This is a genomic window from Streptomyces sp. RLB3-17 (assembly GCF_007113425.2).
GTDB classification, from domain to species: Bacteria; Actinomycetota; Actinomycetes; order Streptomycetales; family Streptomycetaceae; genus Streptomyces; species Streptomyces mirabilis_D.
This window is the reverse complement of the sequence record NZ_CP041610.2, coordinates 4,851,540-5,311,260: the sequence shown is the minus strand read 5'-3', so window position 1 is coordinate 5,311,260 and position 459,721 is coordinate 4,851,540. Positions and strand designations below refer to the sequence as shown.

Below are 459,721 nucleotides of genomic sequence, written 5' to 3'. Positions count from 1 at the left end.
CTGGGTGGGGGTGTCCTCCCAGAGGACCTCGTTCATGGCCTCGGCGACGCTGTTGCGGCCGCCGAAGAGCGAGGCGGCGAAGCGTTCGTCGGTCAGCATCAGACGCAGCGAGTTGCCGATCCAGTCCGCGGTCGGCTGGTGGCCGGCGGCCATCATGACCATCAGGTCCTGGATGATCTCCTCGTCCGTGAAGCCGGCCGTGTTCGCGAGCATGCGGGACACGACGTCGCTTGCGGGCGCGGCCTTCCGGTCGGCGATCAACCGGGCCATGGAGCCGGCCAGGTGCTGCTGTCCTGCCAGCGCGTTCTCACGGCCGTTGACCATGTCGTTGAGGGCGGTGACGAGGCCGGGGCCCTGTTCCTCGGCGAAGCCGTAGAGCATGGCGAGGACACGGACGGGCAGCAGGGCGGCGTAGTCCCCGATGAGGTCCGCCTCGCCCTTGGAGCACACCGCGTCGATGAGTTCGTCGGCGAACCTCTCGGCCTGGGCGCGCAGTTCGAAGGGGTCGACGGCTTCGAGGGCGTCGCTGATCATCGCGGCGCGCTCGCGGTGGCGTTCGCCGACGGTGTAGAGGATCGAGGGCTGTCTGCGGCCGATCATCGGCAGCAGCGGCCAGTCGTCGGGGACGCGGTCCCACTGGTTCCACAGCTCGGAGTCGCGGCTGAACAGCACGGGGTCGCCGGTGACCTGGTGCAGTTCGCGGTAGCCGAGCACCAGCCACGCCGGGATGTCGCCGTCCAGGACGACGGGCGTCACGGCACCGTGGTCGCGTCGCATCTCCCGGTACAGCTCGGCGGGTTCGGTCTGGAACCGGGGCCCGCTGAGGGGCACGGGGGCGGGGGTCACAGGGCCAACTCCGGTGATATGAGGGCGCTTTCGGATGCGTACACGGTCTTGAGGTGCTCCACCAGCGTGATCAGCACTCGTTTGCTGGACTCCCGCGAACGCGCGTCGCAGTCGAGCAGCGGGACCTGCGGATCGAGGTCGAGGGCCTCGCGGATCTGGGCGGCGGTGTGCGCGGAGCCGCCGAAGTCGTTGCAGGCCACGATGAACGGCGTCCCGTGGTGCTCCAGCCGGTCGATCGCGTACCAGGAGTCGTCGATACGGCGGGTGTCGACGAGGACGACGGCCCCGAGCGTGCCGGAGAACAGCCGGTCCCACAGGAACCAGAAACGCTCCTGGCCCGGCGCGCCGAACAGGTACAGCACATTGCGGGCGTCGAGTGTGATGCGCCCGAAGTCGAAGGCGACCGTGGTCGCGGACTTGCCGCGCACCTCGCTGATGTCGTCGACCGCGACACCGGCCTGCGTCATCGTCTCCTCGGTGTTGAGGGGACGTATCTCGCTCACGGAGCGGACCAGGGTGGTCTTGCCGACGCCGAAGCCGCCCACGACGACGATCTTCAGACCGTTGTCGGCCTGTGCCCCCAGGGGCGTACGGGCGTCGGCCCCCTGGGACGTACGGGCATCAGAGGTTACGGAGTCCAACGAGCACCTGCTCCAGGATGTCGGGATCGGGAAGAGCGGCCTTCTGGGGGTGGCGGGCGCTGAGGCGGCCCGCGGCGAGCAGGTCGGAGAGCAGGATGCGGGTGATGGACACCGGCAGCTTCAGCACGGCGGCGATCTCCACGACCGCCGTCGGCCGCTCGCACAACCGCAGGATCGCCGCGTGCTCCGACTGCATGCCCACCGTCGGATCGCACTCGGCGACCACGAGTGTCACCAGGTCGAACGGGGTGTCGGGCGCGGACCGGCTGCGCCCTCCGGTGAGGGTGTAGAGCCGGTCGGGCGCGTCGTCCCTGCCCGGACGGCTCATGACGTCCGGGGCTGCGCGCTCAGGTGTTCGCCGAGTTGTTCCACGAGCTCGCTCATGTTGTGCCCGACCAGACCGGCGTCCGCGTCCTCGGCGGTGACCACCGCGAGGTGGGCGCCGTCGCCCGCCTCCACGATGAACAGGACCCCGCCGTAGAACTCGGTCATCGCCGAGCGCACGCCCCCGGTGCCGTCGCCGAACTCCACGGACGCCCCGTGGGACAGCGACTGGATGCCGGCGGCGATCGCGGCGAGCTGGTCGGCGCGGTCGACGGTGAGCTCCGGCGTGCGGCACAGCTTCAGGCCGTCCCGGGAGAGCACGAGCGCGTGCCGGGCGCCCGGGGTGCGCTCGAGGAGGCCCTCGATGAGCCAGGAGAGCTTCTCGTCGGCGGTGGTGGTGCCGGTCATGAAGTGGTGTCGCCTTCCGGATGCGAGGAGGTGTGCGAGGGATGCGCGGGGGCGGGCTCCCGTACGGCTTCTTCGCCGCGTACGGCGTTCCCGGATTCGTCCTGCGCGGATTCGACCCGTACGGGTTCTCCTTGCGCGAGTTCGTCCCGTACGGCGTCTTCGGCGGTGTACGCGGTGGCGCGTACGGCCTCGTCCTCGGGCACCGTTCCCTGGACCGCCGCCTGGTCCGGCGCGGTGCCCCGGACGGCCTGGCGGAAGCTGCTGAAGCGGGCGGCGGTGGCCTTGGAGTCGGTCGTACGGGGCTCGGGGCCGGCCTGGTTCGTGAGGTGGGCGCGGCTGCGTTCGGCGTGCGCGAGGGTCCGGCCGCGGCGGCGCTTGGGGAGGCCGCCGGTCGCGGGAGTGCCGGTCGTGGGGGTGCCGTTCGGCGGGGTGTCGGTGGCGGTGGCGTGCCGGGGCGACTCGTGGGTGGGGACCGGGTCCGGGTCGAGGTCCTCGGGGGCGCGGGCGGCGGCGTACGACGCCTGGGGACGCGGCTCGGCGAGCGGGCGCTCCTCGTCGGACGGGGGCGCCGCGGCGGGCTTGGCCTGGGGTTCCGTCGCCGCCGGGGCGGCCGGGACCGGTGCGGAGGGCAGGCTCAGGATGTCCTGGGGGATGAGCACCAGGACGCCCGTGCCGCCGCGCGCGGAGGGCCGGAAGGACACCTTCAGGCCGTGCTTGCGCGCGAGCCGGCCGACCACGGCGAGGCCGAGCCGGGTGCCGGTGAGGCCGCCGAGGCCGGCGGCGTTCTCGGCGTCCGCGGAGACGGCGCGTTCGGCGCGGCGCAGCTGTACGTCGCCCATGACGAGGCCGCTGTCCTCGACGGAGACGATGACACCGGCCGGGACCTCCTCGACGTAGACGTGGACCTCGGCGGTCGGCGGCGAGAAGTTCGCGGCGTTGTCGAGGAGTTCGGCGAGCGCGTGCATCACGCCCTCGGCGGCGTGCCCGGCGACGGCGGCGTCGCTCGCGGAGTGGACGCGCACCCGCTGGTAGCCGCCGATGCGGCCCATGGCGCCGCGCAGGATCGACTCCATGACGATGGGGCGCGCCCAGCGGCGGCCGGAGCGGGCGCCCGCGAGGACGGCGACGGAGTCGGCGAGGCGGCCCGCCTGCGCGGTGCGGTGGTCGAGGTGGAGGAGGTCGGCGAGGACCTCCTCGTCGGAGTGCTTCTCCTCCATGGCGCGCAGGTCGGCGAGCATGCCGGTGGACAGTGCCTGCATCCGCCCGGCCGCGTTGGCGGTGGCCGAGATCGCGGCGGCCCGGTCACTGCCCGCCCGCCGCAGGCGCTCGGTCAGCCGGGTGTTCTCCTCGGCGAGTTCGGCGAACCGCCGCCGCTCCTCGGTGATCTCGATGGTGAGGCGCTGCCGCTCCTCCTCGAACCCCTTTGTGAGCAGGGCGCGTTCTCGGGCGTCGGCGTCGGCCAGGCGCGCGCGGTCGCGGGCGGACTCCTCCGCGAGCCGGGACCGCTCCCGGTTGAACTCCTCCGCCATGCGGGCCCGTTCCTGCAGGAGCCGTCCGGCGTCCTGGGCCACGGTGTCGAGGCGGCGGCGCGCGAGCTTCGCGGTCTGCAGGGCGCGCGCGGCGACCGCGACGGCGACGCACAGCAGCACGGCGGCGGCGCCCGTGCCCCAGGCGAGCGGGACACGTGCCGAGTCGGGTGCCAGGGAGACGGCGACGACGACCGCGACCGCCGCCGCGACGGCGGTGAGCAGGGGCGCGGGGGCGCTCGCGCGGAGGGTGGGTCGTTCGCCGGAGGGGATGGGCGCGGTCATGAATCGTGTCCTCGGTCGTGTCCGGGGCGAAGTTCCTGGGGGCGAGGTTCCTGGAGCGAGGTTCCTGGGCGAGAGGCGACACCGGTTGCTCAACTTGCCGTCACTATATGAGAGTTCGTGATCGCATTGGGAAGGTTCCGGATCCGAGTTCGTAATCCGCTGGTGATCGGTCTGTGATCGCGACGGCGATCGGCCGGTGATCGGTCAGGGACGGGTCAGGGACGAGTCAGGGACCGAACAGGGACCGATCAGGGACCGGTCAGTGATCGGCCGGTGATCGATGCGTCACGGTTACGGACCGTTGTCGGTGCGCGGGGTCATCCTGGAGACATGACGGATCTTGGCGCGAAGGACGGCACGAGCGGCGCGGCCGACCCGCCCGACGTGGACGGGCTGCGGGCCGCCCTCGCGGCAACGATGCGCGGCGAGGTCGCCTTCGACGTGACCGCGCGGGCGCTGACCACCATGGACGCGTCCAACTACCGCCGGGTCCCACTCGGCGTGGTCCGCCCGCGCGACGCCGACGACGTGGCGGCCGCCCTGTCCGTGTGCCGGGCCCACGGGGTGCCGGTCGTGCCGCGCGGCGGCGGCACGTCGATCGCGGGACAGGCGACCGGCACCGGGGTCGTTCTCGACCTCACCCGCCACATGAACCGGATCGTCGCGCTCGACCCCGAGTCGCGCACGGCCGTCGTCCAGCCCGGTGTCGTCCTCGACCGCCTCCAGGAGGCCGCGGCCCCGCACGGCCTGCGCTTCGGACCCGACCCCTCCACGCACAGCCGCTGCACCCTCGGCGGCATGATCGGGAACAACTCCTGCGGCTCGCACTCGGTGGCCTGGGGCACGACGGCGGACAGCGTGCGCGAACTGTCGGTGGTCAAGGGGAACGGCTCCGGCGTACGGCTTGGCCAGAGCTGGCAGGGCGCCCCGGACGGCCTCCGGACCTTGGTCGAGGGCGAGCTGGCCCGCCTGCGCACGGGCTTCCCGGAGCTGCCCCGCCGAATCTCCGGCTACGCGCTCGACGCGCTGCTCCCCGAGAAGGGCGCCGACGTCGCCCGCTCCTTCTGCGGCTCCGAGGGCACGCTCGGGGTGCTCACGGAGGCGGTCGTACGCCTGGTCGAGGCCCCGCGCGCGCGGGCGCTGGCCGTGCTGGCGTACGCGGACGAGAGCGCGGCGGCCGAGGCGGCGGCCGGGCTGCTGCCGCTGGGGCCGCTCACCGTGGAGGGGATGGCCGCGGACCTCGTACCGCCGGACGCGGGGCTGCCGCGCGGCGGCGCATGGCTGTTCGTGGAGACGGGGGGCGCGGACCCGGCGGAAGCACGCGCGCGTGCGGACGCGATCGTCTGGGCCGCCGACGTCCTCGACGCCCTCGTGGTCACCGACCCGGCCGGACAGCGCGCCCTGTGGCGGCTGCGCGAGGACGCGAGCGGCACGGCGACCCGGATGCCGGACGGGAGCGAGGCATGGCCGGGCTGGGAGGACTGCGCGGTGCCGCCGGCCCGGCTCGGCGCGTACCTGCGCGACTTCCGGCGCCTGCTGAGCGCCCACGACCTGCGCGGCACCCCGTACGGGCACTTCGGCGACGGCTGCATCCACGTCCGTATCGACTTCGACCTGCTGACCGGCGCGGGCATCGGCCGCTTCCGCCGCTTCTCCGAGGAACTGGCCGAACTGGTGGTCTCCCACGGAGGCTCCCTCTCGGGCGAGCACGGCGACGGGCAGGCACGGGCCGAACTGCTGCCCAGGATGTACGGCACGGAGCTGGTCGGCCTCTTCGAGCGGGCCAAGGACCTGTGGGACCCGGACGACCTGCTCAACCCCGGGATGCTGGTACGCCCGCACCGGCTGGACGAGAACCTGCGCTTCGCGGTGCTGCCGCGCGAGCCGGTGGACGTGGCGTTCGGATATCCGGCGGACGGCGGGGACTTCTCGGCGGCGGTGCGCAGATGCGTGGGGGTCGCCAAGTGCCGTACGACGGCCGCCGACGCGGGCGTCATGTGCCCGTCGTTCCGGGCGACGGGCGAGGAGGAGCACTCCACGCGCGGGCGGGCCCGGCTGCTGCACGAGATGCTCGCGGGCGAGGTGGTCACCGACGGCTGGCGCTCGACCGAGGTCCGGGACGCGCTCGACCTGTGCCTGTCCTGCAAGGGCTGCCGCTCCGACTGCCCGGTGGGCGTCGACATGGCCACGTACAAGGCGGAGTTCCTGCACCACCACTACGAAGGCAGGAGGCGCCCCGCCGCGCACTACACGATGGGCCGGCTGCCGGTGTGGCTGCGCCTGGTCGACCGCACGGGAACGGCGCCGCTGCTCAACTCCCTGGCCTCCGTACGGCCGTTCGCGGCGCTCGCCAAACGGCTCGGCGGGATCGCACCCGAGCGGGAGATCCCGCGCCTGGCACCGGAGACGTTCAGCCGGTGGTGGGGGCGGCGGTTCAAGGAGCGGGTGCGGCGGATGATGCGCGAGGGGGCGTACGGCCCCGAGGTGGAGCTCGACGGGCCCCCGGGGAAGGTGGCGATCCTCTGGCCGGACACCTTCACCGAGCACCTGTCGCCCTCCGTGGGGCAGGCGGCCGTACGGGTGCTGGAGGCGGCGGGGGTGGACGTGATGCTCCCGCCGACGGTGGTGATGCGCAAGCGGACGCCGCGGGCCGGGGAGAGCGTGTCCCTCTCGCACCACCCCTGGTCGGTGGGCGCGCGGGGCCACGTCTGCTGCGGACTGACCTACGTCTCCACGGGCCAACTCGACCGCGCCCGCGCGGTGATGCGCCGCACGCTCGACCTGATGGGCGTGTTCCTGGACCCGGACGTCCATCCGCGGCCACCCACCGTCGTCGTCCTGGAACCGAGCTGCGCCGCCACCCTGCGCACGGACCTCCCCGAGCTCCTGCACGACGACCCGCGCGCGGCGTGCCTCGCCTCGGCGGTGCTGACGTTCGCCGAGGCCCTGGAGCGCCTCGCCCCGGACTGGTCACCCCCGCTCCTCGACCGTCCGGTGACCGGCCAGACCCACTGCCACCAGCACGCCGTCCTCGGTGACGGCGCCGACCGTCGGCTGCGCGAGGCGGCGGGCCTCACCGGCTCCCTCGCGGGCGGCTGCTGCGGACTCGCGGGCAACTTCGGCTTCGAGAAGGGCCATTACGAGGTGTCGAAGACCTGCGCGGAGGAACAGCTGCTCCCGGCCGTGCGGGCCGCCACCCCCGACACCCTGCTTCTCGCGGACGGTTTCTCCTGCCGCACACAGCTGGAACAGCTGGCGGGACGCAAGGGGCGGCATCTGGCCGAGGCGCTGGCGGAGGCGCTGGACCAAGGGGTGGACTAAGGGGGGACCTGGAGGTCGACCGGGGGGGGGCGGACTGACGGCGTGGATATCCAATTCCCAGGTTTTTTAGGCAACTCTCAGGTTTCATAAGGGGATTCACAGTCGTCATGTGCTGCATTTTGCTGTGCCTTGGGGTGCGGGCCGTGTAGGTTCCTTCATGTCGGGCGGCAGGGAAAACCGAGGTGACGACCAGGAATTCCCGCCCGAGTCCGTAGAGAATTCTCGCACCATCGCACTATTGCGCTCGCTCTTGCGTAGCCAGAAACCTCAAGGAGTTGGCATGAGCTTCAAGAAGCTTGCCCCCCTGCCCCCCAAGCCCCAGTCGAAGCAGCTCCCGCCCCCGCCGGCGCCGAAGCCGCGCAAGAAGGCGCACAAGCCGCTCCCCAAGCCGTTCCCCAACGACGAACGCTGATCGAGCGGTAGCAGAGAGGCCGACGGTGCGCCGTCGGCCTCTCTCTTTTGAATTCCACGGCGCGGCCTGCAATTCAAATGAGGAGGGCCATGACCCGGCAAAGGCAGAATCAGGGGTACGAGAAACAAGAGGAATACGCGAAAACCGGCGTCGGCGCGGTCGCGGACGATCGGTACGAGGACCACGAATACGAGGACGACGCGTACGAGGACGACGATGAACTCGACCACGACACGCCGACCATCCCCGCCCGTACCGCCTTCCGGCGCTTCTGGCCGCTGACCAAGGGGCTGCGGAGCTGGCTGCTGGCCATCTGGCTGTGCACGGTTCTGGCAGCCCTCGCCGAGACCGCCGCCATCCTCCTCTTCAGCGATCTGACCGACCACGCCCTGCAACAGGGCTCACTGGCCGCGTTCTGGGCCCCGGCCGCCGAATGGCTGGCCGTCGCCGTGCTCGGCGCCGCCGTCGCCTACGCGGGCAACTCCCTCGCCAACTGGGTCACCGAGCGCTTCGTGATGCGGCTGCGCGAGCATGTCTTCGACCACGTACAACAGTTGCCGCCCCATTTCTTCCAACGCCACCGCCAGGGCGACCTGTTGTCCCGGCTGACCAGCGACGTCGAGTCGATCGAGACGATGGTCGTGTCCGGGCTCGTGGGCGCGGCGTCGGCGGCGTTCAGCGCGCTGTTCTACGCGGCCGCCGCCTTCTGGCTGCGCTGGGACCTGGCCGCGGCGACCTTCGTGCTCGCCCCCCTGTTCTGGCTGGCCGCCCGCCGCTTCTCCGGCTCCATCAAGTCCGTCTCGCGCGACGGCCGGGTCGCCGACGGCGCGATCACCTCCGTCGTCGAGGAGTCCCTCGGCAACATCGTCCTCACCCAGGCGTACGACCGCCGTGACGCCGAGCGGCGGCGGCTGAACCAGGAGGCGAACGCCTGGTTCAGGGCCTCCGTACGCTCCGGGCGCCTCAACGAGCTGTACGAGCAGCTCGTCCAGGTCATCGAGACGATCTGCGTGCTCGCGGTCATCGGCCTCGGCGTGTGGGAGATCTCCGGCGGCCGGATGACCCTCGGCCAACTGCTCGCCTTCGCCGCGTTCCTCGGCTACCTCTACCCGCCCGTGCGCGGACTGGCCCAGCTCGGCCTGACCATCGCCGCCGCCACCGCCGGCGCCGAGCGTCTGATCGAGATTCTCGATGTGCGGCCCGCGGTCGCCGATCCGACGCGCTCGGCGGAGAGCCGGCTCGGCCGCCCCGACGGCGCCGTGGAGGTCCGCGAGGCCACCTTCCGCTACCCCGGTGCGGAGACCGACGCCCTGCGCGGCCTGTCCTTCCAGGTCAACCCCGGCGAGCTCGTCATCGTCACCGGCCCGAGCGGCGCGGGCAAGTCCACCGTGTCCAAGCTCCTCCTGCGCTTCTACGACCCGGACGCCGGCTCCGTGCTCCTCGACGGCGTCCCGGTGGGCGACTTCCCGCTGGCCCGGCTGCGCGAGTACGTCACGCTGCTGCCGCAGGAGACCCTCGTCCTGCACGACACCGTGCGCGCCAACATCGGCTGCGGGCGCCCCGGCGCGAGCGACGAGGCGCTGGTGGAGGCCGCGCGCGCCGCCGACGCGCACGACTTCATCATGAAGCTGCCGGACGGATACGACACCAGGATCGACCCCAACTCGGCCCGCCTCTCCGGCGGCCAGCTCCAGCGGCTCGCCATCGCCCGCGCCATCCTGCGCGACGCCCCCGTCCTCGTCCTCGACGAGCCGACGACCGGCCTGGACGCGATGGCCGCGCGCCGCGTGATCAAGCCGCTGCGGCGTCTGATGCAGGGCCGTACGACGATCATGATCACCCACGACCTCAACCTCGCGCCCGACGCCGACCGCATCCTCGTCGTCGACCGCGGCCGTGTGGTCGAAACCGGCCGCCACGACGAACTCCTGGCCCGCGGCGGCGCGTACGCCCGTCTGCACGGATCGCAGAACAACGCGCTGATGGACACCGGAGAGCTGCGGCTGCCGCTGTTCACGGAGGCGGAGGTTCCGGTGGGCGGCGCGATGCCGGTGGGGATGCCGACCGGCGCGGTGCCGGTGGGGATGTCGACCGGCGCGGTGCCGGTGGGGATGTCGACCGGGGTGCCGGTGGGAGTGCCGACGGGGGTGCCCGCCGGGGTGCCGATGGACTACGCGGGAGGCTTCGTGGCGGAAGCGGCACCGCAGTACGCGTACTACGGGGCCGCCGGGCAGTCCGGGGCCGAGGGAGCCTGGTACCCCGGTGCGTCGTCTCCCGATCCCTACCCCCTCCCCGACCCCTACCCCCTCCCCGATCCCGGCTCCCTTCCCGATCCCGATCCTCTGCGGGACCCCCTTGACGGCTATCTGCCCGACGGTCGGCCCCTCTTCCGCGACGAGGCACCCTGGACAGGCGCATAAGGGGTTCACGTGCCTGACTTAGTCCATTACTGTGGACTGAGAAGTGCACCTTGATGCACGACTTCCGAGTCGAGCCCCTGGAAGGCCCCGTGAACACCCCCAGCGCCGCCCCGTCCTCCCCGGCGTCTCCGTCCTCGGCCGCCCCGGCGTTGGCGCCCCCGCCCACCCCGGGTGAGGGCACCCCGATCCGGAGGGGTGCCCTCGGCCCCGTGGGGCTGGTCCTGGCCGGAGGCATCTCGGTGCAGTTCGGTGGCGCGCTGGCGGTCACCCTCATGCCGCGCACCGGCACGCTCGGAGTCGTCACCCTGCGCCTGCTGGTGGCCGCGATCGTGCTGATGGCCGTCTGCCGGCCCAGGGTGCGCGGGCACTCGCGGGCGGACTGGGGCACGGTCGTGATCTTCGGTCTCACCATGGCCGCGATGAACGGCCTCTTCTACCAGTCGGTCGCCCGTATCCCGTTGGGCCCCGCCGTCACCCTCGAGGTCCTCGGCCCGCTCGTCCTCTCGGTCCTCACCTCCCGCCGTGCCCTGAACCTCCTCTGGGCGGGCCTCGCCCTCGGCGGCGTCTTCCTGCTCGGCGGCGGAGGCTTCAGCTCCCTCGACCCGGTCGGCGTCGCCTTCGCCCTGTCCGCGGGCGCGATGTGGGCGGCGTACATCGTCTTCAGCGCGCGTACGGGCCGACGCTTCCCCCAGGCGGACGGGCTCGCGCTCGCCATGGTGGTCGCGGCGGTGGCGTTCCTGCCGCTGGGGATCGCCGAGTCCGGGACCCGGCTGATCGACCCGACGACCGTGGCCCTGGGCGGCGCGGTCGCCGTCATGTCCTCCGTGCTGCCGTACACCCTCGAACTGCTCGCGCTGCGCCGCCTGCCCGCCGCGACCTTCGCCATCCTGATGAGCCTGGAGCCCGCCGTCGCCGCGACCGCCGGCTTCCTCGTCCTGGACCAGGCGCTCTCCGCCACCGAGGCCCTCGCGATCGCCCTGGTCATCGCCGCGAGCATGGGGGCGGTACGGACACAGGTGGGGCGGGGCAGGGCGAAGAACGTCGGTTCGGGCGGTTCCGGCGGTGCGGTCGGGTCCGGCGGTTCGACTTCTTCGGCTGCTTCAGGCGGGTCGTAGCAGCCGGAGGATCATCTCCACCGTCCGCTCGACGGGGCGGGCGCGTGCCGTGGCGCTGAACAGCAGGGTGCGGGTCAGGACGGCGCCCAGCAGCATGTCGAACACGTCGTCCGGGTCCACGGCGGGGTCGACGGTCCCGGGTGGCGCGGCGCGCAGGATGTCCTGGAAGAGCGGTCGCGCCGACATACGGACGTACACCTCCGGCGGTCCGGTCCGGTCCGACGTCTGGTGGTGCGCGAGCAGGCCCGCGGCGGCCGCGCGGGCCGCGGGAGTGCTGAAGGCCGCCAGGTAGGCGCGGACGAACCGGCCCAGATCGCGGCCGAGATCCCCCGTCGGCCGCACGCTCAGCGGGCTGAGCCCGGGAAACGTGGCCTCTTCGATCAGCTCGATCCGGGACGGCCAGCGCCGGTAGATCGCGGAGGCGTGCACGCCGGAGTGTTCGGCGACCGCCTGGATCGTCGTCGCGTCGAAGCCGCGCTGGACGAGCAGTTCGCGCGCTGCCGCGAGGGCCCGTTCGTCGATGCTCGTGTCCCGGGGGCGACCGGGGCGACGGCGCGGCTCTGTCATGGCGGACATCGTAATGATCGGCTGTTCACGCCCTCCTATTTATAGGAGGGACTCTTCTATAAATGGCGTGGCGTCGCTACAGTCCGAGCGGGGATCCGAGTGTGGATCAGAGCGGGGATCCGAGCGGGGAAGGGCTGTGACGGATGACCGAGACCGAAGAGCTGCGCGCCGCCGTCGAGTTGCCGGCGGCCAAGGTCCACGCCCTGGACATCGTCGTCGACGGCGATCGGGCCACCGGCCGCGGCCACGCGCCGCACCTGCGCCGGGACGCCGACGCCTGCCGGTTCTGGGCCTTCCAGGTCTCCGCGAACACCTGGCGCTGGGCGCGCACCCCGCAGGGCCGGCGCATCGCCGAGCGGGTCAACGCCGACCTCGACGGGACCGAGGGCCCCCGCGCGATGCTCGCGCCGCCAGGACCGGGTCCAACAGGAGGCGGTGACCAGCACCGATGACCCTCCGAGGCCCCTCCGGCGAACCTTTGACGACCCTTCGGCGATCGAGCGGACGAGGTGTGGAGAGTGGCTGAAGCCCTGACCGACAAGTACGGCCCCTGGGGCGTCGTCGCCGGTGGATCCGACGGCGTCGGCGCCGCGTTCGCCCACGCGATGGCCGCCCGCGGCATGAACGTGGTCCTGGTGGCGAGGCGCGTACCGGTACTGGAGGCGTCCGCCGCCGAGATCCGGGCGACGTACGACGTCGAGACCCGCACGGTCGCGCTCGACCTCAGCGCCCCGGACGCGTTGTCGGAACTGACGCGGGCCACCTCCGACCTGGAAGTCGGCCTGTTCGTCTACAACGCGGGCGGCGACGACCGCAGCGTCGCCTTCCTCGACAAGGACCTCGGCAGCCACCTCGAACTGGTCCACCGCAACTGCCTCGGCCCGCTCGAAGCGGCGTACCGCTTCGGCGGTCCGATGGTGGCGCGCGGGCGGGGGGCCGTGGTGCTGGTGACGTCGGGCGCGGCCTGGGCGGGCGGCGCGACGCTCGCCGCCTACGGCGCCACGAAGGCGTTCGACCTCATCCTCGCGGAGAGCCTGTGGGCGGAGTGGCGCACCCGCGGGGTCGACGTACTGGGGCTCGTTCTCGGCAAGACCGACACCCCGTCCATGCGCCGGGCGTTCGACGCCGAGGGCAAGCCGTACGGAGAACTCGCCGACCCCGACGAGGTCGCGGCGGCGGCCCTCGACCACCTCGCCGACGGCCCCACCTGGATCTACGGGAGCGACACCCCGACCGGCGGTTCCCCGTTCGGCGCGCTCAGCCGACGCGACGCGGTCCTCGCGATGAGCCGGGGCGCGTCCGCGCACGGCGACGACGCCTGACTCCTGGTCATAGGGAGTTCTGCCGGCGGTGTCCACGCTGACCGCGGGGGCGGCGCCCGACGGCGTCTTCCGCTCCCTTTAGCCCGCGCGGGACGTCTTCCTGCGGCCCGCTCCGGGTTCTTCCTGTGGTCCGCTCGGCACATCAATTAATGCAAGCATGCTTGCTTGTTTCTGTGGCCGCTGCCATGCTCCAGAGCGCACCGCGAAAGACTCCGCACGCCCGCCGCGCATCGCCGCACTTCGCGGCGCATCGCCCGCGCGCCGCCGCACACCGTCGTGCCCCGAGGGGAGCTCCATCGTGTCCGACCCGTCGTCAGTGATCGACGATCTGCACCGGGAGAGCGAGGAACTCGACCTGCTGGTGGGGGACTTGGCAGAGAGCCGCTGGGCACTCGCCACCCCCGCCGCCGGCTGGACCGTCGCTCACCAGATCGCCCACCTGGCCTGGACGGACCGTTCCGCCCTGCTCGCCGTGACGGACGCCGAGGCCTTCGCCAAGTTGGTCGAGAAGGCGATGGCCTCGCCCGGCGGATTCGTGGACGAGGGCGCGGAGGAGGGGGCCGGGCTACCGCCCGCCACGCTGCTCGGCGACTGGCGGGCGGGGCGAACGGCGCTGGAAGAGGCCCTCCGCGCGGCCCCCGCCGGCACCCGCTTCCCCTGGTACGGTCCGCCCATGTCGGTCGCCTCCATGGCCACCGGCCGCCTGATGGAGACCTGGGCCCACGGCCAGGACGTGGCGGACGCGCTGGGCGTGACGCGCACTCCCACCGACCGCCTCCGCCACGTGGCCCGCATCGGCGTACGGGCCCGCGACTTCGCCTTCCACGTACGGGGGCTCACTCCGCCCGCCACCGAGTTCCGCGTCGAACTGGTCGGCCCCAAGGGCGAGGTGTGGACGTACGGACCCGAAGAGGCACCCCAGCGCGTCACCGGCCCCGCCCTCGACTTCTGTCTCCTGGTCACCCAGCGGGCCCACCGCGGCGACCTCGCCGTACGGGCGGACGGCCCCGACGCCGACCGCTGGCTGGACATCGCGCAGGCCTTCGCGGGTCCACCCGGACAGGGCCGCGCGTCCAAGGGAGACGCCAGGTGACCGTCGCGCCCCTCCGGATAGGCAACGCCTCCGGCTTCTACGGCGACCGCTTCGACGCGATGCGCGAGATGCTCACCGGCGGCCCCCTGGACGTCCTCACCGGCGACTACCTCGCCGAACTCACCATGCTCATCCTCGGCCGCGACCGCCTCAAGAACCCCTCCGGCGGCTACGCCCGCACCTTCCTGGGCCAGTTGGAGGAGTGCCTCGGCCTCGCGCACGAGCGGGGCGTGCGGATCGTGGCGAACGCGGGCGGCCTCAACCCCGCCGGACTCGCGGACGCCGTACGGCAGTTGGCCGAGCGCCTCGGCATACCGGTGCGCGTCGCCCACGTCGAGGGCGACGACCTGACCGCCGGCCACCCCAGGAGCCTCGCCGCGCACGCCTACCTCGGTGGTGCCGGGATCGCCGCCTGTCTGCGCGAGGGCGCGGACATCGTGGTGACCGGTCGGGTCACCGACGCGGCGCTGGTCACCGGGCCCGCCGTCGCCCACTTCGGCTGGGCGCCGGACGCGTACGACCGCCTCGCCGGCGCCGTCGTCGCCGGTCACGTCCTGGAATGCGGCACCCAGGCCACCGGCGGCAACTACGCCTTCTTCACCGACCACGACCCGGCGCGCCTTCGGCACCCGGGATTCCCGCTCGCCGAACTCCACGAGGACGGCACCAGCGTCATCACCAAGCACGGCGGCACCGGCGGCCTCGTGGACATCGGCACCGTCACCGCACAGCTCCTCTACGAGACCTCCGGCGCCCGGTACGCGGGCCCCGACGTCACCGCCCGCCTCGACTCGGTCCGCCTCACCCAGGAGGCCCCCGACCGCGTCCGCGTCTCCGGTGTACGTGGCGAGGCCCCGCCCCCCACCCTCAAGGTCGGCCTCAACCGCCTCGGCGGCTACCGCAACGAAGTCGCCTTCGTCCTCACCGGCCTCGACATCGAGGCGAAGGCCGCCCTCGTCCGGGACCAGATGGAGGCGGCCCTCGACGCGGCCAAGTCGCGCCCCACGGAGGTCCGCTGGGACCTCGCCCGCACCGACCACCCCGACGCCCCCACGGAGGAGACCGCGAGTGCCCTCCTGCGCCTCGTCGTACGCGACCGGGACCAGGACGCGGTGGGCCGCACCCTCAGCGGCGCCGCCATCGAACTGGCCCTGGCGAGCTACCCCGGCTTCCACGTGATCGCGCCCCCGGGAAAGGGCTCCCCGTACGGGGTCTTCGAGGACGTGTTCGTCCCCCAGGGCGCCGTGGAGCATGTGGCGGTCCTCCACGACGGGCGACGGGTGCCGGTCGCCCCGGCCGCCGACACCCTCGTACTCGAACCGGCGCCCGAGCCCGCTCTGCCCGAACCGCTCCCTCCGGGGCCGACGCGACGCGCTCCTCTGGGCGTGGTCGCGGGTGCGCGCAGTGGGGACAAGGGAGGGAACGCGAATGTCGGGGTGTGGGTGCGATCGGATGACGCGTGGCGCTGGTTGGTTCATCAACTGACAGCTGACAGATTTCAGAATCTGATAACTGAAAGCTGTCATCTGAAAGTTGTCCGTCACACTCTGCCGAACCTCCGCGCCCTCAACTTCGTCGTCGAAGGAATCCTCGGCGAAGGCGTCGCCTCCCAGCACCGCTTCGACCCCCAGGCCAAGGCCCTGGGCGAATGGCTCCGCTCCCGCCACCTCGACATCCCGGAGGCCCTGCTGTGACGGTCCTGGCGTCCGCCCTGGACACCGCCGCCCCCGACTACACCGCCCACCGCGAGGCCATGCTCGCCAAGCTCGCCGAGCTGGACACCGAACACGCCAAGGCGCTCGCGGGCGGCGGCGAGAAGTACGTGGCCCGGCACCGCAAGCGCGGCAAGCTGCTCGCCCGTGAACGCATCGAGCTGCTGCTCGACCCCGACACACCGTTCCTGGAGCTGTCGCCGCTCGCGGCCTGGGGGAGCGAGTACGCGGTCGGCGCGTCGCTGGTGACCGGGATCGGGGTCGTCGAGGGCGTGGAGTGCCTGATCACCGCGAACGACCCGACCGTGCGGGGCGGCGCCAGTAATCCCTGGAGCCTGAAGAAGGCCCTGCGGGCCAACGACATCGCCCTCGCCAACCGGCTGCCGTGCATCAGCCTGGTGGAGTCGGGCGGCGCCGATCTGCCGTCGCAGAAGGAGATCTTCATCCCCGGGGGAGCGATTTTCCGCGACCTCACCAGGTTGTCGGCGGCGGGGATCCCGACCGTCGCCGTCGTCTTCGGGAACTCCACCGCCGGAGGCGCGTACATCCCCGGCATGTCCGACCACGTGATCATGGTCAAGGAGCGGGCGAAGGTCTTCCTGGGCGGGCCGCCGCTGGTGAAGATGGCGACCGGCGAGGAGAGCGACGACGAGTCCCTGGGCGGCGCCGAGATGCACGCGCGCGTGTCGGGTCTCGCGGACTACTTCGCCGTCGACGAACAGGACGCCCTCCGCCAGGCCAGGCGCGTCGTCGCCCGGCTCAACCACCGCAAGGCGTTCGGCGATCCCGGTCCGGCCGAGCCCCCCAAGTACGACGAGGACGAGCTCCTGGGGATCGTCCCCGGCGACCTCCGACACCCCTTCGACCCGCGCGAGGTCATCGCCCGCGTGGTCGACGGCTCCGACTTCGACGAGTTCAAGCCCCTCTACGGGACGAGCCTCACGACCGGCTGGGCAACCCTCCACGGCTATCCCGTCGGCATCCTGGCCAACGCCCAGGGAGTGCTGTTCAGCGCCGAGTCCCAGAAGGCCGCCCAGTTCATCCAGCTCGCCAACCAGCGCGACATCCCTCTCCTCTTCCTGCACAACACCACCGGCTACATGGTCGGCAAGGAGTACGAGCAGGGCGGGATCATCAAGCACGGCGCGATGATGATCAACGCCGTCTCCAACTCGAAGGTCCCCCACCTGTCCGTCCTCCTGGGGGCCTCCTACGGAGCCGGTCACTACGGCATGTGCGGGCGCGCCTACGACCCGCGCTTCCTGTTCGCCTGGCCCAGCGCCAAGTCCGCCGTCATGGGTCCCCAGCAGCTCGCGGGCGTCCTCTCGATCGTCGCCCGGCAGTCGGCCGCGGCCAAGGGGCAGCCCTACGACGAGGACGCCGACGCGGCCCTGCGCGCCATGGTGGAGCAGCAGATCGAGTCGGAGTCCCTGCCGATGTTCCTGTCCGGGCGGCTGTACGACGACGGGGTCATCGACCCCCGCGACACCCGCACCGTTCTCGGCCTGTGCCTGTCCGCGATCCACACGGCCCCCTATGAGGGTGCGCGCGGTGGCTTCGGCGTCTTCCGGATGTGAGGTCCCAGTGATTACTTCTGTCCTCGTGGCCAATCGGGGCGAGATCGCCTGCCGGGTCTTCCGCACCTGCGGTGAGTTGGGGATCCGGACCGTCGCCGTGTACTCGGACGCCGACGAGAACGCCCTCCACACGCGTGTGGCCGACGAGGCGGTACGGCTGCCGGGGGCGGCGCCCGCGGACACGTATCTGCGCGGCGACCTGATCGTGAAGGCCGCCCTGAGCGCGGGCGCGGACGCCGTGCACCCCGGGTACGGCTTCCTCTCCGAGAACGCCGGCTTCTCGCGGGCCGTCCTCGACGCGGGCCTCGTCTGGATCGGGCCGCCGCCCGAGGCCATCGAGGCGATGGCCTCCAAGACGCGCGCCAAGAAACTGATGGGGCTCGAACCGCTGGAGACGGTCACCGCCGCCGATCTCCCGGTGCTCGTCAAGGCGGCCGCGGGCGGCGGCGGACGCGGTATGCGCGTCGTACGCGAGCTCGACGCCCTCGACGCCGAGCTGAGCGCCGCCCGCGCCGAGGCCCTCAGCGCCTTCGGAGACGGCGAGGTCTTCGTCGAGCCCTACGTAGAGGGCGGCCGGCATGTGGAAGTGCAGATCCTCGCCGACGCGCACGGCACGGTCTGGGCGCTCGGCACCCGCGACTGCTCCCTCCAGCGCCGCCATCAGAAGGTCGTCGAGGAGGCCCCGGCCCCCGGTCTCGGCGACCTCACGGAAACCCTCTACGACCTGTCCGTGCGGGCCGCCCGAGCCGTCGACTACGTGGGCGCGGGAACGGTCGAGTTCCTGGTCGCCGACGGCAAGGCCCACTTCCTGGAGATGAACACCCGCCTCCAGGTCGAACACCCGGTGACGGAGGCGGTCTTCGGCGTCGATCTCGTCGCGCTCCAGATCCAGGTGGCGGAAGGCGCGGTGCTCGCGAACGACCCCCCACGCGCGCGTGGGCACGCGATCGAGGCCCGCCTGTACGCCGAGGACCCGGCGCGGTCCTGGGCCCCGCAGACCGGCACCCTGCACCGCCTCGCCGTCCCGGAGGGCGTCCGCCTGGACACCGGTTACACCGACGGCGACCCGATCGGCGTCCACTACGACCCGATGCTGGCGAAGGCGATCGCGTACGCGCCCACACGCGCGGAGGCCCTGCGCAAGCTGTCCGGTGCCCTGGAACGTGCCGACATCCACGGCCCGGCGACCAACAGGGATCTGCTCGTACGCTCCCTGCGGCACCGGGAGTTCGCCGAGGCCCGCATGGACACCGGGTTCTACGAGCGCCACCTCGCCGCCCTCACGACGTCGGCCCCGGACCCGTACGCGCCCCTGGCGGCGGCCCTGGCGGACGCGCGGGGCCACGCCCGCTCCCGGTTCGGCGGCTGGCGCAACCTCCCCTCGCAGCCCCAGGTCAAGCGCTACGACCTGGCCGGCACCGAGCACGAGGTGCGCTACCAGCACACCCGTGCGGGCCTCACGGCCGACGGGGTGCGCGTGATGCACGCCGACGCCCGTCTCGTCGTACTCGAAGTGGACGGCGTAAGCAGGAAGTTCGAGGTGACGCGGTACGGCGACCAGGTGTTCGTGAACGCCACCGCCCTCACCGCCCTGCCCCGCTTCCCCGACCCCACCGCCCAGCAGGCCCCCGGCTCCCTCCTGGCTCCCATGCCCGGAACCGTCGTCCGCGTCGCCGAGGGACTGGCCACGGGAGCCGCCGTACGGGCCGGAGAGCCCCTCCTGTGGCTGGAGGCGATGAAGATGGAACACAAGATCTCCGCGCCGACGGCAGGCACGCTCACGGCCCTCCACGCCACCCCCGGCCAACAGGTGGAGGTCGGGACCCTGCTGGCAGTGGTGGAGACGACACCGGTGAGTACAGCGCCCCGATAGGGGCGCGGGGAACCGCGCGACCAGCCACAGACAACCCGCAGCGAAATGACGGCCCCAGGAGCCCCCATGAGCCCCGCCACAGAAACCGAAGAGCACAAGGCCCTCCGATCCGCCGTGGCCGCCCTCGGCAAACGCCACGGCCGCGACTACGACATCGACACCCTCTGGTCCGAGGCCGCCAAGCTCGGCTACCTCGGCGTCAACCTGCCGGAGGCATACGGTGGTGGGGGCGGCGGCATAGCCGAACTCTCCATCGTCCTGGAAGAACTCGGCGCCGCGGGCTGCCCCCTCCTGATGATGGTCGTGTCGCCGGCGATCTGCGGCACGGTGATCGCCCGCTTCGGCACGGAGGCCCAGAAACAGGAGTGGCTCCCGGGCCTGGCCGACGGCACCCGCACCATGGCCTTCGGCATCACCGAACCCGACGCGGGTTCCAACTCGCACCGCATCACCACCACCGCGCGCCGGGACGGTGCCGACTGGCTCCTGAGCGGCCGCAAGGTGTTCATCTCCGGCGTCGACATCGCGGACGCCACCCTCATCGTGGGGCGCACGGAGGACGCGCGGACGGGCCGCCTCAAGCCCTGCCTGTTCATCGTCCCGCGCGACGCCGACGGCTTCGGGCGGCGGCGGATCGACATGGAACTCCACAGCGCGGAGAAGCAGTTCGAGCTGACCCTCGACGACGTGCGGCTGCCCGCCGACGCGCTCGTCGGCGACGAGGACGCGGGCCTGCTCCAGCTCTTCGCGGGGCTCAACCCCGAGCGGGTGATGACGGCCGCGTTCGCGATCGGCATGGGCCGCTACGCGCTCTCCAGGGCCGTCGAGTACGCCCGCGAGCGCACCGTCTGGAAGCAGCCCATCGGCGCCCACCAGGCCGTCGCCCACCCCCTCGCACAGGCCCACATCGACCTCGAACTCGCCCGCCTGATGATGCAGAAGGCGGCGTACCTGTACGACTCCGGGGACGACGTCGCCGCAGGTGAGGCCGCCAACATGGCCAAGTACGCGGCGGGCGAGGCCTGTGTGAGGGCGGTCGACCAGTCCGTGCACACCCTCGGCGGCAACGGCCTCACCCGCGAATTCGGCCTCGCCTCGTTGATAACGGCCTCGCGCGTGGCTCGTATTGCTCCGGTGAGCCGGGAGATGATTCTCAACTACGTCTCCCACCAGACCCTGGGCCTGCCCAAGTCGTACTAGCCCGCCGCTCCACGAGCCGCTCCAGGAGGAACCGTGTTCCGCAGCGAGTACGCCGAAGTACCGGCCGTAGAGGAACCCATTCACGAGGCGGTCCTCGGCCGCGCCGCCGAGCGCGGCGACACGCCCGCGCTGATCGACGGAGTCGACGGCACCACGCTCACGTACGGGCAACTGGACCGGTTCCACCGGCGGCTGGCCGCGGCGTTCGCCGACGCGGGCGTCCGCAAGGGTGACGTCCTCGCCCTGCACAGCCCGAACACCATCGCCTTCCCGACGGCGTTCTACGCCGCCACGCGCGCGGGGGCGTCGGTCACGACCGTGCACCCGCTCGCCACGCCCGAGGAGTTCGCCAAGCAGCTGCGGGACAGCGCCGCGAACTGGATCGTGACCGTGTCGCCTCTACTGGAGGCGGCGCGGCAGGCCGCCGAGCTCGCCGGCGGAGTGCGGGAGATCTTCGTCTGCGACAGCGCGCCGGGGCATCGCTCGCTGATCGACCTGCTCGGTTCGACCGCGCCCGAACCGGAGATCGACATCGACCCGGTGACGGACGTCGCGGCCCTGCCGTACTCCTCCGGGACGACCGGCATACCCAAGGGGGTGATGCTCACCCACCGGTCCATCGCCACCAATCTGGCGCAGCTGGTGCCCTTCTTGCCGATGGGCGAGGGCGAGCGCATCCTCGCGGTGCTGCCCTTCTTCCACATCTACGGGCTGACGGCCCTGATGAACGCGCCCCTGAGGCAGGGCGCCACCGTCGTCGTACTGCCCCGCTTCGACCTCGACACCTTCCTCGCGGCCATCGAGAAGCACCGCATCAGCGGCCTGTTCGTGGCGCCGCCGATCGTGCTGGCCCTGGCCAAGCACCCGGCCGTCGCGCGGTACGACCTGTCGTCCCTGAAGTACATCGTCTCCTCCGCCGCGCCCCTGGACGCCAAACTCGCGCTGGCGTGCGCCGAGCGGCTCGGGCTGCCGCCCATCGGCCAGGGCTACGGGATGACGGAACTGTCTCCCTGCACGCACCTGGTCCCCGTGGACGCCGCCCAGGACGCGCCCCCGGGAACGGTCGGCAGGCTCGTCCCGGGCACCGAGATGCGCATCGTCTCCCTCGACGACCCCGACAAGGACCTGGGCGTCGGGGAGGCGGGCGAGATCGTCATCCGCGGTCCCCAGGTCATGAAGGGCTATCTGGGGCAGCCCGAAGCCACCGCCGCGATGATCGACCCGGGCGGCTGGCTGCACACCGGAGACGTCGGCCACGTGGACACCGAGGGCTGGCTGTTCGTCGTCGACCGCGTCAAGGAGCTCATCAAGTACAAGGGCTTCCAGGTCGCGCCCGCCGAACTGGAGGCCCTCCTCCTCACCCACCCCGGCATCGCGGACGCGGCCGTCATAGGGGTCTACAACGAGGACAACAACGAAGTCCCGCACGCCTTCGTGGTGCGCCAGCCGTCCGGCGCCGGTCCGGCAGGTCCGGCGGCGGACCTCTCCGACGTCCCCGGCCTCTCCGAAGGAGAGGTGATGATGTACGTCGCCGAGCGCGTCGCCCCGTACAAGAGGGTCCGCGGCGTCACCTTCATCGACGCCGTCCCACGGGCGGCCTCCGGAAAGATCCTGCGTCGGGAACTGCGGGGCCTGTCATGACCGTTGAACCGGTTGTCCGCGTGGCACACGACCGCGCCGTCACCACCCTCACCCTCGACTCGCCCGCCAACCGCAACGCCCTCTCCGCCGCGCTCGTGGGCGAACTCGCGGACGGGCTCACCCGGTGCGGCAAGGACCGTGACGTCCGCGCGGTCGTCCTCGCCCACACGGGAAACACGTTCTGCGCGGGCGCCGACCTGCGCGACCCCCCGCACCCGGACGCGCTCGTCGCCCTGCTGCGGCAGATCGTCGAGCTGCACAAGCCCGTGGTGGCCCGGGTGACGGGCCATGTGCGGGCGGGCGGACTGGGGCTCTTGGGAGCCTGCGATCTGGCGATCGCCTCCAAGGAGGCCACGTTCGCCTTCACGGAGGTACGCATCGGCGTCGCGCCCGCCGTGATCTCCCTTCCCCTGCTGCCCCGTACGGACCCCCGCGCCCTCGCCCGCTACTACCTCACGGGCGAACGTTTCGACGCGGCGGAGGCGGTACGGACGGGACTCCTGACGGAGACCGGCGACGACGTCGACATCACCCTGGAACCCGTCCTGGACGGCCTGCGCCGCGCCTCCCCCCAAGGCCTGGCCGAGACGAAACGGCTGCTCACGGCTAGGGTGCTGGAGGCCTTCGACCGGGACGCGGACGCCCTGACCGCGCTCTCGGCCGAACTGTTCTCCTCCGCGCAGGCCCGCGAGGGGATGACGGCCTTCCTCGAACGACGGGATCCCGCATGGGTGGTGTGAGCACGACGCAAGCCGCGGAGCGCGCGGAGCCCACGGACGCCGCGAACGCGACCACGGACGCGGCGGACGCGACCACGGACGCGACGGAGTCGGCCGAAATCGTCCCCCGCAGTCCCCGGCTTCCGCACGTTCCCAAGCAGGACCGCAGCCGCGCCACCCGGCAGCGGCTGCTCGCGGCCGCCGTGGCCTGTCTCGCCGAGCACGGCTGGGCGGGCTCCACGGTCTCCGTCGTCGCCGAGCGCGCGGGAGTGTCCCGGGGGGCCGCCCAGCACCACTTCCGCACCCGCGAGGACCTGTTCACCGCCGCGGTGGAGTACGTCGCCGAGGAGCGCTCCACCGCGCTGCGCGCCCTGTTCCCGGAGGGTGCCGCCGACCGCCGCGAGGTGGTCGTGGCCCTGGTCGACCTCTACACCGGCCCCCTCTTCCGCGCCGCCCTCCACCTCTGGGTCGCCGCCTCCAACGAGGAGCAGCTCCGCCCCAGGGTCACCGAGCTGGAGGCCCGCGTGGGCCGCGAGACGCACCGGATCGCCGTGGAACTCCTCGCCGCCGACGAATCCCGCCCGGGCGTTCGCGAAACGGTCCAGGGCCTGCTGGACATGTCCCGCGGCCTCGGCCTCGCCAACCTCCTCACGAACGACGGGGGGCGACGGGAACGGGTGGTGGCGCAGTGGGGCGTACTGCTGGACGAGGCGCTGGGCTGAGCCCCGCCGACGTCACTGACCGAGCCCCGCCGACGTCACGGACTGAGGCGCTCCGCCCGCCAGCTGCCGTCCGGCTCCACCACGTACCGCAGCCGGTCGTGGAGGCGGTTCTCGCGGCCCTGCCAGAACTCGACCGTCTGGGGGGCGATGCGGAAGCCGCCCCAGTGCGGGGGCACGGGGACCTGCTCACCCTCCGGGTAGCGGGCGCTCAACTCCTCGTAGGCGGCGTCGAGCTCGTCCCGGGAGGAGATGACCGAGGACTGGGCGCTGGCCCAGGCGCCGAGCTGGGAGCCGTGCGGGCGGGTGCGGAAGTACGCGGCGGTCTCGTCGCGGCCGGTGCGCCGCGCCGTTCCGGTGACGATGACCTGGCGGGCCATCGGATGCCAGGGGAAGAGCAGCGAGACGTACGGGTTCTCGGACAGCTCGCGGGCCTTGCGGGAGTCGTAGTTGGTGTAGAAGACGAAGCCCTGCTCGTCGTACTGCTTGAGCAGCACCGTGCGTGAGCTGGGCCGGCCCTCCGCGTCCGCCGTGGAGACGACCATCGCGTTCGGCTCGTACACCATGCCCTGCACGGAGGCCTGCGCGGCCTGCTTGAACCAGCGGGCGAACTGGTCCATGGGATGCGCGGCGAGATCGGCCTCGACGAGCCCCTCGGCGCGGTAGTGGGCGCGCATCGCGGCGGGGTCGGCGGCGAGTTCTTCGGCGTCGCCCGCGGCTTCCGCGGCGGCGGCTTCCGCAGCGCGCAGGACGAGGGGCTCGGCGGCGGATTCATCCGGGAAGCGGTCGCGGTCGGTCACGCGGTCATCTTGCCGTATCCCGGTACGGCATCGAGTGTCAGTGGGTGGCACTCAGTGCCGCAGGGCCTCCCCAAAGGTGGCACTCGGAGATATGGTGCTGCCACCGTTCCGGTGGGATGACCGCCGGTCGCACGGGGCATCACCGGGAAGACGTACCGGACCGCGAGTCCACGAGCCGACCGTGGAGCCGGACGTCCACCACCCATCATCGACGCACGGTTTTCCCTTCCAACCGCAAGACGCGCCCCCACCATCACCCCGCACCATCACCCCCATAAATCCCCCGTCGTACACATCACGAGGAGCCGCCTGATGTCCGACTTCGTACCCGGACTCGAAGGAGTCGTCGCGTTCGAGACGGAGATCGCCGAACCGGACAAGGAGGGCGGCGCACTCCGGTACCGGGGCGTCGACATCGAGGAACTGGTCGGCCACGTCTCCTTCGGAAACGTGTGGGGCCTCCTCGTGGACGGCGCCTTCAACCCCGGCCTGCCGCCCGCCGAGCCGTTCCCGATCCCCGTCCACTCCGGCGACATCCGCGTCGACGTCCAGTCCGCGCTCGCCATGCTCGCCCCCGTCTGGGGCCTCAAGCCCCTCCTCGACATCGACGAGGCCCAGGCCCGCGAGGACCTCGCCCGCGCCGCCGTCATGGCCCTCTCGTACGTCGCCCAGTCCGCCCGCGGCCAGGGTCGGCCCATGGTTCCGCAGAGCGAGATCGACAAGGCGCACTCCGTCGTCGAACGCTTCATGATCCGCTGGCGCGGCGAGCCCGACCCCAAGCACGTCGCGGCCGTGGACGCCTACTGGACGTCCGCCGCCGAGCACGGCATGAACGCGTCCACCTTCACGGCCCGCGTCATCGCGTCGACGGGCGCGGACGTCGCCGCCGCCCTCTCCGGTGCCGTCGGGGCCATGTCCGGGCCGCTGCACGGCGGCGCGCCCTCCCGCGTCCTCGGCATGATCGAGGAGATCGAGCGCACGGGCGACGCGGAGGCCTATGTCAAGAAGGCCCTCGACAAGGGCGAACGCCTGATGGGCTTCGGCCACCGCGTCTACCGAGCCGAGGATCCGCGCGCCCGTGTCCTGCGCCGCACCGCCCGCGAGCTCGGCGCTCCCCGCTTCGAGATCGCCGAGGCGCTGGAGAAGGCGGCCCTGGAGGAGCTCCACGCGCGCCGCCCGGACCGCGTCCTGGCGACGAACGTCGAGTTCTGGGCCGCGATCATGCTCGACTTCGCCGAGGTCCCGGCGCACATGTTCACGTCGATGTTCACCTGCGCCCGTACGGCGGGCTGGTCGGCGCACATCCTGGAGCAGAAGCGCACGGGACGGCTCGTACGGCCGTCCGCGCGCTATGTGGGCCCCGCTCCGCGCAGCCCCCAGGAGATCAAGGGCTACGAGGACATCGCGCACTGAGCCCCCGTCGAGCCCAGGAGCGGCCGGTCATCACGCGGGGGTCAGCAGCTCCGCGTGATGACGGGTGGCGACCAGGGGGTGGGCCCGCAGTTTGCCCTTCAGCTCGTTGAAGCCGTACTCCGCGAACAGCGGGTTCGCCGGGTCGTCGGTGACGCCGGGCGCGGCGGAGGCGTGCGGGAAGGGCAACGGCTCCACGCGCGCGTCCAGGCGCGGGTTGTAGAAGAAGGGCACGGAGAACCGCTCGGTGGCCCCGGGCGGACTGACGACCCGGTGGTTGGTGGCGACGAGGTAGCCGTTGGTGGCCACTTCCAGCAGCTCGCCCAGGTTGACCACGAACGCCCCCGGCAGCGGCGGCACCTCGTGGAAGAGGCCGTCCTCGCGCTGCACCTGAAGGCCGCCGACCTGGTCCTGGAGCAGCAGCGTCAGGAATCCGTAGTCCTTGTGCGCGCCCACGCCCTGGTCGGCGCCGTCGCCCGCGCTGCCCGGGTAGCGCACGAGCTTCAGATGCGGATGGGCCCGCTCGCCGAAGATCGGCTCGTAGAAGTCGGCGGGCGCCCCGATCGCGGTGAGCAGCTCGCGCAGCAGGCGGGCCGCGACCGAGCTGAGCCGGTCGATCCATGCCAGCGCGGCGGTCCGCAGCTCCGGCAGCGCGGCGGGCCACTGGTTGGGCCCTTCCAGCCACCAGTAGGCGGGCTCGCCGGGGCCGGGCCTGCGCGCGGGCCGCTCGGCCCCTATGTCGAGCTGGTCCCGCCAGTCCCGGCTGCCGCCCGTGCGCTCGTCGCCGGTGCGCGTGTACCCGCGGAAGTGCGGCGAGTTGACGTTGTCGAGGGCGAGCCGCTCGGCCTCGGGCAGCGCGAAGAACCGGTGCATGGCGTCGAGCAGGGCGGCGGTCTCGCCCTCGGTCACCCCGTGCCCGACGAGCTGGAAGAAGCCCACGTCGTGGGCGGCGCTGTGCAACTGCGCGTGCAGCAGGGCGCGGGCCTGGGGGCCGCGGTCGGCCGCGGAGAGATCGATGATCGGAAGCTGCTGGTAGGGCCGGTGCTGTCGGCTCTGCCGGCTCTGCAGGTACTGAGCAGAAGACGTGTTCGTCGTCATGAGGTGCGTCCGCAGGGTGTACGGGTGCCCGGGCGGCCGCCGGGGATGGGGCGGGGGCCACGGGTGCCAAGGGGAAGAAAGGGGGGGCCGAGGTCAGGAAGAAGCCCGACAGCCCATGCTCGTGACGCGCACGAAGTCCACGTGTCGGCGTCGAACGAGCATCGGAAGCATGGTCCAAGAGTACTGCGGACCCCGTGAAACGCATGTGCCCTACCTCACATGCCCTGCGAAACGCAGACGACCCGCGAGCTCGGGTTCCTTCGCCTCACGGCGGAGGAGCCGGCCGGACGTACCGGCGAGCTCGCGGGTCGGGTGACTGCTTGGGATTGGGGCCGGCTGCGCGCTCAGTTCACGCGCTGGTCCGGCACCGCACTGGATGTGGTGACGGGCCGCTAGCCCGCAGCCACCTCACGCGTCCGGTTCTTATACATCTGCCGAACCACCTCCCTTCTCGTGTAGACCACACCTTAGGAACCGATCGCCGAGAGCTCAACCACTTTTTTTCGACCCTGCGATTCCTGGGGCTGACGGGGCGGAATCCCTGCGTACAACGATTTCGTCCAATCTTTGGGGAACACGATGTGGGCTGGGTCACGTTCGAGTTGAATGAAGGCGAGTGAGCGAACTGTCTCGCCGTACGTGCGGACGCAGCCTGCAGGGGGTCCAGGTGAGTGCTTCCCGGCGTAGTGGGACCACCGACGAGCTGGGGCCGGACGAGCCCGAGCCGGCTGGTTCCGATCTGCTTGCCGCGCTGCTGGACGGGATGGACGCGGCGCTGTGCGCGTTCGACGCCGACGGGGTCGTCACCCATTGGAACCGCGAGGCCGAGCGGATTCTCGGCTGGACCGCGGCCGAGGCCGTGGGGCGGCGCGGGTTCGCCGGGTGGGCCGTGCGGACCGCGGACGCCGAGGAGGTCGAGGCGCGGCTGCTGTCCGCCATGGAGGCGCCCGGGCGTCAGGTGCACGAGTTCGCGCTGCTGACCAAGGACGGCGGGCGCGTGCTCGTGCGGACCCAGTCCGCCGCCGTGCGCGGAGCCGACGGGAAGCCCGCCGGGGTGTACTGCGCCTTCAGCGAGGTGCACGCGCAGATCGATCTCGAGCGGTCCATCGCTCTGAGCGAGGCGTTGTTCGAGGACGCCAGCTGGGGTGTGGTCCTGGTCGACGCGGACCTGCGGCCCGCCGTCGTCAACGCGCACGCGGCCCGGGCCCTGGGGATCGGGCGTACGGCGGTGCTCGGACGGCCGCTGGGGGAGCTGCTCTCCCAAGGGGTCGAGGAGCTGGAGGGCGCGCTCACGCACGTGCTCGCCGAGGGCGCGCCGCCCGCGCCCGCCGAGATGTGGGTGAGCGTGCGGTCGGCCGAGGGCGAGAAGCGGCGGTGCTGGCGCAGCGGGTTCCTGCGGCTCGCCTCGCCGCTCGCGGAAGAACCGGTTCCGCTCGGGGTCGGGTGGCTTTTCCAGGACGTGACCGAGGCCAAGCACACCGAGCAGGAGGCGGCCCTGCTGCGGTTCAGGGCCAACCAGCTGCACCGGGCCGCCCGGGCGGCGGCCGAGTGTGAGGACCCCGGCGAGGCCGCCACCGTCCACCTCGACTTCGCGCTCGCCGGGTTCGCCGACCACGCGCTGATCGACCGGGTCGCGACCGGGTGGTCGGCGGGGGACGAGGAGGGGCCCGTACGGCTGGTACGGGCCGTCACCACGCCCGCCGGGGCGCCCGGGCCGAGCCTGCTCACCGGGAAGGCCGGGCTGCCCGTGCGCTACGCCGAGGGGCATCCCGCGCTCCAGTGCGTGGAGCGGGCCGGGTCCGTGCGGGCCAGCTCCGGTGAGACCACCCCCGAGCGGAAGCGGGAGTGGGCCACGGCCCGCCAGTGGCCGCCGGACTCGGTGCACGCCCTGTGCGCGGTCCTGCGCAGCCGGGGGCGCACGCTGGGCGTCGTGACGTTTCTGCGGGGGGCGGGGCGCAGCCAGTTCGAGCGCGCGGACGCGACGTACGCGGAGGACGTGGCGGTACGGATCGCCACGGCGCTCGATCTGGAGGGCCTGGCGGGCCACCCGTAGCCCGCCGCACCCACCCCCACCCGATCGGCCCAACGCGGCTGGAGGACTCCCGGTCGGTTCAGCGGGGTTGGAGGAGCGGGGTCGGTCCAGCGACCGTGGAGAGGCACGTTCGGCTCAGCTTCGGTCGAGGATCCGGGTCGGCTCAGCGGCGTGGGGGATCTCCTTGGGCCCAGTCACGGTGAAGGATCTCGGTCGGTCCAGTCACGGTGAAGGATCTCGGTCGGTCCAGTCACGGTGAAGGGGTCTCGGTCGGTCCAGTCACGGTGAAGGATCTCGGTCGGCTCGGCCGTGCTGACAGGTCCTGGTCGGCTCGGCCGGGCTGAAAGATCCCCGTCGGCTCAGCGGCGGTAGAAGATTCGGTCGCCGTACTCCGTCATCACTCGGCCGTTCCACTCGTGACCGCCGTCGACGTTGCCCGAGCGGAGCAGGGGCGGCTCGATGCCCCGGTCGGCCAGCGCGCCCGCGGCCGTGGCCATGACGGCCTGGAGGAGGGCCGTCGTGACCACCGTGGAGGCGGGAGCGAAGGGCGCCTCGATCGTCTCCAGGGTCAGTTCCGCGTCGCCGACCGCGATCTTCGAGTCGAGGACGATGTCGCAGTGGTCCTTCAGATACGTCCCCGAGACGTGCCGGGACTTCGTCTCCGAGGCGTAGGCGACCGAGGTGACGCCGATGACCTTCACGCCCAGGGCCCGCGCGTTCATGGCCATCTCGACCGGGAGCGCGTTGCGGCCGGACAGGGAGATGATCACGAGCACGTCGCCGGCGCGCAGCGGGCTGGAGTCCAGGACCGCGCTCGCGAGGCCGTCGACCCGCTCCAGGGCCGAGCCCAGCGTCGCCGGCATGACGTCGACGCCGACCACGCCCGGCACGGCGAGCAGGTTCATCAGGGCCAGCCCACCCGCGCGGTAGACGACGTCCTGCGCGGCGAGCGAGGAGTGCCCGGCGCCGAAGGCGAACAGCCGGCCGCCGTCCGCGACGGTGTCGGCGATCAGGACGCCGGCCGCCTCGATGTCTCCCGCGTCCTCGTCCCGCACCCGCCGGAGCAGGCCGATCGCCGCGTCGAAGAACTGCCCGGCCAGCTTGCGGTCGCTCATCGGCGAAGCCCCTTAGAAGTCTCGTCGGCGTCGGGTGGGCGCTGGGTCACGCTTCGTGTCGCGGATCACGTTGCGGTCTGGACCAGTGCGCTGTCAATACGGCCTGCGGAGCCGCCCGCGGAGGCACCCGGTGGGGTGTCCGCAGGGGCACTCGTAACCCTGCGGTTTCAACGGCGAGGCACGCTTGTCAGTGGTATGCGTCAGAATTGGGTTCAGGGCCAGCGCACACGCCGGTGAGCCACCGAGCCTTCGGCAGAGCTAATCAAGGGGCACGTATGTCCGGACTGATCGACACCACGGAGATGTATCTCCGCACCATCCTCGAGCTGGAGGAGGAAGGCGTGGTCCCCATGCGCGCCCGGATCGCGGAGCGGCTCGACCAGAGCGGACCGACGGTCAGCCAGACGGTGGCGCGCATGGAGCGCGACGGTCTGGTGGCGGTCGCCACCGACCGGCACCTGGAGCTGACCGAGGAGGGCCGTCGTCTCGCCACCCGAGTGATGCGCAAGCACCGCCTCGCGGAGTGCCTGCTCGTCGACGTCATCGGTCTGGAGTGGGAGCAGGTCCACGCCGAGGCGTGTCGCTGGGAGCACGTGATGAGCGAGGCGGTGGAGCGTCGCGTGCTGGAGCTCCTGCGCCACCCGACCGAGTCGCCGTACGGCAACCCGATCCCCGGACTGGAGGAGCTCGGCGAGAAGGACGGCGCCGACCCGTTCCTGGACGAGAGCATGGTGTCGCTGGCCGAGCTCGACCCCGGCCTGGACGGCAAGACCGTCGTCGTGCGCCGGATCGGCGAGCCCATCCAGACGGACGCGCAGCTGATGTACACGCTGCGGCGCGCGGGCGTGCAGCCCGGCTCCGTGGTGAGCGTGACGGAGTCGGCGGGCGGCGTGCTCGTCGGCAGCGGTGGTGAGGCGGCGGAGCTGGAGTCGGACGTCGCGTCCCACGTGTTCGTCGCCAAGCGCTGACATCCGGTGATCGTGGGAGGCCTCGCATCCCGGTGCGGGCTTCCCGGCCCTGAGCCCGCGAGGGGCAGCTCCCGGGGGTGGGCCACGGGGTCCGGCATCCGCCGAACCCCGGGTCGGCCTCCGGGCGCCCGCCGGCCATCGCGGGCCGGCATCGACCTGGCCCGCCCCCCTGCGCGTCGGTGGCGATCGAGCCCGCGCACGGCGACACCGCTCGTGGGGGACGACCCGGCGCTCCGTTCAACGCGCCGGGCGCGGACATGGGCGCCATGGCGCAGGTCGCTCGCCGTGGAGCGTGTCGTCCGCCCGCGGTGACCCAACACTCCACCTCCTTCCCGCGCCTCCGTCGACTCACCTCGGTCGTGTCAACTCCCGCGACCACAGGGGCAGTTGTGATGTTTTCGCTACCTGGCCGAAACCAAGATTCAGTGTGCGGAATCGCAGCGCCGCGACCATTTGCGTGCGAGGCTGACCCGTGAGGCATATGACCTGAGGGCTCTTGACCGTGTCCAAGAGGGATGTCGCACGGTTGGGGAAGGGGCGGGGAGGATGTGCCGTAGATGTGGAGAGGGCCCCGGCACCTTACGGCGCCGGGGCCTGTCCTCCCCTGTGCTGACCCGGAGCCCCGAGCTCCCAGGGTCATCCCCTACGGACCGATTTCCCCGAGTGGTCCGCCTCCCGCTGAAGATCTCCCCTCGGTGGCGGCGGTCAATCCCCGAGTGTGGTCACTCGAACGAGGGGTGTTGCCGCCGAGAGGAGTATTTTCGAATACTCATTCGATAACCTGGCGGCGTATCACAGGCAAATCGGGTACACGTAGAGCAGCACATCAGCAGACTCAACGGCACGAAAGCGGCACGACAGCAGCAGCAAGCGCGGCAGGAAGCGGTACGAGTGGACCGGCCGACTCGAGCGGGAGCGAGCGGTCCGAGCGAGCTAGGGGGGTGCCAGACCTATGGTGCGGCGCATCGACGTGACGGGCGCGGGCGGCCTACGGCTCGCTGCCTGGGAGTTCGCCGATCCTCCCAAGAGCGACCCGCCCAGGACCCCGCCCGCCCCCGGCGTGCTGCTTCTGCACGGCCTCATGGGCCGCGCCTCCCACTGGGCGTCCACCGCCCGCTGGCTCTCCGAGCGGCACCGCGCGGTCGCCCTGGACCAGCGCGGCCACGGCCAGAGCGACAAGGCGCCGGAGGGGCAGTACACACGCGAGGCGTACGTCGAGGACGTCGAGGCCGCTCTCGAGCAGCTGGGTCTCGCCCCGACCGTCCTCATCGGCCACGCGATGGGCGCGCTGACCGGCTGGCAGCTCGCCGCCAAGCGCCCCGACCTCGTCCGCGGGCTGATCATCTGCGACATGCGGGCCTCGGCGTTAGGGGCCGCGTCGCAGCGTGAGTGGGAGGACTGGTTCAAGGCCTGGCCCACGCCCTTCGCCACGCTCGCCGACGTACGGAAGTGGTTCGGCGAGGACGACCCCTGGGTGGAGCGCCCGAACCCGTCCCGCGGTGAGTTCTACGCCGAGGTGATGCACGAGTCCGCCGACGGCTGGCGCCCGGTCTTCGAACCCGAGCAGATGCTCAAGTCCCGCCAGACCTGGGTGTACGACGCCCACTGGGAGGAGCTCGCCCAGGTCCGGTGCCCCGCACTGGTCGTACGGGGCCTGGACGGCGAGCTCGGCCGGGCCGAGGCCCAGGAGATGGTCCGCGTCCTGCCGCACGGCCAGTACGCGGAGGTGGCCGACGCCGGTCACCTCGTGCACTACGACCAGCCGGAGGCGTGGCGCGCCGCGATCGAGCCCTTCCTCGACGGCGTACTCACCGGCCAGGACCGCTAGGACCAATCCGGCGGATCATGCCGCGGGCCGCCGACCGAGCAGCTCGCTCTCCCCGTCGGCACGTCGGCCTCCCTGTCGCTCTCCCCGCCGGCTCAGCCCTTGCTGACCGCCGCCAGGATCTCCGGCAGCCGTCGGGCCGTCCGCGGCGCCGCCATCCGCAGCCCGAACGCCGTGATCAGCGCCCCGTATCCGGCCCCCAGCGGCAGCAGCAGCCAGCTCCACCGGTCCCCGTCCGCCGTCACGTTCAGCCAGATCGTGAGGGCGATGACGGGAGCGGTCAGCAGCGCCGCCGAGACCATTCCGCCGAAGATGGCGATCCAGGCGAGGCCCGCCTGCCCGGGGGCCACGTTCTTGTAGCCCTCCTGCGGGATCGAGTACGGGAAGCGGGCCGAGGACCAGGCGCCGGTCGCCAGCATCGCGCCGAGCAGCGCGAAGGACAGGCCGAGGACCTCGGGCAGCTTGGACCAGTCGTCGAGCATCGCCGTCGTCAGCACGGTCACGAGCGTCGCGTACGGCAGGGTGATCACCAGCAGCGCCAGCGCACGCCCGCGCAGTTCGACGTACGCGTCGTGCGGGGACGCGATGGTCATCGCGACCATCCAGAAGGCGGAGGTGTCCTGACCGAACTGGTTGTACATCTGGATGCCGAGCATCCCGGCCGCGAAGCACGCGAAGTAGATCGAGCCGGTGCCCTGCAGGGCGTTGAACACGGGCACGATCAGCCCGATCGCCAGCGAGGTCACCCACGCGGCCTTCGTCTTCGGGTCGCGCCACACGTACCGCAGGCTGCGCTCCATCACGGTCCCGGTGCGCCCCGGGGGCAGCATCCGGCGCAGCCCGCCCGTCGGAATCCGCTCCCGCGCCGCGCTTTCGCCCGCCTGCAACGTCGACCCGTCCGGGGAGGTCATCAGCCGGGTCAGGTGCCTCGACCAGAGCGCCAGCAGCCCCACCAGCGCCGCCACGCTCAGGACGAGTTGGGCGACCCCCATCGCGTACGAGCCCCTGCTCATCGAGTCCACCGCGCCGATCGCCGACCCGGGCGGCACCCAGCGCAGCACGTCCGCCGCCGGGTCGAGCCGGGACACTCCGCCCGCCGAACCGAGCCGCTGCGCGCCGAAGTTGACGAGCTGCGCGCCGATCGCGATGACGAGGCCGCTCAGTACGGCCAGGTCGCGGCCCTTGCGGCTGGACAGCAGCCGGATGTTGGCGGCGGCGACGGCCCGCGCGAGGGCCACACAGACGAGCAGCGCCAACGGCACGGCCACGACACCGGTGACGTACGCCGCCGTGCCGTGCGCCACGGAGATCACGGAACCGACCAGCAGGCACAGGGTGAACAGCGGTCCGATACCGACCAGCGAGGCCACGAGCAGCGCCCGGACCAACGGGTGCGGTCGCAACGGCAGCATGACCAGACGCGTCGGGTCGAGGGTCTCGTCGCCGCTGGGGAAGAACAGCGGCATCACGGCCCAGCCGAGGGCCATGACCGCGATCAGCAGGACGGTGACGGACGCGGCGTGCGCGTTGCCCCGCAGGGCGATGAGGCCGAGCAGTTGGAGGGCGGCGAAGAGGAGGACCACGACGACCGAGGTGATGTACGCGGCCCGCCGCCCGGCCGACTGCCGCAGCCCGTTGCGCAGCAGCGACAGCTTCAGCCGTACGACGACGGGGGTGATCGAGGCCTCGGAGGAGACTCCGGAGGTGCTCGTGTTCATCGCGCCGCCCCGCCGCCCAGCCAGTCCAGGTCGGACCCGCGGTCGCGGCCCTGTGCGCCGACCAGTTCCAGGAACGCCTGCTGGAGGGAGGGCGCGTCGCCGCGGACCTCCGCGAGCGGGCCGTGCGCGCGGATGCGTCCCGCGACCATGACGGCCACCCAGTCGCACAGTGATTCGACGAGTTCCATGACGTGGGAGGAGAAGACGACCGTGGCGCCCGATGCCGTGTAGCGCTCCAGGACGCCGCGGATGGTCTGCGCGGAGACGGGGTCGACGCCCTCGAACGGCTCGTCGAGGAAGAGGACCTCGGGGTTGTGGAGGAGAGCGGCGGCGAGGCCGATCTTCTTGCGCATGCCCGTCGAGTAGTCGACGACGAGTTTGTGCTGGGCGCCCGCGAGGTCGAGGACGTCGAGGAGCTGGGTGGTGCGCTTGTCGACCTCGGCGCCGGGCAGGCCGCGCAACCGGCCGGTGTAGGCGAGGAGCTCACGCCCGGAGAGTCGTTCGAAGAGCCGTAGGCCCTCGGGGAGTATGCCGATCCGGGCCTTCACCGCCGCCGGGTCGCGCCAGACGTCATGGCCGACGACCTCGACGCCGCCCTGGTCGGGCCTGAGCAGCCCGGTCACCATCGAGAGGGTGGTCGTCTTGCCCGCGCCGTTGGGCCCTACGAGCCCGATGAACCGCCCCGCGGGCAACTCCAGATCGATCCCGGCGACGGCGACCTGCTCCCCGAACCGCTTCCAGAGCCCCTGCACACGTACGGCGGGAACGTCTGCCCCTGTTTGCTCGGCCATGTGAGCACCCTAAGGGCGAGTGCCCTGCTTTTAGGCTTTTAGGGGCGCGAGGAACTGCGCGACCAGCCACGACGAACCCGCAGTGAAAGGACGACGCCCAACCGGCGTTACCGATCCCTGCCGCACGCATAGGCAAGCGGCGAGATCAATTCCTCCGCATCCGGCAGCCACCGATTCGCCGGCGTCGGCCGGCAGGCCCACTGCACCGCACCCCGCGAACCGAACCGGGTGGGCGGAGCCGCCACGTACGAGCCCTCGCCCAGGGTGACCAGGTCGAGCGAGGCGGGCGGCCAGCCCAGTCGGCGTACCAGGTCGGGGACCTTCACCGCCGCGCCGGGAAGGACGAAGAAGTGCATGCGCCGGTCCGGCGTGCACGTCACCGGCCCCAGCGTCAGCTCCATCCGCTCCATGCGGGCGAGCGCGAGGAATCCGGCCGTCTCCGGCACATCGATCGCGTCGAACGTACGCCCGGTGGGCAGCAGGATCGACGCGTTCGGCTGCTTCGACCACATCCGGCGCACGACGGTCGCACTGCCCGTCGCCTGCGTCGCCCAGTCCTCGCGTGCCGCGTGTGCGCCCGGCATGGGGCAGGTGGCCTCGCCGCAGGAGCAGCGTTGCATCCCCTCGACGGCCTCCAGCCACGTGCCCGGGAACACGTCCCAATGGCGCTCTTCGGCATATCGCACGGCGGTGTCAAGCAATGATTCGCCACGCTGCTTCGGGATTTGGACGGCTTCGGGCCCCGCGATGGTCTCTTCCACGATGAACACAACTCTAGCTGCCACAGGGGGTTACGGGGGTCCCGTGCGCGGGGGAGGGGCATCGTTCCCGCGTGTGGGGCGCATGGATGCACGGGTGGGGGCGCGCAGGGGGAATGACAGCGGGTCGTGGGTAACCAGGGGTGGGGTCGGGGCAACCGCCTTTACCCCGGCAATCCTCACATGTCTCGCATCTTCGGTATGTCGGCGGGGCATTGATCTTCATGGCCGACTTCCTTCGCTGTGGTTGGCCGATGAGGACACGTCAACTCGGTGCGTGGGCAGGCACCGCAGCCACAGGGGGTACGCCATGGCCGCAAGGCCTCTCGTCGCCAGGCAGCCGAACGAACGGCTGCAGGCGCTCATCCAGGAAGCGGGCTGTTCCAACGCCGGTCTGGCCCGCCGGGTCAACATGTGCGGCGCCGAGCACGGCCTCGATCTGCGCTACGACAAGACCTCGGTGGCGCGCTGGTTGCGCGGTCAGCAGCCGAGGGGGCGCGCTCCCGCGATCATCGCCGAGGCGCTCGGCCGCAAGCTGGGCCGTACGGTCACGATCGACGAGATCGGCATGGCCAACGGCAAGAACCTCGCGTCGGGCGTGGGGTTGCAGTTCTCGCCGACCGTCCTCGGCGCCATCGAGCAGGTGTGTGAGCTGTGGCGCAGTGACGTCGGGCGCAGGGACTTCCTGTCCGGCTCGTCCGTCGCCGCCTCCGCGCTCGTCGAGCCGAGCCGCGACTGGCTGATCTCCGCGCCGGACTCGCAGGTGGCGCGTGCGGCGGGTCCGCGGGTCGGGCTCTCGGACGTGGCGGCGGTCCGCGCGATGACCCAGGCGCTCACGGACCTGGACCACCAGTACGGCAGCGGGCATGTGCGCCCGGTCGTCGTGCACTACCTCAACAGCGTGGTCTCCGGGCTGCTCGCGGGTTCGTACCGGGAGGGTGTCGGACGCGAACTCTTCTCGGCGGTCTCGCGGTTGACGGAACTCGCGGGCTACATGGCCATCGACACCGGTCAACCGGGCCTTGCCCAGCGGTACTACATCCAGGCGCTGCGGCTCGCCCAGGCGGCCGGGGACCGGGGATACGGCGGGTACGTGCTGGCCGCGTCCATGAGCCACCTGGCGGCGCAGCTCGGCAACCCGCGCGAGATCGCGCAGTTGGCGCGCGCGGCGCAGGAGGGGGCGCGGGGGCGGGTGACACCGCGCGCGGAGTCGATGTTCCACGCCGCGGAGGCGCGCGGGCACGCCCTGATGGGCGACGCGCGCGCCGCTCAGGTGGCGTCCGGGCGTGCGGTCACCGCGCTCGAGGGCGCCGACGCGGCCTCGGGGGACGACCCGACGTGGATCGCGCACTTCGACGAGGCCTATCTCGCCGACGAGTTGGCGCACTGCCACCGTGACCTGGGTCAGGCGGAGGCCGCCGCGCGCTGCGCCGAGGAGTCCCTCGCCGGGCATCCGGAGTCGCGGGCCCGCCGCCGGGCCATCGGTTACGTCCTGCTGGCCACCGCGCAGGTCCAGCAGCGCGAGGTGGAACAGGCGTGCCACACGGGTCTGCGCGCGGTCGAACTCCTCGGCACGCTCCGCTCCAACCGCGGCGCCGAGTACCTGGACGACTTCCAGCAGCGCCTGGAGCCGTACCGCGACGAGGCGGTGGTACGGGAGTTCGGGGCGCGGCTGGAGTTGCAGGCGGCGGCGTGAGTGGATCGTGTGCGCGTCGGTGAACACGCAGTGTGCACGGGCGTGAACGCCGGGCCAACGAAGACGCCTGGAGTGGGAGGAGTCAGATACAGCGCACAGTGGGGCGTATTCGTTACCCCGGTCACAGGGGGCGGGGGTAACGCCCAGTGCTGCGTGGCACGGGCGCGTGGGGACCCGGTAGCGTGAGCCGACGATTCCGAAGGTCCCCCATTAGTAGGAGTCCCGGTGACGCAGAGTGGACAGGGCGAGCAGCCCTCGGCGCGCACGGCGCGCGAAGGCATCGTGCTGCCCTCCGACGGCGGCGAACCGCTGTTGCCGGGCATGACGGGCGACCGGGCCGTTCCGGCGGCCCCAGCGATCCCGGCGGGCGGTCAGACCTGGGACCAGCCGTGGGGACCGGACCCGTCGGCGGCACCGGCCCCGCAGCCCGCCGAGGGCTGGGGAGCGCCCGTGAACGGCACCCAGACGTGGAGCGGCTCCGAGCCGTCCCCGTCCGGCGCCCCCACCCCGGACTGGGGCGGTCACGACCCGTCCACCCAGACCTGGGCCTCACCCGAGCAGCCGGCGCAGGGCTGGGGCGCCGCCCCCGCCCAGCAGCAGGGCTTCCCGGCCCAGCAGGCCCCCGGCGGCCCGCTGCCGGCCGAGGGCAGCCAGCCGCCGTCGTACGGGGAGCAGCGACCGTACGGGGAGCAGCAGCCGCCGTCGTACGGCGGCCAGGAGACGTCCTCCTACGGAGGCCGACAGGATCCGGCGTACGGCGGCCACCAGAGCGGTGCCGTACCCCCGCAGCAGCCGCAGGGCGCGCACGCCGCCGCGCTGCCGCCCGCCGTTCCCGGGGCGCTGCCGCCCGCCGTCGACGAGGGCGCCACGCAGTACATCCCGCCGGTTCCGGCCGCGGCCGAGGGCGCGACCCAGTTCCTGCCGCCCGTCCCGGCCACGCCCGCCGAGGGGGCCACGCAGTACATCCCGCCGGTGGGCCCGGGTGCGCTGCCGCCCGAGGTGCCTTCGGGGCCGTTGCCCCCGGCCGCGCACCCCGACGCCGAGGCCACGCAGTACATCGCCCCCGTGCCCGCCGAGCCGGGCGCGGCGCCGTACGGGATACGTCCGGGCGGCCCGGAGGACCGGCAGCCGCCCGCGGAGTTCGACAACCTGTTCCGCAGTGCGCCCGGTGCGCAGGGCGCGTCGGAGGGGCCCGCGTCCACGCAGCAGCTGCCGCGGTTCGAGGCCCCTGCCCCGCACGCCCCCCACACCCCGCACGCCCCGTATGCCGCGCAGGCACCCGGGATGCCCGGAGCGCCGGGCGGGCGGGCCGCCACCCGGCGCGGCGCGGCCGACGACGACGGCGGTGACCGCGGTGGACGGAGCCGCTCGCGCGTCCCGCTGATCGCGGGCGTCGGTATCGGCATCGTCGTGCTCGGCATAGGGGCCGGCGCCATGCTCAGCGGCGGCGGAGGCAGCGACAGCGGCAAGAACGGCAGCAGCAAGAACGTATCGGCGACGGCACAGGCCACGGACGGCTCGTCGTCGGGGGCCGACCCGGCCAAGGCGCAGGCCGTCGCGCTGGACAAGCTCCTCGCGGACAGCAACAACAGCCGCGACTCGGTGATCAACGCCGTGGAGAACGTGAAGGCGTGCAACAACCTGGACCAGGCGGCCAGTGACCTGCGCGACGCGGCCAAGCAGCGGTCCGAACTGGTGACCAGGCTCGGCGGACTCTCGGTCGACAAGCTTCCGAACAACGCCCAGCTGACCGCCGCGCTGAACAGCGCCTGGCAGGCCTCCGCGTCGGCCGACAACCACTACGCGGCCTGGGCCGACCAGGTCAAGGACAAGAAGGGCTGCAAGAAGGGCCACGCCCGCCCCACCGGTCAGACCGCGGCGGCCAACCAGGCCAGCGGCACCGCGAGCGCGCAGAAGGCGAAGGCCGCCAGGCTGTGGAACTCGATCGCCTCGACGTACGGACTGACGCGGCGCACGACGACCCAGCTGTGACCGCCCGGTCCGAGCCCGCCGATCAGGTCGAGTCCGCGTTCTCCAGCGTCTTCGACACGTCGATGAACCCGTTGCGCTCCGAGGCCAGCTGACCCTTGCGTACGACCTGGAAGGTGACGTGGGCGTTGACCAGGCGCGGGAAGTCGACAGCCGCGATCAGGTCCTCGTAGCGCCAGCTGAGGGTCGGGGTGAGCCGGCCGGTGGTCACCTTGAGGCCGTTGTCGAGGGCGTGCCGGATCGCGAGCGAGGTCACCTGGCTGTCGCCCAGTGACTCGACGACCGACTTGAGCACGTTGTACGCGATCCAGGTGGTCTGCACGCCGGCGTCCGCGGGGTCGATCCGGTTGTCGCCGAAGGCCTGCTCCTTGATGACCTTGCGCATCGGGTCCCAGCGCTTGTCGCTCGCCACCGGGTACCAGCCGGTGACGTGCGCGCCCTCGTACGGGCTCGACTGGCCGCCGGTGGAATCGATCAGGGACTGGTCGAGGCTGCCCAGCACCGTGCCCGTGCCGACCTTCGGATAGTCCTGGCGGTCGCGCCGGAACGAGTCCATGAAGGTCTCCGTACGGTCCCCGAGCGCGGACACCACACAGCCCCGCTTGAGCGGGTCCGAGCTCGCGCGGCCGAGCGCGAGCTGGGTCTGCTGCGAGTACTCGGTCGCGTCCTCGGCGGCCCGCTGGTCGGTGCCGGGCGCGTGGCCCTCCGCCTTCAGGCCGGCGTTGAGCAGCACCGGAAGCTGGTCGCCCGCGACGGTGTCGGGGCGGACGAGTGCCACCGGGCCGCACGCCTTGCCGAGCTGCTCACCGAGACCGGCCAGCAGGGCGGGCTCGCCGCCGTTGATCGGATAGGAGAGCGGGCTCGAGAACTCGTCGTCGGTGACGCCGTAGCCGCCGATGTACGGGATGCCGGCGGCCTCCAGCGGGGCCAGGAAGGAACGGCCGTGCTGGCTGTAGGAGCCGACGACCGCGACCACGTTCTCGTCGGCCGCGCGCCGGGCGCACTTTGCCGCGTACACGGTGTCGTTGTGGTCGTTGCAGGTCAGGACCTTGAGCTTGTGGCCGTGGATGCCACCGTTCGCGTTGACCCAGCGCGCGTAGGCCTCGGCCATGGCGGGCATGCCGGGCTTGTTGGTCGCGGGGGTGTCCTGCGGCGCCCAGGTCATGACGGTGATGGTGTCGTCCCCGGAGCCCCCCGTGATACCGGGGACGACACCACACCCGACGGCGATCGACGCACACGCCACCACCGCGCCCGCGAAGAGGGCTCTGGCCTTGACCTTCGTCGAGACTCTGGACCCGGTCCGCTGGGGGCGGACGGGTGGAGTGGTGCTGGTGCGTCGCCTACCGGTCATGGACACGCACGATTCCGTCACATCACTAACCCGCGTGTGACCCGTGGTCAACGTGGGGTGACGTAGAGGTGAATTACGGGGGGCGATGATCGCATTTTCGCGGAGAACGTACGATCGTCGACTGTGCAAGGTTCGGAGAACTCTTCCCGTCGCGGCCGTCGCTCCTCCACCATGGGCGGCATGCCACTGAACGACATGCCCTGGTGGCGCTGGCGCAGCAATGTGCGTTCCGCGCTGCACATGCTCTCCGACCCCACCTTCCAACGTGACGTCTGGCTCGCCGGGATCGACGGGTACGGGGACGTCACCGACGCCGTGTACCGCCTGGTCGAGGACACCTGGCTGGACAACTGGTCCGCCGAGAAGTACGTCGGCACGATCTTCCGGGACTCCCAGGAGGCGGCCCTCGTCGACACCGCCGTGCTCCGCGTCCTGCGGATCATGCACCAGGTCGGGCCCGACGCACCCGTCTCCGCCTACCTCGACCACCAGGCGTGGCCGGAGGCACTGCGGGCGGCGCGTGACGCGCACGTACGTCTCGCGGTGAGCGACGGCGAGGATCCGGACACTCCGCCGCGGACGCTGGAGGTCCTGCGGATCCTGACGCGCTCGGCGTAGCGTCCGGGGCGGCGGGACGCCCGGTGCCGCGTCCGCGTGGCGGGACGGTTCGTCCGGCGCGGTGCCTCGTATGGGACCCTGTCCTGCATGAACGATCAGTCCACCCGCGCCGCGGCGCCCGCCGAACAGTACGTCCTGACCCTCTCCTGCCCGGACAAGCAGGGAATCGTGCACGCCGTGTCGAGCTACCTCTTCATGACCGGCTGCAACATCGAGGACAGTCAGCAGTTCGGCGACCACGACACGGGACTGTTCTTCATGCGTGTCCACTTCTCGGCGGAGGCGCCGGTGACCGTGGACAAGCTGCGCGCGAGCTTCGCGGCGATCGGTGACTCCTTCCACATGGACTGGCAGCTCAACCGGGCCGAGGACAAGATGCGGGTCGTGCTGATGGTCAGCAAGTTCGGCCACTGTCTGAACGACCTGCTCTTCCGCGCGCGGACCGGCGCGCTGCGCGTCGACATCGCGGCCGTGGTCTCCAACCACACGGACTTCGCCGAGCTCGTGGCCTCGTACGACGTCCCCTTCCACCACATTCCGGTGACGAAGGACACGAAGGCGCAGGCCGAGGCGCAGCTGCTGGAACTGGTCCGCTCCGAAGGGGTCGAACTGGTCGTGCTGGCCCGCTACATGCAGGTCCTCTCGGACGACCTGTGCAAGCAGCTCAGCGGCCGGATCATCAACATCCACCACTCCTTCCTGCCGAGCTTCAAGGGCGCGAAGCCGTACCACCAGGCGCATGCGCGCGGTGTGAAGCTGATCGGCGCGACGGCGCACTACGTCACCGCCGACCTCGACGAGGGGCCGATCATCGAGCAGGAGGTCGAGCGCGTCGGCCACGACGTGACGCCCGACGGGCTGGTCGCCATCGGGCGGGACGTGGAGTGCCAGGCGCTGGCGCGCGCGGTGAAGTGGCACGCCGAGCGCCGGATCCTCCTGAACGGTCGCCGCACGGTGGTGTTCGCCTAGGACGCGCGGCGGCTTCGCCCCCGGCCCCGGGGATCGTTTCGGCCGCGGGCGGACGGGGGCGGCCTACATCCGGCTCAGGGACGCGGCGGCGAAGAGTACGTCTCTGATGGCCTCGCGGTCGCCCACCTGACCCGCCGCCGCCTCCTCCGGCGACACATGCCCCGCCGCCAGCCGACAGAACTCCACCCCGTCCAGCGCGACATGCGCGACCTCGTGCTCGGCGGAGGCGACGCTCGCCGGGGAGTCGAGCGGGATCAGCCACTCGCCCCCACCGGAGCCCTCGATCTCCAGACGCAGACTGCGTCCGGGCGCCCCGGCGGCGACGAGACGGCGGGGCGCCGGAGCCGACAGCCCCGCCCGCCGCCGCTCGGCGAGCGACACGGGCAGCATCCGCGCCGCCAGGTCGATCATCCGGTGCAGATGGCGTGGCGCGGGCGGCTCGTACGGATAGTCCACGGCGTCCGCGATGTCCCCCGCGTGCACCCAGCACTCGAAGGCGCGATCCAGCATCGAGTCGCTGAGCGGCAGTGCGAAACCGCCGTACGACACGGCGAGCCGCCCGGAGCCTCCGCCCGCGAACGACACCGTACGCACGATGTGGTGGCTCTGCTCCCGCCAGGGCGCGCGCACGGCCCGGGTGGGCGGGAAGTGCGAGGCCCGCCAGTACGCCTCGGTGCGCTGCGAAGGGGTCGGGGCGCCCGCGGCCGCCCCCTCCGCGTCGGTCTTCTCGGCCGTCGCGGCGCCGAGCGGGTCCTCCAGGCCCAGCGCGACCCCCACCAGCCCGTCCACGGAGAGCAGATGCGCGATGACCCCGGCCACGGTCGTACGCCGGCTCACGGGCCCGTCGCCCTCGAACCAGCGCAACCGCACCGGCGCGTGCCACTCCGCGTCGCCTATGTCCTGCAACAGCGCGTCGAGCCGCGCGGCCTCCGCGTCGTAGGGCGCCGCCCACTCGGGCACCGGGATACGCGCCGGACGCCGGTCAAGGCAGCCCTCCAGGACCCGGGTGCGCAGCGACGGGTCGAGATCGAGGCTCTCCGGCGGGTGCAGCAGCCCGACCGCCCCGCGCAGCCGCAGCGCCTCGTCCGCGCACGAACCGCACTCCCCGAGGTGCTCCTCGACCGCCGCCGTCTCCTGCGCCGAGCAGGCGGCCAGCGCCCACGCGCCGAGCAGCGACTTCAGCACCCGGTGTTCCAGGACGAGCGGCGCGGGTTCCGGCAGCGGCAGTCCGGTGTCCTCGACGGAGGAACGCGGCAGGGGGATGCGCGGCGGCTGCCCCGACCCTGCGGGTCCCGCGGGACCGGTGAACCCACCGCCGCCCCCGTCACCCCCGCCTCCGGCAGGGCCGTCACCGTGACCGCCGTCGACGTCGAGGGGCCCACCGGAACTCCGGTCGGCCGCCCCCTGCGCGCGCCCGCCTCCGTCCTCGCCGTCCCCCTCACCGCCCTGCTCTTTCGCCTCGTGCTCCTCGTGCTCCTCTTTCGCCTCGTGCTCCTCGTGTTCGTCGAGAGGCCTGTCGAAAGGCTCGTCGAAGGGCTCGAACCGGTCCGCTCCTCCGCTCACCGCGCACCTCCGTATTCGGGCGGCGTGCCGGAGAGCCCGGTGTCGTGGGCGGTGGACAGCAGTTGCAGGCCGAGGCGGAGCCGGCGGCGGGCCTCGTCCTCGGTGACGCCGAGGTCGGCGGCGGCCTGGCGGTAGTCGCGGCGCTGGAAGTACGCCAGCTCCAGGGCGGCCCGCAGTGGGGTCGGCATGGACGTGACGATGTAGTCCGCGCGGGCTGCGACGGAGGCGCTGCGCACCTTGCGTTCCAACTCCTCGGTGGTGCCGCCGCCGTCCAGGGCGAGCGCGGCGGTCTCGGTGGCGCGCAGCCGCTGCACGGCGAGCCGGTGGGTCAGCGTGGCGATCCAGGAACGCAGGGGACCCTGCTTGGGGTCGTACGACTCGGGGCTCTGCCAGACGTGGGCGAACACCTCGCGGGTGATGTTGTCGGCGGCCCGTTCGTCGCCGAGTACGCGGTGCGCGAGGCCGTGCACGAGCGAGGCGAACCGGTCGTAGAGCTCACCGAGCGCGGCCGCCTCCCCGCGTGCGAGCCGCTGCTGCATCTTGCGGTCCCAGCGGGGCGGTGCGTCCTTCGTCGCCATGCGGCCCCCTCACTCTGCTCCTGCCCGGCGCCTGTCCCTGCGTCCCTGTCCGTACCTGTCGGCGGCCGGCGTCCCCGTCCAGCCTGTGTGCATCGCTGTCTCGAATGTAGTCGGCACGTCCGACAGCGCACGCCCCTTTACGTCAATGTGCGCCCCTGGACGGGGTCCGGATGGTAGAAGCCCATCGTTTCCCCCCTTGGATCCGATCGAAATAGACCGTACGTGACCACTGGACGACCGAAACAGCTCGGTCGTCCAGCATTTTCGACCGTAGACCGACGTTTCATCGATCGCGTACCGGTGTTTCATGGAACGACGGTGGGGCAGCCGCGCTGACAGGAAGCGTAAGAAGTGCTTCCGTTTTTCGGCGGGCGAGGCGAGCGGGAGGCGTTGTGGTGACGCTCAAGGTGACCGACGACGAGTGGGGCGAGTGGGGTGAGTGGGCCGTGCTCCGGGTGTCGGGCGAGATGGATCTCGTGACGTCTCCGGTGCTGCGCCGACGGGTGCACGAGGCGGTGGCGGAGGGTCGCCACAGTCTGGTCCTCGACCTCTCCGAGGTCCTCTTCTGCGACTCCAGCGGCGTCGGCGTCCTCATCGCGACCCGCCGCCTGGTCCGCTCCTGCCAGGGGCGCCTGCGGCTGATCCTGCCGGCCCAGGGCGCGTCCGACGTCTCCCACGTCAACCGCGTTCTCGGGGCCCTCGGCGTGCGCCGCCTCTTCGACGTCTACCCGGACGTCGTCTCGGCCGTCGACGAGGAGTCGCGCCCGCTGTCGGCGTGAGCCCGCGCCACACAGTTGTCCGGGAATTCCCTCGGTCTTGGCACAACCGTCGTTTTCCCGCACCCCCGGTTGCCCGGGCGTCGTACGCTCCGTGCCAGATGAAACCGCAGTCCGGCTGAGAGTCCGGCTGAGTTGTAAGGCGGTCCGAGAAGACCATGGTCAGTACCGAGTACGAGCGCAGGATTGCCGCCCGCTTCGCCGGCTTCGACCAGGACGGCAACGGCTACATCGACCGGGAGGACTTCAACGCCGCGACGAAGGCGGTTCTCGCCGAGTTCGATACGGCGGCACGGTCGGACAAGGGTCAGGCCCTGTACGTCGGCGCGGAGGCGTTCTGGCAGGGCATGGCGGGGATAGCGGATCGTGACGGCGATCAGCGCATCACCCGGGAAGAGTTCGTGAACGGCGCCGTGAAGCGGCTGCGCGACAATCCCGACCGCTTCGGGGAGATCGCCCGTCCCTTCCTGCACGCGGCCCTCGCCGTCGCGGACACGGACGGGGACGGCGCGGCCACGGTCGAGGAGGCCGTCCGCGTACTCAGGGCCCTGGGCGTGCCCGACGGCGTCGCAGCCGTGGCGGCCGCCGCGCTCGACACGGACGCCGACGGCCGGATCGGCGAAACGGAGGTCGTCACCTCGTTCGCCCGCTACTTCACAGTCCCGGAGTAGCCCCCTACGGGACCCGCACTCCCACTGGTCGTCCGGTCCCCACCCTCACCCCTCCCCCGAAAACCGCTCCCGGAGCTTGTACTTGAGTACCTTCCGGAGCGTCTCGTTGCGGGGGAGGGCGTCCACGACCTCCAACTGCTCGGGGAGTTTGTGGACGGAGAGTCCCTCCTCGCGCAGGTACGAGACCACGACGGCGAGCGTCAGTTCGTCGGCGCCCGGGGGCTGTTCGACCACGGCGCAGACCCGCTCGCCGCGGTCGGCGTCCGGGAGGCCGATCACCGCGACGTCCCCGACGGCCGGGTGCTGGTGCAGCAGGTCCTCGATCTCCTTCGCCGAGATGTTCTCGCCCTTGCGGATGATGACGTCCTTCAGGCGCCCGGTGAGGACGAGGTGCCCGCTCTCCGTCAGACGACCGACGTCGCCGGTGATCAGGAACCCGTCCTCGTCGAAGGCCTCGGCGGTCTGCGCCGGGTCCAGGTACCCCTGACAGACGGCCTCCCCCCGCAGCCGTACCTCGCCGTCCACGATCCGTATCTCCATGCCCGCCGGCGGCCTGCCCTCCGTCGTCGCGAGGTTCTCGGCCGTGTCGTCCGGCGCCCCCATCGTGATCATCGGGACCTCGGTCATCCCGTACCCGTGGGTGAGCTGCACGCCCATCTCCCGTACGACCGAGTGGTACACCTCGGGCGGCTTCGGCGCGCCCCCGCCCGCCAGCAGCCGCAGCGTGGGGACGACCGGCTCGGACGGCCGCTTGCGCTGCTCGGCGAGGAACATCGAATAGAACGCCGTCGAACCGCCCGCCACCGTCACCCCGTGCCGCCGGTACTCCGTCAGCGCCTCCGGCAGCGCGAAGTGCTCGAACATCACCGCCGGGAAGCCGTACAGCAGCAGCATCACCGTGTAGTCGGGCCCGGCGATGTGCGCGTACGGGAAGGCCATCGAGCCCACGTCGGCGGCCGACAGCCGCAGCGCGTGGGCGAGACACGAGCCGCCCGCGATCAGCGAACGATCCGTGTGGAGGACCCCCTTGGGGTCGGACGTCGTCCCCGAGGTCCAGTAGATCCAGCGGACCGAGGTGCCCTCGGCGGGTGGCGCGGGCAGCGCGGCGGGATCGCCGTCCGGCAACACGTCGTAGGCCTCGAAGACGCCCTTCGCGCCGAGCCGCCGCGCCATCCCCGTGTGGTCGAACCCGCGCCACTCGCCCGGTACGGCGAAGTACTCGGCCTTGGACTCCCGCAGCGCGAAGCCGACCTCGCGGTCGCGGTAGAAGGGGATGACCGGGGACTGCACGGCGCCGAGGCGGGCCAGGGCGAAGGACAGCAGGGCGGTCTCGATACGGGTGGGCAGCTGCCAGGCGACCACCGTGCCGGGACGTACGCCCATGTCGTACAGGCCCGCCGCCACCCGCTCGGCGCGGTCGCGCAACGCGCCGAAGCTCAGGGTGCGGTCGCCCTGGAGGAGGACCGGGCGGTCGGGGGTGAGGTCGGCCCGGCGGGCGACCAGTTCCCAGAGGGTGCGGGATGCGCTCAGTGCGTGGGCGGTGTCGTTCACGGCGGCGGCCCCCTGTGACCGTGATGGAGCTGACGGACAGTCAGATCGTGCGCAGAGCGTAGGGCTCGGCGCCTTGTCGGTCCAGGGGTGCGGGACTAGCCTGCTGGGGAAATGGAAATCTGACGGCCCATCAGATAGGTACGCCAGGCGGAGGGGAACCATGACCGAACTGCCCCGCATCATCAGCGTCGACGACCACGTGATCGAGCCCGCGCACCTCTTCGAGACCTGGCTGCCGAAGAAGTACCAGGACCGGGGACCCAAGCCCCTCACGGCCGGAATCGGTGAACTCGCCTACGTCGGCGGCAAGTACCAGATCACCATGGACCCGGACGGCCCGCCCACCGACTGGTGGATCTACGAGGACCTCAAGTTCCCGTACAAGCGCAACATCGCCGCCGTCGGCTTCGACCGCGACGAGATGACCCTGGAGGGCATCACACGCGCGGAGATGCGGCGCGGCTGCTGGGACCCCGTCGAGCGGCTCAAGGACATGGACCTCAACCACGTCGAGGGAAGCCTCTGCTTCCCGACCTTCCCCCGCTTCTGCGGGCAGACGTTCGCCGAGGCGCACGACAAGGAAGTGGCCCTGGCCTGCGTGCGCGCGTACAACGACTGGATGGTCGAGGAGTGGTGCGGCGACAGCGGCGGCCGGCTGATCCCGCTGTGCCTCATCCCGCTGTGGGACATCGAACTGGCGGTCGCGGAGATCCGGCGCAACGCCGCGCGCGGAGTGAAGGCGGTGACCTTCTCCGAGATCCCCACCCACCTCGGCCTGCCCTCCATCCACTCCGGCTACTGGGACCCGTTCTTCGCGGTCTGCCAGGAGACGGGGACGGTCGTGAACATGCACATCGGTTCCTCCTCGCAGATGCCCGCCGCGTCCCCGGACGCGCCGCCCGCCGTCCAGGCCTCGCTGTCCTTCAACAACGCGATGGCCTCGATGATGGACTTCCTCTTCAGCGGGGTGCTGGTGAAGTTCCCACGCCTCAAACTCGCCTACTCGGAGGGGCAGATGGGCTGGATCCCGTACGCCCTGGAGCGCGCCGACGACGTCTGGCAGGAGCACCGCGCCTGGGGTGGCGTCCGGGACCTCATCCCGGAGCCGCCCTCGACGTACTACTACCGGCAGATCTTCTGCTGCTTCTTCCGCGACAAGCACGGCGTCGCCTCGCTGGACGTCGTGGGACGGGACAACGCGACCTTCGAGACCGACTACCCGCACGTCGACTCGACCTTCCCGCACACCAAGGAGGTCGCCCTCGACCATGTGAAGGGCCTCGACGACGAGACCATCCACAAGCTGATGCGCGGGAACGCCATCCGCATGCTCGACCTGGACCTCGACAAGTAGCGGGCCCATGGATCTCACGTACACCCCCGAGGAGGAGGAGTTCCGCGCCCGGCTGCGGGAGTGGCTCGCCGAGGTGCTCCCGTCGCTGCCCCCGAAACCGTCCCCGGCCGACTGGCCCGGCCGACGGGCGTACGACCTCGGGTGGCAGCGGATGCTGTACGACGCCGGGTACGCGGGGCTGCACTGGCCCGTCGACGCCGGGGGCCGGGGCGCCACGCCGACCCAGCACCTCATCTACCTGGAGGAGACGGAAAAGGCGGGCGCCCCCTACGTAGGGGCCAATTTCGTCGGACTGCTGCACGCCGGGCCGACCATCGCCTCCGAAGGGACCCCCGCACAGCGGGCGCGCTGGCTGCCGCCGGTGCTGCGCGGCGAGGAGGTCTGGTGCCAGGGGTTCAGCGAACCGGACGCCGGCTCGGACCTCGCGGCACTGCGCACACGCGCGTGGCGGGACGGCGACGACTACGTAGTGAGCGGGTCCAAGATCTGGACCTCCCACGCCGAGGTCGCCGACTGGTGCGAGCTGCTGGTCAGGACCGACCCGGCGGCCCCGAAACACCGCGGGATCTCGTGGCTCGCGATGCCGATGGACGCGCCCGGGATCACCGTCCGGCCACTGCGCACCCTCGCGGGCTCGACCGAGTTCGCGGAGGTCTTCCTCGACGAGGTGCGGGTGCCCGTCGCGCAACGGGTCGGCGCCGAGAACGACGGCTGGCGCGTGACCATGGTGACCCTGTCGTACGAACGCGGTACCGCCTTCGTGGGTGAGGTCGTGGCCTGCCGACGGGTGCTCGGGGAGGTCGCGCGCGAGGCCCGGAAGAACGGCCGCTGGGACGATCCGGCACTCCGGCGGCGGCTGGGCGGGCTGAACGCGGAGTTCCGCGCGCTGTGGCGGCTCACGCAGTGGAACGTGAGCGAGGCACAGAGCAACGGGGGAGTGCCGGGGGTCGGCGGTTCGGTTTTCAAACTGAGGTACTCACACGCGCGGCAGGAGCTGTACGACGCCGCCGCCGAGGTGCTCGGGCCCGAGGCGCTGGACCTGGGCAGGGAGTGGACCCTCGACCGGCTCAGCTCCCTGTCGTACACCATCGCGGCCGGCACTTCGCAGATCCAGCACAACATCGTGGCCGAGCGGATCCTGGGCCTGCCGAAGGGACGGTGAGCACTTCCCCGTGGACTTCCAACTCACGGACGACCAGCGAGCCTTGAAGGCGGGCGTGCGCGAGCTGCTCGCGGCGCGGTTCGGCAGGGAGCGGCTGCGCGCCGCCGTGGACGAGGGGCCGAGGCTCGACCGGGCTCTGTGGCGCGAGCTCGGCGAGGCGGGGTTCTTCGCGCTGCGCCTGCCCGAGGCGGACGGCGGCGTCGGACTCGGCCTCCCGGAGGCGGTGCTCGCCTTCGAGGAGGCCGGGCGGGTCCTGCTGCCCGGCCCGCTGATCGCCACGCACCTCGCGGCGGGCGTGGTGGACGGGGCCGCCACCGGAGAGACCGTGGTGACGGCCGTCGACGGCGGCGGCCTGGTGGAGTGGCTGGCCGAGGCGGACGTCGTACGCGGGGACGCGACCGGCGCCGAGCCGCTGCGGCCGGTGGACCCCCTGACACCGCTGCACCGGGTACCCGTATCCAGTGGGGCCGGTCTCATCGATGTGCGCCCCGTGAGTTCCACCGGCGCACTCCCCACGGCTCCCCTCGCTTCGCTCTTCACGGCGGCCGAACAGCTCGGCACCGCCGCCCGCACCTGCGAGACAGCCGTGCAACACGCCCGGACCCGTGAGCAGTTCGGGCAGCCGATCGGGGCCTTCCAGGCGATCAAGCACCTGTGCGCGAGGATGCTGGTGCGGGTGGAACTGGCGCGCGCCGCGGTCTACGCAGCCGCCGTCACGGCCGACCCCGTGGACATCGCGGCGGCCCGGCTGCTCGCCGACGAGGCCGCCGTGCGCGGTGCCCGCGACTGCCTCCAGGTGCACGGCGGCATGGGCTTCACCTGGGAGTCCGACGTCCACCTGTATCTGAAGCGGGCCTGGACGCGGACTCAACGTGCGGGAACGGCTACGGAGAGTGAGGAGCTGTTGGCGGCCGACCTGGTGTCCGGAGTGGGCCGATAGGGCTCTGTGCAGGCACGGTCCGGAAAGGGGCGCAATGAATGTCGCGGATCGTGGCATACCGGAATTACGGAGCGTTGATATCGGGTTGTGTCCTACGCGTGACTTGTCACGGCCTGGAGTCGGCGGCGGGCTCGGGTACCTTGTGTGGGATGCGAGTGGTTCCGAGATCGAGCGATCCCGGTGTTGCCCCTGAGGCCGCGCCGGATCCGGCGATGCTCGCCGCTCGCAAGGCAGTGCGGACCCCCGCGACTGCCTGTTCGACTCCCCACGGCGAGCGTCGCACAGTATGCCGCACGCGTACTCCTTCGCGCTGGAATATGCCCGAAGCGCTTGTTGGGGTGACTGTACGTCAACCATGCTGTCTCTCAAGGGAATCACGTTCCGTGATCCTGGTTCTGGTCATGCAGGTCATGGCCACGATCGTGGCCCTCGTGAGGCGCGAGGCGATGTGTCCGCCGGTTCGGATGGTGTGAGCGGTGCAGGTGCTTCAAGTGCAGCTGGAGATCCGGCCCGACCCCGCGGAGGTGGGGCGAGCTCGGAGATGGGCCCGTTCGCGGCTCGCCGGGTCCGGGATAGGGGTTGATGAGCCGCTCGCCGAGACGCTGATCCTGCTCGTCTCCGAACTCGTCACCAACGCCGTGGTGCACACCGGCTGTCCGGCCGTGCTGCGGCTGTCCCTGCCGGGCGTCCTCGGTGAGTCCATCGGTACCGTCCGCCTGGAGGTGGCCGATTCCAGCGCCCGCCCCCCGGTACCCCGGCATGCCGAGGGCGACGAGACCAACGGCCGCGGCCTGGAGTTGGTCGACGGCCTGGCGGATCGCTGGGGCTGGAACCCCGAGGGCGCGGGCAAGAGCATCTGGTGCGAGGTCGACCGCTGTACGCAGGGCGCCCGAGCGGGGGGCGCGTACGCGGCGTCCCCCTATGAGGACTTCGCGTACGAGGCGTACGAGGCGGTCTAGGCCTGGCGGCGTGATCCGCCGGACGGGCCCTGGTCCGCGGACGCACCCACTCCCGTACCTCTGGTGCGGGGGCACGGTTCGTGCATATGTGCACGCGTTCCGTCTCCGCGGCCCTGTCGGGGCCGAATGCGCCGGGATGTGCTTCCGTGCGCGCCTTCGTAAAGGGTACGTAAGTGATAATTCCCCGAACGGGTGTTGACGTGGCGTGTCCGTTTGATCACGCTTGTGTTCAGCGATTCGCCGCGAGGGGACGACGAGGGTTTCGGTGACGGGAGCCCTCGGCGAGTGCGGGTCGTGATTCGGCGTCGGCTCCTACAGGGCCAGAGGGAGCAGGGCGGGTACGCCGGAACCGGATGGCGGCGCGCGATGCCGTGCTCGGGGCGCGCAGTGGCGCGCCGCCAGCCGACCCTTTCCCCGGGGACTCCAGGCGCTCATCGGGGACCTCAGAGGATGGCCACCGGTGCCACGGGGGTCCCCGTGCCGCCCACGAAGGGTTCCGGCATCGCGGACAGCAGGAAGGCATAGCGATTCTCTTGTCCACAGGCTGTGGACAACTCTTCGAGATTCCAGTTCTGGCCCTGCGGCATCCCCATTTCGACCAGGTCGAGCGCGTGTACGGGCAGCCACAGGTCCTCGATTTCGGGAGGAAAGATCTCAAAAGTGAGAGTGTCGTTCGCGACGGCCGCGACATCGCGTGCGTGGAACCACTCGGGCGTACGGATCGACAGCCCGGGCGACGGATACCCGTACGCGTGCTTGTCGCCGGCCAGGTAGACCTGGATCTGCCCGGTCCGTACGAGCACGATGTCCCCGGACCGCACCCGTGTGCCCGCCAACTCCTCAGCCGCGTCGAGGTCTTCGGGGGTCACGGCGTGCCCGCCGTCGAGGCGGTCGACGCCCCGCGCGCGCGGGATGTCGAGCAGGACGCCCCGCGAGACGATGTGCCGGGGCTTGTCGATGCCGCTGAACTCGGCGCCACCGTGCGGGGTGATCGTGCCGGCCGGGCGGCCGTTGTAGAGCTTCCCCGAGTGCGAGACATGGGTGAGCGCGTCCCAGTGGGTCGCCGCCTGGAGCCCCAGGGTCACAGCGTCGTCGCTGCACGCGACCGTCCCGGGACCGAAGATCTCCTGGTTGATCTGCACCATGACGTGCAGCGGATTGATCCGCCCGGGGATCATCCCGGTCTGCACCCCGTCCTGCTGGAGGGGGACCGCGAGGGGGACACGGCGTCCCGTGCGGACGCAGGCGGCGGCCTCTCGTACCACCTCGTCGGTGATCAGGTTCAGGGTCCCGATCTCGTCGTCGGCGCCCCAACGCCCCCAGTTGTTCACGCGCTTGGCGATGTCGTGGAACTCGACCGGAAGTGACATGAGTCCTCCGCGGGGCTTGTCTCCGGGTATCTGACGGGTCGTAGAATCCGAGGAGACCGAATCTAACGGACCGTCAGAAACTGCGGGAAGGGGCCGGACGTGGGGAACTTCTTGGCAGGAAAGGTCGTCGCCGTGACGGGGGCGGGCCGCGGGATCGGCCGCGCCGTCGCGCTCGCCGCGGCGGCCGAGGGCGCACGGGTCGTCGTCAACGACTACGGGGTGTCCATCGAGGGCGCCGAGCCGACGAGTTCGATCGCCGACGCCGTGGTCAAGGAGATCGAGGCGGCGGGCGGGGAAGCGGTCGCGGTGGCCGACGACATCTCCACGATGGCCGGCGGCCAACGGGTCGTCGACGCGGCGCTGACCTCGTACGGACGTATCGACGGAGTGGTGTGCGTGGCCGGCATCCTGCGCGAACGGATGCTCTTCAACATGTCCGAGGAGGAGTGGGACCCCGTCGTCGCCACCCATCTGAAGGGCACGTTCACGGTCTTCCGGGCGGCCTCGGCGGTCATGCGCAAACAGGGCGCGGGCACGCTGGTCGGCTTCACCAGCGGCAACCACCAGGGCTCGGTCGCGCAGGCCAACTACAGCGCGGCGAAGGGCGGGATCATCTCGCTGGTCCGCAGCGCGGCACTGGGCCTGCACAAGTACGGGGTGACGGCGAACGCGGTGGCACCGGTCGCCCGTACCCGCATGTCGGCCAATGTCCCCATGGAGCTGAAGGAGATCGGCGAACCGGAGGACGTGGCCGCGCTGGTCGTCTACCTCCTCTCCGACCGTGCCCGCGAGGAACGCATCACCGGGCAGGTCTACACGATCGCCGGCCCCAAGATCGCGGTGTGGGCACAGCCGCGGGAGCTGCGCGCCGGGTACGCGGAGGGCGGCCCCTGGACTCCCGAGCGGATCGCGGACTTCCTGCCGGGGACGGTGGGCGTGGACCCCATGCCCCTGCTGGAACAGGTGGAGGCGATGGCGCGGGCGGCGGCGCACAAGGCGCGGCCGAACGCGTGAGATGCGGCCGAACGCGTGAGGTGCCGTTGTTCTGTTGGGCCCGTGGGCGAGGGGGACACATGGAGTTCGGATTCGACGCCGAGGACGAGGCCTTCCGGCGCACGGCACGGGAGTGGCTGACCGCTCACCCGGTCGGTGAGCCGGTCGTCCGCCAGGACTGGGAACGGGAACTGGGCCGGGGCGGCTGGATCGGCCTCGGCTGGGCGGAGGACGGCTACGGCAACCGGCGGGCGAGCCTGACCCAACAGGTCGTCTGGGCCGAGGAGTACGCCCGTTCCAGGGCCCCGGCCCGCTCGGGCCACATCGGCGAGAAGCTCCTCGCCCCCACCCTCATCGCCCACGGGACCCCGGAACAGAAGGCCCGCTTCCTGCCCCCGGTCGCCCGCGGCGAGGAACTCTGGTGCCAGGGATACAGCGAGCCGGACGCGGGCTCGGACCTGGCGGGGATCCGTACGGCCGCGGTACGGGACGGCGACACGTACCGTGTCAGCGGCCAGAAGATCTGGACCTCGCTCGCCCACGAGGCGCACTGGTGTTTCGTCCTCGCCCGTACGGAACCGGGGTCGAGCCGTCACCACGGCCTGTCCTTCCTTCTCGTCCCGATGGACCAGCCCGGCCGCGTCGAGGTCCGTCCGATCCGCCAGCTCACCGGCACGAGCGAGTTCAACGAGGTCTTCTTCGACGGGGCGGTGGCGCGTGCCGAGCACGTGGTCGGCGGCGCGGGCAACGGCTGGCAGGTCGCCATGAGCCTCCTCGGTTTCGAACGAGGGGTCTCGACCCTGGCCCAGCAGATCGGTTTCGCGGAGGAGCTGGGCCGGGTGATCGAGACGGCCGTCGCCACGGGCGCGGCGGCCGACCCGGTCGTGCGCGACCACCTCGTACGCCAGTGGGCGGAGCTGCGCACGATGCGCTGGAACGCCCTGCGGACGCTGGGTGGTTCGGGTGACGCGGGCGCGCCCAGCGTCGCCAAGCTGCTGTGGGGCCGCTGGCACCAGCGGCTCGGTGAACTGGCGGTACGGGTGCGGGGCGCGGAGGCCGCGACCGGTCCCGGGGACTGGTCGGTCGTGGCCCCGTACGAACTCGACTCCTCTCAACACCTGTTCCTGTTCAGCCGGGCCGACACGATCTACGGCGGCTCGGACGAGATCCAGCGCACGATCATCGCCGAGCGCGTGCTCGGCCTGCCGAGGGAACCCAAGGGCTGAGGGAGTCGCGATGCGAGGCGTGATCTTCGACGGCAAGCGGACCCAGGTCGTGGACGACCTGGAGATACGGGATCCGGGGCCCGGCGAGGTGCAGGTCGCGATCACCGCGGCCGGGCTCTGCCACAGCGACCTGTCGGTCGTGGACGGGACGATCCCCTTTCCCGTCCCCGTGGTCCTGGGGCATGAGGGCGCGGGGGTCGTCGAGGCGGTGGGCGCGGGCGTCGGCCATGTCCGCCCCGGCGACCATGTCGCGCTCTCCACGCTCGCCAACTGCGGGACGTGCGCGGAGTGCGACCGGGGGCGGCCGACGATGTGCCGCAAGGCGATCGGGATGCCGCGGCAGCCGTTCACGCGGGGCGGGCGGCCGCTGTACCAGTTCGCGTCCAACTCCGCGTTCGCGGAACGGACGGTGGTGAAGGCCGTCCAGGCCGTCCGCATCCCCAAGGACATCCCCCTCCCGTCCGCCGCGCTGATCGGATGCGGCGTCCTGACGGGAGTGGGCGCGGTCCTGAACCGCGCGAGGGTGGACCGGGGGGACACCGTCCTCGTCATCGGCACCGGCGGAATCGGGCTCAACGTTCTGCAGGGCGCGCGGATCGCGGGCGCCCTGAAGATCGTCGCGGTCGACGCCAACCCGGCGAAGGAGGCGGTGGCCCGGCGGTTCGGCGCGACGCACTTCCTGACGTCGACGGAGGCCGTGAAGGACATCCTTCCCACGGGAGCGGACCACGCCTTCGAGTGCGTCGGCCGCGTCGAACTCATCCGCCAGGCCATCGATTTGCTGGACCGCCACGGACAGGCTGTCCTCCTCGGCGTTCCCCCGGCGACGGCCGAGGCGTCCTTCCTCGTCTCCTCCATGTACCTCGACAAGTCCATCCTGGGCTGCCGATACGGCTCCTCCCGCCCCCAGCGTGACATCGCCCTCTACGCCGACCTCTACCGAGAAGGCCGCCTCCTCCTGGACGAACTGGTCACCCAGACCTACCCGGTGGAGGACTTCGACAAGGCGGCACAGGACGCGGAGGAGGGGAGGGTGGCGCGGGCGGTGCTGACGTTCTAGGGGGCGGTTCATTCGTCTGCGGGTGGGCGGGGGCCGGCCGCGCAGTTCCCCGCGCCCCCAGGGCGGCGGCTTCGCCCCGCATCCCCCGCCCATCCGATTCGCTTGGCCGTCGGCCGGTGGGGGCAGGCCGCGCAGTTCCCCGCGCCCCTAGGGCGGGGGCTTCGCCCCGCATCCCCTGGCCCGCCCGATTCGCTTGGCCGTCGGCCGGTGGGGCCTGGCCGCGCAGTTCCCCGCGCCCCTCAAGTGCGCTGGCGCGCATCTTTCAGCCGGTCCGGCGCACCCACCCACCCCGGTCCACACCTCCAGCCCGTCCGGCGCGTGAGGACGAGGCCGGGGGCCAATGCCCCACCCGCCCCCCCCGGTCCACTCACCCCCCGGTCCCACTTCCAGTCTGTCCGGCGTGTGAGGCCGAGGCCGAGGGCGGATGCCCCACCCGCCCGGTCCACCCACCCACCTCGGCCCGTATCACTCAGCCTGTCCGGCGTTTGAGGACGAGGTCGGGGCCGATGCCCCGTCCACCCCCCCGGTCCACCGCCCACCCAGGCCCGTGTCACCCAGCCCGTCCGGCGTTTGAGGACGAGGCCGTTCAGGCCGATCGGGGGTCCGGGGGCGGAGCCCCTGGCGGGGTTGAAGGGGCGGAGCCCCTGGGGGATGGGACGGGTAGGGGCGGCGGGGGCGAGGAACCGTTGGGCCGGTGACCGCGGACGGAGTTGTCCACAGGGCCGGGAAATCCCGTGGGTGTTGTCGGACCGGTCCCCTGGCGTCGTCGCATGAGCTACCGAGACGTCGCCACCAAACGGGTCCTGGCCTGGTCCGTCGTGGCCACCGGCGCCCGTACGCCGGTCGCCACGACCCCCTTGGAGCTCCGGAAGGTGCGCCGATACGCGGTGGGCGTGACCCCGAGCACCGCCTGCAGGTGCTGCCGCATCGACTGGGCCGTGCCGAAGCCGGCGTCCCGCGCGACCTGGTCGACGGACAGGTCGCTGGTCTCCAGCAGATGCCGGGCCCGTTCGATGCGCTGCTGGGTCAGCCAGTGCCCGGGGCTGACCCCGACCTCCTCGCGGAAACGGCGCGTGAAGGTGCGTACGGACATGGCTTCCTGTTCGGCCATGTCGCGCAGCTGGATCGGCTCATGGAGGCGGGTCAGTGCCCAGGCGCGGGCGGCGGTCGTGGTGGCCGCCTGCGGCTCCGGCACCGGCCGCTGGATGTACTGCGCCTGCCCGCCGTCGCGGTGCGGGGGTACGACGGTGCGGCGGGCCACGTCGTTGGCGACGGCGGTGCCGTGGTCACGGCGTACGAGATGGAGGCACAGGTCGATTCCCGCGGCGACGCCGGCGGAGGTGAGGACGTCGCCGTCGTCGACGAAGAGCACTTCGGCGTCGACCTTGATCTTCGGGAAGAGTCGCTGGAAGTGCTCGGCGTGCATCCAGTGAGTGGTGGCCGGACGGTCGTCGAGGTAGCCCGCGGCGGCGAGGACGTAGCTGCCGGTGCAGATGGAGACGAGGCGGGTGCCGGGGCGGATCTGGGCGAGGGCGACGGCCAGTTCGGGGGTGAGGACGCCTTCCTCGTGGACGGGGCCGAGTTCGTAGGAGGCGGGGATGACGACGGTGTCGGCGGTGGCGAGGGCCTCGGGGCCGTTCGCGACGAGGACGGCGAAGTCGGCGTCCGTCTCGACGGGGCCCGGCGGCCGGACCGAGCAGGTGACGATCTCGTACAGCGGCCGCCCGTCGGCGTCGCGTGCCTTGCCGAAGATGCGCTGCGGGATGCCGAGCTCGAAGGGCAGCAGCCCGTCGAGGGCGAGCACGACGACGCGGTGGCGAGGATGCGTACCGTGAGAGGCCATGGCCCGATCCTAGCGAATGCTGTCCTTCGGGCCATTCGTTCATGGGAACGGCAGGCCCGAAGCTCGATGTCGTGACCCAGACAACCGATGCCGCCTCCCCGGGGGGCGCCGCAGCCGCGGAGGACCCCCGCCCCACCGAGCCGACCGACTTCACCGACTCCACCGACTCGATCGTGCCGACCGACTCCGTCGTGCCGACCGACTCCGTCGAGTCGACCGTCTCCGTCGAGTCGACCGACTCCGTCGAGCCGACCCGCGCCTCCGCTCCCCGCGTCCGCATCCACCGCGCCTGGTTCGTCGCCGCCGTCACCTTCGTGACGATCATCGGTGCGGCGGCCTTTCGTTCACTCCCGGGTCTGCTGATCGACCCGCTGCACCAGGAGTTCCACTGGTCGCGCGGCACGATCGGCGCGGCGGTGTCCATCAACCTCGCGCTGTACGGGCTGACGGCGCCGTTCGCGGCGGCGCTGATGGACCGCTTCGGCATCCGGCGGGTGGTGGCCGTCGCCCTGATGGTGATCGCGCTCGGTTCCGGTCTGACCGTGTGGATGACGGCGGCCTGGCAGCTGCTGCTCTGCTGGGGCCTGTTGGTCGGCCTGGGGTCCGGCTCCATGGCGCTGGCCTTCGCGGCGACGGTCACCAACCGCTGGTTCACGGCGCGCAAGGGCCTGGTCACGGGCATCCTGACGGCGGCCTCGGCGTCCGGCCAGCTGATCTTCCTGCCGCTCCTCTCCTGGATCGTCACGGAGCACGACTGGCGCCCGGCCGCGGTGACGGTGGCCCTCGCGGCGCTCGCGGTCGTCCCCTTCGTATGGCTGCTGCTGCGGGACCACCCGGCGGACGTGGGCGTGAAGCCGTACGGGTCGGCGGAGTTCGTACCGAAGCCCGCGCCCGTGCAGGGCGCCGCCCGGCGCGCGGTGACGGTCCTGCTCTCCGCCGTCCGCACCGGCCCGTTCTGGCTGCTGGCCGGCACCTTCGCGATCTGCGGTGCCTCGACGAACGGCCTGGTCCAGACGCACTTCGTGCCCGCGGCCCACGACCACGGGATGCCCATCACGGCGGCGGCCTCACTGCTCGCGGTCATCGGGGTCTTCGACGTGGTCGGAACGGTCGCCTCCGGCTGGTTCACCGACCGCTTCGAACCGCGTCGGCTGCTCGCCGTCTACTACGCGCTGCGCGGCACCTCTCTCCTCTTCCTCCCCATGCTCCTCGCACCCTCCGTCCACCCCCCGATGATCTTCTTCATCGTCTTCTACGGCCTCGACTGGGTCGCCACCGTCCCGCCCACCCTGGCCCTGTGCCGCGAGCAGTACGGCGAGGACAGCGCCATCGTCTTCGGCTGGGTCCTCGCCTCCCACCAGGTCGGCGCCGCCCTCGTCGCCTTCCTCGGCGGTGTGGCGCGGGACGCGTTCGGCTCGTACGACGTGGTCTGGTACGCCTCGGGCGCGCTGTGCGCGGCGGCGGCCCTGATGGCACTGGTGATCCGACGGCGCCCCGCGACGGGCACACCCGCGGTGGCGGCGATCGCCTGACGACTCCGGCACCCCGACCGGGCGGCCTGCCGGCGAGCTAGAGGAACCGCCCCTTGTGGAACAGCAGCGGCGCGGCGTCGTCATCGTCGCTCGCGCCGAGCGCGTCCACCCGTCCCACCACGATCAGATGGTCCCCACCGGTGTGCACCGCGTGGATCGTGCAGTCGACCCAGGCCGCGGCCCCCGCGAGACGCGGCGAACCGGAAACGGGCGCCGCGTCGTACACGACCCCGGCGAACTTGTCCGCCCCGCTCACCGCGAACCCACGGCACAACTCGCCCTGGTGCGCCCCCAGCACGTTCACACAGAACACGCCCGCGCGGGCGATCCGCGGCCAGGTCGCCGACGTACGCCCCACCATGAAGCAGACCAGGGGCGGATCGAGCGAGAGCGACGCGAACGACTGACAGGCGAACCCGGCCGGCCTCTCGCCACCGGCCTCGCCCTCGACGCCCGGCGCGGTGACGACGGTGACGCCCGTCGCGAAGTTCCCCAACACCCGCCGAAACGCCACCTGATCGACCGGCGCCCGCTCATCGTCGCCCACCGCGCGCAACTCCGGCCGCGGCAGCGCCTCGACATGCCCCGCGACGGTGGAAGCCCCGGCCGACCTGAGATAACGGACGGCGGCGGCCGCCATCCCTGCGTGTCCCATCACACCATCCATTGAAGCTGACGGGGTGTCAGATAGGAAGGGGCGGGACTGACTCAGCGGCCCCGGTAGTGGGGGGTTCGGCGTTCCGTGAAGGCGGCCACGCCCTCGTTCGCGTCCGCCGTGGTCATGTTGATCTCCTGGGCGGCGGCTTCGGCGGCGAAGGCTGTGGTGCGGTCGGTGTCGAGGGAGGCGTTGACCAGCTGCTTGGTGAGGGCGAGGGCGCGGGTCGGGCCGGTGGCCAGACGCTCGGCCCAGTCGCGGGCGGTCTTCTCCAGATCGTCCGCCGGTACGACCCTGTTGACAAGCCCGAGCCGCGCCGCGTCCGCCGCCGTCAGCGCGTCGCCGAAGAACATCAGTTCCTTGGCGCGCTGGGGGCCGATGAGCCGGGGCAGCAGATACGCGCCGCCGCCGTCGGGGACCAGGCCGCGGCGTACGAACACCTCGATGAACTTGGCGGAATCGGCGGCGAGTACGAGGTCGCAGGCGAGGGCGAGGTGGGCGCCGAGGCCGGCCGCGATGCCGTTGACCGCCGCGATCACGGGCTTCTCGCAGTCGAGGACCGCGCCGATCAGGCGCTGGGCGCCGAGCCGGATCATGCGGGCCACGTCCCCGGCCACCCGCTCGCCGGCCACCTGCTCCCCGGCCACCCGCTCCCCGGCCTGCGGCCCCCCGGTCGGCGGACCCCCGCGCAGGTCCGCGCCCGCGCAGAAACCACGTCCGGTCGCCGTGATCACGACGGCCCGTACGCCGGGGTCGCAGGAGGCGTGGGAAAGGTGCTGGATGAGGCGTTCGCGCTGGTCAGGGGTGATGGCGTTGAGGGCTTCGGGGCGGTTGAGGGTGATCCACGCGACGTGATTGTCAGTGGCGTGCAGTACCAATGAGTCGACGGGATCGGCAGATTTCGCGGCAGATTTCTCGGGGGAGGATGTCATGGGGGTGCTCCGGTTCTTACGGGGGGCGGTGCGGCGGGGGCGGGCGATGGCGCGGGGGCTGGAGCGCTGGGGGTCAGCGGCAGACGACCAGCGCGTCCAGCGCGACCGCTCCCTGGCCCCTGGGCAGCACCATCAGCGGGTTGATGTCGAGCTCGGCGATGTCGTCCCCGAGCTCCAGCGCCATCCGCTGTACGCGCATGACGACCTCGACCAGCGCGTCCACATCCACCGGCGGCCCCCCGCGCACGCCCTCCAGAAGGGCCCGCCCGCGCAGCTCGCCGAGCATGCCCCGCGCCTGGTCCTCGCCGAACGGCGGCACGCGGACGGCCGCGTCCCGCAGCACCTCGACGAGCACGCCGCCCAGCCCGACGGTCACGGTCGGCCCGAAGAGCTGGTCGTGCGTGACGCCCACGACCATTTCCACGCCCCGCTCGACCATCTGGCACACCAGCACCCCGTCGAGCGAGATCCCCTCGTAGCGCGCGATGTCGGTGAGCTCGCGGTAGGCGTCCCTGACCTGGCTGGCGGAGGTCAGTCCGATCTTCACCAGACCCAGTTCGGTCTTGTGGGCGATCTGGGCGCCGGACGCCTTCATGACCACGGGGTAGCCGACGAGACTCGCCGCGCGCACGGCCGCCGCCGCGCTGGTCACCAACTGCTCGCGCGGCACCCGGATCCCATAGGCCCGCAGCAGCTGCTTCGCCGCGTGCTCGCTCAGCTGCTGCCCCGGCCGCATCAGCGCCTGCGTCTTGCGGAAGGACGGCGAGGGGGTGCGGGGAGCCTCGTCGAAGGGGGAGCGGTAGGAGGCGACGAACCGGTGGTGGTCCAGGTAGGCGCGTACGGCCGTGATGCAGTTGGCGAAGGTCCGGAAGGTGGCGACCTTCGACGAGCCGAGCAGCGTCTCGCGGTAGGCGGCCTCGGTGCCGACCGGCGAGCCCCACACCACGCACACCAGCTTGTCCGTCTGTTCCGCCGCGTCCACCAGGTCCTGTGCGAGCTTGTCGCTCATCGGAGGAAAGGGCCCGGTGATCGGACAGATCAGCACGCCGACCTCCGGGTCGGCGAGGATCGCGTCGATGATCTTCCGCCCGCGCCAGTCGCCGACCGGGTGCCCGCCGTTGTCGACGGGATTGGTCACGCTCAGGTACTCGGGTATCCACTGGTGCAGCTCGGCCTGCTTGGGGGCGGAGAGATTCGGCAGGGGCAGCCCCGCCGCCGTCGCCAGGTCGGCGAAGTGCGCCCCCGTGCCGCCCGAGATCGAATAGACCACGACCCCCTCGGCCCGCGGGGCGCGGGCGCGGGCCAACAGGGCGGCGGTGTCCTGGAGTTCGTCGAGCCCGTCGACGCGGATCACGCCGTACTGCCGCATCGCCGCGTCCACCACCGTGTCGGCGCCGGTCAGCTTGCCGGTGTGTGAGGCGGCGGTGCGGGCGCCGGTCTCGGTGCGGCCGACCTTGACGGCGACGACGGGCACTCCGCGGCGGGCGGCGCGGTCGGCGGCGAGCAGAAAGGAGCGGCCGTCCTTCAGCCCCTCGACGTAGCAGGCGATCGCGCCGATCTCCGGCTGCTCGGAGAAGTAGGAGATGAAGTCGGCGGTCTCGAGGTCGGCCTCGTTGCCGGTGGGCGCCCAGTGGGAGAGCCGTACGCCCAGCTCCTGCATCGCGAACACCGGCCGGCCCTGGTGTCCGGACTGGGTGATGAGGGCGATCGCAGGACCGTCGAGATCGTCGCGGAACTTCTCGAAGGCGTTGAGGTTGGTGTTGGGCCCGAGGAGCCGGAGGCCCGCGTGGCGGACGGCGGCGGCGAGGTGGGCCTGCGCGGCGGCGCCCTCGGCCCCGGTCTCGGCGAACCCGGAGGCGAAGGCGACGGCGAACTTCACCTTGGCCTCGGCCAGTTCCCCGATCACGGGGAGCGGGTCGCCGACGAGGAGCACGGCCAGATCGACCTGCTCGGGCAGGTCGGCGAGGGAAGGAGAGCAGGGGATGCCGAAGACGGACTGACGGGTGGGGTGCACAGGGTGCAGCCGGGCGCCGACCCGCTCGGCCCAGGCGATCAGCTGCCGGGTGATGCCGGTGTTCGGCCGGTCCTCGGCGTCCGAGGCGCCGACGACGGCCACGGACTCGGGGCGGAAGAAGCGGTCCAGATCGGGTGCGTCGGCGTACAGCGGACGGCCGCTGACGTCCAGGTCGTCGACGTCGGCCGGGCGGCCGTGCACGACGGGTGAGGGCTGCTCGCCGCAGGCGATGACGCGGGCCCGGCGGGAGTCGGTGGTGAGGGTGCCGTGGGTTGATCCAAGCATCGGTCCGCCCGCTCCTGTGTGACAGCCAATTAACTGACGCACTGTCAGATTACTTAACTGACGCCGCGTCAGGAACCGTTGTGCAAGCAAAAGGCTGGGCGGCGGGGATCTGGTTCGTACCCGCCGCGCGCGGGGCCGGAACCCGTGGAGGTGCCGCACAACCTTCAACTCCCTTTGATCGTCTATGACATGGCCCTGTCGGCTCACGTCGGCCAAGCCACCGTTTCTCTCCTTCTCCTCACCTTTCTTCTCGCCCTGGGGGATGTCATGAGACCTGTCTCCTTCGGCCGCGCGCTGCGGCTCGGAGCCTGTACGACGCTCGCGGCCGGACTTGTCACCGTGGGGCTCACCGCCGCCCCCGCGCTGGCCGAGACCGAGTCCGACCAGCTGTGGATCGACGCACCCTCCGAGCAGACCCTGCCGCTCGGCACGGACGGCGGCGCGCCGCAGAGCCGGACGATCGACGTGGGGCTCTACCACGACAACGGCCACTTCACGGTGACCGACGGCAAGGTGACCGTCGACGCCTCCGGGCTGGCCGGGGTCGGCGAGGTGACCTGGCCGGACAACTGCGCGCCGAACGGCGCGACCGCGGTGTGCAGCGTGCCGGACGTGCCCGTGATCGGGTCCGACTACAGCCGGCAGATCCACCTCGGGATCCGCGCGGTCGCCGGTGCGCAGGCCGGGGCGCAGGGCAGGATCACCTACGGGGCGACGGCCACCGGTGGCCCCGACGGCACGCTCACCGCGCCCGAGGACAGTTTCCAGACCGACTTCACGCTCGCCTCGGGCCCCGACCTCTCCCTCGCCCCCGTGGCCGACGTCGAGCACGCGCAGCCGGGTGGCACCGAGACGATCCCCTTCGCGCTGACCAACAAGGGCAACGAGAGCGCGCACGGCGTCACGGTGAAGATGACGGCGTCGTACGGGGTGGACTTTCTGAACAAGTACGACGCCTGCACCTACACGCGGACGGGCGGTGACGAGTACGCGCCGATGACGGACGCGACCTGCACGTTCGACCAGGTGCTGGCCCCCGGTGACTCCTTCGAGCTGCCCGCGCCGCTGCAGCTGGCGATCGCGCGGCACGCGCTGAACGACCGGCTGGACATCAGTGTCGCCCCGGCCGACGGCGCGACCGACCTCGCGAGCCGCGACAACTACGCGGCCCTGCAGATCGGCACGGACAACACCGCCGACTTCTCGGTGACCGGCGCCGCGGTCACCGGTACGGCGGGCCAGACGGTGACCGCCCCGCTCACCTTCAAGAACAACGGCCCGGCCTGGTTCGCGAACCTCGGCTCCGGCGACCCGGCCGCCAAGGTCAGACTGATCGTCCCGACCGGTACGACGGTCACCGGCGTTCCCGCGGACTGCGTCCCGCACACCCTCACGGGCGGGTACTACGAGAAGCGGACGGGCGCCCCGCGCTACGACTGCGCCCTCCCCTACTGGGTGTCCGAGAACACCGAGCGCACGTACGTCTTCCAGCTGCGGATCGACGCGGCGGCGCCCGGCACGACCGGTGAGGTCAGCATCCACCCCGAGTTCGGCGACTTCGCCTTCGACCCGGACACCACGAACAACACGGCGGTCCTCGCCGTCAACTGACGGTGATTCAGCGCGCGGCGCGGGCGTCGCCTGTGTCGCGCGCCCCCGTCTTCGCCCCCGCCGTCGCCCCTGCCCCCGCTTTCGACGCCGCCTTCTCCGCCGCCTTCCCCGCCTTCTGCGCGGTCCTCGCGACCGCCTTCGCGATCTTCTCCGCGTCGAGGGCGAGTTCGCGGAACATGCCGCTGATGGGGTTGGTGAAGCCGGTGAAGTAGAGGCCGGGTGCCTTCTTCGGGGTGCGGGCGCCGTGCACGACCGGGCGGCCACGCCCGTCGAGGACGTCGAGGTGGCCGACGATGCCCTCCAGGGCGCGCACGTACCCCGTCGCGGCGATCACGACGTCCGGGTCGATCCGCCTCCCGTCGGCGAGGACGACCTTGTCCTCCTCGAAGCCCTCCACCGCGGCCACGACCTCGACCCGCCCCTTGCGGACGGCGTTGATGAGACCGACGTCCTGGACGGGGATGGAGCCTTCGTCGACGCGGGAGTAGAGGCCGGTGTCGGGGCGGGGCAGCCCCTGCGCCGACAGGTCCGGCACGCTGACCTTGGCCATCGGCCCGGCGAGCGCGTCGACGAGGCGCACCGGCAGCCGTCGTACGAGGATCCCGGTGAACTGGGCGGCCCAGCCCGCCGTGGAGCGGCGCACGATGTGCGGCGCGGTGCGCACGGCGAGCCGTACCCGGGAGGCGCCGCCCTCGACCAGGTCCACGGCGATCTCGGCGCCCGTGTTGCCGACGCCGACGACGAGGACGTCACGGCCGGCGTAGGGGGCGGGGTTGCGATAGTCGCCGGCGTGCAGGAGTTCGCCGGTGTACGAGTCGCGGCCGGGCCACTCGGGCAGGCGCGGGGTGTGGTTGTGGCCGGTGGCGACGACCACGGCGCTGCCGGTCAGCTCGCGGCCGCCGGTGGCGCGCAGCAGCCAGCCGTCACCACCCGGGGCGGGCTCGACGCGCGAGACCTCGACGCCCGTGACGATCTCCAGCTGGTGGTGCTCGGCGTACTTCTCCAGGTAGCGCACCACGTTGTCGCGGGAGACCCACCGCCCGAAGGAGCGCGGCATCGCGAGGCCGGGCAGGCCGGACAGCCGCCGGGTCGTGTGCAGGTGCAGCCGGTCGTAGTGGCGCCGCCAGGACGCCCCGACCTGGTCGGACTTCTCCAGTACGACGGCCCGTACGCCCTGGGCGCGCAGCGCGTACGCCGTCGCGAGTCCCCCGGGGCCGCCGCCGATGACGTACACGGGGCGGTCTTCGTGGGACGGCACCGGGCGGGGTGTCGAGGAAGCAGTCGAGTCGGCCATGTGCGCGAGCGTAATCACGTCGTCACTTGATAGGTCTCGGTCAAGCCCGGAATCGGTTGCGAACTGATCACGACTGTAGGAGGAGTGGGTGGGGCCGGTGGCGTAGGTCACTCGGTTGTGTTGGAAGCGGGGGGACGAGTGAAGGGGAGGGTGGCGTACGCCTCTTGCGCGGGCGCCTTCCGTGCGCTGAACTGACGTACCGTCAGATACCGAAGGGGGCGTGGACTGCCATGGACACGATCTGGCTCGGCGGAGCGGAGTGGCTGGCCGTGCTGCGGATCGGGCTCGGGCTGTGGTGGCTGGAGAGTTGGCGGCACAAGGACAAGAAGGGCTGGTTCGAGCGGGGGACCGGGATCGCCTGGGCGGCGGACGTCGCGGGCAAGCACCGGTGGAACGCGGTGCGCTCCGGCTTCGACGTCGTGGTCGCGCCCCGGCCGCGGACGATGGCGTACGTCGTCGTGTACGCGGAGTTGGCCCTCGGGCTGGGACTGGTGGCCGGGTTCCTGACGCCGATCGCGCTGGTCGGCGGACTGCTCCTCAACGCCCTGTACTTCACCCTCATGATCCACGACTGGGCCGAGCAGGGGCAGAACGCGATGATGGCGCTGATCTCGGTCGTCGCCTTCTTCGGGATGGGGTGGCAGACGTGGTCGCTGGACAGTGCGATCGGCCTGTTCTCGTGAGGCGCGGGTCGACCGGGGCCGGGGAGTGCTCGTGACCGGGGAGCGCGCGTCGACCGGGGAGCGCGCGTCGAGCGAGGAGCGTCCGTCGGGCGAAGTGCGTGCGGCGGACACGGCGCGTGCGTCGGGCGGGGCGCGATTCGATCTGCCCGAGGTCGATGCCTTCACCCGGCCGTACTGGGACGCGGCGGCGGAGGGCCGACTGCTGATCCGCCACTGCGCGGGCTGCGACCGGGCCCACCACTACCCCCGGGAGTTCTGCCCGCACTGCTGGAGCGAGGACGTGCGCTGGCGGCCCGCGAGCGGCCACGCCACGCTCTACACCTGGTCCGTCGTGCACCGCAACGACCTCCCTCCGTTCGGCGAGCGGGTGCCGTACGTCGCCGCGGTCGTCGACCTCGCGGAGGGGCCGCGCATGATGACCGAGGTGGTGGAGTGCGAGGACGACACGCTGCGGATCGGGATGGGGCTGGAGGTCACGTTCAGGGCGGGGGTGCCCGTGTTCCGGCCACGGTCCGGCGCTGTCCCGCCTCCTTCCTCCTCCGTCCCATCCCCCTCCTCCGCGTCGAAAACCACTTCCTGAACCCCTTTGGGCCCCGTGAATAATGGCCGGATGTCCGACGTTCACGAGAAGTCCCTCGCCCATCCCTTCCCCGTGGTCGACGGCCACGGCCTGCGGCTTCGCCCCTGGGACCCGGAGTCCGAGGCCGATGTCGCGACCTGGCTGCGCGGGCTGTCCGACCCGGAGTTCCAGCGCTGGAACACCCCGGTCAAGATCGTCCGGGACCTGGACAGCGCCCGTGACTCGCTCCGCTCGCGCGCCGAGGCCGTCGCCGACGGCACCGCCGTCGCCTTCTGCGTCACGGACGCGGCCACCGGTACGACCCTCGGTCATATAGGCGTCAACGACATCAACCACGTCATACGCGTCGGCATCGTCGGCTACTGGGTCCTTCCGGAGGCCCGCGGCCACCAGGTCGCCACCCGTGCCCTCGCCCTGGCCGCCCGCTACGCCTTCGGCGCCGTCCGTCTGCACCGCGTCGAACTGGGCCACGCCCTCGGCCACGACGCGTCCTGCCGGATCGCCGAGCGGTGCGGGTTCCCGTACGAGGGGACGCTGCGGGAGGCGATGTTCGAGTCGGGGCGGCACGACGCGTTCCGGGACGTACACCTGCACGCACGGATCGCGACGGACCCGGAGCCGACGCTGCCGCCGACGGGCTCCGGGCCCCGGTAGAACCCGGTCCGGCACGGTGCGCGGGGCCGGGAAAACCGGAGGCACCGGGCATGCCGTGCGCGGGATCATGCCGGGTATGACTCGTGACGCGCGTGGCTGGGTGTTCACCCACGATCTGGACGAATTCCTCACGAGCGCGGGGGACTTCCTGCGCTCGCGGCCCGCGGCGCACACCGTGGCGCTGTCCGTGACCGACGCGCTGCGCAGGCGCGGGCCGGACGTGTACGGGGAGGAGGCACCGTTCTTCGGCCGGTTCGCCGACGCCGACGCCGACGGGGCGGATGAAGGGGAGGGCGACGGGGTCGGTGGGGTGTCGGCCGTGCTGTTCCACACCCCGCCGTACCAGCTCAACCTCACCGACCTCCCGGCGGAGGGCATCGACGCGCTGGCCGCGCGGCTCGCGGACGAGGGGTACTCGTTCCCGGGCGTCGGCGGTCCGGTGGACACGGCCGCCGAGTTCGCCGCCGCCTGGGAGCGCCACGCCGGCGCGCGGGCCCAACTCAGAAGAAGCGAACGGCTGTACCGGCTCGGTACGCTCACGCCGCCGACGCCCGTTCCGCCGGGCCGCGCCCGGGTGGCCGGCGAGAGCGACCACGCGCTCGTCGCGCGCTGGTACTCCGAGTTCGCCGGGATCTTCGGGCGGAACGAGAGGCAGGACCCGGACCGCTGGGCCGAGAGCCGACTCGCGTACGGCGGTGTCACGCTCTGGGAGACGCCGGACGGTACGCCGGTGGCCATGGCCGGAGCGACCCCCCTGATCGCCGGGCAGATCCGGGTCGCCCCCGTCTACACCCCGGCACCCCTGCGCGGACGCGGCTACGCGGGGGCCGCCACCACCGAGGTCAGCAGGGCCGCGCTGGCCGGCGGAGCGGACGAGGTGCTCCTCTTCACCGACCTCGCCAATCCGACCAGCAACGGCCTCTACCAGCGCATCGGTTACCGCCCCGTCGCCGACTTCGCCGTCTACGACTTCGCGAAGTAGCCGTCCGCGACAACCCGTCTACGACAACCCGTCTGCGACAACCCGTCTGCGACAACCCGTCTACGACTTCGTGAAGTAGTGGCCCTCTTCGAGGTCCTCGACGAGTCCGGGCCGCTCGGGGTGCCATCCCAGCCGCTTCCGCGTGAGGGTGCTCGACGCCGGGACGTCCATCGCGAAGAAGTGTCCGAGCCAGCCGAAGTGGTCGGCCGCCTCCTCGCGAGGAACGGCGGCCACCGGCAGCTTCAGGTACCGGCCGACGGCGTCGGCGATGTCGCGGACCGGTACGCCCTCGTCGCCGACCGCGTGCAGCCGCGCGCCGCCGGGCGCCTCCTCCAGGGCCAGCCGGTACAGGTGCGCCGCGTCGAGCCGGTGCCCGGCGGCCCAGCGGTTGGAGCCGTCGCCGGGGTAGGCGGAGACGCCCTTCGCGCGGGCGACGGCGACGATGTGCGGGACGAAACCGTGGTCACCCTCGCCGTGCACCGACGGCGGCAGCCGCACCACCGAGGCCCGCACCCCGCGCTCGGCGAACGACAGCGCCGCCGCCTCCCCGGGGATCCGGGCCGCCGCGGGCGAGGAGAGATCCTGCTCGTCGTCCTCGGTCGCGACACGGCCCGGCACGAGCGTGAGACCGGCGGTCCCGGAGGTCACGACGAAGGGCCGACCGGATCCCACGAGCGCCTCGCCGAGCGTCTGGATGGCGTGGATCTCCGTCCGGGCGGCGGCGGTGAAGTCGGAGGAGCCGTGCGGGAACGCCGTGTGGATCACGCCGTCCGCCGCGTCCGCGGCCGCCCGCAGGCCGTCGAGGTCGTCGAGGGCGCCGCGGTGCACTTCCGCCCCCGCGGCCGTCAGCGACGCGGCGGCCCGGTCCGAGCGGGCGAGGCCGAGAACCCGGTGTCCCGCGTCCAGCAGTTCGCGTACGACGGCGCTGCCGACGAATCCGGTGGCTCCGGTGACGAACACACGCATGGTGCACTCCAAAAGGTGATGAGGTCCGGCCCGGCGGTTGCCCGCCCGGTGGGTCCCCGCCCAGGTGATTCCGGATCCACCGTGCGGCCACGTGGGGTTCCGCGTCCAAGGCCTGTTTCGCAACGGCACATGCGTTTCAGGCATCACCACAGGTCAATGGCGAAAGCTTGCGATCAGCCCGTAGCCACGGGGAATACCATGAAGACATGACGCCCGACTCGTCGCCGCAGCAGCCTTCGCCCCCGGTCGACCTCGACCTGCGGCTCGTGCGGTACTTCACGGTCGTCGCCGAGCACCGGCACTTCGGCCGGGCCGCCACCGCCCTGTGCATCGCCCAGCCGTCCCTGAGCCGGCAGATCCGCCGCCTCGAACAGCAGCTCGGCGCCCGGCTGCTGGACCGTACCCCGCAGGGCAGCCGGCTCACCGAGGCCGGCGAGGTCTTCCTGCCCCAGGCCAAGGCGCTGCTGCGCTCGGCCACTTCGGCCGCGGCGCGCACCCGGGCCGCCGCCCAGCCCAGTCGTGTCACCATCGGCTACACCTCCAGCATCATCGTCACCCCGGCGGTGCGCGAGATGCGCCGGCTGCACCCGGACGCCGAGGTGGTCGCCCAGCACCTCGTCTGGAACGACGCCCACGCGGCCCTGGTCGAGCACCGGGTGGACGTGGCCGTGACCCGCCTCCCGATGTGGACCGACCAGCTCCACGTCACGATCCTCTACGACGAGCCCCGCCTGCTCCTCGTCCCCCTCGACCACCGCCTGGCCGGCAAGGAATCCGTCACCCTCGACGACATCGCCGACGAACCCCTGCCCCGGGTGTCCGACGCGTCCTGGAACGCGTTCTGGCGCATCGACCCGCGCCCCGACGGCAGCCGGGCGCCCGACGGTCCGCTCATCGAGGCACTGGAGGACAAGTTCGAATTCATCGCCTCCGGGCAGGCCGTGGGAATCGTCCCGGCCGACCCGCGCGTCGACAGCATCCGCCCCGACCTCACCACGGTCCCCCTGCACGGTGTCGAACCGAGCCACGTCGTGCTCGCGACCCGCGCCGACGACCGCAGCCGCCTCGTGACGGCCTTCCGCAAGTGCGCCCAGGCCCACCTGGCCCCTCCCGCGTCTCAGGGCCAGAGCAGCTCCTTGCGCCAGCCTCCGCCCTCCGGAGAAGGTTCCGTACGGCGGTAGACGAGCCGTACGTGCCGACGCCTCGCGTCACCCTGGAAGAACTCCACCTCTTCCGGCCGGAGGCGGTAGAGGGTCCACGTCGGGGCCGGGGCGTCGGGCTCGCGCCGAGCGCGGTCCCAGGCCTCGTCCGAGGCCCGTCCCAACTCCTCCACCGAACCGAGCACTTCACTCTGCCCGCCCACGAGCGCGGCGGCCAGCGCTCCCGTCGAACGGGCGTGCAGATCCGCCTGCCCCTCCTCGGCCGGGGCGACCTCGACCGGTCCCCGCAGCCGGATCTGACGGCCCTGGGCGGGCCAGTAGAACCCCAGCGCCGCGTACGGGCGTGCGGAGAGCTGGCGGCCCTTGCGGCTGGTGACATGGCTCGCGAAGGCCCAGCCGTCCGCGTCCGCGCCGTGCAGCATGACGATCCGGACGTCGGGCAGCCCGTCCTCGTCCGCCGTCGCCAGCGACATCGTGTGCGGTTCGCTCTGCCCCGCCGCGACCGCCTCCGCGAACCACTCCGTGAACAGGGGGAGTGGTTCGGCGGGTGCGGATGCCGGGTCGAAGGAGGGCAGCTCTACGTCCCACACCCGCAGTGACCTGAGCAGCTCGTGAAGATCCGTTCCCATGCCCCGAGTATCACTCGGAGGTCCGACAAAGCTGCGTCATCGCCCGCGACGCCTGCGGCTTCCGCAACCCCGGCAACCAGCGCTTAGGCACCCGCTGCGCGACCACCCGTCGAGCCCGTGGACATCCGTGGACACCTCGATGCCCGCTAATTTCGTTGAGCCCGCACCCTGCAATCGTGTTGGCTAGCGGCACCGAACTGTCAGTACCGCAGGTGTCCGCTTGGCTGTAGCAGGGAGTTGAACGTGCAGGACATTGTTGTCGACCCCGTTGCCCACAATCGGGCAGCCTGGGACAAGTATGTCCAAGAGGGCAACGAGTGGTCGAGGCCGGTGAGTGCTGAGGATGTCGAGCGCGCCCGCATGGGCGACTGGTCGATTGTTCTCGTCGGGCGTGAGCCAGTCGACCGCTCCTGGCTGCCGACGGACCTGAACGGCAAGGACGTGTTGTGCCTGGCCTCCGGCGGTGGCCAGCAGGGTCCGATCCTCGCCGCCGCAGGGGCGCGGGTCACCGTATTCGACAACTCACCCCGCCAGCTCGGCCAGGACCAGATGGTGGCGGCGCGCGACGGACTCGAGCTGCGCACCGTCCTGGGCGACATGCGCGACCTCAGCGCCTTCGGCGACGCAACATTCGACGTCGTATTCCATCCGGTCTCCAACCTGTTCGTACCGGACTTGGCACCGGTGTGGCGTGAGTGCTTCCGCGTCCTGCGACCGGGCGGAACTCTGCTCGTGGGCTTCCTCAACCCTGATGTGTACTTGTTCGACCACGAGGCGCTCGACGAGCGCGGCGAGCTGATCGTCGTGCACAAACTGCCCTACAGCGATGTCACGCAGTACTCCGCCGAGGAACGCGCCACGAAGTTCGGCGCGGATGCCGCTCTTGAATACAGCCACACCCTCACCGATCAGATCGGCGGGCAACTCGCCGCGGGGTTCGTCCTCACCGGCCTCGCGGAAGCGCCGCACCAATCCAACGCATCCGCTCCCTACATGTCGCACTATTTTGCGACGCTGGCGGTCAAGCCGGGCTGACCCAGCCGTGGGTTTCCGCTGGGCGACCGGACGGCAGATCGGAGCCGTGGAGGTCAGCCTGCGGCAGCGCGCACCGCGCAGGTCCACCACGTTCGCAGTTCGCGCGGCTCCGTCTGCACCCGGCCGCACCCTCCGGGGGCAAGACCGGTCTCCTCGGCTACTCCGACGCCCGCGCCCTGCGTCGGGCCAGACGCCGCTGGGCCGTACGCTGAACCGCTGCCCGGCCCCTACCTCCCCAGCCCCGACGGGGCCGACGGTCCGAGCACCACCGGCCCCTACCGTCCCAGCACCACCGTCCCCGACGAGCAGAACCACCCGCCCGTCCCGGAGGCCACCGCCAGCTCGGGAAGGCGTCCGCCCGTCCTCCTGACCTGGCGTTCCCCGGCCTCCCCGCGCAGTTGCCGCACTGCCTCCACCAGGAGGAACAGGCCCCGCATCCCCGGATGCTGGGCCGAGAGTCCACCCCCGTCCGTGTTCACCGGCAGCTCTCCGCCCACCGTCAGGCGCCCCTTCTCCACGAACTGACCGCCCTCGCCCTTCGCGCAGAAGCCCAGGTCCTCCAGGGTCACGAGGGTCATGTACGTGAAGGCGTCGTAGAGCTCGGCCACGTCGATCTCGTCGGGCCGCACCCCCGCCCGCTCGAAGGCGAGACGTCCGCTCACCGCGGCGGGGGAGACGGTGAAGTCCGGCCACTCGGACATCGTCGTGTGCGAGACGTGCTCGCCGGTGCCGAGGATCCACACCGGGGCCGTACGACAGTCCCGTACGTACTCCTCGGCCGCCAGCAGCACCGCCGCGCCGCCGTCGGAGCGCAGACAGCAGTGCAGCTTGGTGAAGGGGTCGGCGATCATCGGGCCGGACAGGACGTCGTCGGTGGTGATCGGGGTGCGGAACATCGCCTCCGGGTTCAGCGCCGCGTTCGCCCGCGCCTGGACGGCCACCGAGGCGAGCTGTTCGAGTGTCGTGCCGTACGTGTGCATGTGGCGGCGCGCGGCCATCGCGTACTTGGCGATGAGCGTGTGGCCGTAGGGGACCTCGAACTGGAGGGGGCCCCGGGCGCCGAAGGAGAGGTTGCCGGTGCGGCGGCCCGCCTTGATGTCGGCGCGGGCGGTCGAGCCGTAGACGAGGAGGACGGCCTCGGCGTGCCCCGCCGCGATCGCGTCCGTCGCGTGCGCCGCCATGACCTCCCAGGTGGAGCCGCCGACGGCGGTGGAGTCGACCCAGGTGGGGCGCAGGCCCAGGTACTCGGCCACCTCGACCGGCGGCAGCGTGCCGAGGCCGGCCGACGCGAACCCGTCGACCAGCGAGCGGTCCATCCCCGCGTCCGCCAGCGCGCGCCTGGCGGCCTGGGCGTGCAGGGCGTAGGGCGTCGCGTCGTCCACGCGACCGCAGTCCGAGAGGGAGACACCCACCACGGCGACCTTGCGCTTCCCCGGAGTCATGAATCTGACGGTACATCAGATCCGGCGGCGCGCGGGAGGTCGTCGTGGCTCTGGGCATCCGCACCGCACGGCGCTAATGTGACGGGCCGTCAGATCGGGAGAAAGGGCCTGGCCATGGACGCCCGTTTCACCGCCGAACAGGACGAGATCCGCCGCACCCTGCGGGAACTCCTGCTCAAGCGCTGCGGTCCGGAGGAGGTGCGGTCGGCCGTGCGCACCGGGGTCGGACACGACGCCGGGCTCTGGGAGACCCTCGCGCAGCAGCTCGGGCTGCCGGGGCTCGCCCTGCCCACGGCGTACGGCGGGGTCGGCTGTTCGTTCGCCGATCTCGCCCTCGCCTGCGAGGAGTCGGGGCGGGTCCTCGCGCCCTCGCCGCTGCTCGCCACGGCCGCCCTCGCGGCCCCGCTGATCCTCGCCCTCGGCACCGACGCCCAGCGTGCCGGGCTGCTGCCCAGGATCGCGGCAGGCGAGCTGACCGCCGCCCTCGCGGTACCGGGCGCCGGGCTCCCCACCGCGCTCGGTCTGGTCGGCGACAACGGCGGGGACTGGGCGGGCGGCGGCCGGGCCGGGGGCGTACAGGCCCGGCCGGGCGAGGAGGGCGGCTGGCGCCTCTACGGAGAGGTGGAACGCGTCCTCGACGGGCACAGCGCCGGGCTCCTGCTGGTCGCCGCGCACACCGGGGGGTTCGCCCGGGCCCGGACGCGGATCTTCCTGGTGACGGAGGGCGCCCAGGGGCTCGTACGGATGCGGCAGACGTCGTTGGACGAGACGCGGGCGCAGGGGCGGGTGCAACTGCGCCAGGTGCGGGCCGAGTTGCTCGGTGAGGAGGACGGCGACGTGCTCGGCGCGCTCGCCTCCGTCGGGGACGGCGCCGCCGCCGTGCTCGCCGTCGAAGCCGTCGGTGCCGCCGACCGGGCGCTGGAGCGGACCATCGCCCATGTGCGGCAGCGGGAGCAGTTCGGGCGGGCGATCGGGTCCTTCCAGGCGGTGAAGCACCGGCTCGCGGACGTGTACGTGCGGGTGCAGGCGGCGCGGTCCGCCGCGTACTACGCCGCCTGGGCGGCGGGCGCCGGAGGCGAGCGGGTCGGCGGGCTCGCGCTCGCCCAGGGCCTGGAGGCGCTGCGTACGGCCGCCGCCGAGGCGATCCAGCTGCACGGCGGCATCGGCTTCACCTGGGAGCACGAGGCCCAGCTGTACTTCAAGCGCGCGGCCGGCGACGAACTGCTCTTCGGGCCCGTGCACCGGCTGCGGGCGTACGCCGCCGACGCGGCGCGGCTCTTCGACGGCGCGGAGGTGGCGGTCTGATGGCGCCCGGAATCCGGTCGCGACTCGTCGTGCGGAGTGTGCAGAAGGTGTCCTCGACTCGGGCCTTCGCCCGGATCGCCCCGCACCTCGTCCCGGCCATGGACCGCGCGGTGCACCGGCTGACGCGCGGCAGGGTGCTGCTCAGCGCGCAGCTGCTGCCGGGGATCGTGCTGACGGTGCGGGGCGCCCGCAGCGGGCTGGAGCGGCGTACGCCACTGGCCTGTATGCCGGAGGGGGAGGGCGGCTGGATTCTCGTCGGGTCCAACTTCGGGCGCCCCGATCATCCGGCCTGGACCGCCAACCTTCTCGCCCATCCGGACGCCGTCATCAGCTGGCAGGGCGAGGACATCCCCGTGAGGGCCCGTCTGCTGGAGGGGGAGGAGCGGGACGCGGCGTGGAAGGCGGTGCTGGCGTTCTGGCCGCCGTACGCCACGTACCAGGCGCGGATCGACCGGGAGATCAGACTGTTTCGCATCGTGCGCCGCGGCACATAGCGCAGCAGGCGGCAGTCCACGAGTGGACTGCCGCCTGCATGACAGGATGTGGGCCGAAGGGGGCCCCAAGAGATGCGGTCGCGCTACTTGGTCGGTTTCTTCCCGGTCACCCCGAGGTGCACCAACAGCGCCAGGTTCGGCTTGAGTTCGGCCTGCTTGACGCCCCAGGTCTGGAAGCCCTTCTGGTGCGAGGCCACCGCGGCGAGCATCGCGACGAGGGAACCGGCGATCGCCGCGGGGTTCACGTCCTTGTCGACCTTGCCCTTGGACTGGAGCTCGGAGACCGAGTCCGCGAGGGAGTTGTTCACCGAGTTGAGGATCTTCATGCGGATCTTGTAGAAGCGTTTGTCGCCCTCGGCGGCGCCCAGGTCGACCACGCGCAGGATCGCCTCGTTCTTCCGCCAGAACTCCAGGAAACCGTCCACGAGTTCCTGCGCGGTCGCCCAGCCGGCCTTGCCGACCCAGGAGCGTCCTTCGAGGAGCTGGGTCAACCCGGCGCCCTCCGCGGCCATTTGCTCGGCGATCTCCAGAACGGCGCCTTCGACGTCCGGAAAGTACTGGTAGAAAGTCGCCGGCGACGTCCCCGCCTTCCGGGCGACATCGATGACTTTGACGTCCCGATACGGCGACGAGCTGAGCATTTCACTGAGGCAGTCGAGCAGTTTCTGCCTGGTCGCCTGCCCTCGCCGTCCGGCCACGCGGCCGTCGACGGTACGCACTTGTCCTGTCATGCCGTCAGCTTACCGAGGGGTGATCGGAGCGCGATTCGGCCGACTGCAAATGGGGTGCGTGGGGGAGTGCGGGCGGCGAGTGGGGGGCCCTGGGCGATGTCCGGGAGTGTCCGGGCCGTCGCGCGGAGTGGATGAAAGGCCGTTAACTTGGCCGCATGGCCGTATCCCGGGCGTCCGACGCAACGCACGCCTACCCGGAGGGCGTCCCCTGTTGGGTCGACGCGCAGCTTCCCGATGTGGAGGCGGGCAGGCGTTTCTACGGTGAGCTGTTCGGCTGGACCTTCGGGGAGGGGTTCGAGCCGCACTTGGAGGGCGTGTGGGCACGCCATCACGGGGAGCCCGTCGCCGCCCTCACACCCAAGCGGGACGGCCGGATGCCCACCGTGTGGACGGTGTCCTTCGCGACCCCGGACGCCGCCGCGCTCGCGGCCCGGATCCAGGCGGCGGGCGGGCGGGTGATCACCGCGCCCACCCGGCTGGGCCCCTACGGTACGACCGCCCTCGCGACCGACCCCGAGGGTGGGGTCTTCGGCCTGTGGCAGGCGGGCACCCATCCCGGTTTCGGCGAGCGGCACGAGCCGGGCTCCTTCTGCTGGGCAGAGCTGTACGCGCGGGACCCGGAAACCGTCGACCGTTTCTACGGCACCCTGTTCCACGAAGCCCTGTTCGGCCCCGACGCCTCGCCCGACTTCGGCCGCGCCCCGGTCTCTGGCGTCTTCCCGGCCGAGATGCCGCCGCACTTCCTCGTCCACTTCGGAGTGGAGGACGTCGACGCGGTTCTCGGTACGGTGAACCGGCTCGGCGGACGCGTCCAGGCACCCCCTTTCGACACCTCGTACGGAAGGGCGGCCGTCGTCACGGACAATCAAGGGGCGTCGTTCGCCGTACTCCAGGTACGGGGCCGGTGATTTTGTCCCGAGACACCCCGTTTCGCCCCCGGGTTCGCAACCTGTGGCGCGGACAGGAAGAATCGGGGTGCGTGCCGCCATGGCGGTGCGGTGGTGAGACGCTGCACGGGGCTGCGTTCATACGTGGATGACGTGGCTCGTACGGGGAGGTGGCAGGCAAGTGGTGGATCAGCTGACACAGCACGATCCGCGGCGGATCGGGCCGTTCGAGGTGCTGGGACGGCTGGGTGCCGGCGGCATGGGGCTGGTCTATCTCGCGCGCTCGGCTTCGGGCCGGCGCGTGGCGATCAAGACGGTCAGGACCGAGCTCGCCGAGGACCAGCTGTTCCGGGTCCGCTTCACTCGTGAGGTGGAGGCCGCGCGAGCGGTCTCCGGCTTCTACACGGCGGCCGTGGTCGACGCCGACCCGCGCGCGGCCGTGCCGTGGCTGGCCACCGCGTACGTTCCCGCGCCCTCCCTCGAGGAAATAGTGAACGAGTGCGGGCCGCTCCCGGCCCAGGCGGTGCGCTGGCTGGCGGCGGGCGTCGCTGAGGCGCTCCAGTCGATCCACGGCGCCGGGCTCGTCCACCGCGACCTGAAGCCCTCGAACGTGCTGGTGGTGGAGGACGGGCCGCGGGTCATCGACTTCGGTATCGCCTCCGGTGTTTCGAACACCCGTTTGACGATGACGAACGTCGCCGTCGGCACCCCGGCCTACATGTCCCCCGAACAGGCGAAGGACTCGCGCAGCGTGACGGGCGCGAGCGATGTCTTCTCGCTCGGCTCGATGCTGGTGTTCGCCGCCACCGGGCACGCGCCCTTCCACGGCGCCAACCCCGTCGAGACGGTCTTCATGCTGCTGCGGGAAGGCCCCGACCTGGAGGGCCTCCCGGACGAGCTGCGCCCCCTCATCGAGTCCTGCATGCAGATGGAGGCGACCGGCCGTCCCAACCCCGCTGACCTCCAGGCCCAGTTGGCACCCCACCTCTTCGGCTCCGGCTCCGACGACAGCGGTACGGCGTCGGCGTGGCTGCCCGAGCGGGCGGTGGGCCTGATCGAGTCGCGCCGCGGGGGCCGTCCGCCGGTGAAGCCGCAGTCCTCCGGCGGTCGCAGCGGGGGCGGACGCGGCCCCGCCCTGCCCCCACCCCCCTCGCACGCTCCCTTGCCCGTCGGGGCGCCCGACACGGGTCCCGTGCGGCTCGCGGGCGGCCAGGTGCCCATCGGCCCCGGGCCGCGCGTCGCCGACGCCCGTGCCGCCGCCGTGAAGGCACCTCCTCCGGAGGCGGGACTCGCCGCCTCCTGGTCCCGCCCGCGCGTCGGTGTCAACGGCGCCGACCCCGCGCCGGCGGTCGCTCCGCCGCCCGCCCCGGACTCCCCGTCCGGCTGGCGGCCCTGGCGCTTCCGTATGTCGAACGACGTATGGGGTACGCCCTCCGTCGCGGGCGACCTCGTCTACGTCACCTCCTTCGAGGTCCACGCCCTGGACGTCGCGACCGGCCGCCGCCGCTTCAAGACGCGGGACGTGGCCTGGTCCATGGCGGTCGCGGACGGCCGTATCCACGCCTCCGACGGCCCCACCCTCTTCGCCCTGAACGCGCGGGAGGGCGCGGACCTGTGGCGACTGTCCACGGACGCCTGGGTGTACTCCCTGAAGGCCGACCGCGGGACCGTCATCACCGGTACGCGCGGGGGCGGCGTCCAGGCCTGGGAGGCCTCCAACGGCCAGAAACTCTGGGAGATCACCGGCGCCCAGACCGACTTCGAGTCCCCGGAGGCCGGGCCCGCCGTCCACGACGGCACGGTGTACGTCTGGAAGGACGCCCGGCTGCGTGCCCTGGAGGCCCGTACGGGTGAGGAGCGGTGGTCGTACCCGATCGGCGACGCGGCGTCGTGCGGGGGCGTACCCGTACGGATCACCTCCGCCCCCGACGGCTACGTCTACATCTCCGCGGGCACCCGCGTCCTCGCCGTCGACGTCGCCGGCGGGCACGTGCGCTGGCACTTCGAGGCCCCCGCGGTCTTCCTCTCGCCGCCGACCTTCGTGCCGGGCCCCGCGGTCACGGGAGGCGGCGTCTACCTGGCCGACTACCTCGGCACGGTGTACGCCCTCGACGCGACGGACGGTCGCGACCGCTGGCGCATCGCGACCGAGGCCCGCTCCTCGATCGATCCCGTCCTGGTCGCGGCCGGCCACGTCCACGTCGGCAGCGGCAAGGGGTTGTACACCCTCGACGCGGTCACCGGCACCCCGAAGTGGCGCTTCCAGGCCGGGGGCGACCTCGTGGGCGCGCCCGCGGTCGCCGAGGGCCGCATCCACTTCGGCTCCACGGACCATCTCCTCTACACCCTGAAGGCGGACGACGGGCGGCTTCGGTGGAAGCTGGCGACGGGTGGGGAGATCACCGGTGCGCCGGTGGTCAAGGACGGGGTGGTGTACGCGTGCAGCAAGGACCGGTGCGTGTACGCGCTGGACGCGGAGAAGGGGACGGGCACGGCCCGCACGACGTAGAGGTGACCGGGCCTGTTCTTCGACTGCGGGGCGGTGGGGGCTGGTCGCGCAGTTCCCCGCGCCCCTAAAAGCACCTGATGCGGGGGCCGGGGCGCAGCCCCGCCCCTCAGGGGCGCGGGGAACTGCGCGCCAAGCCCCCACCGCCCCGCAGACGAATCACCGCACCCGGAATCCGTTCGGCTGTCGTGCGGAGAACAGTTCCGTCTGTCGGGCCGGGGGCAGGTTGCCCAGGGCGATGAGGTGCGGCGCCTGGGCGAAAGCGTGGGCGCGGGCGGCCTCGTGGGCCGCCCACAGGGCGCGGACGGTGCCCTGCACCCCCTCGGAGGGGTAGCCGGCGATCACCGTGGCGCAACGGACTGCGGCCTCCAACGCACCGCCGGGCGGGGTGAGTTCGGACACCCATCCGATGTCGTACGCCCGCCGCGCGGACATCCGTTCGGCGTTCCCCATGAGTGCCATCCGCGCCGCCTCCCCGTACGGCATCCGGTGCGCCGCGTACACGGACTCGTACGCGCTGACCATGCCGTACGTCGTGTGCGGGTCGAAGAAGGTGGCGGTCTCGTCGGCGACGACGAACTCCGCCTCCCCGAGGAGGTAGAAGGCCCCTCCGCACGCCATCCCCCGCACGGCCGCGACGACCGGTTTCCACAGGTCGTTGGCCTTCGGGCCGATGCGCAGGAGCGGGTCGTCGACCATGTAGGGGGAGGTGGGCTGGGGGGTTTCGGTGGTGCGGTCGAGGCCGGTGGAGAAGGCCCGTTCGCCCGCGCCCGTGAGGACGACGGCCCGTACCGAGTCGTCGAAGCGCAACGCCCGCCAGGCGGCGGAGAGTTCGGACGCCAGGGCCTCGTCGATGGCGTTCAGTTTCTCCGGGCGGTTCAGGGTGAGGACCGCGACGCCCGTGTCCTTGTCGGCCGCGATCCGCAGCGCGCCGCTGTTCACGACCGGCCGTCCAGAACCCACTGCGGCAGCCCCTCCCCGCCGAACACCACCCGTACCCGCGCTCCGATCCGGATCCGGTCCGGGGGGAAGGAGTCGAGCGGGGCGCCCGGCGCCGTGACCAGGTTGCCGACCAGGCGGATGTGCGGGGCCTCGGCGAGTTCGACGACGATCGCGTTGTACGGGGCCACGGCCGCGTACGCCGGGAGCAGCGGCGGGTGCGGGACGACGTACGACCAGACGCGGCCCAGTCCGCTCATCCGCCGCCACTCGCTGCCGAAGGACCGGCAGTGGGGACAGCAGGGGCGGGGCGGGAAGCGCAGCTCGCCGCAGTCGGCGCACGCCTGGATCCGTAGCTCGCCCTGGGCGGCGTACCCCCAGAAGGGCGCGCCGTCGTCGTCGAGGACGGGGGTGAGAAGGGGCTCGGTCATCTCGGCTCCTCAGTTCCTCAGCAGGATCGCGGAGGTGGGGACGCCCTCCCCCGCCGTGACCAGGCAGGTGGCGGCCCCGGGGACCTGGGCGGTGCTCGTGCCGCGCAACTGCTTCACGCCCTCGTTGATGAGGTTGAAGCCGTGGACGTACGCCTCGCTGAGCCCGCCCCCGCCGGTGTTGAGGGGCAGCCGGCCCCCGATCTCCAGGGCGCCGCCCTCCGTGTAGGCCGCGCCCTCGCCGCGTCCGCAGAAGCCGTAGCCCTCCAGGGAGAGCGGGATCAGGGGGGTGAAGGCGTCGTAGATCTGGGCCACGTCGACGTCGTCCGGGGTGAAGTCGGCGTGTTTCCACAGATGCCGGGCGGCGGTCCAGGCGGGCCCGGTGAGCGGGTCGTCGTTCCAGTAGTTGACCATGCCGTGGTGCTGGGCGGGCAGGCCCTGGGCGGCGGAGTGGACGTAGACGGGGCGCTGCCGGCAGTCCCGGGCGCGCTCCGCGGACACGATCACGCACGCCAACGCGCCGTCCGTCTCCAGGCAGTTGTCGAAGAGGCAGAGGGGTTCGCTGATCCAGCGGGAGGTCATGTACATCTCGCGGGTCAGCGGGCGCTCGTACATCATCGCGGCGGGGTTCTGGTTGGCGCGGTTGCGGCAGGCGAGGGCGACGTTGAAGAGGTGGTCGCGGGTGGCGCCGTACTCGTGCATGTAGCGGCGGGCCAGCATGCCTATCTCGTCGGCCGGTCTGAGCAGCCCGAAGGGGCGGGTCCACTGGGCGGGCGTGGGGAGCTGGACGGTGGTGTTCTTCCACGGCCTGGGCCCGCTGCCGCGCTTGCGCGACCGCCAGGCCACGCCCACCGTCGCCTGGCCGGTGGCGACGGCGGCGGCGAGGTGCGCGACGGTGGCGCAGGAGCCGCCGCCGCCGTAGCCCACCTTGCTGAAGAAGGTGAGATCGCCGAGGCCGACCGCCTTGGCGACCTCCACCTCGTCGGTCTCCTCCATGGTGTAGGAGGCGAGGCCGTCGACTTCGGAGGGCGCGATTCCGGCGTCGTCGAGGGCGGCGAGGATCGCTCGGCAGGCCAAGGTCTTCTCGGACTCGGGGAGTTGCTTGGCGAAGGGGGTCTGACCGATGCCGACGACGGCGGTGGCGTCCTTGATCCCCGGCATGGGTGCACCTCCACGGAAGGGCCCGACTGCTGACAGGCCGTCAGGCTACAGCTAATCTGACGGGTAGTCAGCTAGTGGGTTCGTGGCTACGGGAGGCGTGAGATGCGCGGAGACCTGGAATGGGGCAGCATCCCGGGGCTGATGCGGTCGGCGGCGACGCGCTTCGCGGACCGCGAGGCCGTCATCGAGGGCCGTACGCGGATCTCCTACGCCGAGTTGGGCGCCCGCGTCGAACGTGCGGCGGCCGCCTGCCTCGCGAACGGCGTGCGGCTCGGCGACCGGGTCGCCATCTGGGCGCCGAACACCCTGGACTGGATCGTCTCCGCCCTCGGTGCGGTGTCGGCGGGCGCGGTGCTCGTCCCGCTCAACACCCGCTTCAAGGGCACCGAGGCGGCGTACGTGCTGTCCCGAAGCCGCGCGCGGCTGCTGTTCGTGACGGGGACGTTCCTGGGGACGTCGTACGTGGCGTCGCTGCGACGGGCTGCGGGGGTGAGCGCGGAGGAGGAGGGCGTCGGCGACGGCCCCCTCCCCGGACTCCCGCACCTCGAACAGGTGGTGGTACTGGCGGACGACGCCCCCGCCGACTTCCGCACCTGGAAGGACTTCCTGGCGGACGGGGAGGGTGTCGGGGCGGCGGAGGTGCGGGAACGGGCGGCGGCCGTGCCGGGATCGGCGCCGTCGGACATCGTCTTCACCTCGGGCACGACGGGCCGGCCCAAGGGCGCGGTGATCACGCACGAGCAGAGCCTGCGGGCGTACGAGGTGTGGTGCGAGCTGGCCGGTCTGCGCCGGGAGGACCGCTACCTGATCGTGAACCCCTTCTTCCACACCTTCGGCTACAAGGCCGGGGTGCTCGCCTGTCTGATGCGGGGCGCGACGATGATCCCGCAGCCGGTGTTCGACGTGGACACGGTGCTGGCGAACATCGCGTCCGAGCGGGTCACGGTCCTGCCGGGCCCGCCGACCCTCCATCAGTCCCTCCTCGACCACCCGGCGCGGGCGTCGTACGACCTGTCGACGCTGCGTCTGGTGGTCACGGGAGCGGCCGTGGTCCCCCTCCGCCTGGTGGAACGCCTGCGCACCGAACTGGGCGTGGAGACGGTCCTGACCGCGTACGGCCTCTCGGAGGCCAGCGGATTCGTGACGATGTGCCGCCGGGGCGACCCGTCGTCGGTGATCGCGTCGACCTCGGGCCGGGCCATCCCGGGCGTGGAGGTACGCGTGGAGGCGCCCACGGGTACCCCGGGTGAGGTGCTGGTCCGCGGCTTCAACGTGATGCGGGGCTACTTCGAGGACGCCGAGGAGACCGCCCGCGTCCTCACCCCGGACGGCTGGCTGCGCACCGGCGACGTGGGCGTCCTGGACCCGGCGGGCAACCTCCGCATCACCGACCGCATCAAGGACATGTTCATCGTCGGCGGCTTCAACGCCTACCCCGCCGAGATAGAACAGCTCCTCGGCCTCCACCCCGACATCGCGGACGTGGCGGTCATCGGCGTACCGGACGACCGCCTGGGCGAGGTCGGCAAGGCGTATGTCGTACGGCGGGAGGGTTCCGTCCTCACCTCCGACGACCTCATCGCCTGGTCCCGCCGCGAGATGGCGAACTACAAGGTCCCGCGGGCGGTGGAATTCGTACGGGAACTCCCGCGGAACGCGAGCGGGAAGGTGGTGAAGGGGGAGCTGCGGGGACGGTGAGGCTCGGGCCGCCTGCCCAGGCGTGATCCGACAGGGACGAGGGCCGCGCGGGTCATTCCCGGACGAGGGACTGCCGGGCGACGGCGTGGACGGCGTGGATCTCGTCCATGGCGGCACGCCAGACGGGGGCGTTCCGGTCGGTGGTCCGAGCCGCGTGCTCGGCAGCGCGCAATCGCGCTGCCAGCGCCGGGTTCCTGGCGATCTCCACCGCGACGGCCCACGTCTCGAGGAACTGGACGATCGGCCCGAGGCGGTCCGTGGCCGCGGCGAGCGCGATCGCCTCGTCCTTGTCGCGCTCCATCTCGGCGAGCCGGTGGGGCGCGACCTGCGCCAGAGCACACCGGAGGGCGGCCGGCGTCCGCTCGGGCCGTGTGATGCCGGGCCCGCCGGGCTGCGCGTGCTGTGCGGTCATCATGATCCTCCCCCGGTGAATCCGGCCCTGGACGCACATCGGCCGCGGCGGCTCCCCCTCCGCGCCGCCGCGGCCGATCCCCGTGTGGTGTAAGTCCGCCCCCCCGGCGGGACTTAGACCGGCTCGTCCGTGGCGTGGATGTTGTCCGGAGTCGCGTCGCCGGTGCCGTCGTCCTTGGTGATCAGGTTCTTGGTGGTGAGGGGCTCGCTGGTGGCGTGGATGTTGTCCGTGGTGGCTTCGCCGACCGGCTCGCCCGTGGCGTGGATGTTGTCGGTGCTGTTGGTGTCGCTCATGTGGCTGTCCCCCTGACAGTCTCGGTGCAATGGATGGAGCGGCCCGCCCGGCAGCTCCCCCGTGGGCCGCCGGACGGGCATCTCGGGGCCGCTACCCTAGTGCTACGGCCTCAGGTCGCCCCGTCTGCCCCCCGACGCGACGGATCGACTCGTTGAGAGTGCCGGGCGGCGATAAACGAATGATGAACGTCCAGGCGTGAGTCCTGTGGCAGGGGATTACGCGACGGCGAGCGGGTTGAGGAGCGCCCTGACCGTGGCGGCCTCGGGTGCCCCCAACGTCTCGAAGATGTCGAGGGATTCGCGCCAGCAGACCTGGGCCCGGCCGGAGTGGCCGATACCGTTCAGGGCCTGGCCGAGCACGATGAGGACGTTGCCCCTGCGCCACTCGCCACCGATGCCCCGCAGGACCGTCAGGGCCATCTCGGCGTTCGCCGCCGCCTGAGCCGGGCGCTGGGCCGCGAGGTCGGCCTCCGCGAGGCGGAACAGGGACATCCCCTCCCAGAGGCGCTGGCGGCTGTTGCGGAAGACCGTGAGCGCCTCGCTCAGGCGTGCGGTGGCCTCGGGAAGGCGGCCGCTCTGGGTGAGCGCCAGGCCGAGCGCGTAGCGCCCGTTGGCGCCCTTCAGGGCATGGCCCATGTCGTCGTACATGTCGGTGCCCTGCTGTGCCAGGGACACGGCACTGCTGGTACGCCCGGCGGCGAGGTGGATACGGGAGAGGTTGCACAGCGCGCTCGCCTCGCCGGGGCGGTCGTGGCAGGCCCGGAAGCTCTCGATCGCCCGGGTGAGGTGCGCTTCGCCGTCGTCGTAGTGGTTCTGGTAGAGCGCGATCACGCCGAGGGTGTTGGAGGCCCAGCAACTCGTCAGGTGATCCGTCTCGGCGGCCAGTTCGAGGGCCTGCGCGGCTGCCTCGCGGGCGGGGTCGAAGCGTCCGGTGATGTGGTGGACGTAGGCCAGGGCGACCAGGGCCCGTGCTTCCGCGTGCGAGTCCCCGGCCTCCTGGGCCGCTTCCCGCAGAGCGGCGGCGACCCCCTCGTACGTCTTGGAGTTCGTGCCGGACTCCGCCAGGTCCACGGAGGCCCACAGCGCGTCGACGGTGCGGCGGAGGAATCCCTCCTTGGTGGACTGGCGGACGCAGGCGAGCAGGGAGATCGCCTCCGAGTACAGCCAGTCCTGCGCCCGGTGGCGGTCCTCGAACACCAGCCCCGGGTGCTCCGTCGGCTCCAGGTGGTCCACCAAACGGTCCCCGGGCCGTTCGATCGCGTACACCCCGGCGGCCGTGGCCAAGTAGAAGTCCAGCAACCGCGACATCGCCGCGTCCCGCTCGCTCGGGGGCTGTTCGTCTCGTTCCGCGCAGGCGCGGGCGTAGAGGCGTACGAGGTCGTGGTAGCGGTAGCGGCCGGGGGCGGCGGATTCCAGGAGGGAGGTGTCGACGAGGGATTCGAGGAGGTCCTCGGTGTCCTCGATCGGGAGGTCGAGGACGGCGGCCGCGGCGGCCAGGGAGATGTCGGGACCGTCGGCCAGGCCCAGCAGACGGAAGGCGCGGGCCTGGGCCGGCTCCAGCTGGCCGTAGCCGAGTTCGAAGGTGGCCTTGACCGCGAGGTCGCCGGCCTGCAGCTCGTCCAGGCGGCGGCGCTCGTCGCCGAGCTTCGCCGCCAGGACCGAGACGGTCCAGGTGCGGCGGGCGGCCAGCCGGGAGGCCGCGATGCGGATGGCGAGGGGAAGGAAGCCGCAGGCCGCGACGACGTCGAGGGCCGCCTCGCGCTCCGACGCCACCCGCTCCTCGCCGACGATCTTCGTGAAGAGCTGGAGGGCCTCCTCCGGGGACATCACGTCGAGGTCGACCAGGTGGGCGCCCGCCAGGTCCACCATCCGCACCCGGGACGTGACCAGGGCCGCGCAGCCCTCCGTGCCGGGCAGGAGCGGGCGGACCTGGGCCGCGTCGCGGGCGTTGTCCAGGAGGACCAGGACCCGGCGGCCGTCCAGGACCGAGCGGTAGAGCGCCGAGCGCTCCTCCAGGGAGTCGGGGATGGAGGAGTCCGCCGTGCCCAGGGCACGCAGGAACGCGCCGAGGACCGTCTCCGGCTCCGCCGCCCGCTGCCCCGCACCCTGCAGGTCGACGTACAGCTGCCCGTCGGGGAACGCCGCGCGCGCCTGGTGGGCCACGTGCACGGCGAGGGTCGTCTTGCCGACGCCGCCGATGCCCGCGAGCGCCGAGACGGCCATGACCTGGCCCTCACCCTCGGCGGAGGAGGCGGAGGCCAGGACGTCGCTCAGTTCCTGGACGAAGGAGGCGCGTCCGGTGAAGTCCGTCACGGTGGCCGGGAGTTGGGCCGGGCGGACCGGTGCGGCGATGGGCTCGGCCGCCGGGGCCGAGGGTTCCGCGAGGCCCGGGTCGGCCTGGAGGATCCGCTGCTGGAGCTCCTTCAGGCCCGGGCGCGGGTCCACCCCGAGCTCGTCGGCGAGGAGGCGGCGCGTGTCGGCGTACACGGCGAGCGCCTCGGCCTGCCGCCCGCTGCGGTACAGGGCGAGCATCAGCAGTTCGCGCAGCCGCTCGCGCAGCGGGTGCGCCGCGGTCAGGGCGGTGAGTTCGGAGACCGCCTCCGCGTGGCAGCCCTGCTCCAGGTCCATGTCGAGGCGGGATTCGAGGAGTTGGAGACGCCACTCCTCCAGTCGGGCCCGCTGGGTCTCCGCGTACGGTCCGGGCACGCTCGCCAGCGGCTCCCCGTCCCACAGGCCCAGCGCCCGGTTCAGCAGGTCGCGGGCGGAGCACAGGTCGCCGGAGTGCTTGGCCTTCTCGGCGTCGGCGGCGAGTTCCTGGGCCTCGGCGAGGTCGAGGGAGCTGTCGCTCGCGGCCAGCCGGATCGCGTAGCCGCCGGACTCGCTGATCAGGACGCCGGGGTCCAGGGCCTTGCGGAGCCGGGAGGCGTACGTCCGCACGGCGGCCAGCGCCTGGGGCGGGGACTCCTCGCCCCACAGCGCGTCGATCAGCTCGCCGGACGTGGCCGTCCGGCCCTCCCGCAGCAGCAGCGCGGCCAGCAGGGCGCGTTGCTGCGGGGACCCCGTGGGCAAGGAATCCTCGCCGCGCCAGGCGCGCACCGGGCCGAGCACGCTGAAGCGCAACGCCGCCGATTCCCCGGCACGTCGCTGCTCCGGCACTCGCGGTACACCGTCCATCGCCGTCCCCCTGCCGAACCGTCAGTACTACGAGGCCAGTTTGCCTTGTTCATGGCGGATGCGTCAGCCGTGCGAGACAGCGATCACAGGCCCGCACACCGTACAGGCACGGGGAATCACAGGGCTCTCACAACCACTGCGCACATCTCCGCACAGAGCCGCCCATTCCAGAGGCGTGCAGCAGTCGGCAGAGCCGTACCAGATAGCTGACGGGTCGTCAGATCGGCGCTACCGTGAGCCGTATGGAGACCACGAGGACCACTGAGGCCGCCCAGGCGTCCACGACCCCGTTCCCGAAGATCATCTCCGTGGACGACCACACCGTGGAACCGCCCGGCGTCTGGCGCGACCGCCTCCCCGCGAAGTACCAGGACACCGGACCCCGGATCGTCCGCGCGCCGCTGAAGGAGATGACCTTCCTCGGCGGCAGGTTCGCCCCGGTGATGGGCGGGCCCGGTGACGACGGCCCCATCGGCGACTGGTGGGTCTACGAGGACCTGCACCGGCCCCTCACCCGCCTCGACACCGCCGTCGGCTACGACAGGGACGAGATACGGCTGGAGATCATCACGTACGAGCAGATGCGCCCCGGCTCGTACGACGTCCCCCAGCGTCTCGCCGACATGGACGTCAACCACGTCCAGTCCGCGCTCTGTTTCCCCACCTTCCCGCGCTTCTGCGGCCAGACCTTCACCGAGGCCAAGGACCGTGAGCTGGGCCTGCTGGGAGTAAGGGCCTACAACGACTGGATGGTGGAGGAGTGGTGCGGCCCGGCGGCCCATGGCCGGCTCGTCCCGCTCACCCTCGTACCCCTCTGGGACCCGGAACTCGCCGCCGCCGAAGTGCGCCGCAACGCCGCCCGTGGCGTCCGCGCGGTCGCCTTCTCCGAGATCCCGCCCCACCTCGGACTCCCCTCCGTCCACACCGACGACTGGGATCCCTTCCTCGCCGCCTGCGACGAGACCGGCACGGTCGTCGCCATGCACATCGGCTCCAGCAGCAGGATGCCGTCGACCTCGGCCGACGCGCCGCCCGCCGTCGGCTCCACCATCACCTTCGCCAACTGCTGCTTCTCGATGGTGGACTGGCTGATGAGCGGCAAGTTCGAACGCTTCCCGAACCTCAAGGTCATGTACGCGGAGGGCCAGATCGGCTGGATCCCCTACATCCTGGAGCGCGCCGACGTGGTCTGGGAGGAGAACCGCGGCTGGGGCGGCGTCGCCGACAAGGTCCACCGCCCGCCGTCCGAACTCTTCGCCGACCACGTCTACGGCTGTTTCTTCGACGACGCGTTCGGCCTGCGGAACCTCGACGCCATCGGGGTCCCGAACGTCCTCTACGAGACCGACTACCCCCACTCCGACTCCACCTGGCCCAAGTCCCGCGAGGTCGGCGAGGCCCAGATGGGGCACCTGGACGCGGACGTGGTGGAACGGATCGTCCGGGGCAACGCCATCGAGCTGCTGGGGCTGACGGAGGACGGGCTGTGGCCCGGACCGGGAGGTCCCCGTTGAACCAGTCCCCGTCGAACCCGGCGCCCTCGGACCAGTCCCCGTCGAACCCGGCGCCCGCGGACCCCTCGCCCCTGCTCTACGGGATGCAGCTCCCGATCCAGTCCCAGAGCACCCTCTACGCCGAACCCTGGGAGGCGGACGCCGGTGCCGGCGAGCTCGTCGCGGTCGCCCGCGCCGCCGACCGCGCAGGATTCGCCTACGTGGCGGGCTGCGACCACGTGGCCGTCCCGCGCCGTCTCGCGGACGCCATGAGCACGATCTGGTACGACCCCGTCGCCACCCTCGCCTACCTCGCGGGCGTGACCGAGCGCGTACGGCTGCTCAGTCATGTCGCGGTCGTCGGGCTGCGGCATCCGCTGGTCACGGCCAAGCAGTACGCGACCCTCGACCACCTCTCCGGCGGCCGGCTGATCCTCGGGGTCGGCGCCGGGCATGTGGCGGAGGAGTTCGAGGCGGTGGGCGCCGACTTCGCGCGGCGGGGGGCGGTGCTCGACGAGTCCATCGACGCGCTGCGCGCCGCCCTGGGGGCCGACGAGTTCCCCGTGCACCACGGGAAGCTGTACGACTTCGAAGGGCTCGGGCAGCGGCCCCGGCCCGCGCAGGAGCGCGTGCCCGTGTGGGTGGGCGGCTCCTCGCCCGCCGCCGTGCGCCGGGCCGCGCTGCGGGGCGACGGCTGGCTGCCGCAGGGGGACCCGCGCGAGCGGCTGCCGGAGCAGATCGCCCGCCTGTACCGGATCAGGGAGGAGGCGGGGATCTCCGCGCCTCTCGTCGTCGGGGCCATCACCGAGCCCCTGTACGTCGGCACGCCCGGCTGGCACGTCGGGCGGCGCACGGTGACCGGGGCCCCGGAGGCGGTCGCCGAGTCGCTGCGGGCGTACCGGGCGATGGGGGTGCACCAGATCCAGGTGCGGTTCCGGGCGCGGGGACTGAGTGAGCTCGTCGACCAGATCACCGCGTTCGGCGCCGACGTCGCGCCCCATCTCAACTAGATCGCACCCCATCTCAACCAGATCGCGCCTCACCTCAAGCAGGGAGTCAGGGCATGGGCAAGCTGGACGGACGCGTCGTCATCGTCACCGGGGCGGCGCGCGGGCAGGGCGAGCAGGAGGCGCGGCTGTTCGCCGCGGAGGGCGCCAGGGTCGTCGTCGCGGACGTGCTCGACGACCGGGGCGAGGACGTGGCCAAGGAGCTGGACGCGCTCTACGTCCACCTCGACGTGGGCCGGGAGGACGACTGGGGGGCCGCCGTCGCCGCCGTGAAGGGCGCGTACGGGCGGATCGACGGGCTGGTCAACAACGCGGGCATCCTGCGCTTCAACGCCCTCGTCGACACCCCGTTGGACGAGTTCCTCCAGGTCGTGCAGGTCAACCAGGTCGGCTGCTTCCTCGGCATCAAGACCGTCGCGGGGGAGATCGCCGCGGCCGGCGGGGGCACGATCGTCAACACCGCCTCGTACACCGCGCTGACCGGGATGGCGGCCGTGGGCACGTACACGGCGACCAAGCACGCCATCCTCGGCCTCACCCGGGTCGCCGCGCTGGAGCTGGCGCACCAGCGGATACGGGTCAACGCCATCTGCCCGGGCGCCGTCGACACCCCCATGTCGAACCCGGCTCAGCTCGACCCGACGGCCGATCCCGAGGAGATGACCAGGGCCCTGGACGAGCTGTACAGCAAGCTCGTGCCGCTCGGCCGGGTGGGCAGGCCCGAGGAGGTCGCCCGGCTCGCCCTGTTCCTGACCTCCGAGGACTCCTCGTACATCACCGGGCAGCCGTTCGTGATCGACGGGGGATGGCTGGCGGGGGTCAGCGTGATCTGACGGCCAGTCAGCTATTGACGGTGCAGGCCCGTGGTGCAACAGTCGGCGGCAAGCCAATCTGACGGATAGTCAGAAATATACTGGGGACGGTGAACCTCCTTGGAATTCGGGCTCTTTGTACAGGGATACGTGGGCAAGCGCGCCGAGACCGACCCGCTCGCGGAGCACAAGGCGCTGATGGAGGAGACCGAGTACGTCATCCAGGCGGACAAGTCCGGCTTCAAGTACGCCTGGGCGTCCGAGCACCACTTCCTGGAGGAGTACTCGCACCTCTCGGCGAACGACGTCTACCTCGGCTATCTCGCCCACGCCACGGACCGCATCCACCTCGGCTCGGGCATCTTCAACCCGCTCGCCCAGGTCAACCACCCGGTGAAGGTCGCCGAGAAGGTCGCCATGCTCGACCACCTCAGCGAGAACCGCTTCGAGTTCGGCAGCGGGCGCGGCGCGGGCAGCCACGAGATCCTCGGCTTCCTGCCCGGCATCACCGACATGAACTACACCAAGGAGATCTGGGAAGAGACCATCGCCGAGTTCCCGAAGATGTGGCTCCAGGACGAGTACGTCGGGTTCCAGGGCAAGCACTGGCAGCTCCCGCCCCGCAAGGTGCTCCCCAAGCCGTACGGGAAGGCGCACCCCGCCATGTGGTACGCCGCCGGGTCGCCGCCCTCGTACGCGATGGCCGCCCGCAAGGGCCTGGGCGTGCTCGGCTTCAGCGTGCAGAAGGTCTCCGACATGGAGTGGGTGCTCCAGCAGTACAAGACCGCCATCGTGGACGCCGAGCCCGTCGGGGCCTTCGTCAACGACAACGTGATGGTGACGACCACCGCCATCTGCGCGCCGACCCACGAGGAGGCGATACGGATCGCGGTCGGCGGCGGACTGCACTACCTCCCCTCCCTCGTCTTCCGCTACCACGACACCTTCCCGCGCCCCGAGGGCTTCCCCGTCTGGCCGGAGACGCTCCCCGAGTACAACGCCGAGTTCGTCGAACTCCTCATCGAGGAGGAGCTGTTGATCTGCGGCGACCCGGACGAGGTGCTCACCCAGTGCAAGCGCTGGGAGCAGGCGGGCGCCGACCAGCTCTCCTTCGGGCTGCCGGTCGGGGTCCCGAAGGAGGAGACCCTGCAGACGATCCGGCTGATCGGGGAGCACGTGATCCCGAAGATCGACACGGATCCGGTGCACCGGACGACCCGTTTCCGCCAAGCGGTCTGAGGAGGGTGCGGCCATGCTCGACCACGTCATCAAGGGCGCGACCGTCGTGGACGGCACGGGCGCGCCCGGTTACACCGCGGACGTCGGCATCCGCGACGGCCGTATCGCCGTGATCGGCACGGTCACGGAGGCGTCCCGCACCAGCGAGGACGCCTCCGGTCTCGTCCTCGCCCCCGGGTTCGTCGACCCGCACACGCACTACGACGCCCAGCTCTTCTGGGACCCCTACGCCACCCCGTCCCTGAACCACGGGGTGACGACGGTCGCGGGCGGCAACTGCGGCTTCACCCTCGCCCCGCTGAACCCGGCACGGCCCGAGGACGCCGACTACACCCGCCGCATGATGTCCAAGGTCGAGGGGATGTCGCTGGTCGCCCTGGAGGAAGGGGCGCCCTGGAACTGGCACAGCTTCGGCGACTACCTCGACGCCCTGGAGGGGCGGATCGCCGTCAACGCGGGCTTCATGGTGGGGCACTGCGCGCTGCGGCGGTACGTGATGGGCGCGGACGCGGTGGGCGGGCAGCCGACCGGGGAGCAGCTGGAGCGGATGCTCGCCCTCTTCCACGAGGCGATGGAGGCGGGAGCCTGGGGCCTGTCGACCACCCAGTCCTCCACCCACTCCGACGGCGACGGGAAACCGGTTGCCTCCCGGCACGCGAAGCCCGCGGAGTTGCTGGCTTTGAGCAGGGCCGTCGGCGAGCACGAGGGCACCCAGATCGAGGCGATCGTCGCCGGCTGCCTCGACCAGTTCAGCGACGACGAGATCGACCTCTTCGTCGAGATGAGCGCGGCGGCGGGCCGCCCGCTCAACTGGAACGTGCTGACCATCGACGCCGCCGTCCCCGAGCGCGTACCGAGGCAACTGGTCGCGAGCGAACGGGCGCGGAAGGCGGGCGGCCGGGTGGTGGCCCTCACGATGCCGATCCTCACCCCCATGAACATGTCCCTGGGCACGTTCTGCGCGCTGAACCTGATCCCCGGGTGGGGCCCGATCCTCGCCCTGCCCGTCCCGGAGCGCATCGCACGGCTCAGGGACTCCTCCGTGCGCGCCGAGATGCTGGCCCGGGCGAACAGCAAGGAGGCGGGCGTCTTCCGCCGCCTCGCCAACTTCGGCCGGTACGTCATCGGGGACACCTACAGCCCGGCGAACGACGGCCTCACCGGGCAGGTCGTGAAGGACATCGCGGCGCGGCGCCACCAGGAGCCCTTCGAGTGCCTGGTCGAGATCTGCGCGCACGACGACCTGCGGACGGTGCTGTGGCCCATGCCCACCGACAACGACACTGACTCCTGGACGCTGCGCGCCGAGACCTGGCAGCACCCGGACGTCATGCTCGGCGGCTCGGACGCGGGCGCCCATCTCGACCGCATGTGCGGGGCCCCGTACACGACCCGCTTCCTCGGGGACTGTCTGCGCGGGCGGAAGCTGACCACGCTGGAGGCCGCCGTGAAGATGCTCACGGACGACCCGGCGCGCCTCTTCGGACTGAGGGAACGCGGGCGGATCGCGGAGGGCTTCCATGCGGACCTCGTGCTGTTCGACCCGGAGCGCGTCGACGCCGGCAAGGCCACCCTGGTGCACGACCTGCCGGGAGAGAGCCCGCGACTGGACTCCAAGGCGATCGGCATCACGGCGGTCTGGGTCAACGGGGTCGAGTCGATCCGGGGGGACGTGGTGACGGGTGCCGTACCGGGGAAGGTGCTGCGCTCCGGCCGGGACACGCGGACGGTGAGTACGAGGTGACCGACGTGCGGGGGGCGGGCGACGAGCAGCGGCTGTTCATCGGCGGCTCGTGGGTGGAGCCCGACGACGGGCACTACGAGGTGATCGACCCGGCGACGGAGGGTGTCGTCGGGATGGCGCCGGAGGCCTCGCGGAAGCAGGTGCACGCGGCCGCCGCCGCGGCCCGGGAGGCCTTCGGACCGTGGTCGCGGACGCCCCCCGAGGAGCGCGCGGCGCTCCTCGGCCGGGCGGCGGACATCATCCGGCGCAACTTCCTCTCCTACGCCGATCTCGCCCAGGCCGAGAGCGGTGCGACGACCGGGACCGCGCGCGGGATGCAGGTGGGGGTGGGCGCGGCCCGTTTCCGGCGCTACGCGCGCGTGGAGCCCGTCGAGCAGCCGCTGCCGCCGCAGATCAACGAGGCCGGGCCGTTCGGGAAGGCGGCGGTCATGGGCGCCCTCGCCGTCCGCCAGCCGGTCGGCGTCGTCACCTGCGTCACTTCCTACAACAACCCCTGGGCCAATCCGGCAGGCAAGATCGCCCCCGCCCTGGCCATGGGCAACACGGTGGTCGTGAAGCCCGCCCCGCAGGACCCGCTGTCCGTGTACCGGATGGCTCAGGCCCTGGAGGCGGCGGGCGTACCCCCGGGTGTCGTGAACGTGGTGAGCGGTTCGCGTCCGGAGGTCGGCGAGGCGGCCGTGGACTGCGCGGACGTGGACATGGTCAGCTTCACCGGCTCGACGGCGGTGGGGCAGCGGATCGCCGAGGTGTGCGGGCGCGGGATGAAACGCCAGCTGATGGAGCTGGGCGGGAAGGGCGCGGCGGTCGTCTTCGACGACGCGGACGTCGAGTCGGCGGTGTCCGGCATCGGCACGACGTTCTCCTTCTACAGCGGCCAGATCTGTACGGCGCCGACGAGGGTGATCGCGCAGAAGGGGATCTACGGCCGTCTGGTCGAGCAACTGGCCGCGTATGCGGGACGGTTGACGGTCGGGGATCCGCGGGAGGCCGGGACGGTCGTCGGGCCGGTCATCTCGGCGGCCCACCGGGACCGGGTCGAGGCCTACGTCGAACTCGGCCGCAAGGAGGGCGCGCGGGTCGTCACGGGCGGCACGCGCCCCCCGTACGACCGTGGCTTCTACGTCGCCCCGACCCTCCTCGCGGACTGCGCCCCCGACATGCGGGTGGTCCGCGAGGAGATCTTCGGGCCCGTCGTCGTGGTCGTCCCCTTCGACGACGAGGAGGAAGGCATCGCCCTCGCGAACGACAGCGACTACGGGTTGATCGACTACGTCTGGTCGGGCGACGTCGCCCGCGCCTTCCGCGTCGCCCGCGGGCTGCGTGCCGGCGGGGTGGGCGTCAACACCGTCGGCCGCAACATGGAGGCACCGTTCGGCGGTTTCAAGAAGAGCGGGGTGGGGCGGGACGTGGGGTCGTACGCACTGCATGCGTACAGCGAGGTACAGGCCATCGTGTGGCCGTCGGGTGGCTAGGGCTTGATCGGCCGGTCAGGCCCTGGGCCTGACCGGACCGGGAGGGTGGGTCATCCGAGCGGGGGTGTCGAGACCGTCCGGCATGGCGCCGGGGCCCGCGGGGCCGCGCGGCGGATGCTGATGGCTTCCACCCCGCAGGAGAGTCCCGTGAACGACCCCAGACCTGAAGGAACCCCAAGGCCCGCATCCACCGGAGCCGGATACGACTCGGCCGGCCAGGCTGGGGTCATCGGCATCGGACTCGCCGCCGTGCTGACGTTCGCACTCGCGCAGGGTTCCTGGCAGTGGTTCTCCACGTACATCGGGGTGACGCTTCTTGCCGTGATCTTCGCCTTCCAGCGGCGGCCGGCGTGGACACCCGGCATCCGGTCGGCGTACATGCGCGGCCTGGTCGCGTATGCGCTGGTCGTCGGCCTGTGCGTGGCGATCGCACTGGCCCCCATGATGCAGCGCTGGGCCTGGCTGTTTCCGATGTCGGGCACGCGTAGCGGGTGCGAGGGGACGGGCAGGTACGAGGCCATCCGGTCGAGGGCCGCGCTGGCGAACCTGGCCGACAGCGACGGCGCCGCCCTGGCGTACGCGCAAGTGGCCCAGAGCGACAAGGCCGTTGCCGACTGCCTGGCAGCCACGACGACCCTGTGGCTGCCCGTGTACGGAGCCGGGGCCGCCGTGCTGGTGGGCGCGGGTGCGTGGGCCCGCGACCGGGCTCGCGCGACGAAGGGGCCTTGACCGGAGTCCTGCTCGCCGGGGCCGGTGAACGCCGGAACGCGGCAGGACCGACGGGCCCGGGCGGCCCGGGTCTACAGGTCGAACACGGCCCGGAGGCCGATCTCGACGGCCGCCATGACCCGTTCGTCGACAGGGCCCAGCTCTTTGGTGAAGCGAGGAGCCGACAGGGTCCGGAACTCGCCGAGCACGACGGTGCCCGTGGAGGGGGCGTCGACCGGGATGTCGACATCACCAGGGTGTGCGGGGGACTTCCGGATCACCAGGGTGTGCGTGGGACTTCCGGCGAACGACAGCTCGTGGGCGTGGCCGCGCTTCACCTGCCCGCGACCCGCGCCCAGCGCTCCAGGGTGGCGTCCTCGCTCTCAGCGGGTTCCGAGGCTGTGGTCACGATTCCGGCCTCGGCCCGCATCCGCGCGGACTTCTCCCATTCCTCGGCGAAGTTCTGCCGCCGCAGGATCCGGACGGTGTGCGAGGAGACGTTCCCCTTGGCCTTCACGAATGCGTCCATATCCTCGGGCAGGTTCATGGTGTTGAGTATGGCGGCTGTAGGAACACCGGCCCCGGTGCGGCGGGTGAGCGAGCGTCGGCTCAGGCCTCCTCTCTGAGGTTGGCGCGCTGGATCTGGCGGGCCAGGGTGCGGCGTGCGGAGGGGGATTCGGTGGGGGTGGGGGTCGCGGGGGCGGAGGTGTCGAGGGCGCGGCTGATCTCGTCGTAGGCGTGCCGGTGGCCGTCGGGCAGAGCGGTCCGGTGCAGCCGCAGGTCCTCCTCGACCAGGCGTCGGAGTTCGTCGACGTTCTGCGGTGTGAAGTGTTTCCGGCCCCGGGCAACGGCGTTGACGTGACGCGTGCAGTGGGCGGCGTCGTGGAGGGTCTCGGAGATCTCCTCGGCGAGGCCCCAGAGGCGTCCCTCCAACCAGGGGGTGTCGTGCTGGTCGAGCGAGAGGCGCGGCGGGGGCGACGGGTCGTCCCCCTTGTGCTTGGTGACCTGCTTGGACACGGCGGGCTGACTCATGCCGGTGAGACGGGCGATCCTGTCCTGGGTCCAGCCGAGGTCGGCGAAGAGCCTGATCATCTCGGCGCGCAGCCCGCGCATCTCCTCGCCCGCGCGAATGACGTCGTTCATGTCGGCGAACATCCGCTCGACCTGCGCCTCGGTCAGGGGCGCGGTCGGGGGCTCGAGGGTTCGACGTGTGTCCTCTTCGACTGCCATAGCTCGGTTATATACCCAGGTCGAGTGTCCCCACGCAGTCATAACCCGGTTGTATAACCCGGTTATGACTGTCAGGATCCGCGTCATGCCCACCTTCACCGCACCTGACGGAACCCGCCTCGCCTACCGCCTGATGGGAGGCGGGAGCGGAGACGGCGGCGGCGATCCGGTCCTCTGTGTCCCCGGCGGCCCCACGGACTCCCGCTACCTCGGCGACCTCGGAGGTCTCTCCCTGCACCGCCGGCTGGCCGTCCTGGACCTGCGCGGTACCGGCCGTTCCGCGCTCCCGCACGACACCGCCGGCTACCGCTGCGACCGCCTGGTCGACGACGTCGAGGCACTGCGCGCGCACCTCGGGCCGGCCCGGCTCGACCTGCTCGGCCACTCCGCCGGAGCGAACATCGCGACGCAGTACGCGGCCCGGTATCCGGAGCGCGTCGGCAGGCTCGCCCTGATCGGCCCCGGCACCCGGGCCGTCGGCATCGAGGTCACGGGGGAGGCGCGGCGCGCACTCGCGCGGCTCAGGGAGCGTGAGCCGTGGTTCCCGGCGGCGTTCGCCGCGCTGGAGGCGATCGGCGCGGGGACGGGCAGCGACTGGGAGGCCATCGCCCCCTTCTTCTGGGGCCGTTGGGACGCCGCGGCGCGGCAACACCATGCGGCCGCCCGGCCGGGCAACGAGGAGGCCGTGGCGTTCTTCGGAGCCGAGGGCGCCTTCGACCCGCCCGCCACCCGCGCGGCGCTCGCCGCCTGCCGAGCCCCCGTCCTGCTGCTCACCGGGGAGTTCGACCTGAACAGCCCGCCCGGGGCGACGGCCGAGTTCGCGGGGCTGTTCCCCGACGCGCGGCTCGTCGTGCAGCCGGGCGCCGGTCACTACCCCTGGCTCGACGACGCCGGGCGCTTCGTGGCGACCGTAGCGGCGTTTCTGGGCTGAGCGCGACCGTAGCGCTGCTATCGCATTGGTGTTAGCGTTGCTCTCATCGGGTGGTGAACACCGCTACCCCCGTCCCATCGAGGAGCATCGTCATGACCGAGCACTCCAGCACGCCGGGAACGTCCCGCCGGGTGGCCGTCGTCACCGGCGGATCCCGCGGAATCGGCCGGGAGACCGCCGAGCGCCTCGCGGCCGACGGTTACGCCGTCGTCGTGAACTACGCGGGCAACGAGGCCGAGGCCGACAAGACCGTGGCCGCGATCACCGAGGCGGGCGGAGAGGCGATCGCCGTCCGCGCCGACGTCGCCGACGAGACCGAGGTGGCCGCCCTCTTCGACGCCACCGAATCCACGTACGGCGGGGTGGACGTCGTCGTCCACGCGGCCGGTGTCATGGCGCTCGCGCCCCTGGTCGACCTCGACCTCGACGCGCTGGACCGCATGCACCGCACCAACATCCGCGGCACGTTCGTCGTCGACCAGCAGGCGGCACGACGGCTGCGCGCGGGCGGCGCGCTCATCAACTTCTCCAGCTCCGTGATCGCGCTCGCGATCCCCGGGTACAGCGCGTACGCCGCCACCAAGGGCGCCGTCGAGGCCATGACCCTGATCGTCGCGCGTGAGCTGCGCGGCCGGGACGTCACCGTCAACGCCGTGGCCCCCGGCCCGACCGCCACCGCCCTCTTCCTGGAGGGCAAGGACGAGGAGACCATCGCGCGGATGGCGGCCCAGCCGCCGCTGGAGCGACTCGGCACCCCCCGGGACATCGCCGAGGTGGTGTCCTTCCTCGCCGGTCCCGCAGGCCGCTGGGTCAACGGCCAGGTGCTGCGGGCCAACGGCGGCATCGCGTAACTCGCCACGTCTCAAAAGGAGTTCAGTCATGGATTCGGGCACGGTTTCGGTCAAGGAATCAGTCAAGGAATCAGTCGCGAATTCGGCCAGGGACGCCGCTGCGCGCAAGACGATCGTCATCACGGGGGCCGGATCCGGCTTCGGCGCGCTGTCCGCCCGCGCCCTCGCACGCGCCGGGCACACGGTGTACGCCGCGATGCGGGACACCGGCGGGCGCAACGCGGCACGGGTCGCGGAGGCCGAGGCGTACGCCGCCGAGCACGCGGTGGACCTCCGTACGGTCGAACTCGACGTCCTCTCCCAGGAGTCGGCGGACGCGGCGATCGCCACGGTACTGGCGGAGGCCGGCGGGCCGGACGTGCTCGTCCACAACGCCGGGCACATGGTGACCGGCCCGACGGAGGCCTTCACACCCGCCGAACTGGCCGCGGTGTACGACACGAACGTGCTGGGCACCCAGCGGGTCAACCGGGCCGCGCTGCCGCACCTGCGGGCCCAGGGCCACGGTCTGCTGCTGTGGGTCGGCTCCACCTCCACGCGCGGCGGCACCCCGCCGTACCTGGCGCCGTACTTCGCCGCCAAGGCCGCGATGGACGCGCTCGCCGTGTCGTACGCCGCCGAGCTGGCCCGCTTCGGCATCGAGACGACGATCGTGGTGCCGGGCGCGTTCACCTCGGGCACGAACCACTTCGCGAGCGGCGGCCACCCCTCCGAACAGACCGTGCTCCCCGCCTACGAGGAGCACTACGCGGGCCTGATGGACCAGGTCGCGGGACGCCTGGCGGCCCTCACCCCGCCCGACGCGGACGTGTCGCTCGTCGCCGACGCGATCGTCGACGTGGTGGACACCCCGTACGGGAAGCGCCCCTTCCGGGTGCACGTCGACCCGGCGGACGACGGTTCGCAGGAGGTCAGCCTGGTCGCGGACCGTGTCCGCGCCGAGTTCCTGACCCGGATCGGCCTGGCGGACCTGTTGTCCCCCGTGGCGCGGAAGGGGACGGCGTGACCTCGGGCGACTCGGATAACGTCGCTACCGTGAGCACGTCCGTGAGCAGTACGAAAGCGCGCATCCTCGAAGTGGCGGCCGAGCTGGTGGCGAACTCCCCCGACGGGGACGTCTCCACCCGGGCGGTCTGCGAGGCGGCGGGGGTCGGCGCCCCGGCCCTCTACCGCCACTTCGGTGACAAGGAGGGCCTGCTGTCGGCGGTGGTCGACCACGGATACGAGAAGTACCTGACGACCAAGCGCAGCCGCAGGCCCGGCACGGACCCCATCCAGGACCTGCGCGACGGCTGGGACACCCACACCGACTTCGCCCTGCGCAACCCGAACCTGTATCGCCTCATGAACTCCCCGGCGATGCGTACGCCGCCGGCCGCCGCCCTGGAGTCCCATCGCATCCTCACCGCGGACCTCCGGCGCGCGGCCGAACAGGGCAAGCTGCGCCTGGCCCCCGAACTCGCCGCCCAGATGATCATGTCCGCCAACGTCGGCGTCTCCCTGATGCTGGTCTCCCGTCCGACGACCTTCACGGACGAGACGCTCTCCCGCCGGATACGGGACGCGGTGCACGCGGTCGTCTTCACCCCGGAGGCGATGGGGCCGGAGACCACGTCCGCCGGTGACGAGGAAACGGGAGCGGAAGACGAGGAAGCGGGACCGGAAGAAGTGCTCCCCGCCACCGCGACCCACCTCGCCGCCCTCCTCCGCCGGACCCCGAGGCCGGACTTCACCCCGGGCGAGTCCGCCCTCCTGGGCGAATGGCTGGACCGGCTGTCCAACACGACGCCGGAGTAGCCGTACTCAGGTCACGGCCTCACGGTGACCTGAGTACGACATCCGATGCCGACCGGTCGACACCCTCCGTGACGTCGGCCGCATGGCGAACACCGACGCTATGCGCCCTCGGCCGGTGACCCGCTCGCTGGAAGGTGGTCCTCCGCCCACACGAGCAAGGCGGCCAGGGGGATGAGGAAGGCGTTGCCGTGCGGAGAGAGTGCGTAACGGGTTCGCGAGGACGGGCCGGGCTGGACGTTTCGGGCGACGAGGCCGACCGCGGTCAGTTCCTGGAGGCGCTGGGCGAGCATGCGGTCGCTGATGCCGGGGACGCGCTCGCGAACCTGCGCGAAGTGGGCCGGACCCGTGGCCAGGGCCGCGAGGATCAGGCCGTTCCAGCGTCTGCCCAGCAGGGCGAAGGCCCGAGTGGCGGCCGGAGGGGGCCCGGCCGGCTGCGGGCGTTGCGAGGTGGTCATGGCGTGCGTCCGTTCCGGTACGGCGCGAGGCATCGCGGTCGAACGCCTCGCGCTGTAGGTCGTACTCGTGGCTGTGGCGGGAGTCGGCCCGTGTGTCGTCCGGGCCGCGCCTCCCAGGTGGTGGTGCGGCCCGGACGGAAGGGGCCACACCCTTCGTGGGGTCGGCTCATGGGGACGGCCGTGATCACCGTCCCGCGTGAAGCGTTCGGAGTCAGCCGTCATCGTCGTCGCGACGTGCGTGAGCGTGTGCGTGTGCGTGCGTGTGACGCCGGTCCGGCGAAGCGGCGCCGGACGTCGGCAAGGACGAGAGCGACGCTCCGGAAGTCAGCGCACCGCCGGGTGCCCGCCCGGTGATCCGGCGGCCGAACATGACTGCGGTGAACCCGCAGACGCTCCACAGGGCGAGGACGGCGAGGTGGCCGGAACCGCCGTTGCCGTCGAAGTACGCGGTGTCGCGCAGCAAACTGGCTCCGGCGCCGGGGGGCAGCCACTGGCCGACGTAGTCCACTCCCTTGGGGAGCATCTCCGGAGCGGAGCCGGCGCCGGAGAAGGGGTTCCCGACGAAGACCATGAGCGCGGCGCTGAGACCGAGGCCCCCGTGCCCGAGGAGTCGGACCAGCCCGGCTGCGGTGGCGCTGATGGAGATCAGGACGAGCGACAGGACCGCCCACGTGGCCAGGTGATCGTGGGGCAGCGCCCCGAGGAAACCCTGGGCCACGAGGTAGGCGCCGAGGCCCGCGGCGGCGCATGCGAGGAGAAGTGTCAGCAATCGGTGCCATGGGCGTCGCAGACCGCGAGCCGTCGAGACGAACGCCCCGATCAGGATGGCGCAGATCGTGAGCGGGAAGACCGCCGAGCTGAACACCACTCCCCGGGGGTCCTCCGTGGCGACGGGCACCACGTCGAGCGCCGTCACGTGGATCTTGGCCGAGGGCTGAGGACCGGCGGCCCCCTGCTCGGCGGCCCGGTCGGCCAGCTGCTGTCCGACCTCACGCAGAAGCTGGGCCACGGAGGTGCTGGCGGCAGGGGCCGTCAGCACGGTGATGTCGTGGGCCGAGATGGCGAGGGCGCCGTAGACGTCCCGGTTCTCGATCGCCGCCCGCGCGTCCTGCTGGTCGGGATAGAGGTGGAAGTCGAACGCGCCGGGCTTCTCACGGACCAGTCCCTCCACCGCGTGCTGGCTGGCCGCTCCGGTGCCCACGATTCCGACCGGGACGTCGCGCGGCGCGGTCCGTCCCGCCGGCCAGGCGAACAACAGCACCACCAGGGTGATCACCAGAGGCAACACCACGACGGCAACGGTCGCTTCCCGCCCTGCCGGGTTTCCTGACAACGGGCTCCTCACGGGGCAGCCCCTCTCATAAAAAAAGAAATGATCGTTCTATTAATTCCCCAGTCTGGCCCGCTGCGCGCGCAAACGTCAACACGAATGTTCGTTTTTCTTGATACCGTGACCCCCATGCCCAAGGTCACCCAGCAGTACATGGACGCCCGCCGCGAGCAGATCCTGGACGCGGCGCGCCGCTGTTTCCTCCGCGACGGTTTCCACTCCGCGTCCATGCAGGACCTGTTCACGGAGGCGGGGCTGTCCGCGGGAGCGGTGTACCGGCACTTCACCAGCAAGGACGAGATGATCCTCGCGATCGCCGAGGAGAACATGCGCGAGGTCCTCGACATCACGCTCACCGTCGCCACGAACCGGCAGGGCCAGTCCATGGGGGCGGTCATGGCGGAACTTCTCGACGTGATCCGGGTCAAGTCCGCCGACGGGAACCTGGCCGGGCTCGCGGTCCTGGTCTGGGGAGAGGCCATGCGCAACCGCTCGGTGGCTCACAAGCTCGACCAGCTCATGGGCCGCATGCGCGCCGACCTGGTCATCATGGTCCGTGACCACCAGGACCACGGCGACTTGCCCACCACGGTGACGGCCGAGGCGATCGCTTCCGCGATGCTCTCCGTCCTCCCGGGCTACATCCTCCAACTGGCCTTGCTCGACCCGGCTGTTGTGGCCGAGGTGCCTGAGGCGGTGCGGGCGTTGTGGCCGGAGCCGGCCGGTGAGCGCTGAGCGGTCTTGCCGCTTCTCGATCAGCGGCACCGGTCGGCCGACGGCCCCGTCGGGAAGTCAGGGATCCCCGCCCGAGACCTGTGCCGCGCAGCGGCACGGCAACGGACGGGAACGCCGGAGGCCTCGGGCTTCAGCGGCCCGAGGAGCACGTCACACCGGCCGACTCAGGTCCCGAGGAAAATCGGGTTGGTGAACGCCGCCAACGCCCCCGGTACCGGTCCCGCCGCCGTCTCGTGACGCAACTCCGCGCGTACGTAGGCCGCGTACTGCGCCGTCGTGCTCCACTCCACCGTCCCGGAACCCGAGACCGGCAAGGGGGCGCTCGTGAAGAGGACGCCCTGGTCGGTGACGAAGCGGACCGTGCAGCGGGGGGCGCCGGTGGCCTCCAGACGGACGGTGACCGGGGTGTCGGGGGCGACCCGCAGGCGTTCACCGATGCCCGCGTGCTCACCCTTCGCGCCGGCCGCCGAAAACGTCAGGGACACGAGCTTCGACTCCGCCACGTAGGAGCGGCCCGCGCGCAGACCCTCCTGGATGGCCTCGCGGGTCAGGTCGTCGGCGAGGACGACCGTCTGCGGGGTGCCGACCGGGTCGGGGTCGCGGTGGGCGTCGCTGTTGCCCATCGCCGGGAGCCAGGAGCGGTCGGCGGTGCCCGAACGAACGGCCGCCACCAGCGTGTTGTCCCAGTCCGCGAGGGTCACCTCGTCGTCGGGGGTGTACGGGCCGTTCCACACCTCCACCGCGTCCGCCTCCCCGAAGCCGAACTTCCAGCCGCAGCCGACGCAGGTGGCGTGCGGGTGGGCGGGGACGACGAGGCCGCCCGCGCGGCGGATCTGGCGGGCGAAACGGCCGAAACGGTTGTCGCGGGCCCGGTAGCGCCAGTCGACGAACGTGCCGGGGTCCGTGCCGAGGGCCACCACGTGACCGTTGCGGGTCGTGACCTCCTCGCCCAGCATGATCAGCAGGTCGTCCCCCGCCTGGTCCGCCCAGTGGGGGTGCGAGGAGTGCGTGTTGTGGTCCGAGGTGTTGATGAAGTCCAGGCCCGCGGCGCGCGCCAGCGCGGCGATCTCCGCGGGGGTGCGGCGGCCGTCCGAGTACCAGGAGTGCAGGTGGCAGTCGCCGCGGTACCAGGCACGGCCCCGGCCCTTCGCGCGGGACGGCGGATACGTCGGGGCCGGGGTGGCGGCCTGCTCCCCGTACGTCAGCGTGATCGTGACCTCGTACGGCAGGCCCTGCGGCGCCACCGTGTAGGGGCCGAGCGCGATGTGCCAGGTGCCGGAGTGGATCCGGCCGGGGATGTAGCCAGGCGTCGCGTCGTCCGCGCGGACGAAGAACTCGGTGCGCGCGCCGCCCGACCAGCCGCGGAAGCCCTCGCCGCCCAGGGCCGTGCCGCGCTCGTCGAAGAGGCCGATGTCCAGCGCGTTGCCCGCGGTGCCGGCCGGGACCGACGGCTTCTCGTAGGTGTACGCGACGTGGATCTCCCGCACCCCGCGCGGGATCTCCAGCGGGAGGTAGACGAAGTCCGGCGAACCGGTGGGCAGGGTGCCGGACACCGTACGGGTCTCGGTACGGTCGGCCGCGTCGGAGCCGCTCGCGAAGGTCACGCTTCCCAACGTAAGGGCGGCTGCCGCCCCCGTCACGAACAGCGCGCGTCTGCCGATGCCGTCGAAGCTTTCGATGCCGTGCTCGTCCTCGCACATGCTGCTGCCCCCAGGGTGTCGTGAGTGACATGGGTGGTGCACATTGGCACGTACCACCCTGGTAGTCGGCTGTGAACTGCGGGGCAAGGGAAGGAAATCGACAGCTTTCGGGGAGGCGGCGCGCCTGCCGGGGCCCGACCCGCGCGGGGCGCCAGTGGCACCCTGTAACGATCTGTGGCCCCGGAGGAATACGGCCACGCCCTGTAACGCCTGATCACCGCGATCGTATGCTCGAAGGATGACGACCACCGCGACCTCCGGAACCGGCCCGACCGAGAACTCCATGCGTCGCGCCCTCAAACGCGCCCGTGACGGCGTCGCCCTCGACGTGACCGAGGCCGCGGTGCTGCTCCAGGCGCGCGGCGAGGCCCTCGACGACCTCGCCTCGTCCGCCGCCCGGGTGCGGGACGCGGGCCTGGAGGCGGCCGGACGCCCCGGCGTCATCACGTACTCCAAGAGTGTCTTCATCCCGTTGACCCGGCTGTGCCGGGACAAGTGCCACTACTGCACCTTCGTCACCGTGCCGGGCAAGCTGCGCCGCGCCGGGCACGGGATGTTCATGTCGCCGGACGAGGTCCTCGACGTCGCCCGGCGCGGCGCGGAACTCGGCTGCAAGGAAGCCCTCATCACGCTCGGCGACAAGCCCGAGGACCGCTGGCCCGAGGCCCGGGAGTGGCTGGACGCGCACGGGTACGACGACACGATCGCGTACGTCCGTGCCATCTCCATCCGGATCCTGGAGGAGACGGGACTGCTGCCTCACCTCAACCCGGGGGTGATGTCCTGGACCGACTTCCAACGGCTCAAGCCCGTCGCGCCGAGCATGGGCATGATGCTGGAGACGACGGCGACGCGGCTGTGGAGCGAGCCCGGCGGTCCGCACCACGGCTCTCCGGACAAGGAGCCCGCCGTACGGCTGCGGGTCCTGGAGGACGCGGGGCGGTCGTCCGTTCCCTTCACCAGCGGGCTGCTGATCGGGATCGGGGAGACGTACGAGGAGCGCGCCGAGTCGCTGTTCGCGCTGCGGCGCGTGTCCCGGGCGTACCACGGCATCCAGGAACTGATCATCCAGAACTTCCGCGCCAAGCCGGACACGGCGATGCGCGGGATGCCGGACGCCGAACTGGACGAACTGGTCGCCACGGTGGCCGTCGCCCGGCACATCATGGGACCGGCCGCCTGCCTCCAGGCCCCGCCGAACCTCGTCGACTCCGAGTACGGGCGGCTGATCGGCGCGGGCATCGACGACTGGGGCGGGGTCTCGCCGCTCACCATCGACCACGTCAACCCCGAGCGGCCCTGGCCGCAGATCGAGCAGCTGGCCGAGCAGTCGCGCGCCGTCGGCTTCGAACTGCGCGAGCGGCTGTGTGTGTACCCCGAGTTCGTGCAGCGCGGGGAGCCCTGGCTCGACCCGCGGCTGCTGCCGCACGTACGGGCGCTGGCCGACCCGGAGACGGGGCTCGCCCGTGAGGACGCCGTCGTCGAGGGGCACCCCTGGCAGGAGCCGGAGGAGGCCTTCACGGCTTCGGGGCGTACCGATCTGCACCGCACCATCGACACGGAGGGGCGCACCGGCGACCGCCGGGACGACTTCGACCTCGTGTACGGCGACTGGGAGGCGCTGCGGGAGGCGGCGGCGCCCGGGATGCTGCCCTCCCGCATCGACACCGACGTACGGGCGGCCCTCGCGACCGCCGCCGACGACCCGACGAAGCTCACCGACGACGAGGCGCTCGCGCTGCTGCACGCGGACGGTCCGGCGCTCGACGCCCTCTGCCGGATCGCGGACGACGTGCGCAGGTCCGCCGTCGGTGACGACGTCACGTACATCGTCACCCGGAACATCAACTTCACCAACGTCTGCTACACCGGCTGCCGTTTCTGCGCCTTCGCCCAGCGCCGCACGGACGCCGACGCGTACACGCTGTCGCTGGACCAGGTGGCCGACCGCGCCCAGCAGGCCTGGGAGCTCGGGGCCGTCGAGGTCTGCATGCAGGGCGGCATCCACCCGGACCTCCCGGGTACCGCCTACTTCGACATCGCGAAGGCGGTGAAGGAGCGCGTCCCCGGCATGCACGTGCACGCCTTCTCCCCGATGGAGGTCGTCAACGGCGCGACGCGTACGGGGATGTCCATCCGCGAGTGGCTGACCGCCGCGAAGGAGGCGGGCCTCGACACCATCCCCGGCACGGCGGCGGAGATCCTCGACGACGAGGTCCGCTGGGTCCTGACGAAGGGCAAGCTGCCCACGGCGACCTGGATCGACGTCGTCACGACCGCGCACGAGCTCGGCATCCGCTCCTCGTCCACGATGATGTACGGGCATGTGGACCAGCCCCGCCACTGGCTCGGCCACTTCCGCACGCTCTCCCGCATCCAGCAGCGGACCGGCGGCTTCACCGAGTTCGTGACGCTCCCGTTCATCCACACCAACGCGCCGGTGTACCTGGCGGGCATCTCCCGCCCGGGCCCGACCACCCGCGACAACCGCGCGGTGGTGGCCATGGCCCGCCTCCTGCTCCACCCGCACATCCCCAACATCCAGACCAGCTGGGTGAAGCTGGGCACCGAGGGCGCGGCGGAGATGCTCCGCTCCGGCGCCAACGACCTCGGCGGCACGCTGATGGAGGAGACCATCTCCCGGATGGCGGGCTCCTCGTACGGCTCGTACAAGTCGGTCAAGGACCTCATCGCCGTCGCGGAGGCGGCCGGGCGTCCGGCGAGGCCGCGGACGACCCTGTACGGGGAGGTCTCCGAGGAGCGGCAGCGGGCGGCCGAGGTCTCGGACGGACACCTGCCGGAGCTGCTGCCGGTCCTGGAGTGACGGCCGAAGCGTGCGGTGGCCCCGGGCGCGTCGGAGTACGATGATCCGACCCTCGGTGGAGGGCCCAGAAGCCCGGTGAATCCGAGGAGTTGCGTGTCCGTGCCTGCCCGACGGCTTCCCTCCTGGATCTGGGTCACCGGACTGACCACGGCGGCGATCGTGGGCGTCACCGCCCTCGCCGCGCAGGCCGACCAAGGGGCGCACCCGACCGCCGCCCACGCCGCCGGGGCGAAGCCGTCCGCGTCGGCGAGCCCGCACCCCTCCGCCTCGCCCAAGAAGACCGAGCCGGTCGCCGTGCCCGACGGCTCGGGCACGGGACGGCGGATCGTCTACTCGCTCGCCCAGCGGCGCGTGTGGCTCGTCGACACCGGCGAGGCCGTCCGCCGCACCTTCGCGGTGTGGCCGGGCACGGTGAGCCCGGCGCCGGGCCGGTACGCGGTGTCGACCACCGTCCCCTCCACCACCGGAACGGACGGCACGAAGGTCGAGAACATCGTCTACTTCACCGTCGCGTCCGGCGTGAACATCGCGTTCTCCAACGCCCAGGACGGCTCCTCGCCGCAGCCCGCGGCGGGCGTGAAGACCGGCGGGATCCGTATGCACAGCGCGGACGGGGACGCGGTCTGGGCATTCGGCACCAAGGGTACGAAGGTCTCCGTGACGAAGTAGCGGCCGGGGCGATGGAGGGGGCGGACGGATGGGGCGTGCGCGGCCGTCGATGCAGGAGCTGATCGCTCGGCGCAGACGGGCGGGATTCGTGGGGCGGAGTCACGAACGGGCCGTCTTCCGTCGGAATCTGGAGCTGCCGCCCGAGGACGAACACCACCGCTTCCTCTTCCATGTGCACGGCAACGCGGGCGTCGGAAAGACCTTCCTGGTGAGGGAGTTCGAGCAGATCGCCCGGGAGCGCGGGGCCTTGACGGCGTACGTCGACGAGAGCGTCGACAGCGTGCCCGAGGCCATGGGTACGATCAGTCGCCAACTCGGCCTGCAAGGCCGGAGGCTGAAGGAACTGGATCGGCTGCTCGCCGTTCACCGGGAGCGGCGGCGCGAGGCCGAGGCGATCGCCGTGGTCGACGCCGAACCCGGTGAGCCCTCGGCGGCCGGTCTGGTGGTGGCACGCGCCGGACTGGTCGGACTAGGCATGCTGCCGGGCGTGGGCGCCTTCGCGGGCGCCCTGGACGCGGGCCAACTGGCCCAGGGCGCTGACAGGTTCCGGGCGAGCCTCAGTGCCCGCTTCCGCAGCCAGGAGGACGTGCAGCTGGTCCTGACACCCGAACGGGTGCTGACGCCGGTGCTGCTGGGCGAGTTGTCGGAGGCGGCGTCCACGGCGCCCTGGATCGTCCTGTTCTTCGATACCTACGAACGCACCGGGCCGTTCCTCGATGGCTGGCTGCACGAGGTGATCACCACCGACCGTTACGGCACTCTGTCCGCCGACGTCGTCATCGTCACCTCCGGCCAACGGCCCTTCGACACCGCCCGCTGGGGCGGCTTCGCGGACTTCATGACGGACGTGCCGCTCGGGCCGTTCACGGAGGCGGAGGCGCGGGGTCTGCTCGCCGGCAAGGGGGTGGTGGCCGAGCCGGTTGTCGACGAGGTGCTGCGCCTCACGGGCGGGCTGCCGGTGCTGGTGTCGACCCTCGCGGAGACCCGGCCCGCCGATCCGGACGGCGTGGGAGACCCGAGCACGACGGCGGTGGAGCGGTTCCTGAAGTGGGAGCCGGACCCGGTGCGGCGCGCGGTCGCTCTGGCGTGTGCGCTGCCGCGGCGCCTGGACGCGGACGTGTTCCGGGCGGTGGTGGACGGTACGGACACCGAACTCGACGCCCTTTACGGCTGGTTGCGGGAACGACCGTTCGTCGACGAACGCGGTGACCGGATGCAGTATCACGACGTCGTACGGGCTCCGATGCTGCGCCTCCAGCGCAGGGGCTCGCCCAGGCGGTGGGCCGAACGGCACGAGCGGCTCGCGGCGGCCTTCGCCGGGTGGCGGGAGGAGACCGAGGCCAGGCTGGAGGACGGCTATGAGTGGGCCGACGAGGACTGGCGGGAGCTGCGGCTCGCGGAGTCGTACCACCTGCTGTGCGCCGCACCCCGCTCCGCGCTTCCCGCCGTCCTCACCGACGTCGTGGATGCCTGTGGTCAGGCGGACGACCTGGTGAGGCGCTGGATGCGGCTACTGGCCGACGCGGGACAGGACGCGGACGCCCAGGCCGTGCGGGCCTGGGGAAGCGACCTGACGCGGGCCCTCGACGAGGGAGGCAAGCCCGAGGTACTCCGGTTCCTGCTGGGGCGGGCACGGGGCGACGAGCCCTGGCGGGCGCGGGCCCGGGCGGAGCTGGCCGACTTTCTCGCTCGGGACGGTGCCTACGAGCGCGCACTGGAGGAGTACGGCCGCGCCCTCGCCCTGGACCCGTACCTGGTGCGGGCCCACCGAGGGCGGGCCCTGACCCGTGGCGGCCTGGGCGACCACGAGGGCGCACTCGCCGATGTGGAGCGCGTGGTGGAGCTGGAGCCGGACAACCCCGACAACATCGTCCTGCGTGGCGAGCACCACCGCCTCCTGCGCCATGACGACGAGGCGGTCCGGGACCTGAGCGAAGGCATTCGACGCGACCCGGCCAACGCCTTCGCCTGGGCCTCCCGAGGCGCCACCCACGAGCGCGCCGGGGACCACGCCGCGGCCCTCGCCGACTTGGGCCGCGCGCTCGACCTCAAGCCGGACTACGCCTGGGCACTGGGCCGCAGAGCCCGGGCCTGGCGTGGACTGGCTGAATACGAACGCCAGTTGGCCGACCTCGACCGGGCCCTCGGCCTCTGGCCCGACTGGGGCTGGGGCCACTGCGAACGTGGCGACGCCCTCCGAGTGGCCGGCCGCCACGAGGAGGCCCTCGCCGACTACGACAGGGCGCTCACCATCGATCCCGAGTACGCCTCGGCCCACGCCAGCCGGGGCGCGGCGCTGGCCGAACTGGGCCGCCGTGAGGAGGCACTCGCCGCCCTGGACCGCGCGCTGGAGCTCCGCCCCTCCTACGAGTGGGCCGGCGCCCTGCGCGCCCGCCTCAGCGGCGGACCGAACTGACGAACTCCGTCCAGGAGACGCCGGTGAAGGCCAGTTGGGCGCGCCGCGTGCCCTTGGAGTCGCGGACGTGGACGGTGGCGGCCTGCCGCCCGACCGTCTTGAGTACCAGCTCTCCGCCCCCCGGAGAGCGGCCCGCCGCGTCGTCTGCTGACGAGCGTCAACTCACCGAGTGGAGAGTGCCGTTCGAGGCACCGGCCCACGCGAAGACGGTCCGGGCCGAACCGGCACCGGGACGCGGCCGGAACGTGCCGCCCGTCTGCGTGAACTGGAGCGCATCGTGGACGCGGGTGAGCAGGACCCGACAGAGGCCATGTCGAAATTCGCTCGATCCGGGAGACGGCCGAGGCGGAGGCCGGACTGTGACGGATTGGGCCTGGGACTGGATCCCGGCCCTCACCTGGGCCACATCGTCGAGGGAGCCTTCGCAACCTGACCGGGTGGGTTCACTTGACCCGCACTCCGTATTCCGATCGGGCCCCTGAACGGACCGTTCCCGGTCGATTACAGTGCTGAGCTGTCGGACGTACGGACGGTGCCTGGGGAGGTCTCGGTGGGTGCGACAGCCGGTGCCGTCTGGGGCCGTGCGGAGCAGCAGGACTTCCGTAGCCGGGTACGGGGGACCCTGCTGGGCGCGGCCGTCGGGGACGCCCTCGGGGCGCCGGTCGACGGGCTCACCCTGGAGCGGATCCGGGAGGCCCACGGCGCGGAGGGGCTGGTCGACCTCGCCTTCGGGCACGGCCGGCGCGGCTCCGTCACCCACCTCACCCAGCTGACCCTCTTCTCCCTCGACGGTCTGATACGCGCCCAGGTGCGCCGTGACACCGGCGCCTGGCATCCGCCCACCGACCTCCACCGGGCGTACCGCCGCTGGGCGGCCACCCAGAGCGACTGGGGCCCCGACGAGCGCCGCAAGGACGACGGCTGGCTGGCCCGCGAGGAGTGGCTGTACGCCCGCCGGGACCCGGCCCGCGCCTGCCTGATCGGCTTCGGCGACGACATCATGGGCACGTTGGACGCGCCCAAGAGCCCCGGCGAGCTCGGGCCCGAGGCCGCCGCCCGCTCGGCGCCCTTCGGGCTGCTCGTCGGCTGGGAGCCGCAGCTCGTGATGCAGCTCGCCGTCGAGTGCGCCGCGCAGACGCACGGGCACCCCACGGCGTACCTCGCGGCGGGCGCGTACGCCGTCATCGTGCACGCGTTGGCCCGCGGCGAGAGCCTCGACGGGGCCGTGCAGCGGGCGCTCGCGATCCTCGCGGCGCGGCCGGGGCAGCAGCCCGTCGCGGACGCGCTCCAGCATGCGCTGGGGGCCGTGCGGCAGGGGATGCCGACGCCGGGGCGCGTCGAGGAACTCGCCGGGGACGGTACGGCGGAGGGGTTGCTCGCGGTCGCCGTGTACTGCGCGCTGGTGGGGGACGACATCCGGCACGGTCTGTGCCTCGCGGTGAACCAGGGTGGGCCCTCCGGTGCCGCCGGCGCGCTCACCGGGGGGCTGCTCGGCGCCCTGCACGGCGAGACGGCCCTCCCGCCTGCCTGGCTGGCCGAGCTGGAGGGCCGTCCCACGATGCTGGCCCTGGCGGACGACTTCGCCATGGAGATGACCCAGGGCCCGGCCCTGCACGGCCCGTCCGGCTCCGCACCGGGCTGGCTGGCCCGCTACCCGCGGGCATAAACCTTCCCCGCGCCCTGAAGGGGCGCGGGGAACTGCGCGCCAAGCCCCCGCCGGTCCGCAGCCGGACGACTCGGGACGGGCGGGGATCCGGGGCGAAGCCCCGCCCGAGGGGCGCGGGGAACTGCGCGACCAGCCCCCAGCGCCCCGCAGCCAGACGACGGCCCGCGTTGAGGCCCCCGCGGCCGGCAGCCGTCCGACTGCCGGCCGCGGGGGGTTCTCAGACGCCGGACGGGCTGGCGGTCCCCGCCCCGTCCGCGGCCTCCGCCGGAGCCGGGACCGCCGCGGCAGCGGCCCCGTCCCCGTCGTCATCCGTGTTGATCTTCTCGATGATCGCGTCCCGCTCCGGCGTGTCCTCGGGCTTCAGGAAGCCGATGAGGATGTACAGGACGAGGGAGATGACCATCGGGACGGAGACCTGGTACTCCAGCTTCACATCGGTGCGCTGGGAGAAGTCCAGGTTGTAGTTGACGAAGAAGAACGCGAGCAGACCACACGCCCAACTGGTGAGCGCCGCCGTCGGACCGGACTTACGGAACGGTCGCAGCAGACCCAGGATGAACGGGATCGCGATCGGCCCCATGAGCCCGGCCACCCACTTGATGACGACCGTGATGATGTCCTTGAAGGTGGGGGAGTTGACCTGCGTCGCCACCGCCATCGAGAAGCCGAGGAAGGCGACGGTCGTGATCCGCCCCGCGATGAGGCCGGTCCGGGTGTCCCAGGCACGCGCGGCCTTGGAGAGCACCGGGACCACGTCCCGGGTGAAGACCGCGGCGATCGCGTTCGCGTCCGACGAGCACATGGCCATCGTGTGCGAGAAGAAGCCGACCACGACCAGACCCAGCAGCCCGTGGGGGAGGAGCTGTTCGGTCATCAGACCGTACGCGTCCGAGCCGTCCGGCTTCTTCGCCGTGACGAGGAGCGGCGACAGCCACATCGGGATGAACAGGATCACCGGCCATACGAACCAGAGCCCGGCGGACAGGAAGGCCGACTTCGTGGCCTGCTTGGCGCTGCCCGTCGCCATGTAGCGCTGGGCCTGGTTCCACATCCCGCCGTTGTACTCGAACAGCTTGATGAACAGGTACGCGATGAAGAACACCGTCAGATACGGGCCCGCGAATCCGTTCGCGTGACCGTGCAGCTTCGGCGAGTCGAGGGCCTTGGACAGGCCACCCTGGTCGGAGATCTTGTTCAGCACGATGATCAGCATCGAGAGTCCCGCCAGCAACTGGATCACGAACTGACCCAGTTCCGTCAGCGCGTCCGCCCACAGACCGCCGATCGTGCAGTACACGGCCGTGATGCCACCGGTGATGAGGATGCCCTGGGTGAGCGTGACCCCGGTGAAGACGCTCAGCAGGGTCGCGATCGCCGCCCACTTCGCACCGACGTCCACGATCTTCAGCAGGATGCCCGACCATGCGAGCGCCTGCTGCGTCGGGACGTTGTAGCGGTCCTTGAGGTATTCGAGCGGTGAGGCCACGTGCAGCCGGGAGCGCAGCCGGTTGAGCCGGGGCGCGAACAGTTTCGCGCCGAGCAGCACGCCGATGGCGATGGGCAGTGCCCAGGTGACGTACGAGGTGATGCCGTAGGTGTACGCGATACCGGCGTACCCGGTGAACATCACCGCGCTGTAGCCCGACATGTGGTGCGAGATGCCGGACAGCCACCAGGGCATCTTGCCGCCCGCGGTGAAGAAGTCGCTGACGTCGTCCACACGTTTGTGGGACCAGACACCGATCGCGGTCATGACGCCGAAGTACGCGACCAGGACGGCCCAGTCGAAGCCGTTCATGTGCCCCCTCCAGGGGTCCGCCTTGTGAACCTGCAGATACCGGACGGCACTTCGCCAGTACGCACATGGGCGGCGTCCCCGTGCGGGAGCGGGGACTTTGGGGATTGAACCGCCGTTCGGAGGGGGCGGTCAAGACCTTTCCCGGTCACAGATATGAACACAGATCAGAAAGCAGAACGATTTTGCCTCCACTTTACCCGTACGGCTGTTGTCGTGCTCGTGACGTGGACCACACCATGAGCGGGCACTTCGTCAGACCGCACAGGCAGGTTCACACCGACAAGTCGATCAGGCGTACGGGATGCGGGTCCCGCACGGCTGGGAGGGGACGGCCGACTGGAATCCACCATCGCTTCCGCCGGCGCATGAGTTCGCCTAGCGCATGAGTTCGCCGGCGTTCACGAGCAGCGACTGCCCCGTGATCGCCCGCGCCCGGTCGGACGCCAGGAACACCGCGGCGTCCGCCACGTCCCCGTCCGTGGCCAGTTCGGGCAGCGCCATCCGCTCGGTGAGCCGCCGCAGGACGTCCGCCTCAGGTACGCCCTCGGTGTGCGCCGTGAACTGGACGTACGCCTCGACGGGCGGCCCCCACATCCACCCCGGCAGCACGGTGTTCACGCGGACGCGATGCGGGCCCAGCTCCCTCGCCAGCGAGTACATCGCGCTCGTCAGCGCGCCCTTGGACGCCGCGTACGCCGCCTGCCGCACCTGGCTCGGCGCGGCCACCGACGACTGCGTCCCGATGACGACGACCGAGCCGCCGCACACCTTCAGCGCGGGCAGGCAGGCCCGGGTCATCCGCAGGGTGCCCAGCAGATTCACGTCGATGACCGACTGCCAGGTGGTGAAATCCGCGTCCTCCAGGCCGCCGAAGTAGCTGTCCCAGGCCGCCACGTGCACCACCGCGTCGATCCGCCCGAACCGCTCCGTCGCGAGCTCCGCGAGCGCCTCGCACTGCTTCTCGTCCGTGATGTCCGTGGCCCGGTACGCCGTGTGCGCGCCGTCCGGGTCGAGCTCGGCCGCGGACGAGGCGAGATTGGCCTCCGTACGCGCCCCCAGCACCGCGTTGCCCCCGTCCCGTACGACGGCCGCCGCGACCTGATGGCCGAGCCCGGCCCCGACCCCCGAGACGACGACCGTCTTCCCCGCGAGCAGTGACATCGGAAGCCTCCCCTTTTCTTGTGGCTCGGTTCGCCTCCGGGGCGCAGAAGCCGGCCCCTTCGGCTCACTCGCCGTAGGTTGACGTGACTATGGCGCATTGTCTGACGGGGCGTCAGAGTATGGGCGTCCGGCGGAGGAAGGAAGAGCGAGGAAGGGGATCGTCATGTCGGAGGAGACCCGTAGCGAGGTGTACGCGGAACTGGCCGCCCTCGGCCCGTACGGCGTCCATCCGGGTCACGCCCTGATCACCATGGTCGAGCCGCACCCGGGCCACGAGTACGCGTACAACCGCTGGTACGAGGACGACCACTACTACGCCGGCGCGATGGCCATGCCCTGGATGTACGCGGGCCGCCGCTGGGTCGCCACCCGCGATCTCCAACTCCTGCGGTACCCCGAGAAGTCGGCGGTCGCCCAGCCGGTCACCGCCGGCTGCTACCTCTCGACGTACTGGGTCACCGAGGGCCGCTACGACGACCACATGAGGTGGACCGTCGGCATCAACAAACGGCTGAATCGCGACGGCCGCGTGTACCAGGACCGGACACATGTCTTCACGGCCTTCCAGGACCACGCGGCCACGGTGTACCGCGACGGCGCCGCCGGCCCCCGCGACTTCCACGCCCTGGACCACCCCTACGCGGGCCTCGTCCTCCAGGTCGTCGACGCCGACTCCGCCGACCGGCGCGCGGAACTGCTGGAGTGGCTGCGCGCCCGCCACCTCCCCCGGCGCCTGGCGGGCTCCCCGGCCGCGATGGTGACCGTCTTCCGCCCCACCCCGCTCCCCGGCGACCGCATGACGTATGTGAAGCAGGTCGAGGGCGTCGACACCCGGCTGACCCTCCTGTGGTTCCTGGAGACGGACCCGAGGGAGTGCTGGGAGGACCACTTCGGCGGACTGGAGGAGGCGGTGGCGGAAGGGGGCTTGGGGAAGGTGGAGCTGGTGGCCCCCTTCATCCCCACGGTGCCGGGAACAGATCGCTACGTGGACACCTTGCGCTGAACAGGCGGCGCCCTACGGCGAGTGAGCTGCGCCCCGGAGGCGAACCGAGCCAAAAAAGGGGATAGCCCCCTCGGCCAGGACGGCGGGCCAGTCGAGAGGGCTATTTCGGTGGTGCGTATGCGGTTGGTCGGTGCAGTTGTGGTGGTGGTGGATGCAGGTGTCGACGCATCAGGCGAGGTCGAAAGCCCCCCGGCTGACCTCGGCCACGAAGGCGTTCCACGAGTTCGCGGGGAACGCCAGCGTGGGGCCCGCGGGGACCTTGGAGTCCCGTACGGCCATCGCCGCGAGAACCGGGGACTTGACCTCGACACATGCGCCGTTGCCGGTGGAGTAGGAGGACTTGGTCCACGTGTCCGTGGCGCCTTGCTGGATTGCCATGTTCGCTCCGGATAGCCAGTTGTTGAGAGTTGCTGTCACCGCACGACGGGTTCGCTACGGAACTCGCCGTGCGGTTTGCGCCAACGTTGTTGCTCGATGGCGTGATCGACGCTACTCGCCAACATCGGCGGGCGAAGTGGCCGTTCACTCGACCGGGTGGCATATACCAGTGGAGTCTTCCGCCCAGGAGCGGTGAGGGTGTACTCTGCGGCACTTTCCCGCTGGGGGCCCGTTCTCCGGGGTGCGCGTCAGCGCGCGTACTCCTTGGCGATGTCCGCGATGAACTGCCGCGACTGCTCCACGTTCAGGGCCTGTGCCCGCAGATGCTCGTACATCACGCTGTATTTCTGGACGTCGTTCGCCTTCTCCAGATACAGGTCGCTGGTGACGCCCTCGATGTAGACCACGCTGGAGTCGGCCGCGTCGGGGAACTCCAGGATCGCGTACTGCCCGTTGAGGCCCGGGTGCGCGCCCATGTCGAAGGGGATCACCTGCACGGTGACGTGCGGGAGCTGGGACTGTTCGACGAGGTGTTCCAGCTGGTCGCGCATGAGGGAGCGGTTGCCGACGACGCGGCGCAGGGCGGCCTCGTCGAGGACGGTCCACAGCCGAAGCGGGTTCTCCGGGGCGGAGATACGTTCCTGTCGGCGCAGCCGGACCTGGACGCGCTTGTCGATGTCGGCGGAAGCGGTCTCCGGCAGCGCGCCCGCGATCAGAGCCTCGGCGTACGGCCGGGTCTGCAGGAGACCCGGGACGACCTGGGGATCGTAGACGCGAAGTGACGCGGCGTCGGTTTCCAGCCCGATGTAGACGCTGTACGGGATGTCGCCGAAGGAGTGCCACCAGCCCTGCTGGCGCGAGTCCTTGGCCATCTGCATCAGCGAATCGACGATCCGGTGGTCCTCGACCTCGTAGACCCCGCACAGATCGCGGACGTCACGCTGGCTGATACTGCGCCGTCCGTTCTCCAGCCGACTGATCTTCGACTGCGAGACCAGCAGCCGCTCGGCGACCTCTTCGGCCGTCATGCCCTTGAGCTCGCGGAGCCGACGCAGCTCCTGGCCCAGCCGGCGTCGCCGGACGGTGGGATTGACACTTGACGCCACGGGACGTGCACCTCCGGCTGCGGGCCTCTACTTTGCGTATCTGCTGTTGAGCAGACTGCCACCAAGGTGCGTTCTACCGCTGGAAAACACCGGATATGCGCTGGGTACACGCCGGTTCGGAGATCTGGCGTGGATATTACGCGGATCGCGTACGTGTACGTCGCCTTCACTCGTACCGTCCGCATATGCGCGGCGCCCGTGAAATGCGGCCGCGCGGGGCGGTGGGGCCGTGTCGTCGTCCGGACGTACGGCCCCACCGCCCCGCGCGAGCCAGCGGCTCCCGAACCGGGTCTTGGGGACTGCGGTGCGGCGCTGAGGTCGTGCCGGCGGTGCGTGGCGGTGCTCTTTGTGGTGCGTGGCGGTGCTGTTGTGCGTGGTGGTGCGTACGGTGCCTGGTGGCGCCGTGGGACTGCGGCTCAGTGGACCACGGCGCGCGCCATGGAACCGTGGCGCGGTTGCATCGGAACACCGCGGGCGGGTTCCGGTGCGGACCTGACTCCGGCGGTGGCCGGACGGCCTGCCGGTGCCGGGTTGCGGCGTGGCTGTGCACCCACACCGTTCTGAACGTCCATGACCGCGTGGGCCACGAGGCCGCCCATGGGGTCATGCCTGATCAGGTCCCGTAGCCGGGAGCGGGACGAGCGTCCCTCGTTGCCCGGATACAGGTGCTTGCCGAGACCGACCGCATGGGCCAGCGCGGCGAGCGCCGCGGTCCGCGGGTCCGGCGGTACGCCGGTGCGGATCGCGCTGTCCAGCCGGGACTTGATCTCCCGGCTGATCTCCGTGTCCGTCGCTTGGTAGCGAGTCGTCGGAAGCACCCCGCACATCTGGCCGGCCACGGCATGGACCATGCCGCACCTCTCCAGATGCGAGAGATAGGTCTGGCGCAGCCCCAGTCGGGGTCCGCCAATCCAGTTGACCGCGCGTACGGGTGCTCCGCGTCGGCGAAGCAGTTCCAACGCACAGTCCAGTGTTGGATCTCCTGTCGGCCGTGGCTGCACCACGGCGATACGATCCCCGTCTGGGGCTATCCGTCCGGCCAGCGCCAGCTCTACTAGCTGTGCTCCGGCCAGACCGAGGTCGAGCGACTGCGGCTGTGCAGTGGTACCCGTGGTCGGGTCCAACGCCAGCAGCAGAAGCTCTTCCGGAAGAGTTCTGCGGCTCCTGCCCATCCATGCCTCCCCGCGTGGATGAATGACAGGGTGACCCCTCTCACATTGGTCTGTCGAGAGCGCCTGACCGGTTCGTGATGGAACCAGCAGGTATGTCGTTCTCGTCTACCGCAGGGGTTAAGCCCGCACACAGGACACTGGTACATGGTTCGGACAGCGATGTCCGGGCGGCGGGTCAAGGGTTCACGGTTCGTTGGGCGCCCGGTGGGTGGCGCACGGAGGAGGCATCGGTGGCGGGCGAGTCCCCCGACAGGTCGAAGCAGCACGAGGCGTCGGCATCGTCGGCAGAAGCGACGCCGGGGACCCCGGCCGCGGTTGCGGGCCCGAACCGGGCCGCCGCGGCGGCGGCGGCCGACCCCCGTCTGGCGGTGGCCCGCGAACGGGCCGCCACGGTGAGGGTGGATCAGGCGACGGCGGTGTTCTCGACGCGGGCGTTGGCGGAAGGTTCCGCCGGGTCCGGAGGGAAGGGTCCCGGTCCCGGGGAGGACGCGCGACTGCGCGAGGCCGTGGCCGCCTGGGTCGCAGGGGCGGACGAGGAGGCCCCTGAGGGGGAGTCTGAGGTTCCGGAAGCCTCCAAGGGCCCGGAGGGCCCCGACAAGGCCTCCAAGGGCGCGGAGAAGGCCGGTACGGCGGCGGAGGCCGGGACCGGGGCCGAGGCTGAGACCGAGGCTGGGGCCGAGGTTGAGGCCGAGGTTGAGGCTGCGGCTGGGGTTGCGGGCGAGGTTGACGGGGAGTCGGCTTCTGGGTCCGACGCCGACGCCGGTGCCGACAGCGATGCCGCCGCTGATGACGACTCCGACTCCGACTCCGACTCCGGTTCCACTTCCGACGCGGACTCTGACGCCAAGTCCGCGTCCGAGGGTGAAGTTGAGGCCGAGGGCACGGTGGCGGATGACGCCGACACCGATGCCGACGCCGAGCCGAAGACGGACGCGAAGTCCACGTCGGACGCCGAGTCCGAGACGGCGCCCGAGTCCGAGACGGCGCCCGAGTCCGAGTCCGAGACCGAGGCCGAGACCAAGTCCGAGACCGAGGACGCGAAGCCGGCTGAGGCGAAGAGCTCTCCGGAGGACGCGTCCGAGACGTCTGAGCCCTCGGAGGAGACCGCGGAGAAGACCTCCGAGACCTCCGAGACCTCCGCAGACTCCGAAGGTCTCGAAGATTTCGCGAGCCCCGAGGCCTCCTCGGACGTCGAGGACGCCAAGGACGCCAAGGACTCCGAGGACTCGGCGGCGCAGAAGGACTCCAAGGACACGCCGCCCGCCGACGGTTCGGCATCCGCCGACGACTCGCCGTCCGCGAAGGACGCCCCGGACACCGACGACGCGCCCGAGCCGCCCGTCGACCAGCCCACCGCCATCTTCAAGGCGCCGAAGCGCCCGGCGGTGGACCAGCCCACCACCATGCTCAAGCTGGGCGGTGCCAAGCCGGCCACCGACAAGCCCGCGGACCAGCCGAAGGCCGAGCAGCCCAAGGTCGAGCAGTCGAAGGCCGACCAGTCCAAGGCGGACCGGCCGAAGCCCGAGTCCCCGTCCGAGCGCACCAGCAAATTCGTGGCCCTCAAGCCCCTCGACGAACCCGTGTCGAGGGTGAAGCCGAAGACCACCGCGACCCCGCCCGTTCCCTCCGCCTCCTCCTCGCCGACCAAGGTGGCCCCCGCCGACGCCACCGCCGCCCTCCCGCAGGTCGGCCCCGAGCGCACCACGCAGCAGCCGCTGCCGCCGAAGCCGCCGCTGGACCTGCTGGCCGAGCTGACGAACACGCCCCCGCCCCCGCAGACCCCGGTACGGACGCTCGCGCGGCGGGTGAAGATCTGGACGCCGCTGGTCCTGCTGCTCGCGGTCATCTTTGCGGTCGCACAGTCGCTCCGGCCGCTGCCGACCCCGACGCTCGACCTCACCGCCGAGTCCAGCTACACCTTCGGCGGCGGCGACGCCTCCATCCCGTGGCCGTCCTCCGGGCAGGGCGCGCTCGACGTCCAGGGCATCGGTTCGTTCGGCACGTCCGGCGCGCAGAAGGCGGCGCCGATCGCGAGCGTCGCCAAGGTGATGACGGCGTACCTGATCCTGCGCGACCACCCGATCAAGTCCGGCGACGGCGCGAAGATCAAGGTGGACCAGAAGGCCCAGGACCAGTCGGACGCCGGCGACGAGTCGACGGTCAACGTGCACGCGGGCGACACCATCACTCAGAAGGAGGCCCTGGAGGGCGTCCTGATCGCGTCGGCGAACAACGTGGCCCGGCTGCTGGCCCGCTGGGACGCCGGTTCCGAGACGGCCTTCGTCGCCAAGATGAACGCCGCCGCCAAGGACCTCGGGATGACGAACACGACGTACACCGACCCGTCCGGCCTGACGAAGACGACCGTGAGCACGGCCGCGGACCAGGTGAAGCTGGCCAAGGCCGCGATGAAGGACGCTTCCTTCCGCGAGGTCGCCCGGATGATGGAGTACACCGACTACAAGGGCACCCGGCACAGCAACTGGAACCACCTCGTCGGCTCCAACAACGTCATCGGCATCAAGACGGGCACCACCACCGCGGCCGGCGGCAACCTCGTCTTCGCGGCGACCAAGGAGATCGGCGGCGAGGTGCGGACCATCGTCGGCGCGGTGATCAGCCAGGGCCCCGGCGGCAGTGACAACACCATCCTCGGCGGCGCCCTGGCCGCGGGCGACAAGCTGATCCGCGCCGCGCAGGCCTCGCTGAAGTCCGCGACGATCCTGAAGAAGGGCGATGTCGTCGGTTACGTCGACGACGGGCTCGGCGGCCGTACGCCGGTCGTGATCACCAAGGACGTCACGGCGGTCGGCTGGGCCGGACTCAAGGTCAAGCTGTCCTTCGTCTCCTCGGAGCTGCCGCACTCCGCGAAGGCCGGCACCAAGGTGGGCTCGCTCACCGTGGGCGACGGCGGCAGCAGCAGTGCCGTGCAGGTTCCCGTCGAGCTCCAGAAGGACCTCGCCGAGCCGGGCTTCGGCGCCAAGCTGACCCGCGTGAGCTGAGCGGCCGTACACAGTGAGCTGAGCGGACGTACGCGGGAGGGTGCGGGCGTACGGGTACGGGTACGGGCGTACGAGTGGGGCACGCTTCCGGCAGGGGGCGTATCCCCCGTACGCCGGAAGCGCCCCGAACGCCATGTGAACGCGCCATGAGCCCGCCGTGAGCGCGGCACGAACGCACCGCACCCCGTCGGGGCGCCCCACCCGGGAGCTGCCCGGCGGGGTGCGTGCTAGCGTCGCGAGATCGGGGCAGGTCGCGGGCCGCGGGTCCCGGGCCGAACACGAGAAAACGGGACACGGGAGCCTTGCAGTGGCGACAGCGGAGCCGACACACGCCGACGACGCCGATCCTGGCCCTGGACCAGGTCCTGAGCCGGATCGCGGACCGGGCTCGCGAATACGGCTGCCCGCGCACGCCACCGACGACCTCGTTGACGACGGCCTCACGGACGACGAGCCGCGGGAGCCCGTGACACCGGAGTCCAAGACGTCGGAGTCCAAGGTGTCGGAGTCCGGGACGCAGGGCCGACGTACCCGCCTCAAGGCCTTCGCCCTGCGCCACCCCGTCGCCTTCGTCACCGTCGTGGCGGGCCTCCTGCACGTCGTCTGGTTCTTCACCTTCGCGAACAGTGGCGGAGACCTCGCGGCGCAGGACGCCTGGGCGGAGTTCGTGGGACGACACCCGGACTCGGCGTACAACCTCGCCTGGTACGGCGGTATGCACCCGGTGTCGTACAGCGTGGTGTCGCCGTATCTGATGTCGGTCCTCGGCGTCCGTACGACGATGATGATCGCCGGGACGATCTCGGCGGGCCTGCTGACGATGATCCTCATCCGCAGCCGTGCGATACGGCAGCCGCTGGCGCCGGCCTTCGCGGGCGTCTTCGCGCTCATCTGCAACGCGGTGTCGGGGCGGGTGACGTACGGCCTCGGCATGGTCTTCGGGCTCGCCGCGGCGGCCGTGGTGTTCTGCTGGCCGTACCGCTGGCGCTACAAGCGCTGGGCGAAGGCCCTGTGCGCGGCGCCGCTCGCCGCACTGGCGACGGCCGCCTCGCCGGTGGCCGGGCTGTTCGTGGGCCTGGTCGCGGTCGCCCTCTTCCTCCAGAAACGCCGCCCCGGCGCGTACGCGCTCGGCATCGCGCCGACCGTCGTCGTCGCGCTCTCGGCCTGGCTGTTCCCCTTCTCCGGCACCCAGCCGATGTCCTTCGGCTCTGCCTCGCTGCCGCTGATCTCCGCCGGGCTGGTCTTCGCGCTCGTTCCCAAGGAGTGGAAGACGGTCCGGATCACGGCGGCGGTGTACGGACTCGCCGTGCTCCTCGTGTGGCTGATCAGCTCGCAGATCGGCTCGAACATCACCCGCCTCGCGATGCTGCTCGAGGGCGTCGTGCTGCTCGCCGCGCTCCCCTTCACCGTGCCGAAGTCACGCAAGTGGTACGTGACCGTCCTCGCCTTCACCGGATTCGTCGGGTGGATCGGCTTCAAGTCGGTCGACGACATCATCCATACGACACCGGCGGCGTCCTGGGCCCGCGAGCTCGCTCCGCTGGTGAACCAGCTCCAGGTCGTCGGTGCGGAGAAGGGCCGCGTGGAGGTGGTCCCCGCCCGCTCCCACCGCGAGGCGTCCGCGCTCGCGCCGTACGTGAACCTCGCCCGCGGCTGGAACCGCCAGGCCGACATGGAGCGCAACCCGCTCTTCTACGACGACACCCTCAACTCCGCGAACTACCACGAGTGGCTGCAGCGCTGGGCCGTCCACTACGTGGTGCTGCCCAAGGGCGAACCGGACGGGGACGGCGGCGAACGCGAGCGCCGGCTGGTCCAGCGCGGCATGCCCTACCTCCGCCAGGTCTGGGGCGACGCGAACTGGCAGCTCTTCTCGGTCACGGATCCCACGCCGCTGGCCGATCCGCCGGCCGTCGTCGACCGGGCGGAGCAGGGCGAGCTGATCATCGAGGTGAAGAAGGCGGGCCGCGTTCTCATCCGCATTCCGTACTCCCCGTGGCTCGGGCTCGTCGACGCCAAGGGCAAGAGCGTGAAGGCTCCGCAGGAGACGCAGAAGTCCAAGCACCGTGCGGAGGGTACGCCGAAGACGTACGACAACCTCAACGGCTGCCTCATGGAGACCGCGGAGAACGCCTCCGGCGACAAGTGGACCGAGCTCCTTGCCCCCGCCCCCGGCACCTACCGCCTGGCGGCCCCGTACCAACTCCCCCGGGGAACCCCGTGCCCCGAGGAACTCCGCTGACCTGACGGACATGCCGACCGGCCCGGCCCCCCGCCCCCCTGGGACCGGGGCTCCACCCCGGATGCATCTTCGTCTGCGGCCCGGTGGGGGTTGCTCGCGCAGTTCCCCGCGCCCCTAGGGGTGGGGCTGCGCCCCACGTCCTCCGCCTGCCGGAGGTTCTTCGTCTGTGGGCCGGTGGGGGCTGGTCGCGCAGTTTCCCGCGCCCCCAGGCGCATCCCCCCGCGCCTGAAAGTCCGGGCTCGGTCGGTGTTTCAGGGCGAGGTCGATGGCCCACCCACCCCGGCCCGCATCTTCAGCCTGTCCGGCGTTTGAGGACGAGGCCGTTCAGGCCGATGGGGGTCTGGGGGCGGAGCCCCCAGGTTGGGGATGGGACGGGTAGGGGCGGCGGGGGCGAAGAAAGTTCCCGGTCCCGCCCCGCCGCTCACCTCACCTCACCGGAAACGCCACGTCACACACCGCGTCCTCCGGCCCCGCCGCATCCCAGTCCGCGAAGTACACCTCGCGGCAGGGACCGTCGTACGAAAGCCCCCGCTCCCCGATCCATGCCTCGACCGCCTCGAACGCGGCGATGATCTGCGGATGAGCCACCTGCGCCTTGGTGATCCGCGCGTACGCGAGCCGCCGCGCCGGCTCCACCCGCACCCCGATCCCCGACGCCCGCCCCCGCTTCTCGGCCCACGCCCGCGCAGCCTCCTCGTCGGCGACCGGCACGCACGACTCGGCGGGCCCGTCACTCTCCATGCTGACCTCGGCGTAATAGACGACGAAGGGCGAGCCGGTCGTCCCACCGCACTCCCGCGCCCCGTCCTCCAGCCGCGCCAGCGAGGCCGGAATCCAGACCGGCAGCTCATCCGCCAGCGTGTGCCGCTTCTCCGTCAGCACGACCCGCTCCGGCACATCCACCGTCTCGATTACGAACTTCCCGTACATCTCGGTACTCCTCCCGGACAGCCGTCCACGGAGGTACTCGGCGAGCGTTCGCTGTGAAGCGAACCGCGCCTCGGCATCCGCCCAGTACGTGGCGAGGAGCACGGCGCCCTGCGCCGCCCCGACCTCCACCACCTCGGCGATCCGCGCGAGCGGCATGTCGAGCTGCCGCAGCAGCGCGACCAGCCGGGCGCGCTCGACCTGGTCGGCGCGGTAGTAGCGGTATCCGCTGACCTCGTCGACATGGGCCGGAGCGAGCAGTCCGAGCCGGTCGTACAGCCGAAGCGCCTTCGGCGAGAGCCGCGCGCGGGCGGCGAACGCGCCGATCGTGAGCAGTTCCTGTCGCACGAGCCCATCCTCCGTCACCGGGCGCCTTCCGCCCGGTGACACAGGACGCTGCTCCCTGCCCCAGGGGCAAGGTCAACCCACGGCTTTCCGGAGCGGAACCCGGAGTTACGCGAGCGCCTTCTCCACCGCCGCCACGACCTCCGCCGACTCCGGCTCGGTCTGCGGCGAGAACCGCGCCACCACGTCTCCACCCGGCCCGATCAGGAACTTCTCGAAGTTCCAGCGGATGTCACCGGTGTGGCCCTCGCCGTCGGCGGTGTTCACGAGACGCTGGTAGAGCTCGTGCCGCGCGTCCCCGTTGACCTCGACCTTCTCGGTCATCGGGAAGGTGACGCCGTAGGTCGCGGAGCAGAACTCGGCGATCTCCTCGGAGGTGCCGGGCTCCTGCCCCATGAACTGGTTGCAGGGCACACCGAGCACGGTGAAGCCCTGCCCCGCGTACCGCTCGTGCAGCCGCTCCAGCCCCGCGTACTGCGGGGTCAGCCCGCACTTGGAGGCCACGTTCACGATGAGCACGGTCTGGCCGCGGTACTGCCCGAGGTCCGCGGTGCCGCCCTGGAGGGAGTCGATCTGGACGTCGAGCACGGAACTGCTTGAACTGTCAGTAGTCATAAACGGATGCTAACTCCGCTTGATGTCGCCCCGGCCGCCGCCCGTCTTCCGCCCCGCGTCCGCCCGGCGTCCGCCCGGCATGCGCTCGGCGTCCGCCCGGCCACGTCCCCTTCCGCTCGGTAGGGTCGCGAACGTGACCACAGCGAACACGATCAAGGGCATCTACGAGGTACTCGACGACCGATTCGTCACCGGCCGCTGCACGAACGGCGACGGCAGGCTGGAGATCCTCCACGCCGGCTCCCGCTGGGCCGAGGGCCCGCTGTACGTGCCCGCCTGGCGCCAGCTGATCTGGAGCGACATCCCCAACGACCGCATCCTGCGCTGGGACGAGCCCACCGGCACGGTCGGCGTCCTGCGCACCCCCGTGGGCAACACCAACGGCAACACCCTGGACCGCGAGGGCCGCCTGATCAGCTGCGAGCAGGGCAACCGCCGGGTGACCCGGACGGAGCACGACGGATCGGTCACCGTCCTCGCCGACCGCTACGACGGCAGGCGGCTCAACAGCCCGAACGACGCGGTCGTACGGTCGGACGGTTCGGTCTGGTTCTCCGACCCGGACTTCGGGATCCTGAGCGACTACGAGGGCCACCGGGCCGAGTCGGAGATCGGCGCGTGTCACGTCTACCGCCTCGACCCGGTTACCGGCGAGGTACGGCTCGCCGCGGACGGCTTCGACGGGCCGAACGGCGTCGTCTTCTCGCCCGACGAACGGCAGCTGTACGTCTCCGACTCCCGCGCCGCCCGCATCCGCGTCTTCGACGTACGCGACGACGGCACCCTCACGGACGGGAAAACGTTCGCAGAAGCAAAGAGTGGTGTCCACTTCGACAACATCCGCTTCGACGACGAGGGCAGGCTGTGGGCGGCCGCCCTGGACGACGGGGTGCACTGCTACGACCCCGACGGCACCCTCATCGGCCGGCTCCTGATCCCCGAGAGGGTCTCCAACCTCACCTTCGGCGGCCCCAAGAACAACCGCCTCTTCATCACGGCGTCCACGTCCTTGTACTCGCTGATGATGTCGGTGACCGGCGCCCCGCGCATCCAGCGGCACCAGTAGTCCGGGAAACCGGTGACCCGGGGTGCCTGCCCCTCCGTGCCTACTCCCGCTGGGCCTTCACCAGTACCTCCCCGGCGGGCGTACGGGAGTACAGCACCGACCGCCCGGCCCGCCCCCTCCGTACCAGCCGGGCGTCCAGCAGCACCTTCAGATGGCGTCCGACCGAGCCGAGACCCTGCCCGGTCAGGGCCACCAACTGGGTCGTGCTCATGGGGGAGTCGAGGAGGACGAGGACCCCGGCGCGGGCAGGCCCGAGCAGCGCGCCCAGGCTCTCCGGCACGGCCTCGGGACCGGTGTCGGCGAGCACGCCCGAGCAGGGGTAGACGACGGCGTACCGGTCCGGCTCCTCCCATGACACCCAGCCGTGCCGCTGCGGTGTGATCGGTACGAACACCAGCTCGGCGCCGGAGATCTCGCGCGGCGGGTACTCGTGGAGATTGACCTGCAGCCGGTTGTCGCCGAGCCAGCGCGTGCCCGGCCGCAGCGCGTCGAGGGCCGCCGCCCAGCCGCCCTGGCTCAACCGCGCGGTCCGGGCGACGACATCGGCCTCCAGGACGCGCCGCCGCCGGTCCCAGTAGGGGCGTACGGCCTCGGTCCAGACGTGGGTGAGCAGGTCCGCGGCGCGCTCCGGGAGGTCGTCGCGGTGCAGGGCGGCGGGCAGCGGCCCCGCGAGGGAGACGGTGAGATGGGCCCGCGCGTCCGCCGCCGACGCCTCCCGCACCCGGGCGACCTCCTCCTCGAAGTCGGCCTCGCCGCGCGGCGTCGGTGTCAGGAAGTCGGCGATCCAGTTCCGCCCGAGCCCGGACCGTATGAGCAGCGCGGTGACGGGGTCACCGGACAGCCGCCTTTTGTACGCGGGCAGGTGGGCGTCGAGCCAGGCCCGCTCCCCGGGGTGCGCGGCGGTCCCCGCGTGCAACAGCTTGACGGCGGCGAAGGTCTCGGCGAGCGGGGAGAGCACGAAACGGGTGCGGGCGAGGGTGTCGGCGTTGATCTGCCACCAGCCCATCCGCACCTCCCGCCGCTTCTCTCCCGCCGGCCATGGCCCCGCGTGGTTTCGCTTCTCCGCGAAACAATAACGACCACGCCGGGCGCCACCCGAGACTCCGCGCATGCGCAGCTACTCCGACCTTTTCCGCACCCGGGAGTTCACCCCTCTCTTCCTGTCCTCCGCGCTCAACTCGGCGGCCTCGACGATCGCCGGCCTGGCCGTCGGGACGCTGGTGTACAGGGCGACGGACTCGCCGCTGCTGTCGGCGGTGAGCATGTTCGGGCCGCAGCTCGCCCAGGTGGTCGGCGCGACCACCCTGCTGTCGGCGGCGGACCGGCTGGCGCCGCGCGCCACGATGACGGGCATCGCCCTGTCCTTCGCCGTCGGTACGGCGGTGATGGTGACGCCGGGCCTTCCGGTGTGGGGGCTGTTCCTCCTGATCTCCGTCCTCGGTCTGGTCTCGTCCCTCGGCGGCGGTGTCCGCTGGGGTCTGCTGAACGAGATCCTGTCCAAGGACGGCTATCTGCTGGGCCGTTCGGTCTTCAACATGGCGAACGGCCTCACGCAGATCACGGGTTACGCGACGGGCGGCGTCCTGGTGGCGGTGCTCTCGCCGAGGACCACGCTGGCGGGCGCGGCGGTCCTGTATCTCGCGGCGGCCCTGATCACCCGCTTCGGCATGACCCGCCGGGCGCCGCGGGCCACCGGCCGCCCCTCGATCGCGCAGACCTGGCGTACCAACGCGGTGCTGTGGTCCTCGCGCCCGCGCCGGACGACGTACCTGCTCCTGTGGATCCCGAACGGTCTGATCGTCGGCTGCGAGTCCCTGTACGTGTCGTACGCCCCGGACCGGGCGGGTCTGCTCTTCGCCTTCGCGGCGTTCGGCATGTTCGTGGGCGATGTGACGACGGGCCGTTTCGTCCCGCCCGCGGTCCGCGGTCGCCTGGGCATCCCGTTCCTGCTGCTCCTGGCGACGCCCTATCTGCTGTTCGCGCTGCGGCCGGGAGTGGCGGTGGCGGCGGGCGCGGTCGCCCTCGCCTCGGTCGGCTTCGGGGCGAGTCTGATCCAGCAGGAACGCCTGATGGCCCTGACCCCGGACGAGCTGAGCGGACATGCCCTGGGACTGCACTCCTCGGGCATGCTCACGATGCAGGGGGTGAGCGCGGCGCTCGCGGGATCGGTCGCCCAACTCACCTCGCCCGGAACGGCGATGACGGTGATGGCGATCACTTCGATCGCCGCGACGCTGCTGATCTCGGGCTCCCGCCAACGCCCGGAAGTGTCCACACCACAACAGAAGCAACCAGAAGTGAACTCCCTCTGAACGCCGAAAAGTTGTACGACCGGAGCCACAACTCCCCCGTGGAGGACGTCGTCGAACGGGATGACCACACGCGCACGGACTCACGCGCGGACCTCATCGGCCCCCAGGGCCCCGTTGGGCCCATCGGGCCCCGTGGAGGAGAACCCACCATGTTCAGTCGCCGCATCACCGCTCTGCCGAGGGCGTTGGCGCTCGCCACCGCCGCCGTGGCCGTCACCCTCGCCGCCCCCGCGGCACAGGCCGCGCCCGCCAGGAGCGCGACCGCGGTCGTCGTCGGCCAGAAGCTGTTCTACACGGCGGCCGCCGGTCAGACGAACCACCTGTCCATCTCCTGGGCGCTCGGTGCGTTCGACCCGGATTCCCAGCTGAGCGACTTCATCTACACCTTCGACGACACCGTCAGGATCTCCCTCGGCGCGGGCTGCGTCCGCCCGGCCGGCGGCGACGACACCAAGGCCGTCTGCACGGTGACCGAGCCCAACACCTCGGCGTCCGATCTCGACTCCCTGATCGTCGACCTCGGCGACGGCAACGACACCGCGACGACCAGCAACACCAGCGGCGGTTACACGAGGATCTACGGCGGGCCGGGCAACGACACCCTGACCGGCCACGGCGTCGACGTCCTCTACGGCCAGGGCGGCAACGACCGTCTCTCCGGCGGCGGCGGGGTCTACGACGAGGGCGCGAACGGTGGCGCGGGCAACGACACCCTCGTCAACTGCAGCGCCGAGTGCCACGGTGGCGCGGGCGACGACAGCCTGTCGGGCACGAGCGGCGACAACTCGCTGTTCGGCGACGACGGCAACGACAAGCTGTACGGCAACGCGGGCCGCGACCTGCTCCAGGGCGGCCGTGGCAACGACACCCTGTACGGCGGCGCGGGCGACGACAAGCTGTACGGCAACAGCGGCAACGACGTCCTGCACGGAGGCGCCGGCAAGGACTTCCTGTCCGGTGGCCCCGGCCGCAACAAGACGTACCAGAACTGACCCGTTCGCGGGGTGGTCGGGCGGGCGTGAGGAACGCCGGCCCGACTCTCGGTCGCCCCTGCGGCCGAGAGCCTGACCGTCCCCCGGAGGTCAGGCCCTGCCCGTCCCGGACCCCTCGACGGCGCGCAGGGCCTCGATGACGCTGGCCACATGAGCACGGGCGGCCGCCTCGGCGCGCTGCGGATCACGCGCGGCGATGGCCTCGACGAGGGCGAGGTGTTCGCCCAGGGAGACCTGGGGGCGCCCGGACTGCAGGGCCAGCCGGAACTGGTGGCGGACGATCTGGGCGTTCAGGCGGGTGAGGAGTTCGGCGGCGGTGTCCTGGCCGGAGATGTCCCGGACGAGGTCGTGCAGTTGGCGGTTGAGCTCGGAGTACTTCAGGGGCTCGGCGGCCTGGACGGCGGCGTGCAACTGCTCGCCGAGCGCGAGGAGTTGTGTGATCTGCGCATCGGTGACCCGTTCGGCGGCCTTGGCCGCGCACAGCCCCTCGAGCACCATGCGGCACTCGTAGATCTCCACCGCCTCGCTCACGGACACGGTACGGACCCGGGCCCCGCGGTTGCGGATCCGCTCCACCAGGCCGTCGGCGGCGAGATCGACCAGCGCGGCCCGCACGCTGGCCCGTGTGACGTCGAACTGCTCGGCCAACTCGGCCTCGACCAGTCGCTGTCCTGGCACCATGTCACCGGCGAGGATGGCCCTGCGCAGCGCGACGAGGGCCTGCTCCTTGGCCGCGGCGCCGCTGCCTTTGGCACTGCCGGTAGCTGGGGACACGTACGTACTCCTTCGGTCTCGAGCTCCTGGAGCGTCTCGGGCTTCCTCGAGCTCTCCGCTCTCCTGGGAGATGGTTACCGACCGTAGGATGGGTACACAAAATCGTCAACAATCTGGCCCCGACCGTTGGGATCCGGGCCCCGGTGGCTGCTGGCATTCTGGGGGTGTGGGCGTGGAGCGGACGCGGATCCGCCGGGGAGGGGAGCGTGCCATGGGCGGGGCGGAACGGGATCGGGTCGGTACGGGGCCGATGGGTCCCGAGGAGATGATCGCGGAGGCGCGGAAGGCGTTCTTCGTGATGTTCGGGTTCCTGGCGCTGGTCTGGCTGGCGCAGCTCGCGAACTTCGCCGACCACTACGCACTCTCGCGGGACTACGGAGTGGTGTCCGGCGACATCGGCACGCTGCCCAACATCCTCACCGCACCCTTCCTGCACTGGAACTGGGCACACATCGAGAGCAACTCGGGACCGCTGTTCGTCTTCGGATTCCTCGCCGCCTACCGGGGGGTGGTCCGCTTCCTCGGGCTGAGCCTGCTCATCGTGGTGACCAGCGGCGTCACGGTCTGGTTCCTCGAGCGGGGCAACGTGGACACGGTCGGCGCCAGCGGCCTGATCTTCGGGTACTTCGGCTATGTCGTGGTGCGCGGGCTCTTCGACCGGCATCTGATCGACACGCTGATCGGTGTCGTCATGGCGGCCTCCTTCGCCTACCTGCTCACCGTGGCGGTGCCCGGGACGCCGGGGGTGAGCTGGCTGGGACACCTCGGCGGCCTGATCGGCGGCCTGGTCGGGGCCTGGCTCTTCCGGGACCGGCGCCCCCGGCCCGCCAAGGACACCCACGCCGGCGGTGGCACCGCCCCGACCACCCGGGCGGCCCTCCAGCCCCGCCCCGACAACCCACGCGCCGACCTCCACAAGGAACTCGGCGACCTGGGCCTGCTGTAGAAGGCCTGCTCCAGAACCTTCGTCCGACGTTTCACTCCCGACCCGCGCAGCCCCGCCTTCGTTCGCGGTGTACACGGGCGCCTCGCTCGACGAGCCCGAAGCGAGATTCCGCACGTCACAGCCCCCGCCTCCCGTCGTGTGAGGCCTGGCTCACACCGACAGGCCCGAATCGCGCGGTGGGCATTGGGTACGCGCCATCCGTGGGCCTCGGCGGCGCCGTCATCCCCGCCTGAAGGGCACAAATCCGGCAACCTTGTCATTGGACCGTCGGGCATGTGATCGGGGGCTTCCGCGGCCTGTCCGAAAGAGAAGGAAGACCCTGGAACGGGGGGCGCATGACCCAGGCGGATGATCGCAGGGGACTGGCCGGTGTGGCCACGAGACAGGGGCTCGAGGGAGCGGTCGCGGAGGAAGCGCCGTTGCCGCGGGCGGCCCCCGCGCCACGGGTGATCCCGGTCAGGCGGGGCGCCCGCGGGGACCGGCTCGCCGCGTTGGACGGGCTGCGATTCCTGGCGGCGCTGTCGGTGGTCCTCTTCCACTTCGTCGGCCAGACCCCCGGGGCGATGGCGTTCGTCTGGGGCCGCCCGTACCAGAGCACCTTCCCGCAGGCGCACGCCTACTTCGCCTTCGGACGGCTCGGCGTCGACCTGTTCTTCCTGATCAGCGGCTTCGTCATCTGCATGAGCGCGTGGGGGCGCACCCCGCGTGACTTCTTCATCTCACGCGTCACCCGTCTGTACCCGATGTACTGGATCGCGATCGTGGTGTCGGCGTGCGTCATCTACTTCGCCGACACCCCGTTCGGGCACCCCAACCCGCGGGTGCTCTTCGCGAACTTCACGATGTTGCAGACCCCGCTCGGTGTGTCCAACCTGGACTCGGTCTACTGGACGCTCTGGCCGGAACTCTGCTTCTACCTCACGTTCGCGGTCGTGGTGTGGAAGGGCCTCACCCACCAACGGGTGGTGATCTTCTGCGGGTTGTGGACGGTCGCCGCGGTGCTGGCGCCCAGCGCCGACATTCCGCTGCTCACGCTGATCGTGAACCCGACGTCCGCCCCGTACTTCATCGCGGGCATGGCCTTCTACCTCATGCACCGCTACCGACCGACGCCGCTGCTGTGGGGGATCGTCGCCATGTCGTGGCTGCTGGCGCTGCACTTCCTGCTGGCACCCCACGGCGGTCGCGTCAACTGGGCCACGTGGGCGCCGTGGCGCGGCTGGCTGATCCTCGTGACCACGGTGTTCTTCCTGGTGATGGGTGCCATCGCGCTCGGCGGGACCCGTCGGATCCGCTGGCGCGGGCTGACCGTCGCGGGTGCGATGACCTTCCCGCTGTACCTGTTGCACGACACCATCGGAATGAGCGTCGCCCACCACTACGGCCGCCGGATCGACCCCTCGGCGCTGGTCGTGGCCACGGTGACCGCTTTGATCGTCCTGTCGTACCTCGTGCACCGCTTCGTCGAGCGGCCCGTCGCGCGGGCCATGCGGCGCTCGTTGAACACCGCCGCGTTCGATCTGCAGCCGCCGACGCCGCGTTCTTGACGGGCGTTGGTACGACGGCGCCCAGGGCGATCGCCGCCCGGTTGCCTGCCCAGCCGGTCCGCGTGCCGTGAACGTGCTGGCCAAGCGGGCCGTTCGCGCCGCAGGTGCTGTTTGGGTAAAGGGTTCGACATCGACAGTTCAATGGTCTTGTCCTGTGCATGTCTCACTCGATGAGATGCACGGAGACCACTCCGTGCAACTCAGGACCACCCAGGGGGATTCATGCACATATCCCGTACCGGGCGCGGCGTCGCGGCCTCCACGGCCGCCACCGCCGCCCTCGCCGTCGCCGCGCTGGCGACCGCTCCGCTGGCCGGCGTCACCACCGCCGCGCCTGCCGCCGTACCGCACACCAAGGCCGTCCCGGCCATCGCCGGGCACACCCTCGTCCGCGACGTGGCCAGCCCGCTCTCCAGCGAGCAGTGCCAAGCCAAGTGGCACATCGCCTGTTACAACCCGCTCCAGTACCGCACCGCGTACGACCTCAACGCGCTGTACCGGAAGGGCATCACGGGCAAGGGGCGCACGATCGTCATCGTCGACTCGTACGGCTCCCCGACCGTCCAGCACGATCTCGACGTCTACAGCAAGCAGTTCGGCCTGCGCAGCACCAAGGTCAACGTGGTCAAGTGGGGCAAGGTTCCCGTCTTCGATCCCAAGAACGCCGACATGACCGGCTGGGCGGGCGAGACCACCCTGGACGTCGAGATGGCGCACGCCGTGGCGCCGGACGCCAAGATCGTCCTGGTGGAGACGGCCGTCGCGGAGACCGAGGGCACCACCGGTCTGCCGGAGATGATGGACGCCGAGAAGCACCTGATCGACCACGGCGTCGGCGACGTCATCAGCCAGAGCTTCGGCGCCACCGAGGACACCTTCCCCGGTTTCGACAAGGGCGACTTCTCCAGCATCAAGAAGCTGCGCTACGCCTTCGAGGACGCGAACCGCAAGCACGTGACCGTCCTCGCCTCCTCCGGTGACGGCGGCGCCACCGACCTGAAGGCGGACGGCAAGACCTACTACAACAAGCGCGTCAACTCCTGGCCGTCCTCGGACCCGCTGGTCACCTCCATCGGCGGCACCCAGCTCCACCTGAACGACAAGGGTCAGCGCGTCAAGCCCGACAGCGTCTACAACGACTACGGTTCGGGCGGCGGCGGCCAGTCCCACGTCTTCTCCCGCCCGGCCTTCCAGAACGGTGTGAAGAACGTCGTCGGCGCCCGCCGCGGCACCCCGGACGTGTCGCTGGCCGCCGCGGTCAACGGCGGTGCCTGGATCTACTCCAGCTTCGACCCGACCGCCACCGGCTGGGACGTCACCGGCGGCACCAGTGAGGCCAGCCCGCTCTTCTCGGGCATCGTCGCCCTCGCCGACCAGGCGGCCGGCCACCGGGTGGGCAACATCAACGAGGCGCTGTACGCCCTCTCCAAGCGTTCCGCCCACCACGACAAGAGCGCCGGCGTCGTCGACGTCAACGACGGCACGAACAACAGCTACGAAGGCGTCACCGGCTACAAGGCCGTCAACGGCTACGACATGGCCACCGGCGTGGGCACCGTCGACGCCCTCCGCTTCGTGCCCGCCCTCGCGCGAGCGAGCCACCGCGGCTGAGTTCGTCCTGAGCGTTGCCCCTGAAAGGTGCCCCTGAGACGGCCCGGGTTTCACACCCGGGCCGTCCGTCTGTTTATCTGCGGAAATCAAGTCGATGGATTCGGGCTGAGAGGATCGAAATACTCGAAATCGACGGCAGGCTGATCCATGCCAGCTCGCGCATACCCTCCTTCGGTATGCCGCCCGTCTTCCTCGATTAGCGTGTCGGACAAAACGGCCAGGGGCACCCTTGTAATCTGCGGTTCCCATTGCCTCGGTCGAATACCGGCGCAGCCCGGTCGAGAGGAAACTGACCATGCACGACTATTCTCGTCGCGGCCTGCTCAAGGCGACGGCGGCGGCCGGCGCCGGCGCGGTGGTTCTCCCGGGTGTCGCGGCCGCGGAAGCCGCGGACGCGAGCGCCGCGACCGAAGGAGCCGAGGGCGCGAAATGCAAGCCGGCGAAGCTGACCGGCCGCATCGTCCGTCCCGACGACCCCGGGTACGCGAGTGCGAGCCTGGGCTGGGACGAGCTCTTCACTCACTATCCGCTGGTCATCGTCTTCGCCCAGAACACCCAGGACGTGGTCAACGCCCTGACGTGGGCGCGGCAGCACGATGTCGCGCTGCGGGTGCGCAGCGGCCGCCACAGCCTCGAGGGCTGGTCCAACGTGGACAACGGCATCGTGATCGACATCAGCGAGTTGAAGTCGGTCCACATCGACACCGCCTCTCGTATCGCGACGGTCGGCGCCGGGCTCAGCCAGTTGGAGGCCGTGACCACGCTCGCGAAGAAGGACCTCGCGGTGACGACCGGGACGGAGGGCACCGTGGGTCTGTCGGGTGCGACGCTCGGCGGCGGTTTCGGCTTCCTCACCCGCTACCTCGGCATGGCCTGCGACAGCCTGGTGGGGGCTGAGGTCGTCGTCGCGTCGGGTGCCGAGTGCGCCAAGGTGGTCAAGGCGGACCTGAACCACAACTCGGACCTGCTCTGGGCACTGCGCGGGGCGGGGAACGGCAACTTCGGGATCGTCACGTCCCTCACGTACAAAGCGGCGCCGCTGAAGAGCGTCACGTATGTGCAGGCCACGTGGGCGGGAATCGGGGACCTGCACGGGGTCTTCGACGCATGGCAGCGTACGGCGCCGACCTCCGACAACCGCCTCGGAACCCAGGTCGAGATCCACAGAAACCAGATCCTGCTCTTCGCCGTCCTCGCCGAAGGATCGCCGGAAGAGGCGAACGAGTTGCTGGCCCCGATTCTGTCGGTCGGCAACCCCCATGTCACGACGCAGGTGGGTAACTGGGGCGACGTGTACGCGGGATTCCAGATTCCGACCGCGGACGAGCCCGCGAACTGGAAGTTCTTTTCGCAGTTCACCAGAAAGCCGTTCCCGAAAGAAGCGATCAGCCTGATCGCCTCATTCATGCAGGACGCCCCCACGGACGACAGCAACTTCTTCACCCAGGCCTTCGGCGGGGCGGTCAGGAAGAGCCCCCGCGGCGGCACGGCGTTCCCGCATCGCGACGCGCTTTTCTACTCCGAACCCGGCGCCGGCTGGGGGACTCGTACAGGACAGCCAGGTGTCTGCGACCCTCTCACCCCGCAGGCCCAGACCTGGATCGCCGAGTTCAGCCAGGCACTGCGGCCGTACGTGAACGGCGCGTACGTCAACGTGCCGAACATCGGAATGCAGGACTGGGAGACCGCCTACTGGGGACACAACTTCGACCGGCTGCGCAAGATCAAGGCGAAGTACGACCCCCGCAACGTCTTCCAGTACGAGCAGAGCATCCCGCCCGCGTTCTGCTGACCGAACCCACACGGTTCTGCCGAGCGAACCCACACAAAGGGCCGGCAGTCCGATCAGGAGCACACGTGCCGTGGATCCAGGTGTGACGCGTGGCCACCTCGTCGAGCGGCCACGCACGTGTGTGCCTGGGCAGCCGTCACCGGGCCATCGATGATCGGCACGCACGCCACGCGAAGTGGCGTACGCAGGTCACGCCAGGAATGGCGGGCTCCCCGGGCATGAAGTAAGGGCGCCCGCGGCAAGCCGTCGTCGGCCGTCACCGACCGACCGCGCGATGCGACACGGCAACGGCAGCCGACCCTTGCCCAAAGACGCAGGCCCGAGTCTCGGCGATGGTCGGCAGATCGGAGACACCGACGGCTCACCGCGTCGCGTGTCATCCGTATGCCGCAACGGAAACCGATTCATCCATCCGGCCGACCTGGCGTGCCGTCGGTTGACGTGCCGGGAAGCCTAGGATCCGCCACTAGGGAGAGGGGCGTCGCCCACCCCTGTCTGGCATCGGCGAGCCCACGTCATGACCGGAAGGAGACGGGATGCTGCACCGCGCAGGCAGGACCTCCTGGAAGCGTTTTGCCGTCGTTCTCGCCCCGAGCGTCATGGCCGCCGCTGCCCTCGGCGTCGGTATGGCCCAAGGAGCACTGGCCGCGTCGTTCCTCATCTCCGGCCAGAAGTTCCAGGTGGCCCTGGACACTCTGGACGTCCGTGGTCTGAGCATCTACGGCATGGTGGACGTGACCAGGAAGGGCACCCTGGTGCCGGTCGTGGTCACCGGGGCCAGCCGCGCGGAGATCAGCGGGCTGTGCCAGTCCGTGGTGGTCTCGATCCCGGTGCTGGGCCCGTACACGCTGAGGATCACCGGCGGCGACCGCAAGCGGGTCGAGGCGAGGAACCTGTTCCTCGACGCGACATCCCTGTCGAGCACACAGGCGAATTTCGACGACCTCGACATCGGTGTGGCGGCGGGAGCGGTCAGCAAGGGCCCGATCAGTCGCGGGGACAGGAACTCCCGGTTCTTCGACCCCAACGGCTTCGCCCAGCAGGCGGATACGGCCTTCCTGAGCAACGTGCACTTCACCACGGTGGCGGTCTCGGCCGCCACGTTCAACGTCCCGGACCTCGACGTGCGGCTCAGACAAGGCCACCACGAGTGCTTCTGACCCCTCGTCACAAAACACGCACCCTTCGCCGTCGCCCGGGGTGTGATCCCACCCGCCCGCCGCGTACTCCCGCCCGCCGAACATCACGGAAGCCCACGTGTTCTTCGAACGATTCGGCAGGCGCCGGAACTTGCGCGTCGCCGCCACCGCCACCCGACGAGAATTCAGGACCTGGCGAGACGGACGTCCCTTCTGGGCCGGCCTGTTCACCTTCGCAGCGGGCTTGCCCATCATCTACTTTCCGTACGCGCACCTGAAGTTCGGCGCCATCCCCCTGGCACTGTCGACCTCGGCCGGCGCGGGGTCGCTGATCATCGGAGTTCTCCTCGTGGCCCTGGCCATCTCCCTCTGGTTCCACCAGCAGGCGCGCGTGTTCGCAGGGATCGCGGTCATTCTGCTCGCCCTCGTCTCGTTTCCCGTCGCCAATTTCGGGGGCCTCCTCATCGGGTTGACTTCCGGTCTGATCGGCGGATCCCTGGCCTGTGCCTGGATTCCTCCGACGGCCGCCGCCGAGTCGCAGCCCGCAGCGAACCCCGCGTCCACGACCATTCCCGCAGGTGAGGACCACGGTGGCACATGACGCCCTGACCGGCTGCGCGGCAAGCGGGCCGGAGTCCGATCCCCGCCGTCCGAGCAGTGCGGTGAAGAACCGCCCGGCCGGTCGACTGCTGCGGCCCCTCGCCTGCGCACTGGCCGTCGCCGGCCTGCCCTTGGTCCTGCATCTCGCCACACCAGCGGCCTCGAAGGCGCTGCTCGCCCCCGGCGGCATCCGCACGTCCAAGGCACCAGCAGATGCCGGCACGCCGGTCGTCCGACTGCCGGGCCGTCCGGCGAACGTCCCCTGGGTGCTGCGCGCCGACAGACTCGTACTCCACGGCAGTGCCTTCCACGGCGTGGTCACCGTCCGGACCGCGGCCGGGTCCAAGCGGGTGCTGAAGTTCACCGCACGGTCGTTGGACTTCGGCGACCTCGACCTGACGGCGGGCCGTGGCCGCGCGGCGATGCGTCTGCGGACCAAGCCCGCGACCACGTCCACGGTCAAGGGCAAGGACGTGGTGACCCTGTACACCCAGAAGCTGTCCGGCACGCTCGTCGGACTGGGCGGCGCTCCGCTCCCGGCGGACCGCCGCGTCACCGTCACCCCCGACGCGCTGCCCCCGTGGCTCTCCCACCCCGCTGTTCCCACTCGCACCATGACCTTCGAGAACGTGACCGTTTCACAGGTCGCCCAGCTCAGCGGCAACGTGTCCATCGCCGGGCCGACTCTCAGCGCGAGGCGGTGAGTCCGGGCCGTACCCCTGTCCGGCGATCCCGACGACGGACCCCTTCCAGCGGGGTCCACCACTTGGTGGACCCGAAGTTCAACCTGTCGAGGCTGTCGGCACGAACCCCCCACCGACCAGCATGAACGGCATGAAGAATCTCCCCGTTCGCATGGCTCGCTGGAGCGCCGGACACCCCTGGCGCGCGATTGTCTCCTGGCTGCTGTTCGTGGTCCTCTGCTTAGGCGTGGGCATCACGGTCGGCGGCAACCCGGCCACCACGGAGGACTTCCGTATCGGTGAGGCGGGCCGGGCGGAAGCGCTGGCCGCCGAGGGCGGGCTGCAGCAGCGCCCCGTCGAACGCGTTCTGATCACCGCGCGGCCCGGGTCCGGCCGCCTGGACCTGACCGCCGCCGACGCCGCCGCGAAGGACGTGGCCGACCGGATGCGCGGGCTTGACGAGGTCCGCTCGGTGGCCGACCCCGTGCACGCGGCGAACGGCACCGCCGTCCGCGTCGACGTCACCATGAACGGCCCCGAGCTGGACGGGAAGAAGCACGTCGACCCGCTGCTCGCGCAGACCGCCGCCGTGCGGAAGGCCAACCCGGATCTGCGGGTGGAGGAGACCGGATCCCCTTCCATCAGCAAGGGCGTCGACAAACTGCGCGGCGACGACCTCTCCCGCACCGAGGTGATCGCCCTGCCGGTCACCCTGATCACCCTGCTGCTGGTCTTCAGCTCCCTCGTGATGGCGCTCGTACCGCTGCTGCTCGCGCTCTCCTCGATCGCCGCGGCCGTCGGCCTGTCGATGCTGGCCTCGCACGCCTTCCCGGACGCCGGCGTCGGCACCAACGTCATCCTGCTCATCGGCCTGGCCGTCGGCGTCGACTACACGCTCTTCTACCTCAAGCGCGAACGGGAGGAGCGGGCCCGGGCCGGTGGCCGGCTCAGCTCGCGGGCCGTCGTCGAACTCGCCGCGGCCACGTCGGGACGGGCCGTCGTACTCTCCGGTCTGGCCGTCGCCATCTCCAGCGCCACGCTGTTCCTCGCCGACGACGTGATCTTCTCCTCGATCGCCACCGGCGCGATCGTCGTCACCCTGGTCGCCGTGCTCAGCTCGCTGACCGTCCTGCCGGCCCTGCTCGCCAAGCTCGGCGAGCGAGCCGAGCGCCGCGCCGTGCGCAGGGAGGCCCGGGCCGCGCAGCGCGGTAGGACGCCCCGGCCGCGCAAGCAGCCCAAGACCGGTGCCGGCCGCCTCACCACGGCGGTGCTGAGCCTCGTCGGCAAGCGCCCCGCCGCCGCGCTGAGCGTCACCGTCATCGCCATGCTCGCCCTGGCCGCTCCGGTGCTCGGCCTGAAACTGACCGACATGGGCCGTGAGACACACTCACGCTCCATCGTGGCCATGCAGGTGTACGACCGCCTCAACGCGTCCTTCCCCGAGCTCAAGTCCATGCACCAGGTCGTCGTACGAGCCGACGCCGACCGCTCGTCCGAGGTGACCGCAGCCCTGCGCGAGCTCGCGGCGGACGTCAAGGACGATGCCCGGCTGAGCGGCACCTCCCAGCTGCTCACCTCGCCGGACAAGCGGATCACCATGCTCCAGCTCCAGGTGCCGTACTACGTGAGCACCGACCAGGCCCAGTCGTCCCTCAAGGACATCCGCAAGACCTACGTCCCCGAGACCGTCGGCAAGGTCGCCGGCGCCGAGACCGCGGTGACCGGAGACGTCGCCCGCTACACCGACTACCCCACACACCAGGAGCAGAAGCTGCCGCTGATCATCGGAGCCCTGCTGCTCGTCACCTTCGCCATGACGGTGTGGGCGTTCCGCTCGCTGGTCCTCGGACTGGTCGGCGTACTGCTCAACCTCCTGTCGGCCGCCGCCTCGCTCGGCGTGCTGGTCCTCGTCTTCCAGGACACGTGGGCCGAGGGACTGCTCGACTTCGACTCCACCGGTTCGATCGGCTCCCGGGTGCCGCTGTTCCTCTTCGTCATCCTCTTCGGCCTGTCCATGGACTACCAGGTGTTCGTGATCAGCCGGGTGCGTGAGGCCGCCCTGAACGGGGTCCCGACCCGCAAGGCCGTGATCGACGGCATCGGCAGCTCGGCCGGCGTGGTCACCAGCGCCGCCGTCGTGATGGTGACCGTGTTCGCCAGCTTCGCCGCACTGCATCTGATCGAGATGAAGCAGATCGGATTCAGCCTGGCGGTCGCCGTGCTCCTCGACGCCTTCGTCATTCGGATGCTGATCCTGCCCGCGCTCATGCTGCTGCTGGGCGAGGCCAACTGGTGGCCCTCACACGGGATCCGCGAGGCCCGCGACACGGCCCACGCCCCCCGCACCCTCGAAAAAGTAAGCTGAATCCATGAAGCAGCGGCCGCAGCCCGACGACCGTCACTCCCTGGGCCCGCTCCACCTCTGGAACACCATCTCCTGGTTCCTCCTGGGCCTGTTGCCCACGGCCGTCGCCGTACTCGACGCGACCGAGGCGAAGAAGTACTGGTCGTTGGGTCTGCTGGCGCTGATCACGCTGTGCTACGTGCTCGTCCTGGCTCCGCCGCGCAAGCCGGTGCTGCGCCCCGATGTCTTCCTGGGACTGCTCGCGCTGGTGGAGGGCGGCGTCTCCTACCAGCTGGGCGGCGCGGCGGCGTTCTACATCGTGTCCCTGCCGCACTTCTGGGTCTTCGCCCGCAACCCGAGGTCCTCCGTCGTGCTGAGCGGCCTCGGCGCGGCCACCACCGTCTTCGGCGGCACCCTGCGCCAGGGCTGGAGCCCCCAGTTCCTCACCGGGAACGTCGTCTTCACCGTGGTCGCCTACGGCGCGGGCGTCGTCCTCGGCCTGTGGGTGCACCGCCTCATGAGTCAGAGCAACGCCCGCACCGAGCAACTGGCCTCCGAACTGCACAGCGCACAGGAGAAGTTGGCGGAGGCCTACCAGCGGCAGGGAGCGGCGGCCGAACGCGAGCGCATCGCCCGCGAGATCCACGACACCCTCGCCCAGGGGTTCGCCTCCATCATCGTCCTCGCGGAGGCCGCCCGCGACGCGAACGGCGCCGACGCCGACAAGTGCGACCAGCAGCTGCTGTCGATCGTGCAGACAGCGCGCGAGAACTTCGCCGAGGCGCGCGTGCTGGTCGGCTCCGCCCCGCAGAGCGGAGTCGCCCCGGGCTCGGTGGCCACCACGCTGCGCCGGACCCTGGACCGCTTCATCCAGGACACCGGGCTCACCGTCACCGCGGAACTGGCCGACGTCGACTGCGACCAGACGACGCGCATCGCACTGCTGCGCTGTACCCAGGAGTCTCTCGCCAATGTGCGCAAGCACGCGGCCGCCACCACGGTGGGCGTCGTCCTGGCCCGGCATCCGTACGGCATCGAGCTGGAAATCACCGACGACGGGCGCGGCTTCGTGCCGGACGAGGCCCAGGGTTTCGGCCTCGCGGGCATGCGCAAGCGGCTGGCCGAACTCGACGGCGACTTCACGGTCACCAGCTCCCTCGGAGACGGAACCCGCGTCCTCGCCACGATCCCCACGAACAGTCAGGACTGACATGGCCCGACCGACCGATCAGGCCCCGGCAACCGAGACGGCTGTGACGGGCACCGACCGGACGCCGGCCGTCCAGCCGGCCGCGCCGCCCGCAACGGACAGGATTCGTGTGATCGTGGTGGACGACCACACCGTGATGCGGGCGGGAGTCGTCGCCCTCCTGGCGTCCGAGCCCGGAATCGCCATCGTCGGCGAGGCGGGCAACGGCAGGGAGGCCGTCGAACTCGTCCGGACCCTCGCACCCGACCTGGCCCTCATCGACCTGCGTATGCCCGTCCTCGACGGCGTCGCCGCGACCGCGGAGATCGTCGCCGGCAGCGCAGCGACCCGGGTGCTGATCCTCACCACCTACGACACGGATGTGGAGATCGAGCGCGCCGTCGAGGCCGGTGCCATCGGCTACCTCCTCAAGGACACCACGCGCGAACAACTGGTCGACGCCATCAGATCCGCGGCCCGCGGCGAGACGGTCCTGGCCCCGAAGGTGGCCGAACGCCTCGTCGCCCGCATGCGCCGCCCGGCCCCCGTGGCGCTGACCGGCCGAGAACTGGACGTCCTGAACGCGGTCGCCGACGGTCTCTCCAACGCCGACATCGGCAAACGCCTGGTCATCGGCGAGGCGACGGTGAAGACCCACCTCCTGCGCGTCTTCGCGAAACTGGACGTCAGCGACCGTACCCACGCGGTGGTCGTGGCCCTGGAACGCGGACTGCTCGTACGCCCGGACCGGCAGGCGCCCTGAGGGGGGCCCGGCCCTCAGGGCTGCTTACGACGACACTGTGGGCCCTCACCGATCTGTGTCCGGTCCGCCCCACCACGGGGGCACGGACTCATCGCGTGGTGGTTGCGGGTGTCGTCGTGTGATGCGGTAGTGACAGGGAGATGGAGTCGCCGCAGGCATCGATCTCGGCCGCCGCATGATGGGTGTCCACGACTGGGACGTTCGTGCGCTCACGGTCGGGGTTGTGCGGTGCCGAGACCAGCGCCTCGCCCTCCTTGACGCAATAGTCGCCGGCGCCCTTCGCACTGCGGGGCGTGTACTGAAGGCCGACCGTTACTCCAGCCCCCTTGCGCAGAGTGACCGGCTTGGGGTGTCCGTGGCCAACGCCCTCAATGCTGTTCGCCTTCCCGTTGTGGACGCTGAGACCCGGGTAACCGGCGAACACGCATGTCTTGGGCCCATTGTTGACCGCGGTCAATAGTGCGTCGCGCCGACTACTGCTCTTCGTGGGGAGCAGGACCAGCGTCCACGTCAAAGAACCGGTTCGGCACTCGGTGGGTTTCGGCGCCTCGGAGGAAGTGGCGGATGAAGTGTCGGACGGAACGGACGGACTTGCCACGCCACTCGTGGGAGCGGCGGTCCCGTCCTCTCCGGCTGTGTGGCCACAGGCCGTTACGGCCAAGCCCGCCATGAGCAATCCCAACCCGGCGGTGAGACGTGTGGTCGCTCGCATCGTTCCCCCTGAATGCATGGTCTATCCGTTTGACGAACGGTTGGGTGCCGCGGTCGCAGGCGGCGGCCGGAAATTTCTGCGTATCCCTACGCGAGACTCTCCTCGCACGACAGCGTCTAACTGGCCGGGTAGACCAGGGTGTTCTCGGTACCGAGAGACGTGTAGGCGGTATCGGCGTACAGCGTGGTCTCGCCGTCGGACCAGCGAACGATCAGGTCGTCGCTGAAGCCATTGGGCGTGTAGTTGCCCGCCGTCATGACCAGGTCGTGCTTCCACAGGTCGTTGGGGTCGCGCATGCGGGCCTCGGCGCCGAGGCCCGCGGTCGAGGTGGCCACGTAGGTGTCGAGCTCGCCGTCCACCCAGCGGACGAGAACGTCCCAGTTGGCCTTGCCGCTGAAGTTCCCGCTGGTCAGCAAGGTGGCGTTCTTCCAGGTGCCGTTCGGAGCCAGCAGGCGGTTCTCGGTCCCGAAGGTGCCGGCACCGACATAGGTGTAGAGGGTCAGTTCGCCGTCGACCCAGCGCACCATCAGGTCCGTGGCGTACTTCCCGTTGTGGAACTGCCCGGCCGAGATCTGAATTGCGTTCTTCCACAGGGAGCCGGAGGGCGCCATCTGGACTTCTCCGCTCAGGCCCGAAGCGCTGACGTCCGGGTAGAGAGTGACCTCACCGTCGGACCAGCGCACCATGAGGTCGGAAAGATCGGAGCCGGTGAAGTCTCCGCCTGTGACGGTCTCCGCGTGTGTCCAGGTGGAGTTGGGTGCCTGAAGCCGTCTCTCCGGCAGGAACCCGCCCTTGCCGTCACCGGGGTACAAGGTGACTTCGCCGTCGGACCAGACCACGATCATGTCGCTGCGGCGGTTGCCCGTGTAGTCGCCCGAGGCCAGCAGTTTCGCGTGCTGCCACAGCGTCGCTCCTCCGGGGAGCTTCGCCTGGATGCCCTGGTACGGGGGCAGGTTGGACGGAGGGTCCTGGTTGGCTATGGCGTCGGCGAGAAGGTTGGCGGCGTCGGAACCGAACGCCGGGGCGTAGCTGATGTAGTCGACGTCCGCGTCGTTCCCGCCGCCGTTGTAGCCACCGAGGTTGCCGATGACATGGCCGGTGCGTGCGTCGTCCTGGTAGTCGGTGATCCACGGGCTGCCGGAGACGCCACCGTAGTAGCCGCCACAGGTCATCGACATCTGACGGAACCCAGGCAGTTGCGTCGTCGGTACGGTGCACTTGATGGCTTGCCCGGCCCCGTTGTGGTCCTTGCCCGGATAGCCCACGACCGTGACATCGTTGTGGTTGTAGCCGGTCGGCTGGGTGAAGGTCAGCCCTCCCCCCACGGCGTCCTGGAGCTGCCTGCCGCGCTGATTCGCCGAGACGCGCGCGAACGCGGTGTCCAGATCGGACCAGGGCTTCTTGGTCGACGAATGGCCCGTGTCAGGTATGTAGCGGGGGTCGATGAAGACGTGCTGGATGTGGAAGATGCCGTAGGGCTGCTGGTCGGGCCCCGCGCCCTTGATGAATTTCGGTACGAAGATGTAGTTGTTGCTGTAGCCGAGTCCGCAGTGCGCCGCGGTGAGGATCACGTTTCTGGCCGGGGTGTCGATCACGCTGCCCGTGCACGACCAGTTCGTACCGGTTGGGCTGCTGGAGCCGAAGAACGTTCCTACGAGGCGGGTTCCGCCGAACAGGGTGCCGTTCGGAGAGGCGTTCCCCGCCGCCGGCATTGCGTGTTTGCGGGCGGACGGTGCCGACCGTAGGGCGTCCAGCGGTCGGGCGTTGGCCATGCGCTGTGCGGTCCAGTACTTGGCAGCCTCCTGAGCCTCATGGCCCGCAGCCGCCCCCGGAGACGGGGACGGGGACGAGGTCGCAGACGGGGATGAGACCGCGGGCGGAGAGACGACCGTAGAGGGGCTCCGCGTAGGTGCGGACGCCGACGCTGACGCGACTGGTCGAGGTTTGTTCGTGGCGGTCGGCGTGGCAGGGTCCGCGGCGGAGGACGGACGCGGTGACGGTGACACGGCCCATGTGTTCGGGGCTGCGGTGCCGAGCACGGCCGCGCACAGCAGGGCGACGACTGGCAGGTGTCTTCGATACGACAACGTTCCACTCCTGTGGGTTTCACGGAATCTGGGCACGAGAAATCGACCTTCCGCCAACTCGCGGGTGGCCAGAATTGGCTTGCTGTCCCGAGTGGTTCCGCGGAAAGCCGGCGGTAACGTGATGGGTGAGGTGGTCAGTTGCACACAACGGCACGGGGCAGCACTACGGCCGCCATTCCCTTTGATGCCACGAGGTGGTACCGGTGGCGGCTCAGCCGCGCTACCGCCCTGGGAACTTCCCTGTCACCTATATCGCGCTCGCCGAAACTGGCTCCCACGGCACAGAGTTGAGCCATATTTCGTGGGGCCTTCAGCGGTCTCGCTGGTGAGAACCACCTGGGAACACAGGTAGGTTCGATCAGACTTGACAGAGGTGTCCCAGCCGGGCCGGACGTTGCACCGCTTCGCACGACAAGGCCCGGATCGATGAAACGGGCGCCGCGCCGACGGCTGCCAGTGCACGGTGGTCATGGCGGTACGCTGGCGACTTCGGCGAAAAAAGCATGGAAATTCCCCCTGAATCATGCCCGCCACCTGGTCGGATGGCAGCGGACCACGCGATGTTCGCATGAGTTCTCCAATCCGGACCAGGGAATTGAGCAAAGCTTGAGGGGGTCCCGCATTGTTCCCGCACGCATGAAACAGCCCCCTCGGAGAATGCTCCGTGGGGGCTGTTCGATACATGCGGCCCGTTCAGGCCTCGTGCCTCCGGCAGGATGCGAACCTGCGACACCGCTTGAGGAGTTCGGTCGGGTCAGCCCGACGATCGGCTAGCCGTTGACGCAGACGTTGCCTGCCGCCGGGTTGAGCAGTCCGATGACGTTCACGGAGTTGCCGCAGGCGTTGACCGGCATGTTCACGGGTACCTGCACCACATTGCCGGACAGCAGACCGCCCGAGCCCGTCGCGGTGCCCACCGCTGTTGCTCCCTTCATCTTGACGGTCAGCGTCGCGGGGTCCGTGGGATTCAGGCCAACCGTGGTGATCGCTTCGGGGCGGTTCACGTAGGTTCCCGCCTTGTCGGCTGTGACGTTCACCGTGACCGTGCAGGACTTCTCGCCGGCGGCCAGGTCGCCGCCGTTCAGAGCGACGGACGTGCCCCCCGACGCCGCGGACACCGTGCCGTTGCCGCAGGTCGTCGACGCGTTCGCGGTCGAGGCCACCTTCACTCCGGCGGGCAGGTTGTCGGCGAAGCTGAAGTCGTTCTTCGCCGCCAGTTCACTGGTGTTCGTCACCGTCATGGTGAGCGTCGAGGTGCCACCCTTGTCCACGGTGGCAGGACTGAACGCCTTGTCCAATTGCGGAGTCGCATCCAGGATCCGGATGTTGTCGAACGCATGGTCATTGCCGAACCATTCGCCTTGCCCGTTGACCATCTTGATGCCCAACTGGCTATCGTTGAACAGTACGGCTCTGTTGCCGGCGAACGCCCCGGCCCTCAACCCGTTTCCTCCGGGATAGGGCTTGGAGTTGGGGTCGGCGCAGGGATTGATGGGGGTGGTGAAGGTCGGGATGTCTGCCCCGTTGCCGGTCAGATAGAACTTCAGCAGCGGAGGAACGGCTTGGCCGCAATTCACGGCGGCTACATCCACTGCGAAGGTGATGTAGCGGTTCGGCTTCGCGATCGGGATCGGCCGCTCGGTCCGGAACTCCACCGTCTTCGGTGAACACCGTGACCGGGGCCTGTGGGCCCCCCGGAGTGCCAGGCGCATGCCGGGCGTTCACGCCCAGCGGCATGACCAGGGCCTGGGCTTGAGAGGCCAGCGGAGCACTCGCGAGCGCAAGTGCTACCAGGGACACCGGCGCGGTGAATTTGATCAGGTGAACCTTGTGGGTGTCGTGCGACACGTGGCCGGAGGGCCGAAGACCGCAAGGAACGGTCTTCGGCCCTCCGGCTGGGTACAGCGGCCGTGCCGGTCATGACGACGGGTGGCAGTGGGTGTGGGCCTCCGCGTCGCAGCACAGTCGCCAAGGCGGGCTAGTGGTGGCCGAGGTAGCGGTCCTGATCCCGGTGCCGGTCGCTGTACCAGCCGTGGCGCTCGCCCCGGTCCCAGCCCCGGCCTCGGTCCCAGCCGCGGTCCCGGTCCCGGTCCCGGTCGTGACCCCGGTCCCAGCCCCGGTCGTGGCCCCGGTCCAAGCCCCAGCCCCAGCCCCGGTCGCGGTCGCGGTCCCGGTCCCGGTCGCCGAAGTGGCCGCCGTGGTCGTGGTCGCTCCTGTAACTGTGCGAGTAACCCCTCCCGTTGTCGCGGTCGTGGCCGCCTCCGGCGGCCAGGGCCGGCATGGCGGCCGCGCCGACGAGCGCGCCCGTAGCCACACAGGTGGCGATCAGGCGGACCGCCTTACGAGAAACAGACATGAATCTGTCACCTCACGTTCGTGCACACCGACCCTGGTCGGGGCCGGGCGTGCAATCCGTCATTCCCGGCTCGGTGCCGAGGCCCACACTGTGGCCCTCCACTGCGACACCAGGCCAAGGAAACGATTCGCGTTACAAAGTGCAGATATATCCGTAACTCTCCCTTGTATGGGCCATTGACGCTGTGGAGGGGCCTGGGTGTCGGCCCTGTCCTGGCGTGGAATCACGCTGAGAGCAGGAAAAAAGCAGCTGACGGCCCGTGACGCCCTTGGCTGTCTCGCTGCCCCGACTCCTCCGAACGGCCCAATGGCTTCAGTAACAACGGGGGCCTCTGTTCGGGGGACCGTCGCGGTCCGCGGCGATCCGGTCGTCAGACCTGGATGCAAAAGGGGCACCTACGGCGATCCGTAGGTGCCCTTCTCGCTGTGCCCCGGCAGGTTTCGAACCTGCGACACCGGCGACGACGGCCACCCCCGCGCAGCCGCCCAGCGGGGCGCCGCGCCGTGAGTCCTGGTCGCCGCGGTCACGTCGGCATTCCCCGCTCGGCCAGGCCGCTCTCGTACGCGATGATGACCAGCTGTGCGCGGTCCCGGGCGTGCAGCTTGGCCAGGAGGCTGCCGACGTGGGTCTTCACGGTCGGCATGCTGATGACCAGGCGTTCGGAGATCTCCGCGTTGGACAGGCCGTTGGCGATCTGGACGAGGACTTCGTGTTCCCGCTTGGTGAGACCGACGAGTCGTGGAGCGGGGCGGGGCGTCTCGCCGCGCCGGGAGAAGTTGGCGATGACGCGCCGGGTGACCGTGGGGGCCAGTACACCCTCGCCCGTGGCGATGACCCGGATGCCGTCGACCAGGTCGGACGGCGAGGCGTCCTTCAGCATGAAGCCGCTGGCACCCGCCTGGAGGGCCGGGTAGACGTACTCGTCCATGTCGAACATGGTCAGGGCCAGCACCCGAACACCGGTCAGCGTCTCGTCGGAGCAGATCTCCCGGGTGGCCGCGATGCCGTCGAGAACCGGCATCCGGAGGTCCATCAGGACGACGTCCGGGGCGAGTTCCCGGGCGAGCCGGACCGCCATGGCGCCGTCGCCGGCCTCGCCGACGACCTCCATGCCGGGTGTGGAGTCGACGAGGACCCGGAAGCTCCCGCGCAGCAGTGCCTGGTCGTCCGCGATCAGTACCCGGACCGACTCGGCCATGCGTGTTCCCCGGTTCCTCGTCCGCTCGTAGGTGACATATGACATTTTAGCAAGGCTCTCTCATCAACTCGCCCGCCACGCACGGCCCTTCACGCCACGTCCAGAAGCAGCTCCGCCGTGCCGTCGACCCCCGCCCGGACCGTCGTACCGTACGACTCCGACAGCCGGGCGACCTCGGTGAGGATCTCCTTGGCCTCGGCCTGGTCGGCCAGGCGTGGGCGGCCCCTGCGGTGCACCGGCAGGGCGAAGCCGAGGTCGACCGGGTGGAGGCGGGCCGTCACGAGGGTGCCGTCGTCGAAGGTGAGGACCGGCACGAGCGACTGCCAGTAGCGGCGGTGGGGGGCGAACAACCGGGTGCCGTGGCCGCTCAGCCGGTCGTAGTAGCGGCCCGGGGTGGGCGGCCGGTCGGTGGTGACCTTGGCGTAGTCCTCCGCGGAGACGCGGTCGGTCAGTTCGATCTGACTGACGATGTTGCCGAGGCTGTAGAAGATCGGCCTGTTCCGGTACAGCTCGACACCGCGAAGGAAATGCGGGCCGTGCCCGACCACGACGTCCGCGCCCTCGTCGATCATCCGGTGCGCGAAGACACGTAGGAACTCGCCCGGTGTCTCGGGCGTCGGGCCGGGCTCGTGGGAGTGCACACTCACCACCACGAGGTCCGCGCGGAGGCGGGCCTCACCGACCCAGCGGGAGATCTCGTCGAGGTCGCGCGGATCGCACTCGGTCGTGAAGCCCGGTTCGTCCGCCGTCAGGAAGCGGGTGCCGAAGAGACTGAGCCGGTCGGGTCCGAGGAGGGCGGGGTCGACCCCGAGCAGGGTGCGGGCCTCGGCCCGGCGGGCGCGCAGGCCCGTCTCGGCGTCGATCGTCCGCAGCACGTCCATCTGCGGGGCCGTCACCCGCAGGGTCGCGGAGTGGCGCAGCGGGCTGAGGCCCGGCCGTCCGGGTAGTTCCGGCGACGGATCGGCCGCCTCCTGGCCGGGCAGGAACGTCGCGGTGCAGGCGAGCAGCGCCAGGCTGCCGCCCGCCCGGTCGACGTAGACGGGCCGGCGCGCCGTGGTGAGGTCGGCGCCGATCCCGGCGAACGGGATCCGCCTCGACCGCAGCAGGTCCACGGTGCCGAGCACGCCCTCCGTGCCCAGGTCCATGGCGTGGTTGTTGGCGCAGCCCAGCACGGTGAACCCGGCCGCCGTGATCTCGTCCAGGACACCGGAGTCCGCGATCAGACAGCCGCCACCGGCCGCGTTGTGCACCGGGTGTCCGCGTCCGTCGCTGGGCACCACCTCCAGGTTGGTGACGGCGAAGTCGGCGCCGTCGAGGAGTTCGTGGAGCCGTCCGGCGGCCGGGTCGGAGGAGATCACCGCTCCCCGTGTCGCCATGCAGTCCCCGGACAGGGCCACGGTCAGCCGGGTCACCGCCGGGCCGCCGTGACCGCCCGGGTCAGCGCGCCGCCCGGGTCGGAGCCGGTGACGTCGACGCGGCGGCCCTCCACCATGACGGTCGGGGTCAGCGCCACCTTGCGGGAGGCGGCGAGATCGGAGACGTACCGTACCCAGGGCAGGTAGGGGGCGTCCTCGACGCAGCGGGCGAAGGACGCCGCGGTGATGCCGGCGTCCCGGCCCGCCGCGATCAGCTGGGCCTCGCTGAGCCCTGGGCCCTGTTCGGCGGGCTGTTTCGAGAACAGGACCGTGGAGTACCGCTCGAACCTCCCCGCGTCCGCCGCGCAGGCCGCCGCGGACGCCGCCTGTGTCGAGTAGCCCGCGGGTGCGCTGCGGTCGTCGAGGAAGGCGACCGGGTGGTAGACGACGCTCACCCCGCCGTGCGCCCTCAGACTGTCCAGGGCGGTGGTCAGTGCCCGTTCGGTACGACGGCATTCGGGGCAGAGGTAGTCGAGGTACACGTCGACGCGTACGGCGCCGGTGGAGGCGGCCACGCCCGACTTGTCGGCGGCGAGTCCGGCCGGTACGCGGCTCGGTGCCTTGCCGGGCGCCGTGTTGTTCGCCCGGACCAGGCCCGCGCCCACCAGCGCGGCGGCGACCACCACCAGGGCGGCCACCAGAGACACCACCACTGTGCGCCGTCGCCGCTGCCGTCGGTGCACCATCTCCCGCACCGTGGCGTCCGTTGTCTGTGTGCTCGTCATGCCCCTCACTCCTTCGGGTCCAGGACCCAGCCGTCCAGCGCGTATCGGGTGCGCGGATTCCGGATCAGGAGGGCGGCCGCGCCGAGCAGCAGCAGATCGCGCGCGAGGTCGAGCGCGTAGCCGCGTGCGGCGCCACCGCTGAGCGTGCCTCCGCCGCCGAAACAGCCGCAGTCGATGGACATGCCCCGTGCCCACACCGAGGCGATGGCCGCCGCATAGGCGACCAGCAGTACGGCCGCTCCCGCCGCTGCCGCCCTGGTGGCCAGCCCGGCCGCGAGCAGCAGCGCGAGCGCCACCTCGACGAACGGCAGGACACCGCCCACGAGTTGGGCCGAGTCGGCGGGCACGATGCGGTAGAGCGCGACCGTCCGCCCGGCCTCCGTGAGGTCCCCGATCTTCACCAGACCGGCGTAGGCCAGGACCGCCGCCAGGAGCAGCCGGGCCACGAACCGCGCCGCGCCCGCCCAGTGCCCGGTCGTGGCCCGGACGGCGGCCGTCGTGGTCACATCCGTCGTGCTCGCGTCCACCGTGCTCTGTCCTCCCGGCCTCATGACGTACGGGAGAACCGGTAGCCGGCGAGGCCCAGCGCGACCGCGGTGAGGGCGGCCAGGAAACCCAGTTCGGCGGCCACGGGCGGATGCCAGTCGCCGAGCATCAGCCGGGTCTGCTCCGAGGTGAGCACGCTCGGTCCTGGCAGGGTCCGGCGGACCGCGTCGACGCCGTACGTCAGCGGGTTGAGCTTGACGACGGTGTCGAGCCAGCCGGGCAGGCCGTTGGGCGGGAACATCGCGCCGGAGAAGAACATCAGCGGCATCAGGCTCAGGTTCACCACGACCTGGAAGGTGTCGACCTGCCGGATGGTGACGGCGGCGAGCAGCCCGAGCGCGGTGAACATGAGGGAGACCAGCAGGAGTTCGAGGAGGACGACCAGCAGCATCGGCGTGTAGCGGATGCTCGCGATCCCGCCGACGGACAGCACCATGAGGCCGTAGACCGCGCCGGTGGTGGCGCCGCCGAGGGCCAGTCCGAACACGATGGACGCGCGCGGGAACGGCGCCACGAGCATCTGGCGCAGCACCCCCAGCCTGCGGTCCCACACCAGCGAGATGCCCACCGCGATCGCCGGCGCCTGCACGGACATGACCAGCGTGCCGGGAAACAAGTAGGCCCGGTAGTCGTTCAGTTGGGCCTTGCCGAGGCTGGACGACGCCGCGTCGAGGCCGGTGCCGAGGACGACGAGGAACAGCAGCGGTGTCACGAGTCCCATGGCCAGGCGCACGGGGTTGTGCCGCAGCCGGGTCATCTCCCGCCGCCAGAGCAGCAGGACGGGGCGCGCCGCGTTGCGGGACCGGTCGGTCGGTGATGGTGCGGTGCTGACGTCGCCGAGTGCGGCGGGTGCGGTGTCGGTCCGGCTCATCGCAGTCCTTCCCCGAGGTTGCCGAGCGTGCGCGGGCCGGTCGGGCTCTCCCGGATGGCGAGACCGGTGTGGTGCAGGAAGACGTCGTCGAGGGTGGGTGGGGCGATGGCGACCTCGCGTACGGTCACGCCGAGTTCGGTGCACAGGCGGGGCACCAGGGCCGCCGCGCGCTCGACCCGGAGCAGCAGACCGTCCGGAGTGGGCTCCGCCGGGAGGCCGAACCGGTCGCCGATGGCGGCGGCGGCGCGCTGGTCGTCGTCGGTGCGCAGGACGACGAGGTCGGCCCCGATGACGGACTTGAGGTCCGCGGGTGTGCCCTCCGTGACCACCTTGCCCCGGTCGATGATCGCGATCCGGTCGCAGTGCTCGGCCTCGTCCAGTTGATGGGTGGTGACGAAGACCGTGATGCCCCTCTCCCGGCGCAGCCGTTCCAGGTGCTCCCAGACGGCGGCGCGGGTCTGGGCGTCCAGTCCGGTCGTCGGCTCGTCGAGGAACAGCACGCTGGGCTCGGCGAGCAGACCACGGGCGATCTCGAGGCGGCGGCGCAGTCCGGTGGAGAACTGCCGTACGGGCACCCTGCGGCGCTCGGAGAGGTCCATCAGGTCGAGCATCGAGCCGATCGCGTCGCGGGACGCGCGCCGGGACAGGCCGCACAGGTCGGCCTGGAAGCGGAGGTTCTCGGCGGCGGTGAGGTCCAGGTCGAGGGTCGACTCCTGGAACACGATGCCGATACGGCGGCGGACCTCGGCGGGCCGGGCGGCGACGTCGAAGCCGGCCACCTCCGCACGGCCCGCGGTGGGCCGGAGCAGGGTGGTCAGCATGTTGATGGTGGTGGTCTTGCCCGCGCCGTTCGGTCCGAGGAAGCCGTAGACGCTGCCCGTGGGCACGGTCAGGTCGAGCCCGTTCACGGCCGGTGCGGTGCCGTAGTACGCGTAGAGGCCCTCGGCCCGGATCGCTGTCATGAGCGGCTCCCTCGGGAGGGGCGGAGGGGACGGTCGGAGGTGCTCCGGCGTCCGTCCGGGCGGCGGACCGCCAGGACCGTGCGGAACACGCTGAGTTCGCCGGGCTCGTCCACCGGCCGCCCCTCGGCCTCCACCCAGGCGTGCGCGCCGAACGGTTCGGTTCTGAATCCCGTGCACCAGTCGGCCCACCTGCCGTGTGCCCGGCACAGCAGGACGGTGGCCACGGAACGCTGGAGGCAACCGAGGCCCGCGCAGCGGGTGCTGACCGAGACGACGGACCGGCGGGCCCGCGCCACCTCGGCGTATCCGGCGGGGCGGGACCCCTTGCTGACCACGCCCAGCACACGATGCAGTCGGGCCGGCGGCAACCGGACCAGCAGACGGGCCGCCCCCGCGGCGCATCGGGGGGCGAGCTGCCGGTACCAGGGCAGCCGCGGGGCCTGTTCGGCCACGGCGGGGGTGGTCACGAGGCCACCTCCACGAGCTTGGCCGCGCTGAGCGCGTCGATGAGGGCCTGGACGTCCTGCCGTGCCTGGTCGTCGCTGACCGGGGCCGCGGCGCACAGGCCGGCGGCGGCCGCGTCGGGCGCCGTTCCGTCGAGCAGTTGGCGCAGGACGCCCGCACCGGAGTGGTTCAGTTGCCAGTAGCGGCCGCGGCGCCCGTCGAGCAGCACGGCCCCGGAGTCGACGACGGTGAGGGTGACGTCGCGGGCGAGGGTCAGCTTCATCGGTGTTCTCCCGTAGGCGTGTTCCGGGCGGGTGGCATGGGGTACGTCTCCGGATGCGTCCGCAGCCAGCTCTCGCACGCCACCGTGGTGTCGATCGGCTGGAGATGGTGGGACATCGGCCCCGGGTTCAGCACCGCGGACCGGAAGGCCGCCGGGTCGATGAGGCCGAGCCGGGCGAGCTGGGAGTCCTCGCACAGCTCCAGGATCCGGGCCCGGTTGCGGGCCAGGCCCCGGAACGCCTCCGCGCTGAACTCGCCCTTGTCACGGCGGCCCAGGATGTCCGCGGGGACGAGACCCCGTGCGGCCGAGGTGAGCAGCGGCTTGAACCGCCCACCGAGCAGGCGCTGGTCGATCCGGGTGGCCAGGGCCGCCTCCACCACCCGGTCGTCGAGGAAGGGCGCGTCCCAGGTGATGCCGGTGTCCCCGAGGGCGGAGTTGACCTGGCGGACGGTGGTCCCCTCGAAGACGAGCGAGGCGAGCGCCTGGTGCCGGGCCCGGTCGGCGTCCAGCGGCCCGGGTCCCTCGGTGGCGGCGTCTGTGAGAAGGGCGCGGACCGCGGCCACGGCGTCGGGGGTCGCCCAGGTCGGCATGCGGGGCGCGAACACCCAGCCGAAGTCGGGCTCGTCGACGGGCGGGGGCGGGGCGTCGATGCGGGCGGCGACCCGACCGAGGTTCTGCGTGAACGTCGAGCGGTCAAGGAGCGAGCGTACGGTCGCCCGCCACGGCCAGCGATTGGCCAGCCGGTAGCGGTTGACCAGCCGCAGCCCGCCGACCGGTGTGGCCCGGGCCAGGGACCAGGCGCAGGCGGGCATCCGGCCGAACAGCTCGTCACCGCCGAAGCCGGTCAGGTGCAGTGTGGCGCCCTCCGCCGTGGCCCGCTTGGCGAGGTCCTGGATGTGGGCGAGTCCGGAGGCCCAGGTCGAGGGACCCTCCGGGGCCGCGCCCACGAGGTCGGTGGTGTAGCCGACGTCGAAAAGGTTCTCGGCGCGGTCGGCGGACAGCGTGTGGTGCCGGGCCGCAGGCAGGCACTCTGCGGCCCGGTGGGCCCACATCGTGTCCGCGTTGGCGCTGTCGATCGGCGTCACGTGGTACGTGACCAGGTCGGCGCCGGCCGCGTGCGCGAGGAAGCACAGTGAGGTGGAGTCCAGACCGCCGGACAGGTCGGCGCTGAGGGTGCCGCCCGCGGCGACCCGGCTGGTGATCGCGTCGTCCAGTGCCGAACGGACGGCGGCTGCGCCCTGCGCGAGCGTGAGGGACGGCTCCGGGAGTTCCCACCAGCGGGTCTGCCGGGCCCGGCCGTCCGTGTCCAGTTCCAGCCAGTGGCCGGTGGTGAGCGCCTCGACGCCCCGGCGGACGGGGCGCTGGGCGAGCGGCCAGGGTGGTCCGCCCGGCGCCAGCAGGCGGGCGGCGAGCACGGTCTCGTCGAGGCCGGCGCCGGTCAGCCGCAGCAGGGGTTCCACCCCGCTCGCGGCGACGGTCACCCCGTCGACGACGGCGGTGAAGATCTGTCGTACGCCGACGGCCGAACCCTGCACCCTGGTCCTGCCGTCCAGTGACACGGCCAGGTGGACGGCTCCCGGCAGCCGGGACGCGATCGAGTCCACGTCGTGCAGCGAGCGCAGTCGGCCGAGCGCGGCCGCCGCGGCGGTCTCGTCGAGCCGGGTGTGTCCCAGCACGACCATCCGCCGTGGGCCCGCCTGGACGACGACGGCCTCGGCCTCGGGCCAGTCGCCGACGATCCAGGGCCGCCCCGACGCGTGATCGACGCGCCGCGTCGCCCGCAGCCGGCCGGCTGCGGCGGCACCGGCCGGGCAGTCCGGAAGAACCACGAATTCCATGTCGCCTCGTTCCCCGTCTCCTCGTCACCCCGGGTGGTGCCGGTGCGCGTGAACGCACCGGCACCGGACGTGATCACCAGAAGCAGACGATCGCGTAGCCGCAGCCGGCGAAGTCGTTGCAGCTTCCGACGCCGAGGCACTTCGTGAGCTCCTCGAAGTCGCCGACTTCCTGGAGCATGGGGGGCTCGTAGATCGCGGACATGGTGTCCTCCCGTTTCGGATCGGTCAGGCCGACCTTGTTCGGCCTGTGATCTGTCACGGAAGCTACGGGGCGGACTGTCCCACCGGCATGGGGCAGTTGTCCCATGCCGGTCCTGTCAGCTGTCCCACCGGCGCTGGCGCACCCAGCCCCATCCGAGGGCGGCGACGGTCCAGGCGAGCAGCACCGTGAAGCCGAAGGCCGTGTGCGGGGACCGGACGGTGAGCAGTTCGTTTCCCGCCTGGTCGGGGAAGTACCGGGCCATCTCCTTGGTCGCCCCGATGAGGGACAGGATGTGCGTCCCGGCGAGCACCATCGGCAGCAGAACGGCCAGCGGTACGACGGCGTTGCGGGCGATCGCCGCGATACCCGCCGCGAACAGGCACATCAGGGTCAGATAGACGACCGCCCCGGCCAGGGCGCGCGGGACACCGCTCGCGCCGAGCGAGGAACCGTGGGACCCGAGGGCCGCCTGCGTGACCAGGTAGCCGAGGACGGTGACGGGGACGGAGACGGCCACCGCCGCCAGGGCGGTGACGACCGTCTTCGCCGCGTAGAGCCGTCCGCGCCGGGGGACGGCGAGCAGGGAGACACGGATCATGCCGGACGTGTACTCGCTGGTGACGACGAGGACGCCGAACACGATCAGCGCCAACTGGCCGTAGAGGATGCCGTCGAGACCGGCCTGTTCCGGGGTGAAGTCGGAACGCAGGCTCGGGTTGTCGGACTCCAGCGCGTTCTTCGCGGACCAGCCGTCGAGTGCGGCGATGAGGACGCTGACCGCGGCGAACAGCAGCAGCGAGATCCGGGTGCCGCGAATGCCGCGCAGCTTGGTGGTCTCGGCGCGGACGGCCGCGAGGGTCTCAGACATGGGTGTTCCTGCCTTCCTCACCGAGGGCGCGTGCGCCGTCGGCTCCCGCGCGGGTGCCTTCTTCTCCGATGACGTCGAGGAAGGTCTCCTCCAACGACCCGGCGTGGGTGGCGAGTTCGTCGAGCGGGAAGCCGCCCGCCGCGGCGATCCGGCTGACGTCCGCGGCCGCCATGCCCACGACGTCCAGGCCGCCGCCGGGGACGCGGCTCACCGTGGCGCCGCGACCTTCCAACTCCCTGCCGAGCCGGTCGGGTTCGGCGGTGCGGACCCGGACGTACGACCGTCCGTGGCGCTCGATGAAGTCGGACATCCCGGTGTCCGCGAGGAGCCGGCCCCGGCTGATGACGACCAGGTGATCGGCGACCAGGGCCATCTCGGTCATCAGATGGCTGGAGATGAGGACGGTACGGCCCTCGGCGGCCATCGAGCGCAGCAGGTCGCGCAGCCAGCGGATGCCCTCGGTGTCCAGGCCGTTGACCGGTTCGTCGAGCACCAGCACGGGCGGGTCGCCGAGGAGTGCGGCGGCCAGGCCCAGCCGCTGGCCCATGCCGAGGGAGAAGGTGCCGGTCCGGCGCCGGGCCGCGTCCGCGAGCCCGACCGCCTCCAGGACCTCGGCGACCCGGCCGCGGGCGATCCGGTTGCTCTGGGCGAGCCAGAGCAGATGGTCGCGCGCGGTCAGGCCGCGGTGCGGGGCCGAGGTCTCCAGCAGGGCGCCGATGCGGCGGAGGGGGTGGGCCAGGTCGCCGTAGGCGTGCCCGTCGATCCGCGCGGTTCCGGTGTCGGGGCGGGTCAGGCCCAGCATCATCCGCAGGGTGGTCGACTTCCCGGCGCCGTTGGGGCCGAGGAAGCCGGTGACGGCTCCGGGCCGCACCGTGAAGGTCAGGCCGTCCACGACGGTGGCCGGCCCGTACCGCTTGGTCAGGTTCTGGACGTCAATCACACGACGAGTCTGGCCGCGGCGGCCGCACCACACATCGGACCGGGGTCGGGACGGTGCGGGCCGGTTTCGCGGACCGGACCCATACCGGGGTATGAGACCGTTTCAGCCATATGCGGGGGGCGGGACGTATGGCGGTTGGCGTGGCACTAGTACGGCAGTGTCGCGAGGATCCGGAAGCCCGCGCCGGGGCGGGGGCCCGCCGTGAGGGTCCCGCCGTGCGCGACGGCCCGTTCCCTCATCCCGACGAGCCCCATGGCGCCGCCGGGAACGGTCGGCCGGTGCCCGGGTCCGGGGCCGTCGTCGGTGACGCCGATCGTCAGCACACCGTCCTGCGCGGTGACGCTGACCAGGCAGCGGGTCGGGGCAGCGTGTTTGACGACGTTGGTCAGCGCCTCCTGGACGATCCGGAACGCGGTCAGCGCGACCCCGTCCGGTGGTTCCTCCACGCAATCGGAGCGCAGGTCGACGCTGACGCCCGCCGCCTCGGCCGTACGGACCAGGGAAGGCAGGTCCGACAGTCCGGGGACCGGCTGGAGGTCCTGCTGCTGGGCGTCGTCTTCTCGGCGCAGCACCTTGAGGGTGGCCCGCATGTCGCGCAGCGCCCTGCGGCTGATGTCCTCGATGACGGTGAGGGCCTCTCCGGCCTCCTCGGGGTGGGTGGCGATGACGTGGTTGGCGACCCCGGCCTTGATCGCGATCAGGCCCACGCTGTGGGTGACGACGTCGTGGATGTCCCGGGCGATCCTCATGCGTTCTTCGACCTTGGCCTGCTCGGTCGCCTGCACGATGGTCCGCCGCAGGCTCTCGCGTCGCTCCCGTACGGCCGTCCCCGCGGCCCACGTCGCCCCCAGTACCAATAGCCCGAACAGCAGTTGCACCGCCAGGGTGCCGCCTGTGTAGTGCTGCCCGCCCGTCACCGTCAGCAGGGCCGCGCCCGCCGTGCTCGCCCCGCCGACGATCACGGCCGACCGCCCCAGCTGCCGTCGCCGTGTCGTCGCGACCAGGTACAGGGCGTAGGCCGCGGAGAGGAACACGGCAGGGCCGAGACCGGCGGCCAGCGCCACGCAGGACGCGGTGAGGACGATCGCGAACACCGGGACGGGCCACAGCCGCCGTACGGCGAGCGGCAGCGCGGTGGCGAGCGAGAGCAGCGATACGGCGAGCCCACCGGGCGCGCCGCCGCTGTCGGGTCGTACCAGCGTCAGTTGCGGAAGCAGGGCGAACCCGAGGGCCGCCGCCCCGTCGAGGAGGATCAGGCGTCGGCGCGAGACATCTCCCATGTCCCGAACCTATGTGTCTGATCAGCCGGACGTCCAACGCGGCCGGAACCGGACCATGACCGCTCAAGTCGGTGTAGTCCGTCCGTTTAGTCTGCTTAGGCTGGCACCGTCTTTGCAGGCGTACAACGCTTACCACGGGGGTGCAAAGCTATGCGGATCAATCTCTTCATCCTCAGTGAGGACCCGGTGTCCCTGGCCGGACTTGAAGCGATCGTCGAACAGGACGACAGCGTCAACCTCATCGGCACGGCGGTCGATGAATCCCACGGCCTTCGATGTCTGGAGAACAACCCGCTCCGGCCGGACGTGGTGATCATCGCTGAGCCACCGTCAAAACGCGCCATCTGCAGGAACGTTGCGTGGATCGTCTCCCTGTACCGCCAGGAGAAGTCACGGCCACAGATCGTCGTGGTGTCGCAGAACGACTACGACGACGTGATCGTCTCCGCCCTCCGCCTCGGCGTGAACGGGTATCTCGCGCGGATCGCGTCCCCGGAGGAACTGTTTCAGGCGCTGCACATCGTGGCCCGCGGGGGCGCCGCGTTCAGCCCGACGATCGCGGCTCGCTTCAGCAGGTTCTTCGCCACCATACAAAGACTCCCCGAGCCGCCCGAGTTCTCCCAACTGACCAGCAGGGAGGCGGAGATACTGGAACTGCTCGCCGACGGCATGAACAACCGCCAGATCGCCCGGCGCCTCTTTCTCGCGGAGAAGACCGTACGCAACTACGTCTCCCGCATCTTCACCAAACTGGAGGTGCACGACCGGGCCGCCGCCGTACTGCGCGCACGCGACGCCGGTTTCGGCGACCAGGCCGATGCCGTACTGCCCCAACACGCCTGACACGCCAGGAGAGCGAGCGCGCGGCCCTCTGGTCAGCGTGCTCGCGGTGCCGGCGACTTCATTGGCGGCCGGATCCCCGTGGAACCGGCAGCACCGGGCAGCGACCGGATCAGCAGCGTGACCTCGGCCAAGGCGCTCGGCATCGACGGCCCCGGCCATCCGGCCGCCGACACCTTCGGCCCGACGCCCGTCGGACTGTCCCGCCTCTCCTCCCACGATCCCTCGAAGTTCCGCTTCGGTCCCGGCAGGCTCACTCAGGCCATGGACGCCGAGGAGCACTCTGACCTGGTGTTTCTCTGTGCCCCGACAGGATTCGAACCTGCGACACCCGCTTTGTGGGAGAGACGGGGGCGTCTTGGGGGTGACCCGCGGTTTCTTCGGGTGATCTAGCGGGCCCGGACGGGAAGTCGGCGACGGTCATACCGGCCGCTACGAAGCCTCCAGGGACGGTATCGGGCCGGGCCAGGGCTGTTGCTGGGGTTTTGAGGTACGAAGCTGCCGTACCGCTGGAGCTGCTGGACCATGGCTACCTGGTTCGCCCTGATCGAGAACCCCTTCGGCCTTCCTCGTCGTAGAAGTGGACGAAACCGTCCTGCACGGAACACCTAAAACTGTGCTGCTCTCGGGCGCCCGCGGGCGTACCGTCGGCCTGATCACATGGGGGTGAGAGGCTGTGCTGTACGCACACGAGGTGATCCTGAACGAACTCGCGCAAGGGCTCAGACCCGTGGCTGACGGTGTCGAGTGGTTCGAGGGCCTCTCGGACGATGACCGGCGCAAGGCCTTGCACACGCTGGCGCTGTTCTGCGGGGAGGCTCGTGCGGGGGAGGACGATGTGGCGGAGAGCATCGCGCGCTCTGGCATTCGGCCCACGCACACGCCTGCGGTGATGCTCACGAAATGGCGCTTCGGGATGGACCGACTTCCGGCCTCTGAACTCACGAAGTCATTTCGGCTGCTCGTCGCCCTTTTCGGCATCGCCGATACTCGCAGGCGGACGCTGCACTGCGTCGGCGGGTGTGGTCACGAGTGGCACAATCTGTCAGATCAGCCGCAGGATCCAACTTAGGGCTACTTCTTGCCCTGGGCCTTGTCGGGGATCTCGGTGGCCTGAGATCTCCCTGCTCAGGCGCGATGGTCCCGCGCGCCTGATGGCCGTCGCTGGTCGTCCTCGGCCACTGTCGAGCGACCTCGGACGGCCCGGGGACGGGGCCCGGCCATGGGGTACATGAACGGCGTCAGCCGGTGGAAGCCGCCCGCCATTGCGCAGTGACGCACCGCGTATATCTCGCCGCACCCTAACTGGCTTCGGCCACGTTGCCGGTGCGGTCGACCAGAGCAAGCCGCGCCGGCCGGACCGTAGCGACGGTGCCTGAGTCCTCGGCTTGGGAGGCCGTCGCTGGACAGGCCGTACGAAGGGCTGCGTCCGGGGGTGCCTCAAAGATGCTGCTTGGCTGCTCTGACGAGTCGGCTGATGTCGTCACGGGTCTGTACTCGGCGCTGGTCGAGTTGGCTTCTGGTCTCCGTCTTGGTCAGTGCGGTGATGTCGGCGAGGACGGCCTCTGCGGTCTGACCCAGGGTCGCGTCGTCCGTGAGCATCTGGACCCGGAACAGGGCCTCTTGTGCGCTTGAGCGCAGGTCGTAGGCACGGATCCGGACGGAGTCGGGGTCTTCGGGTGGCGGTTGTTCGTGCTCGCAGACCCACAGGTGCACCAGGCAGCGGCGGTAGTTGATCAGCGCGCCGGCGTAGATGGAGTAGGCGTCGAGTCGTTCTTGCCGGAGCTTCTCACGGCGGGCGAACTGGTGGCTTCTGTCGGTGGTGCGTTGCTGAAACGCCAGTGTGATTCCCGAGCCGAGCAAGGTTCCGAGGACGGCTATGGCACTGGCGATGATGGTCTCCACGTCCCAAGCTGATCACGTATCGGCTTTTGATCTCGGCCGAACAGCGCTGAACGAGGCTGAATGAGACGGAAGGCGAGATGGGCGTGGCGGTCGTTGTCAGTACGGCCTCGTACTGGGCGTATTCGGCTGTTCGGCCAATGAAAAGAGATGCCGTGCCGGGCGTCGCGAGCGTCAAAGGTCTTCAACCTGTGATCATGGAGCGTTCATTAAGAGTGATCGACGAGGAGCTCCAGGTCGCGGGGCCGATGTGCCGCCGCCGCAGGGCGCTCGCGGGAACGCGCTGTAGGTGATGTGGTGAACTGGTTGACCTCGCTGCCGGCGGTGGTGCTGGTTGTGGGCTGGCTCGTTCTTGCCTTACTGGTCGCGGCCGCGGCGCGGGTCGGCGTCCGGGTGCTCGTACCGGTCGAGGAACGGGATCGGGTGCCGCAGATCGCCACGCCCCTGATGCCGACCCTCGGCGCTGCCTTCGCGATCTTTGCGGCACTCACACTGGCCAGCGAGGCCGGCTACCTGCGCGCAGCCGAGGGGTTGGTGAGTGACGAGGCGGCCGCGGCCTCCCGCCTGGCATGGGCGGCGACAAGTCCGCGCGTCCATTCGGAGCCGATCCATGCGGCACTTCTGGACTACTTGCAGACCACGCGTGCCAGGGAGTGGGAGGCTGCAGCAGCGGCGTCCGGTGACGACCCCGCCACCGCTCACGCGATCGCACGCCTGGAGCGGAGTGTGCGCGCCGAGGCGGCCCGGCCCGAGGTGGGAACCCCGACAGGCACGGAGTTGGTGGTCTCCATGGACGGTGTCACCAGTAGCCGTCGCGCCCGCATCGCGGCCGCCTCGCGCGACGTTCCCGCGCTCTACGTCGTCACGCTTGTGGTCAGCGGACTGGCCTTGATCGTGAACTCCGGCGCACTGGTCTTCCGCAGCAGTCTGCGAACGTCACTGCTGATCGTAGGTGTTGCGAGTGTGGTCGGGCTGAGCCTGGCGTTGCTCTTCGCACTCAGCGCGCCCTGGAGCGGACCGTTCATCGTCAGTGGGCAACCACTCGACGCCATCATCGAGGACCTGAAGTCCGGCTTCTTCGCCGGCGGGTCGTAGGCGCCGGGCGCGATCAGTAGCCGACAACTGATCACCGGCGGCCCGTGACGTGCGGCCGCCCAATCAATCAACCCCCTGACCTGTTGTCGAGCTGTCCCGGTGCGAGGTCGGCCGGTTCCCCGGTGTTCCCCGTGGTTTCCCGTACGGTCTGGCACGGGTCTGGCCCGACCGCACGGGGTCGGCTGTCCGTGCGCGGGTTCACGGGTACTGCTGGAGCCGGTACCGCAGCAGTCCGGCCTGGCCGGTACCCAGGCCGCCTGGGCGGTGCTTTCGGCACAATTCAGCTTCCTCGTCTCGCCGCCCCCGCCAGAATCCATGCTTCGACCGCCTCGTACTGCTGGCGCTGTTCCTCCGCCTTTTGCCGCCCGGAGATCTTTGTCCCTGTCCAGCCGAAAGCGAAGCCCAGGGGTATGGAGACAAGGCCGGTGGTGGTGAACGGGAACCAGTTGAAGTCGGAGTGCGGGAAGGCGGAGAAGGGGGAACCGGAGACGAGGTTGGTGCCGGTCATGAGGACGAGGGTGGCGAGTGTGCCGCCGATCAGGGTCCACAGCAGACCCGTGCGGGTGTAGCGGCGCCAGAAGAGGCTGTAGACCAGTGCCGGTGCGAGTGCGGATGCACCGATGGAGGCCGACAGCAGAGCCAACGGCTGCAGATTGTGATGCTGGACGAGGGTGGCCAGCAGGATGGTGGGGGCGCCCACCGCCAGGGCGGAGACCCGGGCGATGGTCATCTCGCGGCGGGGAGTCGTATCACGGCGCGCGAGCAGGTCGTGCGCGAGGGTGTTGGCACAGGCCAGGATCATGCTGGCGACCGATGCGAGCAGGGTGAGGAAAAGCGCCGTTGTGACCATGGTGAACAGGAACGTTTCGGACGTCGAAACACTCGTTCCGAGCGCGGCCCGTGAGCTCAGCAGATACGCGGTCCTGCCCGTCGGGTCGGCACCGGCGATCGTCGTGCGCCCGATCAGCGCCGTTGCCCCGATGCTGACGACCGTGCAGATCAGCATGAACAGTGCGACGCACGACACAGCCCAGGACATCGACCGGCGCACCTGACGGGCACTGGTCGCGGTGTACATGCGCATGGTGACGTGCGGCAGGCAGGCGCCGCCGAGGATGACGGTGAGCTCCGAGCTGATCATGTCGAGCCGGGGGCTGGGGCCACCGGCGAACTGGAGACCGGAGTGCAGGAAGGCCGGCCCCACGCCGCTGTGCGCTGCCGCGGCGGAGAACAGCTTGCCCAGGTCCCAGTCGAACTGCCGCAGAATCAGCGCGGCCACGACCGCGCCGGAGCCGAACAGCATCACGATCTTCAAGACCTGGATGAGGGCTGTGCCCTTCATACCGCCGATCACCGCGTAAGTGATCATCAGTGCGCCGATCCCGACGATGCATCCGGTCTTCAGCGAGTCACTGGAAAAGCCAAGGATGAACGCCAGCAGATCACCGGTGCCGGCGAGCTGGATGAGCATCATCGGCAGCAGGGCCGCGATCGTCGCCCCACACGCGGCGATGCGCACCTTGCGGCCGGGCATCCGCCGCGCAAGCACGTCGCCCATGGTGAACCGGCCGGCGTTGCGCAACGGTTCGGCCAGCAGGAACATCAGCAGCATGAGGGAGAGGGCGATGCTCAGTGCCAGGACGACGCCGTCGTACCCGTCGAGCGCGATCACCCCGCCTGTGGACAGGACCGTCGCCGCGGAAATGTAATCCCCAGCGATGGCAAGGCCGTTGCGCATCGGCGACAGCGACCCGTACCCGGTGTAGAACTCGTCGAGGTCGTCACCGTCAGGTCCTGTCATCACGCACAGCAGCAGGATGATCGTAGCGACCGCCGTGAATGCCACCAAAGACATCGCTTGCGTGGAACTGCTGAAACCGCTCACCGAGCCACTCCCCGCTTCACGTCCAGCTCGGCGTGCTTGCGAATGCGGTCCGCGATCGGGTCGACCCTGCGGCGCGCGGCGTGCTCGTACAGCCCGACCGCCAGACAGGTGACGGGTACCTGGAGCAGCCCGAGAAGCAGCCCCGTGGACAGGCCGCCGGAGACAGTGCCCGTCATCAACGACGGTGCGAACGCGGACAGCACAAGAAAGAGCGTGAAGTATCCGAGTGCCGTGAACGTCGCCACGCGCCGCTGGGTGCGGTAGGCGCGGCGCAACACACGTAGATCGCTGTGGTGACCGAGCCCCGTGTGGGGCGACGTCGCCCCACTGTCGAACTCCTGCTGCTGCCACGCGTAGATGACATCGGAAGAGGCGAAATGAGGCGCGGGGCGGTACGGCGCTCCTGACCGGCGCGGCTGGTATTCGGGATAAGGGAACGGATCTGGCATCCCGTTTCTCCTCATGCGACTCATGGACCCATACGGGACCGAAGGGAAGCGGGGGGTGGGCGCACGCTACCCAGCAGGTATGGACCTGCGCCAGGCTCTGGCCAAACTGAACAGTTGGTATGCAGCAGATCGATGGCTGTATCAACTACTTCTGTTCGGCGCCGGGGGATCACGGGCCACTGGCCTCGATGTTTCGTGACGGCCCGTCGGTTCATCCAGTGGGCCGTTTCGGCTGCTCAGGCGGGTGGCGGGCATGGTCGCGGCCCGGCTGTCACGTCGGGTGGGCGCCGGGTTCCACTGCTCCGGTCGTGGAACGGCTCGTTGGGGCGGGGCGTTGTTGCTGGTCAGCCGGGATTCGGCAGTCACTGGAGTCGCGTGAACGCGGTGGTGATCAGCTGGGTCCAGGGCCACGTCGCCAAGCTGGTCGAGCCGCCCCGCACGGACAACAGGGAGTTGAAGCCCTGGACGCTGGACGAGACGCTCGACTTCCTCGCCGCCTCTCGCGGAGATCCGCTCTACGCGACCTTCGTCCTCGCCATCGCCATGGGCCTTCGCCGAGGCGAGATCATCGGCCTCCGCCGGTCCGATCTCGACCTCGACAACCGTGTCCTGTACGTCCGTCAGCAGACGCAACGCCGCCGTGACGTCCTGCACGGCGACGATCCGAAGAGCCGCCGCCGTCACGCCGTACCGCTGCCCGCGCTCTGCATCGCCCCGCTGCGCTGGCACCGGACGACAGTCCGCCGCACGCGCCAAAGCAGGGGAAGGGGCAGGCATCCGGCGACGTCTTCACCACCCGCGCCGACCGCCAGGTCGAGCCACGGAACGTCTACAGCTCCTTCACCCGCATCGCCGACTCCGCCGGCATCCGAGTCGTCCGGCTGCATGACGCCCGGCACGGCACGGCCACCCTCCTCACAGCGGCCGGAGTCGCGCCCCGCGTCGTGACGGAGATCCTTGGGCACAGTCAGATCAGCATCACCATGGACGTCTACACGCACGTCGTCCAGGACACGCAGCGCGAGGCCATGAGTCACATGGATCGGCTGCTCAGGAGGCGTCCCGATCGTTCAGTGACCGTGCTCGTTGATGTCAGCTGTGGATGTCAGAGAGGGGCCGCCTCCGGATTTTCGGAGGCGGCCCCTCTCTGAACTGGTGCCCCCGGCAGGATTCGAACCTGCGACACCCGCTTTAGGAGTTTTCCCTGGGCAGGGTTATGACCTGCAGAAACGTGGGACTCGGCGCGTCTGGCCTGGCGAAACGCCCCTCCGTAGTTCTCGCGTGTTCACGTAGTTTCCCACGCTCATATGTGCTGAATCCGTTCCGCGGGGACATCGCCATGAGCCGACTCAGTGACGAGTTATGCGCGCCTCTCGATCGCCTGCGCGGCCCGGAACTGCTCGTGTTCCTCGGCTATGCGGCCTGCGTTGAGGTAGCCGCGGCCGAATCGGCAGCTCGGCGGTCCAGCAGACATGCTCTGTCTCGCTGAGCTCCACCGCATGGCCGACGACGATGGCGAGAACTTCTGCCCTCGCATGTCCACCGCCACGACGGATACGGACCCGCCGTACCGGAACGCCGTGGGCTGCTGCATGGCGGAGCATCAGAGAGACCGCCTGGCTGGTCGGAGGATCGGCAGGGGCGCCGCGGAAGGCGTGTGGACAGCCAAGTACCCCATCCAGTAAATGGTTGATCAAGGACCGCTGAGGTTGTCCGAGGCGGTGTTAGGCTCCGCGTGCTCTGCGGTTCTGTGCCGCAGCAACGGGGGATGGACGGCCGGGTGTGCTGGAAAGACGGGCAACCGCCGTACGCACGACCGGATTCACGCGCGTTGACCCCGCCGCGAGCGTAGGCACTCGACACTGACCGGTCGGCCCGGCCCGGCCCAGCTCGAAATGAAGACACCTGTGAATCGAACCGTGCACCAACGCGGCTGGCTCGCGCTTCTGCTGGCCGGCGCGGTGATGGTAGCGCTACCGGCGGCAGCAGCCGCTGACCAGACCCCGATCGACCCGGCGCTGCCGACGCCCACAGTGACGGTCGGTTCGAACTGCGGCAGCGACAGCAGCCCGGCCTGGGCCACCGTCTCCAGTCCGCCTCCCGCGGGCATGACCGTCTCCATCGGCGTACCGCGGCCGACGGTGAACGGGGTGACGTATCAGGGAGTCGTCCACGCGTGGGACGTGGACGGTTCGCAGGCGGCGGACGGATCCGTCTCCGGGCTGCCGGTGCTCTCCCAAACCGTGTATGTCCCGCTGCCCTTGTCGGACGGGCACACCTACGGCTGGCACGCGTCGACTTACAACGGTACGGCGTACTCGAATCCGTCGACGCCCTGCTACTTCAGGGTGGATGGAAGCGCGCCCCTCGCCCCGGTCGTCACCAACCCGGACTTCCCCCCGGTGGGCAGCCCGGGAACGCCCACGAAGGCTGCGGGGCAGCTCACCACGTTCAGCTTCGGCTCCAGCGACTCCCTGCCCAGCGGGTGCGCCGAGGCGGGAGCTTCGGACTGCCAGGCCAGCGGCCTGGACCACTTTGAGTACGCCCTCGACCAGGAGCCCGGCATGGGCGCCGCTCGGATTCCGGCCGACGCTGAGGGAAAGGGGAGCCTCACGACCACCCTGCCCTGGGGTGTCCACACCTTGAGTGTCGTCGGGGTCGACGCGGCCGGGAACCGGTCGCGGCCGACCGGGTACGAGGTCTCGGTTCCGTGGCAGCTCCCGCCCCCGAGTCTGCCCACCCTCGCCCTTACCGCCCCGGCGATATCCGGCCGGGCGGTCCAACTGGACGTCTCCGGTCAGCTGTCGGCGGCTCCGTACCCATCTGGTGAGGCCGTCCACGTCGTCAAGAACGACCTGGCCTATCCCGCGGGCGTGACACTGCCCGATGCGCCGTTGTCCGCCGACGGCACCTTCCACATCGCCGATGTCCCGCAGGTCGGGGGAGCCAACACATACACCGTGACCTACCCGGGTGACTCCGCCCACCAGGCCGTCAACGCGTCCGCGACCGTCCAGGTCTTCCGCAGCGCCACCGCGGTGTCCATCACCACCAACGCTCCGTCGTACGCCTACGGCGCGACCGCAAGGGTCACCGCCCACCTCGGCACGACCTACAACGGCCGCACTCTCGCGGTCTACGCCCAGCCTTACGGCGGCAAGAAGGCGCTGATCACGACCGGCACGGTGGACAGTCACGGCAACCTGGCCGCGACCTACAAGCTCACCCGCAAGACCACCTTCACCGCAGCTTTCGCCGGTGACTACCGCTACGCCCCTGCCACGACTTCCAGTACCGCGTCGGCCTACGCCAAGGTGTCTGAGTCGCTGAGCGGCTACTACGAGAGCACCCACTACGGCAGCCTCCTCTACAGGGTCTACCACCACACCGCCCAGGCCAAGCTGAACGCCACGGTCACGCCCGACAAGGACGGCCAGTGCGTGCGATTCCAGACCCAGCGGTACTACGGCGGTTCCTGGCACACGCAGAGCACCTCCTCCTGCCACACGCTCAGCACCACGAGCACCGGCTATGCGACGCTGAGCCTGACCAAGGCGGTCAACAGCAAGTTCCGTATGCGGGCCGAGTACGTCCACAGCAGCAAGGACACCGGCAACCTCAGCACTTGGGGCGCATGGCAGTACTTCACCGTCAGGCCGTGACGCACAAGGCGTCGGGTCCCTGCTGAGGGGGTGCTCGGTGCCTGGGCCTGGAAGTTGACCGACCAAGCCCCGCGTGCAACACACGTGCCACCTGGAGCGGTTCGCTGCGCGTGACCGTAACCGGTCACGTGTCCGCTCGGGTGGCAGCCGGGCGGCTTGACGAGCAACTTGCGGGATGACTGGGGCAAGCGGTCAGGAAGTCCGTGGGCGTCACAGGCGAGCTGAACCTCCACGACCTTCCGAGGTACAGGCAACAGGTCTGGGGCTGATGACGCGCCCGGGACACAGCAGCTCGCGGGCACGCTGATCTATCAGCACACGATCCACGTGGCATCGGTAGCACGCGTGTACACAGAGCAAAGGACCAGCCTGGGAGGGAAACCCCTCCTGAGCTGGCCCTTCATCGTGTGCCCCCGGCAGGATTCGAACCTGCGACACCCGCTTTAGGAGAGAGGGTGACGCGTCCTACCGGTGACCTGCGGCTTCCGTGGCCGAGCTAGTGGGCATGTCGACGCCCGGCAGTCGCCCTTGTTGACCGCGGCTGACCCCTGCATCTGGCACGGATGTGGCACGCGACTATCTGCGTCGTGCACCTTCTGATCCGTAGCTCTAGATAGATCGGTCAATGACGGTCATACAGGCCGCACTTCGGGTCTACAAGGACGCTACGGGGCGGGACCGGTTGCTGTGGTTGCTGTACTTCGCTGCTGTACCGCCGTCTCAGGGACTCCCTCAGGCGGGCACGCGGGGCGGGTATTCAGTTCCCGGCATCCCGCTCGCGCGCTCTGCGACGTTTCGGCCGGGGACGCATGTGATCGAGGGCCGTGCCGACAAGCGTCACCCCGCCGACGATCAACATCAGGATGGAGGCGACGCGGTACGTACCGGTTCCATAGATCGACTCCCCGCTGGCCCAGAGCAGGCTGACACAGAACATGATCTGGCCGGCGATTCTCCGAATGCGTGGAGTCACCATGTCTGCCCCCAAGTCCGATGCGTTCTCAGCAGGCGCTACAGGAGTGTGACATGAGGGAGCGGACCGGATTGCGACCCTCTCGATGCGAACTATGGGCGAGGCGGTCACCGAAGTCATTCGGCCTGACCATGGGGGCGCTAGCGGTCATGGGCGGCCCCCAGCGGTTGGCGCGGTTGCTGTACTGCGCTGCTGTACAGCAACCGGCTAAGTGGATTCAGGAGCCCCATAGTGGCGACCGGCCATGGCTGCGGCGAGCGCCAGAAGTGCCTCCACCTGAGCCATCTGCAAGCGATACTCCGGCTGGAGTGTCCCTCCCGTGACAGCTCTAAACGGCGCCAAGAGGTCGATGGCAGCTTGCTCGTGTTCTTCATAGCTGGCCATGTACGCCTCCGAGGTCAAGGTGGGCAGCGCGGCACGCTAACACGCGGGCGGCGGAGCGACTTTGGCCGGGAGCTGCATTGGACGCCGCGGACCAGGCTGGTTCCGGTGCCGCCGGTGGTCGTCAGGTCTCCGCAGACCTCCAGTTGCGGCAGCGTTTTGGTGACCTGGATGCCGATCGCGCCGTCGCCCGTGGTGGCGATGGAGTCGAACGAAGCGTGCCGCAGCGAGCCGTCGTAGAGGTTGAAGCCTCGCGCTCCTGTGCCGTGGGTGGTGATCGGTGCCTGTACATCCAGCCGGTCGACGTCGCCGAAGTTGACGAATCCGATGCCGCTGGGGCCGTGCGAGGTCACCGGTGCGGTGGCGGTCCAGGTCTCCACCCGGCCCCAGTTGTCCAGCACCATGTCGTTCTGGCCGTGGGTGGTGACTCCGTAGCTCTAGAGGGAACAGTCATTCGCGGTCATACAGGTTGTCACTCGGCCGCTGACGGGCGGATCGGGTCAGCTGCAGTCGGGGAGGTTGCTGTACTTCTCTGCTGTATCGGGCACCAGCAAGTGGTCTACCGCGGCAGGTAGTCCGTGCTTACCGTGATCGCTCCTAGGAGCTGGTATCCGCACGTCTTCGCTCCCGCCAGGAGGGTGCCGGCGTAGAACCCATGCGTCGCGCCGGAGGGGTAGTCGACGGTCATCTCCAACGTGTGGGTGGTAAAGCCGGGGAGGTTCCCGAGGACAGCGTCACCGCTGACCCACTGGGCGGTGGACGACTGGGTCGCCGGGTGCCAAGTCATGATCAAGTGATGCCACGACCCACCATTGAACTTCCACCAGACGGTGGGCGCCGTGCCCTTGCGGTTACTCGGCGGCACCATCTGGTAATCGAAGAACACCCCGGAAAGCGGTGCCGATTTGGCGTTGCGCACGGTGGTGTAGGTGACCAGGTTCTGTCCGGCCTTCGTGGAGGTTGGCATCTTCGACAGGTTGCCGGAACCGGTGATCTCGCCGTATGCGCAGGTCGGTTTGGAACTGACGGAAGCCGCCGCTGCTGTCTGGACTGTGCCGGGAGGCATGGCCAGCACGCTCACCCCTGCGGCCACGGCTGTGAGTCCCCACCTGAAAAGCCTCATGAATCCTCCGCTTCACGCCGTGCCATCACGAGCGTGAGCAGATCGTACGACCCTCAACTACGGCGCCAGAAAGAACCCTGCACCGATCCAACAGCCCTGCGCACACGGCTTCGGAGGCCCCTTCGCCTCATACGCAACGTGCTGGTCACGGGGCTGCGCATACCCGCTCAACGGCTACTTGTCCACGCATAGGCCACGGGGGAGGACAACCGCCTTGTAGGTTCGCTCGCAGCGCGTTGCCGTGTGCCAGAACGGGACCCGCTGGTCGCTCGCCGATCCGTCTGCGGCCGCCCCGGTGCACCATCGTTCGCCGCCGTTGATGTCAGCTGGTGATGTCAACCCGACGAACTATGCACTGACAGCCAACTCCCTTGCTCGCTGCCGGGCTTGGGATCTGACTTCCGTAAGACGGCTGTGGAACTGGTTGTGGCGGTTCTGGTCGAGGTTCAGAGGCAGGTCGAGTTGAGAGATGAGCTCCGACTCCATGGTCCACGGTTCGTCACGCTCGATCCAGCACACTCGCGCGTTCTCTGCCATCCACTGACTGAGGGTGGCTTCCCCGGCCTTGCCGAAGGTCATGCGCTTCCCGCTGCCTACGCGACGCAGCTCAATCCCGAGCAGGCAACCGAGGGTGAGGCGAAGCGTTGATCCGGCCGCATTGCCCCGGTAGTGATACCGCACGCGCTTGCGCAGGTTCTGCGTGCTGGTCCGGTTCGCCATGTACCGCGGGGCTATGCCGACGTAGAGCAGGCGCCCGGCATCGAGGTCCGGGCAGGGAGCCTTCTCGAAGTGCCATCCGTAGACCCCGGCCGCCGCCGGCACCGGGCTGGGACGCACCAAGACCTCCTGCGCCGACCACAGCCGATCCGGTTCAGTGAGAGCAGCATGGACCACGGAGCCTCCAAGGTCGGTGGGCTGATTGCCGCAGGCTACTGGCTGACCACACTGGTCCGCCGAGGGTGCCATCGTCGAGAGCTGCACCGGCCTAGTTCAGCGATCACGCTCCTCCGCTGGGCCAGCCGTGGCCTTGCCGTGATAATGCTCGGGTGAAAGAAGAGTCGCCCGTACCGACGCCCGTCATCCTCGGCATAGACGACCTCCGGCCGCTGCCCTGGACCACGCGGATCGCGCGCAGCAGCGACGAAGGTATCAAGCTCCTGCAAGAGCACCGCGACAGATTCATCGACGAACTCTGGCTCGACCATGACCTCGGCGGCGACGACAGTATCTTGCCCGTGGTGACCCTCATGGAAGAAGCCGCTTTCAACGGGCGGCCCTTCCGAATCGGCACGGTCTTCGTACACAGCGCCAACCCCATTGGCGCCGAGACCGTCGTCCGGTCGCTCACACGCTGGGACTACCAGGTCCGGCGAGCGACGGTCTAGGAATCTGATTTTGAGGTCTGGCCTCATCCTTATCAGGTCGATCACCGGGGAGCGTCGACGCCGACCAACCGGGCCTGCGCCTCGGCCGATCGTCCACTGAGGTCCGGCGTCGACCGCTGCTGGTCACGCTTGTTGGTGTCAACCGCTGGTGTCAGCCGCCGCGCGCGATCTTGACAGGAGCGGCTTTTCTTTCCGGCCTGGAGCACCAGTTTGGTGGTTCTGTCCGCAGTTCCGTGAACGAAGTAGATCGCAGGTCAGCGATTGGCTGATGGTTCGGGCCAGGGGTGCCCGTCGGGTGAGTGGCGTGCTGGGCGTCCGGCTTCTACGAAGTCGCTGTACTCGTCCTGGACCATGGTGGTGTTGACCCATCGGCTGCGGACCGCCCCGGTGAGTTCTTCGGCCGCCGTCAGCGCGGCCAGCGGGTCATCGGTGATGGACACCAGGCGGCCGAACTCCTCTTCATCGTTGTCAGGGTCGAGAGGTGGAAACTCGACGAGGTCCATGAAGGTCTCGTGACCGACGTCCTCGACGGTGTGGAGGAGGACTTCGTATCTCGATGTCGTCGCCCTGACCTCGACATAGCGGATACCGGGCCGTTCAGGTGATCCGGTCGGGCCGAGGAACTGCTCCACCGACTGGCCACGTCTCAGGGCTCCAAGGGCGAAAGCTTCTGCCAAGTAGCGCACGTGGGCAGCGTAGAGGATCGACTCATGCAGTCGCCGAGCCGACGGCATGGACCTGGTGGATCCTGATGCTGATGCCGGGGAACAGAACAGCTTGGATTGAGCAAACCTCCAAGACCAGGGCCTGCCCTGCCGGAACGATGGGTCATCGCACCGTGAACATGGCTTTCACGGAACTGCGGACAGAACCCGCCAAGTACTCAAGAGCAACCTGCTCCCGCTCGCTTCACCCACCACTGTACGAACGACCTGGACGCCAGGGGCCGCGTCTGCTCGGCTCTGCCTGGGTCGATGGCAGACGGGATGGGAGCTCCCCGCGCACGCCATCCACTCGCCGACAGCCGCGAACGGCGCCCCGTCCATCTCGGAGCCTGAGCGCCCCCGCCGGAGGCACGGTTCTGGCCGGGGGACCTCCGTGCCAGGTTTCTACTCAGGGCCGGAACTCGCTTGCGGCCCCAGGGGCCGGCCCCGGCGCCGAAGGCGCAGAGGGGCCGGGCCTCAGGGGCCAGCCCGCGCTTGCGCGGGCACTTGTTGGGGCAGGGAAAGTTCAGGTGGACGGACAGCAGCACCTGTCAAGTATGTTGCTCTGGCCGTTTCGCCCTCAAACGAGACCTGCTCGAGTGATGCCCCGGGCCCTCTCGGGCGACCGTGATCGGGACATCGCTGACCGTCTCGGCGCCATGATCCGCGACGGTGGGGGAGACACCTCTGGCGAGGACGGCAACCGCTCCACCCGGACGTAGTGGCACGCGAGTGGCACGGAGCCGGAAACGGCAAAGGGCCAGCCCTGGAGGAAACCCCTCCTGAGCTGGCCCTTCTCTCTGTGCCCCCGGCAGGATTCGAACCTGCGACACCCGCTTTAGGAGAGCGGTGCTCTATCCCCTGAGCTACGAAGGCGGGGGGATCTCGGTGGAGACCCGGCGACTAGCGTAGCGGATTCGGTGGGGTGGGGGTTCTGGCGTTCGGTCAGTGGGTGATTCGGGTTTCCAGGCCGTCCAGGACGCGGTCGAGGCCGTACTGGAAGTTCTCGTCGCGGGCGGTGCGGGGATCCTTGCCGCGTTGTTCGGCGTAGCCCTCGCGGAGGTGGGGGTAGGACTCGGCGGCCTGTTCGGCGGTGGGCCAGAGGCTTTCCACGTACTGCTGTTCGGTGTGGCCGCTGCGGGCGAGGACGTTGAGGTAGGCGGCCTCGCTGGTGGCCATGCCGGTGACGTAGGCGACGAGGGTCGAGGCGGCCTGGTCGGCCTCGGTGGTGGGCAGGCCCGCGCGAGTGAAGAGGGCGAGCAGGAACTCGGCCAGGCGCATCGCGTTCGGGCCGAGGTACGACATGCCCATCTCGCCGAGGACCGAGGCGATCCACGGGTGGCGCAGCATTGTCGCGCGCAGGCTCTGGGCGCAGTGGGTCGCGTCCGTGCGCCAGGTCGCGGGGTCGGTGGACCGGGGGATCTCGATCTCGCCGTAGATCTCGTCGATGGCCAGCTCGATGAGCTCGTCCTTGTTGGCCACGTGCCGGTAGAGCGAGGTGGCTCCGGCGCCGAGGCGGGTGCCGAGCTTGCGCATGCTCAGGGCGTCGATGCCGTCGGAGTCGAGCAGGCGTAGCGCCTCGGCGACGATCTGGTCCCGGCTCAGCGCCGGCTGTTCGCGACCGGCCCGGGGGCGGGTCCACACCGACTGGACGGGCGTCGGCGACCCCGCTTCGGCCTGCTCCTGGGGGGACATACGGCTTCCTCTCTCCCGGTCCGGCCACCGTAGCGCACAGCATGCGCAGGGTGCGTACGGGTGGCCATGGATCGGTACGTCGTTCTCTCTTGCGTACAGTGTGCGCATCGCCGTACAGTGTTCCACGGAGCGCACGGTGTGTGCGGCTCAGTTCACCGTTCGAGAGGTAGTGAGATGGACCGTCATCCGCGTCGCTGGCTCATCCTGATCGTGTTGTGCCTCAGCACCCTGGTGCTGGTCGTCGACAACATGGTTCTCACCGTGGCGATCCCGACGATCGCCGAGGACCTGAAGGCCAGTGCCCAGGACCTCCAGTGGATCCTCGACTCGTACATGCTGGTCTTCGCCGGGCTGCTGCTGACCGCGGGCAGCCTCTCCGACAAGTTCGGGCGGCGGAAGGTGATGGTCATCGGGCTCGCGCTCTTCGGGGCGGCCTCGGTGGTGGCCATGGAGGCCGCCACGCCCGGGGCGCTGATCCTGGGGCGGGTGCTGATGGGCGTCGGAGGCGCGCTGATCATGCCCAGCACGCTGTCGATCCTGGTCACCGTCTTCGACGACGCCGAGCGGCCCAAGGCCATCGCCGCCTGGAGTGCCGTCGCCATGGTCGGGCTCGTCGGTGGTCCCGTCGTCGGTGGCGCGCTGCTGGCCCACTTCTGGTGGGGGGTCGTCTTCCTCCTCAACATCCCCATCGCCGGTCTCGCGATCATCGCCGCGCTGGTCCTCATGCCCGAGTCCAAGGGGCCCTGGCGCAAGGCCGACCCGATCGGCATGGTGCTGTCGATGGTCGGCATGACCGCGCTCATCTGGACGATCATCGAGCTTCCCAAGGGCGGGCTGGGTCAGCAGGGCACGCAGCTCTCGCTCGGCCTCGCCGTGCTCGGGCTGGTCGGGTTCGGGGTGTGGGAGAGCCGCTGCTCCTCGCCGATGATCCCGGTCTCGCTCTACCGCAACAGTGTCTTCACCGGCGCGAGCTTCTCCCTCGTGCTGCTGACCCTGGCCCAGGGCGGCCTGATGCTGGTGCTGACCCAGTACCTGCAGTTCGTCCTCGGCTACTCCGCCACCCAGACCGGTCTCGCCTTCACCCCGCTGGCCCTCGCGACCCTCGCCTTCAACAGCGTCGGCGCCGCCCTGCTGCCGAAGACCGGCAACCGCGCCATGGTGGTCTTCGGACTCCTCGTCATCGCCTCCGGGTTCGGGCTGCTGTCCACGCTGAACCCGGAGAGCGGGTGGGGCGTCCTCGCCGGTGCCATGTGTCTCATGGGCGCCGGTGGCGGGTTGACGATGCCTGCGGCGATGGCGGCCATGATGGGTGCGATCCCGGACGAGCACGCCGGTGTGGGCTCCGCGCTCAACGACACCGTCCAGCAGGCCGGCGCCGCGCTCGGTGTCGCCGTCCTCGGCGCGGTCCTCTCCAGCACCTTCACCGGCCACATGCCCGCCGCCGCCCCGGCCGCCGCCCGTCACTCGATCGGCGACGCCCTCGCCGTGGCCGCCCGCACCGGCGACAGGTCCCTCCTCGCCTCCGCCCACGACGCCTTCACCAGCGCGATGTCGGCGAGCTTCCTGGCGGGCGGGGCGGGAGTCCTGGTCGCGGCCGTCCTCGCCGTCTTCCTGATGCGCGACGGCAGGCCCGCCGGAGCCTCGGACCAGGGTGCGACCCAGGTCGCGCCGGAGAAGGGTGAGACGGAGAAGGGTGAGGCGGAGAAGGGTGAGGCGGAGAAGGGTGAGGCGGACGAGGGTGTGTTGGGCGAGGGGGTGGCGGAGGTCGTGTCGGCCGGGGGCGCGGAGGTCAGCCACTGACGCCCGGGGGACCCCCACACCTGCTCCCGCCCGTGTCCGGACCACGTTCCCGTGGCCCGGACACGGGCGTTCACGTGCTCAAACGGTCGTCACAAGGGGTACGCGCCGGCGCGTCACGTCCGCGGTACCCGGCGGAACCGTCCCGCCACCCACAGGTCCTCCTCGATCCGCCCCACCGCGGCCCGCAACTCCGGCAGCACCTCGGCGACGCACTCCTCGGGCGTACGGCGGCTGCTGTGCATCGCGACATTGACGGCGGCCACGACCCGCCCACCGCGCTCGCGCACCGGCACCGCGACCGAGCGCAGCCCCACCTCCAACTCCTCGTCGACCAGGGCGTATCCCTCTTCCCGTACGCGGTCCAGGACGGCCTTCAGGCGAGCGGGGTCCGTGATCGTGCGGGGGGTCAACGGGAGCAGTTCGGTGAGCGGGGGTTCGGGCAGGTCCGCCAGCATCACCCGGCCCAGCGCGGTGGGGTACGCGGGCAGGCGGGTGCCGATGGTGATGTGGACGCTCATGACGCGGCTGGTGGAGACGCGGCCCGTGTACTGGATCTCGTCGCCGGTCAGGACCGCCAGCGACACCGAGTCGTGCAGCCGCTGCGAGAGTTCGGTGAGGTGCGGGGCGGCGATCTCGGCGAGCGAGGTCCGTGACAGGGGAGGGAAGCCGAGGCCCAGCACGCGGGGGGTGAGGCGGAAGACGCGGTCGTGCGCGGTGACGTATCCGAGGTGTTCCAGGGTGATCAGTGCGCGGCGGGCGGTCGCCCGGGCGAGTCCGGTGGCCTGGGCGACCTCGGTGAGGTTCAGTTCGGCGCGGCCCTCGCCGAAGGCGGTGATGACGGTGAGGCCCCGGGCCAGCGACTCGATGAACTCCCGGCCCAGTTCCTGCTTGGAGGCGCCGGTCCAGACGGCGAGGCCGGAGGGGGCGGCGGTGGCGCGGGGCGTGGGCGTGGCGGATTCGGCGTGCTGTGCCTCGCGCAGTTCCCGTTCCATCGCGGCGACGGCCTTCCGTAGCCGGGGCAGCAGGGTGTCGCGCAGATCGGCCGCGGTGTGCCGGCTGGTGTGGCTGACCACGCTCACCACACAGGCGATGCGGCCCGCCTCCCGTACGGGCATGGAGAGCGCGACCAGACCTGGTTCGATCAACTGGTCGTCCAGCGCCCAGCCGGCCTCCCGCGCCTCGGCCGTACGCTGCTCGAAGTCGTCGCCGAGGGTGGGAAGTCGACGTGCGCTTCGCCCGGCGCCCGGCTCCTCCGGCCTGTCCGCCGCGAGGCTTTTCCCGACGGTGAGGTCCTTCCCGACGGTGAGGTCTTTGCCGACGGTGGGGTCTTTGCCGACGGTGGGGTCTTGGGCGGCGGTGAGATCCTTGCCGTTTTTGCGGTTCGTGGGGTTCGTGCGGTTCGCGCCGATCCTGTCCTTCTCGTCGTTTCGGTCGTCCTCGCCGTACTCGATCGGCCGGCTCCGCGCCGGGACCGCCGGAAACCCCCGGTCCTCCGGGTCGGCCGCGCGCCGCTCGTGCCACCGTGCCCACTCCCGATCGCCCCACTCGGTGGCGAACAGCGGGCCGGGCGCGGTGCGTTCGGCGGGCAGCAGGTCGCCGATGCGGAAGCTCAGCGACATGGCGCGGCGCCGGGTCGCCTGGTGGATGAAGCGGATGCCGTCCTGGTCGCCGACCGCGAGCGAGACGGACTCGTCGAGCTCGTCGGCGAGGGCGTCGGCGTGCGCGTCGAGGAGGCGGGGCAGGCGCAGGGCGGCCAGGTAGGCGTTGCCGAGTTCCATCAGACGGGGGGCCAGGACGGCGTCGCGGCCGTCGAGGCGTACGTACCCCCGGCGCGCCAGGGTCGCGGTGATCCGGTCGACGGTGGAGCGCGCGAGCCCGGTGGACCGCTCCAGACCGCTGAGGCTGGACACTCCGTCGGCGTCGGTCAGCCGCCGCAGTACGGCGATACCGCGGATGAGGGGGGTGACGGCCTCGGCGGGCACCACGGCCTCGGCGCCCGCGGCGCTGCTGGTGCCGGTCCCGGGGGCCGGTGCGACATTCGATGGCATGGGCTCTCCGATGCGGATCTCTGAAGAGACGCAGTCGCGGATCTCCGAAGAGACTCAGAACAGACACCGTAGTCCTTGCACGGCCAGGTCAGCAGGTCGGAGGCCGGGAGGGGCGGGTGAGAGAACGGTCGAGGGCCGGGGGAGCGGCCGGGCAGGGACCGAGGGGGCGGCCGGTGAGGGAAGGGGGGAGCGGACGGTCAGCGGCGGGTGACGGACACCCGGTAGTCACCGTTCGGATCCGACGCCGTGACCGCGATCGTGATACCGGTCTTGGGGTCCTTGAAGGACTCGCCGGGGGTGAAGGGGGCGTCGGAGAGTTCCGCGTGGACGTTGGGGCTGCGGGTGCAGCCGCCGCTGTGGCGCTTGGAGTCGTAGACGGTGATGGGGCCGTTTCCGGTGTCCACGCCCGCGTCGACCTTGTAGATGAGGATGCCGGGGCGGCAGACGGCGGAGTCGTTGCCCTCGTGGGTGCGCAGTTCGAAGGCGTACCCCGTCTTGGTGCTGGTGGGTACGAAGACCAGCTTCTCGCCGCCGGGCCGGGACAGCGGGGTGAGGGTGTACTCCGTCGTCCCGGGCGACGCGGCGCATCTGACCTGCGACTCGTCGAGCCAGCCCAGCTTCCACTTGTGCCAGCCGAGGAGGTCGTTGTCGGCTCCCCAGTCCTCGCTCATGATGTCCCAGTGGCCGACCGCGCCTCCGCCCTCCGGGGTGTAGAGGTCGGGCAGGCCGAAGGTGTGGCCGTTCTCGTGGGGGAGTACCCGGTAGCCGGTCTCGGCGTAGGAGCCGGAACCGTCGTCCTGGCGGCTGTAGACGAAGGACGCGTTGGAGACGGGGACACCGTCGGCTATGGGTGCCTCGGTGTTGCCGGCGAAGGTGACGGACAGGACGGTGTCCAGGGCGGAGGGTCCGGCATTCGGCGTCACCAGCACGTTCAGGAGGTCGTACGAGCGGAAGTCCACCTCGGGGTCGGCCGTGGCCACTATGTCCTGGACCAGATCGCGGTAGCCGGGGTCGAAGGGGGCGCCGCGTTCTATGCCGTACGCCTTGAAGGGCTTGGGCATGCGCAGCCAGTGGTGGATGGGGGTCTCGGGGCGGTAGTCGAGACGGCCGTAGGAACTGGTGCGAAACCAGTTCTGGGTCTGCGGGAAGAACTCGGCGAGCCGGTCGAGTGCGCTGCCCGGGCCGGGCGCGTCGGAGAAGTCGACCATCAGGGTGAGGGCTCGGACGATGCCGGTGGAGCGGGCGTATCCGGGTTGGGTCGGTATGCCCTCGCCCATCTGTACGCCCATCGGGCCGGTGATCATGCAGGGACCGAGCGCCGTGGAGCGGGCCAGCGCGATGGAGCCCGCCGTCGTGGAGCCCGCCGGGAGGTGACCGGTGCCGGCGGAGGTGCTGACCGTCAGCGTCAGAAGGGTCACCGAGGCGAGGGCGGCCACGCGGCGCGAGCGTATCCGGCGGGTGGTGGGCTGCATCGGCTGCATGCAAGGGCCCTTCGCTCACGGCAGCCGCCCGGTCACCGGCTGCACCCTGTGCGATCACCCTGTGACGGGGGATGCGGGGGCGCGCGCTGGAAGAGCCCGAACGTGGGTTTCTTGCCGGGGGAAGGGTGACGGGAGCCGCGTCGGAGGTTTGCCGTGGGGCGGGGTGGGGCGGATGTGCGGGCGTGGGGTGGGGCCGTCCCCCCGCCCCCCAACGCTCAGTGACGCAGGTCACACCAGATCTCTGGGAATGCGGGAAATAACCGGGGACCGTTTCCCCGTTTAGCCATGTGTCCGAGCGAAACGGGGACGGATTCCCCGGATCGCGCCACAGTCTTCCTACCTACGTCTGAGGAGTACGCCGTGGAGACCGCCACCCCCGTGAAGCGTCGCGTGCCCCGGCCCCGCGCCGATGCCCTGCGCAACCGGGAGCGGATCGTCGCCGCCGCGCGTGAGATGTTCGTCGAGTTCGGCCCCGACGTGCCGTTCGACGAGATCGCCCGCCGCGCCGGTGTCGGCAACGCCACGGTGTACCGCAACTTCCCGGACCGCGACGCGCTCGCGCGGGAGGTCGTCTGCTCGGTCATGGACCGCACGTCGGAGTGGATCGAGTCGGCTCTCCTGGAGGGCGGCGACGCCTTCCAGGCGCTGAGCGACTTCGTGCACTTCGCGGCGGACGAGCGGATCGGCGCCCTGTGCCCCATGCTCTCCGAGGCCTTCGACCAGCACCACCCGGATCTGTTCGCCGCACGCGAGCGGACCATGGAGATGGTCGACGCGCTGATGAGGCGCGCCCGCGAGGCCGGACAGTTGCGGCCCGACGTCGAGTCGGGTGACCTCATGGTCGCCGTCAGTCAGCTCACCCGGCCGCTGCCCGGCACCGCGTGTCAGGGCATCGACCGCTTCGTGCACCGTCATCTGCAGCTGTTCCTGGACGGTCTGCGGGCACCGGCCCGCTCCGTACTGCCCGGAGTGGCGGCCACCGTGGAGGATCTGCGAACAGCCTGACCAGCAGCCCGATCAGCCCGACCAGCCCGACCGATGAGATCAGGCCGACCGATGAGATCGGCCCGACCGATGAGATCGGCGCACCGCGCCAGTCCGTAGTCCGACAAGCTTCCGGAGGCTTGCGGCCGTCGACGACGACGAGCCGCCGGCTCCCGTGACCTTCCCTCACCTTTTTCACTGCGAAGTACCGGAGTGGGTATCCCCATGTCTGAAACAGGCACCTCAGCCTCGGCAAAGTCGGCGGCCGAACTCGCCGACGCACACAGCAACCGCTGGAAAGCGCTCGCGTTCATCGCGCTCGCCCAGCTGATGGTCGTCCTCGACGCGACCATCGTGAACATCGCGCTGCCCTCCGCCCAGCAGGACCTGGGGATATCGGACGGCAACCGTCAGTGGGTCATCACGGCCTACGCCCTCGCCTTCGGCGGTCTGCTGCTCTTCGGCGGCCGTATCGCCGACCTGTGGGGCCGCAAGCGCACCTTCGTCACCGGCCTGATCGGCTTCGCGGGCGCCTCCGCCATCGGCGGCGCCGCGCAGAGCGAGGCGATGCTGCTCGGCGCCCGCGCCCTGCAGGGCGCCTTCGGTGCCCTCCTGGCCCCCGCCGCGCTCTCGCTGCTCGCGGTGATGTTCACCGACGCCAAGGAGCGCGCCAAGGCGTTCGGCATCTACGGTGCGATCGCCGGTGGCGGCGGCGCCGTCGGCCTGATCCTCGGCGGCTTCCTCACCGAGTACCTGAACTGGCGCTGGACGTTCTTCGTGAACATCCCGTTCGCGATCATCGCCGCCCTGGGCGCGTACTTCGTCATCCGTGAGCCGGCCGGCGGCCGCAACCGCTCGCCGCTCGACATCCCCGGTGTCATCCTCTCCACCCTGGGTCTGGTCTCCCTGGTCTACGGCTTCACCCGCGCCGAGTCCAACGGCTGGAGCGACTCCACCACCATCGGTCTGTTCGTCGCCTCGGCGGTGCTGCTCGCGGCCTTCGTGTTCACCGAGTCCAAGGTCAAGGCCCCGCTGCTGCCCCTGCGCGTCATCACCGAGCGCAACCGCGGCGGTGTCTACCTCTCGCTCGGCCTCGCGATCATCGCGATGTTCGGTCTGTTCCTGTTCCTGACCTACTACCTGCAGATCGTGAAGGGCTACTCGCCGGTCAAGACCGGCTTCGCCTTCCTGCCGATGATCGCGGGCATGATCACGGGCTCCACCCAGATCGGCGCCCGTCTGATGACCCGCGTCCCGCCGCGCCTGCTGATGGCACCGGGCTTCGCCCTGGCCGCCCTGGGCATGCTGCTGCTGACCCAGATGGAGATCAACTCCTCCTACGCGGGTCTGCTGCTCCCGGCCCAGCTGCTGCTCGGCCTGGGTATGGGTACGGCGTTCATGCCCGCCATGTCCCTGGCCACGTACGGTGTCCAGCCGAAGGACGCCGGTGTCGCCTCCGCGATGGTCAACACCTCGCAGCAGGTGGGCGGCGCGATCGGTACGGCCCTGCTGAACACGATCGCCGCCTCGGCGACCACCTCGTACATCAAGGACCACATCGCCGGTGCCACCTCCAAGCCGCAGCAGCAGCTCGTCCAGCTGCAGGGCATGGTGAACGGCTACACCAACGCCATCTGGTTCGCCGTCGGCATCCTGGTGGTCGCGGCCACGATCGCCGCGACCCTCGTCAACACCGGCCGCCCGGACATGTCCGCGGCCTCCGGCGCGGGCGACGGTGTCGAGGACGAGGTCAAGGTGCCGGTGATCGCCCACTGATCACCCGTACCGCCCGTACCGCCGCTGGTACCTCCGGTGCTTCAGGTGCTTCGAGTACGGGCGCGGGGTGGGGACGCCTCGCCCGTACGATTCCCAGGGTCCGCCCCGGTTCCGAGTTCATCGGGACCGGGGCGGACCCGCGTCCACCCCCCGGTCAACCCGGTCACCCCACCCCCCGGCCAACCCGTCACCCCATCAACCCGTCCGCCCGGTCAACCCGTCTACCCGATCAACGCAGCCAAGGCAGGTCCGCGCCCGCGTCCTTCGGCTGCAGCCCCTCGGCGATGATCCGCATGGCCTCGCCGAGGGATTTGTGCTGTTCGGGCGTGAGCCGGTCGAAGAAGGCCTGCCGTACGGCGTCGACATGGCCCGGCGCGGCCTTGCTCAGCACCTCGTAACCGGCGTCGGTGAGGACGGCGAACTGGCCCCGCTTGTCGGAGGGGCAGTCCTCGCGGCGCACCCACCCGTTCTTCTCCAGGCGGGCGATCGCGTGCGAGAGGCGCGAGCGGGTGATCTTCGCGTTCATGGCCAGCTCGGTCATGCGCAGCCTTCTGCGCGGCGCCTCGACGAGCTGGACGAGCAGACCGTAGTAGACGTGCGGCATGCCCGCGTCGCGCTGCAGCTGACGGTCGAGATGGTCCTCGAGGAGGGTGGCGGCGTTCATGTACGCACGCCAGGTGCGCTGTTCCTCGTCGGTGAGCCAGCGCGGCTCTTCAGCGGATGCGGATGCCGTAGTCATGTACTCCACTGTACGAGCCCCTTCTTGAATATTAAACAAATCGGGAGTAGTGTTCTGCATGGAAGCTTGAGACTTCAAATAACTTCCCAATCGGTCTTACGATGGACCCCCCGGAGGGAGTAGCCGCCATGTCTGTCGCCACGTCTGCCGTCGCCGAGGGGCGTGCCCCACAGGAGCGCATGCCCGCCCTCTACCTCAGTCATGGCGCCCCGCCGCTCGCCGACGACCCGATCTGGCCCGGAGAGCTGGCCGCCTGGTCCGCCGAACTGCCCCGTCCCAAGGCGATCCTGATGGTCTCCGCCCACTGGGAGGAGGCCCCGCTGGCCCTCGGAGCGGTCCAGACCGTACCGCTCGTCTACGACTTCTGGGGCTTCCCCGAGCACTATTACCAGGTCCGGTACGCGGCTCCCGGCGCCCCCCAACTCGCCGAGTCCGTACGGAAGCTGCTGCGCGCCCCGGGCATTCCCGTCCAGGACATCCCGGACCGCGGCCTCGACCACGGCGCCTACGTCCCCCTGGTCGAGATGTTCCCCGAGGCCGACATCCCTGTCCTGCAGATCTCCATGCCGACCCTCGATCCGGTGAAGCTGATGGAGATCGGACGCAAGCTGGCGCCGCTGCGCGACGAGGGTGTCCTGATCGTGGGCTCCGGCTTCTTCACCCACAACCTGGCCGCGCTGCGTCAGGGCGGCGTCCCCTCCTGGTCGGTCGAGTTCGACGACTGGGGGCACCGCGCCCTGGACGCCCGTGACTGGGACGCCCTGCTCGACTTCGGCCACAAGTCCCCGGCCGGCCTGCTCGCCCACCCCCGCACCGAGCACTTCGCCCCGCTCTTCGTGACGATGGGCGCGGCGGACGCCACGGGCGAGCTGGACGAGCAGCGGTCGGTGATCGACGGGTTCTGGCTGGGGCTGGCCAAGCGGTCGGTCCAGTTCGGCTAGAGGGCGGTCGGTTCAGTTCGGCTGGAGGTCCTTCTCGTACCAGGCCACATCCCAGTACCGGCCGAACTTCCGGCCCACCTCCCGGTACGTACCGACGTACCGGAACCCGAAGCGTTCGTGCAGCCGCACGGACGCTTCGTTGGGTTGGGCGATGCCCGCGTAGGCGCGGTGCACGTCCTCGTCCGCGAGCGCCTCGAAGAGGGCCTTGTAGAGCAGCGTGCCGACGCCCCGGCCGCCCGCCTCCGGGGCGAGGTAGATGGTGACCTCGACGGAGGTGTCGTAGGCGGGCTTGGGGCGGAAGGGGCTGGAAGTGGCGTATCCCAGAATTCGCTGTGCGTTCCCGGGAACCCCCTGTGAGTCCGTGTCCGTGGCAACCATCAGGCGGTGCGGGCCGTCTTCAGGGTGGGAGAGCAGCCAAGGGCGGCGCTCTTCCGAGGTGAAGACGGCAGTGTCGAATGTGATGGGCGTCTCGCGAACGTAGTGGTTGTAGATAGCCGTGAGAGCGTCGAGGTCGGCCGCGACTCCTGGCCTGACCTGCGCCTCTGTACGTTCCGTTGACATCCGACCTCCCGCTGTGGCGGCACAGGGTACTGCATGATCAGAAAAAGAGGGGGGCGGGTTGGGAATTCTGTCCGGATTCCAGTCGTTGTTTCCTTCGGATGCCGGGCACTCGGAAGAGTGTCCGAGCCGCCACTAGGACCCGCAAGCCCACCATCGCAAGGGAGCACGCATGGCAACCCGTGCCGTCGCCCGTCGTCAGTCCGCCACCGGCGAGACCACCGACGCGGCACGCAGTGTTCGCGCCGTAGGCGGCGAAATCGCCGACCGCGACCTGGTCGGCATGTACCTCGACGAGATCGCGCGTACGCCGCTGCTCGACGCCGCCAAGGAAGTCGAGCTGTCCCAGATCATCGAGGCGGGTGTGTTCGCTCGGCAGATCCTCGACGACGAGGTCGATGCCCCCAAGGCGGACGCGACCCGCGAGGAGCTCGAGGCGCTGGTCGCCGAGGGGGAGCGGGCCAAGGACGTCTTCATCCGCTCCAACCTGAGGCTGGTCGTCGCCGTGGCCCGGCGGTATCCCCGTAGCGGCCTGCCCCTGCTCGACCTGATCCAGGAGGGCAACGCGGGCCTGGTGCGCGCGGTCGAGAAGTTCGACTACCGCAAGGGCTTCAAGTTCTCGACGTACGCGACGTGGTGGATCCGTCAGGCCATCACCCGCTCCATCGCCGACCAGTCGCGCACGATCCGCCTCCCCGTGCACCTGGTCGAGGAGCTGGGCCGGATCCGTCGCGTGCAGCGCGAGTTCAACCGCAAGAACGGGCGCGAGCCCGAGCACGCGGAGATCGCCGCCGAGCTGGACTCGACCCCGGAGCGTGTGACGGACGTCCTGGACTGGGCCCGCGACCCGGTCTCGCTGAACATGTCGGTGGACGACGACGGTGACACCCAGTTCGGTGACCTCCTCGAGGACACCTCCGCGGTCTCGCCCGAGCAGTCCGTCCTCACCCTGCTGCGCAGCGAGGAGCTCGACGACCTGATCGGCCGCCTCGACCAGCGCACGGCCTCGATCATCAAGATGAGGTACGGCATCGACGACGGCCGGGAGCGCACGCTCACGGAGGTCGGCAAGGAGCACGGGCTCACCCGTGAGCGGATCCGCCAGATCGAGAAGCACGCGCTGCTGGAGCTGAAGAAGCTGGCCCGCGACACCGGTTTTGACGCGGCGGCTTAAGAATGTCCGCGGTTCGTGCGGTTTGCGTGGTTCATGTGGTTGGTGTGCCACGTATGGTTCGTACGGGTTCGACGGATCTGACGGATCTGATCGCCCGAGGTCGGCCATAAGTCGACCGGACATGGCCATGTAACGCCGCTTAACTCGCTGGGCTCTGGGCACAAGACTTCAGGGCCCAGGGTTCAGGGTCCCGGGGCGCAGCCCCAAGACCCCCCAGAACCGAGTCCCGACGCACTCCCCCCCCGCGCCGGGACTCTCCAGAGCCGAGCTTCGGCGCCTTCCCCCCCTGGCGCCGGGGCTCGGCTCCTTTTTGTGCAGGGTTTTTGTGCAGGGTCCGGCGGGGTCGGTCGGGCTCGTCCGGGGATGGGGCGGGGTTCGTTCGGGCCTCGCTCCGGGGGGAGCGGTGGTTTTCGGGCAGGCCGACGGGCCACCCCGTACCTGAACCCCGGGGTGACCCGGATGGCAGATTGTGCCACAGGGGCATAACCTGCCGTCCGTGACCGGTACCGACCGCGCGGCCGCCGCTCCCGGGCTCTCGCTCATGGAGCGACGCAAGGCCGCAACCCGGATGGAGATCGCGCGGGCCGCCGCCGGACTCTTCATGAGGCACGGTCTGCGCGCCACCCGAGCCGAGGACATCGCTCGCGCCGCCGGTGTCGCGCCACGCACCTTCTACCGCTACTTCGCCGGCAAGGAGGAGTGCCTCGCCCCGCTCTTCTCCGCGGGCGTCGAGAAGTGGGCCGAGGCCGTACGCGACGCCCCGGCCGACCTGTCCGTGCCGGAGGCGCTTCGCCACGCCGCCGTCCAGACCCTCACCCCGGGCGTCGGGGTGCGTCCGGAGTCCATGGACTGGGTCCGCGCTCTGCTCCGGTTGGCCGAGGGGAGCCCGGCGCTGCTGAGGGTGTGGGGCGAGGCGTGTCAGGGGGCCGAGCGGACGCTGGCGCGGGTACTGGAGGCGAGGGCTTCCGTGACGGGCGGCGGGGCGGAGTTCCGGCTCGGCGCCGCCGTGGCCGGTGCGGCGGTTCGCGTGGCGGTGGAGGCCTGGGCCGCCGGTGACGAGCCGGCCGACGGTCCGGCCGGACCGGTCGCGCTCGCGGTACGTCATCTGGAAGCGCTGCGTGACTTCCCCTGGGGCGCCGCGTGACTTCCCCCGGGGCGCCGCGTGACTTCCTCCGAGGAGCCGTGTGAGCGCGCCGCGGACCGGTCAGGCCCGCGCGGGGCTCACCCGGCCCTGACGCCGCGCCCTTCCCGGCGACCGTCTCCGGCCCCGCCCTCCGACCCGTCTCCCGCCCCGCCCTCCGACCCGTCTCCCGCCCCGCCCGCCGCCCGAGTCAGGCGCCCGCCCAACTCCCGTACGCACTCCACCAGTTCCGCCGGCCGTCGCACCGCGAACTCGCAGTCGACCATCGCGAGCCGTACCGCCAGCCACTCCACGGAGTCCCCGGCGGAGGAACGCAGCAGACAGTTGCGCTCGTCGATCGGCTCGGGCGCGCCGAACCACTTGGGCAGGCGGGCCGCGACGAACGCGGCGGGCGCGGCGAAGGCGACCTCGAAGTCGTACGTCTCCTGGCGTCCGTACATCGACTGCCGCAGGTATTCGGCCGCGTTCCCCGTCGGGAGCTCGCGTGGCGTGAAACGGACGCCGGTCGCGAAGGGCTCGGCGATCCGGTCGACGCGGAAGGTGCGCCAGTCGTCGCGGTCGAGGTCGTAGGCGACGAGGTACCAGCGACGGCCGGTGGAGACGAGGCGGTAGGGCTCGGCCAGGCGTCGTGAGGGGGTGTCGTCCCCCGAGCGATAGGCGAACCGCAGCCGTTCCCGCCCGGTCACCGACGCGGCGATCACGGTCAGCGTCTCGGGCGCGATGCTCGCCCCGTCCCCGCTGGTCAGTGGGGTGGTCGCGGCCTGGAGCGTGGACACGCGGTGGCGCAACCGGGACGGCAGAACCTGCTCCAGTTTGGCGAGGGCCCGCACCGAGGCCTCGTCGACGCCCTCGACCGCGTGCCCGGCGCCGGCCCGCAGTCCCACCGCGATCGCCACCGCCTCCTCGTCGTCGAGCACGAGCGGCGGCATCGCCTTGCCCGCCACCAGCCGGTACCCGCCGTCGGCCCCCTTCGTCGCCTGCACGGGATAGCCCAGCTCCCGGAGCCGGTCGATGTCGCGGCGGACGGTACGCCGGGACACGCCCAGCCGCTCGGAGAGCTCGCCGCCGGGCCATTCGCGGGGTGTCTGGAGGAGGGAGAGCAACTGGAGGAGCCGGGCCGGAGTGTCCGTCGTCATGTTTCCAGGGTGCCGCACATCTAGGACGTGATCTGACCTAATAGGGGTCTACCTTCAAGCCATGACCTCCACCGAGACCACTCTCAACAGTCCGGCCGAGCCGCCGCAGGGCCCGGCAGCCGTGGCCGACCGACGGCGCTGGTTCGCGCTCGCCATCGTGATGACCGCGGCCTTCATGGACCTGGTCGACGTCACGATCGTCAACATCGCGATTCCCTCGATCCAGCGGGACGAGGGCGCGTCTTTCAGCCAGATCCAGTGGATCACCGCCGGCTACGCGCTCGCCTTCGCCGCCGGGCTCATCACCGGTGGACGGCTCGGCGACATCCACGGCCGCAAGCGGCTCTTCCTGGTCGGCATAGGCGGCTTCACGATCGCCTCCGCGCTGTGCGGCTTCGCCGCCAACCCGGAGATGCTCGTCGCCTCGCGCATCCTGCAGGGCGGGATGGCCGCGCTGATGGTGCCCCAGGTGCTGTCGATCGTGCACGCGACCTTCCCGGCACACGAGCGGGGCAAGGTCTTCGGCCTCTTCGGAGCGATCGTCGGCCTGGGCGCGGTGTCCGGCCCGCTGCTCGGCGCGCTGCTCACCGAGTGGAACCTCTTCGGTCTCGAGTGGCGGCCGATCTTCCTCATCAACCTGCCGGTGGGCATCGCCGCGCTGATCCTGGGACGACGCTTCATCAGCGAGTCCAAGGCCCCGAAGGCCCTCAAGCTCGACCTCGTCGGCGTGGCCCTCGTGACGCTGGGCCTGCTGATGCTGCTCTACCCGCTGACGCGCGGGCGTGAGCTGGGCTGGCCGCTGTGGGGGTACGTGTCGATGGGTGGCGCCCTCCTCGTCTTCGCGGCGCTGGTGGCGTACGAGCGGCGGAAGGCGGCGCGGGACGGTTCGCCGTTGGTCGAGCTGTCGCTGTTCAAGGTGAAGAGCTTCGCCGCGGGCATCGCCGTCCAGACCGTCTTCGGGGTCGGCCTCGGCATCTTCTTCCTGGTCTGGACGCTGTACATGCAGGTCGGCCTGGGCTGGAGCCCGCTGCGGGCGGGTCTGACCGGGGTCCCGTTCTCGATCGCGGTCTCGGCCGCGGCGGGCATGTCGGTGCAGCTGCTCGTCCCGCGCTTCGGGCGCAAGGTGCTTCAGGCCGGCGCGCTGATCATGGCGGCCGGGGTGCTGCTCTACATCTGGGAGTCCGAGCGGTACGGCCTGTCCATCGCCTCCTGGCAGATGGCGCTCCCGCTGGTCGTCATGGGTGCGGGCATGGGCTTCATCGTGGCCCCGCTGACCGACGCGGTGCTGTCGGAGGTCCCGCGCGAGCACTCCGGTTCGGCGTCCGGCCTCATCAACACCGTGCAGCAGATGGGCAACGCGCTCGGACTCGGCCTGGTGTCCGTGGTCTTCTTCGGCGAGATCGGCGACCGCCTGACCCCCGCCCAGGTGGGCCCGGCCTTCGTCAACGGCTTCCAGCACGCGCTGGGCTGGGTCGTGGCGGTGATGGTCGCGATCTTCCTGCTGATGTTCGCGCTGCCGAAGCGGCCGGCGCAGCATGTCGAGGGGGCGGAGGACACCGCGGTCGGCGAGCAGGAGAGCGCGAACCCGGCGGAGGGCGCCCCGGTGTCCGGCAGCGAGCCGGCGTTGACGGGCTGAGGTTCTGGTGCCGACGTCCTGGTTGTGTGCCCGTTCTCCGCGTGGGGGACGGGCACCTCTCGTTGCGGATCCTGCGGATGACGTCCTCCGGCGCGGGGTCCGTCACAGCGGCATCGGGTCGATGTCGCAGTCCGCTCGGTGGTCCCGGTCGGAAGCCTGGGTGACCGCCGGGTGGCCGCTGCCCAGGGTGCGCAGGAGACGGTTGTGGGTGTCGCCGTGCAGTGCCTCCGCCTCCTCGACGCGTCCCACGGCCCGCAGGTCCATCGCGAGGTTCGCGGCACAGGCCAGGGTGGAGGGGTGGTCGGTGTCGAAGACCTCCCGGAATCCGCGCAGCGTTTCTGTGTCGAGCCTCAGCGCATCGGCCGCGTCGCCGAGAGCGTAGTGGTCGCTGGCGAGATTGGTCCTGCATACGAGTGTGGAGGGATGCGTCGCGCCCAGCCCCTCCGTGAGCTGCGCCAGCGCCACGGCGTCGATGTACTGTGCGGCCGCCGCGTCGCCCAGCAGCCGGTAGGTGATCGCGAGGTTCACGGCGGCGGACAGGGCGTGTGGATGGTGCTTGCCGTATGTCTCCTCGTACCGGTGGCAGATCTCGGTGCCCAGGCGCAGCGCCTCCTCCAGGTTTCCCCGGTGCCGCAAATGAATGGGCAGCTCAAGGGTGGCAGCCATGGACTCGGGGTTGTGGTCGCCGTACCGACGCACGAGCTCGGCGCGGATGCGCTCCGCCGTCGCCGCGGCCTCCTCGTGCTCACCTGCCTTGCGCAGGGCGACTGCGAGGAGACGGTGGCAGGACAAGGTGATCGGATTGCTGTCGCCGAGCAGTGTGGTGGCCTGCTCGGTGATTTCGCGGTGGTAGGTCAACGCGGTCTCGTAGTAACCGAGTTCACGGAGGTCGACGATCATCCCGAGCCAGGTGCCCAGCGAGGCGATGTGGTCCTGGCCGAAGATCTGTGCGCGTTTGCGCCAGGTCTGCTGGTCCAGTTCGTAGGCACGGGCGAACTCGCCCACCAGGCGCAGGCTCACGCCGAGGTGTCTCCGGGTCGTCCGGACCCATGAGCCGCAGGTACTGCTGGTGCACAGAGTCGGAGAGTTCGAGGGCCTCAGCGAAAGCGCCGCGCACGCGGTGGTCCAGAGCGACGTTACCGAGCGCGTCGAACGTGTCTTGGTGGTGGGGTCCCAGTAGCCTGAGATGGGCCTCCAGCGTGGTCGTGTTGAGCTCGGCGGCTTCCTTGTAGCGGCCCATGTTGAAGTGGACGAACCCCAGCCAGTGGGCGATCTGCAAGGTCTGGGCGTGCTCCTCGCCCAGTCGGCGGGACCAGTCCTCGTACGCGGAACGGGCGAGCTCCAGGCAGGACTCGTAGTCGCCCCAGCGAAGGAGGTACTTGACCTCGTTCACGACCAGCCTGTGCACCCAGGCCTCGTCGGACTGCACCGCGCCGGAGACGACCACGTGAGGGTAGAGGGTGCCGTAACGATCCCAGCGGAGAGCGTTGTCGGGATCGTTGGGGTCGCTCGCGACCAGCAGCATGTGAGCCCCGCGCCGCATGGTGGCCCGGTCTTTCTCGGTCATCCGGAACTGCAGCGCCGCCTGCACCAGCCGGTGCATCTGTAGGGACTTGGCGCGGTGGTTGAAGCGGGCCAGGGAGTAGCGGCCGATGTCGCGGATGGCCTGGCCGAGCCGGATCGGATCCTCCAGGGCGGCGTCCAGCTCGGGGGTGATGGGGCTGGACGGCATCCGCATGAACATGGTCCGCGCGATGGGTTCGGGCGCGTAGAAGGAGCACACCTGAAGCAGCTGGTACGCGGCCGGGCTCTTGGCCTCCAGCCGGTCCAGGGAGATGTTCCAGGCCGCTATCACCGGATGCTGGTTGCCGAGCGGCGCGGTGCCGCGCAGCAGGTCCACGCGCTTCTCGTCGAGCAGCCGCAGGTACTCGTCCACGGGCATGCCCGTCTCCGCGTGCCAGGCGGCGGCCTGCTCGATGGCGAGCGGCAGGTCACCGAGTGCCTCCGCGAGCCGGTCGGCCTCCGCGTCGCTGATCTCCGGGCCGCGTATGCGCAGCAGCTGTTTGCTCTCCTCCCGCATGAAGACGTCGACCTCCAGCGGCTGTGCGACGGAGGCCCATTGGGGATTGCGCGAGGTGACGAGGATGTTGCCCGGTCCTCCGGCCGGGAAGAACTGCCGTACGGATTCCGGGCTTTCGGCGTTGTCGAAGACCAGGATCCAGTTGGCGTAGGGCACGCCGATGCGCAGCGCCTCCAGGACCGAGGCGACGGTCGAGGAGACGTCGGACCCGGTCGGCAGGCCGAGCCGCGGTGCCAGTTCCACCAGGGACAGGGAGATCTGCGCGGTGCGCTCCGCGGAGATCCACCAGACCACGTCGTACTCCGCCATACGACGGTAGAGGTACTCGACGGCCAGCAGGCTCTTGCCGACGCCGCCCATGCCGTGCAGCGTGTGGGGCAGCACGGCGGTCGCCTTCTCCCGCAGCAGCCGCTGGTGCAGCTTGTCGAGGAGTTCCTCGCGGCCCGTGAAGTTCGGATTCCTGGGCGGGATGTTTCCCCAGATCGTGGGCGTGCCGACCACGGGGTGTGAGGCGAACAAGCGAGCAGGGCGGTCGGCGGGTGAGGGGGGTCGTGGTGGCGAGCCCAGCGCCCGGGACGGTGCCGGGGAGGACGCGGACCGCACGGCGCGTTCCCGTACGAGCTCACTGACGGCGTCGGCCGTCCGGCTGTGGCCCTCCAGCAGTGACACCGCGTCGGCCAGCGCGGACAGTCCGTGGTTCGCCGCGATCTCCTCGCGGACGCAGAACCGCACCAGTTCGAGCAGCTGCAGCTGCGTGGTCGCCTGTTCCCGCAGGACCACCGGCCGCCCCAGCCGGTCGCCGATCAGCTCGGCCAGCATCGCGCGGGCACCGCGGTCGCCCAGGACCGGGGAATCGCACAGCGCCTGGACCACGGCCTGCTGCCAGTCATGGTCCGGGCGGGCGCGGAGACCGTCCCTGTCCACAACACCCCCCGAGAAGTTGTGTCCCACAGTCCAGGATACGGACGCGATGACACGGCGTCAGGGCTTCTGCGAGGCCGGAACGTGCGGGGCGCAGGGGCTCACCTCGATGCCCGTTTGTGTCCACCTGACACCCGAACCTGTTTACTTTCCGGAAATCCGGGCGTAGCCTCCGAGCGAAACCACAAGTTCGGGCATCGGCCGCACAGTAATCGAAGGCGAACGGACATGTACGCACCGGAGCGGCAGCAGGAGATCCTCCGGCTTGCCCGTGACGGCGGTCGGGTGGACGTGCTCTCGCTGGCCGAGGAGTTCCAGGTCACCGCGGAGACCATCCGCCGCGATCTGAAGACCCTCGACCGTGCGGGACTCCTGCGGCGGGTGCACGGCGGTGCCATACCGGCCGGGCGGCTGGACTTCGAGCCCGACCTCGCCGAGCGCGAGTCCACCGCGGCCGACGAGAAGGACCGCATCGCACAGGCCGCCGTCGCCGAGCTGCCGGACCAGGGCACGATGATCCTCGACGCGGGCAGCACGGTCGCCCGGCTCGCCGGGGACCTTCCGCTGGAGGCGACGCTCACCGTCGTCACGCACAGCCTGCCGATCGCGGCCCGCCTCGCGGACCACCCCGGCATCCAGCTCCACCTGGTCGGAGGGCGCGTCCGGCACCGTACGCGCGCCGCCGTGGACGCCTGGGCGCTGCGCGCGTACGCCGAGATCCGCGCCGACGTCCTGTTCGTCGCGGCCAACGGCTTCTCCGCCGAGCACGGACTGACCACCCCCGACCTCGCCGAGGCCGCCGTGAAGCGCGCGGCCATCCGCGCCGCGCGCCGCGTGGTGCTGCTCGCCGACTCCTCCAAGCACGGCCAGGAGCACTTCGCCCGCTTCGGCGACCTGAGCGACGTGGACCTGCTGATCACCGACAGCGGGCTGAGCCCCGAAGACGCCACCGACATCGAGCGCGGTGGCACGGAAGTAGTGCGCGCATGATCCTCACCGTCACCCCCAACCCCTCCCTCGACCGTACGTACGAGGTCCCGTCGCTCGACCGCGGCGAGGTCATCCGGGCCACCGGCGAACGCATGGACCCGGGCGGCAAGGGCGTGAACGTCTCGCGCGCGGTCGCGGCGGCGGGGCAGCGCACGATCGCCGTACTGCCGCTGGGCGGTGCGCCCGGCGCACTCGTCGCCGAGCTGCTCCACGCGCAGGGCATCGAGGTCGCACCGGTCCCGGTCACCGGAGCCACCCGCTCGAACATCTCGGTCGCCGAACCGGACGGCACGCTCACGAAGATCAACGCCCCCGGCCCCGAACTCACCGCCGCCGAGGCGGAGCTGCTCCTGGAGACGGTGCGTCAGCAGTATCGTTCCGGCGACACCGACTGGATCACCTGCTGCGGCAGCCTGCCGCGCGGACTCGGTCCTTCCTGGTACGCCGACCTCGTCGCCCGCGCCCACGCGGCCGGCGCCCGGATCGCGCTGGACACCTCCGGCCCCGCGCTGCTCGCGGCGCTGCGCGAGCGGCCCGACGTGGTGAAGCCCAACGCCGAGGAGCTCGCCGAAGCCGTCGGGCGCCCTCTCGTCACCGTCGGTGACGCGGTCAAGGCCGCCGAGGAGCTGCGTGAGATGGGCGCCGCCGCCGTGCTCGCGAGCCTCGGCGCGGACGGGCAGCTGCTCGTGGACGGCGCGGGCGCCTGGTTCGGCAGCGCACGGGTGGATGCCGTACGCAGCAACGTGGGCGCCGGTGACTCCTCCCTCGCCGGATTCCTGATCGCCGGTGGCCGCGGCCCGGAGGCCCTCGCCTCCGCCGTCGCCCATGGCGCCGCGGCCGTACAACTGCCCGGCAGCGTGATGCCGGGCCCGGCCGACCTCGACCCCTCCGCCGTGACCGTCACGTCGGAGGTCCCCGTGGACCGCGTACTGACGGAGCCGGTGTCATGACGAATCCCCGTGTCATGACGACCGCCACTCCTGCGGCCCCACCCCCTGGACCGGCTCTGATGAGGCGGGGTTTCCCCGGCCCCGCCTCCGCCATCTCAGTCCCGGTCTCTCTTCCCCTGTACCCCGCCCTCCTGGAGTGCGGCACCCCCGTCCCCACCCCCGCCCACGACTTCCCCCGGGCGATACGCGTGCGAAGGAGCCCGCGATGAGCGAGATGATCACCGCGGACCTGGTCGATCTCGACCTGTCCGCCGAGACCAAAGAGGCGGCGGCACGCGCCCTCGCCGAGCGCATGGTGACCCTGGGGCGGGTGACCGACCTCGAAGGCTTCCTCGCCGACGTGGCCGCCCGCGAGGCCCAGATGCCCACCGGCCTTGACGGCGGGATCGGCATCCCGCACTGCCGGAGCGAACACGTCACCGAGCCGACGCTCGGCTTCGGGCGCAGCCCGGCCGGGATCGACTTCGGCGCGCCGGACGGCCCCGCCGACCTGATCTTCCTGATCGCCGCCCCGGCGGGCGCCGACGACGCGCATCTGACGATCCTGTCGTCGCTGGCCCGTCAGCTCATGAACGCCGAGTTCACGTCCGCGCTGCGGGCCGTGGACGACGCGGCGGCCGCGGCCGCGCTCATCCGCGGGGACGAGTCCCCGGCGGCCGCGGCCTCGACCGCCCCCGAGGGCACCGAGTCCGCTGACGGCTCCAAGAACTCCGTGGCGGTGTCGGCGGCGGCCTCCGCCGACACCGCCACGGGCACCACGACCGACACGACCGACACCACGAGCGACACCACGGCGGACGCCGGAGCCTCCGGTGAGCGTCCGTTCCGGATCGTCGCCGTCACCTCCTGCCCCACCGGCATCGCGCACACCTACATGGCGGCCGAGTCGCTGGAGAACGCGGGCCGCGAGGCGGGCGTCGAGGTCGTCGTCGAGACGCAGGGCTCGGCCGGCTTCACCCGGCTCGACCCGGCGGTCATCGCGGCCGCGGACGGTGTGATCTTCGCGCACGACGTGCCCGTACGGGACAAGGACCGGTTCGCCGGCAAGCCCACCGTCGACGTCGGCGTGAAGGCGGGCATCAACAAGCCCGCCGAGCTGATCACCGAGGTGCGTGGCAAGGCCGCACGCGGCGAGGTCAGCGCGGGCTCCGCCCCTGGTACGCCGGTGGAGCGCTCCGGCGACTCCGCCGAGGGATACGGCACCAAGCTCCGCAAGTGGCTGATGTCCGGCGTCAGTTACATGGTCCCGTTCGTCGCCGCGGGCGGTCTGCTGATCGCCCTCGGCTTCGCGATCGGCGGCTACAAGATCAACAAGGCGCCGTCGGTCATGGACCACTTCATGTGGCTGCAGGCGGACAGCTGGGGCGCGCTGTTCTTCCAGATCGGCGTCGTCTCCTTCGGCTTCCTCGTCCCGGTCCTGGCCGGCTACATCGCCTACGGCATGGCGGACCGCCCGGGTCTCGTGCCCGGCTTCGTCGGCGGCGCGATCTCCCTCACCATCAACGCGGGCTTCCTCGGAGGTCTGGCCGCCGGTCTCATCGCCGGTGGTGTGGTGATCGGGATCCAGAAGGTGAAGATCCCGGCGTCGTTGCGCGGCATCATGCCGGTGGTGGTGATCCCGCTGATCTCCGCGGCGATCGTCGGCTTCCTGATGTTCGTGGTCATCGGCAAGCCCATCGCCTCCGCGCAGAAGGGCATGACCGACTGGCTCAACGGCCTCACCGGCACCAACGCCGTCCTGCTCGGCGCGCTGCTCGGCCTGATGATGTGCTTCGACCTCGGCGGCCCGGTCAACAAGGTCGCGTACACGTTCGCCACCGCCGGTATCGCGGTCGCGAGCCCCAGTGACTCGGCGATGAAGATCATGGCGGCCGTGATGGCGGCGGGCATGGTTCCGCCGCTGGCCATGGCGCTCGCCACGACCGTGCGCGGCAGGCTCTTCACCCAGACCGAGCGGGAGAACGGCAAGGCGGCCTGGGTCCTGGGCGCCTCCTTCATCTCGGAGGGCGCGATCCCGTTCGCGGCGGCCGACCCGTTGCGCGTGATCCCCTCCGCCATGGTGGGCGGCGCGGTCACCGGCTCCCTGTCGATGGCCTTCGGCGCCACGCTGCGGGCCCCGCACGGCGGCATCTTCGTGGTCCCGCTGATCGGCAACCCGTTCCTCTACCTGATCGCCATCGCGGCCGGTGTCTGTGTCACCACCGCCCTGGTGGTCGTCCTGAAGGGCATGCGCAAGCAGGCCCCCGAGGGGACCGGCGCGGGGGTCGCCGACACCGCGATAGCGGCGAAGGTCGACTCCAAGGAGCCGGTCGCGGCCTGAACGGCCAACTACTCGCCCTTTTAGGGCATCTGCGAGATACGTCACGGTCCGGGGCCAAAGTCCCGGACCGTGGTGTCTACTGGGGGCATGCCTGAGCATGTGTCGATCCTCCAGCTGATGGGCGTGGCCGTCCTCGCCCTCGCGACCGTCATCTGGGTCGTCGGCCTGTCCCGCCTGCTGCGCCGCGCGCGCACCGGGGCCGCCGTGCGCCACCATGGGCAGGTGCTCCGCGCCATGCCGCATCAGCGCCGGTCCGGCCCCGCCGCGGAGACCGTGGAACTCACCCCCGAGGAACGCGCCGCGTTCGCGGGCCTGGTACGCCAGTTCAGCGACAGCCGCCCCTGACGAACGGGAGTTCCCCCGAGGAACGAGGGCTCGCCCCCCGACGAACGAGGGATCCCCCCGACGAAGGGGGTGTTCGGCTCACTACGCCAGGCTCTAGGCGAGCCGCGCCGCCCGGCGTTCCATGGCGGCCCGCGCCGCGTGCTCCGTCGGATAGACCTCGCACATGTGCCGGCCGTCCGGCGTCGCCGTGTGCTCGACCTCCCACAGGGAGATCTCCTGGCCGTCGCGGAGCAGGAACGCGTGTTCGTAGAGCGAGAAGCACAGCCCGACCTGGCCCGCCCGGCAGGGGCGCCCGAAGGCCTGGGTGATCTGGTGCGCGAACGCGGTGCGCAGCAGCAGCGTCGTGATGTCGGCCCCTGGCCGGTCCGCGTTCTCCGCCCGCCGCAGCAGCCGCCGCGCGTGATCCGCCGAGTCGTCCGTCAGATAGACGTGCCGCGGCTCGGGGACCGGTGACGGATGGACCATCACGGGCAGTTCGAAGTCCGGCGCGTCCGGCGGCAGCGGCAGCCGGGCCGTGGCGGCGCGCAGCTCCTCCTCGTCGACATACACCTCGTGCTGCGGCTCACTCCCGGGCGCCGTGTTGTGCACGAGCTCCCACAGCGTGACCGCCGAGCCGTCGGCGAGCAGCCAGGTGTGCCGGTACGTCTCGCGGTGCAGCCCCGCGCTGTGGTGCGCGGAGTGCAGCGAACTGTCGTGCGCCAGCGCGCAGTCGAGCCGCCTTATCGTCTCGTCGGGCAGCTCGAAGGAGTTCAGGGCACGGCCGAGGAGTCGCTCGAGGTGCTCCTCCGGAGACTCGGGCGACTCGGGTGGTTCGTACGCTGCTGTCTCGTACGGAACGCTCAAGGCTTCTCCCGGCGTTGCTGCATGTCACCTTGTGGGTGCATACCGTAGCCCCTCGGTCGGACATCAATCCTGCGAACCGAGAAAACGTACGGACAGAAAACGAGCGGGCCGCGCGGCAAGTTCCCGCGCGGCCCGCCGTGACGTCAACGGCCCCAGGTCAGACCGTACTTCCCGCGGTCCACGCACTCCAGGACATGTTCCAGCCGTTCAGTCCGTTGTCCGGCGAGACGGTCTTGTCGGGCGAGTTCTTCACCACTACGACGTCCCCGACGAGAGAGTTGTCGTAGAACCACTTCGCGCTGGTGTCGCCCTGCGCGCCCTGTACATCGGCGAGACCGACACATCCGTGGCTGGTGCCCTGCTGTCCGAAGGGCGGGTTCCCGCGGTTGTACCAGTAGTTGCCGTGGATGAACGTCCCCGAAGACGTCAGTCGCATCGCGTGCGGCACGTCCGGGATGTCGTACTCGCCGCCGTAGCCCACCGTCGAGCCGTTCATCCGGGTCTGGACGAACTTCTCGGAGATCACCATCTGACCGTTGTACGTGGTGTGCTCCGGGCTGCCCGCCGAGATCGGCACCGTCTTGAGCGGCTTGCCGTCACGCACGACCGTCATGGTCTGCGTGTTGACGTCGACCGTGGAGACCTGGGAGCGACCGACGGTGAAGGTGACCGTCTTCTTCTGCACCCCGAAGATGCCGTTCGCGCCCTCGACGCCGTCCAGGTCGATCTTCATCGTGACCTTGGAACCGGCCTTCCAGTACGTCTCGGGCCGGAAGTCGAGCCGCTGCGAGCCGAACCAGTGCCCGGCCACCTGCTGCCCGCTGCTGGACGTGACCGTGATGTGCGACTGCACGGCCTTCTGGTTGCTGATCACCTTGTTGAAGTTGAACGACACCGGCATCCCGACGCCGACCGTGGTGCCGTTGTCGGGCGTGTACGTGCCGATGAAGCTGTTGCTCGAGGAGACCGTCGTGAAGATGGAGTTGGCGGCGGCCGTGCGTCCGTTCGCGTCCTTCGCGGTCGCCGAGATCTGGTACTTCGTCCCGCGCTCCAACTGCGCCGTCGGCTTCCAGCCGGTCCCGTCCGCGGTGATCGCCCCCGCCACCGCCGTCCCGGACCCCGACACCGTCATCTTCACCTCGGTCAGCTTGCCGTCGCTGACCTTCACGCCGGTCGCGTTGATGGACGCGTCCGTCGCACCGTCCTTGGCCGAGATGACTATCTTCGCCGTGGACGTCTTGGCCGAGCTGCCGCTGTCCTTGCCGCCCTTGGCGTCGGCGCTGGCGTTACCGCCGCAGCCGGTCAGGGTGAGGGCGCCGACCATCAGGGCGGCACAGGCCCCCAGTGCGCGCCGCGCTGTCATGTTCGGCGTTGTCACGGGCTACTCCAGTTTCTCGTGATGTGCGTGATCCGCTCCAGTGCGTGGATAGAGAGCGAGCGGTGCCGCGCAGGGTTCCCGCCGTCCCCGGCCCAACACCGTCGCGTGACAGAACCGGGACAATCACCCACCGGCCCACGACGAACTCCCCCTCCCTCTGGCGCGACTTGACGTCAGCGAGGGCAGCGGAACACCCGGAACCACGGACCAGGACCCGCCCTAGGCGCTCCCGTACAGCTCCCCGTACGACGGCCACACCCCGCCCGGTCCGTCCACCGGGTCGGCCGCGCGCACCGCGCGGACGATCGCCCGGGTCACCAGATCCGCGCCCGCCGCGAGGATCTCGTTGAGGGCCAGGGGGTGGTCGGGAGTGAGCGGGCGGGCGCCCGTGGCCAGGGCGAAGACCGTGTCGCCGTCGTTCAAGAGGTGGACCGGGCGGACGGCGCGGGCGATGCCGTCATGGGCCGTGCCGGCGAGCTTGTGGGCCTGGGCGCGGGTGAGGTCGGCGTCGGTGGCGACGACGGCGAGCGTGGTGTTCAGCGGGGGAGGCGCGTTCTTCGCGGCGGCTTCGGCGAGCCGTTGCCGCGCCGCCTCGTGGACCTCGGCGGAGGGATAGGCCGTACGACCGTCTCGCAGCAACTCCCCGTACAACACCCCCGTCTCCGGATCCACCGCCGAACCCGCCGCGTTGGCCACCACCAGCGCGGCCACCGTGATCCCCGAGTCGAGCACGGCGCTTGCCGTCCCGATCCCGCCCTTGATCCGCCCGACCGCCGCCCCCGTCCCGGCGCCCACGCACCCCTCCGGCACCGGCGCACCCGGCCCGCTCGCGTCGGCAGCCTCGACCGCGGCCCGGCCCGTGGCCGCGTCCGGCCTCGCCCGGAAGTCGCCGCCGCGGCCCAGGTCGAAGACACAGGCGGCGGGCACGACCGGCACGACGTGCGCCGGATCGAGGCCCACCCGCACCCCCCGGCCCCGCTCCTCAAGCCAGGCCATCACCCCGGACGCGGAGTCCAGCCCGTACGCGCTGCCGCCGGTCAGTACGACCGCCTCCACCTTCTGCACCAGGTTGCGCGGGTCGAGCGCGTCGGTCTCCTTGGTGCCGGGTCCGCCGCCGCGTACGTCCACGGCCGCGATGGCGCCACCCGCAGGGGCGAGCACGACCGTGGTGCCGGTGAGCCAACCGTCGCCGATACGCGTCGCGTGTCCCACGCGCAGCCCAGCGACATCCGTCAGAGCGTCAACTGTCATGTCTCCAGTGTTTCCCGCCCCGCGGTCCCCGCCCCCTTCGTTGTGACCATCCGTGCCGTCAGGGCGACCCCGACCGCCACCGACAGCGCCGCCACGACGCCGGCCGCGAGCACCGCCCAGCTGCTCAGGAAGGTGCACAGGATCACCAGCAACGCCGTCGTCGGCAGGACGAGTTGCTCTGTGATGCCCATCTTGAAATGGCGCGCGTGCAACAGCCACACCGTGAGGAAGTACAGCGCCGTCGGCAGTGTCACCGCGGCGGACGCGGCGAGCGTCGAGATCTGTGTCTTGCCGACCGCCTGCTCGACCGCGACCTCCAGGCCCGCGCCGATCGCGGCCGCCGACGCGAAGATCAGGTAGTGGCCGTATCCCCACAGGAACGCGTGGGCGCTGGACCGCAGGCGCCCGTGGATGGGTACCACGAAGTAGATCCACCAGGCGGAGAAGACGATCAGCAGTCCGCCGGCGGCGATCGGCAACAGCTCGCCCAGCGCGTCGTGCTCGTCCACCGCCGACTTCACGGCCATCGTCGACGCGGCGATCGCCTCGCCCAGCACGATGATGGTGAACAGGCCGAACCGCTCGGAGACGTGGTGCGGATGCCAGGAGGTGACGTAGTCCTTCTCCGCGTACACGGGGACGCACATCTCGGCGATCGCCATCACCAGGAACACCCAGGGACGCCCGGGCTCCGGCAGGACCAGCAGTCCCAGCCAGCCGACCTGGCACAGCAGCACACCGCCCGCGTACCGCAGCGCCATGGTTCTCTCGGGGCCCTTCGTGCCGCGGGCCACCCGCAGCCACTGGGCGATCAGCGCGAAACGCATGATCGCGTAGCCGAGCCAGACGGCCAGGTACACATGGTTCTCGAAGGCCCGCGACACCCCGGCGGCGAGGACCAGGACACCGGCGATCTGCACCAGCGTCACGACCCGGTAGAGCGCGTCGTCGTTGTCGTACGCCGAGGAGAACCAGGTGAAGTTCATCCACGCCCACCAGATGGCGAAGAAGATCATCGCGTAGTTGAGGATGCCCTCGCCCGCGTGTCCCGCCGCCACGGCGTGCACCAGCTCGCCGCCCGCCTGGGCGATGGCCACGACGAAGCACAGGTCGAAGAAGAGCTCCAGCGGCGACGCGACGCGGTGCGCCTCGTCCCTCCTCCGGGCGGTCATTCTGCGCAGGGGCCCGAGTCGGGCCGTCCTGGGCGTCGGGGTGGGTTCGGAAGCGGCGCTGGACGTCATACGGCCAAGCACAGCAGAAAAGAGTCCAGGTCGCTCGGGTTGACGGCCGCAGGACGCGGCAGCACCGGGGTGGGCCGGGGACCCCTCGGCGTACGCTGGGACGCATGAGTACCGGCCCCGCCCCCGCCTCCGAACCACGTGACGCGTCCGCACCGCGCGATCCGAAGTCCGCGCTGATCTTCGACGACCCGCTGAGCCAGCAGTCCTCGGACGACACGGACCGGGGATGGGGCGAGCAGTCCGGCGGTGACGGTGACAGCGTGGCGGACCTGAAGCGGTTCCTCGACGAGAAGCCGCCGCACCACCTCTGAGCCGCCGCACCTCGGCGCCGTCCGACGCCGAGCCCGGCATGACGAGCGCCGGTCCCCAGGCCGCCGCGGCCGGACCCGCGGTCGCGGATCCCGGCCTGGAGAGAACGAAGGACGATTCCGAGCGTCCTCAGTCGGCCCTCGATCGTGCGGAGACGGCCCCCGAGAGCCTCAAGCCCGGCCCGGATCGTGTGGGGTCGACTTCCGAGCTTCCCGGGCGGGCGCCCGACTGTCCGGAGCCGACTTCCGAGCTTCCCGAGCCTGACATGGACGGTCCGGGATCGGGCTTCGAGCCTCGGGAGCAGGCCGCCGGGCTTTCGTAGCCCTACGGCGACTGCCCGCCGCCGGCCCGGGCGTTTCTGGGGCCCGAGCCCGGCCCTCATTGCCTGGCGTCGGCCCCCGGGCTTCCGTAGGCCGTCCCCGGTCTTCTCCGTCAGTTCTGGCTGTTGCCCGAACCGCGCTGGGCCAGCAGCGCGTCGCGGATCTCCTTGAGCACCTCCAGCTCGGACACCTCGATGATCTCCTGGGTGCCCTCCTTCGCCTTCTGCCGGGCCGCCTGCCGGGCCAGGAACTTCGACATCGGCAGGACCATCAGGAAGTAGACGACGGCCGCGGTGATCACGAAGCTGAGCGTGGCGCCCAGCACGGAGCCCCACATGATCCGTATGCCCGTCGCCGTGTCCCCGGTGCCGGTGCAGTGGGGTTTGAGGCAGGAGCTGTAGCTGTCGAGGTTCTGTGTGCCGATCGCACCCACCAGCGGGTTGATGATGCCCTTCACCACCGAGTTGACGATGTTGGTGAAGGCCGCGCCGATGACCACCGCGACGGCCAGGTCGATGACGTTGCCCCGCATCAGAAAGGCCTTGAAGCCCTCCCAGACACCGGGTTGCTTCTTCTCGCTCACCAAGAGGCCCCTCTGCGCAAGTTGTGGAACGAACAGCTCCGCAACCTACGGCAGGGCCCGCCGGACCTGTCCAATTCGATAGCACGATCGAGCGAGTTGACACCGATTCGATATCCAGGAGGGCCGTCAGTACGGCATCGCGCACGGTGCTCAACACAGTGTCACCGCCAGCCGTGCCGTCGTGCCCGCGCCCGCCAGTCGCGCCGCCGTGGCCCGGGGTACGGAGAGGACGACCAGCGCCCCGCTCTCGGTGGCGGCGAAGTCCGGGACCTCGGCCACCCGCGCCCCGGCCGCGACCACGCGGCCCTCGCTGCCACCGTCCGCCGCGATCACGTCGACCCGGTCGCCCGGCCTGAGCAGCCGCACCGTGGCCGCGTCGGCGATCCGCACCGGCGCCGCCACCGTCTCCACCGCGTCCCGCCCCCGCACGGACGCGGTAGCGGAAGGGGAAGGGGGAGAAGAGGACATGGGGGTGGAAGTGGACGTGGACGGGGGAGCCGCCGTCGGATGGCCCCGTGCCCGCCCGGCGTCACCGGGGCCCGCAGCCACGAGGGCCGCCGCCGTGACGGCGAGCCCCGCGGCCACGGCCCGCCGCTTGTGACGGGTCAGGCGCCGCAGCCCGTACCGCCCGCCGCGCACGTGCACGGGGGCGAACTGCGGCACCTCGCGGATCGGAGGCGCGTCCACACCGGGCGGACGTACGGGATCCGTGCCCGGCGCCCGTACGGGATCCGTGTCCGGCGGGCGTACAAGAGGAGCGTGCTGTGCCATGGGACCACCACCTGCGACGAGAGATCGGCTTGCGATCCCACGATGAGGCCTCGCGGCGGAGCCCGTCGGCGCCGGTGGACCACCGACGAGTTGTGGACAACTCCCTCACCCGAACGGGAAGTTCCACGTGGAAACGCCCGTCAGCGCCCGTCAGCGCCGGTCAGTGTCCCTCGGCGCCCACCGAGCGCCCGTCGAGGCCATCGTCACGGCAGCTCGAAACCCGGGTCCATCCCACCCAGCGCCGTCGTGCACAGACAGTCCCGCGTCCCGTTCCCCGGCAGGGCCGCCACCGCGTCGTACAGCACGTCCCGCAGTCGGTCCACGTTCGACGCGAACACCTTCAGCACGTCGTCGTGCGAGACGCCCTCGCCGGCCTCCGCGCCCGCGTCGAGGTCGGTGACCAAGGTCAACGAGGTGTAGCAGAGCTGGAGTTCACGAGCGAGCGCGGCCTCGGGGTGGCCGGTCATGCCCACCACGGACCAGCCCTGCGCCTGGTGCCACAGCGACTCGGCGCGGGTGGAGAAGCGCGGTCCCTCGATCACCACGAGCGTGCCGCCGTCCACCGGCTCCCAGTCACGCCCGCGCGCCGCTTCGAGGGCGGCCTTGCGGCCGACGGGGCAGTAGGGGTCGGCCAGTGACACGTGCACGACGTTCGGCACGGTGCCGTCCGGCAGCGGCAGCCCGTCGAAGAACGTCTGCGTCCGCGTCTTCGTACGGTCGACCAGCTGGTCCGGCACGATCAGCGTCCCCGGCCCGTACTGGGGGCGCAGTCCGCCCACCGCGCACGGTCCGAGGATCTGACGGGCACCTACGGAGCGCAGCGCCCAGAGGTTGGCCCGGTAGTTGATGCGGTGCGGCGGCAGATGGTGGCCGCGGCCGTGGCGGGGAAGGAACGCGACCCGTCGCCCGGCGATCTCGCCGAGGAACAGGGAGTCGCTCGGCGGCCCGTAGGGGGTCTCGACTTGTATCTCGGTCACATCGTCGAGGAAGGAGTAGAAGCCCGAGCCGCCGATGACACCGATCTCTGCGTTCGCCATGACGATCACACTAGCGGGCTTCGAAGATCTGCCCCCGAAAACGGCGAGGACCCTGTTTTCCGAAAGCGGCGAGGACTCCGTCGTCCGAAAGGGGCGAGGACTCCGTCGTCCGAAAGCGGTCAGGACTCCGTCTTCCGAAGCGGCGAGGACCCCGTCGTCCGGAAACTCCGGGGTACCCGCCCTCGGAAACGCCGAGGACCCCATCGTCGTACGACGACAGGGTCCCGGCGAGAAAGTCCTAGGCGGCCGAGCTGCTGCTCGACGAGCCGCTGCCCGACGACTTCGAGTCCGACGAGGACGACGAGGTCGTCGACGAAGAGGACGACGTCGAAGAGGTCGACGGCTTGGAGGCCGGCGAGCTGCTCGACGAGGAGCCACGGCTGTCGTTGCGGTAGAAGCCGGAGCCCTTGAAGACAATGCCGACGGCCGAGAACACCTTCTTCAGGCGTCCACCGCAGTTGGGGCACTCGGTCAGGGCATCGTCGGTGAACTTCTGCACCGCCTCGAGGCCCTCGCCACACTCGGTGCACTGGTACTGGTAGGTCGGCACTTGTCTTCCTCCTGGCACTCTCACTCAATGAGTGCTAACGACGATCCATAGTGACGTATTCCGCGAGATCAGTCCACTGTCACCGGCACTCGGTGACCGACGCCACGTGCGACGGTGCGTCCGGTGGGCCGCGTGGCCAGCCGTGAACGCAGGGCCAGCAGGGTCACCAGCGCCAGTGCCGTACCGGCCATCGGCACCAGGAATCCGGCACCGTTCCACAGGCGGTCCTCCAGCTGTCCGGCGACCGTGACGGCCGCCGCCTGGCCGAGCGCGACGGCGCCGGTCAGCCACGTGAAGGCCTCGGTGCGGGCGCCCGCCGGGACCAGGCCCTCGACCAGCGTGTAGCCGGTGATCAGGGACGGAGCGATGCACATGCCGACCAGGAGGCCGATCGCGGCGAGCACGACCACGGAGTGCGCGGCCCACAGTCCGGACGCGACGAGCGCCAGGGCGGCGTAGCCGATGACGAGCCGCCGCTGCGGGGCCACCTTCCAGGCGATGGCGCCGCAGACGATGCCGGAGAGCATGTTGCCCGCGGCGAAGACGCCGTACAGGACGCCGTTCAGACCGGGCTCGCCGATCGACTCGCTGAACGCGGCGAGCGAGACCTGCATACCGCCGAAGACGGATCCGATGCCCAGGAAGGTCACGATCAGCACCCGTACTCCGGGGATCCGCAGCGCGGAACCGTGCTCCACGCGCGTGTGCCCGGCGGCGGCGACAGCGGGCTGGGTGCTCTTCTGCGCGGCGAAGAGGAGACCGCCGATCAGGGTCAGCCCGGCCTCGGTCAGCAGGCCCGCGGCCGGGTGCACGGCGGTGCACAGCGCCGTGGCGAGGAGCGGGCCGAACACGAAGGTCAGCTCGTCCGTGACGGACTCGAAGGCCGCCGCGGTGGTCATCAGGGGCGAGTCCTGGAGCTTCACGCCCCAACGGGCGCGCACCATGGGCCCGACCTGGGGCACCGAGGCGCCGGTCGGCACGGCGGCGAGGAAAAGGGCCCACAAGGGGGCGTCCATCAGCGCCAGCGCCGTCAGGGAGAGGCCTGCCACGGCGTGCACCAGGACGCCGGGCAGCAGGACGGCCCGCTGGCCGTGGCGGTCGGCGAGACGGCCGGTGAAGGGTGCGAACAGCGCCATGGAGACGCCGGTGACGGCGGCGACCGCGCCGGCGGCCCCGTACGAGCCGGTGGTGTGCTGGACGAGGAGTACGAGGGAGAGCGTCAGCATCGCGAAGGGCTGACGTGCGGCGAAGCCGGGAAGCAGGAACGTCCAGGCGCCGCGGGTGCGCAGCAGCTGTCCGTATCCGGGGCGGGAGGTGACCGTGGATGCCACGGCCCGTGCCTTTCTGCCGCCTGGTAGCGCGGCCCCTTTTGTCGAGCGGTTCGCCTCCGGGGTGCTGTAGCCGGTGTGGAGAGTCCGACCGTGCTCAGCCCTTCGGGCGTTCGCGCGCTCGACCTCTCGACACCGTCGGACCCCTTTGGCCCACTCGCCCTGCGGGGGGCGCCGAGAGCTGTCCTCTTGCGCGGAACTGCGGTAGATGCCGCGCCGCCCACTGCGGGGGCGTCGCGACCGCCATACGGTCGCGCCAGCTCTGCTTCAGGCAGAGTTGGTTCGATCAAGGTGTGCCTTCATCGTACAGGGGCGAGTGCTGCGGTGCCTGTGAAAGTGAGCACCATGGCAGTGTTCGCCTGCGAATGCACATCGCCCCTTAATGTCCCGTTTACTGTCCGGAATGTCGGGAGTGCGGTCCTGTGCCGTTGCCCGCGAGGCCCAGCCAGCCCGCCAGCTTGCCGCCCTGGCCCACCGCGCGCAGCCGTCGCTCGGCCGCGTCCCGGACCGGGTCGGTGGCCACCACGAGCAGCTCGTCGCCGCGTCGCAGGACGGTCGTGGGCAGCGGCACGAAGGAGGTCCCGTCGCGCACGACGAGGGTGACGGCGGCCCCCGAGGGCATGCGCAGCTCGGCCACCTCCACGCCGTGCATGCGGGAGCCCTTCGGGATCGCGACGGACAGCAGATGGCCGCGCAGTCGCTCCAGGGGTGCCGATTCGATCCCGAGGTCGGCGGCGCCCTCGGACTCGCCCAGCCGCAGCTTGCGGGCCAGCCAGGGCAGCGTGGGGCCCTGGATGAGGGTGTAGGCGACGACCAGGACGAAGACGATGTTGAAGATCCGGCGGCTCTCCGCGATGCCGCTCACCATCGGGATGGTCGCCAGGATGATGGGCACGGCGCCGCGCAGGCCCGCCCAGGACAGCAGCGTCTGCTCCTGCCACGGGATCCGGAAGGGCAGCAGGCTGACCACGACGCTCAGGGGGCGCGCCACCATGGTGAGCACCAGGCCGATGACGAGGGCCGGCACGATGTCGTCGCCCATGTCGTGCGGGGTGACCAGCAGGCCGAGCAGGACGAACATGCCGATCTGGGCGATCCAGCCGAGCCCCTCGGCGAAGCCTCGGGTGGCGGGCCAGTGCGGCAGTTTGGCGTTGCCGAGCATCATCGCCGCGAGGTAGACGGCGAGGAAGCCGCTGCCGTGCGCGAGCGCGCCGGCGGCGTAGGCGGTGACCGCGATCGCCATCACGGCGATCGGGTAGAGGCCGGAGGCGGGCAATGCCACGTGCCGCAGCCCCCAGGAGCCGAGCCAGCCCACCGCGAGGCCGATGGCCGCGCCGATGGCCAGTTCCAGCGTTATCTCGCCCAGCAGCACGTACCAGTGCTCCACGGGGCCCGCCGTGCAGAACGCGACGACGAGGATGACCACCGGGGCGTCATTGAAGCCGGACTCGGCCTCCAGGATGCCCGTCACGCGCGCGGGGAGGGGTACTTTCCGCAGCACCGAGAAGACGGCCGCCGCGTCCGTCGAGGACACCACCGCGCCGATGATGAGCGCCTGCCGCCATTCCAGGCCGATCAGGTAGTGGGCGGCCGTGGCCGTCACTCCGACGCTCACCGCGATGCCGACCAGTGCCAGCGAGGTGGCCGCCGGCAGGGCCGGCTTGATTTCCTTCCACTTCGTGCCGAGGCCGCCCTCGGCCAGGATCACGACCAGGGCCGCGTACCCGATGACCTGTGTCAGTTCGGCGTTGTTGAAGTGGACGTCGCCGACCCCGTCCTGGCCCATGGCGACGCCTATGCCGAGGTAGACGAGCAGGCTGGGGAGCCCGCTGCGCGAAGAGATACGAACCGCTGCCACCGCGACGAGCAGAACGAGCGAGCAGACGAGCAGGAGCTGGTTGAGGTGGTGGACAGTCAGCGGCTGTTCCCTTCTCGCCAATCCGGGCACTGGATTCGAACGCGTGGATGTGAACACGTCGATTCGATGTGATCGCGTCGAGGTCAACGCGTGGAATCGAGGTGATCGCGTGGATCCCAGCACGTCGATCCGAACACCCGAAGTCGGTACATGAGTCCAAGTACTTCGTTACCTTACCTAACTCTTGACGCTTTCTTGACACTCCAGGGGCCGAGATCGAACGCTCGTCCGTCCTGTACCCGACTCCGCGTCAAGGCGCGTCGGGCCCTGCGCCTATGGTTGCTCCAGCACTCCAGGACCGCCTGCCGCTCGCGTTAGGACAGCAAGGACAGCGATGCCCCCGAACACCACCGCCTCTTCCGGCCAGAAGCCGGGCAAGTCCGGCAGGAAGAAGGGGCGCAAGGCCCGACTGTTCCTGATCGTCCTGGTTCTGGCCCTCTTCGGAGGCGTTGCCTATGGCGGCTACTGGGGGGTCAGTACCGTCCGTGCCTCCTTCCCACAGACCAAGGGCTCACTCACGCTCGACGGGCTGTCGGGTCCCGTGGACGTCAAGCGGGACGGCAACGGGATCCCGCAGATCTACGCCTCGTCCGACGAGGACCTGTTCATGGCGCAGGGTTACGTCCAGGCGCAGGACCGGTTCTACGAGATGGACGTACGCCGTCACATGACCTCGGGCCGGCTGTCCGAGATGTTCGGCTCGGGCCAGGTCAAGAACGACGAGTTCCTGCGCACGATGGGCTGGGACCGGGTCGCCAAGGAGGAGTACGACAAGAAGCTGTCGGCCTCCACGAAGAAGTACCTCCAGGCGTACGCCAAGGGAGTCAATGCCTACCTGAAGGGCAAGGACGGCAAGGACATCTCCCTGGAGTACGCGGCCCTTGGTTTCACCAACGACTACCAGCCCCAGGAGTGGACCCCGGTCGACTCCGTCGCGTGGCTGAAGGCGATGGCCTGGGACCTGCGCGGCAACATGCAGGACGAGATCGACCGCTCCCTGATGACGAGCCGCCTGGGCCCGAAGCAGATCGCCGACCTGTACCCGGAGTATCCCTACAGCCGGAACAAGACGATCACCCAGGAAGGCCAGTACGACAGCGCCACGGGGTCGTACGTCCAGGGCGGCGGCACGACGCTGGGCAGCGGGACGCAGTCCACGGCGGGCACCGGCCTCGCGGGGAACACCACCGCGCCCAACGGCCTGCAGAGCCAGCTCTCCAAGCTCTACAACGTGCTCGACAACGTGCCCACCGCCGTCGGCGTGAACGGCAACGGCATCGGCTCGAACTCCTGGGTCGTCGCGGGCAAGTACACGATCACCGGCAAGCCGCTGCTGGCCAACGACCCGCACCTGTCGGCCTCGCTGCCCTCGGTCTGGTACCAGATGGGCCTGCACTGCACGAGCGTCTCCAGCAAGTGCCAGTACGACGTCTCCGGCTACACCTTCGCGGGCATGCCCGGCGTGGTCATCGGCCACAATCAGGACATCGCCTGGGGCATGACCAACTCCGGGGTCGACGTCACCGACCTCTACCTGGAGAAGATCACCGGCGAGGGCTACGAGCGCGACGGCAAGGTGCTGCCCTTCACGACCCGCAGGGAAACGATCAAGGTCGCGGGCGGCGCCGACAAGACGATCGTCGTCCGGGAGACCAAGGACGGGATGCCGTTGCTCTCCGACCGCGACGACGAACTCGTCAAGGTCGGCAAGAAGGCCACCGTCGACAGCGGGGCGCCCGACCGCGGCGACGGCTACGCCATCGCGCTGCGCTGGACCGCCCTGGACCCGGGCAACTCCATGGACGCCGTCTTCCAGCTGGACAGGGCGTCGAACTGGACCGAGTTCCGCACGGCGGCCGCGTCCTTCGACGTGCCCTCGCAGAACCTGATCTACGCCGACACCAACAACCACATCGGCTACCAGCTGCCTGGCAAGATCCCGATCCGGGCCAAGGGCGACGACGGCTCGCTCCCGTCGCCCGGCTGGGACTCCAAGTACCAGTGGACCGGCTACATCAAGCAGTCCGAGCTGCCCTACGAGTACGACCCGAAGCGCGGCTACATCGTGACCGCCAACCAGGCGGTCGTCGACAAGGACAAGTACCCCTACACGCTCACCACGGACTGGGGTTACGGGACGCGCAGCCAGCGGATCACCGACCTCATCGAGGCGAAGATCAAGGGCGGCGGCAAGATCTCGACCGACGACATGCGCCAGATGCAGCTCGACGACAGCAGTGAGATCGCCAAGCTGATCGTGCCCAAGCTGCTCAAGATCGACGTCGCCGACAAGAACGTCCGCGACGCGCAGAAGCTCCTGGAGGGCTGGGACTACACCCAGGACGCCGACTCCGCGGCGGCCGCGTACTTCAACGCGACCTGGCGCAACATCCTCAAGCTCGCCTTCGGCAACAAGCTGCCCAAGGAACTGCGGGTCAAGGGCCAGTGCCTGAACGTCGCCCCGGTCGACACCACCGGCCCCGCGGACGAGAACCAGACGGTGCGCGAGTGCGGCCAGCGTGAGGCGGACCAGGCGCAGCCGGACGGCGGCGACCGCTGGTTCGAGGTGGTCCGCAAGATCATCGACGACCCGAACAACGACTGGTGGAAGGCGCCCAAGACGCGCCTCGACAAGGCGGCCGACAACCGGGACGAGCTCTTCGCGCGGGCCATGAAGGACGCCCGCTGGGAGCTGACCGCCAAGCTCGGCAAGGACATGGACACCTGGAGCTGGGGCCGGCTGCACCGCCTGTTCCTGAAGAACCAGACCCTGGGCACCGAAGGTCCCGGCGTCCTGCAGTACATGCTCAACCGCGGCCCCTGGAAGCTCGGCGGCGGCGAGGCGACGGTCAACGCGACCGGCTGGAACGCCGCGGGCGGCTACGGAGTGGTCTGGGTGCCGTCCATGCGGATGGTGGTCAACCTCGACGACTTCGACAAGTCGAAGTGGATCAACCTCTCCGGCGCCTCCGGGCACGCCTACAGCGCCCACTACACCGACCAGACGGACAAGTGGGCCAAGGGCGAACTGCTGCCGTGGTCCTTCTCCGGCAAGGCGGTCGACAAGAGCACGAGCGACACCCTGGTGCTCAAGCCGTGAGCCGATGACGGCAACCACGGGTCACTGAAGGCGACCGTGAGTCACTGAAGGTGACAGGTGAAAGGGCCCTCCACGCACGCGTGGAGGGCCCTTTCGTCCGCCCGGACCCGTCAGCCGAAGCGGCGCACCCCCGAAGGCGTCACCACCGCGTGTACGGGACGGTCGTGAGGTTCCGCCGGGACGTGCTCGACGACCTCCGCGTCGTACAGCAGCACCACCAGCGCGGGATCGGCCCCCGCGCGCTCCAGGCGGGCCAGCACGCGGTCGTACGAGCCGCCGCCGCGCCCCAGACGCATTCCGCGCCGGTCCACGGCAAGGCCGGGCAGCAGGACGGCGTCGGCCTCCTGGACGGCCTCGGGGCCGAGCCGCTCGCCCGCCGGCTCCAAGAGAGCCATCCTGCCGCCGTGTTGGACACGCTCCAGAGAGCCCCCTCCGGCGTACGCGCCCCAGTCCAGGTCGTTGTCCGCCAGCAGGACCGGCAGCAGCACGCGCACCCCGCGCGCGTGGAGCGCGTCCAGGAGCGCGAGGGTGCCCGGCTCGCTCCCCACGGAGACGTACGCGGCCACCGTGCGCGCGTGCGCCAGCTCCGGCAGCTCCAGCGCCCGCAGGGCCAGGGCCCCGGCGGATTCCCGCAGGTCGTAAGGTGTCAACCTGCTTCTCACCGCGAGGAATCCTCGCCGCAACATTCGCTTGTCAGGCTCTGCCGCACGTCCCACGTGGCTCACAGCTCACTCCGTACCGTTCCTTATGCGCTCATATGAGAGCTATTTAACGGGACCAACAGATTGCGCTCATAGCCACCGGATATGGTTACGCGCATGACTGAGTCGCACCCCAGGATCAGCAAGGCTGTCATCCCCGCAGCAGGCCTCGGAACCCGGTTCCTGCCGGCCACCAAAGCCACTCCCAAAGAGATGCTGCCGGTCGTCGACAAGCCGGCGATCCAGTACGTGGTCGAAGAGGCCGTGTCGGCGGGTCTCGATGACGTCCTGATGATCACGGGCCGCAACAAGCGCCCCCTCGAAGACCACTTCGACCGCAATTATGAGCTGGAGTCCGCCCTTCAGAAGAAGGGCGACGCCAGCCGGCTCGCCAAGGTCCAGGAGTCCAGCGACCTGGCCACCATGCACTACGTGCGCCAGGGCGACCCCAAGGGCCTCGGCCACGCCGTCCTGTGTGCGGCGCCGCACGTCGGCCACGAGCCCTTCGCCGTGCTCCTCGGCGACGACCTGATCGACCCCCGCGACCCCCTCCTCGCCCGCATGGTCGAGGTCCAGGAGCAGCACGGCGGCAGCGTCATCGCGCTCATGGAGGTCGAGCCCGAGCAGATCCACCTCTACGGGTGCGCGGCCGTCGAGACCACCGGCGAGGGTGACCTCGTCAAGGTGACGGGCCTGGTCGAGAAGCCGGACCCGGTGGACGCGCCCAGCAACTACGCGATCATCGGGCGCTATGTCCTCGACCCGCACATCTTCGACATACTCCGCAAGACCGAGCCGGGCCGCGGCGGCGAGATCCAGCTCACCGACGCCCTCCAGCAGCTCGCGCAGGACGAGAAGGTCGGCGGCCCCGTGCACGGCGTCGTCTTCAAGGGCCGCCGCTATGACACCGGCGACCGCGGCGACTACCTGCGTGCCATTGTCAGGCTCGCGTGCGAACGTGAGGACCTGGGCCCGGACTTCCGGACCTGGCTTCGCAGTTACGTAGCCGAGGAGATGTAGGAATTTGAGCAGCGCCGCGACCCGTGTCACCGGCCAGGACCACCTCTGGTCGGTGACCGAGCACCTGGAGGACATCCTCGCGACCGTTCGCCCTCTCGAACCCATCGAGCTGCAACTCCTCGACGCCCAGGGCTGTGTCCTGGTCGAGGACGTCACGGTGCCGGTCTCCCTGCCGCCGTTCGACAACAGCTCGATGGACGGGTACGCGGTCCGGGTCGCCGATGTCGCGGGCGCGAGCGAGGAGTACCCGGCGGTCCTCACGGTCGTCGGCGATGTCGCGGCCGGCCAGGGCGAGCAGCCCCATGTGGGCCCCGGTGAGGCCGCCCGCATCATGACCGGCGCCCCGCTGCCGCCCGGCGCCGAGGCCGTCGTCCCGGTGGAGTGGACCGACGGCGGCCTGGGGGAGGGTCCCGTCTCCGGGATGCGAGCCCGCAGTGCGGCCCCCGACGGCGCCTCCGGCCAGGTGCACGTCCACCGCCCGGCCGAGGCACGCGCGCATGTGCGCGCGAAGGGCAGCGACGTGAAGGCGGGGGACCGCGCCCTCGAAGCAGGCACGATCCTCGGCCCGCCGCAGATCGGCTTGCTCGCCGCCATCGGCCGCGGCACCGTGCGCGTGCGCCCGCGCCCGCGGGTGGTCGTCCTGTCCACCGGCAGCGAACTCGTCCAGCCCGACGAGCCGTTGGGCAGCGGCCAGATCTACGACTCCAACAGCTTCGCGCTGTGCGCCGCCGCCCGTGAGGCCGGGGCCATCGCCTACCGGGTGGGCGCGGTCGCCGACGACGCCGAGACGCTTCGCGCCACCATCGAGGACCAGCTCATCCGCGCGGACCTGGTGGTCACCACGGGCGGCGTCAGCGTCGGCGCCTACGACGTCGTCAAGGAAGCCCTGTCCTCGGTGGGCGACGAGGACGAGGAGGGCAGCGGCATCGACTTCCGCAAGCTCGCCATGCAGCCCGGCAAGCCCCAGGGCTTCGGCACGATCGGCCCCGAGCACACCCCGCTGCTCGCGCTCCCCGGCAACCCCGTCTCGTCGTACGTCTCCTTCGAGCTGTTCGTCCGCCCCGCGATCCGCACCCTGTCGGGCCTGGGCGACATCCACCGCCCCACCACCAGGGCGACCCTGGAGACGGACAAGGCGCTGACCTCGCCGGACGGCCGCCGGCAGTTCCTGCGCGGGAGGTACGCCGACGGAAAGGTGACCCCGGTCGGAGGTGCCGGATCCCACCTGGTCGCGGCCCTCGCCCATGCCGACGCGCTGATCGTCGTGCCCGAGGACGTCACCTCGGTCGAGCCCGGCACCGAGGTCGAAGTGGTCCTGCTCGGCTGAGTGCCCCGAGTGGCGGTACCGTGTCGCGCACAAGAGGCCCGACCGGGAGCGCCGCGCAGACATGAGTACGCAGGACCGACTGACCCACATCGACGAGGCGGGCGCCGCCCGCATGGTCGACGTCTCCGGGAAGGACGTGACCGCGCGCACCGCCCGCGCCAGCGGCCGTGTCCTGGTCTCGCCCCGTGTGATCGAACTGTTGCGCGGTGAGGGCGTCCCCAAGGGCGACGCCCTGGCCACCGCGCGCATCGCGGGCATCATGGGCGCCAAGCGCACCCCGGATCTGATCCCGCTCTGTCACCCGTTGTCGGTCTCGGGTGTCAAGCTTGATCTGTCGGTCGCGGACGACGCCGTAGAGATCCTCGCCACCGTGAAGACCACTGACCGTACGGGCGTCGAGATGGAGGCCCTCACCGCGGTCAGCGTGGCGGCCCTCACCGTGATCGACATGGTCAAGGCGGTCGACAAGGGGGCGGTCATCACGGACGTACGGGTGGAAGAGAAGACGGGCGGAAAGTCGGGCGACTGGAGCCGGACATGACGGCACCGTCGTACCGCGCGCTCGTGGTCACGGCCTCGAACAGGGCCGCCGCGGGGGTCTACGAGGACAAGGGCGGCCCCCTGATCGCCGAGGGCCTCACGGCGTACGGCTTCGAGGTCGACGGCCCCCGGGTGGTGCCGGACGGCGACCCCGTGGAAGCGGCACTGCGCGCGGGCGTCGACGCCGGGTACGACGTGATCGTGACGACGGGCGGTACGGGGATCTCGCCCACCGACCGGACGCCCGAGGCGACCCGGCGCGTACTCGATCACGAGGTGCCGGGCATTCCCGAGGCCATCAGGGCGTTCGGGAGAGAGAAGGTGCCCACGGCGGCGCTGTCCCGCGGGCTCGCCGGAGTCGCGGGACGGACGTTGATCGTCAACCTGCCGGGTTCCACCGGCGGGGTGAAGGACGGCCTGGCCGTTCTGGAGCCCCTTCTGATCCACGCCGTCGACCAGATCCGTGGCGGCGACCACCCCAGACCCAGCGGCAGTGGGGGTGCGAGCTGAACAGCCCATCCTGGCCCGTCGAGCTGGTGGACGGCGATGTCGTCCTTCGGCCGATAAAGGTGCGCGACCAGCGGGCCTGGCGCGAGGTGAACCGGCGCAACCGGGACTGGCTGCGGCCCTGGGAGGCGACGATCCCGCCCCCCACGCCCAGCGGTCCGATAGCGCACCGGCCGACCTACCGTCAGATGGTCCGGCATCTGCGCGCCGAGGCCAACGCGGGCCGGATGCTGCCCTTCGTCATCGAGTACCAGGGCCGTCTGGTCGGGCAGCTGACCGTCGCCGGGATCACCTGGGGATCGATGTGCTCCGGGCACATCGGCTACTGGGTGGACCAGTCGGTGGCGGGGCGCGGAGTGATGCCGACGGCCGTGGCGATGGTGACCGACCACTGCTTCCGCACGGTCGGACTGCACCGCATCGAAGTCTGCATTCGCCCGGAGAACGGGCCGAGCCGCCGCGTGGTGGAGAAACTCGGATTCCGCGAGGAAGGGCTCAGGCCGCGCTATCTGCACATCGACGGGGCCTGGCGGGACCACCTTGTCTTCGCGCTCACCGCGGAAGAGGTGCCGGAGGGGTTGTTGGGGCGTTGGCGGCGGGCACGATCGATGCAGGCCCGTTCGGAGAACCAGAGCAAGCCCGGCACTCAGTAAATGAAATGTATGTTCGAAATTGATCGGTGCGTGATCGGCTCGGGGCATTAAATTCGCGCTCCCTGCGGCCTGCTGATCGCATCGGTCACAAAAAAAGCTCGAAATATCAGCCGGATCGTGCGACACACCGGCCGAATTGGCAGATGGCCTCATGCAAACCCCTCTACCGTGTGAGACGTGAGCAGCAGCGGCCTCATCTACGCAGTCATCGTCGGGGCCTGGGCCGCCTACTTGGTGCCGATGTGGCTCCGTAGGCAGGACGAGCTGAACGAAGCCCGTCCGACGGAACGCTTCAGCACCGCCATCCGGCTGCTGTCCGGACGGGCGGGAATGGAGCGCCGGTACGCCAAGGACCTGCGGGCGCGCTCCGCCGAAGAGGGGGAGCCCAGCGCCGAGCCGGACGCCGTCACCGATTCGGTGGACGTCCGGTCCTTCGCCATGCCTCCGGTCCGGCAGCAGACCAAGGCCCAACTCCCGCCGCCCGCCCAGCCCGAACCGCAGCAGGCGCCACAGGCCGCCGCCCGGCAGGGTGCCCCACAGGGTTCCCCGGCCGTCGGCCGGGCGGTGCCGCAGCAGTCGGCCCAACCCGAGCCGAACTCGGGATCGGGCCCGGGATCCGGCTCGGGATCGGATTCACGATCGGGTTCGGCCCACTCCAGGCCCTCCAGGGTTCCGGCCGCGCGGCGGGCCTCCGCGGCGGAGGCCGCGGCGCGCGCCCGGCGCTCGAAGGTGCTCGCGCGCCGACGGCGTACGACCGTGATGCTCTTCCTCGCCTTCACGTTCGGCGCGATCGTGGCGGCCGTCGGGGGGCTCGCGTTCCTGTGGGCGCCCGGCGTGCCCGCCGTGATGCTGAGCTCGTACATCGTGTACCTGCGCGCCCAGGAGCGACGGCGCTTCACGTACACCATGGACCGGCGCCGGGCCGAGGCCGCGGCGCAGCGGCTCAGGGAGCGGCAGCCGCGCCGGCGGCCCACCCTCGACCCCGGCGCCGACGAGCCCGACGACAGCCCCGAGCCGGAGACCGACCCCGGTCTGTCCGCGCTCGCGGCCGACCGCCGCGCCCTCGTCGAGCAGACCGACCACGCCGAGTGGGTCGACCAGCAGCGTGAGCGTCAGCGGGGCCCCGGCCGGGGTGACAGCTGGGACCCGGTGCCGGTTCCGCTGCCTACGTACGTGACCGCGCCGGTCGCGCCCCGGGCCACGTCCAGTGTCGATCTGGGGGCGCCGGACGCGTGGAGCTCGGCGCGCTCCAGCGCCGCCGAGCCGAGCGAGCCGGAGGCGGAGCCCGCCGCCGAGGAGGGCCACGAAGCCGCCGAGACGGCCGAGGCCGCCGACGACGGTCGCAGTGACGCCCGGCGCGCCGCGTCCGCCCGGCGGGCCCGTGAGCGCGGTCGCACTCCGCTGTTCGACCAGTACGAGGACGGCGAACGGCCGCGCGCCGCCAACGAATGACCAGGTGCTCTGGAGCCCCGGCTGACCTGCCAGGAACGGATTTCCAAGCACCCCGACGGGGATGCTAGAGTTTCACTCGTTGCAAGGGCCTGTGGCGCAGTCCGGTAGCGCACCTCGTTCGCATCGAGGGGGCCAGGGGTTCAAATCCCCTCAGGTCCACTGCAATTCAGAACCCCGTCGGATTCGTCCGGCGGGGTTCTTGCCTGTTCGGCCGCACTCTCTCGTTCACTGAATGGTCAGCGGCTTGGCGTAGCAGAGGCTCAGTTCGTGGAAGCGGTAGTAGCCGAACTTGGCACAGGGCTCGTAGCCGCTGGAGAGGTAGAGGGCGACCGCCTCGGGCTGCTTGGCGCCGGTCTCCAGGACCATGCGGGTGCGGCCGGCCGCACGGGCGTCGTCCTCCAGGGCGGCCAGGATGCGGCGGGCGAGGCCGAGACCGCGGGCCTCCGGGGTCACGTACATGCGCTTGAGCTCGGCGTCGCCGTCCGCGTACCCCTCGTCGTTCCTGTCCTGGCCGCGCCAGCCGCCGGACGCGATCGGGCGGTCCCGCTCGTCGTAGGCGAGGAGGTACAGGCCGAGCGGCGGCTTGAACATCGACGCGTCGAGCGGTGTGACATCGCCCTCATCGCCGTAGCGCTCGGCGTATTCGGCCTGCACCTGGTCGTTGAGCTTGACGGCGTCGGGGTGGTCGTACGGGACCGGACGGATACTCATGCGGGGTATCGTACATCTATGCACCCTCTGGGTGGAATGGATTAAGTATCGTGCCCGGGTGCTGACTGTTACCTCGGTGAATGTGAACGGGCTCCGGGCCGCCGCGAAGAAGGGCTTCGTGGAGTGGCTCGCCGAGACCTCCGCGGACGTGCTGTGCCTTCAGGAGGTGCGGGCAGAGCCCGGGCAGCTGCCCGAGGAGGTGCGGGCGCCGGAGGGGTGGCACGTCGTGCACGCCCCCGCGGCGGCCAAGGGGCGCGCGGGCGTCTCCCTGTACACCCGGCGCGAGCCCGACCGGGTGCGGATCGGGTTCGGGTCCGAGGAGTTCGACTCCAGTGGACGCTACGTCGAGGCCGACCTCCCCGGTGTCACCGTCGCCAGCCTCTACCTGCCCTCCGGCGAGGTCGGAACCGAACGACAGGACGAGAAGGTCCGGTTCATGGACGAGTTCCTCGCCCACCTGAAGGAGCTGCGCGAGCGCGCCGCCGCCGACGGGCGCGAGGTCGTCGTCTGCGGCGACTGGAACATCGCCCACCAGGAGGCCGACCTCAAGAACTGGCGTGCCAACAAGAAGAACTCCGGCTTCCTGCCCGAGGAGCGCGCGTGGCTGGGACGGGTCCTGGACGCGGACGACGGCGGGTACGTCGACGTCGTACGGGCGCTGCACCCGGACGTCGAGGGGCCGTACTCGTGGTGGTCGTACCGGGGACGGGCCTTCGACAACGACAGCGGATGGCGCATCGACTACCACGTCTCGACGCCGGGGCTCGCGGGCAAGGCCGTGAAGGGGTTCGTGGAGCGGGCGGCGACGCACGCGGAGCGCTGGTCCGACCATGCGCCGGTGACGGTCGTCTACAAGCTGTAGCCCCGCAGCCGCCGGTGACGGTCGTCTACGAGCTGTAGTCCCGCAGCCGCCGGTCCAGAGCCATCGACAGTTCGGCCTCCACCACGCTCTTCGCCAGGGGGCGTAGGCGTTTGAGGTCTTCGGTGGTGCGGTTCTCCGTGAGGACGATGCCGGCGAAGAGGTCGGCGAGGGCGTCGGCGTGGTCGCGGACGCGGCGGGCGGCGGTGAGGACGTCGGCCAGGGGGATGCCCTCGCGGACCAGGGCCGCCGAGACGTCGAGCAGACGGCGGCTGATGTGGACGATCTCGCCGCCGTCGGTGCCGAGATAGCCGAGGTCGAGGGCCGCGGCGAGGTTCTCCGGGGTGGCCTGGCCGGCGAAGACGTCGGCGAGTTCCTCGGGGGAGAGGCGGACGGGGGTCTCCTCCGTGGGCTCGCCCAGGCCGAGGAGTTCACCGACGTCACGGCCGTGGTCGAAGGCCTCGGCCAGCTCCGCGATGCCGTTGAGGGTGTGGCCGCGTTCCAGCAGCGCCGAGATCGTGCGCAGGCGGGCCAGGTGTGTGTGGTCGTACCAGGCGATACGGCCCTCGCGGCGGGGCGGCGGTATCAGCTTGCGCTCCCGGTAGAAGCGCAGGGTGCGCACGGTGATGCCGGCCTCCTTGGCCAGCTCCTCCATCCGGTACTCACGCTTCTCCGCCACGTGCGAAACCCTACGTCGTACCGTCGGTAACTTTCGTGGTCGCAACCCTACCCATCAGTACGGAGCTGCTCTACGCTCCCATTGCGCCAGTGTTCACTGGCAGAGTCGGGCGGCTAGGGAGGCGTGGGATGGTCGGGATGACCGAGCACGAGCATGTGCGCGTCGCGGTGATCGGGTCCGGGTTCGGCGGTCTGGGGGCCGCGGTGCGGCTGCGCCGCGAAGGGATCACCGACTTCGTCGTCCTGGAACGGGCCGGAAGCGTCGGGGGTACGTGGCGGGACAACAGTTATCCGGGGTGCGCCTGTGACGTGCCCTCACACCTGTACTCGTTCTCGTTCGCGCCCCACCCCGACTGGCCGCGCACCTTCTCGGGACAGGAGCACATCCGGGCCTATCTGGAGCACGTCACCGACGTCTTCGGGCTGCGCCCGCATCTGCGCTTCGACTCCGAGGTGAAGATGATGACGTGGGACCAGGAGAAGCTCCGGTGGGGGATCGAGACCAGCCGTGGCTTCCTCACCGCCGATGTCGTCGTGTCCGCGACCGGACCGCTCTCCGACCCCAAGATCCCCGACATACCGGGGATCGACTCCTTCCCCGGCAAGGTCTTCCACTCGGCCCGCTGGGACCACGACTACGACCTGCGCGGCAAGCGCGTCGCCATGATCGGCACGGGCGCCTCCGCCATCCAGATCGTGCCCGCCATCCAGCCCGACGTGTCCCGGCTGACCCTCTTCCAGCGCACGCCGCCGTGGGTGATGCCCCGGGTCGACCGGGCCATCACCGGCGCTGAACGGTGGCTGCACAGGCAGCTGCCCTTCACCACACAGGCCCGGCGCGGACTGCTGTGGGGGATCAGGGAGCTGCAGGTCCAGGCGTTCACGAAGCGTCCCGACGAACTCGGCCTCGTCGAGCGGCTGGCCGGGCGGAACATGGCGCGGGCCGTCCGGGATCCGGCGCTGCGGGCCAAGTTGACCCCCGACTACCGGATCGGGTGCAAGCGGATCCTGCTCTCCAACACCTACTATCCGGCGCTCACCCGGGCCAACGTCGACGTCGTGGCCTCCGGGCTCGCCAAGATCGACGGCTCCACGCTCGTCGCCGCCGACGGCAGCACGGCCGAGGTCGACGCGATCATCTTCGGTACGGGCTTCCACGTCACCGACATGCCGATCGCGGACCGGGTCGTCGGAACGGAGGGCAGGACGCTCGCGGAGGTGTGGCGCGGCGGCATGAAGTCGCTGCGCGGGGCCACCGCGGCGGGGTTCCCCAACTGGATGACGATCATCGGTCCGAACACCGGGCTCGGGAACTCCAGCATGATCCTGATGATCGAGTCCCAGCTGAACTACATGGCCGACTATGTGCGGCAGTTGGACGTCCTGGGCGGACGCGCGGCTCTCGACGCCCGCCCCGCCGCCGTGGAGGGCTGGAACGACAAGGTCCAGAAGCGGATGCTGCGCACGGTGTGGAACACCGGCGGCTGCACCAGCTGGTACCTCGACGCGAACGGCCGCAACACCACCATCTGGCCCGGCACGACGACCGAGTTCCGTAGCGCCACCCGGCGGGTGGACCTGGGAGAGTACGAGGTGCTGCGCGCCCCCAAGCCGAGCACGCCCGAGTCGCGCACCAAGAACTCCGGCACAAAGGGCACCAAGAAGGTGGAGGCGGGAGCGTGAGTCGACTGACGCATGTGGAGCACGGGGCGTACGCGCCGCCCGCGCCCGCGCGCGAACTGACCGCCGTCTCCGCCGACGGCGCCCGGTTGCACGTGGAGGTGCACGGACCCGAGGACAATCCGGCCGCGCCCGTCGTCGTCCTCGCGCACGGCTGGACCTGTTCGACCGCCTTCTGGGCGGCGCAGATACGGGACCTCGCCGTCGACCACCGGGTGATCGCGTACGACCAACGCGGGCACGGCCGCAGTCCCGCGAGCGAGGCGTGCACCGCGGACGCGCTCGCCGACGACCTGGAAGCCGTGCTCGCGGCCACGCTCGCGCCCGGCGAGAAGGCCGTGCTCGTCGGGCACTCCATGGGCGGGATGACGCTGATGGCGGCCTCGGCGCGGCCGCGTTTCCAGGAGCACGCGGTGGCGGCCCTGCTGTGCAGCACGGGCAGTTCGCGGCTGGTGGCCGAGGCGCGGGTGGTGCCGATGCCGGCCGGGTGGCTGCGGACCCAGGTGACCAAGAGGATCCTCGGGTCCGCCGCGCCGCTCGGGCCCGTCACACCGCTCGCCCGGCGGATCCTCAAGTACGCGACCATGGGCGCCGGTTCGTCGCCGGGCATGGTGGAGGCGTGCGCGCGGATCGTGCACGCCTGTCCGCGCACGGTGCGGCACGCCTGGTCGAAGGTGCTCGACCTGCTCGATCTCGACCACGGCGTGCGGGCGTTGACGGTGCCGACGGCCGTGGTGGTGGGTACGGCGGACCGACTGACGCCCGTGGTGCACGCGCGCGCCCTGGTCGCGACCCTGCCGAACTGTGTCGGCGTCACCGAACTGACCGGGCTCGGGCACATGACACCGGTGGAGGCGCCGGAACTGGTCACCGCCCGCATACGCGAACTCGTCTCCACCTACGCAGAGATCAAGGAGGGCAGCGCATGACCAAGGTGAGCCTGGAAGGGCAGGTCGCGGTCGTCACGGGGGCCGCGCGGGGCGTCGGTGAACTCCTCGCCCGTAAGCTCTCCGCGCGCGGTGCCAAGGTCGCGCTGGTCGGCCTGGAGCCGGACGCGCTCAAGCAGGTCTCGGACCGCCTGCACGGCGAAAGCGGCTTCTGGCACGCCGATGTCACCGACCACGAGGCGATGGCCCAGGTCGCGGCCGAGGTGAAGGAACGGTTCGGGAAGGTCGACATCGTCGTCGCCAACGCCGGTGTGGCGAACGGCGGTCCCTTCGTCGAGTCCGATCCCGCCGCCTGGCGACGGGTCATCGAGGTCAACCTGATCGGATCGGCGGTCACCGCGCGGGCGTTCCTGCCCGTGCTCATGGAGAGCCGGGGGTATCTGCTGCAGATCGCCTCGCTCGCGGCCATCACCCCGGCGCCGATGATGACGGCGTACTGCGCGTCCAAGTCGGGCGTGGAGGCGTACGCGCACAGCCTGCGTGCCGAGGTCGGCCACAAGGGCGTACGGGTCGGGGTCGGCTACCTGTCCTGGACCGACACCGACATGGTGCGCGGGGCCGATCAGGACGAGGTGATGCGGGAGTTGAGGCAGCGGCTGCCGTGGCCGTCCAACAAGACGTATCCGCTGGGGCCGGCCGTCGACCGCATCGTCGCGGGGATCGAGCGGCGGTCCAGTCATGTGTACGCACAGTGGTGGCTGCGCGGGATGCAGGGCGTCCGGGGCTACCTCCCCGGGATCATCGGGGCGGTCGGACAACGGGAGATGAGGCGGTTCGAGCCGCGGCTCAAGGGCGTGAGTACGGGGCTCGTGGGTGCCGGCGGGGCGGCCGACGAGCAGCGCCAGCAGGGGATATCACCGTGAGTGACTGATCGAAATGCGTGCGTAGTCCGTGCGTGTAAGTCTGGTCGAGCCCGATCCCCCTCACCCACAAATGGGAGTGAAACCTCATGGGCAAGAAGGACCAGATGCAGAACAAGGCCGAGCAGATGAAGCAGCAGGGCAAGAAGAAGATGGGCCAGGACATCGGCCACGAGAAGGCCCGTCCCGGCGAGCACTCCCCGCAGCCGGGTGCCCGCACCTCGCAGCAGGGTGCGCGTTCCCCGCAGTCGGGTGAGCGCTCCCCGCAGAGGGGCGACCGGACGATCCCGGAGACCGAGCGCACGCAGCGTGAGGCGAAGGAGCGGCTCGACCAGGACTACGACGTCTGACGGTTCGCTGCGCCGGCTTAGGCCGAGTTGTGGGGCGCCCCTGTTGGTTGGGGGCGCCCCACGCTTTTGGTTGGCGTCGGGGGTGCGTTGTCCGGTGCGGGTTCTGTGTGGCCGGGCGCGCAGTTCCCCGCGCCCCTTCAGGGCGCTTGTCCCCTCCCGCTATTGAGATCTCGGGGGGAGTTTTGGTCTTGATCTGTCGGGGGCGTTTGTGTAGTCGGGTGGGGAGGCCGCGTGGTGGGTGGTCAGGAGGTCGAGGGCCAGTTGGATGGCGGTGTCCATCTCGGTGTGGTGGCCCTCCGCCCAGTCCAGGGGGGTGCGCAGGACCGCCAGGTCCGGGGGGACGCCCTGGTTCTCGACGGACCAGCCGTACGCGTCGAACCAGGCCGCGTTCATCGGCACCGTGATCACCGTGCCGTCGCCGAGCCGGTGGCGGCCGGTCATGCCGACGACTCCGCCCCAGGTGCGCTGGCCGACGACGGGGCCGAGCTTCAGCAGCTTGAACGCGGCGGTGATCATGTCGCCGTCGGAGGCGGTCGCCTCGTCGGCGAGGGCGACGATCGGGCCGCGCGGGGCGTTCGAGGCGTACGACACCGGCTGGGCGTTGCGAGTCAGGTCCCAGCCGAGGATCGTGCGGGTGAGCGTCTCCACGACGAGTTCGCTGATGTGGCCGCCCGCGTTGCCGCGCACGTCGACGATCAGCGCGGGGCGCGAGACCTCCAGGCGCAGGTCGCGGTTGAACTGGGCCCAGCCCGAGCCGCCCATGTCGGGGATGTGGAGGTAGCCGCACCGGCCCCCGCTCAACTCCCGGACGACCTCGCGGCGTTTGGCCACCCAGTCCTGGTAGCGCAGGGGGCGCTCGTCGATCAGCGGGACCACGGCCACCCGGCGCGAGCGGCCCTCGCCCGCCTCGGGGGTGAACGTGAGCTCCACCGTCGTACCGCCCGCGCCCGCGAGGAGGGGATAGGGGCCGGTGACCGGGTCGACCGGGCGGCCGTCGACGTGGGTGAGGACCGCGCCCTCGCGGATGCCGGTACCGGCGAGCGGCGAGCGCGCCTTGGAGTCGGAGGAGTCGCCGGGAAGGATCCGCTTCAGCGTCCAGCTGCCGTCGCGCCGGACGAAGTTGGCGCCGAGCAGGCCCTGCCAGCGCTGGTATTGGGCCGGGCCCTCGTTGCGGCGGGCGGCGGCGACGTAGGCGTGGGAGGTGCCGAGTTCGCCGAGGACCTCGCGCAGGAGGTCGGCGAAGTCGTCGGGGGAGGCGACCCGTTCGACCAGCGGGCGGTACTGGGCGAGCACACCGTCCCAGTCGATGCCGCACATGTGGGGTTCCCAGAAGTAGGCGCGGGTGAGGCGGCCCGCCTCCGCGTAGGCCTGGCGCCATTCGGCGGGCGGGTCCACCTCGTGGATGATGCGCCGCAGATCGATCCAGACCGTCGAGTCGGAGTCACCGACCTCGGTCGAGGGGACCGCTCGCAGGTCGCCCTCGTCCACGACGACCAGCCGGGAGCCGTCGCCGCTGACCGCGAACCAGTCCAGGTGCTGGACGAGTTCGGACTTCTTCGCCTTGCTGATGTTGAAGAACTCCAGCGTCGGCCGGCCCGAGGTGTCGTCTGGGTTGACGAAGGTCTCGCCGAGGGCCCCCGAGATCGGCCAGCGCAGCCAGACCAGGCCGCCGCCCGCGACCGGGTACAGCGCCGAGTACTTGGAGGCGGTGACCGGGAAGGGGGTCACCCGGCTCTCCAGGCCTTCCAGTTCGACGCTCACCGCGCCGTCCGCGCTCTCGTCCTCGATCGGGTCCAGGCCTCCGGCGACCGGCCGCCCGTCGGGGTTGAGCGCGAAGGGGGAGGGGGTGGCGGAGGACAGGGGGACGAGGTAGGGGCGGCAGCCGAGCGGGAAGGAGAGGTCGCCGGTGTGGACGTCGTACACCGGGTCGAAGCCGCGCCAGGAGAGGAAGGCGAGGTAGCGGCCGTCGCGGGTGAACACGGGGTTCTCGTCCTCGAAGCGGCCGTTGGTGACGTCGACGATGAGCCGGTCCTTTATGCGCGCGATCTTGATCTGGCGCAGGGAGCGGCCGATCCCAGGGTGCGACCAGGTCAGCCAGGCCCCGTCCGGGGAGAAGGCGAGGTCCCGGACCGGTCCGTTGATCGAGGTGATCAGCTCGGTGACCTCCCCTCCCTCGGCCCCGGTCGGCGAGGTGTCCTCGGAGTCGGTCCCGGAGGCTTCCTCGGACTCGGTCGGCGACGTGTCGCCGGGCTCTGTCCTGGCGGCTTCCTCGGACCCCGTCTGCGAGGTCTCCTCGGACTCCGTCCGTGAGGTGCCCTCGGGCTCCGGCTCCGAGGTGGTGCTGTCGGGTTCTGTCGGGGAGGCTTCCTCGGGCTCCGTCCGGGACGTGGACGGGGACGTGTCCCCGGCGGACTCCTCCGTCGCGTCGAGGATCAGCAGGCGTCCGTCGTTCGAGGCGATCGCGAGGCGTTCGCCCTGCGGGTCGGAGACCATCTCCAGTACGCGCCCCAGCTCGCCGGAGGCGAGGCGGCGCGGCTCGCGCTGGCCGGAGGCCCGGGGGAGGACGGCGATCTCGACCGCGTCCTCGCCGTCCGCGTCGGTGACGTAGGCGATCCGGCCGCCGGAGCCGAGCATCTCGGGGAGCCGGACGCGTACGCCGGGGGTGTCCGCGATGGTGCGCGCGGGGCCGTCGCGATGGGTGAGCCAGTGCAGGCTGCCGCGTACGACGACGGCGCTGGCCCGGCCCGTCTCGTCGACCGAGATGCCGTCCACGTGCTGCGCCGCGGGCACCTGGTACGTACGGCGTCCCGCGCGCGGACCGCCGAGGCGGACGTCGAGGCGGCGCGGGACCGAGTCCGGGGACAGGTCGTCGACGATCCACAGGTCCCCGGCGCACTGGTAGACGACGCGGGTGCCGTCGCTGGAGGCGTGCCGGGCGTAGAAGGCGTCGTGGTCGGTGTGGCGGCGCAGGTCCCCGCCGTCGTACGCGCACGAGTACAGGTTCCCGATGCCCTCGTGGTCGGAGAGGAAGGCGATACGGCCGCCGACGAACATGGGGGAGTCGAGGTGGCCGTCGAGATCGGCGAGCAGTCGCCGTCCGTGCAGCCAGAGCCGGCCGGTGGCGCCGCCCCGGTAGCGCTTCCAGGCGGCGGGTTCGTGCGGCGGGGTGCCGGTGAGCAGGAGCGTCTTGTGCTCGCCGTCGAGGTCGGCGACCTGGATGGCGGAGACCGGGCCCCAGGGGAGCGCGCCGCCCGGGTCGCCGTCGGTGGGGACCTTGTAGGCCCAGGTGAAGTACGAGAAGGGCTGGCCGTGGGAGGCGACGGCGAGGATGTCGCTGTGCCCGTCCTTGTCGGGTGGCGACCAGCCGCAGACCTGGGTGTCCGCGCTGCCCCAGTAGGTGAGCCGGCGGGAGGGGCCGCCGTCCACCGGCACCAGATGGATCTCCGGCACGAGGCTGCGCCAGCTCGTGTACGCGATGAGCCGGCCGTCGGGGGAGAAGCGGGGGTGGCCGACCTTGGTCCGGTCGACGGTGAGCCGCCAGGCGCGGCCCGGCGCGTCGAGGGGGGCCATCCACAGGTCGTCCTCGGCGGCGAAGCAGAGGTGGTCGCCGCTGAGATGGGGGAAGCGGAGGTAGCCGGCGTTGCCGTCCGTCTGCGGAGGGTGGGAGGTCTGCGGGTGGTCTGTGGCTGGTCGCGCGGGTCCCCGCGCCCCGGACGGGGCGCTGTGCGCCTTCTCGTACGCATCGCTCACCTACCCATGCTTTTCCTCCCGGAGGCGCCCGGCAACTTGTGAGTAGGTGTCTTTTCGGATGTGCGTGACCCAGCACACGTACGAAACGGTTTCGTTTCTTTGAAACTCGGGGTATCTTCATGGGTGTACGAAACCGTGTCGTCCGGAGCAGAGAAGGTGAGTGGGATGGCTGAAGCCGCAACGGTGCGTCGCAGTCGGATCACCCCCGAGCGCGAGGCCGAGCTGTACGCGGCCGTGCTCGAACTGCTCCGAGAGGTCGGCTACGACGCCCTGACCATGGACGCCGTCGCCGCCCGCACCCGGTCGAGCAAGGCCACCCTCTACCGCCAGTGGGGCGGCAAGGCCGAGCTCGTCGTGAAGGCGCTGCGGCACGAGAAGCCGATCACCAGTGACATCGACACCGGGTCCCTGCGGGGCGACTTCCACGCCATGGTGAGGCGTGAGGACGACTGCCACATGGAGCAGAACTCCGCGCTGATGCGGGGTCTGGCCACGGCACTGCACGGGAACCCCGATCTCCTGCGCGCCTTCCGCGAGTGGATCATCGAGCCGGAGACCGAGATGCTCCGCGAGATCCTGCGGCGGGCCGTCGACCGAGGCGAGATCCGGGCGGACAACCCCGCCCAGGACTACGTGCTGCACATGATGATCGGCGCCTTCGCGGTGCGCGGCATCGTCGACGAACTGCCACCCACCCAGGACTTCCTCACCTCGTACATGGACGCCGTGATCCTCCCCGCTCTCGGCGCCTGAGCCTGCCCGACCTTCAGTAACGCCTACGTGCACCTGACGCGACCGCTCACGTCGTCGGGCTGATCTCCCCTGCCCAGCTGCCAGCAAACGACCTGACCGGGAGTACGCCCTCGTGGCCACATTCCTTTACAAACTCGGCCGATTCGCCTTCAGGCGACGCCATTTCGTCGCCCTGATATGGGTGGCCCTGCTGACGCTGGCGGGTGTCGGCGCCGCCTCCGCGCCCACCGCGGGAGCGTCCTCTTTCTCGATCCCCGGCACCGAGGCGCAGAAAGCTTTCGACCTGCTGGAACAGCGCTTCCCCGGGATGAGCGCCGACGGCGCGACCGCGCGTGTGGTCTTCAAGGCGCCCGCCGGCGAGAAGATGGGCGACAAGACCAACAAGGCGACCGTCGAGAAGACCGTCAAGGCGCTCGGCGACGGCTCCGAGGTCACCTCCGTGTCCGACCCCTTCAAGTCCCACGCGGTGAGCAAGGACGGGTCGGTCGCCTACACCTCGGTGAAGTACAAGGTGTCCGGCATGGAGTTGAAGGACTCCTCGAAGACCGCCCTGGAGGAGGCCGCGCAGCAGGCGCGGGACGCCGGGCTGAGCGTCGAGGTCGGCGGTGACGCGCTCCAGGCGACGCCCGAGACCGGGTCGACCGAGGTCATCGGTATCGCGGTCGCCGCGGTCGTGCTCGTCATCACCTTCGGTTCGCTGATCGCGGCCGGGCTGCCGCTGCTGACCGCGCTGATCGGCGTCGGTATCGGCGTCTCGACGATCACGGCGCTGGCGAACGCGCTGGACCTGGGCACCACCACCTCCACCCTGGCGATGATGATCGGCCTCGCGGTCGGCATCGACTACGCCCTCTTCATCGTCTCCCGCTACCGGGCCGAACTGGCCGAGGGCCGGGAGCGCGAGGAGGCGGCCGGACGGGCCGTCGGCACGGCGGGTTCGGCGGTCGTCTTCGCCGGTCTGACGGTCGTGATCGCGCTGGTCGGTCTGTCGGTCGTCAACATCCCGATGCTGACGAAGATGGGTGTCGCGGCGGCGGGCACGGTCGCCATCGCGGTACTGATCGCCCTGTCGCTGATTCCGGCCCTGCTGGGCTACGCGGGCCGCAAGGTCCAGCCCGCGGGCAAGAAGAGCAAGCTCCTCGGCGGTGGGCGTGCCGCGAAGAAGGCGGGCAAGCCCAACATGGGCACCCGCTGGGCGAGCTTCGTCGTGCGCCGGCCGCTCGCGGTGCTGGTGCTCGGTGTGATCGGCCTGGGCGCCGCCGCGCTCCCGGCGGCCTCGCTCCAGCTGGGTCTGCCCGACGACGGTTCGCAGCCGACGTCGACCACGCAGCGCCGGGCGTACGACACGCTGTCCGACGGCTTCGGTCCCGGCTTCAACGGCCCCCTGATGCTCGTCGTGGACGGCAAGTCCAGCGACGACCCCAAGGCCGCGGCCACCAAGGTCACCGACACGGTCAAGGACATGAAGGACGTCGTGTCGGTCAGCCCGGCGGCGTTCAACAAGGCCGGGGACACCGCGACGATCACGGTCATCCCCGACTCCAAGCCGTCCTCCGTCAAGACCGAGGACCTGGTGCACGCCATCCGTGACGCGGGCGGCAGCATCACGACGGAGACCGACGCGAAGGTGCTGGTCACCGGTACCACCGCGATGAACATCGACTTCTCGCAGAAGCTGAACGACGCGCTGATCCCGTATCTCGCGCTGGTCGTCGGCCTCGCCTTCCTCCTCCTGATCGTGGTCTTCCGCTCGATCCTGGTCCCGCTGAAGGCGGCGCTCGGCTTCCTGCTGAGCGTGATGGCGGCGCTCGGCGCGGTCGTCGCCGTCTTCCAGTGGGGCTGGCTGTCCGGCCTCCTGGGCGTCGAGGAGACCGGCCCGATCATGTCGATGATGCCGATCTTCATGGTGGGTGTCGTCTTCGGTCTCGCGATGGACTACGAGGTGTTCCTCGTGACCCGGATGCGCGAGGCGTACGTCCACGGGGAGAAGCCCCACCAGGCGATCGTGACCGGGTTCAGGCACGGCGCACGGGTCGTCACGGCGGCCGCGGTCATCATGATCGCCGTCTTCTCCGGCTTCATCGGCTCCAGCGAGTCGATGATCAAGATGATCGGCTTCGGCCTCGCGATCGCGGTCTTCTTCGACGCGTTCGTGGTCCGCATGGCGATCGTCCCGGCGGTGCTGGCCCTGCTCGGGAAGAAGGCCTGGTGGCTGCCGAAGTGGCTGGACCGGGCGCTTCCCAACGTGGACGTCGAGGGCGAGGGCCTGCGCACGGCGGAGGAGAAGGCCGGCGGAGGCCGGGACGAGGACCGGGAGCTGGTACGGGTCTGAGGCCTGACCGTCTGGGCGTCCGGTTGACCGGCTGAGGTGGTGAGGGGCACCCCGCGTTGCGGCGGGGTGCCCCTTCGCCATGTCTAGCGCGTACCGGTGTGCACGGTGGCGAGGGCGTCGGCGTACAGGCCCAGGATGTCGGCGTCGCCCTCCGCCCGGACCCATTCGTGGATCGCGGCGTCCGAGCAGCCGAGGGCGGCGGTGACGAGGGCGCGGGCACGGGCGTCCGGGGGGCCGACGTCGTCACCGCCGCCGAGGCGGGCGCGTACGTCGGGGATCAGGAGTTCCTGCCAGAGGAACTGCTTCTCGATGTGGCGTGCGCGCAGGGACGGGGTGTGGGTGAGCATCGCGCTGGCGCGCAGGCTGCGCTCGGGGTCGTCGACGAAGCTGTCGAGGAGGACGGCGGCCGCGTGCGCGAGGGCCTCCCAGGCGGACTCGTCGGCCGGGCGGGCCCGCAGGGCGTCACGGACCCGCTCACCGGCGGTCGCGAAGCTCGCGAGGACCACGTCCTCCTTGGTCGGGAAGTGCCGGAAGAAGCTGCTGCGGGAGACGCCGGCCCTCTCTGCGATCTGGTCGGCGGTGGTCTCGTCGAATCCGTGGGCGAGGAACAACTCCATGGCCGCGAGGGTGATTTCGGCGCGGACGGCTGCGCGCTGGCGTTCGCGGAGGGAGAGCTTGGGGGTTGTCCTCGGAGTTGTGGGGTTCGCCCGGTTCGCCTGCATGCGGTCAGGCTAGCGGAACGCGATTCAATCTGGGACTCAGTGTCATATTGGCAATCAGTCCCGTGTAGGGTCTTGGTGTCACATGCGGCGCACACCCGTACCTCTGCTCTGTGCCCTCTGCTCCTTGCTCGCTGCTCCCTGCTCCCTGCTCCCTGCTCCCTGCTCCCTGCTCTCTGCCCTCTGATCGAAGGAAGGCTCCCCATGCAGTACAGGACTCTCGGCCGTACCGGCGTACAGGTCAGCTCGCTCGCCCTCGGGACGATGAACTTCGGCTCGTTCGGGAGCACCACCGAGGCGGAGACCACCGCCATGGTGCGGCGCGCCCTGGACGCGGGCGTCAACCTCATCGACACGGCCGACGCCTACTCCGGTGGTGTCTCGGAGGAACTCGTCGGCCGGGCGCTCAAGGGTGTGGACCGGGACGAGGTGGTCCTGGCCACCAAGTTCCGCCTGCCGTTGGGGGACATCAGCAGGCTGGGCGAGATGAAGGGTCCCGCCGTCATGAACAGGCAGGGCGGTTCGCGCCGTTGGATCGTGAAGGCCGTCGAGGACAGCCTGCGCCGCCTGGACACCGACCGCATCGACCTCTACCAGATGCACCGCCCGGACCCGACCACGGACATCGAGGAGTCGCTGTCGGCGCTGACGGACCTTCAGCGCGCGGGGAAGATCCTCTACATCGGTACGTCGACGTTCTCCGCCGCCGAGATGGTCGAGGCGCAGTGGGTGTCCGAGCGGCGCCGACTCGCGCGGTTCGTGACCGAGCAGCCGCCGTACTCGATCCTCGTACGCGGCATCGAGGCCGATGTGCTGCCAACGGCACGGAAGTACGGCATGGGGGTGCTGACCTGGAGTCCGCTGGCGAGCGGGTTCCTGTCGGGCAAGTACCGGCCCGGGGGTGCGGTGGAGCAGTCGTACCGGGACCGGCTGGCGGCCGGGCGCCCGATGCCGCCCGCCACGGCCGACGACGCCCGCAAGCGCGAAGCCGCCGAGCAGCTCTACACCCTCGCCGAGGAGAACGGCATGTCCCTCGTCGAGATGTCCCTCGCCTTCGTGACCGGCCACCCGGCGGTCACCAGCGCGCTGATCGGCCCGCGCACCACGGAGCAGCTGGACGCGCAGTTGGCCTGCGGCGACCGGGTGCTGTCCGGCGAACTCCTCGATCGCATCGATGAGATCGTCGCCCCCGGCCGCACGATCAGGCCGGCCGACGCCCACGCGGTCAACCCGGCGCTTGAGCCGGCCAGTCGCCGCCGCTGAGCCGACTGCCCGGCCACCGCCCGAGCCGGACGGAGGCCGCAGGTCGGGCGTGCGGAACGGCGCTCCGACGGAGCGTTCAACAGCCGTCCGGTTTCGGACCTGAGGCAGCTCCGGGTCCTCGAATCGCGGTATGGCATCATCCGAGCTCAGGCTCTCTCGCCACGGGAGTCGCAAGCCTTCACTGAGCAAGCGCTGGGGGAACTATGAGCACTCCGGAACTCCACTGGTTCAAGAGCAGCCACAGCAGCAGTGCGGGTGACGACTGCGTCGAGACGGCCGCTGCCCCCGCCAGCTGGAGGCGGTTCGTGGCGCACGTGTCCGTCCGCTGATCGTGTTGCACGAGTCGGTCTTCAAAACCGCGGACCTGCCGGTCGGTGACCGGTTCGAGGCGTGGACGCAGCGCATGGGCCGTACGCACGCGCCCATGCAGCTGGCCAGCGACCGTGCGGCGGACTACCGCGCGCACCAGCGCATGATCGGGCTGGGCGAGGTCACGGTCTGGCCGGCGACCTTCGACCATCTGGTCTTCCGCCGGACGCCGAAGCTGATCCGCCAGTCCGATCCCGAGGTGTACCACCTCTCCCTCCTGCTGCGGGGAGAGGGAGCGGCGGCCTGGGGCCGACAGCAGGCCGCGTACCGGGTCAACGACATCCACACGAACTGTTCCTCGCGGTCGTACGAGATACACACCGGCGCCGAGCCGGTCAGCCTCGTGGGAGTCGAGATCCCGCGGTCGCTGGTGGCGCTGCCCGCGAACCGGGCCGACCTGGTGATCGGCAGCCGGATCTCGGGCCAAGAGGGAGTCGGCGCGCTCCTGGGGCAGTTCCTCGTCCAGCTGGCCTCGGACACCGGCTCCTACCAGCCGTCGGACGGACCCCGGCTGGGAACGGTCCTCGCCGACCTGGTCACGGCCGTCTTCGCGGGCGCCCTGGACGCCGAGGCCCTGCTGCCGCCGGAGACCCGCGGCCGGACGCTGACCCTGCGCATCAAGGCGTTCATCCGCCGGAATCTGGGCGACCAGGAGCTGACCCCCGCCCGGATCGCCGCCGCGCACCACATCTCGCGCAGCCATCTGTACCGCCTCTTCCAGGCCGAGGGCCTCACCGTGGCCTCCTACATCCGAGACCAGCGGCTGGAGAACGCCCGTCGCGACCTCGCCGACCCGGTGCTGCGCGCGATGCCGGTCCATGCCGTCGCCGCCCGCTGGGGTTTCCCCCGCGCCGCCGAGTTCACCCGGGCCTTCCGCGCCGCCCATGGCGTCCCGCCGAGTGAACTCCGGAGGCAGGCGGTGGCGGAGGAGCGTGCGGTACGTCCGGAAGGCCGTGGACCCTGCGCCAAGTAGGTGGCGACGGTGTGCCAACGACAGGCGGGCGGTCGGCCGCGCATTCTGGTGATCGCCGCGCGGCGAGGGACGGGCGGACCGGAAGGGGCGGGCCAGGATCGCGGGGGTGTCCTGGCACGGCCCCGGCCGGATCGACCACGACGCGGCCCCGGCCCGGTCGGCTCCGACACGTACCCGGCCCGGTCGGCCAGGACATGCACCCGGCCCGGTCGGCTACGACGACAGCGCCGACCGCAGCGCCCGTACCAGCGCCTGCGCCCGTGGATCCGCCGTCACCGTCTTGCGGAAGCCGTTCGTGATGTAGCCGAAGGCGATGCCCGACTCGGGGTCCGCGAAGCCCAGTGGTCCGCCGCGGCCGGGGTGGCCGAACGAGGCCGGGCCCAGCAGCGGGGAGGCCGTGCCGTGGAGCATGTAGCCGAGGCCGAAACGCGTGGTGATGACCAGGGTGCGGTCCGGTCCCGCGGACGCCTCGGCGCGGGCCAGGTCGACCGTGGCCGGGGTGAACAGCCGGGTGCCGTCCGGCTCGCCGATCAGCGCGGCGTAGAAACGGGCGAGACCGTCGGCCGTGGCGATGCCGTTGGAGGCGGGGAGGGCCGCGGCGCGATAGGCGGGGTCGTTGTCGTCGGGGGGCGGGGTGATCGCGGCGAAGGCGCGGACGGTCGTCGAGTCCGGGTCGTTGTAGGCCTCGGCCACCGACCGCTTCGGGCGGGTGCGCAGAGCGCTCGACGGCTCGGGCGCATCGACTCGGCCCGCGCGGCCCACCCGGTGGGCCTCGGCCCCCGGCAGCCCGACCCAGAGGTCCAGGCCGAGCGGGGCGGCGATCTCCGTCGCGACGAACTCGCCCACGCCCCGGCCGCCGGTGACCCGGCGGACCAGTTCGGAGAGCATCCAGCCGAAGGTGTGGGGGTGGTAGCCGTGGTCCGTGCCCGGCTCCCAGAGGGGGGTCTGCGCGGCGATCGACTCGGCCGTACGGTCCGGGTCCGCCGCCTCGGCCGGGGTCAGCGGCGCGTCGACCACGGGCACGCCCGCCTGGTGCGACAGCACATGCCGGACCAGGAGGTGTTCCTTGCCCCGAGCCTTGAACTCGGGCCAGTACTTCCCGACCGGTGCGTCCAGGTCCAGCTCGCCGCGCTCGTGCAGCATCAGGAGTACGGCGGCCCCGACACCCTTCGTCGCCGAATGCATGACGTGGGCCGTGTCGTGCTCCCAGGGCGCCGAATCCGCCGTACCGTCCACGTCCCGCGTGCCGCCCCACAGGTCGACGACCTTGCGCCCGTGCCGGTACACGGAGACCGCAGCACCCCGTTCCCCGAGCGTCTCGAAGTTGCGTGCGAACGCCTCCCTGACCGGCTCGAAGCCCTCGGCCACCTCGCCGTTCACGTTCACGTCCGTACTCCCTGTCGCCCGGCCACTCCCAACAGTGGATGCAACACACACGCGGAAGGCTCGATTCCTAGCCGAGCAGGATCGTGACCTCGATGTTGTTCCGCGTCGCGTTCGAGTACGGGCAGACCTCGTGCGCCGCGTCCACGAGCTTGGTCGCGACGTCCTGGTCGAGGACGGGCAGCGAGACGCTCAGGGCGACCGCGAGGCCGTAGCCGCGCTGCTTGTTGGGTCCGATGCCGACCTTCGCGGCGACGGTGGAGCCGGTCAGGTCCAGTCCGGCGCGGCGGCCCACCAGCACCAGCGCGTTGTGGAAGCAGGCGCTGTACCCGGCCGCGAAGAGCTGCTCGGGGTTGGTGCCGTTGCCGTCACCGCCGAGCGCGGGCGGCATCGCGACCTTCAGCTCGATCTGGCCGTCCTGGCTGGTGACATAGCCGTCCCGGCCGCCGTGCGCGGTGGCCTCGGCGACGTACATGATTTTCGTCGGACGAGTGTCGACAGCGGTGTCGCCGACAGCGGTGCCATCGATCATGGCGGGACCTCCCCCAGGACGGAAAACACAGAAGTGTGCAAGTACATCGTGCACAAGGTACCGGCCGGTATGGAAGGTGTGCTCAGCAGGGGGCAGAAACCGCCGGTAACCCCCGCTCCTCCCTGGACGGGCAGGTCAGCGCCCGCGCCCCGCCGCACCCTCCGCGCGCTCGGCCAGCCCCCACAGCTCCTGCCGCATCCTGGCCACCTCGTCCTCGGTGAGCCCGGTCGACGCCAGCAGCGCCCGCGGCACGCCCGCCGCGCGCTCCCGCAGCGCCTCGCCGCGCCCGGTGACGGCCACCAGCACCGACCGCTCGTCGCGCGGCGAGCGTTCACGGCGGACCAGACCGGCCGACTCCAGACGCTTGAGCAGCGGCGACACCGTGCCGTAGTCCAGCCGCAGCGCGCCCGCCAGCTCCTTGACCGTGGTCTCGCCGCGCTCCCAGAGGAACAGCAGGACGAGGTACTGCGGGTAGGTGAGGCCGAGCTCCTCCAGCAGCGGGCGGTACGCGGCGGTCACCGCGCGCTGGGCCGCGTACAGCGCGAAGCACAGCTGGTCGTCGAGGAACAGCGACCCGGCCGATCCGAAGTCCTCTTGGTCCCCTTGTTTCGTCACGCGCCCATTGTCACGGAGTACGCACAGCTGTCGAGCGCGGATCGAAACCGAAGGGCAGCTCCAGACGGTGGGTGCGCATCAGCTCGTCGTCGGAGAGCAGCTCGCCGGTCTTCCCGTCCGCCGCGATCACGCCGTCGCTCAGGATCAGCGCCCGGGGGCACAGTTCGAGGGCGTACGGCAGGTCGTGCGTGACCATGAGGACGGTCACGTCCAACGACCGCAGGATGTCGGCGAGTTCGCGGCGTGAAGCCGGGTCGAGGTTGGAGGACGGCTCGTCGAGGACGAGGATCTCCGGCTCCATGGCGAGGACGGTCGCGACGGCCACCCGGCGTCGCTGCCCGAACGACAGATGGTGCGGGGGGCGGTCGGCGAAGTCCGCCATGCCGACCCGCTCCAGCGCCGTGCGGACGCGTTCCTCCAGCTCGGCGCCCTTCAGGCCCGCCGCGGCCGGCCCGAAGGCCACGTCCTCGCGCACGGTCGGCATGAAGAGCTGGTCGTCCGGGTCCTGGAAGACGATGCCGACCTTGCGCCGGATCTCCGCCATGTGCCGCTTGCCGACCGGGAGTCCGGCCACCGTCACGGTTCCGGCGCCGCCGGTCAGGATGCCGTTGAGATGGAGGACGAGGGTGGTCTTGCCGGCACCGTTCGGGCCGAGCAGCGCGACACGCTCGCCACGTCCGACGGTGAAGTCGACGCCGAAGAGGGCCTGGTGGCCGTCGGGGTAGGCGAAGGCCAGTCCGGCCACTTCCAGAGAGGGGGTCACAGGGTCCATCCCAGCAGGCAGACGACAAGGGCGGCGAACGGGAGGGCGAGGGCGTACGACCACTGCGCCCGGGACGCGGTCACCTCGTCGATGACCGGCATCGAACCGGCGTACCCCCGGCTCACCATGGCGAGATGGACGCGCTCCCCGCGCTCGTAGGAGCGGATGAACAGCGCGCCCGCCGACTTCGCGAGGACGCCCCAGTGCCGTACACCCCGGGCCTCGAAGCCCCGCGACTCGCGCGCGATCCGCATCCGTCGCATCTCGTCCGTGATGACATCGCCGTAGCGGATCATGAAGGAGGCGATCTGCACGAGGAGCGGGGGCAGCTTCAACCGCTGGAGCCCCAGCAGCAGTTCGCGCAGTTCGGTCGTCGAGGCGAGGAGCACGGAGGCGGCGACGCCGAGGGTGCCCTTGGCGAGGACGTTCCAGGCGCCCCACAGACCGTTCACGCTGAGCGACAGACCGAGGACGTCCACCCGCTCGCCCTGCGCCACGAACGGCATGAGCACGGCGAAGGCGACGAACGGGATCTCGATCAGCAGCCGCTTGAGCAGGAAGCCGGCCGGCACGCGGGCCTTGTACGCCACCGTCGCCAGGAGCGCGGCGTACAGCGCGAAGGCCCACATCGCCTCGCGCGGGGTGGAGACGACCACGACGACGAAGGCGAACGTCGCGGCGAGTTTGGTGTGCGGGGGCAGGGCGTGCACGGGGGAGTGCCCGTGCCGGTAGAGCCGGTGTGCGTGACCCGCGCCCACCTCAGGCCACCTGCGAGGGCGAGACGTCGGCGGTGCGGCGCCTGCGCACCGCCCAGAAGATCCCCGTGCCCGCGACGACGGTGACGCCGACGCCGATCACGCCCGCGAGGCCGCCGGAGATCCGTGCGTCGGAGATGTCCTTGACGCCGTACCCGGCGAGCGGGGAGTCCTCGGTGTGGTGCTTCTTGGTGTTCTGGTCGATGCCCTGGTCCTTGGCGACCTTCTCCAGGCCGTCGGGGCTCGCGGAGGCGTAGAAGCTGACGAAGCCCGCGAGGACGAGGGAGGTGACGAGGCCGACCGCCCACACCTTGCGGCGGGAGGTCCGGGCGGCCACGGGGACGGCGGCGGGCGCGGGTGCGTCGACCAGGTCGCCGCCGACGCGCAGCTTCAGCCGCTGCTGCAGACCGCGCGCCCCGTACACGAGGTCCGGTCGTACGGCGATGACCGCGCCGACCGTGAGAGCGGTGATGGTGGCCTCGCCGATGCCGATGAGGACGTGCACGCCGATCATCGCGGTGGCGACCTTGGTGATCGGGACGTCGGTGGTGCCGCCGAGGGCGTAGATGAGGGTGAAGGCGACGGCGGCCGCCGGGACGGAGAGGAGCGCGGAGACGAAGGCCGCCACGGTGATGGAGCGCTTCTTGCGCGGCAGGACCTTCACCAGGCCCCGGAAGACGGCGTACGAGACGACCGTCGTGACGATCGCCATGTCGGTGATGTTCACGCCGAGTGCGGTCAGGCCGCCGTCGGCGAAGAGGATGCCCTGCATCAGCAGGACCACGGAGACACAGAGGACCCCGGTGAAGGGGCCGACGAGTATCGCCGCGAGCGCGCCGCCGAGCAGATGTCCGCTGGTCCCGGCGGCGACCGGGAAGTTCAGCATCTGTACGGCGAAGATGAAGGCGGCGACCAGGCCGGCGAGCGGCGCGGTCTTCTCGTCGAGTTCGCGGCGGGCGCCCCGCAGGCTCACGGCGATGGCGCCGGCGGCGACCACTCCGGTGACCGCGGAGACCGGGGCGTTGATGAATCCGTCAGGCACATGCACCGTTCGATGATAGTGCCTTGTTGCGAATGGTTTGCAAGAGCGAGATGCCCATGAATAGCGGCGAGGCGGTGATGCATGGCGAGGGCCGATCAGGGAACCCGAGGGGTATGGGAGTCCGTGGGCGAAATCTCCGAAATGTGCGACATTGGAGAGGTGACGGATTCATATATTCCACACAGGTAACGCAGCGCAAGGAGTCGGTTCATGTCTGCCGTCGAACAGTACGCACGGGCCCACATCGTCACCGACACGGCAGACACCGCCGAGGACGAACACCAGGTCGTCCCGGTGGCCCTCAGCTACGACCCCGATGCTGATCCCCGCCAGGTCCACATGACGCTGCCCGGCCCCCACGAGTGGGCCTTCCCCCGGGAGCTCCTCGAACGAGGCCTGCGCGGTCCGGTCGAGTCCGGCGACGTACGCGTGTGGCCGTGCGGCCGGGTGCAGGCGGTCGTGGAGTTCCACTCCGCGCAAGGGGTGTCGGTGGTGCAGTTCGACTCGAAGGTTCTGATCCGCTTCCTGCGCCGTACGTACACAGCGGTGACCCCGGTGGCCCACTGACGGCCGACCCACGCCGCGTGCGGCATCGCTCCGCGCGCGGCCTCACCGTGTGCCGCGGTATCAGCCCGTACCCGGCATCACTCCGTGTACGGCGTCAGCTCGCGTACGGCATCAGCCCGCGTGCAGCATTAGACCGATCCCCACCACCAGCAGCCCCGCCGCCGCGATGCGGGGCGCCCCGAACCGCTCCTTGAAGAACACCGCCCCGATCGCCGCGCCGACGATGATCGATGTCATACCCGGCTCATACAGTATTTGTCATGAGCCGATCCAAGTTAGCCAAGACCGCGATCACCCCAGGCGAGCCCGCAGCGATCTACTGCCGGATCTCCCACACCAAGGACGAGGATCAGACCGGAGTCGATCGGCAGGAACGCATCTGCCGGGAGATCGCCGAACGGCTTCAGCTCCGTGTCGAGGCGGCCCACATCTACGTGGACAACAACCGTTCGGCGTGGCAGCGCAACCGCAAGCGGCCCGGATGGGAAGAGATGCTCAGGGCGATGGGGGAAGGAGAGATCCGGCACGTCATCGTCTACCACCCCGACCGCCTCATGCGGCAGCCCAAGGACCTCGAAGAGCTTCTCTCGATAGCCGACGACAAGCGCGTACTCCTGCACGGCGAGGCGAACCGACGCGACCTGTCGGACCCCGACGACCGGTTCATCCTCCGTATCGAGGTGGCCCACGCCTGCCGCTCCTCCGACGACTCGTCACGACGGCTGAAGGACGCCCTGAAGGACAAGGCCCGCGAGGGCAAGCCGCATGTGGGCAATCGTCCCTACGGCTACACCGGCAACGGTCAGGCGATCATCGAGAAAGAGGCGGAGATCGTCCGCGAGGTCTTCCGTCGGTATCTGGACGGTGAGTCACCCTTGGGCATTGCCCAGGACCTGACCGCGCGGGGAGTGACCACGTCCAAGGGCAAGACGTGGCAGCCGGAGAACGTCCGACATCTGCTGTCGTCCAACTTCGTGGCGGGTGTTCGGATCCACCAGGGCGAGGAAGTGGGAACCGGGACGTGGCCCGCCATCATTGATCGCGGCCAGTGGGACGAGGTTCAGCGGTTCAGGGAGTACCGGGCCGCGCAATCCAGGGACAAGCAGAAGCGCCCGACCCGGTACTACGTGCTGCGCGGAGTGGTGACATGCGCGTGCGGAGCGCGCATGGGTGGCACGAACACCGTCCGGTACGCCAACTACCGATGCACTCGCGCCGACGACGTTGATCAGCAGAAGTGCAATCGATCCGTGTCGGCAGTGCCTCTCGAAACCTTCGCACGGGACGTCGCAATCAAGGTCCTGACCAAGCTGGACACCTCCGGCTATGAGCCCGCCGCGACCACGCGCCCCGAGGCCGATGTTCTCGCGGACGAGAAGGACCGAGCGAAGCTGGAAGAGCTGAAACAGCTGTGGCTCACGGATGACGACTTCACGACGGCCGAGTTCCACGCCATGCGCGCCGTCGTTCTCAAGCGGATGAAGGAGCGCCAGCGGAAGACGGTGAAGAGGCCGATCGCCGTCCTGGAGGGGCTTGCTGGTCCGGAGGCCGAAGCCAACTGGAAGAAGCTGGAGGAAGACGAGGACTACGAGCGCATGAACGCGATCTACCGCTTCCTGTTCGCGGCCGTAGTCGTACTCCCACCGACGAGGAAGGGCAGGGGGTTCGACACCGACCGGGTGGACATCAAGCCGAACCCGCTGGACTAGCCAGAGAGGGCAGGAGTGGTGAGCTGTACAGCTCACTGAGGCTGGCCGCACTCCTCTTAACGCCCTCCTACCGCTGCCAGCAATCTTTGGATGCGTCTTCAGGGGTAGCCTTGCTGGATCAACGATATCGGGGGCGTGAAGGCATGTCGTTCGATCAGGAGTGGGCGGACCTGAAGGCGAAGTCCGCGATGCGGCTGGACAGCGTGCCCATGGATCCCGGCGGATCGTCGCCCGATGGCGCGGACCTGATCCTCAGGTATGACGACATGGGGAAGATCGGGCATGCCGCGTTCCTGCTGCATCAGCACTTGTCGAGCGCCGGCAAGCATGCGCAGTCACACACCGAGGCCGCCGCGAAGAGCCTGGAGAACGACGGGTTCGACATGGGCGCCGCACTGGCCAAGGCCGAAGAGGGCTGGCAGGGGCAGCTTCAGGTGCTGGTCGACGCCTGCGCTCAGATCTCCAACCATCTCGACTACTCGGTGAAGTCGTCGAAGCAGGACGACCACGGCATTGCCGCGCAGATACAGGTCTCCAAGATCTCCGAATACCTCGACGTGCCGCCGCCCACCTCCGACTCCGACGCGCCCCACGTCCCGAAGGCGGACGGTCCCATCATGTGACGTCTGGTCAGTGTGTGCGGGGCGGAGGGATTCCGAAGCGGACCGAGAACCCTCCGGAAAACGCCGGCGGCGACGCCGGGACCAACAGGGGGAGCCGGTGCCGACCTTCGAAGAACTTTTCCACGTAAATCTCTCACCGCTGCAGTCGGCGGCCGACGACTGGGCCGCCATGGCGGTCCTGCTGAACAAAGTCGCCAAAGAGGCCGGGAGTATGCGCAGCCTGGCCCAGGGCACCGAGTGGAAGGGTGAGAACGCCTCCGTCACCAAACCGTTCGTCGTCCGGGTGTCGGGCGAGTTCACCGACGCGGTCACCGAAGCGGAGAGCGTCGGGAACCTGCTGAGTTCCGCGCACGACAAGATCAAGGCGGCCAGGGACGACCTGAAGGTTCTCTGCGAGAATCCGCCCGTAGGCATCACGATCCATGCCGACGGCACGCTGAGCCGTAGCGTCCAGCCCCAGCGCATGTCGCACGGGGATCCCGAGTCCGTGGTGACCCAGGACGACTTCGACGCCCTGCAACGCCGCATCGATGCGATCATCGCCCGCGCAGCGGAAGCGGACTCGACCTGTTCCTGGGGCCTGTGGCAACTCACCAAGGACAAGCACGAGTTCGGCAGCACGTACTACGGCTCCCTCAAGGACGCGAGCACCGACGCCCGACAGGCGCAGCAGACGAAGACGGATTCGGTGGAGTACACGCCGCCCGCGAAGTGGGGCAGCGGCACCATCAAGCCCATTGCCGAGTTCCTCAGTTACCGCTCCTGGATGGGTGGTGGCGAGGCGGCACTGCACGGAGACCTCAACGGCGCGATACAGGGCGCAATCGGCGGTGCCCCCTCTGCGGCCGGCGGCGAGGCCAGCAAGCACCTCGCCAAGGGCGCGCTCCTGAGCGACGTAACCGGGAAACATCATCGCCCCACGTTCATCAATACGATCGGCAAGTTCGGGGAGAAGATATTTGGCGTGCCGGTCGCCGTGGTCGCGACGGGGGTCGACTTCTACTACACGCCCGAGGCACCCAAGGGGCCGGGCGACACCCATGTGGACGCCCCAGGGGAACCGGGAAAGGTGAGGTACCAATGACGCACTCCGCTGGACCGCCCACGCGCGGGCGCAGCCGCCCGGACCTGCGGCACTGGCTGAGACCCCAAAGTTCACGGATGGTCGTCTTCGGCATCTGCATGGCCGTCGGCGGGCTCGCCGGTGGGGTGCGCTCTGCGTTGGACGGGAAGGGGATCTGGACGATCCTCGGCACCTTCGCCCTGGGGATTTTCGGCTTGCTCATTGTTGTGAGCTTCTTCGTCAACTACGAGGACCGGCGAGGCCGCCGCTGAGCTCCTTGGAATCAATCATCTTCTAGGAATCCCTCCGTGCAGGGCCGAGGAGCCGCGCGAGACGCGTAGCGCTTTTCGGCCCTATGCGTGTGGGGAACTTGGCCGCCTGGCGCTCGACCGCCCGAGCCCACTGCTCGCTGTGGTGTCTCGTCACCGGGGCACCTCACGCTCTTCACGGGCGATCTCACGGTTCGCGGCGATGTCTTCGGCTACTCCAGCGGCCAGGAGTGCGGCGCCGGGGGTGTGGCCGGAGCCGACGTAGCGCCAGTGCCCATCCGTGGCCGTGCCGGGCATGGTGTCGAGACCGACGTGTTCGGCGCGGTCAGCGCGAAGGGCCGCGTAGGTCGTCGAGTAGGCACGGGATTTGGTGAGGATGTGGCCCCGGTAGCCGAGGGTGTGGACCCAGGCCCGGAGGTTCAGGGGTGCATGTTCGGGCAGACCGCCGAGGCGCCAGCAGGTGCGCATGAGCGCCCGCACGTGGTCGGTGACAGGGACTGCGTCGATGTCTTCCCAGGCCGTGAGCCTGTGGTCGGTGCCGGCGCCTGTCTCCTGCGCTCCTTTGGTGACGTACTTGGCGACGTACGCGGCCACGGCATCGTCGTCCGGTCCCACTCCGTCGGCACGGAGGGGGCGAGCGTCGATCTGTGCGCCCCAGCGGAGATCGAGTTCGCCGACGGCGGGACTGTAGGGAGTGCGGACCAGGACCCGCCGGGCAGATACGTGCACGGCATCAGCGAGCCGGTCTGCGCTGCCCCACGCCGGGGATTCGTCGTGCGGTCCGGCCGGGCCGTCGAGGCGTACGACACCGTGGAGGTGCACGGCCGCCCGTTTCTGGTACTCCGCAACGCGGGTGAAAGACAGCCGGGCGTGCGACGAGAAGTGTGACTGTATGAGGCCGACCGCCGTAGCGAGTTGGCGCCGGACGCCGATGACGAAGCGGTCCCAGAGCTTGCCAGCGTGCGCGTGCCAGAGGACGTGCGCCGGGTAGTCGTAGCAGTCGGCGCAGAGGGGTTGGCCGACGAAGGCATCGTTCGTGTCATGGATGGCGCCGCAGCCGAGGGGCCGACCGTGCTCGCACCGCCCGCGGTCGCGACGAGGGCGGCAGCGCTCCCCGGCGCGATGCACGGGCCCGAACGATGGGGCGGTGAGGGTGATGAAGAGCCGGGGTCGGTCGCGGACCGTGGCGGGGACGTTCTTGCCGCCGAGGAGTCCGGCGCGGACGAGGTGGTAGGTGTCGCCCGCGTGGAGTCGGGAGCAGGGGGCGCAGACGGTCGCGCGTCTGTTGCGGCAGCGGACGAGGAGGCGTTCGCCGGGTTCGGTGCGGGTGTCGTAGTGGTGGAGGATCTCGCCGCTTGCCGGGTCGTGTGTGGTCGTTGAGCCCGACAGGTGCACGGGGTGCGCACAGCCGCCTGTGGCCGTGATCTGTTCCAGCCAGCGTGTGAACTGGGGATTTTGGGCGATGCGTATTGCGTCTCGGTCTGTTTCGGGGAGCTGACGCAGGCGCGCCGCGCGGTCGAGGGCGGCGCGCCTGTCAGCCGGGGTGAATCCGGGTGTGATGGTGGTGACCTTCCGGGGTGGGCCGCCGCAGCGGCACGGGTGATGGTTGGTGGCGCGCTGTCGGTCATGGGGATCGCTCCCTTGCGTGGTCGGGCGTGGTGTTGGGCGGGTGGGTCAGCGGATGGTTCCGGTGCCGCGGCAGACGCGGCAGCGGCGGAGTCGTCCGGTCCAGGTTTTGCGGGCTCCGTCGCCCTTGCAGTGGGGGCACCTCACGCGGGACATGGGCATGGCGTTTGTCCTTCCTGCCGGTCTAGAAGTGGGAGAAGCCGCTCAGTACCCAGGTCAGGAGGCCGTTGATGGTCAGGCTGACGGGGGTCTGGCCGAGGTACATGCCGAAGAGGGCGATGCAGATCGCTTCCCAGGCGCGTACGTCGCGGGACCGGATGAGGAGGAAGGTGATGATCCCGAAGACCACCACGAGGGACACGGCGGTACCTGTGCTGATCACTTGTCGTCTCCTTCGAGCGCTGCGAGGGCACGGTCTATGGCGGGCAGTTCGGGGGTGAGATCCGCGTGCTTGCGGGCCGTTGCCGAGGCCTCTTCGGTCGAGGTGAGGTGGGAGCGGGCGCGGCTCCAGCCGCCCTCGGGCCCGGTGCAGACTGCGACGCCCTTCTCGTCCGGGGTGATCGACTGGGCGACGACGACGGCGTCCTTGTTGAGGTCCCCGAGGGTCATCTCTGCCGTGCCGGGGTCGTTGACCCGGTGGCAGATCCGGCCGCCGAGCTGCGCCCGCAGGGCGGTGACGCCGGGGCCGAGGTCGGAGCCGACGCGTTGGCCGGCGACGACGAGGTGCATGCCGAGTGCGGCACCGAGCTGGGCCATGCGGAGCAGGAGGGTGGAGCACTGTTCGGCTTCTGCCTTGCTCTCGCGTCGGCCGTCGGAGAGGTAGAGCTCCGCGATCTCGTCGACGATCACGACGACCGGTATGGGCCGCAGCTTGTCGGGGAGCTCCCAGATGGAGCGGACTCCGGCCGTGCGGCAGGCATGCATGCGCTCTTGCATGTCGTCGACGAGTGCGGCCAGGACTGCGACCGCTTCACGGCGGCATGTCGTCAGTGCGCTGAGCCGGTCGGCGAAGAGGCCGAGTTCCATGCCGCCCTTGCAGTCGATGCCGACCAGGGCGACGGGTTGCGGGGCGAGTTGGGTGATCAGTCGGGCGAGGAGAGTGGACTTGCCGGAGCGGGTGGCGCCGGCGATGAGCCAGTGCGGCACGAGCCGCAGGTCCATGACCCACGCGCCCCCGCTCTCCAGCACGCCGATGAGCGCGGACAGCAGCGCGGCAGGCGCGGAGGCTAAGCCGGGCCGAGCCAGCGGATCACTCGCAGTTGCGGTCAGCAGCACGAGACCCCGTTCCGGCGAGGTGACCCGCACCGCGTGGACCTTCCACGCGTGCACGAGCGCGTCCGCCGCTTTCATGTAGGTCGCGGGGGTCTGGCCCGCATGCAGGCGCACGGTCGCCGTCAGTCCCATGCGGTTGGCCCGCGGGAAGGAGAGCCGGGGAACAACCGGTCGCAGCGGGTCGCCTTTGACGACCAGGTCCCCGAGGAGCCCGCGGGGTGCACGGGTGGATACGGCGAGGTCGTTGAGCATCGCGACCTTGCGCCAGGTGAACATCACCCGGCAGGCGGTGGCCGGGTAGCCGGCGAGGTACCAGTGCCAGGCCGGACGGTGTCGGCGCAGCAGGTCACCGACGACGAGCACCCACGCCAGCAGGGCGAGCCCGAAGGCAAGTGCGATCGGTCCCATCACGCACCCCCGGTCTTGCTCGGCGCGGGAGTGCTGGGCACGGGGGTGATGGCGTCGGCGCGGAAGCTGATTCCGTGCCGGTCGCCCATGGCCCAGGCGAACGCGGTGAGTCCGGTGACCTTGAGGATCTGGCCTTCCTCGATGCCCTTCGGCTCACCGGCGACGGCGATCTCGATGACGGAGATGCGCCGGCCGTCCTGCCGCACCGTGACGGCGACGGTGTAGATCGTGTTGCCGTCCCGGTCCTTCTTCACCTCCTGTGTCTCGAAGTTGCTGATCTTTGCTTCGGGTGTGATGGCGCACCGCAGTACGCCCAGTCGTGCCGTGTCCACGGGAATGGACTGCATTGCGTGGCCTCCTTGGCCAGTCGGGACGTCTGACATATTCGGACGTCACTTGTCCTTACGAGTGATGACTATGCGGGTCTGTACGGCGAGGAAGCAACTACTTATGCTGACGAGTGATGTCGCGCGTGCGACGTGCCTACGACTTCGACCCGAAGGTGCCGAGATGACGGAGATCCAACGCCCCGGAGCCCTCTACCAGCAGGTCGCCGCCGCGATCCGGGAAGCGATCCTGAAGGGCGAGTTCGCCCCCGGCGCTCCGCTGCCCTCGGAGGCCCAGCTGATCGAGCGCTACAAGGTCTCGCGCCCCACCGTCCGCAACGCCGTAGCAGCCCTGCGAGCGGAAGGCCTGATCGAGGTGCGGCACGGCAAGGGCAGCTTCGTACGCTCCGACGGACAGCCCTCCGTCACCCTCGACCGCCGCGTGAGCCGCACGGCGGAGGGGCGATTCGTGATGCCCAACGGCGCCGTCTGGGCCGAGGCCGAGGAGCCGACCCCGTACCGCTCGCACACGACGACGGCCACCGGCCAGCTCCTCGAACTCGGTGAGGAGGAAGCCCTCTTCGGCTGTGACCGGCTGCTCACCGATCCTGCCAGCGGCACGCGGGCGATGCACCGGACGTTGATCCCGTTCGAGGTGGCCGAGGAGATCCCGTTGCTTGCCGAGGCCCCGGACCAGCGCCCCGCGTCGGTCTACTGGCTTCTCACCCAGGCCGGACACAAGCTGTGGTGGTCGGAGACGGTCCGCGCCCGCATGCCACTCCCGGACGAGCGGACCGCCCTCCAGCTCCCGGACGCAACGCCGATCCTGCACCTGTCCCGCGTCACGCACGGCACCAGTGGCCGTCCGCTGATTCTTGAAGAGCTCCGCGTCGGGGCGGACCGTGCCGAAGTCGCCTACCGGATCACCGCCGACAAGGAGCCCGTGCGGCGCACCAGCGCATGAACGCCGGCGCACCCCGTGCTGCATGCTCAGGACATGAGCGCATTCAGAAGCGATCTGGACCTTGAGGTCTACGACGTGACGGGCAACGGGGTACAGGTCGACGTCGCAACCAACGCCCTGAACGGCACAGTCCGGCTGGCGGTGCTCTTTACCCAAGAGATTCTCTTGTCGGCCGATGACGCCGAGCGAGTTGCCCAATCGCTGCTGCGCGCCGCGGCCCACGCTCGCCGCTTCGAGCCGAAGACGGACCGAGAACCGTAGATCGGTCGAATACGTCTTCACTTCCTCAAGGGCGCGCCTGCGGCGCGCCGGGCCGCCCGGCCGCCCCGGCCGGGCGTGCGGCGTGGCCGCCGGTCCCGTCCGGTCGCCGGGCGCCCCCGACCGCAGCACACCCAACGAGTCGAGGCGTCGACCGGACGGCATGGGTCGGGGCCCGCGGGGCTGGGGGTCGCCGGCCGCAGAGACTTTAGACAGCTCCCATGGGGCGAGCCTCGAAGAACAGGGGGCCGATCGGGCTATTGCGGGCAGCTCCAAGGACTGCCCGATCCGCTGGCGAGCGTAAGGCCCCCTGTTCACTCGCCCCATGGCAGCTACCGTCCAAAGTCTCTGCGGCCGGCGACGTGCCCACGCGCGCCACTCCCCGGCGAAAACGCCCCTCACGCCGCACCGCCGTCGTCGCCCGAGGTGACCGCCTCCAGGAGCACGGCGAGCCGCTCCACTGCGTCCGGCCAGCCCGCCATGCGTATGACCCCGCGCCCGCCCTCGTTCGTCGAGGCCACAGCCCGCACCTCGGACAACTCGAACCCCGCACCGAGCAGCGCCCGGTTCAGCCGGTCCGCAGCCTCCCGCGCACCGCGCCAGGCCGCCACGTAGTCGACACTGGGAACCCACAGACCGCAGCCTGCACCCGCGATGTCGAGAGCATCGCCCATCCAGTCCTCACCCGAGCCAGCCACCTTGCCCACCTCTGCCCTGATCTAGGTAATGGTTCGTCAACTTCGTTTGGTCAGGGCCGATATGCAGCACGACGGCCCCGGTACCATCAGGCACCGGGGACCGTCGCGTCCCCTCCCGGACCACCCCGGTAGCTGCCAGGCGCGGGGGTGGTCCGGTCTCGGTATGAGGTTGTGAAGCGCGGCCCCTCGCTCGGGAGGGGAGCCCCCGGGATGGTCCGAGGAGCCGCGCCCCTTGTGGCCGGAGTGGTCAGACTCCGGCCAGCGTCCGGGCCGCCTTCCACTCCCGATCGCGTGGGAGCAGACAGGGGAGACAGCCCGGAGATCTACGTCGTGCCGTCGAGGTCGAAGCGGCACCACACGGTCTTGCCGCCCGGCCCCTTCGGCGACCACCACACCGCGTCAGCCAGCCGCTGAACGATCAGCAGCCCGCGCCCACGGTCCGGCAACAGCGCCTCGGCGAAGTCGCCCGCCAGCTCCGGCGAAACGAACTCACCCACCGGTAGGTCGGGCGGGGTCGAGTCCTCATCGGCAACACCGATGAACAGCCACCCGGGCCACGCCTTCACGAGCACGTCGATCTTCCGTGCGGCACCAGGCCGCGCCAGGCAGTCGTCCGGCACCGCGTGGTGCACGACGTTACCGACCAGCTCCGAGACAACGAGCCGGGCATCGTCGACCATGTCGCCGAATCCCCAGTCCTGGAGGCAGCCGCTCACCATGTTGCGCGCGGCGTACACGGTGCTTGTGGACTCGTCGAAGATCGTCATCGCCCGGAAGTGACCCGACGAGGGGTCTTGCGCCGCTTCACGCTGCGAGACCACCCGAGGGGTGTTCGCTCTGCGTGTGCTCTGCCGAGCATCCATTGCGTCCCCTGCCGACATCGACGGGCTCTGTCGCCCGTCGCTCCGTGCCGAACAGTGAACGGCGCGAGCCGCGCAATCGGGAGCGTTCATTAGGGGGTTCACATGAACACCCACAAAGGCAAGGGGGGTTCGTAAGTGAACCCCCCTGGGTTCACGAGCTGTGACACGATGGACGCTCGTCGCCATTCTCGGGTTGGCAGGGGAGCATGAACCGAGAACCGAATGCGCAGTTGATCTCCCTCATGGCCGAGGCTGAAGTCTCGAACAAGGGGCTTGCCAAGCGGATGCGCGATCTCGCGCAACAACGCGGCATTGACCTGGGCACCACGCACGTCGCCGTCCAGCGTTGGCGGGATGGGGCAGGCATCCGGTCGCAGGCTGCCGGGGTTATGGCCGATGTCTTCAGTGGGAAGCTCGGGAGGCGGATCGCGCCCGGTGATCTCGGGCTGTTCGGCCAGGCTGAGGCAAGCGCACCGCAGCCGGTCGCTTATCCCGCCGCCTTATCCGAGGCGCTGTCCGTGCTGGACGGGCTCACTGAAGAACGGCCCCAGGGCGCATCGAACAGCGAACTGGCGATCCCGGACACGGATCTCAGTGCCGCAGTCTTGTCATGGATGATCGCCCGCCCCGACGGCGTGCAGGCCGACAGGCCCACCCCGCAGCGCGCCAGCATGCGCGACGTACACGCGATCCGCACCGCCACCGAAATGTTCATGCGCCTGGATTTCCAGTACGGCGGCGGCCACGGCCACAAAGCCTTACGGCACTACTTCCGCGACGATGTACTACCTCTACTCAATGCCAGCTACACGGAACGAGTAGGCCAGGCCCTCTTCACCGTGGCTGCGGAAACTGCCGAGGTAATCGGGTGGATGGCCTACGACATCGGAAATCACGCGTTGGCAAACCGCTACCTACTGTCCGCCCTACGGCTCACCCAAGTCACCGGCGATCGCATGTTCGGGGCATCCATTCTCGCTAACCTCAGCCACCAGGCGAACTACCTTGGGCACACCTCCCGTGCCGTGCAACTGGCCCGATCTGCCGTCGAAGGAGCCAAGGGCAACAGCGCCACGCCGCGCGCCAAGGCCATGTACGCCGCTCACGAGGCCCGCGCACTGTCCAGCGCCCATGACCTCACGGGCGCATCCCGCGCCATGAACGAGGCAGAACGCCACTTTGAGAAAGCCGATGCAGCCGAAGACCCCGAATGGCTCGCCTACTTCAACGAAGCAGAACTGATCGGGGAATTCTCACACTGCTTCCGCGACCTCAAACGCCCTGTCGAATCCCTCCGATTCGCCAAGCAGGCCGTCGCCAAAACTGATCCGCAGTACGCCCGAACACTCGGTTTCTGCCGCATTGTGCTCGCACAGAGCCACCTACTGAACGGCGACTTGGACAGCGCCATCGGAACTGCCAGCCAGGCAGTTGAGGAAGGCGAATCACTCCAGTCGGCCCGGTTCCTGCGTTACGTCACTGACTTCCAAGGAGAGATCAGCGCCCACGCAGGAGTACCCGTCGTGACCCGCTTCAACGAGCAGGTTGTCGAGGCACTGGCCAGCTTGGACGAGTGAGCAACCCGCCTCTCAATACGGGAGCCAGTGGCGCGGCGCATCATCATCACGCAGCGATGCAAGGCGCCGGCCGACCTCCTCCGCCACGTCCTCCCCCTCGGACACGTTCTGCATGAGCCACGTGGTCATCTTGAATTCCTGGATCGCGCACAGCGTCGCGAAGCCGGGCCACTCCCTCAGGTCACGACCGTAGGCGCCGACAAAGTCGGCGTACTGCTGCTCCGTCACCCACCCGAGACGATGGTATTCGTGCGCGGCCACCTCAAGATCCCACTCGGGATGATCAACGCAGAAATTCTCCAGGTCAATCAGGTGCACAACCCCGCTTCTGTCGACCATCAAGTTGTCGGTGTGCGCATCGCCGTGCACCGGCCCCAGAGGCGACCCAAACCGCAGCTTTGCCAAGCGCTCCTTCAGCTCCCGTCCCCGTTTGCGCAGAAACTCAAGGTCGTCCTCCGATATCCCCGCGGCCCGCTCAAGCCGCAAGTCTGAGAGCCCGAAGGCGCTGTACCGAGGCAGCTCCAGACCATCGGGCAGCGTCAGCGCATGCAGATCACGCAGGACCGCACCCAACTCCCCGTATGTGGCTGCCCTGCCCTCTTCGACGATTAGATGCCAGAAGGTCACCGGATGCCCATCGACCATCAGCGGCTGTTCGAGATCCTCAATGACACGAGCCGCCGGAAACCCCTCGCCGGCCAGCCACCGCGACACGGCCACCTCTTTGCGGGCCGCCGACAGATACTCGACCGACCGCGCGATACGCGCGATCACTGGCACCGAGCCGAGCCGGAAGAGTGCGTTCTCCCCGAGGCGGATTAACTCCGCGCCTCTGTCATCGAGCCCCGCAGCCCGGCAGGCGGCAACCATCACCTGCGCAGCCCCCGCCGACGTGAACCCCTCTTCCGATCGAGCAGCGTCAACTGCCATGCCCGTACCAGCTCCCCTAGTCGCGCGTGATCAACCAGCGCACGCCAACGGGTGACCAACCCGACGCACGCCAGACACGACCTCGACCGTACCCATCCACAGACGGTTGGAGCGAGGAGAAGCCTCAGGGAGCGAACTTCCGCAGGCACCGACAAAAGGGGGACACGAGAGCTCTCAGCTTGGGAAGCTGGGGGCGCTTGGGGCGGTTCGGCTCTTGACCTGTACGAATGGCCGAGGTGCGGCCTCGTGGGGCTCGGCCGGTTTCACCGTGGTTCCCCGCTGTTCCCCGCTCGATCTGGTGCGGTTGTGGTGCGGGGGAGCGTCAAGCGCCGTGCTGGCGTCGTGGGCCGACGCCACGGGCTGCGGCGCAGCCACCTGCGGAAGGTTCGACTCGGCGCGGGATCGTAGGCGGCGTCGTGCCAGAGCTGGCGCAGGTGCCTGAACTCGTAGTCGCGCCCGGCATCCGAATCTTGGCTGGTCTCCGCCCAGAGACGGTCGAATGGCGGACGATGCATCTGGGAGTGGATGGCGCCGCCCCAAAAACGCCAGGTGTCATCGGAAACCCAACCTTGAGCCCGCAGGTCGGCCTCGTCCTCGCTGAGGCGAAAGTACAGCCGGATCGCTGCCTCTTCCTGCTCATCCAAGGTGTCAGCGTCAACACCGCGAAGGGCGCGAGTCGACAGGCGATCCAGCAGCGACCAGTAGCGAGCAATGTAGAAGTCCTCGACCTGTCGGACTCGCTGTGTGCGTACCTGCCATATCGCGATGCCCGATGCGGCCGACGCCGTCACGAGGGTGATCGTAAGTGAGAGCCATTCCATGATCAGGAATCTTGGCGGGTAGTGGGCCGCACATGCGGCGTCGTGACTCACTCGTAACTGGAGCTTGCCAGGGAGCTGCCGGCTGTGCGCACCAGGGCTCTCCCGTCGAGGCGCGTCGTGACCCCTAGCTTGGGAAGCTCGTGTCTCCTGGCCCCGGTCGCCCTGCTGACCTGCGACGAAGGGCGCTGGCGCCTTTGGTGGGCCGCCGCTCGACTCCCCGGTATTCCCCGTGCTTCCCCGTACAACCTGGCACGCGTCTGACACGACCTCTTCGTCCCGAACTCTCGGCTACGGGGCCATCGACGTCTACTGGGTTGGTCATTCGGCCTTTGACGGTCCTTGGCGGTTCTTCGCTGCTGTATCGCAGCTGGTGCAGCGCCCGAGATTGGCCCGGTGATCAAAGCTTGCCTAATCGAATGCCCCGGTTGCCGTCCGACCGTGCGGCTGGGCCGAACTCCTCCGCGATGCTCGACGATCGGGCATGACAGTCGGTCCCTGCAGCTACGCTGCATTGGGTAGCGGGACGTGTAGGGGGAGGTGCCCTTCGTGGCGACCATTAGCGCGAGCCGGAAGATCGAGCGTGCAGGGGTCAACGCCCTGCGGACGCTGCTTGAGGAGCATGACCACCTCGTCCAGGAGATCGACGGAGGCGCTGATCACGGCGAGGACCTATACGTCGGGTTCGCCAGTGAGGGTCGGCGCACCGGGCACGTCATCGCTATTCAGGTGAAGAGTGGCCAGAAGTACAAGCGGGCCAACGGGTACGCCATCCCTGTCGCCGACCATCGGGATGACTGGAAGGAGAGCCGTCTCCCCGTCGTGGGCGTGGTCTATGACCGTGACGAAAAGCGACTTTTCTGGGTTAACCTCACCAAGGAATTGCGGCGTGGTAGCGAAGCGACGTGGATTCAGGTTCCGCGGGCCAATGAGTTGACCGATGGGTCTCTCCACGGATTTATCGCCGACCTTCAGGAGTTCATCGATGCGCAGAGTATGTGGCTCGAAAGCGAAGACGAGACGGCAGGCCAATCACCCGCCGCAGTCGGTAAGTCATCCAAGGGAATTCTGAATCTCACCATCCCGCCACCCCTGTCGGAGGCCGCGCAAGCCACCGCGCACGAGAGCGCGGCTACAACCGCGAACGGGCGCACGGCCCCTACGGCACCTGGTCCGGAGCCGAAGCAGAGGAGCAGCGTCACCGCCGAGCATGACCGGGCAGATCCGTCATCTGATCTCGACACGGCAGTCACTGCGTTGAAGGCTGATCGCTATCGCGCACGAGAGCGCGGCTACCAGGACGGAGTGCGCCTAGCTCCTCACCTTGGCTGGCTGGCTCTCGATGAGCTTGCCGACCGAGATTTCGACTTCGGAAGCTGGTTGGAAGGCTGGCGCAATGGGTGGCTAGACATACAGATGGGACAAGCCCCCTCGGGTGCCACGAGGCCAACATGGCTGCCACTACTCGCCGATCACCTCGGAGCCCTGGTCGACCCGATCGGCTACGACCGTTGGTCCTTTACTCCGAGCAGGGCATATCTCGACGGTTTCGTCGCCGGGCTTCGCACGGTGTGGCAGGACGCAGGCGCGACCATGCCGGGCCGCATATCGCCCAAGCAGCCGTCTGTCGGCCCGCAGTCTGCACCCACCTCCGGTGCCGGCGCCGCACGAAACAAGGAACAACAGCAGAGCAGCAACGCTGATGCCGCACCTGCCGCACCTGCCGCACCTGCAGGAGGCCAGCGGCCCTCACTCCCAGTTCCCGCTGAGGCCGTCACACCGCCGGTTGTATGCAGCGATCAGAAGAGACTAACCACTGTCAAAGGCGTGCTCGGGAGCATCAACTTCGACGGCGAAACCGTCACCATCCGCAAGGAGGGCTATGGCCCACGCATGAAAGGTATTTGGTCACTCACCGTCCGAGAGATTGACCACGTTATCGTCAAGCCAGCCACAGCGATGTTTCACGGTTATATCCAATTTGTCGTACGAGACCACCCACCTGCGCCTGACCAACGTCTGAGCACGGCCAGCGGACGACCACACCGGGAAGACCCAGACTCAATGTCATACACGCGGCGCGCCAACCGTGAAATCGAACACCTTAAGACGGAGATTGAGAGTGCAATCGCCACGGCAAGGGATGGCGTCCCGCCAAGTGGTGCAGCAGCGATCACCGCATAGCTTCTGGTCATGAGGCGGCCATCGTGATGGAGATCCTTGGGCATTCCCAGATCAGGATCACCCTGGACGTGTGCACGTACGTTGCGCAGGACACCCAGCGCGAGGCCATGAGCCACATGGATCGGCTGCTGTGGAGGCGCCCTGGTCGTCAGCGACCACCCGTGTTGATGCCAGAAGCAGATGTCGAGGCCCCGGCAGGATTCGAACCTGCGACACCCGCTTTAGGAGTTCGATCAACTGAACCTCCTTCCTGGGTGCGTAGCCCGCGACGGAGCATGGCGAGTGTCCCCAGAGGTGCCCAAGGCCGATGCAGTCTGCTGACGTTGCCGTCAGAGGTTGCCGTCAGGACCGCTTCGTCCCGAACCACTGGCTGGGTGGTCATTGAGGTCTGATGGTCTGGTCAATCGACTGTAGATGGCTGCTGAGGGGCAGTTGCGGTCGCTGAGTTTGCTGTACCTCCCTGCTGTACAGCTCGCGCGGCTTGGCGGGCATGGGCGAGGTTGTCCCGGCTTCGCAGGGTGTCGGGATGGGTGTCGCCGAGGACCTGCTCGCGCTGGGTGAGGGTGGCTTCGTGCAGGGGGATGGCGCGGGCGAGGTCCCCCGCCGCCTGGTAGGCGCTGGCGAGGTTGTTGCGGCTTCGCAGGGTGTTGGGATGGGTGTCGCCGAGGACCTGTTCGCTCTGGGTGAGGGTGGCTTCGTGCAGGGGGATGGCGCGGGCGAGGTCCCCCGCCGCCTGGTAGGCGCTGGCGAGGTTGTTGCGGCTGATCAGGGTGTCGGGGTGGGTGTCGCCGAGGACCTGTTCGCTCTGGGTGAGGGTGGCTTCGTACAGGGGGATGGCGCGGGCGAGGTCCCCCGCCGCCCGGTAGGCGCTGGCGAGGTTGTTGCGGCTTCGCAGGGTGCTCGGGTGGGCGTCGCCGAGGACCTGTTCGCTCTGGGTGAGGGTGGCTTCGTACAGGGGGATGGCGCGGGCGAGGTCCCCCGCCGCCCGGTAGGCGCTGGCGAGGCTGTTGCGGCTTCGCAGGGTGCTCGGGTGGGCGTCGCCGAGGACCTGCTCGCGCTGGGTGAGGGTGGCTTCGTACAGGGGGATGGCGCGGCCGAGGTCCCCCGCCGCCCGGTAGGCGCCGGCGAGGTTGTTGCGGCAGATCAGGGTGCTCGGGTGGGCGTCGCCGAGGACCTGCTCGCTCTGGGCGAGGGTGCCTTCGTGAAGGTGGATGGCGCGGCCGAGGTCCCCCGCCGTCCGGTAGGCGCTGGCGAGGTTGTTGCGGCTTCGCAGGGTGTCGGGGTGGGTGTCGCCGAGGACCTGCTCATACTGGGTGAGGGTGGCCTCTAGCAGGTGGATGGCGCGGGCGAGGTCCCCCGCCGCCTGGTAGGCGCTGGCGAGGTTGTTGCGGCTTCGCAGGGTGTCGGGATGGGTGTCGCCGAGGACCTGCTCGCTCTGGGCGAGGGTGCCTTCGTACAGGGGGATAGCGCGGCCGAGGTCCCCCGCGGCGTAGTAGACGGAGGCGAGGTTGTTGCGGTTGGTCAGGGTGTCGGGGTGGGTGTCGCCGAGGACCTGTTCGCTGTGGGTGAGGGTGGCCTCTAGCAGGGGGATGGAGCGGGCGAGGTCCCCCGCCGCCTGGTAGGCGTAGGCGAGGTTGTTGCGGCTGATCAGGGTGTCGGGGTGGGTGTCGCCGAGGACCTGCTCCTGCTGCGTGAGAGTGGCCTCTAGCAAGGGGATGGCGCGGGCCGAGTGGCCTTGCTCGTAGAGGCGGTTGGCGGCCGTGGTGTATGCGGTGGTGAGGGGGGCGTTGTGGTGTTCGGGTGGGCTGGTGGCCGCGAGGGTGGCCAGGTGGGGTGTGAGGGTGTCCCACTGGCTGTCGGGGGTGGTGTCCTGGCCTGGGGGCGGGGCCAGACTGCGGAGGACTGCTCGTTCGGCGCGGTCGCGTCCTTGCAGGTGTCGGGGTTGCCCGGTGCCGTCGGCTTCCTGGGGGGTGCGGAGGACGGTTTGGACCAGGCGGTGGATGGCGATGGTGGTGCCGGTGTCGGTGACCATGCTGTAGGCGGCCAGGGTTCCGATGGCTTCGGCGGTAACGTCCGGGTCGGTGCCGGGTAGGGCGAGCAGGCTGTGGGGGATGTCGTCGGGGGCGAGCCAGGCAGAGGTGTGCAGCACCTCCACGGCCAGCGGATTGTCTGTCTCCAGAGTGCCCAAAGTGACGTTCCAGATACGGGCGATGGTGCGTTCGGCGTCGATGCCGTGGGCGGTCTTGCCCAGTTTGGTGCCCAGACGGCGGCCGTAGTCAGCGAGGCTGATGCCGCGGTTCTGGGCGAGGTAGGCGCCGGCCTGTTTGATCGCCAGCGGGAAGTGGCCCAATTCGGCGGCGAGTGCGCGGGCGTCGGTCTTCTGCCGTGGTGTGGGGGCGGTGTCCTTGCAGACAAGTCGGCACAGCAGGGTGGTGGAGTCGTCGGGGTGCAGGTTGCCCAGGACCAGGGTGGTGGCGCTGTCTGGCCAGCCCGTGGTGCGGCGGCTGGTAGCCAAATGGTGCCCCTGATGGAGTGCGCCGGTGTAGGGCGCGAGGTCGTCGGGGTCCTCGACGTTGTCGTAGACCAGCAGCCAGCCCGGATGCCAGGCCAGCCACTGCATCGCCCACGCCACCTGCGCCCCACGCCCGGCAGTGGCAGCCCAGCCAGGAACCAGAGTTTGGGTCAGGACGGTGAACGATGTCTCGATCTCGTCGGAGGACGCGGCGTTGACCCACCAGATCAGGGTGTAGTCACCGCGGTGACGGTGTGCGTAGTGCAGGGCGAGGGTGCTCTTGCCGATCCCGCCCAGTCCGTGCACCGCTCCGCTCTGCGTGATCGCACTCTCACCCCGACCGGTCAGGCTGCGTCGTAGCGAGGTCAGTTCTTCCTCACGCCCCAGGCAGAGCGTGGCCGGGGGCAGGTTCGAGGTGCCCGGGGCCGCAGGGACCTTGTCCGGCGCGTGCAACGCCTCGCTAGGCAGTACTACATCACCCGTGTAGGCGTTGCCGATCTGCTGGGCCGCTATCGCGCGTTGCCCGGCGGCCTCGATCCCGGAGCTCGGATACGGCATCGTTAGCGCTCACGATCGTGGCGGAGTGTGACCGTCACCGGTCATCGCGGTCTGGATGTGCTGACCGGCGATCGAACGGATACCGGAAGCCGTGATGTTCACCGTGCCCGCTGCCGGAGCAGGCAGCAGCCCAGACAGTTCCTCCCGCAGCTCGGGATCGTCCTGCAACGCGCGCTTGAGTAGCCTGCTCAACACGACTGTCGTGTACGCGTCGTCCTGCTCGTCGGCGGCCTCGTCCACCACTCGTTCCAGCTCGGCCCGGCCCGCCTCGTCTCGGCGACGCCACACCAACTGGAGGATCCGCTGCCCGAGACCGACCGTGGCATCCGCGGCGGCGTCCTCCGCTCGGGTCAGCACCGCCGCCCCGTAGGCGCTCACTGCGGCCGTCACAGCGGGGCCAGCCTGCTGCACCCACTGCACGATCTCCGCACTTACCATGTCCAACCCCCGTCACGCACAAGTCTGTTACCGAGACACCCTCGGACGCTCTTGCGCCCCAGGGTAGGCCCGCACACCCCCTAGCGCGGAGTGTGCGGGAAATCCGGTGAGGGCGCCTCAGCTGGGACGCTCCCCTTTCTCTCATGGACAGCGGCTAATCGCTGAGCGCGCGGCACGGAGGCCGGCCGAGCTGGAGCGGGGTGGAGACGGGAGCGCAGGTCCGGCCTGGGGCCGGGCCGCGCGCGGAGCGAGGCGCCTTGATGAGGTGGGGAAAGTTCTGAGCTGCTAGGGAGCGACGGTTTTCAAGAGCGTCGCGGTATCGCTACCTACGTCACCTCTGACGCGTAAATACGAACCGGCGTGGGCAAAACCGCAGGTAGCTGACCTCGCCTCCTGCGTTGCCACCCCGCGGCGCGGTGTTGATCAAGGGCTACGGGGCGTTCATCATGCCCATTTACCCGTCCCACGGCGGGCGGCGAAGCCGCCCTGGGTCGCTGACCTGCGTCTATTACTCGATGCGGCAGGTTCGAGGGCGTGTTGGCCCACACATGGCCCACAGAGGGCTCAGCAGCGCCCTGAAGCCCACCGTTGGATCCACCCAACGAACGCTTGGCCACTGCCTTGTAAGTTCGATCCGAGCCCGCCCCGACTGCGGTCGGCGACTGGTGGGACGGCCGAACAGAGTCGCTGGTGGCTGACCCCTGCATCTGGCATGGCTGTGGCACGCGATCTCGCTGTCCCGAGACACCTTGGGCGCCCACAGTGGAGGCCGGCGTGGCCGACTCCGAGACGGTCTCGACGGCATCGAAACGTTGGTCGCGCGGCGATCAAGGCGTGTTACAGCCTCGGCCTGCTGCGCCTCTCACCAGGTTCAACGGTTCCCGGGATCCTGGCATGTGTCCTGCGGCAGGATGCTGGCATGAGCGTTTTGGAGTTCATCTCCTCTCTGAAGTGGCCGATAGTCGTGCTGGTCATCGGCTTGACAGTGATGGGTCAGCTACGCCGCAGCCCGGAAACTCGGTCCTCCCTGGCGGAATGGTTCAAGCGACGGAATCTTCGCGTCCAGGTCGCTGGCCAGGAACTCGAAATGACTCTCGCCGACACCGTCGACAACATGACGGCCGCTGCCAGCGGCGACGGACAGCTTGCTGCCTATGCGCAGGGTCCACGTGAGAGCGGAACATCAAATGAAGTTGATCCAACCTCTAGAGAGGAACCAACTGGCGAAACCGATCTCACCGGCCTCAGGCGAAGCGTAGTAGAGGCCGTCATGCGAAACGCCGCCCAGTGGGGCTGGGAAATGGCACAGATGGGCTTTCGCAGTCCGCCTGATCCGCAGGTGCGATGGACCGATGAAGGAACACCCGAGATCATGTTCGGCACTGGAAATAGTAACAGGTTGAGAGTCGTCCTCGACGAGAGTGAGTGGGTCCGCCTTGCGCAACGGGCTCAACAACATCGACGGCCCTAACAGCTCTGCAAAGCGAGCCCTGTATTGGTGCTGAATCATTGAGCATAGCTTAGCGGAGGTCATCCCTTCTGCTTTCTACCTCAGCCTTGGGTCAACATGTAGCACTCCCAATAGCAGAGAGTCGAATGAGAGGATCGAATTGAGTCATAGCTACCTGATGGTGGCGGCGCAGGGAAAAAGCTTGGACTGGCGAATTTCACTTGCAGTTGCGGCTATCCCGGCACTGGCGTCCATCATGGCCGCCGCCATTGCTGCCCGTTCGGCGAGAAGGGCGAAGAAGTCAGAAATTGACGCACAGCACCTCAGGGATCTTGAAGCGAGAATATCGGAGAAAAAGTATGACGTATATAAACCCATGATCAATCTCCTCAAGGACATCCTTAACCAGCGCGCGATGTCAGAGGATGAGTTCAAGAATCTAATATCGGAGTTCTCGGCCTGGGTTACGATCTTTGGCTCAGATGAAGCGGTCAGAGCTTTCCATAATTTCATGCAGGCGACCTATGTGCCTAATACGCCTCCCGTCATCTTGATGAAACTCTATGCCGAGTTTGTAATATCCGCACGCCGCGATATGGGGTATCCCGAAACTGCAATCGCTGCAAAGCACTTCTTGGGAATGCGTATCAGCGATCTGTACAGTCATGACGAACTCGCAAAAGTAGATATGTCGCTAGCTGACCTTTGTCGAGAGGTTGGCTGGACGCCTCCCTGGGAGCAGGCACCAGCATCGTAAACGAGTCTTAAACAGCACGCCGTGCAGGTGGTGAAGCCCGGAGTTACGCTTGGCTCCGCTGAGAGCGAGCGGCCCCGCGTCGATCGAGCTGTACTTGGCTGTAGTGCCGATTTCAGCAACCTCGCAGCGCTGATCGCGTTCCTTCGGGCAGAATGGCTCTCGGTATCGCGGGAGGGGAACGCATGGACGCGAACATGTTGCGAGAGTCGGCATGCAGGCAGATGCGACGGGCACTGCATGCATGGTGTCAAGGTGACCATGACATGGCAGCCCTGCATGGTGGGTTGGCATTCGAGCACATCGTTAAAGCTGGATTGGCCACGCGCCATCCCTCTCTATTGGCAGATGGTCGCGATTTCGCCACCATGCTTCACGCTGCTGGTTTCGGAGATCAGGCCGGGGCTCCGCTGGCCAAGGTGAAAACTCTCGGCGCAGCCGAGGCTTTCAAGCGGCTTCGCTCCCTTCTGTCGATTCCCGTTAGCGAGCGGGACATTGACACTTTGCTTACAGCCCGCAACGGCGTAGCTCACATGGGATTTCACGACGCGACACAGACCACTGACGCCCTTACGCAAGCGGTATTGGTAACGGACGCAGTCCTCGGTGACATAGGCGAGGGTGAAATAGACTTCTGGGGTCCATACCGTGATGAGCGGCATGATCTGCTGAAGATGCAGCAGGATGCCCTAGAAGAGGCTAGACAGCTAGCGGTGCAAGAGGCAGCGGAGGCGGCAGAGTGGGAGCGTGATCCACTGCGCGCTTTCATTAAGTCCATCAAGCCAGCAATCGAGCAGGAGCGCGAGATCGCGGAAAAGGTTCTCGCGACGAAGATTCGTTACGCTCAGAAACTTTTTCGCATATGCAGCAAGCAGCGCTTGTATGCCTCCGACATGAAGAGTCTCGCCAAAATGGCAGAAATGCGGAAATGGGCACGCCCCGGCGAGTGCAATGTGACCCATGCCCGATGTCCAGTGTGCGGTTGCAAAAAGGGGGTGATTCGTTCTCGCGTTGGCGAGGACGGAGGCGACGTTATTGACGAGAACGTCCGGGAGTGCTTCGCCGAGATGTTTGACTGTCCCGTTTGCGGTCTTGAGCTCGATGGTGGTCGTGAGCTTTCCCTCACTGGCCTGCGGATCCACTACTATAAGGACATCGGCACCGGTGACACGTTCACTCTCCCGCTTGGTTTTTGATCCCTGGGTTAAGCGTCAGCGGCAATACCGATAGGTGTCTCCACCACCTGCCCCGCTCTCATCCCGTACGCCGTCGACCCACACACCGTGGAGCAGGCGTGGTTCATGGCGTCCAGGTGGAGCGCGCCACTGTACGAACGACCTGAACGCCAGGGGCCGCGTCTGCTCGGCTCTGCCTGGGGCGATGGCGTACGGGATGAGAGCGCTCCACGCACGCCACTACGGACCCGCAACCGGAAACGGCGCCCCCTCCATCCCGGTGTCGGCCGGTCCCCCGCCGGAGGCACCGTTCTGACCGGGCCGCTCCCATGTGGCTCTCGACTCTTGGCCTTCGGCTCGTTGTTGTGTGCGCGACCCGGTCCCCGGCTGGGCTGGAGCGGGGCGGAGACAGGAGCGCAGGCCCGGCCGGGGACCGGGCCGCGCGCGGAGAGCGGAGCGAGCCGCCTTGAAGCCGTAGAGGAAGTTGTAACTCGGAAATAGCCGAAGCGGGCCGAGCGGGACTGACTCGCAGGGACAGCAGCACTGAGCCCCTTCCTTGATCAAGGAAGGGGCTCAGAAGGTCACACCCTGCTGCTATTCAGCGTTCGGCGCGGGGGCGACCCCGGTCGGGCAAGACGCCCCCCAGTTCGTTCCGAACGGGGTACTTAGCTTGACCCCCGTCCCACCCAGCCCGCAGAACCCGTCCGGGTTTTTGCTGCCCGAAAGGTACTGCTGGTGGTAGCACTCGGCCGCGTAGCAGTCGCACCACCTGCGGGGGAGGTCGATGTTGAAGTAGCCCGTGAGGACACCTGGCTAGGAACGACGCCGGGGTGTTCGGGACGCCTCATCCAGCCCCCTGACCAGCGAAGTTATTACTGCATGAACAGAGGTTGACTGAAAACAATCTCGGGGCGGTCAATGATTGATGCCAGATGCAGGTCAGTGGTTCCCGGTGGAGGAGTGGGGGCCACGGAGTTGGTGCAGGCTCCGGGTGCGAGCGGCGGTTACTCGTCCGCCACCTGAGCCCTGTCCCGACGAGCCTGCGTTGTCATGTGTTCCCTGGAACCGCTCCAAGGGCGACGGAGTCCGTCACGAGCCGTCCCACAGTCCCAGCCGACGCAGGCGGCGCTGTCGGTGCCTCTCGTAGAACGCCGTGAGTCCGAGGGTCCCGCCGAGAAGGAAGCCACCAACAGGAGCGATGACGAAGTCCGACTGTCGGCGCTCCTGGGAGCAACAAGAAGTAGGCGGCCCACACCGTCCCCGCCAGGAGCGCCAGGAGGACCGGATGCCGGGCCACGAACTTTTGTGTACGTGTGGGCGGGCGTTCGCCGCCCAGGAAGCGGTCCACGGCCCAGAAAGTGCGCACTAGTCTTCGACCTACCTCCGACATGGCCGAGAGCGTACCGCGCGCCGATCAGTCCGCGACCGGCGATCGCCTATCGGGACGCATGCCAGCCGGCGCACGCCTATGGGTGACCAACCCCGACGTGTACCGGGTGCAACCCCGACCTACCGATGTCTCATGCCGCGGAACGTGGCCGAGGTGCACGGGACGGCCTCATCCAACCCCCTGACCAGCGAAGTTATTACCGCATGAGCGGGGATTGACTGAGATCGTGAGACTCACCGCTTTCCCCCGCGCCTGCCTCATGGGCCCGCGGTGCGGTCGGCGGGCCGGAGTGGGACAAGGAGGTGCTGACGGCGGCTCGCTACCTTCTCGGTGGTTCATCAGTGGTATCACGGTCACTCGGATGCGCCGGACGAATACCGGGACGCGTGAGCCGGTCTGATCGGCTCACGCGTCCCGGTGGGCGGTGCGTGGGTATGGCGTGAGGGCGTGACTTCGTCGACGTCTACCAGGCCCAGCCTCTCAGTCCGGCGACGCCGTGCGGAGTGCCGACGCCGGTCGGTCCGTCGTATCCGGGGGCGGCGGTGCACAGGTAGGTGCCGCCGCAGGTGCCGTTGGACCCGGTGGTGATGTCGTTGAAGGCATACCGGCGGGCGTAGGGGTAGGAGTTGGGGTACGTACCGGGCGTGGGGTTGCCGGCCAGGGCGTACATGGCGGCGACCAGGGCGTTGGACAGGCTGGTGCCGCCGACGATGTGCCAGCCCGTGCCGGACGAGCCGAAGGTGTTGTACACCGCAAGGCCGGTCGCGGGGTCGGCGACCGCGGAGACGTCGTTCATGGTGCGGTTGGCACACAACGGGTCGTGCTGGAAAGGCGGCTTGGGCTCGTAGAGGGAGCAGCCGGAGCCGGTGCGGGACCAGGCGCTCTCGGTCCAGCCCCGGCGGTTGCGGGCCCGGTTCAGGGATGTGCCGCCCACCGAGGTGACGTAGGGCGAGGCAGCCGGGTAGGTCGTTCCGTATCCGCCGTTGCCCGCGGCGAAGGTGAAGGCTACGCCGGGGTGGTCACTGAAATGGTGATCGAACAAAGTTTCGGAAGGGATCTCCCCGGCGGTAAGGGCCCAGCTGTTCGAGACGACCTTGGCGCCCTGCGTGACGGCTTGGTCGACCGCGGTGAGCAGGTTGCTGAGGGAGTTGTTGTCGGATTCGACGACCAGGATCCGGCAGTCCGGGCAGGCCGCGCTCACCGCGTCGACGTCCAGTGCGGACTCCAGTGCCCAGCCGCTGTTGGTGCCGGACGGGGGAGTGGGGCCGCCGCGCTGGTTGATCTGGCGGAGGCAGCCGTTGGCCTTCGTACAGGGCCGGAGGTTGAACTGGCGGCGGTAGACCGCCAGGTCGTTTTCCAGGTTGGGGTTGTGGAAGGCGACGGTGATAGCCACGGTCCTGCCGCCGCCGTGGCGGTCGGAAAGGTCGTAGGCACTGCGGATGTCCCGGGGACCGTAGCCGGGCGGCTTCGCGTTCGGCGGGACGGAGGACATGGGTGGCACGTCGGTGCGGATCGTGGCCAGGCAGGCCGTCTGGTCAGGCGCAACCGGTTGCGTGCAGACACCCTGGTCGCTCGGTTGAGAACCAGCGGGCGCCGCAAAGGCGGGTGCGGTCGGTGGGATGGCGGCCAGACCCACCACCGTGAGGACCGTGGCCAGCAGCGACCGGATCGGGCGGGCACCGTGCATGACACTCCTTCGGGGCCGGACGGCTGTCCCCGTTTCTCTGGCGGGCTGCTGCCGCCGGGCATCCGGGTCGGCGGCCTCACCCGTCCTGCCGCAGTGTCGGCACCTGTCCGCGCGTCCCGTCACGGCGTCTGCCGTGCGGCCCACTGTCAGTGCGGGAGCGGCACGGCAGCCTGAACGTCACCTGGTAAGCCGTCAGATGGCGTACGCGAACCACCCGTACAGCTCACCGCCCGACCCATACGAAGAGCTCACCCACCGAGACCTGGAAGTCTCGCGGCAGGCCACCGATCAACCGGGCTGGTGGACTGGAGTCGTCACCAAGGTCGGCCCACTCCCCGATGCCGAGAACTGCACCGCCCTCGGGCAGGCACGCACCGAACCCGGGTGAGCCTTCCCGATCAGAGCACTGGCCGACGCTGCGCGCCCGGCGGACGAGGCGTACGGAATGGCCTCAGCCAGCCCCTTGACCAGCCAACCTATTACTGCGTGAAGGAGGGTTGACTGAAAACAATCTCAGGGCGGCCAACGACTGATGCCGGATGAAGATCCGTGCCTCCCGCCTGAGGAGCGGTGGTCCCCCGTCCCGGCGAGCCTGCGCTGTCATGTCCCCTGGTACCGCTCCAAGGGCGACGGAGTCTGTCACGAGCCGTCCCACAGTCCCCGCCGACGCAGGCGGCGCTGTCGGAGCCTCTCGTACAACGCCGTGAGTCCGAGGATCCCGCCGAGCAGGAAGCCACCGACCGGTGCGATGACGAAGTCCGACTGCTGCACTCCTGGCAGCAACAAGAAGTAGGCGGCCCACACCGTCCCTGTCACAAGCGCCAGGAGGACCGGATGCCGGGCCGTGAACTTCTGTGTACCTGTGGGAGGGCGTTCGCCGCCCAGAAAGCGGTCCACGGCCCAGAAGACGCGCACCAGTCTTCGACCTACCTCCGACATGGCCGAGAGCGTATCGCGCGCCGATCGGTCCGCGACCGGCGATCGTCTAGCAGGACGCATGCCAGCCGGCGCACGCCTATGGGTGACCAACCCCGACGTGCGTCAGACGCGACCTCGACCGTACTGAGGACATGGGGCGCGTTTGAGATCTGCTGCTGCGCCAGTTCTGGTTGGGTAGCTTGATCGGCATGGATCAGGGGCGGGTAGTCGAAGCGTTTCGTCTTGAGGCGGGGCAGCTCGGGCAGGCGATGACTGGGGTCTCGGCGGCCGAGTGGGGTCTGCCGACGCGGTGTGCACCGTGGAACGTGAGCGAATTGCTGGCTCATGTCCGGGTGGCGATTGCCTGGCTGCCGGGCATGCTGGCCGCGCCGGCGCCGTGCTGTGCCGAGGTTTCGGCAGTGGAGTACTACCGGCCCGACGACCGTTTCGCTCCGGACACCAACGCCGCTCGGATCGCTCTGGCCCAAGATCATGCGGCCGAACAACTCAGCGGTGCCGCACTCGCCGACGACTTCAACGCCACTTGGCAACAGGTGGACCGACTGTGCCGGGCCGAGCCGGAAGGCCGTGTGGTTCGCACCCGGCACGGCGATCCGATGCTCCTGTCGGAGTTCCTGCTGACACGCGTGGTCGAGGTCGCCGTGCACGGTCTGGACCTGGCCGACGCCCTGGGGCGCGAGCCGTGGCTTACTTCCGAGGCCGCAGATTTGGTGCAGGGTCTTCTGCTCGGCCCGGATGGGGCAGTGGCACTGGAGAAGCTGGGCTGGGGTCAGCTTCGCTTTCTGCGCAAGGCGACGGGGCGCGAGCCGATCACCAGGGAGGAGGCATCGGACGTCAGTCGGCTGGGCATCCGATGGCTCACGCTGGGTTGAGAACGTCGCCAACGCCAACGGACGCCAGCGAAAGGGTAGATCTCAATCGCGCTCTCATGGCGCGGGACGAGGCCGGAGCGTACGGAATTGCTTCTCCTGCCCCCTGAGCAGCGAAGTTATTACCGCATGAGCGGGGGTTGACTGAGGACTCGCGCAGGGCGGCGATGGGGGCCAGTTCCGCGCGTGTCTGTGCCCACAGCACCAGTGCGTACGCCGCCACGGACAGCACCGAGCCGAGCAGTCCCAGGGCGGCGAAGGGCCGTAGGACGGGGACGAGCCGGGAGCGCAGGCGGTAGGCGGCGTACGCCGGGATCACGACTCCCTGCACCGCCATCAGCCAGGCGATGTACCCGAGCGAGGAACCGGAGGCACGTACGCCGAGTCCGTCCACGACGGTGTACGCGGCGATCGACACACCGGTGGCCAACGCCGCGCCGATCGCGGCCCAGTTGGGGCGCCGACCGCGCATTCCCCACAGCGCGACCCCGGTCAGTCCCGTGCACGACACCGCGATCCCCGCCGCCGCCCACGCGTTCGGCACCTCGTGCGCGAACACGGCCGCCAGCACGGTGACGACCAGCGGGGCGGTCCCGCGGGCGATGGGATACGCCTGCCCGAAGTCGCCCAGCCGGAACGAGCGCATCAGCAGGACGTAGTACAGGACGTGGATCGCGGCCGACACGAGCAGATACGGCCACGCCCCGGCCGCCGGCACCGCCACGAACGGCATCAGGGCCAGCCCGATCAGCACCCCGCCGCCCGCGATCAGCGTGAACCCGACGAGCTTGTCGGTGATGCGGTGCGCGATCGCGTTCCAACTGGCGTGGGTCACCGCGGCGAGCAGCACCGCCGCGGTGACCAGCGGGGTCACAGGTGCTGCTCGCGCACGTCCACCAGCGTGCCGCCCGCATGCGCGACCAGCGTCTTGGGGTCCATGGGGAACACGGTGTACGGGGTGCCGGCCGCGGCCCACACCACGTCGTGGTCGAGCAGCGAACGGTCCGCGAGCACCCGCGTCCTCGTACGGTGGCCGAAGGGCGGCACCCCGCCGATCGCGTACCCGGTCGTCTCCCGTACGAGCTCGACCCTGGCCCGCGTCACCTTCTCGGCCCCGAGCTCCCGCCGTACGAGCTCCACGTCCACGCGCGACGCCCCGTCCATCAGCACGAGCACCGGCACTCCTCCCCCAAGTTCTCGACTCTCCTCGAGCAGGGGGGACCCCCATGCGGCGAAGATCAGCGACTTGCAGATCTGGCTCAACTCGCACCCGATCGCGGCGGCGGCCTCGTCGGCGGTACGGGTCGCGTCGGGGAAGCGGCGGATGCGCGGCAGCAGATCAGCGAGGCCGAGCTCCTCCAGGGCCTCGGCGAAACGGGGGTGGGCTCCGGACTCTTCGGCGGCGTCGCTCGTCATGGGCGGCACGCTATCGGTCGGTGTAGGAGGCACGCGAGCGAGTTCCGGCGCGCCGGGCGCCGGGGCTCGTACCGGCCCCAGCGCAGGAGAGCGCAGAGCAGGGGCAGCGGCGCCTCCGCACGCCGGCCGACGACGGCGGGATGTCGGCGCTGCGCGCGCCGGCGACGAAGCCGAGAACGACGCTTCCGAGCCGACCCGCTCCCGACCCGCTCCCGAGTCGCTCCCGAGTCGCTCCCGAGTCGCTCCCGAGTCGCTCCCGAGTCGCTTCCGAGCCGACCCGCTTCCCGTTCGGAGAGGCTCTGGCCTTCCGCTCGGACAGGTCCCGGTTCCCCGCCCGAGCAGGTCCCGGTTCCCCGCCCGGCTAGCTTCCCGCCTTCAGGAGTGCCGCCACGATCGGGCCCGCCGTGTCGCCGCCGTGGCCGCCCTGTTGGACGACGCCCGCCGCGGCGAGGTCGCCCTTCCACGCGGTGAACCAGCCGTTGGGCTTCTTCTGGCCGTCGACCTCCGCGGAGCCGGTCTTCGCGCCGTAGTCGGGGCCGAGGCCGGACATCGCCTGGGCGGCGGTGCCGTACGCCGCCGTGTACTGCATGAGTTCGCGGAGCTGGGCGAGGGTGGTGGCGGACAGGGTGCGGGAGGCCGTCGCCAGCTTGCGGTTGTCGACCGTCGGAGACACCAGGTACGGCTGGTGGAAGACGCCCGTCTTGACCGTGGAGGCGACCGAGGCCATGTTCAGCGGGTTCATGCGGACCCCGCCCTGGCCGATCAGCGAGGCCGCCATCTGGGCCGCCGACTGGACCGGGACCGAGCCGTCGAAGGACGGGACGCCGATGGCCCAGTTGTTCATGGACAGGCCGAAGTACTGCTGCGCCTGGTTCGTCAGGTCGGAGTTCGACAGCTTCTCGGCCTGGCTGATGAAAGCGGTGTTGCAGGAGCGCGCGAAGCTCGCCTTGAACGTGCCGCCCTTGATCTCGAACTTGTCGTCGTTCTGGAACTTCCAGCCGCCGTACGTCACGTACTTCGGGCACGGGTGCTGCTTGTCGGCCGAGGCGAGCCCCTTGTCGATGAGCAGCGACGACGTGATGACCTTCATGGTGGAGCCGGGGGCCAGCGAGCCCTGGAAGGCCGTGTTGAAGCCGTGGCTGGTGTTGGCGACCGCGAGGATCTCGCCCGTCGAGGGGCGCATCAGGACCACGGACGCCCGGTCCTTCTTGGCGACCTGCTGCTCGGCGTCGGCCTGGAGGGTCGGGCTGAGCGTGGTCTTCACGGTCCCCGGGGTGCCCTCGCTGAGGGTCACCAGGGTCTTGTCGGGCGTCTTCTGGGTGCCCTTGGTCGCGGCCTTGCGGACCACGCGCAGTTCGATGCCCGCCTTGCCGCCGGCGATCATTCCGTACTTCTCGCGCAGCCCGTCCAGCACCGTGCCGAGCGAGGCGTACTTGGCCGTGGTGATCTCGCCGCCGTCGCGGTCGAGGGCGGTGACCGGGGGAGTGCCCGCCGGACCGGTGACCAGACGGTCGCCGTCCTGGAGGTCGGGGTGCACGACCGACGCCTTCCAGCCGACCAGCGCCGCGCCGTCCTTGGCGCGCCGCACGACGGTCAGCTTCGAGTCGTACGCCAGGGGCTTGCTCTTGCCCTTGTACGTGACGGTGGCCTTGACGGAGAAGGGGACGGAGGACCCGGACGGCGTGCCCGGCGTGAGCTTGACGCCGGTGATGTGGGCGTCCTTGCCGTAGCCGGTCAGCAAGGTCGTCGCGGCCGCCGAGTCGTCGGTGGCCGCGGCCGCCTTCGCGACGTCACCGCTCTGCCAGGCGGTCAGGAACCGCGTGGACAGCGCCGTGACCTCGGCCGCCGACGGCGGACCGGTCTTCACGGCCTTGTGGGCGGCGGTCTCCGACGTACGGTCCTCGGCCGACGCACCGCCGCCGTACAGGCTGTAGGCGCCGAACGCCCCGCCGCCGACGACCACCGCGATCAGCCCGCCGACCACGGCGGGCTTCGTCTTTCGTCGCTCGGCGACGCGCCTTCTGTTCCCCACAGCTTTCGATCCTCCGCCTGTTCCCCAAGTCCCCCGGCACCCTCATGCTCCTCAACGAGAGCCCCCACCCTAGGGTCCCGCCCTGTCAAGGGTGACTTCAGTCGCCCGTTCGTAGCACAGCTGCGACGATAGGACCGGCCGCGTCCACCCCGTGACCGCCTTGCTGGGTCATCGCGGCGGCCGCGATGTCGTTCCGATAGCCGGTGAACCAGCTGTTCGACTTGGACTGGGCGTCGACCTCGGCGGAGCCGGTCTTGGCGCCGATGTTCCCGCCGAGTCCCGCCATCACCTGGGCGGCGGTGCCGCTGGTCGCGGTGAGGTTCATCATCGCGCGCAGCTGCGCGGACGTACTGCTGGGCAGGCCCTTCGCCGTCGCCAGTTCCCGGTCGTCGAGCTTGGGCGAGACGATGACCGGCTGCCGGAAGGTGCCCGTCATCGCCGTCGCCGTGACCGACGCCATGTTCAGCGGGCTCATCTGGACCTGGCCCTGGCCGATCGCGTTCGCGGCGCGGTCCGGGCCGCCGGAGGCGGGGATGTTGCCGTCGAAGGAGGGGATGCCGGTCTTCCAGTTGTTCTGGCCGAGGCCGAAGCGCGTCTGTGCCTCGGTTGTCAGGGACTCGTCCGTGAGCGGCTTCTCGTCGATCAGTTTCACGAAGGCCGTGTTGCAGGACCGCATGAAACTGTTGGCGAGGCTCGCCTTCTCGTTCGGCGCGAGGTTGGTGAGGTTGTGGAAGGTCTGGCTCTGCCAGGTCGCGGTCGGCGGGCAGGGCGCCGGGCCGTTCATGGTGGTCACGCCGTTGTCGATGAGCATCGCCGCGGTGATGATCTTCATCGTGGAGCCGGGGGCCAGGGTGCCCTGGAAGGCGGCGTTGAATCCGTCCGCACGGTGGTTGGCGACCGCCAGCACCTCACCGCTGCTCGGCTGCACGGCCACCACGGAGGATTCGGCGTACCGGGCGACCGCCTTCTCCGCCGCGGCCTGCACGCTCGCGCTGAGGGTGGTGCGCAGCTTGCCGGCCTTGCCCTTGGCGAGGGTCACCAGGGCGGTGTCCCCCGCGCCCTCGGTCGCGTGATGGATCGCCAGTTCGACTCCGGCCGTACCGCCCGCCGTGTCGCCGTACTTCTCGCGCAGCGCGTCCAGGATCGGCCCCAGTGAGGGGTACTTCTCCTTCGTCAGGACAACGTTGTTCCGGTCCACGGCCTCGATGGGCGGGCTCGCCGACTCGCCCGTGACCAGCGTGTCCCCCTCCTGCATCTCGGGATGCAGGACGGACGGCTTCCAGTCGACCAGCGCCTTCCCGGTGGTCTCGCCGCGTACGACGGTCAGCCGGGAGTCGTACGCGAAGGGCTTGGACTTCCCTTCGAACGACACCGTCGCCCTGACGGAGAACGGCACGGTGGCTCCCGTCGCCGCCCCCGGGGTGATCTTCACACCGGTGAGGTGTGCGTCGTCGTGGTAGCCGGCCAGCGACTCCTGCGCCTTCTGGGCGAAGTTGGTGTACGCGGCGGCCTTGGCGGCGTCCCCCTGCTCCCACGCGGCGAAGAACTTCGTCGAGGTCTCCTTGACCTCCGCGCCGCTCGGCGGCCCGGTCTTCACGGCCGCGGGTCCGCCGCTCCCCGAGCCCCCGCCCTCGCTCCCGCTCCCGCTGAGCGCCGACATCACATTGAAGGCGCCGTATCCGGCACCCCCCACCATCACGGCGAACACACTGCCGATGACGGCGGTCTTTGCCCCCTTGCGCATCGCGCGAAACCCTCCCCGTGGACCCCTCCCTGAACTTCTGAACGCGTTCAGAAAGGTTCATGTCCGCACTGTATGCGGGAGGAGTGACGCGTGGGGGTGACGTTCCCTGATTGTTAGCGCGCCGTAGCGAGTGGTTGTGGGGCCGGGGGGTCAGTACGGATGCCGGTCGGGCTTGTCCGTCCACGCCGCGTAGGCCTTGGCGCCCAACTCCGGGTAGATCTGCTTGATCTGGATCCGCCGCTCGGCGAGGGGCTTTTGGAAGTCCTCGTACTGGAAGGAGTCGTCGAATCCGATCTTCCGGGTCGCCTCCAGGTCGGAGCCGTAGTAGACGGCCTCGATCCGCGACCAGTAAATGGCGCTCATGCACATCGGGCACGGGGCACCGCTGATGTAGATCGAGCATCCTTGGAGCATTCTGGCCCGCTCCGGTAGAAGGTCGGGGGATCCTTCGGGGCGAGGCACATATTCGAGGGTGCTCTCGTTCTGGTGCTCCTCCGAGATGGAAGGTGCCTCCGGGTTGAGACTCTGAACTGCCTTGCGAATGGTCTCCACTTCGGCGTGTGCGGTCGGATCGCCGGTGAGGAGTACGCGGTTCTGACCACGGGCGACGATTTCTCCGTCGCGGGTGATAACGGCACCGAACGGGCCGCCCCATCCTTTGTCCACGGACTCGGTCGCCAGGCGCACTGCTTCGGTCAGGAATTCCTTGTGACCCATGAGGGGACCTCCACTCAGCAACGCCTGAGGAACGCTTGAGGAATATTCACCCGATTGTCCGATAACTCCCCTTTGGACTAGACTACTCGGTATGAGTGACCGTGCAAGCGCTGCCCCGGGAGGAGGCGGTGCGACCGTCGTGACCTCCCAGAAGGTGAGGGAGGGCCGGGGCGACGAATACGAGCGCTGGCAGGAGAAAACAAACCGGGTCGTGCGGGATTTCGACGGATTCGAGGGCACCGAGATGTATCCTCCCGGGCCCGCCGGGGAACGCGAATGGGTGGTGGTGTTCCGTTTCTCCCGCATCGACCAACTCACCGCATGGCTGGATTCCGGCGCCCGCCGGGATCTGCTCGCCGAGGGCCGCCCGCTGCTGGAGGGGGCGCCCACGCAGGAAGTCCTCGCAGGCGCGGCATCGGCGCCTCCCCGGGAAGCGGTCACGGCAGTCGTGTCTCACGACGTGCGACCGGGGCGGGAGCAGGATTTCGAGCGCTGGCAGGACAAGGTCCTGAAAGCGCAGGAGAAGTTTCCGGGCTTCATGGGGAGTGAGTTGTTCAAGCCCGTCGAGGGAATCCAGGAACACTGGGTCGTCATCTTCCGGTTCGACAACCGCCAACATCTTGAGGACTGGCTCGGATCCGACTCTCGCGCGGAGCTATTGCAAGAGGGCGACGACTACTTCTTCTCATATGATGTACGCAAGGTGGGCACGGCATTCAGCGGCTGGTTCCGCTTCGGCGAGGGCACGGAGGAAGGGGTCCCGCCCAACTGGAAACAGGCCATGTGTGTGGTGCTGGCTCTCTATCCCACGGTGATGGTCCTGAATCTGACCGTTGGTCATGAATTCGGTGTCCTGGGCATCTCCACAAGTGTGGGCCTGTTCCTCTCGAACGTACTGAGCGTCAGCATCCTGACCTGGGTGCTCATGCCGTTGGTGAACAGAGCCCTGGCCTTTTGGCTGCTGCCCAGCCGGTCACGCTCCCTGCGCACCCATGTGGCGGGGGCCGCGGTCGTGGTCCTGTGCTGGTTGATTTTCATCGCGGTTTTCAGCCTGACCACCAACTAGTGGGGTCGTGATGGGCGCACACGCACAGACTCGACGACGTATCGAGGGAGAAATCGTCCGGCGGGGCGACCCCCGATACGACGAGACGTGGGCAGCGATGTTGTTCAACCATCTCAAACCGGACCGGTTTCCGGATGTGATCGTCCGGGCGGCCTCGGAGCGAGATGTTCCGGCCGCCGTCGAACTGGCCAGGTCCCAGGGCCTCCGCATCGCCGTACGATCGGGTGGGCACAGCTGGTGCGGCTCGCCGCTACGTGACCGAGGCATGCTCATCGACCTCTCCGGGCTCCGGCGTTCCGACATCGACGCGGCCTCCGCGACGGCGACCGTGCAGCCCAGCGTCACAGGTCGCGACCTCATCGCGGAACTCGCCCCGTACGGCCTCGCGTTCCCCGCCGGGCATTGCGGATCCGTGGCCCTCGGCGGATACCTCCTCAGCGGCGGACTCGGCTGGAATTCCCCCGCTCTGGGACCGGCCTGCGTAAGCGTTCGGCAGATCGAAGCCGTGACCGCGAACGGCGAGGTCCTCACATGCAGCACGGAGGAGAATCCCGACCTGTTCTGGGCGGCACGCGGGGCGGGCCCCGGATTCTTCGCGGTCGTCACCAGCTTCCGTCTGGGTCTGTACCCGCTCCCCGCGGCGGTCGCCACGACGACGTACGCCTTCCCGCTGGCGGAGCTCGGACCCGTGACCCAATGGGCCACCGAGGCCGCGACCGGGCTCCCCGCAACCGTCGAACTCTCCTACGTGCTCCAGACTGCCTCCCCTGAGATGTCGGCGGCGTCGCCCAGGCCCAAGGTGGCCGTCGTCGCCGCCACCGCGTTCGCGGACTCGCGGGAGGAGGCGGTCCGTGCCCTCGAACCTCTGCGCACGTGCCCCCTCGCCGACCGTGCCCTCTGCCGGCAGCTCGACGAGCCGACCTCGTTCGAGGCCCTCTACGAGACGTCCGAGGCGATGTGGCCCGTACACCACCGCTCCGCCGTCGACACCCTGTGGTCGGACGCGGACTACGGAACGCTGCTGGCACCGCTCGCCGACGCGATCGCCGATGCCCCCTCCGACAAGACCCTCGTACTCGCACCCGTGACACCGGTCTCCCCGGAGAAGGCACGCATGCACGACGTCGCCTTCTCGGTGCTGGGCAGCAGCTACGTGGCTCCCTTCGCGATCTGGGGCGACCCCGCGGCCGACGACGTGAACGTGCGCTGGCTGCGCGATGCCATGCACGCCGTCGAACCGCTCGGCACGGGCCACTACGTCGCCGAGGCGGACCTCACCGCCGATGTGTCCCGGGCACGCCTATCCTTCGCGCCGGCCGACTGGGAGCGTCTGCGGGCTCTGAAGGCGCGGTACGACCCCGAGAACGTCTTCCACTCCTATCTGCAGCCCGCGTAGCGGCTCTGCCCGGCCAGACCCAGGTGTCCAGCCACATCCGGGAGCGCCACTGGTCTATGGGGATCGCGGTGCCCGTGTACAGGGGCCAGAAGTCACTCACCAAGGCATTCAACCGCCATCGCAACCCGTCTGCCAGCGACTATCTGGGACGGATTTGGGGGCGCCGGGAAGCCACCTAGGCACCTCTCGGGCTGCTCGATATCCTGGTGCGTCACACACTCACTCGGGGGGGCGTCTGTGATCGAACTCGGCGTGCTGTTTGGGCTGTTGGTGGCAGCGGTGTTGGTCCTGCTCTTCGTGCTCCTGCGCCGAAGGAACGGCAGCACGGAGAACGTCGACGGTCGCCTGATCGAGCAAGCGCGACGGCTGCAGGCGTACAACGACAGGGTCTCCTACAACGCTGCCGCCGTGCACAGCTCTTCGCCCACCATGACCGACCACTACCGTCCCTGACCCCATGGGGACCACGGGAGCTTGAGGGGTCGTACGAGGGTGACCGACGACAACCGCTGACGGCCGACAACGACCAAGAGGGCGCGGCAGGCTGCCGCGCCCTCTTGGTGTGTCCGTGCAGCTAGACCCAGGTGTCCAGCCACATCCGGGAGCGCCACTGGTCTATGGGGATCGCGGTGCCCGTGTACAGGGGCCAGAAGTAGATGAAGTCTGCGAGATACGCCCTGATGCGGCCCCGACCAGGGCGTTTGGCACTGATCGGGGCCGTGTCAGGCTGCCTGGGCCGTCTCTGGGCCGTGATCTTGCGGAGTGGAGGCCAGATAGAGGCTGTCGACAGCCTTTCGCGTGCGTCCCTCGCTACTCGGCATCAGGTGCGTGTACGTCCGCAGCGTGAACCCCGGATCGCTGTGACCGAGGTACTGACTCAGGGCACGGATGTTCTCGCCCGCGTCCAGCAGCACCGACGCGTAGAAGTGCCTGAGCGCGTGCATCCCGTGCTCGGGGGCCGACGCGTACCGCTCGCCCGCCTCCCGCGCCGGGATGATGCCTGTAGCAGCCAGAGCGGGCTTCCAGTGGTGGTCGTTGAAGTTGCTCACGCGCACGTGGTTGCCTTCGACCCCGCTGAACAGGAGTCGTTTCGTCACGAGCGGGCCGTCCGGCGTACGCCAGGGGAGCGTCACATCGACCGGAGGGAACTCCTTGGCATGGTCCCGAAGGGCGGCGCTCACGGCCTTCGGCAGCGGCACGTCACGAACCTTGCCGCCCTTCGGCAGCGCGAACACGTACTTACCGCGGATGCGCTTGAGCTGGTGACCTACGGCCAGCCAACCACCCTCGTAGTCGAGTTCGTCTTCTGAGAGGCCGAAGATCTCCCCTTGCCTCAACCCGCATCCCGCTCCGGTGTCGACAGCAGCCCGGAAGCGCTGTTCGAGGGCGGCCCGCACGCCGAACGTCTGGTCTGCCGTCCACGGGGTGACGCGCGGCTTGCCCGGCTTCGGAAGCTGCACCGTTCGGGCGCGGCAGGGGTTCTTGCTCAGGAGTCCGTCATCGACCGCCGCGCTTAGCGCTGCCGAGACGGTGCCGACGATGATGCGGCGGTGCGATTCCGCCGGCACGGTGTCTTCCAGGGCGGCGATCCAGTCTCGGATGTGTTCCGGCTTGAACGAACCGAGCGGGCGAGTCCCGATGTGCGGGTACGCGTGCAGGCGGAGCCGCCGTTCCGCTGCCTCCCGGCTGTTGATCTCGCCCGTGTGCGTCTTCACCCAGCGTTCCGCGTACTGCCGGAAGGTGGATCGCGCGGTGCGCGGGTCAACGTACTGGCCCCGCGACATGTCGGCCTCGATGTGGGTGAGCCACTTCTCAGCGAGCCGCTTTTCCCTGTCGCGGAACGATTTGCTCTTCTCGGTGCCGTCGGGGGCATGCGCGTGTCGTGGCTCGGCAAGGAAGACCCCACCCTCACCGACCGTCTCACCGCGGACTTGCCGTCGGGCGTGGTCTCGTTCTTGAACCAGCGGTCTTGAATGTGGCCTGCCATGCGGCGGCGGTCCCTTCTGGGCAAGGAGAAGGGAGGGCCACGGCGTGGCCCTCCCCGGGGAAGCGGTGCGGTGCGCGGTGTCTGGCCGTATCAGGCGGCGGTGCCTGGTCGTCGTTCTTGCGCTGGGCGACGTAGGCGCGGACGTCGGCGGGGTCGTATCGAACGTGATGTGGACGGGGATCGAGTGCCCCGCTCATGCATCCCATAAAGGGCCTGGTCAAGCGGGATTTGAGGGCCCGATCTTGAGGGGACTGTAAAGCTGCCGAGCTCTCAGCCCACCTGGATGTCAGCGCTCGCATCAGCGGAGACGCACGTCGAGGTCGCGAGGGCCAGACAGGGACGCGGTCACGGGCGGGCCCGGCGGGAGCCGCACGCCGCGGCGGCGACCTGGACGCTGTACCGCCTCCCGCCCGAGGATGTGGAGTTCTTCCAGGGCGATACGGCCCGCAGGCACGTACGTCTGGCCTACCGTCGCAAGAACGACTCGGAGGGGTGGTCGCGGCAACTGCTGTGGCCCTGACGGGGCAACCCCGAAGGTGGGTCGGAGGTCTGAACCGGCATGCGCATGTACCGGACCGGCGCCTTTCTCGGCGCACTGCTCGTCGCTCTGCTCACCGTCACCGCGTGCTCGCCCCGGGCGGGGAGCGGGGGGAAGGCCCCGGACCGGCCCACGCCGTGGACCATGCCGACCGGGCCGGGCGGTTACGGCGGGCGGCTCCTGGGCGCACGCTGGCGGGTCGACTGGGTCACGGTCGACGGGCGCAACATCGACGCACCGCCGGACGCCGGCGCGTGGGTCGAGTTCGGCTACGACAACACGGCCGTGGGCGACTACGGATGCACGCCGTTCAAGTCGTCGGCCACGGTCACCGCCACGACGCTCACCGTCGGTACGGACACGTCGGGGGCGACGCCGGACGACGCGTGTCCGGCGAAGGAGCGCGCCTTCGAGCAGCGGATGCGGAAGATCTTCACCGGCGGCCCCCTGGCGGTGGCCGAGCGGGTCGACGAATTCTCGATGACCCTGAAGAACCAGAGGGGCGACTATGTCGCGCTGCAAATGCTGTGGCCTCAGGGGCTCTTCGGAGCGCCGTGGCGAATCGAATATCTGAACGTCGCCGACACCCCCGTCGACATGACGGCCGGCAAAGAGGTCTACTTCGTCTTCCACCGGGACGGCACGGTCACCGGAAAGGGAGGCTGCAACGGCTTCAAGGGCCGGGCCGCCTTCGCAGGCGAGCACGTCACGCTGTACCCGCTCACCCGCACCACGCACCGGACCTGCTCACGGAAGATCATGTCCCAGGAGGACGGCCTGCTCGACCAGGACCCGCGCACGTTCTCGGTCGTTGCCTGGCGCGGCATTACCTTCGTAGACCGCACCCCCGGCCTCGACGGCCTCGCCTACAACTTCATCCGGGTGAGGTGACCGGCACACCGCCGCGCCCAGGGGTCTAGATTCACAGTCGGTGCGGCTCGCCGGCCGGCGGTCCGCACCCGACCCTGAGTGAGCCTCTGGGGCATCCATGGGGAACCAGGGCTTTTCGCGGCCGAAGACCCTGCTCACGTTCTGACTGCCGCGCGGTCCGTAAATCTCCCGGGTCCAGAGCTGGGCCGTCCTCGGGCCGTGCGAGGGCGACCAACGACAACCGTCAACGGCCAACAACGACCAAGGGGGCGCGGCAGATTGCCGCGCCCCCTTGCTACGTCTGCCCAGCTAGACCCAGGTGTCCAGCCACATCCGGGAGCGCCACTGGTCTATGGGGATCGCCGTGCCCGTGTACAGGGGCCAGAAGTAGATGAAGTTCCAGGCGATCAGGAGGACCAGGACGCCCGCGCTCGCCGCGCCGATGACGCGGCGGCGTTCCGTGGAGCCGGGTGGGCCGAGGATCGCGCCGATCATCATGGCGACCGCCAGGCACAGGAACGGGACGAAGATGATGGCGTAGAAGAAGAAGATCGTGCGCTCCTGGTACATGAACCAGGGGAGGTAGCCGGCCGCGATGCCGCAGGCGATCGCGCCCGCCCGCCAGTCGCGGCGGAACGCCCAGCGCCACAGGACGTAGACGATCGCGAAGCAGGCGGCCCACCAGAGGAGGGGTGTGCCCAGGGCCAGGACCTCGCGGGCGCACTTGCCGCCCGCGTCCGCCGGGCAGCCGTCCTTGCCGGGCAGCGGGGACTCGTAGAAGTACGAGACCGGGCGGCCCAGGACGATCCAGCTCCACGGGTTCGACTGGTAGGTGTGCGGTGACGAGAGGCCGACGTGGAACTCGTACACCTCGTGCTCGTAGTGCCACAAGCTGCGCAGCCAGTCGGGCAGGAAGGTCCAGCTGCCGCCCTTGCCGTCGGTCGCGGCCCAGTTGCGGAAGTAGCCGCCCTTGCCGTTGGTGGGGGAGAGGATCCAGCCGGTCCAGGAGATGAAGTACGTGGCGATCGCCACCGGGACCGTCGCGAGGAACGTGATGCCCGTGTCGTGCTTGAGGGCCGCCATGTACGGGTGGCGGGCGCCCGCGACCCGGCGCGCGCCGACGTCCCACAGGACCGCCATCAGGCAGAACGCGAAGAGGACGTACAGGCCGCTCCACTTGGTGCCGAGGGCCAGGCCCAGCATCAGACCGGCCGTCCAGCGCCAGGGGCGCCAGCCGAGGCGGGTGGACTCGGCGATGTGCGCGTCGGGGCGTACGAGCCCGTCCGCGTCTGTCGGCAGGGCGGCCGCCAGTCGGGCACGCGCGCGGTCGCGGTCCACGATCAGGCAGCCGAAGGCCGCCAGCACGAAGAACATCAGCACACCGTCGAGCAGCGAGGTGCGGCTCATCACGAAGTGCAGCCCGTCCACCGCCATCAGCGCACCCGCGAGACAGCCCAGGAACGTCGAGCGGAACATCCGGCGCCCGATCCGGCACAGCAGCAGCACCGACAGCGTGCCGAGCAGCGCCGTCATGAAACGCCAGCCGAACGGATTGAAGCCGAACATCCATTCGCCGAGCCCGATGACGTACTTGCCGACCGGGGGATGCACCACATAGGCGGCGTCCGAGGGGATGCCTACGTGCCCGCTGTTCTGCAGGATCAGGTCATTGGCGTTCTTGTCCCAGTTGACCTCGTACCCGCGGTGGATCAGCGCCCAGGCGTCCTTGGCGTAGTACGTCTCGTCGAATATCACCGCCTTCGGGCTGCCCAGGTTCCAGAACCGCATCAGCCCCGCCATCAGGGTCACGAGCAGCGGGCCGCCCCAGCCCGACCAGCGCGTGATGCGCTCCGCGACCTCGTGGCGCAGCCCGAACGCAGCCCAGATCCGGGGGCTGGGCTCGGCGTACGGCGGCACGAGCCGATCACGCACATCGCTTCTGGGTGGTGCGTTGTATCCGAAGCGGCGCAGCCGCTGCTGCCACGACGGCCGCCGTTCTTCGGCTGCCTGGCCCTGCCGGGTGTCCGTGGAGGACGCGGTACTGGTCACCGCGCCATCGTAGGGAACAGGTCTGTGGGAGTCCCGTGCACGGGCCTAATGGGTGGATGCGGCTGCCGCCGAATGCCCCTGCGAGGATGGAACCGTGACAGGAACCCTTGTTTTGGCCGGCACCCCCATCGGCGACGTGGCCGACGCCCCGCCCCGGCTCGCCCAGGAGCTGGCGGACGCGGACGTCGTCGCCGCGGAGGACACCCGCAGGCTGCGCCGGCTGACCCAGGCGCTGGGCGTGCAGCCCACCGGGCGCGTGGTGTCGTACTTCGAGGGGAACGAGGCCGCCCGCACGCCCGAACTCGTCGAGGCGCTGGTCGGCGGGGCGCGCGTGCTGCTGGTGACCGACGCCGGGATGCCGTCCGTCTCCGACCCCGGGTACCGGCTGGTCGCCGCGGCCGTCGAGAAGGACATCAAGGTCACCGCCGTACCCGGCCCGTCCGCCGTGCTCACCGCGCTCGCGCTGTCCGGGCTGCCCGTCGACCGGTTCTGCTTCGAGGGGTTCCTGCCGAGGAAGGCGGGCGAGCGGCTGTCCCGGCTGCGGGAGGTCGAGGGCGAGCGCCGCACGATGGTCTACTTCGAGGCCCCGCACCGCCTCGACGACACCCTCGCCGCGATGGCCGAGGTCTTCGGGGACGGGCGGCGGGCCGCCGTCTGCCGCGAGCTGACCAAGACGTACGAGGAGGTCAAGCGCGGACCGCTGGGCGAGCTGGCGGCCTGGGCCGCCGAGGGCGTACGCGGGGAGATCACGGTGGTGGTCGAGGGCGCGCCGGAGAAGGGCGCCGAGGAACTGGACGCGGGCGAACTGGTGCGCAGGGTGCGGGTGCGGGAGGAGGCGGGAGAGCGCCGCAAGGAGGCCATCGCGGCGGTCGCGGCCGAGGCCAAAATTCCCAAGCGCGACGTCTTCGACGCGGTGGTCGCGGCAAAGAACGCGGCGCACAGCGCCCCATAGAAGAGCAAAGGGCCCGCACGGAAAGCAAAGCTCAGGCCGTGTCTCCGAGGCATTCCGACAAGGAAAGGCCAAAACGACTCCAATAGTCGACAGGCCTGATGCGTTCCCGCCCGGAGAAGCGTCCACTGGTTGAAGGGACGTACCCGTCCCTCGCCCCCGCCGACCGGGGGCGCTTGTCCAGCGGAACAGCAGGAGCTGGCATGAGTGAGATCGCAGGGCAGACCGGCAACCGCAGCGCGGCGACCGCCGTCGTCAACGAGTCGTATTCCTTCGCATGCATGCGCTGCGGGCACGGCTGGGAGCAGTCGTTCGAGATAGAGCACCACCGCGACGCCGAGGGCGGCGAGTTCGTGATGTACGTGGCGGACGGCCATGTCGTGCCGTCGCCGCTGAGCCGGCCCTCCTGCCAGAACTGCGACGGACACGTGGTGCGCATCATGCGCGCCGGACAGGTGTCCTCCGTCCAGAACTCCATGCACCAGCACACGCACCGACCGGTGCAGGCCCACGGCGAGCAGGCCCACGGCGAGGCCGTCGACCAGCCAGCCCTGCCCAGGGAACCCCACCACTGGCACCTCTCCGACCTCCTGCACCCCTTCCACCACCGCAAGGCGGGCTGATCGCGGGAGCGCGGTGACCTCGCCCGGGTGAGGTCCGGTCCGGTGTGCCCCTTTCGTAGGATCGGGGCATGCCCTCCGACAAGACCGAAGCACCACCGCTCCCCGAGCCACTGCGCGTCCCCGTCGTCGACTCGCACACCCACCTCGACATGCAGTCCGGCACCGTCGAGGAAGGCCTCGCCAAGGCCGCCTCGGTCGGCGTGACCACGGTCGTCCAGGTCGGCTGCGACCTGAAGGGCTCCCGCTGGGCGGCCGAGACCGCCGCCGCCTACGAGGCCGTCCACGCCACCGTCGCGCTGCACCCCAACGAGGCGCCCCGTATCGTGCACGGTGACCCCGACGGCTGGTCCCGCCAGGGCGCGCGGCGGCCCGGCGGCGACGGTGCCCTGGACGAGGCCCTCGCCGAGATCGACCGCCTCGCCGCCCTTCCCCAGGTCAAGGGCGTCGGCGAGACCGGGCTCGACTACTTCCGTACGGGCCCCGAAGGCAAGGCCGCCCAGGAGCGCTCCTTCCGCGCCCACATAGAGATCGCCAAGCGGCACGGAAAAGCCCTGGTCATTCACGACCGGGACGCGCACGCCGACGTGCTGCGCGTCCTGAAGGAGGAGGGCGCGCCCGAGCGGACCGTCTTCCACTGCTACTCCGGCGACGCGGTGATGGCGGAAATCTGCGCCCAGGCCGGGTACTACATGTCCTTCGCCGGAAACATGACCTTCAAGAACGCCCAGCCCCTGCGCGACGCGCTGGCCGTGGCCCCCCTGGAGCTCGTGCTCGTCGAGACCGACGCGCCCTTCCTGACCCCGGCCCCGTACCGCGGACGGCCTAACGCGCCCTATCTCATTCCGGTCACGGTGCGCGCCATGGCGGCCGTGCGGGGCATCGACGAGGACACGCTGGCGACGGCGCTCTCGGCGAACACGGCGCGGGCCTTCGGTTACTGAGGGATAACGCTTCCGGCCATTTTTAGGGGTCACACCTCAGGGCAGTGTCGCGACACAGCGTAGCCGCGTTGCTTGGGAGAGTGACGACCGCTCCGCTAGGTTCTGGTCGCCCGCCCGTCTCCCACCGCCACCCTGAACGAGCCCTCCGGGCGCCCCTTTTACTCCACCGGACCCCCCTGGATCGTGTTGTCGTGAGCAACTCGCAGTACGAGACGTTTGGCCTGACTGGAACGTCGTTCGAGGACCGAGGAACTGGTGGGCAGCCGCCGTACGGTGTCGGAGGCCCGGACCGCGGCGGCTACGTGGACACCTACCGGCCCGCATACGAGTCACTGGCGGTGTCCGAGGCGCCGACCGAGCCGATACTGCCCCGGCAGACGCCGACGTTGGTGCGGACGCAGGCGCTCGGGGACCCGGCGGAGGAGCCCCGGTCCGGCGGGCGGGCCGCCGCCCGGCGCGCGGCCCGGCGTCGGCGCACCGCCGAGCGTCCCGACCCGCTGCGGCTGCTGCCCCAGGCGCTGGTCGTCGCCTTCCTCGCGGGCGGCGCCTCCGCCTTCGTCGCCAGCGACAAGGCCATCGAGCTCAGCGTCGACGGGAAGGCGCGCACGCTGCACACCTTCGCCGACGACGTGACCGAACTGCTCGCCGAGGAGGGCGTGCGCGTCGGCGCGCACGACGTCGTCGCGCCCGCCCCCGGCGCCGAGCTGACCAGCGGTGACGAGATCGCGGTCCACTACGGGCGGCCCGTGCGGCTCACCCTCGACGGACAGCCGCACGAGGTGTGGACGACGGCGCACACGGTGGACGGGGCGCTCCAGCAGCTCGGGGTGCGCGCCGAGGGGGCGTACCTGTCGACCTCGCGCTCCCAGCGCATCGGCCGTCAGGGCCTCACGCTCGACGTCCGCACCGAGCGGACGGTGACGATCATGGCGGACGGGCGGGCACGGACGATCCGGACGAACGCGGCGACCGTCGGCGAGGCCGTCGAGGAGGCCGGGATCACCCTCCACGGCGAGGACACGACGTCCGTCCCGTCAGGGAGCTTCCCCCGGGACGGGCAGACGGTCAGCGTGATGCGGATCACCGGCTCCCAGGAGGTCCGCGAGGAGGCGATCCCTTTCCGGACGACACGGACGAACGACCCCTCGCTGTTCCACGGCACCGAGGTCGTCGACCGGGCCGGGGAGCCCGGGACCCGGCGGGTCACCTACCAGGTGCGGACCGTCAACGGGGTCAGGCAGAAGCCGTGGAGGGTCGGGGACGAGGTGGTCCGGGAGCCGCGTGGACAGGTGGTGCGGGTCGGTACGAAGCCGCGGCCCGACTCCACGCAGGCCGCGGACCATCTGAACTGGTCCGGGCTCGCGGAGTGCGAGTCCGGCGGCCGCCCCGGCGCCGTGGACCCCTCCGGCACCTACGGCGGCCTGTACCAGTTCGACACCCACACCTGGCACACGCTCGGGGGGTCCGGGCGGCCCCAGGACGCCCCGGCCGCGGAGCAGACCCGCCGGGCGAAGAAGCTGTACGTCCGCCGGGGCACGAGCCCGTGGCCCCACTGCGGAGCCCACCTCCACGACTGACGGGCGCGCGGCGCCCCTTCGGGGGCGCGGGGAACTGCGCGATCAGCCCCCACTCACCCGCGGTCGAACAACGCACCCGGGGTCTGGGAAAACGGCTCGCGCCGTCGCACCCGTACGCTTGGGGCGTGAACAGCCCCACCTCCGACGCCCTCCTGGGCCCCGCCGACGTCCGCGAGCTCGCGGGTGCCCTCGGCGTGCGGCCCACCAAGCAGCGCGGCCAGAACTTCGTGATCGACGCCAACACCGTGCGCCGCATCGTGCGCACCGCCGGCGTGCGGGCGGACGACGTGGTCGTCGAGGTGGGCCCCGGCCTCGGCTCGCTGACCCTCGCGCTGCTGGAGGCCGCCGACCGGGTCGTCGCCGTGGAGATCGACGACGTACTCGCGGGGGCACTCCCGGCGACCATCGCCGCCCGTACGCCGGCCCGCGCCGACCGCTTCGCACTCGTGCACTCCGACGCCATGCACGTGAGCGAGCTCCCCGGCCCCGCCCCCACCGCCCTCGTCGCGAACCTTCCGTACAACGTCGCCGTCCCCGTGCTGCTGCACATGCTCGACACCTTCCCGACCATCGAGCGCACGCTGGTGATGGTGCAGGCCGAGGTCGCCGACCGGCTCGCCGCCGACCCCGGCTCGAAGGTGTACGGCGTGCCGAGCGTCAAGGCCAACTGGTACGCCGACGTGAAGCGGGCCGGCTCCATCGGACGGAACGTCTTCTGGCCCGCGCCGAACGTCGACAGCGGCCTCGTGTCGCTCGTCAGGCGCGCCGAGCCCATCAGGACCACGGCCTCCAAGCGCGAGGTCTTCGCGGTCGTCGACGCCGCCTTCGCCCAGCGGCGCAAGACGCTGCGCGCCGCCCTCGCCGGGTGGGCCGGATCCGCGGCCGCCGCCGAGGTCGCGCTCGTCGCCGCCGGGGTCTCACCGCAGGCCCGCGGGGAGTCGCTGACGGTGGAGGAGTTCGCCCGCATCGCCGAGAACAAGGCCGAGAACAAGGCCGAGAGCAAGGCCGAGAGCAAGGCCGAGAACGAGGAGAGCGCTCAGCCGTGACGGAGTCGAAGACCGAGCCCACGACGCACACGGGCAGGGGCACGGGCACGGACGTCGTGACCGTACGTGTCCCCGCCAAGGTCAACGTCCAGCTCGCCGTCGGCGCCGCCCGCCCCGACGGCTTCCACGACCTGGCCAACGTCTTCCTCGCCGTAGGGCTGTACGACGAGGTCACCGTGACGCCGGCCGACGAGCTGCGGATCACCTGCGAGGGCCCGGACGCCGACCAGGTCCCCCTCGACGCCACGAACCTGGCGGCCCGCGCGGCCCTCGAACTCGCCCGCCGGTACGGCGTCGAACCGGGGGTCCACCTCCACATCGCCAAGGACATCCCCGTCGCGGGCGGCATGGCGGGCGGCAGCGCCGACGGCGCCGGCGCGCTGCTCGCCTGCGACGCCCTGTGGGGGACGAACGCCTCCCGTGAGGAACTCCTCGACATCTGCGCCGAGTTGGGCAGTGACGTGCCGTTCAGCCTGGTGGGCGGGGCGGCGCTGGGTGTCGGACGGGGCGAGCAGCTGCGGACGCTGGAGGTCGGCGGGACCTTCCACTGGGTCTTCGCGATCGCCGAGCGCGGGCTGTCGACCCCGGCGGTCTTCCGGGAGTTCGACCGGATGAACGAAGGCGTGCGGATCCCGGAGCCGGTCGCCTCGCAGGAGCTGCTCGACGCGCTGGCCAAGGGGGATGCCGGGGCCCTCGCCCGCGCCGTCTCCAACGATCTCCAGCCCGCCGCGCTCTCCCTCTTCCCGGCCCTCGCCGACACGCTCGCCGCCGGGCGGAACGCCGGTGCGCTCGCGGCCCTGGTCTCCGGCTCGGGGCCGACCACGGCCTTCCTCGCGGCGGACGCCGAGTCCGCGCGCGCGGTCGCCGACACACTGCGCGCCTCCGGCACCTGCCGGACGGTACGGGTCACCGACGGCCCCGCCCCCGGCGCGACGGTCGTCTGACCCGCACGGACACGTCACGGGCACCCGGTACCGAGCAGCACGTCACGGGCACCCGGTACACGTCACGGGCACCCGGTACTCAGAGGCGAATTGAGTACGGGCGCGCTGACGCCGTAGCGGCGGACGGCGCGACCGTACTCGTATGGCATCAAGCGCTCACGCCCTCGCCGAGGCCACACCCGCCTCGCGCGACAAGTACGTCGACCTGCTGCGGGTCGCCTCGCTCGGCACGGTGGTGCTCGGGCACTGGCTGATGGCCGCCGTGTCGGTGCGCGGCGACGGACGGGCCGAGGTCGGGAACCTGCTCGCCGTGGAGCCCCGCCTCCAACTGCTCACCTGGGCCCTCCAGGTCATGCCCGTCTTCTTCTTCGTCGGCGGCTTCTCGCACGCGCTGTCGTACCGCTCGCTGCGACGCAAGGCCGGGGAGAACGGGGAGAACGGGGAGGACGGGAAGAACGGGGGAGCGGCTCTCTACTCCGTGTTCCTGCGCGCCCGGTTGCAGCGGCTGCTGCGGCCGACCGTGGTGTTCATCGGCGTGTGGGGAGCGCTCGCGCTCGCTCTGCAACTCGCGGGCAAGGAGGGCGGGTTGCTGGACGTGTCGCTGCGACTCGTCGCCCAGCCGCTGTGGTTCATAGGGATCTATCTGGCGATGGTGGCCTTCACCCCGCCGCTGCTACGGCTGCACGAGCGATACGGGTGGGGCGCGTTCGGCGGGCTCGCCGCCGCGGCCGGGCTCGTGGACGTGCTGCGGTTCGGGTTCGGGGTGCCGTACGTCGAGTTCCTGAACTTCGCCTTCGTCTGGCTCGCCGTCCACCAGCTCGGATTCCTGCGCGCGGACGGGAAGCTGCGACGCCCGTACCTCCTCGCGGGCGCCGGGCTCGCCGGGGCGGTGCTGCTGGTGGCGTACGGGCCGTATCCACTGTCCATGGTGGGGATGCCCGGCGAGAAGATCTCCAACATGGCGCCGCCCACCTTCGCGCTGCTGTGCCACGGGCTGTGGCTGGTCGGCGGGGTGGAGTCGCTGCGGGGCCCCGCGCGGCGGTGGCTGCGCCGGCCACGGGTGTGGCGTGCGGTCGTCGCGGCCAACGGCGTGTCCATGACCGCCTTCCTGTGGCACCTGACCGCGATGCTCGGTGTGTACGGGGCGCTGCTGGCCCTCGGTGTACGGCTGCCGGAGCCCGCGACGGGGGTGTGGTGGGCCCAGGTGCCGGTGCGGGTGGTGGTGGCCGGTGCGGTGACGGCCCTGCTCGTCACCGTGTTCCGGAGGTTCGAACAGCCCTCTGCCGTGGTCCTGGGGGAGTCGGGGGTGTCGCCCGCGGGTGCGCGGCCGGCCGCCGCGCTCGGCGTGACGCTGTGCCTCTTCGGGGTGCTGGGGCTCTCCATGGTCGGGTTCGGCGGGTTGCTGGAGGGGCGTACGGCGGTACTGGTCGCGGTCCGGGTGACGGCTCCGGTCGCCGTGGCGATGACGCTCGCGGGGTGGCTGCTGGTGGAGCGGGCGGGACGCGGTCGGTCTCTAGCCGCGTGAGTATTCGGCCCGCGGCCGCGTAAGTATGTGGCGCGGCGCGTTGTCCACGGGCCGGTGGGGGCCGGTCGCGGGGTTCCCCGCGCCCCTGGGGGCCGGGGCTGCACCCCAGGCCCCGACCACCCGCAGCCGAGGGAGCCACCCGCAACCGCAGGACGCACCCGTGTGGCTCGGGAGGTGAGGGAGCCGGACTACCCTTGAGGGTCGATCGTCCCCCTTGTTCAGGAGAGAAATGGCCGTCAACCTGGTCAATGTCGAGTCCGTCAGCAAGGTGTACGGCACCCGTGCCCTGCTCGACGGAGTCTCCCTCGGCGTCAGCGAGGGCGACCGGATCGGTGTGGTCGGGCGGAACGGCGACGGCAAGACCACCCTCATCCGCATGCTCGCCAAGCTGGAGGAGGCCGACACCGGCCGTGTCACGCACTCCGGCGGGCTGCATCTGGGAGTGCTGACCCAGCACGACTCCCTCGATCCCACCGCCACTGTCCGGCACGAGGTCATCCGGGACCTCGCCGACCACGAGTGGGCGGGCAACGCCAAGATCAGGGACGTCCTGACGGGACTGTTCGGCGGCCTTGACCTGCCGGGGTTCCCACAGGGGCTCGACACGGTGATCGGCCCGCTCTCCGGCGGTGAGCGCCGCCGTATCGCGCTCGCCAAGCTGCTCATCGAGGAGCAGGATCTGATCATCCTCGACGAGCCCACCAACCACCTGGACGTGGAGGGCATCGCCTGGCTCGCCCAGCACCTGCGGGAGCGTCGGTCGGCGCTGGTGTGCGTGACCCACGACCGGTGGTTCCTCGACCAGGTCTGCACCCGCATGTGGGACGTGCAGAAGGGCGCGGTGTACGAGTACGAGGGCGGGTACTCCGACTACGTCTTCGCGCGCGCGGAGCGTGAGCGCATCGCCGCCACCGAGGAGGTCAAGCGGCAGAACCTGGTGCGCAAGGAGCTGGCCTGGCTGCGGCGCGGTGCCCCCGCCCGTACGTCCAAGCCGCGCTTCCGCGTCGAGGCCGCCAACGAGCTGATCGCGGACGTGCCGCCGCCCCGCGACAAGAGCGAACTGATGAAGTTCGCCAGCTCGCGCCTCGGCAAGACGGTCTTCGATCTTGAGGACGTGACGGTGCAGGCGGGCCCGAAGGTCCTGCTCAAGCACCTCACCTGGCAGCTCGGGCCCGGCGACCGGGTCGGGCTCGTGGGGGTGAACGGAGCCGGCAAGACCTCCCTTCTGCGCGCCATGGCCGAGGCCGCCCGCAGCGACGGGGAGACGCAGCCCGTGGCCGGGCGGATCAGCACCGGCAAGACCGTCAAGCTCGCCTATCTGTCGCAGGAGGTCGCCGAGCTCGACCCGACCTGGCGGGTGCTACAGGCCGTGCAGGCCGTCCGTGACCGGGTCGACCTGGGCACGGGGCGCGAGCTGACCGCGGGGCAGCTGTGCGAGACGTTCGGCTTCAACAAGGAGAAGCAGTGGACGCCCGTCGGGGACCTCAGCGGTGGTGAGCGGCGGCGGCTTCAGCTGCTGCGGCTGCTCATGGACGAGCCCAACGTCCTCTTCCTCGACGAGCCCACCAACGACCTCGACATCGAGACGCTGACCCAGCTGGAGGACCTGCTCGACGGCTGGCCCGGCTCGATGATCGTGATCTCCCACGACCGGTTCTTCATCGAGCGCACGACGGACAACGTGTTCGCGCTCCTCGGCGACAGCACCCTGCGGATGCTGCCGCGCGGGATCGACGAGTACCTGGAGCGGCGCAAGCGCATGGAGGAGGTCGCCGCGGCCGCCGTACTCGCCGCCGCGCCCGCGCCGTCCGCCAGGGCCGCCTCCTCCGCCGACGCCCGCGCCGCGAAGAAGGAGCTGCAGAAGATCGAGCGTCAGCTCGACAAGATCTCCGAGAAGGAGAACAAGCTTCACACCCAAATCGCCGACAACGCGACGGACTTCGAGAAGGTCGCCAAACTCGACGCCGAACTGCGTCAGTTGATCGGTGAGCGCGAGGAACTGGAGCTGCGCTGGCTGGAGCTCGCTGAGGACGCGTAAGCCCCTGGAAGGCGGCGCGCGCGTCCCGTGAAGGGCGCGTGAAGGCGCATAACGAGGGCGTCACGGGCCGGTCCTCCCTTGGGAACAGGGGGAGTACCGGCCCCTTGTTCGAGGTCTCCAGAGTGATAGAAAGGTCCGTCTGAGAACAGTCTGAGAACCACCGGTGTGGCGCGAAATCGGCGCCGCCGACCGCGCCGCCGGTGGGGCGCCACATCAGTGAACTAGGGGGAACGCGCTGATGAGTCAGCCGCCGAGTGAGCCGCCGCAGGGTGGCTTCGGAGCACCGCAGGACCAGCCACCGACGCCGTCGACGCCACCGGTTCCACCGGCGGCACCGGCGCAGGGCGGGTTCGGCGCACCCCCCAACGCGCCCCAGGGCACGCCCCCTCCGCCCGCCGGTCCGCCGGCGCCCGGTTACGGATATCCGCAGCAGCCCGGGCCCTACGCCCAACCCGGCCCGTACGCACAGCCGCCGCAGCAGCCGGCGGGCCCGTACGCACAGCCTCCGCAGCAGCCGGGTCCGTACGCCCAGCCCGGTCCGTACGCCCAGCCCGGCCCGTACGGTCAGCAGCCCGCATACGGTCAGCAGCCCGGATACGGGTCCGGGTACGGCTATCCGGGCCAGGCGCAGTATCCCGGCGGCCCGGGTACCCCTCCGCCTCCTCCCGGTGGTTCCAAGAGCCCCTTCAAAGGCCGGCCGGCCATGGTCGTCGGCGCCGCCGTGGCCGCGCTGCTCGTCGTCGGCGGGACGGTCTGGGCCGTCAGCGGCGGGGGCGGCGACGACGGCAAGAAGCCGGTCGCCCAGGACAGCAAGGGCGGGAAGGCCTCTTCCTCCGCCGATCCGGTCAACCCCGGTGACGGCAGCGGCAACGGTGGCGGGGACCCCGAGAACCTCAACGCGGGCCGCCAGGCCGGTGAGGCGAAGGTGCTCTGGTACAAGCAGGCACCCGACGCCCCCGGTTCCGGCGCCGACGCCCCCGGCCTGTGGATCACCGACAAGGCGGCGGTGAAGGCCGCGTACAAGCAGGTGTTCGCGTACAACGTCGGGGACGGCAAGCCCGCTTGGGACCCGATCACGTTCCCGCAGCCGATCTGCGCGGTCACCCCGCAGAAGACGTCCGACGACAAGGTCGTCGTGGCGTACAAGAGCGGTGCCGGCGACAACGCCAAGTGCAACCAGCTCCAGCTGATAGACCTCGGCACCGGTGCCAAGGGCTGGAGCGGCAAGGTCGCCGACGGAGCGCTCTTCGACAGCACGCTCACCATCGAACTGTCGGTCACCGGCAAGACGCTGATGGTCGGTCGTTCGCAGTCCGGCACGGCGTACGACATCACCAGCGGCAAGAAGCTCTGGGACAAGACGAACTACGGCCAGGCCTGCTACCCGGCCGCGTTCGCGGGCGGCGCCAAGCTGCTGTCCGTCGCCTCCTGCGGTGCCGCCACCGACACCGAGCACGACGAGGTGCAGCAGCTGGACCCGGCCACCGGCAAGGCCAAGTGGACCACGAAGATCCCCAAGGGCTGGACGGTCGAGCGCACGTACTCCGTCGACCCCGTCGTCATCTACATGACCAACAAGGACCAGAAGAAGGTCAACGTCACCACGTTCAAGGACAACGGTGCCGTCCGTTCGCAGCTCAAGAGCAGCGACGCCTTCAGGCCCGAGTGCGGTTTCGCCATCCTCGACCGCGATCTGACGGGCTGTTTCGGCACCGCCGCCGACGCGAACACGCTCTATCTGCCGACCGAGGCGAAGAGCGGCGCCAACGAGATCGTCGCCTTCGACCTGTCGACGGGCAAGGAGAAGTGGCGCGTCAAGTCCCCGGCCGACGAGTCGATGCTGCCGCTGAAGATGGACGGCACGCGGTTGATCGCGTACGTCGAGCCGTCGTACGACGCCGGTGGGCAGATCGTGTCGATCCCCACGACCGGAAGCAGTCACCGGCCCACCAAGCTGCTGCAGAACCCGCAGGGCACGGCGTCGGTCGAGAACGGCTTCTTCTCGAAGGCGGTCGACTACGTGGACGGGCGCTTCTACCTCTCCACCACCCGGCTGACGGGCAACGACCAGTCGAAGGAGAAGTTGATGCTGGCCTACGGCAAGTGACGCACGCTCACGCCACCTTCGCCCCGTTCGCCACCTTCTTCGTCTCCCGCATCTCCGTCCCCAACGCATCCGCATCCGAGGTAGACACGTCATGAGCCAGCCGCCGCCCCCACCACCGCCGAACCAGCCCCCACAGGGTGGCTTCGGCGCGCCCCAGGACCCTCCGCCGGGTGGCTTCGGCGCACCCCAGGACCCTCCGCCGGGCGGTTTCGGCGCACCGCAGGCTCCGCCGCCCGGCGGGTTCGGCGCCCCGCAGCCTCCGCAGGGTCCCGGTTACGGCTACCCGCAGCAGGCGCCCCCGCCGGGGCCCCCGGCCCAGCCGGGGTACGGCTACCCCGGTCAGCAGCCCGCGCAGCCCCCGGGACCCCCGTACGGCTACGGCTATCCGCAGCAGCAGCAGCAGCCGCCGACCTACCCGATGCAGCCCCAGGTTCCCCAGGGCGGGGGCGGCGGCCGGAAGCCGAACAGCCAGGTGGTCATCATCGTGGCGGCCGTCGTGGCCGTCGCGTTGATCATCGGCGGCGGGGTCTGGTACGCGAACTCCGGCAAGGACGACAGCAAGAACAACTCCTCCGGTACGAGCGGCGGCACCGGAGGCAAGGGCGGCTCGGGCGGCGGCGGGACCACCGGTTCCACCGGCAAGGAGAAGGTCCCCGCCAACACCACCTCCAAGGTTCTCTTCCAGGTCCCCGCGCCCGCCGTGCCCGCCGAGAGCAGCGTGTCCACCGTCGGCTCCTGGCTCACCGACAAGGTGTACGCCAAGAGCGGCGACGCCGAGATCAACGGCTACGACCCCGACTCCGGCGCCAAGCTCTGGACGATCAAACTCCCCGGCCCGGTGTGCACGGCCAGCCGCCACACCACCGACTCCGGACGGACCGCGATCGTCTACGAGCCCGCCATGCCGACCAAGGCGAAGCCTTCCCACGGCTGCAGCGAGGTCTCCGCCCTCGACCTCGCCGCGGGCAAGCTGCTGTGGACGAAGTCGGTCAAGTCCGGTGACCAGAAGACCAGCCTCAACAACGTGACCACCAGCGCGAACACCGTCGCCGTGGGCAGCACCAACGGTGGCGCCGCGTTCGACATCTCCACCGGCAAGGCGCTGTGGGCACCCAAGCCCACGGACAGCTGCTACGACGCAGGGTACGGCGGCGGCGACAAGCTGGTCGCGGTCCGCAAGTGCGGCGAGTACGGCAGTACGCGGCAGTTGCACATCCAGACCATCGACCCGACGTCCGGGAAGGTGATCTCGGAGTACAAGATGTCGCCCGGCATCGAGTACGCGAGCGTCGTGTCGACCAACCCGCTGGTGGTGGCCGCCGACGTCGGCGACTCCGCCGGTGACGGCAGCGGCATCTCGGACTTCTTCTCCATCGACAACAAGACCGGCCAACTGCGCACCAGGATCTCCGCGCCGGGCAAGACCTACGCCGCCAAGTGCGACGGCATCACCAGGATCGAGGGCTGCGCGAAACTGGCGGTCGGCAACGACAGGCTCTACATCCCGACCGAGCAGCACGACGGCGGCCAGTCCGGCCGGATCAACGAGATCGTCGCCTTCGACCTGGGCACCGGCAAGCAGACCGGCCAGCGCGCGGACGCGGGCGACGGCTACGACATCTCCCCGCTGCGCATGGACGGCGGCAACCTCCTCGCGTACAAGCGTCCGCCCTACGACAAGGGCGGTCAGATCGTGAGCATCGACGGCACCTCCTTCAAGGAGACCAAGCTCCTGGAGAACCCGGCGACCCAGGCGGTCCGCGACGCGGAGACGAGCATGCTCCCGGACTACGCGGAGATCCTTTACAGCGAAGGTCACCTCTACATGTCCGCGATCTACGCCCACAAGCCGTACAGCACCTCCGAGAAGGAGTACCTGGCGATCGCGTTCGGCACGCAGTAGGTCAACTTCTTTTGACCATGGCCCCGTCCCAGCTCAGGGACGGGGCCGTTCGCTTACCCCTCATCACTCCCGAATGCGAGGAATTTCGATATTCCGGGGCACTTCTCACCAGTAGGGGAAGCGCAACGTCGAACAAGCGTGTAGCTTCCGGGGGATGGAGAGCCGGGGGGCTCCTAATCCACGGGGAACCAGTGGGGATGCTTGGGGGGACTGGGGGGTTGCTCGATGGGAGTGCGGCTCATGGTGGTCGACGACCACCGACTGCTCGCCGAGGCGTTGGCCTCGGCGTTGAAACTGCGGGGGCACCGGGTGCTCGCCGCGGCGGCGCCCGCCGCGGGAGCGGCGGAGCTGGTGATCACCAGGGCACCGGAGGTGTGCCTGATCGGCACGGCGACACCCGCCGAGCCGGGAATCTTCGACCCGGTGATCAGGATCAAGCGGGAGCGTCCGCAGGTGGCGGTCCTGGTTCTGGGGCCGGTCCCGAACCCGCGCGGCATCGCCGCCGCGTTCGCCGCGGGCGCGTCGGGCTACGTACGCCACGACGAGCGCATAGAGGGAGTCGAGCGCGCCATCATGAAGGCGAGGGCGGGTGAGGCGGCGGTCGCCCCCGCCCTGCTCCAGGGCGCCTTCAGTGAGCTGCTGAACCCCGCCGCCCAACCGGACGACGAGGGCCAGCGGCTCCTGCAGATGCTCACCCCACGCGAGGTGGAGGTCCTGGTGAGGGTCGCGGACGGGGAGGACACGAGGCTCATCGCGGCCGGTATGGGGATAGCCCCGTCGACCGCCAGGACCCATGTCCAGCGGGTGCTGATGAAGCTGGGGGTGGGATCGCGGCTGGAGGCGGCCGCCCTGGCCGCGCGGACGGGGCTGCTGGACCGGGCGGGGCCGATGACGGCGGTGCTGGGGAGTACGGAAGACCCTCGGCCCACGTAGTCACCCCGTCGAGGGTGTGGCGAGTCGACCGCGTACCCAAAAGGCGTTGGGCTCGACGGTGAAGTACCGCCGGACCCAACGCCATTCGTTCAGACCGCGTTGTCAGGCGTGTTCGTGAGTCGCCGACACGGCGTGCGGTGAACGACGGGTCACGTGCATGCCTCGGAGAGCTGCGCATCGGTGGCGAGCACCGCGTTCAACGCCGCGGTGATGTTGGCCGGGACCTGCGGGACGGCCGCCAGAGCGGCGGTGAGGACCTTCAGGTCCGCCTGCAGCTGCATCGCGAGGGTCGCGCAGGTCGACCGCGTCGGAGGCGCTGCCGGGAGGCACCCGGCGGCGCGGAGCTGCGCGACCGTGGTCTGGGCTGCGGCGACTGCCGCCTGGGCCGCGGCGACGTTGGGCGTCGGCGTGGCGGCCAGAGCCGTCGCGGCGGCCTGCAACTGCATGGCGAGCTCACTGCTCAGAGTGGCGCAGGCCCTCGGGGTCGTCGGCGGCATCGGCGGCATCGGCGGCATCGGGGGCGTCGGGGGCTTCGGGCCCTTGGATTCCTGGACGACGGGCGTGACGGGCTGCGGGTTCGTGGCCGCCATGGCCGCCGGGGCTATGACCAGGGACAGGGATGCCAGGGCCGCGGCCGACGCGACAGCGGACCCGAAGCGCTTGAGATGGAACATTCCGCGCCTTTCTTTGTGTGTGAGTGAGGAAGCCGGGGAGGTGTCCCCCAGCTCAGGAGGCCTCGCGGCGTGGCCACCGGCAACTCCATTTGTCCTATTCACTCCGGGTCGTGGCAGCCGCCGACGCCCTCGATGGAAAGAAGGGTGCAGGTCAGAGGCGTGCGGCGGAGATGATCCGCACGCGGGTGCCCGCTACTGTGAACGGGCGACCACTTGGAGCGATCATTCCTCGTCGGGCAACGGCACGGGCGGAGCCAGCGGGCGCAGCCACAGCCACAGCAGGAAGAAGATGCCCAGGGCGAGCATGCCGAGGCCGGTCCAGAGGTTGATGTTGACTCCTTGGGCCTTGGCGAGTTCGGCCTTGGAGGCGGTCAGGCCCGCCAGGGTGACGATGACGCCGTAGACGACGAACAGGCCGCCGATGATGGTGCGGATGTCGAAGAGGCGGGTCGCGGTCGCGGACTGATGCTCCAGCTCCGTGACCTCGCGCTGGACATCACGGTCCGAATAGTGGTCGGACATGGTTGCTCAGGCCTCCTGCGTCAGAACGAGAACGGGATGTAGCAGGCCGCCGCCAGGATCAGCGCGCCCCAGCCCAGCAGTGCCGGCCTGCGGTACCACGCGTCGTCTCCCACGGCCGGCGGCTCGGCCATGCCGGGGGAGACGGTGCCGTAGACCAGGCCCTGGAGGTCCTCCGCCGGTTTGGGGGCCGTGAAGAGGGAGACCGCGACCATCACCACCGCGCCGGCCACGAAGCCCGCGATCGCCGAGACGAAGTTGGCTCCCTGGTCGGAGGGGATGGCGATGATCCCCTGCTTGTAGATGACGAAGTAGTTGACCATCGCGGCCGTCGTGCCCGCCAACAGCCCCCAGAAGCCCGACTTCGCCGACGCGCGCTTCCAGAACATGCCGACGATGAAGGCCACGAACATCGGCACGTTGAAGAAGGAGAAGAGGGTCTGCAGGTAGGCCATGATGTTGGAGAAGGACGACGCCAGGAAGGCCGTGCCGATCGACGCCAGGACGCCGATCACCGTGATCAGGCGGCCGAAGCGGACGTAGTAGGAGTCCTCCCGGTCGGTCACGACGTACCGCCGCCAGATGTCCGACGTGAACACCGTGTTGAACGACGAGACGTTGGCCGCCATGCCCGCCATGAAGGCCGCCAGGAGCCCCGTCACCGCGATGCCCAGCACGCCGTTCGGCAGCAGTTCCTGCATCAGGTACGGGACCGCGTCGTTGTACTGGAGGTTCGAGCCGCTCGTGCCGATCCTGGGCACCAGGACCGCCGCCACCAGGCCCGGGATCATCACCAGGAAGACGATGAAGATCTTGGGGAACGCCGCGATGAGCGGTGTGCGCTGGGCCGCCGACAGGTTCTTCGCCGAGAGCGCGCGCTGCACCTCCGCGAAGTTCGTCGTCCAGTAGCCGAAGGAGAGGACGAAGCCGAGGCCGAGGACGATGGTCAGCCAGTTCGCGCCCAGCGGGTTCACATGGCCGATGCCCGTACCGCCCCAGGCGGTGGTGAAGTCACTGCCGTGGCTCTTGTCGAGCGAGTGGGTCAGGCCGTCCCAGCCGCCGACGCGCTTCAGGCCGAGCGCGGCGATCGGGATCAGGGCCGCGAGGATCACGAAGAACTGCAGCACCTCGTTGTAGATCGCCGAGGACAGGCCGCCGAGCGTGATGTACGCCAGGACGAAGAACCCCGCGATCACGATCGCCACCCACTGCGGCCAGCCGAGCAGGGCCTCGACCACGATCGCCAGTGAGTACAGGTTGACGCCCGCGATCAGGATCGCCGCGAAGGCGAACAGGATCGAACTCAGCAGGTGCGCCGCCTTGTCGAAGCGCAGAAGCAGGAACTCCGGGACCGAGCGGACCTTCGAGCCGTAGTAGAACGGCATCATCACCAGGCCCAGGAACACCATGGCGGGGATCGCGCCGATCCAGTACCAGTGCACCGTGTAGACGCCGTACTGCGCGCTGTTCGCGGCCATCCCCAGGATCTCGGTCGCGCCGAGGTTGGCGGAGATGAACGCGAGGCCGGTGATCCAGGCGGGCAGCGACCGCCCGGAGAGAAAGAAGTCGAGGCTGGTTTTGACCGAGGCCTTGGCGGCGAAACCGATGCCGAGCACGACGACGAAGTAGATGCCGAGGATCGTGTAGTCGAGCCCGTTCGTGGGGAGCCGGAGCCCTGCGGCGAGGTATGTGGGGGCATGCATGCCCGTATCCATGCCCCATGAGTCCCACGATGCAGCCCAAGCTTCACAGACACCCCCCAAACCCCCGCAGGCATTGACGTCCCTGTTGCTTTGTGGTTTGTTGTGTTCGGTTATGTTTGATGGTTGGGTGTGGTGTGGATGAGGAGTCCAGCGGTGAAGAAGACCTCGACCCGGCTCGCCGACGGTCGTGAGCTGATCTACTACGACTCACGCGACGACACGGTGCGCGACGCGGTGGACCGCCGCCCGCTGGAGCCCACCGTCACCAGCTCCCAGGTGCGCCGGGACCCGCTGCTCGGCGACTCGGTCGCGATCGCCTCGCACCGCCAGGGGCGCACCTACCACCCCCCGGCGAACGAGTGCCCCCTGTGCCCCTCGCAGGGCGACCGGCTGAGCGAGATCCCGGACTCCTCGTACGACGTCGTCGTCTTCGAGAATCGTTTCCCCTCGCTCGCCGGCGACTCCGGGCGCTGCGAGGTCGTCTGCTTCACCTCCGACCACGACGCGTCCTTCGCCGACCTCACCGAGGAGCAGGCGGGGCTCGTCCTGGAGGCGTGGACGGACCGCACGGCGGAGCTGTCCCACCTCTCCTCCGTCGAACAGGTCTTCTGTTTCGAGAACCGCGGCGAGGAGATCGGCGTCACCCTCGGCCATCCGCACGGGCAGATCTACGGCTATCCGTTCACCACCCCGCGTACGGCCCTGATGCTGCGCTCGCTGGCCGCGCACAAGGAGGCCACCGGCGGGCAGAACCTCTTCGACGACGTCGTCGCACGCGAACTCGCCGAGGGCGACCGGATCGTCCTGGAGACCGAGCGATGGGTCGCCTTCGTGCCGTACGCCGCGCACTGGCCCTACGAGGTCCACCTCTACCCCAAGCGGCGGGTGCCCGACCTGCTCGGGCTCGACGAAGAGGCGCGCACAGAGTTCCCCCAGGTCTATCTGGAACTCTTGAGGCGCTTCGACCGGATCTTCGATGGGTCGGGTGGTGGGAAAGAAGGGGAGGGGGAGCCTCCGACGCCGTACATCGCCGCCTGGCACCAGGCGCCGTTCGGCGCGCTGGCGGAGTTCGAGGGCGTGAACAGGGACGACTTCGCGCTTCACCTCGAGCTTTTCACCATTCGCCGCACTTCCGGCAAGCTGAAGTTCCTCGCGGGTTCCGAGTCCGGCATGAGCGTGTTCATCAACGACGTGCCGCCGGAAGCCGCGGCCCAGCGATTGCGAGAGGTAGCGAGTTCATGAGTGGGAAGTACCTGGTCACGGGTGGCGCGGGCTATGTCGGCAGCGTGGTCGCGCAGCATCTGATCGAGGCCGGTCACGAGGTGACGGTCCTCGACAACCTGTCGACGGGCTTCCGCGAGGGCGTCCCGGCGGGGGCCACCTTCATCGAGGGCGACATCCGCGACGCCGGTAAGTGGCTGGACTCCTCGTACGACGCCGTGCTGCACTTCGCCGCGTTCTCGCAGGTCGGCGAGTCCGTCGTGAAGCCCGAGAAGTACTGGGACAACAACGTCGGCGGCACCATGGCGCTGCTCGCGGCGATGCGCGAGGCGGGCGTGCGCAAGCTGGTCTTCTCCTCCACGGCCGCCACGTACGGCGAGCCGGAGCAGACCCCGATCGTCGAGTCCGCGCCGACGAGGCCCACCAGCCCCTACGGCGCCTCCAAGCTCGCCGTCGACCACATGATCACCGGCGAGGCGGCGGCCCACGGACTGGGCGCGGTGTCGCTGCGCTACTTCAACGTGGCCGGCGCCTACGGGGCGCAGGGCGAGCGCCACGACCCCGAGTCGCACCTCATCCCGCTCGTCCTCCAGGTCGCGCAGGGGCGGCGGGAGGCGATCTCCGTCTTCGGCGACGACTACCCGACGCCGGACGGCACCTGCGTCCGCGACTACATCCACGTGGCGGACCTGGCGGAGGCGCACCTGCTGTCCGTCGAGGCTGCCACCGCCGGTGAGCACCTCATCTGCAATCTCGGCAACGGCAACGGCTTCTCCGTCCGCGAGGTCATCGAGACCGTCCGCCAGGTCACGGGGCACCCGATCCCCGAGGTCATGGCCCCGCGCCGGGGCGGGGACCCGGCCGTGCTCGTCGCCTCGGCGGCGACCGCGCGCGAGCGGCTCGGCTGGAACCCGTCCCGCGCGGATCTCGCGGGGATCGTCGCGGACGCGTGGGCGTTCGCTCAGAACAAGGAGCGGTAGGTAATTCGGTGGGCGTTCGCGAGGGGTTCGAGGAGCTGTACGGGGCCGCACCGGAAGGCGTCTGGGCGGCGCCGGGGCGGGTCAACCTGATCGGCGAGTACACGGACTTCAACGAGGGGTTCGTGATGCCGCTCGCCCTGCCGCACACTGCGGTGGCGGCGGTGTCGCGGCGCACGGACGGGGTGCTGCGGCTGCACTCCGCCGACATCGAGGGCCCGGTCGTCGAACTGCATGTCGACGAGCTGGCGCCGCTGACCAACACCAGCTGGGCCGCCTACCCGGCGGGTGTGGTGTGGGCGCTGCGCGAGGCGGGGCACGCGGTGACGGGCGCGGACGTGCACCTCGCCTCGACCGTGCCGACGGGGGCGGGCCTGTCCTCCTCCGCCGCTCTGGAGGTCGTGACCGCGCTCGCTCTGAACGACCTGTACGAACTCGGCCTCACCGGGCCCGAACTGGCCCGGCTCGCCCAGCGCGCCGAGAACGACTTCGTCGGCGTGCCCTGCGGGATCATGGACCAGACGGCGTCCGCGTGCTGCACCGAGGGGCACGCCCTGCACCTCGACTGCCGCGATCTGTCCATCCGGCAGGTTCCCTTCGATCTGGCCTCCCAGGGGCTGGAGCTGCTGGTCGTCGACACGCGGGTGAAGCACGCGCTGGGCGACGGGGCGTACGCCGAGCGGCGCGAAGGGTGCGAGGAGGGCGCGCGGCAGCTCGGGGTCTCGCATCTGCGGGATGTCGCGTACGAGGAGCTCGACGCGGCGCTCGCGCGCCTGTCGGACGAGCGGGTACGCCGATACGTCCGCCACGTCGTCTCCGACGATCACCGGGTGGAACGGGTCATCGCGCTGCTGGACGCCGGGGAAGTCCGGGCCATCGGTCCGGTCCTCACGGACGGGCACGCCTCGCTCCGGGACGACCTGCGGATCTCCTGCGAGGAACTGGACCTGGTGGTCGCCACGGCCAACGCCGCGGGGGCGTTGGGTGCGCGGATGACCGGGGGCGGCTTCGGCGGCTCGGCGATCGTGCTGGTGGAGTCGGCGGATGTGGACACGGTGACGAAGGCGGTGACCGAGGCGTTCGGCTCCGCCGGTTATACGGCTCCTCGGGTCTTCCCGGCGGTGCCCTCGGCTGGCGCCCGGCGCTTGAGCTGACGCTTGGGTGCGTTCTTTGTCTGCGGGCCGTGGGGGCTGGGCGCGCCCACGCGGCGGAGCCGCATGATGTGACAGCCCCGCGCCCCTGAGAGCCTCGGGGTGACCGTTGCTTGAAGGCGAGGGGGTTCTGGTCAGGGCAAGCGTTTGGTCAGGGTGTATTCCGTGATTCCCGGGGGATAGTCGGGGATCACGCATACGACTTCGTAGCCGTGTTTCTTGTAGAACTCGGGGGCCTGGAAGTCCCAGGTCTCCAGGCGGGAGTTGCGGCAGCCGCGCTCCTCGTGGGCGAGGCGCTCGGCCTCGGCGAGGAGCCGGCCGCCGAGGCCCGCGCCGCGGTGGGGCGTGTCCACCCAGAGGTATGTCACGTGCAGCCACGTCGTCCAGGTGTGTCCGACGAGCCCGCCCGCGAGCGCCCCGTCGGCGGCCAAGGCCCAGACGTGGAGCGGAAGTTCCCGTTCGGCGGGGGTGCCGCGCAGAGCGCGGAGGATCGGGGACGCCTGTGTGTTCGTGTCGCGCAGTCGCCGGCGGAGCAGATCACGCCGGTCTTTGTCGTCTCCTGTCTCCATACGAAACATACGGCTCACCATAAACGCGTCGGCCAATCAGTTCTGCAAATTGCCTTCCGCTGCCCGCCCCCGGTCGTACCCTGTGAACAGCGCCGGTGGGGGCCGGTGCTGATCAGGGGGCGAGACAGTCGGGTACGACGCCCGAAGTGGGGGTAGCAGTTTCAGCACGGCGGCGGCCGTGCGGCTGCGGCACCCCGTTTTCCGAGTTCGAGCGGGCTCGGGATCATTTCGGGTGTCGTACCTGCGCCGGTCCGTCCCCCGACCAGTGGGGGTATCAGTGGTTCGCATCCGTGTCCTGGTCGTCGACGACCACCGCATCTTCGCCGAGTCGCTCGCCGCCGCCCTGGCCGCCGAGCCCGACGTCGACGTGTCCGCCGCCGGCAGCGGCCCGGCCGCGCTGCGCTGCCTGGAGCGGGCGTCCGCGGAGGGCCGCAGATTCGACGTGCTCCTCGTCGACGCCGACCTGGGCGGCAATCTGCCCGGCGCCCGTCCTGCCGTACCGGTCCAGGAGGGCAACGAGGACGGGCTCGTCGACGGCATCTCGCTGGTCGCGGGCGTCCGTTCGGGGCAGCCGAGCGTGCGCATCGTCGTCCTCGCCGAGAAGGACGATCCGCGCCGCGCCGCCCTCGCACTGCAGGCCGGCGCCTCGGGGTGGGTCGCCAAGGACTGTTCCCTGTCGCGGCTGCTGACCGTCATACGGGGTGTGCTGCGCGACGAGACGCATCTGCCGCCCGCCCTGCTCACCGGCGTCCTGCGGGAGTTGACCGCCGCGCGCAAGCACCGCACCGAGAGCGAGCGGCTGGTCGAGTCGCTCACGCCGCGGGAGCGGGAAGTGCTGCGGTGCATGGTCGCGGGGCTGGGGCGCAAGGCCGTCGCGGAGAGGTTGTTCCTCTCCCCGCACACCGTCCGGACCCATATGCAGAACGTGCTGGGGAAGTTGGGCGTCCACTCGACGCTCGCCGCGGTCGCCCTCGCCCGCCGGGCCGGGGTCGGGCCCGTCGACCTAGCCGGGGATGTTGTCGAACGGGGCGGTCAGCTGGCGTAGCAGGGACGCGAGTTCACCGAGCTGCGCCTTGCTGAGTTCGGCCAGGATCGCGCGCTCCTGGTCGAGGAGTCCGGCGAGCGCCTGGTCGGCGCGGTCGCGTCCCTCGTCCGTGAGGCGCACGAGTACGCCCCGGCGGTCGCTCGGGTCCGGGAGGCGCTCCACCAGGCCCTTCTTCGTCAGCCGGTCGATGCGGTTGGTCATCGTGCCGGAGGTGACGAGCGTCTGCGTGAGCAGCTGGCCGGGGGAGAGCTGGTACGGGGAGCCCGCGCGCCGCAGTGCGGTCAGCACGTCGAACTCCCAGGGCTCCAGGCTGTGCTCGGAGAACGCCAGCCGTCGGGCGCGGTCCAGGTGCCGGGCGAGCCTGCTCACCCGGCTGAGTACCTCGAGCGGTTCCACGTCGAGGTCAGGGCGCTCCCGGCGCCATGCTGCGACCAGCCGATCGACCTCGTCCTCCATGACGATCAGTGTAGTGGTTGTGTCGACATGAAGTCTCTTGATATCAAGTCTCTTGACGTCGAGATACATGTGAGGGGAAAGTAGCAGACATGACCACTCCCACCTGGGACCCCGCCCAGTACCTGCGCCACGCCGGCCACCGCGCCCGCCCGTTCATCGACCTCCTCGCCCGGGTCCCCGACCTCCCCGGCACCCCGCCCCGCATCGCCGACCTCGGCTGCGGCCCCGGCAACGTGACCGTCCTCCTCGCCGACCGCTGGCCCACCGCGCGCATCACCGGGTACGACAACTCCCCCGAGATGCTCGCCAGGACACAGCCGTACGCGGGCCCCACGGCCGGCGGCGGACGCCTCGACTTCGCCCACGCGGACGCGGCGACCTGGACGCCCACGGAGACGTACGACCTGATCGTGTCGAACGCGGCGCTGCACTGGGTGCCCGGGCATCTGGAGCGGTTCCGCGACTGGATCGCCGCACTGGCGCCCGGCGGCACCTTCGCCTTCCAGGTCCCCGACAACATCGACGCGCCCCTGCACGCCCTGATGCGCGAGCTCGCCGCCTCCGCCCGCTGGAAGGACCGCCTCGAAGACGTCCTGCGACACGAGGACTCCGTCCACGAACCGCTGGTCTACCTGGACCGACTGGCCCGCCTCGGCTGCGAGACGGACGTCTGGCAGACGACGTACGAGCAGATCCTGACCGGCGAGGATCCGGTACTGGACTGGGTGAAGGGCACAGGGCTGCGCCCGGTGCTGACGGCCCTCGCCGACGACCCGGAGGCCCGCGACGCCTTCGTCACCGAATACCGCGACCTGCTGCGCGACGCCTATCCCACCGCCCCGTACGGCACGGTGCTGCCCTTCCGCCGCCTGTTCGCCGTGGCGCACAAGGGAGCGTGAGCGGATGCTCGCCGCCGTCGACCACGTCCAGCTCGCGGCCCCGCCCGGCTCGGAGGACCGCCTGCGCGTGTACTACGTCGAGGTTCTCGGCATGACCGAGATCCCCAAACCGCCCGTCCTCGCCGCCCGCGGCGGCTGCTGGTTCCGGGCGGGGGCCGTGCAGCTGCACCTGGGGATCGAGAAGGACTTCCGGCCCGCGAAGAAGGCCCACCCCGGGCTGCGCGTCACCGGCATCGAGGAGTTCGCCGCCCGCCTGCGGGCCCACGAGGCCGAGGCCACCTGGGACGACAACCTCCCCGGCCACCGCCGCTTCTACTCCGAGGACCCCGTCGGCAACCGACTGGAGTTCCTGGAGCCACTCGGATCCGCGGAACCGTTCGGATCCTGGGAACAGCTCGGGTCCCTGGAGCCGTTCGGGTCCGTGGAGCAGCTCGGATCCATGGAACAGCCTGGATCCATGGAACAGCCCGGGTCCTAGGACTTGCGATGCCCGATCAAACGCGGCTTCGGCTCCAGACCGTCCAGGCCGTGCCAGGCCAGGTTCACCAGATGGGCCGCCACCTCCGCCTTGCGGGGCTTGCGGACGTCCAGCCACCACTGACCCGTCAGAGCGACCATGCCGACCAGGGCCTGGGCGTACAGGGGAGCCAGTTTCGGGTCGAAGCCGCGCAGCTTGAACTCACGGCCCAGGATGTCCTCCACCTGGGTGGCGATGTCCGAGATCAGCGACGCGAAGGAACCCGTCGACTGGGGAATGGGCGAGTCGCGGACCAGGATCCGGAAGCCGTCCGTGTACTCCTCGATGTAGTCCAGGAGGGCGAACGCGGCCTGCTCGCACAACTCGCGGGGGTGACCGGCGGTGAGGGAACCGGTCACCATGTCCAGCAGACGGCGCATCTCGCGGTCCACCACCACCGCGTACAGCCCCTCCTTGCCGCCGAAGTGCTCGTAGACCACCGGTTTGGAGACGCCGGCCTTCGCCGCGATCTCCTCCACCGACGTCCCCTCGAAGCCCTTCGCCGCGAACAGAGTGCGACCGATCTCCAGCAGCTGCTGACGGCGCTCCGCACCGGTCATGCGGGTGCGGCGCGCACGCCGCGGCTTTTCACTGCTGCTCGGGGTGCTGCTGGAGTCGGTCGCCACACCGTCAATCATGCCGCTTCAGCGGTTTCCGTCTTGCCCCGGGAGGCCGACCCGTCCGTGTTGCGCTTCGAATCGATACGCGAGCGTGACGGCCAGCGCACGTCGTACGCCCAGCCGAGCTGCTCGCACCAGCGGATGATCCGCGCCGAGGAGTCGACCTGGCCACGCTGTACGCCGTGCCGCGCCGAGGTCGGGTCGGCGTGGTGCAGGTTGTGCCAGGACTCACCGCAGGAGAGCACGGCCAGCCACCACACGTTGCCCGAGCGGTCCCGCGACTTGAAGGGCCGCTTGCCCACCGCGTGACAGATCGAGTTGATCGACCAGGTGACGTGGTGCAGCAGCGCCACGCGGACGAGCGAACCCCAGAAGAAGCCGGTGAACGCGCCCCACCAGGACATCGTCGCCAGACCACCGATCAGCGGGGGGAGAGCGAGGGACAGCATCGTCCAGTAGATGAACTGGCGCGAGATCGCGCGGATCGCCGGGTCCTTGACCAGGTCCGGCGCGTACTTCTCCTGCGGGGTCCGCTCCTGGTCGAACATCCAGCCGATGTGCGCCCACCACAGGCCCTTCATCAGAGCCGGCACCGTCTCCCCGTAGCGCCACGGCGAGTGGGGGTCACCCTCGGCGTCGGAGAACTTGTGGTGCTTGCGATGGTCGGCGACCCAACGGACCACAGGGCCCTCGACCGCCATCGAACCGGCGATCGCCAGCCCGATCCGCAGCGGGCGCTTCGCCTTGAAGGAGCCGTGCGTGAAATAGCGGTGGTAGCCGATCGTGACGCCGTGGCAACCCAGGTAGTAGAAGAAGACCAGCAGGCCGATGTCCAGCCAGCTCACCCCCCGGCCCCAGGCCAGCGGCACCGCTGCCACGAGGGCTACGAACGGAACAGCGATGAAGAGAAGCAGCGTGATCTGTTCGAGTGACCCCTTCCGCTCGCCACCCAGCGTGGCAGCGGGGAGCGAGGCGTCGTCGGGCGACCGCGGGGCGTCGTCGATCACGTCGGAACTCGTGGGCATGAGCATCCCCTGTGGGGTTCGAGGGCGGGGGAGGTGGCCGGTCACGGGATCTCAGAGTCCTCCTGCCAGCTGACGGGAGGCCCTACGCATCCGTAACTTACGGCGTCGTAAGTATGGCAGCGCGCAGCCTGGCGGCAAGAGCCCAACAGCCTGCGCGTCCGCATGGACACCTATCCTTGGATTCGGTCGGACAGCGCGGTCCGTTCTGTTTTCTTCCCGGATGCCACGTCCCTAAGCGGCACCCCGCCGCGCGACCACCATCCGGGTTCCCTCCCTGACGAGCTTCAGACGAGCTTCCACACTCTTCAGCCGAGCTTCCACACTGCAAGGAGCCGCACCTGTGAGCAGTGCCGACGACCAGACCACGACGACCAGCAGCGAGCTGCGCGCCGACATCCGCCGCCTGGGCGACCTGCTCGGTGAGACCCTCGTCCGTCAGGAGGGCCCCGAGCTCCTGGAACTGGTCGAGAAGGTCCGCCGCCTGACCCGCGAGGACGGCGAGGCAGCCGCCGAGCTGCTGCGCGGCACCGAACTGGAGACCGCGGCCAAGCTGGTCCGCGCCTTCTCCACGTACTTCCATCTGGCGAACGTCACCGAGCAGGTGCACCGCGGCCGCGAGCTGCGCGCCAAGCGGGCCGCCGAGGGCGGACTCCTCGCCCGCACGGCGGACCGGCTCAAGGACGCCGACCCCGAACACCTGAAGCAGACCGTCAAGAACCTGAACGTCCGCCCGGTCTTCACCGCCCACCCGACGGAAGCCGCCCGCCGTTCGGTCCTCAACAAGCTGCGCCGTATCGCCGCGCTCCTCGAGACCCCCGTCATCGAGGCCGACCGCCGCCGCTACGACACCCGGCTGGCCGAGAACATCGACCTGGTGTGGCAGACGGACGAGCTGCGCGTGGTCCGCCCGGAGCCCGCGGACGAGGCCCGCAACGCCATCTACTACCTGGACGAGCTGCACGCCGGCGCGGTGGGCGACGTCCTGGAGGACCTCACCGCGGAGCTGGAACGCGTCGGTGTGCGACTCCCGGACGACACCCGGCCGCTCACCTTCGGCACCTGGATCGGCGGCGACCGCGACGGCAACCCGAACGTCACCCCGGCCGTCACCTGGGACGTCCTGATCCTCCAGCACGAACACGGCATCAACGACGCCCTGGACGTCATCGACGAACTCCGCGGCTTCCTCTCCAACTCCATCCGCTACACCGGCGCCACCGAGGAACTCCTCGAATCCCTCCAGAGCGACCTGGAGCGCCTCCCCGAGATCAGCCCCCGCTACAAGCGCCTCAACGCCGAGGAGCCCTACCGGCTCAAGGCCACCTGCATCCGGCAGAAGCTGGAGAACACCAAGCAGCGCCTCGCCACGGGCACCCCGCACGACGAGGGCCGCGACTACCTCGGCACTGGCGAACTCCTGCGCGACCTCACCCTCATCCAGACCTCGCTGCGCGAGCACCGCGGCGCCCTGTTCGCCGACGGCCGGATGAACCGCACCATCCGCACCCTGGCCGCCTTCGGCCTCCAGCTCGCCACCATGGACGTACGCGAGCACGCCGACGCCCACCACCACGCCCTCGGCCAGCTGTTCGACCGCCTCGGCGAGGAATCCTGGCGCTACGTCGACATGCCCCGCGACTACCGCGCCAAGCTCCTCGCCAAGGAACTCCGCTCCCGTCGCCCGCTCGCCCCGACCCCCGCGCCCCTCGACGCCGCCGGTGAGAAGACCCTCGGAGTCTTCGGGACGGTCAAGAAGGCTCTGGAGATCTTCGGACCCGAGGTCATCGAGTCGTACATCATCTCGATGTGCCAGGGCGCCGACGACGTGTTCGCCGCGGCCGTACTCGCGCGGGAGGCCGGCCTGCTCGACCTGCACGCCGGCTGGGCCAAGATCGGCATCGTCCCGCTCCTGGAGACGACGGACGAGCTGAAGGCCGCCGACACGATCCTCGAGGACATGCTCTCCGACCCCTCCTACCGCCGCCTCGTGGCGCTGCGCGGGGACGTCCAGGAGGTCATGCTCGGCTACTCCGACTCCTCGAAGTTCGGCGGCATCACGACCAGCCAGTGGGAGATCCACCGCGCCCAGCGCCGCCTGCGCGACGTCGCCCACCGCTACGGCGTACGCCTGCGTCTCTTCCACGGCCGCGGCGGCACCGTCGGCCGCGGCGGCGGCCCCTCCCACGACGCGATCCTCGCGCAGCCCTGGGGCACGCTGGAGGGCGAGATCAAGGTGACCGAGCAGGGCGAGGTCATCTCCGACAAGTACCTCGTGCCCTCGCTCGCCCGCGAGAACCTGGAACTCACCGTCGCAGCCACCCTCCAGGCCTCCGCCCTGCACACCGCCCCCCGCCAGTCCGACGAGGCGCTGGCCCGCTGGGACGCGGCCATGGACGTCGTCTCCGACGCCGCCCACAACGCCTACCGACGACTCGTCGAGGACCCGGACCTCCCGGCGTACTTCTTCGCCGCCACCCCCGTCGACCAGCTCGCCGACCTGCACCTCGGCTCGCGGCCCTCCCGCCGCCCCGACAGCGGCGCCGGCCTCGACGGACTGAGGGCCATCCCCTGGGTCTTCGGCTGGACCCAGTCACGGCAGATCGTGCCCGGCTGGTTCGGCGTCGGCTCCGGCCTCAAGGCCCTGCGCGAGGCAGGCCTGCGGCAGGAAGGAGACACCGTGCTCGACGAGATGCACGAGCAGTGGCACTTCTTCCAGAACTTCCTCTCCAACGTCGAGATGACCCTCGCGAAGACCGACCTGCGGATCGCCCGCCACTACGTCGACACCCTCGTCCCCGACGACCTCAAGCACGTCTTCGCCACCATCGAGGCCGAACACGAGCTGACCGTCCGCGAGGTACTGCGCGTCACCGGCGGCAAGGAGCTCCTGGACACCAACCCGGTCCTCCAGCAGACCTTCTCCATCCGCGACGCCTACCTGGACCCGATCTCCTACCTCCAGGTCGCGCTCCTCAAGCGCCAGCGCGACGAGGCCGCGGCCGGCGCCGAGCCGGACCCGCTGCTCTCACGCGCGCTGCTCCTGACGGTCAACGGAGTGGCGGCCGGACTGCGCAACACCGGCTGATCCCACAACAGCGACTGACGGGTGCCCCCACGTTCCTACGAACGCGGGGGCACCCGTCATTTCAAGACCAGGTCACAGAAGCAGGAACGTGGCCGTCAGCTGCGCGATCCCCGCCCCCGCCAGCACCCACGCCGCCCGCCGCAGTCGCAGGCCACCCGCCACCACCACCGAGGCGAGCAACAGAGCGCCACCCAACGGGACCCAGGCGTAGAGAACGCCCGCCGGACCACTACGGACGACATCGCTGCTGCCGGGTTTCACGGTCACCGTGTACGTCCGGCCCTTGCGCACCGCGACAGCCTCGTCGATGGTGACGCGCGCCCGCGCCTGCGACCCCGTCGAGGTCGGCGCGTACGTCCCCGTACAGACATGGCCGGAGCACTCGGTCACGGTCATCGTCCCCTGCTCCCTGCCCTTGCTCAGCATCACGTGCTGAGCCGTGCCCCAGGAACCCCAGACGCCCGCGATCAGGATCAGCGCCGCGACCGTACCCATCGCCGCGAGCCGCCCGAACCGCAGCGCCGGATGTGCGCTCCGACGGGAGCCTCGATGTGCGGCGACGGCAGGCATGGCGGCGATCCTTGGCCATGGCTGCGCGCCCGGTCAACTCCGGTCGGTTCTGGCGGGCGACAAGTCGGCAGTTGTACGTGTACATCGACCGCCCCGAAGATCAACCGGGGCACCGCCCCGGAGAACCGCTCAGGAGTTGTACGTGCCCTGCGCCCGCTCCAGCCCCTCGATGACGAGGCACTCCACGGCGTCCGAGGCCCGGTCCACGAAGTAGCCGAGTTCCTTGCGCTCCGCCGAGGAGAAGTCCTTCAGGACGAAGTCGGCGACCTGCATCCGCCCCGGAGGCCGCCCGATGCCGAACCGCACCCGGTGGTAGTCGGAGCCCATCGCCTTCGTCATCGACTTCAGCCCGTTGTGGCCGTTGTCGCCACCGCCGAGCTTCAGGCGCAGGACGCCGTAGTCGATGTCCAGCTCGTCATGGATCGCGACGATGTTCGCCGTCGGCACCTTGTAGAAGTCCCGCAGCGCCGTCACCGGGCCGCCGGACAGGTTCATGTACGACATCGGCTTGGCCAGGATCACCCGGCGGTTCGCCGGGCCCGGCGGGCCGATGCGCCCCTCGATGACCTGCGCCTGTGCCTTGCCGGCCCGCTTGAACCTGCCGCCGATCCGCTCCGCCAGCAGGTCGGCGACCATGAAGCCCACGTTGTGCCGGTTCATGGCGTACTCGGGGCCCGGGTTGCCGAGGCCCACGATCAGCCAGGGGGCGCCCGCATCGGTCGTCACGTCGGTGTCTCCCATGTGTCCTTGATACGCGGCAGCCGCCGCTCCTGAGGGGAGCGGCGGCTGACACAGATGAAGATTCCGGGGGAATCAGGCCGATCAGGCTTCGGCGGCCTCGGTGCCCGCGGCCTCGCCCTCGGAGGGCTCCTCCGCCTGGGCGGACAGGACCTGCAGGACGACCGCGTCCTCGTCGATCGCCAGCGTGGTGCCCTTGGGCAGCGGGATGTCCTTGGCGTGGATGGAGGCACCGGCCTCCAGGCCCGCGATGGAGACGGTGACCGACTCCGGGATGTGGGTGGCCTCGGCCTCGACCGTGAGGGTGTTCAGCACGTGCTCGAGCAGGAAGCTGCCCGGGGCGAGCTCGCCCTCGGTCTGCACGAAGACCTCGACGGTGACCTTCTCGCCGCGCTTCACGAGGAGCAGGTCGACGTGCTCGAGGAAGCCCTTGATGGCGTCGCGCTGCACGGCCTTCGGGATCGCCAGCTGGGTCTTGCCCTCGATGTCCAGGGAGAGCAGGACGTTCGGGGTACGCAGGGCGAGCAGCAGCTCGTGGCCCGGCAGCGTGATGTGGACGGGCTCGGCACCGTGGCCGTAGACCACGGCGGGAACCTTGCTGTCACGGCGGATGCGGCGGGCGGCGCCCTTGCCGAACTCGGTGCGGGTCTCGGCGGCGAGCTTGACCTCGGACATGTGCACTCCTCGTAGAAATCTGGGGAAGGTGGTCACCCGGCCAAACAATCGGCCTGCTACGAAGAGCGCGTCGATAACGGACCGCCGCACAAAAAAGTGCGGCCTCCCTCGCCGAGCAACTTGGGCAGTCTACTCGGCAGGGAGGCCACACCCAAAAGGATCTTTAGTGCTCCTCGAACAGGCTCGTCACCGAGCCGTCCTCGAAGACCTCACGGACCGCGTTGGCGATCGTCGGCGCGATCGACAGGACCGTGATCTTGTCGAGCTCCAGCTCGCCCGGGGTCGGCAGGGTGTCCGTGAAGATGAACTCGCTGACCTTGGAGTTCTTCAGACGGTCGGCCGCCGGGCCGGAGAGCACACCGTGCGTGGCCGTGACGATGACGTCCTCCGCGCCGTGCGCGAAGAGGGCGTCGGCGGCGGCGCAGATCGTGCCACCGGTGTCGATCATGTCGTCGACGAGGACACAGACGCGGCCCTTCACGTCACCCACGACCTCGTGGACGGTGACCTGGTTGGCGACGTCCTTGTCGCGGCGCTTGTGCACGATCGCCAGCGGCGCGTCCAGACGGTCGCACCAGCGGTCGGCGACGCGCACCCGGCCGGCGTCCGGGGAGACGACGGTGAGCTTCGACTTGTCGACCTTCGCCCCCACGTAGTCCGCCAGGATCGGCAGCGCGAAGAGGTGGTCGACCGGGCCGTCGAAGAAGCCCTGGATCTGGTCGGTGTGCAGGTCGACCGTGAGGATCCGGTCGGCGCCCGCCGTCTTCATCAGATCGGCGATCAGACGCGCCGAGATCGGTTCACGTCCACGGTGCTTCTTGTCCTGCCGCGCGTAACCGTAGAAGGGCACGATCACGGTGATGCTCCGAGCGGAGGCCCGCTTCAGAGCGTCGATCATGATCAACTGCTCCATGATCCACTTGTTGATGGGAGCCGTGTGGCTCTGCATCAGGAAGCAGTCGGCGCCGCGCGCGGACTCCTGGTAGCGGACGTAGATCTCACCGTTGGCGAAGTCGAAGGCCTTCGTCGGGACAACCCCGACACCCAGCTTATGGGCGACCTCCTCGGCAAGCTCGGGGTGGGCGCGGCCGGAGAAGAACATCATCTTCTTCTCGCCGGTCGTCTTGAACCCGGTCACAGCACTGTCTCCTCAGAGGTGTCTCAGCTGGGGCGTGAGAAGCCTTCTCAACCGGAGTGCGAGAAGCCTTCTCAGCTGGGGGTACGGGTGCGCATTTATGCGAGGTGTGCACTTATCACGGTACGCCGTGTCAGAGGCACCTGTTTCCGGTCAGGCCTCGCCCTCCGGCTCCCGGGAGGCCGCCTCCGCCGCCTTCGCGGCCGCGCTTCCGGGACGCTTGCGGGCCACCCAACCCTCGATATTCCGCTGCTGGCCACGGGCCACGGCCAACGAACCGGGGGGTACGTCCTTGGTGATCACGGAGCCCGCCGCGGTGTAAGCGCCGTCCCCGACCGTGACAGGAGCCACAAACATGTTGTCCGAACCGGTACGGCAGTGGGAGCCCACGGTGGTGTGGTGCTTCTCCTGCCCGTCGTAGTTCACGAAGACGCTCGCCGCACCGATGTTCGAGTACTCGCCGATCGTCGCGTCGCCCACGTAGGACAGGTGCGGGATCTTGGTGCCCTCGCCGATCGTGGCGTTCTTCGTCTCCACGTACGTGCCGATCTTGGCCTTCAGACCGAGGCGCGTGCCCGGACGCAGGTACGCGAACGGACCCACGCTCGCCCGCGGCCCGACCTCGGCGCTGTCGGCGACGGTGTTGTCGACGCGGGCCCCCGCGCCCACCGTGGTGTCCTTGAGGCGGGAGTTGGGGCCGACCTCGGCGCCCTCGGCGAGGTGTGTGGCGCCCTGGAGCTGGGTGCCCGGGTGGACGATCGCGTCCTGCTCGAAGGTGACGGTCACGTCGATCCAGGTCGAGGCGGGGTCGACGACGGTCACTCCGGCGAGCATGGCCTCGGTGAGCAGGCGGTCGTTGAGGATGCGGCGGGCCTCGGCGAGCTGGACGCGGTTGTTGATACCGGCGATCTCGCGGTGGTCGCCGGCGACGGCCGCCCCGACCCGGTGCCCGGCCTCGCGCAGGATCCCGAGGACGTCGGTCAGGTACTCCTCACCCTGGCTGTTGTCCGTCCGCACCTTCCCGAGCGCGTCCGCGAGGAGCTGCCCGTCGAAGGCGAAGACCCCGGAGTTGATCTCACGGATCGCGCGCTGCGACTCGTTCGCGTCCTTGTGCTCGACGATCGCGGTGACCGCGCCGCTGGCGCCGTCCCGCACGATGCGGCCGTAGCCGGTGGCGTCGGGGACCTCGGCGGTGAGCACCGTGACGGCGTTGCCGTCGGAGGTGTGGGTGGCGGCGAGCTGCCGCAGGGTCTCGCCGCTGAGCAGCGGGGTGTCGCCGCAGACCACGACGACCGTGCCGTCGACGACGCCGCCCAGCTCTTCCAGGCCCATCCGTACGGCGTGGCCGGTGCCGTTCTGTTCGGCCTGTACGGCCGTCCGTACGCCGGGGTCGATCTCGGCGAGGTGCGCGGTGACCTTCTCGCGGGCGTGACCCACCACGACGACCAGGTTCTCGGGCTCCAACGCGCGCGCGGCCGCGAGCACATGGCCGACCAGGGAGCGGCCGCACAGTTCGTGCAGGACCTTGGGTGTGGCCGACTTCATACGGGTGCCCTCACCCGCTGCGAGAACGACGACGGCTGCCGGAGGATTGACGCTCACTGATATGCCCTTCGGCTTCGGATGGCTGGGGTGTGGACATCCGCAGGATACCGGGGCGTATCAGCAGTGACATGAGAGCGGGCCCTGACAGAGCTGTCAGGGCCCGAGCTGCACGTTGCTCCCCCGCCAGGACTTGAACCCGGACAGATGGCACCAAAAGCCACAGTGCTGCCAATTACACCACGGGGGATGAAACTCGACTAAACCGGACATTTGGTCAGGTCGCCGAGTCGGCACCCAACACTATGCCGTACCAGGCGCCCTTGATGCGACGGTACAGATCGGCGCTCTGGAGAACGTGGATCACGAGGCACCCCCTGTAGTTGTCGCCGACGTTCTTGCGGACCGTTTTCGGGTTGTGTTTCTTGAGTGTGCTCTTGTTGAAGGAGCTGCCGTCGGCCCCGACGTGATCCGCCCAGAAGCGCTCGGCGGCGGGCACGTCGGGGTCTCCTCGCGTACCCGGTCCTGCTCGGCGCGCAGTCGTGCGAGCCCCGCGTTCATGCGGGCTCGCTGTTCCTCCGGGGTGCAGCGTGGTTCCGGGTGGGGCAGATCCCGCACCCACAGCGAAACCGAACTCTTCGAGCAGCCCAGCTCCGCCTGGATCTCGTTGTACGTCCAGCCCTGCCCCCGCAGCTCTCGGGCCCTGTCCCGCAGGTCGTCCTTCGCGTTCGGGCGCTTCGTCCACTCCGGGGGCGGCTCGCCCGCGACGAGGCGTTGGAGGGTCTCCTTGTTGTGGACCTGAAGTTCGTCCCGGATCTGCCGGAGGCTCAGTCCCGCCCGGCGCAGCGTGGTCGCTCGTTCGCGCAGGGTCTCGAAATCCGCGTACTTGTTCTGTGGATGTGCCATGGGCATACCGTCCGGGCGGAATGCGATCTTCCGTGGGCGAACGGGGAGTGAATCAGCAGTTCGAGGGATATTGGTGGGTTTCGCTTCTGTTCGATTGCGGGGTGTGGTGGAGGCCAGGAGGTGAAAGTCACCGGAAATGGGGCGGGGTGCGAACGTAGGCTGGAGGCATGACCACGACGGGGGAAGAGCACACCGCGGCCGGTACCGGGCCGTGGTGGTGGGTCAGATGGCGTAGTGCGGTGTTGGACGCGAGCCTCGCGTCGGCGTCGGCGGTGGAGTGCGCGATCGAGGGGATTCCGTTCGCGCGCGACGCGGGCCTGCCGGTTCCGGTGGGCGTGGGGTTCGGACTGGTCGCCGGCTCGGTGCTGCTGTTGCGCCGGCGCTGGCCGATCGCGGTCGTGCTGGTGTCGATCGCCATCACGCCGGCCCAGATGGGGTTCCTGATGGGACTCGTCGGGCTGTACACGCTGGCCGCGTCCGAGCTGCCGCGCCGGATCATCGGGGCGCTCGCGGGGATGTCCTTCGCGGGGATGCTGATCGTCACGTTCGTGCGTGCGCACCAGGGCATGGTCCGCGGGGACGTGACGATGGGGGACTGGTTCGTTCCGTTCGTCTCCATCACGACCGCGATCGGGATGACCGCGCCGCCCGTGCTGCTCGGGTTGTACGTGGGGGCGCGGCGGCGGCTGATGGAGAGCCTGCGGGAGCGGGCGGACTCGTTGGAGCGGGAGTTGCAGCTGCTCGCCGAGCGGGCCGAGGAGCGGGCGGAGTGGGCGCGCAACGAGGAGCGGACACGGATCGCGCGGGAGATGCACGACGTGGTGGCGCACCGGGTGTCGTTGATGGTGGTGCACGCGGCGGCGTTGCAGGCCGTGGCGCGGAAGGATCCCGAGAAGGCCGTGAAGAACGCCGCGCTGGTGGGGGACATGGGGCGGCAGGCGTTGACGGAGTTGCGCGAGATGTTGGGTGTGCTGCGTACGGGGGACGGGTTGTCGTCCGTGCGGGTGCGGGCGGTGCCGTTGGCGGCCGTGGGGGTGGCGGCCGCGGCGGCCTCGCGGGCGGTCGATGACGGGGCCGAGGGGCCGAGTCTTGCCGAGCTGGACGAGTTGGTCGGGCAGTCGGCGGCTGCGGGGATGGTGGTGGATCTCTCGGTGGAGGGTGACACCCGGGGGTACGCGGCGGAGATCGAGCAGACGGCGTACCGGGTGGTTCAGGAGGCTCTGACCAACGTGCACAAGCATGCGGCGGGGGCGAAGACGCATGTTCGGCTCGCTCATCGCGACGCGGAGATCGCGATGCAGGTCGAGAACGAGTGTCCGCCGGAGCCGGGGTCGGCGTCGGCCATGCATCTGCCCAGTGGTGGTAACGGCCTGGTGGGTATGAAGGAGCGGGTTGCCGCGCTGGGGGGAGTGTTCGTGTCCGGGCCGACGGATTCGGGTGGGTTCCGGGTGTCGGCGGTGATTCCGGCGTAGGCCCTTCGGGGGGTGCGGTTGTCGGCTGCGGGTGGGTGGGGGCTGAGCGCGCAGTTCCCCGCGCCCCTGGGCCGGGGCTTCGCCCCCGGCCCCCTGTCGGCCTGACCGGCTTCGCCCCCGGCCCCCTGTCGGCCTGACCGGCCTCGTCCTCAAACGCCGGACGGGCTGGAGGCTCTTAGGGGCGCGGGGAACTGCGCGACCAGCCCCCACCGGTCCGCAGCGGAAGAACCCTCCCTGGGGGCCGGCCGGCCGTCAGCCCGCGGTCAGGCGGACGGGGGCGATGCCGGACAGGAGGGTGGTGAGGGCGGTGTCGATCTCGGGGCCCAGGTACCAGTCGCCGGTGTGGTCGAGTGCGTAGACGCGGCCCTCGGAGTCGATGGCGAGCAGGGCGCGGGAGTCGGACTCCTCGCCGAGGGGGCAGACCTCGGTGTCCAGGGCGCGGCCGAGGTCGCCGAGGGTGCGGGCCATGTGGAGGCCGTGCAGGGGGTCGAAGTGGAGTGCGGTCGGCGCCAGCTGGCGGCCGGGCCCGGAGGGCTTCACGTGCAGTCCGCCGAATTCCGCCCACGCCTCCACCGCCGCGGGGAACACGGCGTGCCGGTGTCCCGCGGACGACTCGTGGCTCCGTAGCGCGTCGGCCCAGTACTCGGCCTGCTTTATGTCCCAGCGCCCGGGTTGCCACCCCGCGGAGCGCAGCGCGGCGTCCACGGGTACGGGGAAGCGTGTGGTGGAGGAGCGGTCGGGGTGCATCTGCCCTTCGTTCGTCGAGGGTCGGGACATCGGCGCGCCGGCGGGGGCGCCGTACGTACGGGTGCGGGGATGGGGGAGTTCAGGAGCCGCCGGTCGTCGCGGTCGGGTCGACGACGCGGACGCCGAAGTGGTCGCTGAGCGCCGTGCAGGCGCGGCAGGGTGCGGCGAAGCTGCCGTGCAGCGGGTCGCCGTCCTCGCGGATCCGGCGTGCGGTGAGTTTGGCCTGTTTGAGGGCTTTGCGTGCCTCGCCGTTGGTCATCGGCTTGCGGGCGGCGCGTTTGCTGCGGGTGGCGTCGGCGGTGGCGATGTGCCGGGAGATGAGGATCGCCTCGGCGCAGCGGCCGGTGAAGCGGTCGCGTTGCGCGCTGGTGAGGGTGTCGAGGAAGTCCTGGACCAGCGGGTGAAGGGCGGGCGGCTGGTCGCCGCGGGCGGCGGTGCCGGTGAGGGTGGCGCCGCGTACGGAGAGGGCGGCGGCGACGGTGGGAAGTATGCCGTCGCGGCGGTGCAGGAGGGTGGGTGCGTGGGCCGCTTCGGCGCTGCTCCAGCCGACGCGCGGGTCCCCGGACGTGCCCGTATGTGTCGCGTTCATGATCGTTCTTCCCTCCCATGCATCCCCCGATGCGGCTACAGACTGCCAAATGGCGTGGCGGGTGCGGTAGCTGGGGCGCGCGACACGCCCGGGCTTCGTCATACCGTCACGGCGGGGTGACGGCAGGTCACGGAACCGGAGGCCCGGTGACCGGTGTCTTCCAACCGCATAGGCTGTCGATATCCGCGATCCAAACAGCTATTGAGAACGCCGCAGGGGGCAACCGCCATGACGACAGGTCGGCTCGGGCAGCAAGCCGCGCCGCCGAACGCGGCCTACGCCGGGCAGGTCGTGCATTTCCCGGATCCGGTCCGGGCCGCTCGCCACCCCAGGGGTGTGCGGGTCGACGCGCACGGCTACCCCGACTTCTCGCCGTACGCGCGTGCGGCCGCGGAGATCGCCGAGCCCCCGGAGGGTTTCGGCGTGGACGAACTGCGGTTGACGGACTATGTGTCGGCGAACGCCGCGCTCGCCACCGCGGGGCACGACCTGTGGGACACGATTCCGCCCGTGGCCACTCCGCATGGCTGGACCTGGCACCACGTGCGGGGTACGCGGCGGATGGAGCTCGTCCCCGTGGAGGTCAAGGCGCTGTTGCGGCATCACGGCGGTATCGCGACGGCGGCCGTCGATCACGGCAAGCGGGGGACGCGTCCGTTGCAGGACACGCGGCCCGCGCACTTCGGGCTGCCGAAGTCGTCGGTCGCGGTGAGCGAGCAGCAGGTGCTCGGGGTCGAGGAGGATCTCGGCTATCGGCTGCCGGGTGCCTATCGGTCCTTCCTGAAGGCCGCGGGCGGGTGCGCGCCGGTCGGTGCCGCGCTCGACGCGGAGTTGGGTCTGCTGGTGGACCAGCCGTTCTTCACGGTGCGCGAGGAAGCCGCCGTGAACGACCTCGTCTACATCAACAAGTGCCTGCGCGACCATCTGACCAAGGATTATCTGTGCGTCGGATTCGTGCAGGGCGGCCTGCTCGCCGTCAAGGTGAAGGGTGACGCGATCGGCTCGGTCTGGTTCTGCGCGTACGACGATGCCCGCGACCAGGACGCCTGGCCGCCGGCCGAGCGTGTGCAGCGGCTGTTGCTGCCCTGCGGCGCCGACTTCGACCAGTTCCTGTCCCGACTCGCGGGCAATCCGCCGGAGTTGGAGACGGTGGCGAACCTGATGGTGGACGGTGGCTTCGCGCGCGCCGTTCCCGTCTCTTCCCTGGGGGAGTGAACGTCCGATGGTGACCTTCGCGCAGGCGCAGGAGCGCGCGGAAGAGTGGATCAACGGCGAGGTGCCCGGGTACCAGCACCGTGAGGTGCGGGTGCGGGAGTTCGAACTCGGGTTCGTGGTGTGGGCCGAGGACCGCGTCGACGGTCCGCGTTCCGACGGGGGCGCGCAGCGGCTCGTCATCGCGCGGGACAGCGGGGAGGCGACGCTCTGGCCCGGGCTGCCGGTCGGTGAGGTGATCCGCCGGTACGAGGAGGAGTACGGGGTGCCGCAGGCGTCCCCGGAAGCGGCCCCGGCGCCTCCGGCACGGGTCGATCTGAACCAGACGTCGTTCTTGCTGAGCCCTCCGGAGTGGTTGCAGGAGGCGGCGGACAAGCTGGGTATTCCGGATCGGCGGGCGGGTGCGACGGCCGGCGGTGCCCATGGCGCGGGTACCGGGGGCGGCCTCGGTGCGGGTTCCGGCGCGGGTTCCCACGCGGGTTCCCATGCCAACGGGGCTTCCGCGGCGGGCGGTTCGATGACCCCCTCTCCGTCTTCTCCTCCCGCTCCTCCCGCTCCTTCTTCTCCTTCGGACGCGCCGCCGCCGTGGCCCGCCGCCGCGGCCGGTGACGAGCGGGACGCGGGTCCGCGGGATGCCGTGGGGGCGCCGGGCGTGCCCGCTTCGGCGACTCCGTGGGCGGGGACGGACACCGCCGGGGACGGGGGCGAGGACCGTTCCGTGCCGCTGCCGGCGACCGTGTTCGCGCCGCCGCTGACCGACGTCGACGACAAGGCGGGTCCGGGTGCGCCGCCCGGTGTGGCCCCGGACGCCAAGACGGCTCTGATGTCCGGCGGCAGTCAACTCCCGCGCACGGCACAGGCGCCCGCGGTCGACGACCGCACGGCCCCGCCGGCGTACGGCTACCCACAGGCAGGCCCGGGTGCGCCGGGCACACCGGGCACGCCGCCTCCTGGTGTGCCGGCTCCTGGTGTTCCGCAGGGCACGCCTCCTTCCGGACCGCCGGCCGCGTACGGCTACCCGCAGGGGCCCGGCGGTGCTCCCGGCACGCCTCCTCCTCCCCCTCCGCCTCCCGGTGTTCCGCAGGGCTCGCCCCCGCCCGGTGCGCCCGGGTACGGGTACCCGCAGGGGCAGGCCCCCGTCGCGCCGCCGCGGCCGCTGCCGCCGAACGCCGGTGACATCGCCGACGCCGCGACCAGCAAGGCGCAGGCGCCGCCGAGGGGCGCGCGGGGTGGTGGCATGAGCGCGCCGCCTCCGCCGAGCGCCCCGGGCGTACCGGGTGTGCGGCCGGGGAGCGCCCCGCCGCCCCCGTCGTCCGGGCCCGGTGCTCCGGGCACCCCGGCGGGTGGGTACGTACCGACGCAGCTCGTCTCGCAGCTCGGCCCGAACGGGCCAGGGGTTCCTGGTGCGCCTGCCGCGCCCGGCGCTCCGCAGCCTCCGGGTGGTACGCCTCCCGGGGGTGTCCATCACGCCGCGACCATGCTGGCGGGTCCGCCCGCGGGTGCTCCCGGCGCGCCCCAGCCTCCGGGTACGCCCGGTGCACCTGGTGCGCCCGGTGCTCCGCAGCCTCCGGGCACCCCGCCCCCGGGCGGTGTCCACCACGCCGCCACCATGCTGGCCGGTCCTCCGGCCGGTCCTCCGGTCGCCGGTCCCGGTGTACCGCCGCCCCCGCAGGCCCCTGGCATGCCTCCGGGCGCGCCGCAGCCGATGCCGGGACAGCCGATGCCGGGACAACCCATGCCCGGACAACCCATGCCTGGACAGCCGATGCCCGGTCAGCCGATGCCCCCGGGGCAGCAGCCTCCGGCGTACGGCTACCCGCAGGCCGGTCAGCCGACCGTCGGGCCGGGGTATCAGGCCGTACTGCGCTACCGCGCGCAGGACGGTTCCGAGCAGCAGTTGATCCGGCGCTCGGCGCCGGGGACCCCGCACCCGGAGTGGCAGATCCTGCACGAGCTGCGCGCGATGAACGTGCCGCCGCAGCAAGTTCTGGAGCTGCACACGGAGTTGGAGTCGTGCGAGCTGCCGGGCGCGTACTGCGCGCGGATGATCCGGGAGAGCTGGCCGCAGGCGCGGATCACCAGCATCGCGCCGTACGGCACGGATCACGCGAGCCGCCAGCAGGGTATGCACCAGCTCCTCGCGCACCAGGGCGAGTTGCACCAGGTGGCGGACGGTCCCGCGCGTCCGGCGCCGGTGCGGGCGCCGATTCCGCCGGTGCAGCCCGCGCCGCCGGTTCCGCCGGAGGCGATCGGGCAGGAGCTGGCGGCGGCGTTCGGGCCTGGTCTGTTCCGGTTCGAGCAGGCCGCGGTGTCGCGGCAGGGTGTGCCGAACATCGTGGCGCACACGCTGGTGGTGGCCGGACTGCCGGTCGACATGGGCCCGTTCTTCTGGGCGCAGGCGCAGCCGGGCCGTCCGGTGCCGACGCTCGCCGAGCTGGCGCAGGAGCGTGGGGTGCAGCCGGCCGCGGACGCGGGCTCGTACCTCGTCATGGGCAGTGACTTCGGCAAGGCGATCTGTGTCCAGTACGGCACCGCGAACATCGTGGCCGTGCCGGTGGAGGCGGGTCCGGGCGGTGCCTCGGTGCCGCCGCAGTTCGTGAACACGGGGCTGCCCGAGTTCGCGCGCTGTCTGGCTCTGCTCGGCCGGATGTGGCGGCTGCGGTTCGGGCTCAACCAGGAGCAGGCGGGCCGCTGGACCGTCGACTTCCAGGCGCAGCTCGCCTCGCTCGACCCGGCGGCGCTCGGCTCGCCGGAGAGCTGGTGGTCGGTGCTGCTGGAGCAGATGTGGGACGGCCTGCTGTGATGCGGCGCTGAGCGTCCGTCAGGGAGCCGAAAGGGTTGGACCCGGTCGTACGACCGGGTCCAACCCTTTTTTTACGCGACTGACCGCTACAAATGCGCGGAGTGTCGCGTTATGAACACTTACGCCTGATCCACCAAGATGTGCGCCACATCGTGTTGTACGTCGCACAGTGGAGAGGGGCCCAGGGATGAGCAGCGCATCGGTGTCGCCGCACGGCTTCGTGACCGTACGGGGACGCGGTTACCGTCCCGAGCAGGTCGACGCGTACTTCGCTGCGCTCTCGCGGGTCCGCGACACCGCCTGGGAACGGGCCGCCCGGCTGACCGTCCTGGCCAAGGAGATGGACGCGGAGGTCGGGCGGCTGCGGGAGGTCGTGGCGCGGCTGGCCCCGCAGACGTACGAGACGCTCGGCGAGCGCGCCTGCCGGATTCGCGAGCTCGGCGAGGAGGAGGCCGCGGCGGTGCGCGAGAACGCGCGGAGCGCGGCCGGGCTGGCCGTCGAGGAGGCCGAGGCGGAGGGGCGGCGGATGCGTGAGGCGGCGCAGGCGTACGCCGACGAGCTGCGCGGCGAGGCCGAGGAGCGCGCCCGGCACCGTCTCCTCGCCGCCCGCGCCGAGGCCGACGAGATGCGGATCGCCGCCCGTCGCGCGGTCAAGGAGGGCCGGGGGGAGGTGCTGGCGGCGTTGCGCGAGGTGCGGCAGCGCACCGAAGGCTTCCTCGGCGACCAGGAGAGGGAACACGCGGAGCGCTGGGAGGAGGCGGAGCGTGCGGCGGTGGAGCGGGCGGCCGGGCTCGACGCGCACCACGTGAAGCGGGGGGTGCGCGCCGAGGCCGCGTTGGCCGAGGCCGAGCGTGTGTTGGCCGAGGCCGAGGAGGCGGCCAGGCTCGAGCAGGAAGGCGCGATGGCACGAGCCGCTGAGGTGTTGGCCGAGGCCCGTGTTCGTGAGGAGCGGATCGTTCGGGAGACGGAGCGGGTGCTGCGCGAGCACGGGGAGCGGTGGGACGACGTACGGGCGCAGATGGAAGAGGTGCGCACGAGTCTCATGACGCTGACCGGGCGGGCACCGGTGGAGTAGCGCTGCTCTTACGGCGTTCTCCGTACCGCCCCCGCCAGGATCCACCCCTCCACCGCCTCGTACTGTCTGCGCTGTTCCTCCGCCTTGCGGCGCCCGGAGATCACCGTCCCCAGCCATCCGTAGGCGAAGCCCAGGGGAATGGAGACGAGGCCGGTGGTGGTGAACGGGAACCAGTTGAAGTCGGCTTCGGGGAAGGCCGAGGTGGGGGAGCCGGAGACCAGGTTGGTGCCGGTCATGAGGATCAGGACGGTCAGCGTTCCGCCGATGAGGGTGCACAGGAGGCCCGTGCGGGTGTAGCGGCGCCAGAAGAGGCCGTAGACCAGCGCGGGCGCTATGGCCGAGGCGCCCAGGCAGAACGACAGCGTGACCAGGGGTTGCAGGCTGCGGTGCTGGACGAAGGTGGCGAGCAGGATCGCCGGTGCGCCGACCGCGAGCGCGGAGACGCGGGCGAGGGTCATCTCGCGGCGCGGGGACAGCTCCCGGATCCGCCCGGCGAACACGTCGTGGGCGAGGGAGTTGGCGCAGGCGAGGATCATGCCGGCGACCGAGGCGAGGAGCGTGAGGAAGATCGCTGTCGTCACGGTCGTGAAGAGGAGGGTCTCGGCCGTCGACACGTCCGGTCCGAACGCGGCCCTGGATCCCAGCAGGTACGCCGTGTTGCCCTGCGGGTCGGCGGCCGCGATCACGGGCCGTCCGATCAGCGCCGTGGCCCCGAACCCGACGACCGTGATGACCAGCACGAAGACGGCCACGCAGGGCACCGCCCAGGACATCGAGCGGCGGACCTGACGGGCGCTGCCCGCGGTGTACATGCGCATGGTGATGTGCGGCAGGCAGGCGCCGCCGAGGACCACGGTCAGCTCCGAACTGATCATGTCGATACGGGGGTTGGGTCCGCCCGCGAACTGCAGGCCGGAGTGCAGGAACGCGGTTCCGACGCCGCTGTTGCGGGCGGCGGTGTCGAACAGGGCCCCGGGGTCCCAGCCGAAGCGCTGCAGGATGAGGGCGGAGACCACGGTGCCCGAGCCGAGCAGCATCACGATCTTCAGGATCTGGATGAGGGCGGTGCCCTTCATGCCGCCGATCGCCGCGTAGCTGATCATCAGTGTGCCGAGGCCGATGATGCAGCCGGTCTTGAGGGAGTCGCTGGAGAAGCCGAGGATGAAGGCCAGCAGATCGCCCGCGCCGGCGAGTTGGACCAGCATCAGCGGCAGCAGGGCGACGAGGGTCGCGGCGCACGCCGTGATGCGTACCGCGCGCCCCGGCATCCGTCGTGCGAGCGCGTCGCCCATGGTGAACCGGCCCGCGTTGCGCAGCGGTTCGGCCAGCAGGAACATCAGCAGCATCAGCGACAGGGCGGTGCTGAGGGCGAGGACGACACCGTCGTACCCGGCGAGGGCGATGACGCCGCCGGTGCCGAGGACGGTCGCGGCGGAGATGTAGTCCCCGGCGATGGCGAGGCCGTTGCGCATCGGCGACAGGGAGCCGTAGCCCGTGTAGAACTCGTCGAGGTCGTCGCGGTCCGGTCCGGTCATCACGCACAGCAGCAGCGTGATCGTGGCGACGGCCGTGAACGCCACCAGTGACATGGCCCGCGCGGAACTGCTGAACCCGACCATGCTCGTCAGGGCGGTCACCTCGGACACCCGGCTCATCGGGCCGCCTCCCGCTTCGCGTCCAGCTGGGTCTGCCGGCGGATCCGGTCCGCGATCGGGTCGACGCGCCGGCGCGCGGTGTACTCGTACAGCCCGATCGCCAGGCAGGTCACCGGCACCTGGAGCAGGCCGAGCAGCAGTCCGGTCGGCAGTCCGCCGGAGACTTCGCTCGCCATCAGCCCCGGCGCGAACGCCGACAGGAAGAGGAAGAGGGTGAAGTAGCCGAGCGCGGTGAGCGTCGCGACCCGCCGTTGCCGGCGGTAGGCGCCGCGCAGGACGCGGATGTCGCTGTGCCGGCCGAGTGCGTGGTGACGCGGTTGTCGCTTTCTCTCGGGCTCGGGTGGCTGGGGCTGCGGTTGCCAGGGATAGGTGAGGTGCGCGGGCGACGTGTGGTGGGGGAAGGGGTGCGGGGACGGGGGTGGGGACGAGTGCGGCGGTGCGTAGAGCGGGTCGTACGGCGGCTGGTGCCGCCTTTGGTGCTCGGGGGACGAGAACGCGTCTTGCATCCCGTGATCTCCTTGCGTGGCTCGGGCCCGGTGCGGACCGCAGGGAGTTGGGGGGTGGGCGAGGCACGCACGCTACTCGCAGGTAGCCGGTATGCGTGAGGCTTTCACCAAACTGAGCGGTCGGTATGCGCTTACTTCGGCGACCCGGGGTGTTACCCGTATTTACACCGGGAGTTAACCGACCGTTCCACTCCGGCCCTGCCGCCCTGGGCGACCGGCTCTTCTCAGTCCCCGGGATTCCTGAGGACCGGAAAACGCCGCGGTGCCACGAACAGCAGGACCAGGAAGGCGAGTGCGGCGGCGCCCGCCGCGCCGAGGTAGACGGCGTGGACCGCGTCGGCGACCGCGTGGCGCACATGCTCGGCGGGCGCGCCCGAGCCCAGCGCCCGCGTCACCGCGTCCAGGTCCCCGGCGCCGCCGAGCCGCGCGGCCAGCACCCCGTTGGCGATCGCGCCGAACAGGGTCGCGCCGATGGTCTGGCCGGTCTGGCGGCAGAAGAGGACCGACGCCGTCGTCGTGCCGCGCTCCTCCCAGCCGACCGTCGACTGGACCCCGATGATCAGGGGGAGTTGGAAGAGGCCCAGGGCGCCGCCCAGCAGGAGCATCAGCAGGGCCGGCTGCCAGGGCTCGCCGGGGTAGGGCAGGAAGGGGAAGGTGAGCAGGATCAGGGTCGCGGTGCCGATGCCGAGCATCGCGGTGTTGCGGAAACCGATCCGCCCGTAGACGTGCTGGCTGAACGCCGCCGACACCGGCCAGCTCAACGTCCACACGGAGAGCACGAATCCGGCGGCGACGGGCGCCAGGCCGAGGACCGCCTGCGCGTACGTGGGCAGGAACACCGTGGGGGCGACCATGAGCAACCCCAGTGCGCCGAGCGCCAGGTTGACGGCCGCGATCGTGCGGCGCCGCCACACCCAGCCGGGGATGATCGGCTCGGCCGCCCGGCGTTCGATCACGACCACGGCACCGATCAGCGCGAGTCCCGTACCGAACAGGGCGAGCGACGGCGCCGACAGCCAGTCCCAGGCGACCCCGCCCTGCACCAGCGCGGTGAGCAGCACACCGCCGCAGGCGAAGACGGCCAGCGCGCCCGCCCAGTCGATCCGGGGGCGGCGGCCGGAGGACTCCCGTACCGGCTCGTGCAGATGGCGGACGATCAGCCACAGCGCCAGCGCGCCGATCGGCAGGTTGATGAGGAAGATCCAGCGCCAGTCGGCGTACGCGGCGAGAACCCCGCCGAGGGAGGGGCCCGCGATCGCCGAGGTCGCCCACACCGTGGACAGCTTGGCCTGGATCTTGGGGCGCTCCTTGAGCGGGTAGAGGTCCGCGGCGAGCGTCTGCACCGTGCCCTGCAACGCGCCACCGCCCAGGCCCTGCACGATCCGGAAGGCGATGAGCGCGGCCATGTTCCAGGCGGTGGCGCACAGCAGCGAGCCGAGGAGGAAGACGGCGGCGCCCGCGACGAGGACCGGCTTGCGGCCGAAGGTGTCGGACAGCTTCCCGTACACCGGCAGGGTGACCGTCACCGCGAGCAGATAGCCCGAGAACAGCCAGGAGAAGACGGAGAAGCCGCCGAGGTCGCCGACGATCTGCGGTACGGCCGTGGAGACGATGGTGGAGTCGAGCGCGGCCAGCGCCATGGAGAGCATCAGGGCGGCGACGACGGCACCCCTGCGGCTGCGTGAGGCCGCTGGTTGCTCCGTCGCCGCGGCCCGTATTCCGGTGTCCCCCTGGCCCACTGGAGCGCCTCCCCTGATCGGTTCCCCCTGCAACTATCCGCCGTCCCCCACCATCTCACTTGACCTTCACGTAGCGGGAGGGTGGACGCTGACTGGGACCGAGGGTGGAGGCAACCCCGAGAGGGACTCCACCGAAGGGTGGACTGCCCCTAGGGGTCTCTCCCCACTAGGGCTCGGGGGGCGTTCGTACCGGCGGAGGACGAGACGGGGCGAGGCCGTCCTTAACCTGGCTTTATGCCGCTGAGGGCGGTGGACCGGACCCACGGGGGTGGGGTTTTCCCCCGTAGAAGACTGCGCTGGGCACCAGCGCGCCGGACCACCCCCCGCCACCAGACTTACCGACGTAGCGAAGAGCACTTCATCCGCTGACCGACATAGGAGATACACCGTGACATCGGCTGTGACCATTCCCAGGCACGGGGGCACTGGAGGGCGTACGGCCGTTGCCGCGCGGGCGCGGCAGGTCGTCAAGGCGTACGGGTCCGGGGAGACCCGGGTCGTCGCCCTGGACCACGTCGACGTGGACATCGCGCGGGGGCAGTTCACCGCGATCATGGGCCCCTCGGGGTCCGGCAAGTCCACGCTGATGCACTGCCTCGCCGGACTCGACACCGTGACGAGTGGCCAGATCCACCTCGACGAGACCGAGATCACCGGGCTCAAGGACAAGAAGCTCACACAGCTGCGCCGGGACCGGATCGGGTTCATCTTCCAGGCGTTCAACCTGCTGCCGACGCTGAACGCGATAGAGAACATCACCCTGCCGATGGACATCGCGGGCCGCAAGCCGAACAAGGGCTGGCTCGACCAGGTCGTGGAGACCGTCGGACTCGCCGACCGACTCAAGCACCGGCCCAGCCAGCTCTCCGGCGGCCAGCAGCAGCGCGTCGCGGTGGCGCGGGCACTCGCCGCGCGGCCCGAGATCATCTTCGGGGACGAGCCGACCGGAAACCTCGACTCCCGGGCGGGCGCCGAGGTGCTGGGCTTCCTGCGCCGCTCGGTGGACGAGCTCGGCCAGACCATCGTGATCGTGACGCACGACCCGGTGGCGGCCTCGTACTCGGACCGCGTGCTGTACCTCGCCGACGGCCGGATCGTCGACGAGATGTACCAGCCGACGGCCGATCAGGTCCTCGACCGCATGAAGGACTTCGACGCGCGGGGGCGTACGTCATGACCGTCCTGAAGACCTCGATGCGCAACTTCTTCGCGCACAAGGGGCGGATGGCGCTGTCGGCGGTCGCGGTGCTGCTGTCCGTGGCCTTCGTCTGCGGCACGCTGGTGTTCACCGACACCATGAACACGACGTTCGACAAGCTGTTCGCCGCCACCTCCTCCGACGTGACCGTCTCGCCGAAGGCGGCCAAGAGCGACAACACCCCGCAGAACGGCAGGCCCGACTCGCTGCCCGCCTCGGTCCTGGAGCGGGCCAAGAAGGCGCAGGGCGTCAAGTACGCCGAGGGCGCGGTCTCTTCGATGAACGTGACCGTCGTCAACAGCGCCAACAAGAACATGGGGTCGAGCACCGGGGCCCCGACGATCGCCGGCAACTGGACGCGCAACGACCTGCGTTCGATGGAGATCACCTCCGGTCACGCCCCGCGCGGGCCGACCGAGACGATGGTCGACGCCGACACCGCCGACAAGCACCACCTCAAGCTCGGCGACGAACTGCGCACCATCGCCGTCACCGGTGACTTCAAGGCCCGGATCGTCGGCATCGCCACCTTCAAGGTGACCAACCCCGGCGCAGCCGTCGTCTACTTCGACACCGCCACCGCCCAGCGCGAACTGCTCGGCACCACCGGCCGGTTCACCCACATCAACCTCTCCACCGCCACCGGTGTCACCAACGACACGCTCAAGCAGAACGTCATCTCCTCGATCGGCGCCGGCGCGTACAAGGTGCAGACGCAGAAGGAGTACTCCGACGAGAACCGCTCCGGCGTCGGCTCCTTCATGGACGTCATCAAGTACGCCATGCTCGGCTTCGCCGGGATCGCCTTCCTGGTCGGCATCTTCCTGATCATCAACACCTTCTCCATGCTGGTCGCCCAGCGCACCCGCGAGATCGGCCTGATGCGGGCGATCGGCTCGTCCCGCAAGCAGGTCAACCGGTCCGTCCTGGTCGAGGCGACCCTGCTCGGCTTCTTCGGCTCGATCCTCGGCGTCGGCGCGGGCGTCGGCCTCGCGGTCGGCCTGATGAAGCTCATGTCGGCGGCGGGCATGGACCTGTCCACCCGCGATCTGACGGTCAAGGCGACGACCCCGGTCATCGGACTCGTGCTCGGTGTCGTGGTCACCGTCCTCGCCGCCTATCTGCCCGCCCGCCGGGCAGGCAAGGTCTCCCCGATGGCCGCGCTGCGCGACGCCGGTACACCGGCGGACGGCAAGGCCGGTCTCGTCCGCGGCATCATCGGCCTGGTCCTCACCGGCGCCGGAACCTTCGCGCTCTTCACGGCGGCGGGCGCCGACAAGGCGAGCGACGGCTCGCTGGTACTGGGCGCGGGAGTCGTCCTGACCCTGATCGGGTTCGTCATCATCGGCCCGCTGCTCGCGGGCGGCGTCGTCCGGGTGATCAGCGCGGTGCTGCTGCGCTTCTTCGGCCCCGTCGGACGGATGGCGGAGCGCAACGCGCTGCGCAACCCGCGCCGCACCGGAGCCACCGGCGCGGCCCTGATGATCGGCCTCGCCCTGGTCGCCTGCCTGTCGGTCGTCGGCTCGTCCATGGTCGCCTCCGCGACCGACGAACTCGACAAGACGGTCGGCACCGACTTCATCATCCAGGGCAACCAGCGGATCGTCCCGCAGGCGGCGAAGGCCATCGAGACGACACCCGGCCTGGAACACGTCACGCACTACCGTGACATCGAGGCCAAGATCGTCGCCCCCGACGGTTCCTCGGACGGCGACGGCGTCACGGCCGCCGACCCCACCTACGCACAGGACCTGCACCGCAAGACGACGGCCGGTGAACTGACCGCCGCCTACGGCAAGGACTCCATGTCCGTCGGCTCGAAGTTCGCCACCAAGCACCACGTCAAGCTGGGCGACACCCTGACCGTCGCCTTCAAGGGCGGCAGCACGGCGAAGCTCAAGGTCGCCGCGATCACCGACGACAACGTGGCCATCGACCAGGGCGCGCGGTACCTCAGCACCGAGACCATGCGGAAGTACCTCCCGGCCGACCGGATCCCGCCGGACCAGATCATGTTCGCCAGCGCCAAGAACGGCCAGGAGAAGCAGGCGTACGCGGCCCTGAAGAAGTCCATGGAGCAGTACCCGCAGTACCAGGTCCGCGACCAGAGCGACTACAAGCAGGAGCTCAAGGACCAGATCGGCCAGCTCCTGAACATGGTCTACGGCCTGCTCGCCCTCGCGATCGTCGTCGCCGTCCTCGGCGTGATCAACACCCTCGCCCTGTCGGTGGTGGAGCGGACGCGCGAGATCGGCCTGATGCGCGCCATCGGGATGTCCCGCCGCCAGCTGCGCCGCATGATCCGCCTGGAGTCGGTCGTCATCGCCCTCTTCGGCGCGCTGCTCGGCCTCGGCCTGGGCATGGGCTGGGGTGCCACCGCCCAGAAACTCCTCGCCCTGGAAGGCCTGAAGGTCCTGGAGATCCCCTGGCCGACCATCATCGGGGTCTTCATCGGCTCGGCGTTCGTGGGCCTGTTCGCCGCCCTGATCCCGGCGTTCCGGGCGGGCCGGATGAACGTACTGAACGCCATCGCCACCGACTAGCCGGCAGCAGCAGCCGCCGCGAAGCCACCGTATACGGGGGTTACGGGGGACGGGCCCGGCCCGGGAGGACATCACCTCCCGGGCCGGGCCCGCGGTCGTACGCGGTGCGGGCCGGGCCCGCGGCCGTACGCGGTGCGGGCCGGGCCCGCGGTCGTACGCGGTGCCTCAGGTCCGCCGCTCCAGGAGTACGTAGCCGTAGGCGGCGCCCACGACGTCGTACGCGGCGTGGGGGTGCAGACGGCCGGCGTACGCCTGGACGTCCTGGATCGCGTGGTCGGAGTCGTCGAGGGCGATGAAGTCCGGGGTGACGCCACCGGTGCCGCCCGGCCAGAAGACCCGGCAGCGCGCGACGAGCCGACTGCTCGGGCCGACGTTCGCCTCGACGCTCGCCCCGTCCGGGACACGCGCCAGCAGCCGTTCCACGGCACTCACGCGCGCGGGCTTGCGATACGCGGCGGACTCGCCCAGCACGGACAGCGGGAGCGAGGTCGTCAGCGCGAGCGCGGCCGCGGCGACGGCCGTGGGCAGGTGCAGCGCGTACGAGCGCAGCCACGGGCGCGGGCTCCAGCGGGCCCGGGAGAGCGCGTCGGCGAGGGCGAGGGAGAGGACCGGCATCAGGACGGCGCTGTAGTGCCATTCCGTGCCCCAGTAGTGCCGGTCGGAGGAGAGGAGACGCCAGCCCAGGGTCGGCAGGGCGACCAGGAGGAGCGGGGAGCGCACGGCCAGCAGACCGGTGGTGGGGATCAGCAGCCAGGCGAGGGTGCGGAGTTTGGTGCCCAGGCCGTCGAGGGGATCACCGCCGGCCTTGTTCCAGTAGGTGTAGGTGTCCGCGGTGTTGAAGGCAGGGATCACCACCGTGAAGGTGAGCACCGCGGCCAGCACGCCGAGCACGGCGACCCCGAGCGCGCACAGGGCCGTACGCGGGGCGGGTTTCCGGGCCCGCACGGCCACGACCAGAGCGATCGCGGCCAGGGTGAGCCCGAGGTCCTCCTTGACGAGGACCAACGGGAACGCCCACAGCAGGGCGGCGCGCCACCGTCGCTCCAGGACCGCCTCCAGGGCGAAGGCGATCAGCGGGACGGCGAAACAGATCTCGTGGAAGTCGAAGTCGACGGCGCGCTGGATCCCCCACGACAGCCCGTACGCGAGACCCAGCGCGAGTCCCCGGGAGCGGCCGAGGAGCTGGGCGGCGGCACGGGTGACCGGGACCGCGGACAGGCTCAGCAGCGCGGCCTGGGCGACGAGGAGGGTGACCGGGGTGGGGAAGAGACGGTAGGCGGGCGCGAGGAGGGCGGTGACCGGGCTGAAGTGGTCGCCGAGAAGGTTGCTGCCCGGACCCCTGAGATCGGCGACGGGGGCCCGCAGATGGGCGTAGGCGCGGACGGCCTGCTCGAAGATGCCGAGGTCCCAGGAACGGGTCGCCAGATGCCGCCAACGGCAGACCGACAGGGTCGCGTACGCGGTGAAGAACAGGACCGCCAGGAGCTGGGGGTCGCGGGAGCGCCGGTCACGGGCGGGGACTGCCATGACCGGCGGGGGTATGGGGGCGCCGTCGGTTCTTGGGGCGCTGTCCGTGGCGGTGGCGGTGTCGGTGTCGGCGGGGGTCGGGTTCGAGCTCATGCGGCTCCCGGTACGTGATCACGTGTCACGGGGTATACGCCGGGGACGTGGGGTGTGGTTGACGGTTGGGGGTGGGGTGTGGTGCGGGTCACTTCCCGTGGGGTGGGGCGGGGGCTGGGTTGTTGGCTGCGGGGCGGTGGGGGCTGGTCGCGCCCCGCGGCGGAGCCGCATATGGACACAGCCTCGCGCCCCTGAGGGCGGGGCTGCGCCCCGATTCCCCCGACGGGCCGTCGAACCGGGACCGGGTCCGAGGCCCGTCCACCTCTTGCGTCTCACAGGGAGCGCGGCGCCGTCGTAGGCTGGACAACCCCGGCCCGTCGAGACGTGTCGGGCGGTTCGCGTTGCCCTCTCTCCGGGATGGAAGCCCTTCATGAGCCTGCACGGTCTGCTCGACGCCGTCGTCAAGGACGCCGCCCTCGCGGAAGCGGTGAAGGCCGCCACCGACGGCAACCGGATGCACATCGACCTGGTCGGCCCGCCCGCCTCCCGCCCCTTCGCGGTGGCGGCCCTGGCCCGCGACGCCGGCCGCCCCGTACTGGCCGTGACGGCGACGGGACGCGAGGCCGAGGACCTGGCCGCGGCGCTCAGGTCCCTCCTCCCGGCCGACACGGTCGCGGAGTACCCCTCGTGGGAGACGCTCCCGCACGAGCGGCTCTCCCCCCGCTCGGACACCGTCGGCCGCCGTCTCGCCGTGCTGCGCCGCCTGGCGCACCCGCGCCCCGACGACCCCGAGACCGGCCCGGTGTCGGTCGTCGTCGCCCCCGTACGATCGGTGCTGCAACCGCAGGTCAAGGGCCTGGGAGACCTGGAGCCGGTCGCGCTGCGGACGGGCCAGAGCGCGGACCTGGGCCGGATCGTCGAGGCGCTCGCGGCAGCCGCGTACTCCCGGGTCGAGCTCGTCGAGAAGCGCGGCGAGTTCGCCGTGCGCGGCGGCATCCTGGACGTCTTCCCGCCCACCGAGGAGCACCCCCTCCGGGTGGAGTTCTGGGGCGACGACGTCGAGGAGATCCGCTACTTCAAGGTCGCCGACCAGCGCTCCCTCGAGGTCGCCGACCACGGACTGTGGGCGCCGCCCTGCCGCGAGCTGCTCCTGACGGACGAGGTGCGCCGACGGGCGGCCCGGCTCGCCGAGGAACACCCCGAGCTGGGCGATCTGCTCGGCAAGATCGCCGAGGGCATCGCCGTGGAAGGCATGGAGTCACTGGCTCCGGTCCTCGTCGACGACATGGAACTGCTGCTCGACGTCCTGCCCAAGGGCTCGATGGCCGTCGTCTGCGACCCGGAGCGGGTGCGGACCCGGGCCGCGGACCTGGTGGCGACCTCGCAGGAGTTCCTGCAGGCGTCCTGGGCGGCGACGGCCGGGGGCGGCGAGGCCCCCATCGACGTCGGCGCGGCCTCCCTGTGGGCCATCGCGGACGTCCGCGACCGGGCCCGCGAGCTGGACATGATGTGGTGGTCGGTGTCGCCGTTCGCGGCCGACGACGAGCTGGACGCGGACACCCTCAAGCTCGGCATGCACGCCCCCGAGACCTACCGCGGCGACACGGCCAGGGCGCTCGCCGACACCAAGGGCTGGCTCGCGGACGGCTGGCGCACGGTGTACGTCACCGAGGCGCACGGCCCCGCCGCCCGTACCGTCGAGGTCCTCGGCGGCGAGGGCATCGCGGCCCGCCTCGACGCGGAGCTGACCGAGCTGACGCCCGCCGTGGTGCAGGTCGCCTGCGGTTCGATCGACTACGGCTTCGTGGACCCGGCGCTCAAGCTCGCCGTCCTCACGGAGACCGACCTCTCCGGCCAGAAGGCGGCCGGCAAGGACGGCGCGCGCATGCCGGCCCGCCGCCGCAAGACGATCGATCCCCTCACGCTCGAAGCGGGCGACTACATCGTGCACGAGCAGCACGGTGTCGGCCGCTACATCGAGATGGTGCAGCGGACCGTCCAGGGCGCGACGCGTGAATACCTGGTGGTGGAGTACGCCCCGGCCAAGCGCGGCCAGCCCGGCGACCGCCTCTACATCCCCACCGACCAGCTGGAACAGATCACCAAGTACGTCGGCGGCGAGGCCCCCACCCTGCACCGCCTGGGCGGCGCCGACTGGACGAAGACCAAGGCGCGCGCCAAGAAGGCGGTCAAGGAGATCGCGGCGGACCTGATCAAGCTGTACAGCGCGCGCATGGCGGCCCCCGGCCATGCCTTCGGATCCGACACCCCCTGGCAGCGCGAACTCGAGGACGCCTTCCCGTACGCGGAGACCCCCGACCAGCTCACGACCATCGCCGAGGTCAAGGAGGACATGGAGAAGACGGTCCCGATGGACCGCCTGATCTGCGGCGACGTCGGCTACGGCAAGACGGAGATCGCGGTCCGCGCGGCCTTCAAGGCGGTGCAGGACGGCAAGCAGGTCGCGGTCCTGGTGCCGACGACGCTGCTGGTGCAGCAGCACTTCGGGACCTTCTCCGAGCGCTACTCGCAGTTCCCGGTGAACGTCCGCGCCCTGTCCCGCTTCCAGACCGACACGGAGGCGAAGGCCGTCCTGGAGGGTCTGCGGGACGGCGCGGTGGACGTCGTCATCGGCACCCACCGGCTGTTCTCCGCCGAGACCAAGTTCAAGGACCTGGGCCTGGTCGTCGTCGACGAGGAGCAGCGCTTCGGCGTCGAGCACAAGGAGCAGCTGAAGAAGCTGCGCGCCAACGTGGACGTCCTGACCATGTCCGCCACCCCCATTCCCCGTACGCTCGAAATGGCGGTGACGGGCATCCGGGAGATGTCCACGATCACCACCCCGCCGGAGGAGCGGCACCCGGTGCTGACCTTCGTCGGCCCGTACGAGGAGAAGCAGATCGGCGCGGCCGTCCGCCGCGAACTCCTGCGCGAGGGACAGGTCTTCTACATCCACAACCGGGTCGAGTCGATCGACCGGGCGGCGGCGCGGCTGCGTGAGATCGTCCCCGAGGCGCGTATCGCGACGGCGCACGGCCAGATGGGCGAGCAGGCTCTGGAGCAGGTGGTCGTCGACTTCTGGGAGAAGCGGTTCGACGTGCTCGTGTCGACCACGATCGTCGAATCCGGCATCGACATCTCCAACGCCAACACGCTGATCGTGGAGCGCGGCGACAACTTCGGCCTCTCGCAGTTGCATCAGCTGCGCGGCCGGGTGGGCCGAGGCCGTGAGCGCGGCTACGCCTACTTCCTCTACCCGCCGGAGAAGCCCCTGACGGAGACCGCGCACGAGCGGCTCGCGACCATCGCCCAGCACACGGAGATGGGCGCGGGCATGTACGTGGCGATGAAGGACCTGGAGATCCGCGGCGCGGGCAATCTGCTCGGCGGCGAGCAGTCGGGTCACATCGCGGGCGTCGGCTTCGACCTGTACGTCCGTATGGTCGGCGAGGCGGTCGCGGACTACCGGGCCTCCCTGGAAGGCGGAGTCGAGGAGGAGCCGCCCCTGGAGGTCAAGATCGAGCTGCCGGTCGACGCGCACGTCCCGCACGACTACGCGCCGGGTGAGCGGCTGCGTCTGCAGGCCTACCGCGCCATCGCCTCCGCCAACACGGAGGAGGACGTCAAGGCCGTACGCGAGGAACTGACCGACCGTTACGGCAAGCTGCCCGAGCCGGTGGAGAACCTGCTGCTCGTCGCGGGCCTGCGGATGCTCGCGCGGGCGTGCGGTGTCGGCGAGGTCGTGCTTCAGGGCAACAACATCCGCTTCGCACCGGCGGAGTTGCGCGAGTCCCAGGAACTCCGCCTCAAGCGGCTCTACCCGGGCACGGTCATCAAGCCGGCCGCCCACCAGCTCCTGGTGCCCCGCCCGAAGACGGCGAAGGTGGGCGGGAAGCCGTTGGTCGGGCGGGAGTTGCTGGGGTGGACCGGGGAGTTCCTGGCGACGATTCTCGGGTCGTAGAGGTCGTAGAGGTCGTAGAGGTCATAGGGGCCATAGAGGTCGTACGGAGTCGTCGCGGCCGGTGGTGGAGGCCGGGCTCACGCCGACGGTGGCCGGAACAGCATTCCCGCCAGGGTGCGGAAGACCTCCTCGGGGTCCTGGTCCCCGACCGCGCCATCCAGGTTGTGGCCGAGGAGCAGCGTGGCGAAGCCGTGGGCCAGGGACCAGGCGGCGACTCCGGCGAGGCGGGGGTCGGTGCCGGGTTCCGGCACCCGGTCGGAGACGGCCTGGCGCAGGCGGTCCGCGGTCAGGGCACGGGCCGTGGTCAGCTCCAGGTCGTTCTCGCGCAGCAGCTCCGGCGTGAACATCACCTGGAAGTGCGCGGGGTGCTCACGCGCGAAACGTACGTAGCGGACCCCCGCGTCCCGTAGGTCCGTGGCCTCGGTGAGCGCCGCCGACAGCAGGGCGTGACCCTCGGCCGCGATCGCCGTGAGCAGGCCGGTGCGGTCCTTGAAGTGGTGGGCCGGAGCCGCGTGCGAGACGCCTGCCCGGCGGGCCAGGTCGCGCAGACTCAGCGCGGAGGGGCCTTCGACGGCGATGACGTCGAGCGCGGCGCTCAGGATCGCGCGACGCAGATCGCCGTGGTGATAGGGGCGTTCGGGAGTGGTCTTCGCGGTCTCCATGGTCATCAGCGTACGCGGAATCTAGGCATTGACAAGTTTGGTGGGTTCGGGCAATCTTGTCAGTGTCAAGTTGTCGCGTGGGTGGGAACGGGACGAGGGGGTTCGTCATGTCGGAGCACGGTAGTGAGGTGGCCGGGATGGTTCAGGGGGACGGGGCTGTCGGCTGGGAGGCCGGGATCGGGGCAGGGACCGGGGTCGAGGTCGGTATCGAGCTCGGCGAGGTGCGTCGGCTGTGGCACCTGTTGGAGCCCCTGCATGCGGTGCTCTACTACGCGCCGGAGGTCTTCGAGGAGGCGGCCGCGCTCGGGTACGCCGGGTCGGCGGAGGACCGCTGGCCGACCTACTTCCCCTTCCGCGCCGCGCCGTTGGGGGCGGTCGGGAGCGAGCGTGTGTCGTCCGCCTTCTACAGCTTCAGCCCGCGCATGGTCGCCGCGCACATGGACTCCGCGTGGGACACCGCGAGCCCCGCGGACGTGCTGAAGGCGAGGGAGCGGGGCATGGGCCGGGCGTACCGCGCGATATTCGGCGACCGCGCGGCGAGCCCCGAACTCAGCGAGGCCGCAGGGCTGTTGCGCCGCGCCGCCGAGGCCGCGAACACCGCGGGTCGGCCCATGGCCGCGGCCAACGCGGAGTCGGCGTGGCCGGCCGCCCCACACCTCCAGTTGTGGCACGCGGCGACGATCCTGCGCGAGCACCGGGGCGACGGACACCTCGCGGCGCTGCTCGTCGCCGGGCTCGACCCCGTCGAAGCGCTCGTGTCCTTCGCGGCGATCGGTGCGGCCTCCGTCGAGCGCTTCGAGAGCCGTGGCTGGAGCCCGCAGGAGTGGAGCGCCGCCCGTGAACGCCTTGCCGCGCGTGGCCTCGTGACCGAATCCGGCACTGCCACACCCGCGGGCCGCGAGCTCCGCGCCGAGGTCGAACGCCACACGGACGAACTGGCCGCCGCCCCCTGGCTCGCCCTCACCCCGGCCGACCGGGGCCGACTGACCGAGCTGCTCGGCGAGTTCTGGGTCGCGGTGCTGGGTTCGGGGCTGCTGCCTTCGGAGTCCACGTTGGGGATCGGGAAGGTGTGAGGGGAGGACGTGAGGGCGTGGGGGGGTGTGAGTGTGCGGGCGTGAGAGTGGGGGTCGCCGGGCGACGCGAGTGAAGCCGCCCGCGGGAGTGGGACTTCGCGGACGGCCTCGGTGCCACGGTCGGTCAATGGGTGTGTCGTCCTTCGCGCGCCTCCGCGGCTACGGCTGATCGGGGTCTACGGCTGATCGGGCCGGTCGGTCGCTTCGCGGTCCATGCCCATCGCGCCCTCGATCTTCTGCTGGGCGTCGTCGACCTGGTCCGTGTACTTGTTGCCCGTCTTCTCGTTGATCTCCCGTTCCCCGGCGTCGGACATGTCCTTGCCTTTGGACTTCGCCTGATCCTTGAATCTGTCGAAGATGCCCATGCAGGAACTCCTTCCGGAGGTGTGTCACCACCGACGATACGCCCGGCGTGCACCTATTGCCCGTTGGAGGAGGGTATGGGCTGGGCATGCCCGCCGCTACCGTGGGCACCAGGGAAACGCGCCCTGTGCAGGGCGGACCCGGGGAACAAAGGGGAGGGGCGTCGTGGTGCGTCTGAGGGGTGGGGCGGCGGCTGCCGCACTGGTGCTGTTCGTCGTCGGCGCGGGGATCAGCGGCTGCAAGAAGGACACCACGGGCTCCGCAGGCCCGCAGGGCACGGCGGCCGGCGGCGCCGCGCTCACCGCCGTGGACTCGCTGACCGTCAAGGGGCGCGCACCCAAGACGGGCTACAGCAGGGCGAGGTTCGGCACGGCCTGGGCCGACACGGACTCCAACAAGTGCGACACCCGCGACGACATCCTCAAGCGGGACCTGAAGAACGTGAAGTTCACCGGCGGCACCTGCAAGGTGGTCTCCGGGGCGCTCGATCCTGACCCGTACTCCGGCAAGGAAGTGACGTACAAGCGCGGCCGCAGCCTGGTGGACATAGACCACCTCGTCGCACTCTCGGACGCCTGGCAGAAGGGCGCCAAGTACTGGGACGCCGGCAAGCGGATAGCGCTGGCCAACGACCCGCTCAACCTGCTGTCCGTCGACGCGAGCACCAACCGCAGCAAGGGCGACGGCGACACCGCGACCTGGCTCCCGCCCAACAAGGGGTATCGCTGCACGTATGTGGCCGCGCAGGTGGCCGTGAAGAAGAAGTACGGGCTGTGGGTCACCGACGGGGAGAAGGCCGCGATGAAGAAGGTGCTCTCCGAGTGCCCCGGCCAGAAGCTCCCCTCGGGCGGCAATCCGACCCAGGCGCCGAAGCGGTTCACCGCCAACTGACGTCGTTTCATACTCCCTGGCGCAAGGGCGAGATGACGAGAATCCGTCAAGAAGGTGAGGAGTCCGCAAAAGAGTTCACAAGAAGCAAAGGGGCGAGTCGAAACAAGTCGACTTGGTTCAGCAAGACCAGGTCAAGGTAAGACCAAAAACGTTCCTCGTGCCTGTCCACGGCATGTTCACAACAGCCAAGATCAGCGGGTTTTCTGTGCTTCCCCCGCGCGTTCCCCCTGCCTGATCTCTCTTGACTGTTGGAGTCGAAGCCGTGCGCATTCGGCCTGCCCGCCGTTCCCGCCAGCCCCGCCGTCCCGTCGGCCGTATGCACCGCATCCGGCGGCAGGTGGCCATGGTCGCCCTGACGGCGCTCGCGCTGATGCTGACGACCCAGCAGGCGGTGGCCGACGGCCGCGAGTTGGGCCATGTGTCCCTCTCGATGCCGAGTCTGTCCTCCGTGGTGGCCTGGTTCCAGGACCCGCACTGGGGCCGGATCCCGCACCAGAAGTCGGGCACCGCGGCCGGCCACGCCCACCATGTCTCCGCGAAGACGACCGACGCCAAGCGCGGTGTGGGCAGGGCACCGGGCAAGGGGAAGGGCGAGCTCGCCGCCTACCAGCCGCACAAGCCCGCCGTTCAGCAGGGCAAGAGCCGCGGCGGCACCTACAACCCCAAGACCAGCAAGCGCAACGCGGCCAAGTCCTCGCGCACCGACACCGTCTACGACAACGCCGACGGCAGCACCACCCGCCGAATATCCCCGACGCCCGTCAACTACCAGGTGGGGAAGGGGAGATGGGCGCCGATCGATGTGGATGTGAGAGCCGGGCCCGACGGCCGCTGGCACGAGAAGGCCAACTCCGTCGGTGTCGACTTCGGTGCCAAGGCCAGTGACTCCGGCCTGGTCTCCTTCGCCGCCGATCGCGCGCACTCCCTTTCCTACGGACTCAAGGGCGCGGCCTCCGTCAAGGGCACGGCGGACGGCTCGCGCGTCACGTACGAGAACGTCCTGACGGACACCGACCTCCAGGTCGCCCCCACCGCGACCGGGGTCAAGGACGCGGTCGTCCTGCGTTCCGCGGACGCGGGGAACAGCTGGACCTTCCCCCTGGACCTCAAGGGCCTCACGCCCGTCCAGACCAGGAGCGGGTCGATCGACCTGCGTGACTCCACCGGCAGGACCGTCGAGCGCATCCCCGCGTCGTACGCCTACGACTCGAAGGTGAACCCGCGCTCCGGGGACCCGGCCACCACCCACGACGTCAGCACCGAGCTCGTCCACGACAAGGACGGCTACGCGCTGAAGGTGACCCTCGACGACAGCTGGCTGCACGACCCGCGCCGCGTCTTCCCGGTCACCGTCGACCCGCAGGTCACGGACGGCTGGACCACCACCTACGCCGAGTCCGCCGCCGCGGGCGACCACTCCTACGAGCAGACCGTCAAGGTCGGCTCCTACGACTCCGGCACCCACTCCGCGGTCAGCTACGTCAACCACTGGGACACCGCCTGGGACGGCAGCGGAGTCACCGTCTCCTCCGCGACCCTGCACCTCTTCGACACCTGGGCCGCCACCTGCACCGCCGAGCGTTTCGACGTCGCGCTGGTGACGAAGGCCTGGACCCCGGAGGGCGTCACCAGCTACCCGGGGCCGACGTACGGCTCCTCGATCGGCAACGCGACGCCGAGCGTGCCCAACGCCTGCGCCAACACCGGCGCCGACCGCACCGTCGGCGACAACGTGACCGTCTCCCTGTCCACGTCCGCCATCCAGGGCTGGATGAACGGCACCACCGCCGACTACGGCCTCGCGCTCTACGCGTCGACGACCGACAACCTGCACTGGAAGCAGTTCGGCTCCTTCAACGACCCCGGGCTCGGCCCGTACATCGTGGTCACCTACACGGGCAACACGGCGCCGCAGCTGTACGAGCAGTTCCCCGCCGACAACGCGGTCGTGGGCACCACCACACCCGAGCTGACCGCCTGGGCCGGCGGCGCGAACTCCAGCGGCAGCGCCGGCCAGTACGTCTTCAAGGTCTACGACGCGACCAACACCCAGGTCGCCACGTCCGGTCTGATCTCCACCGGCGACTGGACGGTCCCGGCGGGCAAGCTGGCCTGGGGCAAGCAGTACACGTGGACCGTTCAGGCGTACGACTCCACCACCGCTCTGTACTCGACGGCGGAACCGTACGCGCTCTCGGTCCAGGTGCCGCAACCCGTGATCACCTCGGGTCTGTCGCAGAACAGCAGCGACCACGGCTTCGACGCGTCGACCGGCAACTACACCACCTCCGACACCGACGCCTCGATCTCCACCGTCGGCCCCTCGCTGGACGTGGAGCGCGACTACAACTCCCGCGACCCGCGCTGGACCGGCGCGTTCGGGTCCGGCTGGTCGAGCATCTTCGACGCGCGGGCGACCGAGCAGTACACGGCGTCGGGCGCGGTCTCCAGTGTCAACGTCACCTACCCGGACGGTTCGCAGGTCGGGTACGGCAAGAACAGCGACGGCACGTTCGCGCCGGGCAACGGGCGGTTCGCCACCTTCACCACGGTCACGGGCGGCGGCTACAAGCTGACCGACAAGGACGACACGGTCTACACGTTCACCCAGTCCCTGGGGTCGGGCGCGTACGGTCTGCTCTCCGTGACGGACGCCAACGGGCGGTCCATCACCTTCACCTGGACCAGCGGCCACATCACGAAGATGACGTCCGGGGTCTCCAGCCGTTCCCTCAACCTGACCTGGTTCACGCCGTCCGGCGCGTCGGCCGCGCACGTCCAGACCGTCGTCACCGACCCGGTCACCGCGGGCGACTCCTCCACCGCGCAGACCTGGACGTACGGCTACACCGGCGACCAGCTCACCAAGGTGTGCTCGCCGCTGTCGTCGACCAAGTGCACGACGTACGGCTACACGAGCGGCTCGCAGTACCAGAACGCCTCGCTCGACCTCGACCCGCACGCCATGTGGCCGCTGTCGGAGGCCTCGGGCGCGACGACCGCCAAGGACGCCGTCCTCGCCAATGAGGGCACCGACAACGCGACCTACGAGAACGTGACGACGGGCCAGAGTGGTGGCCCGCTCACCGGCTCCTCCTCCACAGTCGCCACCTTCAACGGCACCTCCTCCGACGTCTCGCTGCCCAAGAACACCGGCAACGACACCGACTCCGGCGCGCTCTCGCTCTGGTTCAAGACCTCCGCGGGCCCCGGCGTCCTGTACTCGTACGCCTCCCAGCCCATCGGTTCCGGACAGGCCGCGGGCTTCTACACCCCCTCGATCTACGTCGGCACCGACGGCAAGCTGAACGCCGAGTTCTGGTACAGCGGCGGCATCAACCCGATCGTCACGACCGCGTCGGTCGCCGACGGCAAGTGGCACCACGTGGTGCTGTCGGCCGCGGGCAACTCGCAGACGCTGTACGTCGACAACGCGAAGATCGGCTCGCGCACCGGCACCGTCTCCATCCAGAGCGCGGTCGCCTTCGGCAAGAACCAGTCCTTCAACTACCTCGGCACCGGCTTCCTCGGCGGCAACTGGCCCGACGAGCCGCACCAGAGCTCCAGCGAGAAGACCGGCTACGCCACCTACTTCAACGGCTCGGTCGCGGACGCCGCCTGGTACGGCCGCCCGCTGGTCGCCGCCGACGTCAACGCCCTCTACCAGTACGGCACCCACGCGGCGAGCCTGCTGACCTCCATCACCCGGCCGTCCGGCAAGACGTACGCGGCGATGCAGTACGACCCGGGCACCACCACCCTCACCCAGCTCACCGACGAGAACGGCGGCGTCTGGAAGCTCGGGGCGCCCACGGTCACCGGCTCCAGCCAGACCTACCGGGGCGCGGTCCTCGGCGCGGCGCCCGCCGGCTACTTCCGTCTCGGTGAGGCGGCCGGCGCGACCACCGCGGTCGACGAGGTGCGCGGCGGCAACGGCACGTACAGCGCGGTGACGCTCGGCGCGACGGGACCGTTCAGCGACCAGAAGGCCGCGACGTTCGACGGCAGCACCTCGTCCATGGCGCTGCCCGGCGGCATCCTGCCCGGCACGGGCGCCGAGTCGGTCAGCATGTGGTTCAAGACCTCCACGGCGAACGGCGTGCTGCTCGGCGCGTCCAAGGACCCGCTGAGCTCAGGCACCACCACCGGCAACTACACGCCCGTCCTCTACGTCGGCAGCAGCGGAAAGCTGTACGGCGAGTTCTACTTCTCCGGCGGATCCACCAAACCCATCGGCTCCGCCGCCGCGGTGACCGACGGCAAGTGGCACCACGTCGTGCTGTCGACGGCATCCGCCAGCCAGGCGCTGTACCTCGACGACGCGCTGGTGGCCTCGCAGACCGGCACGGCCGCGATGAGCGTCCAGACCAACCAGTACGTCGGCGCGGGCTTCATCGGTGGCAACTGGCCCGACGAGTCGCACACCAGCACCACCAGCAACACCGGTTACGCCACCTACTTCAAGGGCTCCATCGCCGAGGTCGCCGTCCACCGCTCCCAGCTGGCCGCGGCGGACGTGGCCCAGCAGTGGGAGGCCGCGAAGAACTCCACCGGCCTGCTCCCGGTGGAGACGGTCAAGGTGACCTCGCCGGCGAACGCCACGCTCACCTACACCTACGACGTCGACAACGGCAACCGGGCGCTGACCGAGACCGACGGGCTCGGCAACAAGACGAGCTTCGGATACGACTCCGCCGGTTTCGAGCACACGGTCACCGACCCCAACGGCTCGATGAACATCACCGGTCACGACGTGCGCGGCAACATCGTCTCCTCGACCGCCTGCCAGGACGAGTCCGCGAACAAGTGCTCGTCCGAGTACTACACGTACTACCCGGACGACACCACGGCCCAGCTGACGACGATCGACCCGCGCAACGACCAGCTGCTGACCGAGCGCGACGGCCGTTCGGCGTCGGCGACCGACAACACCTACCTGACCTCGTACGCGTACGACGCGCAGGGCAACCAGACCGGTATCACCGGCCCGGCCGTCCCCGGATTCCCCAAGGGCCGCACGACCACGACCGTCTACAGCGACGGCACCAGCACCTACCCGTCCGCCGACGGCGGAGTGGTGCCCAAGGGCCTGCCGGTGAAGACGATCAGCCCGGGCGGCGCGGTCAACCAGGTGGCGTACTTCAAGAACGGCGACGTCGCCTCCACCACCGACGCCATCGGTCTGGCGACGACGTACACCTACGACGGCCTCGGCCAGGTCCTCAGCCAGAAGGTCGTCTCGGACACGTACCCGAACGGTCTGACCACCTCGTACACGTACGACCTGAACGGCCAGGTCGTCGAGGAGCGCGACCCGCAGCTCACCGACCGCGTCACCGGCGCCACCCACGCCGCCGTCTCCTCGACCGTCTACGACGAGGACGGCAACGTCACCTCGCAGACCGTCGCGGACGCGAGCGGCGGCGACACGGCGCGCACCGAGACGCAGACCTACGACGCCTACGACCACCTGCTGACCGAGTCGGAGGCCAACGCGGTCGCGGGCGCGAGCAACGGCAACACGACCACGTACACCTACGACAACCAGGGCAACAAGACCAAGGAAGTCACCTCGGCGGGCAACGAGACCCGCTACACGTACGACGACAACGGCAACCTGCTCACGCAGGCCCTGATGTACACCGGTGACCCGGTGAACCCGGGGACCGCGACCCTGCTCACGGAGTCCTCGCGCGCCTACGACCCGGCCGGCCGGCTCCAGTCGGTGACCGACGCGATGGGCAACACCACCTCGTACACCTACCTGGACGACGGTCTGACCGCCTCGGTGAAGCGGACCAGCTCCGACGGCACGAAGAGCTACGTCCTGGAGTCGGACACCTACGACGCCGCCGGGAACCTGCTCACCTCGACCTCCGACAACGGCGAGACCGTCACCAACTACAAGGTCGACGCGGCCTCCCGCACCACCTCCACCACGGTCGACCCGACCGGCGTGGACCGCGTCTCCACGGTCTCGTACACCCCGGACGACCAGGTCGCGAGCCAGAACGACCACGACGCCACGGGCTACGACCGCACCACCACCAGCACGTACGACGCCATGGGCAACGTGCTCAGCGAGACGCTGTACGGGGACGCCTCCGGGCACCCGGCCGGCTGGTGGAAGCTGAACCAGGACTCCGGCACCAACATCACCGACTCCTCCGGCACCGGCAACACCGCCACCGCCGGATCGGGCGTGACCTGGTCGGACAGCGCGGCGAAGTTCGCGGGCACCACCACAGGCACCGGCAACGTCATCGACACCACCGGCCCGGTCCTGGACACCACCGCCTCCTACACGGTCTCCGCCTGGGTCAACCTCAGCGACACCTCCACCTACCGCACCTTCGTCGCGCAGGGCGGCACCAACCGGGCCTCCTTCTATCTGCAGTACTCGAAGGCGGACAACGCGTACCGCTTCCACGCGGCCAACGCCGACGTGGCCTCCCCGACCGCGTTCTACGACGCCACCGCCACCGCGGCACCCACGCTGAACACCTGGACACACCTGGTCGGCGTCTTCGACTCGACGACCGGCTCCATGAAGCTGTACGTCAACGGCGCCCAGGCGGGCTCGGGCACCGACACCGCGCCCTGGACCGGCACCGGACCGCTCTCCATCGGCGGCACCGAGAAGGCGGACGGCACGACGAGCGACGTCGTCGCCGGTTCGGTCGGTGACGTGCAGGTCTACCAGCGGGCCCTGTCCGCGACCGACGTCACCTCCCTCTACGGCAAGGGCCGCACGGGCGGCACGGTCGGCTCCTCCACCGAGCAGACCACCAAGTACACCTACGACAAGCGGGGCCTGCCGACGTCCACGACGGACGCCGAGCAGAACACCACGACGTACGCCTACGACGAGGCCGGCAACCTCGCGGTCTCCACCGCGCCCGCCGTCCAGTCCGAGCCCGACGGCACCACGGCGGCGACCGTCCACCCCGTCACCACCAGCGGCTTCAACACCTTCGGCGAGGGCGTCGAGGAGGAGGACCCGAACGGCCTGGTGACGACCACGGCGTACGACGCCAACGGCAACAAGGTCTCCGAGGCGCTCCCCTCGTACACCCCCGCGGGCGCCTCGACGCCCAACGCGGGCACCACGGTCTGGAAGTACGACAGCGAGGGCAACCGGACCGACGAGATCAGCCCGAGCGGCAAGACCACCTCGTACCTCTACGACCAGATGGGCAACCTCGCCCAGATCACGGCGCCCGACGGCACCAAGACGCACGCGCTGTACGACACCAACGGTGAACAGCTGTCGGCGACGGACGCCGCGGGCGGGCAGACCCAGGCGACGTACGACTTCATGGGCCGCCGGCTGACCTCGACGACGATGGAGCGCTACCCGTCGACGAGGACGCTGACGACGACGAACTCGTACGCGGTCACGACCGGCAACCCGTACGGCGCCCACACCGCGTCGACGACCTCGCCGGGCGGTGTCACGAACACCTACGCCTACAACCGGGCCGGTGACGTCACCTCGGTGACGGACGGCGCGGGCAACACGACCCGCTACGGCTACGACTTCGAGGGCAACACGACGAAGACGACGCTGGCGGACGGCACCTGGACCGAGACGGACTACAACGCCTCGGACGACCCGACGGCGACGCGTGAGTACGACGCGAACGGCGCCGTGCTGTCGTCGACTTCGCAGCAGTACGACGGTGTGGGCAACCTGACCGCGTCGACCGACGCCAACCAGCACACCACCCGCTGGACGTACGACGCGTCGGGCGCGATCACGCAGCAGGTCGAGCCGGTGGACGCCTCGACGTCGATCACCACGACCTTCGGCTACGACGCGGCGGGCAACCGCACGCGCTTCACCGACGGCCGCGGCAACTCCTGGCGCTACACGTACACGCCGTGGGGCCAGCAGGAGAAGGTGATCGAGCCGACGACCGCCACGTACACCTCGGCCGCCGACTCGACGACGACCTTCGCCTACGACGCGGACGGTCAGCTGACGACGGCCACTCTTCCGGGTGGCGTCACGACGTCGATGACGTACGACGTCAACGGCCAGTTGAAGACGATGTCCGGCGCGGGCGCCGACGCGGCGACGGCGAAGCGCAGCTTCAACTACGACGCGGACGGCCGGGTCCTGTCGGCGGACACGGACGAGGCGGGCATCGTGGGCGCGGTGGACCACCAGGCCGCCACTCACGACGCGTTCACCTACGACGACAGGGGTGACGTCCTCACGGCCTCGGGCTCGGCGGGCTCCTCCAGCTTCACGTACAACAACGACGCGTCGATGCTGACGCGGACGGACGCGGCGGGCACGACGTCCTACGGCTACGACACGGCCGGCCGTCTGTCGTCCCTGAACGACGCGGCGACGGGCACCCAACTGACCTACACATACGGTCAGTTGAACGAGGTCAAGTCGGTCAAGTACGGCTCGACGGGCCAGACCCGCACGTTCGGCTACAACAGCTCCCACGAGCTGACGAGCGACGTCCTGGTCCAAGGCGCCTCGACGCTGGCGAGCTTCTCGTACGGCTACGACAACAACGGCAACCTGACGTCGAAGGCGACGACGGGAGTCTCGGGCGCCTCGTCGAACACGTACACGTACGACTGGTCGGACCGTCTGACGTCGTGGAACAACGGTTCGACGACGAAGAGTTACGCGTACGACGCCTCGGGCAACCGCATCCGCAACGGCTCGGACGTCTACACCTACGACGCCCGTGACGAGCTGACCTCGGACGGCACGCACACCTACGACTACTCCGCGCGCGGCACGATGACGCAGGAGTCGCAGACGTCGGGTTCGGTGGCGTACAAGACGGACGCGTTCGGCGGCCAGATCGCGGCCGGCACGCAGTCCTACACGCTGGACGCCCTGGGCCGGAACATCACCGACACGGACACGACGGCGCAGTCCACGCGCACGTTCGCCTACTCGGGCGCCGACAACACGATCGCGTCGGACGGCGACAACACGTACACGTACGACCCGGCGGGCGGCGTGATCGGCGTCAAGCCGTCGGGCGGCAGCGGGGTACTGGCCCTGACGGACCTGCACAGCGACATGGTGGGCACGTTCACGTCGGGCGCCACCTCGCTGACGGGTTCGGCGTCGTACGACCCGTTGGGCAAGGTGGTCTCACCCACGAACACGGTGACGGGCCACCTGGGCTTCCAGTCCGGCTGGACGGAACCAGGAACCGGCGATGTCGGCACGGCCTCGCGCTGGTACAGCCCGGACACGGGCCAGTTCCTCAACAAGGACAGCATCTCGCTCAACGCGGTGCCGAACTCGGTGGCGGCGAACCCGTTCGCCTACGTCGACGACAACCCGATGGCGGGCACGGACGAGTCGGGCAACTGCTCCTGGTACGACGTGGTGTGCGGTGCGAAGAAGGTCGCGCACAAGGTCAAGCACGCGGTCTCGCACGTGGCGCACAAGGTCTACCACGCGGCCAAGCACCTGGCCCGCAAGGTCGTCCACGCGGTGAAGCACGCGGCGCACAAGATCGTCCACCATGTGCGGGACGTGTACCACGCGACGGTGCGGGTGGTGCGGCGCGTGTACCACTACGCGGCACGACATGTCAGACGCGTCTATCACGCGGCCGTCCATGCGGTGCATACGGCGTACCACAAGGCCTCACGTGTGGTGCATCGCGTGGTCCACGCGGTGAAGAAGGCGGCGCACAAGATCGCGAGCCATGTGAAGAAGGCCGCGAAGGCGATCGCCCATGTCGCCCGGACCGCGTACCACGCGACGGTCAAGGCGGCGAAGGCGACGGCGACGTACGTCAAGCACCACGCGGCGGCGATCACCTCCTTCGTGGTGTCCACGGCGGTGTTCGCGGGCTGCGAGGCGTTCACGGCCGGCCTGGGCACGATCGGCTGTGCCGCTGCCGCGGGCGCGGCGGGCTCCCTGGTCGAACAGGGCTTCAAGTGCGCCGAGAACGGTGGCGGCGACTGCAGCGCGGGAGCGTTCGGCGAGTCCGCACTCGAGGGCGCGGTCTCCGGCGCGCTCGGCGGCGCGCTCGGCAGCCTCGGCGGCAAGATCCTGGCGAAGGTGGCACCCAAGGCCATGAAGGTCGTGGGCGGACTCTTCGGCAAGGGGGCGACCGAGGCCGGGGATTCGGCGGCGGCCGATGCCACGGACGAGGCGGCTTCGGCGGCGGAGTCGGAGGGGGCGGGGACGCGGAGTCAGTCGCGTTCGGGAGAGGAGGAGTCGGGCGGGAGCTGCTCGATCCACAGCTTCACAGGCGCGACACAAGTGCTGATGGCGGATGGCACAACCAAGGCCATCGACCACGTCCGAGTGGGAGACACGATCACGAACTCGGTGCCTGGAGCGACCGGTACGGAGGCGCACAAGGTCACCGCGGTGATCGTGACGCACACGGACCACGACTTCGTCGACCTCACCATCAAGAAGACTGCCAAGTCGGCAGCCAAGCAGAGCATGGCGGGCGGGGAGAAGTCCCTGGCCCGGAAGGTGGCCCGCAAGGCGACGTTCGGCCTGGCGGCTTCGGCGGCGGTCCTGGGCGCACTGGCGACGAGCCACGGACACGGACACGGCCAGGAGCCGGCGACGGCTCCGGTGGCGGCGGTCAGCACGGTTTCCACTCAGGACACCAAGGCCGTTGTCGGTACGGAGGCTACGCAAAGCGCGCACCTGACGACGACGTTCCACCACCCGTTCTACGACGAGACCCAGTCGGCGTTCGTCGACGCCAAGGACCTTCGCACGGGGGATGTCCTTCAGACCCCGACCGGTACGGCTGAGGTCACCGGTGTCCGCCCGTATCACGCGAACTCTACGACGTACGACCTCACCATCGGCACCCTCCACACCTACTATGTGGAGGCCGACAGCACGCCGGTGTTGGTCCACAATGCAAACGCGGTTGCCAAGTGCGGACGGGCCGCACCGGGATATCAGTACAGGGGCGCGTCGCAGTACAAGGATCTCAAGGACATCGATTCGGTCACCGGCAAGCTCAAGACCACGAACGTTCCTGGCACTGAGATCAACCACATGCCGGCGAATCAGAGTTCACCTCTCAAGTTGAGGTATGGACCGTCGATTCAAATGGATGAGGCTGACCATGTTGCGACGTCGAGCTGGGGAAGAGGTGACGGGCCGGAGACTTGGCGGGCTACTCAGGCCGATCTGATATCTCAGGGACGTGCCGACGAAGCCATGCAAATGGACATCGATGACGTTGTTAGTCGATTCCCTGGGAAATATAACAATGCGATCGGCCAGATGATCGATGACCTACCAAACAATGCTCGCTATCAAGCGCTCAGGAGAGTGCCCAGTATGCTTCACGTGCAGCTGACATTGTTCTAGGTCGGTACCGTCCTGCAAGGTTGATCTGTATGATCCGTCAATCCGAGCTGAGTCCATCGGGTTGACGGATCATCTGTATCTCCGATCGGAGGTTCTTGTGAATGAAGTGATCCCCTGGGTTGGGATTGAGTGCGCCCGCTTTGGCGAGTCGAGGAAGGAGATTCGTGAAAGGCTTGGAGACTTTTCCTCGTTCAAGAGAAGTCCCGGAGATTCCCCTGTCGACCATTATGTTTCGATTGGGCTAATGCTGCACTTTGATGGGGCTGACCGTCTGGACTTTATCGAGGCGACAGCCGCATCCGAACTTTCGTTTTCTGGAGTTCGACTCCTTGGAAGGCCCTTTGGTGAGGTCTTGACTGACTTGCGTTCTAAGTCGGTCGACTTCAGTCTGGATGATTCTGGGTGCACCCTTACTCGGTATGGAATCGAGTTGTACACTCCGGCTCCCGACGAGCTTGATGTTGATGTAGAAGGGGTGGCACTCAGGGCTTCTGTGGAGAATCGGGAGAACTCCGGTACTTCGGAGGTTGTGATCGAGACCTCAGCGAACGAGGACACGCTTTTCTGACCAGGTTCGCGCGCCCGTCATTCCAAACGTCACTGCCGAAGCCAGGATAAAGGGAAACCATTTGATATGGAGGAACGCACCGTGGACTGGCGTGACGACGAAGTGCTGTCCGCCCGGATCAGCGTCATGAATCGGCCGCGGCGCCACCAGGCTGCGTTCCTCGCACTGCGCCGACTGCAGGCACCCTTGCTCGGCATCGAGATGCCCGCGGACTGGGGAATCGATTCCGCGGTGGTCGACGCCCTGCTCCGCAGTGGTGGAGCGCGGCTGGACGGTGAGGCCGACGAGGTGTTTCAGCAGGTCGTCGCCGAACTCTGCGCCGCACCGCTCTTCGAGTCCGAGGTGGACCCCGGATCCGCCGAGCTCTTTCAGCTGGAAACCATCGGCGGCTGGCTCCTGCTCGGTGAAGCCCTGGGCGAGATGAGCGAGGTACAGACCGACCGAGTCATTTCTCTTGCTCGGGAGCTGGCCAACTCCCTCGACACATGCATGGACGATTCACTCACCGTGGTGGAGGGGGAAGATCTTCGTGAGCGCTATCTCGCCGGCCTCGGTGAGCGCCTCCGCGCTTACGGAGTGGGATATTTCGCCAGCAGGAACCTTGAAGTCGAAGGGAAGTGCCATGAAGCCATCCTGGCCGCCTCTGATGATGGAGAGCTGTTCACTTCCGCGGCAGGCCGTGAGCTGCTGGTTGATTGTGACGACTACAGCAACGAGATGTTGTCGGCCTTGAGATCGTTCACGAACGTCCTGTGATCGAGCCGCTGCCTGAGTTGCCCAGGCCTGAGTTCACCGTGATCCACGTCGAATCCTCGCCCGAGGTGCCCACGGACATCGCACGGAAGCTCCTTGAGACGGGAATCCCCGGCGGTCCGATCGGGTACGAGTACGGTCCGCTGACGGAGGCCATGTTCCTTGGTGGAATGCGGTGTAGTGGGGTGGTGGCCCTGGCGACCAGTGGGTTGCTGGGAAGGATCTGTGTCGATGTCACCACGGGCGAGATCGTGCACATCCCCCAGGTCGATTCGACGACGGTCACCCACGTCAACAGAGAGCTCGGCTTGTTCACGCGATGCGTATGCTCTGTTCAGTAGGCCGTTGATGATCAGTCGGACTCATGGCCGAACAGGCAGTCCTGACCCTGCGGGTGGAGTTCGGGAAGTTTGATGATGGATATCGCTGCGAAACTGTCTGCGCTTCCTGGCGCAGAGCCGCTTCCAGGCGTCCCGGACGCCTGGAAGTGGTCCCCGGCGCCCGGGTTTGTGCTGCTGGCAGCCATGAGTTCGGATGGCCGTCATGTGTTCAGGATGAGCAGCAAGGATTCGTACGATGCGGAACTCTGCCGGGCTGTCCTTGCGTTCGTGCGTGAGCGCGAGGCCGAGGTCGTCGATCGGCCGGAACCGTTGATCGCCCTGCCAGGTTTCTCGTGCTTGGGTCGAGACTTCGATGTCGTCGGTCGGATCAGGCCGCAGGCCCACCGGCTCTTCCCGCGGGATCCCGACCTCAATAGTGTGGTGTTCGGAATTTTTCCCGCGTACTCCTCCGAGATTTCCGGTACCGAGTCGGTGGATCAGGCGTCGGAGCGGTTCGGCCGTATGCTCAAGGTGTCCGACCTGAATCGTATGCCCAGTCCGTATGTACTGGTCCGCTTCAGCAATCCGAAGAGCGGGGCGGGGACGATCGGTGAGCTTCCGGTCTTTGTCTCGCCCGACTACTTCGTGCACGAACTGCGTGACCTCGAAGGGGTTGAGGCGGCCCGTCTCGAGTTGTGGAACCACCGGAACGAGAAATGGCGAGTACGGTGGGACGGGGATTGGCGCGTATCCGACGGCGGCCAGGAAATTCGGATGACTGGTGACGAGATCGTGCTCTGGGCGGCCACGGTAATCAGTGAACGGTGACAAGGGGCCCTTTGCGATGGTCCCGGTGGTGAGTGGGGAGCCCGGGCCGGACTGGGTTGGCTGGGGCCGGGAGATGCAGAAGCTGGCGGAGGTCTTCGCGTCTGGCTTCGAGCGCGTTCATGGCTTCAGTCCCGGTGAGCACGAGGTGGAACTCGTCTCACCCGAGGACGGGGCCGAGGCAGTCGGAGGCTTGGCGGAGATCGGGGTGGAGGGCAACCTCCTTGCCTTCTACGCCGAACTCGGCGCGGTGACGCTTCCAGACCTGGGAAACGGGATCTGGATTGACGACGCGGCTTCGGTGGCCGAAGGGATCACCGCTGGTTGTCGTCCTACCGAGTTGGACGGAGCGCTGAAGGATTCGGTCGTTGTCTTCGCGACGGACGGAGGCGGTGCGATGTTCGCGGTGAGCGCGACGAGCGGTCGTGTATATCGCTTGTCCCTCGGCGCGCTCGCTGGTTCCGTCTACGAGGTCGGTGACGTGGGCTGGGCCGTCGTCGGCGAGGATCTGTGGACGTTCCTGGACCGGCTGCGGAACGATCTCATCGACGCGGTCCGTACTTGAGGGTCGCCGTGTGAGCAGGTTGACGTCCGCGCGGCTTCTGGAAGGCGAGTGAATGGCCGATGTCGTGACCGTCGAGGTGTGGAACCCCTCGTACCAGCACTCGGAGGTCGATCTGTCAGCCCTCCCGGAGGTGTACAGGTCGATTCCGGAGAGTGCGTCCATCGGCCTGACTCTGGCCGACATGGAGGACGACTGCGTCATCGTGACCGTGGAGCCGGAGTTCTCCACCGTCACGATGCTCAGGGACCGGACGTTCTACAACCTGCAGATCTCCGACGACTCCGACGAGACCGTGATTCTGGTCGGCGATGGGGAGATCACCTGGCCAAAGGGTTGTCTCCTGCTCCGGCCGATGGGCGTCCGGGTCCTCCTGGAGGCCGAGGACCGGGAAGCGGTATGGGCTCGGTACACGTGGGTCGCACAGTGAGCATCGCCGCCGGACCAACACGCCGCAGGTTGCCGCACTTGGCTCCACTGTTCCTGGGGCGAGGCCAGGAGAACGGCCTCGCAAGGGGAGTGCCTTCTGAACCCCGACGACCACCTTCGTGCCGCGTTGAGGGAGTTCCGCCGGGGTTTGACGCGTACGAGTACCGGGCCGTGGACGTAGTCGTACTCGGCTGCTACAGAGCCGCCTCCAGGGTCACCGACTGGGACGCGAAGCCGTTGCGCTCGTAGAAACGGATGGCCTCGGTGTTGCTCGCATAGGCCGTCACCTGTACCGATCCGGCACCCGATTCCTTTGCCCAGACCCGGAATGCGTCCACCAGGCGTCCGCCGATCCGGTCGCGCCGGTATGCGGGGCGCACATACATGCCCACCGATGTCGCGACCTTCACCGGTCTCATCGCGGACGGCTCCACCAGTGTGCCCGTGAGATAGCCGACCACTTCGCCGTCGCCGCGATCGGCGACAAGGAGGAGCCGGTTCGGGTCTGCCAAGCCGGACGCGAAACGTTGTGGTCCCTGCTCGCGAGGCCAGTTGATGTCGACGCCCGGGTCGCGGGTACCGGCGTCCTCCGCGAACAGTGCGCTGCTGCACGCGACAAGCCCCTCGATGTCGGCTTTTTCGGCCCTGCGGACGATCACCTCATGCGGTTCATCACTCATGGGTTGTGACGCTAACGGCGGGTACTGACATGACCGACTGCATCCATGGGTGGGAGGAGGGGCCGCGGGGAAAGGGTCCCGACCGGTTCCCTCGGCGACAATGCGTCAATGCGCCGCATCCGAGCAGTCCACATCGACGAACTGCCCCTCCTTCAGGACATCGAGCGCGCCGCCGGGCGGTGTTTCGCCGACATCGGCATGCCGGAGATCGCCGACGACGAGCCCCTCCCGCTCGCCGACCTCGCCCACTATCAGCGGGTCGGCCTGGCCTGGGTCGCGGTCGACGAGGTCGACAGGCCGGTGGCGTACCTCATCGCGGAACACGTCGACGACAACCTGCACATCGAGCAGGTGTCGGTGCACCCGGACAGCGCGCGGCGCGGCATCGGGCGTTCGCTGCTGGACCATGTCGGCCACCGGGCCGGGGCGGACGGGATACCCGCTCTGACCCTCACCACCTTCGCCGACGTCCCCTGGAACGCGCCCTACTACGTGCGCTGCGGTTTCCAGTTCCTGGATGACAGTGCGCTCGGTCCCGGGCTCCAGGACATCCGCCGACGCGAGGCCGCCCACGGCCTGGAGCGCTGGCCGCGGGTCTGCATGCGCCGGCGCCTGTGACCTCCGGGTTCGTTACGCCTCCGCGGTGAACAGTTCTTCCGCGTTGGTGACTGTGAGGGCCCGGTCGAACCATGTGCCGAGCAGTTCCAGGTCGGTGCAGGCGTTGACGCGCTCGCGGGCGGCTTCGGAGATGTCGATGGCGCGGAGGTCGAGAATGCGGAGGATGTCCTCGGCGCGGCCCTTGATCCGGGTTTCCTCGATGATGGTGCCGCTGCCGGGGAAGCGGCTGGGGCGCAGGGTCATCAGGTGCCTCCAGAATGCGCGGCTCGGGGTGTCGCCCAGGCCGACCTCGGTGTATTCCGCCCAGTCCTGCGCGGTCTCGCCTCCGATGGTGGCGAGCGCCGTCGCCAGCGCCTCCAGTATCGCAGGGAGGGCGGGGTCGTTGGCGTGAGCGAGCGCGGAGAGGACGGCCAGGGCCAGGTCTTCCGCCGCCTCGTCCGGGTCGATGATCGTGGGGAGGTTTTCGGGGCCCAGGACCAGGGGGAAGACCGCGATGCTGGTGTGGGCGGGCAGGCCGATGTGGATGGGCTGCGCGGCCCAGGACGCCGTGGGCTTGTCCTGGCAGACGACGAGCAGGAGGGGCGGCAGCTTGTGTTCGGCGTAGAGATACGCCAGGTAGTACGTCCAGCTGTTGAGCTTGTCCGGGTCCGGTCTGCCTTGCGCCTCCACGGCGAGCAGGTAGCTTCCGCTGTCCGCCGTGTCGACGCGCATCAGGGTGTCCACGCGGCGCGCCATGGGTTTGATCTCGGTGAGATCGGTGTCCAGGAGCTGGATCGTGGTGGGTTCGGGTAAGGCGATGCCCGCTTTCGGGAGGGCCCGGGCGAACAGCTCCGGGTCCTCCCTGAAGATCTGGTGCATCGCCTCATGTGCTGAGCTGACCATGTGACGGAATGTAGTGACGCGGATTCTTTCCGTCGGGCGGCTTGGGATCGGTTCAGCCGTTCGAGTGACTATGCCGCAGGTCTATGTCGCGAGCTGGTGATGGAGAGGTGCGTCAGCGCGTCACCGGCAGAGCCGTCGCGAAGCGGTGGCCGTCGGTGCGGGTCTGGACCGGGAAGTCGACCTTGAGGGCGCCCTCCTGGCCCTCGACGGTCAGGTGGGTGACCACCTTGAGGCCGAGGAAGGTCTTCTTGGGCGCGCTCGCGGTGACGTACGGGCGCGGGAGGTTCATCAGCAACTTGCCCGGCTTGCCGCCGCGGTTGCCGTCGAAGAACAGGATCCGCTGGTTCGTCAGGACGAGATACATCGGGCGCGGGGTGACCGTCGCCATCACCGTTCCCGCGCTGAGTACGCCGACCACCGCCGCGGTGAGGGCCTGCTTGCGCACCGAGACCGTTCCGATGCCGGCCAGGCTCGTGAGTTCGACCTGCTCGCCCTGGAGCAGCAAGGGGGCCGAGATCTCGAGCAGTTGTCTGGCGCGACGGGCGTTGAGTGCCACGGGTGGGGCTCCTGGTGACGGCGGGGTGAGAGGGGCGGGGAGGTGGCGGTGACAGCGGTCGCATGGATTGTTCCAAGCCAGGGGCAAGGCGAGAGGCCACCTCGCACAAGGCGAACTCAAGTTCGAGCCATGACGCGGTCAAGATCGGTCATCGAATGGTCAAGGCGGCGCCCGTATGTGCCGTTTGGGGCTTGTGTTCCCACAACCTCCCCACACCTGGGCGAAAACCGTCTCCAACCCGCCACTTACCATCCGCTCCATGTCGACCGACGCGTCCCTCCCACCCCCCGACTTCGAACTCGCCTCCGCCTTCCCCGAGGTCGGCTGGCTGCGGCAGGCCACCGCCGCGCGGGACTGGGCGGGAATCCGGCGATACGCCGACGGGCTGCCGCAGGGCACCGACCGGGCGTTCCTCGTCCGGGTCGTCGCCGAGGTGCCCGGCGTCGAGCACTTCCTGCGGGAAGTCGTCGCCGCCGCCCCCGACGACGTACTGGCCCTCACGGCGCTCGGGACCCGCGAGATCGAGATCGGCTGGGAGATCCGGAGCAGCGCGCGCGCCGAGCACGTCAGCCGGGAACAGTTCCGGCAGTTGCACGAGCACCTGCGGCAGGCCGAGCAACTGCTCATCCGGGCCACCGCCCTCGACCCGTCCCACGACGCGGCCTGGGCCGCGCGCCTGACCACGGCCATGGGGCTGCAGCTCGGGCAGAACGAGGCGCGGCGGAGGTACGACCGACTGGCCGCGTACCACCCGCACCACTTGACCGGGCAGGCCCGGCTGCTCCAGCAGCTGTGTCCCAAGTGGAGCGGGAGCTGGGAGGCGGCGCACGGGTTCGCCCGCGAGTGCCTGCTCAACTCGCCCGAAGGGTCGCTCAGCGGTGGTCTGGTGGCGGAGGCGCACCTGGAGCGCTGGCTCGATCTGCCGTCCGCGGGGAGTGAGCGGACCGACTATCTGCGCCAGCCCCACGTCCACGCCGAACTCGTCGAGGCCGCCGAACGGTCCGTCCTGCACCCGCACTACCGACCCGCGTACGGGTGGGTCACCATCCAGGGCGTCTTCGCCGCGCTCTTCTCGCTGATCGGCGACACCGCACGCGCCGCCGCACACTTCCGCGCCCTGGGCAACCTGGCCTCCGAGTACCCGTGGAGTTACCTCGGCAAGCCCGCGCACGCGTACGTCAAACACCGTTCCGCCGCCCTCGGAAGAGGCTGAGCGGATGCCGCACAAGACAGGCAGAGGCAGACGATGAGCCAGGGCATCCATCACACCGAGGTCGACGGCATACCCACCCTCTTCGCGTACGCCGCCGGGCCGATGCGTGCCGGACTGGTCTTCCGCGTCGGCGTCGCCGACGAGACGCTCGCCGGGGCCGGGATCACCCACCTGGTGGAGCACCTGGCGCTGCACCGCCAGGGCCTGGCCGACTACCACTTCAACGGCGCGACCAAGGCCGCGTTCACCCACTTCCACGTGGAGGGCGCCGAGCACGAGATCGTCGCCTACCTCGACGGCGTGTGCACCTCCCTCCTCGATCTGCCCATGGAGCGGCTGGAGACCGAGAAGGAGATCCTGCGCACCGAGGAGGCCGGCCGGGAGCCCGGACAACTGCCGCTGTGGCGCTACGGGGCCCAGGGGTACGGGCTGGTCAGCTATCCGGAGTGGGGCGTACGGGGGTTGCGGCCGGACGACGTACGGGAATGGGCCGGGACCTGGTTCACCCGGGACAACGCCGTGCTGTGGATCGCGGGGGAGCGGCTGCCGGCCGGGCTCTCGCTCAAACTGCCCGCCGGTCGGCGGCGCCCGATGCCCGCCGTCACCTCAGCCCTCCCCACCGCCCCCGCCTACTTCTCCGACGGCAAGGGCGGCGTCCTGCTCGACGCCGTCGTCACCGACACCACCGCCGCCCGGCTCTACGCGGGTGTCCTGGAACGCGCACTCTCCCGCTCCCTGCGCCAGGAGGGCGGCTACTCCTACACGGCGGCCAGCGACTACACCTCCCGCCGGGACGGTTTCGCGACCGTCACCGCCTTCGCGGACGCGCTGCCCGCCAAGCAGGACGCGGTCCTCGGCGGGTTCGTCGACGTGCTCGCGGGCCTCCAGGTCGGCCGGATCGCGCAGGCCGACCTGGAGGCCGTACGCGGGCGCAGCGACGCCACGCTGACCGCGCCCGACGCGGCCGTACGGCGGCTGCCGGGCGCGGCGGAGGAACTGCTCGCCCACCGTCCGCCGCGCGGGCTCGACGAACTGCGCGCCGAGCTGTGGGCGATGACACCGCAGCATGTGCACGCGGTGGCGCTGGAGGCCGCCGGGACGGCGTTGCTGCAGGCTCCCTCGGGGCACCGGGCCGACTGGGCCGGGTACACGGCGGCCCCGACCACGTCGTCGTACGCCGTCACGGGCACACGGTTCGAGGCCGTGCGCAAGGACGGGCCCGCCATGGTCGTCGGGGGCGAGGGGGTCAGTCTGACGGCGGGTGGCGAGGCGGCCACCGTGCTCTATCGCGCGTGCGCGGCCCTGCTCAGCTGGCCCGACGGCGGGCGCCGGCTCATCGGCACCGACGGCCTGTCCGTGGAGGTGGAGCCGGGGGAGTACGGGATCGACGCGCACACCATGGCGACCATCGACGCGGCGGTGCATCCGAGCGCGGTGGTGCAGTTGCCGCCCCGGCAGCGGCAACAGCAGCAGCGGCGGCAGGGGGGCGCCGCTTCGGCGGGGCAGGCCGGAGGATCCGGTGCGGATCAGCAGGCTCAGCGCAAGGCGTCGGCGCGGCGTACCGGCGGGCAGACGGCGATGCTCGTCATCTTCGGGCTCCTCGCGGGACTCTGGTCCCTCCTGGCCCTCTCGTACACCGTCTTCGGCGCCTCGGACCCGGAGACCAGCACCGGGGAATGGGCCGGTCTCACCGTCTTCCTTTGGGCCGTCGGGGCGCTGTTGGCCTGGCCGGCCGTCAGGGTCGTGCGAAGCACCCGGCGGGGGTGAGCCGCCGGGTGCGTTGGGCGTGGACGAAGGCTTCCGGGTGACCTCAGCGCGGATATGGGTGACCCTCAGCGCTGATACGGGTGACCCTCAGCGCGGATATGGGTGACCCTCAGCGCAGATACGGGTTGCCCGGCGCCGGGCCCGGCACGGGCCCGGGTGTCCGCCCCGCGTTCGCCCTGGCGTACTTCGGCGTGCGCTTGTCGAACAGCGCGAACAGCAGCAGCCACACCGCCATCGCCAGAGTGACGACGGCGACCGCGCCGAGGACGGGATCGCCCGCGTCCGACTGAACGGTCGCCCACGGCAGCGTCACCAGCTCGTACAGCAGGAACGCGGCGAAGGCGCCCCAGTCCGAGCCCCTGCCGCGGCGGATCGCGGCGTACAGGAACGGCACCCACACCAGCAGACCCAGCGACGCGACCACCAGGACCGACCACGCGATCCGCTGGGCCCAGCCGGCTTCCAGGCGCTTGTCCACGCTCATGCCCATGCCCCTCACACCCCCGAGCACCCACGAGCGCCCTACGAGCCCCCCCGAGAGGTTTCTCGGGTCCCGAGAAACCTCTCGGGGGGCGTCATGTTCCCATCTGGCGGGTCACACGCGCTGGTGTTCGCCCTTCAGGGACGTCACGATCCGGGTCGCCAGCTTCTTGGCCGTGGCGGCGCCGTTGTCGTGCCCGTCCGTGGACATGACGCTGACGACGTCGGTGCCCACGCGCACGGCGATCAGGGTCGAGCCGTTCTGCCAGGCGCTGTCGGTCAGGGTGATGGTGTACGCGGCGTCGCCCAGGCCGGGCGTGGTGGCGCCGGTGACCTTCACCTTGGTGTGCGTGTCGGAGTCGGTGAAGGTCGCGCACGCGGTGGCGGTCTTCGCCAGGTCCGTCAGCACGGTCGTCGAGGTCGTGCCGCGGTAGGTGTCGATCTCCTGGGCGATGTCCTCGGAAGTGTTCTTGCTGACGTAGTTGTTCTGGGCGAAGGACACCCCCGAGTCGCCGGTGATCGTTATCCAGCTGGTGCCGCTCAGCAGGGAGCAGTCCGGCTTCGGTGCGGGGGAGGAGCTCGGGGCGGAGTACATGGTGCCGGAGTCCCGCGCACCGCTGGGGTCGACCGCGAAGCCGGTGGCGAAGAAGGACGCGGGCGCCAGCGCCTTCTTGAGCTGCGCGCCCGTCAGCAGACCGGCGTTGGGGTCCTTGGCCGGCTTCGTCTTGGCGGACGAGGGCTGGACGGTGGTGCCGGAGGAGCAGGCCGCCAGGGCCAGCGGGAGCACGGTTGCGGCGAGCAGCGCCTTGGCCGCGCGGGAGGGGTGACGCATCGGGATGTCTGAGTCCTTCTTTGAGAAGTGGTGCTGTTGAAACCGAGCGGACTCTATGGGTGCACAGGCCCTGCACAGGCATCGGGGTCCCAAAGATCGGTAAAAGAGGGGCTCCACCGGTCCGGGGTTCCACGGACTCCCCATGTTTTGCCGTGGCTTGAGGGATTCTTGTGGCGATTGAGGTGCAGGGTTTTCCGATCAAGGGGGTGGCGTCGGTTACGGTGCGATCCGCCCCGCGCGCCGGGGGCCGGTCACCCTCTCTCGTCGGTGAGCCGGGATGGGCGCCGACGGGGCTCAACTGTCTTGAAGTGTCTTGAACTGTCTTGTTTCATCTATATGTCCGCACGTTCTGCGCGTCCTGCGCGCTGTGACGTGCGTGCTTCATGAATGGGGTGGGGATGTCCAGCCATCGGATGTCTAAGAAGGGCCGTTACATCGCTTGGGCGACGGCAGGCGCGGCCGTGGTCGCCGGAGCCGGGATCGCGGCGCAGACGTCGATGGCGGCGACCACCTGGCCCGCCCAGCGGACGTTCACGGGCCGGGCCTTCGACACCTGCACCGCACCCTCGCTGACGGCGATGAAGGCCTGGCACACCGGCTTCTACGGAGCGGCCGCCGTCTACATCGGCGGCAAGAACCGCGGCTGCAACCAGCCCAACCTCACCGCTTCCTGGGTGAAGTCGGTCAGCACGCTGGGCTGGAAGCTCATCCCGCTGTACGTCGGCGCCCAGCCGTCCTGCCAGACCGGCTCCAACCCGGAGAAGCTCACCGCCACCAACGCCGCCTCGCTCGGCGCCACCGACGCCGCGGACGCGGTGGCCAAGGCGTCCGTGCTGGGCATGAAGGCGGGCAGCCCGATCTACCTGGACATGGAGTCGTACGACATCACGAACGCGGCGTGCAACAAGGCCACGCTGACGTACGTACGCGCCTTCGACAAGGCGCTGCACGCCAAGACGTACCGGACCGGTTTCTACGGCTTCACCAGCTCCAGCGCCAAGGCCATCGCGACCGCGACCGACAAGACGGACCTGCCGGGCAACCTCTGGTACGCGCTGTGGGACAAGGTCAACACGACGACCTCGGACTGGCCGTGGGGCTCGACCCAGTTCACCGGCCACAGCCGCGCGCACCAGTACATGGTCAACAGCAAGGAGACCATCGGCGGTGTCACGATCACCGTGGACCGCGACGCCTGGGACGCGCCGGTCGCCATCACCGGCTGACATCCGCACTCGCCCGGAGAGCACCGCAAGATCCGGAGAACACCCCAGGAGGAGCAGGGCATGAGGGTCGAAAGGCTGCCGGCGGTCGTCGGACCGTCCGCCGTCCGTGCCGGGCTGGCGGCGCTTCCCGTCGTCAGCCTGGGGCTTTTGTGTCCTGTTCCGTCCCTCGTGATCGCCCTGCGGCGGGGCACCCGCGCGGACTGGGCGGTCTTCGGGGGGTTCTGCGCGGTGCTGGTGGCATGGGTCATGCAGCTCTCGCTCACCCCCGAGACCACCCACGGCCTCGAGTTCGCGGACGACGTGCTCCTGATCCTGGCGTCGATGGTCGGCGCGGCGGTGCACGCCTGGACGGTCTGGCCCCGGCGCGTCGGGTACTAGCGGCGCACCGGCCGGACGAAAGCACGGAAGAGCGGAAGTACGGGAACCACGTGGTCAAGCGGGTCAGGCAGGTGCCGCAGGCGCAGCGCGCGAAGGCGGCGCGCGACGCCACGCAGGAGTCGAGGCTCGCCGCCGGGGTGCGGGCGGTACTCCAGTGGCCGCGTGTACTGGGCGGCAGGGGGGTCGCGATGGTGGCGGGTGCCGTGATCGTCGCGGTCGCGGTCGCCGTCACCGGCTACTTCCTCTCCCGTACCGACACGAAGCGACAGGTCCCCGACACCCGGGCCCGCCACTACAAGGACGTCGACGCCTGCCTGCTGACCGGCAAGGACGGGATCACGGCCGGGACCACCGCGGCCGAGGTCTGGCAGGGCATGCAGGACGCGTCCCTCAAGACGCACGCGCGCGTGAGCTATGTCCCGGTGACCGGTGACCAGTCCGCGGCCAACGCGCGGCCCTACCTCAACGGCCTGCTCCAGCGGTCCTGCGACGTGGTCGTCGCGACCGGAAAGCCCGAGGTCACGGCGGCCACGCAGACCGCCCCGCAGTACCAGAAGGTCGACTTCGTGCTGGTGGCGGACGCCGGAGCCGACTCCACGAGCGCCAAGAACATCACCGTGACGCGCGTCGGCGACGGACTGCGCGCCGAGGTCGCCGGGGTCGTCGAGCGCGAGGTCGAGGCGCGCGGTTGACCGGGGCCGGTACGCCGGGACGCGATCGGCCGTACGCCCCCACGTGGCCGGTCGTGCGACCGGACCTGATCGGTCGCACGAGTTGATGCGATCGGTCGTACGGGCCGATGTGAACGGTCGTACGAGCGGACGGTGGCCGTCCCACTCGTCACGGCGGCCGCGCCGGTATCGGAAGTCTCCGCGAATCGTTGGTCGAATGGCTGGCCGAGAGCCGGGCCACTGCCTACCATCGATCACCGCAAGACTTTGTGCACCGTCGCACAATCTCCTCGGGAGGTTTCCTTGCACCGCCGCCGTCGCACCGCGTTCGTCCTCTCCGCTGCGATCGTCGCAGCGGCCCCCCTTCTCACGGCGTGCGGTGGCGAGGCGCACCCAGGCGCCGCGGCCGTCGTCGGTGGCCGGCGGATCACGGTCGCGCAGTTGGAGAGCCGGGTGAACGAGGTGCGCGCGGCACAGCGGGCCGCCGTCAAGGACGAGGCCCAGTACGAGCAGGCCATCGCCAAGACCGGCAGCCTCACCCGCGACACCCTGCACACCATGGTCCTCGACCAGGTTCTCGACCAGGCCGCCAAGGACGCGGGCGTGAGCGTCAACCGCGCGGACACCCAGCAGATGCGGGCGACGCTGGAGGGCCAGGCGGGCGGTGCGAAGGCGCTGGAGACGGCCTGGCTGCAGCAGTACGGAGTGGTGCCCCAGCGTCTCGACGACAACCTCCGTACCGAGATCGAGGCCCAGAAGCTCGCCGCCGCGCTCGGTGCCGACATGAACACCACCGACGGCAAGGCCACGTTCTGGAAGGCCATGTCCGACGCGTCCAAGAAGCTGAACGTCGACCTGAACCCGCGCTACGGCGCCTGGGACGTCCAGAAGAGCAGCCGCGTCGATGTGAAGACGCCGTGGCTGCGGGAGGTCACGTCGACGGGGACGCAGCAGACGGCGTAGTAGGTCAGTGGGCCAGTAGGTCAGTAGGTCAGTAGGTCAGTGAGAGTCCAGTAGGCCGTGGGCCAACGCCAGGTTCTGGGCTGGGGGTGAGGCTGTGGATAAACCGTTCGACCCCCTCCCGGCCTGTGGACAACTCCTGGGGGCGTCGGTGACGTGGGTTACGTTCGTGGGGTGAACGCAACCAGCTCCGACGCCACCGCCCAGGTTCCCGACCCCGGCCGTATCGTCCTGCTCACCACCAGCCACCGCGTCGCCCCCGGGCTGCTGTCCTGGTCCGCCTGGCAGACGCTGCGCGCCGCCGACCAGGTGGTGTGCGCGGACGGCGCGCATCCGCAGCTGCCGTATCTGCGTGAGGCGGGCATCAGCGTCGACGAGGCTTCCCCCGATGCCCAGGACCTGGTGGACGCCTGCGCCGGCGGCCGCACGGTGGTCGTCGTCGCCACCGGGGAGGGCGAGCCGCGCCTCACCGACGGCCTGGCCCGCCTCGCCGGCTCCGGCCGCATACAGATGCCCGACCTGGAGCTGCTCCCGGCCTCGTACGACCTGCCGGGCGCCCGCCTCCTCGACCTCGTCCAGGTCATGGACCGCATCCGCGTCGAGTGCCCGTGGTCGTCCCAGCAGACCCACAAGGGCCTCGCGAAGTACGGGATCGAGGAGGCGTACGAGCTCGTCGAGGCGATCGAGGAGGGCGACCGGGACGAGCTCAGGGAAGAGCTCGGCGACGTTCTGCTCCAGGTCGTCTTCCACGCCAGGATCGCGGAGGAGGACGCCGAGGCACCCTTCTCCATCGACGACGTGGCCGGCGGCATCGTCGCCAAGCTGATCCACCGCCACCCGCACGTGTTCGGCGACGAGACGGCCACGACCCCCGAAGAGGTCAAGGAGCACTGGCTGCGCACCAAGGCCGAGGAGAAGCGGCGGACGTCCGTGACGGAGGGGATACCACTGGGCCAGCCGGGCCTGGCCCTCGCGGCGAAGCTGGCATCGCGCGTGCGCACGGCGGGACTTGAGGTCGAACTCCCCCGAGGCGAAGGCGTCGGCTACGAGCTGCTGGCCATCGCCGCCCACGCGGAGGCCGGGGGAGTGGACCCGGAGGCGGCCCTGCGCGCGGCGGCGCGGGCCTACCGGGACGCGATCCGGGCGACGGAGACGGGCTGAGGAAGCGGAAACGGGGGGGGAGGGGGGGAGGAAGGGGGGAGGGGGGAGGGGAGGGCCCCAGGGTTATGTGTGGGGGGCGCGGCTTGTTGGGTTGTGCCAGTTGGGGTGGGGGCGGTCCAGGAGCCATTCCGCGGGGCCCAGGGGGCGGGGGCGGCTGGGGTCGGCGGGTGGCAGGAGGTCGTGGAAGATCTGTTCCGGCAGGGTGCCGAGGGCGGGCAGAGCCTCGGCGATCTCCTCGACGAGCTGGGGCGGCCCGGCGAGATAGACGTCGTGGCGGGCCCAGCCGGCGCGGTTGCCCAGCGCGGTCAGCAGTCGCTCGGTGGCCTGGGCCTTGGGGCGGCCGGGCGCGGGGGTGATGAAGGTGACGCCGAGGCGGGGTAACCGGGACTGGAGTCGTTCCACGGCCGACCGGTCGTAGAGGTACGAGGTGTCGCGGGCCACGAGGAACAGCCGGGCCTCGTGCGTGGCGTCGAGTTGCTGGAGCAGCGCCTTGACGGGAGCCCATCCGGTGCCGGCCGCGATGAAGGTCAGCGGCCGTTCCACCGGCGCCCGCAGGGTCAGGGCGCCGCCCGGTGCGCCGAGCCGCAGGACATCGCCCTCCCGGGTCCGCCGGACCAGGGCGGTGGACAGCACCCCGTCCTCGACGCGGCTGACGTGCAGGTCGACGGTGTGGTCGGCGCGGGGCGCGTTGCCGAGTGAGTACGGGCGCCAGATGCCCGGCAGGTGGGGGACGCTGACGCTGACGTACTGGCCGGGGGAGTAGCGCAGCCGGTGCTGCGGGCGGAGGGTCAGTACGACGAGGTCGTCGCCGTGCCGGGTCCGGGACACGACCTCGGCGTCCCACCAGGGCGGTTCACCCTCGTGCTGTGCCTCCCACGCGCCCTGGAGCATGACGTTCGTGATCGCCCCGTACGCCTCGGCCCAGGCCTTCTCGGCCTCCGCGCTCCACGCCGACCCCGCGACGGCGGCGAACGCGGCGATCAGGCTCGCCCCCACGGCGGCGTAGTGCTCCGGCTCGGCCAGGTACTTCCGGTGGTCCCGTCCCAGCTCCCGCAGGTACCCCGGCAGCGTCGGATCCTCCAGCCTCTCCATCACATACGTGAGCGCCGCGAACAACCGGTCCCGCTGTCGCTCCATGTCCTCCGGGAAGTCCAGGGGGAAGAGCCCGCGGACGTCCGGGTTGTGCCGGAAGAGATGCGAGTAGAAGTACTTGACCGCGAACTCGGCCCGTCTTTCGACGACCGCGAAGCTGGATCTGAGTATTTCGGGGTCCACGGCGCGAATTTAGGGAGGAGGCGAGCCGTGGAGTCAAACAGCAGTCGATTTCGGGATGGCCCGGGAGGAATGGGGCACGTTCTACACCGCCCCCCTCACGCACACATGCCGCCCCCCCACCCCCGCACCGCCCGGCGCCCCCCGCACCCACCCCACCCCGCTCCCCTCCCTCCGCCGCGCCCGCCCCCCCCCTCCCTCCGGATACCGTCAGGGAGTGACCGATCAGCCGCCGCCGTTCAGCCCCGCCCCGGAACTCTTCACCTGGGAGTTCGCCAGCGACCCCTACCCCGCGTACGCCTGGCTGCGGGAGCACGCCCCCGTGCACAGGACGCGGCTGCCGAGTGGGGTGGAGGCCTGGCTGGTGACGCGGTACGCGGACGCCAAGCAGGCGCTCGCCGACGCGCGGCTCAGCAAGAATCCGGCGCACCACGACGAACCCGCCCACGCGAAGGGGAAGACGGGGATCCCGGGGGAGCGCAAGGCCGAGTTGATGACGCATCTGCTGAACATCGACCCGCCGGACCACACCCGGCTGCGGCGGCTGGTCTCGAAGGCGTTCACGCCGCGACGGGTGGCCGAGTTCGCGCCGCGCGTGCAGGAGCTCACCGATCAACTGATCGACCAGTTCGCGGCGAAGGGTTCCGCGGATCTGATCCACGAGTTCGCGTTCCCGCTTCCCATTTACGCCATTTGCGACCTGCTGGGCGTACCCCGCGAGGACCAGGACGACTTCCGGGACTGGGCGGGGATGATGATCCGGCACGGCGGCGGACCGCGGGGCGGGGTCGCGCGGTCGGTCAAGAAGATGCGCGGGTATCTGCTCGAGCTCATTCACAAGAAGCGGGAAGGTCTTCCGGATACGCCCGCGCCCGGTGAGGACCTCATTTCGGGCCTCATCCGCGCCTCCGACCACGGCGAGCACCTCACGGAGAACGAGGCCGCCGCCATGGCCTTCATCCTGCTCTTCGCCGGGTTCGAGACGACCGTCAATCTCATCGGCAACGGCACGTACGCCCTCCTCACCCACCCCGAGCAGCGCGCGCGTCTGCAGCGGTCCCTCGCCGCCGGCGAACGCGGACTCCTCGAGACCGGCGTCGAGGAACTCCTCCGTTACGACGGGCCCGTGGAACTGGCCACGTGGCGGTTCGCGACCGAGGCCGTGTGCATCGGCGGTCAAGGCATCGCGCCCGGCGACCCCGTCCTCGTGGTCCTCGCGGCTGCGGACCGTGACCCCGCGCGGTTCGAACGGCCGGACACGCTCGACCTCTCCCGCCGTGACAACCAACACCTCGGCTACGGGCACGGCATCCACTACTGCCTCGGCGCCCCGCTCGCCCGCCTGGAGGGCCAGACCGCGCTCGCCACCCTCCTCACCCGTCTCCCCGACCTTCAACTCGCGGGAGATTCGGCCGATTTGCGCTGGCGCGGCGGGCTCATTATGCGTGGATTGCGCACGCTTCCAGTGGAGTTCACGCCTCCGGTACCGGCCGCGCGATAGCGGGCGACCATACACCTGCGGGCGTTCAAACCTGACACGCACTCAACTCTGTGATCTTCACGTGATCTACGCTGCATCGACTTGTGACAAGTGATCGGGTGCGGATACGTTCACTCGTCAACGCGACTCACACGTCGCGTAGTCACCTGCTGTCACGTGAAAGGCTTCCGCATGCTCTCCGGGAACGGCCGCCATCGTCGCCCCCGTCAGGCCCCGGCCCTCATCGTCGCGGCAGGAGTGACCGGATCCGCCATCGCGATCCCGTTGCTCGGTGCCACCAGCGCGAGCGCGGCCGACGGCACCACGTGGGACCGGGTCGCCGAGTGCGAGAGCGCCGGCCAGTGGAGTGCCGACAGCGGCAACGGGTATTACGGCGGGCTCCAGATCAGCCAGGCGGACTGGGAGAAGTACGGCGGCCTCACCTACGCGTCGAGCGCCGACGAGGCCAGCCGCTCGCAGCAGATAGCCATCGCCGAGAAGCTCCTCGACGACCAGGGCCTCACCCCCTGGCCGACCTGCGGACCGCTCTCCGGGCTGAGCAAGAACTCGGGCGACATCCTGGTCGACACGGGCGTGGCGAACGACTCGTCCAGTACATCGGATTCAACCGGTTCGTCCGGTTCGTCTGCGAATTCGACTCCGCCCACCTCTTCCGGCTCGAAGTCCGATTCGTCTTCGTCCGGCTCGTCTTCGTCCGGTTCGTCGTCGAAGGCGACCGGGAACGCCGCCGGGAACACGACGAAGGCCGACACCGGCGGCGACGCCCAGGGGGTGGGCGGCTCCGGCACGGAAACGACGAAGAGCGGCAACTCGGGCAACTCCGGCCAGGGCGGCGACTCTTCCGGTACGTCCGAGAACGCGACGACCGGTGCGGGGCGCCACCGCGGCGGTACCGCGGCCGAGAACACCACCGACAGCGCCGTGGACGGCCGTGGCGACGACTCCTCCGGGCGGCACGCCTCGCGCGGCGCGGGCGTCTCCCGCGATGTCGTCGACGGCTCCTACGTCGTGCGCGCCGGAGACAATCTCTGGACCATCGCGGACGCCCTTGACCTCCAAGGCGGATGGGCCGAGCTGTACGACGCGAACAAGAAGACGGTCGGCGTCGACCCGAACCTCATCCTTCCCGGTCAGAGCCTTGCAGTTGGTACTGAATCGGGCGAAAAGTAGGGGCAGTTCGCGTCATGGTTCGCCGTGTAATGTCCGGTTTGGCGCGAGTGAGAGATGGATCTCAAAGGCCCTGATCGTCTTTGGAATTCAGCCGATCGACTGCTTACGGTCGTCACCGCTCGCCACAGCGGGCCCCGACGGTCGTCAACGCCGAATCCTGCCAACGGCCGTACGGGAACAGTCGACGCGTCAGCGCCGTAGGCAGGAGCGGGGGAACCAAGGTAGGCGCCGCGCCCGGTAGTTGACCGGGAGCGGCTTGGGGTGAAGCCGAGCGCTCAGCGCGCACGGCCGGGCACTCACCCGCCCGAACCCGACAGCTCACCTCGCAGGCGTCGGTGAGGGGATCTCTCCATGCTGTTTTCCAGCAAGGGCAAGCACCGCCGTCCGTCCAAGGCCACTCGTGTCGCCACGCTCGCCGGTGTCACCGGTGTCGCCATCGCCGCTCCGCTGATGGCGGCCGGCAACGCCTCCGCCGCCACCACTTCCGAGTGGGACGCCGTCGCCCAGTGCGAGTCCGGCGGGAACTGGTCCATCAACACCGGCAACGGCTACTACGGCGGTCTGCAGTTCTCGGCCTCCACCTGGGCCGCGTACGGCGGCACCGCGTACGCCGCGACCGCCAACCAGGCCTCCAAGTCCCAGCAGATCACCGTCGGCGAGAAGGTCCTCGCCGCGCAGGGCAAGGGCGCCTGGCCGACCTGTGGCACGGGCCTGTCGAGCGCCGCGTACACCGGCGGTGCGAGCGCCCCGTCGACCTCGTCCTCCTCGAACGGCTCCTCGTCGAACAGCTCGCCGAGCACCAGCGCCACCACCCGCTCGACGGACACCGCGGCCTCCCGTTCGGCGTCCCGCCCGGCCGCCGAGAAGACCGTCTCCACCCCGACCGGCAAGAAGGTCAAGAAGGGCGACGGCGAGTACAAGGTCGTCAAGGGCGACAGCCTCAGCTCGATCGCCGAGAAGAAGAAGGTCAAGGGCGGCTGGCAGCAGCTGTTCAAGCTGAACAAGGACATCGTCGACGACGCCGACGTCATCTACCCGGGTCAGCGGCTGCACCTCAGCTGATGATCGGCAGCTTCACCCCAGCTGAATGACAGGTCTCTCATAAAAGGGGTCTCCACACTGGAGGCCCCGGTGAGGGTCACCCCCGTCCCCACGGGCTCCCCGCTCCGGTGCGTGTTCCCCCGTACGCACCGGAGCGGGGTTTTTCGTATCCGGCAGTTCGTGCCGAGCGTTTCGTACCGAGCGCTTCGTACCCAGATTTCCGTACCCGTTTTTGTTCCGTTCTGGAACAATGTGTACGTTCAGTTCTGCCCAAGGGGTGGGCGACCGGCTGGCCGATCCCCCCGGGGCGGTTAGGCTCATGTCGCGAAGCCATCACAGGCTCCGCGTACCCGCGTCACATCCCAGAAGGAGATGCTCGTGCCGTCCATCGACGTCGTCGTAGCCCGGGAAATCCTGGACTCCCGAGGCAACCCCACGGTCGAGGTCGAGGTCGGCCTCGACGACGGCAGCACCGGTCGTGCCGCCGTTCCGTCCGGCGCCTCCACGGGCGCCTTCGAGGCCATCGAGCTGCGTGACGGTGACCCCAACCGTTACGGCGGCAAGGGTGTCGAGAAGGCCGTCCTCGCCGTCATCGAGCAGATCGGCCCGGAGCTCGTCGGTTACGACGCCACCGAGCAGCGCCTGATCGACCAGGCGATGTTCGACCTGGACGCCACCGACAACAAGGGCTCGCTCGGCGCCAACGCCATCCTCGGCGTCTCGCTCGCTGTCGCGCACGCCGCCTCCGAGGCGTCCGACCTCCCCCTCTTCCGCTACCTGGGCGGCCCGAACGCGCACCTGCTGCCCGTTCCGATGATGAACATCCTGAACGGCGGCTCGCACGCCGACTCCAACGTGGACATCCAGGAGTTCATGATCGCCCCGATCGGCGCGGAGTCCTTCTCCGAGGCCCTGCGCTGGGGTGCCGAGGTCTACCACACCCTCAAGAAGGTGCTGAAGACCAAGGGCCTGTCCACCGGCCTGGGCGACGAGGGCGGCTTCGCCCCGAACCTGGAGTCGAACCGCGCCGCGCTCGACCTCATCCTCGAGGCCATCAAGCAGGCCGGCTACATCCCCGGTGAGCAGATCGCGCTCGCGCTCGACGTCGCCGCGTCCGAGTTCTACAAGGACGGCAAGTACGAGTTCGAGGGCAAGTCCCGCTCGGCCGCCGAGATGACCGAGTACTACGAGGAGCTCGTCTCCGCGTACCCGCTGGTCTCCATCGAGGACCCGCTGTACGAGGACGACTGGGCCGGCTGGAACGTCATCACCGAGAAGCTGGGCGACAAGGTCCAGATCGTCGGCGACGACCTCTTCGTCACCAACCCGGAGCGCCTGGCCCGCGGCATCGAGGAGGGCTCCGCGAACGCCCTGCTCGTCAAGGTCAACCAGATCGGCTCGCTGACCGAGACCCTGGACGCCGTCGAGATGGCCCAGCGCAACGGCTTCAAGTGCATGATGTCCCACCGCTCCGGCGAGACCGAGGACGTCACCATCGCCGACCTCGCCGTCGCGGTGAACTGCGGCCAGATCAAGACCGGCGCCCCGGCCCGCTCGGACCGCGTCGCCAAGTACAACCAGCTGCTGCGCATCGAGGAGATCCTCGACGACGCCGCGGTGTACGCGGGCCGCAGCGCGTTCCCGCGCTTCAAGGGCTGACACCCGCAGAGGGTCAAGCCTTAGCCAGTCGTACGTACGTCCCCGTACCCGGTCCCGTACCGTGTCCGGGGACGTACGCGCGTGTGAACGGGAGGCGGGACATGGCCGTGAAGGACCGGGACCGGTTCTCCACCGCGACCAGGCTGAAGCTGCTCGGGGAGCAGACGGCGGCCCGGGTCTACCGCTCGCAGACCAAGCGCCAGGCCCGCCGCTCACGCCTGACCGGCCGCGCCGCGCTGCTGGCTCTCGTACTCTGTTCTCTGATCGTGGCCCTCGCGTACCCGATAAGGCAGTACGTGTCCCAGCGCGCCGCGATCGCCGATCTGGAGCGAAAGCAGCAGCAGGCCCGCGCCCGGGTCGAACAGCTCCGCGACCTCAAGGCGCGCTGGCAGGACGACGCGTACGCGAAGCAGCAGATCCGGGAACGGCTGCACTATGTGATGCCGGGCGAGACCGGATACGTCGTGATCGACCCGGACGTGGCGAAGCAGTCGCGTACGGATCTGGGGGTGGCAACCCGCCCCTGGTACGCCAACGTCTGGGACGGCGTCGACAAGTCGGACCACTCCGACCGGTGACCTGATGGCCGGTGACCTGACGACCGGTGACCTGACGACCGGTGAATTGAAGAAGAAAGAGACTTGAGCACAGGCATGGAAACGCCCCCGCCGCCCACCCCGCGCACCGAGCCGACCGACGCGGACGTCGAGGCCTTCAAGCAACAGCTCGGCCGGCCGCCGCGCGGGCTGCGGGCGATCGCGCACCGCTGCCCCTGCGGTCAGCCGGACGTGGTGGAGACGGCGCCCCGGCTGCCGGACGGTACGCCGTTCCCGACGACGTACTACCTCACGTGCCCGCGCGCGGCCTCCGCGATCGGCACGCTGGAGGCGAACGGCGTCATGAAGGAGATGACGGACCGGCTGGCGACCGATCCCGAGCTGGCCGCCGCGTACCGGGCCGCCCACGAGGACTACATCGCGCGGCGCGACGCCATCGAGGTGCTGGCGGGCTTTCCGAGCGCCGGTGGGATGCCGGACCGGGTGAAGTGTCTGCATGTGCTGGTGGCGCACTCGCTGGCCGCGGGGCCCGGGGTGAATCCGCTGGGCGACGAGGCGATCGCGATGCTGCCGGAGTGGTGGCGCAAGGGTGCGTGCGTGGTGGCGGCGGAGCCGCCGTCCGAGGGGGAGTGAGAGGGCTGCGCCCCCTCCTCCCGGTGCGTGTCCTGTCTGCGGGTGGGTGGGGGCTGGGCGCGCAGTTCCCCGCGCCCCCCAAGGCGGGGCTTCGCCCCGGTATCCCGCCTGCGCCGAGTGCTGTGTCCGCGGGCCGGTGGGGGCTGGGCGCGCAGTTCCCCGCGCCCCTGAAGGGCCCGGGCTTCGCCCCGGGGTCCCGGGCCCGGTCGCGCGTCGTCGAAACGTATTCACGAGCAGGAGACAACAACCGATGACCAGGGTCGCCGCCATCGACTGCGGTACGAATTCGATCCGCCTCCTCGTCGCCGACGCGAACCCGGTGACGGGGGAACTCGTCGATCTGGACCGCCGGATGACGATCGTCCGGCTCGGCCAGGGCGTCGACCGCACCGGACGCCTCGCCCCCGAGGCCCTGGAGCGCACCTTCGAGGCCTGCCGCGAGTACGCGGCGATCATCAAGCGGCACGGCGCGGAGCGACTGCGCTTCGTGGCGACCTCCGCCTCCCGCGACGCGGAGAACCGGGACGAGTTCGTACGCGGCGTGCTGGACATCCTGGGCGTCGAGCCCGAGGTCATCACCGGCGACGAGGAGGCCGAGTTCTCCTTCATCGGCGCGACCAAGGAACTGACGGGCCGGGACGACCTCGCCAAGCCCTACCTGGTCGTGGACATCGGCGGCGGGTCCACCGAACTGGTCGTCGGTGACGACCACGTGCGCGCCGCCCGCTCCGTGGACATCGGCTGCGTACGGATGACCGAGCGGCACCTCGTGCACGACGGGGTCGTCAGCGACCCGCCGACCCCCGCCGAGATCGAGGCCATCCGCGCCGACATCGAGGCGGCACTCGACCTCGCCGAGCGGACGGTCCCGTTGCGCGAGGCCCACACGCTCGTCGGCCTCGCGGGTTCGGTCACCACGGTCGCGGCCATCGCGCTGGACCTCCCCGCCTACGATTCGGCCGCCATCCACCACTCCCGCTTCCCGTACGAGAAGGTCCGCGAGATCACCGAGCGGCTGCTGGCCTCCACCCACGCCGAGCGCGCCGCGATCCCTTCCATGCACCCGGGGCGCGTCGACGTCATCGCCGCCGGCGCCCTCGTCCTGCTCGCGATCATGGAGCGGATCGGTGCGGCGGAGGTCGTGGTGAGCGAACACGACATCCTGGACGGGATCGCGTGGTCCATCGCGTGAGGGGCTGACCGCAGGGGGCCGCGGGCTGCCGTTTCCGAGAGCGGCTTCCGCAGCGAGGGAGCCTTTACTACCCACTGGTAGCCTCCCTTGAGCAGGTCGGATAACGTATGAGCGCGCCCAGGGGGCCATTCGGACCCTCTCGGCGACACGCCGCCGGAAAACTTCGTGAAGTTCTTCACAAGGAATTCGGCCCAGTAGGGGGACGATGGGCCCCCTTGAGTGCTCTTAGGGGGCTCGCCAGGCTCGGGAGGGCGCTCGACGGAGTGTTCCAGGAGTGTTTCCGGCGGGTGAAGCGGAGGGGTGGTTCGACCGGTTCGGACACCCGGAGCGGCAGCTCACGCGGTGTTGACAACGGTCGCCACTACACGGTGGTTCCCTCTCGCCGCCATGACCTGGGTCACGTGAGCGGCGCAGTGTAGCAGAGGGCCCACCCAAGCTTGTGAAGGGGCGCACGAGCGACCCTCCAGGGGCGGGTGGATACTCGATGGCATGAGCACCACGGAGCGTCCCAGGATCCTCGTAGTAGGCGGTGGGTACGTAGGCCTGTACGCAGCTCGGCGCATTCTCAAGAAGATGCGCTACGGCGAGGCGACCGTCACGGTCGTCGACCCCCGGTCGTACATGACCTACCAGCCCTTCCTCCCCGAAGCCGCCGCCGGCAGCATCTCCCCTCGGCACGTCGTCGTCCCGTTGCGACGCGTCCTGCCCAAGGCGGAGGTCCTCACCGGCCGGGTCACCACCATCGACCAGGACCGCAAGGTCGCCACGATCGCCCCCCTCGTGGGCGAGGCGTACGAGCTGCCTTTCGACTACCTCGTCATCGCGATGGGCGCGGTCTCCCGCACCTTCCCGATCCCCGGCCTCGCCGAACAGGGCATCGGTATGAAGGGCATCGAGGAGTCCATCGGCCTGCGCAACCACGTCCTCGAGCAGCTCGACAAGGCTGACTCGACCACGGACGAGGACATCCGCCGCAAGGCGCTCACCTTCGTCTTCGTGGGGGGTGGCTTCGCGGGTGCGGAGACCATCGGCGAGGTCGAGGACATGGCCCGCGACGCGTCGAAGTACTACACCAACGTGTCCCGCGAGGACATGCGCTTCATCCTCGTCGACGCCGCGGACAAGATCCTCCCCGAGGTCGGCCCCAAGCTCGGCCAGTACGGCAAGGAGCACCTGGAGGGCCGTGGTGTGGAGATCTACCTCTCCACCTCCATGGACTCCTGCGTCGACGGCCACGTCGTGCTGAAGAACGGCCTCGAGGTCGACTCCAACACCATCGTGTGGACGGCCGGCGTCAAGCCGAACCCCGTCCTCTCCCGCTTCGGTCTGCCGCTCGGCCCGCGCGGTCACGTGGACACCCAGACCACCCTCCAGGTGCAGGGCACGGACTACATCTGGGCCGCCGGCGACAACGCCCAGGTGCCGGACGTCGCCGCGCGCAAGGCCGGGGTCGAGAACGCCTGGTGCCCGCCGAACGCGCAGCACGCGCTCCGTCAGGCGAAGGTCCTCGGCGACAACGTGGTCTCCGGCATGCGGGGCTTCCCGCAGAAGGAGTACTCGCACTCCAACAAGGGCGCTGTCGCGGGTCTCGGCCTGCACAAGGGCGTCGCGATGATCGTCATGGGCAAGATGAAGATCAAGCTCAAGGGTCGTCTGGCGTGGTACATGCACCGCGGCTACCACGGGCTGGCGATGCCGACGTGGAACCGTAAGATCCGCGTCTTCGCCGACTGGACGCTCGCGATGTTCCTCAAGCGTGAGGTCGTCTCGCTCGGTGCGATGGAGACTCCGCGTGAGGAGTTCTACGAGGCTGCGAAGCCGGCTCCGGCTCCGGCTGCCGCCGCGGCTCCGGCCGCCGCCGCCAAGACCGAGGAGAAGGCCAAGGCCTCCTGACCTCCGGTCACCTGCTCGTCCCTGAGGGACCTTCCGCCATCCGTGGTGCGGGGGGTCCCTTTGGCATTGTTCGGCCGTGGGCCGGTGCGGGCTGGTCGCGCAGTGCCCCGCACCCCTGAAAGCCTGGCGGAGTCCGGCGTTCGGGAGCGCGCGCCCCTCCCGCCGCCACGAAAGAACGTGGTGGGTACAGGTATTTTGCCCAGCTGTAACGCGGAAGGGGGACTGCGCGCGAGGCCGGTTGGTGTTTACGTGGTGTTGGAGCGTTCGGGAGTGTTGTCTCGGAGGTGTACGCCATGCAGGACGCCGCGCTGCGGCTGAAGAGCCTTGTCGAACAGTTGGTGGGGGCCCCGCTCCCGATCCGCATCCGCGCCTGGGACGGCTCGGAAGCGGGCCCTCCCGGCGCCCCCGCCGTTGTCGTCCGCAACCGGCGCGCCCTGCGCCGGCTGCTGTGGAAACCGGGTGAGGTGGGGCTCGCCCGGGCCTGGGTCGCCGGGGACCTGGGGGTGGAGGGCGACCTCTACACCGCGCTCGACCTGCTGTCGGGGCTCGTCTGGGACCGGGGCGAGGACGCGCGGGGCGTCGCGGAGGCCCTGCGCGATCCGGAGGTACGGGCCGCCGTCCGCGGACTGGTGAAGATGGGCGGCCTCCCGTTGCCGCCCAGCCCGCCCCAGGAGGAGATGCGCAGGCGCCGCCGCCACCTCCACACCAAGCGCAGCGACCAGCGCGCCATCAGCCACCACTACGACGTGGGCAACGACTTCTACGAGATCGTCCTCGGGCCCTCGATGGTCTACTCGTGCGCCTACTGGGAGGACGGCGGCACCCTTGAGGACGCCCAGCGCGACAAGCTGGAACTCATCGCGCAGAAGCTCGATCTGAGGCCGGGTCAGCGGCTCCTCGACGTCGGCTGCGGCTGGGGCTCGATGGCGATCCACGCCGCCCGCGAGCACGGCGTGAGCGTCGTCGGGGTCACGCTCTCGCACGAACAGGCCGCGTACGCCCGTAAGCGGGTCGCGGACGAGGGGCTGACCGACCGGGTGGAGATCCGGGTGCAGGACTACCGGGACGTCGCCGACGGGCCGTACGACGCGATCTCCTCCATCGGCATGGCCGAACACGTGGGCGCCGAGCGCTACCTGGAGTACGCCGAGGTGCTGTACAGCCTCCTCAAGCCGGGCGGACGGTTGCTCAACCACCAGATCGCACGGCCGCCCCGGCGCGACGAGTCGGCCTACGACGTCGACGAGTTCATCGACGCCTACGTCTTCCCGGACGGCGAGCTCGCGCCCATCGGCACGACCGTCACCCAGTTGGAACGCGCCGGGTTCGAGGTCCGCGACGTCGAGTCGATCCGCGAGCACTACGCCCTCACGCTCCGCCGCTGGGTCACCAACCTGGAGGCGCAGTGGGCGCGGGCCGTGGCGCTCACCGGTCCGGGCCGCGCCCGCGTCTGGCGTCTCTACATGGCGGCCTCCGCGGTCGCCTTCGAGCGCAACCGCATCGGCGTCAACCAGGTACTGGCGATCAGGACCCCCGAGCCCTCCGGCGCCTCCGGAATGCCCCTGCGGGCCAGAACCTGGAACCCGGCCCACTGACAGTGGTCCGCCGACGACCGGGGCCCCGTTCCGATCCGGAACGGGGCCCCGATGTTCGTCACCGCTTCTCCGCTACTCCGACTTGATCGCCGACAGCATGTTCAGGCGGGACGCCCGGCGGGCCGGCCACAGCGCGGCCAGCACGCCGACCGTCCCCGCGAGGAGCAGGAAGAGAGCCATCCGGTCCCAGGGCAGGACCAGTTCGTACGTCGACATCTTGCTGCCGACGAGCTCGCCGGCCGCCCAGCCGAAGAACACGCCCAGGCCGATGCCGAGCACGCCGCCGAAGAGCGAGATGACCAGGGACTCCAGGCGGACCATCCGCTTGATGCCCTTGCGGTCGAGGCCGATCGCGCGGAGCATCCCGATCTCCTGGGAGCGCTCGAAGACCGACATGGCGAGGGTGTTGATGACACCGAGCACGGCGACGATGACCGCCATGGCGAGCAGGCCGTAGAGCATGTTCAGGAGCAGGGTGAACATCTGCGCGATGTTGTTGGAGATGTCCTTCTTGTCCTGGACCTGGACGGCAGGGTTGTTGCCGAGGGCCTTCTCCAGCTTGTTCTTGGTCGCGTCGGACGTGCCGTCGGCCGTCTTCAGCATGACCTGCATGTCGGCGACGTCCGTCAGGTGCGGGGAGAGCGTCGCGTTGTCGACCATGATGCCGTTGATCATCATGTTGCCGTGGTAGATCCCGGCGACGGTGAGGCGCTGCTTCTTGCCGTCCTCGTAGGAGACCGTGAGGTCCGAACCGGCCTTCCATCCGTGCGACTTGGCGGTGTCGTCGTCCACGACCACCTGGGTGCCGCCGACCTTGAAGGCGCCCTCGTCGAGCGTGAGGTCGGTGAGCTTGGCGATGGACTCGCCGTTGACGCCCGCCAGCATCTCGGACGTGCCGTCGATGCGCGAGGGGGAGGTGCGCAGGGGGCTGGTGTCGGTGACACCGTCGAGGCCGGCGAGGGTCTTCGCGACCTCCGGGGAGAGGGGGACGCGGTTCGCCATCGACACGACGTAGTCCGCCTTGATCGCGGAGCTGGCCATCTTGTCGATCGACTTCTGCAGGCTGCCCGCCATCACCGTCATACCGGTGATCAGGGTGAGCCCGATCATCAGGGCGGAGGCGGTGGCGGCCGTGCGGCGCGGGTTGCGCACCGAGTTCTGGCGGGCCAGCTTGCCGGAGACCCCGAAGACACGGAGCACCGGGGCCGCGGCCGCGATCAGGGGGCGGGAGAGCAGCGGGGTCAGCACGAAGACGCCGATGATGAGGAGGACCGCGCCGAGACCCATCGGGGCCTGGCCGTCCGAGCCGTTCATGGTCGTCGCGTACAGGACGACGGCGACGCCGGCCGCGGCGAACAGGGCGCCGATCGTGTTCCGTACGACCAGGGACTTCGTCGTCGCCTGCGCGTGCACGCTGCTCATCGCGGCGACCGGCGGGATCTTCGCGGCGCGACGGCCGGGCAGCCAGGCGGCCAGCATGGTGATGAGGATGCCGACGAGCAGGGCCGTGGCGATCGTGCCCGGCGAGATCACCAGCGGGCCGTCCGGGACGGTGGCGCCGAGCGAGCCCATCAGCGAGCGCATGCCCGCGCCGATGCCGATGCCCGCGAGCAGACCCGCCACCGCGGCGACCGCGCCGACGACGAAGGCCTCGACGAGCACGGAGCGGGTGACCTGGCGGCGGGAGGCGCCGACGGCGCGCAGCAGGGCGAGTTCCTTGGTGCGCTGGGCGACCAGCATGGTGAAGGTGTTGGCGATGATGAACGTACCGACGAACAGCGCGATGCCCGCGAAGACCAGCAGGCCCGTCTTCATGCCGCTCATCGCGGAGGCGATCGAGCTCGCTTGGTCGTCGGCGAGCTGCTTGCCGGTGGTGGTGGAGGCGACGCCCTTCGGGATGACCTGGTCGAGGGCGGCGCGCAGGGCGGTCTGGCTGGTGCCGGACGCGGCCTTCACGTCGATCTCGTCGTACTCGCCGACGCGGTGGAAGAGCTGCTGCGCGGTCGCCGTGTCGAAGAGGGCGAGGCTGCCGCCGGCCGCGACGTTGCCGTCGTCGGTGGTGAACACGCCGGCGACGGTGGGGGCGAGGACGGGGCCGTCGACGGACAGCCGTACGGTGTCGCCGACCTTGTAGCCCGCGCGCCTCGCGGTCTCCGAGTCGATCGCGACCTCGTTCTTGCCCTTGGGCGCGTGGCCGCTGGTCAGCGGGTAGCGGGCGTCCTTGGTGCCCCAGTAGTTGCCGCCCTGCGACTGGAAGCCGCTGCCGACGAGTTTGCCGTCCTTGTCGGCTATCGCGGTGAAGCCGGTCACGACGCCCATGGTGGAGCCGGCGCCGGGGACCTTGGAGGCCTTCTCGAGCAGTGCCTGCGTGAGCTTCTGCTCCTTGCCGACCTTGTCGCCCTTGTCGTCCTGGGCCTTGGGCTGGATGGCGACGTCGACCTGGTCGAAGCCCTTGGCGGAGCTCTTCTGGTAGGCGTCGGAGATGGTGTTGGTGAAGACCAGGGTGCCCGATACGAACGCCACGCCGAGCATTACGGCGAGCACGGTCATCAGGAGCCTGGCCTTGTGCGCGAGCACGTTGCGCAAGGCGGTTCGGAACATGGGGTTTCTCAGTCCAGGAGGGTGAGGCGGTCGGCAGGCGGAGGGTGTGGCTGTGTCTGCGGTGAGTCCGTCGGACGCGGGCCGGTGGGGGCTGGGCGCGCAGTTCCCCGCGCCCCTCGAGAGCGCCGGCGCGCGTCTTTCTCGGTCAGCTGGTGCGGCCCTTGGCGTCGAACTGCTTCATGCGGTCCAGGACGGAGTCCGCCGTCGGTCCGTACACCTCGTCCACGATCCGTCCGTCCGCGAGGAAGACCACCCGGTCCGCGTACGCCGCCGCCACCGGGTCGTGGGTCACCATCACCACGGTCTGCCCCAATTCCCGTACCGAGTTGCGCAGGAAGCCCAGCACCTCGGCACCCGAGCGCGAGTCGAGGTTTCCGGTCGGCTCGTCGCCGAAGATGATGTCGGGCCGGGAGGCGAGCGCGCGGGCGACGGCGACGCGCTGCTGCTGGCCGCCGGAGAGCTGGGAGGGCCGGTGGCTGAGGCGGTCGGAGAGACCGATCATCGTGATGACCTTGTCCAGCCACTCGCGGTCGGGCTTGCGGCCCGCGATGTCCATCGGGAGGGTGATGTTCTCCAGGGCCGTCAGCGTCGGCAGCAGGTTGAACGCCTGGAAGATGAAGCCGATCTTGTCTCGGCGGAGCTTGGTGAGCTGCTTGTCCTTGAGGGAGCCGAGTTCGGTCTCCCCGATGCGCACGGAGCCGGAGGAGAAGGTGTCGAGGCCCGCCACGCAGTGCATCAGCGTGGACTTGCCGGACCCCGAGGGACCCATGATCGCGGTGAACTCGGCCTGCCGGAAGTCGACGGAGACCCGGTCGAGGGCGACCACCTGGGTCTCGCCCTGTCCGTAGACCTTCGACAGTTCCGTGGCGCGGGCGGCCACGGTGGTGGCCCGGTCGGCGAGGGGCGTGCTGGTCACGGGAGGGTGCTCCTGTCGGGACGACGGCGTTTCTGGGGACGTGTCCCATCCTCGCGGCCGTTCGGCGCCCTGGAGTCAGCCGCTGTTCCGGTTCCGGGGGCAGCCTCGGGTCGGACCGCGGACGGTCTTGTCATACCTGGGGATGAGGGCGCGCCCTGAGTGCTCCCTGAGTGCTTCCCGAGCGCCGTCCGGGTACGACTCGTGCGGGTGCGTCCGTTCGGACGGTGAAATTCCGTCATTCCGTATACGCGGGTCTGTGCCGCCCGAAAGGCTATTGGCAAGTGCGGATGGCCCGTACCGGGGGCTGATGCACCCTCAGACGTCAATAAAATAAGACAACATCGGTTCGCTCGCCCACTGTTCGAGGGATGCGCCCCGATAGGCTCGGATCCTCAATGCGGAGCCCATGGCCTGCCCGGATGGTGGAATGCAGACACGGCGAGCTTAAACCTCGCTGCCCCTCGCGGGCGTACCGGTTCAAGTCCGGTTCCGGGCACCTCCTCTCATATGACACCTGACCTGACAAAACGGCAGAAGGCCCCATACCTCTTTCGTGTCGCGGGAACACCGCGGGAACGCATCGTGTTCGTCCTTCACCTCGACGGCTGCCGTCTCGCGGGTTCCTGGAATCGCGTCGACCGCGACCGGGTCGCGGCGAAATGGAGCCCCCGGCGGCGAGGCGCTCCCGCTGCCGCGCGCCGTCGCCAACGGCGACTTCGAGCAGTGCCGACGGTTCCACGTCCACCGTGAACACCGGCGCATCAGCGCGACGCTCTTCAGGGGCAACTCGGCATCGCCGCATGGCCGTTCGAGCTTCGCCCACAGGAAGAAACACGGCCCTTATGATCTCCATCTGACATGTCATGTTCCGAACGGAGGCATGCTCCGTTCATCCGATGGAAGGGTGCGTGTGGCACTCATACGGACACTCAGACCGCTGGCGGTCCTCGCGGCGACGGCAGCCCTGTTCGGCGGGCTCACGGTGCAGCCCGCGACCGCGGACGATCCCGTGGTGTCGAAACTGACGCTCGGCACCGACCAGTTCAAGATGACCGACACGAGCTACGAGTCGGCCACGAACAACCTCTACAACAACGTCCTGACGAACCACGTCAACCTCACGGACGTCGTCACCACCGACTTCACGAAGAACTCGTCCGGGGCCACCGACACCTGGATGAATCTGCGTTCCATGCGCGCGTGCGCCGGCGACGAGACGAAGGCGCTGCCGCCGGTGACCAAGAAGGTCGCCTGGTGCTGGTCCTCGGCGCATGCCGACGACAACACGCCGCGCTGGTTCCCGCAGGGCATGAGCACCACCGGAACCGCCGACGGGGGTGACGGCGCCATCCAGGGCAAGCACGTCACAGCGGTCGCCTGGCACTACAAGACGTTCAAGACCGACTCGGCCGGCGACCTCGAGGCCAACGACGGCTGCAAGACGAACAACCTGCTCAAGCTCACCTTCATCGACAGGGACACCGGCAAGTACCGCCACGTCCTGCTCGCCGAGCCGACCAGCACCTCGTCCAGCGCCTCGAACTTCAAGTTCGTCACCGGTCACGGCGGCGGCATCGCCTGGTACGCGAACTACATCTACGTCACCGACACGGCCCACGGCATCCGGGTCTTCGACATCAACAAGATGGCGAAGGTCGACACCTATGGCTCCGGCCTCAACTCGTACGGGGTCAGCGGCGGCACGTCCAGCGCCTGCGGTTACCCGTACGTGCTGCCCGAGGTGCACTACTACCAGCAGTCGGGCACGCCGGACTCGTGCGCTACCGACGCGGGCGACGGCACGCCCGACGCGCAGCAGCTCTGCTACTCCTGGCTCTCCCTCGACAAGACCGGCGGCAGCCCCTACAAGCTGGTCACGGGCGAGTGGTACGGCTCGGCGGCAGGCGGCCGCGTGGTGCGCTACCAGCTCAACCCGACGAGCGCCTCGACCTACCCGGGGCTGCTGAACATGTCCGGCGGCAAGACCGTGATCCAGGACGCCTACACGCTCCCCGGCTACTGGGGTCTGCAGGGCGGCATGACCTGGACCGACAGCGCCGGCCTGCTGAACTTCGCCTTCAGCAAGGGCTGCGGCACCAAGCCCGCGGTGTTCTCCCACACCTGGGTGGGTGACACCCGGGCTGTGACCAGCTGCGCCTCCGGCGGCAACTGGGCGGTCGGCTCGCCGCAGGCCCTCAGCTACTGGCCAAAGCTCGACGCCACCCAGGTGGACGAGCTGTGGGGGCTGACGGAGGGCATCTGCGCCGGCACCTCGCTGCGGGCCTCGTACCCGTACGAGTTCCCGGCCATCTCCGAGAACGGCAACGCCTGCGACGGCTACAACGGTACGGACAATCTGTCGCTCCGCTCGGTCTTCGCCGTCGGTTTCACCGACTCGGCTGTCCAGAACCTGCACTGACGTACGGCGGGCACGCCTGACGCACACCGGGGCGGGACCCGGACCCAGGCGCCGCCCGGCGCTCCGGGCCCCGCTCCGGATTTCTTCGTCAACCGTTGACAGTGAGCGTGTGCGAGCGGAGACTCCTGCGAAGATGGTGAAGTAAATTTCACCAGACGAACAAGCTGGGCAAGACGAGCAACATGAACAACCGTGCGGCGAAGTCGAACACCGCGATCATGGGTTGAGCGGAACGCGAAGGGGCGTGCCGGATGCGTACCACCGTCGGAATCATCGGAGCCGGGCCGGCCGGCCTGCTGCTGGCGCGGTTGCTGCACAACGCGGGGATCGACTCCGTCGTGCTGGAGAGCCGCGACCGGGCGTACGTCGAGCAGCGCCAGCGCGCCGGGATCCTGGAGCAGGGGACGGTGGACGTGCTGCGGGCCGCCGGGGCCGGCGGGCGGATGGACCGGGAGGGGCTGCGGCACGACGGGATCGAGCTGCGGTTCGCGCGGGAGCGGCACCGGGTCGACTTCCCCGCCCTGACCGGCGGCAGCTCCGTGATGGTGTACGCCCAGACGGAGGTGTGCAAGGACCTCATCGCGCTCCAGCTCGAGGAGGGCGGCCCGCTGCTCTTCGGGGCCGAGGCGCTGGCGGTGGAGGGGGCGGAGAGCGAGCGGCCGCGGGTCCGCTTCCGGCACGAGGGGCGCGAGGACGTGCTGGAGTGCGATTACGTCGTCGGCTGCGACGGGTTCTGGGGGGTGGCCCGGCGGGCGATACCCGCCGAGCACTCCCGTGTATTCGAACGGACGTACCCCTTCGGCTGGCTCGGGATCCTCGCGGACGTGCCGCCCTCCCACGACGAACTGGTCTACGCCCGCCACGACCGCGGCTTCGCCCTGCTCAGCATGCGCTCGCCCGTCGTCTCCCGGCTCTACCTCCAGGTGCCCGAGGGCACGGACGCCGGTTCGTGGGCGGACGAGGAGATCTGGGACGAGCTGGAGCGGCGCTTGGAGACCGCGGACGGGTGGAGTCTGGAGCGCGGGACCATCACCTCCAAGTCCGTCACCCCGATGCGCAGTCACGTCCACGAGCCCATGCGGCACGGGCGGCTCTTCCTCGCCGGGGACGCCGCCCACATCGTTCCGCCGACCGGCGCCAAGGGACTCAACCTCGCCGTCGGCGACGTGGTGACGTTCGCCCGCGCGTTGGTCCACCTGGAGGAGACCGGATCGGCGGAACGTCTCGACGCGTACTCCGAGACCTGTCTGCGCCGCGTCTGGCAGGCCGAGCGGTTCTCGTACGACATGACCACCCTGCTGCACCGCGCCCCGGACGCGACCCCCTTCGAGGACCGCGTCCAGCTGGCCAGGCTGCGCCGGATCGCCACGTCGCGGGCGGCGGAGACGGATCTGGCGGAGGGTTACACCGGGTTTCCTCTGGACTGATCGCCGCGGAGTCCCGAGACCCCCGCCGGGCAGGGCGCAAGGGGCCTGTCACGGCTTGGTACCAGTGCGCGCGGGCCGGGGGACACACGCGTACCTTGGCAGCGTGAGGGAAAGATCCTCCCCAAGCAGTAGGGTCAATCCTTTGCCTACCCATTACCCTTGAGCCAAGGCCCACGCACGGTGGCCATGGAGGAGTGAAATGAGGAGCAGCAACCCGGTCTTCTCGCGACGGGGGTTCAGCCGCGACAACGGCTACGCGGGATTCAACGCGGCGCCGCAGGCCGGGGGACCCGCTGTCGGCACGCAGGCCAATCCGTACGCGCAGGGTGGCAACCCCTACGCGCAGAACCCTTACGCCCAGCAGGACCTGCAGCAGGGTGCCCCGCCGCAGGCCCCGGTCTCCACCGGCCGGATGACGATGGACGACGTCGTCATGCGCTCGGCCATGACGCTCGGCACCGTCACCGTGGGCGCGATCCTCGCCTGGGCGCTGCTTCCGGTGTCCAGCACCAGCTACGGGCTCGCCATCGGCGCCGCGCTCGTCGCGTTCGTCCTCGCGATGGTGCAGTCCTTCAAGCGCACGGCCTCGCCCGCGCTGATCCTCGGTTACGCCGCCTTCGAGGGCGTCTTCCTCGGGGTCATCAGCGAGATGTACAACAGCCGGTGGAGCGGCGCGCCCTTCCAGGCCGTGCTCGGCACCATGGCGGTGTCCGGAGCGACCCTTCTCGTCTACAAGGCGGGCTGGATCCGGGTGACCGCGCGGTACGCGCGCATCGGTATGACCATCGCGATCGCCTTCGTGGTCGTCATGGCGGTCAACCTGCTGCTCGTCGCCTTCGGTGTTGCGGGCGACGGCGGACTGCGCAGCATGGGCCCGCTGGGCGCGGTCGTCGGCATCCTGGCGATCCTGATCGGCGCGTTCTTCCTGACCCTCGACTTCAAGCAGATCGAGGACGGCATCGCGTACGGGGCGCCGAAGGAGGAGGCCTGGCTGGCCGCGTTCGGCCTGACCATGACCCTCGTGTGGATCTACGTCGAGATGCTGCGGCTGGTCGCCATCTTCAGCGGCGACGACTAGCCGACCCCGCCGGCCGAACGGGCCGGTGAGCGACCTGAAGGGCCCGCGAACCAACGGTTCGCGGGCCCTTTGCCATGGGGATGCCTGGTCCTGGTGGTGGTGCGCGCTCAGAGCAGTTTGCGCGCGGCCCTCCTCAAGTCGTACTCATGAATGATCGCCTTGGCGTGGCCGTACGCGAGGTTGTGCTCGGCGCGGAGCCAGCTGACCTTCTCCTCGAAGCGGAAGAGAGCGGGGCCTTCGTCGACGGTGCGCAACCAGTCGGATACTTCACGACCGGTGCAGTGGGGAATGCGGGCGAGCAGATTGCGATGGGTCTCCTGGGAGAACACTTGGGACATCGGCGCCTCCGGACGCAATGGGGTGTAAGCCGGTCCTTCACGCCACGGTGCCTGAGGGTTCGGTTGTTGGCAACAGTCCCGTCGCGGCGCGTAGTCTCGCGGCGTGCTTGATACGACGCCGCTGACCCGAGCCGTGGACCACTTCGCCGACCGGTTGCGGGCCGCGCCGCAGAGCCGGCTGCAACGGGGGGCCGCCGCGGAGGCGCTGGGGCTGGCCAGGGAGTTGGCGCGATGGGCGCAGCGTGTGGAGGACCCCGCGGCTGAGCCCTTGGAGATGCCGGACGCGGGGATGTTCGCCGTCGCCGATCAAATCACCGTCGCGGCGCATGATTTGGCGGTCGTCCTGAGGAACGAGGGGGAGCTCGCGGAGGCGTTGATGTTGGTGGAGGAGGCGCAGAAGAGAGCCGGGGTGTGAAGCCGGTACAGGGCCCTGCAGGGACCTACAGGGACGCTATGACCCTGTCCGCCAGGATGTAGATGCTCTCCTCGCCGCAGGCGAAGGTCAGGGCGTAGGCGCCGGAGACGCCGGAGCCGCCGAGGAGGACCGGGGTCTCACCGGCGCGCAGGGCCGCGGCCAGCCGTTCCGCGGTTTCGCGGTGGCCGGGGGTCATGCACAGGGTCGTACCGTCGGCGAAGACGTAGACGTCGAGGGTGCCGAGCGGGCCGGGGCGGACGTCGGCCAGCTCCGTGCGGGACTCGGCGAGCTCCTCCAGGCAGGACACCGTGCGCTCGTGGTCGTTCACGACGGGTGACTGGACCGGGATGAAGTCCGGGTGCGAGGGGTGACGGCGACGGGCCGCGGCCAGTTCGGGCGAGTCACCCGCGTACTCGTCGGCGTCGAGGCCCGCCTCGGTGACCGGCTCCAGGGGCTCCAGGGTCAAGAAGTCCGACTCGCGGGGCATGAACAGTTCGCTGTCGGGCAGACCGAGCAGCGAGGGCGCGTCCGAGGCGTCACGCGCCTCCTGGGCGGCCCAGAACGCCCGTGCCTCGGCGAGCTCCCGCTCCCGCTCCTCGGCGAGCGCCTCGGCGACGGCAGCGCGTATCTCGTCCGTGTCGGAGGCCGAGCGCGCCGCCGGTACGAGGCCGTACGGGACGGTCGTGGCGCGGCTCTCGGCCAGCTCGTGGTGCAGGGCCGCGACCTGCCGGCGCAGACCCTGCAGGGTGCGCAGAACGGCGACGCCCACGGCCGCGGTCGCGGCGGTGGTGAGCAGCAGAGCAATTGGCATGGCGCTCACTGACGTACTCCCGGTTCAAAGTCGACCCCCCGACTTCCTACATCAGCTTGAAGGGCGGACCATCCTGCTGTCAGTGCGTAACGTCACGAATAGGACAGGACTTTGGCCCTGGGGTTTAGTCGCACAGTGGCTCTGACCTGCGTAAATCGCTCTCCGGGGGGAGATAGGTCACATCTTGGGGGGGATTGGATCACAAATCGGCCCAGAGTCCCGGTGGTTACTGGGCTCTGGGCCGATTCGGTCACGCTGGGCTCAGCGTTGGTTACCCGTACGGACTAGCTGAGGCGCTCGATGACCATCGCCATGCCCTGGCCGCCGCCGACGCACATCGTCTCCAGACCGAACTGCTTGTCGTGGAACTGGAGGGAGTTGATCAGCGTGCCGGTGATGCGGGCGCCGGTCATGCCGAAGGGGTGGCCGACGGCGATGGCGCCGCCGTTCACGTTCAGCTTGTCCAGCGGGATGTTCAGGTCGCGGTAGGAGGGGATGACCTGGGCGGCGAAGGCCTCGTTGATCTCGAAGAGGTCGATGTCGTCGACGGTCAGGCCGGCGCGCTGGAGGGCCTGCTTGCTGGCCTCCACCGGGCCGAGGCCCATGATCTCGGGGGAGAGGCCGGTGACGCCGGTCGACACGATGCGGGCGAGCGGGGTGAGGCCGAGCTCGCGGGCCTTCGTGTCGGACATGATCACGAGGGCGGCGGCGCCGTCGTTGAGGGGGCAGCAGTTGCCGGCCGTGACCATGCCGTCGGGGCGGAAGACGGGCTTGAGGCCCTGGACGCCCTCCAGCGTCACGCCCGCGCGCGGGCCGTCGTCCTTGCTGACGACCGTGCCGTCGGGGGTGGTGACCGGGGTGATCTCACGCTCCCAGAAGCCGTTCTTGATGGCTTCCTCGGCGAGGTTCTGGGAGCGGACGCCGAACTCGTCCATGTCCTGGCGGGTGACGCCCTTGATGCGGGCGAGGTTCTCGGCGGTCTGGCCCATCGCGATGTAGGCGTCCGGGACGAGGCCGTCCTCGCGCGGGTCGTGCCAGGTCGAGCCCTCGGAGTGGGCCACGGCCTCGGTGCGGGCCTCGGCCTCCGCGAAGAAGGGGTTGCGCGTGTCGGGGAGGGAGTCGGAGTTGCCCTTGGTGAAGCGGGAGACCAGCTCGACGCCGGCCGAGATGAAGACGTCGCCCTCGCCGGCCTTGATGGCGTGCAGGGCCATGCGGCTCGTCTGGAGGGACGAGGAACAGTAACGGGTGATGGTGCAGCCCGGGAGGTGGTCCATGCCCATCTGCACGGCGACGATGCGGCCGAGGTTGTTGCCCTGCTCGCCGCCGGGGAGGCCGCAGCCGAGCATCAGGTCGTCGATGTCCTTGGGGTCCAGCTCGGGGACCTTGGCGAGGGCGGCCTGAATGATCGTGGCGGTGAGGTCGTCCGGGCGGAGATCCTTGAGGGAGCCCTTGAAAGCGCGGCCGATGGGGGAACGGGCGGTCGAGACGATCACGGCTTCAGGCATCACGGCTCCATGGGCGCTATGGGGAGGACGGGCAGGGCTGCTTGGGAAGTTACCCGCCCGTACCGCCCGGGTCACCGCTCCGACGGTGTGACTAGGACCGCATTTCTAAGCGCTTGCTTTCCTCGCCTCGGTTGCCGGAGGCATCCAGGGCCCCTGGGCCGGGGCGCAGCCCCGGCCCAGGGGCGCGGGGAACTGCGCGACCAGCCCCCACGCACCCGCAGCGGCAGGACACACCCTCGGCGCCCAGCGTCCCACGCACCCGCCGTCTCACGCGGACGGCGTCGGCGCGGGAGCCGGGTCCGTGGCGGGGACACGCCGGCGCCGGCGGCGCTTGAGGAGGGCCCACGGGCCCCGCGGCCCCGTGGGCATGGCGGCCGTGACCTCGGTGCCCGGCTCGGACGCCGCCTCCGCCGCGGCCCGCGCGACCGGCAGGAAGCCCTCGCGACGGGAGACGTCCGGGCGTTCCTCCTCGGCCGGCCAGAGGCCCAGCGCCGCGCAGACGGTGGGCAGGACGGCCATCGCCGCCGTCGCGTACCCCTCCGCCGAGGGGTGGTAGTTGTCGGGGCCGAACAGCTCGCGCGGATTCGCTTCGAACTCGGGTCCCAGCAGGTCGCCCAGTGAGACGGTACGGCCGCCCTGCTCGACCGTGCCGATGGTCTGCGCGGCGGCGAGCTGGCGCGAGGCGCGGCGGGCCAGCCAGCGCAGCGGCTGCTGGACCTGCTCCACCGTGCCCAGGTCGGGGCAGGTCCCGACGACCACCTCCGCCCCCGCCGTACGTAGCCGTCGCACCGCGGCCGACAGATGGCGGACCGACCGCGTCGGCGGCATCCGGTGGGTGACATCGTTGGCGCCGATCATGATCACGCAGACGTCCGGCACCCGCGAGGTGTCCGCGAGGGCGACCGCGACCTGCCGGTCGAGGTCGTCGGACTGGGCACCGGGCAGCGCGACGTTGCACATCTCCACGGGGCGTTCGGCGACCGCCGCGAGCCCGGACGCCAGCAGCGCGCCGGGCGTCTGGCGGGCCCGGTGCACGCCCTGCCCGGCCGCCGTCGAGTCACCCAGCATGGTCAGCCGCAGCGGCGGCCCGTCCTGCACGGCGTACGCGTACCCGTAGAGACCGTCCGCGCGGGGCGCGTGCGCGTGCCCGTTGCCCACATGGCGCTTCGCCAGCTGCACCTCGGCCAGCACCAGCCCGACCGCCGCGGCACCCACCAGCCCGATCCCGCCGCCGCCGTACGCCGCGCCCGCCGCGATCCGCCGTGCCACCCTCGCCCTCGACAAGCTCGACATACGTCGCCGCCACCTCCTCGTAGCCGTACAAACACTGCTTGCCCCGTGGAGCAGGTCGGCCAATCTCAACGGCGAGTGAACCGTCACCCAGGGCCTTAGGCTGACGGGACCATTCCTGTTAAAACGCAGCTCCGGAGACAACGGTGCAATTCCACGACTCGATGATCAGTCTCGTCGGCAACACCCCGCTGGTGAGGCTCAACAACGTGACCGCGGGTATCCAGGCGACCGTCCTGGCGAAGGTTGAGTACTTCAACCCCGGCGGGTCCGTGAAGGACCGCATCGCCCTGCGCATGATCGAGGCCGCGGAGGAGAGCGGCGCCCTCAAGCCCGGCGGCACGATCGTCGAGCCCACCAGCGGAAACACCGGGGTCGGGCTGGCCATCGTGGCCCAGCAGAAGGGCTACAAGTGCATCTTCGTCTGCCCCGACAAGGTGAGCACTGACAAGATCAACGTGCTGCGGGCGTACGGCGCCGAGGTCGTCGTCTGCCCCACGGCCGTCGACCCGGAGCACCCGGACTCGTACTACAACGTCTCCGACCGGCTGGTCCGTGAGACGCCCGGCGCCTGGAAGCCCGACCAGTACTCCAACCCGAACAACCCCCTCTCGCACTATCACTCCACCGGCCCCGAGCTGTGGGAGCAGACGGAGGGGCGGATCACCCATTTCGTGGCGGGCGTCGGCACCGGCGGCACGATCTCCGGGACCGGGCGCTATCTGAAGGACGCGAGCGACGGCAAGGTCAAGGTCGTCGGCGCCGACCCGGAGGGGTCCGTGTACTCCGGCGGGTCCGGGCGGCCGTACCTCGTCGAGGGCGTCGGTGAGGACTTCTGGCCGACGGCCTACGACCGCACGGTCGCGGACGAGATCGTGGCCGTGTCCGACAAGGACTCCTTCCAGATGACGCGGCGGCTCGCGAAGGAGGAGGGCCTGCTCGTCGGCGGCTCCTGCGGGATGGCCGTGGTCGCCGCGCTGCGGGTGGCCGAGCGGCTCGGACCCGACGACGTCGTGGTCGTGCTCCTCCCCGACAGCGGGCGCGGGTACCTCAGCAAGATCTTCAACGACGAGTGGATGGCCGACTACGGGTTCCTGGAGGACTCCGGCCCGAGCGCGCGCGTCGCGGACGTGCTCAACGACAAGGTGTCCGGCGCCATCCCCTCCCTCGTCCACATGCACCCGGACGAGACGGTCGGCGAGGCCATCGAGGTGCTGCGCGAGTACGGCGTCTCGCAGATGCCGATCGTCAAGCCGGGCGCCGGTCACCCGGACGTGATGGCCGCCGAGGTCGTCGGGTCCGTCGTCGAACGGGAGCTGCTCGACGCCCTGTTCACCCAGCGGGCCTCGTTGCAGGACCCGCTGGAGAAGCACATGTCGGCGCCGCTGCCGCAGGTCGGCTCCGGCGAACCGGTCGGCGACCTGATGTCCGTGCTCGGCAGCGCCGACGCGGCGATCGTGCTCGTCGAGGGCAAGCCCACCGGTGTCGTCAGCCGCCAGGACCTGCTGTCCTTCCTCGCCAAGGGCGGCGCCAAGCAGTAGGCGCCGACGGGCGGCCCGCGGGCAAGAAGGCGCCGGTCGGGGCGATTTCCGCAGGTGGCAGGAGGATATTTCCCGAAGTTCCCCTCCTGAGGGGGATCTTCCTGCCTTTCGGCAGGGAACTTCGCGGAAGTGGTACGAGCGCGTCACGTCCGCGCAGCACCCGCTTAACACGGGTCCGGCACATTAGTGGGTGTCGGCAGGGCGGGAGCGGCTCCCCGCCCCGGCCGACGCCAAAACGGCGCCAAGGACCTCCGGAGCGGCTCCCGGACCTCCATGGACGCCACGGACGCGCAAGCCCGGCCCTGACCCGGCCCGCGTCCCTCGCGGGGACCGCCGTCGTCCCGCCCCCCGGTAACGGGGGTGCGGCGGTCCCCGCGCAACACGTGGAGAGGGCCCGGCACCTGTCACAGGTGCCGGGCCCTCTCCACGTGCCCGACGATGTACCGCGCTCCAGGTCCCAGTCCTCCCCGTCGGAGTCCCTAGTCCTCCCAGTCGGAGTCCGACTTCGCCCTGCGGCGGCCGAAGAAGTTCGGGGTGACGCGCGCGGCCTGGACCACGTTGACGCCGACGATGCCGGCCCAGGCGACCAACAGGCCGGGCAGATGCGCCAGGCCGCCGCCGATCGCGGACAGAGGGACCGCCAGGACCAGTGACACGATCCCGAAACCGAAGCGCTCCCCCCACGAGTCGGTCGCCCCCTGCGGGGAGCGCGAACCGCGGGCCACCACCATCTGCTGCTCGGCCAGCTGCCGCCGTACCCGGCGGTCCACCGCGCCGTCGAGGCGCTGTTCGACCTTCGCCAGGAACGAGTCGACGAGCGCGGACTCGTACTCCTCGCCCAATTCCCTGCGCGCGTGCAGGGTGGCGTCGAGTTCCTTCTTCAGTTCGGCGTCGCCGCCCGCTTCCCTACCGGTCATGCAGTTCACGTTAGGGAGCGACGGCCCCCGTGGCACTGGGGATAGCCCCCCTGTTGGGACTGGGCTGCACCCCCGGGGGCACATTCGGCCCGACACCCGCCGGACAGGCCCTAGGGGAGGAGGGTGACCAGGCTGGAGTCGAGGTCGAACCGCGCGGCGGCCACATGCGCCGCGGTGAAGGCCGGGTCCGCCCGGATCGCGTCCCGGACCCAGGCCGCCTGCGCCCGCACGGTGTGGTCGGCCCAGTCCCCGGGCACCGCCCGGGTGCGGAGCGCCGCGGGAGTGATCTCGTCCACCAGAAGGGCGAGATGGCCGGGCGCGGGTTCCCCCGTACGGAGGTGTTCGAGCGTCGCCGCGACGGCCCCGCAGCGCTCGTGCCCCAGCACCAGCACGAGGGGAACGCCCAGCTCCTCCACCCCGTACTGGACGGATGCGAGGACCGCCTCGTCGAGCACCTGCCCGGCGGTCCTTATGCAGAGCAGGTCCCCGATCCCCTGGTCGAAGACCAGCTCGGGCGGGACGCGGGAGTCGATGCAGCCGACGACGACCGCGAACGGGTGCTGCCCGGCGGCGAGGACATGCCGCCGGGCGCGCTCCTCGTGCGGATGACGGGGTTGCCCGGCGGCGTACCGCCGGTTGCCCGCGAGGAGTTCGTCGAGCGCCGCGCGGGCGGTCGCCGGCCGGGAGCGGGGCGCGGCGACGGCCGGAGTCGACGCGGTGGTGGTGAGTACGGAGGCGGTGGTCGCCGCCAGAAAGGCCCTGCGGTTAGGGGGCATGACGCTCCCTCGGGAGTTGTGCTTGTAGCGCTCGATCACCGTACGCACACGCGCACTCACCCTGAGTGTCGATTTAATGATCCTTGGTTGAATCGTCGTCGGATCATCGCTGCCGCGATACCGCCCCTTGATCAGGCGGCCGAGCTGTCCACGGGAAGGTCCAGGGGTCGCAGCTCGTCCGCGTACGAGACGGAGATCCGGCGCATCAGACCGTCCTCGGTGATGTCGTACTGACCCAGGCGCCACAGCGGCGGCGAGTACGCGTGGATCGACACCGCGTCGTCGGTGGCGCCGGTCAGGCGGTGGATGTGCTCGGGGCCGAAACAGAAGGACTCGCCCGCGCCGACGGTGACGGACAGATGGCTGCCGCCGATGCGCGGGTTGGACTCGGTCAGCGCGCCCTGTACGACGCCGACCGCGCCGGAGGAGATGTCGTGGTCGTGCCAGCCGGTGTCGTTGCGCCGGGTCCAGCACAGCAGCCAGACATCGACGTACTCGTCGCGGTACAGCGACGCGTAGTGCCGCTCCTCGTCGGAGAACGCGACCTGTTCGCGCCAGAGTTCGGGGCGGGTGGCGAGGTCGTCGACGAGGGCCTGGAGCTCGCGCTTGTCGAGCGTGCGGTCCGGCAGGGCCTCGTACGTCATGGGGTGGCTCCCTTCAGGAGGCGGGCGGGGTTGACGGTGCGCAGGGCGTGGACGGCGGCGGCCGCGCCGAGGTCGGGGACGGTGGGCGAGGCGTAGGGGCGGTCGCTGCCGCTGACGACCACGTCGATGCCGACGGCCCGTACGAGCGCGTCCACGGCGCGCGTCCCGTACGACGAGGTCTCGTAGAAGGCGTCGAAGTCGACCTCGCCGCGCCCGCCGCCGCGCGCCGCGAACCGTTCGCCGTGCAGCGGGGCGAGTCCCGCGAGGGCGGCGAAGCAGACGCGCAGGCGTGGGTGACGGGCACGGCCGAAGGCGCGGAAGGCGAACCAGGACGCGTGCATCTGGTGGACGTAGGGGACCAGCGCGGGCCACCAGGGCGGGGTGCCCGGGGTGGGCGGGGCCGTGCCCGGGTGGACGAACAGCGGCTTGTCGTGGCGGGTGAGGACGTCGAGGAGGGGTGCGCAGAAGTCCCAGCCGGCCGCGTCCAGCAGGGCGGTGGCGGGGAGCTGGAGACCCGCGCAGCCCCGGCGGAGTTCGCGCTCGACCGCGTCCGGGGCTGTTTCCGGTGCCGACAGGCAGGGCGAGGCCCAGACGCCGAAGGGGGCCGGGAGGGCGAGGGCGCCGTCGTGGAAGGCGGCGAGCAGCGGGGCGGCCTCGGCGGGCGGCAGGTGTTCGATGCCGAGCGGGCTGGAGAGGGAGACCAGGGCCAGGTCCAGGCCGTCGGCGTGGGCGAGTGCGGTGCGGGCCGCGACGTCGTGGTCGGCCGGGTCGACCTCGTACGGCGGCTCGCCCGCCAGGTGCAGGGTCCAGCCGTCGAGGTACGGCGGTGCGGTGCGGGCGCGCAGCAGCTCGACGAAGGCGGGCGGCCAGATGTGCTGGTGGACGTCGGTGGGCACGCGGCGGTCCTCGCTGGGTGTACTGAGGTTAAGCGCTTCACTGATGCGATTAACTTAAGCGGTTAACAAGGGGGCGTCAAGCGGTCGGACGGGGTGTGGGTGGCAGGGCGGCCGGAGGACCGACCAGGGGGCGACCCGGGGTCGGCCGGGCCTTGCGCTCACAATGTGGACGTGTCCCGGTAGGCTTCCCGGCATGGCCAGGCCCAATAAGCGCACCACCCTCCGGGAGGTGGCCGAGGCCACTGGTCTCTCCACCGCCGCCGTCTCCTACGCCCTGCGGGGCAAGCACGTCTCGAAGGAGACCGAGGAACGGGTGCGCAAGGCCGCCGCCGAGCTCGGCTACGAGGCCGACCCCATCGCCCGCGCCCTCGCCAGCGGGCGCACCAGCATGGTCGGTGTCCTCGCGGGCGACCTTCAGGATCTCTGGCAGCAGCAGCTGATGGCCGCCATCGGCCGGGAGCTGCTGGCCGGCGACCGCTACGCGCTGATCCTCGACGCGGGCGGTGACCCCGACCGTGAGCTGAAGCTCGCCAAGCAGCTGCGCGACCAGCGTGTCGACGCGTTGCTGGTGTCGCCGGTGAACCCCTCGGCCGAGGAGTGGGCGGCGATCGCCGACGCGTTGCCGGTGGTGGCCGTCGGGGACTCGCTCAGCACGGCCCGTACCGCCGGGCAGGTCATCTTCGACAACCGGGCCGGCATCGACTCCGTCCTGGAATATCTGTACGGGCTCGGCCACCGCCGGGTGACCGTGCTGACCCCGACCCGGCCGAGCACGCCCGACCGGCCCGCCGACGTGTACGTCCGCGAGGCCGCCGAACGGCTCGGGTTGCGTGCCGAACTGGTTCCGTGTCCGCAGGAGTTGGGCGAGGCCACGGTCGTCGCCCGACGCCTTCTGGACGGGCCCCGGCCCGCGACCGCCGTCTTCTGCTTCTCCGACTCGCTGGCGTACGGGGTGTACGCCGCCGCCGCCGAGGCCTCGCTGTCCGTCGGCCGGGACGTCTCGGTGGTCGGCTTCGACGACCATCCCGTGTCCCGGGTCCTCACCCCGCCGCTGACCACGGTGGACTGGGGGCTCCCGGAGATCGCCGCGGAGGCGGCGCGCCTGACCGTGGCGGCGATCGAGGGGAAACGGGTGCGGAAGAAGCGGATCCTGTGCGCGCCGAGGATGAGCGAACGGGGCTCAGCGGTCCGGGTATAGCCCCTGGGTTCTCGCCCCCGCCGCCCCTACCCGTCCCATCCCTGCCCGGGGGCTCCGCCCCCAGACCCCCGCCAGGGGCGCTGCGCCCCCTGGACCCCCGCACGGCCTGAACGGCCTCGTCCTCAAACGCCGGACGGGCTGAAGATGCGGGCCGGGGCGACAGAGACACGACCTCCGACCTCGCCCCGGAACGCCGGTCGGCCCAAGGCTTTCAGGGGCGCGGGGAACTGCGCGACCAGCCCCCGCCGGGCGGCAGCCGAACGACTACAGGCAAGCGGGGATCTGGGGCGCAGCCCCGGCTCTTCACGGGGCCGCGGCCTCTGACCTCGCCCCGGAACGCCGGTCGGCCCAAGGCTTTCAGGGGCGCGGGGAACTGCGCGACCAGCCCCCGCCGGGCGGCAGCCGAACGACTACAGGCAAGCGGGGATCTGGGGCGCAGCCCCGGCTCTTCACGGGGCCGCGGCCTCTGACCTCGCCCCGGAACGCTGGTCGGCCCGGGGTTTTCAGGGGCGCGGGGAACTGCGCGACAAGCCCCCCGCCGGGCGGCAGCCGAACGACTACAGGCAAGCGGGGATCTGGGGCGCAGCCCCGGCTCTTCACGGGGCCGCGGCCTCTGACCTCGCCCCGGAACGCTGGTCGGCCCGGGGTTTTCAGGGGCGCGGGGAACTGCGCGGCCAGCCCCCGCCGGGCGGCAGCCGAAGAACCATCCAGTGGGTTTGGGGCGCGGCCCCGAGGGAGGGATTCACGCCAGCTTCTTGGATTTCAGCCAGGTGTTGGCGACCGCGTCCGGGTCCTTCTTCTCCTTGTCCACCAGGCGGTTGAGCTTGGTCAGTTCCTCGGAGGTGAGGACGTTGCCGAGGGTGGCCAGGGCCTTGCGGACCTTCGCGTCGGCCTTGCGGGAGGCGATGAGGGGGACGATGTGCTGGGAGGGGATCAGGTTGAGGGGGTCGGTGAGGACGACCCAACCGTTCTCGATGACGTCCACGTCCGTGGTGAAGACGTTGGCGACGTCGATGTCGCCCTTCTTCAGCGCGCCCTTGACCAGCGGGCCCGAGGAGTCGAGGGACTTGAACTCCTTGAACTCCACCCCGTAGCGGTCCTTGAGGCCCACGACACCGACGACCCGCTTCTTCATCTCGGCGGCGGCACCCAGGACCAGTTTGCCGTTGGCCTTGCGCAGGTCGGCGAGGGAGGTCAGACCGTACTTGGCCGCCGTCTCCTTGGTGACGGCGAAGCTGTCGCGGTCCTCGGCCGCCGCGTAGGGGAGGACCTCGAGGCCGCCGGGGAGCACCGTCGTCAGCGTGTTCTGCATCGCCCCGGCCTCGGTGTCCGTGGCCTTGTCGTCCAGGTACAGGAGCAGGCTGCCCTGGTATTCGGGGAGGAGGTCGATGTCGCCGCCCTCCAGCGCCGGCACGACGATCTCGCGTGAGCCGAGGTTGGGGCGGACCTTCGTCTTGATGCCCGCGGCGCCCAGGACACCCGCGTACAGGTAGCCGAGGATCTGGTTCTCGCTGAAGTTGGCGGTGCCGATGGTCAGGCCGCCGGCGCTCGATCCGGAGCCGCCACCGCTGCCGCCGCCGGAACTGTCCAGCGAGGTGATGCCGCTGCTGCAGGCGGCCAGGGCGGGGACGGAGGCCGCGGCGAAGAGGCCGCCGAGCAGAGTCCTACGGTTCATGGTTCTTCGGCTCCTCAGTGGGCGGCGGTACGGCGGTGACGGAACAGGTAGCGCTGGAGTCCGGCCAGCGCGAGGTCGAGCACGACGGCGACGATCGCGACCAGCGCCGCCCCGCCGAGGACCTGGACGAGATCGCGCTGCGCCAGGCCGTCGAAGACGTACCGGCCGAGGCCGCCGAAGCTGACGTACGCGGCGATCGTGGCGGTGGACACCACCTGGATGAGGGAGAGACGCAGGCCCGTCATGATCAGGGGAAGGGCCAGCGGGATCTCGACCTGGAACAGGACCTGGTGGCCGCGCATGCCCTGGCCCCGCGCCGCGTCCTTCACCTCCGGGTCGACGGCGCTCATGCCGGCGTAGGTGTTGGTGACGATGGCGGGTACCGCGAGGACGACGAGGGCCACGTACACCGACCACAGCGACAGGCCGCTGACCAGGAAGACCAGGACGACCAGGCCCACGGTCGGCAGCGCCCGGCCGAAGGAGGACAGGTTGATGGCGAGGAAGGCGCCCTTGCCGGTGTGACCGATCAGCAGGCCGAGCGGGAGCGCGATCGCGGCCGCGATGAGGGTGGCGAGGAGCGAGTACTCCAGGTGCTCGGCGATCCGGTGCGCGATGCCGTCGGTGCCGGCCCACTGATCGCCGCTGACCAGCCACTTGGCGAGGTTCTTGAAGAGTTCGTACATGTCAGGCTCGCCGCCTCGTCCACGGAGTGAGTACGTACTGGATCGCGACCAGCAGCGCGTCCGCGACCAGCGCAAGCAGCAGGGTCAGGACCACGCCGACGATCACCGGTGTCGGGAAGTTGCGCTGGAAACCGTCCGTGAAGAGCTGGCCGAGTCCGCCGTCGCCGATGTAGGTGGCGACGGAGACCAGGGAGATCGACATGACCGTCGCGATCCGCACGCCCGCCATGATCACGGGGAGGGCGAGCGGGAGTTCGACGGTGAGCAGGGTCCGCAGCGGGCGGGTGCCCATCGCCTTGGCGGCTTCCTTGGTCTTCACGGGGACCGAGTCGAGGCCCTCGACCGTGTTCCGGAGCAGCACGACCAGGGAGTAGACCGTCAGGCCGATGACCGTGGTGGTGCGGGTCAGGCCGCTCACCGGGAGCAGGAGGACGAAGATCGCGATCGACGGGATCGTGAAGAGGACGTTCGAGAGGCCGAGGAGCACGCCGCGCAGGGCGCGCACCCGGTGGGCCACGACGGCCAGCGGGAGGGAGATCAGCAGGCCGAAGAGGACGGCCAGCAGCGCGGCCTGGAGGTGGGAGAGGGCGAGGGAGGTGAGGTCGTGGGTGTGGTCGCCTATCCAGGACCAGTCGACGGTCATATCGCCACGCTCGCGGTGCCGTGGGTGCCGTGCGCCTTGCTCGCGTGCTCGTGGATGTCGTCGCGGGAGGTGACGCCGGTGAGCACGCCGTCGGCGTCTACACGTGCCACCAGTCCGGTCGGCGAGGCGATCGACTCGTTGAGCGCCGCGAGCAGGGAGTCGGTGTCCTTGAGCGGTCGTACGGGGAGTTCGGCGTCGTCCGCCGTCGCGCGCCAGTGCCGCGGCTTGCGGGCCTCGTCGAGGACGAGGGTCCAGGCGCCGCCCTCGGGGGCCGGGCCCTGCGGTACGTCGGTGAGGTGCTGGAGCGAGAGCAGCTTGAGGCCCCGCTCGGCGCCGAGGAAGTCGGCGACGAAGTCGTCCGCGGGGCGGGCGAGCAGGTCGGCCGGGGTCGCGCACTGCACCAGATGGCCGCCGGTGCGGAAGATCGCGATCTGGTCGCCGAGCCGGACGGCCTCGTCGATGTCGTGGGTGACGAAGACGATGGTCTTGCTGAGCTCCTTCTGGAGGCGGAGCAGTTCGTCCTGGAGTTGGGTGCGGACGACCGGGTCGACCGCGCCGAAGGGCTCGTCCATGAGCAGGACGGGCGGGTCGGTGGCGAGCGCGCGGGCCACGCCGACGCGCTGCTGCTGGCCGCCGGAGAGCTGGTGCGGGTAGCGCTTGCCGGCGTCGGCGGCGAGGCCGACGGTCTCCAGGAGCTCGGCCGCCCGCGCCCTGGCCTTCTTGCGGCCCCAGCCCAGCAGCAGCGGCACGGTGGCGATGTTGTCGAGCACCGTGCGGTGCGGGAAGAGGCCGGCCTGCTGGATGACGTACCCGATGGAGCGGCGCAGGTCGGCCGCGTCCTGCTCGAGGACGTCCTTGCCGCCGACGCGAATGGTGCCGGAGGTCGGATCGACCATCCGGTTGATCATCCGGAGGGTGGTGGTCTTACCGCAACCGGAGGATCCGACGAGGACGGTCACGCCGCCTTCCGGCATCTCCAGAGAGAGGTCGTGGACTGCGGTGGTGCCGTTGGGGAAGCGCTTGTGGACCGTGTCGAACTGGATCATGAGGTGTCCCTTGCCCGGTCTGCATATCGTCATGCAGAGTTCTCTGTACCTGAATAGGTTGTCAACGGTCCGGTGTTAATCGCTGGTTACTTATGGCCACCAGGCAAGATCCAATGTCCGGATTGAGGGGAGTTTTTGCTCTATGTCGTCTCGGAATGCGGACACGTCGAGTGCGGTGGTGGCCGGTCTCACCGCCGGTCTCGTGGTGCTCGACGGGCGCAGCACCGGTGTCACCGACATCGTGCGGCTCGCCGACGGGGCCGCACGGCCCGTTCCCGGCACCGAGGCGATGAAGCGCGTCGAGCAGTCCTGGGACGCCGCCCGGCAGATCGCCGCCACCGGTCGCGTCTACGGGCGCTCCACCGGCGTCGGCGCCAACCGGAACGAGGACGTGCCGACCGAGGCCGCCGCCGAGCACGGGCTGCGCCTGCTGCGCAGCCATGCCGGTGCCATCGGCGAGGAGCTGCCCGCCCGCCAGGTCCGGGCCATGCTCGCCGTCCGCGCCAACCAGCTCCTGGCGGGCGGAGCGGGCCTGCGGCCCACCGTCGTCACGGCACTGTGCGAGGCCCTGGAGACCGGCGCGTACCCGGTCGTGAACGAGTTCGGGTCGGTGGGTACCGGGGACATCGCGGCGCTGGCCCAGGTGGGCCTTGCGCTGGTGGGGGAGCATCCCTGGCGGGGGCCGGACGCCTCACGGACGCCGCCCGTGCCGGCCGCACCGTCCGGGCAGCGGTCCCCGGAGCAGGGCGCCCCGCCCCGGGTACAGGCTCCGTCGGTCCAGGCCCAGGGGCCGTCGCCGCTCGGTCTCGGGGAGAGGGTGACGTCCTTCGGGGAGGAGGTGTCGTCCGTCGGGCAGGGCCTGCCCCCCGAACCCCAGCCCCTCGACAACAACGACGCCCTCGCCCTCATCAGCAGCAACGCCCTCACCCTCGGGCAGTCCGCGCTCGCCCTGGACGAGCTGCGGAGGCTGATCGAGGCCACCCAGGTCGTCGCCGCGCTGTCCCTGCTGGCCGTCGACGGATCGCACGAGGCGTACGCGGCGCCCGTGCACGCCGCACGCCCGCACCAGGGCTCGGTCGAAGTCGCTCGTCGGATGCGGGAGTTGATCGGAGCCGCGGACCGGCCCACCCCGCCGCTCGGGCGGATCCAGGACCCGTACGGCTTCCGGTGCGTCCCGCAGATCCACGGGCCCGCGCAGGACGCCGCGGACGCCCTCGAAGAGGTCCTGGTCGTCGAGATCAACGCCGCCGCCGAGAACCCCCTCATCTCGCCCGAGGACATGGCCGCGTATCACCACGGCGGCTTCTACCAGGCCCAACTCGCCCTTGCCCTTGACCACTTCAGGCTCGCCGTCACACAGGTGGCGCGGCTGTCGACCTCCCGGCTCTCCACCCTCAACGAACCCGCCTACACCCGTCTGCGCCCCTTCCTCGCCGACCACGAGCCCGCGTCCTCCGGCGTGATGATCCTGGAGTACGCCGCCGCGGCCGCCCTCGGCGACCTGCGCGCCTTCTCCGCGCCCGCCTCGCTCGGCCACGCTGTACTCTCCCGGGGCGTCGAGGAACAGGCGAGCTTCGCCTCGCTCGCCGCACGGCAGACACTGCGGGCGTGCGGTGCCTACCGTCTCGTCGTGGGCTGCGAACTGGTCTCCGCCGTACGGGCGCTGCGCCAGCGCGATCTGCGGCCCGACCCGGAGCTGCCGGTCGGACGGGCGATGGAACTGGCCGAGTCCGTGCTCGGCCTGGACCAGACCGACCGGCCGCTGACGGACGACGTGACGGCGGCGGCCGCGCTGCTCGACCGGTTCACGGACATCTGGAGGGGGAGCGAGTCATGAGCGTGGACAGGAGCACGGACGTGAGCGCGGAGGCGAAGGCCGGCATGAAGGCCGACGTGAACGCCGGCGTGAAGGCCGGCATGAACGTGACTGCCGGCGTGAAGGCCGGCCTGAATGCCGACGAGAGCGTGATGGACAGTGCCGCCGGGCGCCTGCAGGCGCTCTTCGAGGGGCACCGGCTGACGCCCACCCAACGGCGCATCGCGCACAGCATGGTGCGCAGCGCCGCCGACGTGCCGTTCCTCTCCAGCGTCGAACTCGCCGAACTCGCCGGGGTCAGCCAGCCCTCCGTCACCCGCTTCGCGGTCGCGCTCGGCTTCGACGGCTACCCGGCGCTGCGCAAGCACCTGCGCGAGGTCGCGCCCAGCGAACAGACGGCGGCTCCGGGCTCGTACAACGAGTACCAGCAGGCCGTCGAGGCCGAGATCGAGAACCTCAAGCACCTCGCCGAGGTGCTCGCCGACCCGCGCCCGGTGCAGCGCGCGGGACGGCTGCTCGCCGCCTCCCGTCCGCTCCCGGTGCTCGGGCTGCGCGCCGCCGCCTCCCAGGCGTACGGCTTCGCGTACTTCGCCGCCAAGGTCCACCCGGACGTACGGCTGCTGCACGAGGGCGGCACCATGCTGCACGACCGCATCGACGCGGCCGTCCACGCCGGAGCCACCGCCCTGCTCTGCTTCGCGCTGCCCCGCCACCCGCGCGAGGTCGTGGACTCGCTCGCCTACGCCAAGGAGGCCGGGCTGACGGTGGTGACGGTCGCGGACTCCGCGTTCGCGCCGGTCGCCAAGGTCTCGGACCTCCTGCTGCCCGCCGCCGTCGGCACCGGGCTCGCCTTCGACACGGCCTGCTCCCCGATGCTCCTCGGGCGCGTCCTGCTGGAGGCGATGTGCGACGACATCCCGGACGCCCAGACGCGGCTGGAGGAGTTCGACGCGCGGGCGGCGGCCAGAGGCCTGTTCGTGGAGTAGTCACGATTCGGTGGAGTGGCCCCGCTTCTCAGACTCGTCTCACCTTCGCTCGTTAGCGTGCCCGCCCAAAGACGCTGAAGACGCAAGCACGGGAGGCGGAGAACGTGGCGCGCGGAGGGCAGGGGCTGGCTCGGGTGGCCGTCGTGGTGAGAGCCGGGGCGGCACCGCTGTGGTGGTTCGGGGTGTTCGCGGCCGGTATCGGGATGCTGTTGCCGGGGCTGACCGGACGCCGGATCGGGGTCATGGCCGGGGCCGCGCTGTTCATCCTCGCGGCCGTCGTGGTGGCGTACACCCGCAGGAAGCGGTACGCCGCACTCGTCCGCTCGGCCGCACGCGCGAGCAAGCAGGACGTGCTCCAGGACCGGGCCGTGACGGTACGCAACTGGCGCCGGGGCCACCGCTGGTGGCTGCTGCTCGCCTTCGTGGCCGCGCTCGGCAGCTCCTTCGCGGTGCCCGCCGCGGGCGGCATGCTGCTCGCCGGCGCGGGCGTCGGGCTGTGGCTCAAGGCCGGCTGGCTCGGGCGCCGGGAACGCGCCGAGGAGGCGCTGATCTGGGTGCGCGTCGACTGGCTCGGCCGACGTGCCGGGGCTCCCGCCGGAAAGCCGGTCAAGGCCTGCCGGGCCACCGGAGTGGCGGCCGGCGACGCCGCGCCCGGCGGAGCGCGACGCCGCTGACCCGAGGCGGCGACAGGAGGTCGCTACACCTCGAGGTCCGCCTCGATCCTCTTCAGTTGGTGCCGGGCCATCGCCAGGTTGGACCGTTTGGCGTCGAGCACCAGGTACAGGAAGAGCCCGTTGCCGCCGCGCCCCTTGATCAGCCGGATCAGGTGGTACTGGTCGGACAGCGTGATCAGGATGTCCTCGATCTCGCCCTTCAGCCCGAGGTGCTCCATGGTGCGGATCTTGGCGCGGACGACGTCGGTGTTGCCCGCCGCCGCCACGGTGAGGTCGAAGCCCTTGCTGCCGCCGATCGTGCCCAGCGCCATTCCGCTGGTGTAGTCGACGAGGGCGGCTCCGGTCGCGCCCTCGATCGAGGCGAGTGCTTCCTTCAGCGCGGTTTCGGTGTTGGTCATGGTGTGGTTCTTCCTTTCGGCTTGTCGGTCCGACTTTTCGGCCCGACCTTCGGTCCGACTTTCGGCCCGACTCTTCGGTCAGCTTTCCGATGCGGTAGGGGTGTTGGGGGTGGGGGTCGGGGGCGTTCGGGGAGTGCCGCGCGCCGTACGGGTGCGCGTCGGCATGGAGGCCTGCCGCGTGGGAGCCCGCGCAGGGGCGACCGGTTCGCCGCGCGCCGTCGCGGCCTCCACGAGCTCGCCGATCCGGGTACCGGAACGGCGCCCCTCCAGATGCAGCCGGCCGACGTTGACCCGGTCCTGGGCCAGCAGCGTCAGCACGGCGGAGCCGCCCGCCGCGTACGTCGCCACATAGCCGTCGACGCCGCGCACCAGCAGCTCGCGGAACTCGCCCTGCCCGGTGGCGTCCGCCATCCGCACGGCCACCCCCAGCGCGGCCGCGGTGAGCGCGGCCACGCCCTCGGGTTCCACTCCGGGTGTGTCGTGGGCGAGTACGAGTCCGTCGACGCTGGCCGCCAGCGCACCGGTCAGCTGGGGCACGCGGGCCCTCAACCGGTGCAGCTCGTCGAGGACTTCGGGTTCCGCCGCCATCAGCAGTCTCCTCTCGGCACGCTGTCGCAGCGCGCGGATCACAGGGCCTCCAGCGCATCTCGGAGCCGGCGCAACAACGCGACGTCGGGATCGGCGGAAGACTGGGTGAGCACCTTGGGCAACGGCGCACGCTCCGGCGCGTTCGCCGCCGTGACGAGCCCGGCCGCGGCCAGCCGGCGGACGTCGACGAGGGTGTGGAACGCGGGCCGCCCCAGGGCGAGCGAGATGTCCGACGCCGTCCGCAGACCGTCCACCCGGCCGAGCACGGCCCACTGGCGCAGGGGGACCGACGGTTCGGCGGCGCGCCGGGCGCGCGCCAACGGGGCGGTGTCCGTCGCCGGGTCGGGCCAGACCCGGTGCAGCAGCTGGCGGCGGCGCAGCGTCTCACGCTCCACCGCGGCCACGGGCACGGGACGCACGGGGCCGAGCCAGTGCGCGGCCCCGTACCGGAACCGGGCCGGAGTGCTGCTCGGCCCCAGCACGAAGTACGCCGCGTCGTACAGCGCCCCGAGATGGCACAGCTCCAGCGCGCCCTCGGCGATCCGCCCGCGCTCGACCAGGAATCGCCCGACCCGTCGCCGCGCCCCGGCCTCGGCGACCGCCTCCCGCCAGGACTCGGCCGCCAGCACTCCGCGGGCGGTGAGCAGCACGTCGAGCGAGGGGGTGGCGGGGCTCTCGGCGTGCACGACCTCTCCGTCACAGAGGTAGAGCACCCCGCGCTCGCGCACCAGTACGCCGGTGGCCCGCTCGGCGGCGAGTCGGCTGAGCATGGGCGAGAGGCCGACGGGGACCGCCGCCCTGTCGTTGTCGCTGTCGTTGCTGCGGTCGTTGCTGCGGTCGTGGTCCTGGCCACTGTCCTTGTGCACGGCGAGTTCGAGTGCGGGCGGTGTTCTGACCGTCGTCATCCCAGTACCAGCCGTCCGGCCATCTCGCCGAGCCGGATCCGGGCCAGCGCGAGATTGCCGTCCGCCCGGTCCAGCCACAAATGCAGGAACACGCTGCTGTCGAACGTGGTTCTGACGAACCGCAGCAGGTGGTAACTGTCACGGTTGCTGACGATCAGGTCCTCGACCGGGGTCTCCTGCTCGGACCAGTCGGACCCGTCGGACGGGGCGAACGCCTTGTGCTCCGCGGCGAGCCGGGCGAGCTCGGCCGCCTCCGCCGCGGTCGTCTCGTGGTCACCCCCCGGGGCGTCCCCGACCGTGCCCAGGGCCAGCCCGCTGGTCCAGTCGACCACCGCGGCGCCCCGGGCACCGGGCAGTCGCATGGCTTCCAGTAGGCACTCGTCGATTCCGGGCACCACGTATCCCCTCCCGCCAAAGGGTTCGGCCGAGTGACGCCGAAGTTACGCAACGTGTGCGCGACGGGTGAGCGATCTGGCATTTTCCTGTGGAACATGCGCGCGGTGACTAAGGTGGGTCAACTGACCATATTTTCAGCCCTCCTGAGGCTGTTCGGATGCCGGTCAGGGCGTTGCGATGGCGCGCCAGGGGGCGCTCGCAGGTCCGCAGGGGTGCGCGGCGAGGCCACGCACGCCGTGTTCTATTTCGGGGTGCCAGGTTCCTGGTGCCAGGTGCCAGGTGCCAGGTGCCAGGTGCCAGGTTCCAGGCCAGGAGTCGGGCGTCGGGGGCCGGGGGCTACAGCGCCGTGAGTGCCGTCGGCCGCGCGCCGCCCGACTCCGCGACGATCTCCTCGACGCCCTGCGGCTCCCGTACGACCGCGAACCGCACGTCCCCACCGCCGTTACCCCCGTTGCCGTTGCCGTTGCCGTTGCCGTTGCCGTTGCCGTTGCCGTTGCCGTTGCCGTTGCCGTTGCCGTTGCCGCCCTCGACCGACGCGAAGCCGTAAACGCCCGGCCGGGCCAGGGAGTTGTACGCGTAATGGTGGGCGAAGTAGTACGCGCCCGTGTCCAGCGCCGCCGCGTAGTCACCCTGTTCGAGCAGTGGGAGCGCGCGCCCCTCGGCGAGCAGGTCGCCCGCGAAACAGGCGGGCCCCGCGATGTCCTGGACGACGTCCGGCCCCGCCTTGGGGCGCCCCTTCGTGTCGTACGCGGCGATCCGCAGCGGCCAGGACCCGGGCGCGTACACCGTGCGCGTCGCGATCTGCACCCCGGCGTGCGTCACCGCGACCGGCCGCCCCCCGGCGGACTTCGCGTACTCGACCCGCGCGACCACGGTCCCGTGCTTGCCCAGCAGTGACCGCCCGAACTCGGTGACCAGCCCGTACCGCCCGTCGAAGAGCCCCGGCACCGCCTCGGCGAGCAGCCGTGCGTACTGCGCGTACGTCGGGGTCGTGACGTCGGAGCCGAAGTTGACCGGCAGTCCGCCGCCGATGTCGAGCGTGTCGATCTGCCGCCGCCCGACACGCCGGTTGATCTCCTCGGCGAGCGCGTACGTCTCCGCGATCCCCCGCGCCATCAGCGAGAGCGGGATGCCCTGCGATCCGGTGTGCGCGTGCAGCCGGGTCAGCCACGGACGGTCGGTGTACGCCTGGACGATCCACTCCCGGGCACCCTCGTCGCGCAGCGCGACCCCGAACTTCGAGGTCGCCGTCGCCGTCGACAACGCCTCGATGGAACCCCCGCCGACCTGCGGGTTCACCCGGATCCCGATGGGGGAGCGGGGGTGCGGGGATCCCGCGGGACCGCCGTTCGGCCGGTCGGGCAGGTCCCCCACCAGGCCGTCGACGCGGTCCAGCTCCTGCGGATTGTCCACGTTGACGGCGATGCCCAGCGCCAGCGCCTCGCGCAGCTCGGCGATCGTCTTGGCGGGTGAGTCGAGCACGGTCTCGCAGGGCGGCACTCCGGCCGCCCGTGCGAGGGCGAGCTCACCGGGGCTCGCGACCTCCGCGCCGATGCCGTGTTCGTGCAGCAGCCGCAGTACGGGCACCAGCGGGGTCGCCTTCACCGCGAAGGCGTGCAGCACGGGTGTGCCCGGCGCCGTCACCGCGTCGAAGGCGGCCCGCAGCTCCGCCACCGAGGCCTTGATGCCGGGAACGTCGAGGAGGGCGATGATGGGGGCCTCGGGCCCCAGCAGCCCATGCTCCACGGCGGCCCGTACGGCATCGTCGCGCCGCGCCACGCGATCCGAGCCGGACTCGCCCGCCAAGGGCGCCTCGCCCGAGGGTGCCCCGCCGGCCGAAGCCCCACCCGAAGGCGCCGTCGCTGAAGACGTCCCGGTCGACGGCGTCCCCGTCGAAGGCACCCTGGTCCCTGCTGCCCCGTCGCTCACTGAATCCTCCGTCGTGTCCCTGTCTGTGCCCATACATCCCAGCCAAACATCCACGCCACGCCCCCGCTGGCCCACTCATCTATTGACTAGCTCTATTCAAGAAGCGAGGATGTGAATATCTACTGCAACAGTCCGCTAGGAGGCAGACCATGTCAGGACCCCGCCCCGTCCGAGCGCCGCGCGGTACGGAACTGAGTGCCCTGGGATGGCAGCAGGAAGCCGCCCTGCGGATGCTGCAGAACAACCTCGACCCCGAGGTCGCCGAGCACCCCGACAAGCTCGTCGTCTACGGCGGCACCGGCAAGGCCGCCCGCGACTGGCGCTCCTTCGACGCCATGGTCCGCACGCTGCGGACCCTCAAGCAGGACGAGACGATGCTCGTCCAGTCCGGCCGCCCCGTCGGCGTGATGCAGACCCACGAGTGGGCCCCGCGCGTCCTCATCGCCAACTCCAACCTGGTCGGCGACTGGGCCAACTGGGAGGAGTTCCGCCGTCTGGAGGCCCTCGGCCTCACCATGTACGGCCAGATGACCGCCGGCTCCTGGATCTACATCGGCACCCAGGGCATCCTCCAGGGCACCTACGAGACCTTCGCCGCCGTCGCCGCCAAGAAGTTCAACGGGACGCTCGCGGGCACCATCACCCTGACCGCGGGCCTCGGCGGCATGGGCGGCGCCCAGCCGCTCGCCGTGACGATGAACGACGGCGTCGCGATCTGTATCGACGTCGACCCGCGCGCCATCGAGCGCCGCATCGAGCACCGCTACCTCGACGTGAAGGCCGACTCCCTGGAGCACGCCCTCCAGCTCGCCGTAGAGGCCCGCGACCAGCGCAAGCCGCTCTCCATCGGCCTCCTGGGCAACGCCGCCGAGCTGCTGCCCCGCATGCTCGCCGAGAGCGCCCCCATCGACATCGTGACCGACCAGACCTCGGCCCACGACCCGCTGGCCTACCTCCCCATCGGCATCGACTTCGACGACATGGCCGACGCGGCCGCCAAGGACCCGGCGGGCTTCACCACCCGCGCCCGTGAGTCCATGGCCAAGCACGTCGAGGCGATGGTCGGCTTCATGGACGCCGGCGCCGAGGTCTTCGACTACGGCAACTCGATCCGCGGCGAGGCCCAGCTCGCCGGGTACGAGCGGGCGTTCGCCTTCCCCGGCTTCGTCCCCGCCTACATCCGCCCCCTCTTCTCCGAGGGCAAGGGCCCCTTCCGCTGGGCGGCCCTCTCCGGCGAGGCGTCCGACATCGCCAAGACCGACAAGGCGATCCTCGACCTCTTCCCGGAGAACGAGTCCCTGCACCGCTGGATCAAGCTGGCCGGCGAGCGCGTCCACTTCCAGGGCCTGCCCGCCCGTATCTGCTGGCTCGGCTACGGCGAGCGCGACAAGGCCGGCGAGCGCTTCAACGACATGGTGGCGTCCGGCGAACTCGCCGCGCCCCTGGCCATCGGCCGCGACCACCTCGACTGCGGCTCCGTCGCCTCCCCGTACCGCGAGACCGAGGCCATGCTCGACGGCTCCGACGCGATCGCCGACTGGCCGCTGCTCAACGCCATGGTGAACGTCGCCTCCGGCGCCTCCTGGGTCTCCATCCACCACGGCGGCGGCGTCGGCATGGGCCGCTCCATCCACGCCGGGCAGGTGTCCGTCGCCGACGGCACCAAGCTGGCCGGCGAGAAGATCCGCCGCGTGCTCACCAACGACCCCGGCATGGGCGTCATCCGGCACGTCGACGCCGGGTACGACATCGCCGAGTCCGTCGCCCAGGAGCGCGGTGTGCGCATCCCGATGCGCGAAGGCGACGAGGGCGGCGCCGCGTGACCTTCCACAGCATGTGGGCGGAGCTGCTGCCGATCGGCCGCAGCTCCGCCTCCGGCGGCTACCGCCGCTTCGCCTGGACCGGGGCCGACGCCGACTGCCGGGCCTGGTTCCGGGCCCAGGCCGAGTCCCGCGGGCTGCGTTACGAGCTGGACCGCAACGGCAACCAGTGGGCCTGGCTCGGCGACCCCGCCGAGGGCGACGCCGTCGTCACCGGGTCCCACCTGGACTCCGTGCCCGACGGCGGGGCCTTCGACGGGCCCCTCGGCGTCGTGTCGTCCTTCGCCGCCCTGGACGAACTGCGCGCCAGGAAGGCCGAGTTCACCCGTCCCCTCGCCATCGTCAACTTCGGCGACGAGGAGGGCGCCCGCTTCGGACTCGCCTGCGTCGGCTCCCGGCTGGCCGCCGGACAGCTCACCGTCGAGCAGGCCCACCGGCTGACCGACGGCGACGGCATCACGCTCCCGCAGGCCATGGAGCGCGCCGGATACGACCCCGACACCATCGGTCCCGACCCCGAGCGCCTCGCCCGCATCGGCGCCTTCGTCGAACTGCACGTCGAGCAGGGCCGCGCCCTCGACCTCAGCGGCGACCAGGTCGGTATCGCCAGCGCCATCTGGCCGCACGGCCGCTGGCGCTTCGACTTCCGGGGCGAGGCCAACCACGCGGGCACCACCCGGCTCGTCGACCGCCGCGACCCGATGCTGTCGTACGCCGAGACCGTGCTCGCCGCCCGCCGGGAGGCCCAGCTCGCCGGTGCCGTCGCCACCTTCGGCAAGATCTCCGTCGAGCCGAACGGCGTGAACGCCATCCCCTCCCTCGTGCGCGGCTGGCTCGACTCCCGCGCCGCCGACCAGGCGACCCTCGACACGGTCGTCACCGGCGTCGAGAAGGCCGCCCGCGAGTACGCGGAGGCCCAGGGCGTCGAACTCGACGTCGTCCGCGAGTCGTTCACCCCCGTCGTCGAGTTCGAGCACGCCCTGCGCGACGAGCTCGCCCGCATCCTGGGCAAGGACGGGGAAGGGGCCGCGGGACTCACGGTTCCCGTCCTGGGCACGGGCGCCGGACACGACGCCGGAATCCTCTCCGGGACCGTCCCGACCGCCATGCTGTTCGTACGCAACCCCACGGGTGTCTCGCACTCCCCGGCCGAGTACGCCGCCGAGGACGACTGCGTGGCCGGGGTGACCGCACTCGCCGACGTACTCGAAGGGCTGGCCTGCAGGTGACGCAGACGTACTGGCTTGAACACGCCTGGCTCGACACCCACGTCGAGCCGGGCGTGGCCCTGGACGTGACGGACGGGCGGATCACCGCCGTCCGCGAGAACACCGCCACCCCGCCCCCCGGCGCCGAGATCCTCCGCGGACTCACCCTCCCCGGCCTCGCCAACGCCCACTCGCACGCCTTCCACCGCGCCCTGCGCGGCACCGTCCAGGTCGGCTCCGGCACCTTCTGGACCTGGCGCGAGATCATGTACTCCTTCGCGGACAGGCTGACCCCGGACACCTACCACGCGCTCGCCCGCGCCGTGTACGCGGAGATGGCGCTCGCGGGCGTCACGGCCGTCGGCGAGTTCCACTACGTGCACCACACCCCCGGCGGCACCCCGTACGCCGACCCGAACGCGATGGGCGAGGCGCTCGTCGCGGCCGCGGACGAGGCCGGCATCCGGATCACCCTCCTCGACACGGCCTACGTGTCCTCCGGTTTCGGACAGCCGCCCAACCACCACCAGCTCCGCTTCTCCGACGGCAGCGCGGAGGCCTGGGCGGAACGCTCTTCACTTCTCAAGGACCGTGATCACGCACGGATCGGTGCGGCCATCCACTCCGTACGGGCCGTGCCCGCCGGACAGCTGGCGACGGTCGCGCGCTGGGCCGAGGAGCGGCAGGCCCCGCTGCACGTGCATCTGTCGGAACAGACGGCGGAGAACGACGCCTGCCAGGCCGCCCACGGGTGCACCCCGACGCGACTCCTCGCCGACCACGGCGTGCTCGGCTCCCGCACGACCGGCGTCCACAACACGCACCTCACGGACGAGGACATCGCGCTGCTGGGCGACTCCCGGACGGGCACGTGCATGTGCCCGACGACGGAACGGGACCTGGCGGACGGCATCGGCCCCGCCGTCGCCCTCCAGCGAGCCGGCTCGCCCCTCTCCCTCGGCTCCGACAGCCACGCCGTCATCGACCTCCTCGAAGAGGCCCGCGCGATGGAGCTGAACGAGCGCCTGCGCACCCGCACCCGCGGTCACTGGACGGCGGCCGCCCTGCTGCGCGCCGCCTCCGCCGACGGCCACGCGGCCCTCGGCTGGCAGGACGCGGGCACCCTCGAAGCGGGCGCGCTCGCCGACTTCACGACGATCGCCCTCGACTCGGTCAGAACAGCGGGACCGGTGCCGCGCCTGGGCGCCGAGACGGCCGTATTCGCGGCGACGGCGGCCGACGTACGGCACACGGTCGTGGGCGGCCGGCATGTCGTACGCGACGGGGCGCACGCCCTTGTCCCCGAGGTGCCGCAGGCCCTCGCGCAGGCAGTCGAAGCCCTGCGCGCCTAGAGACGACCGTCGAACTCCGCCCCCACGAGGACGCCATGAGCAGCACCACCGGCACGACCACCGTCATCACCAACATCGCCAGTCTGGTCACCAACGATCCCTCCCTCGGCGACGGATCCCCCCTCGGTCTGATCCAGGACGCGGCCGTCGTCATCGAAGGCGACCGCATCGCGTGGACCGGTGACTCAAGAAAAGCACCCGCCACTGACAACCGGGTCGACGCCGGTGGCCGGGCCGTGATTCCGGGCTTCGTGGACTCCCACTCGCACCTCGTCTTCGCGGGCGACCGCACCCAGGAGTTCAACGCCCGCATGTCGGGCCGCGGCTACACGGCGGGCGGCATCCGCACCACCGTCGCCGCCACCCGCGCCGCCAGTGACGAGGACCTGGAGCGCAACCTCACGCACTACCTCCACGAGGCCCTGCGCCAGGGCACCACCACCTTCGAGACCAAGTCGGGCTACGGCCTCACCGTCGAGGACGAGGCCAGGGCGCTGCGCATCGCGGCGGCGCACACCGACGAGGTCACCTACCTCGGCGCGCACATCGTCTCCCCGGACTACGCCGACGACCCGGCCGCGTACGTGGCCCTGGTGACCGGCGAGATGCTCGACGCCTGCGCCCCGTACGCCCGTTGGATCGACGTCTTCTGCGAGAAGGGCGCCTTCGACGGCGACCAGGCCCGCGCGATCCTCACGACGGGCAAGGCGAAGGGCCTGCACCCGCGCGTCCACGCCAACCAGCTCTCGTACGGCCCCGGCGTCCAGCTCGCCGTCGAACTCGACGCGGCGAGCGCCGACCACTGCACCCACCTCACGGACGCGGACGTCGACGCCCTGGCGAACGGCCGCACGGTCGCGACCCTGCTCCCCGGCGCCGAGTTCTCCACCCGCGCCGAGTGGCCGGACGCCCGCCGCCTCCTGGACGCGGGCGTGACCGTCGCCCTCTCCACCGACTGCAACCCGGGCTCGTCCTTCACCTCCTCCGTCCCGTTCTGCATCGCGCTGGCGGTACGGGACATGGGGATGACCCCGGACGAGGCGCTCTGGTCGGCCACGGCGGGCGGCGCGGCGGCCCTGCGTCGCACGGACATCGGCCGCCTCACCGTCGGCGCCCGCGCCGACCTCGCCCTCCTGGACGCGCCCAGCCACGTCCACCTCGCCTACCGGCCGGGTGTACCGCTGGTCACCGGCGTCTGGCGGCGCGGCGCGCGCGAGGTCTGACGCCGAGGTCACGAGTCCGAGGCCGCGAGGCCCGGGTCACGGCGCCCGGGTCAGGGCGCCCCGGTCAGGACGTGGGGGTCACGAGGCCCCCGCCCGCCACCGCTGACCCGTGCTCCCGTCGAGCGGCAGCAGGGACAGGCCGTCGCCGTCGCTCGGCGTGACCGCGGTCTCGACGGCGATGGCCGGGCGGATCACGCCGTCGTCGTCCACGGTGAACCTCAGGTTCTGGCCGTGGCTGCCGTCGATCGAGCCGCAGTCCCAGATCCCGACGCCTTTGTCGACGGAGCCGCGGCTGTCCAGACAGAAGTCGGAGTCGGCGTACGACTGCAGGACGCCGCGCCCGGAGTCGACCCGCCACCGCTGGGTGCGGGCCGAGGTGCAGGGGGCCGTGACGACGTCCGTGCCCTGTGTCAGATCACCGTCGCGGATGTCCAGGCACAGGCCCGAGGCGAGGTTCACGACCTGGGCGTAGTCGCTGCCCGGCGGGTGGGCCGGGGTGGGCGTGGGGGACGGCGTCGCACTGGCCGATCTCGACGGGGAGGGGCTCCGCGTCGGGGAAGGGGACGTGCTGGTCGCGGACGGCAGCGGGGCCGGGGGCGAGGGGGTCGCCGAGACGGTCGCCGTCACCGTCACCTGCGGCACGCTCGGCGGGGTGGTGACCGAGCCCGCCGTGTTCTGGGACGGCGAGCCGCCCGACGACAGCACGACGAACAGCAGTGGCACCAGGGCGACGCCGAGGGCCGCCGCCGAGGTGAGGACGAAACGGCGGGACGGCGGCCAGGGCCCCGACGAGGCGGGGACGCCGGGCCGGGGTTCGCCCGCCTCGCTCATGACGTACGCCGTGCCCGACCACGACAGCAGTCCCTCGGCCAGGGCGGTGCGCGGATGGTCGCGCAGGGCGGACAGCTCCTCGTACGCCGTCGTGCAGTGCGCGCAGTGCGCCATGTGGGCGTGCAGATCGGGGCTGGAACGGGGGTTGTCCGGCCGTAGCGCCTCCTCGATCAGCCGTCGGAAGTCCCCGCAGCGCGGGTCGTCGGAGGCGGCGAGCCGGGACTTCAGACAGGCCTGGCCCAGGGCGTGCAGCGCGGGCTGTGCGCCGTACGTCACGTCCTCACGGGTGAGGCCGAGCAGGACGGCCGCCCGGTCGGCGGGTTCCTTTTCCACGACCCCGTACCAGAGCAGGCCCTGGGTGCGGGACGGGAGGGACTGGAACGGGGCGAGCATGGGCGGCACGGGCCCGCCGGGGCCGGCCGCGCTCAGCACGAGGAGCAGACCGGGGTCGAGGCCCGCGGCCCGTTCGTCCCTCGCCCAGGAGGCGGCCACCCGTCCCGCCAGCAGCAGGAGCCGGTGGCGCCAGGGGACGCTCGGGTTCGAGCCGCGCGCCGTCTCCTGGGCCGCCAGGGTGAACGCCTGCGCCGCGAGCTGCCGCGCGGCCGACTCGCTGCGGGTGCACAGGCGGGCGTAGGCGAGGACGGAGGGGCGGTGCCGCTCGCGGAGCTCCTGGAGGGCCGGATACGCGCTGGGGGTGTCGGCGCTCAGCAGTTCGGTGAGCCGCGTGTCGGACGCGCCCGCGTCGTCCTGAGCCATCTGCCGGCCTCCTCGTACCCCGTGCGGTCACTCGCTCCCGTCCTGACATACCAGCCAGTTTGGAGTGCTCATAGTGACGGGAGTGGCCCTTTGAGGAAAGAGGGAGGAGGGAGACGCGAGAAAAAAAGCGGTCCGGCGCCGTCGGCGCCGGACCGCTCTCCGCTGAGAAGAGATGCCGGAGGGGGCGGGGAGCGTTGCTCCCCGACCGTCACTCCCCGTGTGTCACTCCTCGACCGTCAGTCCCTTCCGCAGGCGCACCAGCGTCCGCGACAGCAGCCGCGACACGTGCATCTGCGAGATCCCGAGCTCTTCACCGATCTCGGACTGGGTCATGTTGGCGACGAAGCGCAGCGAGAGGATCTGCCGGTCGCGCGAGGGGAGTTCGGCGATCAGGGGCTTGAGGGACTCCACGTACTCGATGCCCTCGAGGTCGTGGTCCTCGTAGCCGATGCGGTCCGCGAGCGCGCCTTCGGAGTCGTCCTCCTCGGGCTGGGCGTCCAGCGAACTGGCCGTGTAGGCGTTCGAGGCGGCCATGCCCTCGACGACCTCGTCGTTGGAGATGCCCAGGCGCTCCGCCAACTCGCCCACCGTGGGCGCCCGGTCGAGCTGCTGGGCGAGTTCGTCGCCCGCCTTGGCCAGGTCGAGACGGAGTTCCTGCAGTCGGCGCGGTACGCGCACGGACCAGGAGGTGTCGCGGAAGAAGCGCTTGATCTCGCCGATGATGGTTGGCATCGCGAAGGTGGGGAACTCGACCCCGCGGCTCAGTTCGAAGCGGTCGATCGCCTTGATCAGGCCGATCGTGCCGACCTGGATGATGTCCTCCATCGGCTCGCTGCGGGAGCGGAAGCGGGAGGCGGCGAACTTGACCAGCGCGAGGTTGAGCTCGACCAACGTGTTGCGCACGTACGAGTAGTCGTGGGTGCCTTCTTCGAGGGACTCCAGCCGCTTGAAGAGGGTCTTGGACAGGGCCCGTGCGTCCACCGGTCCCACCTCGTCGTACGGGGGGATCTCGGGAAGTCCGTCGAGTCCGTCGAGTCCGCTGGTTCCGGGTTCGTCGAGACGCTCCGGGCGTTCCAGAGAGGGTGTCGACGTCGCCGTCTGGGTCTGCGATGCGTCGAGCCGGGGTGACATGGTGTCCTCCATCGTTCTCGGCATATGGCCGCCGATGCCAATGCGTGCACTGCGGTGTGCGGCGCCTCCGAAGCCGGCCGTGTCGAATAGGTGTCGCTACTAGCCCTACCCGCTTTCGCGCGTCGCCCGCAAGTGCGTTGCATGGCGAAATGTCCATTTTCAGGGGGTTGTTCGGGTGTCGGGGATGGTGAGGAAGGCGTAGTGTTCGAGTGCGTACATCAGCAGTCGCGACGCTCGGGAGAGAGACGGCATGGACCGCCAGACGGTCGGCAGCGCACAGTCGGGCCGGCTTCTAGTCGAGGTGCGGGAAGAGGGCTCAAGCGCCGTCGTGACCCCCGCGGGTGAGTTGGATCACCACACGGCTGAATTGTTGCGTGAGCCACTCGAGGACTGCCTTGACAAGGGGCACTCGCGACTGGTCGTGGACTGCTCGCGACTGGAGTTCTGCGACTCCACCGGGCTGAACGTGCTGCTCGGCGCCCGGCTGAAGGCCGAGGCCGCGGGGGGCGGAGTCCACCTGGCGGGGATGTTGCCGGTGGTGGCCCGGGTCTTCGAGATCACCGGGGCCGAGGCCGTCTTCACCGTCCACGAGACGCTCGATGCGGCCCTGGCCGACTAGCCGGGGCGGTCGTGGCCCCGCCTCGGCATGCCCCGGAGTCCCCCCTGTGATCGCGGCATCGCCGGTGTCACACGATCCCGGTCGCCCAAAGGGGGTGTTCCGGCGGATCGGTCGGGCAGGAGACATCCTGACTATGTCGGCAACAATCGGTGGGAACGTCGTAGGTGATCATCGTAGATATTCGTACGGAACGCCCTGAGTGCGGAAGCGCCCGCGGTGCGTACCACATGTTGAGTACTGAGTCTTGAATCGTGAAACTGGTGAATCGGTGAGGTGAAGCGCTGATGAGCACCACCCGGCCTTACTCGCCGGGCGACCGCGGCCCGGAGTCGGGCGACGGCGGCGCTTCCGGGGCGCCTGGGGGCGGCGGCCTGGCCGTCCCGTCCGGGGGGCGTCAGGCCCGCAGACTGAGCTTCGACGGCGAGAGCGGCGTCGTGCCACTGGCCCGCGACTTCGCGCGCCAGGCGCTGCACGCGTGGGGCTGGCTGCCCGCCGCGAGCGCCGACCGGCGGGCCGCCGCCGAGGACGTCCTGCTGGTCGTCTCCGAACTCGTCACCAACGCCTGCCTGCATGCCGAGGGCCCGGACGAGCTCCGGATCGCCTGCGACAACAAGGTGCTGCGCGTCGAGGTCTCCGACCATGGCGCGGGCCAGCCCGCCCCGCGCACCCCGCACCGCGCCGGCCGCCCCGGCGGCCACGGCATGTTCATCGTGCAGCGGCTGTGTCTGGACTGGGGAGTCGTGCGCACTCCGGGGGTCACCGGCAAGACGGTGTGGGCGGAACTCGGAGCGCCCGCGTAGCCCCACCCGATCCCGGGTGCGACTCCCACCTCGGGTTACCCGCGGTTCGAACCCTTCTTCGTACGTTGCCGAACGCGCGCCGGATCTCCTCGGATCCGGCGCGCACTTTGTCTTCCCTCCACAAGGGACCGGGCGTACCTTGACGGCCGATCTGATGTTCCGTCAGGAATGAGGCCCCGAGGTGTCGTACCGGACGTACCAGAAACGAACCGCCGCGCTCGCGTTCGCCGCGGCCCTGGCCGGCTCGGCGGTGCTGATGGCCGCCCCCGCCGCCGAGGCCAGCGTGGTGAACGTCAACTACCAGTGCAAGACGCCGATCGGTGACAAGAGTGCCGTCTCGCCCATCGACATCAAGAGCGTCAAGAGCGGCAACGGCTACAAGCTCACCATGTCCTGGCAGAAGGGCGTCTCCTCCAGCCCGGTGGAGCTCGGCAAGGGCGCGATGAGCCCGAGCGCCGTGATCAAGGTGGGCGGCGCGGACAGCGGCACGGTGGCCGTCAGCGGCCCCGCCAACGCGGCCGCGATCCCCGCCAACACCCCCATCAAAATCAGTGACTTGTCGGGTACGTACACGCCGCAGAAGACCGGCAAGGTCACCTTCACCGCGGGCGTGCTCACGATCAAGGCGCTCGGCACGACGACCACCTGCACCCCCACGAACAACCCCGGGCCGTCGCTGACGCTCGACGTCACCGGAAGCGGCGGATCCAGCAGCTCGGGCGGCTCGACCGGCACCGACTCCGGCGGCAAGCTCCCGCAGACCGGCCCCGCCGACTCGGCGATCGCCCTCGGCACGTTCGGCGGCACGGTGCTGCTCGCGGGCGCGGCGGGCACGCTGTGGCTGACCCGCAGGCATCAGACGACCCGCCGCTGAGGGCCACCGCGCCCCCGTACGACGGTACGACCGTACGACCAGCAGGAGCCGCCGATGCCGTACGCCCCCGTCCTCCGCTGTGCCGTCGCCGTGCTGCTGTCGGCCGCCGCCGCCCCGGTGGCCGCGGCCGACGACGGCTGGTCCCTCGCGCCGTCCGCGAGCGCGCCTGGCGGGCGGCCGTACGTCTACGCGGAGGGCGCGCCCGGCACGGTGCTGCAGGACTCCGTGTCCGTGCTCAACCCGGGTGCGCGGCCCGTGACCGTGCGGCTGCGCGGCGCGGACGCCGACAACACCGCGGACGGCGACCTCACCGTGCGCGCCGCCGGGAAGTCCACGGACACGGGCGCGTGGATCGCCTTCGCGGGAGACCGGGGCGGCCGCCGGGTCCCGGTGCGCACGCTCTCGCTGCGGGTGCCCGCGCACACCCGGGCCGACGTGCCGTTCACCGTGAGCGTCCCGGCGGGCGCGACGCCCGGCGACCACCCCGGCGCGGTCGTGGCGGGCGCCGGCGGCCGGTCCTCGGCGGTCCGGGTCCAGCTGCGGGTCGGCGGTCCCGCGGTGTCGGCGCTCACCGTCGAGCACGTCGCCGTGCACGGCGGGCGCATCTCGTACGAGCTGGTCAACCGCGGCAACACCGTGCTCACCCCGAAACTCGCGGTACGCGCCGACGGCGTCCTCGGCCGGGCCCTGGACCGTGCCCCGCGCACCCTGTCCCTCGACCTCCTGCCCGGCCGCCGCGTCACGCTCACCGAGCCCTGGCGCGACCCCCCGGCGCTGGACGCGGTCGACGTACGGCTGACGGTGACGGCGGCGGGTGGGGCACGCGCCACGGCGTCCGCGTCGGTGCGGTTCGTGCCGTGGGGCGCGCTCGCGGCCACCGCCGGGGCGGCGCTCGCGGCGCTGGGCACCTGGTGGGGCGTACGACGTCACAGGCGTCGTACGACGGACGGCGGGACGAGTGAACGGCCGCGTACGGAAGTCGAGTGGACGGGAGCGGTGTCGTGAGCGGAGTCCTGAGCGGCAAGGCGCGGATGTCGGCGCTGGTGGCGGCGCTCGCGCTCGTCCTGGCCCCGTTGGCGGGACCGGTGTCCCCGGCGTCCGCGGCCGGGAAGCCCGGCGTGAGTCTGTCCAGGTCCGAGGCGGGGACGGGCGGTTCGATCACCGTGACCGGCAACGGATGGCGGCCGAAGACCCTGCTGATGATGCTGATCTGCGGGCAGGCCGTACCGTCCCGGGGGGTGATCGGCGGCACCAACTCCTGCGCCAATGCCGACGGGCGGGCCGTCACCACCGACGCGCAGGGCCACTTCAGCAAGGAACTGCCGGTCACCGAGCCGCCCAAGCCGTGCCCGTGCGTGGTGCATGTCGCCACGGTCACGGGGGAGAAGGCGGAGGCCGACGCGATCTTCATGGTCGCCGGGCACTCGGTCGAACCACTGCCCAAGGAGGTGGGCGGGGGGCGGCTCTCGGTGCTCACCGACACCCGCCTCGACGGGTCGAGCGGGCTGCTGACCTGGTTCGGCGCGCCGCCCTCCCGCGGGCTCGTCTTCACCGTCGGGAACATCGGCACCGCCGCCGTCAAGGACCCCGTCTTCGAGATCGGCACCTCCCATGGCGTGTTCGCGCCGCAGTGGGAGGAACAGGACTGGCGCGGCACGATCGCACCCGGCAAGAAGGCGCAGATCAAGCTGCCGGTCGAGCTCGCGGCCGGGGCGCACGGCGACTACACGGTCTCGCTGCGGTACGGCGGCAAGGTCCTCGCCGAGCAGCCCTGGGGGGTGGGCCGTCCCTGGGGGGTGACCCTCTTCTGGATCCTGCTCGCCGTGGTGGTGCCGGCCGCGGTCTTCCGGGTCGGGATGGCCGTGGTGGACCGCGTGCGCCCGCGCAGGTCGGCGGGGCGGGCGGGGCGCCATCGGAGCCTGCGCCTGCCCGAACTCGCCTCCCGGGTGCCGAGGCCGGCCCCGTTCCGCATGGCCAAGGCGAGCCCGTCCCGTGTGCCCGGAGCGAGCGCGTCCGCGGCCGCACCCGTGCCACCCGGCACCGCTACGAACCCGACCCTGCCGTGGTTCACGCCGGACAACGTTCCGGGGACCGCGGCGAACGGTCAGCTCTCCGCACCGCACGACACCAGTCCGACGACGAAGGGGAACACGTGAACAGGCGACGGAGAGTTGTGCCCGGAGGGCGCAGAACGAGCGCGGCCGGGGTCGCGCTGATGCTCGGCGGCGCGGGCATCCTGTTGGGAGTGGCCGCGGTCCCGGCGCAGGCCGCCGAGGTGTCGTACAAGACGGAGTGCATACCGCCCGCGGCCTCCGGCCTGGGCCCCGTCGAGGGCACCACCAAGGTGGAGATCACCGCACCGGCGACGGCGAAGGTGGGCGACGAGATCCAGGTCGTGTGGAAGTTCGTCCAGGCGGCGTCCAAGAACCCGGACCTCATCGTCCTGCCGAAGGACTCGGTCAAGCCCACGGGAACTCTCAAGGCGTCCGGTGCGCAGACCGCGGACATCGCGATGGAGGGGCCGCAGAAGAACCCGGAGATTCCCAAGGGCGGCGACATGGTGCTGTCCGACATGACGGGCAAGGTCAAGCTGACGACGGCGGGTGATGTCACGTTGACCCCGGACGCGTACACCATCACCGCCTACTCGACGGACACCAAGTGCACGCCCCAGGAGGCGGTGCCGGCCGCTGCCACCATCAAGGTGACGGCCGCCGAGGGCGGTTCGACGACCTCGGGCGGCTCGACCTCCGGCGGGACGACCACCTCCGGAGGCACGGCGACGGGTGGTGACACCGGCGGCACGACTTCGGGGGGATCCACGACGTCGGGTGGCACGACGTCGGGTGGTACGACGTCGGGTGGTACGACGTCCGGTGGTTCGACGTCCGGTGGTTCGACCTCCGGCGGCAATGACGGTCAGACCGACTTCGCCGGCAAGACCGTGACCACGTCCTTCGCCTGCGCCTCGCCCGGCCCCGCCAAGATCGACTCTTCGGCGACGATCAACGCCAAGAAGAACGGCGGGAGTTACGACCTCACGGTGAAGACCGCCAAGGGCGTGATGAACAGCCCCGCCCCGCTGCCCGCGGGCGCGCTGAAGCCCTCCATGGTGATCACGGTCGGCGGCGATGACAGCGGCTCGCTCAAGGTCGAGGGCCCTGCCAACAAGGACGCCCTCAACACGGGCGACCCGGTCTCGCTCGGCGATATGACGGGCACGTACAAGCCCGGAGCGGACGGCAAGGCCACGCTCAGCCCAGGTGATCTGACGATCGTCGTGACGCTGAGTGCCGGATCCAACCCGATCACGATTCCCTGCAAGGCGACAAAGACCGCTGTCTCACTGGAGCTTGACGTCCAGAAGCAGTCGGGCGGCGTCTCCGGCGCGACGACGTCGGGCTCCGGGTCGTCCTCCGGGTCGTCGTCGTCCTCGTCCTCGTCGTCGTCTTCCGGCGGAGGCCTGGCCGAGACCGGCGCGAACGACCACGGCGGGCTTCGGGCACTCGGCTTCGTGGCCGGCACGGCGATCCTGCTCGGCGGAGCGGTCTTCGTCTTCCTGCCGCGCCGCCGCGTGCGCTGACGCTCCCTCGCACCGTCCGCACCTCGGGGTCCGCTTGACCTGGACCCCGGGGTGCGGGTTTAGCGTCGGGGCATGCGGGTTGGCGAGTTGGCGCGCAGGACCGGAGTGACGGTCCGGGCGTTGCGTTATTACGAGGCGGCGGGGCTTGTCGTGCCCCGACGGCTGCCCAACGGATACCGGGACTATGCGCCAACGGCGTTGCGGCAGGTCGAGGAGATCCGGACGCTGACCGGGCTCGGCCTGTCGGTGGAGGACACCCGGCCGTTCGTGGAGTGCCTGGCGAGTGGGCACGACCTGGGAGACGAGTGCCCGGCGTCGCTGGCGGCCTACCGCCGCTCGATCAGGGACCTGTCCAAGAGGATCAGGCTCCTGACGGAACGCCGGGACACGCTGGCGGCACACCTGGAGGCGAGTTCCCGCAGATTGATTCCGGATGCCCCGGAGGGAAACGCCCGTACAGGGGTTTCGGTATCCCCGGAAGTGAGCGCCCCGTCCCCCGTGCCGGTGCCCGCCGACCCGGCCTGGCTGCCCCCCGGCCTGCCCCGGCCGCCCGACGACGACGGCGCCGGGCATCTGCCGGGTGGGCGGCTGCCTGACCTCGTCCTGCCCGCCACGGACGGTCGGGCGGTCGGTCTCGGAGCACTGGGGCCCGGCCGGACCGTGCTGTACGTCTATCCGCTGTCGGGCCGGCCGGGGACCGACCTCCCGGACGGCTGGGACACCATCCCGGGCGCCCGCGGATGCACCGCCGAGGCGTGCGCCTTCCGCAATCACTACGACGACCTCCGGGCGGTCGGGGCGGCACGGGTGTACGGCCTGTCGTCGCAACCGCGGGAGTACCAAAGGGAACTGGCGGAACGGCTGCGCCTGCCCTTCGCGATCCTCTCGGACACCGGACTCGCGCTGCGCGAGGCCCTGGACCTGCCCACCTTCACCGCCGGCGGGCGCACGTTGTACCGCCGACTGACCATGATCGCGAACCGGGGCGAGATCGAGCACGTCTTCTACCCCGTCTTCCCACCCGACCAGCACGCTGCCGAAGTCCTCGACTGGCTCCGGCTCCAGGACCCGCCACAGGGGGAAACCGCACATGACCGCGAAGGCCACCCGCTATCTGTACCTCGCCCGCCACGGTGAGGCGACGGCCGACGAGAGCGAGCTGACCGAGAACGGCCGCCGCCAGGCCCAACTCCTGGGCGACCGACTCAGGGACGTTCCCTTGGCCGCGGTCCATCACGGGCCGCTGCCGCGCGCGGCGCAGACGGCCCGGCTGATCGGCGACCGTCTGAAGGACGTGCCGGTACGGCAGGTCGAGACGGCCGGGGACTATGTGCCGTACGTGCCCGGCAAGGAGGAACTGCCCGCGGACGCGGCGGAGCGGCTGTTGGCGTTCCTTGAGCAGTTCACGGCTCAGGAGCGTGAGGAGGGAGCGGCGCTGGCCCGCGAGGCCGAAGAGCGGTTCACCGGGCCGGTGGACGGCGCCGAGGACCGGCACGAGCTGGTCGTCACCCACAACTTCCTCGTCGGCTGGCTGGTACGCGCCGCGCTGGACGCCCCGCCCTGGCGCTGGCTGGGCCTCAACCACTGCAACGCCGCCCTGTCCGTCATCCGCTACACACCGGGCCGCGTGGCCTCGGTCCTCGTCTACAACGACATGTCCCACCTGCCCGAGGACCTGCGCTGGACCGGCTTCCCACCGGAGGCGCGCGCTTAGGGCCTGTCCGGCGGATCATGCCGCAGACGTGGGGCTTGGCACGCACATCTGCGGCGTCGATGAGGCATCGCCCGTTTCCTGCGACCTGATCCGCCGGACAGGCCCTAGCCCCGTACCCCGACGAAGAGCACCGCAAGCAGCACGGACATGCTGAACAGCGTGAGGACCCCGCTCCAGAACGCGTCGTCGAGCGGGGTCCGCCGTCTCCTCCTCACCCGCCGTGCTCCTGCCGCAGATGCGCCCGCATCCGCACGTTCGCGTCGCTCACCGCGCTGTGGTCGAACACCGCGCGCGCCGCGTGGCGCCGTGCGGCGAACTCCCGGCAGGCCTCGCAACCGTCGACGGGAACGGGGGAGCGGCTCACGTCGTACGTCGGCCCGGTCATGGCGTACGCCCCTCTCGGTGTCTGCCGTGCGCTCGCAACTCCCGGTCGCATTCGGCGACTTCGTCCGTGCGGCCCGCCTCCTTCGCGGCCGTCCGCTGGGCGAGCAGCGCCGCGCACACGTCGCAGTCGCGGCCGTACGGGGGCCTGGGCGCCGCCACCGCCGTACGCGCCGTCATGCCGACCACTGCGCGAGCGCCGCCTCGATCGCCCGCAGCGCCGCGGGGGTCGGACGCGCCCAGCCGCCGGGCGGGGTCCAGGGGGAGGAGGCGGTGCCGTGGGTACGGGTGCGGCGGGGGAGTCGGGGGAGGGTCGTGGTGGTCATGGGGCTCACTCCTTGGTTGCGTGGTCGCGGACATGCCTGTGCGGAGCGCACCCGGTGAATTACGGTGCGTGTTCAGGCAGTACGAGCATGCCGCGTGAGCAGGGCGGAAATGCCGTGGAAGGGCGCTGGTTCCACACCGGGCGCTCCAAATTCCACAAATTCCACAGCCGCCGGAGGGGGAGGACGGGGATGCCGCAGAGACGGACGGTGACGAGCCGCAGCCAGGAGCCGCGCAGGCGATTCGCCGAGGAGGTGAGGGAGTTACGTGAGCGGAGCGGCGTCAGCCTGCGGCAGCTCGCGGAGCGACTGGGCTGGGACTGGTCGACGCTCGGGAAGCTGGAGACCGGGCACACCCTGGGGAGCCCCGAGGTGGCCCAGGCGCTGGACCGGCATTACGGGACGCCGGGGTTGCTCTTGGCGTTGTGGGAGCTGGCGGTGGGCGATCCGACGCAGTTCAAGGAGCAGTACCGCAGGTACATGCTGCTTGAGGCGGAAGCGGGGAGCTTGTGGCACTTCGGGGTCACGAGGGTCCCGGGCATGCTCCAGACCAGGGGATACGCGACCGAGGTGCTCGCGGCGGGGGACATCCGGGGAGAGGAGCTGTTCCAGCAGGTTGAGGCGCGGCTCGGCCGCACCGAGTTGCTGACCAGAGACGGGGGACCGAGCTTCCGAACCATCCTGTACGAGGCGGTGCTGCGCATGGCGCTGCGGGACACGGAGGCATGGCGCGAGCAACTGGAGTACCTGCTGGAGGCCGCCGAGCGTCCGAACATCACCCTCCAGGTACTGCCGTTCAGCGCTGGGCCGTGCAGTCTGGACAGCACCGATGTGATGTTCCTGTGGTTGCCGGACGGGCGTACCGTGGCCTACACGGAGACCGCTTACCGGGGTGAACTCATCGAGGAATCAAGCTCGGTTGGGCGGCTGCAGCTCGCATACGATTCGCTGCGCGACCTGGCGCTGTCCCCGGCCGAGTCGCGGAAGTTCATCGGGCAGATGCTGGAGGAAGCACCATGCGATCCGTCGACCTGACAGCCGTGACATGGCGCAAGAGCAGCTATAGCAATTCGGACGGCGGCCAGTGCCTCGAAGTCGTCGACAACCTCCCCACCCCCACCCCGCTCGTGCCCGTCCGAGACTCCAAGAACCCCCACGGGCCCGCCCTCGTACTCCCGGCGGCGGCCTGGGCGTCCTTCGTCACGGCCGTACGACGCGACGAGCTGCCCGGCGCCTGAGGCTCAGTGCTCGACGCAGAGGTTGGCCCGGACGTGGGCAACCGCGCGGGCCGTGCGCTCCCCAAGTGAATACCGAAGGTCGCCGGGAAAACCGAAGGGTCGCCGCACCCCTCGGTGCGGCGACCCTTCGGTGGAACGCCAGGTTCAGGCGTGCGTCAGTGGACGTCGCCCATCAGGACCTTGACCTTCTTGCGGTACATCCACACCGCGACACCGGCGATCACGGCGAGCGTGGCCTCCAGGGCGACGATGCCCGTCTTGTTGAGGTCGACGTTCGCGATGGACAGCAGACCCGTCGTGGCGTCACCGGCGGTGACGGCCAGGAACCAGACACCCATCATCTGGGAGGCGTACTTCGCGGGAGCCATCTTCGTGGTGACGGAGAGGCCGACCGGCGAGAGCGTCAGCTCACCGACGGTCTGCACGAAGTAGATCGCGACCAGCCACATCGCGGCCGCCTTGTGACCACCCTCGGCGATCGTCAGCGGAGCCAGGAACAGGAAGAACGAGGCACCGATCAGGATCAGACCCGAAGCGAACTTGGTGGCCGTGCTCGGCTCCTTGCCGCGCTTGTTCAGCGCCAGCCACGCCCAGGCGAACACCGGCGCGAGCGCCATGATCATGACCGGGTTGACCGACTGGTACCAGGAGACCGGGAACTCCCAGCCGAAGATCGTGTTCTCGGCGGAGGAGTCGGCGAAGATCGACATGGTCGAGCCGCCCTGGTCGTAGATCATCCAGAAGACGGCCGCGGCGACGAAGAACCAGATGTACGCGGACATCTTCGACTGCTCGGCGCGGTCGAGGTCCTTGTCCCGCTTGATGCGCGCGATGACCATGACCGGGATGATCAGACCGGCGATGGTGATCGGGACCAGCAGCCAGTTCAGGGTGTAGTGACCCGAGAAGCCGACGATGCAGTAGAAGACCACCGCGACGGCTGCCCACAGCGCGGACTTGCGCAGCGTCGCGGCCTTCTCCGCGGCCGACAGCGGCGTGGGGACCTCGTGCGAGCGCGGGTTCAGGTGACGGCCGCCGAGCAGGTACTGGGCCAGACCCAGCGCCATGCCGAGCGCGGCGAGCGCGAAGCCCAGGTGCCAGTTGACGTTCTCGCCGACGGTGCCGATGACCAGCGGAGCGGCGAAGGCGCCGACGTTGATGCCGATGTAGAAGAGCGTGAAGCCACCGTCACGGCGCGGGTCGTCCGGACCGTCGTAGAGGTGACCGACCATCGTGGAGATGTTGGCCTTCAGCAGACCGGAGCCGATCGCGACGAGCCCGAGGCCGCCGTAGAACGTGCCGGACGACGGCAGGGCCAGCGTGAGGTGGCCCAGCATGATGATGACGCCCGCGACGGCGACCGTCTTGCGGGGGCCGAGGACACGGTCGGCGAACCAGCCACCCGGCAGGGCGAGCAGGTACACCAGCGACAGGTACACCGAGTAGATCGCGGTCGCGGTGGCCGCGCTCAGGTGCAGGCCGCCCGGTGCCACCAGGTACAGCGGGAGCAGAGCCTTCATGCCGTAGTAGGAGAATCGCTCCCACATCTCGGTCATGAAGAGAGTGGCCAGTCCGCGGGGGTGGCCGAAGAAGGTCCTCTCGGAACCGGGGGTGCCCGGAGTCACCGAGTCCTTCGTCAGGCTGGACGCCATGGTCGTTCCTTGCTGGTCGGGACGCGCTGCTTGAGCGTTACGCGCCCGGTGGGGGGCGGCCGGCACCGGCGGGGTTCGCCCGTCCTTCCCCACGCCCACGGGGAGTCCGCTCCGGATTGCGAAGCGGTGGACGGCGACCACCGGGATCCACGCCCATCGCGCATTGATGCGCTGGGCCCGGCCACAGGTCATTCCTTTCAAGGCTGGCGAACACCAGCCCGCACATGAAAGAGACCTTCAGCGTCAAGTACGCGCCAAAGGTCCCCTACTGGTGCTACAGGCGTCTGGTCACCATACGACATCCCAATGCGGCATATGGAAGGACTTGAGACATGGATCACAGGTAATAATGGAACCACGGACACCTATTCGAAGGTGTCAGGCAAGATCGCTTCCCACAGCCGCAGGCAAGAAACCGTACGGCCCCAGGTAAGAATTACGGTTGGCGATCACACCACAGGCGCTGTCCGCGGCGGACTACCATCACCCCATGACCCGTGTACTGCTCGCCGAGGACGACGCGTCCATCTCGGAGCCATTGGCCCGCGCCCTGCGCCGGGAGGGTTACGAGGTCGAAGTGCGCGAGGACGGACCCACCGCGCTCGACGCCGGAATGCAGGGCGGCGTCGACCTGGTCGTCCTGGACCTGGGCCTGCCCGGTATGGACGGCCTCGAAGTGGCTCGCCGCCTCCGTGCCGAAGGCCACACCGTCCCCATCCTCATCCTGACCGCGCGCGCCGACGAGGTGGACACCGTCGTCGGTCTCGACGCGGGCGCCGACGACTACGTCACCAAGCCCTTCCGCCTTGCCGAACTGCTCGCCCGTGTCCGGGCCCTCCTGCGGCGCGGCGCCGCGGAGCCGCAGCAGCCGCCCGCCACGCACGGGGTGCGCATCGACGTCGAGTCGCACCGGGCCTGGATGGGCGACGAGGAACTCCAGCTCACGGCGAAGGAGTTCGACCTGCTGCGGGTCCTCGTCCGCGATGCCGGCCGGGTCGTCACGCGTGACCAGCTGATGCGCGAGGTCTGGGACACCACGTGGTGGTCGTCCACCAAGACCCTCGACATGCACATCTCGTGGCTGCGCAAGAAGCTCGGCGACGACGCGGCGAACCCCCGCTACATCGCGACGGTACGAGGAGTGGGCTTCCGCTTCGAAAAGAGCTGAGGCCCCAAGGGGCGGAAGTGGGGGCGGGGCCCGGGGCGAAGCCCCGCCTTGAGGGGCGCGGGGAACTGCGCGCCCAGCCCCCACCGGCCCGCAGCCAAAGAGAACCCCGGGCTACCCGAGCGCCTCCCCTGTCCCAGCCGAGCGCGGCGTCAAGGCACACTGGTCCACGTACAGCCACCCGCCCGGAGGACCCCGTGCGTCGCCGTCTCATCCAGTCCACGCTCGCCGTCGTGCTCGTCGTGATCGCCGTCTTCGGCGTGTCCCTCGTGATCGTCGAGACCCGCACGATCAGCAACAGCGCCCAGGAACGCGTGGACTCCGAGGCCCTGCGCCTGGCCAGCATCGTCGACAGCCGCATCCTCGGCGACGAGCACATCAACGCGGAGATCCTCAAGAACCAGATCGCGGAAGACCGGTACGCCGTGATCCGCATCCCCGGCCAGGCCCCCGTCGAGCTCGGCCTCCAGCCCAGCGGTGACGTCATCCACTCCACGGCCAAGGGTGAGGAGGGCGAGACGGTCACCGTCCAGGAGCCCCGCTCGGCCGTGACGCGCGAGGTCGGCCGCACCCTCCTGATCATCGCCTTGGTCGCGCTGCTCGCGATCGTCGCCGCGGTCCTGCTGGCCGTACGGCAGGCCAACCGCCTCGCCTCCCCGCTCACCGACCTCGCGGAGACCGCGGAGCGGCTCGGCTCCGGCGACCCCCGCCCGCGTCACAAGCGCTACGGCGTCCCGGAGCTGGACCGGGTCGCCGACGTGCTGGACGCCAGCGCGGAGCGGATCGCACGGATGCTCACCGCCGAGCGCCGCCTCGCCGCGGACGCCTCCCACCAGCTCCGTACGCCGCTGACGGCCCTCTCCATGCGCCTGGAGGAAATCACCCTCACGGATGACCCGGACAACGTGAAGGAGGAGGCGACGATCGCCCTGACCCAGGTCGAGCGCCTCACGGACGTGGTGGAGCGGCTGCTCACCAACGCCCGCGACCCCCGTACCGGCTCCGCCGTCACCTTCGACCTCGACGAGGTCATCAAGCAGCAGCTGGAGGAGTGGCGCCCGGCCTACCGCAGCGCGGGCCGCGCCATCGTCAGCTCGGGCAAGCGGCATCTGCAGGCCGTCGGCACCCCGGGCGCGGTCGCCCAGGTACTGGCCGCGCTCATCGAGAACTCGCTCATGCACGGGGGCGGCACGGTCGCCCTGCGCACCCGTGTCACGGGCAACCAGGCCGTCGTGGAGGTCACGGACGAGGGTCCCGGGGTCCCCACCGACCTGGGCGCCCGCATCTTCGAGCGCACGATCAGCGGCCGCAACTCCACGGGCATCGGCCTCGCGGTCGCCCGCGACCTCGCGGAGGCGGACGGGGGCCGTCTGGAGATGCTCCAGGCACAGCCGCCGGTGTTCGGCCTGTTCCTCTCCCGCACCCCGCTGAAGAGGCCGCCCTTGGTGGACGAGGACGAGGAACGAACGGTCAGGTAGCCCCGGCGGGCAGCCCCCAGGGGGCTCAGTTCGCCCGGGCCCGTGCGCGGGACCGTCGAGGCTCCGGCTCCTCGTCGAGGAGCGCCTCGGCGCTCTCCAGGACCTCACGCGCCTCGTCCGGGACCGTGCGGAACACCCACGTGCGGTACGACCAGAACCGGAACAGCGTCGCGATGCCGATGCCGAGGAACTTGAAGATGTTGCTCTGCAGCGGGCTGTCCCAGCCGAAGCCGTACGTCGCCACGTACAGCACGCCGTTCTCGATGACCAGCCCCACCGCGCTGAACAGCACGAAGAGGCCCATCTCCTTGGTGCGGCCGCCACGGTCGCGGTCCCGGTACGTGAAGTAGCGGAACCCGATGTAGTTGAAGACGATTGCGACGATCGTGGCGATGACGCTCGCCCGTACGACCTGCAGCCCGGTCGCGCTGCGCACCAGGTTGAAGGTCACCAGGTTGACGAGAAGCCCCGCTCCGCCGACCGCCCCGAACTTCGCGATCTCCCGGAACAGCTGGTCGAACCGGCGGCGAACCGCGCCGCGGGGCCGTACGTGAAGCCCCGAAGAAGCACTGCCCATGGTGTCGCCAGCCCCCGTAGGTCGGACATCGGTCGAAAAATTCAACCCAGCCACTCTAACCAGCGCGCGGCCCTCGTGCCTGTGGAGGGCCTCACGGGACCGGAAAGAGCGGGTCACAGCAAGGGAAAACCGGGGCCACGCCGGGATCACAGCCGGGGCCACGCCGGGATCACAGCCGGACCGCGGGCACGGAAACCGGCCCCCATGGCGCGACCGATACCCTTGCAGCGTGACGTTCCCGGTAGTCGGCATGGTCGGCGGGGGGCAGCTCGCTCGTATGACACACGAGGCGGGCATCCCGCTCGGCATCAAGTTCAAGCTCCTCAGTGACACCCCTCAGGATTCCGCGGCGCAGGTCGTCGGCGATGTCGTCATCGGCGACTACCGCGACCTCGACACGCTGCGTGAGTTCGCGCGGGGCTGCGATGTGATCACCTTCGATCACGAACACGTACCCACCGAGCATCTGCGTGCCCTGGAGGCGGACGGCATCCCCGTCCGCCCCGGCCCGGACGCGCTCGTGCACGCCCAGGACAAGGGCGTGATGCGCGCGAAGCTCGACGAGATCGGTGTGCCGTGCCCACGGCACCGGATCGTGACCGACGTCGAGGACGTGGCCGCGTTCGCGGCGGAGGGCCTCGCCGAAGGGGCCGGGGGCGACGGTTTCCCGATCATCCTCAAGACGGTCCGCGGCGGCTACGACGGCAAGGGCGTCTGGTTCGTCCGGTCGATCGAGGAGGCGGCCGAGCCCTTCCGGGCCGGCGTGCCCGTCCTCGCCGAGGAGAAGGTCGACTTCGTACGGGAACTCGCGGCGAACGTCGTCCGCTCCCCGCACGGCCAGGCGGTCGCCTACCCCGTGGTCGAGTCCCAGCAGGTCAACGGCGTCTGCGACACGGTGATCGCCCCCGCGCCCGGCATACCGGACGAGCTGGCCCTCCAGGCCGAGGAGCTCGCGCTGCGCATCGCCAAGGAACTCGGTGTCGTCGGTCATCTGGCCGTCGAGCTCTTCGAGACCCCGGACGGCCGCATCCTGGTCAACGAGCTGGCCATGCGCCCGCACAACTCGGGCCACTGGACCCAGGACGGCGCGATCACCTCCCAGTTCGCCAACCACGTCCGCGCGGTCCTGGACCTCCCCCTCGGCGACCCGCGCCCGCGCGCCAGGTGGACGGTCATGGTCAACGTCCTGGGCGGCGACTACCCGGACATGTACTCCGCGTACCTGCACTGCATGGCGCGCGACCCCCAGCTGAAGATCCACATGTACGGCAAGGACGTGAAGCCCGGCCGCAAGGTCGGCCACGTCAACACCTACGGCGAGGACCTGGACGACGTTCTCGAGCGCGCCCGCCACGCAGCCGGTTACCTGAGAGGCACGATCACCGAATGAGCCCCGTTGTAGGCATTGTCATGGGGTCGGACTCCGACTGGCCCGTCATGGAAGCGGCCGCGCAGGCGCTGGACGAGTTCGAGATCCCCTACGAGGTGGATGTCGTCTCCGCGCACCGCATGCCGCACGAGATGATCACGTACGGCGAGCAGGCCGCGGAGCGCGGGCTCAAGGCGATCATCGCGGGCGCGGGCGGGGCGGCCCATCTGCCCGGCATGCTCGCGTCCGTGACCCCGCTGCCCGTCATCGGCGTGCCGGTCCCGCTGAAGTACCTCGACGGCATGGACTCGCTGCTGTCGATCGTGCAGATGCCGGCCGGCGTCCCGGTCGCGACCGTGTCCGTCGGCGGCGCGCGCAACGCGGGCCTGCTGGCCGCCCGGATGCTCGCCGCGCACGACGAGGAACTGCTCACCCGCATGCGGGAGTTCCAGCAGGAGCTGAACGACCAGGCCACCGAGAAGGGCAAGCGGCTGCGCGCCAAGGTCGAGGGCGCGGGCGGCGGCTTCGGCTTCGGCTCCGGGAAGTGACGCGCATGGCCTCCTCCACCTCGTCCGCCACGTCGTCCGTCACGTCCACGGCATCCCTCGACGAGGCCCGCGCCCTCCTCGCCGACTTCCCCGTCGTCGACGGCCACAACGACCTCCCCTGGGCGCTGCGCGAACAGGTCCGCTACGACCTCGGCGCCCGCGACATCGCCGCCGACCAGAGCGCCCACCTGCACACCGACCTGGCCCGGCTGCGCGCCGGCGGCGTCGGCGCGCAGTTCTGGTCGGTGTACGTCCGCTCGGACCTGCCGGGCGCGGTCACCGCGACGCTCGAACAGATCGACTGCGTACGGCGGTTGATCGACCGTCACCCCTCCGACCTGCGGGCCGCGCTGACCGCCGCCGACATGGAGGCGGCGCGCGCACAGGGCCGTATCGCCTCCCTGATGGGCGCGGAGGGTGGCCACTCCATCGACAACTCCCTCGCCGCGCTGCGGGGGTTGTACGCGCTGGGCGTGCGCTACATGACCCTCACCCACAACGACAACATCGCGTGGGCGGACTCGGCGACCGACGTGCCCACCGTCGGGGGTCTGTCGGCCTTCGGCCGTGAGGTCGTGCGGGAGATGAACCGCGAGGGCATGCTGGTCGACCTCTCGCACGTCGCGGCGACGACCATGCGGGACGCGCTCGACACGAGCTCCGCGCCGGTGATCTTCTCCCACTCCTCCTCGCGCGCGGTGTGCGACCACCCGCGCAACATCCCGGACGACGTCCTGGAGCGGCTGCCCGCCAACGGGGGAGTGGCGATGGTGACGTTCGTACCGAAGTTCGTCCTTCAGGCGGCGGTCGACTGGACGGCCGCGGCCGACGAGAACATGCGCGCGAACGGCTTCCACCACCTCGACACCACCCCCGACGGCATGAAGGTCCACCGCACCTTCGAGGAGTCCCACCCGCGCCCCGTCGCCACGGTGTCGACGGTGGCGGACCACCTCGACCACATGCGCGAGGTCGCCGGTGTCGACCACCTCGGCATCGGCGGCGACTACGACGGCACGGCGTTCACCCCGGACGGCCTCGACGACGTCTCCGGCTACCCGAACCTGATCGCCGAGCTGCTGGACCGCGGCTGGTCGAAGACCGACCTCGCCAAGCTGACCTGGCAGAACGCGGTACGGGTGCTGGGTGCCGCGGAAGACGTGGCGCGCGGTCTTCAGGCCACCCGCGGTCCGTCCGTCGCGACGATCGAGTCCCTCGACGGCGACGGGGCCTGAGCGTCCAGGGCGGGGTAGTCGGTGTAGCCGTCCGCCCCGCCCACGTACATCAGGTACCGGTCCCGGACCGGGTTGAGCGGCGCGCCCAGGCGCAGCCGTCGCACCAGGTCCGGGTTGGCCAGGAACGGGCGGCCGAGGGCGACCAGGTCGGCGCCGGCCGCCAGCATGTCCCGGGCGGCCCGGGTCGAGCTGTACGCGGCCGGGCTGCACAGCGCGAAGATCCGGCAGTTGCTGCCGTGCATGCGCGACCAGGACGGCGGGCCCTCCGCGATCGCCACCCCGCGGCTGGTCGCCGATCTCACCGCGGAACGCGACCGCATCGACCGGATGATCGCCGAGCTGCTTCGCCGGGCCCGCGTCCGTCTCTCCCGTTCGTCCTCAGCAGGCGCAGAGACAGAAGGGGTGTCCCGCCGGGTCGGCGTACACCCGCCAGGTGCGCGAGCGGTCCTCGGTGTCCAGCGGCTTCGCGCCCAGCGTCAGCACCTCCTTCTCGGCCGCGTCCAGATCCTCCACCACCAGGTCCAGGTGGAACTGTTGCGAGCCGTCCGGCGCGGGCCAGCGCGGCGGGACGAAGCCGGACGCCTGCTGGAAGGCGAGCGCCTGACCGCCCGGCACCTTCAGGTCCACCCACGAGCCGTCCCCGGGGTCCTCCTCCACGCTGCCGCCGAGCACCTGCGCGTAGAACCCGGCGAGCGCGCGCGGGTCGGAACAGTCCAGGACGACGACACCCAGCTTGGCGAGAGCCATGACTTCCTCCGAGGGGTTACCAACGACACCGACGAGTTACCTCAAGACCTCTTCAAGAGGTAACGGTTACTGCATGCTCCCGCATAGGAGGTAACGTCGCAACCATGAATGACCGTGCGCCCGCTCCCGGCGGTCTGGCTCTGATCCAGTCGCTGGTGAACACCCTGGACATCGAGTCGGGCGCGGACTCGCTGGACACCCCCGAGGGCCGGGCGCCCTTCGGTCTCGCCGAGGGCGAGGCGGAGGCGGCCCGCGAGCTGCGCGAGTCGTTGCGCGCGGCCTGCCTGGCGCACGCGGGCCACCCGGCGCACCGCGTGGTGACCCCTCTTGGCGAGCTGCTGGCCCGGGCCCCGCTGCATGTGACGGTCGACGAGCACGACGGCGCGGCACGGCTCGTCCCCGCGGGCGACTCACTCGCGGCGCGCGTCGCGGCGGCCCTCGCGAACGCGCTCGTCGAGGGCACCTGGCTGCGGCTGAAGGCCTGTGAGGCACCGACCTGCCACTGGGCGTACTACGACCGCTCGCCGGCGGGCCGCGGCCGTTGGTGCTCGATGTCGGTCTGCGGGGCGCGCGCGAAGATGCGCCGGTACCGCGCGAAATAGCCCGTCCGGGCGCGCGAAGTGGGACAACCGGCCGCACCGGTCGCCGGGAGCGTGGACAATGTGTGGTGACGGCGGTCCGGCCGACTGAGCCTCGGCCGGACCGCCGTCACCCGCGAAGCGCTACGGGGTCACCTGCGAAGCCCCTCCAGGGCCGCTGGGGCCACTGGGGCCTGTCCGGCCCTAGGCGTTCGGGCGGCCCATCGCCCGGTACGTCCATCCGGCCCGGCGCCACACCTCGGGGTCGAGCGCGTTGCGGCCGTCCAGGAGCAGCCGGGCCGAGGCGGCCTCGCCCAGCACCGCCGGGTCCAGCTCGCGGAACTCCCGCCATTCGGTCAGGTGCAGGACGACGTCGGCGCCGCGCACGGCCTCGACGGCGGAGTCGGCGTACCCGAGCGTCGGGAAGAGCCGCTTGGCGTTCGCCATGCCCTTCGGGTCGTAGACGGTGACCTGGCCGCCCTGGAGGTGGATCTGCCCGGCGACGTTCAGCGCGGGCGAGTCCCGGACGTCGTCCGAGTCGGGCTTGAAGGTCGCGCCGAGCACGGCGACCCGCTTGCCGAGGAAGGATCCGCCGCCCAGCGCCTCCCGGGCCATCTCCACCATCTGGCCGCGGCGACGCATGTTGATGGAGTCGATCTCGCGCAGGAAGGTCAGCGCCTGGTCCGCGCCGAGCTCACCGGCCCGGGCCATGAAGGCGCGGATGTCCTTCGGCAGACAGCCGCCGCCGAATCCGATCCCCGCCCGCAGGAACTTCTTCCCGATCCGCTCGTCGTGGCCGATGGCCTCGGCCAGCAGGGCGACATCGCCGCCGGCGGCCTCGCAGACCTCGGCCATGGCGTTGATGAAGGAGATCTTGGTCGCGAGGAAGGAGTTCGCGGAGGTCTTCACCAGCTCGGCGGTCGGGAAGTCGGTGACGACGAAGGGCGAGCCCTCGGAGACGGGCGTCGCGTACACCTCGCGCAGGATCTTCTCGGCCCGCTCGCTGCGCACGCCGACCACGAGACGGTCGGGGTGCAGCGTGTCCTGGACCGCGAAGCCCTCGCGCAGGAACTCCGGGTTCCAGGCGAGTTCGGCGTCCTCACCGGCGGGGGAGAGCTCGGCGAGCGTGCGCGCCAGCCGCTCCGCGGAGCCCACCGGCACGGTGGACTTGCCGACGACGAGGGCGGGGCCCGACAGGTGCGGGGCGAGCGTCTCGAAGGCGGCGTCGACGTACGACATGTCGCACGCGTACTCCCCGTGCTTCTGCGGCGTGTTCACGCAGACGAAGTGGACGTCGCCGAACTCCCCGACCTCCGCCCAGTCCATGGTGAAGCGCAGCCGGCCGGTGGATCCCTCGATGCCCGCCACATGCTTGCGCAGCAGCTCCTCGAGCCCCGGCTCGTACATCGGGACCTCGCCCCGCTGCAGCATCTCGATCTTCTCGGGGACGACGTCGAGCCCCAGTACCTCGAACCCGAGCTCGGCCATGGCCGCGGCGTGGGTGGCGCCGAGATAGCCGGTGCCGATCACGGTGATCTTGAGGGCCATGGGTACTCCTGGGATGAATGGGCTCGGTGCGCTGCCCGAGCATAGTCGGGGCATGTTCGGGCCCCTCGTCGGGCAGGTTCCCCCCTGTCGCCAAGCTCACGTATCCCTCCCGTGGGCGGACCCCTAAAATTTGGGTTACTTAACGGTAATTAGCGTCCTTGGAGCGTGAGAGACCTTGGCCGGATCGGCTGATTTCGACCTGTACCGCCCGTCCGAGGAGCACGACATGCTCCGTGACGCGATCCGCTCGCTGGCCGAGGCGAAGATCGCGCCGTACGCGGCCGTGGTGGACGAGGAAGCCCGTTTCCCGCAGGAGGCCCTGGACGCACTGGTCTCCTCCGACCTGCACGCCGTGCACGTGCCGGAGTCGTACGGCGGCGCGGGTGCCGACGCCCTCGCCACGGTGATCGTGATCGAGGAGGTGGCGCGTGTCTGTGCCAGCTCCTCCCTGATCCCGGCCGTGAACAAGCTGGGCTCGCTCCCGGTGATCCTCTCCGGTTCGGAGGCCCTGAAGCAGAAGTACCTGACCCCGCTCGCCAAGGGCGACGGGATGTTCTCGTACTGCCTCTCGGAGCCGGATGCGGGTTCGGACGCCGCGGGCATGAAGACGAAGGCCGTCCGCGACGGCGACGACTACGTCCTCAACGGCGTGAAGCGCTGGATCACCAACGCGGGCGTCTCCGAGTACTACACGGTGATGGCGGTCACCGACCCCACCAAGCGCTCGAAGGGCATCTCGGCCTTCGTCGTCGAGAAGTCGGACGAGGGCGTCTCCTTCGGCGCCCCCGAGAAGAAGCTCGGCATCAAGGGCTCCCCGACGCGCGAGGTCTACCTCGACAACGTCCGCATCCCCGCCGACCGCATGATCGGCGAGGAGGGCACCGGCTTCGCCACGGCCATGAAGACCCTGGACCACACCCGCATCACGATCGCCGCGCAGGCGCTCGGCATCGCGCAGGGCGCCCTCGACTACGCCAAGGGCTACGTCCAGGAGCGCAAGCAGTTCGGCAAGGCGATCGCCGACTTCCAGGGCATCCAGTTCATGCTCGCCGACATGGCCATGAAGATCGAGGCCGCCCGCCAGCTGACGTACGCGGCGGCGGCCAAGTCCGAGCGCGGCGACAAGGACCTCACCTTCCAGGGCGCCGCGGCCAAGTGCTTCGCCTCCGACGTGGCCATGGAGGTCACCACGGACGCCGTACAGCTCCTCGGCGGCTACGGCTACACCCGCGACTACCCGGTCGAGCGCATGATGCGCGACGCCAAGATCACCCAGATCTACGAGGGCACGAACCAGGTCCAGCGCATCGTGATGGCGCGCAACCTCCCGTAACCCACCCCCCCACCACGAACTCGAGGGGCACCCCACCGGGGTGCCCCTCGTTCTTGTCCCCGGTTCTTGTTCCCGGTCGGCCCACTCGCGCGCCGGTCACGTGCCCCTACTCGGCGTCGAACCATTCCTTCTGCGCGGCCCAGTGTCCGACCCACCCCGCGAACCCCGGTGCGGAGGTCGTGAACCCGAACTCGGCGCCGAAGGGAACGGCGCCCTCCCCGGTGATGTGCCAGATGTGACCCCGGTGCGGGCCCGTGACGACGAGATGCCAGTTCATTCCGCACCCGTCGGTGCCCAGCACGACGGATCCGTGGTCGAAGACCCGCTCGACGACCGGATCGATCTCCTCGGCCGGCCTCGGGTCGTCCTCCCACAGCCACGCCTCCGTGAGCGGGAACGGTCGGCTCAGGTCGCGCCCCCGCCCGTCGTCGCCCCAGTCCGCGGGCAGCTCGGCCAGGGACACCAGCCCGTACTCCGGCGGCCCGGAGTACGACCCGTCGGTCACCTCGGCGACGAACGTCCGGTAAGGCTCGGGCAGCACGATGGCGTGCTTCGCCTCGAAGGCGTGCACCGCCGCCCAGCCGAGCGCCGACTCCCCGCCGTCGTCCACGTCGAACGCCCCTCGCAGCGCCGCGAGTTCCTCCGGGGTGGCCTGATCGTTGTTCATGCGGACATGGATACCAGCCGGCTCCGACAGCGCCCGGTGCGGTCGGCCTCACAGGCCGTTCAGGGCGCCCCGCAGATCCTCCGGCGTGCGGTAGTGGACGGTCCGCATACCGAGTGCGGCCGCCGCCTCCACGTTCTCCAGGGTGTCGTCCACGAACAGGCAGCGCTCGGCCGGGACGCCGGCCCGCTCGACGGCGATGTCGTAGATGCGCCGGTCGGGCTTGGCGATGCCCACCCGCGCGCTGCTGACCACATGGTCGGCGAGGTCCGTCAGGCCCAGGGACTCCAGGTCCTCCTCGAGCTGGACCGAGGTGTTGGTGACCAGGACCAGGGGCATGTGGGTACGGGCCCGGCGCAGCAGCGCCACCACCGTCTCGTCGGCGTGGAACGGCGAGCGTATGAGCGCCGTGCTCAGCTCCACCGCCGTCCCGTTGGCCACCAGCCCGGTCAGGCCCCGCAGGATCGACCCCGCCCACTCGTCCGGTGTGATCCGGCCCAGCACCAGCGGAAGCACCGTCTCCGGTGCGAAGGCCACCTTCATGGTGGTGCCCTCGGCCAGCCCGGCGGCGCGCTCCAGCGCGTACACGTGGTCCGGTTCGTAGACGCGGATCACGTTGTCGACGTCACAGAGCACCGCGTCGAAGGGGCGTCCGCCGGAAGCGGACGGGGCGGACGGGGTGGCGGGGGAGAGCGTCATGACGTCACCCTGACATCCGCCCGGGAGCCGCCCTCGGCCAGGGCCACCGGCCGGGGTGACGTCCCGCCCCGGCCCTCGGGCGTCCAGCATCGCCGAACCCCGACCGGTCCGGCTCCTCGCGTCCCGACTTGCCCAACCCCTCGCGTCCCTACTGGTCCGGCCCCTCGCATCCCGGCTAGTCCAGCCCCTCCGCCGCCCGCTTCTCCCGCAGTTCCATGATCGCCCGACGGCGTGCCAGCCGGTGGGTGCGCCGGATCTGGGCCTCCTGGTAGCGCCGCTCGTCGCGCTCGGTCTCCGGGAGGACGGGCGGCACGCGCCGCGGTTTGCCGTCGGCGTCGACCGCGGCGAAGACGAGATAGGCCGAACCGACCTGCTGGGGCGGCGTCGACTCGTTCCAGCGCTCGGCCAGCACGCGCACGCCGACCTCCATGGACGTCCGCCCCGTCCAGTTCACCTGGGCCTTCACATGGACGAGGTCACCGACGCGGACCGGCTCCAGGAAGACCATCTCGTCCATGGAGGCGGTGACGGCGGGCCCGCCGGAGTGCCGCCCGGCCACCGCACCCGCCGCGTCGTCCACGAGCTTCATGATCACTCCGCCGTGCACCGTGCCCAGAAGGTTGGTGTCGTTGTGGGTCATGATGTGGCTGAGGGTCGTCCGGGACGCGAAGGTCGGCTTGCCCGGAATATCGGATTCCGGGTTGGGTGCCAGGTCTGTCATGCCGTCCACCCTATGCGGGGGCGTGCGAGAGTCGCTTTGCATCAGCTCTGCAACAGGCGTGACCCAGATCTCCCCGGTCTCTTGTTAGGCACACCGTGCGGACCTGCACACTGGTCCGCATGAACGATTGGCCCGACGGGTGGTCCGACAGCAACCGCAGCGACCGTTACGGACGCGGCAGCGCAGGCGCTCAGCCTGAGGGCGCCCGCGTCATGCGGCAGGTTCAGCGTGGCCCGGGATCGCCCGGTCCGCGCCCGTCCGCCCCGCCGTACGGCGGGGTGCCCCAGCAGCCGACGTACGACGACGGCCAGGGGTACGACAACGGGTACGACTCCGGTTACAACACCGGGCAGGTCTACGGTTCGCCGGGCGGCCCCGGTGGTCCGCAGGGTCCCGGCGGCCAGGGCGGCCGTGGCCCGCGCCCGGCGCCGAACTGGCGCCGACGCATCAAGTGGATAGCGATCACGCTGGTCACGCTGCTGGTCGTGGTCTCCGTGGGCACCTACTTCTGGGCCGACTCCAAGCTCCACCGTGACGTGGATCTCTCGAAGGTCATCGACCGGCCCGACGCGGGCAAGGGCACGAACTACCTGATCGTCGGCTCCGACAGCCGCGCCGGCATGTCGGCCGAGGAGAAGAAGAAGCTGCACACCGGGTCCGCCGAGGGCAAGCGCACGGACTCGATGATGATCCTGCACGTCGGGGGCAACGGCGACACCCTGGTCTCCCTCCCCCGCGACTCGAACGTGACGATCCCGACGTACAAGGGATCCGGGTCCGGCAAGACCTTCCCCGGCACGGGCCGCCAGGTGAAGCTGAACGCGGCGTACGCGGAGGACGGGCCGACGCTGCTGGTCCGCACCATCGAGTACAACACCGGCCTGCACATCGACCACTACGTGGAGATCGGTTTCGCCGGGTTCGCGAACATCGTCGACGCGGTCGGCGGTGTGGAGATGACCCTCGACCAGGGCTTCAAGGACAAGTACTCCGGCGCCGACTTCAAGGCGGGCAAGCAGACCCTCAACGGTGAGCAGGCCCTCGCCTTCGTCCGTACCCGTCACGCCTTCGCGGCCTCGGACCTCCAGCGCACCAAGAACCAGCAGAAGTTCCTGTCCGCCCTGGCCCACCAGGTCGCGACCCCCGGGACCGTCCTGAACCCCTTCAAGCTCTACCCGACCATGGGCTCCGGCCTCGACAGCCTCACCGTCGACAAGGACATGAGCCTGTGGGACCTCGGCAGCATGTTCTGGGCGATGAAGGGCGTCACCGGCGGCAGCGGCAAGTCCATGAACATGCCGATCTCCGGCTCCACGGGCGGCAACCTCGTCTGGGACAAGGCCAAGGTCAAGACACTGGTGGACGAGCTGAAGAACGACCAGACGGTGACGGTGTCGGGCAACTGACCCGCACCACCACGAAGGGCCCCGCCGGACGATACGGCGGGGCCCTTCGCGTGTCCCGTGGACGCCGCGTCACCTACGTGCACACCACCTGATCCCCTGTCACCACCCGGGTCTCGGCCTGGTAGGGATCCTGCACCCGGACCCGTGTGACCTCCTTGAAGTCCGCGCCGGCGATCACCTTCAGCAGCGGCCCCCGCCCTTTGACCTCGCGCAGCTCGCTGCCCGGGAGCGCGGCGGCGAGGGACTTCGCGGAGCGGTCCCAGCGCGGGTCGTAGACGATGACGCTGTGCCGGGCGCCGCGGTCCTGGGCGTTGACGGGCCGGCCCGTCGTGTGGAACCCGGTGGCGGCCAGGGCGCCGTCCATGCGTTTGCCGAGGCCGTCCGTGGGCGTCCCGTTCTCCACCTGGACCTGGATCTGCTGCGGGGCCACCTCGACGCGCACGGTCTTGGCGTGCGCGGCCTTGTGCGGGGGAGCGAGCGGCTTGTCGTCACGCAGTGACTGGAAGAGCGCGGCGGCCTTGTTGTCGTCCCACTTCAGGGTGGAACCGATGCCCTTGGCCATGTAGGCCATCTGTCCGATCGGCACGGTCGTGAACTCGGAGGAGGAAGGGGAGAAGTTCCGCATCGCCCGGCCGAGGTCCAGCAGCTCGTCCGTGCCGAACCCCTGGTCCGCGCGGACCGAACCGAGCACGGCCCGGGTGACATCACGGAACTTCATCGGGTTCAGCAGCACCCCCGACGACGTGGCCCGCTCGATCAGCGCCGCCAGGAACCGCTGCTGGCGCTGCATCCGGCCGATGTCGGAGGCGCCGTCGACATGCCGGGACCGTACGTACTGGAGTGCCTGCCCGCCGCTCAGCGTGTGCGTGCCGGCGCTCAGGTCGAGTCCGGTGTACGAGTCCTTGAGGGGCTGTGCGGTGCAGATGCTCACGCCGCCGAGCACGTCCACCGTCCGCATGAAGCTGGTGAAATCGACCTCCAAGTAGTGGTCGATCTTCACATGGGTCATGTTCTCGACGGTGCGCACGGTCAGCTGCGGGCCCCCCTCCGCGTATGCCGCGTTGAGCTTGATCGGGTGGGGGCCGTGCTCGGCGCCGGTGGTCTGGTCGGTGTGCGCGGGCGCCTCGGCGTACGAGTCGCGCGGCAGGCTCACGACGCTGGCCCGCTCCCGGTTGGCGGCGATGTGCACGATCATCATCGTGTCGGTGCAGTGGCAGGGGGCACCGCCCAGACGGTACTTCTGCCGCTCCTCCTCCGTGATCTTGTCGCGGCCGTCGGTGCCGACCAGCAGCACGTTCATGCCGTGGCCCGCCGCGGGGCGGTTCTTCATGTCCTTGAAGGGGTCGACCCGGGCGATGTTCTCGCCCAGGCTGGTGACCACCGCGTGCCCGATGCCCGCCGAGGCGAGGACCACCACCGAGATCGTGGTGACCACCCGCATGGCCCAGCGCGGCTTCTTCCTCCGTACGGGGGGCCGTACGGTGGACCGCACCGGAGGCCGCCGGGAGCGGGGCGGCTGCGGGCGGCTCTGGGGACGGGGCTGCGGGCGTGCGGGGGAGCGGGGCGGCGTGGGCAAGGGGGACACCTCCGCGGGGGTGAACGTGGGGATCCGTGAGCACCGTAGGCCCATACGATCTGCTGCCCGGCCCGTGGACCGGGCGGCGCGCGCCCGTGTCCCCCATTCGCGGTAACGTGACGTCCGATGAGCGAGAAGTCTGACGTGCGGCCCCCCGCCGTTTCTGTGATCATGCCCGTCCTCAACGAGGAGCGGCATCTGCGCGGGGCCGTCCAAGCGATCCTGGCGCAGGAGTACGACGGCGAGATGGAGGTGGTCATCGCCATCGGTCCGTCCTCGGACCGTACGGACGAGATCGCCGCCGAACTCGTACGCGAAGACCCACGCGTCCACACCGTCCCGAACCCCACCGGGCGCACCCCGGCCGCGCTGAACGCGGCGATCAAGGCGTCCCGGCATCCCGTCGTCGTGCGCGTCGACGGGCACGGCATGCTCTCCCCGAACTACATCGCGACCGCCGTGCGCCTCCTGGAGGAGACCGGCGCGCAGAACGTCGGCGGCATCATGCACGCCGAGGGCGAGAACGACTGGGAGCACGCGGTCGCCGCCGCGATGACCTCGAAGATCGGGGTCGGGAACGCCGCCTTCCACACGGGGGGCGAGGCCGCTCCCGCCGAGACCGTGTACCTCGGTGTCTTCCGGCGCGAGGCGCTGGAGCGCCAGGGCGGCTACAACGAGGAGTTCATCCGCGCCCAGGACTGGGAGCTGAACTTCCGGATCCGGGAGGCGGGCGGCCTCATCTGGTTCTCGCCCGAACTGAAGGTGTCGTACCGGCCCCGGCCCTCGGTCAAGGCGCTCGCCAAGCAGTACAAGGACTACGGGCGCTGGCGCCATGTCGTCGCCCGCTACCACGAGGGCTCCATCAACCTGCGCTACCTCGCCCCGCCGACCGCCCTGTGCGCGATCGCGGCGGGTGTCGTGGTGGGCGCGGCGCTGACGCCCTGGGGCTTCGTGATCCCCGGCGGCTATCTCGCGGCGATAGCGGCGGGCTCGCTGCCCGCGGGCAAGGGGCTTCCCCTGAAGGCCCGCCTGCAGATCCCCGTCGCCCTCGCGACCATGCACATGTCGTGGGGCTTCGGCTTCCTCACCAGCCCGAAGGCGCTGGCGAAGAAGGTCATCGCCTCCCGCCGCCCGGCGGTACTCGCCTCCACGGAGCCCGCGAACTGAGCCTCATCCATGAGCAGTTGGGCCCCTCTCGACGTCGAGAGGGGCCCAACTGCTTTCTGCCGACCGGCCTATGGCCAGGTGCGGCTTCCTACGACCAGGTGTAGTCCTTGTTGACGTGCATACAGGCGTCGGTCTTGGCGCCGTTGAGCACGTCCGCGGACTCCGGTGTCGTGTTGTCCTGCGCCTTCGCCTTGTACGCCGTGCCCTCGCGCCAGTCGGCGCCGACCACGAGCGTGACGCCCGAGACGTCCGTCGACTTCTTCACCGCGCTCAGCGGGACCCCCAGCGCCTTGGCGACCGCCTGGGCGTCGCCCTGCAGATCGGCGCTCGGGTAGCGGATCACCGTCGTCTCCTCGGCGGTCGCCGCCGAGGAGTCCGCCTCGGCCTTGGTGAAGCCCTTGCCGACGAGCAGCTGGGACACCGTGCGCGCGCGCCCGCCGACCGGGCCCAGCGCGGCCGTGCGGGTGCCGTTCTGCACGGTCACACCGATCTGGTCGTCCGCGGCGGCCGGGTCCGTGGAGGCCTTCACCGCGGTCACCGTCTTCTTCTTGTCCTTGCCGTCGAGCGCGATGTCCTCACGGACGAGACGGAACAGCTGCTCGGCCTCGACCGGCTTGGGCTCCACGCGGTTGCTGTCCGACACGGCCCACTGCCAGGGCATCGTGGTCATCGTGATGCGCTTCGGCTCGACCTTCTTGAGCTCGTTGCCGAGGTCGTAGAGCTTCAGCACGCTGCCCAGGCCCTTGTCGACGGTCAGTGCCTTGGTGGCCGTCTCCGCGAGGCTGCGCAGCTTGCCGGGGTTGCTGATCGTGGCGTTCTCGCGCAGCTGGCGGACCATCGAGTTCATGTACTGGTGCTGCGCCTTGGTCCGGCCGATGTCCGTGTTGTCCTCGAAGCCGTACCGCGTCCGCAGCCACGCCAGGGCCTGCGTGCCCTTGACGGGGGTCGTGCCCTTCTTCAGCTTCAGCCCGGAGCCGTGGCCCTGACTGTCCTTGGAGTAGATGTTGGCGTCCACGCAGACCGGTACACCGCCGATCGCGTCCGCCATCGACACCACACCCGAGAAGTCGATCTTCATGAAGTGGTCGATGTGGATCTTGGTGAGCTTCTCCCAGGTGGCCACCGTGCAGCCCGGACCGCCGCGCCCGAGCGAGATGTTGGTCATCACCAGTCCGACGGTCGCCGGGTAGACCTTCTTGGTGTCCGGGTCCGTGCACTTGGGCATCTTCAGCAGGGTGTCGCGCGGCATGCTGATCACCGACATGTTGCTGCGGTCGGCGGAGAGGTGCAGCAGCATCTGGACGTCCGCGAGAGGGGTACCGCCGAAGGTGTCCTTGGCGCCGCCGAGGGACTGGTTCTCCTTGGTGTCCCGGGCGTCCGAGCCGATCAGAAGGATGTTCAGGGGGGTCTGCCCGGCCGCGTTCGCCTTGCTCTTGGCCGCCCGGTCCTTCTCGTCGCCGAGGTTCAGGTCGTCCTTCTTGATGTTGTTGTTCAGGTGCTGGTAGTAGAGGTAACCGGCGCCCGCGGTGCCAAGTATCAGAAGCGCCAGGACCGACGCCGACCAGCGCAGTATGCGGCGTCTGCGCCGTGGGTGCCCGCCGTCGCCGCCCCCGCGCCGACGCCCGCCGCCACCGCCGTGCCGGCCCTGCCCCCGCGGTTCGGCCGACGCGTCGTCGCCGTCCTTGTCGACCGGACGCCCGTTGCGCCTGTCGCTCCCGGCGCCTGGGCCGTCGGCGTGGGCCGAATCGCCGCCTGTGCCGCTGGAGCCGCTGTCTCTACTGGTGGAGCCACTGCCTTGACCGGTGGCATCGCCACCTCTGCCGCCGGAAGCTCCGCCTCCGTCGGCGGGATCGCCGTTCTCGTCGTACAGGCTGTCGTCCCAGCCCAGATCGTCGGCCTGCCGGACACGTGGTCGAGCCCCCTCCCCACGCACACCGCTTCGCGCCATCTCCCTGCCCCTCCCCACCCTGCGCCTGACAAACGGGTCCGTCCCGCGCCCGATCGGACGCGTACGTCTGGCCGGACACCCCTTGCGTCCGGCCCGGACGCCCCCGCGCCCTGTTAGACGTCTGACAGACCCGTTAGGTCATCAACTGGCGCACACTGTCTTGTCCGCCGTGGACTTGTCGACCTCGGGCGCCTTGGTCGGAGTGGTCAACGACACCCCTGCGCCCTTGAAGTCCTTGCCCAGGGTCAGCACGATCGCGGGCAGACCCTGTGAGTTCTTCTCGCTCTTGCCAGGCTTCAACGCCGAGGCGGACAGCCCCATGAGGTCCGCCAGTTTGCGCGCCTGATCGGCCTGGTCGGGGGAGTACTCCACGGTCGTCTTGCTCAGTGGTGCGGCGGCGTTACCGAGCTGGCTGGACTTGGGCACGCCCTCAGTATTCTGCAGCCAGTTAAGAGTCTCCTGTGCGCTGCCGCCCGGGGCGCCGCCGTTGTAGATGTCGACGCGGATGTCGGCGGCGGCGGAACGGGTGCCCTTGAGGCGGGCCGCGACCTCGGCCTTCTCCTTCTTCTCCTTCTGCTTCACGGCGGTGAAGGAGACGTCGCTCTTGATCGCGTCGAAGACCGCGGGGGCCTGTGACTGGTTGACGACGACGGTCGCCTTGACCTTCTCGGCGGGGTTGTCGAGCACCGGCACCGTGGTGAAGGTGATGTTCTTCGTGGGCACCTTCTTCAGCTCCAGGGCCACGTCCTTGAGGGTGCTGACGTTTCCTATGCCGGTGTCCACGGTGAGCGCCTTGGTGGCGGCCTCGGCCAGGCTGATCAGCTTGGCCGGGTTGGTGAGGGTGTCGCTGGAGGACATCTTGCGCATCAGCGAGCCCAGGAACTGCTGCTGCACCTTGATGCGGTCGAGGTCGCCCTGGTTGCCGAAGCTGTGCCGGGTCCGTACGAACGCGAGAGCCTGCTCGCCCTCGACCTTGGACTTGCCCGCGGGCAGCTTGAGGTGCGACTCCTTGTCGTTGACGGCGTGCGCCACGCACACGTCGACGCCACCGACCGCGCTGGTCAGCGTCTTCACCGCGTTGAAGTCGGCCATCATGAAGTGGTCCACCGAGATCCCGGTGACCGCCTTGACCGTGCGCATGGTGCAGCCCGGGTCCCGGCCGTCCTGGCCGAGGCTCGTGTTGAAGCGGACGTTCTGCGTGCCCGGGACGACCTTCTCGCTGCCGTCCGGCTGCTTGGTCGGGCAGTCCGGCACATCGACGATCAGGTCACGCGGGATGCTCAACGCGGTCGCGTTCGTACGGTCCTTGGAGACGTGCAGCAGGATGTTGGTGTCGGCGTGCCCGACGCTGCCCTTGTCGCCGTAGCCCTCGTTGCCCTTGCCGGTGCGCTTGTCGGTGCCGATGATCAGGATGTTGAAGGCCTCGTCCTTGCTGAAGCCCTTCTTGCCCGCGCTGCCGACGTCCGTCGTGCTGACGTTGCCCTCAAGGTGCTTGAGGTAGAGATACCCCGCGGCGGAGACGGCGACCAGCACGAAGGCCATCGAGCCGCCGGTCCACAACAGTATCTTCTTCGCCTTCGACTTCTTCGGCTTCGTGCGCCCCTTGCGACGGCCCGGCGGTGGCTCGGCCGGCGCGCCACGGCGCCGCCGCGGCCCGGGCACATCGGGGCCGGGCGTCGCCGGACTCTCCCGTTCCGGCGCCCGGCGCGCGCGTGTCCCCGCTCCCGGTCCCGCGTTCGCGGGGCTGCCCCGACGCGGTCTCGGGACTCCCGACTGCGGAGCGGAAGGAGTCAGTCGCAGTTCGTATTCACCGGTGTTCGGGTTGAGTACCCACTGGTCTGCGGGGTCGATGTTGTCCGCCCGCCCACGGCCTTGCGCGTCCACGGTTGTCTGAATCCTCCGTCGGGGCCACGCGGCGCTCTTCCCCCTCAAAGAGCGCTCGGGTCTCGGTCAGCAGTGCGCGACCCCCAGGACGGACCTCGTGGCCGGGTGCACCGGATCGCTCACACTATCCGGCCGGTTCGGGGTCAAGCGACGGTGGTGACAAATTCCACCTTCCTACAACTGGGCAATCCGCCCTATTTCTCAGAGACTTCTCAGCTCCGCAGTTCCCGCCTTGGCGCACGCTTTACCCGCAGGCGTCCTCAGCCGCCGTGTTACCGCGAAAAGTCGGCGCGGATGTGGGAGCGTCGGGCCGCTTTCCCCTCGACTTCCCGTTGCCGCGCGACTCCTCTTCGTAGTCGAATGCCGAGTCGTGGCCGCTTGCCGGGGTCGTCGGAAGGCCGCTCTGCGGGTCCGTCGGAAGGTCCTTCGCGACCGCCACCGGAGCGTCCGCGCGCAGCAGGGCGAAGAGTTTGTCGGCCGCGGGTTTCACGAGCTGGTCGCGATTGGCGTTGTAGACGTACGACGTTCGGGGCACCGTCAGGAATTGGACACGTTCCGTGGGGATATTGCGCATGCCGCGGACCAGGTCGTACAGCCCGCGCAGGCTCGCCAGATCCGGGTCCGTGGTGAGCGAGGAAGTGGCCGCGTCGAGCATGGGATAGAGCCGTGCCGGATTGAGCAGTACGTCGTTGCTCTGCACCTTGTTGACGAGCGCGCCGAGGAACCGCTGCTGGCGCTCCATCCGGTCGGTGTCGCTGCCGTCCCCGATGCTCTTGCGGGCGCGGACGTAGCCGAGGGCCTGTTCGCCGTCGAGCACGACCTTGCCCGCGGGCAGCTTCAGCTTGGCCGCCTTGTCGTCGATGGGCTCCTTCAGGCACACCTCCACGCCGTCCACGGCGTCGACCATGTCCTTGAACCCGTGGAAGTCGACGACCACGTGGTGGTCGACACGGATGTTCGTGAGCTTCTCGACGGTCCGGATCGTGCACGCCGAACCGCCCACCTCGAAGGCGGAGTTGAACATCGCGAACGTGGGCCCGGTACGGGTGCCGTCCGGACGCCGGCAGCTCGGCACGTCCACCATCAGGTCGCGGGGCAGGGAGACGGCGGTGGCGCTGCTCCGGTTCGCGGACAGGTGCAGCAGGATCGTGGTGTCGGAGCGCTCGGTCCCGGAGTCCCGGCCGTACTCCTTGTTCCCGTCCCCCGACCGCGAGTCCGACCCGATCAGCAGGATGTTCTGCGCGTCGCGCACCAGCGCGGTGGGCCGCTCCTTCTCGTAGCGGGCGAGCTCGGCGGCGGCTTCCTCGTCGGCGGTGATGTTCCGGCTCAGCTTCTCGTACGCGACCAGACCGACGCCGACGGCACCGAGGACCACGACGGCGACACCGAGCGCCGAGTACTGCACCCAGCGTCGCCGTCGCCGTCGTGCGAGCCCGGCACCGGTGGGCGAAGCCCCCGTTCCCGGCCCTGTCCTGTCGGTCACGTCGGAGTCCACCCCTCATGGCGTGCGAGCGTGCGGTGCTCCTACGACCATGGCTCGGAGGCCCGGCGACGGCGGCAGATAAGGGGCCGAACGGGTGACGGGATCGGCCGGGGGCGCGGGGCCCCCAGCAGGGACGGATCCGCGGCGGGACGGCGGGCGCGATCGGCCCCCACGGGCCTGCCCCGACAGGCGATCGGCCCCGTCCGGGCCGGCCCGGACGGCGACCGGCGACTACCGGACCGTCGAAGTCACCCGCTCGCTCTCGATCCGCTTGGCCAACGCGTCCTCGCCCAGTCGTTCCAGATGACGACAGAGCACCACGGACCCCCCGGAGGCGAGCGGCGCGTACAACCCCGCGCTCAGCCCCTCCCAGGTGTCGTACGACAGCGCGGACAGGATCCGAGACCCGGGCCCCGTCAGATCCAGCGAGGCCGCCTCCGCCCGGGCCCGCTCGACGACCTCGGCCCCCGTGTGCTCGGCCCCGGCGACGATCAGCGCGGCCTCCTCCGGGTCCACCGGCGCGTACGGCTGGAAGCGGTCGCCCTGGCTCGGCACCTCGACGGCGTAGTCGGCGTACCCGGCGGGCGGTGTCGGGAAGCGGCGCCCCAGCGGCGCGAGCGAGAGCGCGACGCGCTCGCCGGAGCAGGCGAGCCCGGCCTCGAGCGCGTCGGGCCCCGCGACGACGAGGTCGGCGGCACCGGGATCGCCCCCGACGTCCGCGACGACCCCCACCGAGGAACACGCGAGCAGCCACACCGCCGTCTGCCAGTGCGCGGGCAGCAGCAGCGCCACCCGGTCGCCGGGCTCGGCGGACAACTCGCCCTGGAGGAGGTTGGCGGTCTTGGCCACCCAATTGGCGAAGGTCGCGACGGACAATTCGACACGCTCGCCCGTGGCGTCGTCGTAGAAGGTCACCAGGGGGCGCGCGGGGTCCGCGGCGAGCGCGGATCGCAGCAGGTCGGCAGGGGTGCGGTCGGTGGCGTTCACGCGCGCAAGCGTACGCGGGGGCGCCCGGCGGGACGCGGCGCCCGCGCCACCGGTTCGGCCGAGCGCGACCCGACGGTCCGTCAAATCCGCAATGGACAGATATGTATGACTATGTCCACGATCAGGGGCATGCATGGAATCCTTGCTTCCTCGGTCGGCGTCACCTGCGCGGCCGCACTCACCCTTCCGCTGGCCCTGTCCGCACCGGCACAGGCCCGACCCCAGGCGGCGAGGACCGAGCCCGCCGCGCCGGGCAGCACCCAGTCCCTCCCCTTGGTCCCGCTCTCAGGCGACCGCTCGCTCGGACCCGCCGCGCCCGAACAGGGCCTCGGTAGACGGAGCGTTCGGACGTTCTCGCTGGTCGGGGTCGTCTGGGACGACCCCGACACCGAACTGCGCGGCCGCGTCCAGGTCCGTACCCGCGCCACCGGAGCCAACCGCTGGTCCGGCTGGCAGGACATCGAGACCCACAACCACGAGCACGCGGCCGACCCGGACAGCGCCGAGGGCAGCTCGGGCCGGGTGCGCGGCTCCACGGCGCCCCTGTGGGTCGGCGACTCGGACGGGGTCGAGGTCCGCGTCCAGGCGCAGGTGGACGAAAGAGCCACGGCAGCCGGCGAGTCGCCGCTCCCCAGAGGCATGCACCTCGAACTCGTCGACCCCGGCGCGGAACCCGCGCCCCGGGGCGCGCTGACGGGCGACGGGAGCGCGGGCGCGGAGAGCGCCGAGACGTACGCCACCTTCGCCACCAATGCCGCGCTCGCCCCGTTCGGCGCGACGGAGATCCCGGCACTGTCCAGGGCCGAGACCGAGCGCGAGGCCCCGGCCCTCCGCGACGGCGCGCCGCTCGTGAAGCCGTACATCGGTGAGCGCCCACGCATCGTCACCCGGCGCGGCTGGGGCGCGGACGAGAGCCTGCGCGAGGGCGGCTTCGTGTACACCAAAAAGGTGAAGGCCGCCTTCGTGCACCACACGGCCTCGGGCAACAACTACCTTTGCTCCCAGGCCCCTTCGCTCATCCGCAGTATCTACCGCTACCACGTAGTGAGCAGTGGCTGGCGCGACATCGGCTACAACTTCCTCGTAGACAAGTGCGGAAACATCTACGAAGGCCGCGCCGGAGGTGTGGCGAAGCCCGTCATGGGGGCCCACACCCTCGGTTTCAACAACGACACCATGGGGATCGCGGTCCTCGGCAGCTTCGGCAAGACCAAACCGGCCGCCGCCGCGGTGACCGCCATCGCGCGGCTCACGGCATGGAAGCTCGGTCTCTCCGGAGCCGATCCCCGCGGCAAGACATACCTGAAGTCCGGCGGTGGCAATCTCTACCGAAAAGGTAAGAACGTACGACTGAACGTGATCTCCGGCCATCGGGACGGGTTCGCCACGGAGTGCCCGGGGAGGCTTCTGTACGGCAAACTCGGCTCGGCCAGAACGGCCGCGGCCCGCTACCAGGGCCGCTGAGGTCTGCGCGGAGCCATCGAGGACACCCCACTGCCGTCGAAGGCCTCTTACTACGGACTGCATACACTGGCCGGCCGAATCATCCTTCGGCCGGTCCCGGCAGGAAGCAGAGACGACAGGTGACAGAAGCGATCCTCCTGGTCGGGGGCAAAGGCACCCGACTGCGCCCGCTCACGGTGAACACCCCCAAGCCGATGGTCCCGGCGGCCGGGGTGCCGTTCCTCACGCACCAACTGGCGCGGGCGAGAGCGGCGGGCGTCGAGCACATCGTCTTGGCGACCTCCTACCTGGCCGAGGTCTTCGAGCCGTACTTCGGTGACGGTTCCGGGCTGGGCCTCCACATCGAATACGTCACCGAGGAGGAGCCCCTCGGCACGGGCGGCGCGATCCGCAACGTGGCCGCGCGCCTGCGCTCCGGGCCCGACGAGCCGGTCCTGATCTTCAACGGCGACATCCTGACGGGCCTGGACATCAGGGCCCTGGTGGCGACCCACGAGACGACCGGCGCGGACGTGTCCCTCCACCTCACCCGCGTCGAGGACCCACGGGCGTACGGCCTGGTCCCCACGGACGCGACGGGCCGCGTGACGGCCTTCCTGGAGAAGCCCCAGACCCCCGAGGAGATCGTCACCGACCAGATCAACGCCGGGGCGTACGTCTTCCGCCGCTCGGTCATCGACACGATCCCCGCTGGCCGCCCGGTCTCGGTGGAACGCGAGACCTTCCCCGAGCTCCTGGCCACCGGAGCCCACCTCCAGGGCATGGTGGATTCCACCTACTGGCTGGACCTGGGCACCCCCCAGGCCTTCGTACGAGGCTCCGCGGACCTCGTCCTGGGCCGCGCCCCCTCTCCGGCGGTCCCGGGCCGCTGCGGGGACCGTCTCGTGCTGCCCACGGCCAGGGTCGCCCCCGACGCCAAGCTGACCGGCGGCACGGTCGTCGGCGACGGCGCGCGCATCGGCGAGGGCGCCCGCATCACGGGCAGCACGATCCTGTCCGGCGCGGTCGTCGAACCCGGCGCCGTCATCACCGACTCCCTCATCGGCACCCGCGCCCACATCGGCGAACGCACCATCCTCTCCGGGGCGGTCATCGGCGACGGCGCGGTGGTCGGCCCCGACAACGAACTCCGCGAGGGCGTAAGAGTCTGGTGTGAGGCCAAGATCCCAGCCGGGGCGCTCCGCTTCTCGTCGGACCAGTAGGGCGGCTAGATCGGCTGAGGGTGGGCGGGGGCTGGTCGCGCAGTTCCCCGCGCTCCTGAAGTCCTCGGTCTGTCAGGGGTTCCGCCTGGATGTGTTCGGCTGAAGGGTGGGCGGGGGGCTGGTCGCGCAGTTCCCCGCGCCCCTGAAGCCCTCGGCCCGTCAGGGGTCCCGCCCGGATGTGTTCGGCTGCGGGTGGGTGGGGGCTGGTCGCGCAGTTCCCCGCGCCCCTAAAAGCCTCGGTCCGCACGGCGCTGCGCCTGTCGGGCGTGTGAGGCGGAGGCCGGGGGGCGATGCCTCACCCCCCCGGGTCCGCCCACCCACCCCGGCCTGTATCACTCGGCCTGTCCGGCGTGTGAGGCCGAGGCCGGGGGTCGATGCCCACCCCCCGGGTCCGCCCATCCACCCGGGTCCGTATCAGTCAGCCTGTCGGGCGTGTGAGGCGGAGGTCGGGGGCGATGCCCCACCCACCCCCCGGTCCACCCGCCCACCCGGGCCTGTATCACTCAGCCTGTCCGGCGTGTGAGGCCGAGGCTGGAGGCCGATGCCCCACCCGCCCCTCGGTCCACCCGCCCACCCGGGCCCGTGTCACTCAGCCCGTCCGGCGTTTGAGGACGAGGCCGTTCAGGCCGATCGGGGGTCCGGGGGCGGAGCCCCTGGTGGGGTTGAAGGGGCGGAGCCCCTGGGGATGGGACGGGTAGGGGCGGCGGGGGCGAGGGACTCCCGGCCCGCACCCGGGACGACTACAGCCGCCCGATATCCCCCCGCGGCATCCGCGGAACCCGCCGCGCAGGCGCCCGCCCC

394 protein-coding genes, 6 tRNA genes, 11 pseudogenes and 1 riboswitch (2 of these 412 only partly in view) are annotated in these 459,721 nt (G+C 70.3%); of the genes and pseudogenes, 219 read left to right on the top strand and 192 right to left on the bottom strand.

Going from position 1 to position 459,721, the window contains the following annotated elements:
• The 5 genes in view from FNV62_RS24065 to FNV62_RS24045 are tightly spaced (each overlapping or abutting the next) and all read right to left on the bottom strand, a layout consistent with a single transcriptional unit that may run on beyond the window.
• Positions 1-846, bottom strand: partial view of a cytochrome P450 gene (locus tag FNV62_RS24065; RefSeq protein WP_164331747.1) — the 5' portion only. It extends 378 nt beyond the left edge of the window; 846 of the gene's 1,224 nt are visible here — the first part of the coding sequence; it begins with the start codon at positions 844-846; its stop codon lies beyond the left edge, outside the window.
• Entirely contained in the window at positions 843-1,487 is a 645-nt protein-coding gene (locus tag FNV62_RS24060; RefSeq protein WP_143602076.1) for a GTP-binding protein, read from the bottom strand. The genes FNV62_RS24065 and FNV62_RS24060 overlap by 4 nt, the downstream gene beginning before the upstream one ends.
• Positions 1,468-1,815, bottom strand: coding sequence for a DUF742 domain-containing protein (locus FNV62_RS24055; RefSeq protein WP_143627089.1), 348 nt, complete (start codon positions 1,813-1,815; stop codon positions 1,468-1,470). Before FNV62_RS24055 ends, FNV62_RS24060 begins: the two co-directional genes overlap by 20 nt.
• Positions 1,812-2,219, bottom strand: coding sequence for a roadblock/LC7 domain-containing protein (locus FNV62_RS24050; protein ID WP_054235659.1), 408 nt, complete (start codon positions 2,217-2,219; stop codon positions 1,812-1,814). The genes FNV62_RS24055 and FNV62_RS24050 overlap by 4 nt, the downstream gene beginning before the upstream one ends.
• A complete protein-coding gene (locus FNV62_RS24045) occupies positions 2,216-4,030 on the bottom strand; it encodes a sensor histidine kinase (RefSeq protein ID WP_143627087.1) in 1,815 nt (604 codons plus the stop codon). Before FNV62_RS24045 ends, FNV62_RS24050 begins: the two co-directional genes overlap by 4 nt.
• A gap of 330 nt (positions 4,031-4,360) precedes the next feature.
• Here FNV62_RS24045 and FNV62_RS24040 point away from each other — a divergent pair, with 330 nt between their 5' ends.
• From FNV62_RS24040 to FNV62_RS24030, 4 genes are all read left to right on the top strand, one after another.
• On the top strand, positions 4,361-7,351 hold the full coding sequence (locus FNV62_RS24040; protein WP_144315633.1) for an FAD-binding and (Fe-S)-binding domain-containing protein: 2,991 nt from the start codon (positions 4,361-4,363) through the stop codon (positions 7,349-7,351).
• A 280-nt stretch (positions 7,352-7,631) separates the two neighbouring features.
• Complete coding sequence (locus FNV62_RS57145) at positions 7,632-7,763, top strand: hypothetical protein (RefSeq protein WP_257040326.1); 132 nt, start codon at positions 7,632-7,634, stop codon at positions 7,761-7,763.
• A gap of 89 nt (positions 7,764-7,852) precedes the next feature.
• Positions 7,853-10,183 carry an ABC transporter ATP-binding protein gene (locus FNV62_RS24035; protein WP_144315632.1) on the top strand — a complete coding sequence of 777 codons (2,331 nt, stop codon included), beginning with the start codon at positions 7,853-7,855 and terminating at the stop codon, positions 10,181-10,183.
• An 89-nt stretch (positions 10,184-10,272) separates the two neighbouring features.
• Positions 10,273-11,298, top strand: a complete 1,026-nt coding sequence (locus tag FNV62_RS24030) for an EamA family transporter (protein ID WP_144316521.1) — start codon at positions 10,273-10,275, stop codon at positions 11,296-11,298.
• Here the strand turns inward: FNV62_RS24030 and FNV62_RS24025 are convergent.
• Entirely contained in the window at positions 11,284-11,865 is a 582-nt protein-coding gene (locus tag FNV62_RS24025) for a TetR/AcrR family transcriptional regulator (protein WP_097289042.1), read from the bottom strand. The genes FNV62_RS24030 and FNV62_RS24025 overlap by 15 nt on opposite strands.
• A gap of 143 nt (positions 11,866-12,008) precedes the next feature.
• Between FNV62_RS24025 and FNV62_RS24020 the strand changes: the two genes are divergently transcribed.
• The 10 genes from FNV62_RS24020 (at position 12,009) to FNV62_RS23975 (ending at position 23,724) form a co-directional block, all read left to right on the top strand.
• Entirely contained in the window at positions 12,009-12,317 is a 309-nt protein-coding gene (locus FNV62_RS24020) for a hypothetical protein (protein ID WP_143602069.1), read from the top strand.
• Positions 12,318-12,383: 66 nt separating this feature from the next.
• Complete coding sequence (locus tag FNV62_RS24015; protein ID WP_097285211.1) at positions 12,384-13,187, top strand: SDR family NAD(P)-dependent oxidoreductase; 804 nt, start codon at positions 12,384-12,386, stop codon at positions 13,185-13,187.
• A 298-nt stretch (positions 13,188-13,485) separates the two neighbouring features.
• On the top strand, positions 13,486-14,280 hold the full coding sequence (locus FNV62_RS24010; protein ID WP_143602067.1) for a TIGR03084 family metal-binding protein: 795 nt from the start codon (positions 13,486-13,488) through the stop codon (positions 14,278-14,280).
• Positions 14,277-15,974 (top strand): acyclic terpene utilization AtuA family protein, encoded by a 1,698-nt coding sequence (locus FNV62_RS24005; RefSeq protein WP_143627083.1) that lies wholly within the window; start codon positions 14,277-14,279, stop codon positions 15,972-15,974. The genes FNV62_RS24010 and FNV62_RS24005 overlap by 4 nt, the downstream gene beginning before the upstream one ends.
• Positions 15,971-17,569 carry an acyl-CoA carboxylase subunit beta gene (locus tag FNV62_RS24000; protein ID WP_054235653.1) on the top strand — a complete coding sequence of 533 codons (1,599 nt, stop codon included), beginning with the start codon at positions 15,971-15,973 and terminating at the stop codon, positions 17,567-17,569. The genes FNV62_RS24005 and FNV62_RS24000 overlap by 4 nt, the downstream gene beginning before the upstream one ends.
• A gap of 7 nt (positions 17,570-17,576) precedes the next feature.
• Positions 17,577-19,442 carry an acetyl/propionyl/methylcrotonyl-CoA carboxylase subunit alpha gene (locus FNV62_RS23995; RefSeq protein WP_143627081.1) on the top strand — a complete coding sequence of 622 codons (1,866 nt, stop codon included), beginning with the start codon at positions 17,577-17,579 and terminating at the stop codon, positions 19,440-19,442.
• A 66-nt stretch (positions 19,443-19,508) separates the two neighbouring features.
• The gene (locus FNV62_RS23990) at positions 19,509-20,642 is read left to right on the top strand and encodes an acyl-CoA dehydrogenase family protein (RefSeq protein WP_054235651.1); all 1,134 of its coding nucleotides are present in this window, start codon (positions 19,509-19,511) and stop codon (positions 20,640-20,642) included.
• 33 nt (positions 20,643-20,675) lie between these two features.
• Entirely contained in the window at positions 20,676-22,283 is a 1,608-nt protein-coding gene (locus FNV62_RS23985) for a 4-coumarate--CoA ligase family protein (protein ID WP_054235650.1), read from the top strand.
• Positions 22,280-23,023, top strand: coding sequence for an enoyl-CoA hydratase family protein (locus tag FNV62_RS23980; RefSeq protein WP_143627079.1), 744 nt, complete (start codon positions 22,280-22,282; stop codon positions 23,021-23,023). The genes FNV62_RS23985 and FNV62_RS23980 overlap by 4 nt, the downstream gene beginning before the upstream one ends.
• A 98-nt stretch (positions 23,024-23,121) precedes the next feature.
• Positions 23,122-23,724 (top strand): TetR/AcrR family transcriptional regulator, encoded by a 603-nt coding sequence (locus FNV62_RS23975; protein WP_097289041.1) that lies wholly within the window; start codon positions 23,122-23,124, stop codon positions 23,722-23,724.
• Positions 23,725-23,759: 35 nt separating this feature from the next.
• Here the strand turns inward: FNV62_RS23975 and pdxH are convergent, their stop codons facing one another.
• Entirely contained in the window at positions 23,760-24,398 is a 639-nt protein-coding gene (gene pdxH, locus FNV62_RS23970) for a pyridoxamine 5'-phosphate oxidase (protein WP_054235665.1), read from the bottom strand.
• Positions 24,399-24,833: 435 nt separating this feature from the next.
• Here pdxH and FNV62_RS23965 point away from each other — a divergent pair, with 435 nt between their 5' ends.
• A complete protein-coding gene (locus tag FNV62_RS23965) occupies positions 24,834-25,934 on the top strand; it encodes a citrate synthase 2 (RefSeq protein WP_097285207.1) in 1,101 nt (366 codons plus the stop codon).
• A 30-nt stretch (positions 25,935-25,964) separates the two neighbouring features.
• Here the strand turns inward: FNV62_RS23965 and FNV62_RS23960 are convergent, their stop codons facing one another.
• A complete protein-coding gene (locus tag FNV62_RS23960; RefSeq protein ID WP_225900350.1) occupies positions 25,965-27,029 on the bottom strand; it encodes an isopenicillin N synthase family dioxygenase in 1,065 nt (354 codons plus the stop codon).
• Positions 27,030-27,696: 667 nt separating this feature from the next.
• On the opposite strand from FNV62_RS23960, the gene FNV62_RS23955 reads away from it, so the two are divergent.
• A complete protein-coding gene (locus FNV62_RS23955) occupies positions 27,697-29,082 on the top strand; it encodes a PAS domain-containing protein (protein WP_060901762.1) in 1,386 nt (461 codons plus the stop codon).
• A 338-nt stretch (positions 29,083-29,420) separates the two neighbouring features.
• Here the strand turns inward: FNV62_RS23955 and FNV62_RS23950 are convergent, their stop codons facing one another.
• A complete protein-coding gene (locus FNV62_RS23950; protein ID WP_143602061.1) occupies positions 29,421-30,176 on the bottom strand; it encodes an SIS domain-containing protein in 756 nt (251 codons plus the stop codon).
• A 275-nt stretch (positions 30,177-30,451) separates the two neighbouring features.
• On the opposite strand from FNV62_RS23950, the gene FNV62_RS23945 reads away from it, so the two are divergent.
• Both FNV62_RS23945 and FNV62_RS23940 read left to right on the top strand, forming a co-directional pair.
• Positions 30,452-31,144 carry a metal-dependent transcriptional regulator gene (locus tag FNV62_RS23945; RefSeq protein WP_054235646.1) on the top strand — a complete coding sequence of 231 codons (693 nt, stop codon included), beginning with the start codon at positions 30,452-30,454 and terminating at the stop codon, positions 31,142-31,144.
• Positions 31,145-32,096: 952 nt separating this feature from the next.
• Positions 32,097-32,972, top strand: a complete 876-nt coding sequence (locus FNV62_RS23940) for an alpha/beta fold hydrolase (RefSeq protein ID WP_054235645.1) — start codon at positions 32,097-32,099, stop codon at positions 32,970-32,972.
• Positions 32,973-33,064: 92 nt separating this feature from the next.
• Here the strand turns inward: FNV62_RS23940 and FNV62_RS23935 are convergent, their stop codons facing one another.
• The 3 genes from FNV62_RS23935 to FNV62_RS23925 form a co-directional block, all read right to left on the bottom strand.
• Entirely contained in the window at positions 33,065-34,687 is a 1,623-nt protein-coding gene (locus FNV62_RS23935; protein ID WP_143627077.1) for a transporter, read from the bottom strand.
• A complete protein-coding gene (locus FNV62_RS23930; protein WP_054235643.1) occupies positions 34,684-35,478 on the bottom strand; it encodes an ABC transporter ATP-binding protein in 795 nt (264 codons plus the stop codon). Before FNV62_RS23930 ends, FNV62_RS23935 begins: the two co-directional genes overlap by 4 nt.
• A gap of 107 nt (positions 35,479-35,585) precedes the next feature.
• Entirely contained in the window at positions 35,586-36,248 is a 663-nt protein-coding gene (locus tag FNV62_RS23925; protein WP_097285203.1) for a bifunctional DNA primase/polymerase, read from the bottom strand.
• Positions 36,249-36,546: 298 nt separating this feature from the next.
• Here FNV62_RS23925 and FNV62_RS23920 point away from each other — a divergent pair, with 298 nt between their 5' ends.
• Together FNV62_RS23920 and FNV62_RS23915 are read left to right on the top strand one after the other, a co-directional pair.
• Positions 36,547-37,932 carry a transcriptional regulator gene (locus tag FNV62_RS23920; RefSeq protein ID WP_067371989.1) on the top strand — a complete coding sequence of 462 codons (1,386 nt, stop codon included), beginning with the start codon at positions 36,547-36,549 and terminating at the stop codon, positions 37,930-37,932.
• A gap of 225 nt (positions 37,933-38,157) precedes the next feature.
• Entirely contained in the window at positions 38,158-39,924 is a 1,767-nt protein-coding gene (locus FNV62_RS23915; protein WP_143627075.1) for a hypothetical protein, read from the top strand.
• A 22-nt stretch (positions 39,925-39,946) separates the two neighbouring features.
• Here FNV62_RS23915 and FNV62_RS23910 read toward each other — a convergent pair whose 3' ends face one another.
• Positions 39,947-41,275, bottom strand: a complete 1,329-nt coding sequence (locus tag FNV62_RS23910) for an ABC transporter substrate-binding protein (protein ID WP_060901763.1) — start codon at positions 41,273-41,275, stop codon at positions 39,947-39,949.
• 171 nt (positions 41,276-41,446) lie between these two features.
• Here FNV62_RS23910 and FNV62_RS23905 point away from each other — a divergent pair, with 171 nt between their 5' ends.
• Positions 41,447-41,893 carry an SCO4402 family protein gene (locus FNV62_RS23905; RefSeq protein ID WP_054235639.1) on the top strand — a complete coding sequence of 149 codons (447 nt, stop codon included), beginning with the start codon at positions 41,447-41,449 and terminating at the stop codon, positions 41,891-41,893.
• Between the two features lie 87 nt (positions 41,894-41,980).
• Entirely contained in the window at positions 41,981-42,862 is an 882-nt protein-coding gene (gene purU / locus FNV62_RS23900; RefSeq protein WP_054235638.1) for a formyltetrahydrofolate deformylase, read from the top strand.
• Positions 42,863-42,925: 63 nt separating this feature from the next.
• On the opposite strand, the gene FNV62_RS23895 is transcribed toward purU, so the two are convergent.
• Both FNV62_RS23895 and FNV62_RS23890 read right to left on the bottom strand, forming a co-directional pair.
• Complete coding sequence (locus FNV62_RS23895; protein WP_373559489.1) at positions 42,926-44,425, bottom strand: zf-HC2 domain-containing protein; 1,500 nt, start codon at positions 44,423-44,425, stop codon at positions 42,926-42,928.
• Positions 44,422-45,003 (bottom strand): sigma-70 family RNA polymerase sigma factor, encoded by a 582-nt coding sequence (locus tag FNV62_RS23890; protein ID WP_054235636.1) that lies wholly within the window; start codon positions 45,001-45,003, stop codon positions 44,422-44,424. The genes FNV62_RS23895 and FNV62_RS23890 overlap by 4 nt, the downstream gene beginning before the upstream one ends.
• Before the next feature lie 395 nt (positions 45,004-45,398).
• Here FNV62_RS23890 and FNV62_RS23885 point away from each other — a divergent pair, with 395 nt between their 5' ends.
• Positions 45,399-45,782 carry an STAS domain-containing protein gene (locus tag FNV62_RS23885; RefSeq protein ID WP_179858205.1) on the top strand — a complete coding sequence of 128 codons (384 nt, stop codon included), beginning with the start codon at positions 45,399-45,401 and terminating at the stop codon, positions 45,780-45,782.
• 155 nt (positions 45,783-45,937) lie between these two features.
• Positions 45,938-46,450 (top strand): EF-hand domain-containing protein, encoded by a 513-nt coding sequence (locus FNV62_RS23880; RefSeq protein ID WP_054235634.1) that lies wholly within the window; start codon positions 45,938-45,940, stop codon positions 46,448-46,450.
• A gap of 45 nt (positions 46,451-46,495) precedes the next feature.
• Here the strand turns inward: FNV62_RS23880 and FNV62_RS23875 are convergent, their stop codons facing one another.
• Positions 46,496-48,001 (bottom strand): class I adenylate-forming enzyme family protein, encoded by a 1,506-nt coding sequence (locus FNV62_RS23875; RefSeq protein WP_143627073.1) that lies wholly within the window; start codon positions 47,999-48,001, stop codon positions 46,496-46,498.
• A 160-nt stretch (positions 48,002-48,161) separates the two neighbouring features.
• On the opposite strand from FNV62_RS23875, the gene FNV62_RS23870 reads away from it, so the two are divergent.
• From FNV62_RS23870 to FNV62_RS23855, 4 genes are all read left to right on the top strand, one after another.
• Complete coding sequence (locus FNV62_RS23870; protein ID WP_054235632.1) at positions 48,162-49,355, top strand: amidohydrolase family protein; 1,194 nt, start codon at positions 48,162-48,164, stop codon at positions 49,353-49,355.
• 7 nt (positions 49,356-49,362) lie between these two features.
• Positions 49,363-50,517 carry an acyl-CoA dehydrogenase gene (locus tag FNV62_RS23865; protein WP_143627071.1) on the top strand — a complete coding sequence of 385 codons (1,155 nt, stop codon included), beginning with the start codon at positions 49,363-49,365 and terminating at the stop codon, positions 50,515-50,517.
• 10 nt (positions 50,518-50,527) lie between these two features.
• Positions 50,528-51,457, top strand: a complete 930-nt coding sequence (locus tag FNV62_RS23860; RefSeq protein WP_143608438.1) for an acyl-CoA dehydrogenase family protein — start codon at positions 50,528-50,530, stop codon at positions 51,455-51,457.
• A 476-nt stretch (positions 51,458-51,933) separates the two neighbouring features.
• On the top strand, positions 51,934-52,416 hold the full coding sequence (locus tag FNV62_RS23855; RefSeq protein WP_097285197.1) for an ATP-binding protein: 483 nt from the start codon (positions 51,934-51,936) through the stop codon (positions 52,414-52,416).
• Between the two features lie 443 nt (positions 52,417-52,859).
• Here FNV62_RS23855 and FNV62_RS23850 read toward each other — a convergent pair whose 3' ends face one another.
• Entirely contained in the window at positions 52,860-53,786 is a 927-nt protein-coding gene (locus tag FNV62_RS23850; protein ID WP_143627069.1) for a cyclase family protein, read from the bottom strand.
• 99 nt (positions 53,787-53,885) lie between these two features.
• On the opposite strand from FNV62_RS23850, the gene FNV62_RS23845 reads away from it, so the two are divergent.
• Genes FNV62_RS23845 through FNV62_RS23835 form a run of 3 tightly spaced genes read left to right on the top strand, consistent with a single transcriptional unit; the run spans position 53,886 to position 57,065 of the window.
• Positions 53,886-54,800 carry an SDR family oxidoreductase gene (locus FNV62_RS23845; RefSeq protein WP_143627067.1) on the top strand — a complete coding sequence of 305 codons (915 nt, stop codon included), beginning with the start codon at positions 53,886-53,888 and terminating at the stop codon, positions 54,798-54,800.
• Positions 54,801-54,859: 59 nt separating this feature from the next.
• Entirely contained in the window at positions 54,860-56,005 is a 1,146-nt protein-coding gene (locus tag FNV62_RS23840; protein WP_143627065.1) for an acyl-CoA dehydrogenase family protein, read from the top strand.
• 10 nt (positions 56,006-56,015) lie between these two features.
• Complete coding sequence (locus FNV62_RS23835; protein WP_143627063.1) at positions 56,016-57,065, top strand: Zn-dependent alcohol dehydrogenase; 1,050 nt, start codon at positions 56,016-56,018, stop codon at positions 57,063-57,065.
• Positions 57,066-57,840: 775 nt separating this feature from the next.
• Here FNV62_RS23835 and FNV62_RS23830 read toward each other — a convergent pair.
• The gene (locus tag FNV62_RS23830) at positions 57,841-58,908 is read right to left on the bottom strand and encodes a GlxA family transcriptional regulator (protein ID WP_225900349.1); all 1,068 of its coding nucleotides are present in this window, start codon (positions 58,906-58,908) and stop codon (positions 57,841-57,843) included.
• Between the two features lie 278 nt (positions 58,909-59,186).
• Here FNV62_RS23830 and FNV62_RS23825 point away from each other — a divergent pair, with 278 nt between their 5' ends.
• Positions 59,187-60,440, top strand: coding sequence for an MFS transporter (locus FNV62_RS23825; RefSeq protein ID WP_225900863.1), 1,254 nt, complete (start codon positions 59,187-59,189; stop codon positions 60,438-60,440).
• A gap of 37 nt (positions 60,441-60,477) precedes the next feature.
• Here FNV62_RS23825 and FNV62_RS23820 read toward each other — a convergent pair whose 3' ends face one another.
• From FNV62_RS23820 to FNV62_RS23810, 3 genes are all read right to left on the bottom strand, one after another.
• The gene (locus FNV62_RS23820; protein WP_143627061.1) at positions 60,478-61,095 is read right to left on the bottom strand and encodes a flavin reductase family protein; all 618 of its coding nucleotides are present in this window, start codon (positions 61,093-61,095) and stop codon (positions 60,478-60,480) included.
• A gap of 53 nt (positions 61,096-61,148) precedes the next feature.
• Positions 61,149-62,027: an enoyl-CoA hydratase/isomerase family protein gene (locus tag FNV62_RS23815; RefSeq protein ID WP_143627059.1), complete on the bottom strand. Its 879-nt coding sequence runs from the start codon at positions 62,025-62,027 to the stop codon at positions 61,149-61,151.
• A gap of 73 nt (positions 62,028-62,100) precedes the next feature.
• Positions 62,101-64,326, bottom strand: a complete 2,226-nt coding sequence (locus FNV62_RS23810) for an acetate--CoA ligase family protein (RefSeq protein WP_143627057.1) — start codon at positions 64,324-64,326, stop codon at positions 62,101-62,103.
• 267 nt (positions 64,327-64,593) lie between these two features.
• Between FNV62_RS23810 and FNV62_RS23805 the strand changes: the two genes are divergently transcribed.
• Positions 64,594-65,937 (top strand): hypothetical protein, encoded by a 1,344-nt coding sequence (locus tag FNV62_RS23805; protein WP_143627055.1) that lies wholly within the window; start codon positions 64,594-64,596, stop codon positions 65,935-65,937.
• Positions 65,938-65,944: 7 nt separating this feature from the next.
• On the opposite strand, the gene FNV62_RS23800 is transcribed toward FNV62_RS23805, so the two are convergent.
• Positions 65,945-67,231 carry a flavin-containing monooxygenase gene (locus tag FNV62_RS23800; protein ID WP_225900348.1) on the bottom strand — a complete coding sequence of 429 codons (1,287 nt, stop codon included), beginning with the start codon at positions 67,229-67,231 and terminating at the stop codon, positions 65,945-65,947.
• Positions 67,232-67,461: 230 nt separating this feature from the next.
• Between FNV62_RS23800 and FNV62_RS23795 the strand changes: the two genes are divergently transcribed.
• The 4 genes from FNV62_RS23795 to FNV62_RS23780 all read left to right on the top strand — a co-directional run bounded on the left by FNV62_RS23795 (position 67,462) and on the right by FNV62_RS23780 (position 70,130).
• Positions 67,462-67,914 (top strand): DoxX family protein, encoded by a 453-nt coding sequence (locus FNV62_RS23795; RefSeq protein WP_143627053.1) that lies wholly within the window; start codon positions 67,462-67,464, stop codon positions 67,912-67,914.
• A 94-nt stretch (positions 67,915-68,008) separates the two neighbouring features.
• On the top strand, positions 68,009-68,494 hold the full coding sequence (locus FNV62_RS23790; protein ID WP_186003216.1) for a Zn-ribbon domain-containing OB-fold protein: 486 nt from the start codon (positions 68,009-68,011) through the stop codon (positions 68,492-68,494).
• Positions 68,495-68,524: 30 nt separating this feature from the next.
• Complete coding sequence (locus FNV62_RS23785; RefSeq protein WP_143602037.1) at positions 68,525-69,148, top strand: GNAT family N-acetyltransferase; 624 nt, start codon at positions 68,525-68,527, stop codon at positions 69,146-69,148.
• 76 nt (positions 69,149-69,224) lie between these two features.
• The gene (locus tag FNV62_RS23780) at positions 69,225-70,130 is read left to right on the top strand and encodes a GNAT family N-acetyltransferase (protein WP_143627049.1); all 906 of its coding nucleotides are present in this window, start codon (positions 69,225-69,227) and stop codon (positions 70,128-70,130) included.
• A gap of 60 nt (positions 70,131-70,190) precedes the next feature.
• Here FNV62_RS23780 and FNV62_RS23775 read toward each other — a convergent pair whose 3' ends face one another.
• Positions 70,191-71,096: an SDR family oxidoreductase gene (locus FNV62_RS23775; protein WP_143627047.1), complete on the bottom strand. Its 906-nt coding sequence runs from the start codon at positions 71,094-71,096 to the stop codon at positions 70,191-70,193.
• Between the two features lie 206 nt (positions 71,097-71,302).
• Between FNV62_RS23775 and FNV62_RS23770 the strand changes: the two genes are divergently transcribed.
• On the top strand, positions 71,303-72,277 hold the full coding sequence (locus FNV62_RS23770) for a LysR family transcriptional regulator (RefSeq protein WP_144315630.1): 975 nt from the start codon (positions 71,303-71,305) through the stop codon (positions 72,275-72,277).
• Here FNV62_RS23770 and FNV62_RS23765 read toward each other — a convergent pair.
• Positions 72,214-72,885, bottom strand: coding sequence for a pyridoxal 5'-phosphate synthase (locus FNV62_RS23765; RefSeq protein WP_097285185.1), 672 nt, complete (start codon positions 72,883-72,885; stop codon positions 72,214-72,216). The genes FNV62_RS23770 and FNV62_RS23765 overlap by 64 nt on opposite strands.
• A 243-nt stretch (positions 72,886-73,128) precedes the next feature.
• Here FNV62_RS23765 and FNV62_RS23760 point away from each other — a divergent pair, with 243 nt between their 5' ends.
• Complete coding sequence (locus tag FNV62_RS23760; protein WP_143627045.1) at positions 73,129-73,920, top strand: class I SAM-dependent methyltransferase; 792 nt, start codon at positions 73,129-73,131, stop codon at positions 73,918-73,920.
• Between the two features lie 275 nt (positions 73,921-74,195).
• On the opposite strand, the gene FNV62_RS23755 is transcribed toward FNV62_RS23760, so the two are convergent.
• Positions 74,196-75,362, bottom strand: coding sequence for a thiolase C-terminal domain-containing protein (locus FNV62_RS23755; RefSeq protein WP_143627043.1), 1,167 nt, complete (start codon positions 75,360-75,362; stop codon positions 74,196-74,198).
• Between the two features lie 114 nt (positions 75,363-75,476).
• Here FNV62_RS23755 and FNV62_RS23750 point away from each other — a divergent pair, with 114 nt between their 5' ends.
• Positions 75,477-76,667, top strand: a complete 1,191-nt coding sequence (locus FNV62_RS23750) for an acyl-CoA dehydrogenase family protein (RefSeq protein ID WP_143602030.1) — start codon at positions 75,477-75,479, stop codon at positions 76,665-76,667.
• Positions 76,667-77,161, top strand: coding sequence for a nitroreductase family deazaflavin-dependent oxidoreductase (locus FNV62_RS23745; protein ID WP_097285181.1), 495 nt, complete (start codon positions 76,667-76,669; stop codon positions 77,159-77,161). Before FNV62_RS23750 ends, FNV62_RS23745 begins: the two co-directional genes overlap by 1 nt.
• Positions 77,162-77,244: 83 nt before the next feature.
• On the opposite strand, the gene FNV62_RS23740 is transcribed toward FNV62_RS23745, so the two are convergent.
• Entirely contained in the window at positions 77,245-77,880 is a 636-nt protein-coding gene (locus FNV62_RS23740; RefSeq protein WP_054234406.1) for a TetR family transcriptional regulator, read from the bottom strand.
• A gap of 167 nt (positions 77,881-78,047) precedes the next feature.
• On the opposite strand from FNV62_RS23740, the gene FNV62_RS23735 reads away from it, so the two are divergent.
• Together FNV62_RS23735 and FNV62_RS23730 are read left to right on the top strand one after the other, a co-directional pair.
• Entirely contained in the window at positions 78,048-78,800 is a 753-nt protein-coding gene (locus tag FNV62_RS23735) for a VOC family protein (protein ID WP_054234405.1), read from the top strand.
• A 160-nt stretch (positions 78,801-78,960) separates the two neighbouring features.
• Entirely contained in the window at positions 78,961-81,288 is a 2,328-nt protein-coding gene (locus tag FNV62_RS23730; RefSeq protein ID WP_054234404.1) for a serine/threonine-protein kinase, read from the top strand.
• Between the two features lie 156 nt (positions 81,289-81,444).
• On the opposite strand, the gene FNV62_RS23725 is transcribed toward FNV62_RS23730, so the two are convergent.
• Genes FNV62_RS23725 through FNV62_RS23715 form a run of 3 tightly spaced genes read right to left on the bottom strand, consistent with a single transcriptional unit; the run spans position 81,445 to position 83,813 of the window.
• Positions 81,445-82,227 carry an enoyl-CoA hydratase/isomerase family protein gene (locus tag FNV62_RS23725; protein WP_143627041.1) on the bottom strand — a complete coding sequence of 261 codons (783 nt, stop codon included), beginning with the start codon at positions 82,225-82,227 and terminating at the stop codon, positions 81,445-81,447.
• The gene (locus FNV62_RS23720) at positions 82,224-82,655 is read right to left on the bottom strand and encodes a Zn-ribbon domain-containing OB-fold protein (protein ID WP_143627039.1); all 432 of its coding nucleotides are present in this window, start codon (positions 82,653-82,655) and stop codon (positions 82,224-82,226) included. Before FNV62_RS23720 ends, FNV62_RS23725 begins: the two co-directional genes overlap by 4 nt.
• Positions 82,656-82,664: 9 nt before the next feature.
• Positions 82,665-83,813 (bottom strand): lipid-transfer protein, encoded by a 1,149-nt coding sequence (locus tag FNV62_RS23715; protein WP_143608411.1) that lies wholly within the window; start codon positions 83,811-83,813, stop codon positions 82,665-82,667.
• A 102-nt stretch (positions 83,814-83,915) separates the two neighbouring features.
• Between FNV62_RS23715 and FNV62_RS23710 the strand changes: the two genes are divergently transcribed.
• Positions 83,916-85,511 (top strand): FadD3 family acyl-CoA ligase, encoded by a 1,596-nt coding sequence (locus FNV62_RS23710; protein WP_144315629.1) that lies wholly within the window; start codon positions 83,916-83,918, stop codon positions 85,509-85,511.
• A gap of 52 nt (positions 85,512-85,563) precedes the next feature.
• On the opposite strand, the gene FNV62_RS23705 is transcribed toward FNV62_RS23710, so the two are convergent.
• The 3 genes from FNV62_RS23705 to FNV62_RS23695 form a co-directional block, all read right to left on the bottom strand.
• Positions 85,564-85,926: a hypothetical protein gene (locus FNV62_RS23705; RefSeq protein ID WP_060899100.1), complete on the bottom strand. Its 363-nt coding sequence runs from the start codon at positions 85,924-85,926 to the stop codon at positions 85,564-85,566.
• A 110-nt stretch (positions 85,927-86,036) separates the two neighbouring features.
• The gene (locus FNV62_RS23700) at positions 86,037-86,216 is read right to left on the bottom strand and encodes a hypothetical protein (protein ID WP_054234399.1); all 180 of its coding nucleotides are present in this window, start codon (positions 86,214-86,216) and stop codon (positions 86,037-86,039) included.
• Positions 86,217-86,432: 216 nt separating this feature from the next.
• Entirely contained in the window at positions 86,433-89,390 is a 2,958-nt protein-coding gene (locus tag FNV62_RS23695) for an AfsR/SARP family transcriptional regulator (RefSeq protein WP_097285175.1), read from the bottom strand.
• Between the two features lie 242 nt (positions 89,391-89,632).
• On the opposite strand from FNV62_RS23695, the gene FNV62_RS23690 reads away from it, so the two are divergent.
• The 7 genes from FNV62_RS23690 (at position 89,633) to FNV62_RS23660 (ending at position 97,886) form a co-directional block, all read left to right on the top strand.
• On the top strand, positions 89,633-90,904 hold the full coding sequence (locus tag FNV62_RS23690) for an amidohydrolase family protein (protein WP_143627035.1): 1,272 nt from the start codon (positions 89,633-89,635) through the stop codon (positions 90,902-90,904).
• Positions 90,905-90,987: 83 nt separating this feature from the next.
• Positions 90,988-91,893: a TIGR03619 family F420-dependent LLM class oxidoreductase gene (locus FNV62_RS23685; protein ID WP_143652094.1), complete on the top strand. Its 906-nt coding sequence runs from the start codon at positions 90,988-90,990 to the stop codon at positions 91,891-91,893.
• A 53-nt stretch (positions 91,894-91,946) separates the two neighbouring features.
• Entirely contained in the window at positions 91,947-92,723 is a 777-nt protein-coding gene (locus FNV62_RS23680) for an SDR family NAD(P)-dependent oxidoreductase (RefSeq protein ID WP_054234396.1), read from the top strand.
• A gap of 99 nt (positions 92,724-92,822) precedes the next feature.
• Complete coding sequence (locus tag FNV62_RS23675) at positions 92,823-93,941, top strand: LLM class flavin-dependent oxidoreductase (protein WP_079089897.1); 1,119 nt, start codon at positions 92,823-92,825, stop codon at positions 93,939-93,941.
• A 13-nt stretch (positions 93,942-93,954) separates the two neighbouring features.
• Positions 93,955-95,685 (top strand): N-acyl-D-amino-acid deacylase family protein, encoded by a 1,731-nt coding sequence (locus tag FNV62_RS23670; protein WP_143627033.1) that lies wholly within the window; start codon positions 93,955-93,957, stop codon positions 95,683-95,685.
• Positions 95,682-97,157 carry an aldehyde dehydrogenase family protein gene (locus FNV62_RS23665; protein ID WP_143608406.1) on the top strand — a complete coding sequence of 492 codons (1,476 nt, stop codon included), beginning with the start codon at positions 95,682-95,684 and terminating at the stop codon, positions 97,155-97,157. Before FNV62_RS23670 ends, FNV62_RS23665 begins: the two co-directional genes overlap by 4 nt.
• A gap of 147 nt (positions 97,158-97,304) precedes the next feature.
• Positions 97,305-97,886 carry a hypothetical protein gene (locus FNV62_RS23660; RefSeq protein WP_143608405.1) on the top strand — a complete coding sequence of 194 codons (582 nt, stop codon included), beginning with the start codon at positions 97,305-97,307 and terminating at the stop codon, positions 97,884-97,886.
• A 71-nt stretch (positions 97,887-97,957) separates the two neighbouring features.
• Here the strand turns inward: FNV62_RS23660 and FNV62_RS23655 are convergent, their stop codons facing one another.
• From FNV62_RS23655 to FNV62_RS23645, 3 genes are all read right to left on the bottom strand, one after another.
• The gene (locus FNV62_RS23655; RefSeq protein ID WP_143608404.1) at positions 97,958-98,203 is read right to left on the bottom strand and encodes a hypothetical protein; all 246 of its coding nucleotides are present in this window, start codon (positions 98,201-98,203) and stop codon (positions 97,958-97,960) included.
• Positions 98,200-98,412 (bottom strand): hypothetical protein, encoded by a 213-nt coding sequence (locus tag FNV62_RS23650; protein ID WP_143602017.1) that lies wholly within the window; start codon positions 98,410-98,412, stop codon positions 98,200-98,202. The genes FNV62_RS23655 and FNV62_RS23650 overlap by 4 nt, the downstream gene beginning before the upstream one ends.
• A gap of 62 nt (positions 98,413-98,474) precedes the next feature.
• The gene (locus tag FNV62_RS23645) at positions 98,475-99,095 is read right to left on the bottom strand and encodes a helix-turn-helix domain-containing protein (protein WP_143608403.1); all 621 of its coding nucleotides are present in this window, start codon (positions 99,093-99,095) and stop codon (positions 98,475-98,477) included.
• An 85-nt stretch (positions 99,096-99,180) separates the two neighbouring features.
• Here FNV62_RS23645 and FNV62_RS23640 point away from each other — a divergent pair, with 85 nt between their 5' ends.
• The 4 genes from FNV62_RS23640 to FNV62_RS23625 all read left to right on the top strand — a co-directional run bounded on the left by FNV62_RS23640 (position 99,181) and on the right by FNV62_RS23625 (position 102,674).
• Entirely contained in the window at positions 99,181-100,026 is an 846-nt protein-coding gene (locus tag FNV62_RS23640) for an alpha/beta fold hydrolase (protein ID WP_143627031.1), read from the top strand.
• A gap of 92 nt (positions 100,027-100,118) precedes the next feature.
• Positions 100,119-100,877: an SDR family oxidoreductase gene (locus FNV62_RS23635; protein ID WP_054234389.1), complete on the top strand. Its 759-nt coding sequence runs from the start codon at positions 100,119-100,121 to the stop codon at positions 100,875-100,877.
• Positions 100,878-100,905: 28 nt separating this feature from the next.
• Positions 100,906-101,883, top strand: coding sequence for an SDR family NAD(P)-dependent oxidoreductase (locus FNV62_RS23630; RefSeq protein ID WP_143608401.1), 978 nt, complete (start codon positions 100,906-100,908; stop codon positions 101,881-101,883).
• Positions 101,884-101,924: 41 nt separating this feature from the next.
• Positions 101,925-102,674, top strand: a complete 750-nt coding sequence (locus FNV62_RS23625) for a TetR/AcrR family transcriptional regulator (protein WP_225900347.1) — start codon at positions 101,925-101,927, stop codon at positions 102,672-102,674.
• Between the two features lie 98 nt (positions 102,675-102,772).
• Here the strand turns inward: FNV62_RS23625 and FNV62_RS23620 are convergent, their stop codons facing one another.
• Together FNV62_RS23620 and FNV62_RS23615 are read right to left on the bottom strand one after the other, a co-directional pair.
• Positions 102,773-103,129: a winged helix-turn-helix transcriptional regulator gene (locus FNV62_RS23620; protein WP_097285160.1), complete on the bottom strand. Its 357-nt coding sequence runs from the start codon at positions 103,127-103,129 to the stop codon at positions 102,773-102,775.
• Positions 103,130-103,340: 211 nt separating this feature from the next.
• Positions 103,341-104,420 (bottom strand): ABC transporter permease, encoded by a 1,080-nt coding sequence (locus FNV62_RS23615; protein ID WP_164331742.1) that lies wholly within the window; start codon positions 104,418-104,420, stop codon positions 103,341-103,343.
• Between the two features lie 168 nt (positions 104,421-104,588).
• Here FNV62_RS23615 and FNV62_RS23610 point away from each other — a divergent pair, with 168 nt between their 5' ends.
• Entirely contained in the window at positions 104,589-105,194 is a 606-nt protein-coding gene (locus FNV62_RS23610) for a TetR/AcrR family transcriptional regulator (RefSeq protein ID WP_164331740.1), read from the top strand.
• Positions 105,195-105,358: 164 nt separating this feature from the next.
• Here FNV62_RS23610 and FNV62_RS23605 read toward each other — a convergent pair whose 3' ends face one another.
• On the bottom strand, positions 105,359-106,894 hold the full coding sequence (locus FNV62_RS23605) for a CehA/McbA family metallohydrolase (RefSeq protein ID WP_143602003.1): 1,536 nt from the start codon (positions 106,892-106,894) through the stop codon (positions 105,359-105,361).
• Between the two features lie 238 nt (positions 106,895-107,132).
• On the opposite strand from FNV62_RS23605, the gene FNV62_RS23600 reads away from it, so the two are divergent.
• The 3 genes from FNV62_RS23600 (at position 107,133) to FNV62_RS23590 (ending at position 112,803) form a co-directional block, all read left to right on the top strand.
• Positions 107,133-109,718 (top strand): bifunctional FO biosynthesis protein CofGH, encoded by a 2,586-nt coding sequence (locus FNV62_RS23600; RefSeq protein WP_097285156.1) that lies wholly within the window; start codon positions 107,133-107,135, stop codon positions 109,716-109,718.
• Between the two features lie 93 nt (positions 109,719-109,811).
• Positions 109,812-110,387 (top strand): hypothetical protein, encoded by a 576-nt coding sequence (locus tag FNV62_RS23595; protein ID WP_143627029.1) that lies wholly within the window; start codon positions 109,812-109,814, stop codon positions 110,385-110,387.
• 28 nt (positions 110,388-110,415) lie between these two features.
• Positions 110,416-112,803 carry a tetratricopeptide repeat protein gene (locus FNV62_RS23590; protein ID WP_143602001.1) on the top strand — a complete coding sequence of 796 codons (2,388 nt, stop codon included), beginning with the start codon at positions 110,416-110,418 and terminating at the stop codon, positions 112,801-112,803.
• Here FNV62_RS23590 and FNV62_RS23585 read toward each other — a convergent pair.
• A complete protein-coding gene (locus FNV62_RS23585) occupies positions 112,784-112,912 on the bottom strand; it encodes a DUF397 domain-containing protein (protein ID WP_143611275.1) in 129 nt (42 codons plus the stop codon). The two genes, FNV62_RS23590 and FNV62_RS23585, sit on opposite strands and share 20 nt — an antisense overlap.
• A gap of 441 nt (positions 112,913-113,353) precedes the next feature.
• Here FNV62_RS23585 and FNV62_RS23580 point away from each other — a divergent pair, with 441 nt between their 5' ends.
• Positions 113,354-114,469: an ADP-ribosylglycohydrolase family protein gene (locus FNV62_RS23580; RefSeq protein WP_054234380.1), complete on the top strand. Its 1,116-nt coding sequence runs from the start codon at positions 113,354-113,356 to the stop codon at positions 114,467-114,469.
• Between the two features lie 217 nt (positions 114,470-114,686).
• Here the strand turns inward: FNV62_RS23580 and FNV62_RS23575 are convergent, their stop codons facing one another.
• Positions 114,687-116,267, bottom strand: coding sequence for a sodium:solute symporter family protein (locus FNV62_RS23575; RefSeq protein ID WP_054234379.1), 1,581 nt, complete (start codon positions 116,265-116,267; stop codon positions 114,687-114,689).
• Between the two features lie 375 nt (positions 116,268-116,642).
• Positions 116,643-117,428: an SDR family oxidoreductase gene (locus FNV62_RS23570; protein WP_143627027.1), complete on the bottom strand. Its 786-nt coding sequence runs from the start codon at positions 117,426-117,428 to the stop codon at positions 116,643-116,645.
• A 163-nt stretch (positions 117,429-117,591) separates the two neighbouring features.
• Between FNV62_RS23570 and FNV62_RS23565 the strand changes: the two genes are divergently transcribed.
• Complete coding sequence (locus tag FNV62_RS23565; RefSeq protein ID WP_054234377.1) at positions 117,592-118,431, top strand: hypothetical protein; 840 nt, start codon at positions 117,592-117,594, stop codon at positions 118,429-118,431.
• 168 nt (positions 118,432-118,599) lie between these two features.
• Here the strand turns inward: FNV62_RS23565 and FNV62_RS23560 are convergent, their stop codons facing one another.
• The 3 genes from FNV62_RS23560 to FNV62_RS23550 all read right to left on the bottom strand — a co-directional run bounded on the left by FNV62_RS23560 (position 118,600) and on the right by FNV62_RS23550 (position 121,087).
• The gene (locus FNV62_RS23560; protein ID WP_054234376.1) at positions 118,600-118,809 is read right to left on the bottom strand and encodes a DUF397 domain-containing protein; all 210 of its coding nucleotides are present in this window, start codon (positions 118,807-118,809) and stop codon (positions 118,600-118,602) included.
• A 248-nt stretch (positions 118,810-119,057) separates the two neighbouring features.
• The gene (locus FNV62_RS23555) at positions 119,058-119,915 is read right to left on the bottom strand and encodes a helix-turn-helix domain-containing protein (protein ID WP_054234375.1); all 858 of its coding nucleotides are present in this window, start codon (positions 119,913-119,915) and stop codon (positions 119,058-119,060) included.
• Positions 119,916-120,331: 416 nt separating this feature from the next.
• Entirely contained in the window at positions 120,332-121,087 is a 756-nt protein-coding gene (locus FNV62_RS23550) for a GOLPH3/VPS74 family protein (RefSeq protein ID WP_054234374.1), read from the bottom strand.
• A gap of 230 nt (positions 121,088-121,317) precedes the next feature.
• Between FNV62_RS23550 and FNV62_RS23545 the strand changes: the two genes are divergently transcribed.
• Together FNV62_RS23545 and FNV62_RS23540 are read left to right on the top strand one after the other, a co-directional pair.
• Positions 121,318-124,089: a D-alanyl-D-alanine carboxypeptidase gene (locus FNV62_RS23545; RefSeq protein WP_143627025.1), complete on the top strand. Its 2,772-nt coding sequence runs from the start codon at positions 121,318-121,320 to the stop codon at positions 124,087-124,089.
• Positions 124,090-124,396: 307 nt separating this feature from the next.
• On the top strand, positions 124,397-126,331 hold the full coding sequence (locus FNV62_RS23540) for an MFS transporter (RefSeq protein WP_143627023.1): 1,935 nt from the start codon (positions 124,397-124,399) through the stop codon (positions 126,329-126,331).
• 426 nt (positions 126,332-126,757) lie between these two features.
• Here FNV62_RS23540 and FNV62_RS23535 read toward each other — a convergent pair whose 3' ends face one another.
• Entirely contained in the window at positions 126,758-127,606 is an 849-nt protein-coding gene (locus FNV62_RS23535) for a MerR family transcriptional regulator (RefSeq protein ID WP_375336755.1), read from the bottom strand.
• A gap of 105 nt (positions 127,607-127,711) precedes the next feature.
• Positions 127,712-128,218: a glutathione peroxidase gene (locus tag FNV62_RS23530; protein WP_054234370.1), complete on the bottom strand. Its 507-nt coding sequence runs from the start codon at positions 128,216-128,218 to the stop codon at positions 127,712-127,714.
• A gap of 133 nt (positions 128,219-128,351) precedes the next feature.
• On the opposite strand from FNV62_RS23530, the gene FNV62_RS23525 reads away from it, so the two are divergent.
• Positions 128,352-129,284, top strand: a complete 933-nt coding sequence (locus FNV62_RS23525; RefSeq protein ID WP_225900346.1) for an SMP-30/gluconolactonase/LRE family protein — start codon at positions 128,352-128,354, stop codon at positions 129,282-129,284.
• Between the two features lie 40 nt (positions 129,285-129,324).
• Here FNV62_RS23525 and FNV62_RS23520 read toward each other — a convergent pair whose 3' ends face one another.
• Positions 129,325-130,290 carry an ArsR/SmtB family transcription factor gene (locus tag FNV62_RS23520; protein ID WP_054234369.1) on the bottom strand — a complete coding sequence of 322 codons (966 nt, stop codon included), beginning with the start codon at positions 130,288-130,290 and terminating at the stop codon, positions 129,325-129,327.
• A 103-nt stretch (positions 130,291-130,393) separates the two neighbouring features.
• Here FNV62_RS23520 and FNV62_RS23515 point away from each other — a divergent pair, with 103 nt between their 5' ends.
• Both FNV62_RS23515 and FNV62_RS23510 read left to right on the top strand, forming a co-directional pair.
• Positions 130,394-131,596 carry an MFS transporter gene (locus FNV62_RS23515; RefSeq protein WP_143627021.1) on the top strand — a complete coding sequence of 401 codons (1,203 nt, stop codon included), beginning with the start codon at positions 130,394-130,396 and terminating at the stop codon, positions 131,594-131,596.
• A gap of 149 nt (positions 131,597-131,745) precedes the next feature.
• Entirely contained in the window at positions 131,746-132,588 is an 843-nt protein-coding gene (locus tag FNV62_RS23510) for a calcium-binding protein (protein WP_143627019.1), read from the top strand.
• 90 nt (positions 132,589-132,678) lie between these two features.
• Here FNV62_RS23510 and FNV62_RS23505 read toward each other — a convergent pair whose 3' ends face one another.
• Positions 132,679-133,362, bottom strand: a complete 684-nt coding sequence (locus tag FNV62_RS23505) for a GntR family transcriptional regulator (protein ID WP_054234366.1) — start codon at positions 133,360-133,362, stop codon at positions 132,679-132,681.
• A 211-nt stretch (positions 133,363-133,573) separates the two neighbouring features.
• Between FNV62_RS23505 and FNV62_RS23500 the strand changes: the two genes are divergently transcribed.
• The 10 genes from FNV62_RS23500 (at position 133,574) to FNV62_RS23455 (ending at position 145,976) form a co-directional block, all read left to right on the top strand.
• The gene (locus FNV62_RS23500; RefSeq protein WP_143608392.1) at positions 133,574-134,308 is read left to right on the top strand and encodes a rhomboid family intramembrane serine protease; all 735 of its coding nucleotides are present in this window, start codon (positions 133,574-133,576) and stop codon (positions 134,306-134,308) included.
• Between the two features lie 335 nt (positions 134,309-134,643).
• Complete coding sequence (locus FNV62_RS23495) at positions 134,644-135,855, top strand: acyltransferase family protein (protein ID WP_143627017.1); 1,212 nt, start codon at positions 134,644-134,646, stop codon at positions 135,853-135,855.
• Between the two features lie 222 nt (positions 135,856-136,077).
• Positions 136,078-137,466 (top strand): S8 family serine peptidase, encoded by a 1,389-nt coding sequence (locus tag FNV62_RS23490; RefSeq protein ID WP_054228332.1) that lies wholly within the window; start codon positions 136,078-136,080, stop codon positions 137,464-137,466.
• A gap of 295 nt (positions 137,467-137,761) precedes the next feature.
• A complete protein-coding gene (locus FNV62_RS23485) occupies positions 137,762-139,258 on the top strand; it encodes an FAD-binding oxidoreductase (RefSeq protein WP_143627015.1) in 1,497 nt (498 codons plus the stop codon).
• A gap of 536 nt (positions 139,259-139,794) precedes the next feature.
• Positions 139,795-140,418 (top strand): DUF6230 family protein, encoded by a 624-nt coding sequence (locus tag FNV62_RS23480; RefSeq protein WP_097285143.1) that lies wholly within the window; start codon positions 139,795-139,797, stop codon positions 140,416-140,418.
• Between the two features lie 130 nt (positions 140,419-140,548).
• Positions 140,549-140,998, top strand: a complete 450-nt coding sequence (locus FNV62_RS23475) for a DUF6114 domain-containing protein (RefSeq protein WP_143611271.1) — start codon at positions 140,549-140,551, stop codon at positions 140,996-140,998.
• The gene (locus FNV62_RS23470) at positions 140,988-141,701 is read left to right on the top strand and encodes a hypothetical protein (RefSeq protein WP_143627013.1); all 714 of its coding nucleotides are present in this window, start codon (positions 140,988-140,990) and stop codon (positions 141,699-141,701) included. The genes FNV62_RS23475 and FNV62_RS23470 overlap by 11 nt, the downstream gene beginning before the upstream one ends.
• A 130-nt stretch (positions 141,702-141,831) precedes the next feature.
• Positions 141,832-144,045 carry an MMPL family transporter gene (locus FNV62_RS23465; protein ID WP_143627011.1) on the top strand — a complete coding sequence of 738 codons (2,214 nt, stop codon included), beginning with the start codon at positions 141,832-141,834 and terminating at the stop codon, positions 144,043-144,045.
• Between the two features lie 4 nt (positions 144,046-144,049).
• Positions 144,050-145,234, top strand: a complete 1,185-nt coding sequence (locus FNV62_RS23460; RefSeq protein WP_143627009.1) for a sensor histidine kinase — start codon at positions 144,050-144,052, stop codon at positions 145,232-145,234.
• Position 145,235: 1 nt separating this feature from the next.
• Entirely contained in the window at positions 145,236-145,976 is a 741-nt protein-coding gene (locus FNV62_RS23455; RefSeq protein ID WP_143627007.1) for a response regulator, read from the top strand.
• 88 nt (positions 145,977-146,064) lie between these two features.
• Here the strand turns inward: FNV62_RS23455 and FNV62_RS23450 are convergent, their stop codons facing one another.
• The 17 genes from FNV62_RS23450 to FNV62_RS23365 form a co-directional block, all read right to left on the bottom strand.
• Positions 146,065-146,646, bottom strand: coding sequence for a DUF4232 domain-containing protein (locus FNV62_RS23450; protein ID WP_225900861.1), 582 nt, complete (start codon positions 146,644-146,646; stop codon positions 146,065-146,067).
• A gap of 158 nt (positions 146,647-146,804) precedes the next feature.
• Positions 146,805-148,460, bottom strand: a complete 1,656-nt coding sequence (locus tag FNV62_RS23445) for a trypsin-like serine peptidase (protein ID WP_143627005.1) — start codon at positions 148,458-148,460, stop codon at positions 146,805-146,807.
• Positions 148,461-149,545: 1,085 nt separating this feature from the next.
• Complete coding sequence (locus FNV62_RS57600; RefSeq protein WP_205522461.1) at positions 149,546-150,430, bottom strand: chaplin family protein; 885 nt, start codon at positions 150,428-150,430, stop codon at positions 149,546-149,548.
• Positions 150,431-150,753: 323 nt separating this feature from the next.
• Positions 150,754-151,131, bottom strand: a complete 378-nt coding sequence (locus tag FNV62_RS57130) for a hypothetical protein (RefSeq protein WP_143601968.1) — start codon at positions 151,129-151,131, stop codon at positions 150,754-150,756.
• Positions 151,132-151,654: 523 nt separating this feature from the next.
• Positions 151,655-152,329 carry a response regulator gene (locus tag FNV62_RS23425; protein WP_054228340.1) on the bottom strand — a complete coding sequence of 225 codons (675 nt, stop codon included), beginning with the start codon at positions 152,327-152,329 and terminating at the stop codon, positions 151,655-151,657.
• Positions 152,330-152,418: 89 nt separating this feature from the next.
• The gene (gene mslH, locus FNV62_RS23420; RefSeq protein WP_143601966.1) at positions 152,419-153,741 is read right to left on the bottom strand and encodes a lasso peptide C-terminal Trp epimerase; all 1,323 of its coding nucleotides are present in this window, start codon (positions 153,739-153,741) and stop codon (positions 152,419-152,421) included.
• Positions 153,738-154,469 carry a DsbA family protein gene (locus FNV62_RS23415; RefSeq protein WP_143601965.1) on the bottom strand — a complete coding sequence of 244 codons (732 nt, stop codon included), beginning with the start codon at positions 154,467-154,469 and terminating at the stop codon, positions 153,738-153,740. The genes mslH and FNV62_RS23415 overlap by 4 nt, the downstream gene beginning before the upstream one ends.
• Before the next feature lie 5 nt (positions 154,470-154,474).
• Positions 154,475-154,996 (bottom strand): MauE/DoxX family redox-associated membrane protein, encoded by a 522-nt coding sequence (locus tag FNV62_RS23410; protein WP_205522265.1) that lies wholly within the window; start codon positions 154,994-154,996, stop codon positions 154,475-154,477.
• 20 nt (positions 154,997-155,016) lie between these two features.
• Positions 155,017-155,886, bottom strand: a complete 870-nt coding sequence (locus FNV62_RS23405) for an ABC transporter permease (protein WP_143605450.1) — start codon at positions 155,884-155,886, stop codon at positions 155,017-155,019.
• Entirely contained in the window at positions 155,883-156,848 is a 966-nt protein-coding gene (locus FNV62_RS23400; RefSeq protein ID WP_143627003.1) for an ATP-binding cassette domain-containing protein, read from the bottom strand. The genes FNV62_RS23405 and FNV62_RS23400 overlap by 4 nt, the downstream gene beginning before the upstream one ends.
• On the bottom strand, positions 156,845-157,315 hold the full coding sequence (locus tag FNV62_RS23395; RefSeq protein WP_054228345.1) for a lasso peptide biosynthesis B2 protein: 471 nt from the start codon (positions 157,313-157,315) through the stop codon (positions 156,845-156,847). Before FNV62_RS23395 ends, FNV62_RS23400 begins: the two co-directional genes overlap by 4 nt.
• Positions 157,312-157,575, bottom strand: a complete 264-nt coding sequence (locus FNV62_RS23390) for a lasso peptide biosynthesis PqqD family chaperone (RefSeq protein WP_054228346.1) — start codon at positions 157,573-157,575, stop codon at positions 157,312-157,314. Before FNV62_RS23390 ends, FNV62_RS23395 begins: the two co-directional genes overlap by 4 nt.
• The gene (locus tag FNV62_RS23385; RefSeq protein WP_143601959.1) at positions 157,572-159,413 is read right to left on the bottom strand and encodes a lasso peptide isopeptide bond-forming cyclase; all 1,842 of its coding nucleotides are present in this window, start codon (positions 159,411-159,413) and stop codon (positions 157,572-157,574) included. Before FNV62_RS23385 ends, FNV62_RS23390 begins: the two co-directional genes overlap by 4 nt.
• Positions 159,414-159,486: 73 nt before the next feature.
• Entirely contained in the window at positions 159,487-159,615 is a 129-nt protein-coding gene (locus tag FNV62_RS23380; protein WP_103079660.1) for an aborycin family tricyclic lasso peptide, read from the bottom strand.
• 115 nt (positions 159,616-159,730) lie between these two features.
• On the bottom strand, positions 159,731-160,483 hold the full coding sequence (locus FNV62_RS23375) for an ABC transporter permease (protein ID WP_060900510.1): 753 nt from the start codon (positions 160,481-160,483) through the stop codon (positions 159,731-159,733).
• Complete coding sequence (locus FNV62_RS23370; RefSeq protein ID WP_097285130.1) at positions 160,476-161,423, bottom strand: ABC transporter ATP-binding protein; 948 nt, start codon at positions 161,421-161,423, stop codon at positions 160,476-160,478. Before FNV62_RS23370 ends, FNV62_RS23375 begins: the two co-directional genes overlap by 8 nt.
• Before the next feature lie 146 nt (positions 161,424-161,569).
• Positions 161,570-162,703 carry a sensor histidine kinase gene (locus FNV62_RS23365; protein ID WP_143601957.1) on the bottom strand — a complete coding sequence of 378 codons (1,134 nt, stop codon included), beginning with the start codon at positions 162,701-162,703 and terminating at the stop codon, positions 161,570-161,572.
• Positions 162,704-162,853: 150 nt separating this feature from the next.
• On the opposite strand from FNV62_RS23365, the gene FNV62_RS23360 reads away from it, so the two are divergent.
• A complete protein-coding gene (locus FNV62_RS23360) occupies positions 162,854-163,546 on the top strand; it encodes a response regulator transcription factor (protein WP_054228351.1) in 693 nt (230 codons plus the stop codon).
• A 297-nt stretch (positions 163,547-163,843) separates the two neighbouring features.
• On the opposite strand, the gene FNV62_RS23355 is transcribed toward FNV62_RS23360, so the two are convergent.
• A tRNA-OTHER gene (locus FNV62_RS23355) sits at positions 163,844-163,985 on the bottom strand.
• A 252-nt stretch (positions 163,986-164,237) separates the two neighbouring features.
• On the opposite strand from FNV62_RS23355, the gene FNV62_RS23350 reads away from it, so the two are divergent.
• Positions 164,238-164,615, top strand: a complete 378-nt coding sequence (locus FNV62_RS23350; RefSeq protein ID WP_263986621.1) for a DUF5958 family protein — start codon at positions 164,238-164,240, stop codon at positions 164,613-164,615.
• 368 nt (positions 164,616-164,983) lie between these two features.
• Here FNV62_RS23350 and FNV62_RS23345 read toward each other — a convergent pair whose 3' ends face one another.
• Positions 164,984-165,448: a hypothetical protein gene (locus tag FNV62_RS23345; RefSeq protein WP_143627001.1), complete on the bottom strand. Its 465-nt coding sequence runs from the start codon at positions 165,446-165,448 to the stop codon at positions 164,984-164,986.
• Between the two features lie 303 nt (positions 165,449-165,751).
• On the opposite strand from FNV62_RS23345, the gene FNV62_RS23340 reads away from it, so the two are divergent.
• Positions 165,752-166,540, top strand: coding sequence for a hypothetical protein (locus FNV62_RS23340; protein ID WP_186003099.1), 789 nt, complete (start codon positions 165,752-165,754; stop codon positions 166,538-166,540).
• Between the two features lie 280 nt (positions 166,541-166,820).
• On the opposite strand, the gene FNV62_RS23335 is transcribed toward FNV62_RS23340, so the two are convergent.
• Positions 166,821-168,395, bottom strand: a complete 1,575-nt coding sequence (locus tag FNV62_RS23335) for a cation acetate symporter (protein ID WP_225900345.1) — start codon at positions 168,393-168,395, stop codon at positions 166,821-166,823.
• A gap of 26 nt (positions 168,396-168,421) precedes the next feature.
• Positions 168,422-168,874 carry a DUF485 domain-containing protein gene (locus tag FNV62_RS23330; RefSeq protein ID WP_097285125.1) on the bottom strand — a complete coding sequence of 151 codons (453 nt, stop codon included), beginning with the start codon at positions 168,872-168,874 and terminating at the stop codon, positions 168,422-168,424.
• A gap of 408 nt (positions 168,875-169,282) precedes the next feature.
• Between FNV62_RS23330 and FNV62_RS23325 the strand changes: the two are divergent.
• Together FNV62_RS23325 and FNV62_RS23320 are read left to right on the top strand one after the other, a co-directional pair.
• A pseudogene (locus FNV62_RS23325) lies at positions 169,283-169,944 on the top strand (tyrosine-type recombinase/integrase); the annotation flags it as partial.
• Between the two features lie 837 nt (positions 169,945-170,781).
• Positions 170,782-172,536 (top strand): hypothetical protein, encoded by a 1,755-nt coding sequence (locus FNV62_RS23320; RefSeq protein ID WP_144315627.1) that lies wholly within the window; start codon positions 170,782-170,784, stop codon positions 172,534-172,536.
• Positions 172,537-173,293: 757 nt separating this feature from the next.
• On the opposite strand, the gene FNV62_RS23315 is transcribed toward FNV62_RS23320, so the two are convergent.
• The 4 genes from FNV62_RS23315 to FNV62_RS23300 form a co-directional block, all read right to left on the bottom strand.
• A complete protein-coding gene (locus FNV62_RS23315; RefSeq protein ID WP_143601931.1) occupies positions 173,294-173,512 on the bottom strand; it encodes a hypothetical protein in 219 nt (72 codons plus the stop codon).
• 395 nt (positions 173,513-173,907) lie between these two features.
• Positions 173,908-174,294 carry a hypothetical protein gene (locus FNV62_RS23310; RefSeq protein ID WP_225900344.1) on the bottom strand — a complete coding sequence of 129 codons (387 nt, stop codon included), beginning with the start codon at positions 174,292-174,294 and terminating at the stop codon, positions 173,908-173,910.
• Positions 174,295-174,449: 155 nt separating this feature from the next.
• On the bottom strand, positions 174,450-174,983 hold the full coding sequence (locus tag FNV62_RS23305) for a hypothetical protein (protein WP_144315626.1): 534 nt from the start codon (positions 174,981-174,983) through the stop codon (positions 174,450-174,452).
• 378 nt (positions 174,984-175,361) lie between these two features.
• Positions 175,362-175,994 carry a GIY-YIG nuclease family protein gene (locus tag FNV62_RS23300; protein ID WP_225900343.1) on the bottom strand — a complete coding sequence of 211 codons (633 nt, stop codon included), beginning with the start codon at positions 175,992-175,994 and terminating at the stop codon, positions 175,362-175,364.
• Between the two features lie 65 nt (positions 175,995-176,059).
• Here FNV62_RS23300 and FNV62_RS23295 point away from each other — a divergent pair, with 65 nt between their 5' ends.
• Entirely contained in the window at positions 176,060-176,398 is a 339-nt protein-coding gene (locus FNV62_RS23295; protein ID WP_097285119.1) for a cyclic-phosphate processing receiver domain-containing protein, read from the top strand.
• Positions 176,399-176,652: 254 nt separating this feature from the next.
• On the opposite strand, the gene FNV62_RS23290 is transcribed toward FNV62_RS23295, so the two are convergent.
• The 3 genes from FNV62_RS23290 to FNV62_RS23280 form a co-directional block, all read right to left on the bottom strand.
• On the bottom strand, positions 176,653-177,084 hold the full coding sequence (locus FNV62_RS23290) for a hypothetical protein (protein ID WP_225900342.1): 432 nt from the start codon (positions 177,082-177,084) through the stop codon (positions 176,653-176,655).
• An 821-nt stretch (positions 177,085-177,905) separates the two neighbouring features.
• Positions 177,906-177,978, bottom strand: a tRNA-Arg gene (locus FNV62_RS23285).
• A gap of 69 nt (positions 177,979-178,047) precedes the next feature.
• Positions 178,048-178,797 (bottom strand): TetR/AcrR family transcriptional regulator, encoded by a 750-nt coding sequence (locus FNV62_RS23280; protein ID WP_060900503.1) that lies wholly within the window; start codon positions 178,795-178,797, stop codon positions 178,048-178,050.
• Positions 178,798-178,971: 174 nt separating this feature from the next.
• On the opposite strand from FNV62_RS23280, the gene FNV62_RS23275 reads away from it, so the two are divergent.
• Positions 178,972-180,597, top strand: a complete 1,626-nt coding sequence (locus tag FNV62_RS23275) for an MFS transporter (protein ID WP_144315625.1) — start codon at positions 178,972-178,974, stop codon at positions 180,595-180,597.
• Between the two features lie 113 nt (positions 180,598-180,710).
• Here FNV62_RS23275 and FNV62_RS23270 read toward each other — a convergent pair whose 3' ends face one another.
• Together FNV62_RS23270 and FNV62_RS23260 are read right to left on the bottom strand one after the other, a co-directional pair.
• Positions 180,711-182,645 (bottom strand): IclR family transcriptional regulator C-terminal domain-containing protein, encoded by a 1,935-nt coding sequence (locus FNV62_RS23270; RefSeq protein ID WP_225900341.1) that lies wholly within the window; start codon positions 182,643-182,645, stop codon positions 180,711-180,713.
• 197 nt (positions 182,646-182,842) lie between these two features.
• On the bottom strand, positions 182,843-184,117 hold the full coding sequence (locus FNV62_RS23260; RefSeq protein ID WP_371651576.1) for a M6 family metalloprotease domain-containing protein: 1,275 nt from the start codon (positions 184,115-184,117) through the stop codon (positions 182,843-182,845).
• A 369-nt stretch (positions 184,118-184,486) separates the two neighbouring features.
• Here FNV62_RS23260 and FNV62_RS23255 point away from each other — a divergent pair, with 369 nt between their 5' ends.
• Complete coding sequence (locus tag FNV62_RS23255) at positions 184,487-185,131, top strand: TetR/AcrR family transcriptional regulator (protein ID WP_054233100.1); 645 nt, start codon at positions 184,487-184,489, stop codon at positions 185,129-185,131.
• A gap of 204 nt (positions 185,132-185,335) precedes the next feature.
• A complete protein-coding gene (locus FNV62_RS23250; RefSeq protein WP_054233099.1) occupies positions 185,336-186,886 on the top strand; it encodes an MFS transporter in 1,551 nt (516 codons plus the stop codon).
• A gap of 229 nt (positions 186,887-187,115) precedes the next feature.
• Here FNV62_RS23250 and FNV62_RS23245 read toward each other — a convergent pair whose 3' ends face one another.
• A complete protein-coding gene (locus tag FNV62_RS23245; protein WP_054233158.1) occupies positions 187,116-187,625 on the bottom strand; it encodes a MarR family winged helix-turn-helix transcriptional regulator in 510 nt (169 codons plus the stop codon).
• Positions 187,626-187,753: 128 nt separating this feature from the next.
• Between FNV62_RS23245 and FNV62_RS23240 the strand changes: the two genes are divergently transcribed.
• On the top strand, positions 187,754-188,566 hold the full coding sequence (locus FNV62_RS23240) for a dioxygenase (RefSeq protein ID WP_144315624.1): 813 nt from the start codon (positions 187,754-187,756) through the stop codon (positions 188,564-188,566).
• Between the two features lie 12 nt (positions 188,567-188,578).
• Here the strand turns inward: FNV62_RS23240 and FNV62_RS23235 are convergent, their stop codons facing one another.
• Positions 188,579-189,127 carry a GNAT family N-acetyltransferase gene (locus FNV62_RS23235; protein WP_097285101.1) on the bottom strand — a complete coding sequence of 183 codons (549 nt, stop codon included), beginning with the start codon at positions 189,125-189,127 and terminating at the stop codon, positions 188,579-188,581.
• Between the two features lie 169 nt (positions 189,128-189,296).
• Here FNV62_RS23235 and FNV62_RS23230 point away from each other — a divergent pair, with 169 nt between their 5' ends.
• Both FNV62_RS23230 and FNV62_RS23225 read left to right on the top strand, forming a co-directional pair.
• A complete protein-coding gene (locus FNV62_RS23230; protein WP_054233096.1) occupies positions 189,297-190,298 on the top strand; it encodes an RNA polymerase sigma factor RpoD/SigA in 1,002 nt (333 codons plus the stop codon).
• A 541-nt stretch (positions 190,299-190,839) separates the two neighbouring features.
• Complete coding sequence (locus FNV62_RS23225) at positions 190,840-191,442, top strand: TetR family transcriptional regulator (RefSeq protein WP_413083921.1); 603 nt, start codon at positions 190,840-190,842, stop codon at positions 191,440-191,442.
• Positions 191,443-191,519: 77 nt separating this feature from the next.
• Here FNV62_RS23225 and FNV62_RS23220 read toward each other — a convergent pair whose 3' ends face one another.
• Positions 191,520-192,575 (bottom strand): helix-turn-helix transcriptional regulator, encoded by a 1,056-nt coding sequence (locus FNV62_RS23220; protein ID WP_144315623.1) that lies wholly within the window; start codon positions 192,573-192,575, stop codon positions 191,520-191,522.
• 61 nt (positions 192,576-192,636) lie between these two features.
• On the opposite strand from FNV62_RS23220, the gene FNV62_RS23215 reads away from it, so the two are divergent.
• Positions 192,637-194,211, top strand: coding sequence for an MFS transporter (locus tag FNV62_RS23215; RefSeq protein WP_179858199.1), 1,575 nt, complete (start codon positions 192,637-192,639; stop codon positions 194,209-194,211).
• Positions 194,212-194,313: 102 nt separating this feature from the next.
• Here FNV62_RS23215 and FNV62_RS55775 read toward each other — a convergent pair whose 3' ends face one another.
• Both FNV62_RS55775 and fxsT read right to left on the bottom strand, forming a co-directional pair.
• Positions 194,314-195,216, bottom strand: coding sequence for a tetratricopeptide repeat protein (locus FNV62_RS55775; protein ID WP_144315622.1), 903 nt, complete (start codon positions 195,214-195,216; stop codon positions 194,314-194,316).
• A gap of 79 nt (positions 195,217-195,295) precedes the next feature.
• A pseudogene (fxsT, locus tag FNV62_RS23205) lies at positions 195,296-197,164 on the bottom strand (FxSxx-COOH system tetratricopeptide repeat protein); the annotation flags it as partial.
• Positions 197,165-197,440: 276 nt separating this feature from the next.
• On the opposite strand from fxsT, the gene FNV62_RS23200 reads away from it, so the two are divergent.
• From FNV62_RS23200 to FNV62_RS23185, 4 genes are all read left to right on the top strand, one after another.
• Positions 197,441-198,202, top strand: a complete 762-nt coding sequence (locus FNV62_RS23200; RefSeq protein ID WP_054233089.1) for a DeoR/GlpR family DNA-binding transcription regulator — start codon at positions 197,441-197,443, stop codon at positions 198,200-198,202.
• Entirely contained in the window at positions 198,199-199,152 is a 954-nt protein-coding gene (pfkB, locus tag FNV62_RS23195; protein WP_144315620.1) for a 1-phosphofructokinase, read from the top strand. Before FNV62_RS23200 ends, pfkB begins: the two co-directional genes overlap by 4 nt.
• 205 nt (positions 199,153-199,357) lie before the next feature.
• Positions 199,358-201,472: a fructose-specific PTS transporter subunit EIIC gene (locus FNV62_RS23190; RefSeq protein WP_144315619.1), complete on the top strand. Its 2,115-nt coding sequence runs from the start codon at positions 199,358-199,360 to the stop codon at positions 201,470-201,472.
• 87 nt (positions 201,473-201,559) lie between these two features.
• Complete coding sequence (locus FNV62_RS23185; protein ID WP_097285099.1) at positions 201,560-201,817, top strand: hypothetical protein; 258 nt, start codon at positions 201,560-201,562, stop codon at positions 201,815-201,817.
• A gap of 93 nt (positions 201,818-201,910) precedes the next feature.
• Here FNV62_RS23185 and FNV62_RS23180 read toward each other — a convergent pair whose 3' ends face one another.
• From FNV62_RS23180 to FNV62_RS23165, 4 genes are all read right to left on the bottom strand, one after another.
• Entirely contained in the window at positions 201,911-202,660 is a 750-nt protein-coding gene (locus tag FNV62_RS23180; RefSeq protein WP_097285098.1) for a DUF6227 family protein, read from the bottom strand.
• A 157-nt stretch (positions 202,661-202,817) separates the two neighbouring features.
• Positions 202,818-204,023: a L,D-transpeptidase gene (locus FNV62_RS23175; protein WP_248282353.1), complete on the bottom strand. Its 1,206-nt coding sequence runs from the start codon at positions 204,021-204,023 to the stop codon at positions 202,818-202,820.
• A gap of 234 nt (positions 204,024-204,257) precedes the next feature.
• Entirely contained in the window at positions 204,258-205,289 is a 1,032-nt protein-coding gene (locus FNV62_RS23170) for a P1 family peptidase (protein ID WP_097285096.1), read from the bottom strand.
• On the bottom strand, positions 205,286-206,530 hold the full coding sequence (locus FNV62_RS23165) for a low temperature requirement protein A (protein ID WP_144315618.1): 1,245 nt from the start codon (positions 206,528-206,530) through the stop codon (positions 205,286-205,288). The genes FNV62_RS23170 and FNV62_RS23165 overlap by 4 nt, the downstream gene beginning before the upstream one ends.
• Positions 206,531-206,634: 104 nt before the next feature.
• On the opposite strand from FNV62_RS23165, the gene FNV62_RS23160 reads away from it, so the two are divergent.
• Positions 206,635-206,841 carry a hypothetical protein gene (locus FNV62_RS23160; protein WP_060901778.1) on the top strand — a complete coding sequence of 69 codons (207 nt, stop codon included), beginning with the start codon at positions 206,635-206,637 and terminating at the stop codon, positions 206,839-206,841.
• A 430-nt stretch (positions 206,842-207,271) separates the two neighbouring features.
• Here the strand turns inward: FNV62_RS23160 and mscL are convergent, their stop codons facing one another.
• From mscL to FNV62_RS23130, 6 genes are all read right to left on the bottom strand, one after another.
• Positions 207,272-207,742 (bottom strand): large conductance mechanosensitive channel protein MscL, encoded by a 471-nt coding sequence (gene mscL, locus FNV62_RS23155; RefSeq protein ID WP_097289027.1) that lies wholly within the window; start codon positions 207,740-207,742, stop codon positions 207,272-207,274.
• A 150-nt stretch (positions 207,743-207,892) separates the two neighbouring features.
• A complete protein-coding gene (locus FNV62_RS23150) occupies positions 207,893-208,513 on the bottom strand; it encodes a hypothetical protein (protein WP_225900340.1) in 621 nt (206 codons plus the stop codon).
• 203 nt (positions 208,514-208,716) lie between these two features.
• Entirely contained in the window at positions 208,717-209,550 is an 834-nt protein-coding gene (locus tag FNV62_RS23145) for an S-methyl-5'-thioadenosine phosphorylase (protein ID WP_054233153.1), read from the bottom strand.
• Between the two features lie 238 nt (positions 209,551-209,788).
• Complete coding sequence (locus FNV62_RS23140; protein WP_097285093.1) at positions 209,789-210,100, bottom strand: FmdB family zinc ribbon protein; 312 nt, start codon at positions 210,098-210,100, stop codon at positions 209,789-209,791.
• Positions 210,101-210,168: 68 nt separating this feature from the next.
• Entirely contained in the window at positions 210,169-211,431 is a 1,263-nt protein-coding gene (locus FNV62_RS23135) for an MFS transporter (protein WP_143655189.1), read from the bottom strand.
• Positions 211,432-211,819: 388 nt separating this feature from the next.
• The gene (locus tag FNV62_RS23130) at positions 211,820-213,376 is read right to left on the bottom strand and encodes a potassium/proton antiporter (protein WP_143605441.1); all 1,557 of its coding nucleotides are present in this window, start codon (positions 213,374-213,376) and stop codon (positions 211,820-211,822) included.
• Positions 213,377-213,680: 304 nt separating this feature from the next.
• Between FNV62_RS23130 and FNV62_RS23125 the strand changes: the two genes are divergently transcribed.
• A complete protein-coding gene (locus FNV62_RS23125; RefSeq protein ID WP_144315617.1) occupies positions 213,681-216,446 on the top strand; it encodes a penicillin acylase family protein in 2,766 nt (921 codons plus the stop codon).
• A gap of 110 nt (positions 216,447-216,556) precedes the next feature.
• On the opposite strand, the gene FNV62_RS23120 is transcribed toward FNV62_RS23125, so the two are convergent.
• Positions 216,557-217,132, bottom strand: coding sequence for a 5-formyltetrahydrofolate cyclo-ligase (locus tag FNV62_RS23120; protein WP_143608357.1), 576 nt, complete (start codon positions 217,130-217,132; stop codon positions 216,557-216,559).
• A 132-nt stretch (positions 217,133-217,264) separates the two neighbouring features.
• Between FNV62_RS23120 and galU the strand changes: the two genes are divergently transcribed.
• From galU to FNV62_RS23085, 7 genes are all read left to right on the top strand, one after another.
• On the top strand, positions 217,265-218,167 hold the full coding sequence (gene galU / locus FNV62_RS23115; RefSeq protein ID WP_054233075.1) for a UTP--glucose-1-phosphate uridylyltransferase GalU: 903 nt from the start codon (positions 217,265-217,267) through the stop codon (positions 218,165-218,167).
• A gap of 4 nt (positions 218,168-218,171) precedes the next feature.
• Positions 218,172-219,494: a gephyrin-like molybdotransferase Glp gene (gene glp / locus FNV62_RS23110; RefSeq protein ID WP_143601916.1), complete on the top strand. Its 1,323-nt coding sequence runs from the start codon at positions 218,172-218,174 to the stop codon at positions 219,492-219,494.
• A gap of 61 nt (positions 219,495-219,555) precedes the next feature.
• Positions 219,556-220,035, top strand: coding sequence for a cyclic pyranopterin monophosphate synthase MoaC (gene moaC / locus FNV62_RS23105; RefSeq protein ID WP_054233073.1), 480 nt, complete (start codon positions 219,556-219,558; stop codon positions 220,033-220,035).
• On the top strand, positions 220,032-220,544 hold the full coding sequence (locus FNV62_RS23100) for a molybdenum cofactor biosynthesis protein B (protein ID WP_054233072.1): 513 nt from the start codon (positions 220,032-220,034) through the stop codon (positions 220,542-220,544). The genes moaC and FNV62_RS23100 overlap by 4 nt, the downstream gene beginning before the upstream one ends.
• Entirely contained in the window at positions 220,541-221,194 is a 654-nt protein-coding gene (locus tag FNV62_RS23095) for a GNAT family N-acetyltransferase (RefSeq protein WP_054233071.1), read from the top strand. Before FNV62_RS23100 ends, FNV62_RS23095 begins: the two co-directional genes overlap by 4 nt.
• Positions 221,195-221,371: 177 nt before the next feature.
• Entirely contained in the window at positions 221,372-222,646 is a 1,275-nt protein-coding gene (gene glpR, locus FNV62_RS23090; RefSeq protein WP_143601915.1) for a gephyrin-like molybdotransferase receptor GlpR, read from the top strand.
• Positions 222,647-222,731: 85 nt separating this feature from the next.
• Positions 222,732-222,805, top strand: a tRNA-Ala gene (locus FNV62_RS23085).
• 66 nt (positions 222,806-222,871) lie between these two features.
• Here the strand turns inward: FNV62_RS23085 and FNV62_RS23080 are convergent.
• Positions 222,872-223,357, bottom strand: coding sequence for a GNAT family N-acetyltransferase (locus tag FNV62_RS23080; RefSeq protein ID WP_097285085.1), 486 nt, complete (start codon positions 223,355-223,357; stop codon positions 222,872-222,874).
• A 58-nt stretch (positions 223,358-223,415) separates the two neighbouring features.
• Between FNV62_RS23080 and FNV62_RS23075 the strand changes: the two genes are divergently transcribed.
• Positions 223,416-224,219, top strand: a complete 804-nt coding sequence (locus FNV62_RS23075; protein WP_097285084.1) for an exodeoxyribonuclease III — start codon at positions 223,416-223,418, stop codon at positions 224,217-224,219.
• 25 nt (positions 224,220-224,244) lie between these two features.
• On the opposite strand, the gene FNV62_RS23070 is transcribed toward FNV62_RS23075, so the two are convergent.
• Positions 224,245-224,871, bottom strand: coding sequence for a MerR family transcriptional regulator (locus FNV62_RS23070; protein ID WP_054233152.1), 627 nt, complete (start codon positions 224,869-224,871; stop codon positions 224,245-224,247).
• Between the two features lie 161 nt (positions 224,872-225,032).
• On the opposite strand from FNV62_RS23070, the gene FNV62_RS23065 reads away from it, so the two are divergent.
• The 4 genes from FNV62_RS23065 to FNV62_RS23050 all read left to right on the top strand — a co-directional run bounded on the left by FNV62_RS23065 (position 225,033) and on the right by FNV62_RS23050 (position 228,731).
• Entirely contained in the window at positions 225,033-226,577 is a 1,545-nt protein-coding gene (locus FNV62_RS23065; RefSeq protein WP_143605440.1) for a flavin-containing monooxygenase, read from the top strand.
• Entirely contained in the window at positions 226,574-227,503 is a 930-nt protein-coding gene (locus FNV62_RS23060) for an alpha/beta fold hydrolase (protein WP_054233067.1), read from the top strand. The genes FNV62_RS23065 and FNV62_RS23060 overlap by 4 nt, the downstream gene beginning before the upstream one ends.
• Positions 227,500-228,384 (top strand): SDR family oxidoreductase, encoded by an 885-nt coding sequence (locus FNV62_RS23055; RefSeq protein ID WP_097285083.1) that lies wholly within the window; start codon positions 227,500-227,502, stop codon positions 228,382-228,384. Before FNV62_RS23060 ends, FNV62_RS23055 begins: the two co-directional genes overlap by 4 nt.
• 86 nt (positions 228,385-228,470) lie before the next feature.
• Positions 228,471-228,731, top strand: coding sequence for a hypothetical protein (locus tag FNV62_RS23050; protein ID WP_097285082.1), 261 nt, complete (start codon positions 228,471-228,473; stop codon positions 228,729-228,731).
• Positions 228,732-228,890: 159 nt separating this feature from the next.
• Here FNV62_RS23050 and FNV62_RS23045 read toward each other — a convergent pair whose 3' ends face one another.
• Positions 228,891-232,301, bottom strand: a complete 3,411-nt coding sequence (locus tag FNV62_RS23045) for a S41 family peptidase (protein ID WP_225900859.1) — start codon at positions 232,299-232,301, stop codon at positions 228,891-228,893.
• 345 nt (positions 232,302-232,646) lie between these two features.
• On the opposite strand from FNV62_RS23045, the gene FNV62_RS23040 reads away from it, so the two are divergent.
• On the top strand, positions 232,647-233,234 hold the full coding sequence (locus tag FNV62_RS23040; RefSeq protein WP_054233064.1) for a TetR/AcrR family transcriptional regulator: 588 nt from the start codon (positions 232,647-232,649) through the stop codon (positions 233,232-233,234).
• 112 nt (positions 233,235-233,346) lie between these two features.
• Positions 233,347-235,566, top strand: coding sequence for an MMPL family transporter (locus FNV62_RS23035; RefSeq protein ID WP_143601913.1), 2,220 nt, complete (start codon positions 233,347-233,349; stop codon positions 235,564-235,566).
• Positions 235,567-235,649: 83 nt separating this feature from the next.
• Here FNV62_RS23035 and FNV62_RS23030 read toward each other — a convergent pair whose 3' ends face one another.
• Positions 235,650-236,288, bottom strand: a complete 639-nt coding sequence (locus tag FNV62_RS23030; protein ID WP_143601912.1) for a TetR family transcriptional regulator — start codon at positions 236,286-236,288, stop codon at positions 235,650-235,652.
• Positions 236,289-236,489: 201 nt separating this feature from the next.
• On the opposite strand from FNV62_RS23030, the gene FNV62_RS23025 reads away from it, so the two are divergent.
• The 4 genes and pseudogenes from FNV62_RS23025 (at position 236,490) to FNV62_RS23015 (ending at position 238,890) form a co-directional block, all read left to right on the top strand.
• Positions 236,490-237,548, top strand: a complete 1,059-nt coding sequence (locus tag FNV62_RS23025; protein WP_143601911.1) for an aldo/keto reductase — start codon at positions 236,490-236,492, stop codon at positions 237,546-237,548.
• 45 nt (positions 237,549-237,593) lie between these two features.
• A pseudogene (locus FNV62_RS55770) lies at positions 237,594-237,755 on the top strand (transcriptional regulator); the annotation flags it as partial.
• A complete protein-coding gene (locus tag FNV62_RS23020) occupies positions 237,752-237,877 on the top strand; it encodes a DUF397 domain-containing protein (protein ID WP_143601910.1) in 126 nt (41 codons plus the stop codon). The pseudogene FNV62_RS55770 and the gene FNV62_RS23020, both read left to right, overlap by 4 nt.
• 2 nt (positions 237,878-237,879) lie before the next feature.
• Positions 237,880-238,890 carry a helix-turn-helix domain-containing protein gene (locus FNV62_RS23015; protein ID WP_097285076.1) on the top strand — a complete coding sequence of 337 codons (1,011 nt, stop codon included), beginning with the start codon at positions 237,880-237,882 and terminating at the stop codon, positions 238,888-238,890.
• A gap of 213 nt (positions 238,891-239,103) precedes the next feature.
• Here the strand turns inward: FNV62_RS23015 and FNV62_RS23010 are convergent, their stop codons facing one another.
• The 6 genes from FNV62_RS23010 to FNV62_RS22985 form a co-directional block, all read right to left on the bottom strand.
• On the bottom strand, positions 239,104-240,276 hold the full coding sequence (locus FNV62_RS23010; RefSeq protein WP_143601909.1) for a serine hydrolase domain-containing protein: 1,173 nt from the start codon (positions 240,274-240,276) through the stop codon (positions 239,104-239,106).
• 67 nt (positions 240,277-240,343) lie between these two features.
• Complete coding sequence (locus FNV62_RS23005) at positions 240,344-240,805, bottom strand: organic hydroperoxide resistance protein (RefSeq protein ID WP_054233059.1); 462 nt, start codon at positions 240,803-240,805, stop codon at positions 240,344-240,346.
• 135 nt (positions 240,806-240,940) lie between these two features.
• Positions 240,941-241,420 carry a MarR family winged helix-turn-helix transcriptional regulator gene (locus FNV62_RS23000; RefSeq protein ID WP_097285075.1) on the bottom strand — a complete coding sequence of 160 codons (480 nt, stop codon included), beginning with the start codon at positions 241,418-241,420 and terminating at the stop codon, positions 240,941-240,943.
• A gap of 10 nt (positions 241,421-241,430) precedes the next feature.
• Positions 241,431-242,192, bottom strand: a complete 762-nt coding sequence (locus FNV62_RS22995; RefSeq protein WP_079089439.1) for an energy-coupling factor ABC transporter ATP-binding protein — start codon at positions 242,190-242,192, stop codon at positions 241,431-241,433.
• Positions 242,180-242,941, bottom strand: a complete 762-nt coding sequence (gene cbiQ / locus FNV62_RS22990; RefSeq protein ID WP_097285074.1) for a cobalt ECF transporter T component CbiQ — start codon at positions 242,939-242,941, stop codon at positions 242,180-242,182. The genes FNV62_RS22995 and cbiQ overlap by 13 nt, the downstream gene beginning before the upstream one ends.
• Before the next feature lies 1 nt (position 242,942).
• Complete coding sequence (locus tag FNV62_RS22985) at positions 242,943-243,986, bottom strand: energy-coupling factor ABC transporter permease (protein WP_097285073.1); 1,044 nt, start codon at positions 243,984-243,986, stop codon at positions 242,943-242,945.
• Between the two features lie 204 nt (positions 243,987-244,190).
• Between FNV62_RS22985 and FNV62_RS22980 the strand changes: the two genes are divergently transcribed.
• Positions 244,191-244,547, top strand: a complete 357-nt coding sequence (locus FNV62_RS22980) for an SsgA family sporulation/cell division regulator (protein ID WP_097285072.1) — start codon at positions 244,191-244,193, stop codon at positions 244,545-244,547.
• 111 nt (positions 244,548-244,658) lie between these two features.
• Here the strand turns inward: FNV62_RS22980 and FNV62_RS22975 are convergent.
• A pseudogene (locus FNV62_RS22975) lies at positions 244,659-244,781 on the bottom strand (EamA family transporter); the annotation flags it as partial.
• Between the two features lie 26 nt (positions 244,782-244,807).
• Here FNV62_RS22975 and FNV62_RS22970 point away from each other — a divergent pair.
• The 4 genes from FNV62_RS22970 to FNV62_RS22955 all read left to right on the top strand — a co-directional run bounded on the left by FNV62_RS22970 (position 244,808) and on the right by FNV62_RS22955 (position 248,214).
• Positions 244,808-246,256: a recombinase family protein gene (locus FNV62_RS22970; protein WP_144315616.1), complete on the top strand. Its 1,449-nt coding sequence runs from the start codon at positions 244,808-244,810 to the stop codon at positions 246,254-246,256.
• Between the two features lie 143 nt (positions 246,257-246,399).
• Entirely contained in the window at positions 246,400-246,879 is a 480-nt protein-coding gene (locus FNV62_RS22965) for a hypothetical protein (RefSeq protein WP_144315615.1), read from the top strand.
• A gap of 97 nt (positions 246,880-246,976) precedes the next feature.
• Entirely contained in the window at positions 246,977-247,963 is a 987-nt protein-coding gene (locus FNV62_RS22960) for a hypothetical protein (protein ID WP_144315614.1), read from the top strand.
• Positions 247,964-248,040: 77 nt separating this feature from the next.
• Positions 248,041-248,214, top strand: coding sequence for a hypothetical protein (locus FNV62_RS22955; protein WP_225900338.1), 174 nt, complete (start codon positions 248,041-248,043; stop codon positions 248,212-248,214).
• Positions 248,215-248,364: 150 nt separating this feature from the next.
• Here FNV62_RS22955 and FNV62_RS22950 read toward each other — a convergent pair whose 3' ends face one another.
• The 4 genes from FNV62_RS22950 to FNV62_RS22935 all read right to left on the bottom strand — a co-directional run bounded on the left by FNV62_RS22950 (position 248,365) and on the right by FNV62_RS22935 (position 251,864).
• Positions 248,365-249,714 carry a replication initiator gene (locus tag FNV62_RS22950; protein ID WP_144315612.1) on the bottom strand — a complete coding sequence of 450 codons (1,350 nt, stop codon included), beginning with the start codon at positions 249,712-249,714 and terminating at the stop codon, positions 248,365-248,367.
• Positions 249,715-250,021: 307 nt separating this feature from the next.
• On the bottom strand, positions 250,022-250,219 hold the full coding sequence (locus FNV62_RS22945) for a hypothetical protein (RefSeq protein ID WP_143608071.1): 198 nt from the start codon (positions 250,217-250,219) through the stop codon (positions 250,022-250,024).
• The gene (locus FNV62_RS22940; protein ID WP_144315611.1) at positions 250,216-251,517 is read right to left on the bottom strand and encodes an FtsK/SpoIIIE domain-containing protein; all 1,302 of its coding nucleotides are present in this window, start codon (positions 251,515-251,517) and stop codon (positions 250,216-250,218) included. Before FNV62_RS22940 ends, FNV62_RS22945 begins: the two co-directional genes overlap by 4 nt.
• The gene (locus FNV62_RS22935) at positions 251,517-251,864 is read right to left on the bottom strand and encodes a hypothetical protein (protein ID WP_144315610.1); all 348 of its coding nucleotides are present in this window, start codon (positions 251,862-251,864) and stop codon (positions 251,517-251,519) included. Before FNV62_RS22935 ends, FNV62_RS22940 begins: the two co-directional genes overlap by 1 nt.
• Before the next feature lie 163 nt (positions 251,865-252,027).
• Here FNV62_RS22935 and FNV62_RS22930 point away from each other — a divergent pair, with 163 nt between their 5' ends.
• Positions 252,028-252,807 carry a GntR family transcriptional regulator gene (locus tag FNV62_RS22930; protein ID WP_144315609.1) on the top strand — a complete coding sequence of 260 codons (780 nt, stop codon included), beginning with the start codon at positions 252,028-252,030 and terminating at the stop codon, positions 252,805-252,807.
• A gap of 33 nt (positions 252,808-252,840) precedes the next feature.
• A complete protein-coding gene (locus tag FNV62_RS22925) occupies positions 252,841-253,068 on the top strand; it encodes a hypothetical protein (RefSeq protein WP_144315608.1) in 228 nt (75 codons plus the stop codon).
• A gap of 395 nt (positions 253,069-253,463) precedes the next feature.
• On the opposite strand, the gene FNV62_RS22920 is transcribed toward FNV62_RS22925, so the two are convergent.
• Entirely contained in the window at positions 253,464-253,763 is a 300-nt protein-coding gene (locus tag FNV62_RS22920) for a hypothetical protein (RefSeq protein WP_144315607.1), read from the bottom strand.
• A 323-nt stretch (positions 253,764-254,086) separates the two neighbouring features.
• Positions 254,087-254,530 carry an ATP-binding protein gene (locus tag FNV62_RS22915; protein ID WP_318658471.1) on the bottom strand — a complete coding sequence of 148 codons (444 nt, stop codon included), beginning with the start codon at positions 254,528-254,530 and terminating at the stop codon, positions 254,087-254,089.
• 302 nt (positions 254,531-254,832) lie between these two features.
• Here FNV62_RS22915 and FNV62_RS22910 point away from each other — a divergent pair, with 302 nt between their 5' ends.
• Positions 254,833-256,203: a sporulation protein gene (locus FNV62_RS22910; RefSeq protein ID WP_144315606.1), complete on the top strand. Its 1,371-nt coding sequence runs from the start codon at positions 254,833-254,835 to the stop codon at positions 256,201-256,203.
• A 12-nt stretch (positions 256,204-256,215) separates the two neighbouring features.
• On the opposite strand, the gene FNV62_RS22905 is transcribed toward FNV62_RS22910, so the two are convergent.
• Positions 256,216-257,133, bottom strand: a complete 918-nt coding sequence (locus FNV62_RS22905) for a phosphotransferase enzyme family protein (RefSeq protein WP_144315605.1) — start codon at positions 257,131-257,133, stop codon at positions 256,216-256,218.
• A gap of 263 nt (positions 257,134-257,396) precedes the next feature.
• Entirely contained in the window at positions 257,397-257,954 is a 558-nt protein-coding gene (locus FNV62_RS22900; RefSeq protein ID WP_144315604.1) for a hypothetical protein, read from the bottom strand.
• A 546-nt stretch (positions 257,955-258,500) separates the two neighbouring features.
• On the opposite strand from FNV62_RS22900, the gene FNV62_RS22895 reads away from it, so the two are divergent.
• Together FNV62_RS22895 and FNV62_RS55765 are read left to right on the top strand one after the other, a co-directional pair.
• Entirely contained in the window at positions 258,501-260,135 is a 1,635-nt protein-coding gene (locus tag FNV62_RS22895) for a DUF4365 domain-containing protein (RefSeq protein WP_164657641.1), read from the top strand.
• Positions 260,136-260,155: 20 nt separating this feature from the next.
• Positions 260,156-260,284 (top strand): annotated as a pseudogene (locus FNV62_RS55765) (site-specific integrase); the annotation flags it as partial.
• 40 nt (positions 260,285-260,324) lie between these two features.
• Here the strand turns inward: FNV62_RS55765 and FNV62_RS22885 are convergent.
• From FNV62_RS22885 to FNV62_RS22875, 3 genes are all read right to left on the bottom strand, one after another.
• A tRNA-OTHER gene (locus FNV62_RS22885) sits at positions 260,325-260,379 on the bottom strand.
• A gap of 156 nt (positions 260,380-260,535) precedes the next feature.
• Positions 260,536-263,205, bottom strand: a complete 2,670-nt coding sequence (locus tag FNV62_RS22880) for a tetratricopeptide repeat protein (RefSeq protein WP_144315602.1) — start codon at positions 263,203-263,205, stop codon at positions 260,536-260,538.
• Positions 263,206-263,214: 9 nt separating this feature from the next.
• On the bottom strand, positions 263,215-263,643 hold the full coding sequence (locus tag FNV62_RS22875) for a hypothetical protein (RefSeq protein WP_144315601.1): 429 nt from the start codon (positions 263,641-263,643) through the stop codon (positions 263,215-263,217).
• A gap of 919 nt (positions 263,644-264,562) precedes the next feature.
• Here FNV62_RS22875 and FNV62_RS22870 point away from each other — a divergent pair.
• The 3 genes from FNV62_RS22870 (at position 264,563) to FNV62_RS22860 (ending at position 267,043) form a co-directional block, all read left to right on the top strand.
• The gene (locus tag FNV62_RS22870) at positions 264,563-265,114 is read left to right on the top strand and encodes a hypothetical protein (protein WP_144315600.1); all 552 of its coding nucleotides are present in this window, start codon (positions 264,563-264,565) and stop codon (positions 265,112-265,114) included.
• A 139-nt stretch (positions 265,115-265,253) separates the two neighbouring features.
• Positions 265,254-265,850, top strand: coding sequence for a hypothetical protein (locus FNV62_RS22865; RefSeq protein ID WP_144315599.1), 597 nt, complete (start codon positions 265,254-265,256; stop codon positions 265,848-265,850).
• Positions 265,851-266,113: 263 nt separating this feature from the next.
• Positions 266,114-267,043 carry a hypothetical protein gene (locus FNV62_RS22860; protein ID WP_144315598.1) on the top strand — a complete coding sequence of 310 codons (930 nt, stop codon included), beginning with the start codon at positions 266,114-266,116 and terminating at the stop codon, positions 267,041-267,043.
• A 573-nt stretch (positions 267,044-267,616) separates the two neighbouring features.
• Here FNV62_RS22860 and FNV62_RS55760 read toward each other — a convergent pair.
• From FNV62_RS55760 to FNV62_RS22850, 3 genes and pseudogenes are all read right to left on the bottom strand, one after another.
• A pseudogene (locus FNV62_RS55760) lies at positions 267,617-267,778 on the bottom strand (peptide-methionine (S)-S-oxide reductase); the annotation flags it as partial.
• Between the two features lie 1,097 nt (positions 267,779-268,875).
• Positions 268,876-270,099, bottom strand: a complete 1,224-nt coding sequence (locus tag FNV62_RS22855) for a S8 family serine peptidase (RefSeq protein ID WP_225900337.1) — start codon at positions 270,097-270,099, stop codon at positions 268,876-268,878.
• 639 nt (positions 270,100-270,738) lie between these two features.
• Positions 270,739-271,038: a hypothetical protein gene (locus FNV62_RS22850; protein WP_144315597.1), complete on the bottom strand. Its 300-nt coding sequence runs from the start codon at positions 271,036-271,038 to the stop codon at positions 270,739-270,741.
• 188 nt (positions 271,039-271,226) lie between these two features.
• Here FNV62_RS22850 and FNV62_RS22845 point away from each other — a divergent pair, with 188 nt between their 5' ends.
• A complete protein-coding gene (locus FNV62_RS22845) occupies positions 271,227-271,910 on the top strand; it encodes a maleylpyruvate isomerase N-terminal domain-containing protein (RefSeq protein WP_144315596.1) in 684 nt (227 codons plus the stop codon).
• On the opposite strand, the gene FNV62_RS22840 is transcribed toward FNV62_RS22845, so the two are convergent.
• From FNV62_RS22840 to FNV62_RS22820, 5 genes are all read right to left on the bottom strand, one after another.
• Entirely contained in the window at positions 271,897-272,781 is an 885-nt protein-coding gene (locus FNV62_RS22840; RefSeq protein ID WP_225900336.1) for a DMT family transporter, read from the bottom strand. The two genes, FNV62_RS22845 and FNV62_RS22840, sit on opposite strands and share 14 nt — an antisense overlap.
• A complete protein-coding gene (locus FNV62_RS22835) occupies positions 272,778-273,323 on the bottom strand; it encodes a YbaK/EbsC family protein (protein ID WP_144315595.1) in 546 nt (181 codons plus the stop codon). The genes FNV62_RS22840 and FNV62_RS22835 overlap by 4 nt, the downstream gene beginning before the upstream one ends.
• Positions 273,324-273,684: 361 nt before the next feature.
• Positions 273,685-275,355 carry a penicillin-binding transpeptidase domain-containing protein gene (locus FNV62_RS22830; protein WP_144315594.1) on the bottom strand — a complete coding sequence of 557 codons (1,671 nt, stop codon included), beginning with the start codon at positions 275,353-275,355 and terminating at the stop codon, positions 273,685-273,687.
• A 97-nt stretch (positions 275,356-275,452) separates the two neighbouring features.
• Entirely contained in the window at positions 275,453-277,099 is a 1,647-nt protein-coding gene (locus tag FNV62_RS22825) for a penicillin-binding transpeptidase domain-containing protein (protein WP_144315593.1), read from the bottom strand.
• A gap of 150 nt (positions 277,100-277,249) precedes the next feature.
• The gene (locus FNV62_RS22820) at positions 277,250-277,816 is read right to left on the bottom strand and encodes a nucleoside deaminase (RefSeq protein WP_060896191.1); all 567 of its coding nucleotides are present in this window, start codon (positions 277,814-277,816) and stop codon (positions 277,250-277,252) included.
• Between the two features lie 91 nt (positions 277,817-277,907).
• On the opposite strand from FNV62_RS22820, the gene FNV62_RS22815 reads away from it, so the two are divergent.
• The 3 genes from FNV62_RS22815 to FNV62_RS22805 all read left to right on the top strand — a co-directional run bounded on the left by FNV62_RS22815 (position 277,908) and on the right by FNV62_RS22805 (position 280,731).
• Positions 277,908-278,882 (top strand): antibiotic biosynthesis monooxygenase, encoded by a 975-nt coding sequence (locus FNV62_RS22815; protein WP_097285065.1) that lies wholly within the window; start codon positions 277,908-277,910, stop codon positions 278,880-278,882.
• Between the two features lie 10 nt (positions 278,883-278,892).
• Positions 278,893-280,278: an FAD-binding oxidoreductase gene (locus FNV62_RS22810; RefSeq protein WP_144315592.1), complete on the top strand. Its 1,386-nt coding sequence runs from the start codon at positions 278,893-278,895 to the stop codon at positions 280,276-280,278.
• Positions 280,279-280,515: 237 nt separating this feature from the next.
• Positions 280,516-280,731: a hypothetical protein gene (locus tag FNV62_RS22805; protein WP_054233047.1), complete on the top strand. Its 216-nt coding sequence runs from the start codon at positions 280,516-280,518 to the stop codon at positions 280,729-280,731.
• A 269-nt stretch (positions 280,732-281,000) separates the two neighbouring features.
• Here the strand turns inward: FNV62_RS22805 and FNV62_RS22800 are convergent.
• Positions 281,001-282,265 (bottom strand): annotated as a pseudogene (locus FNV62_RS22800) (tyrosine-type recombinase/integrase).
• Positions 282,266-282,581: 316 nt separating this feature from the next.
• On the opposite strand from FNV62_RS22800, the pseudogene FNV62_RS22795 reads away from it, so the two are divergent.
• Both FNV62_RS22795 and FNV62_RS22790 read left to right on the top strand, forming a co-directional pair.
• Positions 282,582-282,785, top strand: a pseudogene (locus FNV62_RS22795) (pyridoxine 5'-phosphate oxidase C-terminal domain-containing protein); the annotation flags it as partial.
• A gap of 39 nt (positions 282,786-282,824) precedes the next feature.
• Positions 282,825-283,694, top strand: a complete 870-nt coding sequence (locus FNV62_RS22790; RefSeq protein WP_144315590.1) for an META domain-containing protein — start codon at positions 282,825-282,827, stop codon at positions 283,692-283,694.
• A gap of 288 nt (positions 283,695-283,982) precedes the next feature.
• Here FNV62_RS22790 and FNV62_RS22785 read toward each other — a convergent pair whose 3' ends face one another.
• Entirely contained in the window at positions 283,983-285,722 is a 1,740-nt protein-coding gene (locus tag FNV62_RS22785; RefSeq protein ID WP_097285062.1) for a dolichyl-phosphate-mannose--protein mannosyltransferase, read from the bottom strand.
• A gap of 94 nt (positions 285,723-285,816) precedes the next feature.
• Here FNV62_RS22785 and rsmI point away from each other — a divergent pair, with 94 nt between their 5' ends.
• The 11 genes from rsmI to FNV62_RS22730 all read left to right on the top strand — a co-directional run bounded on the left by rsmI (position 285,817) and on the right by FNV62_RS22730 (position 300,308).
• Positions 285,817-286,674: a 16S rRNA (cytidine(1402)-2'-O)-methyltransferase gene (gene rsmI, locus FNV62_RS22780; protein WP_097285061.1), complete on the top strand. Its 858-nt coding sequence runs from the start codon at positions 285,817-285,819 to the stop codon at positions 286,672-286,674.
• Positions 286,675-286,874: 200 nt separating this feature from the next.
• Positions 286,875-287,294, top strand: coding sequence for a hypothetical protein (locus FNV62_RS22775; RefSeq protein WP_143626962.1), 420 nt, complete (start codon positions 286,875-286,877; stop codon positions 287,292-287,294).
• Between the two features lie 68 nt (positions 287,295-287,362).
• The gene (locus FNV62_RS22770; RefSeq protein ID WP_143626960.1) at positions 287,363-288,235 is read left to right on the top strand and encodes a TatD family hydrolase; all 873 of its coding nucleotides are present in this window, start codon (positions 287,363-287,365) and stop codon (positions 288,233-288,235) included.
• A gap of 191 nt (positions 288,236-288,426) precedes the next feature.
• Positions 288,427-289,812 (top strand): resuscitation-promoting factor, encoded by a 1,386-nt coding sequence (locus FNV62_RS22765; protein ID WP_225900335.1) that lies wholly within the window; start codon positions 288,427-288,429, stop codon positions 289,810-289,812.
• 125 nt (positions 289,813-289,937) lie between these two features.
• Positions 289,938-290,858 (top strand): 16S rRNA (adenine(1518)-N(6)/adenine(1519)-N(6))-dimethyltransferase RsmA, encoded by a 921-nt coding sequence (rsmA, locus tag FNV62_RS22760; protein WP_144315589.1) that lies wholly within the window; start codon positions 289,938-289,940, stop codon positions 290,856-290,858.
• A complete protein-coding gene (locus tag FNV62_RS22755; RefSeq protein WP_225900334.1) occupies positions 290,855-291,802 on the top strand; it encodes a 4-(cytidine 5'-diphospho)-2-C-methyl-D-erythritol kinase in 948 nt (315 codons plus the stop codon). Before rsmA ends, FNV62_RS22755 begins: the two co-directional genes overlap by 4 nt.
• 142 nt (positions 291,803-291,944) lie before the next feature.
• Positions 291,945-293,327: an acyltransferase family protein gene (locus FNV62_RS22750; RefSeq protein WP_143626956.1), complete on the top strand. Its 1,383-nt coding sequence runs from the start codon at positions 291,945-291,947 to the stop codon at positions 293,325-293,327.
• A gap of 229 nt (positions 293,328-293,556) precedes the next feature.
• The gene (locus tag FNV62_RS22745) at positions 293,557-295,365 is read left to right on the top strand and encodes an ABC-F family ATP-binding cassette domain-containing protein (RefSeq protein WP_143601899.1); all 1,809 of its coding nucleotides are present in this window, start codon (positions 293,557-293,559) and stop codon (positions 295,363-295,365) included.
• A 238-nt stretch (positions 295,366-295,603) separates the two neighbouring features.
• Complete coding sequence (locus FNV62_RS22740) at positions 295,604-297,472, top strand: PQQ-binding-like beta-propeller repeat protein (protein ID WP_054233037.1); 1,869 nt, start codon at positions 295,604-295,606, stop codon at positions 297,470-297,472.
• A 91-nt stretch (positions 297,473-297,563) separates the two neighbouring features.
• Entirely contained in the window at positions 297,564-299,375 is a 1,812-nt protein-coding gene (locus FNV62_RS22735; protein ID WP_144315588.1) for a PQQ-binding-like beta-propeller repeat protein, read from the top strand.
• A gap of 225 nt (positions 299,376-299,600) precedes the next feature.
• A complete protein-coding gene (locus FNV62_RS22730; RefSeq protein ID WP_079090104.1) occupies positions 299,601-300,308 on the top strand; it encodes a helix-turn-helix transcriptional regulator in 708 nt (235 codons plus the stop codon).
• Between the two features lie 149 nt (positions 300,309-300,457).
• Here FNV62_RS22730 and FNV62_RS22725 read toward each other — a convergent pair whose 3' ends face one another.
• The 3 genes from FNV62_RS22725 to FNV62_RS22715 all read right to left on the bottom strand — a co-directional run bounded on the left by FNV62_RS22725 (position 300,458) and on the right by FNV62_RS22715 (position 303,204).
• On the bottom strand, positions 300,458-300,982 hold the full coding sequence (locus FNV62_RS22725; protein ID WP_097285053.1) for a hypothetical protein: 525 nt from the start codon (positions 300,980-300,982) through the stop codon (positions 300,458-300,460).
• Positions 300,983-301,204: 222 nt separating this feature from the next.
• On the bottom strand, positions 301,205-301,504 hold the full coding sequence (locus FNV62_RS22720) for a hypothetical protein (RefSeq protein WP_060899045.1): 300 nt from the start codon (positions 301,502-301,504) through the stop codon (positions 301,205-301,207).
• 20 nt (positions 301,505-301,524) lie between these two features.
• Positions 301,525-303,204: a sodium:solute symporter family protein gene (locus FNV62_RS22715; RefSeq protein ID WP_179858195.1), complete on the bottom strand. Its 1,680-nt coding sequence runs from the start codon at positions 303,202-303,204 to the stop codon at positions 301,525-301,527.
• A gap of 153 nt (positions 303,205-303,357) precedes the next feature.
• Here FNV62_RS22715 and galT point away from each other — a divergent pair, with 153 nt between their 5' ends.
• The 3 genes from galT to galK are packed head-to-tail and all read left to right on the top strand — an operon-like array spanning position 303,358 to position 306,556.
• A complete protein-coding gene (galT, locus tag FNV62_RS22710) occupies positions 303,358-304,446 on the top strand; it encodes a galactose-1-phosphate uridylyltransferase (RefSeq protein ID WP_097285052.1) in 1,089 nt (362 codons plus the stop codon).
• A complete protein-coding gene (gene galE / locus FNV62_RS22705; RefSeq protein ID WP_144315587.1) occupies positions 304,443-305,405 on the top strand; it encodes a UDP-glucose 4-epimerase GalE in 963 nt (320 codons plus the stop codon). Before galT ends, galE begins: the two co-directional genes overlap by 4 nt.
• Positions 305,406-305,413: 8 nt before the next feature.
• Positions 305,414-306,556 (top strand): galactokinase, encoded by a 1,143-nt coding sequence (gene galK, locus FNV62_RS22700; RefSeq protein ID WP_097285050.1) that lies wholly within the window; start codon positions 305,414-305,416, stop codon positions 306,554-306,556.
• Positions 306,557-306,687: 131 nt separating this feature from the next.
• On the opposite strand, the gene FNV62_RS22695 is transcribed toward galK, so the two are convergent.
• Positions 306,688-307,143, bottom strand: coding sequence for a GNAT family N-acetyltransferase (locus FNV62_RS22695; RefSeq protein ID WP_179858538.1), 456 nt, complete (start codon positions 307,141-307,143; stop codon positions 306,688-306,690).
• Between the two features lie 256 nt (positions 307,144-307,399).
• On the opposite strand from FNV62_RS22695, the gene FNV62_RS22690 reads away from it, so the two are divergent.
• Positions 307,400-308,167, top strand: coding sequence for a LuxR C-terminal-related transcriptional regulator (locus FNV62_RS22690; protein WP_054233027.1), 768 nt, complete (start codon positions 307,400-307,402; stop codon positions 308,165-308,167).
• On the opposite strand, the gene FNV62_RS22685 is transcribed toward FNV62_RS22690, so the two are convergent.
• Positions 308,126-308,623: a MarR family winged helix-turn-helix transcriptional regulator gene (locus FNV62_RS22685; protein WP_144315586.1), complete on the bottom strand. Its 498-nt coding sequence runs from the start codon at positions 308,621-308,623 to the stop codon at positions 308,126-308,128. The genes FNV62_RS22690 and FNV62_RS22685 overlap by 42 nt on opposite strands.
• A gap of 89 nt (positions 308,624-308,712) precedes the next feature.
• Between FNV62_RS22685 and FNV62_RS22680 the strand changes: the two genes are divergently transcribed.
• Together FNV62_RS22680 and FNV62_RS22675 are read left to right on the top strand one after the other, a co-directional pair.
• Positions 308,713-309,522: a trans-aconitate 2-methyltransferase gene (locus FNV62_RS22680; RefSeq protein WP_097285048.1), complete on the top strand. Its 810-nt coding sequence runs from the start codon at positions 308,713-308,715 to the stop codon at positions 309,520-309,522.
• A 4-nt stretch (positions 309,523-309,526) separates the two neighbouring features.
• On the top strand, positions 309,527-310,000 hold the full coding sequence (locus FNV62_RS22675; RefSeq protein ID WP_225900333.1) for a glyoxalase: 474 nt from the start codon (positions 309,527-309,529) through the stop codon (positions 309,998-310,000).
• Here the strand turns inward: FNV62_RS22675 and FNV62_RS22670 are convergent.
• Both FNV62_RS22670 and FNV62_RS22665 read right to left on the bottom strand, forming a co-directional pair.
• Positions 309,997-310,677: a TetR/AcrR family transcriptional regulator gene (locus FNV62_RS22670; RefSeq protein WP_054233024.1), complete on the bottom strand. Its 681-nt coding sequence runs from the start codon at positions 310,675-310,677 to the stop codon at positions 309,997-309,999. The two genes, FNV62_RS22675 and FNV62_RS22670, sit on opposite strands and share 4 nt — an antisense overlap.
• The gene (locus FNV62_RS22665; RefSeq protein WP_054233148.1) at positions 310,674-311,684 is read right to left on the bottom strand and encodes an acyl-CoA desaturase; all 1,011 of its coding nucleotides are present in this window, start codon (positions 311,682-311,684) and stop codon (positions 310,674-310,676) included. Before FNV62_RS22665 ends, FNV62_RS22670 begins: the two co-directional genes overlap by 4 nt.
• A 340-nt stretch (positions 311,685-312,024) precedes the next feature.
• Between FNV62_RS22665 and ppc the strand changes: the two genes are divergently transcribed.
• Positions 312,025-314,769, top strand: a complete 2,745-nt coding sequence (gene ppc, locus FNV62_RS22660) for a phosphoenolpyruvate carboxylase (protein ID WP_060901804.1) — start codon at positions 312,025-312,027, stop codon at positions 314,767-314,769.
• 72 nt (positions 314,770-314,841) lie between these two features.
• Here the strand turns inward: ppc and FNV62_RS22655 are convergent, their stop codons facing one another.
• The 7 genes and pseudogenes from FNV62_RS22655 to FNV62_RS22625 all read right to left on the bottom strand — a co-directional run bounded on the left by FNV62_RS22655 (position 314,842) and on the right by FNV62_RS22625 (position 320,335).
• Positions 314,842-315,339, bottom strand: coding sequence for a hypothetical protein (locus FNV62_RS22655; RefSeq protein ID WP_097285047.1), 498 nt, complete (start codon positions 315,337-315,339; stop codon positions 314,842-314,844).
• A 129-nt stretch (positions 315,340-315,468) separates the two neighbouring features.
• The gene (gene pth, locus FNV62_RS22650; RefSeq protein WP_060901806.1) at positions 315,469-316,080 is read right to left on the bottom strand and encodes an aminoacyl-tRNA hydrolase; all 612 of its coding nucleotides are present in this window, start codon (positions 316,078-316,080) and stop codon (positions 315,469-315,471) included.
• Positions 316,081-316,161: 81 nt separating this feature from the next.
• On the bottom strand, positions 316,162-316,752 hold the full coding sequence (locus FNV62_RS22645) for a 50S ribosomal protein L25/general stress protein Ctc (protein WP_143601892.1): 591 nt from the start codon (positions 316,750-316,752) through the stop codon (positions 316,162-316,164).
• A 163-nt stretch (positions 316,753-316,915) separates the two neighbouring features.
• The gene (locus tag FNV62_RS22640) at positions 316,916-317,890 is read right to left on the bottom strand and encodes a ribose-phosphate diphosphokinase (protein ID WP_097285045.1); all 975 of its coding nucleotides are present in this window, start codon (positions 317,888-317,890) and stop codon (positions 316,916-316,918) included.
• A 150-nt stretch (positions 317,891-318,040) separates the two neighbouring features.
• A complete protein-coding gene (gene glmU, locus FNV62_RS22635; RefSeq protein ID WP_079090348.1) occupies positions 318,041-319,489 on the bottom strand; it encodes a bifunctional UDP-N-acetylglucosamine diphosphorylase/glucosamine-1-phosphate N-acetyltransferase GlmU in 1,449 nt (482 codons plus the stop codon).
• Positions 319,490-319,607: 118 nt separating this feature from the next.
• Positions 319,608-319,679: transfer RNA gene (locus FNV62_RS22630), tRNA-Gln, on the bottom strand.
• 27 nt (positions 319,680-319,706) lie between these two features.
• Positions 319,707-320,335, bottom strand: a pseudogene (locus FNV62_RS22625) (hypothetical protein).
• Between the two features lie 167 nt (positions 320,336-320,502).
• On the opposite strand from FNV62_RS22625, the gene FNV62_RS22620 reads away from it, so the two are divergent.
• On the top strand, positions 320,503-321,807 hold the full coding sequence (locus tag FNV62_RS22620) for a sensor histidine kinase (RefSeq protein WP_144315585.1): 1,305 nt from the start codon (positions 320,503-320,505) through the stop codon (positions 321,805-321,807).
• Positions 321,808-322,059: 252 nt separating this feature from the next.
• On the opposite strand, the gene FNV62_RS22615 is transcribed toward FNV62_RS22620, so the two are convergent.
• Positions 322,060-322,554 (bottom strand): SUKH-3 domain-containing protein, encoded by a 495-nt coding sequence (locus FNV62_RS22615; protein WP_143601890.1) that lies wholly within the window; start codon positions 322,552-322,554, stop codon positions 322,060-322,062.
• A 79-nt stretch (positions 322,555-322,633) separates the two neighbouring features.
• Entirely contained in the window at positions 322,634-323,143 is a 510-nt protein-coding gene (locus FNV62_RS22610) for a YwqJ-related putative deaminase (protein ID WP_143601889.1), read from the bottom strand.
• 228 nt (positions 323,144-323,371) lie between these two features.
• Here FNV62_RS22610 and FNV62_RS22605 point away from each other — a divergent pair, with 228 nt between their 5' ends.
• From FNV62_RS22605 to FNV62_RS22595, 3 genes are all read left to right on the top strand, one after another.
• A complete protein-coding gene (locus tag FNV62_RS22605; RefSeq protein ID WP_054233014.1) occupies positions 323,372-324,358 on the top strand; it encodes an SMI1/KNR4 family protein in 987 nt (328 codons plus the stop codon).
• A 7-nt stretch (positions 324,359-324,365) separates the two neighbouring features.
• On the top strand, positions 324,366-327,158 hold the full coding sequence (locus FNV62_RS22600; RefSeq protein WP_144315584.1) for an SUKH-4 family immunity protein: 2,793 nt from the start codon (positions 324,366-324,368) through the stop codon (positions 327,156-327,158).
• Positions 327,159-327,345: 187 nt separating this feature from the next.
• On the top strand, positions 327,346-328,233 hold the full coding sequence (locus FNV62_RS22595) for a cellulose-binding protein (protein WP_144315583.1): 888 nt from the start codon (positions 327,346-327,348) through the stop codon (positions 328,231-328,233).
• Positions 328,234-328,241: 8 nt separating this feature from the next.
• On the opposite strand, the gene FNV62_RS22590 is transcribed toward FNV62_RS22595, so the two are convergent.
• The 3 genes from FNV62_RS22590 to FNV62_RS22580 all read right to left on the bottom strand — a co-directional run bounded on the left by FNV62_RS22590 (position 328,242) and on the right by FNV62_RS22580 (position 332,133).
• Positions 328,242-329,852, bottom strand: a complete 1,611-nt coding sequence (locus tag FNV62_RS22590; RefSeq protein ID WP_097289020.1) for a cation acetate symporter — start codon at positions 329,850-329,852, stop codon at positions 328,242-328,244.
• A gap of 32 nt (positions 329,853-329,884) precedes the next feature.
• Positions 329,885-330,394, bottom strand: a complete 510-nt coding sequence (locus FNV62_RS22585; protein WP_097285038.1) for a DUF485 domain-containing protein — start codon at positions 330,392-330,394, stop codon at positions 329,885-329,887.
• Between the two features lie 224 nt (positions 330,395-330,618).
• Positions 330,619-332,133: an MFS transporter gene (locus FNV62_RS22580; protein ID WP_143655166.1), complete on the bottom strand. Its 1,515-nt coding sequence runs from the start codon at positions 332,131-332,133 to the stop codon at positions 330,619-330,621.
• Between the two features lie 388 nt (positions 332,134-332,521).
• On the opposite strand from FNV62_RS22580, the gene FNV62_RS22575 reads away from it, so the two are divergent.
• Complete coding sequence (locus FNV62_RS22575; protein ID WP_054233010.1) at positions 332,522-333,310, top strand: ABC transporter ATP-binding protein; 789 nt, start codon at positions 332,522-332,524, stop codon at positions 333,308-333,310.
• On the top strand, positions 333,307-335,874 hold the full coding sequence (locus FNV62_RS22570) for an ABC transporter permease (RefSeq protein WP_143608308.1): 2,568 nt from the start codon (positions 333,307-333,309) through the stop codon (positions 335,872-335,874). Before FNV62_RS22575 ends, FNV62_RS22570 begins: the two co-directional genes overlap by 4 nt.
• 165 nt (positions 335,875-336,039) lie before the next feature.
• On the opposite strand, the gene FNV62_RS22565 is transcribed toward FNV62_RS22570, so the two are convergent.
• Positions 336,040-337,494: a DUF2079 domain-containing protein gene (locus tag FNV62_RS22565; protein ID WP_144315582.1), complete on the bottom strand. Its 1,455-nt coding sequence runs from the start codon at positions 337,492-337,494 to the stop codon at positions 336,040-336,042.
• Positions 337,495-337,864: 370 nt separating this feature from the next.
• Here FNV62_RS22565 and mfd point away from each other — a divergent pair, with 370 nt between their 5' ends.
• Positions 337,865-341,395 (top strand): transcription-repair coupling factor, encoded by a 3,531-nt coding sequence (gene mfd, locus FNV62_RS22560; protein ID WP_060899841.1) that lies wholly within the window; start codon positions 337,865-337,867, stop codon positions 341,393-341,395.
• Positions 341,396-341,472: 77 nt separating this feature from the next.
• Here the strand turns inward: mfd and FNV62_RS22555 are convergent, their stop codons facing one another.
• The gene (locus FNV62_RS22555) at positions 341,473-342,057 is read right to left on the bottom strand and encodes a TetR/AcrR family transcriptional regulator (protein WP_382108472.1); all 585 of its coding nucleotides are present in this window, start codon (positions 342,055-342,057) and stop codon (positions 341,473-341,475) included.
• A gap of 107 nt (positions 342,058-342,164) precedes the next feature.
• Between FNV62_RS22555 and FNV62_RS22550 the strand changes: the two genes are divergently transcribed.
• Positions 342,165-343,130 carry an SCO6745 family protein gene (locus FNV62_RS22550; protein WP_225900332.1) on the top strand — a complete coding sequence of 322 codons (966 nt, stop codon included), beginning with the start codon at positions 342,165-342,167 and terminating at the stop codon, positions 343,128-343,130.
• Between the two features lie 176 nt (positions 343,131-343,306).
• Here FNV62_RS22550 and FNV62_RS22545 read toward each other — a convergent pair whose 3' ends face one another.
• The gene (locus tag FNV62_RS22545; protein ID WP_097285033.1) at positions 343,307-343,495 is read right to left on the bottom strand and encodes an Rv0909 family putative TA system antitoxin; all 189 of its coding nucleotides are present in this window, start codon (positions 343,493-343,495) and stop codon (positions 343,307-343,309) included.
• A 163-nt stretch (positions 343,496-343,658) separates the two neighbouring features.
• Between FNV62_RS22545 and FNV62_RS22540 the strand changes: the two genes are divergently transcribed.
• The 8 genes from FNV62_RS22540 to FNV62_RS22505 all read left to right on the top strand — a co-directional run bounded on the left by FNV62_RS22540 (position 343,659) and on the right by FNV62_RS22505 (position 359,186).
• Positions 343,659-344,384 (top strand): HNH endonuclease family protein, encoded by a 726-nt coding sequence (locus FNV62_RS22540; RefSeq protein WP_097285032.1) that lies wholly within the window; start codon positions 343,659-343,661, stop codon positions 344,382-344,384.
• A gap of 316 nt (positions 344,385-344,700) precedes the next feature.
• The gene (locus FNV62_RS22535; RefSeq protein ID WP_144315580.1) at positions 344,701-355,728 is read left to right on the top strand and encodes a LamG-like jellyroll fold domain-containing protein; all 11,028 of its coding nucleotides are present in this window, start codon (positions 344,701-344,703) and stop codon (positions 355,726-355,728) included.
• Positions 355,729-355,825: 97 nt separating this feature from the next.
• Entirely contained in the window at positions 355,826-356,296 is a 471-nt protein-coding gene (locus tag FNV62_RS22530) for a hypothetical protein (protein WP_144315579.1), read from the top strand.
• Positions 356,297-356,362: 66 nt separating this feature from the next.
• Positions 356,363-357,052, top strand: a complete 690-nt coding sequence (locus FNV62_RS22525) for a hypothetical protein (RefSeq protein WP_143655161.1) — start codon at positions 356,363-356,365, stop codon at positions 357,050-357,052.
• Positions 357,049-357,390, top strand: coding sequence for a hypothetical protein (locus tag FNV62_RS22520; RefSeq protein ID WP_143655160.1), 342 nt, complete (start codon positions 357,049-357,051; stop codon positions 357,388-357,390). The genes FNV62_RS22525 and FNV62_RS22520 overlap by 4 nt, the downstream gene beginning before the upstream one ends.
• A gap of 72 nt (positions 357,391-357,462) precedes the next feature.
• Entirely contained in the window at positions 357,463-358,197 is a 735-nt protein-coding gene (locus tag FNV62_RS22515; protein WP_143614353.1) for a hypothetical protein, read from the top strand.
• Positions 358,198-358,270: 73 nt separating this feature from the next.
• A complete protein-coding gene (locus FNV62_RS22510; protein WP_144315578.1) occupies positions 358,271-358,759 on the top strand; it encodes a hypothetical protein in 489 nt (162 codons plus the stop codon).
• A gap of 64 nt (positions 358,760-358,823) precedes the next feature.
• The gene (locus tag FNV62_RS22505; RefSeq protein ID WP_144315577.1) at positions 358,824-359,186 is read left to right on the top strand and encodes a hypothetical protein; all 363 of its coding nucleotides are present in this window, start codon (positions 358,824-358,826) and stop codon (positions 359,184-359,186) included.
• Positions 359,187-359,379: 193 nt separating this feature from the next.
• On the opposite strand, the gene FNV62_RS22500 is transcribed toward FNV62_RS22505, so the two are convergent.
• Positions 359,380-359,865, bottom strand: a complete 486-nt coding sequence (locus tag FNV62_RS22500; protein WP_144315576.1) for a GNAT family N-acetyltransferase — start codon at positions 359,863-359,865, stop codon at positions 359,380-359,382.
• Between the two features lie 108 nt (positions 359,866-359,973).
• On the opposite strand from FNV62_RS22500, the gene FNV62_RS22495 reads away from it, so the two are divergent.
• A complete protein-coding gene (locus FNV62_RS22495; RefSeq protein WP_097285024.1) occupies positions 359,974-360,483 on the top strand; it encodes a GNAT family N-acetyltransferase in 510 nt (169 codons plus the stop codon).
• A 12-nt stretch (positions 360,484-360,495) separates the two neighbouring features.
• Here FNV62_RS22495 and FNV62_RS22490 read toward each other — a convergent pair whose 3' ends face one another.
• Positions 360,496-361,365 (bottom strand): hypothetical protein, encoded by an 870-nt coding sequence (locus FNV62_RS22490; protein ID WP_144315575.1) that lies wholly within the window; start codon positions 361,363-361,365, stop codon positions 360,496-360,498.
• A 112-nt stretch (positions 361,366-361,477) separates the two neighbouring features.
• Positions 361,478-361,921, bottom strand: coding sequence for a hypothetical protein (locus tag FNV62_RS22485; RefSeq protein WP_054232999.1), 444 nt, complete (start codon positions 361,919-361,921; stop codon positions 361,478-361,480).
• A gap of 259 nt (positions 361,922-362,180) precedes the next feature.
• On the opposite strand from FNV62_RS22485, the gene FNV62_RS22480 reads away from it, so the two are divergent.
• Entirely contained in the window at positions 362,181-363,134 is a 954-nt protein-coding gene (locus FNV62_RS22480) for a hypothetical protein (protein ID WP_143601872.1), read from the top strand.
• 33 nt (positions 363,135-363,167) lie between these two features.
• Complete coding sequence (locus FNV62_RS22475) at positions 363,168-364,901, top strand: insulinase family protein (RefSeq protein WP_144315574.1); 1,734 nt, start codon at positions 363,168-363,170, stop codon at positions 364,899-364,901.
• Between the two features lie 109 nt (positions 364,902-365,010).
• On the opposite strand, the gene FNV62_RS22470 is transcribed toward FNV62_RS22475, so the two are convergent.
• Both FNV62_RS22470 and FNV62_RS22465 read right to left on the bottom strand, forming a co-directional pair.
• Positions 365,011-365,385, bottom strand: a complete 375-nt coding sequence (locus FNV62_RS22470; protein WP_225900330.1) for a hypothetical protein — start codon at positions 365,383-365,385, stop codon at positions 365,011-365,013.
• Positions 365,386-365,496: 111 nt separating this feature from the next.
• On the bottom strand, positions 365,497-366,213 hold the full coding sequence (locus FNV62_RS22465) for a hypothetical protein (RefSeq protein WP_054232996.1): 717 nt from the start codon (positions 366,211-366,213) through the stop codon (positions 365,497-365,499).
• A gap of 398 nt (positions 366,214-366,611) precedes the next feature.
• Here FNV62_RS22465 and FNV62_RS22460 point away from each other — a divergent pair, with 398 nt between their 5' ends.
• The 5 genes from FNV62_RS22460 (at position 366,612) to FNV62_RS22440 (ending at position 370,609) form a co-directional block, all read left to right on the top strand.
• A complete protein-coding gene (locus FNV62_RS22460) occupies positions 366,612-367,439 on the top strand; it encodes a glycoside hydrolase domain-containing protein (RefSeq protein WP_144315573.1) in 828 nt (275 codons plus the stop codon).
• A 60-nt stretch (positions 367,440-367,499) separates the two neighbouring features.
• Positions 367,500-367,817, top strand: a complete 318-nt coding sequence (locus FNV62_RS22455) for a hypothetical protein (RefSeq protein ID WP_060898765.1) — start codon at positions 367,500-367,502, stop codon at positions 367,815-367,817.
• Between the two features lie 50 nt (positions 367,818-367,867).
• Complete coding sequence (locus FNV62_RS22450; RefSeq protein ID WP_054232993.1) at positions 367,868-368,509, top strand: hypothetical protein; 642 nt, start codon at positions 367,868-367,870, stop codon at positions 368,507-368,509.
• Positions 368,510-368,791: 282 nt separating this feature from the next.
• Complete coding sequence (locus tag FNV62_RS22445) at positions 368,792-369,451, top strand: SurA N-terminal domain-containing protein (protein WP_097285021.1); 660 nt, start codon at positions 368,792-368,794, stop codon at positions 369,449-369,451.
• A 171-nt stretch (positions 369,452-369,622) separates the two neighbouring features.
• A complete protein-coding gene (locus FNV62_RS22440; RefSeq protein ID WP_144315572.1) occupies positions 369,623-370,609 on the top strand; it encodes a nucleoside triphosphate pyrophosphohydrolase in 987 nt (328 codons plus the stop codon).
• Positions 370,610-370,672: 63 nt separating this feature from the next.
• On the opposite strand, the gene FNV62_RS22435 is transcribed toward FNV62_RS22440, so the two are convergent.
• The gene (locus FNV62_RS22435) at positions 370,673-371,884 is read right to left on the bottom strand and encodes a globin domain-containing protein (RefSeq protein WP_144315571.1); all 1,212 of its coding nucleotides are present in this window, start codon (positions 371,882-371,884) and stop codon (positions 370,673-370,675) included.
• A gap of 214 nt (positions 371,885-372,098) precedes the next feature.
• Here FNV62_RS22435 and FNV62_RS22430 point away from each other — a divergent pair, with 214 nt between their 5' ends.
• The 9 genes from FNV62_RS22430 (at position 372,099) to FNV62_RS22390 (ending at position 383,122) form a co-directional block, all read left to right on the top strand.
• On the top strand, positions 372,099-373,382 hold the full coding sequence (locus FNV62_RS22430; RefSeq protein ID WP_097285018.1) for a cytochrome P450 family protein: 1,284 nt from the start codon (positions 372,099-372,101) through the stop codon (positions 373,380-373,382).
• Between the two features lie 171 nt (positions 373,383-373,553).
• The gene (locus FNV62_RS22425) at positions 373,554-374,552 is read left to right on the top strand and encodes a transglycosylase family protein (protein ID WP_144315570.1); all 999 of its coding nucleotides are present in this window, start codon (positions 373,554-373,556) and stop codon (positions 374,550-374,552) included.
• Positions 374,553-374,690: 138 nt separating this feature from the next.
• Positions 374,691-374,899: riboswitch (cyclic di-AMP (ydaO/yuaA leader) on the top strand.
• Positions 374,900-374,903: 4 nt separating this feature from the next.
• Positions 374,904-375,614 carry a transglycosylase family protein gene (locus FNV62_RS22420; RefSeq protein ID WP_143608292.1) on the top strand — a complete coding sequence of 237 codons (711 nt, stop codon included), beginning with the start codon at positions 374,904-374,906 and terminating at the stop codon, positions 375,612-375,614.
• A gap of 351 nt (positions 375,615-375,965) precedes the next feature.
• Positions 375,966-377,252, top strand: coding sequence for a phosphopyruvate hydratase (gene eno / locus FNV62_RS22415; RefSeq protein ID WP_060897729.1), 1,287 nt, complete (start codon positions 375,966-375,968; stop codon positions 377,250-377,252).
• Positions 377,253-377,353: 101 nt separating this feature from the next.
• Entirely contained in the window at positions 377,354-377,830 is a 477-nt protein-coding gene (locus FNV62_RS22410) for an FtsB family cell division protein (protein ID WP_144315569.1), read from the top strand.
• A gap of 75 nt (positions 377,831-377,905) precedes the next feature.
• The gene (locus FNV62_RS22405) at positions 377,906-378,442 is read left to right on the top strand and encodes a DUF501 domain-containing protein (protein WP_054237267.1); all 537 of its coding nucleotides are present in this window, start codon (positions 377,906-377,908) and stop codon (positions 378,440-378,442) included.
• Positions 378,443-378,692: 250 nt separating this feature from the next.
• Positions 378,693-379,634: a Ppx/GppA phosphatase family protein gene (locus FNV62_RS22400; protein ID WP_054237268.1), complete on the top strand. Its 942-nt coding sequence runs from the start codon at positions 378,693-378,695 to the stop codon at positions 379,632-379,634.
• A 489-nt stretch (positions 379,635-380,123) separates the two neighbouring features.
• Positions 380,124-381,527, top strand: a complete 1,404-nt coding sequence (locus FNV62_RS22395) for an NAD(P)/FAD-dependent oxidoreductase (protein ID WP_060897732.1) — start codon at positions 380,124-380,126, stop codon at positions 381,525-381,527.
• A 293-nt stretch (positions 381,528-381,820) separates the two neighbouring features.
• Positions 381,821-383,122, top strand: coding sequence for an SAM-dependent methyltransferase (locus FNV62_RS22390; RefSeq protein WP_054237283.1), 1,302 nt, complete (start codon positions 381,821-381,823; stop codon positions 383,120-383,122).
• A 72-nt stretch (positions 383,123-383,194) separates the two neighbouring features.
• Here the strand turns inward: FNV62_RS22390 and FNV62_RS22385 are convergent, their stop codons facing one another.
• A complete protein-coding gene (locus FNV62_RS22385; RefSeq protein WP_143614628.1) occupies positions 383,195-385,723 on the bottom strand; it encodes an ABC transporter permease in 2,529 nt (842 codons plus the stop codon).
• Between the two features lie 145 nt (positions 385,724-385,868).
• Positions 385,869-386,639: an ABC transporter ATP-binding protein gene (locus FNV62_RS22380; RefSeq protein WP_054237271.1), complete on the bottom strand. Its 771-nt coding sequence runs from the start codon at positions 386,637-386,639 to the stop codon at positions 385,869-385,871.
• Positions 386,640-387,052: 413 nt separating this feature from the next.
• Here FNV62_RS22380 and FNV62_RS22375 point away from each other — a divergent pair.
• The 4 genes from FNV62_RS22375 (at position 387,053) to FNV62_RS22360 (ending at position 391,563) form a co-directional block, all read left to right on the top strand.
• Positions 387,053-387,135: transfer RNA gene (locus FNV62_RS22375), tRNA-Leu, on the top strand.
• Positions 387,136-387,549: 414 nt separating this feature from the next.
• Complete coding sequence (locus tag FNV62_RS54645) at positions 387,550-389,058, top strand: hypothetical protein (protein ID WP_225900329.1); 1,509 nt, start codon at positions 387,550-387,552, stop codon at positions 389,056-389,058.
• 251 nt (positions 389,059-389,309) lie between these two features.
• Positions 389,310-390,485 (top strand): 4-hydroxybenzoate 3-monooxygenase, encoded by a 1,176-nt coding sequence (locus FNV62_RS22365; RefSeq protein ID WP_060897734.1) that lies wholly within the window; start codon positions 389,310-389,312, stop codon positions 390,483-390,485.
• 199 nt (positions 390,486-390,684) lie between these two features.
• Positions 390,685-391,563 carry a Bax inhibitor-1/YccA family membrane protein gene (locus tag FNV62_RS22360; RefSeq protein ID WP_060897735.1) on the top strand — a complete coding sequence of 293 codons (879 nt, stop codon included), beginning with the start codon at positions 390,685-390,687 and terminating at the stop codon, positions 391,561-391,563.
• A gap of 107 nt (positions 391,564-391,670) precedes the next feature.
• On the opposite strand, the gene FNV62_RS22355 is transcribed toward FNV62_RS22360, so the two are convergent.
• Positions 391,671-391,901, bottom strand: coding sequence for a DUF4287 domain-containing protein (locus FNV62_RS22355; RefSeq protein ID WP_054237274.1), 231 nt, complete (start codon positions 391,899-391,901; stop codon positions 391,671-391,673).
• A 103-nt stretch (positions 391,902-392,004) separates the two neighbouring features.
• Between FNV62_RS22355 and FNV62_RS22350 the strand changes: the two genes are divergently transcribed.
• The gene (locus FNV62_RS22350; RefSeq protein WP_179858193.1) at positions 392,005-392,316 is read left to right on the top strand and encodes a hypothetical protein; all 312 of its coding nucleotides are present in this window, start codon (positions 392,005-392,007) and stop codon (positions 392,314-392,316) included.
• Between the two features lie 25 nt (positions 392,317-392,341).
• Here the strand turns inward: FNV62_RS22350 and FNV62_RS22345 are convergent, their stop codons facing one another.
• From FNV62_RS22345 to FNV62_RS22335, 3 genes are all read right to left on the bottom strand, one after another.
• Positions 392,342-393,127 (bottom strand): hypothetical protein, encoded by a 786-nt coding sequence (locus tag FNV62_RS22345; RefSeq protein ID WP_143605436.1) that lies wholly within the window; start codon positions 393,125-393,127, stop codon positions 392,342-392,344.
• 284 nt (positions 393,128-393,411) lie between these two features.
• On the bottom strand, positions 393,412-394,632 hold the full coding sequence (locus FNV62_RS22340; RefSeq protein ID WP_143601866.1) for an acetyl-CoA C-acetyltransferase: 1,221 nt from the start codon (positions 394,630-394,632) through the stop codon (positions 393,412-393,414).
• Positions 394,633-394,899: 267 nt separating this feature from the next.
• Entirely contained in the window at positions 394,900-395,925 is a 1,026-nt protein-coding gene (locus tag FNV62_RS22335) for an SGNH/GDSL hydrolase family protein (protein ID WP_181651088.1), read from the bottom strand.
• Positions 395,926-396,068: 143 nt separating this feature from the next.
• On the opposite strand from FNV62_RS22335, the gene FNV62_RS22330 reads away from it, so the two are divergent.
• On the top strand, positions 396,069-397,463 hold the full coding sequence (locus FNV62_RS22330) for a cystathionine beta-synthase (protein WP_054237278.1): 1,395 nt from the start codon (positions 396,069-396,071) through the stop codon (positions 397,461-397,463).
• A gap of 479 nt (positions 397,464-397,942) precedes the next feature.
• Here FNV62_RS22330 and FNV62_RS22325 read toward each other — a convergent pair whose 3' ends face one another.
• From FNV62_RS22325 to FNV62_RS22310, 4 genes are all read right to left on the bottom strand, one after another.
• Positions 397,943-398,380: a hypothetical protein gene (locus FNV62_RS22325; protein ID WP_164331738.1), complete on the bottom strand. Its 438-nt coding sequence runs from the start codon at positions 398,378-398,380 to the stop codon at positions 397,943-397,945.
• A 110-nt stretch (positions 398,381-398,490) separates the two neighbouring features.
• Entirely contained in the window at positions 398,491-399,156 is a 666-nt protein-coding gene (locus tag FNV62_RS22320; RefSeq protein WP_097289016.1) for a carbonic anhydrase, read from the bottom strand.
• 131 nt (positions 399,157-399,287) lie between these two features.
• On the bottom strand, positions 399,288-399,800 hold the full coding sequence (locus FNV62_RS22315) for a cysteine dioxygenase (RefSeq protein WP_054237280.1): 513 nt from the start codon (positions 399,798-399,800) through the stop codon (positions 399,288-399,290).
• A complete protein-coding gene (locus FNV62_RS22310; protein WP_143608289.1) occupies positions 399,797-400,696 on the bottom strand; it encodes an amidohydrolase in 900 nt (299 codons plus the stop codon). Before FNV62_RS22310 ends, FNV62_RS22315 begins: the two co-directional genes overlap by 4 nt.
• Positions 400,697-400,889: 193 nt before the next feature.
• Here FNV62_RS22310 and FNV62_RS22305 point away from each other — a divergent pair, with 193 nt between their 5' ends.
• Positions 400,890-401,894 carry a LacI family DNA-binding transcriptional regulator gene (locus FNV62_RS22305; RefSeq protein ID WP_054231407.1) on the top strand — a complete coding sequence of 335 codons (1,005 nt, stop codon included), beginning with the start codon at positions 400,890-400,892 and terminating at the stop codon, positions 401,892-401,894.
• Positions 401,895-402,636: 742 nt separating this feature from the next.
• Here the strand turns inward: FNV62_RS22305 and FNV62_RS22300 are convergent.
• The 4 genes from FNV62_RS22300 to FNV62_RS22285 are packed head-to-tail and all read right to left on the bottom strand — an operon-like array spanning position 402,637 to position 405,944.
• Positions 402,637-403,569 (bottom strand): ABC transporter substrate-binding protein, encoded by a 933-nt coding sequence (locus FNV62_RS22300; protein ID WP_067376126.1) that lies wholly within the window; start codon positions 403,567-403,569, stop codon positions 402,637-402,639.
• A 14-nt stretch (positions 403,570-403,583) separates the two neighbouring features.
• Complete coding sequence (locus FNV62_RS22295) at positions 403,584-404,255, bottom strand: ABC transporter permease (protein ID WP_060898941.1); 672 nt, start codon at positions 404,253-404,255, stop codon at positions 403,584-403,586.
• 1 nt (position 404,256) lies between these two features.
• Positions 404,257-404,898 carry an ABC transporter permease gene (locus FNV62_RS22290; RefSeq protein WP_054231410.1) on the bottom strand — a complete coding sequence of 214 codons (642 nt, stop codon included), beginning with the start codon at positions 404,896-404,898 and terminating at the stop codon, positions 404,257-404,259.
• Positions 404,895-405,944 carry an ABC transporter ATP-binding protein gene (locus FNV62_RS22285; protein ID WP_144315568.1) on the bottom strand — a complete coding sequence of 350 codons (1,050 nt, stop codon included), beginning with the start codon at positions 405,942-405,944 and terminating at the stop codon, positions 404,895-404,897. Before FNV62_RS22285 ends, FNV62_RS22290 begins: the two co-directional genes overlap by 4 nt.
• A 142-nt stretch (positions 405,945-406,086) precedes the next feature.
• Between FNV62_RS22285 and FNV62_RS22280 the strand changes: the two genes are divergently transcribed.
• The 3 genes from FNV62_RS22280 to FNV62_RS22270 all read left to right on the top strand — a co-directional run bounded on the left by FNV62_RS22280 (position 406,087) and on the right by FNV62_RS22270 (position 409,420).
• Positions 406,087-407,781, top strand: coding sequence for an aromatic amino acid ammonia-lyase (locus FNV62_RS22280; RefSeq protein WP_143601863.1), 1,695 nt, complete (start codon positions 406,087-406,089; stop codon positions 407,779-407,781).
• 131 nt (positions 407,782-407,912) lie between these two features.
• Positions 407,913-408,746 carry a MurR/RpiR family transcriptional regulator gene (locus FNV62_RS22275; protein WP_097289015.1) on the top strand — a complete coding sequence of 278 codons (834 nt, stop codon included), beginning with the start codon at positions 407,913-407,915 and terminating at the stop codon, positions 408,744-408,746.
• A gap of 104 nt (positions 408,747-408,850) precedes the next feature.
• Positions 408,851-409,420: a hypothetical protein gene (locus tag FNV62_RS22270; protein ID WP_097285006.1), complete on the top strand. Its 570-nt coding sequence runs from the start codon at positions 408,851-408,853 to the stop codon at positions 409,418-409,420.
• A 23-nt stretch (positions 409,421-409,443) separates the two neighbouring features.
• Here the strand turns inward: FNV62_RS22270 and FNV62_RS22265 are convergent, their stop codons facing one another.
• The 5 genes from FNV62_RS22265 to FNV62_RS22245 form a co-directional block, all read right to left on the bottom strand.
• On the bottom strand, positions 409,444-409,818 hold the full coding sequence (locus FNV62_RS22265; protein WP_054231414.1) for a hypothetical protein: 375 nt from the start codon (positions 409,816-409,818) through the stop codon (positions 409,444-409,446).
• Positions 409,819-409,896: 78 nt separating this feature from the next.
• On the bottom strand, positions 409,897-410,406 hold the full coding sequence (locus FNV62_RS22260; RefSeq protein ID WP_097289014.1) for a roadblock/LC7 domain-containing protein: 510 nt from the start codon (positions 410,404-410,406) through the stop codon (positions 409,897-409,899).
• A gap of 38 nt (positions 410,407-410,444) precedes the next feature.
• Positions 410,445-411,176, bottom strand: coding sequence for a hypothetical protein (locus FNV62_RS22255; protein ID WP_067376518.1), 732 nt, complete (start codon positions 411,174-411,176; stop codon positions 410,445-410,447).
• Positions 411,177-411,307: 131 nt separating this feature from the next.
• A complete protein-coding gene (locus FNV62_RS22250; protein ID WP_054236907.1) occupies positions 411,308-411,706 on the bottom strand; it encodes a hypothetical protein in 399 nt (132 codons plus the stop codon).
• Between the two features lie 337 nt (positions 411,707-412,043).
• Positions 412,044-413,669 (bottom strand): diaminopimelate decarboxylase, encoded by a 1,626-nt coding sequence (locus tag FNV62_RS22245; protein WP_144315567.1) that lies wholly within the window; start codon positions 413,667-413,669, stop codon positions 412,044-412,046.
• Positions 413,670-413,785: 116 nt separating this feature from the next.
• Between FNV62_RS22245 and hutU the strand changes: the two genes are divergently transcribed.
• Genes hutU through hutI form a run of 4 tightly spaced genes read left to right on the top strand, consistent with a single transcriptional unit; the run spans position 413,786 to position 419,239 of the window.
• Entirely contained in the window at positions 413,786-415,459 is a 1,674-nt protein-coding gene (gene hutU, locus FNV62_RS22240; RefSeq protein ID WP_060901824.1) for a urocanate hydratase, read from the top strand.
• Positions 415,456-416,685, top strand: coding sequence for an allantoate amidohydrolase (locus FNV62_RS22235; RefSeq protein WP_143601861.1), 1,230 nt, complete (start codon positions 415,456-415,458; stop codon positions 416,683-416,685). The genes hutU and FNV62_RS22235 overlap by 4 nt, the downstream gene beginning before the upstream one ends.
• On the top strand, positions 416,676-418,016 hold the full coding sequence (locus tag FNV62_RS22230; RefSeq protein ID WP_143605435.1) for a formimidoylglutamate deiminase: 1,341 nt from the start codon (positions 416,676-416,678) through the stop codon (positions 418,014-418,016). Before FNV62_RS22235 ends, FNV62_RS22230 begins: the two co-directional genes overlap by 10 nt.
• A gap of 35 nt (positions 418,017-418,051) precedes the next feature.
• On the top strand, positions 418,052-419,239 hold the full coding sequence (hutI, locus tag FNV62_RS22225; protein ID WP_143601860.1) for an imidazolonepropionase: 1,188 nt from the start codon (positions 418,052-418,054) through the stop codon (positions 419,237-419,239).
• 78 nt (positions 419,240-419,317) lie between these two features.
• Here the strand turns inward: hutI and FNV62_RS22220 are convergent, their stop codons facing one another.
• Both FNV62_RS22220 and FNV62_RS22215 read right to left on the bottom strand, forming a co-directional pair.
• Positions 419,318-420,826 (bottom strand): RICIN domain-containing protein, encoded by a 1,509-nt coding sequence (locus tag FNV62_RS22220; protein ID WP_143601859.1) that lies wholly within the window; start codon positions 420,824-420,826, stop codon positions 419,318-419,320.
• A 222-nt stretch (positions 420,827-421,048) separates the two neighbouring features.
• Positions 421,049-421,969, bottom strand: coding sequence for an RNA polymerase sigma factor SigF (locus tag FNV62_RS22215; RefSeq protein ID WP_179858191.1), 921 nt, complete (start codon positions 421,967-421,969; stop codon positions 421,049-421,051).
• Positions 421,970-422,207: 238 nt separating this feature from the next.
• Between FNV62_RS22215 and FNV62_RS22210 the strand changes: the two genes are divergently transcribed.
• The 8 genes from FNV62_RS22210 to FNV62_RS22175 all read left to right on the top strand — a co-directional run bounded on the left by FNV62_RS22210 (position 422,208) and on the right by FNV62_RS22175 (position 429,547).
• A complete protein-coding gene (locus FNV62_RS22210; protein WP_054236877.1) occupies positions 422,208-422,576 on the top strand; it encodes an STAS domain-containing protein in 369 nt (122 codons plus the stop codon).
• Between the two features lie 284 nt (positions 422,577-422,860).
• Positions 422,861-423,376, top strand: a complete 516-nt coding sequence (locus FNV62_RS22205) for an ATP-binding protein (RefSeq protein ID WP_054236878.1) — start codon at positions 422,861-422,863, stop codon at positions 423,374-423,376.
• A gap of 181 nt (positions 423,377-423,557) precedes the next feature.
• Entirely contained in the window at positions 423,558-424,250 is a 693-nt protein-coding gene (locus tag FNV62_RS22200; RefSeq protein WP_144315566.1) for an LPXTG cell wall anchor domain-containing protein, read from the top strand.
• Positions 424,251-424,304: 54 nt separating this feature from the next.
• Complete coding sequence (locus FNV62_RS22195) at positions 424,305-425,255, top strand: hypothetical protein (protein WP_143601858.1); 951 nt, start codon at positions 424,305-424,307, stop codon at positions 425,253-425,255.
• 26 nt (positions 425,256-425,281) lie between these two features.
• The gene (locus FNV62_RS22190) at positions 425,282-426,406 is read left to right on the top strand and encodes a hypothetical protein (protein ID WP_143605434.1); all 1,125 of its coding nucleotides are present in this window, start codon (positions 425,282-425,284) and stop codon (positions 426,404-426,406) included.
• A 59-nt stretch (positions 426,407-426,465) separates the two neighbouring features.
• Positions 426,466-427,833 (top strand): hypothetical protein, encoded by a 1,368-nt coding sequence (locus tag FNV62_RS22185; protein ID WP_143605433.1) that lies wholly within the window; start codon positions 426,466-426,468, stop codon positions 427,831-427,833.
• A 72-nt stretch (positions 427,834-427,905) separates the two neighbouring features.
• Positions 427,906-428,970, top strand: a complete 1,065-nt coding sequence (locus FNV62_RS22180; protein ID WP_144315565.1) for a MerR family transcriptional regulator — start codon at positions 427,906-427,908, stop codon at positions 428,968-428,970.
• Positions 428,924-429,547, top strand: a complete 624-nt coding sequence (locus tag FNV62_RS22175) for a histidine phosphatase family protein (protein ID WP_097284997.1) — start codon at positions 428,924-428,926, stop codon at positions 429,545-429,547. Before FNV62_RS22180 ends, FNV62_RS22175 begins: the two co-directional genes overlap by 47 nt.
• Before the next feature lie 211 nt (positions 429,548-429,758).
• Here the strand turns inward: FNV62_RS22175 and FNV62_RS22170 are convergent, their stop codons facing one another.
• The 3 genes from FNV62_RS22170 to FNV62_RS22160 are packed head-to-tail and all read right to left on the bottom strand — an operon-like array spanning position 429,759 to position 430,254.
• On the bottom strand, positions 429,759-429,932 hold the full coding sequence (locus FNV62_RS22170) for a hypothetical protein (protein ID WP_159055457.1): 174 nt from the start codon (positions 429,930-429,932) through the stop codon (positions 429,759-429,761).
• Positions 429,929-430,108 carry a hypothetical protein gene (locus FNV62_RS22165; RefSeq protein ID WP_144315564.1) on the bottom strand — a complete coding sequence of 60 codons (180 nt, stop codon included), beginning with the start codon at positions 430,106-430,108 and terminating at the stop codon, positions 429,929-429,931. The genes FNV62_RS22170 and FNV62_RS22165 overlap by 4 nt, the downstream gene beginning before the upstream one ends.
• Entirely contained in the window at positions 430,105-430,254 is a 150-nt protein-coding gene (locus tag FNV62_RS22160; protein ID WP_164657640.1) for a hypothetical protein, read from the bottom strand. The genes FNV62_RS22165 and FNV62_RS22160 overlap by 4 nt, the downstream gene beginning before the upstream one ends.
• A gap of 189 nt (positions 430,255-430,443) precedes the next feature.
• Between FNV62_RS22160 and FNV62_RS22155 the strand changes: the two genes are divergently transcribed.
• Positions 430,444-431,286, top strand: coding sequence for a helix-turn-helix domain-containing protein (locus tag FNV62_RS22155; protein ID WP_054236882.1), 843 nt, complete (start codon positions 430,444-430,446; stop codon positions 431,284-431,286).
• A complete protein-coding gene (locus FNV62_RS22150) occupies positions 431,268-431,489 on the top strand; it encodes a DUF397 domain-containing protein (RefSeq protein ID WP_143655141.1) in 222 nt (73 codons plus the stop codon). Before FNV62_RS22155 ends, FNV62_RS22150 begins: the two co-directional genes overlap by 19 nt.
• 155 nt (positions 431,490-431,644) lie before the next feature.
• On the opposite strand, the gene FNV62_RS22145 is transcribed toward FNV62_RS22150, so the two are convergent.
• Entirely contained in the window at positions 431,645-433,141 is a 1,497-nt protein-coding gene (locus FNV62_RS22145; protein WP_054236884.1) for an oligopeptide:H+ symporter, read from the bottom strand.
• A gap of 490 nt (positions 433,142-433,631) precedes the next feature.
• Here FNV62_RS22145 and FNV62_RS22140 point away from each other — a divergent pair, with 490 nt between their 5' ends.
• Positions 433,632-434,309 carry a response regulator transcription factor gene (locus tag FNV62_RS22140; protein WP_018566970.1) on the top strand — a complete coding sequence of 226 codons (678 nt, stop codon included), beginning with the start codon at positions 433,632-433,634 and terminating at the stop codon, positions 434,307-434,309.
• A gap of 194 nt (positions 434,310-434,503) precedes the next feature.
• A complete protein-coding gene (locus FNV62_RS22135; protein ID WP_097284993.1) occupies positions 434,504-435,784 on the top strand; it encodes an ATP-binding protein in 1,281 nt (426 codons plus the stop codon).
• 25 nt (positions 435,785-435,809) lie between these two features.
• Here FNV62_RS22135 and FNV62_RS22130 read toward each other — a convergent pair whose 3' ends face one another.
• Positions 435,810-436,361 (bottom strand): GtrA family protein, encoded by a 552-nt coding sequence (locus FNV62_RS22130; protein ID WP_143601855.1) that lies wholly within the window; start codon positions 436,359-436,361, stop codon positions 435,810-435,812.
• Between the two features lie 229 nt (positions 436,362-436,590).
• Between FNV62_RS22130 and FNV62_RS22125 the strand changes: the two genes are divergently transcribed.
• Genes FNV62_RS22125 through FNV62_RS22115 form a run of 3 tightly spaced genes read left to right on the top strand, consistent with a single transcriptional unit; the run spans position 436,591 to position 439,513 of the window.
• Entirely contained in the window at positions 436,591-437,751 is a 1,161-nt protein-coding gene (locus FNV62_RS22125; RefSeq protein ID WP_097284991.1) for a 5-(carboxyamino)imidazole ribonucleotide synthase, read from the top strand.
• On the top strand, positions 437,748-438,278 hold the full coding sequence (gene purE / locus FNV62_RS22120; RefSeq protein WP_075027355.1) for a 5-(carboxyamino)imidazole ribonucleotide mutase: 531 nt from the start codon (positions 437,748-437,750) through the stop codon (positions 438,276-438,278). The genes FNV62_RS22125 and purE overlap by 4 nt, the downstream gene beginning before the upstream one ends.
• Before the next feature lie 5 nt (positions 438,279-438,283).
• Positions 438,284-439,513, top strand: coding sequence for a dipeptidase (locus FNV62_RS22115; RefSeq protein ID WP_144315563.1), 1,230 nt, complete (start codon positions 438,284-438,286; stop codon positions 439,511-439,513).
• Here FNV62_RS22115 and FNV62_RS22110 read toward each other — a convergent pair.
• A pseudogene (locus tag FNV62_RS22110) lies at positions 439,453-439,689 on the bottom strand (alkene reductase); the annotation flags it as partial. The gene FNV62_RS22115 and the pseudogene FNV62_RS22110 sit on opposite strands and share 61 nt — an antisense overlap.
• Between FNV62_RS22110 and FNV62_RS55745 the strand changes: the two are divergent.
• Positions 439,586-439,873: pseudogene (locus tag FNV62_RS55745) on the top strand (MerR family transcriptional regulator); the annotation flags it as partial. The pseudogenes FNV62_RS22110 and FNV62_RS55745 overlap by 104 nt on opposite strands.
• Positions 439,874-439,891: 18 nt before the next feature.
• Here FNV62_RS55745 and FNV62_RS22105 read toward each other — a convergent pair.
• Complete coding sequence (locus FNV62_RS22105) at positions 439,892-440,260, bottom strand: VOC family protein (protein ID WP_060894565.1); 369 nt, start codon at positions 440,258-440,260, stop codon at positions 439,892-439,894.
• A 104-nt stretch (positions 440,261-440,364) separates the two neighbouring features.
• Between FNV62_RS22105 and FNV62_RS22100 the strand changes: the two genes are divergently transcribed.
• Positions 440,365-440,862 carry a CGNR zinc finger domain-containing protein gene (locus FNV62_RS22100; protein ID WP_144315562.1) on the top strand — a complete coding sequence of 166 codons (498 nt, stop codon included), beginning with the start codon at positions 440,365-440,367 and terminating at the stop codon, positions 440,860-440,862.
• Between the two features lie 180 nt (positions 440,863-441,042).
• Here FNV62_RS22100 and FNV62_RS22095 read toward each other — a convergent pair whose 3' ends face one another.
• Positions 441,043-442,386 carry a UDP-glucose dehydrogenase family protein gene (locus FNV62_RS22095; RefSeq protein ID WP_054236892.1) on the bottom strand — a complete coding sequence of 448 codons (1,344 nt, stop codon included), beginning with the start codon at positions 442,384-442,386 and terminating at the stop codon, positions 441,043-441,045.
• Between the two features lie 175 nt (positions 442,387-442,561).
• Between FNV62_RS22095 and FNV62_RS22090 the strand changes: the two genes are divergently transcribed.
• On the top strand, positions 442,562-443,719 hold the full coding sequence (locus FNV62_RS22090; protein ID WP_054236893.1) for an acyl-CoA dehydrogenase: 1,158 nt from the start codon (positions 442,562-442,564) through the stop codon (positions 443,717-443,719).
• Between the two features lie 106 nt (positions 443,720-443,825).
• Here the strand turns inward: FNV62_RS22090 and FNV62_RS22085 are convergent, their stop codons facing one another.
• The 3 genes from FNV62_RS22085 to FNV62_RS22075 all read right to left on the bottom strand — a co-directional run bounded on the left by FNV62_RS22085 (position 443,826) and on the right by FNV62_RS22075 (position 445,803).
• On the bottom strand, positions 443,826-444,386 hold the full coding sequence (locus FNV62_RS22085) for an SMI1/KNR4 family protein (protein ID WP_144315561.1): 561 nt from the start codon (positions 444,384-444,386) through the stop codon (positions 443,826-443,828).
• Positions 444,387-444,434: 48 nt separating this feature from the next.
• Positions 444,435-445,082, bottom strand: a complete 648-nt coding sequence (locus FNV62_RS22080; protein WP_144315560.1) for an HAD family hydrolase — start codon at positions 445,080-445,082, stop codon at positions 444,435-444,437.
• Between the two features lie 175 nt (positions 445,083-445,257).
• Positions 445,258-445,803, bottom strand: a complete 546-nt coding sequence (locus tag FNV62_RS22075) for an acyl-CoA thioesterase (protein ID WP_054236896.1) — start codon at positions 445,801-445,803, stop codon at positions 445,258-445,260.
• Between the two features lie 119 nt (positions 445,804-445,922).
• Between FNV62_RS22075 and FNV62_RS22070 the strand changes: the two genes are divergently transcribed.
• Positions 445,923-447,209 carry an LCP family protein gene (locus FNV62_RS22070; RefSeq protein WP_097289013.1) on the top strand — a complete coding sequence of 429 codons (1,287 nt, stop codon included), beginning with the start codon at positions 445,923-445,925 and terminating at the stop codon, positions 447,207-447,209.
• 73 nt (positions 447,210-447,282) lie between these two features.
• On the opposite strand, the gene FNV62_RS22065 is transcribed toward FNV62_RS22070, so the two are convergent.
• On the bottom strand, positions 447,283-448,839 hold the full coding sequence (locus tag FNV62_RS22065; RefSeq protein ID WP_143608280.1) for an LCP family protein: 1,557 nt from the start codon (positions 448,837-448,839) through the stop codon (positions 447,283-447,285).
• 72 nt (positions 448,840-448,911) lie between these two features.
• Between FNV62_RS22065 and FNV62_RS22060 the strand changes: the two genes are divergently transcribed.
• Positions 448,912-449,952 (top strand): glycosyltransferase family 2 protein, encoded by a 1,041-nt coding sequence (locus tag FNV62_RS22060; RefSeq protein WP_054236899.1) that lies wholly within the window; start codon positions 448,912-448,914, stop codon positions 449,950-449,952.
• Positions 449,953-450,040: 88 nt separating this feature from the next.
• Here the strand turns inward: FNV62_RS22060 and FNV62_RS22055 are convergent, their stop codons facing one another.
• The 4 genes from FNV62_RS22055 to FNV62_RS22040 form a co-directional block, all read right to left on the bottom strand.
• The gene (locus FNV62_RS22055; RefSeq protein ID WP_097284986.1) at positions 450,041-451,900 is read right to left on the bottom strand and encodes an LCP family protein; all 1,860 of its coding nucleotides are present in this window, start codon (positions 451,898-451,900) and stop codon (positions 450,041-450,043) included.
• Positions 451,901-452,041: 141 nt separating this feature from the next.
• Positions 452,042-453,784 carry an LCP family protein gene (locus tag FNV62_RS22050; protein WP_097284985.1) on the bottom strand — a complete coding sequence of 581 codons (1,743 nt, stop codon included), beginning with the start codon at positions 453,782-453,784 and terminating at the stop codon, positions 452,042-452,044.
• A 244-nt stretch (positions 453,785-454,028) separates the two neighbouring features.
• The gene (locus FNV62_RS22045) at positions 454,029-455,267 is read right to left on the bottom strand and encodes an LCP family protein (protein WP_181360895.1); all 1,239 of its coding nucleotides are present in this window, start codon (positions 455,265-455,267) and stop codon (positions 454,029-454,031) included.
• A 231-nt stretch (positions 455,268-455,498) separates the two neighbouring features.
• Positions 455,499-456,254: a TIGR03089 family protein gene (locus FNV62_RS22040; RefSeq protein WP_143601846.1), complete on the bottom strand. Its 756-nt coding sequence runs from the start codon at positions 456,252-456,254 to the stop codon at positions 455,499-455,501.
• A 129-nt stretch (positions 456,255-456,383) separates the two neighbouring features.
• On the opposite strand from FNV62_RS22040, the gene FNV62_RS22035 reads away from it, so the two are divergent.
• Both FNV62_RS22035 and FNV62_RS22030 read left to right on the top strand, forming a co-directional pair.
• Entirely contained in the window at positions 456,384-457,718 is a 1,335-nt protein-coding gene (locus FNV62_RS22035) for a peptidoglycan recognition protein (protein WP_097289012.1), read from the top strand.
• Between the two features lie 119 nt (positions 457,719-457,837).
• Positions 457,838-458,920 (top strand): sugar phosphate nucleotidyltransferase, encoded by a 1,083-nt coding sequence (locus FNV62_RS22030; protein ID WP_097284983.1) that lies wholly within the window; start codon positions 457,838-457,840, stop codon positions 458,918-458,920.
• A 740-nt stretch (positions 458,921-459,660) separates the two neighbouring features.
• On the opposite strand, the gene FNV62_RS22025 is transcribed toward FNV62_RS22030, so the two are convergent.
• Positions 459,661-459,721: the 3' portion of a DNA-3-methyladenine glycosylase family protein gene (locus tag FNV62_RS22025; RefSeq protein WP_144315558.1), read on the bottom strand. The gene runs 953 nt beyond the window's last position; 61 of the gene's 1,014 nt are visible here — the last part of the coding sequence; the start codon falls outside the window, past its right edge; its stop codon occupies positions 459,661-459,663.

What these genes read in the sequence shown, in the direction of transcription:
- FNV62_RS24055 (WP_143627089.1), bottom strand. Translation starts at nt 1,815, where the DNA reads ATGAGCCGTCCGGGCAGGGACGACGCGCCCGACCGGCTCTACACCCTC.
- FNV62_RS24050 (WP_054235659.1), bottom strand. Translation starts at nt 2,219, where the DNA reads ATGACCGGCACCACCACCGCCGACGAGAAGCTCTCCTGGCTCATCGAG.
- FNV62_RS24045 (WP_143627087.1), bottom strand. Translation starts at nt 4,030, where the DNA reads ATGACCGCGCCCATCCCCTCCGGCGAACGACCCACCCTCCGCGCGAGC.
- FNV62_RS24040 (WP_144315633.1), top strand. Translation starts at nt 4,361, where the DNA reads ATGACGGATCTTGGCGCGAAGGACGGCACGAGCGGCGCGGCCGACCCG.
- FNV62_RS57145 (WP_257040326.1), top strand. Translation starts at nt 7,632, where the DNA reads ATGAGCTTCAAGAAGCTTGCCCCCCTGCCCCCCAAGCCCCAGTCGAAG.
- FNV62_RS24035 (WP_144315632.1), top strand. Translation starts at nt 7,853, where the DNA reads ATGACCCGGCAAAGGCAGAATCAGGGGTACGAGAAACAAGAGGAATAC.
- FNV62_RS24025 (WP_097289042.1), bottom strand. Translation starts at nt 11,865, where the DNA reads ATGACAGAGCCGCGCCGTCGCCCCGGTCGCCCCCGGGACACGAGCATC.
- FNV62_RS24020 (WP_143602069.1), top strand. Translation starts at nt 12,009, where the DNA reads ATGACCGAGACCGAAGAGCTGCGCGCCGCCGTCGAGTTGCCGGCGGCC.
- FNV62_RS23990 (WP_054235651.1), top strand. Translation starts at nt 19,509, where the DNA reads ATGAGCCCCGCCACAGAAACCGAAGAGCACAAGGCCCTCCGATCCGCC.
- FNV62_RS23980 (WP_143627079.1), top strand. Translation starts at nt 22,280, where the DNA reads ATGACCGTTGAACCGGTTGTCCGCGTGGCACACGACCGCGCCGTCACC.
- pdxH (WP_054235665.1), bottom strand. Translation starts at nt 24,398, where the DNA reads ATGCGCGCCCACTACCGCGCCGAGGGGCTCGTCGAGGCCGATCTCGCC.
- FNV62_RS23965 (WP_097285207.1), top strand. Translation starts at nt 24,834, where the DNA reads ATGTCCGACTTCGTACCCGGACTCGAAGGAGTCGTCGCGTTCGAGACG.
- FNV62_RS23960 (WP_225900350.1), bottom strand. Translation starts at nt 27,029, where the DNA reads ATGACGACGAACACGTCTTCTGCTCAGTACCTGCAGAGCCGGCAGAGC.
- FNV62_RS23950 (WP_143602061.1), bottom strand. Translation starts at nt 30,176, where the DNA reads ATGAGCGACCGCAAGCTGGCCGGGCAGTTCTTCGACGCGGCGATCGGC.
- FNV62_RS23945 (WP_054235646.1), top strand. Translation starts at nt 30,452, where the DNA reads ATGTCCGGACTGATCGACACCACGGAGATGTATCTCCGCACCATCCTC.
- FNV62_RS23940 (WP_054235645.1), top strand. Translation starts at nt 32,097, where the DNA reads ATGGTGCGGCGCATCGACGTGACGGGCGCGGGCGGCCTACGGCTCGCT.
- FNV62_RS23935 (WP_143627077.1), bottom strand. Translation starts at nt 34,687, where the DNA reads ATGAACACGAGCACCTCCGGAGTCTCCTCCGAGGCCTCGATCACCCCC.
- FNV62_RS23930 (WP_054235643.1), bottom strand. Translation starts at nt 35,478, where the DNA reads ATGGCCGAGCAAACAGGGGCAGACGTTCCCGCCGTACGTGTGCAGGGG.
- FNV62_RS23920 (WP_067371989.1), top strand. Translation starts at nt 36,547, where the DNA reads ATGGCCGCAAGGCCTCTCGTCGCCAGGCAGCCGAACGAACGGCTGCAG.
- FNV62_RS23910 (WP_060901763.1), bottom strand. Translation starts at nt 41,275, where the DNA reads ATGACCGGTAGGCGACGCACCAGCACCACTCCACCCGTCCGCCCCCAG.
- FNV62_RS23905 (WP_054235639.1), top strand. Translation starts at nt 41,447, where the DNA reads ATGGGCGGCATGCCACTGAACGACATGCCCTGGTGGCGCTGGCGCAGC.
- purU (WP_054235638.1), top strand. Translation starts at nt 41,981, where the DNA reads ATGAACGATCAGTCCACCCGCGCCGCGGCGCCCGCCGAACAGTACGTC.
- FNV62_RS23890 (WP_054235636.1), bottom strand. Translation starts at nt 45,003, where the DNA reads ATGGCGACGAAGGACGCACCGCCCCGCTGGGACCGCAAGATGCAGCAG.
- FNV62_RS23880 (WP_054235634.1), top strand. Translation starts at nt 45,938, where the DNA reads ATGGTCAGTACCGAGTACGAGCGCAGGATTGCCGCCCGCTTCGCCGGC.
- FNV62_RS23870 (WP_054235632.1), top strand. Translation starts at nt 48,162, where the DNA reads ATGACCGAACTGCCCCGCATCATCAGCGTCGACGACCACGTGATCGAG.
- FNV62_RS23865 (WP_143627071.1), top strand. Translation starts at nt 49,363, where the DNA reads ATGGATCTCACGTACACCCCCGAGGAGGAGGAGTTCCGCGCCCGGCTG.
- FNV62_RS23850 (WP_143627069.1), bottom strand. Translation starts at nt 53,786, where the DNA reads ATGTCACTTCCGGTCGAGTTCCACGACATCGCCAAGCGCGTGAACAAC.
- FNV62_RS23840 (WP_143627065.1), top strand. Translation starts at nt 54,860, where the DNA reads ATGGAGTTCGGATTCGACGCCGAGGACGAGGCCTTCCGGCGCACGGCA.
- FNV62_RS23835 (WP_143627063.1), top strand. Translation starts at nt 56,016, where the DNA reads ATGCGAGGCGTGATCTTCGACGGCAAGCGGACCCAGGTCGTGGACGAC.
- FNV62_RS23830 (WP_225900349.1), bottom strand. Translation starts at nt 58,908, where the DNA reads ATGGCCTCTCACGGTACGCATCCTCGCCACCGCGTCGTCGTGCTCGCC.
- FNV62_RS23820 (WP_143627061.1), bottom strand. Translation starts at nt 61,095, where the DNA reads ATGGGACACGCAGGGATGGCGGCCGCCGCCGTCCGTTATCTCAGGTCG.
- FNV62_RS23815 (WP_143627059.1), bottom strand. Translation starts at nt 62,027, where the DNA reads ATGACATCCTCCCCCGAGAAATCTGCCGCGAAATCTGCCGATCCCGTC.
- FNV62_RS23810 (WP_143627057.1), bottom strand. Translation starts at nt 64,326, where the DNA reads ATGCTTGGATCAACCCACGGCACCCTCACCACCGACTCCCGCCGGGCC.
- FNV62_RS23805 (WP_143627055.1), top strand. Translation starts at nt 64,594, where the DNA reads ATGAGACCTGTCTCCTTCGGCCGCGCGCTGCGGCTCGGAGCCTGTACG.
- FNV62_RS23800 (WP_225900348.1), bottom strand. Translation starts at nt 67,231, where the DNA reads ATGGCCGACTCGACTGCTTCCTCGACACCCCGCCCGGTGCCGTCCCAC.
- FNV62_RS23795 (WP_143627053.1), top strand. Translation starts at nt 67,462, where the DNA reads ATGGACACGATCTGGCTCGGCGGAGCGGAGTGGCTGGCCGTGCTGCGG.
- FNV62_RS23785 (WP_143602037.1), top strand. Translation starts at nt 68,525, where the DNA reads ATGTCCGACGTTCACGAGAAGTCCCTCGCCCATCCCTTCCCCGTGGTC.
- FNV62_RS23780 (WP_143627049.1), top strand. Translation starts at nt 69,225, where the DNA reads ATGACTCGTGACGCGCGTGGCTGGGTGTTCACCCACGATCTGGACGAA.
- FNV62_RS23775 (WP_143627047.1), bottom strand. Translation starts at nt 71,096, where the DNA reads ATGCGTGTGTTCGTCACCGGAGCCACCGGATTCGTCGGCAGCGCCGTC.
- FNV62_RS23770 (WP_144315630.1), top strand. Translation starts at nt 71,303, where the DNA reads ATGACGCCCGACTCGTCGCCGCAGCAGCCTTCGCCCCCGGTCGACCTC.
- FNV62_RS23765 (WP_097285185.1), bottom strand. Translation starts at nt 72,885, where the DNA reads ATGGGAACGGATCTTCACGAGCTGCTCAGGTCACTGCGGGTGTGGGAC.
- FNV62_RS23755 (WP_143627043.1), bottom strand. Translation starts at nt 75,362, where the DNA reads ATGACTCCGGGGAAGCGCAAGGTCGCCGTGGTGGGTGTCTCCCTCTCG.
- FNV62_RS23750 (WP_143602030.1), top strand. Translation starts at nt 75,477, where the DNA reads ATGGACGCCCGTTTCACCGCCGAACAGGACGAGATCCGCCGCACCCTG.
- FNV62_RS23745 (WP_097285181.1), top strand. Translation starts at nt 76,667, where the DNA reads ATGGCGCCCGGAATCCGGTCGCGACTCGTCGTGCGGAGTGTGCAGAAG.
- FNV62_RS23735 (WP_054234405.1), top strand. Translation starts at nt 78,048, where the DNA reads ATGGCCGTATCCCGGGCGTCCGACGCAACGCACGCCTACCCGGAGGGC.
- FNV62_RS23720 (WP_143627039.1), bottom strand. Translation starts at nt 82,655, where the DNA reads ATGACCGAGCCCCTTCTCACCCCCGTCCTCGACGACGACGGCGCGCCC.
- FNV62_RS23715 (WP_143608411.1), bottom strand. Translation starts at nt 83,813, where the DNA reads ATGCCGGGGATCAAGGACGCCACCGCCGTCGTCGGCATCGGTCAGACC.
- FNV62_RS23710 (WP_144315629.1), top strand. Translation starts at nt 83,916, where the DNA reads ATGCGCGGAGACCTGGAATGGGGCAGCATCCCGGGGCTGATGCGGTCG.
- FNV62_RS23705 (WP_060899100.1), bottom strand. Translation starts at nt 85,926, where the DNA reads ATGATGACCGCACAGCACGCGCAGCCCGGCGGGCCCGGCATCACACGG.
- FNV62_RS23700 (WP_054234399.1), bottom strand. Translation starts at nt 86,216, where the DNA reads ATGAGCGACACCAACAGCACCGACAACATCCACGCCACGGGCGAGCCG.
- FNV62_RS23695 (WP_097285175.1), bottom strand. Translation starts at nt 89,390, where the DNA reads ATGGACGGTGTACCGCGAGTGCCGGAGCAGCGACGTGCCGGGGAATCG.
- FNV62_RS23690 (WP_143627035.1), top strand. Translation starts at nt 89,633, where the DNA reads ATGGAGACCACGAGGACCACTGAGGCCGCCCAGGCGTCCACGACCCCG.
- FNV62_RS23685 (WP_143652094.1), top strand. Translation starts at nt 90,988, where the DNA reads ATGCAGCTCCCGATCCAGTCCCAGAGCACCCTCTACGCCGAACCCTGG.
- FNV62_RS23680 (WP_054234396.1), top strand. Translation starts at nt 91,947, where the DNA reads ATGGGCAAGCTGGACGGACGCGTCGTCATCGTCACCGGGGCGGCGCGC.
- FNV62_RS23670 (WP_143627033.1), top strand. Translation starts at nt 93,955, where the DNA reads ATGCTCGACCACGTCATCAAGGGCGCGACCGTCGTGGACGGCACGGGC.
- FNV62_RS23650 (WP_143602017.1), bottom strand. Translation starts at nt 98,412, where the DNA reads ATGAACCTGCCCGAGGATATGGACGCATTCGTGAAGGCCAAGGGGAAC.
- FNV62_RS23645 (WP_143608403.1), bottom strand. Translation starts at nt 99,095, where the DNA reads ATGGCAGTCGAAGAGGACACACGTCGAACCCTCGAGCCCCCGACCGCG.
- FNV62_RS23640 (WP_143627031.1), top strand. Translation starts at nt 99,181, where the DNA reads ATGCCCACCTTCACCGCACCTGACGGAACCCGCCTCGCCTACCGCCTG.
- FNV62_RS23635 (WP_054234389.1), top strand. Translation starts at nt 100,119, where the DNA reads ATGACCGAGCACTCCAGCACGCCGGGAACGTCCCGCCGGGTGGCCGTC.
- FNV62_RS23630 (WP_143608401.1), top strand. Translation starts at nt 100,906, where the DNA reads ATGGATTCGGGCACGGTTTCGGTCAAGGAATCAGTCAAGGAATCAGTC.
- FNV62_RS23620 (WP_097285160.1), bottom strand. Translation starts at nt 103,129, where the DNA reads ATGACCACCTCGCAACGCCCGCAGCCGGCCGGGCCCCCTCCGGCCGCC.
- FNV62_RS23610 (WP_164331740.1), top strand. Translation starts at nt 104,589, where the DNA reads ATGCCCAAGGTCACCCAGCAGTACATGGACGCCCGCCGCGAGCAGATC.
- FNV62_RS23605 (WP_143602003.1), bottom strand. Translation starts at nt 106,894, where the DNA reads ATGTGCGAGGACGAGCACGGCATCGAAAGCTTCGACGGCATCGGCAGA.
- FNV62_RS23600 (WP_097285156.1), top strand. Translation starts at nt 107,133, where the DNA reads ATGACGACCACCGCGACCTCCGGAACCGGCCCGACCGAGAACTCCATG.
- FNV62_RS23590 (WP_143602001.1), top strand. Translation starts at nt 110,416, where the DNA reads ATGGGGCGTGCGCGGCCGTCGATGCAGGAGCTGATCGCTCGGCGCAGA.
- FNV62_RS23575 (WP_054234379.1), bottom strand. Translation starts at nt 116,267, where the DNA reads ATGAACGGCTTCGACTGGGCCGTCCTGGTCGCGTACTTCGGCGTCATG.
- FNV62_RS23570 (WP_143627027.1), bottom strand. Translation starts at nt 117,428, where the DNA reads ATGTCACTGCTCGCGGGGAAGACGGTCGTCGTCTCGGGGGTCGGGGCC.
- FNV62_RS23565 (WP_054234377.1), top strand. Translation starts at nt 117,592, where the DNA reads ATGTCGGAGGAGACCCGTAGCGAGGTGTACGCGGAACTGGCCGCCCTC.
- FNV62_RS23560 (WP_054234376.1), bottom strand. Translation starts at nt 118,809, where the DNA reads ATGGCAATCCAGCAAGGCGCCACGGACACGTGGACCAAGTCCTCCTAC.
- FNV62_RS23550 (WP_054234374.1), bottom strand. Translation starts at nt 121,087, where the DNA reads ATGGGCAGGAGCCGCAGAACTCTTCCGGAAGAGCTTCTGCTGCTGGCG.
- FNV62_RS23530 (WP_054234370.1), bottom strand. Translation starts at nt 128,218, where the DNA reads ATGACTACTGACAGTTCAAGCAGTTCCGTGCTCGACGTCCAGATCGAC.
- FNV62_RS23520 (WP_054234369.1), bottom strand. Translation starts at nt 130,290, where the DNA reads ATGGGCTGGTGGCAGATCAACGCCGACACCCTCGCCCGCACCCGTTTC.
- FNV62_RS23515 (WP_143627021.1), top strand. Translation starts at nt 130,394, where the DNA reads ATGCGCAGCTACTCCGACCTTTTCCGCACCCGGGAGTTCACCCCTCTC.
- FNV62_RS23510 (WP_143627019.1), top strand. Translation starts at nt 131,746, where the DNA reads ATGTTCAGTCGCCGCATCACCGCTCTGCCGAGGGCGTTGGCGCTCGCC.
- FNV62_RS23500 (WP_143608392.1), top strand. Translation starts at nt 133,574, where the DNA reads ATGGGCGGGGCGGAACGGGATCGGGTCGGTACGGGGCCGATGGGTCCC.
- FNV62_RS23495 (WP_143627017.1), top strand. Translation starts at nt 134,644, where the DNA reads ATGACCCAGGCGGATGATCGCAGGGGACTGGCCGGTGTGGCCACGAGA.
- FNV62_RS23490 (WP_054228332.1), top strand. Translation starts at nt 136,078, where the DNA reads ATGCACATATCCCGTACCGGGCGCGGCGTCGCGGCCTCCACGGCCGCC.
- FNV62_RS23485 (WP_143627015.1), top strand. Translation starts at nt 137,762, where the DNA reads ATGCACGACTATTCTCGTCGCGGCCTGCTCAAGGCGACGGCGGCGGCC.
- FNV62_RS23480 (WP_097285143.1), top strand. Translation starts at nt 139,795, where the DNA reads ATGCTGCACCGCGCAGGCAGGACCTCCTGGAAGCGTTTTGCCGTCGTT.
- FNV62_RS23465 (WP_143627011.1), top strand. Translation starts at nt 141,832, where the DNA reads ATGAAGAATCTCCCCGTTCGCATGGCTCGCTGGAGCGCCGGACACCCC.
- FNV62_RS23460 (WP_143627009.1), top strand. Translation starts at nt 144,050, where the DNA reads ATGAAGCAGCGGCCGCAGCCCGACGACCGTCACTCCCTGGGCCCGCTC.
- FNV62_RS23455 (WP_143627007.1), top strand. Translation starts at nt 145,236, where the DNA reads ATGGCCCGACCGACCGATCAGGCCCCGGCAACCGAGACGGCTGTGACG.
- FNV62_RS23450 (WP_225900861.1), bottom strand. Translation starts at nt 146,646, where the DNA reads ATGGCGGGCTTGGCCGTAACGGCCTGTGGCCACACAGCCGGAGAGGAC.
- FNV62_RS23445 (WP_143627005.1), bottom strand. Translation starts at nt 148,460, where the DNA reads ATGGCCAACGCCCGACCGCTGGACGCCCTACGGTCGGCACCGTCCGCC.
- FNV62_RS57130 (WP_143601968.1), bottom strand. Translation starts at nt 151,131, where the DNA reads ATGTCTGTTTCTCGTAAGGCGGTCCGCCTGATCGCCACCTGTGTGGCT.
- FNV62_RS23425 (WP_054228340.1), bottom strand. Translation starts at nt 152,329, where the DNA reads ATGGCCGAGTCGGTCCGGGTACTGATCGCGGACGACCAGGCACTGCTG.
- FNV62_RS23415 (WP_143601965.1), bottom strand. Translation starts at nt 154,469, where the DNA reads ATGACGAGCACACAGACAACGGACGCCACGGTGCGGGAGATGGTGCAC.
- FNV62_RS23405 (WP_143605450.1), bottom strand. Translation starts at nt 155,886, where the DNA reads ATGAGCCGGACCGACACCGCACCCGCCGCACTCGGCGACGTCAGCACC.
- FNV62_RS23400 (WP_143627003.1), bottom strand. Translation starts at nt 156,848, where the DNA reads ATGACAGCGATCCGGGCCGAGGGCCTCTACGCGTACTACGGCACCGCA.
- FNV62_RS23390 (WP_054228346.1), bottom strand. Translation starts at nt 157,575, where the DNA reads ATGAAGCTGACCCTCGCCCGCGACGTCACCCTCACCGTCGTCGACTCC.
- FNV62_RS23385 (WP_143601959.1), bottom strand. Translation starts at nt 159,413, where the DNA reads ATGGAATTCGTGGTTCTTCCGGACTGCCCGGCCGGTGCCGCCGCAGCC.
- FNV62_RS23380 (WP_103079660.1), bottom strand. Translation starts at nt 159,615, where the DNA reads ATGTCCGCGATCTACGAGCCCCCCATGCTCCAGGAAGTCGGCGACTTC.
- FNV62_RS23375 (WP_060900510.1), bottom strand. Translation starts at nt 160,483, where the DNA reads ATGTCTGAGACCCTCGCGGCCGTCCGCGCCGAGACCACCAAGCTGCGC.
- FNV62_RS23365 (WP_143601957.1), bottom strand. Translation starts at nt 162,703, where the DNA reads ATGGGAGATGTCTCGCGCCGACGCCTGATCCTCCTCGACGGGGCGGCG.
- FNV62_RS23360 (WP_054228351.1), top strand. Translation starts at nt 162,854, where the DNA reads ATGCGGATCAATCTCTTCATCCTCAGTGAGGACCCGGTGTCCCTGGCC.
- FNV62_RS23335 (WP_225900345.1), bottom strand. Translation starts at nt 168,395, where the DNA reads ATGTCTTTGGTGGCATTCACGGCGGTCGCTACGATCATCCTGCTGCTG.
- FNV62_RS23330 (WP_097285125.1), bottom strand. Translation starts at nt 168,874, where the DNA reads ATGCCAGATCCGTTCCCTTATCCCGAATACCAGCCGCGCCGGTCAGGA.
- FNV62_RS23315 (WP_143601931.1), bottom strand. Translation starts at nt 173,512, where the DNA reads ATGGTGACTCCACGCATTCGGAGAATCGCCGGCCAGATCATGTTCTGT.
- FNV62_RS23310 (WP_225900344.1), bottom strand. Translation starts at nt 174,294, where the DNA reads ATGGTGCTGGACAACTGGGGCCGGGTGGAGACCTGGACCGCCACCGCA.
- FNV62_RS23280 (WP_060900503.1), bottom strand. Translation starts at nt 178,797, where the DNA reads ATGTCCCCCCAGGAGCAGGCCGAAGCGGGGTCGCCGACGCCCGTCCAG.
- FNV62_RS23275 (WP_144315625.1), top strand. Translation starts at nt 178,972, where the DNA reads ATGGACCGTCATCCGCGTCGCTGGCTCATCCTGATCGTGTTGTGCCTC.
- FNV62_RS23270 (WP_225900341.1), bottom strand. Translation starts at nt 182,645, where the DNA reads ATGCCATCGAATGTCGCACCGGCCCCCGGGACCGGCACCAGCAGCGCC.
- FNV62_RS23260 (WP_371651576.1), bottom strand. Translation starts at nt 184,117, where the DNA reads ATGCAGCCCACCACCCGCCGGATACGCTCGCGCCGCGTGGCCGCCCTC.
- FNV62_RS23250 (WP_054233099.1), top strand. Translation starts at nt 185,336, where the DNA reads ATGTCTGAAACAGGCACCTCAGCCTCGGCAAAGTCGGCGGCCGAACTC.
- FNV62_RS23245 (WP_054233158.1), bottom strand. Translation starts at nt 187,625, where the DNA reads ATGACTACGGCATCCGCATCCGCTGAAGAGCCGCGCTGGCTCACCGAC.
- FNV62_RS23240 (WP_144315624.1), top strand. Translation starts at nt 187,754, where the DNA reads ATGTCTGTCGCCACGTCTGCCGTCGCCGAGGGGCGTGCCCCACAGGAG.
- FNV62_RS23235 (WP_097285101.1), bottom strand. Translation starts at nt 189,127, where the DNA reads ATGTCAACGGAACGTACAGAGGCGCAGGTCAGGCCAGGAGTCGCGGCC.
- FNV62_RS23230 (WP_054233096.1), top strand. Translation starts at nt 189,297, where the DNA reads ATGGCAACCCGTGCCGTCGCCCGTCGTCAGTCCGCCACCGGCGAGACC.
- FNV62_RS23225 (WP_413083921.1), top strand. Translation starts at nt 190,840, where the DNA reads ATGGAGCGACGCAAGGCCGCAACCCGGATGGAGATCGCGCGGGCCGCC.
- FNV62_RS23220 (WP_144315623.1), bottom strand. Translation starts at nt 192,575, where the DNA reads ATGACGACGGACACTCCGGCCCGGCTCCTCCAGTTGCTCTCCCTCCTC.
- FNV62_RS23215 (WP_179858199.1), top strand. Translation starts at nt 192,637, where the DNA reads ATGACCTCCACCGAGACCACTCTCAACAGTCCGGCCGAGCCGCCGCAG.
- FNV62_RS23200 (WP_054233089.1), top strand. Translation starts at nt 197,441, where the DNA reads ATGTACGCACCGGAGCGGCAGCAGGAGATCCTCCGGCTTGCCCGTGAC.
- pfkB (WP_144315620.1), top strand. Translation starts at nt 198,199, where the DNA reads ATGATCCTCACCGTCACCCCCAACCCCTCCCTCGACCGTACGTACGAG.
- FNV62_RS23190 (WP_144315619.1), top strand. Translation starts at nt 199,358, where the DNA reads ATGAGCGAGATGATCACCGCGGACCTGGTCGATCTCGACCTGTCCGCC.
- FNV62_RS23185 (WP_097285099.1), top strand. Translation starts at nt 201,560, where the DNA reads ATGCCTGAGCATGTGTCGATCCTCCAGCTGATGGGCGTGGCCGTCCTC.
- FNV62_RS23175 (WP_248282353.1), bottom strand. Translation starts at nt 204,023, where the DNA reads ATGACAGCGCGGCGCGCACTGGGGGCCTGTGCCGCCCTGATGGTCGGC.
- FNV62_RS23170 (WP_097285096.1), bottom strand. Translation starts at nt 205,289, where the DNA reads ATGACAGTTGACGCTCTGACGGATGTCGCTGGGCTGCGCGTGGGACAC.
- FNV62_RS23165 (WP_144315618.1), bottom strand. Translation starts at nt 206,530, where the DNA reads ATGACGTCCAGCGCCGCTTCCGAACCCACCCCGACGCCCAGGACGGCC.
- FNV62_RS23160 (WP_060901778.1), top strand. Translation starts at nt 206,635, where the DNA reads ATGAGTACCGGCCCCGCCCCCGCCTCCGAACCACGTGACGCGTCCGCA.
- FNV62_RS23150 (WP_225900340.1), bottom strand. Translation starts at nt 208,513, where the DNA reads ATGGCACAGCACGCTCCTCTTGTACGCCCGCCGGACACGGATCCCGTA.
- FNV62_RS23145 (WP_054233153.1), bottom strand. Translation starts at nt 209,550, where the DNA reads ATGGCGAACGCAGAGATCGGTGTCATCGGCGGCTCGGGCTTCTACTCC.
- FNV62_RS23125 (WP_144315617.1), top strand. Translation starts at nt 213,681, where the DNA reads ATGCCCCCGAACACCACCGCCTCTTCCGGCCAGAAGCCGGGCAAGTCC.
- FNV62_RS23120 (WP_143608357.1), bottom strand. Translation starts at nt 217,132, where the DNA reads ATGTTGCGGCGAGGATTCCTCGCGGTGAGAAGCAGGTTGACACCTTAC.
- galU (WP_054233075.1), top strand. Translation starts at nt 217,265, where the DNA reads ATGACTGAGTCGCACCCCAGGATCAGCAAGGCTGTCATCCCCGCAGCA.
- moaC (WP_054233073.1), top strand. Translation starts at nt 219,556, where the DNA reads ATGAGTACGCAGGACCGACTGACCCACATCGACGAGGCGGGCGCCGCC.
- FNV62_RS23100 (WP_054233072.1), top strand. Translation starts at nt 220,032, where the DNA reads ATGACGGCACCGTCGTACCGCGCGCTCGTGGTCACGGCCTCGAACAGG.
- FNV62_RS23080 (WP_097285085.1), bottom strand. Translation starts at nt 223,357, where the DNA reads ATGAGTATCCGTCCGGTCCCGTACGACCACCCCGACGCCGTCAAGCTC.
- FNV62_RS23070 (WP_054233152.1), bottom strand. Translation starts at nt 224,871, where the DNA reads ATGGAGGAGCTGGCCAAGGAGGCCGGCATCACCGTGCGCACCCTGCGC.
- FNV62_RS23065 (WP_143605440.1), top strand. Translation starts at nt 225,033, where the DNA reads ATGACCGAGCACGAGCATGTGCGCGTCGCGGTGATCGGGTCCGGGTTC.
- FNV62_RS23055 (WP_097285083.1), top strand. Translation starts at nt 227,500, where the DNA reads ATGACCAAGGTGAGCCTGGAAGGGCAGGTCGCGGTCGTCACGGGGGCC.
- FNV62_RS23050 (WP_097285082.1), top strand. Translation starts at nt 228,471, where the DNA reads ATGGGCAAGAAGGACCAGATGCAGAACAAGGCCGAGCAGATGAAGCAG.
- FNV62_RS23045 (WP_225900859.1), bottom strand. Translation starts at nt 232,301, where the DNA reads ATGGCCCCCCTCGACGCGCCGGGCCGCGCCTGGCGGCTCACCGTCGAC.
- FNV62_RS23040 (WP_054233064.1), top strand. Translation starts at nt 232,647, where the DNA reads ATGGCTGAAGCCGCAACGGTGCGTCGCAGTCGGATCACCCCCGAGCGC.
- FNV62_RS23030 (WP_143601912.1), bottom strand. Translation starts at nt 236,288, where the DNA reads ATGCAGGCGAACCGGGCGAACCCCACAACTCCGAGGACAACCCCCAAG.
- FNV62_RS23025 (WP_143601911.1), top strand. Translation starts at nt 236,490, where the DNA reads ATGCAGTACAGGACTCTCGGCCGTACCGGCGTACAGGTCAGCTCGCTC.
- FNV62_RS23020 (WP_143601910.1), top strand. Translation starts at nt 237,752, where the DNA reads ATGAGCACTCCGGAACTCCACTGGTTCAAGAGCAGCCACAGCAGCAGT.
- FNV62_RS23005 (WP_054233059.1), bottom strand. Translation starts at nt 240,805, where the DNA reads ATGATCGATGGCACCGCTGTCGGCGACACCGCTGTCGACACTCGTCCG.
- FNV62_RS22995 (WP_079089439.1), bottom strand. Translation starts at nt 242,192, where the DNA reads ATGGACCCTGTGACCCCCTCTCTGGAAGTGGCCGGACTGGCCTTCGCC.
- FNV62_RS22980 (WP_097285072.1), top strand. Translation starts at nt 244,191, where the DNA reads ATGTCTGCCGTCGAACAGTACGCACGGGCCCACATCGTCACCGACACG.
- FNV62_RS22970 (WP_144315616.1), top strand. Translation starts at nt 244,808, where the DNA reads ATGAGCCGATCCAAGTTAGCCAAGACCGCGATCACCCCAGGCGAGCCC.
- FNV62_RS22965 (WP_144315615.1), top strand. Translation starts at nt 246,400, where the DNA reads ATGTCGTTCGATCAGGAGTGGGCGGACCTGAAGGCGAAGTCCGCGATG.
- FNV62_RS22955 (WP_225900338.1), top strand. Translation starts at nt 248,041, where the DNA reads ATGGTCGTCTTCGGCATCTGCATGGCCGTCGGCGGGCTCGCCGGTGGG.
- FNV62_RS22940 (WP_144315611.1), bottom strand. Translation starts at nt 251,517, where the DNA reads ATGGGACCGATCGCACTTGCCTTCGGGCTCGCCCTGCTGGCGTGGGTG.
- FNV62_RS22935 (WP_144315610.1), bottom strand. Translation starts at nt 251,864, where the DNA reads ATGCAGTCCATTCCCGTGGACACGGCACGACTGGGCGTACTGCGGTGC.
- FNV62_RS22930 (WP_144315609.1), top strand. Translation starts at nt 252,028, where the DNA reads ATGACGGAGATCCAACGCCCCGGAGCCCTCTACCAGCAGGTCGCCGCC.
- FNV62_RS22925 (WP_144315608.1), top strand. Translation starts at nt 252,841, where the DNA reads ATGAGCGCATTCAGAAGCGATCTGGACCTTGAGGTCTACGACGTGACG.
- FNV62_RS22915 (WP_318658471.1), bottom strand. Translation starts at nt 254,530, where the DNA reads ATGACGATCTTCGACGAGTCCACAAGCACCGTGTACGCCGCGCGCAAC.
- FNV62_RS22910 (WP_144315606.1), top strand. Translation starts at nt 254,833, where the DNA reads ATGAACCGAGAACCGAATGCGCAGTTGATCTCCCTCATGGCCGAGGCT.
- FNV62_RS22905 (WP_144315605.1), bottom strand. Translation starts at nt 257,133, where the DNA reads ATGGCAGTTGACGCTGCTCGATCGGAAGAGGGGTTCACGTCGGCGGGG.
- FNV62_RS22900 (WP_144315604.1), bottom strand. Translation starts at nt 257,954, where the DNA reads ATGGAATGGCTCTCACTTACGATCACCCTCGTGACGGCGTCGGCCGCA.
- FNV62_RS22880 (WP_144315602.1), bottom strand. Translation starts at nt 263,205, where the DNA reads ATGCCGTATCCGAGCTCCGGGATCGAGGCCGCCGGGCAACGCGCGATA.
- FNV62_RS22875 (WP_144315601.1), bottom strand. Translation starts at nt 263,643, where the DNA reads ATGGTAAGTGCGGAGATCGTGCAGTGGGTGCAGCAGGCTGGCCCCGCT.
- FNV62_RS22870 (WP_144315600.1), top strand. Translation starts at nt 264,563, where the DNA reads ATGAGCGTTTTGGAGTTCATCTCCTCTCTGAAGTGGCCGATAGTCGTG.
- FNV62_RS22860 (WP_144315598.1), top strand. Translation starts at nt 266,114, where the DNA reads ATGGCAGCCCTGCATGGTGGGTTGGCATTCGAGCACATCGTTAAAGCT.
- FNV62_RS22855 (WP_225900337.1), bottom strand. Translation starts at nt 270,099, where the DNA reads ATGCACGGTGCCCGCCCGATCCGGTCGCTGCTGGCCACGGTCCTCACG.
- FNV62_RS22850 (WP_144315597.1), bottom strand. Translation starts at nt 271,038, where the DNA reads ATGTCGGAGGTAGGTCGAAGACTGGTGCGCGTCTTCTGGGCCGTGGAC.
- FNV62_RS22845 (WP_144315596.1), top strand. Translation starts at nt 271,227, where the DNA reads ATGGATCAGGGGCGGGTAGTCGAAGCGTTTCGTCTTGAGGCGGGGCAG.
- FNV62_RS22835 (WP_144315595.1), bottom strand. Translation starts at nt 273,323, where the DNA reads ATGACGAGCGACGCCGCCGAAGAGTCCGGAGCCCACCCCCGTTTCGCC.
- FNV62_RS22825 (WP_144315593.1), bottom strand. Translation starts at nt 277,099, where the DNA reads ATGCGCAAGGGGGCAAAGACCGCCGTCATCGGCAGTGTGTTCGCCGTG.
- FNV62_RS22820 (WP_060896191.1), bottom strand. Translation starts at nt 277,816, where the DNA reads ATGGGTCACAAGGAATTCCTGACCGAAGCAGTGCGCCTGGCGACCGAG.
- FNV62_RS22815 (WP_097285065.1), top strand. Translation starts at nt 277,908, where the DNA reads ATGAGTGACCGTGCAAGCGCTGCCCCGGGAGGAGGCGGTGCGACCGTC.
- FNV62_RS22810 (WP_144315592.1), top strand. Translation starts at nt 278,893, where the DNA reads ATGGGCGCACACGCACAGACTCGACGACGTATCGAGGGAGAAATCGTC.
- FNV62_RS22790 (WP_144315590.1), top strand. Translation starts at nt 282,825, where the DNA reads ATGCGCATGTACCGGACCGGCGCCTTTCTCGGCGCACTGCTCGTCGCT.
- FNV62_RS22775 (WP_143626962.1), top strand. Translation starts at nt 286,875, where the DNA reads ATGAGTGAGATCGCAGGGCAGACCGGCAACCGCAGCGCGGCGACCGCC.
- FNV62_RS22770 (WP_143626960.1), top strand. Translation starts at nt 287,363, where the DNA reads ATGCCCTCCGACAAGACCGAAGCACCACCGCTCCCCGAGCCACTGCGC.
- FNV62_RS22750 (WP_143626956.1), top strand. Translation starts at nt 291,945, where the DNA reads ATGGCATCAAGCGCTCACGCCCTCGCCGAGGCCACACCCGCCTCGCGC.
- FNV62_RS22745 (WP_143601899.1), top strand. Translation starts at nt 293,557, where the DNA reads ATGGCCGTCAACCTGGTCAATGTCGAGTCCGTCAGCAAGGTGTACGGC.
- FNV62_RS22740 (WP_054233037.1), top strand. Translation starts at nt 295,604, where the DNA reads ATGAGTCAGCCGCCGAGTGAGCCGCCGCAGGGTGGCTTCGGAGCACCG.
- FNV62_RS22735 (WP_144315588.1), top strand. Translation starts at nt 297,564, where the DNA reads ATGAGCCAGCCGCCGCCCCCACCACCGCCGAACCAGCCCCCACAGGGT.
- FNV62_RS22730 (WP_079090104.1), top strand. Translation starts at nt 299,601, where the DNA reads ATGGGAGTGCGGCTCATGGTGGTCGACGACCACCGACTGCTCGCCGAG.
- FNV62_RS22725 (WP_097285053.1), bottom strand. Translation starts at nt 300,982, where the DNA reads ATGTTCCATCTCAAGCGCTTCGGGTCCGCTGTCGCGTCGGCCGCGGCC.
- FNV62_RS22720 (WP_060899045.1), bottom strand. Translation starts at nt 301,504, where the DNA reads ATGTCCGACCACTATTCGGACCGTGATGTCCAGCGCGAGGTCACGGAG.
- FNV62_RS22715 (WP_179858195.1), bottom strand. Translation starts at nt 303,204, where the DNA reads ATGCATGCCCCCACATACCTCGCCGCAGGGCTCCGGCTCCCCACGAAC.
- galE (WP_144315587.1), top strand. Translation starts at nt 304,443, where the DNA reads ATGAGTGGGAAGTACCTGGTCACGGGTGGCGCGGGCTATGTCGGCAGC.
- FNV62_RS22695 (WP_179858538.1), bottom strand. Translation starts at nt 307,143, where the DNA reads ATGGTGAGCCGTATGTTTCGTATGGAGACAGGAGACGACAAAGACCGG.
- FNV62_RS22685 (WP_144315586.1), bottom strand. Translation starts at nt 308,623, where the DNA reads ATGGAGGACGAGGTCGATCGGCTGGTCGCAGCATGGCGCCGGGAGCGC.
- FNV62_RS22680 (WP_097285048.1), top strand. Translation starts at nt 308,713, where the DNA reads ATGACCACTCCCACCTGGGACCCCGCCCAGTACCTGCGCCACGCCGGC.
- FNV62_RS22675 (WP_225900333.1), top strand. Translation starts at nt 309,527, where the DNA reads ATGCTCGCCGCCGTCGACCACGTCCAGCTCGCGGCCCCGCCCGGCTCG.
- FNV62_RS22670 (WP_054233024.1), bottom strand. Translation starts at nt 310,677, where the DNA reads ATGATTGACGGTGTGGCGACCGACTCCAGCAGCACCCCGAGCAGCAGT.
- FNV62_RS22665 (WP_054233148.1), bottom strand. Translation starts at nt 311,684, where the DNA reads ATGCCCACGAGTTCCGACGTGATCGACGACGCCCCGCGGTCGCCCGAC.
- FNV62_RS22655 (WP_097285047.1), bottom strand. Translation starts at nt 315,339, where the DNA reads ATGCCTGCCGTCGCCGCACATCGAGGCTCCCGTCGGAGCGCACATCCG.
- pth (WP_060901806.1), bottom strand. Translation starts at nt 316,080, where the DNA reads ATGGGAGACACCGACGTGACGACCGATGCGGGCGCCCCCTGGCTGATC.
- FNV62_RS22645 (WP_143601892.1), bottom strand. Translation starts at nt 316,752, where the DNA reads ATGTCCGAGGTCAAGCTCGCCGCCGAGACCCGCACCGAGTTCGGCAAG.
- FNV62_RS22620 (WP_144315585.1), top strand. Translation starts at nt 320,503, where the DNA reads ATGACCACGACGGGGGAAGAGCACACCGCGGCCGGTACCGGGCCGTGG.
- FNV62_RS22615 (WP_143601890.1), bottom strand. Translation starts at nt 322,554, where the DNA reads ATGCACCCCGACCGCTCCTCCACCACACGCTTCCCCGTACCCGTGGAC.
- FNV62_RS22610 (WP_143601889.1), bottom strand. Translation starts at nt 323,143, where the DNA reads ATGAACGCGACACATACGGGCACGTCCGGGGACCCGCGCGTCGGCTGG.
- FNV62_RS22605 (WP_054233014.1), top strand. Translation starts at nt 323,372, where the DNA reads ATGACGACAGGTCGGCTCGGGCAGCAAGCCGCGCCGCCGAACGCGGCC.
- FNV62_RS22600 (WP_144315584.1), top strand. Translation starts at nt 324,366, where the DNA reads ATGGTGACCTTCGCGCAGGCGCAGGAGCGCGCGGAAGAGTGGATCAAC.
- FNV62_RS22595 (WP_144315583.1), top strand. Translation starts at nt 327,346, where the DNA reads ATGAGCAGCGCATCGGTGTCGCCGCACGGCTTCGTGACCGTACGGGGA.
- FNV62_RS22590 (WP_097289020.1), bottom strand. Translation starts at nt 329,852, where the DNA reads ATGGTCGGGTTCAGCAGTTCCGCGCGGGCCATGTCACTGGTGGCGTTC.
- FNV62_RS22585 (WP_097285038.1), bottom strand. Translation starts at nt 330,394, where the DNA reads ATGCAAGACGCGTTCTCGTCCCCCGAGCACCAAAGGCGGCACCAGCCG.
- FNV62_RS22570 (WP_143608308.1), top strand. Translation starts at nt 333,307, where the DNA reads ATGACCGTCCTGAAGACCTCGATGCGCAACTTCTTCGCGCACAAGGGG.
- FNV62_RS22565 (WP_144315582.1), bottom strand. Translation starts at nt 337,494, where the DNA reads ATGAGCTCGAACCCGACCCCCGCCGACACCGACACCGCCACCGCCACG.
- mfd (WP_060899841.1), top strand. Translation starts at nt 337,865, where the DNA reads ATGAGCCTGCACGGTCTGCTCGACGCCGTCGTCAAGGACGCCGCCCTC.
- FNV62_RS22555 (WP_382108472.1), bottom strand. Translation starts at nt 342,057, where the DNA reads ATGGAGACCGCGAAGACCACTCCCGAACGCCCCTATCACCACGGCGAT.
- FNV62_RS22550 (WP_225900332.1), top strand. Translation starts at nt 342,165, where the DNA reads ATGTCGGAGCACGGTAGTGAGGTGGCCGGGATGGTTCAGGGGGACGGG.
- FNV62_RS22545 (WP_097285033.1), bottom strand. Translation starts at nt 343,495, where the DNA reads ATGGGCATCTTCGACAGATTCAAGGATCAGGCGAAGTCCAAAGGCAAG.
- FNV62_RS22535 (WP_144315580.1), top strand. Translation starts at nt 344,701, where the DNA reads ATGCACCGCATCCGGCGGCAGGTGGCCATGGTCGCCCTGACGGCGCTC.
- FNV62_RS22525 (WP_143655161.1), top strand. Translation starts at nt 356,363, where the DNA reads ATGGAGGAACGCACCGTGGACTGGCGTGACGACGAAGTGCTGTCCGCC.
- FNV62_RS22515 (WP_143614353.1), top strand. Translation starts at nt 357,463, where the DNA reads ATGATGGATATCGCTGCGAAACTGTCTGCGCTTCCTGGCGCAGAGCCG.
- FNV62_RS22510 (WP_144315578.1), top strand. Translation starts at nt 358,271, where the DNA reads ATGCAGAAGCTGGCGGAGGTCTTCGCGTCTGGCTTCGAGCGCGTTCAT.
- FNV62_RS22500 (WP_144315576.1), bottom strand. Translation starts at nt 359,865, where the DNA reads ATGAGTGATGAACCGCATGAGGTGATCGTCCGCAGGGCCGAAAAAGCC.
- FNV62_RS22495 (WP_097285024.1), top strand. Translation starts at nt 359,974, where the DNA reads ATGCGCCGCATCCGAGCAGTCCACATCGACGAACTGCCCCTCCTTCAG.
- FNV62_RS22490 (WP_144315575.1), bottom strand. Translation starts at nt 361,365, where the DNA reads ATGGTCAGCTCAGCACATGAGGCGATGCACCAGATCTTCAGGGAGGAC.
- FNV62_RS22480 (WP_143601872.1), top strand. Translation starts at nt 362,181, where the DNA reads ATGTCGACCGACGCGTCCCTCCCACCCCCCGACTTCGAACTCGCCTCC.
- FNV62_RS22475 (WP_144315574.1), top strand. Translation starts at nt 363,168, where the DNA reads ATGAGCCAGGGCATCCATCACACCGAGGTCGACGGCATACCCACCCTC.
- FNV62_RS22470 (WP_225900330.1), bottom strand. Translation starts at nt 365,385, where the DNA reads ATGAGCGTGGACAAGCGCCTGGAAGCCGGCTGGGCCCAGCGGATCGCG.
- FNV62_RS22465 (WP_054232996.1), bottom strand. Translation starts at nt 366,213, where the DNA reads ATGCGTCACCCCTCCCGCGCGGCCAAGGCGCTGCTCGCCGCAACCGTG.
- FNV62_RS22460 (WP_144315573.1), top strand. Translation starts at nt 366,612, where the DNA reads ATGTCCAGCCATCGGATGTCTAAGAAGGGCCGTTACATCGCTTGGGCG.
- FNV62_RS22455 (WP_060898765.1), top strand. Translation starts at nt 367,500, where the DNA reads ATGAGGGTCGAAAGGCTGCCGGCGGTCGTCGGACCGTCCGCCGTCCGT.
- FNV62_RS22425 (WP_144315570.1), top strand. Translation starts at nt 373,554, where the DNA reads ATGCTCTCCGGGAACGGCCGCCATCGTCGCCCCCGTCAGGCCCCGGCC.
- FNV62_RS22420 (WP_143608292.1), top strand. Translation starts at nt 374,904, where the DNA reads ATGCTGTTTTCCAGCAAGGGCAAGCACCGCCGTCCGTCCAAGGCCACT.
- eno (WP_060897729.1), top strand. Translation starts at nt 375,966, where the DNA reads ATGCTCGTGCCGTCCATCGACGTCGTCGTAGCCCGGGAAATCCTGGAC.
- FNV62_RS22410 (WP_144315569.1), top strand. Translation starts at nt 377,354, where the DNA reads ATGGCCGTGAAGGACCGGGACCGGTTCTCCACCGCGACCAGGCTGAAG.
- FNV62_RS22405 (WP_054237267.1), top strand. Translation starts at nt 377,906, where the DNA reads ATGGAAACGCCCCCGCCGCCCACCCCGCGCACCGAGCCGACCGACGCG.
- FNV62_RS22400 (WP_054237268.1), top strand. Translation starts at nt 378,693, where the DNA reads ATGACCAGGGTCGCCGCCATCGACTGCGGTACGAATTCGATCCGCCTC.
- FNV62_RS22395 (WP_060897732.1), top strand. Translation starts at nt 380,124, where the DNA reads ATGAGCACCACGGAGCGTCCCAGGATCCTCGTAGTAGGCGGTGGGTAC.
- FNV62_RS22390 (WP_054237283.1), top strand. Translation starts at nt 381,821, where the DNA reads ATGCAGGACGCCGCGCTGCGGCTGAAGAGCCTTGTCGAACAGTTGGTG.
- FNV62_RS22385 (WP_143614628.1), bottom strand. Translation starts at nt 385,723, where the DNA reads ATGTTCCGAACCGCCTTGCGCAACGTGCTCGCGCACAAGGCCAGGCTC.
- FNV62_RS22365 (WP_060897734.1), top strand. Translation starts at nt 389,310, where the DNA reads ATGCGTACCACCGTCGGAATCATCGGAGCCGGGCCGGCCGGCCTGCTG.
- FNV62_RS22360 (WP_060897735.1), top strand. Translation starts at nt 390,685, where the DNA reads ATGAGGAGCAGCAACCCGGTCTTCTCGCGACGGGGGTTCAGCCGCGAC.
- FNV62_RS22355 (WP_054237274.1), bottom strand. Translation starts at nt 391,901, where the DNA reads ATGTCCCAAGTGTTCTCCCAGGAGACCCATCGCAATCTGCTCGCCCGC.
- FNV62_RS22345 (WP_143605436.1), bottom strand. Translation starts at nt 393,127, where the DNA reads ATGCCAATTGCTCTGCTGCTCACCACCGCCGCGACCGCGGCCGTGGGC.
- FNV62_RS22340 (WP_143601866.1), bottom strand. Translation starts at nt 394,632, where the DNA reads ATGCCTGAAGCCGTGATCGTCTCGACCGCCCGTTCCCCCATCGGCCGC.
- FNV62_RS22335 (WP_181651088.1), bottom strand. Translation starts at nt 395,925, where the DNA reads ATGTCGAGCTTGTCGAGGGCGAGGGTGGCACGGCGGATCGCGGCGGGC.
- FNV62_RS22325 (WP_164331738.1), bottom strand. Translation starts at nt 398,380, where the DNA reads ATGACCGGTAGGGAAGCGGGCGGCGACGCCGAACTGAAGAAGGAACTC.
- FNV62_RS22320 (WP_097289016.1), bottom strand. Translation starts at nt 399,156, where the DNA reads ATGCCCCCTAACCGCAGGGCCTTTCTGGCGGCGACCACCGCCTCCGTA.
- FNV62_RS22315 (WP_054237280.1), bottom strand. Translation starts at nt 399,800, where the DNA reads ATGACGTACGAGGCCCTGCCGGACCGCACGCTCGACAAGCGCGAGCTC.
- FNV62_RS22305 (WP_054231407.1), top strand. Translation starts at nt 400,890, where the DNA reads ATGGCCAGGCCCAATAAGCGCACCACCCTCCGGGAGGTGGCCGAGGCC.
- FNV62_RS22300 (WP_067376126.1), bottom strand. Translation starts at nt 403,569, where the DNA reads ATGAACCGTAGGACTCTGCTCGGCGGCCTCTTCGCCGCGGCCTCCGTC.
- FNV62_RS22295 (WP_060898941.1), bottom strand. Translation starts at nt 404,255, where the DNA reads ATGTACGAACTCTTCAAGAACCTCGCCAAGTGGCTGGTCAGCGGCGAT.
- FNV62_RS22290 (WP_054231410.1), bottom strand. Translation starts at nt 404,898, where the DNA reads ATGACCGTCGACTGGTCCTGGATAGGCGACCACACCCACGACCTCACC.
- FNV62_RS22285 (WP_144315568.1), bottom strand. Translation starts at nt 405,944, where the DNA reads ATGATCCAGTTCGACACGGTCCACAAGCGCTTCCCCAACGGCACCACC.
- FNV62_RS22280 (WP_143601863.1), top strand. Translation starts at nt 406,087, where the DNA reads ATGTCGTCTCGGAATGCGGACACGTCGAGTGCGGTGGTGGCCGGTCTC.
- FNV62_RS22275 (WP_097289015.1), top strand. Translation starts at nt 407,913, where the DNA reads ATGGACAGTGCCGCCGGGCGCCTGCAGGCGCTCTTCGAGGGGCACCGG.
- FNV62_RS22265 (WP_054231414.1), bottom strand. Translation starts at nt 409,818, where the DNA reads ATGACCAACACCGAAACCGCGCTGAAGGAAGCACTCGCCTCGATCGAG.
- FNV62_RS22260 (WP_097289014.1), bottom strand. Translation starts at nt 410,406, where the DNA reads ATGGCGGCGGAACCCGAAGTCCTCGACGAGCTGCACCGGTTGAGGGCC.
- FNV62_RS22255 (WP_067376518.1), bottom strand. Translation starts at nt 411,176, where the DNA reads ATGCTCAGCCGACTCGCCGCCGAGCGGGCCACCGGCGTACTGGTGCGC.
- FNV62_RS22245 (WP_144315567.1), bottom strand. Translation starts at nt 413,669, where the DNA reads ATGGGCACAGACAGGGACACGACGGAGGATTCAGTGAGCGACGGGGCA.
- hutU (WP_060901824.1), top strand. Translation starts at nt 413,786, where the DNA reads ATGTCAGGACCCCGCCCCGTCCGAGCGCCGCGCGGTACGGAACTGAGT.
- hutI (WP_143601860.1), top strand. Translation starts at nt 418,052, where the DNA reads ATGAGCAGCACCACCGGCACGACCACCGTCATCACCAACATCGCCAGT.
- FNV62_RS22220 (WP_143601859.1), bottom strand. Translation starts at nt 420,826, where the DNA reads ATGGCTCAGGACGACGCGGGCGCGTCCGACACGCGGCTCACCGAACTG.
- FNV62_RS22215 (WP_179858191.1), bottom strand. Translation starts at nt 421,969, where the DNA reads ATGGAGGACACCATGTCACCCCGGCTCGACGCATCGCAGACCCAGACG.
- FNV62_RS22210 (WP_054236877.1), top strand. Translation starts at nt 422,208, where the DNA reads ATGGACCGCCAGACGGTCGGCAGCGCACAGTCGGGCCGGCTTCTAGTC.
- FNV62_RS22205 (WP_054236878.1), top strand. Translation starts at nt 422,861, where the DNA reads ATGAGCACCACCCGGCCTTACTCGCCGGGCGACCGCGGCCCGGAGTCG.
- FNV62_RS22195 (WP_143601858.1), top strand. Translation starts at nt 424,305, where the DNA reads ATGCCGTACGCCCCCGTCCTCCGCTGTGCCGTCGCCGTGCTGCTGTCG.
- FNV62_RS22190 (WP_143605434.1), top strand. Translation starts at nt 425,282, where the DNA reads ATGTCGGCGCTGGTGGCGGCGCTCGCGCTCGTCCTGGCCCCGTTGGCG.
- FNV62_RS22185 (WP_143605433.1), top strand. Translation starts at nt 426,466, where the DNA reads ATGCTCGGCGGCGCGGGCATCCTGTTGGGAGTGGCCGCGGTCCCGGCG.
- FNV62_RS22180 (WP_144315565.1), top strand. Translation starts at nt 427,906, where the DNA reads ATGCGGGTTGGCGAGTTGGCGCGCAGGACCGGAGTGACGGTCCGGGCG.
- FNV62_RS22175 (WP_097284997.1), top strand. Translation starts at nt 428,924, where the DNA reads ATGACCGCGAAGGCCACCCGCTATCTGTACCTCGCCCGCCACGGTGAG.
- FNV62_RS22170 (WP_159055457.1), bottom strand. Translation starts at nt 429,932, where the DNA reads ATGACCGGGCCGACGTACGACGTGAGCCGCTCCCCCGTTCCCGTCGAC.
- FNV62_RS22165 (WP_144315564.1), bottom strand. Translation starts at nt 430,108, where the DNA reads ATGACGGCGCGTACGGCGGTGGCGGCGCCCAGGCCCCCGTACGGCCGC.
- FNV62_RS22160 (WP_164657640.1), bottom strand. Translation starts at nt 430,254, where the DNA reads ATGACCACCACGACCCTCCCCCGACTCCCCCGCCGCACCCGTACCCAC.
- FNV62_RS22155 (WP_054236882.1), top strand. Translation starts at nt 430,444, where the DNA reads ATGCCGCAGAGACGGACGGTGACGAGCCGCAGCCAGGAGCCGCGCAGG.
- FNV62_RS22150 (WP_143655141.1), top strand. Translation starts at nt 431,268, where the DNA reads ATGCGATCCGTCGACCTGACAGCCGTGACATGGCGCAAGAGCAGCTAT.
- FNV62_RS22145 (WP_054236884.1), bottom strand. Translation starts at nt 433,141, where the DNA reads ATGGCGTCCAGCCTGACGAAGGACTCGGTGACTCCGGGCACCCCCGGT.
- FNV62_RS22140 (WP_018566970.1), top strand. Translation starts at nt 433,632, where the DNA reads ATGACCCGTGTACTGCTCGCCGAGGACGACGCGTCCATCTCGGAGCCA.
- FNV62_RS22130 (WP_143601855.1), bottom strand. Translation starts at nt 436,361, where the DNA reads ATGGGCAGTGCTTCTTCGGGGCTTCACGTACGGCCCCGCGGCGCGGTT.
- purE (WP_075027355.1), top strand. Translation starts at nt 437,748, where the DNA reads ATGAGCCCCGTTGTAGGCATTGTCATGGGGTCGGACTCCGACTGGCCC.
- FNV62_RS22115 (WP_144315563.1), top strand. Translation starts at nt 438,284, where the DNA reads ATGGCCTCCTCCACCTCGTCCGCCACGTCGTCCGTCACGTCCACGGCA.
- FNV62_RS22105 (WP_060894565.1), bottom strand. Translation starts at nt 440,260, where the DNA reads ATGGCTCTCGCCAAGCTGGGTGTCGTCGTCCTGGACTGTTCCGACCCG.
- FNV62_RS22100 (WP_144315562.1), top strand. Translation starts at nt 440,365, where the DNA reads ATGAATGACCGTGCGCCCGCTCCCGGCGGTCTGGCTCTGATCCAGTCG.
- FNV62_RS22095 (WP_054236892.1), bottom strand. Translation starts at nt 442,386, where the DNA reads ATGGCCCTCAAGATCACCGTGATCGGCACCGGCTATCTCGGCGCCACC.
- FNV62_RS22085 (WP_144315561.1), bottom strand. Translation starts at nt 444,386, where the DNA reads ATGAACAACGATCAGGCCACCCCGGAGGAACTCGCGGCGCTGCGAGGG.
- FNV62_RS22080 (WP_144315560.1), bottom strand. Translation starts at nt 445,082, where the DNA reads ATGACGCTCTCCCCCGCCACCCCGTCCGCCCCGTCCGCTTCCGGCGGA.
- FNV62_RS22075 (WP_054236896.1), bottom strand. Translation starts at nt 445,803, where the DNA reads ATGACAGACCTGGCACCCAACCCGGAATCCGATATTCCGGGCAAGCCG.
- FNV62_RS22070 (WP_097289013.1), top strand. Translation starts at nt 445,923, where the DNA reads ATGAACGATTGGCCCGACGGGTGGTCCGACAGCAACCGCAGCGACCGT.
- FNV62_RS22065 (WP_143608280.1), bottom strand. Translation starts at nt 448,839, where the DNA reads ATGGGCCTACGGTGCTCACGGATCCCCACGTTCACCCCCGCGGAGGTG.
- FNV62_RS22060 (WP_054236899.1), top strand. Translation starts at nt 448,912, where the DNA reads ATGAGCGAGAAGTCTGACGTGCGGCCCCCCGCCGTTTCTGTGATCATG.
- FNV62_RS22055 (WP_097284986.1), bottom strand. Translation starts at nt 451,900, where the DNA reads ATGGCGCGAAGCGGTGTGCGTGGGGAGGGGGCTCGACCACGTGTCCGG.
- FNV62_RS22035 (WP_097289012.1), top strand. Translation starts at nt 456,384, where the DNA reads ATGCATGGAATCCTTGCTTCCTCGGTCGGCGTCACCTGCGCGGCCGCA.